The sequence below is a fragment of the Nocardia sp. NPDC041819 genome (assembly GCF_055590505.1).
Genome location: NZ_JBVJAP010000001.1, coordinates 523,852 through 972,861 on the forward strand (window position 1 = coordinate 523,852; position 449,010 = coordinate 972,861).

The window sequence follows — 449,010 nt, forward strand, 5'->3', positions numbered from 1 at the left end:
CGTTGGTCGGGGTTCCCGGCCGAGCTGCGCCACGCTTGCAAGCTTTATACCTTCGCTTTGATCAACACCGTCGACACCCCGCCACGGATGCCCTATTCCCGCAGCCCGGTTCCCAACCCGAAAACGATCTGGAGCTGCCTGGCCAAGTTCCGCATATTCACGCACTGGCTGGTCGAACACGGCATCACCTCCTTCGACCGCGTCACCACCGCGGACCTGGACGCCTATCTGGCGTTCGTCACCGGCCGCGCCGGCGCGACGACAGGCTGGAAACGCGGCATGCTCCTGTCGGTTCAGCGCATGCAGCTCTATCGTGACCTGCTGCCCGAGTTCTGTCGGCTGCCGGCCGGGCAGCTCTGGGGCGGGGCGACAGCCGCTCAGCTTGCCGGGGACGTCACACCCTGGATGGGCGCAAATCGCACTCCCCGCATCCCCGCCGACATCATGGAGCCACTGTTGTCGGCCGCGTTGTTCACCGTCGACACCATCGCCGCCGACCTTCTCCCCGCCGGACGTCGGCTGCTGACGTTGCGCCTGCTCGCACAGCAGATCGCCCCCGACATCCGACGCAATCTGACCCGCATCACCAAATCGCAGCACAAGATCACACAGGCGCAACTGGCCTGCCTGCTCGCCGGAATGGCCGATGCCGGGCATCCGTTGCCCGGCAGGCGGGAAGGACCAACCACGATGATCGACCTGGCCGGACTTGCTATCGGGGGCTGGCTCCCGCGCAATAGGCTGGAGCGACAGACGGCGCAGCAGATGCTCGCCGAGTCCAGCCTGCCGATCGAAGCCGACCTCCTACGAGCCATTCGTTTCAGCGGGATCGACGGCCGGCCCTGGCGAACCGAACCCGTCGAGGGCATGGAGCTGGTCAGGCTGCTGCGGCGGGTGATGGCGGCCTGCTTCCTGACCATCGCCTACCTATCGGGCGTCCGCACCGGTGAGGCGCTGAACCTGCGTCACGGATGCATCAGCCACGACCGGAAACTCGGCCTGACATTCATGTCCGGTGAACAGCTGAAAGCAGGCGAAGAGCGCCGCGAACGCTCGCCCGCAACGATCCCATGGGTCGTCACCGAACAGTCCGCCCACGCCGTCGCGGTCCTGGAAGCCCTCACCCCCGGCCCGCTGCTGTTTCCGACCGGTGAGCTCTACTCCCAGCAGTGGCTCGTTCGCGGCGCCTCCCGCACACGCACTTCGGCCCAGATCAACGACGACATCAACGAGTTCATCAGCTGGTTCAACGCCGACATCGCACCCGTGATCGGTCATCCGGTGATCGGCGTCGATCCAGACGCCAGGATCCTCATTCCGCAGTTCCGCAGAACCCTGGCCTGGCACATCGTCCGAAAGCCGGGAGGAACCATCGCCGGCGCAACACAGTACGGTCAGGTCGGCGAGCAACTCATCCTCGGCTACGCCGGCCGCGCCGACGCCGGGTTCACCGACGAGATCGCCTTCGAGCAATTCCTGGCACGCGCGGAAGCAATCCTCGACGACCACCAGCGCCTCGAAAACGGCGAACGCGTGTCAGGGCCCGCCGCGGAGGAATACCGTCGTCGCGTCACCGCGGGGAGCAGGTTCGCTGGCCTTGCCATCACCACGAAATCGCAGGTCGCGAACGCGTTGTCGAACCCGGACCTGCAAGTCCACCACGGCCCGCTACTGACCTGCGTCTATCGGGCTGCCACAGCGGCCTGCCGAGAATCCACCGACGCCGACACCGGACCGTCCTGGCCACGCTGCCGCATGAGCTGCATCAACATCGCCCGCACTGACCGCGACATAACCGAACTACACCAGCACATCCGAACCTTGACCGCCGAACTCGACATCGACGGACTGCCCGCCCCGCTGCGACAGCGCATCGAGGAACGGCTGGCCGCACATCACCAGGCCATCGCCGAACACAACGCCAGCCATGCACACACCACGACGAGCACCGCCGACAGGACCCTCGAATGAGCGACGACCGTCTCGCTGAAGAAAAACAGAAGCTGCGCGATGCAGCCCAGCGACTGCTGGCAGGGACCCCGCTGCGCAGCAAAGGGAAACTCACCGTTGCCGGACTCGCAGCCGAAGCAGCGATCGCACGCCACAGGCTCTATGAACATCACGCCGAACTGATCACCGAATTCCAGACCGCCGCCATCGGAGGCCCGACCCCACCAAACGTTCAAGCGCTGCAACAGCAACTCGCCGACGCCCTCGCTCGCGAACAACAACTGCTCACCGAGAACATCACCCTCGGCAACCGAGTCCGCACACTGACAGCGGTGGTCGTCGAACTGACCCAGGAAGCCAACAGCAACAACATCGTCCCGATCCAGCGCGTCGGAGGACCACGGATCAAGGTCAACTAATCCGTTCACGATCGCTGACATCGCCCTTCGAACTTGCACCCCGTGAGTCCTCGGGTCCGGTCATCGCCGAACCCGAGAACTTACAGCCAGTTACACGAGAACAGCGATGACTCCCAGCAGCACGAGTCCGATCGTCAGCACAGCGCCGACTGTCTTCAATCCGCACCAAATGGCAATCCAAATGCTGGCGACAATGCACCACGAGATGATTCCGGCCACCAGCCCGCTGACAACCGAGCACGCAAGCAGCAGAAGCAGGACCAACCAAATCGTTGACGCTGAAAGATGCATGGACTACGACTCCCTGAGCGAGGGGGTCGAGAGTCGGAAAATGGCACCGCTCACCGACTCTCGACCCAAAACTGGGTGAGATGTCGGGAACAGGCCTAGGCGCTAGCCTCTTACCTCAGTGCTTCAGCGAGTCTTCCGGAGAGGGCTCCGGAACTCTTTCTGACCGAGTGGACCGCACTACCTGGTTATCCGTTCGGCCGAGACACGCGACCGATTAACCCTGAGCAACTGACCTCCGAGTGTTGGTTCCATCAACAGCCAGCTGCCTACAGGCATACTCCCACACCCTTAAGGCGAGTCTCAACACACCCCGCTAGAACTCTGCGTCGGTGATCAAGTAGCCTGCCTTCGCCGGATTCCGACACCTGTCGGTTGGGTGAGTGAACAGCCAACCCCTGTCCCTGCGCCCCCGCCCGCGACGTCGACTGCATCTGCGCGCCCCTGGCTCGCCGCCGCTACCTCGGCAAACTGTCCGGGCCGCTGATGGATCGGATCGACATCTGGGTGCGGATGCACGGGCAGTCCGGCGCGGCGTTCAGCACCGACGCGGCCGAAAGCAGCGAGGTCGTTCGCGCCCGAGTCACCTCGGCGCGTCGCGCCGCCGCCGAGCGCTGGCGTGAGTACGGATGGCTCACCAACGCCGAGGTCCCCGGTCACATCCTGCGTCAGCGGTTCCGTCTACCGCGCGAATCGCTCGCCCCCGTCGAGGCCGCGCTGCGTCTCGGCCGCATGTCCGCGCGCGGTGCCGACCGGGCCATCCGTGTCGCCTGGACCATCTGCGATCTGCGCGGCGGCGATCTGCCTTCGGCACAGGACGTTCTAGCTGCATTGAACTTTCGTCAGCGGGGCGCGCAATGAGCGCGCGGGAGCCGACCGCGGGCGCGGCAGCGGCGGTCTTTGCGGCGGATATGCCTGCCGCAGTGGGCGCGCCTGTGGCTGCGGATGCGCCCGCGGCGCGGAACGTGCCTCCAGCGCTCCAGACGGAGCACCCGGCTGTGGCGGTCGAAGCGCCCACGGATGCGAGTGTGTCCAGGACAGCCGATGTCCCTGTGGCCGCGAAGGTAATCGGGGCGGGTGTGCCGGGGGTCGCAATCGTGGAGGGGGCAACGGATGTCCCTGTGGCGGCGGATGTGCCGGCAGCGCGGGACTCGCTTCCAGTGGTGGTCGCGCCCCGGATGGAGCACGTGGCTGTGGCGGTCGAAGCGCCCATGGCCGCGAGCGTGCCTAGGGCAGCGGATGTCCCTGTGGCGGAGTCTGCGGCCGGGGCGATCGACGTTCGCGCGGCCGCGAGTGCTCGTGCGGCGGTGAACAAGCCCGCGATGCTCGATGTGCCCTGTGCATCCAGTGCGCCCGGGGCGGTAGATGGGCACGCGGCGGCAAACCGGGCTGGGTTGGGTGAACTACCCACGGCCGCCAGTGCGCCCGTGGCGGTGAGTGCGGCTGGGGTGGTGAGTGCGGCTGGGGTGGTGAGTGCGGCTGTGGCCGCGAGTGGGTCTGTGGCTGCGAGTGCGAGTGCGGTTGCGTCGGTGCCTGCGGTAGTGGACGTGACGGGGCTCGTGAGTGTGCCTGGGGTAGGGGATGTGCTTGCGGTGGCGAGTGCGCCTGGAGTCGTCGTCGCGCCCGCGTGCGGGTCGGATTCCGTGGCCGGCGAACACGATGCCCGGAGGCTCGCCTGGGTGTACCTATCGCGGGTAGTGCAGGGGCCGTGCGCGCCGCTGTCGGCGCTCATCGAGTCGGTGGGGGTGGTCGAGGCGGCGCGGGCCGTACGGGAGTGCGTGCTACCCGAACCGCTGCGCGGGCCGACGGCGCAGCGGCGCGATGTCGACGTGGCGGCGCGGGATCTGGAGGCCATCGACCGGATCGGCGGGCGTGTGGTGACGCCGGACGATCCGGAATGGCCCGCCTGGCGCATGCTCGGTCTCGCGCAGCTCGAGCCGGGACGGGATCGGGACGGTGCCGTGCCGCTGGTGCTGTGGGTGCGCGGCCCGCGCTCGCTGCTGGAGTCCAGCGAGCGCGCTGTGGCGGTGGTGGGTGCGCGGTGCAGCACCGGGTACGGCAACCGGGTGACGGGGGAGATCGCGGGCGACCTCGCCGCGCAAGGATGGACCATTGTCTCCGGGGCGGCGTTCGGGATCGACGCCATGGCGCACCGGGCGGCGCTGGCGGTGGAAGGCCGCACGATCGCGGTGTTGGCCTGCGGCATCGACCGGCCTTATCCGGCTCAGCACGCGAGCCTGCTGGCCGACATCGCCGAATCCGGCTTGGTGGTCAGCGAATACCCGCCCGGTGTCACCGCGCAGAAACACCAATTCCTCGCCCGGAACCGCTTGATCGCCGCCTTGGCCGATGGCGTGCTCGTCGTTGAGGCGGGGCTGCGCAGCGGCGCGCGCAACACCGTCAAATGGGCACGCCGTCTCGGCCGTCCCGCCCTGGCCGTGCCAGGCCCGGTGACCTCGGCCGCTTCGGTGGGCTGCCACCGCATGATCCGCGATGGCGAAGCCCTCTTGGTGACCAGGGCCGAGGAAGTCGCCGACGAGGCGGGGCCGCTGCGGCTGTCGATTCCCGGGGCGGCGGCATGCGGTAATCCGGAGGACCAGTTGACCGAAGACGAGGATTTGGTCTTCGCCACGCTGCCGAGAATCGGTGCGCGATTGCCACTGGAGGTGTCCCGGCAGTGCGGATTGCCACTTCCGGTGGTGCGTGCGACGTTGTCCGCCCTCGAATTGGCGGGACTGGCGACGAGTGACGAAAGCGGTTGGCACCGAACGGCGCGTCGCCGATGAACGCGATCGGCGCGGTCGCTTGCCATCCGGACCGCGGGTCGGGACGGTGGAAGCATGGAGGAACTGCCCGAAGATCTGGAAGCGCTGCTGCTCGAGTACGGCAGGCATCTGCGGCTCGGGCGCAACCGGTCGGAGCACACCGTACGCGCTTACCTGGGGGACGCCCGGTCCCTGCTGGAGCATCTGTACACACGGTCGGCCGATTCGGCGATCCGCGAGCTGGACCTGCTGTTGCTGCGTTCATGGCTGGCGCAGCAAGCGGCGGCGGGCGCGGCGCGAACGACCGTGGCCCGAAGGGCGTCGTCGGCGCGCACGTTCACCGCCTGGCTCACCAGGACCGGACGGTTGCCCGCCGATCCGGGGCTGCGGTTGGGTTCGCCGAAAGCGCATCGCGTCCTTCCCGCCGTACTCGGCAGGCAACAGGCGCTGGGTGCCATGGACGCCGCGGAATCCGGCGCCGCGCAGCGCGATCCGATGGCCTTGCGAGATCGGGCGATCGTGGAATTGCTGTATGCCACCGGCATCCGGGTCAGCGAGCTGTGCGGACTGGACATCGAGGACGTGGATCGCGAGCGGCGGGTGGTGCGGGTGCTCGGCAAAGGCAACAAAGAGCGATCCGCGCCGTTCGGCACGCCCGCCGACGAGGCGGTCGGCAATTGGCTGCGCTATGGCCGTCCCGATTTCGCCACCGCCGCGTCCGGCCGGGCGCTGCTGCTCGGCCGCCGCGGCAAGCGTCTGGATCAGCGCCAGGCCAGAACCGTTGTGCACGAGGTGGTCTCGGCCATCCCCGGCGCACCGGACCTCGGCCCGCACGGTCTGCGGCACACCGCCGCCACCCACCTCCTCGAAGGCGGGGCGGACCTGCGTGTGGTCCAGGAACTCCTCGGCCACGCCAGCATGGCCACCACTCAGCTCTACACCCACGTCTCCATCGATCGGCTCAAGAAAGTGCACGACCAAGCCCACCCCCGGGCTTGACGGCGCGGTCGCGATGGCCGGGATGCCGCGCACCCGGCCGGGGTACTCCGTCCCCGGCGCGGGTAAGCGCAACACCGGACGAACGACAACCGGTCGGCTCACGGGCTCACGTAATAGTGCACCCGAGCCTCCGTCCATCCGCGGTACGCCAGCCGCCGGGCCCGGTGTGCACCTGCCGCCAACCGCGTCGTTCGTACATAGCTATCGCCGCCGCGCCGTCGGACGAGACCGTGAGCACGGCGCGCTGCCCCCGATCCGCCGGCCATGCGCGCGGCCGCGGTCAGCAGTTGTGAACCCACGCCCGCTCGACGCGCGGCCGGAGGAACATACAACCGGATCACCGAGACGACGAACTCCGTGCCCGCCGATCAGCGCACGATCTCCGGCAGCACGCCGCCTGCGCCGAGTCCGACGTTTCCGAGCTCGGTCTGGTCGCGCTCCGCGACGACCGCCGCGAGGAGCTCGGGGGTGACAGCCGACCCGCCGGATCAGCAGGCCAGACCTCCGGATACCGGTCGCGTTCGTAGACGTGGCGAGTGCCGCGGTGCAGGCGTCGAGGTCCGCCTCGCTTCGCAGTCGAATGATCACCTTCGTCCGACCATTTTGAGCCGCTCACCCGCCGAGTCGCCCGTAGTAAGACCGATTGGTCGGTTTTGCCGCTTTTGTCGTGCCCGAAGGTTCGCTTCAAGCCCCGCTCACGCGGGGAAGTAGGCGAATCCCTATGTGATCGGCCCCGGGAAAGCGCACCCTTAAAGTAGCGAATCAGTGCTCGCAGTTCACGACGTACGAGTGGAAAGACCGAACGATGTCTACGTTCAGCGGACCACAGGCCCTGCGTCGCGGACTATACCCACTGACGGGGCAGTCCGCGTGGCCACGTTCTGCCGTTCCTTCCACTTCGCCCCGACCCGTTGTGCAGGAGAGGGTACGCGAGATTTCTCTCGACGGCGGCGCGTCCAGAATGACGATCGGGCGGTCCGGCGCGGCCGATATCGCCGTGCCTTCCGACCCGACCGTATCCCGATTGCACGCCATTATCGAGCGCGTGGGCGGATGTTGGGTCATCGTCGATGACGGTTTGTCCAAGAATGGGACATTCGTCAATGGCGAACGCGTCGGCGGGCGGCGGAAACTCGGCTCCGGCGACACGATTCGCGTCGGTCGGTCAGTGTTCGTCTTTCGGGCCGACGACTCCGACGAAGAAATGACGCTTGCCCATTCCCCGCTGCCGACCCGCAATTCGCTGACCCCGGCCCAGCATCTCGTTCTCGAGGCGCTGTGCCGCCCTTACGACGCACACGACGGGTATTCGTACCCCGCCGCCAACCGGCAGATCGCGGACGATTTGTGCCTGAGTCTCTCGACGGTCAAGACGCACATGCGGGCGCTGTTCCGGATATTCCAGGTCGAAGCCCTACCGCCGAACCAAAAACGGCTGTTCCTGGTCGAACGCGCTGTCGAATTGGGCATCGTCAGCGACCAGGAGAGGTAAGGCTCCGGCTGGATTTGCCAGCGGTGGTCCGGGACGGATCAGATCGGTTGGAACCCCGCGCCCGCGCCGCCGCGCGCGTTCACGTCCGCGACGACCGCGGTGATGTCGGTGCCGAGTTGCGGTCCCAGGCACGGGACGGCCAAGTAGCCGCTGACCATGCCGACGAGCGTGGTCCCCACGACCAGCGGCGCGCCCGAATCGCCCTCGACGACGCATGTCTGGGTCCACGTCCTATCGCCGCCGGTGAACACGTCGCCATAGGCTGCACCGCAGGTCCGGCCGGTTGTCCGGCCTTCCTTGCATACCGTGTCCGGCGGTCGGGCGGGCCCGCCGATGGCGGTGATAGTGGTTCCGCCCACCTGGTTGACCGGGGCGACCTTCGCCGGATCGAACTCGATCACGGCATAGTCCATGGTGTCGTCGGAGTAGGCGATGGTGCCGACGGTACCGGCGTCGCGATTGCCCTCGGCGACGATGGCGGCATTCGCGTCACCGCAATGTCCCGCGGTGAAACCGACCAGCCGGCCACCGGAGTCGCGCCCGATCGTGGTGAGCGTGCAGATGTTCTGACCGCCGACGACGATGCCGGAGCCGCCACCCAGAACGGGCGAAGTCTCGGCTTGCGCGGTCCCGGGTGCCCCGAACAGCGCTGTGGCCGCGGTCAGAGCCGCTGCAGCGCCCACGAGTTTCCTGAACTTGGTCATCCGGTAATTCAACCGCACTTATCCGTGCGTCACGATTGATTCGCAGATGTTTCCCGGTCGGGGGCGCCTCGGCGAACTGCGGAACGAAATTCGCTGCTTGCGTCTCGACGCACGGCCGGACCGGGAGCGGCCGACACAAACGAGACGCCTCGGGCGTGCGGCACAGCCCGAGGCGCACTCGTCTTCGAGGCGCTGCCTACGAATGCGATCAAGCGGCGCAGACGAACACGGCAACCGCGTTGACCACCGGTGGAAGCAGCAACAAAGGAGCGCAGAAAATACCCAGCGGCCAAATCAGGCCCAATGTCGCGGGCTCGACCTGAACCGGTACCGGTTGATCCGCCACTTGCACAGGTCCCGGCGTCACTTCCGGTGTGGCGGAAGCGAACCCTGAACCCAGGGCGATGATTGGTGCGAGCGCTACCGCCGCTGCCGTTACGCGCATTTTGTTCGTGATCATGATGTCTCCAGCGTTTGATTGCTTCACCAGCCCTCGTTGGTTGAAGGCCGTCATAGTGAACACACATCAACTCTTGTCGGCGGGCGCGCGCGAGACCATCAGCCCCGGGGTCGGAATCATTCATACCGGGGGAGCCGACGAGACGCCGAGACCGTTATTCTGCGTGGCCTCCGAGCCGTCGGCGCCGGGCCGGACCGGTGGACAATTCACCGGTCCAGCGCGGGTCGCTGACATGATCAGCCGTGCGCGACCGGAGCGTTTTCCGGTTGCTGGGCCGGTTGTGGCCGCCGCGCCCGCAGCAGGACCGCGCCGAGCAGGGCGGCGGCGACACTGAATCCGGCGCTGATCCATGCCCCGGCGGACATGGCGGCGGTGAAGGCGTCCTTGGCGGGCTCGATGTACCCCAGCTGGAAGGCGGCGCCGATGGATTCGCGCGCCGCGTCGGGAACGTCGGCGGGCATGTTCGAGGTGAACACGCCGGCCAGCACGCTACCGAGGACGGCGATGCTGATCGCCATGCCGACCTGCTGGATCGTGTCGTTCATCGCGGAGCCCACCCCGGCGTGCTGGAGCGGGATCGCGCTCATGATCGCCGCGTAGGCGGCCGGACCCGCCAGGCCCCCGCCGATGCCCATCACCAGCATGCTGACCAGAACCCACAGGTATCCGCTCCCGGCCGCGAGAATGCCGAAGGCCACGCCCATGACGAGCAGTCCCGACACGATGAGCGTCTTGTTGCTCAGAGTCTTGCCCAGCGTCGCGCCGAGGCCGTTGCAGACCGCCGCCGCCACGGCGTACGGCAGCAGCGCCAGCCCGGCTTTCATCGGACCGTAGCCGAGCACGAACTGCAGGTACTGGGTGAGCATGAGCATGACCGCGCCCATGCCGAAGACCATCAGCAGCAGAGTGAGGGAGGTGCCCGTGAAATCCCGGCTGCGGAACACCGCCAAGGGCAGCATGGGATGTGCCGAGCGGCTCTCCCAGACGACGAAGCCGGCCGCCGCGAGGACGGCCAGCACGATCACGCCGATGTTCCACTCCCGCTCGATGATCACGTAGACCGTCGCGCTCAGCGCTACGACGGACAGGACGACGCCGACGAGGTCGACCGGCCGTTGTTCGCCGGTGGTCTCCGGCATCAGCACGACGGCCGCGATGATCGCCAGCGCCGCCACCGGGATATTCAGCAGGAACACCGACCCCCACCAGTAGTGCTGGAGCAGGAAGCCGCCCAGCGTGGGCCCGGCGACGATGCCGACCATGGACACCGTCGACCAGGCCGCCATCGCCGTGCGCCGTTCGTCCTCGGCGAAGGTGGTCATGAGGATCGACAGGGTCGATGGCATCAACAGCGACCCGCCGACGCCCATCGCGACGCGGGCGGCCACGACCTGCCACGGTTCGGTCGCCAGCACGGCCGCCAGCGACGCCACCCCGAACACGGCCAAGCCGGTGATCAGCGCTCGTCGCCTGCCGAACCGGTCGGACAGGCTTCCGGCGGTGAGCAGGAGCCCGGCGAAGACCAGCACGTAGGCGTCCAGAATCCACTGCACGTCCGCCGGTGTGGCGCCTAGCTCCCGGATCAGCGACGGGATCGCGAGATTGAGCACGGTGCTGTCGAGCATCAGCACGAGCAAGGACAGACAGAGGACCCCCAGGACCCACCAGCGGCGGGGGTCTCGTACAACGTTCGATTCCACTCGCACAGCGTACGAGAAACTCGAACGCTGTGCGAGAGATTATAAGATCGTGTCGTGACCAAGCAGTTCGCCTCGGTATGGACCAAGCAACCCCGTCAGCCCAAGACATCCGGGTTGCACCGGGAGCAGATCATCGCCGCGGCGGTCGAGATCCTCGACGCCGAAGGGCTGGAGTCGCTGAGCATGCGCAAGCTCGGCGCGAAGCTGGGCGCGGGCGCGACCAGTCTCTACTGGCACGTCTCCAACAAGGAAGAGTTGCTGGAATTGGTGCTCGACCAGTTCTGGGGGGTGGTGCGGATTCCGGAACCTGAAGAGGCGTCCTGGCGCGAATTGCTCACGACTTTCGCCTACAGCTTCCGCGCGTCCATTCGGGAGCATCCGTGGAGCGTCTCGTTGATCGGGCAACTGCCCAGTATCGGTCCCAACTCGCTGCGGCTGAGCGATCGGCTGCGCCGCGCCTTCCTGCGGGCGGGGTTCGAGGGGGTGGACATCTACCTGGCCAGCGGAACGGTGATGTGTTTCGTCCTCGGCCAGGTGACTCCCGAAATCGCCTGGGAGAAGGCGTCGAAGGGGGCCGAGGTCGACACCGACGGCATACTGCACGTGATGGACGAGGTGGCAGGCGGCTATCCCGAGATGCTCGCGGACTACCGGGCGACCGTCCCTGCCGATCAGGAGGCGGGGCGGGCCATGGCCTTCGACTTCGGCTTGCTCTGCGTCCTGGATGGTTTGCAGGCGCGCCTGCGCGCGATGTCGGAATCTCCGGGGTCGCCCCGAACGGGGGTATCGAGCGAGTGACCTGGACAAGACTGCAACGGGTTATTTTTGGTATAAGGCGTGCGGATCGGCGGTATTGTGCGAACAAACTGATACCCGTTCTATAGCCGCGTCTCGCGGCAGGTTTGTGGCCCCGCGGCGCAGTCCGCCGCAGTTGCGCAGAAAGGCGTCTCCGTGAGTACGCACACCGTCCTCGGCCGCGAGGTGCGCATGCCGGTCCGCATTCGGCTCGCGCACGCGTTCATGGCTACCTACCTGGTGTCCGCCGAGCCGGCGCAGCGCCTCATCGACTACTCCGGCCTGCGGCTGCTCCGGCTGCCGGGCGGGCGGGCGATGTGCACACTGGTCTTCGTCGACTACGTCGACGGCGATCTCGGCCCCTACAACGAGTTCGGCGTCTCGTTCATGGTGCGCCACCACACCGCGGGCGCGGCCTCGGGATTCGGGGATCTGCGGGCGCTGGTGACCGGGCGGGCCGGTGTATTGATCCACCGGCTGCCGGTCGACGGTGATTTCACCCTCGCCGCAGGACGCGGCATCTGGGGATTTCCGAAAGAACTCGCCGAATTCGCCGTCGACCACGGTGGCCGGACGCGCACCGGCGCGCTGCACCAGAATGGGCAGCTCATCGCCGATCTCGCGATTCGGCCCGGGTTCGCGACTCCGAACCGCGCCACCGGGTCCTCGTTCGACGCCTACTCGCATATCGATGGCGTCACCCGCTGCACGCGCTGGGAGATGCGGCCTTCGGGCATGCGAGCGCGTTTCGGCGGGGCCGAGCTGACTCTCGGGGACCACGAGATCGCCGCGGAACTCCGGTCGCTCGGCCTGCCGAAGCGTGCGGTGATGTCCTCGTCCGTCTCGCGACTGGCCATGACGTTCGAGGACGCGATCGCGGTCTGAGGCCGCTGGTAACCACCCGGTCACGGGCGCGCGGGGAGCGTGGACGGTGCTCACGGCGCCGGTTACGCTGACGTTGCTGATCATTTGCCAATGCTCTCGGTTATGGAGTGTGCCCGTGATCGTCACCGACCGCATCTGCGCGTCTGAAGTGCGCTTCGCGCTGCGACGACCATCCGAGTACCGGCGACTTCCGGGAGCAGGCCGTCCTGTCGGATGCCTTCGGCAGACATGGTTGCTGACTGGCATGGGAGCCCCCGATGCGGCAGCCGGTCCGCTGCGCGATGCGACGGTTGGCGCGCACGCCGGGGCGAACGCTCCGGCGGGCGTACCGTCACCGATCGCGTTCCCACGGCCGGTGCGGACCAGCCGCGAGCTTCCACTCCTCCCACTAGCGTGGTGCGGTGTGACCACCGTGCGGTCCGGCGTGAAGCAGCGCGCCGGAAGAACACTTTGCGCCGAGAACCGCCCCTTCTCGCGGCACGCGAGTGCCGGCCACGCGACCCCCACCTGGGCGGATGCCCCAGGGCGCTCGATCCGAACCGAGGCGGCGTGACGCTGCCGAATCCGGAAGCCGAATCGGACGAGGGCGACGAGGAACTCGACTACCGCTTCACGCTCGCGAACGAGCGCACCTTCCTGGCCTGGATGCGGACCGCGCTGGGGCTGCTGGCCGGCGGCGTCGCGGTGCACACACTGGTCCAGTCGTTCCGGATCGCGGGGCTGCGGCGCGCGATCGCGTTGAGCTGCCTGGTCTTGGCGGCGGTCGTCGCGGTCGGGGCGTACGCGCACTGGCGGCGCATCGGCGTGGCCATGCGGCGCGGCGATCCGCTGCCGGAGACGGTGCTGGTGCCCATCCTGTCGGCGGGCATCGCGATCGTCTCGGTGCTGGCGGGTGTGGCGGTGCTGCTGCGATGAGCGCGCCGCATCTGTCCGCCGAACGCACCGCACTGGCGTGGCGGCGCACCGCCGTGTCGGCGATGGTCGTCGGCACGCTGTTCATGCATCAGGCGCTCGGCAGCGGGTGGCGCGCGGCCGCCGTCGCGCCCATCGGCGCAGCGATCGCGATGGCGGCGCTGGCCGGGGGCTGCTACCTGCGCAACCGCGGGCTGCACCGAGGCCACTACGCCCATGGCGGCCGCGTCATCGCCGGGACGGCGATGGCGGTGGTCGTGGTCGCGCTGGCCGCCGCGGCGGCCGGTTCTCTCGAACCGCTGCCCTGAAAGGCCGGCGGCCCAGCAAGGTTGGCCGAGACGACAGGAGGACGACAATGAGCACAGCGAGCGAGCCGAGCCACTTCATCGTCGCGGAGCACGAGCGCGCGACCGCCGCCCTGCCCTTCGCCGACACGGCCGATTCGGCCGACTCCGAGCGCGGTTTCCTCGCCGCGCTGGAACCCGGCGTGGTCACCTCCGAAGATGGAACCGTCGTGTGGGACAACGACTCCTATTCGTTCCTGCGGGATCCCTGCCCGGCCTCGGTGCATCCCAGCCTGTGGCGGCAGTCTGGCCTCGCGATGCGACAAGGGTTGTTCGAGGTGACCGAGGGCATCTATCAGATCCGCGGTTTCGACATCTCCAATATGACGCTGGTCGAAGGCGAAACCGGCGTCCTCGTCATCGATCCGCTGATCTCGGCCGAGACCGCCGCGGCAGGTCTCGCGCTCTACCGCGCCCATCGGGGCGACCGGCCGGTGACCGGACTGATCTATACGCATTCGCACATCGACCACTTCGGCGGGGCGTGCGGGGTCACCACCGCGGCGGCGGTCGAGGAAGGGCGCTGTCCGGTGCTGGCGCCGGCCGGCTTCCTGGAACACGCGGTGGCGGAGAACATCTACGCGGGAACGGCGATGGCGCGCCGCGCCGGGTACATGTACGGCGCGGTGCTGCCGCGCGGACCGCTGGGCGCGGTGGGCTCCGGGCTCGGTCAGACCACGTCGGTCGGCACGGTCACGCTGATCCCGCCGACCGTCGACATCACCGCCACCGGCCAAGAGGAGACGATCGACGGCATACGGATGGTCTTCCAGCTCACCCCCGGCACCGAGGCGCCCGCGGAGATGAACTTCCACTTCCCCGACCGCCGCGCCCTGTGCATGGCGGAGAACGCGACCCACACGCTGCACAACGTGCTCACGTTGCGCGGCGCGCTGGTACGCGACGCTCATATCTGGGCGAGATATCTGACCGAGGCGATCAACCTGTTCGCCCGCGATTCCGACGTCGTCTTCGCCTCGCACCATTGGCCGACCTGGGGCACCGAACGCCTGGTGGAATTCCTCTCCCTGCAACGCGACCTGTACGGGTACCTGCACGACCAGACCGTCCGCCTGCTGAATCAGGGCTACGTGGGCGCGGAGATCGCCGAGCTGGTCACTCTTCCGCCCGCCATCGAGCAGGCCTGGCACACGCGCGGATACTACGGTTCGGTCAGCCACAACGCGAAGGCCGTCTACCAGCGCTACATGGGCTGGTTCGACGGCAACCCCGCCCACCTGTGGGAGCACCCGCCGGTCGAATCCGCCCGGCGCCACGTGGAATTCATGGGCGGCGCGGACGAAGTGCTGCGCAAGGCGCGGGCCTCCTACGACGCCGGGGACTACCGCTGGGTGGCCCAGGTGCTCAACTACGTCATCTTCGCCGAGCCGGACAACGACGACGCGAAGCAATTGCAGGCCACGACGTTCGAGCAACTGGGCTACGGGGCGGAGAACGCGACCTGGCGCAACTTCTATCTCAGCGGAGCCTACGAGCTGCGCTACGGTTCGTTCGGCACGCCCACCAAGAGCGAATCGCCGACCATGGTGGCGGCACTGAGTATCGACCAGATCTTCGACGCCTTGGCGCTGCGCGTCGACGGCCCCAAGGCGTGGGACCATCGGCTCGTGACGGACTGGATACTCACCGACCAGGACCGCACCCACCGGCTCGAATTGCGCAACGGCCGCCTCACCCACTTCGACGTCGCGCCCGGCATGACCCTCCCGGAACCCGATGCCTCGTTCACGCTGGCCAAGTCCACCCTGATCCGGGTGTTGCTGGCCGGCGACGACTTCGGCGTCGCGGCGGCGGCGGGCGACATCGTCATCGAGGGAGACGTCACCAAGCTCGCCGAACTGGTCGGCATCTTCGACGCTCCCGATCCCGATTTCGCGATCGTCACCCCGTAGCTCGTGGCCGGTAGCGGCCCCTATCGCGCATCCCGGCCGAAGAAGTAGCCGACCACGATCCCCGCCAGACCTGACACCGGCGCCAGATATTGCGTCAGTTCCTGCGCCGGAAGACCTTTGACGATGCCGAACATGACTCCGGCTACCGTGCCTGCCACGAGCGCGGCGGCAAGTCCCGCACGGTAGCGAGCCTCCAGGATCTTGTTCTTCGCCTCCGCCTCTTCCTTGATCAGCTCGGTGCGCCTCGACTCCGCTTGGAGTTCGTGGTCGCGCCGGGCCCGGTCGACGGCCTCGGTATCCGAGTACGCCGATGCCTGGTATTCGCGCTTCGCCGTGAGGTAGGTCATCATCTGCTCGAACGACATGGATTCGACGCCCATCAGTCGCGCGGATTCGAGGATGTCGGCGATCTCGGCCCTGGCGTCGAGCATCTCGTCGTAGACGGGTGACGACGGACTGCTCTCTACTGGGAGATTCGGAGGTTCCTCGGCCATCTGGGGTTCGCCGGTCACCGGAACAGTATCGCTCGCTCATCGGTCGGCTGCGGGGCAGTCAGAAGTTCTGCGCGGGGGCAAATTTCGGCGATGTCGGAGCGAAGCCGTCGTGTCGCAGCCGCTCCGCGCGGCTGCGACGCCGGGTACGGCTCGCGTCAGGCGGAGGACGGCAATGCGGCGAGGTATCTGCCCGCGACGAAACGCTGGATCAACCGCACCACGGGGCCGCCGAGCCGGGTGTACCAAGTCGCGGGGCGCGAGAACGCGACGATCAGGCCGTACACCGTTTCGTCGGCAGGGTCGTACTCGACGGCGAACAATTCTTCGCCGGACGCCGGGTGTCCGGGCAAGGTTCCGTACGCGAAACCCCGCCGATCCGGTTCCTCGAGTACGTACACCACGCGGCACGGCGCGGTGATTCCCACGGGACCGAACCCCAGCCGCACCGTGATGTCGGTACCGGGTTCGGCCGTCGGGGTGTCGGCGGATCGAAAGATTCCGGTCCCCTTCTGGACCCGGTAGGTCAGGATCTCCGCACCGGCCCGCTCGAACAGCTCGCGTCCCCGACCGATTCGTCGCCGCAGCCGCAAACCGTGATATCCCTCCGGCACCGCGTCTCGTGTCGCGCCGACCTGGGAATACGTGAACGAGGACCCTGCGCGTCCATCCGCCATGCCCCGATCTTCACCCCATCGCCCACGGTCTCGCCACCCCCGGCTCGCCGACACGCCGGTTTCGATCGTTCCGGGCTCCTCGAAGAAGCGACTCGAGCGCCACGAAACAGCGAGTCAACCGGTGCGGAGGCTCAGAGGCGCAGCGTCGCGCCGCAACGGGAGTGGAGACGCGATCCGATGCGTGACGACGGGCCCGCTCGCTGGTGCTGGGTCGAGGGCGGCCCAGTTCGATTCGGGCTCAGGAACGCACCGGTTTGAGCCGCAGGGGAGTGAAATGGAGCAGTCCGAGGGGGTCCAGATACTCGCGTGTGCGGCGTCGACCGCCCTCGGCGCGGGCTCCCCAGTGCAGACATGCCGTCACGCACCCAGGGTGCCCGGACTCGAGTGTCCCGATCCGGGTGCCGCGGCCGACCCGCCTGCCCACGGGGACCTCGGCACGGACGGGCTCGTAAGTCGTGCGCAGGCCGCCGGGGTGATCGATGGACACGACCGGCTTGTCTGCCACGGTTCCGGCGAACACGACGATCCCTTCTCCCGCGGCGAGCACTGCCTGACCCTCGATGCCTGCCAGATCGACCCCGCGATGCCCCGGTAGCCAGTTCTGCGCGGGTTTGTCGAAGTGCCGTTCAACCGCGGGTCGCGGTTGCAGGGGCCAGCCGAACCGTCCTTCGGGGCCGGCTGTCGCGGTCGGCGCCGTCGCGACGATCGCGGCCATACCGAGAGCCAGGGCCGCAGAGATACGACGAGGCCACATGGCATTCGCATTGGTCATCGGGCCGGGTCCGGAGGTCCGATCACGCTCCGCAGAGGGGTGCGGGCGGCGCGCACAGGTCGCTACCGGAGGCGGAAGCCGTCTCGAGATGCTCGTGCCCACCCGCACCGAGCCCGGATTGCCGGAACGGCAGCGGCGCGCGCCGCAGCAGATCGGAGAGAGACGGCAGGCAAACGGACCCCGTGCACGCCCCGCGCACGGGGTCCGCGCCAGGAGTCTCGGCGCCGACCGGCGGAGCGGCGACGATGCCGAGCACGAAGAACAGGGGGACGAGGAAGGTGGTCGCGGTGGAGAACGGTTTCATGGCTCCAGCCTTCCGCGGTCGCGGCGGCTCCCAGGGCTCGATCCGTGGAATGTGGATAACGCACTCGCTTGTGGAAAGCCGACGTTCCGGCTGGTCAAGGCTTCGGATCGAACCGATTTAGGTCTGGGTGCCACGAGGCCGTAAACTGATCGGGCGGTCTGTGCCTGCATGGACCGACTTCGCGCGCCACCCGTGCTTGTTCATAGCGGCGCTGTTCGGATCGAACTCGATATATGTGAGTTCGCGGCAGCGTGTTCGGAACAGGGAATCGCCGGCTGGTCCCACCCTCGCGGTCGGGTCCGACGATTCGGCGGCGCCAGGGCAGTGGATCGCCGATTCACTGCGTCAACCGGCAAATGAAAGAGAGATACGGGAGCTATGGCTGTCGTAACCATGAAGCAGCTGCTCGACAGCGGCGCACACTTCGGACACCAGACCCGGCGCTGGAACCCGAAGATGAAGCGGTTCATCTTCACCGACCGCAACGGCATCTACATCATCGACCTGCAGCAGACGCTGACCTACATCGACAAGGCCTACGAGTTCGTCAAGGAGACCGTCGCCCACGGTGGCACCGTCCTCTTCGTCGGCACCAAGAAGCAGGCCCAGGAGTCGATCGCGGCCGAGGCGACTCGCGTCGGGATGCCCTACGTCAACCAGCGCTGGCTGGGCGGCATGCTCACCAACTTCTCCACCGTGCACAAGCGCCTGCAGCGCCTCAAGGAGCTCGAGGCCATGGAGCAGACCGGTGGCTTCGAGGGTCGCACCAAGAAGGAAATCCTCATGCTGACGCGTGAGATGAACAAGCTGGAGCGCACCCTCGGCGGTATCCGCGACATGCAGAAGGTGCCCTCGGCCATCTGGGTCGTCGACACCAACAAGGAGCACATCGCCGTCGGCGAGGCGCGCAAGCTGAACATCCCGGTCATCGCGATCCTGGACACCAACTGCGACCCCGACCTGGTCGACTACCCGATCCCGGGTAACGACGACGCGATCCGCTCCGCCGCCCTGCTGACCAAGGTCGTCGCCTCCGCGGTGGCCGAGGGTGTGCAGGCGCGCGCGGGCGCGTCCTCGGGCGACGAGAAGCCGGAGGCGGGCGCGGGCGAGCCGCTGGCGGAATGGGAGCAGGAGCTGCTCGCGCAGGCCGCCCCCGCCGCCGAGGCCGAGGCCGCTGCCGCGGAGACCACGGCCGAGGCCTGAGGACTCGCGTAACCAGCTGTTTCAGCGGCGATCACGAGCGAGTGCCATCGTGATCGCCGCTGCCGACACTCACAACTCTCCGAAGGAGGCTCGCCGAGAATGGCGAACTACACCGCTGCCGATGTGAAGCGGCTCCGGGAGCTGACCGGCTCCGGCATGATGGACTGCAAGAACGCGCTGGCCGAGACCGACGGTGATTTCGACAAGGCCGTCGAGCTGCTGCGCATCAAGGGCGCGAAGGACGTCGGCAAGCGTGCCGAGCGGACCACCGCCGAAGGCCTGGTCGCCGCCAAGGACGGCGTCATGGTCGAGATCAACTCCGAGACCGACTTCGTCGCGAAGAACGCGGAGTTCCAGCAGCTGGCCGAGCAGGTCGTCGCCGCGGCGGCGGCCGCCAAGCCCGGCGACCTGGAGACGCTGAAGGCGCTGGACCTGGGCGGCAAGACCGTCGACGAGGCGGTGCAGGCGCTGGCCGCGAAGATCGGCGAGAAGCTCGAGCTGCGCCGTGTCATCTCGCTGGACGGCCCGGTCGCCACCTACCTGCACAAGCGTGCCTCCGACCTGCCGCCCGCCGTCGGCGTGCTGGTCGAGTACACCGGCGAAGGTGACGCCGCGGCCGAGGCCGCCCGCTCCGCCGCCATGCAGGTCGCCGCGCTCAAGGCCAAGTACGTGACCCGCGACGAGGTTCCTGCCGACATCGTGGAGAACGAGCGCCGCATCGCCGAGCAGACCGCTCGCGAGGAGGGCAAGCCCGAGGCCGCGCTGCCGAAGATCACCGAGGGCCGGGTCAACGGCTTCTTCAAGGACGTCGTGCTGCTGGAGCAGCCGTCGGTCACCGATTCGAAGAAGACCGTCAAGGCGTTGCTGGATGAGGCCGGTGTCACCGTCACCCGCTTCGCCCGCTTCGAGGTCGGCGCGAACTGAGTCTCGCCGCACCCCCAGCGTGCAGGCCCCCCGCCGACCGAACGAACACCGGTTGACGGGGGGCCTTCTGCTGCCGCTCCAACCGAATAAGGCAGGATGGATGCCGCTCTGCCTTGCTCTACGTCACAGGCGCCTGCCGCGCGCAACGAACCGCCCCAAGAACGAGAATCCCTCGCCGAAGGAGACTGGAGACCCATGACGGACCCGGGGACCGATCGCCCAGGATATCGCCGGGTACTGCTGAAACTCGGCGGGGAGATGTTCGGCGGCGGGAAGGTCGGGCTGGACCCGGACGTCGTGCAGACGGTGGCCGAGCAGATCGCCGAGGTGGTCGCCACCGGCATGCAGGTGGCCGTCGTGATCGGCGGCGGGAACTTCTTCCGCGGCGCCGAACTCGAGGAACGCGGCATGGAACGCGCGCGTTCCGACTACATGGGCATGCTCGGCACGGTGATGAACAGCCTTGCCCTGCAAGACTTCCTGCAGCAGCAGGGCGTGGACACCCGGGTGCAGACCGCGATCACCATGGGCCAGGTCGCCGAGCCCTACCTCCCGCTGCGCGCCAAGCGTCACCTGGAGAAGGGGCGCGTAGTCATCTTCGGCGCGGGGATGGGCATGCCGTACTTCTCCACCGACACCACCGCCGCGCAGCGCGCACTGGAGATCGGCGCGGACGTGGTGTTGATGGCCAAGGCGGTCGATGGGGTCTTCACCGCCGACCCGCGCGTCGACGAGACCGCGACCATGTACTCCGAGATCACTCACAAAGAGGTCATCGAGCGCGACCTCAAGGTCGCGGACGCGACCGCCTTCAGCTTGTGCATGGACAACCAGATGCCGATTCTGGTGTTCAATTTGTTGACCAAGGGCAATATCGCCCGCGCGGTCGCCGGTGAGAAGATCGGCACACTGGTTCGGTCCTGATACCCGCGGACCGCGGATCATGACATGACGACGCTGTGGAGGAAACGGTCGTGATTGAAGAAGCGCTCTTCGACGCCGAGGAGAAGATGGAAAAGGCCGTCTCGGTAGCGAAGGACGATCTCGGAACCATTCGTACCGGGCGGGCGAATCCGGGCATGTTCTCCCGGGTCGTGGTCGACTACTACGGATCGCCGACCCCGATCACCCAGATGTCCAGCATCACGGTGCCGGAGCCGCGCATGGTCGTGATCAAACCTTACGAGGCAGGCCAGCTCGGCGCGATCGAGACGGCGATCCGCAACTCCGATCTCGGGGTCAACCCCACCAACAACGGCGACATCATCCGGATCTCGGTGCCGCAGCTGACCGAGGAGCGCCGCCGTGAACTCGCCAAGCAGGCGAGGGGCAAGGGCGAGGACGCCAAGGTCGCCATCCGCAATGTCCGTCGCAAGGCGATGGACGAACTGTCTCGTATCCAGAAGGATGGCGAGGCGGGCGAGGACGAGGTCGGGCGCGCCGAGAAGGAACTCGACAAGACCACCGCCAAGTACGTCGGCCAGGTCGACGAATTGGTCAAGCACAAGGAAGCCGAACTGCTCGAGGTCTGACGCGGATCGGTCGGCAGGCGGGACGGGTCCGGAGGAGGCCGGATCGCCGCGAGTGCCGGCGGAACAGCGCCAAGGCCCGCCCGGGCGGGGGACGAACGGAACGACGAGTTGAGCGACGGGACAATCGTGGCCGAGAACGCCGCCGCGACCGGTGCGGCAGAGGAGCCGCCGGTGAACGGGACAGCCGATGCGAGGCGACAGCACCCGCACGACGCTGGTGCGTCCGGTCATGAACCGTTACGCGGCCCCGCGGCATCCGCACCTGCTCCCGCGTCGAAAGGTTCGCGCGCGGGCCGGAATCTGCCCGCCGCGCTGACCGTCGGCTTCGGTCTGGGGCTTTCGCTGATCGCGATCCTGCTGTTCGTGCCGAAAGTGTTCATCGGCGTCGCGGCGGCCGGGGTCGGCGTGGCCACTTGGGAGGTCGCCAAGCGGCTGCGCGAGGCCGACGTGCTCGTCCCGCGGGTTCCGCTGATCGCGGGTGGCCAGGCGGTGTTCTGGCTGGGCTGGCCGTACGGGGCCAGCGGCGTCGCGGGCGCGTTCGCCGCCACCACGCTGATCTGCATGGTGTGGCGGCTGTTCGATCACGGCTTGCGGACCGCGCCGCGAAACTTCCTGCGCGACACGGCCATCACGGTGTTCACGCTGGCCTGGATCCCCTTGCTGGCCTCGTTCGCGACGCTGCTGCTGCTCGAGCCGGACGGCAACCTGCGGGTGCTGACCTTCATGATCCTGGTGGTCTGCTCCGATGTCGGCGGTTACGTGGCGGGCGTGCTGTTCGGCAAGCATCCGATGGTGCCTTCGATCAGCCCGAAGAAGTCGTGGGAGGGTTTCGCCGGTTCGCTGGTGTTCAGCGTGATCGGCGGTCTGCTCACGGTGACGTTGCTGCTGGAGGCCAACTCGATGATCGGCGTCGTGCTCGGCGTCGGCCTGGTGTTGGTGGCCACCTGCGGTGATCTGATCGAATCGCAGATCAAGCGCGAACTCGGCATCAAGGACATGGGCACCTTGCTGCCGGGTCACGGGGGCATCATGGACCGCCTCGACTCCATGCTTCCTTCGGCGTTCGTCTCCTGGTTGGTGCTGTCGACGCTGCTGTGATCGGGCGCGTCAGCCCTGCTTGGCCGCCTTGCGCAGTTGCAGGATGCGAACGCCGCCCACCGAGGCCATGACGAGTGCGCCGCCGATCACCGACAGCAGCACGGTGACCCCGAGCGGCAGCGAGAAGTCCCAGAAGAAGAAGTGCACTTGGATCTGCTCCAAGTTCTGCAGGATGAAGATCAGCAACAGGACCAGGATCAAGACGCCGGTGACGAGCCCGCTCCAGGCGTAACCCGTGCGTGAGGACAGCGATTTCTTGACAGGGGCGGCAGGCGGGGCGCCCGGCGGCGTCGTGTATCGGCGCTGCGACAGGTCCGGGTCCGGCTCCGTCGGGTATTCGGGGTGCGTGGACATATCTCGATCATGGCCGACAGCTATCGCGGCCGCAGGCATTTCCCGGCGACCAACCGGGCATGTCGGGCCGCCCGACTGTGGGCGAGTGCCCGGGTAGTTCCGGCGGATGGGAGAATGGAGCAACTATGACCGTCTCCCTGCCCCTGGTTTTCGACGCTCCGCGCCGTGGCATGCCGCCGCGGCATCTCGCCGACCTCGATGCCGAGGGCAGGCGCGCGGCCGTAGAGGAACTGGGCCTGCCGAAATTCCGCGCCGATCAGATCGCGCGCCAGTACTACGCACGATTGCAGGCCGATCCGGCGCGGATGACCGACCTGCCGGCCGCGGTGCGGGAGAAGATCGGCGAGGCGCTGTTCCCGCCGTTGTTGAGCGTGGTCAAGCACGTGGGGTGCGACGAGGGGGAGACCCGCAAGACATTGTGGCGCGCGGGCGACGGGACGCTGCTGGAAAGCGTCCTGATGCGCTACCCGGACCGCGCGACCTTGTGCATCTCCAGCCAAGCCGGTTGCGGCATGGCGTGCCCGTTCTGCGCCACCGGTCAGGGCGGGCTCAACCGCAACCTGTCCACCGCCGAGATCGTCGACCAGGTGCGGGCCGCGGCCGCGGCGCTGCGAGACGGCGAAGTGGCGGGTGGGCCCGGCAGGCTGTCCAACATCGTCTTCATGGGCATGGGCGAGCCGCTGGCCAACTACAAGCGGGTGGTCGCGGCGGTCCGCCGGATCACCTCGCCCGCGCCGGACGGCCTGGGCATCTCCCAGCGCAACGTCGTGGTCTCGACCGTCGGGCTCGCTCCGGCCATCCGCAAGCTGGCCGACGAGGGATTGTCGGTCACGCTCGCGGTCTCCCTGCACACGCCCGACGACGAACTGCGCGACACCCTCGTCCCGGTCAACAATCGCTGGCCGATCGCCGAGGTGCTCGACGCGGCCCGCTACTACGCGGACAAGACCGGCCGCCGCGTCTCGGTCGAGTACGCCCTCATCCGCGACATCAACGACCACCCGTGGCGCGCGGACATGCTGGGTGAGAAGCTGCACAAGGCGCTCGGTTCCCGCGTGCACGTCAACGTCATCCCGCTCAACCCCACCCCCGGGTCCAAGTGGGACGCCAGCCCCAAGCCGGTCGAGCAGGAGTTCGTCCGGCGCGTCAACGCCCAGGGCGTGCCCTGCACGGTCCGCGACACCCGCGGCCAGGAAATCGCCGCCGCCTGCGGGCAGCTGGCGGCGGAGAACTGAGACGCCAGAGGCTCGCAGGCCGATGGGACCGCGCGAGCGGACGCGCCGGCCGAAGCCGCACACGATTGCGCTTGCCCGGTAACGGGGTTCGGAGCGTCCTTCTCGACGGCTGGTGTCGGATGACCCGCTAGCCGCGGTTCTTCGCCGGGCGGTTGGTGGCCGCGCGGCGTTCGGCCTCTTTCGCCTTGATACGGGCATCCTCCGCGCGGACCGCCGCATAGTTCTCACGCTCGCGCACGAGCCATTCCGGCGGGTCGGCGAGCAGCGCGTCGATCTCGTCGGCGGTGAGGTGGTCGGAGACCTCGGCGCGGGTCAAGCCGGTGTTGGAGACGCCGAGCTTGCGGGCCACCACATCGCGGGGAAACGGGCCGGTGCGGCGCAGTTCGGTGAGCCACTCGGGGGGATTGTCGCGCAGCGCGTCCAGCTGAGCGCGAGAGATCGGCGCGTTGCGGAACTCCTCGGGCGCGGCCGGAAGGTAGATGCCGAGTTTGTTCGCCGCCGTCAACGGCTTCATCGTCTGCGGTTTCTTGTCCGGGCTCACCGGAACAGCCTAACGGGCGCCGCCGGACGGATTCGTCCGCAGCCCCGCCTCGCCCACACGGAGGCGGGACGGCCGCTGGACGGGCGCGGCCGCGTATGCGGGGCCGCCGTCTATCCGGCGGCGCGAGCGGGCCCACACGCCTGGTGACATACGCTTCCACGAATGAGCCGGTTGGAGTCGATCGATGTCGTGCGCCTGCGCTGGTTCGTCGCGGTCGCGCAGGAGTTGCACTTCGCGCGCGCGGCGAAATCGCTGCACATCTCGCGTCAGAAGCTGAGCCATACCGTCATCGACTTGGAAAACGAACTCGGCACAAAGCTTTTCGTCCCCGGTGCGCAACCGACCCGGCTCACCGACGACGGACGGGAGCTACTGGAGCAGGCGCGCGAGATCATCCGCCGGACCGAGTCCGCGGCGCGACGGCCGGAGGCTCCGGCCGTCCTGCGGGTGGGTTTCGTGCCGGGCGTCACGGTGTCCAAATGGACCCGGATCTGGGCCGAGCGCTTCCCCGACACCCCGCTCGAGGTGAGCGCGCTGGCGCAGGCGGAACAGGAGTCGGCCCTGCGGGAGGGGCGCGTCGACATGTGCTTCGTCCGGCTGCCGATCGATCGCGAAGGCATGAACGCGATCCCGCTCTACCGGGAAGTTCCCGTTGTCGTGGTGCAGAAGGAACACCCGCTCTCGGTGTTCGACGAGGTACGCGTGAACGACCTGGCCGACGAGCAGGTGCAGGACACCTCGGACCTCGACACGGTCGGCGGCGCGCTGGAACTCGTCGCCGCGGCCGGGGGCGCGGCCATCGTGCCGCACTCGCTTGCTCGCCTGCACCATCGCCGCGACCTCGTCTATCGCACGATGCTCGACGTCCCGGATACCGAGATCGCGCTGGCCTGGCCCGCCGATCGCACCCCCGATGCGGTCGAGGATTTCATCGGCGTCGTGCGCGGCCGCTCCGAGCGAAGCTCACGAGCCGCCGCCCGCCCCGACCAGAACGAGCCACGGAAGAAGCCCCCGGCCAAGAAGACGGGCGGTCGTGCGGGTCCTGCCGCGAAGAAACCCGCGCGGCGGCGCGGGCGCTAGCTGATTCGTGCTCAGGGGGTGGCGGCGCGAACCCCGGCCGGTCCGCGCCGCCCGGCGATCAGCCCTTGCACACCCGGTTCAGTTCGTCGGTCGCGGCGTCCATGTTCGCGACCTTGTCATCGGTGAGGGCGTGGGCGTAGGCGGCGATGGCGGCCTTCTCCGCGCCTTCGGCCTCGATGGCAGAGAGCTTGGTCGCCAGCGACTGCTGCACGGTCGGGTCCAGATTCCCGCCCGACTCGTCGATGGCGGCGTTGATCGCGTCGATGGCCGCGCCGCACGCCGGTGACTGGGCGTGCGCGGGCGCGGCGGGCAGCAACAGCAGCGAACCGAACGCGCTCGCGGCGAGCAGGGCGGCCGAACAGGTCTTGATCATTGCGTCCTAAGGGTTGTGCGGACAGAGAACAGAGGTCCGCGACCCGGCTGGGACGCGGACCTCGGACGCACACGGTACCGGCTGCCGGCGCACGGTACAGGACGAATGAAGTTGTGCGAGAAGACTTTCCGGATGGAGAACTAGCGCGGCTTGCGCTGCAGCAGGGAGTCGCGGATCAGGATGCCCGCGATCAGGGCGGCGAAGCCGACCAGGAAGATGTCCTCGATCTTGCCGCTGTGGTTGCCGACCAGCATGGCCAGCAGGATCAGCGCGACGATCCAGCCCGCGATCCGGAAGGTGCGACGCGACTCGCCGCTCCAACCCCAGGCGGCGGAGGGAACTTCGGCGGGATCCACGCGAGTGACGACGCGCTCGGTGTCGGCGTGTTCGAGTTCCGTGGCGGCCACGATCGCTCCTTAGCTGTTCCTTGTACCGCGATTCCGGTACGCACTCGATGAGCTGCTGCCGCATATCGTGACATACGACGGCGCGTCGTTGTAAGTCGGCCCGCGCCCCGTCGGACGCGTTCCGGCGGTAGGACACAATGAAGTCGTGTCCGACATCGTGAGAGTCCTGCTCCTGGGCAGCACCGGATCCATTGGCACCCAAGCGCTCGAGGTGATCGCCGCCAATCCCGACCGCTTCGAGGTGGTCGGACTCGCCGCGCGCGGCGGCAACACCGAGCTGCTCGCCGCCCAGATGGCCGCGACGGGCACGCGCAATGTCGCCGTCGCCGATCCGGCCGCGGCCCAGCGATTGGACCTGCCGCTGGGCGGCCCGGGAGCGGTGACCGAGCTGGTGCGCCGCACCGAGGCGGACGTCGTGCTCAACGCCCTGGTCGGTTCGCTCGGGCTGGAACCGACGCTGGCCACCCTCCAGTCGGGCACCCGCCTCGCCCTGGCCAACAAGGAATCCCTGGTGGCGGGCGGTTCCCTGGTCACACGCGCCGCCGCCCCCGGGCAGATCGTCCCGGTGGACTCGGAACACTCCGCGCTGGCGCAGTGCCTGCGCGGCGGCCGCGCCGACGAGGTCGCCCGGCTGGTGCTGACCGCGTCCGGCGGCCCGTTCCGCGGCTGGACCGCCGGCATGCTCGAGTCGGTGGGGCCCGCCGAGGCCAAGGCTCATCCCACCTGGTCGATGGGCTTGATGAACACCCTGAACTCGGCCTCGCTGGTGAACAAGGGGCTCGAGCTGATCGAGACCCACCTGCTGTTCGGGATTCCCTACGACCGCATCGACGTCACCGTGCACCCCCAGTCGATCGTGCACTCGATGGTGACCTTCACCGACGGCTCCACGCTCGCCCAGGCCAGCCCGCCGGACATGAAGTTGCCCATCGCGCTGGCGCTCGGCTGGCCGGACCGGGTGCCGGGCGCGGCCGCCGCCTGCGATTTCGGCACCGCCTCCACGTGGACGTTCGAACCGGTCGACAACGGTGTCTTCCCCGCGGTCGAGCTGGCCCGAGCGGCCGGGCAGGCGGGAGGCAGCGTCACCGCGGTCTACAACGCCGCCAACGAGGTCGCGGTGCAGGCTTTCCTGGACGGAGCCATCCGCTTCCCGCAGATCGTCGGCACGGTGGCCGCCGCGGTGGAGGCCGCCGAGGAGTGGCGCGCCGAGCCGGATTCGCTCGACGAGGTCCTCGCCGCGGACACCTGGGCGCGGGAGTTCGCCGCCGCCCGGGTACGCGGCTGACACCGTCGCGCACCGGATCGGACGCGCGAAGCGACGGCGTCCTGGCACACTGAACACACAGGACACGACTTTGTCCGGTTAGGCGTACCTCCGCCTTCGCTCCGGCCATTCGCGGGCTGAAGACGGACTACGTCCGACAGCACCCATTAAGGTGATCAGAGTGCTCGCGGCCAGGAGCGGACGCGTGCGTGCGGGATATTCGAGCTGCGCATACGCAGGAGGGCTGTAGAGCAAATGGTGTTCGCGTTGGGGTTCGTGCTGTTCGCGCTGGGCATCACCGTGTCGATCGCGCTGCACGAATGTGGGCACATGTGGACCGCCCAGGCGACCGGCATGAAGGTGCGGCGGTATTTCATCGGGTTCGGACCGAAGATCTTCTCGTTCCGCCGCGGTGAGACCGAATACGGCCTCAAGGCGCTTCCGCTCGGCGGTTTCTGCGACATCGCGGGTATGACGGCGCTCGACGAACTGCGCCCGGAAGAACTCGACCGCGCCATGTACCGCCAGGCCACCTGGAAGCGGCTGGTCGTGATGTCCGGCGGCATCGCGATGAACTTCGTCCTCGGCTTCATCCTGATCGTGGTGCTCGCCATCGGCTGGGGACTGCCGAACCTGAAGGAACCCCCGGCCACCGCGCTGGGCGAGATGAGCTGCGTGCCGCAGGGCAAGCCGGACGGCTCGAGCGAACCGTGCACCGGCATCGGCCCCGCGCAGCGCGCCGGATTGCAGCGCGGCGACATCGTCAAAGAGGTGAACGGCGTCAAGGTGGACACCTGGCGTCAGTTCCAGGCCGAGACCCAGAAGCAGACGGGCCCGTTCACCTACGTCGTCGAGCGGGACGGCCGCACCCTCAGCATTCCCGTCACCCCGGAGCGGGTCATCCGCTACCCCGAGGGCGGGGGCGCGGGCCGCGAAGTCGGAGCCATCGGGGTGGCGCCGGAACGCTACGAGCCCGTGCAATACGACGTGCTGGGCGCCGTTCCCGCCGCGGCCACGTTCACCGGGGACATGTTCGTGCGCACGGTGGACTCGTTGACCGAGATGCCCGCGAAGGTGTCCTCGCTGTGGGACGCGGTCACCGGCGGTGAGCGGGATCCGGAAACCCCGGTCAGCGTGTACGGCGCCAGCAAGATCGGTGGCGAGACCGCGGAACGCGGCCTGTGGAACATGTTCATCCTGGTGCTGGCCAGCCTGAACTTCTTCCTCGGCATCTTCAACCTGCTGCCGTTGCTGCCGCTGGACGGCGGCCACATCGCGGTGGTGATCTACGAGAAGATCCGCAATACCATCCGCGGCTGGAAGGGGCTCGCGCCCGGTGCGCCGGTGAACTACCTGAAGTTGCTGCCCGCCACGTACGTGGTCGTGGTGATCGGCGGCGCTTACATGCTGCTCACCCTGGCCGCCGACATCGTCAACCCGATCAAGCTGTTCTGACCGGGGCCGCCGGGCGGGCGGTGCGGCTCACGACGTAGTCTGGCGCGGTCAACCGGGGAAGTCTTGTCGTTGCTGTCACAAGGTGGGCGTCGTGCGCCAAGGCTAGACTCGGCACCAACCGGCCGGACACGACGAAAGTAGGCAGCCGAAGGTGACCAGCACAATCGGATTGGGGATGCCGACCGCGCCCGCTGCGGTGCTCGCTCCCCGGCGTAGGACCCGCCAGTTGATGGTGGGCAACGTCGGGGTGGGCAGTGATCACCCGATCTCGGTGCAGTCCATGACCACGACCAAGACGCACGATGTGAACGCCACCCTGCAGCAGATCGCGGAGCTCACCGCGTCGGGGTGCGACATCGTGCGGGTGGCCTGCCCGCGTCAGGAGGACGCGGACGCGCTGGCCACGATCGCCGCGAAATCCCAGATTCCGGTGATCGCCGACATCCACTTCCAGCCGCGCTACATCTTCGCGGCGATCGACGCCGGATGCGCGGCGGTGCGCGTCAACCCCGGCAACATCAAGGAGTTCGACGGCCGGGTCGCGGAGGTCGCCAAGGCCGCGGGCGCCGCGGGCATCCCGATTCGCATCGGCGTCAACGCCGGTTCGCTGGACAAGCGGATGATGGAGAAGTACGGCAAGGCCACCCCGGAGGCGCTGGTGGAGTCGGCGCTGTGGGAGGCGAGCCTGTTCGAGGAGCACGGGTTCGGCGACATCAAGATCTCGGTCAAGCACAACGACCCGGTGATCATGGTGGAGGCCTACCGTCAGCTGGCCGCGCAGTGCGATTACCCCCTGCACCTCGGCGTCACCGAGGCGGGCCCGGCGTTCCAGGGCACGATCAAGTCGGCGGTGGCGTTCGGCGCGCTGTTGTCGGAGGGCATCGGCGACACGATCCGTGTGTCGCTGTCCGCGCCGCCCGCCGAGGAGGTCAAGGTCGGCGGGCAGATCCTGCAATCGCTGAACCTGCGCCCGCGCAAGCTGGAGATCGTGTCCTGCCCGTCCTGCGGGCGCGCCCAGGTCGACGTGTACACGCTGGCCAACGAGGTGACCGCCGGCCTGGAGGGCATGACGGTGCCGCTGCGGGTGGCCGTCATGGGCTGCGTGGTGAACGGACCCGGCGAGGCGCGCGAGGCCGATCTGGGTGTGGCCTCCGGCAACGGCAAGGGCCAGATCTTCGTCAAGGGCGAGGTCATCAAGACCGTCCCGGAGGCGAAGATCGTCGAGACGCTCATCGAAGAGGCGCTGCGCATCGCCGAGGAGATGGGCGAGGACGCGGTCGCAGGCGAACCGGTCGTCACCGTCAGCTGAGCGCCGCTCACCAGGGCTTTCGGCATAGCCATACCGCATCGCGCCGGTTCGTGGCAGGCTGTCATCGTGCGGAGTCTGCTGGAGCCGGCGCGACGGGCCAAATACGCCCCTGCGCGGCAGCTCGCTAATCGAGACCTTGCTCAGGTGCTGCGTGTGCTGGATGCCGATCCGGTGGCCTCGTGCATGGTCGCCGCCCGGTTGCAAGAGTTCGGCCTGGACAGCCGGTGCGGGCAGGGGGAACTCTGGAGCAGAGGCGGTCCCGCCGAGTCGCTGTGTTTCTCGGGCGCGAACCTCGTGCCGTTGCTGGGTGATCGTGACGCGTTGCGCGCGTTCGCCGATCGGGCGATCCGCTGGCCTCGGATCTGTTCCTCGGTGGTGGGGCGCAGAGAACTCGCATTGCCGCTGTGGGAGATGCTGTCCGGACACTGGGGCCCGGAGCGGGAGCTACGCGGGGAACAGCCACTGCTGGCGCTGGCCCAGCCGCCGCTGTCCACCCCCGACCAGGAGGTCCGCCGGGTGCGCCGCGACGAACTCGATCGCTACCTCTCGGCCGCGATCGCGATGTTCATCGAGGAGGTCGGCGTCGATCCGCGTGCGGGGGACGGCGGCCGCGGCTATCGCCGCCGCATCCAGAGCCTGATCGAATCCGGCCGTGCCTGGGCCCGTTTCGAGGATGGGGAAGTGGTCTTCAAAGCGGAGGTCGGATCACTGTCCCGGCGCACGGGCCAGATCCAGGGAGTCTGGGTGCATCCGGATCATCGGGGGAAGGGCCGTGGCACCGCGGGCACCTCGGCGGTCGCCAACGCGGTGGTCGCTTCCGGCCGCACCGCGAGCCTGTACGTGAACGACTACAACGCGATCGCCCGCCGCGCCTACAGCAGGGTCGGGTTTCGCCAGATCGCGACCTTCGCCACCGTCCTGGTCGACTGAACGCGGCCGCGGGCACGGCGAATTCCGGAGTGCCGCAGGCATTTGCCCGGCAGTGACTATTACGATCGGTGCCGATGTCGACTCGGACGCTCCTCTCGCTCGCCGTCGCGGCCTTCACGGTGGCCGCCGCCGGTTGTGCGAGCGAGCCGCAGGGGCCTGTTCCCGCCGCCGACGCCTTCGTCAAAGCGTTCGCCGAGCATCGGGTGACCGCTGCCGCGCAACTCACCAACCTGCCGGAGAAGGCGAGCGACGCGTTGCGTTCCGCGTGGGATCAACTGCAGGCCGAACAGCTCACCGCGCGCACCGGGGCGGCGCGCGTGACCGGTGACACCGCGACCGTCGACTACACCTACGAGTGGCGGTTGCCCAAGAACCGGATGTGGAAGTACTCCGGTCAGCTGCAGATGGGCCGCAGCAACGGGCGCTGGATGGTCCGCTGGACGTCCTCCGACATCCACCCCAAACTCGGCGACACCCAGACCATGGCGTTACGGACCAACCCGCCGCCGCGGGCGCGGGTCAACGAGCAGTCCGGCAGCGACGTCATGGTGCCCGGCAAGGTTTCCCGGGTCACGTTCGTCGCGGCCGACGCCGCCGACCCCGCGTCCGTGGCCACCACGCTGGCCGCCGCGCTGCACCGCTTCGACAAGTCGCTGACGCCGCAGACCATCCTCGACGAGGCGAAGGCGGCCAAGGGCGCTTACACGGTCGCGCTGCTCAACGAGACCGAATCCGGCCAGGTGACCACCGATCTCATCGGGCTGCCCGGTGTCACGCTGACCCAGCAGTGGGATCTGGTCGCCACCGATCGGGAATTCGCGCCCGATCTGCTCACCCAGGTGCGCAAGACGGTGATCGCGGAGGTGGACGGCAAGGCGGGGTGGAGCGTGGTCACCTTGAACTCCAACGGGGCCGACACCGATGTGCTGATGGAAGTGCCCTCCCAGCCCGCGCCGTCGTTCTCGCTCAGCATCGACCGCAACGTGCAGAACGCCGCCCAGCTCGCCGTGCGGCCGCGTACCGAGCAGACCATGATGGTGGTGCTGCGCCCGTCCACCGGCGCGATTCTGGCGGTCGCGCAGAACAGGGCCGCCGACCGGGACGGTCCCCTCGCGACGATCGGCCAGTACCCGCCCGGTTCGGTGTTCAAGACGGTGACCGCGGCCGCGGCCATGTCGAACGGCCTCGCGACGCCGGACACGGTGCTGCCGTGTCCGAGCCGCATCGTCATCGGCGAGCGGACCATCCCCAACTACAACCTGTTCACCGTCGGCGATGTGCCGATGTCGACGGCCTACGAGAGGTCCTGCAACACCTCGTTCGCCGAACTCGCCAGTGAGCTGCCCGGCCCGGCGTTGCACGAGGCCGCGGCGAAGCTCGGTGTCGGACCCGTTTATTCGGTGGTGGGGCTGCCGACGGCCTCCGGCTCGGTGCCGCCCTCCGACGACCTGATCCAGCGCACCGAGGACGGCATCGGTCAGGGCAGAGTGGTGGTCAGTCCGTTCGGCATGGCGCTCATGGCGGCGACCATCGCGCACGGCTCGGCGCCCGTGCCGTACCTGATCGCTGGGCGCCCCACACAGATCGACGGTGACCGCCCGCCGCTGGCTCCCGACGTCGTCGAAGGATTGCGCGCGATGATGCGCAAGGTGGTCGTGGGCGGCACGGCCGAGCGGATCGCCGATCAAGGCGTGGTCTACGGCAAGACCGGCGAGGCCGAAGTGGACGGCGGGTCGCACTCCTGGTTCGTCGGTTACCGTGGCGACATCGCCTTCGCCACGCTGCTGGTCAAAGGCGGCAGTTCCGATAATGCCGTCGCCGTGACACGGGACATGCTGGCGGCGTTGCCCGCCGGTTACTGATAGGTTTTCGCGCCCAGACGGGAAGGACCCAGATCAGGACTTCGCGGTGCCGCGGCGCGGGAGAGCGTAGCGCCCGAATCGATCTCGGCCGATGGTGCAACGGTGTCCTCCTGCCTCGTGCTCGGCCCGCGCGGCGGGAGCCGATGCGTCCGCGCGGACCGGACAGCCGTTGTCAGGACTGTCCGGGCCGACGGGTGTGCGTGCCCTTCATTTCCTCTCGGGCGCAGCGATCAGTAAATGTTCCAAACTGGTCCTTCGGTCCGAATATTCGTCTACGCCGACGACCGCGACGAATTCGCGATCCCCGACACGGTGCTGGAGGGAAAGCCACGAGTTGGCGAGATACCAGCCCGCTCCGGCGGTGCCGCGTGGCCGCAAACCGCCGCAATAGATCCAATAACGATCGAGATGCTGATCCGCGCTCGGTCGTACTCGCGCGACGATGCCGATATTCCGGTCGTCGTTCGAGTCGTACCGGCTGCCGTCGGTCAACTCCAGACGCATCGCCGCGGAGCCGTCCTCGGCGCCGCTGTCATGGATGGTGAACAGCGGGTTGTCGACGAGGTGCGGATACAACCGGGTGCAGTTGTTGCCGCCCAGCCCGAAGCTGATGTACGGACGGTCGTAATGGGTGACCATGTAGCGGTCGCTGCGGACCTCGGCCCGAATACTGGTGTGGCGCTGAAGCAAGGAGAACATGTACAGCAGCCCCCGGAAATCGCTTTCCGCCACCACGGAGGGGACATCCACGGGACGATCCGGGAAACCGCCCTCCTGCTTCCCGAATACTCGCCGCCGGGAGATCCCCGCCGCCCGCAGTGCGTCCACGGACGGCCTGGTCAGCTCGAACGACGGGTACACCAGAGTGGTTCCCCTGGTGCTCGTCTCCATCCCGAGAAAAGCCTCGAGCCGGACATCGGTGCCGGAATAACCCGGCCCGAGCGATCCCATGCCGTCCGGTGTCGAGTTGGCCATCTGGAACAATCCTTCAGCCGTCCAGCCGGGAAACATCCGCTCGAGCACCCGGCAGTGATAGTCGCGCGGAAGGCCGATCATGCGACCGGACAACCACTGGTAGTACTGCGCTTTCGCCGGCCCATGCCCTGGGGGAATGGGCGGGTCCAGCTGCGCCGCGCATCGGTCGTACGCGACGAGAAAATCTGGATGACTTTTCAGATGCCGCTCCGCTAGCAGCATCTTCAGTACGGTCGCCAACGGAAACCCCCTTACCCCTGCAGCCTCCGTCGACGGTGACGGAGACTCTGTGTATTGGCTCGACCGCAACGAAAGCTGGGCCGTCGGCAAACCGCACCGACGGCCCAACCGCATCAGCCGTCAGATGTAGATGAATGGGAGACCATTACTGGTTCCTCCGGAGCTGGTCGCGGTGATTTGCACTGTTCCCGTTCCGGCGGGAGTGACGGCGGTGATCTGTGTTGCGGAATCGACGGTGAACGAAGTTGCCGGTGTGCCTCCGAAGTCGACGGAGGTGGTGCCTGTCAGGTTCGTCCCGGTGAGGACGACTGTCGTTCCACCGGCCGCCGGTCCTACATTCGGAAGCACGACCGCGAGTGTCGGAACCGCAATGTAGGTGTAGGCGAGGCCGTTGCTGGTTCCGCCGGAGGTGGTGGCGGTGACTTGCACCGTACCGGTCCCGGCGGGTGCCACGGCGGTGATCTGAGTTGATGAGTTGATCGTGAACGAGGTCGCCGGCGTGCCGCCGAAGTCGACCGCCGTGGTGCCGGTCAGATTCGTCCCCGTGATGACGACAACGGTTCCGCCCGCTTCCAAACCGACGTTCGGAAGCAAGGTGGTGAGATTGGGCGCCGCGAGGTAGGTATAAGCGACGCCGTTGCTCGTTCCGCCGGAGGTGGTGGCGGTGACCTGCACGATTCCCGTCCCGGCGGGCGCTACCGCGGTGACCTGGGTGGCGGAGTCGACGGTGAACGAAGTCGCCGGGGTGCCGCCGAAGTTCACCGCTGTCGTTCCGGTCAGGTTTGTTCCGGTGAGAACGACCGTCGTGCCGCCCGAGGCCGGTCCTACGCTCGGCAGTGCGGTGACGAGGGCGGGAAGCGCGACGTAGGTGTAGGCCACGCCGTTACTGGTTCCGCCCGCGGTGGTCGCGGTGACTTGTACGGTCCCGGTTCCCGCCGGTGCGACGGCCGTGATCTGGGTGGCGGAGTCGACGGTGAACGAAGTCGCCGGTGTTCCACCGAAATCGACCGCCGTGACTCCGGTCAGTCCCGTGCCGGTCAGGACGACGGTTGTGCCGCCCGATGCCGAGCCCAGATTCGGCACCGCCGTGGTCAGGGTTGGAAGTGCGACGTAGGTGTAGAGCACGCCGTTGGTCGTCCCGCCCGGAGTGGTGGCGGTGATCTGCACGATGCCGGTCCCCGCCGGTGCGACGGCGGTGATCTGGGTGGGGGAGTCGACGGTGAACGAGGTCGCCGGCGTGGCGCCGAAATCGACCGCCGTGGTGCCGCTCAGATTTGTTCCGGTGAGGACGACGGTCGTGCCGCCGGAGACCGAACCCAGATTCGGCACCGCCGTGACGAGGGTGGGAAGCGCGACGTAGGTGTAGGCCACGCCGTTACTGGTTCCACCCGCGGTGGTCGTCGTGACTTGTACGGTCCCGGTTCCCGCCGGAGCGACGGCCGTGATCTGCGTGTCGGAGCCGACGATGAACGAGGTCGCCGGTGTGGCGCCGAAGTTCACCGCGGTGGCGGTGGACAGACCCGTCCCGGTGAGGACGACGATCGTCCCTCCCGACACCGGGCCCACATTCGGCACCACCGTGGTGAGCGCGGGTACCGGAATGTAGGTGTAGGCGAGGCCGTTACTGATTCCGCCTGCCGTGGTCGCCGTGACTTGCACCGTTCCGGTGCCGGCGGGTGCGACGGCGGTGATCTGGGTAGCCGAGTCGACGGTGAACGAGGTGGCCGGTGTGGCGCCGAAGTTCACCGCGGTTGTTCCGGTCAGTCCCGTTCCGGTGAGGACTACTGTTGTCCCGCCCGTTTCCACACCCACATTCGGCAGCGCCGCGACGAGGGTTGGTACCGGAATGTAGGTGTAGGCGACGCCGCTGCTGGTTCCGCCCGGGGTGGTGACGGTGAGCTGCACCGTCCCGGTTCCCGCCGGAACGATGGCGGTGATCTGGGTAGCCGAGTTGACGGTGAACGAGGTGGCCGGTGTGGCGCCGAAGTTCACCGCGGTGGCTCCGGTCAATCCCGTGCCTGTGATGATCACCGTCGTACCGCCGGTCGCCGGGCCCACATTCGGCACCACCGCGGTGACGGCGGGTACCGGAATGTAGGTGTAGGCGACGCCGCTGCTGGTTCCGCCCGGGGTGGTTACGGTGAGCTGCACTGTCCCGGTTCCCGCTGGTGCGATGGCGGTGATCTGGGTAGCCGAGTTGACGGTGAACGAGGTGGCCGGTGTGGCGCCGAAGTTCACCGCGGTTGTCGCGGTCAGTCCTGTTCCGGTGATGACGACCGCCGTGCCGCCTGCTTCCACGCCCGCGTTCGGCACCACGGCGGTGACAGTGGGCAGCGCGACGTAGGTATAGGCGACGCTGTTACTGGTTCCGCCCGGGGTGGTGACGGTAAGTCCTACGGTCCCCGTTCCCGCCGGTGCGACGGCGATGACTTGGGTGTCGGAGACGACGACGAACGAGGTCGCCGGCGTGGCGCCGAAATTCACCGCGGTCGCTCCGGTGAATCCGGTGCCGGTGATGACGACCGTCGTCCCGCCGGTGACCGGTCCCACGCTCGGAACGTCCGTGATGATGGCGGGCACCGCGACGTAGGTGTAAGCGACGCCGTTGCTGATTCCACCCGCGGTCGTGACGGTGACCTGCACGGTCCCGGTTCCCGCCGGTGCGACGGCCGTGATCTGGGTGGCGGAGACGACGGTGAACGAGGCTGCCGGTGTGGCACCGAAGTTCACCGCGGTCGCTCCGGTGAGCCCGGTGCCGGTGATGAGGACCGTCGTCCCGCCGGTGACCGGTCCTATGTTCGGGACCACCGTGGTCAGCGCGGGGACCGAGATGTAGGTGTAGGCGAGGCCGTTGCTGGTCCCGCCGGGTGTCGTGACGGTGACCTGCACGGTCCCGGTCCCGGCCGGCGCGACCGCCGTGATCTGGGTAGCCGAGTTGACGGTGAACGAGCTCGCCGGTGTGCCACCGAAACTGACCGCCGTCGCTCCCGTCAGGTTCGTTCCCGTGATGACGACCGTCGTTCCCCCGATGACCGGACCGGTGTTCGGCACCAACGTGGTGATGGCGGGCACCGCAACGTAGGTGAAGGGGAGGCCGTTGCTGGTTCCGCCGGGCGTCGTGACGGTGACCTGCACGGTCCCCGTGCCGGCCGGTGCGACGGCGGTGATCTGAGTATCGGAGTTGACGATGAACGAGGTCGCCGGAGTGCCACCGAAACTGACCGACGTGGCAGTCGACAGACCCGTTCCGGTGATGACGACCGTGGTTCCGCCGGTTGCCGGTCCGGTGTTGGGTGCGAGGCTGGTCAGCGCGGGGACACCGGCGTAGGTGTAGGTGACGCCGTTGCTGGTTCCGCCCGAGCCGGTGACCGTCACCTGCACGCTGCCCGAGCCGGGCGGTGCGATGGCGGTGATCTGAGTGGGGGAATTGACCGTGAAGATGGTTGCGGTATTGCCGAACCGGACAGTCAATGGGCCGGTGAACCCCGTGCCGGTGATCGTGACGGTGTTGCCGCCCGAGGCGGGCCCGGAGGTCGGCGAAATGGCGGTGATGATAGGTACGACTACGTAGATGAACGGCACCGCACCGCTGGTGCCACCCGGTCCGGTCACCGTGACCGGCACGATCCCCGTTCCGGCAGGTGCGACAGCCGTGATCTGCGTGTCGGAGTTGATGGTGAACGAAGTCGCCGGTGTGCTACCGAAGTTGACCGCCGTGGCGCCCGTGAAACCCGACCCGGTGAGGGTGACCGTCGTACCGCCCGCTGTGGAGCCCTGATTGGGATTGAGGCTGTTCAGCGCGGGGACCGGCACATAGGTGTAGGCGACCCCATTGCTCGTTCCGTCCGAGTTGGTCACGGTGACCTGCACCGTACCTACCGATCCGGCGGGAGCTATCGCCGTGATCTGCGTAGGGGAGTTGATGGTGAAAGTGGTCGCGGTGTTACCGAACCGGACGGTCATGGGGCCGGTGAATCCGGTACCAGTGATTGTGACGTTGGTTCCCCCCGTGGTCGGTCCTGAAGTCGGGGAGAGGGAAGTGATGGTAGGCATGCGGCTGCCTCCTTGTCGCCGTGGTGAAAATCCTCTGCACCGGGGGGCGCCCGCCGCTGTTCAGCAGCCCGGCTATCTCCATTAACTCCTTTGAATCGGTGCCTGGCAACGTGTCTGATGATCCGTTTTGGTCCGTTTTCGGATTGGCAACGGCGCGTCGCGTTGTGCGGTGAACGTCCTGGCAGGCGTTGTGGCAGCGTTCTTTTCGACGGGGCTTCGCCACCGCTGCCGGAGGTCGCGCCAGCGGTGAGCCCGCCGAGGGTGGCGGTGCTGGCGAACGATTGGCGACCAACCGGAACGTCCGTCAACGTTCCGCCCGGAAAGCAGCTTCTCGCGTTACAGGAACAGCTCCGGTGGGTCGTCGATTTCGAGGCCCGCCCGCCGTGCTCGGGTCACCATCTTCCGATCCCACTCGCGGTGCACCCGCAGCGTCATGCGCAACTCGCCCATCTGCACGGACATCTGCTGAGTTTGCGAAATGGCGAGGTCGCTCAAGACTTTCGCGGTGTCGGCCTTCGTCTTCGTCATGTGAGCGTCGACGTCGCCGCGCTTGGACCACGCGGTGACGGCCGCCGTCAGCACCGACGAGCCGGCGATGAGCACGAGCGCCGCGAAGAGCGGCGACTGCTGGATGATGTTCATGGCGCCATCCGGATCTTCACCGCGCGCAGCGCCCGGACATCCTGCAGTACCTGTCGGCGCTTCCACAGGAACGCGACGCCCAACGCGATCGGCAGCGGTCCCCCGAGAACCGTGGCCGGACCGATGGTTCGGTGCTGGATCTGCAACAACAGCAGCTGCGCGCCGAAGGCCACCAGTGACCAGCCGAGCGCACCCAGGCCGACCTGCTCGACCAGATAACCCCAGACGCGCTGGGCGAACAGACCGACCAGCGTCGCGACGCAGCCGATCAACATGAGGACGAGCCACAGCGTGCGGAATCCGGGTGGCAGGTCCGTGGCCGCCGATGCCGGCGGCGGGCCGTAGATGCACTGCAACAGCATCGAGACACCGAACACAGCGCACAGCACCACCTCGAAGGGGTCGTGGCGGGTCCTTTCCTTCGGGGTTCTCATGCTGGTTCGCCGCTGGCCGGTGGCGCAGGGCTGACCCGGTGGCGCGCCGACTCGACCGCGGGCAGGCCCAGAGCCGCCGCGGCGATGGCGAGGACAAAACCGGAGAGGTCGGACGAGAGGACGCCCTTGACGACCCCGTAGCCGATCAGCGCCGCCAGCAGCGGGTACAGCAAGGCGCGGACGGGCTCACTGTGCAGGATGGTGATTACTTTGTTCATCGGTTCTTCCCTTTCTTTCTTGTTGTGGCACCGATGGTGCCGTCGGCCGATCGCGGATTCCGCCGTCTGAAAGCTGTGCGTTCGTGTGGTCGGCCGGATTCCGGCCCGGTACGGGAGTCCGGATCGCGTTGTCGCAGGCCCACCGGCGCCGTCTAGGTGAACCCGTGTGCGGTGGAGGAGGGTTCGTGGTGCGGCGCTGCGGTCCGCGCCGGAGCGGTGCCGTCCACTGGATTGCCGGTTGTCGCCGTGACGCGAGGACCCCGTGTTCTGTGGCCCGTGGGCGGGGAGAGGAATGTAGGCATAACGCTGCCTCTCAGTTTGCTGGTTCCTCCGTGCCGAGGGTGTCCGACGGTAGTCGTGAACCGGTTAACTCCGTTATGCCCCAGGATCTGCGGGTCGGCAATGCGTCGGATGATCCGTTCTTGTCCGTTTTCCAGATTGTTGCCAGGTATTGACCAGTACTGCGGCTCCGGCGTGAACGCATCGTGCGGCCCTGCCGCAGCGACGATCTCATCGCTGTGGCCGGTCGGGGGTCGTCGACCGTGACTTCGGCTAACCGAGGCGCAAACGAAATACGCTCGCGCACAACACTTATCACTGAATCTCGGTCTGTCTCCTCGGCGGCGGATCGCGTCTGCTCGTCGGCGCCCGGTGTGTCCGGGTGCTTCAGATGATGCTGGTCGGTCTGTTCAATGCCGACACGAAAGAGTGCCGGAGCCGATCGGACCCAACGCGATTGGGCCGCCGCCGGAACCCGGCGACGGCCCGTGAGCTGTCTCGATCAGGCGCAGGTGTATGTGCGGCCGTTGCTGGTGCCACCGGAGCCGGTGACGGTCACCTGTACGTCTCCCGCTGCGTGGGCCGGGGCGATGGCGGTGGTCTGCGTCGACGAGTCGATCCCTGAAGGTCGTCGCGGTGCTGCCGCACCGTACGGCCAGCGGACCGGCGAATCCCGTACCGGCGATCGTGACGCTGGTGCCGCCCGTAGCGGGGCCCGAAACCGCCGCCGGACTCCAACGCCTGATCGCGAGCGGATATCGTGGAGCCGGTAGTAGCGCATTGCGTCTGAGGGGGATTCATTATGGCCGGTCGAAGATCGTCCGGGCCATTTCGCTCGGGCAGTACTCCCGGTTGTCGAGAGCGCGCGGACGGGGGAGTTGTTCCGGTGGTTCCAGCGGAAGATGTCAGGAAGGTGCCAAGAGCGCGTTATCGTTCCACGCCCCAAGCGAGAGCGATCAGCCCTTCAACGTGCGGATCATGCGCACCAGTGCTTGCGCGCCTTCTCGTGTCGGTTTGTCATCTCGCGTCGTTTGATCTTCGGTGGCTCTGAAGTGGAGTTCGCCCTTCCAGCCGTCGATCGTGGCGGTGAGGTCGACGTCGAGCAGAGTGGTGGCGTGATCGCCCCCCTTGGGCAGTGGCTCGGTAGCTACCTTGACGGTCGCGCCGTCCACAGTCAGGACCTTGGTCGGGTAGTTCTCTGTCGTCGCGGGAGGTGTGGACAGGGTGTTACCACTGGTGACGCGAAACAGCGATACATATCCGAGGGAAGACAGCCATGCGGACCCGTCCGCCTTCTCATAGAAGCACCCGTTACCGGTGCCGATCTCATCGGTCAGTGCCTTTCCGCCGGCACCGGCGCTGACCTTTAGATTCTCGGCACCAGCTCGGGTGATGAAAAATGGTTTCGTAGAGTCGCACAGCTCCTGGATGGTGTGGCTGCTCGTCGGCAGTTCATACTCTTCGGGATGAGTGTGGGAAAACAGATCGCAGGCCGAAAGTAGCACCGCCACCGCCGAAATGGTCAGCAGTTTTCGCCGGTTCATGTCGCCTGCCATTCAGAGCTGGGAGAGTTGGTGTTGAAGTCGTCGGAAGCGCTACGCGGCCACCGATCGTTATGAAATCCTTTCTGACTTTCTGTCGACTCCTTAATCTTGCTGATACTCTGCCTTTGCGAAAGGAGGGCATCTGTAAGATTTTTCGTGTACTCGACGGCTCTGCTGATTGCTTTTCCGAGGATATCAATCGTATCGGATATTACCATCGGAGCGGCGACGAAGGTGACGATCTTGGCAAGAGCTGTCCCGAGTTTTATGAGCAGGTCCGCGATATCCGTGACGATCTTGGAATAGAAGTCCCAAGCGATGTCCGATACCTTGGCGAGTGCTTCGGTCATCTTGTCGCAGGTTGATTTCGCGGAATCCATTGCGGTGTCCTGGAGTGTGCGCGCCGCTGTGTACTTGAGTGCCGCCGCTCCTGTCCAGTAGCCGATGACGTTCCCGTTGTTCACCTCGTTGTTCTGCGCGCCGCCGATCTTCCCCTTCAGCGTCGTCCATGCCTCGCTCGTCTGCAGGAAGGCGATGGGTGCCTTCAAACTGTCGACCGCGCCCTGCAGTTTGTCCAAGAGCTCCTGGATCTTCTTCTTGATCTCTTCCTTGTGGTCCTGCATGTAACCGGTGAAGTCGTCCTCGGTCATCGCGCCGTAGACGGCACCTGCTACCGCACCCGCCATTCCGAAGAATGTCGCTGCCTCGACCTCGGCGGCGGCGATGGCCGCCTTCCGGAATGCGTCATCCACCTTGGCGGGTTGGCTCCTGATCTCCGCGATCTGGTCCGAGAACCTATCGAGTACCGTGTTGATCTCGTCCAGAGACTTCGTCGCACCCATCAGTAATCCGCTTCCAGCTCGATCAGGACGTTCGCGAAGTTCTGGTCCTGCTCCTGATATACCTTGGCGACGTGGTCCAGAACTCTGGCGATGGAATCGGTTTCATCTCTTCCCTCGACCAGTCTGTCGTACATATACCGTGCGGCCGCCATCTGGGCCTCCCAAGTTTCTTGGAACAGTCCCCAGGCGACGTCCTGGTGACTGAAATGGATGCTCTGCGCCTCGGTAGCGGCGACGGTGAGGGCGTCCGACGCGTGATCCCAGGCTCTGGCGGCCCTGACGAGTTGGTTCAGATCCGCTGAGAAATTGACCATTACGAGTTCCTCATCAGGTAGCGCTTGTATTCCGCGAGTTCGTGTTCGAGCTCATCATCGGTGCGGTCGGCCCATGTCCCGTCTTCGTGGAACCGTGGGCGCTGTTGCCGGATCTGATTCGCGCAGTCGAGGATGTCGTGCGCGATGTAGGACGGGCCGGCCGTGGCCGCCCACCGCGGATCGATCTCGATGCTGCCGATGCGCGAGATGCTCGCGGCCACCGTGATCGAGGGCACTCCGGAGTCGCTCACCGGCCCTCGCCCTACGAATTCATCACTCAGTCGCAGTGATCGTTCGACCATCTCGTATTCGGCGAGCGATCGGGTGTCGAGGAGCGTGATCAGTTGTGTACGGCGAGAGGGGGATACGGTCAGTTCAGTCCATCTGCCAGATGCGATGACCGGAGCGTCATGCCGCCACAGCGCCAAATAATAGCCGGTCATCGCTGCCGCGGAGAGATCCGGTGGATCAAGGCGGTCATGGATATTCCGGCTCACATCCACATCTATTGGAAGGCGGCCGTCGTCGAGATTCATTGTGATCAGGCCGACCCCGATCAAGCCAGTCGCCACTCTATCCCCTTCTGTTTCCACTGCAGTGGGATTGTCCGCCGACTGGCCGCTATTGAATCAGGCGACATACGGGCTGCAAATTCATTGCGGACCCGCAAGTCACCAGCCCCCTTGCGGCCAGTCGTGGTGCGCCCGCAGTCCAGTGGTTTGTCCCCTCAGGCTGTTGCCGGACAGACACTACCGTTCTGTTTGTCGCCCCAGCAAGGGCGAGGTCACGGCTCGGGCGGTCGGTCCTGTCACAGCGTGCTTCGACGTGAAAACCACACCCTGGCAATACATCGCCCTGGCGAAGGTAACTGAGGACGATGCTTGGTCGCGTGCGGACGAACCGCCGCTGGATCCGGGTTTTCCGCGCGGTCGGTACGCGGACCCCACGCCTACCAGGTTTCGGGGCGGGTGGATTCGAGGTGTTCGAGGGCCAGGGTGATCCACGTTGTGAAGTGGGCGGTCAGGTCGGTGGGGGTGGTGGGGCGGACGGTGATGTGGTCGGTACGGTGTTCGGTGTAGCGGCCGTCGTCGGAGATGTCGTGCCATTGGAGGACTTTGGTGGGTTTTGTGCGGGTGTGTAGGGGGGCGGTGAGGAGGACGGCGGTGCCGCCGCCGTCGACGGGGCGGCCGAGGAGGCGCTGGTATTGCTCGCGAGGAGTGTTGCGGGCGTTGTCCTGGAGGTAGGTGTCGCGGCGGGGGGTCAGGTCATGGGGGTGGAAGGTGGCCGGTCGCTCGGCTCCGGGGGTGCAGGGCGGGATGGCGTTCACGAGGCGTGCCGGGAGTTGGTCGGCGGGGAACACGCGTGCGCGGATCGGGCCGTGCTCGGTTTGGTTGCCCGCTTGGCTGAGGACGACGGCGCGGTAGCTGTCGCGTGCGCCGAGGATCCGGTACTCGCGGATGTCGTCGGGACCGGTGCTGTTCTTGTGCTTGCAAGTGCCGCCGAGGATCTCGATGCGGAGGTCGGAGTCGCCCAAGGTGCGGAAGGCGGCCGCGATCTCGTCGCGTTCGTCGGCGGAATAGCGCTCCCGCACGGCTGTGCGGTGGGCGGCGAAGTCGTCGCGGAAGGCGAAACGACTGGTGTAGCGCAAGGGGCCGGGGATGCGATCGTGGGCGTCGCCGAACCAGAGCGCGGCGAAGTCGTCGGGATCCCAGGTCCATTCAGCCATGTGAGGTCCAATCCGGCCGCGTGAAGGCGGCCAATGTGCACGCGCGCACGCCCGCCACCGATACGCGATGCGGGCGCGCGCGAAGTCGAGAAGGGTGTGGCCCGGTCAGTCGGGCGTGCCGCCGATGACGCCGCCGGGCAGCGTCCTCGGGACTTCGCCGAGCAGCTCGTCGGTGTTCTCCTGGGTGATCAGGTAGTCCGGTGTCTTGTGCTCGGATTCGTCGTCCTTGCCGCCGCCGCGAGCGCCGGGGGCCATCATGCCCGGCGTACCGCTCGTGCCACGGACCGAGGTGTTCGTTGCCGCGGCCGGATTCACCGATGTGCTCGGGGTGCGCGGTGCGCCCGCGATGCTGCGCCCCGGTTGCGGCTGGTTCGTGGTGCCGGGAGTTCCGGGACTGCCCGGGGAGCCCGGGCTGTGCGGAGTCGGAGTTCCGGCCGGCACGGTCTTGGTCGGATCCGTGGTACTGGCGGGAGTCGTCGAGGTGGGGTCCACGCCGGCGGGTGTGGTCGAGGTGTCCGTCGCTGTCGTGTCGGAGGATTGGTCGTCCTGCGTCGACTCGTCGGTGGACTGCGACTCCTCGGCGCTCGTCTCGTCGGGCTTGCCGTCGCCGTCCTTGTCGCCGGGAGTGCCGGTGTCGGTAGGGCTGGTGCCGGGGTCGTTCGTCGTGGGACCGCCGCTGTCGTCGCTGTGGTATCCACCCGGCGGGGGCGCTGGGATGTCCACCGATGCGGTCGGGCCGACCGGAGTGGGCAGCACCGGGATCTTGCCGTCCATCTCGCTGAACGGCTGTACGTAGAACTCTTGCATCGCGGCCCGCGCGTCCTGCTCGGCCAAGTATCTCTCGCTGTTCAGGTTCCAGCGCCGCGGGTTGAAAAGGCGCTCGCCGAAGGAGAATTCGACGGCCTCCGGGAGAGCGTTCTTCGTATTGGAGATCGCGGTGGCGGCGTCGCTGACGCGGTTGTACAGCTCCTCCAGGGAAGTCGTCAGGTTCTGCGCATCACTGGTGTATTTGGCGATCGCGCTCTTGGACTGTTCCGCAGCGGGGCCTGACCAGGCTTGGGCGATAGAGGTCTGGATGGATCGGGCGAAGGTCTCTACGCCCTGCTCCCACTGGATGCGAGCCTGCCAATATTTGTTCGCCTGGTTGACCGCGTCGGTCGGGTTGAGAGGCTCGAACGTGTTGTTGATCTTCGAGTGTTCCCAACTATCAGGGTGTTCGCCCCCGTTAGGAATACGGGGATTCTCGTAGCCGCTCATTTGCCTGTCCCAACCGGGAGGTAGGTCGGTGCGTATGGGAGCTGGACGGGTGGACGCTCGGGAAGGTCCGTATTCAAGCGGCTGATTTCTGCGGCGAAATCACTGTCCGCCTGCATCATTCGATCACGCACGATCCTGTAGGTCTCTTGGATGTCCTCGACGATGCGGTAGTGATCTTCCAGGATTTGATAGACGCTGTTGCCATCCGTGGCCCCGTTTGCCTTCGCACGGAACCGCTCGACCACGGTGCTGGCCGAAACCATACCTTCGGACTTCTCGCCGAGGCCCCATCGTTCCGCTCGCGCGATATCGGCCACTGTTGTCTGTATGTCGCGGATGGCGTCCTTGAAGAAATTGCAGTCGCGGTCTATGTAGACGAAGTCCTCAGCGTTCATATCGACCGCTAATTGCCCCTCCCGGGCCGCGCTGAGCATGTTCGCCATCGGCCGCGGCGTGTTGTCGTCGCTCATTTCATCCCTCCCGACGAGTTCTGAGATTATGCGTTGCTAGGTATCGTTGGCACGATCTTCTCGGCCAGCCCCCGAGCAAGTTGGCACGAATCAACAGACCCGGTATCGCGGTTCGAGGCCGGGTTGAGCAGATTGATGTCGAGGCTGCCGCCCCGCATAGCTACATTCACGGTGCACGCGTCCTTGATGTTCGGGCCATCGAACTGACGGGTCGAGATCGCCTCGCGGCCGCCGACGGTGAACTCGGTCGCCTCGGGGAAGTGCTTGGCTCGGGTCATCTCGACTGTGAGGTTCGAGGTGGTGATGGTGGCGAAGTAGCCGTCAGTGCGTCCATATCGACACCCTCGCCACTTGATGCCGCCGCTGGCATCCGAATCGGCTTCGCTGCGGCGACGGAGTTTCTCCGAATCCAGGACGCTCTGCGGTATGTCCTTGCAAGTGTCGTAACCGGTGGGTGTCTCAGCAGCCACGCTTTGACCAGCCGTTGAACTCGCAGGCGGAGTGTCATCGCCATCGGTCGAGGAGTCGCAGCCTGTCAGGGCGAGCGCAGCACCGGCAAAGAGGATGGCCAGTCGCCGAAAATTCCGCCCTGATGTCATCGTTCCCCTTGCGCACCGGTTAGTGTCCTGGCTCTTCGAGGCCGGACCGGCTTCCCCGCCCCCCGCAGCGAATGTCGACGCTACCGGCGGGTTTCGTCGGGTGCAAGCGGTCTGGTGAGCAAGTTGACGGCTCGGGAGTGTCGGGCCGGGCGCGCGGACCCGGAACCTTTGACGAGAGAGGTTCCGGGGTCGCGAATAGAAGCTTCCTCAGGACTCCGACCGATGGAGTCCTCCGCTTGTCACGCGAGTCGTGAACAAGTGCCACTCGCCCGTTGTGAATACGAGTGCTGGACCAACCGGGTTCTTCGAGTCTCGTACCCCGACCAAGTCTTCGCGCAGGAACGCGACCTCCACGCAGTCCCTGTCCGCGCTGCTGTAGCTGCTCTTGAACCAGGCGGCATCGGATAGGCTGGCGCTCATTCGGCATACTCCTTGGCGATCTTGCGGATGAGGGCTCGGCTTCTCTCCTGGTCGAGGGCCGATCGCAAGAGGTCGGCGAACGCCTGGCGGTGAGCCCGGACCTCGTCGGGCTTCTCAAGATACAGGTCACCGGTGAAACCCTGCATGTAGACGACCGGTGGCTCGGTGAGATGGGCGATCGGGTGCTGCGGGAAGTCGAGAATCACGAACGAGCCGACGTTCAGCCCGGCGTATGCCTCTGCCTCAAGGGGCACCATACGTACCGAAACATTCGGTTGTTCACCGACTCGCACCAGGTGTTCGAGCTGGCCCTCCATGACCGAGGGCCCACCGATCGCCCGGCGCAGTGCCGATTCATCGATGACGGCTTCGAAGCGTACCGGGTCGGAGTCATTGTCCAAGCGCGATTTCCGCTGCCTGAATGCTTCCATCTTCCGCTCGACCTCCGCTCCGGACATCGCCGCGAAGCGGACCCAGATCAAGGCACGCCGATACTCGTCCGTTTGCAGCAGTCCGGGGAGGAGGGTTGTTTGATAGGAGCCGATGCGTTTGGCTGTCGCCTCCAATTCCACGAAGAGGTTGAAGTCCTCGAGGATGGTGTCATTGAACGCATGCCACCATCCGGTGCGCTTGGTCTCCTCGACCAGGTTGAGCAGGATGGCGGTGCGTTCTTCCGACGCCCCGTATAGCTTGCACAGCCCCTCCACGAACAGGGGATGGAGCCGGACCGGCTGCCCGGTCTCCATCCGCCACAGCGTTTGTTTGCTGACGTCGATCGCGTCGCGGGCGTACTCCGCGCTGATGCCCGCGCTGACCCGCATCGCCCGCAGCTGCCGCCCCAGCATCCGACGGGGCAGGGTGGAACCTGTTGAAGTCACGACGAATCCCTTTCATAGCCGAACTAGTGGCCGGGTACCTAACTGGAACCTGGTGGCGGGGGGCCTTGGAACCTGAGCGGTTTTCGCCCGATTCCACCACTGAGAACGTTCCCGCCCAGCAATGTCCGGTGCTCTACTGATCGCGACCGGTCCGAATCGAAGAAGTGCTGAAACCTTAACCGCCCCAACGGTTACAGGTCCAGCGACCGGGATTTATCGCGTACCGAACTAGGTGAATCGAGGTTGGCGAATGAATCATGCGGCATTCGCGGACACCCCAGCGTCCCGCTGCGCGTTTTACCGCCGCACCTGTGGGCTGCCCGCCGGGTTACATCCGGAGATGGGCCGGATCGTGGTGAAGGCGGGTGTGGTGGGCGGGATCACGATGCCCGACCGGCTGGGGCAGTGCGTGCGTGACGACATGCTTTTCCGTGGCAGGCCGCTCGGCCCGGTCGTCGCGCATATTCGTTCTCGCCGATGGACCTTTCTGTGCCGGCCCGATATACCCGACGACATGCGGCTGTTCGCGGCCTTGTTCCGGCTCGATGTCTCGATCGTGCCGTTCGGCAGCGAAATCGCGCTGCCTTCACCCGCCGACGCGAGCGGCGTATTCCGCCGATGGGTGGTGGCGCCGCGTGACACGTTCCGTCCGTCCGGCATGGTGATCGTGAATTGCGTGCTGGCCCGCGCGGGCGGGAAAGGCGCGCCGTGAGCGAGGGCTTGCCGACGCGGAGTGAGCTGCTGCGAGCCTGCCGGGAGGGTGCGCCGCCGCCGGGACATCCGGTGCTGCTGCGGGCACGCACTCTCGCGGAGCTGCACATGCGCAGGCTGCGCGAGGGAGAGGTAGGCGACATCGATGAGCGCCGGACCCGGCTGATCCGGGACGTCGACCGCTGGGTCGAGGTTCGGTTGCCCGCGGCGCGTGGCGGGGCCTATCTGCACACCGAATCGGTCGGCTCGGTGGTCGACCGCCTCGCTCGGCTGAGCGCGTGCGCATACGCGGCCATGGCCGACGATCAGGGGTGGGACCTGTGGTTCGCCTGGGAGCGGCTGGCCGAGCTGGCGATCGCCTACGAGGATCTGGTCACCGAGTTGAGCAGGGGACGGCGCCGGTTGCCGAGCGCTTTCTAGCAAGCGCCGGTGACCGGTTCAGTTGCGCAGCAGGGTGGCGGCGAGGTGATGTTGCAGTGGTTCGCCGACCGCCGCCATCCGCAGTGTGTAGTCGATGGTGTCGCCGGACAGGCGCAGCGACCGGCCCAGGGCCGTGACGAGTTTCGCGGTGCTGCTGCGGCCGATGTCGGTGGAGTCCAATTCCATACGCAGCGTGCCGTCCTCGACGACGAGCGAGCCCTCGCAGATTTCGGTGATACCGGTGGGATGGGCGAGGATCAATTCGACGCGGTCCGGGCGCGGGCAACGCAGATAGCCGGTCTCGGCGTGCAGCGGCCGGCCGCCGTCGGCGGCGCGGGTCTTCTGCCGGTAGGTGAGGAAGGGGCGGCCGAGATGGCCGAACCGGATTTCCTCGACATAACCGAACGGCTGAATGGTCGGGTATTCCCCCTGCCCGTTGCCGCGCCACGTGCCGAGCAGTGGAGCGAGCGGAGCGATATCGGGATGCAGAGCAATAGCAGGCTGGGGTTCGACCACGGCGAACAGCCTAAACCCGTCCTCGTTCAACCGTTCGGGTACTCCCGAATTTGCTCCACGCTAAGGTTAGCTTCGCCTTATCACCAATGTGGTGTGGTCGGAAAGGAAACAAGAAGTTGAACGGACGTTGGAATGAGTCGCACCGTGGCGGTCTGCCTCGGTCGCGGACCCGGAGCGGTCTGCTGCGCGCCTCGGCGCTCGGTGTCGCGTTGATCGTGGCGGCGGGCTGCTCGGACTCGAAGTCGGACGACGTGCCCGCACTCGACGGCAACAAATACGTCCAGACCAATCTCGCGGCCAATAACGCGGAGTACAAGGCGCAGTTCACTTTTCCCGACCTGGTGAACGCCTGGGGGCTGGCTAACCGGCCCAAGGGCGCCGGTGGGCACTTCTGGGTCGGTGCGGGCGGCAAATCGTTCCAGTTCGTCGGCGATGTGACCAAGTCCTCGGACGGGAAGGTGCAGAAGCTCTTCCAGGACGATTTGAAGATCGTCACCATTCCCGGCGCCGACGCCGACACTTCGGACAAGAGCGTGGGCAAGACCACCGGCGTGGTGTTCAACCCGGCGCCGATCAGCTCCGATCTGTTCGTCGTCCACGATCAGCCGGTGGAAGCGGAAGGCGGGCCGCTGAACGGTTCGGCGCGGTTCATCTTCGCCACCGACTCCGGCAAGATCTCCGCCTGGACCGAGTTGGGCTTCGAGGGCCGGATCGTGCGCCACGACGGGCCCGCGAACCTGGTCTTCGACGGCCAGCCGCAGGGGATGCAGTTCTTCGGCATCGCGCTCGCCCCGTCCGGTGACAAGCTGCTGGCCGCCGACTTCGGCGCCGACCCGCAGGTCCGGACGTTCGACCGCAACTGGCAGCTGATCCCGACCGCAGGCTTCGCCAACCCGTTCGCGACCGGCGAGGCGATCGACCCGGCCGCGCCGGAGAAGGGCAAGAAGGCCAAGCCCGGCGATCCCGCGCCGTTCAACGTCTCGACCATCGGTAACCGCGTGTTCGTCGCCTACGCCACCACGCAGCCGGACGAGAAGGACGCGACCGGGTTCGATGCCGGCGAGGAGGATTCGCTGGACAAGGACGAAGAGCAGGGCACGGGCGGCAAGCCGGACAAGGGCAAGCTCGCCGAGTTCGACGCCAATGGCAAGCTGGTGCGCATCATCGACGACGGCAAGCGCCTCAACGCGCCTTGGGCGGTGACGATCGCGCCGGAGGGGTTCGGGCCGCTCAGCGGCAAATTGCTGGTCGGCAACTTCGGCGGCGCCGGGCACGTGCTGGCCTACGACGACACCACCGGCAAGTTCGCCGATTACCTGCGCGATGCCGACGGCAAGCCGGTCGCGATCGAGGGACTGTGGGCGTTGATGTTCGGCAACGGCGAGAGCCTCGGTGACGCGGACTCGCTGTACTTCACAGCCGGGCCCGATGACGAGAAGGACGGTCTGTTCGGCAAGCTGCGCTTGAAGTAGGCCCGTTCCCGAGCAGCCCGCACCGGATCGGTGCGGGCTGCTCGCGCGTTATCGGCCACCGGTCGGCGCGGAGGCCCGGCGTTCGGTGTGCCGTTCGCGGATCGCCGACTCGACCTCGTCGACCGCCGTGCGGATCGTCGCCCCGTAGCCGTCGTCGGCGAGCGTGTGCAGACATGCGCGGGCGGCGTCGATTTCGCGCTGCGCGGCGTCGAACGAGCCGAGCCTGCGGTAGTCGTCGGCGAGGTTGAGGTGCAGTGACGGGTAGAACGCGGCCACCCGTAGCGATCCGTCGTAGCTCCGCGCGCGATCGTCGGTAAGGCTGTCGGCGGCGTCCAGCGCGCGGATGTCCCAGGTGAGCGCTTCGGCGGCGTCGTCGTGCAGGTCGGCGAGATAGTGGGCGAGGGTGCACCGGTGCAGCGGGTCGCCTTGCGGGCCGAGCGAGGCCCACGCGGTGAGCAGAGCGTTCCGCGCGTCGTCCGGGCGGCCATCGCGGCCGAGCGCGACAGCGCTGGTGATGGCGTCCATGGTGGGGTCGGTTGCCGAGTTCATGCGGGTCTCCTTCGGGGGCAGTGTGTGCATGGATGAGGTGGTGCTCGTGGGCGCATCCGGACGGCAGGCCCGGGTGCGGGGTGGGACGGCAATCGAAGTCGGTGGGCGCGGCCGCGAATCGGGCGATCGCAGCGGCGGGCCGAGGGGTGGGCTGACGATCAGAGATAGCCGTACTGGGGAACCGCGAGGTGGATGAACGGATTGCGGCGCCAGCCGACCAGAGGTGGCGCGGCGGGGCGTGCGCCGACTGAGGGATGTGTGCGTGATGGTCGTGCGCGACTATCACGAGGCGTTGTGGTCGGGAGGTCGGACCGGCATCGCCAGAGTGGTCAGGTCTCCGTCGGTCGCGGAGCGCAGGATCACCGGCTGATCGGCCGCGATGATGTCGAGCATCAGCTCGGGACCGAGCGCGGTGCGGACGGCTGGCAGCAGTGTCGTGGGAGCGAACGACAGTGTCGTGGCGGAGCCGGTGACCGTCGCGGGCAGGTGCTGTGCTCCGTCGGGGGTGGACGCCATGATCGCGGTCGGTCCGATCACGAATCGTACTGTGGTATCGGCCCTTTCGAGGATCTCCAGCATTCCGTCCCGGGCGACGATCGCCCTGGTGCGGACCGGTCCCAGTCCCGACAGCACGGCACGGTGATCCGGAAAGGATCCATCGATGACAGCCGACCGGTGTGTGCGGCCGTCTGCGGTCAGAATCAGTCCGTCGTCGGCCGGTGCGGCGACGACCTCGTCCATGTCGCGCAGCCGTTCGGTGATCGACTCGAGTCCATTCGGATCGAGCACCACGGACCATTCGCCGCCGTGCTGCCGCTTCGCCACCACGGTGCGGGTGGATAGACGGTAGCGGTCGGTCGCCGTTAGGGTGACGGCGTTCGCGCCCGCTTCCAGCAGAACCCCCGCCAGCACGGGAATCTCCCGAGTCCGGGCAGTGGCGGTGCGCACCTGCTCGAGCGCCTCCGCCAGCGCCGCCGCGTCGACTGCCACGTGAGCGCCGAGCGACTGTTTGACTACCGCGGCGACGTGCGCGGCTTCGCGCGCTCTGCGCGTCAGTTCCGCCACGTGACGATCGAGCAGGCGGTGCGCCCGCTCGGCGTCACCGGCGAGAATCTCCGCGATCGCGTCGAGCGGCAGCTCGATCGCCCGCAGCTGCCGGATGAGCGTCGCCCGTTCCCGGTGCGCCTCGGCGTAATAGCGGTATCCGGTCAGCGGGTCGACTCGGGCCGGAACGAGCAGGCCACAGTCGTCGTAGAACCGCAGCGCGCTCGCCGTGAGTCCGCTGGCCCGCGCGAGCACACCGATCGTGATCAACCCTGCGGGCTCCGAACTCGTCACCCGGCCATCATGGAGCCTCAACCAACTCGAAGGTCAACCCCGCCCTCCCGGTGCGACTCACCAGCTCACACACTTCGCCGGCAAGTCTCGGGCTCGGATGCGGAGAAGAGGCGAGCTCCGCTGATTCGACCAGCACAATCGCCCTGATCCGTGGACGTTGCGCGGGCACGGGGCGTGAGCCGGTCAGTCGGTACCGGCGTCGGTGGGAGTGACGCGCCAGCGGCGCGACCAGTCCCAAACCGGCCCCAACGCCGCGCCGAGTTCGATGCCCGCGGTGGTCAATTCATAGGACTTGTCGGGATTCTTCGCGATCAGACCCGCGGACTGCAGGTGCTGCAAGCGCACCGACAGCATGCTGGAGGAGCAATTGCCCATGCGTCTGCGCAGTTCGAGGAAGCCGAGGCGGTCGGGTTCCAGTTCCCACAGGATGCGCAGGATCCAGCGCTGGCCGAGCATGTCCATGGTGGCCAGCAGCGGCGCGTTCGCCGGGTCGTCCCGGCCGCGCGGCGGCTTGGGTTCGTTTGCGCTTCTCATTTAGAACCAGCATAGTGATTCTGAAATAGAAGCACTGGCCCGGGCCGCCGGGCGGACCGAGAGGGTGACAGTGGACGACACGACCGGACGGCGAATCGTTCTGATCACGGGCGCCTCCCGCGGTATCGGCGCGGAGACCGCTCGGGTGCTCGCGGCACAGGGTGACCACGTGGTGATCAACTACCGGGAGAAGGCCAAGCGGGCCGACACGTTGGCGGAGGCGATCCGGCGGGCAGGCGGCAGTGCGTCCACGGCGGGCGCGGACATCGCCGACGCGGATTCGGCAGGCGCCCTGGTCGCCGGGGTGGTCGAGGAGTTCGGCCGGTTGGATGTGCTGATCCTCAACGCCTCCGGTGGGCTGGAGCGCAACGCCTCGCCCGGTTACGCGATGGCCCTCAACCGTGACGCGCAGGAACGGCTCGTTCGACTCGCCGTGCCGCATATGCCTTCCGGTTCGCGGATCGTGTTCGTGACCAGCCATCAGGCCCACTTCCACGGCCGCAAACCGGTGCCCGCCGACTACGAACCCATCGCCGCCAGCAAGCGCGCCGGCGAGGACGCGCTACGCGCCATGATCCCGGAACTCTCCGCCGAGGGCATCGCCTTGTACGTCGTCTCCGGCGACATGATCGACGGCACGATCATCGTCCAGCTGCTGGAGCGCCGAAACCCCGACGCGGTCGCCGCGCGCCGCGACCAGGGCACGTTGCCCACCGTCGCGGAGTTCGCCACCGCCGTCGCCCTGGCCACCACCGCTTCCGCAGATCCGGGCCACACCACATACATCGGCGGCCAGGACTACCTCGACGCCTGCGAAACCACTTCCTGAGCCTTCATGTGAAGACGAATAATTCGTTGGCGAGTCGCGGGTGAGGCTCGGACGATGGGTCGATGGTGAATTACCTGGGCACTGCGTCGCGGACCGGGTGGGCCGAGGTGCCGCGGCCGGTGCGGCTGGAAGTAGAGCGTCTGCTCGGGGATGTCGTGTGCGCGGCCGTGGATCAGCGCGGCGGGTTCAGCCACGGCCTAGCGGCGCGCGTGCGCACCGTCGGAGGCGAGTCGGCCTTCGTCAAGGCGATCGAGGCGGGGGACGAACTCGCGCAGGTGTATCGGCAGGAGGCGCACGTCGCGTCGCGTCTGCCCGCGACGGCGCCCGCGCCGCAATGCCGGTTCGTCAGCGAGATAGCGGGGTGGTTCGTCGCCGGGTTCGATGATGTCGAGGGGGCGTTTCCGCGGCTCGACGATCCGGGGGAGTTGCAGGACACCCTCGACTTGGTGACGCGGTTGGCGACGCAGCTGACACCGAGCCCGCTGTCGGATGTGCCGACGGTGGCGGACGCCTATGGGCCCGACCTTGTCGGCTGGCGGACGTTCGCCACCGAGGGGCCGCCCGCGGACCTGGACAGCTGGTCGGTTCGTCACCTGACGGAATTGGCCGCGCTCGAAGCGACCTGGGTGGTGGCCGCGGGGGGAGACACCCTGCTGCACACCGATCTCCGGCCGGACAACCTGCTGCGGCGAACGGATGGTGCGGTGCTGGCTGTCGATTGGGCGTGGGCGTGCCGGGGCGCCGCGTGGATCGACCTCGTCGCCCTCGCACCGTCGATCGCGGCGGCGGGTGTCGACCCGGATCCGATCATCGCCACTCATCCGGTGACCCGCGACGTCGACCCCGCGGCTGTCGATGCCTTCGCCTGCGCGCTCGCCGGCTACTGGGCCGCGGCCTGCCGGAAGCCGGGGCCGCCGCGTTCGCCCTGTTTGCGACAGCATCAATCGACGTTTGCCCGGCTCGCTCGGGAGTGGCTGGCGTGTCGGATCGGAGGGCAATAGTCCCAGGAAAGATAGCTCTATCCTCGAAAAACGCAAGGTCACTGGATGTTTGCCACGACTGAGGGGCTCGGGCAGGGACCGGAAAATCGGGGCGATGGGCGTGTCGCGTGAGCGGAACTCGCCGAATCCGAGGCGGCAGACGCGACTCTCGGTCACGCTAGGCACATGTGGATGTTCGGGCAGTGCCGGGACACCGGCGAGGCAAGGCATCGAGGACGTGGCCCAGACGCGTCCATCCTGGTCGGAAGGGGAGTTCCGGAAATGGACCAGGCGTCCGAGGCCCGGGTGATTCCCGGCAAAGAACTGCTGCTGGCTGCCTTCCGTGGGTTGCCGCACATGGATCATCCGATGCTGGATGCGGCCGGCGAACTGGCTCAGCTGCACCAGACGCGCGAACGCACGCCCGCTAGCCGGTGCGACAAACTCGACCGGCGCCGGGCGCAACTCGTGCGCGGCATCGACCGCTGGGTCACCCTGGCGACGCCGATCCCGCCGCCCGCCGCTCCCGAGCACGCCGAGACCGTGGGCCGGATGGTGGACCGGCTGGCCATGCTGGCCGCCCAGGCATTCGTCGCGCTCACGCACGCGCCGGAATCGGTCTTCTACGACGCGTGGGTCCGGATCGATGAATTGGCCGACGGCTATCAGGATCTGGTCGACGATCTGCGTGCCGGGGCGAGGCGACTACCCGAGGGGCGCTACGACCGCTGGTAGCTATCGGTTACGCCCGAACAGCCGGAGCGACCGTTTACGCCGACGCGGCAGGGTCGAGTACACCATGGTCATGTCGGCGAAGACCTCGGCTTCCCGCTCGCGATCGGCGCCGAAATCCGCACGGCCTAGCACGTGTTCGATCGAGTGCGGCGAGATCGAGGGCAGGATGACGGCCAACGAGGGCGGCAACGGATCGCCGCGTTCCTGGTCTTTGTGGTGACCCAGCAGCATGTGACCGATCTCGTGCAGGATGACGTGATCGGCGTTGCGGCCGGTCGCCGCGGCGTCGTACACGATGATGTCGTCGTGCTTGCGTGCCACCCACAGGCCGCCTCCGCCGCAGCCCGTGTCGGCCAACATCGCCTTGGGCACGGGGTGCAGGCTGATCGAACGTCCGCGATGGGCCGCCACCGCGGCCAGATAGGCGGTCAGATTCCACGGGTTGGGGAGGGGCACGGTCCGGGTGGCATCCCCGAAACGGGCTTCCATGCTGGTCATCGGCGCCCACCTTACCTATCGGGCGGCGACTAGTCATCTACGGAATTCCGGCACACCGAGGGAGGTGATCCGCAGCGGCACAAGCCGATCGGTCACTCCGCGGGCGGCCCGCTGTCCAAGGGTTGTGCCCGCATGGCGCGAATGGCCAGGTAGTTCAGGCCCCACAGCGCGACTCCGATGGCCAGCAGCACGCCGGCGATGGCGTATTGCGCCGGGTTGCGGCCGGTGAACGGTGTGACCAGAAAGCCACAGGTGAGCGCACCCAGCACGGGCAGCGGCGTCGGCGTCTTGAAGTGTTTGTGCGGCACCGGGTCTCGGCGCAGCACCAGCACGGCGACGTTGACCACGGTGAACACCGCGAGCAGCAGCAGCGCCGTGGTACCGCCGAGTTCGGGCACTTCACCGACGAACAGGATCAGCCCGAGCGCGAGCAGCGTGGTGAAGATGATGGCGTTGAAGGGCGTCCGGCGCCGCTCGTGTACTCGGCCGAACGGCCGGGGCAAGACCCCTTGGCGGGCCATACCGTAGATCAGGCGGCTGGCCATCAGCATGTTGATCAGCGCCGAATTGGCGACGGCGAACATGGTGATGTAGGCGAAGACGTGGGTGGGGAAGCTCGGCGCGCCGACCTCGACCACCTTCAGCAGGGGCGTGTCGCCTTCGCCGAGCTGGTCGGCGGGGACGAGCGCGACCGCGCTGATCGACACCAGAACATAGATCAGTCCGGTGATGAGCAGTCCGGCGAGCAGGACCTTCGGGAAGATGCGGGTGGGCTCCTTGCACTCCTCGGCCATGTTCACCGAGTCCTCGAAACCGACCATCGCGTAGAACGCGAGCGTGGTGGCCACGATGACGCCGCCCACCGCGTTGCGCTCCCCGGTGTCGAACTCGACGATGCGCGAGAAGTCGCCGTCACCGACGCCCAAGGCCCAGCAGCCGATCGCGATGACGATCAGCAGACCGGTCAGCTCCACACAGGTGAGCACCACGTTGAGCTTCACGCCCTCGCTCACGCCGCGCAAGTTGATCGCCGCCACCACGGCCATGAACAGCAGCGCGATCACCGTCACCGCGGCCCCGCTGCCCAGATCCGGATCGAAGGCTTCGGCGAAGTTGGCCGCGAAGGCCCGCGAGGCGGTGGAAGCGGAGGTGATACCCGAACTCATCACCGCGAACGCGACCATGAAGGTGAGGAAGTGGATGCCGAACGCCTTGTGCGTGTACAGGGCGGCGCCCGCGGCGTGCGGGTATTTGGTGACCAGCTCGAGATAGCTGAAACCGGTGATGAGCGCGACCAGGAACGCCACGAGGAACGGCACCCACACCGCCCCGCCGACCTCGTTGGCCACCTTGCCGGTGAGCGCGTAGATGCCGGTGCCGAGGATGTCGCCGACTACGAACAGCAAGAGCAGCCCCGGCCCCATCACCCGTTTGAGTTCGGGCCCCGATTCCGATGTCGGACTCGCGGTGACTTCGGACATGCGTCCTCCCCTCGGCAGTAAGGGCGAGGGTACCCATTCGGCCGCGGAATAGTCGATCAACCGGGCCGTGCGCGCCGCGTTTCGCGGTGAGCGGACGCTCTACTCCATCCGGTCCATCCGGCGCGCGGCCTCCACGATCATGGCCGCGGAGTCGCGCGGGCTCAGCGCCATGGCGCGCAGCTGATCGAAAATGACACCGAAACGGCGGATTTCGGTATGGCCCTCGATCAGCTCGTCGCCCGCGATGCCCTCCACGTAGACCAGTTCGGGATCGGCGGGATCAGGGAAATCCAGCAGGGTGAAGGAGCCCGCCATACCGGGGTGCGCGCCCGCGTCGAACGGCAGGATCTGCAGAATCACGTTCTTACGCTTGATCTCTTGCATGAGCCGGTCGAGCTGACCGCGCATCACGGCGGGTCCGCCGACACTACGACGGATCGCGGCCTCGTCCATGACCACCCACAGCTCGAGCGGATTCTCCTTGGTCAGGTTGACGGCGCGGTCCATCCTGGCCTTCGCCCTGCTCTCCATGACCGCCGCCTCCAGCTTCGGCATCGAGGTGTCGATCACCGCCGTCGCGTACTCATAGGTCTGCAGAAGCCCTGGGATGATGGAGGTTTGGTAGTGCCGGGCCGACAACGCCTCGGACTCGAAGTTGATGTAGGCGGCGTAGACCTCCGACACGCTGCCCTCGTAGGCGCGCGACATGCCGGGCTTCAGCGCGTCGGACAGGAGCTCCAGCGCATCCTCGCGCTGCTCGTCTGGGATGCGGTAGAGGTCGAGCATGGCCATGAGGGTGCGTCGCTGCGGACGAGCCTGGGCGGTCTCGATCCGGTACAGCGTGGTGACGTTGATGCCGGTCTTCGCGCTGACCTCTTCCTTGCTGAGCTGGGCATTCTCGCGCATCTCGTGCAGCATCGCGGCGAGCCGCCGCAACCGGACGGTCAGTACGGTGCGCTTGCCTGCCATCAGTACAACCCTTCTCGCACTTGCTGGAACGTGTTATGACGTTCGCCCTCGAATGCGGCCTATGTGCAGCGGATCTGTGCCGAGTGTGGGCACAGCAACAGAGACTACCTCCAGTGATCCACGTTATGGTCAGTGTTTTCGCGGGCTCTGCGTTCGGCGGCCGAGATCGAGGGGTGAACCGAACCGGCTACTCGGTTGAGCCCGCGTGCGGATACTCGTGGACCCGCTCCGCGTCGGCATGCGGGCGGCGAGAACGCCGTGCGGCCGTAAAGCGACCGCCGGATGCCACCCCATGCGTCCGCTTCGTCCGCCGGAGGGTGGAGTCGGCTGGGGCGCTGCCGTGCCTGCAGGGCGGCGCTTCCGCGTGGATTCCGGCTCTCGCGCGTCGCGAACCCGCTATTGCGGCTTAATTGCTAGAGGTTTCATGGCTAATCATAAGGGTTGTTCCATGCAGGTAAATGGATCTTTATGGAGGATGCCGAGAGTTTGCCACAATTTGATTTCATCTCGTGTTCCGCGCCGTGGGCCGTGGGCGCCGATGGATAATGGCCGCGTGACGAGGATGGATGACCTCGCGCTGAGAAGCGCCTCCGCGATAGCGAGCGTCATCGCGGGCACGCCGCAGAGCGTGGGCAGCTTCCGCTTCTGGTTCGAGGATCAGCGATGGGAATGGTCGGACGAAGCGGCCGCGATATACGGCTACGCCGAGGGGGAGGCGCAACCCAGTACGGAGTTGCTGCTGGCGCACAAGCACCCCGACGACCGCGCGCTGGTCGCCCAGTCCATCGCCACCGTGGTGCGAACCGGTGAGCCGTTCTGTGGCCGCCACCGCGTCATCGACACCGCCGGGCGAACCCACCACGTCATCGTCGTCGCCGATCGCCTGCTCGACGACCGGGGGCTGGTGGTCGGCACCGCGGGCTACTTCATCGACGTGTCCGGCACCCTCGAGGAGAACCGGCAGGAGATCCTCGACGACACCCTGCCCGAGCTGGTCGAATCACGGGCGGTGATCGAGCAGGCCAAGGGCGTCCTCATGCTGGTGTACGGCATCAACGCCGAACAGGCGTTCCGGGTATTGCAGTGGCGCTCCCAGGAAACCAACATCAAGCTGCGGACGCTGGCGCGCCAACTGGTCGGCGAGGTCCCCGCGCTCGGCGGCGGCCCGGCCTCGCAACGAGCCTGCTTCGACCATCTGTTGCTGACCATGCACGACGTGCTCGCGTCGAAGTGAGCCCGGTTCCCTGACCGTCAGCCGATAGATCGATCGTAGGTCGCGCGCCGGAGGGCTCCGGTCGCTGCCGCGCGTCCGGAACCGGCCGCTTGCCTCCATGCGCCACCGCGACCCACCCGCCGCGGCCGAACCCGCCGTTTGCCGCGGCGTCGCCGTCGAATGCCCGGCGTCTCAACGCTATACGGGGCGAGGGTGTTGCGTGATCTTCGCCCTTCGACCGATCCCACTGCCGATAAGTCGGAGACAATTCATTAGAAGTAACCATAGTGGGAGGGAGTCCGTTGTGGTCAGTGAGTACACATCGGCACTCGAGCGGGAAATCCTCGACATGCGCGGGCAACACCAGGTGTTGCTGCGGACCGGGCGGCAGTGGTCGTTGCGCGCGATGTTCGGCACACCCGACTGGGACATCGTCGATTACTGCCGCGACTTCCGGCCCAACCGGTTCGGCGAGCAAGCGTGCGCGGAGGTGGAACGTTTCTGCCGCGAGCACGGCATCTGGCTCGAGCGCGCAGGACCGCACTACAACAGCATGACGCCCTACCTGCACCCCGGCGCCGTCAGCGCCGAGCGGATGACGATCATCGGTCTCTACAACGCGATTCTGTTCTGGCTCAACGACACCGTCGGCCGGGAGAAGTTCGGGCACCTCCGCGACGACGAACAGCGCGAGGCGCGGGTGGCGATCGACCGGCTGTGCGTGCTCCTGCGCACCCGTTCGGTCCCCGAGGACGCCACCGCTCTGGAGACCTCGACGTCGGCGTTCCTCGCGATGCTGTCCGCCCTCGCGGACCCGGCCTGGCTCGACCGGTTCGTCGAATCCACCATCGAGCACCTGCGGCCCGCGATCCAGGACCAGAACGCCCGGGCTCGCGGCGGATTGCTCGGCGTCGCGGAGTACATCGATCTGCGTGCGCAGGTATCCGGCATGTATCCGGCGATCGCGCTGTGCGAGTTCGGCCGGGACGACTACCTGCCCTGGGAACGCATCCGGCACGCCGGGCTGGCCGAGGATCTGCACCGGTTGCGGAAACTGACCGTCGAGATCGGCGCGCTGATGAATGACGTGTTCTCGTTCGAGAAGGAGTGCATCGTCGATCTGGCGGATTTCAATTTGATCCCGGCGGTCCTGCTGAACCATCCCGGATGGTCACTGGAGGACGCCGTGCAGGGCGCCACCGAGATCGTGCGCGCACGGCTCGCCGAGTTCCGTGAACTGGGCGCGGTGGCCGCCGAACGGTGCGACCGCCTGGCCGCGCAGGACGCCGCCTTGGCGGCGACGGTCTCGACGCATCTCGCCGATCTGGTCGCGTGCGTCCAGGCGACCTGGGTCTGGCAGATCACGACCCTGCGGTACAAAGGCGCGTCGATCTTCAGGGAGAACGGGTTGCAATAGCTCCGCTATCTCGCCATTGCTGGGAATGCTTCCAGGCGGCAGTACTCGACGGTCTCGAACATCTGTGGATACGATGCGTCGGGGGCTATCTCCGGCCTGAATGGTGAGGGGGTTGCGGTGGAACAGATCGAACTCGCCAGGATGGCGAACTTGTGGTGGCGCGCCCTGCAGGCCGTCGCCGGTGGGTCCGCGTCTGTACCGGACCCCGAGGTCGTGCTGCTCGGGATGGTCGAGGAGTTGGCTTCCGGCCTGGAGGCAGAGCCCTTCGACGCGGGCGTCGGTCACCGCGTGGGCTCGGCACTGGTCTCCGCGGGGCTGCTCGGCCCGGCCGTGCCCAGTGCATCCGCCCAGGTCCTGTACGGGCTGGCCGAACACCGGGCGGCCCCGGAGACCGGACGGCGGCTCGCGGCGCTGCTCGCGGCGGTCGGGCAGGGATACGAGGCTCAGGCGCGCGCGCACGAGGAAGCGGTGCGCGAGGCACGCCGATCCGACGACGCGCGGTTCCGCGTGGTCTTCGACAACGCCGCGATCGCGATCGCCATCGGTGACACCGACGGCACCTTGCTCGACGTCAACCGCGGCTTGGCGGAGATGATCGGGGTGCCGGCGGAAGCCCTGCGCGGGGTGTCCGTCTACGACTTCGCGCACCCGAGCGACCGCGAGAGCATCCGCACGCTGGTGTACGAGAAGCTGGTCCCGGCCGGGCAAGGCACGGTGCGACTGGAACAGCGGATCCGCCGCGCCGACGACAGCTACGGGTGGGCGTCGTTCGCCATCACCTTCGTCAAGGGCGTCGAGGGGCAGAGCGATTACCTGCTCGCGGTCGGCGAGGACGTCACCGAGCAGCACCGGATGCGCGAGGAGTTGCACCGGCAGGCCCGGCACGACCCGCTGACCGGGCTGCCGAACCGGCGTCATCTCATCGAACGGATCGACGCGATGATCGCCGACGCCCGCAACGGGGATCGCGCGGGATTGTGTTTCGTCGACATCGACCGCTTCAAACACATCAACGATCGCTACGGCCACGGCACCGGTGACCAGATCTTGACCGCGGTCGCCGGGCGCCTGCAGGACAGTGTGCGTGAATCGGGGTGCCTGGTCGCCCGCATCGGCGGCGACGAGTTCGTCGCGCTGATCCCGCCGCCGGCCAGCGACCACCGAGTAGCCACCGTGGCGAACAGCCTGCTCGAAGCGCTTGTCGATCCCATCACGGCGGGCGACCGGCGACTACGCATGTCGATCAGCATCGGCGCGGTCGTCACCGCGGTCGCGGGCGCGGACGCCGAATCGCTGCTCGACGCCGCCGATACCGGCCTCTACCGGGCGAAGGCCGACGGTAAGGGGCGGTGGGTGTTGCACATCCTGGACACCGACACCTCACGCGGTCCGCAACCGGTGTTGTGAGCCGCGCGAACGATCCGTCGGCGTGATCCTCGCGCTGGGCGATTCCGGTCTGGGATGTCGCGTGGCCGACGCCCGTAGCCGGAGTGACGGTCGTGGGAACTCCGGCAGCCGTTCGCGCGGGCGTTCAGCGCGCCAGCAGTCTGTGCAGGAACCTCGGCGGGACCATCGGCCGCTCGTCGTCCCAATGCCCTTCGCGCAGGTCGTTGTCCAAGCTGTGCAACAGCGACATGATCCAGGGCCCCTCGTCGAGTAACGGCCGGATGAGCCCGGCGTCGGCGTACCGGATCACTACCGGGACCAACTCGTCCTTCGCCGATTCGGTCTTTCCCGCCGCCGCGAGGCAGGAGGCGAGCAATAGTGACGCCTGGGCGGCGGCCCGGGGGCGCCGATCGGCGTCGATGGAATCCCGCAGCTGCCGGGCGCGCGCGGACGCGGCGGCGACCCTTTTGGCGGCTCCGGAACGCAGCAGCATCCGGATCGCGGAGTCCTCGCGCATTTCCGCGGTCATCGTCGCGATACCGCTTTCCCCGGCCGGTGGCTCGGTGACGTAGGTGGCCGTCAGGCCGAGCCGGACCTGCTCGTTGGCGATGCGGGTGGCCAGCCGTGGCAGCTTCAGCGCGCGCGCCACTTCGGCGCCTTCGTCCAGTCGGCGCGCGGCGGCCGCCAGGTCACCGCGCAGGGCTTTGATCCGGGCGCCGGTGGCGTAGTTGGCCATCAGGAAGTCGACCGGGCCGCCCTCGGTGCCGAGCCGGCCCGCTTCGTCCAGCAGGCGCTCGGCGGCGGCGAGCTGGTCGCGTTCGTAGAGCAGCTCGCCGAGCATGGCGCCTGCCAGGCGAGCGGCGTAGGACCGCGGGCCCGATGACTTGGCGACGTCGAGCGCGGTCTGGAAGCTGCGCTCCGCCTGCCCCATATCGAGCTGTTCGCGTGCCGCGACGCCGACCAGGCTGTGGCTGTACACCAAGATGAACGTGCTGCGGGTCTGCCGGTAGAACGGTGTGGCCCAGTCGTGCCATTCCCGGGCCCGCTCGAAGTCGAACCGGCTGAACGCCGTGAACGCGGCCAGGTTCGCGGCTTCGCACAGCACCCACGGCCCCAACGTGTCGGCCCGGCCCAGGCATTTGCTCACCACGGCGTCCACACCTTCCGGATGGTCGGCGAACGCGCGCTCCACACACTCGATGAGATCGGCTTCGAGTGCCAGATCGGGGTCGAGGGTCGGAGCCTTGTCCAGCCCGGCTCGCACCAGCCGTAACGCGGCGTGCGATTCGGTGGGCCTGCGCAGCACCGCGTGGGCCCAGGCGATGGCGATCTGCAGCCGAGGACGCGCGGCGGCGGCCGCGGGCGGAAGTTTGGCGACCAGTCCGAGAAGCGTCGCGAGTTGCGCGTCTTCCACCAGCGCCCGGGATTTCGCCTCGAGGATGTCGACGGCCATTTCCCCGGCGTCGCCGGCCAGCGCGTGGTCGATGGCCTCGCTGAGCATCCCGTGGTCGCCGAACCAGGCGGCCGCCGCGCGGTGGAGTTCGGGAACCTGCTCGGGATGGTCTCGTTCGAGTCGCCTGCGCAGGAACTCCGCGAACAGGTGGTGGTAGCGGAACCAGTCGCCGCTCTCGTCGACGCGGCGCAGGAACAGATTGCGGCGTTCGAGGTTCTCCAGCAAGTCCTGCCCGTGCGGCCGCCCGGTCAGGGCCGTGGCCAGGCTGCCCGAGACCCGTTCCGGGAGTGACGTTTTGAGCAGCACGTCGAGCAGCTCGGGCTCGACGGTGTCCAGCACGTTCTCGGCCAAGTACTCGGCGATGGCATGATCACGCCCGGACAGGTGGGCGATCAGCGAAGCCGGATCGGGGTGCTCGCGCAGCGACAGCGACGCCAGCTGCAATGCCGCCGCCCAGCCCTCGGTGTAGTCGCGCAGCTCGGCGCTCTCGGCGTCCGCCAGGGTGAGCCCGGTCTGCTCGGCGAGGAACGTCCGTGCCTCCTCGGCATCGAAACGCAATGCTGCGGCGTCGATTTCGACCAGCTGGTGGCGCACGCGCATGGTGCCGAGCGGCAGGCCTTGGAGCGATCGGCTGGTCAGGATGATCTGCAGGTGCTGCGGCCCCTCCTCGATCAGGTAGTGCAGGGCGTCGACGGCGGCGGGATCGGTGATCCGATCCCAGTCGTCGATCACCAAGGCGAACCGCTCGTCGCGTTCATCTATGGCGTCGACCAGCGTGGTGAGTACGTAGCGTGCGGCGGCCGCGTCGCCCTCTTCCAGGACCGGCGCCAGGTCGGGGGCCAGCGCCGGGCTCACGCGGTTGAACGCCTCGATCAGATGCGTCAGCAACCAGACGACATTGTTGTCGTCACGGTCTACGTTCAACCAGGCCACCACCACTTTCTCGGCCTCGGCGAGACGCTTGGCCCACTGGGCGGCCAGCGTGCTCTTACCGAATCCGGCCGGGGCATGGATGACGGCCAGGCGCGGTCGCGGCTCGGTCTGCAACGCGTCGATCAGGCGCTCGCGCTGGACCAGCGGCCGGGTGGGCATCGCAGGGCGGAACTTGGTCTCGGGTGTCGGCGGTGTCTTGGGGTGCGGAGTGGAGAACCGCGCGGTGGCGGTCAGCGGCCGCGTACTGAGGTCTTCGGGCGCGGGCTGATCGCCCGCGGGCAGGGTCATGTGCTCGACCTGCATGTCGTTGCCGCGCTGAATGTCGCGCAAGATCTCGCCGAACGCGGCGGCCGAGGCCGGACGGTCGGCGGGGTTGTGCGCCATGCTGACCTCGATGGCGGTGGCCACCTCGTCGGGGATGCCGTCGAGCCGCAGATTCGGGAGCGGTTCGGCGGCGATGCGCAGGAACTGGGCGACGATCTGCTCGCCGGAGCGGCGCTCGTACGCCGCGTGACCGGTGATCATGGCGAACAGCGTCGCGCCGAGCCCGTAGATGTCCGAGGCGACCGAGGGAACGCCGGAACGCAGCACCTCCGGCGCGGTGAACGCGGGGGAGCCGGTCACCACTCCCGTGGTGGTCTCGAATCCGCCCTCCACCCGGGCGATCCCGAAATCGGTGAGTTGCGGCTCGCCGTAATCGGTCAGCAGGACATTCCCCGGCTTGATGTCGCGGTGCAGGATCCCGGCCCGGTGCGCGGTCTCCAAAGCTCCGGCCAATTTCACGGTGATCCCGATCGCCTCGGGCACAGGCAGAAAACCTTCCCGGCGGATACGGTCCTCCAGCGAACCGCGCGAGTGATACGGCATCACGAGGTAGGGCCGTCCGCTGCGGGTGGTCCCCACTTGCAGGATCGGCACGATATTCGGATGGCCGGACAGCGCGCCCATCGCCTGTTGCTCGCGCAGGAATCGTTCGACGTTCTCCGGTTCCAGCTCCGGCCGTGCGGTGAGGACCTTGACCGCGACGCTGCGATTCAACGCCCGCTGCCGACAGCGGTAGACGACACCGAATCCGCCCTTGCCGATCACTTCGGGGTCGTCGAGGCCCGCGCCCTCCAGTTCCCGCTCGATACCTGGAGGCCGATCGTGCTGTGTGGCGAACGGGTCCGAACCGGCCATGGCCCTGCTCTGCGTCGGATGTCTTCAGTCCTGCGGTAGATACCCAGTTTATGCCCAGCGAACCCCGTCCCTGGTTATTACGTTCGATATAGAAGATCAGGTGTAGAGGGCGCTTCGGAAGTGCGCACCCATGGGAACGGGGCCATGCGCTTCGGCGGGGCAACACGCGTGGCAGACGCGGAAGTCGCTGTCCGGCGGTCCGTGTCGCCCCGCAAAACCTCCTATAGCGGACGTGGGCGCAGGGCTGTCGAGCAGCTATGACGTGTGTCAGAATCCGCGCATGACCATCGACGTCTGGGCGCAACATCCGACCCGGCGATTCCTCGCCCACGACATGTTCGCCTCACTGCGGCGGTGGACCGGAGCCGTGATACCGACCGACGAGATCCCGCTCGAGGTCACCCTCGAGGCCATGGACGCCGCGGGCGTCGACCGAGCCCTCATCTCGGCGTGGCACGCGCCGGAAGGCGTCCTCATCTCCAACGACGAGGTCGCCGCCTGGGTGGCCGAGGCCCCGGAGCGCCTGCTTCCGATCGCGTCGGTGGACCTGCGCAGGCCGATGGAGGCGGTACGGGAACTGCGCCGCCGCGTGGAGCAGGGGTTCAAGGGGCTGCGCGTGCTTCCGTGGCTGTGGGAACTACCGCCGACCGATCGCCGCTTCTACCCGCTGTTCGCGGCCTGCGTGGAGCTGGGTGTCCCGTTCTGCACCCAGGTGGGGCACACCGGTCCGCTGCGGCCGTCGGAGACCGGGCGCCCCATCCCGTATATCGATCAGGTGGCGCTCGACTTCCCGGAGCTGACCATCGTCTGCGGGCACATCGGTTACCCGTGGACCGAGGAGATGATCGCCGTCGCGCGCAAGCACGAGAACGTCGTCATCGACACCTCGGCGTACACCACGAAACGCCTTCCGGCCGAACTGGTCTCCTATCTGAAGTCCCGCAGCGGTCGCCGCAAGGTGCTGTTCGGTACGAACTATCCGATGATCTTCCCGCAGCACGCGCTCGACGGCCTCGCCGCCCTCGGCTTGGATGACGAGACCCGCTCGCTGTACCTCGACGGCAATGCGCGGCGTGTTTTCGGACTGGCCGGTTGACCGAATCGTATGGCGGCGTGTCGGGTAGGTGCTGCGCGCTGCTCGGGCCATAAGATGCCTCGGCACGCCGGAGTCGACCGGGCTGTCGCGCGGGTCTCCGCGGGATCCATCGTCGGCGTCATCGGTCGGCGCGCATCGTGAGGAGGTCGAATGCTCTGGGTGGTACAGGTGTTCGCCGTCGCGGCCGCCGTGCTCCATGTCGGCATCTTCGTCATGGAGTCGGTACGGTTCGGCGACCCGAAGGTTCACCAGGGGGTCTTCCGGATTTCGGAGGCCGAACTGCCCTCGGCACGGCCATGGGCGTTCAATCAGGGCTTCTACAACCTGTTTCTCGCGGTGACGACACTGGTGGGCGTGGCGATCCTGCGGTCGGTGCCGGAAGCGGGATGGGCGCTGGTACTCAGCGGCTGCGGATCGATGCTAGCCGCCGCGGTGGTGCTGGTGGCGCACGACCGACAGTTCGCCAGAGGCGCGGTGGTGCAGGGAACGCTACCGGTGCTGACGTTGCTGGCAGCGGCGACCCAGCTCTGAACGCGGCTCACGCGCTGAGGATCGGTGCGCCGCTTCGGTATCGGGTGATCGCCCGATGGATTCTCATCGCCCCGCCGCGTCCGGCGGGCGCCATCGGCCCACCGGTGCCGACCGAAGGTTCGCGGTGGTGGCCGAATTTCGTACTCGCGGGCGGGTGAGCGGCCCGCGAAGATGACCACAAGTCGGGAACGAGCGGCGGTGCGCACCATCGCCGATCGGTGTGGAGCGGCCTCGACCGAGGAGCCGAAAAAGGTTGCGGCCGGTCTGCTCTGGGCGTTCGCGCGCCGTCAGGAGCCCTTGACCGCAGAATGCGGACGCAATCTTGCGTTCTTGCATCTGTACGTGCATGATCCAGCTAGCCTAGTTGTGACAACGATCCGATGGCCGGGATAACGGAATCGAGAGCCAATTATGTTGGTACAAAGAGCGTTGGTGTCGGGTGAACTCGGGGGGCGCCGATGAGCGCGCCGACGGTGGGCGTCTTACCGACCGCACCACAATTGCTGTGCGCTTTCCAGGGCAGGCGTTTCCAGGACAGGGAACTGCTGCGGTCCGCGCACGCCCTCGCCGAGCTGCATCAGCACCGCGTGCAGGTGTTGGACGCCGCACTTCTCGCCGAAATCGACTGTCGGCGCCGCGAACTCGTCGACGAGATCAACGACTGGGTCGCGCAGGAGATCCCGCAGCATCGCAACGGGGCCTCGCTGCACACCGAAAGCCTCGGTGCCGTGGTGGACCGGATGGCGCGTAGCTGGGTGAACGCGAATCAGGTCATTCACACCGAGGGCGCGCGCAGCGACAATACCCATAAACATTGGTATCAACTAGCCGAACTGGTCGACGGGTACACTGATCTGGTAACCGACGTGGCCGGTGGCCGCCGCCGTTTGCCCGAACAATGATTTCGTCGCGACGGTGGTCTCGTCCGCGGTAGTGACACTGCCCCGCAGCGTCACTCGTCCGAATGGCGACGTCCCGGTGCCGAGTCATCCGACCAGTGGCTTCGGCCGGGCGATTTTGTCGCCGGCACAGTGACGGCGGGCGCAATGGGGCGCCCCGCCCGGCGTGCCGCGTGGTCGACTGGCGCGGCACGCCCGCCACCTATTCCGCTGGGTGGCAATTATTCCGCGACTTGTACGCGTTCGACCGCGCGCGCTGCCCGGCGGGCGCGCCGCCGCCGGAGATAACGACGGATTCGGCTCGCGCAGAAATACACCAGCGCCAGACCGAGGACGAGCAGAATCGCCGCGATCACCGCCGCGGCCACAGGGTGGAAAACGGCGAGGGAGACAACCCCGGCGACGGTCACGTCCTCGACGGTGCTGACCACGATATTGCTGGCGGGCTCCGGGGAGGTGTTGACGGCCATCCGCGTTCCGGCTTTCACCAGGTGGCTCATCAGCGCGGCGGTGCCGCCGACCGCGCCCGCCGCGAGCTCCGGCAGCGATCCGTCCTGTCCGGCCAGCAGCGCGGCGACCACGGCTCCCGCAATCGGCCGCACCACCGTGTGCACCGCATCCCAGAACGAGTCGAGAAAGGGGATCTTGTCCGCCACGGCCTCGATCAGGAACAAGACCGCCGCCGCGATCAGGACATCGGTGCGCTGCAACGCTTCCGGCACGGAATCGGTGAATCCGAACCGGCCGAAGAGCCCGAGCAACAGGACCACCGCGTAGGCGTTCACGCCACTGGCCCAGCCTGCGGTGAAGATCAAAGGTAGTACGGACACCTCGCCCATGGTATGGCGAGCGGGCGTTCGGTGCCTGAGGCGTGATGCGTCGTCACGGGTGCGGGGCCGAACGAGAGTGGTGGTCCGAGAACCCCGGCTCGGCGCGGCTCGCGGGGCGGAGGAGGGACCGGCCTGCTCGGCCCCGCATCGGCGCGTTCGAGGGCCGTGACCGGCGCTGTCGACCGGCGGCTAGTTGACGTCTTTGCGGCTCTGCGTCATGAAATCGTTTACCAATGCGCCGAGCCTGTTGGTGAAGTCCGTGAGCGCGGTATCGAGGGCTGCGCTGTCGCGTTTGCGTGCACCGCTGTCGGAAGGGGATGCGGCCGACGTTGTGTACTTTTGGATGAAGGGAAGATAGTGCCGATCGATCATTTCTTTCGCCAAGTTCGGAAATCTATCCATCAGCTCGACCATGTCGTCGCTGGACGACATGGTCGCGACAGAAATGGCGGCCATGAACTCGGTCATCCGCTGGCTGAAATCTCCCACGCCGGAGCGAAATCCCTCGAAGTTGTCGACGCGAAGAAATCCGGCCAGCAGGCCCGCCTGCGCCGTGAGAGCGAACGCGCTGCGGAGGAATTCATAGTAGGCCTCTTTGCGATTTTTCAGTGTTACCTGCACCAATGCCAGTCGCTCTTCACGATCCGCCTTGTTGACCGTGACATAAACGGCCGCCGTCGCGGACACGAAGCTGGAGATGAGCGCAGCGCACAGAGCCGCTATGAGTGCGTAGCGTCCACTCCGGGTGGTCGCATCGGCCCGGGGGGCGTATTCATCCGGAACTGCCGCCGAACCTGGCGCGGAGATTTTCTCCGGCTGGTCCGGAGCGGCATCGACCGTCGGAGCCGTGGCTGTTTCGTCCGAATGCGCTCGAGCGGCTGGTTCGGTGGCCATTCCTACTCCCGCTCGACGAGTGGCTACAGGTCGGCTGATTATCCCACGCGCACATTCGGGTGCGAGTGAAAGCGAGATTTTCGGAGGGCGGCGACTCTACGTAGACTGGGCTATTGTTCGACTTTATCGGGCGTATATGTGGTCACCGATCCCGCGGGCGCTCCTGGACGAGCGCGTTCGGCGAAAGCAGTCGATCGGTGTCACTGACGTCGAGTGCCGGGCGGTGACCGCTACCCGGCACAGCGCGCTTCGAGGCGGTGCGCACCGGGCGGAAGCGGACCGTGGTCCCGGCCTGTTCCCGCTGGCCCTCGGCATCGGCGCGGTCGGTTGATTACGCTGTTCGCTATGTCTGTCCGCACTCGCAAGCCTCTCGTCCCCGGTACCTTGTCGCCCACCCGTGAAGTCCCGCGTGCCATCGAGCGCCCGGAATACGCGTGGAAGAAAACCGCCGACGAGGGACGCGAACCCTGGGTGCAGACCGCGGAGACGATCGAGAAGATGCGCATCGCGGGCAAGATCGCCGCGCAGGCGCTGGAAGAGGCGGGCAAGGCGGTCGCGCCCGGTGTCACGACCGACGAGTTGGACCGCATCGCGCACGAGTACATGTGCGACCACGGCGCCTACCCGTCGACCCTGGGGTACAAGGGTTTCCCGAAGTCGTGCTGCACCTCGCTGAACGAGGTGATCTGCCACGGTATCCCGGACTCCACCGTGATCGAGGACGGTGACATCGTCAACATCGACGTCACCGCCTACATCAACGGCGTGCACGGCGACACCAACAAGACCTTCCTCGCCGGTGACGTCGACGAGGAGGTGCGCCTGCTGGTCGAGCGGACGGAGGAGGCCACCATGCGGGCGATCAAAGCCGTGCGGCCCGGCCGGGCGCTCAACGTGATCGGCCGCGTGATCGAGTCCTACGCCAACCGGTTCGGCTACGGCGTGGTGCGCGACTTCACCGGCCACGGTGTCGGCCCGACGTTCCACAGCGGGCTGGTCGTGCTGCACTACGACCAGCCCGCTGTGGAGACCGTCATCGAACCGGGCATGACGTTCACCATCGAGCCGATGATCAACCTCGGCGGCATCGACTACGAGATCTGGGACGACGGCTGGACCGTGGTCACCAAGGACCGCAAGTGGACCGCGCAGTTCGAGCACACCTTGGTGGTCACCGAGTCGGGGACCGAGATTCTCACCCTGCCGTGACCGGCCGTGATCCGGCCGCCCGGGTGGCCGCTCACCGGATGACCGGACGGCGATGAAGGGCGCGCTGCTCGTCGCGGGCACGACCTCGGATGCGGGGAAGAGCGTCGTCGTGGCCGGGATCTGCCGGATGCTGGCACGGCGCGGCGTGCGCGTCGCCCCGTTCAAGGCGCAGAACATGTCCAACAATTCCGTGGTCACGCTCGACGGCGGGGAGATCGGGCGGGCGCAGGCGTTGCAGGCCGAGGCGTGCGGGCTGGAGCCCAGCGTGCGGTTCAATCCGGTCCTGCTCAAGCCGGGCAGTGACCGTCGTTCCCAGTTGGTCGTGCGAGGAAGGGCGATCGGCACCGTCGGCGCGGAAGACTACTTCCGGCATCGCCGGGAGTTGCGCGACGTGGTGGCCGCCGACCTCGCCGCGCTGCGCGCCGAATTCGACGTGGTCGTCTGCGAGGGCGCCGGTTCGCCCGCCGAGATCAACCTGCGCGCGACGGATCTGGCGAACATGGGGCTCGCGCGCGCCGCGGAACTGCCCGTGCTGCTCGTCGGAGACATCGATCGCGGTGGCGTGCTCGCCCACCTGTTCGGCACCGTCGCCATCCTGGAACCCGAGGATCAGCGACTGATCTCGGGTTTCATCGTCAACAAGTTCCGCGGCGCGGTCGAGCTGCTGCGGCCGGGGTTGGAGCGTCTCACCGAACTCACCGGCCGCCCCACCCTCGGAGTGCTGCCGTATGCCGAGGACCTCTGGATCGATGCGGAGGACTCGCTGGGCACCCTCGCCGACGCGCCGGTCGGCCGCCCTCGGCCTCCGCTGGGCGCCGACTGGCTGACCGTCGCCGCGATCCGGCTGCCGCGCATCTCCAATTCCACCGACGTCGAGGCGCTGGCCTGCGAGCCCGGCGTGGCGGTGCGCTGGGTGACCGAGCCGTCCCGGCTGGCGGGCGCCGATCTGGTGGTCCTGCCCGGCAGCAAGGCGACGGTGTCGGATCTGCGGTGGCTGCGGCGTACCGGCCTCGCCGACGCCCTGCGGGCACGCGCCGCCGCCGGCGGGCCGATCCTGGGTGTCTGTGGCGGGTACCAGATGCTCGGCGCTCGCATCCTGGACCGCGTCGAATCCGGCGCGGGTGAGGTCGACGGGCTGGGGTTGCTCGATCTGAGCGTCGAGTTCGCCGAACCCAAGGTATTGCGCCGTAGCGAAGGGCACGCCGCGGGAATCGCCGTGCGCGGCTACGAGATCCACCACGGCCGCGTCACGCACCGTGGCGACCCCGCATGGCTCAGGGTCGCCGGCGAGCCGGAGGGCAGCGTTCGCGGCGCGGTGTGGGGCACCCATCTGCACGGGCTGCTGGAGTCCGACGAGTTGCGCCGCGCCTGGCTCCGCGCGGTCGCCACGGCGGCGGGCCGCACGGGTTTCGTTGTGGCCGAAGATGTCTCGGTTTCGGCAGTGCGTGACGCGCAGCTCGATCTGCTGGCCGATCTGATCGAAGACCACCTCGACATCGCCGCGCTGGAGCGGTTGCTCTCCGAGGGCGCGCCCGCCGGTTTGCCCATCCTGGCCACCGACGCGGTGCTCGCGGGCGACCGTATCGGTTGACGCGGGCCACCCAGCGCCTTACCTTGCAGTAAGGAATTCGGCTCCAGGTAAGGCTTGGGGTCGGTCGGCACGGTCGGGTGTGAGGATGATGGCGGCGGAGAAGAGGCCCAGCGGCCGAGGGACGAATGTGGTGTCGGCCACGGTGACCAGTAAGGGACAGATCACGATCCCGATCGATGTGCGCGTGGCGATGGGGTTGCGCGCGGGCGTGCGAGTCGCGTTCGTGCCCACGCCCAACGGCACCTACGAGCTGGTGCCCGAAACGCGCACGATCAAAGCGCTCAAGGGCATCCTCGGCTGGTCCGGCTCGCCCATCGGCCTCGCGGAGATGAACGAGGCGATCGCGGGCAACGTCGTGGAAGGTAAGCGCGGATGATCGGGCTGGACGCGAATGTGCTGATCCGCTACCTCACCCAGGACGACCCGGAGCAGTCCGCCCGGGCCAACCAGGTGATCGACGGGCTCAGCGAGACCGAACCCGGCTACGTCACGATGATCGTGCTCGCCGAGATCCACTGGGTGCTGCGCCGTGGCTACAAACAGGATCCCGAGGCCGTCACCGATGTGCTGCTCGGGCTGCTCGACTCGAGCGAAATCGTGGTGGAGCGCGCCGACACCGTGCGCCAAGCGCTGCGGCGGGCCGCCGACGGCGCGGACTTCGCCGACGCGCTGATCCAGCAGCTCGGCCAGGAGGCCGGTTGTGAACTGACCGTCACCTTCGATCACAACGCAGGTGAGCGGGCCGGGATGCGCCTGCTCGCCTGATTCCGCCACCCCCGACCCGCCGCCGTAATGCCCTTATCCGTGTAGCGTGATTCGGCATGGAATCTCGGCAGATCACGGTGGGTGACCGGGCGTGGACCGTGCGGATCGACGGGCCGGAATCCCGGCACAGCGTGCTGCTGCTGCCCGACGCGGGTGATTCGGCGGACGTCTTCGATCAGGTGTGCACCCGCCTGCACACCTCGGATCTGCGCACCTTCGCGGTGGAGTCGATCGAGGGCCTGGACGCGGCCGCCGTGACCGCGATCCTGGACGAACTCGCTCTGCCGTGGGTGAACGTGGCCGGTTGCGGCGCGGGCGCTGTGCTGGCATGGCAGGCGTGCGCCCGCGGATTCGGCCGCTTCCAGAGCCTGGTCGTGGCCGATCGCGGTCACCCGGCCACGCCAGGGCCAGACGGAGCGGTGGCGGACGCGTCGACCGGCCCGGTCGAGGTGCCGACCACGCTGCTGGTCACCAAGAATCTGCCGCGCTCGGTGGCCGACGCGTCGGGACGGTTCGTCTACGGCGAGTTCCGGGTGGTCGAGGTCGACGTCACCGACGTGGCCACCGAAGCAGGCCACGAGCTGGCCACCGAGATCGTGCTACGCACCAGCCTCTGGTGACGTCGCGCCCTGGTAGTCCGCGAGCCATTCGAGCCAGTTGTCGAGTTCGCGGAAGGCCTGGGCCAGCGGTTCGGGGCCGGAGAGGAACACGTCGTGCTTGGCGCCGTCGATCGGCACCATGTTGGTGCGGTCGCCCAGGCAGCCCGACCAGCGCTGGATCTGCTTGACGTCGAGCACGGCGTCGGCCACGTCCACGGCGGGGCCGTACTCCTTGGCGAACTTCGTCATCCGGGAGCGCAGGATCAGTGAGGGCACGCCGATGTCGAGGCCCTGGTGCAGCCGCGCGTGGCCGTTGCGGATCGCGCGCAGCCAGCCGAGCCGCACCGGGAAGCCGTGCAGCGGTTTCCAGTCCAGGTTGTAATCCCACTCGCCGGACGCGGAGCGGTGCAGACTGTCGCCATAGGTGCTGATCTTGGCGCCGGGCAGCTGGACCATCCTCCGGAAGCGTCCGACCGCCTTGATGATCGGCGTTCCGACGGTCCGGTAGTACGCGGGACCCTGCAGGTCGAACCACGGGCTATTGAGCACCACGCCGGTGATGCCCGCGGCGGCCGTACCCTGCGCGCGGTTGAGCCGGTCCAGCCACAGCGACACGACCAGGCCGCCGGTGGAGTGGGCGTTGACAACCACGGGGGCGCCGGTCTCGGCCCGGACGATCCGCAGCGACTCCGCGAGCTCGCGGTCGTAGAAAGCGAGATCCGTCACATAGTGCGGGGTATGTCCTTCGCGCAGCGAGCGGCCGCATTTGCGCAGGTCGAGTGCGTAGAACTGGAATCCGCGCGCGGCGAAGTGCTCGGCGAGGTGTTCCTGGAAGAAGTAGTCGGTGAATCCGTGGACGTAGAGCACCGCGCCCGCGGTCTGCTCGACGGCGCCGGAGGGCACGTAGCGCACCAGCGTGGCCACCACCTCGCCTTCGCCGTCGGGATCGGGGCCGAGGGGCAGCGTGCGCTGCTGGTACTGCGGGCCCAGGACGTCGGGGCGCCAGCCTTCGCCCTCCGGAGAAGTGCTGACCGGCTCGGCAAGCGACTGTTCGTTCGTCACGCGACCAATGTATTGGACGGTGTCCCGCGCCGACAGACCACGGCGGTCCATCGGCCGCCGAAGTGACGACGATCTCTGTCGCATTCCGCACATTCCGCAGGCTCGTTGCCGGGCGGCGGCGTGGTGAGGTGCACAATTGGGCTTAGGTGAACGGCGGGTAACCTGACTCCCGCCATGCCGTTCGGGACCGGCGGACGCCGGAACCGAGCCACAACTACACCGTGCCCAGGCAGGTCCACCCGCCCGGTGGGCCCGCGCAGAAGGACAAGGAAGTCGATCTACCCGTGCCGAACGCTGCCATGACTGAAAAGACCGATGTAGTACTCATCGGTGCCGGCATCATGAGTGCCACTCTCGGCGCGCTGCTGCGGCAGCTGCAGCCGGAGTGGTCGATCTCCCTGTTCGAGCGGCTCGACGCCGCCGCGGCCGAGAGCAGCGATCCGTGGAACAACGCGGGTACCGGGCACTCCGCGCTCTGCGAGCTGAACTACAGCCCGCAGCTACCCGACGGCTCGGTGGACATCACCAAGGCCGTCGACATCAACGAGCGGTTCCAGGTCTCCCGCCAGTTCTGGTCCTACGGCGTGGAGAACGGCATCCTGCGCGATCCGTCCGCCTTCATCAACCCGATCCCGCACGTCAGCTTCGTGCACGGCGCCGAAAACGTGGAATACCTGCGCAAGCGGTACGAAGCGCTGGCGCCGCACCCGCTGTTCGAGGGCATGGAGTTCATCGACGGTCCCGACGAGTTCACCCGGCGGTTGCCGTTGATGGCACGCGGTCGGGACTTCTCCGACCCGATCGCGCTGAACTGGACCGACGGCGGCACCGATATCGACTTCGGCTCCCTCACCCAGGAACTGCTCGCCTACCTCGGCTCCTCCGGCGCGGACCTGGCCTTCGGGCACGAGGTGCGTGACCTGTCCAAGCAGTCCGACGGGTCCTGGCTGGTCACGGTGCGCAACGTGCGCACCCGCGAGACGCGCACGCTGATCAGCAAATTCGTCTTCGTCGGCGCGGGCGGCGGCGCGCTGCCGCTGCTGCAGAAGGCAGGCATCAAGGAGGCGAAGGGATTCGGCGGGTTCCCGGTCAGCGGCCAGTTCTTCCGCTGCGTCAACCCGGCGCTGATCAACCAGCACGAGGCCAAGGTGTACGGCAAGGCGGCGGTCGGCGCTCCGCCGATGTCGGTGCCGCATCTGGACACCCGTGTGATCAAGGGCAAGCCGGGCCTGTTGTTCGGCCCGTACGCGGGCTGGACCCCGAAGTTCCTCAAGGACGGCAAGAACACCGACCTGTTCAAGTCGGTGCGGCCGAACAACATCTTCTCGCTGCTCGGCGTCGGCGTCACCGAGCTCGGTCTGACCAAGTACCTGGTCAGCGAGCTGCTGAAGTCGGAGGCGGGCAAGGTCATCACGCTGTCGGAGTTCATCCCGCGCGCCGAGGCCAAGGACTGGGAGCTGATCACCGCGGGCCAGCGCGTGCAGGTCATCCGCCGTAAGGGCGCGGGCGGCGTGCTCGAGTTCGGCACCGCCGTGATCTCCGCGCAGGACGGCACCATCGCCGGTCTGCTCGGCGCGTCCCCGGGCGCCTCCACCTGCGTCACCGCCATGCTGGACGTCATGCAGCGGTGTTTCCCGCAGGAGTACGCCACGTGGACGCCGAAGCTGAAGGAGATGGTGCCCTCGCTGGGCATCAAGCTGTCCGAGGACCCGGCGTTGTTCCACGAAGTGTGGGATTGGACCTCCAAGACGTTGAACCTCGTCGACGGCGGCGACAACACGCCGCGACATGCAGGGGTCGCGGCGAACGCCTAGGTTGTGATAGCAAGGCGCGATGATGTCAACGGTTGCTCTCAAACGCTCCTGGGCGCAGGATCTCGATACCGCGACGCTCTACCAGCTGTTGAAACTTCGCGTCGAAGTGTTCGTCGTCGAGCAGAAGTGCGCGTACCCCGAACTGGACGGCAACGACCTCCTCCCGGAGACTCGCCACTTCTGGCTCGATGACGAGGGCGAGGTCATCGCCACGCTGCGGCTGTGCGAGGAGCACCACGACGGCGTGAAGAGCTTCCGGATCGGCAGGCTCTGCACGGCGGCGCCCGCCCGCGGGCACGGCTACACCACTCGACTGCTGCAGGCGGCGCTGGCCGAGGTCGGTTCGGCGACGGTTCGCCTGAGCGCCCCGAGCTACCTGATCGACCTGTACACCAAACACGGCTTCAAGGTCGACGGGCAGGGATTCGAAGAAGACGGCATCCCGCACGTGCCCATGCGCAGAGGTTGATGTTTTCCAGCATTTGAGGCGCCGGGAGTTCGTGGCCCTTTGTGGTTCGGGCCGCGAACGGCGCATGCTCGGTCTCGCTTCGCTCGGAAAACGTGGTGGAGGCGAGCGGGCGCGCTGGATTCGCTCGAATCCGTGCCCCCTGCGCGGCACCCCTGCGGAGCCATGAGTGGATCGGCGGTGGGTGCGGTTCAGGGGGTGCGCGCATCGGTTCTGAATCGAAGGGCACTGTGGGGCCGGTGCGGCCCCGCGCTTAGAGTTGGGGCGTGTCCGTGTCCCATGCCGAAACAGTGCCGACGTCCGACCAGCGCAGCCGAACGATCCCGGGTTCGGACGGTGAAGCGGGTTTTCCCTTCTCGGCGGTGGTCGGTCAGGAACGGCTGCAGCTGGCGCTGATCCTCTGCGCGGTGCATCCCGGCATCGGCGGCGTCCTGGTGCGTGGGGAGAAGGGCACCGCGAAGTCGACCGTGGTGCGCGCGCTGGCGCAGCTGCTGCCGCCCGTGGTGGACGAGACCGGCGCGCGGCCCGCCCGCTTGGTGGAGCTGCCGGTGGGCGCGACCGAGGACCGCGTGGTCGGCTCGCTGGACCTGGAGCGCGTGCTGCGCGACGGGGAGCAGGCGTTCCGCCCCGGCCTGCTGGCCGCCGCCCATCACGGTGTGCTGTACGTCGACGAGGTCAACCTGCTGCACGACCATCTGGTGGATGTGCTGCTGGACGCCGCGGCGATGGGGCGGGTGCACATCGAACGTGACGGCGTCTCGCACTCGCATCCGGCGCGTTTCGTGCTGGTGGGCACCATGAATCCGGAGGAGGGCGAACTGCGTCCGCAGCTGCTGGACCGGTTCGGCCTGACCGTGGACGTGGCCGCTTCCCGGGACGTGGACGTGCGCATGGCGGTGGTGCGCCGCAGGCTGGACTACGAGGCCGACCCGGCCGGATTCGCCGCCCGGTACGCCGCTGCGGACCACGAGGTGGCCGAGCAGATCCTCGCCGCCCGCGACCGGCTGGGGCAGGTGGTGCTCGACGACGTGGAACTGCGCCGCATCGCCGCGCTGTGCGCCGCGTTCGACGTGGACGGGATGCGGGCCGACCTGGTCGTCGCGCGCACCGCCACCGCGCATGCCGCCTGGCGCGGTGCCGACGCGGTAACCGAGGACGACGTGCGGGTGGCCGCCGAACTGGCGCTGCCGCACCGGCGCAGGCGCGATCCGTTCGACGAGCCCGGCATCAGCGAGCAGCAGCTCGACGACGCCATGCGCGACGCGGCCGAGCAGGCGCGGCCCGAGGAGGAGACCTCCACGCCGAGCGGTCCGGACGGCACGCCCCGGGATGCCGAGGAGCCGGGCGACGATCCGGACGGTGGCCCGGACAACCCGTCGCCGCCCGAAGGTCCGGGTGGTGGGCAATCGCGTGAAGGGCGCAGTGGCGCACCGACGTCCGCCGGTTCGCGAACACCGCGCTGGGAGGTGCCCGGCGTCGGCGAAGGCGCTCCGGGGCGGCGCTCGCGCGCGGAATCACGGCACGGGCGGGTGGTGCGTCCGAGTGCCGACACGTCCTCGGGCCTGCATCTGCTCGGCACCGTCTTCGCGGCCGCGCCGCATCAGCGTTCCCGCGGCCGCGGGAACGGGCCGTTGCGGCTGACCGCCGAAGACCTCCGCGGCGCGTATCGAGAAGGGCGCGAAGGGAATCTGGTCGTCTTCGTGGTCGACGCCTCCGGTTCCATGGCCGCCCGCGACCGGCTGTCCGCCGTCACCGGCGCGGTGGTGACACTGCTGCGGGACGCGTATCAGCGCCGCGACAAAGTCGCTGTCGTCAGCGTGCGCGGCGCGGAGGCCGAACTCGTCCTGCCGCCCACTTCGTCGGTCGACATCGCGGTGCGCCGGTTGTCCGGAATGCGCACGGGCGGGAAGACGCCGCTGGCGGCGGGCCTGCTGAAGGCCAGGGAGATCGTGCTGCGCGAGCGTGTGCGCGATCCGCGCCGCAGGCCGATGCTGGTGCTGCTGACCGACGGTCGCGCGACGGGCGGGACCGACCCCGTTCCCCGCGCCCGCGCCGCGGCCCGCTTACTCGCCAGGGACACAGTCACCTCGATCGTCGTCGACTGCGAACGCGGCATGATCCGCCTCGGCCTCGCCGTGGATCTGGCCCGCGACCTGCGCGGGGGCTACCTGAGACTGGCCGAGCTGACCGGTGCGGCGGTCGCGGACGTCGTCCGCGCGAGTTCCGGGAACGGTAGTTCGGCGCGAGCGGCGTGAGCACGACTTTCCAACCGTGTGCCCGTGGAGGTCGCGCCCCCTTCGGAGACGGTGGGGAGACCCGGTGAGTCGGCGTCCAGCGGTGGTGGGCGGTTCGCGCGGCTTCCGGTCCGGACATGGTGCACAGGTTCGGAGTGATCCGAGGACGAGCAAGGAGATTCGATGCCCAAGGGTGTTCCGGAGACAGTTCCTGACGACGGGCTGACCACGCGGCAGCGGCGCAATCAGCCGGTGCTCGCGGTGCACACCGGGCCGGGCAAGGGGAAGTCGACGGCCGCGTTCGGGATGGCGCTGCGGGCGTGGAACCAAGGCTTCGACGTCGCGGTGTTCCAATTCGTGAAGAGCGCCAAGTGGAAGGTCGGGGAGGAAGCCGCCTTCCGCGCCCTCGGCACACTGCACGAGCAGACCGGCGCGGGCGCGCCGGTCGAGTGGCACAAGATGGGCGAGGGCTGGTCCTGGACCCGCAAACAGGGCACCGAGCAGGACCACGCCGCCGCCGCGCTGGCGGGCTGGCAGGAGATCGCCCGCCGCCTGCGGGCCGAACAGCACCGCTTCTACGTCCTGGACGAGTTCACCTACCCCCTGAAATGGGGCTGGGTCGACGTGGACGAGGTGGTCGACACCCTCAACGCCCGCCCCGGCAACCAGCACGTCGTCATCACCGGGCGCGACGCACCCCAACCCCTCCTGGAAGCCGCCGACCTGGTCACCGAGATGACCAAACTCAAACACCCCATGGACGCGGGCCGCAAAGGCCAACGAGGCATCGAATGGTGATCCCCGCGAGTGGCACATCGCCGCGGCGAATCGAGAGAGGGCCGCACGATGGTGTGCCACTCGCGGGGCGGGTGCGGCGATGAAGGCGGTGGTGGTGGCGGCGCCGGCGTCGGGGAGCGGGAAGACGACGGTGGCGACCGGCCTGGTGGGCGCGTTGCGGAAGGTGGGGCATCGGGTGGCGCCGTTCAAGGTGGGGCCCGACTACATCGATCCGGGGTATCACGGGTTGGCGGCGGGGCGGCCGGGGAGAAACCTGGATCCTGTGCTGGTGGGGGTGGAGCGGGTTGTGCCGCTGTTCCGGCACGGGGCGCTGGGGTGCGATCTCGCGGTGGTCGAGGGCGTGATGGGGTTGTTCGACGGGCGGATCGATGACGAGCACGCCGGTCCGGTGGCGGAGGGGTCGACGGCGCAGGTCGCGGCCTTGCTGGGAGCGCCGGTGGTGCTGGTGGTGGACGCGCGAGGGCACAGCCAGAGCCTCGCGGCGCTGCTGCACGGATTCGCGACCTTCGACAGCGGCGTCCGGCTCGGCGGGGTGATCCTGAACCGGGTCGGCAGCGAACGGCACGATCAGGTGCTGCGCGCCGCCTGCGATCGAGTCGGGCTGCCGGTGCTCGGGTCGTTGCCGCGCCTGGCCGAACTCGAAGTCCCGTCCCGGCATCTCGGCCTGATCCCCGCCGTGGAACACGGGTCGGCCGCGACGGCGGCGGTGGCGGCGATGACGGATCTCGTCGCCGCGCACGTGGACCTGGGCGCCATCGCGGCGCTCGCTCGCTCGTCGGTCACCGGACCCGCGTGGGATCCCGCCGCCGCCGTGCGTGGTCTGGAAGGAGAAGAGGCGTCCACCGGGGCCGATCGGGAGGGTCCGCTGATCGCCGTCGCCGGTGGCCCGGCATTCACGTTCGGCTACGCAGAGCATCGTGAATTGCTGGTGGCCGCGGGGGCGCAGGTAGTCGTTTTCGACCCGCTGCACGACGAATTGCCCACCGGGACAGCGGCATTGGTGCTGCCAGGTGGGTTTCCCGAGGAACACGCCGCGGACCTGGCGGCCAATTCCGTCCTGTTGCGGGCGGTGGCCGACGCCGCTCGGCACGGGATGCCGGTGCACGCCGAATGTGCCGGGCTGCTGTATCTGACCCGATCGCTGGACGGCCACCCGATGGCAGGCGTGGTGGATGCCGACGCCGCGTTCGGACCGCGTCTGACCCTCGGCTACCGGGACGCCGTCGCACTGGCCGACTCGCCGCTGTGGCGGGTCGGCGAACGGGTCAGGGGGCACGAGTTCCACCGCACCTGTCTGGTGTCGGCGCCGCCGAATCCGGCGTGGGGCTGGCGCGGCAGCGCGGGAGAGGCCGTCCGGGAAGGGACGCTGAGCGGCAATGTGCACGCGTCGTACCTGCACACCCACCCGGCGGGGAATCCCGCGGCGGTGCGGCGATTCGTCACCGCGGCAATGCGATTCGCGAGTTCCGGTGCCACCGGCTGATGTTGTCGTCGGCATCGGACTACGGCCGGGCGCATCGGCGGCCGTGATCCGCGCCGCGCTGCGCGAGGGCGTGAGTGGCTACCGGATAGCGTGCCTGGCCACCATCACACAGCGCTTCGCCGAGCCCGGACTGCGCGCCGTCGCCGCGGAGCTCCAGGTGCCGCTGCGGTCCTACTCCGCCGCGGAACTGGCGAACGTCGCCGTCCCCCACCCGGGAAGCCGCACACAGGCGGCCGTCGGCACGGCGAGCGTCGCGGAGGCCGCGGCGCTGCTCGCCGCCGGGGGCGGGCCGCTGGTGATACCGAAGCGCGTCGTGCAGGGCGTGGTGCTCGCGGCAGCGCAGCTCGAGCGGTAGAACCATCGATCGAACGCGGGTTCGGCCGCGAGCGCTGCGCTGGCGGAGAGAATGGCGGTGTCGCAACGATCGGCGACTGTCGCCACGCGATAGCCGCCGCGCAACCGGCCCGGACCCGCAGGCTTGGATGTGCTGTCCGGCCCGGCCTGTGGCGTATCCGAGCACCTCGTGAAGCTCCGATCGCGGCCCGGGGCGAAGCCATTCGGCTGCGGGTACGACGGCGGTGTGCCGTTGGCGCTGGTGCTCAGCTGCTGCTGGATGCGCCGTCGCCGGAACTCGGCCCCGCGGTGCGTCCGGGCACGCACGTCTTTCGGGGACCGGTCACGGACGCCCGTGTCGGCGGCGGTGCGGCACCGGGTCAGGGTGCGACCGAGCCCCAGTCGGCGAAGCCGGTGGGGTCGTGGCGGCCGATGCTGGCGTGTTCGAACAGGCCCCATCCCTCGGCCTCGCCGCAGCGGGCACGCGCGACGTGGTCGGTCACCCCGTAGGGGGTGCGGGCGACGATCGCCGGATCGGTGAGGTCGTAGCGGCTGGAGGAGGACCAGTCGCGGCCCTTCCACTGGCCGTGCTGCCAGTCGGGATCGCCGCCGTAGCCGCAGCCGACGTGCAGCGGGACGCCGATGCCCGGCGTGATCTCGATCTCCAGGGGTTTGCCGTCCGGCGTGGTCAGCTCCAGTCGCGCACCGACGGGATGCCTTGTGCCGGAGCGATAGTCGATCGATATTCGGGGCCAGCCGAGTTGTTCGGTGCGCCCGTCCGGCCAGATCCGGGTCGCGTCGTTGAGCGTGCGCCTGCCGTCCGGCTCCTCCTGCACGATGATCACGACGGCGAAGTCCTCGAACCGCAGCGGCACGTACAGCCACCAGAACCCGCCGGACGGCTCGGTGGCCGCGCGTCCGGGCGGCTCGGTCTCCCCGACCGGGCGGATGCCCCACGAGCGGTCCCTGGTCCCGGTCCACACCGCCGGGTCGACGGTGATGTCGTCGCCGTCCACGTGCAGCGTCCCCGCCCACGAGCCGACCTGCGCGAACCGGGACGCGTCGATGATCGGCCGGTTACCCGCGAGAATCAGGTGCGGTTGTTCCTGGACGGCGGGAAAGGCGCCGTTCCAGGTGAGGTCGAAGCTCAGATCGTCGTGTTCGCAGACCACCCGCAGGCGCCGCAGCGGCTCCAGCACCTCGATGCGGTAGCCGCCGACGCGCTGGTCGAGGCCACGGTCGCCGAGCGCGTCGGAGAAGCGCACCGCGCGCACCGCGTCGCCACGGCGGACGGCGGCGTAGGCGTCGGTCACCCCGAGGTTGGGATACACGCCGAAACCGGTGATCAGAAACGTGCCGCCGTCGCGGTCGTGGGCGTTGAAGTAGCTGCGGTCGTAGAAGTTTCGATCGCTGGAGGCCACCCGGGCCAGCGACAGCGGGGTCTGATGGATGGGGTACTCGTCCAAAGGCACAGGCATGGTCAGTCCCATTCGTAGGTTCCGTCGAGCAGCGCTTCCAGGCTTGCCCGGTGCATGACGTAGTCGTCGCGATCCGGCGTGTCGGTGTCCTCACCGAAGTGGATCATCCTGCGCTTCACCCGCGCCATGACGATCGCGTGCCGCAACGCGGCGTAGACGATGTAGAAGTCGAGATCGCGCACCGAGTGACCGGTCAGCTCCTCGTATTTCGACACCACGTCGTCGCGGCGCAGGAAATCGGGCAGCCCGGGTTGCCCGAAGCGAGTGGCCAGATCCTGGAAGAACCGATGGATGAAGATCAGCCAGCCCAGATCCAGCTCGCGCGGCGCCAGCGCGGCCATCTCCCAGTCCAGCACCGCCACCGGGTCGAATTCGCGGTAGATGATGTTGCCCGGGCGGGCGTCGCCCCAGCTGAGCACGTCCGGGCCGGGGTCGGCGGGCCAGTGCTCGTCCAGCCACGCGAAACTCCGCTCGATCAGCGGGATCTCGAAGCCGTCGTCCGCGAGCGCCCACCGGTACCACGAGCGCTGGGCGGCGACGTGCCTGCGCAGCGCTTCGCCCGGTCCGCTCAGCATCGGGAACAGCGCCGCGGGATCGGGGATGCCGTGGATCTCGGCGATCACCTCGACGGTGTTGTGCGTGAGGCGCAGGCGCTCGGCCGGGTCGGCGTCGAACAGCCAGCCGACGAACACGTACGGCGGGTTGTCCGTCGGCACCCGTCCGTCGACGCGGCGCATCACGAAGAACGGCGCGCCGAGCGGCTTCTCGTCGTTCTCCAGCCAGCACAGGCCCGGCACCGGCACGTCGGTGGCCGCGGCCACGCCCGCCATCACCTGGTACTGGGTGGCCAGGTCGTAGGTCTCGAAGACCGGGAACGACCCGGCCTCCGGCGCCATCCGCGCGACGAACGATCCGCGCTCCGGCCGCCCTGCGGCGCTCCACTCGGCGTCGAACAGGATCGACGTGCTGGACATGCCGCCGGACTGTGGACGCGCCAATTCGGAGATCCGCGGCAGATCGTCCGCGGTGACCTTCGTGTGCAGCCAGCGCGCCAAGTCGCCGGCGAGTGCGTCCAGGTCGCGTTCGCTGACGGTCAGCTGATGTCGCTGTGCCGGGTCCGGATCGTCGGTCATCAATGTCCTCCTGACACGTGCGGCCCGGATGCACCGCCCGCGGTGCGCCGGGATACGCGACTGTAACGCGTTCTAGTTCTCGGCGGGCCGGAACCGCGGACGAATCCCGCTGAGCACGGTGGGGCAGGCACGTAGGCCGAAAGAGGTACCCGGAAAACGGGGGTTTTCCCGGAGGTCATCCCATGACCTGGTCGGATACGTTCGGCAAGCCAGAGTGTCGACCGGTGAGGGGAGCGGTGTGCGTACCGTCGAAACGGATGTGGTGGAGTCCCGCGGTGGCCGGACGCGGGCCGGTGACGAGCGTCGTCCATGGAGCCCGCAGGCCCGGATCGCGTTCCGCTTCGCCTTCGCCTACTTCGGGCTGTTCTGCGTGCTGTTCGCACAGATCCTCTTCGTGTTCACCGGCATCCTGAGCAAGTGGCTGCCGGAGAGCGCCGTCATCTGGCAGATGCGCGCGACGAGCCCGCTCGTCGGCTGGGTCGGTGACCACGTCTTCGGTGTGGACGCCGTCTTGCACGAGGATTCCGGCAGCGGCGACCAGGCCGCCATCTGGCTGCTGATCTTCTGCGAACTCGTCGCGGCGGCGCTGATCACGCTCGTCTGGTCGATCCTGGATAGACGCCGCCGGGACTACATCACCCTGCGCACCTGGTTCGTGCTGTTCGTCCGGCTGTGCCTGGGCGGCCAGATGCTCTTCTACGGTCTGGCCAAGGCGATTCCGTCGCAGATGCCTGCGCCGTCGCTCACCGCGCTGCTGCAACCGTACGGGACGATGAGCCCGGCTTCGGTGCTCTGGAACCAGGTCGGCGCCGCGCCCGCATACGAGGTCCTGCTCGGCACGGCGGAAGTGCTCGGCGGGCTGCTGCTGTTCGCGCCGCGCACCGCGACGGCGGGCGCGCTGGTGAGCCTGGTGAGCATGGCGCAGGTGTTCGTGCTGAACATGACCTACGACGTGCCGGTGAAGATCCTCTCGTTCCACTTGCTGCTGTTGTCGCTGGTCGTGCTGGCGCCGCAGGCCGGGCGGTTGGCGAATGTGCTCGTGCTGGAACGCCCGGCCGAACCGGCCACACAGCCCGCCCTGTTCGCTTCCCGCCGCGCGAACCGAGTGGCGGCGGCGCTGCAAGTGGCTCTGGGGTTGTGGGTTCTGCTCGGTGGGGTGCACATCGGCTGGCAGACGTGGCGCGAGGCGGGCGACGGCGCGCCGAAACCTCCGCTCTACGGCATCTGGACCGTCGGCGAGTTCAGCAGGGACGGGCATCCGGCGCCGCCGCTGATCACCGACGAGGGCCGCTGGCGCCGGCTGATCGTCGACCGCCGGGGTACGACGGTGCAGAAGATGGACGACTCGTTCCTGCCCGTCGTAGCCGTGGTCGACGAGGCCGCGCACACCATCGCGCTGTCCGCGGCTGCGCCGGACACACCGCCGAACCGCCTGGGTGCCTTCACCTTCACTCAGCCCACCCCGGACACGTTGCGGCTCACCGGTGAGTTGAACGGAACGCCGGTGACGCTGTCGCTCGACCGGATGGACCCGAACTCCTTCCCGTTGCGCAGCCGGGGCTTCCACTTCGTCCAGGAATACCCGTACTTCCGCTGACCCCCTGATCCGGCGGCAGCGGGTGATCCAGCCGAAACACGCTTCGGCCGCGGCGCTTTTCGATACCTTCGGTCTGCATCGACCGAACTGGAGGGACCGCCGTGACCGAAGCGATCCTCGACCGAACAGACGCCGCGGACGCGGTGGGTTCCGATACCAGGCCTTGGCCCGGGGCGATCCGGGTGGCGTTCCGTTTCGGCTTTCTGTACTTCGGGCTGTTCTGCCTGGTGTATCCGTCGGTCGTCCCCGAGTTCCTCGGACTGGCGCGCGAGTGGCTGCCGGAATCGGTGAACTCCGGCCTCGCCCGTGCTCTGCGCCCGGTGATCGAGGGGACCGGAACACGGGTGTTCGGTACGTCCGTGGCGGCGAACACGGCTTCGATCAGTGGCGACCAGGCCTACTTCTGGGTGCTGGTGTTCGTCGTCCTCGTTGTCGCGGTACTCGGCACACTGGTCTGGAGCGTGCTGGATCGGAACCGGCCGCACTACCGGGCCGTGCTGCCCTGGTTCCTGTTGTTCGTGCGCCTGTGCCTGGCCGGGCAGATGATCGCCTACGGCATGGCGAAGGCCATCCCGACGCAGATGCCGCCGACACCGCTGAGCCGGTTGCTCGAGCCCTACGGGAATTTCAGTCCGATGGCGGTGCTCTGGAACCACATCGGGGTCTCGCCGCAGTACGAGATCCTGCTCGGCTGCGCGGAACTGCTCGGCGGTGTACTGCTGTTCGTGCCGCGCACCGCGCTGGTGGGCGCGATGCTGAGCCTGGTGTGCACGACACAGGTGTTCGTGCTGGACATGACCTACGACGTACCCGCGAAGATCCTGTCGTTCCACCTGATGCTGCTGTGCCTGGTGCTGCTCGCCCCGGAGGCCGGGCGTCTGGCGAACGTGCTCGTGCTGAACCGCCCGGCCGGACCGTCGAGCACGCCGCCGCTGCTGCGCACGCCGCGAGCCGAGCGAATCGCGGCGTCGGCGCAGATCGCGCTCGGGGTCTGGTTGCTGTTCTCGAACGCCTACACGGGCTGGGAAAGGTGGACCGAGCAGGGCGCGGGGCGACCGGAACCGCCGCTGTACGGCATCTGGGCGGTCACCGAATTCAGCGTCGGCGGCACACCGCTTCCGCCACTGACCACCGAGGAACGGCGCTGGCAGCGCCTGGTCTTCGACCGGGACGGCGCCACCGTGCAGCGGATGGACGGCCAGTTGGTTCCGGTGCTCGCGATGGTCGATCCGGCGGCGCGCACCCTGGTCGTGGTCGCGCCGCCGCGAACGGAACCCTTGGGCAGCTTCGGTTTCGACCGGCCCGCGCCGGAGCGGCTGACCCTGACGGGCACGCTCGCCGGGCAGCCGGTCTCGGTCGCGCTGACCTCGGTCCCGATCGACGACTTCCCGTTGCGCAGCCGTGGATTCCATTGGGTGCAGGAGTATCCGTACTTCCGCTGAGCCACCCGGTCGGGACGGCACAGTTCATGCCTCGAGATCGTCGGCGACTCCGATGTCCTCGTGCCACAGCGCGGGATGCTCGGCGATGAACCGGGTCATCAGATCGATGCAGCGCCGGTCTTCCAGGACGGTGACGGCGACGCCGTGCCCGGCCAGCCACTCGTGCCCGCCGGAGAAGGTCCGCGATTCCCCGACCACCACCGAACCGATGCCGAACTGCCGGATCAGGCCGCTGCAATACCAGCACGGCGACAGCGTGGTGACCATGACGGTGTCGCGATAGTCGCGCCGCCGCCCCGCCGCGCGGAAGGCGTCGGTCTCGGCGTGCACGCTGGGGTCGCCGGACTGCACCCGGCGGTTGTGCCCGCGCCCGAGTAGCGTGCCGTCCGCGTCGAAGAGGGCGGCGCCGATGGGGATCCCCCCTTCGGCGAGCCCGCACAGCGCCTCGTCATAGGCCACGTCGAGCAGTCGTGCCGGTGTCAGCCGTTTCATCGGTCCGCCTTTCCGAACGAGACGCCTGCACGGCAACCTACCGTCGCCGACTCTCGAAACGCTTGTTACCACTGGTCACAGTAGGTGTGGCCGTCACTCGGGATGACTTCGGCGTCTATCCCGCGACCGCCACCGTCCGGCCGTGCGACGCCGGGACAACCGACGCGGGCCGGTGTCGAGGGCTCGGCCGGCGTAGCCCTGAGCGCGGGTAACACAGGCCCGTGGCGAGCGTCGCGCCTGCTCGCCGGAATGTGGGCGGGCGGGCGTGCCGGGCGATTGCCGGTGCCGGAGGGCCACGCCGTAGGCTCGAAACTTGTGCCGAACACGTCAGACGCAACGCAAGACCAGCCCACCGGCGACCCGAACTACCTGGTCGGGCTCGATCTGCACGGACGGCGTGTCGTCGTGGTCGGCGGTGGGTCGGTGGCGCAGCGCAGACTGGGACTGCTGATCGCCTCCGGCGCGGACGTCCACGTGGTGAGTCGCGCGGTGACCCCTGCGGTCGAGGGAATGGCCACCTCCGGGCAGATCACCGTCACGCTGCGTGAATACGCCGACGGCGACCTCGACGGCGCCTGGTACGCGATCGCCTGCACCGACGAACCCGAGACCAACGCGGCGGTGGTCGACGAGGCGACCCGGCGGCGGATCTTCTGCGTCCGCGCCGACACCGCACGGCTGGGCACCGCGGTCACCCCCGCCACCGCACGCTACGACGGCCTGACCCTCGGCGTGCTGGCGAGCGGGCAGCACCGCCGGTCGGCGGCCGTGCGCAACGCGTTGCTGGAGGCCCTGCAATCCGGTGTGGTGAGTGACGACTCGACCCCGATCGCGCCCGGTGTCGCTCTGGTGGGCGGGGGGCCCGGCGATCCCGACCTGATCACCGTGCGCGGGCGGCGGTTGCTGGCCAGGGCGGATCTGGTCGTCGCCGACCGGCTCGCGCCGCCGGAACTGCTCGCCGAACTCGGACCCGAGGTCGAGGTGGTCGACGCCGCCAAGATCCCGTACGGACGGGCGATGGCGCAGGAAGCGATCAACAACGCGCTGATCGAAGGCGCGAAAGCGGGCAAGTTCGTGGTGCGGCTCAAGGGCGGCGATCCGTACGTGTTCGGGCGCGGCTACGAAGAGGTGGAGGCCTGTGTGGCCGCCGGGGTTCCGGTCACGGTGGTGCCGGGTGTCACCAGTCCCATTTCGGTGCCCGCCGCCGCGGGCATCCCGGTCACCCATCGCGGTGTCACCCACGAGTTCGTCGTGGTGAGCGGGCACGTCGCGCCGGATCACCCGGATTCGCTGGTGGACTGGCCCGCGCTGGCGCGGCTGCGCGGCACCTTGGTGCTGATGATGGCGGTGGAGCGGATCGAGCAGTTCGCCACCGCGCTGCTGGAGGGCGGGCGACCGGCGGGCACACCCGCCACCGTCATCCAGGAGGGCACGCTGCGCACCCAGCGCGTGCTGCGCGCCGATCTCGGCACGGTGGCCGCCCGGGTGCGCGCCGAAGGCATCCGCCCACCCGCGATCGTGGTGATCGGCCCGACCGCCGGATTCTCCGCCGACTCGATCGTCCCGCACGCCGACTCCGCGACCGGATGACCCTCGTGGCCACCGCGGCGATTCGAACCGACTCGCGCGGTGATAGCGGCGGCCCGGTCGACCAGGACGGCCGCTCGTCCTGAGTGGCGATGGCCCATCACCTCGAGCCGATACCGCCGGTGGTGCGCGACGACGCCCACCGGCAGGATCGGCGGGGCCGGTGCTCGTCGCGGGTCCGGCCGGATCGGTGGGCGGGCGAAGCGTGGCCCGGCATCAATTACAGTGACTCACTGTGCTTCGGAACCCCGCTGCGACGATGCAGTATCCAGTGACGCAGCGGGCCTTCGGGCTCGCGATCCTAGTCCTGAGCGGATTGCAGCTCATGGTCGTGCTCGACGGCACGGTGGTGATCTTCGCGCTGCCGCGGCTGCAAGAGGAGATGGGGTTGTCCAGCGCGGGTAGCGCGTGGACGGTGACCTCCTACGGGCTCACCTTCGCGGGTCTGATGCTGCTGGGCGGCCGGCTCGGCGACGCTTTCGGCCGCAAGCGCATGCTGGTCGTCGGTGTCGCGGTGTTCACCCTGGCCTCGCTGTTGTGCGGGCTCGCGCAGAATCAGGGCATGCTGCTCGCGGCGCGAGCCATCCAGGGTGCGGGCGCCGCGATCGCCGCGCCGACCGCTTTCGCGCTCGTGGCGACGACCTTCGCGCCGGGCAAGGCACGCAACCAGGCGATCGCGATCCTCGGCTCGATGGTCGGCATCGGCTCCGTGGGCGGGCTCGTGGTCGGCGGCGCGCTGACCCAGCTGTCCTGGCGGTGGATCTTCCTGATCAACGTCCCGATCGGCGCGCTGATCATCCTCGGCGCGGCCTACAAACTGGCCGACACCGAACACCACCGCTCCGCGCTGGACCTCCCGGGGGCGGTGCTCGGCACCATCGCCTGCGCGGCGATCGTGTTCGGCGCGACCGAGGGGCCGGAGATCGGCTGGGGACACCCGGCGATCATCGGTTCGCTGATCGCGGGCGTGGTGCTGCTGATCGTCTTCATCGCGCTGGAACGACGGGTGGACGACCCGCTGCTGCCCTGGTCGCTGTTCGACAGCCGCGACCGCGTGGCCACCTTCCTGTTGATCTTCCTCGCCGGTGGGGTGCTGGGCGCGATGACCTTCTTCGTCGCCCAGTTCATGCAGAACGTCATCGGATACGGTCCGCTCAAGGCGGGTGTGGCGGCCATTCCGTTCACCGTCGGCATCGGCGTCGGCGGCGCGGTGGCTTCCAAGGCGGCGCTGTACATCGCGCCGCGCTGGCTGCTGGCGGGCTCAGCGGTGGTGCTCGGCGTCGGCCTGCTGTTCGGTTCGACCCTCGACGGCGAGGTGATGTACTTCGCGACGCTGCTGCCCCTGCTGGTGGTGATCGGCTTCGGCGTCGGCATCGCCATGGTGCTCTCGCCGCTGTGTGTGCTGGTCGGTGTGCCGCCGGCGAATATCGGCCCGCTGGCCGCGGTCGGGCAGATGTTCATGAACCTCGCCACGCCCGTGGCCATCGGCCTGCTCACCCCGATCGCCGCCTCCCGCACGCTGTCGCTCGGCGGCCGCACCGAGAAGGTGGCCGGGATGACGCCCGCGGAGATCGCCGCGCTGGGCGACGGCTACACCCTGGTGCTGTTCGTCTGCGCCCTGATCGCGTTCGCGGCCGGACTGGTCGCCCTGACATTGCGCTTCACTCCGCAGCAATTGGCCATGGCCCAGCACGCCCAGGAAGAAGCACAGCAGGTGTGAGCCGTGCCTAGAAGCGGCCGGCCACCCGCCGGGGTGTCACGCGCACGATGACGCGCGGTCCGTCGTCGACCGAGGCCGGGTTGAAATCCGCGTACTTCTGTCCGGTGTACTTCGCCGAGAGTTCGTCGGGCAGTGTCTTGTCCGGGTCCGGGGTGATCGTCGCGGTGCCCCGGATCTCCGCGTAGACGTACGGGTTGTCCGGCGGGTTGATCAGCACGGTGATGCGCGGGTCGCGGGCGAGGTTCTTGCCCTGCTGACGGTCGGTCGTAGTGGAGAACAGCAGATCGTCGCCGTCGCGCTTCAGCCAGATCACGGTCAGGTGCGGTTGCCCGTTGGCCGCGATCGTGGCCGCGGTGGCGAACACCTTCTCTTCGTCCAGGTACTTCTTGAGGGCATCGGAAAGCTCTGCGGTGGAGGTCACGTTCTGAGCGAACAACGCGGCCCGGCGCGACATTCCCGCCGGTTTACTTCGCCGCGTACTCGGTGAACGCCGCCTATTTGTTCTGTGGGAAACCGAGATTCAGCCCGCCGTGGCTGGGATCGAGCCAGCGGGTGGTGACCGCCTTGGTGCGGGTGAAGAACCGCACGCCGTCGGCGCCGTGCGCGTGCGCGTCGCCGAACAGCGAGTTCTTCCAGCCGCCGAAGCTGTAGTACGACATGGGGACCGGGATCGGTACGTTGATGCCGACCATCCCGACCTCGACCTCGTTGTGGAAGCGGCGGGCGGCGCCGCCGTCGTTGGTGAACAGGGCGGTGCCGTTGCCGTAGGGATTGGCGTTGACCAGTGCCAGCGCGTCGTCGTAGCTGCCGACGCGCACCACCGACAGCACGGGTCCGAAGATCTCGTCGGTGTAGACGCTCATGTCGGTGGCGACATGGTCGAGAATCGTCGGCCCGAGCCAGAAGCCCTCGGCCGCGCCGTCGGCCTCGACGCCCCGGCCGTCGAGAACCACGGTGGCTCCGGCGGATTCGCCCGCGGCGATGTACCCGGCGACTCGGTCACGGTGCGCCCGGGTGACCAGCGGACCCATGTCGGCGCCCCGGGTGCCGTCGCCGGTCCGGATGGTCGCGGTCCGCTCGGCGATCTTGCCGACCAGCTCGTCGGCCGACCCGCCCACCGCGACCACCACGCTGATCGCCATGCACCGCTCGCCCGCCGAGCCGAACCCGGCGTTCACCGCGGCGTCGGCGGCCAGGTCCAGGTCCGCGTCCGGCAGCACCACCATGTGGTTCTTCGCGCCGCCGAGCGCCTGCACCCGCTTGCCCGCGGCGGTGCCGCGCTGGTAGACGTACCGGGCGATCGGCGTCGATCCGACGAAAGAGACCGCCTTGACGCCCGGGTTGTCGAGCAATTCGTCGACCGCGACCTTGTCGCCCTGCAGCACCGTGAAGACGCCCGCGGGCAGTTCGGCTTCGGCCCACAGCCGCGCCAGCCACAGCGACGGGGACGGATCCTTCTCGCTCGGTTTGAGTACCACCGTGTTGCCCGCGGCGATGGCGAGCGGGAAGAACCACATCGGCACCATCGCGGGGAAGTTGAACGGCGAGATGATCGCGACCGGGCCGAGCGGTTGGCGGACCGAGAAGATGTCGACCTTGGTCGAGGCGTTCTCGGTGTAGCCGCCCTGGAGCAGACGCGGTATGCCGCAGGCGAACTCGACGACTTCCAGGCCGCGGCTCACCTCGCCGATCGCGTCGGCGAGCACCTTGCCGTGTTCGGCGGTGATCAGCCGGGCAAGCTCCTCTCTGCGCTCGTTCAGCAGCTCACGGAAGCGGAACAGGATCTGGGTGCGCCGGGTCAGCGAGGTGTCCCGCCACGCAGGGAACGCCTTCGCGGCGGAGTCGATCGCCGCGCGGGTGTCGGCGACGCCGGCGAGCGCGACCTGCCCGGTCACCGCGCCGGTCGCCGGGTTGGTCACCGGCGCCGTCGCCTCGCTGGTGCCCGCGAAAGCTTTGCCGTCGAGCCAGTGCGCGATGGTCTGCATGTCTCCTCGATTCGCTCGGTGAGCATCGGCGGTGCCGCGTGTTCCACCGCTTACGGTCGTGACATCGGAAGAACGCCGCCTGACCACCACTGTCCGGCATACACCCTTACCGGTCTTCCAGCGATCGGTGCGGAATCGGGCACATCGAGTTGCCGATCCGTGATCCGACGGCGGGGGCGGGCCGAGCCGTACTTGTTCCGGACACCCACCACTCGCCGCCGCTACAGACGGCGGCACGGGGCGACATCGATGCCGAGCTCGCCGCGCTCACCACCGAACGGCCGGACGAAGTCAGGTGATGATCGCAAGCTCGGTGGGCGAGGCTATCTCGGCGCGCAGTCCGGCCTTGGCCGCCACTCGCGCGACGCCGCGGACGTCGGCCGGTTCGGCTCTGGTGAGCACCAGGGCGCGGGCGAGCAGGCCCTTGTGGTGCTTGTTGAAATGACTCACCACCGTGCGCGACCCGTCCGGGTGCTCGGTGAGCACGTTGGCGGTGATCGCGCCGGGCACCCGGCCCAGCTGCTGGTAGGTGCCCGAGCGCAGGTCGACGACCAGCTCGCCTGCGGCCTCGGTGTGCAGCGCGGTGGCCAGTTCGTCGCGCCAGACGGCCGAGAGGGTCGGCAGTCCGGGCAGTTTGGCGCCGCCGGAGAGCCGGTAGGCGGGGATCGGGTCGCAGGCGCGGACCGCGCCGAACAGGGCGGAGCCGATGCCGAGCCGGGCATACGCCTTGGCCCGCTGCGCCTTGGTGAACGAGCGGGCGTCGAGGGCGTCGTAAAGGACGCCGGTGTAGCGCTCCAGCGCGGGACGGGTCGGGGAGGTGCGCAGCGCGGCGTTGCGGGCGATCTCGCCGTCGGCCCCCTTACCGAGCCCCAGGACGGTCCGGGAGCGTTCGGGGTCGGCCGCCAACCGCACCACTTCCTCGATCAGCCGTGCGCGGACCGCCGTGAGCTGCGGCATCGCCAGCGAGTCGAGGGTGAGCGGCGCCCCGGCGCCGCCATCGGACTTGGTTTCGGAAGGAGGCAGCAGCACCAGCACGAACGAATACGGTAATGCGCTGGGAACGGCGTCCGGCCAGCGACTACCCTGTGCTTCCGTGATCACCCGCCTCTCCCGCCTGTTCCTGCGAACCCTCCGCGACGATCCCGCCGACGCCGAGGTGCCGAGCCACAAACTCTTGGTCCGTGCCGGCTACGTGCGCCGCGTCGCCCCGGGTGTCTACTCGTGGCTGCCGCTGGGCCTGCGCGTGCTGCGCAAGGTCGAGGACGTGGTGCGCGCGGAGATGGACGCGATCGGCGGTCAGGAGATCTCGCTACCCGCGCTGCTGCCGCGCGAACCGTACGAGACCACCAACCGGTGGACCGAGTACGGCGACGGCCTGTTCCGGCTGCGCGACCGCAAGGGCGCGGACTACCTGCTCGGCCCCACCCACGAGGAGCTCTTCGCGCTCACCGTGAAGGGCGAGTACAGCTCCTACAAGGACCTGCCGGTCACGCTGTACCAGATCCAGACCAAGTACCGCGACGAGGAGCGTCCCCGCGCGGGCATCCTGCGCGGGCGCGAGTTCGTGATGAAGGACTCCTACTCGTTCGACCTGGACGAGGACGGCCTCAAGGCCAGCTACGACGCGCACCGCCAGGCCTACCAGCGCATCTTCGACCGGCTGCGGGTCAAGTACGTCATCGTGGCCGCCACCTCGGGCGCGATGGGCGGCAGCGCGTCGGAGGAATTCCTGGCCGACAGCCCGGTCGGCGAGGACACTTACGTGCGCTGCCCGGAATCCGGCTACGCGGCCAATGTGGAGGCGGTGGTCACGCCCGCTCCCGAACCGCTGCCGATCGAAGGGCAGCCGGAGGCGGTGGTGCACGACACCCCGGACACTCCGACCATCGCGACGCTGGTGGACTGGGCCAACGGCGCCGGTATCGCCGAGCGCTACGGTCGTCCGGTCACCGCGGCCGACACCTTGAAGAACGTCATGGTCAAGCTGCGTCACCCGGACGGGAAGACCGAAATCCTCGGCATCGGCATTCCCGGTGACCGCGAGGTCGACGACAAGCGCCTCGGCGCCTCGGTCGAACCGGCCGAGGTCGAGCTGCTCACCGAAGCCGACTTCGCCGAGAATCCGTTCCTGGTCAAGGGCTATATCGGCCCGAAGGCGCTGCAGGCCAACGGCGTTCGCTATCTGGTCGATCCGCGGGTCGGCACCGGCACCAGCTGGATCACCGGCGCCGACGAACCGGGGAAGCACGTCGTCGGCTTGGTCGCGGGCCGCGACTTCACGCCCGACGGCACCATCGAGGCCGCCGAGGTCCGCGACGGCGACCCCTCGCCCGACGGCCGGGGCACGCTGGTGGCGGCCCGCGGCATCGAGATCGGCCACATCTTCCAGCTCGGCAACAAGTACACCGACGCGTTCGAGGTGGACGTGCTCGGCGAGAACGGCAAGCCGGTGCGGCTGACCATGGGCTCCTACGGTGTCGGCGTCTCCCGCATGGTGGCGGTGATCGCCGAGCAGCAGCACGACGACAAGGGGCTGCGCTGGCCCGCCGCGGTCGCGCCCTACGACGTGCACGTCGTCATCGCCAACAAGGACGACGCCGCTCGCGCGGGCGCCGAAGAGGTGGTGTCCGGCCTGCACGCTCAGGGCCTGGACGTGCTCTTCGACGACCGCCCCGCCTCGCCTGGGGTGAAGTTCAAGGACGCCGAACTGCTCGGCATGCCGCTGGTGCTGGTGATCGGCCGCGGCTGGGCCGAGGGCAAGGTCGAACTGCGCGACCGCTTCACCGGCGAGACCGAGGAACTGCCCGCCGCGTCCGCGGTGGACGCGGTGGTGGCCAAAGTCCGCGGCTGACCGGATCTCCGAACGGCCCCCGGCGCAATCCGCCGGGGGCCGTTCGCCGTTCGGACGACGGACGCTGCCGGAGGTTGCTCTGGCCTGCCGGAACCGGATAGCGGCCACCTACGCGACCGTAACCTGAATTCGCTGGTCACAGATCCATAGACCCTCTCCGGACTGCTGTTACCCGCTGGTAAGTTAACCGGCATGACAAACACCGACGCGCGGTTGTTCAACCCTGCCAGCTATGACCCGCAGCAGTTCGACGCCGAGACGCGGCGCCTGCTGCGCGCCACCATCGAGTGGTTCGAGGGCCGGGGTAAACAGCGTCTGCTCGCCGACGACGCGAACGCGGTGTGGACGGCCGACTTCCTCGACTTCGTGAAGAAGGAGAAGCTGTTCGCCACCTTCCTGACCCCGGCGGCCTACGCCGACGGCGACCCGAATCGCCGCTGGGACGCCGCCCGCAACGCGGCGCTGTCGGAGATCTTCGGCTTCTACGGTCTGGCGTACTGGTACGCCGAGCAGGTGACCATCCTCGGCCTCGGTCCGATCTGGCAGAGCGACAACGAAGCGGCCAAGAAGCGTGCCGCCGACGACCTGCTCGCCGGTGAGGTGATGGCGTTCGGTCTGTCCGAGCAGACCCACGGCGCCGACATCTACAACACCGACCTGGTGCTGACCCCGACCGAACCGGGCAGCGCGGACGCCGAGGCGGGCATCCTGTTCCGCGCCAACGGCGAGAAGTACTACATCGGCAACGGCAACGTGGCCAGCATGGTCTCGGTGTTCTCCCGCCGCGCCGATCTCGAGGGCGCCGACGCGTACGTCTGGTTCGCCGCCGACTCCCGGCACGAGAACTACCGCCTGCTCGGCAACGTCGTGCACCAGCAGATGTACGTCAGCACGTTCCGGTTGGAGAACTACCCGGTGCGCGCCGAGGACATCCTGCACACCGGGCCCGAGGCCTTCTCGGCGGCGCTCAACACCGTGAACGTGGGCAAGTTCAATCTCTGCCACGGCGGGATCGGCATGGTCGAGCACTCGTTCTACGAGGCGATCACGCACGCGGGCAATCGCATCCTCTACGGCAACCCGGTCACCGACTTCCCGCACGTGCGGGCGAACTTCGTCGACGCCTACGCGCGCATCCTCGCGATGAAGCTGTTCAGCGACCGCGCCGTCGACTACTTCCGCAGCGCGAGCCTGGAGGACCGCCGGTACCTGCTGTTCAACCCGATGACGAAGTCCAAGGTGACCTCCGAGGGTGAGACCGTCATGACGTTGCTGCTGGATGTGCTGGCCGCCAAGGGGTTCGAGAAGAACACCTATTTCGCCGAGGTGCAGCGGCTGATCAGCACGCTGCCCCGGCTGGAGGGCACGGTGCACGTGAACGTCGGGCAGATCCTGAAGTTCATGCCCAACTACCTGTTCGACCCGCAGGACTACCCGGAGATCGGAACCCGGCAGGACGCGGCCGACGACGCGTTCTTCTGGCGGCAGGGCCCGGCGCGGGGCGCGGGCAAGGTGCGCTTCGCCGACTGGACGCCGATCTACGACAAGCATGCCGACATCCCGAACGTGGGCCGGTTCTACGAGCAGGCGCAGGCGCTGCGCACGCTGCTGACCACCGCGTCGCCGGACGCCGGGCAGCAGAAGGACCTGGACTTCATGCTGACCGTCGGCCACCTGTTCTCGCTGGTGGTCTACGGCCAGCTGATCCTGGAGCAGGCTGCGATCACCGGCCTGGATCGCGACCTGATCGACCAGATCTTCGACTTCCAGGTCCGCGATTTCAACGCCTACGCCACAGCCCTGTACGGCAAGCCGTCGGCCAGCCCGGCCCAGCAGGGCTGGGCGGCGTCGGCGCTGCGGCCGCCGGTCGCCGACCGCCCGCGCTTCGACCGCGTGTGGGCCGAGGTGGCCTCCTACAACGGCGCCTACGAGATGCGGCCGTAGGCCGCGCGTCGAGCCGACGGCGGCCGGGTACCGCACCGGGCCGCCGTTCGCCGCGAGAATTCCTGCGGCGCTTCGGATCAAGCCTTGCCGGGGAACGCGATGGTGGGCGGGTCGGCGCCGAGGATCGACTGCCACGTGGCCAGCCGGACGGCGGCTTCGGTGAGCGCCTCGACACCGGCGCGCCGGATCGCCATGGACGCACCGCGTTCGACCACCGACCGCCAGGCGACGGCGGTGTCGGACTCGACCGTGACGGCCAGCCGCGCGGCCGAGATCGGATCGGTGACCGGGAACGGCGCCGTGTAGGCCGCGTCGGGCGGCGGCACCGTCGCGCCGCCCAACGCGAGGGCGTCCACGGTGGCGTCGCGCCGGGCGCGGTGCGCGGCGGTGTGCTCGGCGACCAGCCTGGCGCGCTCGGGTGAGGCGTAGGCGGCGATCACGCCGTAGGCGTACACCGCGCCGTATTCGGCGTTCAACGCGTCGGTGAGGGCCCGGCGTTCGTCTTCGGTCATCTCAGCAGCACCCCCGCCTGCACCGCGCAGGCCGCGCTGATCGAGGCGAGCAAGCCTGCCCGATAGCCGTCGAGGGCGCGGGCCAGATCGGCAGCCGATTTCCGCGACTCGGCCAGCCGCGCCCGCAACGTCTCGACGCTCGGCGGGGTATTGGGCGGCACCGCGCTGCCCGAGGCCACGGCCGACGGGCCGGATTCGCTCGCACGGGTGCGGTGCACCGGTTTGGTGCCGTCGGCGTAAACGCCGATGACGCGGTCGATTTCGGAGCGCAAGGCGTCGGCGTGCGCGGTGCGCTCGGCCGCGATCGCCGTCAACGCGGCGTGCCGGTCGGGTGCGACGGCGATGGCCGCGCTCGCCGCCGCGGCGTCGGCGCGGGCCGCGACCTCCTGTGCGGCAAGGGGATCCGGTTCGTGGACCACGTCGTCGCCGGTGCAGCCCGCCGCGGCGCCGAGGGCGAGCACGCCCACCGTCGCACCGCCCGCGAGACGGATCGCGCTGCGCCGATCCAGGGCGTCGGCGCGGGGCTCGTGCCGGTCGGAGGGCATGCCGGTAGTGCGCCCGGCACGCGGCGGGGCGGGAAGGCGGATGGGCACGGCACCATCGTGCCAGACTCACGGGGCGCCGCCGGACGAGCGGTGGTCGTGGCGTGCGTACACCTCGACCACTGGTCCTTTACACTCTCGTGGCGCGTTACGCTAGACCTTTGGTAGAGAATTTTCCCACCGCGTCACAACTGAACCAGGAGCCGCCCCACATGCCGATGCCGACCGAGGAAAGGGTGAGCCAGCTCTTAGCTGGTCTCGTCGAACGCCGAGGATTCGACCTCGAGGGCGTCGAGATCTCGACGGCGGGCACGCGCGTGGACGCGCAGGCTCGGGTGCAGGTGACCGTGGATCGCGACACCTCCGATCTGGACGCGCTCGCGAGTCTCAGCACGGAGCTGTCGGAGCTGCTGGACGACGCCGGGGAGTTCGGCGAGACGCCCTATCTGCTGGAAGTCACCACCCCCGGCATCGATCGCCCGCTGACCGCCGACCGGCACTGGCGGCGGGCGCGCGGCCGGAAGGTGCGCGTCACGCTGCGCGAAGGCGCGCAGCCGCCGGAGCGGTCGGCGACCTTCGATGCCAGGGTCGGCGCGCTCAGCGGTGACTCGGTGGCGCTGGTGCTCGGCGGCAAACGCGACCCGCACCGCGTGACGGTCCCGCTCGCCGACATCGCCACCGCCGTCGTCCAAGTCGAGTTCTCCCCGCCCGGCGCGCGGGAGCTGGAACTCGCAGGCGGAGTCGTTCCGGGACGGCCCGCTCCGGGCCAGGAAGACGCGGTGGCGGTCGACGACGCCGCGCAGCGCCCAGGAACACCGAATGCATTGTCCGAATCCGTAACAGCGTCCGATTCGCCGACCGAAGGGATCGTGGAATGAACATCGAAATCGAAGCCCTGCGCGCAATCGTCGCCGACAAGGGGATCTCGATCGAGACCGTGATCTCCGCGATCGAGTCGGCGCTGCTCACCGCGTACCGCCACACCGAGGGCCACCAGCCCAACGCGCGCATCGACATCAACCAGCGGACCGGCGTGGTCCGGGTGATGGCGCGAGAACTGGACGCCGACGGCAACGTGATCTCCGAATGGGACGACACCCCGGAGGGGTTCGGCCGGATCGCGGCGACCACCGCCAGGCAGGTGGTGCTCCAGCGGCTGCGCGACGCCGAGAACGAGAAGTCCTTCGGCGAGTTCTCCACCCACGAGGGCGACATCGTCGGCGGTGTGGTGCAGCGCGACGCGCGCGCCAACGCCCGGGGTACCGTCGTGGTGCGCATCGGCAGCGAGTTGCACGGCACGGAGGGACTGATCCCGCCCGCCGAGCAGGTGCCCGGCGAGACCTACGAGCACGGCGACCGGATCAAGTGCTACGTGGTCGGGGTCTCCCGTGGTCCGCGCGGGCCGCAGATCACGCTGTCGCGCACCCACCCGAATCTGGTGCGGCGCCTTTTCGCGCTGGAGGTGCCGGAGATCGCCGACGGCTCGGTGGAGATCGTGGCCGTCGCGCGCGAGGCGGGCCACCGCTCCAAGATCGCCGTGCGCACCACGGTTCCCGGCGTCAACGCCAAGGGCGCCTGTATCGGGCCGATGGGGCAACGCGTGCGCAACGTGATGAGCGAACTGGCCGGCGAGAAGATCGACATCATCGACTACGCCGAGGATCCGGCGACCTTCGTGGGCAACGCGCTCTCGCCGTCGAAAGTGGTTTCGGTCACAATTGTCGACGCCGAGGCCAGGGCGGCCCGCGTAGTAGTGCCCGATTTCCAGCTTTCCCTGGCGATCGGCAAGGAGGGGCAGAACGCCCGCCTGGCCGCGCGGCTGACCGGCTGGCGCATCGATATCCGCAGCGACGCCGCCCCCGACATGGGCGGATCCGTGCGAACGGAGGCGCATCGGAGTTGACCGGAGCCCCCTCGCGGAGTGCTCGGGATGACATGTTCGTAACTTCCGCGGGGGAGGGGTTCGGCGTTCCGAGCGTGGCAGCGGTAGAGTGGTCCAAGGTTCAGTCCGAGCCCTCGGCTCCAATGCCCGACCGCACCACCGAGCAGCACCCGGCGCCCCAGCGTCGAGCCGCTCCGGTGCGGACGTGTATCGGGTGCCGGAAGCGCGAACTGGCCGGCGATCTGTTGCGGATCGTGGCTCGGGACCTCGAGGCCGGCGACGGCTCTCAGGTCATCGAGATCGTTCCCGATCCGCGGCGCAGACTTCCCGGACGGGGTGCCTGGCTGCACCCCCTTTCGGCTTGTCTGCGCGCGGCAGAGCGGCGCCGAGCGATCGGCAGAGCACTACGAGTGTCCGGACATCTGGATATCTCAGCCCTGGAGCATTACCTCGAGAACAGGCACGAGCACTCATGAGCACACCGTGAAGTACCAACGATGAACGTCCATCGGAGATAACCCGAGGTCGTGCGGGCCGCCGTCCCCAGAACGGTGGAGCTGCTCGACCTCTCAGTGAGGAGAGCAGTGGCAGGCAAGGCCCGCGTGCACGAGTTGGCTAAAGAACTCGGTGTCACGAGCAAAGAACTACTCGCAACGCTCAAGGAGCAAGGCGAGTTCGTGAAGTCGGCGTCCTCGACGGTGGAAGCTCCCGTCGCGCGTCGGCTGCGTGAGTCGTTCGCGACCAAATCAGCCCCGTCGAACGGCAACAAGTCGGGTGCGCGTCCCGGCCCGTCCGGCCGTCCGGCCCCCAAGCCCGCGGGCGGTGGCCCGCGTCCCGGTCCCCGTCCGTCGACGCCCACGCCGGCGCCGACCGCCCAAGAGACCGTCGTTCCCGCCGCGCGCACCGGCGAATCCTCGGCCGTGAAGCCGGGCCCCGCCGCGCGTCCGGGGCCTGCGCCGTCGCCCAAGCCCCCCGTCCAGGAGCCGGTCGCCCCGCAGGCCGCCGCGACCTCCGGCGCGACCGCGAGTTCCGCGCCCGCCCCGGCCGGTCCGAGGCCGACACCGGGTGGCCCGCGTCCCGGGCAGCAGCAGCAGCGTCCCGGCGCCCCCTCCCAGGGCGGTCAGCGCCAGGGTGGCGCCGCGTCCGGCCCGCGTCCGGGGCCCAAGACCCCGCGCGTCGGTAACAACCCCTATTCGTCGGCTCCCGAGCGTCCCGCGCCGCGTCCGGCCCCCGGTCAGGGTGGCCCGCGTCCGGGTCCGGCTCAGGGCGGCCCGCGTCCGGGTCCGGCTCAGGGCGGCCCGCGTCCGGGTCCGGCTCAGGGCGGTCCCCGTCCGGGTCCGGCTCAGGGCGGTCCCCGTCCGGCCCCCGGTCAGGGTGGTCCGCGTCCCGGTGGTCCGCGGCCGAGCCCCGGCTCGATGCCGCCCCGCCCGAATCCCGGTGCGATGCCGTCGCGTGCGGCGCGTCCGGGTGGCGCCGGAGGCCCCGGCGCCGGTCGTCCCGGGCGCCCCGGTGGCGCCGGTGCGGGTCGTCCCGGCGGTGGCGGTGGCGGCGGCTACCGCGGTGGTGGCGGCGGTGCCCCTGGTGCGGGTGCCGGTGCGCCCGGTGCCGGTGGCGGCGCGGCCGGTGGTTTCCGTGGTCGTCCCGGTGGTGGCGGCGGTGGCGGTCGTCCGGGTGGTCCCGGTGGCCGCGGTGGCGCGGCAGGCGCGTTCGGCCGTCCCGGTGGCGCTCCCCGTCGTGGCCGCAAGTCGAAGCGGCAGAAGCGGCAAGAGTACGACTCGATGCAGGCGCCTGCCGTCGGCGGCGTGCGGCTGCCGCGCGGCAACGGCGAGATCATCCGGCTCGCCCGCGGCGCGTCGCTGTCGGACTTCGCGGAGAAGATCGACGCGAACCCGGCCGCGCTGGTCCAGGCCCTGTTCAACCTCGGTGAGATGGTCACCGCGACCCAGTCGGTGAACGACGAGACCCTCGAGCTGCTCGGCAGCGAGATGAACTACGTCGTCCACGTGGTCAGCCCCGAGGACGAGGACCGTGAGCTGCTGGAATCGTTCGACCTCACCTACGGCGAGGACGAGGGCGGCGAGGAAGACCTCGAACAGCGTCCGCCGGTGGTGACCGTCATGGGTCACGTCGACCACGGTAAGACCCGACTGCTGGACACCATCCGCAAGGCGAACGTCCGCGAGGGCGAGGCCGGTGGCATCACCCAGCACATCGGCGCCTACCAGGTGCTCACCCACCTGGGCGACGAGGACCGGCTCATCACCTTCATCGACACCCCCGGTCACGAGGCGTTCACCGCCATGCGTGCCCGCGGTGCGAAGGCCACCGACATCGCGATCCTGGTGGTCGCCGCCGACGACGGCGTCATGCCGCAGACGGTGGAGGCGATCAACCACGCGCAGGCGGCCGACGTGCCGATCGTGGTGGCGGTCAACAAGATCGACAAGGAAGGCGCGAACCCGCAGAAGGTTCGTCAGCAGCTCACCGAGTACGGCCTTGTCGCCGAGGAATACGGCGGCGAGACCATGTTCGTCGACATCTCCGCCAGGCAGAACATCAACATCGATGCGCTGCTCGAGGCGGTCCTGCTGACCGCGGACGCGGCGCTGGACCTGCGGGCAAACCCGGACATGGACGCGCAGGGTGTGGCCATCGAGGCGCACCTCGACCGCGGTCGGGGCCCGGTGGCGACCGTGCTGATCCAGCGCGGCACCCTGCGGGTCGGCGACTCGATCGTGGCGGGAGACGCCTACGGCCGCGTGCGCCGGATGGTCGACGAGCACGGCGACGACGTCGAGGCGGCACTGCCGTCGCGGCCCGTCCAGGTGGTCGGCTTCACGTCGGTGCCCGGCGCCGGTGACAACCTGCTCGTGGTCGATGAGGACCGGATCGCCCGGCAGATCGCCGACCGGCGCAATGCGCGCAAGCGCAACGCGCTGGCCGCACGCAGCCGCAAGCGGATCAGCCTGGAAGATCTGGATGCCGCGCTGAAGGAGACCAGTGAGCTGAACCTGATCCTCAAGGGCGACAACTCGGGTACGGTCGAGGCCCTCGAGGAGGCGCTGCTCCAGATCCAGGTGGGCGACGAGGTGCGTCTGCGGGTGATCGACCGCGGCGTCGGTGGCGTCACCGAGACCAACGTCAACCTGGCTTCGGCGTCGAACGCGATCATCATCGGATTCAACGTCCGCGCCGAGGGCAAGGCCACCGAACTGGCCAACCGCGAGGGTGTCGACATCCGGTACTACTCGGTGATCTACCAGGCCATCGACGAGATCGAGAAGGCCCTCAAGGGCATGCTCAAGCCGATCTACGAAGAGGTCGAGCTGGGCCGGGCCGAGATCAGGGCGATCTTCCGTTCGTCGAAGATCGGCAACATCGCCGGTTGCATGGTCACGTCGGGTTCGGTCAAGCGCAACGCCAAGGCGCGCTTGCTCCGCGACAACGTGGTGATCGCCGAGACGACGACGATCTCGTCACTGCGCCGGGAGAAGGACGACGTCACCGAGGTCCGCGAGGGCTTCGAATGCGGTATGACGGTCACCTACTCCGATATCAAGGAAGGCGACATCATCGAGGCCTACGAGCTGCGCGAGAAGCCGCGCGACTGATAGACCGAGACGAATCCGGACGCCGCGCGACGTGCGCGGCGTCCGGCCGGTCTTCCTGACAGTGGAGGGTGTGGGTGTACCTGGGTGCACTGGAGTTCGACCTGCTGCTCGGCGATGTGCATTCACTGAAACAGAAGCGCTCCGTGATCCGGCCGATTCTGGCCGAATTGCAGCGCTTCGGTGTGAGTGCCGCCGAAGGTGGGGAACACGATCTATACCGTCGCTCCCTACTGGGCGTGGCCATGGTCAGCGCAGGCATGGATCACCTGACCGAGGTGCTGGACAAATGTGAACGGCACGTCGCGTCCCGTCCGGAGTTACAGTTGCTGGCGGTGCGCCGCCGGATCTTCGGGCCCGAAGACTGACCGGCGCAGCGACGGCGCGGAGGACGGAGCTCCGGTGGCGACACCGGTCCGCGCTCCGACCGCCATCGAACAGAGTTGATAGTGAGGAGGAAACGGCCATGGTGGACCAAGCCAGGGCACGCCGACTCGCCAAGCGGATCTCCTCGATCGTCGCGACCGCGATCGAATACGAGGTGAAGGACCCGCGGCTGCGTTTCGTGACCATCACCGATGCCAAGGTCACCGGCGATCTCCGGGAGGCGACGGTGTACTACACCGTGATGGGCGAAACCCTCGACGCCGAGCCCGATTACGAAGGTGCGGCGATCGGCCTGGAGAAGGCCAAGGGCGTCCTGCGCTCCAAGGTGGGCGCGGGAACGGGGGTCAAGTTCACCCCGACGCTGGCATTCGTACTGGACACCGTGCCCGACGCGGCACGGCAGATGGAGGAACTGCTCGCCAGGGCGCGGGCCGCGGACGACGAGGTCGCCAAGGTGGCCGCCACGGCCAGGCCCGCGGGTGACGCCGACCCCTACAAGGTCGAACGCGACGCCGACGAGTGACATGCGGTAGTCGATGACGACGATGCGGGAAACGGCCGATCTGGATGTGGCCGTGGCGGCGTTGGACGCCGCGCGCTCGGTGACCATCGTCTGCCATGTGCAGCCCGATGCGGACACCGTAGGAAGTGGTCTCGCGCTGGCGCTGGTGCTGCACCGGCGCGGGATCCCGGTGCAGGTGTCTTTCGCCGAACCGGCGGAGTTACCCGTGTCGATGCGGTCCCTGCCCGGCGTGCGGCATCTGGTGGCGCCCGCCGAGGTGCGTGCCGAGGTGGACCTGCTGATCGCCGTCGACTGCGGCAGCGCGACCCGGTTGGGCGCGCTCGCCGACCGATTGCCCGGCGCCGCAACGACAATGGTGATCGATCACCATCGCTCGAACACCTCCTTCGGCGCGATCAACGTGGTCGATCCCGGCGCCGAGTCCACCACGAGCCTCGTCGCGCGGGTGCTCGACGCGTGGGGCGTGCCGATCGACGCGGATGTCGCGCATTGCCTCTATGCCGGTCTGGTCACCGACACCGGCTCGTTCCGGTGGGTGCGGCCGGGTACCCACGAACTAGCGGAACGGCTGCTGGCCACCGGAATCGACGGCGCGGACATCGCTCGCACCTTGATGGACACCCACCCGTTCGGGTGGCTGCCCATGTTGTCGCGGGTGCTGGGCACGGCGCAGCTCGTTCCGGAGGTCCGCGGCGGTGTGGGGCTGGTGTACGCGTTCGTGCGTCGCGACGACATCGACGACGTGCGGTCGGAGGAAGTCGAGAGCGTGATCGACATCGTGCGCACGACCGCCGAAGCCGGAATCGCCGCGGTATTCAAGCAATCCCGCGTCGTGCCGGACCGGTGGACGGTGTCGCTGCGCTCGCGCGACAGCGGATCGTTCGCGGGCGACGGGGTGGACGTCGCGGAGGTGGCGACAGCGCTGGGCGGCGGCGGCCACCGTTTCGCCGCCGGATACACCGCGTACGGCACGCCCGGCGATCTGGTCCGTGCGCTGCTGGCCGCCCTCGGATGAGGCGTGGCCGTCGGTAGTGGCGCCGCGCCGGGGCGCCCGCGCGGTGGCCGTGACGTCGTCGGGGCGTCGACCTGGACGGGGCGGCAGCATCACCATCGCCGACCCCGCCTGGCCCGTCCGGAAGCGCGGGTCGGGCGAGGCCTGCCGCACGCTGCCGTGGTTGTCGGCGGGGCGTGCGAAGGTGGAGTGCGAGTGGAACGACGGTGGTCCGGGGAGGTGTTCGTGAACGCGCAGGGTTGCCGCGACGCGGAGATCGGTGACCAGGCTTCGCTCGCGGGTGGGACGGAGCCTGCGCGCGCGGACCGTGCCGCCGCTGCCGGACCCAAGCGCATTCTCGGCATCGCCTTGCCCACCCTCGGCGTGCTGGTGGCCGAACCGATCTACCTGCTGTTCGATCTGGCCGTGGTCGGCAGGCTCGGGGCGCTCGCGCTGGCCGGTCTTGCCGTCGGCGGGCTGATTCTGGCGCAGACGAGTTCGCAGCTGACCTTCCTGTCCTACGGCACCACCGCGCGCTCGGCGCGTCGCCACGGCGCGGGCGATCACCGGGGAGCCGTCGCCGAAGGTGTGCAGGCCAGCTGGATCGCGGGCGCCGTCGGCGTCGCGATCCTCGTTCTGGTCCAGGCGTTCGCCGTACCGGTGACCAGCGCCATCGCGGGTGGTGGGGAGATCGCGGAAGAAGCGCTGGGCTGGGTGCGGATCGCCCTGTTCGGCGTGCCGCTGATCCTGCTGTCCATGGCCGGGAACGGGTGGATGCGTGGGGTCCAGGAGACGCGCAGGCCGTTGGTCTTCGTGGTCGCCGGACTCGCGGTGTCGGGCGTGCTCTGCCCCGCGCTGGCGCACGGACTGCTCGGCGCGCCGCACCTGGGCCTGCCCGGCTCGGCCGTGGCGAATGTGGCGGGGCAGATCGTCACCGCCGTCCTATTCCTCGACGCGCTGATCCGCGAACGGGTTCCGCTCGCCCCGCACTGGTCGGTCATGCGGGCCCAACTCGTGCTCGGGCGCGACCTCATCGCCCGCAGCTTCGCCTTCCAGGCGTGCTTCGTCTCTGCGGCGGCGGTCGCCGCCCGTTTCGGCGCCGCGTCGGTAGCGGCCCACCAGTTGGTGCTGCAACTGTGGAACTTTTTGGCGCTGGCCCTGGACGCGCTGGCCATCGCCGCGCAGACGCTCACCGGCGCCGCTCTCGGCGCGGGTGACGCCACCGGCGCCCGCGCGATCGCGCGGCGCGTGACCCGCTGGTCGGAGATCTTCAGCCTCGGGCTCGCCGCCTGCTTCGCGGCGGGAGCGGTGGCGATTCCGGCGCTGTTCACCGAAGACGCCGAAGTGCTCGAGCGCGCCCACGTGGTGTGGTGGTTCTTCGTCGCGCTCATTCCGGTGGCGGGCATCGTCTTCGCCCTCGACGGCGTGCTGCTCGGTGCGGGCGACGCGGCGTATCTGCGTACCACCACGCTCGGTGCGGCGATGCTCGGTTTCCTGCCCGCCATCTGGATGTCGCTGGCCTTCGACTGGGGCGTCGCCGGAATCTGGTCCGGTCTCGGGGCGTTCATGCTGTTGCGGCTGATCGCCGTCGCGTGGCGGGCGCTGTCGGGCCGGTGGGCCTCGGTCGGCGCCGAGATGCCGAGGTGACCGACACCCGGCTCGGCCGGTGCGCGCGAATCCCGACGGATGTGCCAAGGTAGGTGTGGTGATACCCAAGTTGATGGCGGTGAGCGACATTCATGTCGGGCACCAGGGGAATCGGCCGGTCGTCGAGCAGATCAAGGCGGACTCGCCGGAGGACTGGCTGATCGTGGCCGGCGACGTGGGGGAGAAGACCGAGGACATCCGGTGGGCGCTGGAGCTGCTGCGCCGCCGGTTCGCCAAGGTGATCTGGGTGCCGGGCAATCACGAGCTGTGGACGACGGCCAAGGACCCGGTGCAAATGTCCGGGGTGGCACGCTACGACTACTTGGTGTCGATGTGCCGTGACCTGGACGTCCTCACGCCGGAGGACCCCTTTCCGGTATGGCGGGGCGCGGGCGCCGAGGAGCACGGCGGCGCGGTCACGCTGGCGCCGATGTTCCTGCTGTACGACTACTCGTTCCTGCCGGAGGGAGCCACCACCAAGGCGGAAGGTCTGGCGATCGCCCGCGAGCGCAACGTGGTGGCGACCGACGAATTCCTGCTCTCGCCGGAGCCGTATCTGACCAGGGACGCGTGGTGCCACGCCCGGGTGCAAGTGACCAAGCGCAAGCTCGACGCGCTCGCCCCCGATACCCCGGTCGTCCTGATCAACCACTTCCCCCTGGTCCGGCAGCCGACCGACGTGCTGTTCTACCCCGAGTTCGCGCTGTGGTGCGGCACCGAGCTGACCGCGGACTGGCACACCCGCTACAACGTGGTCTGCTCGGTCTACGGCCACCTGCACATCCCGCGCACCTCGCACTACGACGGCGTCCGGTTCGAGGAGGTCTCGCTGGGCTACCCGCGCGAATGGCAGCGCCGCGGCCTGCCCGAGCGGTTGCTGCGCCAGATCCTGCCGACCCCGCAGTACCCGCCGGGCACGCTGAACAAGTGGGGCGGGCACTTCCAGGTGACTCCCGAGATGGAAGCCGCCGCCGCGGAGATGCGCAGCAAAGCGCAGCAGCGGCGCGGACTGGCATAGTCGCGCGGCACATGGCGCTGCGATCCCGTCCGGTGGGGCTCGACTACGCTCGTCGGTGATGATCGAGAACATTCTGCCCACGGGTGTGGCCTCGGCCGAACTGCTGGCGTACCCGGAGGATCTGCGGCCGCATCCGGCGGAGGAGCATCTCATCGCCAAGTCGGTAGAGAAGCGGCGCCGTGACTTCATCGGCGCGCGGCACTGCGCCCGGCTGGCGCTCACGCAGCTCGGCGAGCCGCCGGTCGCCATCGGCAAAGGCGAGCGCGGCGCTCCGGTCTTTCCGCGCGGGATCGTCGGCAGCCTGACCCACTGTGACGGCTACCAGGCCGCCGCGCTGGGCCACAAGCTGCGGTTCCGTTCCATCGGCATCGACGCCGAGCCGCACGCCACGTTGCCGGACGGTGTGCTGGACTCGGTCAGTCTGCCCGAGGAGCGGGAATGGCTGAAGACCACCGACTCCGAGCTGCATTTGGACCGGTTGCTGTTCTGCGCCAAAGAGGCCACCTACAAGGCGTGGTTCCCCCTGACGGTGCGCTGGCTGGGCTTCGAGGACGCGCACATCACCTTCGAAATCGAGGACAGCTCCGCCGATTCCGGGCGCGGCAGTTTCCGCACCGAATTGCTGGTGCCGGGGCAGACCACCGACGGTGGGCCGCCGCTGCACTCGTTCGACGGCCGTTGGCTGATCACCGACGGGTACATCCTGACCGCGATCGCGCACGTCTGATGGACGGACTCGGCGGGCTGCTCGTCATCGACAAGGCCGGTGGCTGGACCAGCCACGACGTCGTCGCGAGATGCCGGAAGCTGCTGCGCACCAAGAAGATCGGTCACGCAGGCACCCTCGACCCGATGGCGACCGGTGTGCTCGTGCTCGGTGTGGAGCGCGCGACCAAACTACTCGGCCTGCTCACCCTGACGACCAAGGCCTACACCGCGACCATCCGGCTCGGGCAGGCGACCAGCACCGACGACGCCGAGGGTGAGGTGCTCACGACCACCTCGTCCGTTCACCTCACCGACGACGACATCGCCGCGCGCACGGCCGAACTCACCGGGCACATCCACCAGGTGCCTGCCACCGTGAGCGCGATCAAGGTGAACGGTGAGCGCGCCTATGCCCGTCACCGCGCGGGCGAAGACGTGCAGCTGGCCGCCCGCCCGGTCACGGTATCGCGGTTCGACGTGCTCGCCCGGCGCGATATCGGCGATTTCGCCGACCTGGACGTGGTGGTCGAATGCTCTTCGGGCACCTATGTGCGAGCGCTGGCCCGTGATCTCGGCGCAACCCTTGGCGTCGGCGGCCATCTGACCGCGTTGCGCCGAACCAGGGTCGGGCCGTTCACCCTCGAGCACGCCCGCACCCTGGACGAGCTGGCCGCCGCCGCGGAATCGGGCGCGCCGCCGCTGAGCCTCGACATGGACGCCGCGGTCCGGACCGCCTTCCCGCACCGGGACATCGACGATGCGCAAGCCGACGACCTGCGCAACGGCCGCTGGCTCGCCCCGGCCGGGCTTTCCGGCGTCTACGCCGCCATCGACCCGGCAGGCCGCGCCATCGCCCTGCTGCGGGAGTCCGGAAATCGCGCGTCCTCGGTGATGGTCGTCCGCCCGGCCAACCTCTGATCCACCGGCGCGCTCGGCCAGGGCGTGGAAGCGCGACCCCGCCGCAGCAGGGGCGATCATGGAGGTGGTCGCCATCAAGTGACTCGAGTGGGGCGACCTGATGTCGACTCGGCCTTCACCGATGTTCCGGGCGTGCCGCGCCGTCGATCTCGATGACCGGCCGCAAGGCGCCGAGGATGGCGCCCAGTGAGGTCTCGCGCATCTGGGCGCGGCTCAGCGAGCCGTTTTCCAGCCAGTCGACGGTCAGCACCCGGACGAAGGTCAGCCAGCTCAGCAGGATCGCCGAGACGGTCGCGCGCAACCGTCCATCCAAGTGCAGCGCGTCGAGCACGCGTTCGCGCAATTCTCCGAGTTCGCCCGCGATGATCGCCTGGATCGCCGGATCGGCGGCCAGCACGCGATTGGCGGCGAGCACGCTGTTGGCGTTGGCCTCGAAGTAGTCGAAGTGCGCGTCCAGGGCCGCGGCGAGCTGATCGATCAGCGGGGCCTCGGCGTCGAACGTGGTCGCGACCAGTAGCTGATCGGCGGCGAGCTGGTAGACGGCGGCGAACAAATCGCGCTTGCTCGGGAAGTGGCGGTAGAGCAGGGCGCGGGACACTCCGGCCGCGGCCGCTACGTCCTCCATGAGCACGGCGTCGTAGGGCCTTCGGGCGAACAGCCTCGCGCCCGCGTCGAGGAGTACCAGGCGGCGCTCATCGGGGGAAAGGCGGCGGCGAGAAGTCACCCGCCGAGCTTAGTTGACGCCTGTCTACCAGGCGGCGTACGGTCTTGGTAGACAGACGTCTACCAAGCGGCCGGCTCGGTCTCGTGGCGGAAACGCGATGTGCGCCTGCCGGATTCGTCGCAGAGATCAGGGGAGGGATGCATGTCCACTGCGTTGAGATGGCTTTCCGTGACGATGGGCGTCGCGTGTGTGGCTATCGGTTTCCTGCACATCGCGCTCGGTATCGACGCGGTGCCCGATATGGATTCCTCCGGCGTCACCGCCGACAGTCAGAGCCGGTTCTTCGGCGCGATCTTCGTGGGATACGGCCTCGCGTATATCTGGGCGGTGCGGCAGTCGCCGATTCCGGCCGGTGCGGTGCGCCTGCTGGCCGGAATCTTCCTGCTCGGTGCGTTGGCGCGCGTCGTGTCGATCGCTGTGCACGGCTGGCCGCACTGGTTCCAGATCGTGCTGACCGTCGTGGAATTCGTGCTTCCGCCGATCTTCTTCTGGCTCGCCGACGCCGACGAGCAGCGGCTCGGGCCGGGCCCGCGGGTCGCCGCGGTCGGTTGAGCCTTGCGGCCCGGCATGATCGCCTGTTCCTGATGCGCTGTGGCCGCGACCGCGCCGTTCCGGCCGGCCGGTCGGTCGGCAAGCGGCGTGCCGGGCCCGGCGCCCACCGCGCCGGCGTCGGCGGTGGAAGGGCGGGCCGTTATCGCGGCGTGCACGCACTCCGGCTCGGTTGCCGTTCGAGCATCCCACCCCCTCAGGAGAATCCGTACAGTGTGGGGTGGTCGCCTGCGGTGGCCCCGATAGGTAGTGGCGGCGAAGGTAGCGGGCATGAGTGATGGACCGGTGGACACGTTCGGGTTGTGGGATCGCGACGGTGACGGGCTCGTTTCGGTGCACGACATCACGGCGGGTATCCGGGCGCTCGGTCTGGAGGTCGACGACGCGGCGGTGGAACGGCTGGTCGCGGCCGCCGACACCGACGGCGACTTCCTGGTCTCGCGAGCCGAATTCGACGCCGCGCTGGCGGGCGGGCGCATCGAGGTGACCGACGCCGACGCCGCGTTCAAGGTCTTCGACGTCAACGGTGACGGCCGCATCTCCGTCGAGGAACTCGAATCGCTCATCCGTCACTGCGGCGCGGGACGGATCGATGAACCGGCGGACGCCTTGCTGGCCGCTGCCGACACCGACGGCGACGGCTATCTCTCGCCGCCGGAATTCCGTGCGCTGCTGGAGTTTCTCTCCCGATAGCGGCGCGGGAGCCGGAGCCGCGTGGGCCGCGCAGCCGGACGTAGCCCGTCGAACTGGTCCGCGCGTGCGAACGAAGGGTCGGCAGCCGAGTCGAACCGGTCCGCGCCGCCTGAGCGTAGGCGCGGCACCCGGGTCTAGCCGCCGATCTGGTGGCGCAGGCGCTGCACCGCGTCGTCCATGTGCTCCACGAGCAGGGCGCGGGCGCGCGCGGGGTCGGCGGTGCCGATCGCCTCGCGCAGATCGACGTGTTCACGGGCCTGTTCCCGCAGGTCCGGGTAGGTGGTCTGCAAGGCGCCCAGGCACATTCGCGTTTCGATCAGCAAGGTGCGGGCCGCGCGCACCAGCCGCGGACTGGCGGCGCTGTCCACCAGCGCCTCGTGGAAGGCCTGGTCGGCCTCGGATACCCCCACGGCGTCACCGCGTTCGGCGCAGGTGACCATCTCCTCGACGCTGGGCCCGAGCGCCTCGTAGGCGATCGGGCGGCGGCTGTCGAGGATCAGATCCAGCGCGCCGCCCTCCAGCGCCGTCCTGGCACGGTAGATGTCGACGACGTCGTCGAGGCTCAGTTCGATGACGAAGATGCCGCGGTGGCGGATGCTGTGCAGCAGGCCCTCGGACACCAAGCGCTGCATCGCCTCGCGCACCGGCCCGCGTGAGACCGCGAATTGCGCGGCCAGGTCGGCTTCGCCGAGCTGCGAGCCGGGCGCGAGACTGCCGCGCATGATCGCCTCGCGGAGCCGATCGGCGATCATCTCCGCGGTCGACTGCCGGTTCACCGGCTCGAAATCAACGACGGACATCGATCTGCCTTTCCGCGAACAACGTGCCGAGGCCGGGAACGACCGGCTCGGCGCCGGCCAGCCGCAGACCCGCCCAGATGGTGACCTGGTTGGCTGTGAGCACCGGTTTGCCCAGCGTAGCCTCCAGGTCCGGCAGCACCGCCATGGTGTGCATCGCGGTGTCGGGGATGAGCAGCGCCTGCGCATCGCGGTGGTCGTTGTCCGCCGCCAGCCGCAGCACCTGGGCCGGGGTGAGGGTGCCGACCTCGGCGGCGGTGTCGATACCCGCGCTGGACATCGAGACGACGTCGATCCCCGCGTCGGCGAGGAATTCCACGAACAGCCGGGCGACTTCGTCGGGATAACTGGCGGCGATGGCAACGGCGCGCAGTCCGAGCGCGTGCACGGCGTCGGCGAACGCGATGCTGGTGCTGGTCGCGGGCACGCCCGCGACTTCGGCCAGCGCGCGCACCTGGTCGCGGGCGCCCTCGGGCCCGTAGACGAAACTGCCCGACGTGCAGGCCCACACGATCGCATCGGGGCGGTGCGGCGCGAGCAGGGAGGCGCCGAGGCGCAGTTTCTCGGGGCTGCCCAGCTCGAGCAGTTCGGGGACGGCGTGCAGATCGGTGCCGTAGATGTGGGCCACCGGAAGGTGCGCGCCGATCGCCGCCGCCGCGAGCGGGTAGTCGTCCTCGGCGGCGTGGTCGGGGTAGATGAAACCCACGGTGGGTGCGTCCATGCGATGTTCTTCCTTCAGAAAACGTTGAGCAGCCACTTGCCGGGGCCCATCATCGGCAGCTTCATCCGGCCGAGACAGGCCCACATGGTGAGCTGGTTGGCGGTGAGCACCGGTTTGCCGAGCGCCTTCTCCAGCGGCTCTATCACGTCGTAGGTCGGCAGGTTGGTACAGCTGACGAAGACGGCCTGGGCCTCGGGATCATCGGCGCCGACGATCCGTTCGGCGATCGTGCGGTAGCTGACCTTCCAGATGCCGCCGCCGAGCCCGAGGTGGTCGGAGCGCACCACCGAACACCCGGCCTCGGCGAGGAATTCGTGCAGCCGGTGGGTCAGGATCTCGTCGTAGGGGGTGAGCACCGAGATGCGGGTGAGGTCCAGATGGCGGATCGCTTCGAGCAACGCGCCCGAGGTGGTGACCGCGTCCTGCGCCCCGGCCCGGCAGATGGTGTCGCGCAGCGACTTCTCGTAGGCGAGGCCTTTGATGAAACTGCCCGATGTGCACAGGTACGCCACGACTTCGGGTTCCACGTGCAGCACGTTGTGCGTGGCCGCGGTGAGATGCGCCGCGTCGGACACCAATTCGGCCATCTCCAGCGAGACCGGGACCGGCTCGTAGGGGGTGCGCGCCAGATGCAGACTCACATCCAGTGGCGCCCAGCGCCAGAGCTCTCGTTCGAGTGCGAGATCGAACGGTGCGATGATCCCGATGCCTCGTTGGGCCACGGGCCCCTCGAGGTCGGGAAAGCTCAGATCCACTACGGCCCCTCTCGCGCTCAGCCGGGACGACCTCCGAACACGATCGGATTGTTGACAATCATACGATGTGATCTTAGTGTGTCAATGTGGAACAGGGCCCGATTGTCGTCGTCCTGCACAGTGACAGTGTGCCCGACGCCGAGCGAATGGACCGAGTGGCAGGCCGCGCCACCATCAGGTACACCGAGGCGCCCGGATTGGCCGAGGCCCTGAGCGGAGCGGAGGTCTTGTTCGTCTACGACTTCCGTACCCGGGCGCTGCCCGGCGCCTGGCATGCCGCCGACCGCTTGCGATGGGTGCACATGGGCTCGACCGGCGTCGACCCGGCGATGTTTCCCGAGCTGCGCGCGAGTGACGTGGTGGTGACCAACACCCGAGGCGTCTTCGACGCCGCGATCGCCGAATACGTGCTCGGCCAGATCCTCGGTTTCGCCAAGGATCTGGCCGGCTCGCTGCTGCTGCAACAGCGGCACGAGTGGCGGCATCGGGAATCCGAACGAGTCGCGGGGGCCACGGCGCTCATCGTCGGCACCGGCTCGATCGGACGCCATATCGCCCGGTTGCTGCGCGCGGTCGGGATGACGGTGCGCGCGGTGGGCAGGCGCGAGCGCGCGGCGGATCCGGATTTCGGCGAGATCGCCACCGATCTGCACGCCGAACTGGCCCGTGCCGATTACGTCGTCGCGATCGCCCCGCTCACCGAGCAGACCAGGAATATGTTCGACGCCGCCGCCTTCGCCGCGATGAAACCGCACGCCAGGTTTGTCAACGTCGGCCGTGGGGAACTCGTTGTGACCGACGATCTCGTTGCCGCGCTGCGCACCGGATCGATCGCCGCGGCGGCGCTCGATGTGGTGGACCCCGAGCCGCTCCCCGCCGATCACCCCCTGTGGGAACTGCCGAACGTCCGGATCACCCCGCACAACTCCGGTGATTTCATCGGATGGCGCACCGAGATCGTCGACGCGTTCACCGAGAACTTCGACAACTGGATCGCCGGACGTCCGCTGGACAACGTGGTCGACAAAAGGCTGGGGTACGTGCCCGGCTGAAGGAGCCCATCCATGAGCTACCCCGACAAGAACCAACCCACCGACCCGACCGCCATGACCGCGGTCGAGCTGGTCTCCGCCTACGCGGCGGGCGCGTTGTCGCCCGTGGAGGCGACCGAGGCGATCCTGCGCGCGATCGCCGACCGCGACGGCGCGCTCAACGCCTTCTGTCTCGTCGACCCCGATCGCGCCCTGGTGCAGGCGAAGGATTCCGAGGCCCGCTGGCAGTCCGGTCACGCCCGCGGCCTGCTCGATGGTGTGCCGATCTCGATCAAAGACGTGTTCCTGACCGAGGGCTGGCCCACCCGGCGCGGGTCGACGTCGATCGATCCGGCCGGACCGTGGCCGGTGGACAGCCCGGTGGCCGCGCGGCTGCGCGAAGACGGCATGGTCTTCCTCGGCAAGACCACCACCCCGGAGATCGCCTGGAAAGCGGTCACCGACAGCCCGCTGGCGGGTGTCACCCGCAATCCGGCCGATCCGTCCACCACGGCGGGCGGCTCCTCCGGCGGTAGCGCCGCGGCCGTCGCCGCGGGCATGGGCCCGGTCTCGGTGGGCACGGACGGCGGTGGCAGCGTGCGCATCCCGGCCGCCTTCTGCGGCATCGTCGGGTTCAAGCCCACCTACGGCCGGATTCCGCTGTTTCCGGCCAGCCCGTTCGGTCCGCTGGCGCACGCGGGCCCGATGACGCGCACCGTCGAGGACGCGGCGCTGCTGATGGACATCCTGTCGCTGCCGGATCCGCGCGACCCCACCGCACTGGCTCCCACACTCACCGCGTTTCGCGCGGAGATGCAGCGCGACGTGCGGGGATTACGCGTCGCGTACTCGCCGACGCTCGGCTACGCCGAGGTGGACGCCGAGGTCGCCGCGATCGTGGACGCGGCGGTGGCTCGCCTGGCCGAGGCCGAGCTCACGGTCGGCGCCGCCGATCCGGGCTTCGAGGATCCGCGCGAGGCGTTCGAACTGCTGTGGGCGGCCGGCGCGGCCACCATGCTGTCCGGCTTCCCGGAAGGCACGCGCGACCGGGTGGACCCCGGGTTGCGTGCGGTCTGGGAGCGCGGCGAGACCGTCACCGCCGTCGACTATCTCGCCGCGCGCAACGTGGCGGCCGGAATCGGCATCACGATGGGGACCTTCCACACCGACTACGACGTCCTGATCACCCCGACGGTGCCGATTCCCGCGTTCGAAGCGGGACACGACGTGCCGCCCGGCAGCGGCCTGCGCAGCTGGCCCGAGTGGACCCCGTTCACCTACCCGTTCAATCTCACCCAGCAGCCCTCGATCAGCATCCCGGCGGGCACCACCAGCGCGGGCCTGCCGGTCGGGCTCCAGATCGTCGGTCCGCGGCACTCGGACGATCTGGTCCTGGCGGTGGCCCGGTACGCCGAATTCGTGCTGGCTTCCTGAATGCGAGTGGCCCCGCGGCATGCCGCGGGGCCACTGTGTGTGCGAGTCTCAGGCGCGGGCGAAGGCGAGCGTTTCGCCCTGCACGCCATGCAACCACAACGTGTTGCACGCCGCGGCGATCTCGGCGAGCCCCTCTTCGATGGTGGCGAAGACATTCCCCGGCACCCACCCGAGGTCGCCGTTGATCAGCAGATTGTTGCGGCCGTAGAACAGAGCCAGATCGGTGGCGCCGCGCTCGTGCTCGGCCGCGGAGCCGGGCTCGTAGCCGTAGGCGGGATTGCCGATCTCCCACGGCTCGAAATCGAACAGGCAGACGTCGCCGGGGATCGGCGTGACCGTCGGATTCTCCCGGTGCGGGGCCGCGTCGATCCGGGGGAGCAGGGTGTACACCTCGTTGCGGGCGTACTTGGCATGGAAAGCGTCGCCTTCCTGCGGCAGCGCGTTCCACACCGCCGCGCAGGTGCGCGGCGCCTCCTCGTCCAGCAAACGGGCGCGGCAGGTGACCGCCGCCTTGGTGAGCGTGATCGTGATGTAGCGGGCCATGCGGTTGCTTCCTGATCGGTGCCCGGCGGGCGGGCGCAACGGACGGATTGTTCGCGAGCTACAACTCGGCGAGCACCTCGGACCAGATCGCCAGAGCGTCCTCGATCTGGGTATCGGTCACGATCAGCGGCGGGATCATCCGCACCACGTTCATGTGCGCGCCGCAGGTCAGCAGCAGCAGGCCCTTGTCCACCGCGGCGCGCTGGGCGGCCGCGGCGGTCGCCGGATCGGGTTCGCCGGTGGCTGTGGTGAACTCGGCGCCCGCGAGCAGTCCGAGACCACGGACGTCACCGATCGCCTTGACGGCGCTGTCGCGCAGACCGCGCAACAGCTGTTCGCCGCGGGCGGCCGCGTTGTCCACCAGCCCTTCGGATTCGATGACGTCGAGCGTGGCGATCGCCGCCGCGCACGCCACCGCGTTGCCGCCGTAGGTGCCGCCCTGCGAGCCCGGCCACGCCCGCCCCATCAGCTCGCGCGAGGCCGCGATGCCGGACAGCGGGAACCCGCTGGCCAGGCCCTTCGCGATGGTGATCACGTCGGGCCGAACGTCGAAGTGCTGGTGGCCGAAGAACTTCCCGGTTCGCCCGAAGCCGGTCTGGATCTCGTCGAAGATCAGCAGGATGCCGTGCCGGTCCGCGCGTTCGCGCAGGCCGCGGAAGAACTCGGTGTTCCCCGGGACGTAACCGCCCTCCCCGAGCACCGGCTCCACGATGAACGCGGCGGTCTCCGCCGGTGAGGTGAGCGTCGCGAACAGATAGTCGAGTTCACGCAGCGCGAAGGCGGTCGCTTCCCGCTCGCTCCAGCCGTAGCGGTAGGCGGTGGGGAACGGCGCGACGTGCACCCCCGACATGAGCGGGCTGAATCCGGCCGAGAATCGGGTGCCGGAGGTCGTCATGGTCGCGGCGGCCACGGTGCGGCCGTGGAATCCGCCGTGGAAGACGACGACGTTCGGGCGTCCGGTGGCCTGGCGCGCCAGCCGCAGCGCGGCCTCGATCGCCTCGCTGCCGGAGTTGGCGAAGAACAGCGCGTCCAACCCCTTGGGCAGCACCGCGCCGAGCCGTTCGGTGAGTTCCAGCAGCGGGCGATGCAGCACGGTCGTGTACTGGCCGTGGATCAGCGAGGCCACCTGCGCCTGCGCGGCCGCGACCACCTTCGGGTGGCAGTGACCGGTGCTTGTCACGCCGATACCCGCGGTGAAGTCCAGGTATCGGCGCCCGTCGGTGCCGTAGAGATAGCACCCCGCACCGTGGTCGACGGTCACCGGAGTGGCCTGTTTCAGGATGGGCGAGAGCTCGGTCATGGTGATTCGCCTCCCGGAGCGGATGGGGAGAGAGCGGGTGGGGAGAGAGATTGTCTATTGTCTGATTGTCGACAATATGCATAACATGGCGGCACGGGTCGCAGCAATGGCCGAGCGCTGCGCGGTGCCGAAAGGAGCCACCGAACCATGCTCACCGAAAGCACGCTGAGTGCTGCGGAACGCGCCGCGATCGACACCGTGCCGCGCGGCTTGTTCATCGACGGCCGGTGGCGGACGGCGGCCCGGACGCTGCCGGTGTTCGACCCGGCGACCGGTGAACTGCTGTGCGCGGTGGCCGACGCCGATCCGGCCGACGGTCTCGCCGCGCTGGACGCCGCGTGCGCGGCGCAGCGGGAATGGGCGGCCACGCCGCCGCGAGCGCGCAGCGATCTGCTGATGGGCGTGCACCGCGCGCTGCTGGCCGAGACCGACCGGCTCGGGCTGATCGCGACGCTGGAGATGGGCAAGCCGCTGGCCGAGGCGCGCGGCGAGATCGCCTACGCCGCCGAGTTCTTCCGCTGGTTCGCCGAGGAAGCCGTGCGTCTGGACGGCGGGTACATGCCCGCCCCGGCCGGCGGTGCGCGTTTTCTCGTGGCACGGCAGCCGGTCGGCCCCAGCCTGCTCATCACGCCGTGGAACTTCCCCGTGGCCATGGGCGCGCGCAAGATCGCGCCCGCGCTCGCCGCGGGCTGCACCTGCGTGGTGAAACCCGCCGAGCAGACGCCGCTGTCGATGCTGGCGCTGGCCGAGGTGATGGCGGGCGCGGGGCTGCCCGCCGGGGTGGTCAACGTCATCACGACGGCCGATCCCGCCGCGGTGATGACGCCGCTGATCCTCGACGGCCGCTCGCGCAAGCTGTCTTTCACGGGCTCGACGGCGGTCGGCAAGCAGCTGCTCGCGCAGTGCGCGCAGACGGTGATGCGCACCTCGATGGAGCTCGGCGGCAACGCGCCGCTGCTGGTGTTCGACGACGCCGATCTGGACGAGGCGGTCGAGGGCGCGGTAGCGGCGAAGATGCGCAACATCGGCCAGGCGTGCACCGCCGCCAATCGCATTCTCGTCCAGCGCGGCGTCGCCGACGTCTTCGCTCGCAGGCTCGCCGCTCGGCTGGCGGACCTGCCGATGGGCCGGGGCACCGAGCCGGACGTGGTGGTCGGTCCGCTGATCGACGCCGAGGCCGTCGCCAAGGTGCAGCGCCTGGTCGATGACGCCCGCGCCCGCGGGGCCACGGTGCTCACCGGCGGCTGCGCGCCGGACGGGCCGGGCACCTTCTATCCCGCGACCGTTCTGGTCGACGTGCCCGACGCCGCCGAGCTGTGCCATACCGAGATCTTCGGACCGGTCGCCGCGATCGGTGTCTTCGACACCGAAGACGAGGCGGTGAGCCGGGCCAACGACACCCCGTACGGACTGGTGAGCTACGTCTTCACCGAGAACCTCCGGCGTGGATTGCGGGTGTGCGAGGCGCTGGAAACCGGCATGGTGGGCCTCAACCAGGGCGTGGTGTCGAACCCGGCCGCACCGTTCGGCGGTGTCAAGGAGTCCGGGCTCGGCCGTGAGGGCGGGCTGACCGGGATCGACGAATTCCTGGAGACCAAGTACATCGGAGTGCGGCTGTGAAGGAGTTCTCGTGAGCCGGTACCGCATCGCCAGCATCCCGGGTGACGGGATCGGAGTCGACGTCACCGCGGTGGCGGCGCGCGTGCTCGACGCCGCGCTGCCCGGCCTGGAGTGGACCGAATTCGATTGGTCCTGCGAGAACTACCTGCGCACGGGGGCGATGATGCCGCCCGGCGGCGCGGAGCGGCTCGCGGGCTTCGACGCGATCCTGCTCGGCGCCGTCGGCTTTCCCGGTGTGCCCGACCACGTTTCGCTGTGGGGTCTGCTGATCCCGCTGCGCCGCGCCTTCGGTCAGTACGTCAACCTGCGCCCGGTGCGCCTGCTGCCCGGCACGGAGTCGGCGCTGCGCGGCCGGACCGCCGACGATTTGGACATCCTCATCGTGCGGGAGAACTCCGAGGGCGAATACTCCCGGATCGGCGGCATCCACAACGAGGGCCGCCCCGACGAATTCGTGCTCCAGGAGTCGGTGTTCACCCGCACCGGATGCGAGCGGATCATCCGCTACGCGTTCGAGCGGGCCGCCGAACGGTCGGGGCGGTTGTGCTCGGCGACCAAGTCCAACGGGATCATCCACTCGATGCCGTACTGGGACAGCGTCTTCGAGCGTGTCTCGACCGAGTATCCCCGGGTGCAGACGCGGCAGATGCACGTCGACGCGCTGGCCGCCGAACTCGTGCTGCACCCGGACCGGCTGGACGTGATCGTGGGCTCGAATCTGTTCGGCGACATCCTCTCCGACCTCGCCGCCGCCGTGACCGGCGGGCTCGGTCTGGCGCCGTCGGGCAATATCAATCCCGAACGCACCGGCCCATCGATGTTCGAGGCTGTGCACGGCAGTGCCCCCGACATCGCCGGTCAGGGGATCGCGAACCCGGTCGCGCAGATCCTCGCGGGCGCGATGCTGCTCGACCATCTGGGCGAGTCCGCCGCGGCCGCCGCGGTCGACCGAGCGGTCTGCGACGTGCTCGCAGCCGGGGAGATGCGCACCCCGGACCTCGGCGGCACCGCGACCACCACCGAACTAGGCGACGCCATCGCCGCTCGCGCGGCCGAACTGGCCAGTGCCGCCGCGGCCGGACTCGGCTGATCTGATCGCTCGGACAGTTCTCGAAATCCGCCGCCGGCGGCCGGAGCGGTCGATGGCGGCGGTGGCCTGCGGGTGATTCGGCGGGATGCCGGATCGCTCAGCGGTGCTATGGCGGGTGCGGTCATCAGCCGCATCGACCGTGGCGCGAGCAGACCTTGCCACTGTCTTCGCGGGCGTGCGGCATTGCCGGTTCGCCAGGACGGATACGCCGTTTCCGGGGCGCGGATCCATTTTGCGGCCGTCTGCGCTAGGCGAGCCCCGAGCGCGTTCGCTCGCGGGTCCGGGCGCAGGAGATCGGGCGAGCGTTCCGTCCGAGCACGCGCCGCCGCGACGACCGGCGCGAGCAGTCCGATCGCCCGGAGGATGGCCGATGACTCGCGGCGGCCGGAACCGTGCCGACCTCGCCGGGTGGACCCACCGACAGAGCGGACCGGCTCAGGCGGTGAGCCAGATGGCCTCGGCGGCGGGGCGCCCGAGGTCCGTCTGCGAGTCGGTGGCGCCGATGCGGATGGCGATGGTGCCCGCGAAGTCGCGGCGTTCGACGACCGTGATCGCGGTGTCCAGCGCGATGCCGACGGAGTCGAAGTAGCGCAGCATGTCGGGGTCGGCGTCGGAGATGCGCGCGACCCGGCCGGTCTCGCCCGCGTGGAAGTCGCTGAGCTGGCGCGCGGGCGGGGTCGGCACCGCGCCGTCCACCGAGGGGATCGGATCGCCGTGCGGGTCGCGGTCGGGGTATCCGAGCTTGGCGTCGATCCGGGCCATCAGCAGTTCGGAGACCGCGTGCTCGAGCACTTCGGCCTCGTCGTGCACCTCGTCCCAGCCGTAACCGAGCTCGTTCACCAAGAACGTCTCGATGAGCCGGTGCCTGCGCACCATCGCGACGGCGGCGCGGCGGCCATCGGGGGTGAGGGCGATCGCCCCGTAGCGGGCATGCTCGACCAGCCCTTGGTCGGCGAGTTTGCGGACGGCTTCGGACACCGTGGAGGCCGACACGCCGATCCGCTCGGCGAGCAATTTGGTGGTCACCTTCTCCTGCGACCACTCCTGCGCGGTCCAGATGACCTTCAGGTAGTCCTGGGCGACCGACGAGAGCACAGGCGCGATCGTCGCGGTACCGCCGTGCGCATCGCCCGGCGCCGGGGCGTCGGCCAACTCGCGTCGAGTGGCGATATCTCGTTTACCTGGCACACACCCGAGCTTAGGCACTGGCGTGCCGATACACACATCCTCGACCCGCGTCCTGCGCAGCGACAACGAAGCGCTGTTCGCCGTTCACCCGCCGCGAAGTGGGCGGATCGGTGTCCGCGTGTGCATGGGTCGAACCGTTGTCGACAGATCCACCGCGTCGCGATGCGCGGCCACGCCGTCGAATCGGCGACCGGTCAACCGGGCGGTGGCCGGTGCGCCCACCGGCTCGCCGGACAACTCGTAGAACGTCGCCGTGGCGAACCCGGTGAACTCGTCGCCGGTCACGTCCAGCTCGAAGGCGACGATTCCTTTGCGCACCACGGCGGGGTCGGTGCGATCGACGGTGAACTCCAGGAAGGCGCCGGTGACCCGCTCGCCCGCGCTGCGCCAAGTGCCCATGCCGTTGCTGTCGCTCGTGGCGCGATTGCCGTGATCGGGATTCGATTGCAGCATCGTGCCGCCGGGGTGGAACTGCATCACGTGGTAGCCGAACGGAGCGCCGTCGGCGCGAACTTCCCAGGTGCCGTGCACCGGATGCCGATCGCTCACGACGTCTCCCCGCAGACGGTCGCGAGCGCGGCGATGCCCCGATCGATATCGTCGCGCGGCACGTTCGCGAAACTCAGCCGCATGGTGTTGCGGTGCTCCGCGACGTCGTCGGCGTAGAAGGCGCTGCCGGGCAGGAATGCCACCCCCTGCCGCAGCGCCCGCGTCAGCAGCGCGTCGGCATCGAAATCGGGCGGCCCCTCGATCCACAGGAACATCCCGCCCTCCGGCTCGACCCAGCGGAACCCCGGCGGGAAATGCCGTTCGAGCGCGACCGACAACGCGTCCAACTTGGCCGCATAGGCGTCGACGAGGTGGGCGAGGTGTGCGGTCCCGGCCGAACTGCCGAGGAATTCGGCGGCAATCGCCTGGCAGTACGTCGAAGTCTGCATATCAATGCCTTGCTTCAACGCCAGCACGGTCCGCAGGAGATCCGGGGGCATGACGGTGATTCCGACGCGGATCGCGGGAGCGAGCGTTTTCGACAGGGATGTGATGTAGACCGAGTTGTCCGGCGCGAACGACGACAGCGCGGGCTGTGCCACGCCGCGATAGCGCAGGTCGGTGTAGACGTCGTCTTCGATCACCAGCGTGCCGTGGCGGACGACGATCTCGGCGATTTCCGCACGCCGATCGGCGGGCATCGTCCGCCCGGTTGGATTCTGGAATGTGGGCAGTAGATAGACGAATGCCGCGTCGTATCGGGCCAGCGCTTCCGCGAGCGCTTCCGGCACGAGGCCGAATTCGTCGGAGGGCATCGGCACGACGGCGGCTCCGTGGCTGCGGAATTCCTTCACCGCCGGGCCGTAAGTGGGAGTCTCGACCAGAACCACGTCGCGCGGGTCGAGCAGCGCCAAACACACATTGTGCAATGCGCCGGAGCCGCCGGTCGAGATATGCAGGCGATCGGGCGTGCACCGAATATCGCGATTGCGCAAAAGGTTTCGGGCTTCGTCCAACAGCGGGGCGAATCCCTGGGTCATCCCGTATTGGAGGACGGCGCTGCCGTATCTGCCCACGACCGTCTGTGCCAGCGTGGCGACGAGCTCGCTCGGCAGCAGAGCGGGGTCGGGCGCTCCGACGGCGAAGGACACCACGTCGGGGCGGCCCGCCAGCGCCGCGAAGATGTCGTCGATCGGACCGCTGGTCACCTCGGCCGCGCCGCGGCTGCGTTTGCGGACGGCCACGTCAGCCGACCGGGTCGAGACGCCGTAGGCGGGCAACCACTTCGGGTACGTCGGCGTCGTATTCCGGCGTCAGCACCACGTCGTCGTTGAACAGCGGATCGGTCCGCATTTCCACCGCGACCAGATCCTCGGCCTCGTCGAGATTCACCGCCACGTGCACGACGCCTTCGGGGATGTAGATGAACTCGCCCGGACCGTGGAAATGTGGCGTCAGCTCCGGGCCGATCAGGGTGACCGCTCGTCCGCGCAGGCAGACGACGACGATCTCGCTGTGCGCGTGATAATGCGCTTTCGACATCGCGCCCGGGGCCATGTTGACCATGCCCGCCGAGATTCCTGTGGCGCCACAGGTTTCGGTGGTGACGCAAGGAATGAGGCGTTGTCGTTGCCTGCCGATTGTTTCGGCCGAATCGGACGGTTTGATCACACGCACGTGCTTGACTGCACTTTTCATGGCTACTCCGGGGCACTCCGTCACAGACGAATTGGACGCTAGACCATTCCCGCTGTTGGCGAATCGAACTGGTCGGCCCGTGGGAAACCGGCGTGTATCGGCGCTTTCGCGATTCCGTACGGTTCCTTTCCGGTGACCTGAGATTTCCTCGGCGATGTCGTCGACACCGACGGCGCGGCACCGCGATGCGCCGTCGGGCGGCGGCCACGGCCACTCCCCGGTTATCCCTCGGGCGGGTACCGCGCGTCTCCGGTCGCGGCGGGGGTGGCCCGAGCGATCGGGCGCCGTTCCCGCCGGGTGGCGCACGACCTGTCCGCGCCCGCGGCGCCCGGCGCGGCTCGCGCCTGCGCGTCGGCTCACCGCAGCGGAACCGTTGTGTGCGATCAGCACGCCCGAATACTGTTCGCTACCTGATTTGCGTAGGCTGCGCACTGTGCAGAGATGGCGAAGTCTCGACGAGGTGCCCGCGGACTGGGGGCGCTGTGTCCTCACGATCGGTGTGTTCGACGGTGTGCACCGCGGCCACGCGCAGCTGATCAGCCGGGCCGTGAAGTCCGCCGCCGCGCGCGGCGTGCCCGCCGTGCTGATGACGTTCGATCCGCACCCGATGGAAGTGGTCCGCCCCGGCTCGCACCCCGCGCAGCTGACCACCCTCACCCGCCGCGCCGAATTGGCCGAGGAACTGGGCGTGGACGTGTTCTGCGTCATGCCCTTCACCCACGAGTTCATGAAGCTGACTCCCGCGCGTTATGTGCACGACCTGCTGGTCGAGCGGTTGCACGTGGTCGAGGTGGTGGTGGGTGACAACTTCACCTTCGGCAAGAAGGCCACGGGCACCGTCGAGACCATGCGCGAACTCGGCAAGCGCTTCGGCTTCGAGGTCGACGCCGTGACGCTGCTCGCCGAACACGCCGTGACCTTCTCCTCGACCTACATCCGCGCGTGCGTCGATGCCGGGGACATGGCGGCCGCGGCCGAGGCGCTGGGACGTCCCCATCGGGTGGAGGGCGTCGTCGTGCACGGTGACGGCCGGGGCAAGCAACTCGGTTTCCCCACCGCGAACGTCGCGCCGCCGATGCACGCCGCGATTCCGGCCGACGGCGTGTACGCCGGATGGTTCACCGTGCTCGGCCCCGGTCCCACCATCGGGACCGTCACCCCGGGCGAGCGGGCCATGGCCGCCATCTCGGTGGGCACCAACCCGACCTTCTCCGGCCGCGCCCGCACCGTCGAGGCGTACGTGCTCGACGGCGAGGCCGATCTCTACGGTCAGCACGTCGCGGTGGACTTCGTCGAGCACATCCGCGGCCAGCGCAAGTTCGAATCGGTGGAGGAGCTCGTCGAGTGCATGGGCCGCGACGTGGAGACCGCGCGCAAGATCCTCATCGCCGTCGACGCCGGGTGAGCGTCAGGACTTCATGAAGTCGAGCAGGTCGTCGTTGAGCTGCGCGGCATGCGTGATGTACAGGCCGTGCCCGGCGGTCGGGTACTCCTTGTAGACGCAGTCCGGAACGAGTTCCGCGGTGCGCCTGCTGCTGGCGTCGATCGGGATGGACTGATCCGGCACCCCGTGCACGACCAGAGCGGGTATCGGCAGTTTCCGCAGGATCTCGCGGTGGTCGGAGGGGAAGGTCGACTCCCAGACTGCGATGGTGGCCCACGGCGCGGCGGACAGGCAGCGGCGCGTCTCGTGCTCGATCAGCGCGGGGGAGACGTCGTTGCCGAGGTGGGTGGCGAAGTATCCTTGCGCGCGGTCGGCGAACCATTTGGGCCGGTCCGTGCGCCACTGCGCGACGGAGGCCAGGCCCAGCTCGTCCGGCAGGCCATGGGGGTTGTCCTCGGTCTGCCGCAGGAACGGCAGCGTGGTGGCCAGCAGCGCGATGCGCGCGACCCGCGCGGTGCCGTGCCTGGCCAGGTAGCGCGCGACTTCCGCGCCGCCCGCGGAGTGGGCGACCAGGGTGAGCTCGCGCAGGTCCAGGTGTTCGATCAGCTCGGCCACGTCGTCGGCGCGGGTGTCCAGGTCGTATCCGGTCGACGGCCGGTCGGAGCGGCCGTGCCCGCGCCGGTCGAGCAGCACGCAGCGGTAACCCCGCTCGACGAAGAACGGGACCTGGTACTCCCACATCTCCGTGTTCAGCGCCCACCCGGCGATGAACACGATCGGTGCTCCGGTTCCGTAGTCCTCGTAGGCCAGGCGGGTGCCGTCGGTCGTCTCCAGGTATGGCATCGTCTTCTCCTCGTATTCGGCGCTACGACAAGAAGATTCGCAGCCGGACCGCGCGGAGTCGATTACCCGGAAGGTAATGCCGATGCTTCCCTGCGGCGCGCGGCCGGAACCCGCGGGCGAGATCCGCGGGCGGCGATTTCGGCGTGCGGCGCACGGTCCGGTAGGGTGGTCCCTCGGGTTTGCTGCGGTCCGCGGTGGCGCCCATACCCGGGTAACCGGACCTTCGAGCGCGGAACTGAGAAACAGGAGTGGATGCCCCATGGCGCTGACCACCGAGCAGAAGTCGGCGATTCTCGCCGAGTACGGCCTGCACGAGAAGGACACCGGTTCGCCGGAGGCGCAGATCGCGCTGCTGTCCAAGCGGATCGCCGACATCACCGAGCACCTGAAGAAGCACAAGCACGACCACCACACCCGGCACGGCCTGATGGCGTTGATCGGTCGTCGCAAGCGGCTGTCGAAGTACCTGCAGGACAACGACATCAACCGCTACCGTTCGCTGATCGAGCGCCTCGGGCTGCGTCGGTAGTTCTTTCCGGCGCCTTCGGCGCCGAGGTTCGCGGCCCCTCACGGCTCGCGTCCGAGCAACCGCTGCCGGCGACTTCGTCGTTGACGCAGCGATCCCTCGACTCGAGCCGGGCCGTGAACGGCGCGCGCTCCTGCGGCGGTTCGCCCGTTATGGCTGCCGTGATTCGACTTGCGCGTTTCAGTGTGTGGGTGGGCTGGGACCCGCCTGCCGGGTCGGGGCGTGCCCAGTGTGCCGACGGCAGGAGCCGTTCGCGGATCAGGTGCGATTTTCCGCGGAGCCGCGATCGGCGACCGCGAGGGCCGCGGGCTTCTGTCGACTCTCCGGTATCGGGTCCGGGGGCTCGCGAACCGCGGTGGTGGTCACTGGCGGTCCGACACGGAGTGCCCGAGGCGGTCGCTGGTTCAGCCGACGGGGAGACGTACAATCGCTCCGTTGGCTATTTGTGTATAGGGGTGGATCGCCCCCCTGCGCACGACAACATTGCACAGCCGTATGCACCCGCCCGCGTGGCGTCGGTCTTCGGTAGTGGCCTATCGGCAGCGAGTTGACGCCGTCGGGCTTCGATCGATGACCGCCTCCGCGTCGCCGTCTCCAAGGGGATTCGGCCGGGTGCGCGCGTCGCAGCCAGGAGGGTTGCCGCGCGTCCGTACCCGGTACGGCTGACGACAGCCGGATCGCGCCACCGTGCGCTCGAGCCGGCGAAGACGAGAGGTTGAGAGAGAAGAATGACCGAAACAACTGAACGCAAGAGCACCGCCGTCGAGGTCGAACCGGGCGTGTACGAATCCGTCGCGCTGATCGACAACGGCAGCTACGGCACCCGCACCATCCGGTTCGAGACCGGACGCCTCGCCCGGCAGGCCGCGGGCTCGGTCGCCGCCTACCTGGACGACGAGACCATGCTGCTGTCGGCCACCACCGCGGGCAAGCAGCCCAAGGACCAGTTCGACTTCTTCCCGCTGACGGTCGATGTCGAGGAGCGGATGTACGCCGCGGGCCGCATCCCGGGATCGTTCTTCCGCCGTGAGGGCCGTCCCTCCACCGACGCGATCCTGACCTGCCGCCTGATCGACCGGCCGCTGCGCCCGTCGTTCGTCGACGGCCTGCGTAACGAGATCCAGGTCGTTGTCACGGTGCTGAGCCTGGACCCGAAGGACCTCTACGACGTGGTGGCGATCAACGCCGCGTCCGCGTCCACCCAGATCGCGGGCCTGCCGTTCTCCGGCCCGGTCGGCGGCGTGCGCGTCGCGCTGATCGATGGCCAGTGGGTCGCCTTCCCGACCACCGAGCAGCTCGAGGGCGCCGTGTTCGACATGGTCGTCGCGGGCCGGGTGGTCGACTCCGGCGACGTCGCGATCATGATGGTCGAGGCGGAGGCGACGGAGAACGTCATCGCGCTGGTCGAGGGCGGTGCGCAGGCGCCGACCGAGGCCGTCGTCGCGGAGGGCCTCGAGGCCGCGAAGCCGTTCATCGCCCGCCTGTGCCGTGCCCAGCAGGACCTGGCCGAGCTGGCCGCCAAGCCCACCGAGGAGTTCCCGCTCTTCCCGCCGTACGGGCAGGACGTGTACGAGGCCGTCGAGGGCACCGCCAAGCGCGAGCTGAGCGAGGCGCTGAGCATCTCCGGCAAGCAGGAGCGCGAGGAGAAGATCGACCAGATCAAGCTCGCCGTGCTCGAGCGGCTCGTCGACGACTTCGCCGGACGCGAGAAGGAATTGGGCGCGGCGTTCCGCTCGGTCACCAAGAAGCTGGTGCGTCAGCGGATCCTGTCCGACGGCTTCCGCATCGACGGTCGCGGCCTGGCGGACATCCGCGCGCTGTCCGCCGAGGTCGCGGTGGTGCCCCGGGCGCACGGTTCGGCCCTGTTCGAGCGTGGTGAGACCCAGATCCTGGGCGTCACCACCCTGGACATGGTGAAGATGGCCCAGCAGGTCGACTCGCTCGGCCCGGAGACCAGCAAGCGCTACATGCACCACTACAACTTCCCGCCGTTCTCCACCGGTGAGACCGGCCGGGTCGGTTCGCCCAAGCGCCGCGAGATCGGCCACGGCGCGCTGGCCGAGCGGGCGCTGATCCCGGTGCTGCCCAGCCAGGAGGAGTTCCCGTACGCCATCCGCCAGGTCTCGGAGGCGCTGAGTTCCAATGGCTCCACCTCGATGGGTTCGGTGTGTGCCTCCACCTTGTCGCTGCTGAACGCGGGCGTGCCGCTGAAGGCGCCGGTCGCCGGCATCGCGATGGGCCTGGTCTCGGACACCATCACCAACGATCAGGGTGAGGAAGAGGTCCGCTACGTCGCGCTGACCGACATCCTCGGCGCCGAGGACGCCTTCGGCGACATGGACTTCAAGGTCGCGGGCACCCCCCAGTTCGTCACCGCGCTGCAGCTGGACACCAAGCTGGACGGCATCCCCTCGCAGGTGCTGGCCGGCGCGCTGAGCCAGGCCCACGACGCGCGCGCCACGATCCTGGACGTGATGGCCGAGGCCATCGCCACCCCGGACGAGATGAGCCCGTACGCGCCGCGCGTCACCGCGATCAAGATCCCGGTCGACAAGATCGGCGAGGTGATCGGCCCCAAGGGCAAGGTGATCAACCAGATCACCGAGGAGACCGGCGCCAACATCTCCATCGAGGACGACGGCACCGTGTTCGTCGGCGCGACCGACGGCCCGTCGGCGCAGGCCGCGATCGACGCGATCAACGCCATCGCCAACCCGCAGCTGCCGAAGGTCGGCGAGCGCTTCCTCGGCACGGTCGTCAAGACCACCGCCTTCGGCGCGTTCGTCTCGCTGCTGCCGGGCCGCGACGGTCTGGTGCACATCTCCAAGCTGGGCAACGGCAAGCGTGTGGCCAAGGTCGAGGACGTGGTGAACGTCGGCGACAAGCTGCGGGTGGAGATCGCCGACATCGACAACCGCGGCAAGATCTCGCTCGTGCCGGTCGAGGAGAACACCGAGGAGCCCGGCGACGACGCGGCCGATGCGGGTTCGGCCGGGACCGAGTAGTACTTGTCCCTGTGACGAAGAAGAAGACGACAACCCCTCTGCTCAGCACCGGGCAGGGGGGTTCGTCACTCGAGCTGCGGGCGGACTCGGACAGCGGAGTACGGCGCACCGTGCTGCCCGGCGGATTGCGCGTGGTCACCGAGCATCTGCCCGGGGTCCGCTCGGCGTCCGTCGGCGTCTGGGTCGGCGTCGGGTCGCGCGACGAAGGCCCCACCGTCGCGGGCGCCGCGCATTTCCTGGAGCACCTGCTGTTCAAGGCGACGCCGACGCGCTCGGCCCTGGACATCGCCGAGGCGATGGACGCGGTCGGCGGTGAACTCAACGCGTTCACCGCGAAGGAGCAGACCTGCTACTACGCGCACGTCCTGGACGAGGACCTGCCCCTGGCCGTCGATCTGGTCTCGGACGTGGTGCTCAACGGTCTGTGCCGGGCGTCGGACGTGGACGTGGAGCGGCAGGTGGTGCTCGAGGAGATCGCCATGCGCGACGACGATCCCGAGGACCTGGTCGGCGATTCCTTCCTGGCCGCGCTGTTCGGTGATCATCCGATCGGGCGCCCGGTGATCGGTTCCGTCGAATCCATCGAGGGGATGCGGGCCGCGCAACTGCGGTCGTTCCACCTGCGGCGTTACCGGCCGGACCGGATGGTGATCGCGGTCGCGGGCAACGTGGAGCACGACCACACCGTGGAATTGGTGCACCGTGCTTTCGAGAACCGGCTCGAACCCGCGGCGACGCCCGCACCGCGGCGCGAGGGCAGGTTCCGGCCGCACGGCGCTCCGCAACTGCACTGGAGTCATCGCGACAGCGAGCAGGCGCATCTGGCGTTCGGCGTGCGCGCCTTCGGGCGGCACGAAGGGGAGCGGCGCTGGCCGCTGTCGGTGTTGAACACCGTGGTCGGTGGTGGTCTGAGTTCGCGTCTGTTCCAACGTATCCGGGAAGAACGCGGGCTGGCCTACTCGGTGTATTCCAGCGTCGACACCTTCGCCGACACCGGCGCGTTCTCGGTCTACATCGGCTGCCAGCCGGAGAACCTGGGCGAGGTGGCGGCATTGGCCCGGGGCGTCCTGGAGGAAGTCGCCGCCGACGGCATCAGCGACGCCGAGTGCGCTCGCGCCAAGGGCTCGTTGCGCGGTGGGCTCGTGCTCGGCCTGGAGGACTCCGCCTCGCGCATGAATCGTCTGGGGCGCAGCGAACTCAGCTACGGCAACCACCGCAGCGTGTCGGAGACCCTGGCCCGCATCGACGCCGTCACCACCGAGGAGGTGTCCGCCGTCGCGCGCACGTTGCTGGCGCGGCCCTTCGCCGCGTCGGTCGCCGGGCCGTACAAGCGCAACCGTGAGCTACCGGCCGCCGTCCGGCGGTTGGTGCCGAGCTGATCGTCGCGAGCGAGGGGACTGCGGCTTGGCGGGGAATCCGTCACCGCGATACTGTTTCCGCCGCCCGGCCCTCGGTCCCGCTGGAGGGCGCTGAACTCGATTGTCCGGGTATGGGATCCGGCGATCTCTGGCAAGGAGTCGAGATGAACCGAACGAATCGTGCCCTTCGCGCGCTGGTAACGGTATCGCTGCCCGTTCTCGTGCTGTCCGGGTGCGGCGGAACGGACGCGGAGGCGGGCAAGGCAGGCGAGCCGACCGAGTCCGCGCTGCGCTCGGAAGCCACGAAGATGACCGACGCGCTGGCGAGTCACGACTACGCCGCCGCGTACCGGTTCCGTTCCGCGCGGTGCAAGCTCACGCTCAACGAGGACGACTACGTGGCGTCCATGGCGCAGCTCTACGACGGCCGGGACCTGAAGTCCGAGCCCGCGCGGATCACCGTCACCACCTCCGGCTCGACCGGCACGGTCACGGTCGAGCACTCCGACGCCCGCGCGGGGCAGGACGACACGAAGCCGAAGACCTGGACGTTCATCGACGGGCAGTGGCGCTTCGACAACTGCTGAGCGCGCACTGCCTCGGCAGGGTCAGTCCCCGCGGGCGCGATTGGCGGCCGCGACGATCGTCGGCACCAGCCCCGGCAGGGCGGCCTCGAGGTCGTCGATGCGCAGGCGCTGGCAGGTGTGGCCGTCGATGATGAGGCGCTCGATCACACCCGCGTCACGCAGGATCTTGAAATGGTGGGTGGCGGTCGATTTGTTGATCACCTCGTAGAGCGCGCCGCAGCGGACCGCCGTTCCCGCGTTGCCGAGCCTGCGCACCATCTCCAGGCGCACCGGGTCCTGCAGCGCGCTGAGCACCGCGGGCAACGCGGCCACCGGGGGCGCCTGCTGGTCCGCGTCTCGCGCATCGGGCATGATCCGGCTCACTCTCAGGTTTGATGATCGTCGTACTGGATGTATCGTCGACTGCGGTTCGATCATCATCAAACTTACCTGATCGGAGTTCCGATGGCAGCGACAATGGCGGGGGCCGTCGATGAGCAGACCGCACAGCCCTGGGCCTATGCCCTGGTCCTCGCGGCCAGTGGCGTAGCGCTGGGGGTTTCGGGCGTTCCGGCGCCGCTCTACGGCATCTATCAGAAGCAGTGGCATCTCTCCCCGCTCACCACGACCATCGTGTTCGCGGTGTACGCGGTGGCCGCCCTGGGCGCGGTGCTGGTGTCCGGGCGGATTTCCGACGTGGTCGGCCGGAAACCGGTGCTGCTCGGCGCTTTCGCCACGATGGTCGCCGGGCTGCTCGTCTTCGTGCTCGCCGACAGCGTCCCGATGCTGCTGCTGGCGCGTGCGCTGCACGGCATCGCGGTCGGCTCGACCGTGGTCGCGGGCGCCGCCGCGCTGCTGGATCTACGTCCGCACCGCGGCGCGCGGTCCGGGCAACTCAGCGGTGTCGCCTTCAACGTGGGGATGGCGGTGGCGATCCTGGGCTCGGCGCTGCTGGCGCAGTACGCACCGCATCCGCTGCGCACGCCTTACGTCGTGATCACCGTCGTCTGCCTGGCGATCGGCGCCGGAGTGCTCGCGCTGCGCGAACCGCACTCGGCCCGGGTGGCCGGACGTATCCGGATCGCGAAACCCGCCGTACCGCAGGAGATTCGCGGCGACTTCTGGTTCTCCGCCATCGGTGTGATGGCGGCCTGGTCGGTGCTGGGCGTGCTGCTGTCGCTGTACCCCTCGCTGGCCACGCAGCAGACCGGCATCCACAACCTGGTCTTCGGCGGCGCCGTCGTCGCCTCGACCGCGCTCTCCGGCGCCACGGTGCAACTGTTCGCGACCGGCGTGCCCGCCCGGTGGGCCGCGATCCTCGGTGACACCGGCATGGCGCTGGCGCTCCTGCTGACGGTGCCCGCGCTGGCCACGCACAACTGGATCGCCGTGCTCGCCGCGGGCGTCGCGCTGGGTGCGACCTTCGGCCTCGGCTTCGGCGGATCGCTGCGTCACCTGTCGGAGGTCGTGCCGCACCACAAGCGCGGCGAGACGATGTCGGCGTACTACTTGCTCGCCTACTCGGCGATGGCGCTGCCCACCATCCTGGCCGGTTGGGCGGCCACCACCTGGGGTCTGAGCACGGTGTTCCCCTGGTTCGTCGGAGTGGTCGCCCTCGCCTGCCTGCTCGCGGCCGGTCTCGGCCTGCGCCGCGACCGGGCGGGGGTCCAGCGGGCATGAGCGGCGATTGGCTTTTTGCCATGAGTGTCCGCTAATGTTCTGTGTCGCATCACGGGCACCGCGATGCGAATGCGGATGTAGCGCAGCTGGTAGCGCATCACCTTGCCAAGGTGAGGGTCGCGGGTTCGAATCCCGTCATCCGCTCCACGAAGTCTCCCGACCCGCTTCCGGAGTCATCCGGAACGAGCAGGTCATTCCAGGTTCCGGTGTCATTCGAGCGCATCCGGCTCGCTCGTCGTTCGGTCTTCCCGCTCAGAGCCGACCGCGGTAGTGCGGTGGGCAACGAGCGCGGTCCGGTATCGCGCCCCGAAAAGGGGTGCACCCATGGCTTGCTCCGGAACCGCGCGTCATGCCGAAGCCGGAAACTACCGGCGTCGTTGGGCGACCGGCATGCGGCGGGTGAATCGGCACCGCTTCTTCACCGGTCGTACTGCGAACTGCCTACCACGACCTCTTGCGTCCATTTCTGGATAGTGCTATAAGAAATCTATCTGAATCGACATAGGTTATCTCGGTACCACGAGGTAGATGGAGTGAGTTTGGAGGTGGCGATCATGTTGATGCGTACCGACCCGTTCCGTGATCTGGAGCGATTCACGCAACAGGTGCTCGGCACGGCAGCGCACCCGGCCGTCATGCCGATCGACGCTTGGCGCGAGGGCGAGGAATTCGTGGTCGAACTCGATCTACCCGGTATCGATCCCGGCTCCCTTGATCTGGACATGGAACGCAATGTCCTCACCGTGCGCGCACAGCGCCCCGAATTGGACTCCGGCCGGGAGATGATCGCCGCGGAGCGCACCCGCGGAGTATTCAGCCGTCAGATATTCCTCGGAGAGGGACTCGACACCGAGCGCATCGGCGCCGACTACACCGATGGCGTACTCCGGCTGCGAATCCCGGTCGCCGAGCGGGCGAAACCCCGCAAGATCGAGGTCGCCCGCGGTAACGGCCACCAGGTGATCGACGCCTGATCGCCGCGGGGCCCCGCACGTTCCGGTAGGAGGTGAAGGGTCGTGACCATGCTCGACACGTGGGATGACGTCTGCGAGTCACCGCTGCTGGATGCCGACCTCGAGGTGTTGTTCGCCGAGGTGGACGAGATCCTTTGCGAAGCTCTGGCTCCCGCGCGATGTCCGCCGGCGCCGCCGCGCCTGGCTTCTGCCCACGAGGGGGTGACCGGGCTGCGGCGCTCCCCGGAAGTGGCCGCCGCCCTGCGCGGCCGAATCCCCGCGCACCGTCCGCACCCGCGCGAGCGCGGACCTCCGCGGGGAAGAGGCATCCAGTCGGCGCCAACGGAAAGACCAGCACAGCGAAAGGCAGGTGATGCTCCGGACCGATCGAACCGTCACGTCACTCTCTTCCGACGCGGGCCCGGCACCCGGTGTCCCGGGCCCGCGGCTCCTCATCCGCGCACGCTTTCCATGCCAGTCACCACGCCTGCCCCGGTTCGATCCCGGCCTCCACGCCGGCATCGCGAGACCGTCGTTCCCGCCACGGCCACCGAATGGCGCCACGGCACCGTCGCCTGGTTCGACACCGAGAAGGGCTTCGGCTATCTCGAGCCCGATGACCGCACGAGCCCGGTGTTCGTCGACTTCCGCGCCATCGACACCCGCGGATACAAAACCCTCGGCCCGGGGCAAACCGTCGTCTTCACCACCACGATCACCGACCGCGGACCCGAAGCGACGACGGTACGTCCCTACCCCCGCGGCCCCGTACGTCCGGACGGTAGTCGCCCGCCGTCCGTCGTCCCGGGGTTCGTTCGAGTACAGCCGATGGCAGTGCGCGGATCAGCGCACGGGCCGGCAGCCGTTCGGTAGCCGTACCGCAACGCGGACGGATCGGCGTACGAACCCGATCGCATCGAACGCCGCCGAGCGGCTGCGTCGATGCGCCTTCCTCGGGGCTGCGACGGGCCGGGAACGGATGTCGTCGTTCTATCCGGGGCTCGCGGTGCGACCTGGGCGGGATTCCTGGTTCGCATGTTTCGTCGCGATCGGTCCGGGCATGTCAGCACGTGCGGGCTTCGGCGTGAGGCCCCGATCGGTTACTGCGCTATTCGACCCAGTCGTCCGCGGCGAACGGAGCCCGCAGTGAAGATCGCCATGGTGTCCGAGCACGCGGGCCCGCTGAGCGGGGCCGGATGGACAGGGGCGGATACCGGTCCGCCACAGCCCCCCACGCCCGCAACAGGCGCCGCCCCTGGGCACGGACTGCGCACGGCGTCGGAAGACGCGTTGGAGCGGGATTGATGGCGACCGCCGATCCGCTCGTCGTGATCGGCGACGCGCTGCTCGACATCGACGTCGACGGTCGCGCCGACCGGTGCAGCCCGAATTCCGCGGCTCCTGTCGTCGACGTCGCACACCGGATGTTCCGTCCCGGTGGGGCGGGACTGGCGGCCCGGCTCGCCGCGACGGGAGAGCGGGAAGTCGTTCTCATCGCAGGCTTCGCCTCCGACGAGGCGGCTGTCCGGCTGCGCGGACTGCTGGACGGCCACGTCCGGGTCATCGCGCTGCCCTTGCGCGGTTCGACGGTCTGCAAGCAGCGCGTGCGAGCGATCGGCCCGTGGGCCGTGCCGAACGGGCACGCCAGGACCAAGGAGCCCAGGCGGCCGGTCCTGATCACCAGGATCGATTCCGGTACGGGACGGCTCGGCACCGACCTGCTGCCCGAGGCGGCGCACGCCGCGCTCGCGGCGGCGCATGCCGTGGTGGTCTCGGACTATGGTCGCGGCACCGCGACCCACCCGCAGATCCGCGCGCTGCTGCGTGCCCACGCCGCTCACGTCCCGGTCGTCTGGGATCCCCATCCGCGCGGATCGGTCCCGATCCCGGGTGCGACTCTGGTCACCCCGAGTCGCGCGGAAGCGCTGGCCTTGCTGTCCGGTCGGCTCGATGAGGGACCGGACCTGTGGAAGCTCACCAAAGGGTGGGCCGTGCAGGCGATCGCGGTGACCCTCGGATCGGAGGGCGCCTTGATGTGCCTGCGCGCGTCGGGTAAACGCCTGCGCATCCCGCTTCCGTCCGCGGCCAAGGCGCCCGACGGCAGCGACGCATGCGGTGCGGGCGACAGTTTCGCCGTCGCCGCGGCAGCCCACTTGGGCGCGGGCAGCGGACCCGAAAGCGCGGTGCGCCGCGCGGTACTCGCGGCGGCCGAGTTCGTCGGCTCCGGTGCCGCCGCGGCGTTCTCGGAATCGGAGCCGGCCACGGTTTCCGGAGTCCCTGCCGCCTGGGGCGATCCGGGGACGTGACACTCGCCCGCTACTCGGGCGCGGGACCTGCTGAACACCGCGCATCCGGCGCGACGGCTCGGATCGCGCCGATGATGAATCGGGAGTCATGCCGTGGGGCGGCGCTGTCTTCCGGGCTGGAAAGCTCTGGATGCCAAGCGGTTACCCCGGATTACGAATTCCTGGGTGGGCTCGTTTGCCGGGCGTTGTTGCGGGCTTATCGCGCCCGGGTGGGACATGGATGACATACTGGCTCGTGGGTCCCCGGTTGCCGCCACGATGTGCGCGTGCGCCGGCCGTTGAGTCAACAGCGGAATCTCGGCCCGACGCGCCCGCGTCCGCGTGATCCCGTCGAGGGATGGCAGCGGTTCGCGGACCTGTTGCGGCCGCAAGCCCCTTGTACCTCGGAGAGGCACTGCATCCATGACTCGGCATATGGAACCCGGCATGTCCGTATTGACCCCCACCGGTTCGGCACCGGCCGAACAGCCTGCGGTCGGAAGCTTCCGGTTCTGGTTCGCCACCCGCCGGTGGGAATGGTCGCCGGAGGTCTATCGCATGCACGGTTACCGGCCCGGCGAGATCGAGCCCACCACGGAGCTGTTGCTCGCGCACAAACACCCCGACGACCGCACGCACGTGGCCGAGACCATCACACGCGCCATCGATCACGGCGAACCCTTCTCGAGCAGGCATCGGTTCATCGACCTGTCCGGCCAGGAACACACCGTGCTCGTCGTCGCCGACCGGATCCTGGACGATACGGGCACCGCGGTAGGTACCTCCGGCTTCTACGTCGACCTCTCCGACACCCTCGCCGAGGCGCACGAAGCCATGCTGGCCGCGACGCTGCCCGGACTCTACGAGAACCGCGCCGTGATCGAGCAGGCCAAGGGTGTGCTCATGCGCATCTATCAGATCAGCGCCGAGCAAGCGTTCCAGGTCCTGCGCTGGCGTTCGCAGGAAACCAACACCAAGCTGCGGGCGCTCGCCCAGCAGCTGATCACCGAGCTGCTCCTCGTGCCGCCGCCACCGCCGGACCTGGTCGCCGCCTTCGACCACATCCTGCTCACCGTCCACCACCGCATACCCCGCGAGTGATCATCGAGCGACCGGCAGCCGGAACGCCGCGGGGCATTTCGTTTTTCGGACCGATGCCCCGACAGACTTCGTCTATCGCACTGACATCACCGGCGACTCACTGCCAGGCTCGAAGTTGCGGTCTTGTGCCGATACCGGCCGCCGGAGGTGCGCGTGACCTGTCAGAACGGCGTGGAAGGCGTCCGAACCGGCGACGGCCTGATCCTCGTCGTACACGGTGAACTCGATGCGGCGACGGCCGAGGGATGCTGCACGTCGATGACCGAGATCGTCGAAAAATACCGGGAGACAACGCCGAACCCGCTTCCGGTGGTCATCGACCTGTGCGAGGTGCGTTTTTTGTCCTGTGCGGGTGTGCGCGTGGTGCTGCGGCTGGCGGGATGGGGTGCTCGAGCGGGCGTACCGGTCGCCGTGACCGTGCCGGCCGAGGTGCCCGTGCGGCGCATCCTGGACCTGCTGGCGGTGCACGAGAGCGTGCCGCTCGTGGCGTGCCCGGCGCCGGCGATGCACGATATCGACCAGCCGCGCGTGTGCGGGTCATCCGCGTCCGGCCGGGCGGAGGAGGCGCCGGGGCGGACGGACGGTGCGCAGCGGCCACATACCGGGAACGCACATTCACACCGGTCGACCATCCGAAATACGAACAAGACCGCCCACGAGCGCTTGACGCAACGGTAGGGCGGTACTCGGCGACCGTCGCCTCGTCGGCCATCGCACGAGCGCGTCGACCGTCGGAAAAGGGGAATCGAGGAAGCTCATGTCACTGGCGACCGCGAACCACAGGACCGCCACGCCCCGCCGGGCCCGGCGAGGAACCGACAGCTACGACGGAATCGAACCGTGGCTCGAGAAATTGCACGCGATGGCCGAAAACGACCCCGGACGTCCGCGACTGCGGGAAGAGATCATGCGCCGGTGCCTGCCGCTGGCCGAGCATATCGCCCGTCGCTTCGTCGGTCGCGGAGAGAATTACGACGATCTGTACCAGATCGCCGCCGTGGGATTGGTGCTCGCGGTGGATCGCTTCGACCGGGGACGGGGACCCTCGTTCCTGTCGTTCGCGGTCCCCACGATCATGGGGGAGGTGCGCCGCCACTTCCGGGACCACAGCTGGGCGGTGCGGGTCCCGCGCCGGATCAAGGAGATCCAGCTGAGCATCGGCCCGGCCGTGGAGCGGCTGTCCCAACGTCTGGGACGCATGCCCACCGCGCTCGAGATCGCGGTGGAGCTGAACATCGACCTGACCGAGGTCACGCAAGCGCTGCTGGCGGGTAACGCCTACTCCACGAACTCCATCGATGCCGTCATCGATGACGACGACACCGGCAGCGCAGCGGTTCGGGTCGCGGAGACGTTCGGCGAGGAGGACCCCTCCTACGACCTGACCGACGAAGCGCTCGCGGTCGCCCCGTTGCTGGCCGAACTGCCCGAACGCGAGCGGCGCGTACTGCGCATGCGTTTCTTCGAAGGATGTACGCAAGCCCAGATCGCCGCCGCGCTCGGCGTTTCGCAGATGCACATCTCGCGCGTATTGTCGCGGACGCTCGCCGAACTCCGAGAGCGCGCTCTGCGCGACTGATCGCGACTGCCCCCGCGCCGCGCTCAGCCGGGATCGCCGCAGGCCAGGGCGCGCGGGATCACGCTTGAAGCGTCGTATGGGGGAATCGGCCGTACGCGTCGCGGTAGGCGGTCGCGAATCGTCCCGGATGGGCGAAGCCCCACTCGGCGGCGATCGAGGTCACGGTGTAGCCGTCCTCGGGTGAGCAGTCGCGCAGCTGTTCATGCGCCCCGCGTAGCCGAAGGCGCCGCAGGTACGCCATGGGCGTGCTGTCGAGATGGCGACGGAACGCCAGTTGCAGCGCGCGGACGGTGACGTAGGCGGCCGCGGCGATGTCGGCGACGGTGATGTCGTCGCGGACGTGCGATTCGAGGTACGCCAGCGCGCGCCGCACCGTCTCGGGATGGGCGTCGTTGCGGTCGCGCGCGGTCGGATCGGTGTGTGCCGTGCTGGGGAGGGCGTGCAGCACGCTGGCGGCGAGGTACTGCGCGGCAGTGGAGGCGACCAGCGGTTGTTCACTCACCGTGCGGTCGACGGCGAGACCGCGCATGTGCTCGAGCACATTCGCCAGGTGCCGGGCGGCGGCCGGGGAGACCGGCCGATGACCTGTCAGCCGGATCGGTTCCAGGTCGCGGTCCGGGGTCGAGGCCGCGACTTGGTTCAGCAGAGCGGGATCGAACATCGTGATGCTGTAACGGGCGTGGTGGACCACTCCGGAATACGGCAGGTCCGGTGGCGTGAGCAGCCCGATGTCGCCCGCCTGGAAGTAGTCGGTGGTGCCGTCGACGTGATTCTCTTCGATCATCCCCGTGGTCACCTGGCACAGGCATATCTTGCCCAGCGGCTGGGCGTCGTACTTCATGTCGAAGCTCAACTCGAGCTCGTCCAGGCTGACCGGACCGAGCAGTTTCCGGGTGATGTTCGTCCGGACCGGTACCCCCGTGCTGTTGCCTATCCGCATCTTGGTGTAGTTGAGATTGAGGAAGTCCTCGGTCGCACCCAGACTGTCGCTGTGGAAGGTGAGTGATTCCATCGATGCGACGCTCCTGCTCTCTCGAATACGGCATCCCGTCCGGCACGTCGTAAGGGTCTGTCGAGCCACTTTGCTCGGCGTACGGACTGGTCACAACCGTTTCATTCGGTGGCAGGTCATCGGCTGCGGTCGGCACCACAGAGGCGATAGCCGATCCGGACATACCGCTACGGCGTGTACCCGCTTCGTCGAGGTTCAATCGCCGGCCTTTTCCACTGTACGGCGCCCGATCGCGTAGAGCCGGGTCCAGCGGCGCATCCGGCGTCCGCCACCGGCCCGCACGAGTCTCGGAAGTGTTTCGTCCGTGCCCGAGCGGCCACCCTGAACACGAGGGGCGCGGTTCGCCCCTGCACTGGAAAACGTCGGAAGAGACGAGGGAGGTCCTATGGTTTCGCGGGACACGATCGCGCAATTGCGTCAAGACATCACCACCGCCGAGGACACCGGCGACGAAGCCAACGCCGAACGTCTGCGTGGCGAACTCGCCGAAGCGATCCGGGAAGCAGGCAAGGACACCGAGACCGATCAGCGGTGACGAATCCGCGCCCGCGCGGGCAGGCGGCGCACCGTGCCGCCGGCCCGCGCCGGTCACCCGGCGCTCTCCCGGTTCTCCAGCCCGACGGCCTCGGCGAGTTCCCTGCGGTGACGCAGCAGCTCGGGATGATCGGCGCTCAGCTCGCTCATCAGATCGGCCAGTCCGTCGGCGATCGCGTTGAGTTTCTGCTGGATGGCGGCGTCGGAGCGGCTCTGCGTGTTCTGTAGCAGTGCGACGAGCAGGAACGTGATGATCGTCGTCGCGGTGTTGATGACCAATTGCCAAGTGTCGACGCTGGGCAGAACGAAGATCGTCGGCGCCCACACCAGGACCAGAATCACGCAGAAGACGAAGAATCCCGCCTTGGAGGCCACCGCGCTGGCCGTCGTCGCGAAGCGGTCGAAGACCGACAATTTGCCGGTGACCTCCGAGGGCATGGTCGGTGTTTGTCCTTCGCCGGAGTGTTCAGCACGTTGAGCCATCCGAAGTCCTCTCGAATCTGTTGCCGCCGTTTGTCATTCGTCGGGATCGTCGCGCGGCGGCAGATAGGGTTCGGCGTCTGCCGGATGGCCGTGGGCGATGTTGCGCGCCCGTGCCAGTTCGGCATCCAGCTCCGCGCCCAGCAGGACCGCGATATTCGAGATCCACAGCCACACGAGGAAGACCACGACGCCACCCAGGGAGCCGTAGACCCGGTTGTAGGAACCGAAATGGCCGACGTAGAACGCGAATCCCCAGGACGCCCCGGCCCACAGCAGAACGGCCAGCGCGCTGCCGGGGGTCAGCCACCGGAATCCCGGCTGCCGCACATTCGGCGCCGCCCAGTACAGCAGGGCGAAGACCAGGCTGATCAGTACCATCATCACCGGCCACTTGACGATGCCCCAGACGGCGATCGTGGCCTGCGCGAGTCCGAGCCACCCGCCGATCCGGTCGGCGAGCGAGCCGCTGACGACGACGCCCACGGTGCAGACGCCGAGCAGGATCACCACCGCGGCGGTCAGGGCTACCCGCACCGGCACGGTCTTCCAGATCGGGCGTCCTTCCTGAATGTCGTAGATGGCGTTGGTCGCGCGCATGAACGCGCCGATGTAGGCCGACGCGGTCCACAGCGCCGACGCCAACCCGAGCAGCGCCAACGGGCCCGCCGGGGCTTGCGCTTCCTGGATCTCGTTCACCGCGTCGACGAGCAGATCCGTTCCGCTACCGGGCCCGATCTCGCGGATGGTGTCGACCAGTGCCCGCGTGTCGTTGCGCCCGAGCATGCCGAGCCCGGCGGTCATGACGATCAGTCCCGGAAACAGCGACAGCACACTGTAATACGTCAGCGCCGCGGCCCAGTCGGTCAGATTGTCCCGCTGGAACTCGCCGACCGACCGCTTGATCACGCCCCACCACGACCGTCCCGGCAGATCCGCCGGTCCGCGCAGCCTGCGTCGCGCGGCGAACCCCTTCAAGTCTTGCACCTCACCGATCACCTCCCGACGCCCACCACCTCCCGCTGGCGCGCGGATACCCGCCGTACGGGCCGCGAAACCGCCTCTACGCCCGCGGTGTTCGCGGCGCCCGGCTCGTTTCCGGGGCGGCGCGCGGTGCCCGCGACGCCGGAAAATCCGTTGTTCCCGGCACGGCGGGACCGTAACGTCGCTTCCGTTTGCCTACCGATCGATCGAAGGAGATTCCATCGTGGAACCCGTCACCGAACGCGACATCAGGTCGTCGTTCGTCAACTGTTCGAAGGGAGACGCCAAGCGGCTGCCCGTACCCAGGGACCTGGACGAGCGGCCCTGGGCGGATCTGGACTTCCTGGGCTGGAGCGATCCGTCCTTTCCCGGGCGCGGCTACCTGGTCGTCCCGCAGGACGACCGCCTGGTCGGCGTCGCCCTGCGGTATGCCACCGGCGGCACCGGACGCGCGCAGATGTGCGCGATCTGCCTGACCACCCACACCGGCGGCGGGGTCTCGCTGATGACCGCGCACAAAGCGGGTGAGTCCGGGCGCAGGGGTAACTCGGTCGGCACCTACATGTGCACCGATCTCGCCTGCTCGCTGTACGCGCGGAACAAGAAGCGCCCCGCGCTCGGAAGCAGGTACCGCGAGGACCTCACTCCCGAGGAAAAGGTCGAGCGAGTCCGCGACAACCTGACCACGTTCCTCGCGAAGCTCTACGCCTGATCCCTTTGCCCATCCCGGCAGCCGACGCGCTGCCCGTCCGAACGGAGGTAGATGCCATGTGCCGACACTCGAGGACCGCACGCTCGAGCCACCCGAACCAGCCCACAGCGCAACGGATCTCGGGATGGCCGTGATTCCTCGCCGGTCGAGTCGGCCCGAATCGGCCGGACCGTCTCGTCCGGCGAGGAGTCACGGCTTCGGGTACCGAGCCCGCTAGCCGGTCGAGTCGTGATCCGTAAGTTCCCACACCGCACGCAGGCTGGGTGCGCCGGGGACCAGATCGGGCAGGTCGGGCACCGCTTCGGCTTCGGTGACGAGCGGGGCGATGATCGCCGCGTGCCGGTCTCGGGCCAGCCGCGCCGCCTGCCTGCCCGCTTCGGTGACCGAACGGCCGAGCTGTTCCGGTGTGCTCCGCAGTGCCGCCGGGGCGAAGCGCACATCGACGAGGACGCCCGCCGCGTCCACGGTCACCTCGACCAGTTTGTCCGCCGACTCGGCCGTGCAGCGCACGGCGGCCAGCTTCTCGTGCACCTCCGCCAGGTGGGTGCGCTGCTCGGCGAGCGCGTCCAGAATGTGGTCGACCTGGTTGCGGATTCCGCTGTTGGCGGAGCGCAGCCCGTCGCGTTCCCAGCGATCCACCGGCACCGACCTCCTCGGGTTCACCTCTCCCGAACCGCAGCTCCGCGATCCGAGCCGTCACCGGACGACGCGCGGCCGGGAACGAGGCAAGGAATTGTCCAGCACTCCGGTCGCGACCGCAGCGCGCACATCCCCGTGCTGGGAACGGTCAGGCGCGCGTGGACTCGGTTTCGTGCACCGTCAGCCAGCGAACGCCACCCGGATCCTCGGTTGTCAGCACGGCGGTCACCCGGCGATGCGTGGTGTCGGCGGTCGCCCGGTGCGTCTCCAGGAAGCGCACGACCGCGATGCCGCCGGACCGCTGGAGTTCTTCGACCTCGGACACCTCGATGGTGAGGCCGGGCACGGCGTTGCGCGCGCCACGCAGACCCGCGAGCAACGCGTCGCGCCGCAGCACTTCACCACCGGTGGTCACCATGCTGAACCGCTCGTGCTGCGCCGCCGCGAACCGCTCGAACACCTCGTCCGGCGCCGCCGAGCCGAGCCACGCCGCGAGGTCCGCATGCAAGCGTTCGACCACATCGGCCAGATCCACACCCATTCGTGCATCGTAGGCACCCCGCGATCGCCGCCTCTGTGAGCCGCATCGCGCTCCGTGGGTCGACCGGTGCGCGGGTGTGGGCGAAGCCCGGTCTCGGCCGTCATCGGTGGGCTCGGACCGCCGCGAGCGGTAGCGTCGGCGGAATGAAGATTCGTGGAGCGGTCCTGGAGCGGATCGCGGCGCTCGCGCCGTTCGCCGAGTCGGCGCCGATCACCGTGTGTGATCTGGAGCTGCGCGAGCCGGGACCAGGAGAACTCCTGGTCCGGATCGAGGCGGCGGGGCTGTGTCATTCGGACCTGTCGGTGGTGGACGGCAACCGGGTCCGCCCGGTGCCCATGCTGCTTGGCCACGAGGCCGCCGGGAAGGTGGAAGCGGTCGGTCCCGGCGACGGCGATATCGCGGTCGGGCAGCGCGTGGTCATGACCTTCCTGCCGCGGTGTGGCGAGTGCGCCGGGTGCGCGACCGACGGCCGCACGCCCTGTGTGCCCGGCAGCATCGCCAACAATGCGGGCGAGCTGCTCAACGGCGGGCGGCGATTGTCCCGCGACGGCGCCGAGGTGCACCACCACCTGGGTGTTTCCGCTTTCGCCACGCACGCGGTGGTGGATCGCAGGTCGGTGGTGCCGGTCGATGACGACGTGCCTGCCGAGGTCGCTGCCGTCCTCGGCTGCGCGGTGCTGACCGGCGGTGGCGCCCTGCTGAATTCGGCGCGACCGGGTACCGGGGACCGGATCATGGTCGTCGGTCTGGGGGGCGTCGGTATGGCGGCGGTGCTGGTCGCAGTGTCGCTCGCCGCGGAAGGGCACGAGGTGATCGCGGTCGACACCGTGCCGGACAAGCTCGCTCTCGCCCGGGAGTTGGGTGCGCACGCGGCCTATACCCCGGCCGAGATCGCCGAACTCGGTGTGCAGGCCGAGGTGGTGGTGGAGGCGGCGGGCAACGTCCGCGCCTTCGAGACCGCCGTCGCAGCGACCGCGCCCGGCGGCACGACCGTCACCGTCGGGCTACCCGCCCCGGACGCCCGTGCCGCCATCTCTCCGCTGGCGCTGGTCGCCCAAGGCCGTTCCATCGTCGGCAGCTACCTCGGCTCCGCGGTGCCGTCCCGGGACATTCCCGAGTACGTCCGCATGTGGCGGGCGGGACGCCTGCCGGTGGAGCGGCTGGTCTCGGCGCACGTCGGGCTCGACGAAATCAACCGCGCCATGGACGAACTCGCCGCGGGGCACGCCTTGCGCCAGGTCATCGTCTTCGACTGACCCGGCCTGCCGCCGCGCGGCGATCGTTCATCCGGCGGGCCGGTCCATCGCGTCGACGAATCGTTCGAGCAGACGGGCGAAGTCGGCGCGCTCCGCGGGCGTCCAGTCCGCCATGGCGGCGGCCATGGTCGTGCGCCTGCCCTTTCTGGCTTCGGTCACCGCCCGGGTACCGGCGGCGGTGAGGCGCAGGACCGAACGCCGTCCGTCGCGCTGATCGGCGACGCGTTCCAGCAGGCCGGCGGAAACCGCCTGCGCTACCAGGCGACTCGCCCTGGGCTGATCGACGCCGAGCGCCGGAGCGAGTGCGCCGACCGTGGCGGCCGAGCCGTCGGCGACGGCGTCCAGCACACGGAACACGGCGATGGGAATTGCGCCGTCGCTCAGCGCACCGCGCGTCTGCCTGCGCCGGATTCGGACCATCGCCGCTTCCACGGCGACGGTGATCGCGTCGTGGTCGTCCATTACTCCACTCTGTCATGCGCGGAATTCATATGTAGTATTACATCTAATTGTTTCTATGCATACAGAGGAGTGGTGATGGCCATCCAGCGCGGTATCGGTTACTGGCTCGTGGAACTCGATCGGTTGATCAACCAGCGCTTCGACGAAGACCTCGCATCGGGCGGGTTGAGTCGCAGACGCTGGCAGAGCCTGCACTCGCTGGCCGACGGACCGCAGCGCGCCGACGACGTCCGCGACGCGCTCGACACCTTCTGGGCCGACGACTCCGAATGGCCCACCGAACTGGCCGAACTCGTGGCCGCCGGACTGGTCTCCGACGACGCGGGTGTGCTGTCACTGACCGAGCGGGGCCGCGTCACGCACGAGGCGGCCTTCGTCCGGATCGGCCGGCGCAGGCGGCAGATGGCGGAGGGCATCACCGACGAGCAATTCGCCGAGGTGCTGCGGTTGTTGCAGAGGATGGCCGCGAATCTCGCGGGTCCGCAGAGCCGGGAGGCCGGTGAACCGCGGGCGGTGCGATGAACGCCGGGCGGCGGAGGGATCGCGCTCGACCGGGCCCATTAGGCTGATCCCGACCGGAAACGGAACGAGGAGGTGCGGTGACCATTCGGGTCGGAGTGCTCGGAGCGCGCGGCAAAGTCGGACAGGCGATCTGCGCGGCGGTGACGGCGGCGGAGGATCTGGAACTGGTCGCCGCCGTCGACAAGGACGATTCGCTCGAGGCGTTCACCGCGGCGGACACGCAGGTGGTCGTCGACTTCACCCACCCGGACGTGGTGATGGGGAATCTGGAGTTCCTGGTGGCCAACGGCATCCACGCGGTGGTCGGCACCACCGGGTTCGACGAGGCACGATTGACGCGGGTGCGCGGCTGGTTGGCCGCCCGCCCTGATGTCGGTGTGCTGATCGCGCCGAACTTCGCCATCGGCGCGGTGCTGTCCATGCGATTCGCCGAGCAGGCCGCCCGCTTCTTCGAATCGGTGGAGGTCATCGAACTGCACCACCCCAACAAGGCGGACGCGCCCTCCGGCACCGCCTACCGCACGGCAGGCCTGATCGCCGCCGCCAGGGACAAGGCGGGCCTCAACCGCAGTCCCGACGCGACGACGACCGAACTGGAGGGCGCGCGCGGCGCCGACGTGGACGGAGTGCGGGTGCACTCGGTGCGCCTGGCCGGTCTGGTCGCCCACCAGGAGGTGCTGTTCGGCACCCAGGGCGAGACGCTCACCATCCGGCACGACTCCATCGACCGCTCGTCGTTCGCCCCCGGCGTGCTGCTCGGCGTACGGGAGATCGCCGACCGCCCGGGCCTCACCGTCGGACTCGACCCATTCCTGGACCTGTGATCGCACGTCGGCACGCGCGCACTACGCCCGTCGGAGCGAGATCGTGAGCGGCCCGGATCAGGCCGATCGGAAGGGCGGCGGGGAAGTCCTCAAGGTCGTCGCGCTGATCGCGGCCCTCATCCTGGTGCTCGGTTTCTACTTCCTGCTGCTCGGCCGGATCGCGTTCGGCTTGATCGGTTCCGGCGACGTGGCGGCGATCGTGATCGGCGTCGGCGTGCTGATCCTGCCGCTGCTGGGCGTCTGGATCGTCGTGGCCACCGTGCGCGCGGCCCTGGCGCATCAGCACCTGGCGCGGCGCATCCACGACGAGGGCCTCGAGCTCGACACCACCGATCTGCCGCGCCTGCCCTCCGGCCGCATCGAACGCGCGGCGGCCGACGAGCTGTTCGCCACGGTCAAGGCGGAGTGGGAGGCCGACCCGGACAACTGGCGCGTCTCCTACCGCCTCGCGCGCGCCTACGACTACGCGGGCGACCGCACCAGGGCCCGCGAGACCATGCGCCGCGCGGTCGCCCTGGAACGGCACGAGCGCGACACCGCCTGACCGCCGCGCGGGCCGATACCATCGCAGGGTGGCCCGGTTGCTGATCATCCATCACACGCCGTCCCCGCATATGCAGGCGATGTTCGAGGCCGTGGTCTCCGGGGCCACCGACCCCGAGATCGAAGGCGTGGAGGTCGTGCGCCGCGCCGCGCTGGCCGTCACTGCCTCCGACGTGCTCGCCGCCGACGGCTACCTGCTGGGCAGTCCGGCGAACCTCGGTTACATGAGCGGCGCGCTCAAACACGCGTTCGACACGTTCTATTACCCGTGCCTCGATTCCACGCGCGGTCGTCCGTACGGCCTTTACCTGCACGGCAACGAGGGCACCGAAGGCGCCGAGCGCGGGGTGGTGAGCGTCACGACCGGACTGGGCTGGGAACAGGCCGCCGCCGCGGTGGTGATCTCCGGTCCGCCCGCCAAGGAAGACCTACAGCGGTGCTGGGAGCTGGGAGCCACCCTCGCGGCCGGGCTCATGGCCTGAGCATCCCCCGAATTCTGGTGTCTGACCACGGCGCACCATCGACCGGCATACTGTCTGCGGTTGTTGTCGCGGTGGGGATGTGAACGAGTAGCTCGGGATGGGAGAGCCAGGTGACCTGGGCCGAAGGGAACGAGAACGCCCCGCGCCGAATCGGATTGGTCGAGGACCACGAATCGGTCGCCATCGGTCTCGCCGCGATGCTCGCGCCGGAAACCGATCTCGATCTGGTGCTGACCGCCGGCACGGTGCCGGAACTGCTCGCCGCCGCCGACGGCGCGCCGAAGCTGGACCTGGTGGTGCTGGACCTGCGGCTGGCCGACGGGTCCTCGCCCGAGGACAACGTGCGCGCCCTGCGTAACCGCGGTATCGAGGTGCTGGTCTTCACCGGCGCGGACAACGCCTTCCTTGTGCGCGCCGCCGCGCGCGCGGGGGTGCTGGGCGTGGTGCGCAAATCCGAGGACGTGCCGACCGTCGTCGCCGCCGTGCGCCGCGCGGCCGGCGGCGAGCAGGTGGTGACCACCGACTGGGCCGCTGCCATCGACGGCGATCCGCAACTGTCCCATGTGGGCCTGAGCCCGCGTCAGGAGGAAGTGCTCACCCTGTACGCGTCCGGGGAGAAAGCCTCCCGGGTCGCGCGGTTGACCGGTCTGTCCGAGCAGACGGTCAACGACTATCTCGGCCGCATCCGCCAGAAGTACGCCGACGCAGGTCGTCCCGCGCCGACCAAGACCGACCTGTACAAGCGAGCGGTCGAGGACGGTTGGCTGCCGGTTCCCGAGCGGCATCCGCGCGGATGATCGCGTCCAGCATGCTGGACACCGAGTCGCACTCTCGCTCCCTCCCGCTCGACCGGTTCCGTGTGAACCGCTGGCGTCGCCGAGTCGTCGCGCTGTCCAGGGAGAAAGCCTCCGAGGGCGCCGCCGACCGTATCTTGCGAAGGTTCGGCCTGGCCATCGGCATCGCCGGGGTGATCGCCGCGGTCGTCGAGCTGCCAGAGATCGCCGACCAGAGCCGCTTCGTACCGGTCCGGTGGACGGTGGTCGAGGTGGTGCTGGCGTTCGGGCTGTTCCCGGTGCTCGCGATCGTCTCGGTCGGCATGAGCAGGCGGATGATCCAGCGGGTCGCCGGTGCGGCGGCGGTGAGTTTCCTCGCGGCCATGGCGGTGGTTCCGCTGGCGTATGCGGTGCCGGATGCCGAAGGGGCGGCGTCGGTGTGGTTGTACCGGGTGCTGGCGCTGGGCGTCCTCGCGGCGGTGCTCGCTTGGCGTCCGCCGCTCGCCGTGGCGTACCTGGTGGTGGGCGCGGCGTTCAGCGCGCTGGCGAATCTGGTCGTGCTGCGGGAGACCACCGCGCTCGCGCTGCTCGGCGACTTCGCCAGGGCGGCCGGATTGAGCGCGCTGTTCCTGTGGTGCGTGATCTATGCCAGGGCGGCGGCCGTGCGAGTGGATCGCGAGTCGGCGATCGAGAGCAGCCGGGCGGCGGCGGTCGCGGGCGCGGCGGCCCGGGAGCGGGAACGTGCGCGCTTCGCCGCGCTGATCCACGACGCGGTGCTGTCCACCTTGCTGGACGCCTCACGAGCGGGGACCGAGTCACCGGTACTGCGCCGCCAGGCCGAACGGACCCTGGAACAGCTCGACGAGTGCCGGGTGGCCGGGTACGAACCCGACCGCCTGGACGCGCAATCCGCGATCGGGTTCCTCCGCTCCGCCGTGCACGAGGTGAACCCCGGCATCCGGTTCACCACGCGACGCTGGCCCGGGTTCGATGATCTGCATCTGCCGGTGGACGCCGCGAGCACGATCGCGGCCGCACTCGCGGAGGCCGTGCGCAACAGTCTGCGGCACGCCACGGTCGCCGGGCGCGAAGTGCGCCGGACCGTCACAGTGACGATCAGCGCGGGTGGAATTCGCGTGGTGTTCCGGGACGACGGAGCGGGTTTCGACCTGAGTGAGGTGCCGGTCGATCGGCTCGGCATCTCGGTGAGCATCCTTGGCCGCATGCGTCAGCTGGCGGGCGGCGCGGGCTTCGTGGAATCGGAGCCCGGTGAGGGAACGACCGTGACGCTGGTGTGGGGCGGAAATGGCTGAGCGGGAAACCGAATTCGGGCTGCGCGATCTGCTCGGACTGCGGGACCGCGCGGCCTGGCTGTTCCTGGTCGTTCTCGAAGCGACCATCGTGCTGTACATGATCCGGAACTTCTCCGAATCGCCGGTGGCCGCCGCCGTCGCGGCACTGGTCGTGCTCGCGCTGGCCGGTGTCGTGGTGCTGGTGGCGCCGACCGATCCGCTGCCATGGCCCGCGACCGTGTTCGTCGCCGCCTCCGGGCCGCTGGCCACGACCCTGACCTCGTTCGATGTCGAACACGGCTGGTCGAAGCAGGTCTGGACGGCGTTCGCCGCCTCCTATGTGCTCGCTGTGCTGGTGCTGCGCGGACGCTCGGCCGCGGCCTGGCTCGGCGTCGCGGGCATCGGCGTGGTGATCGCCGTGGTCGGTGTGGTGGCAGGCCTGCGGGTGGGCGTCGTCGTCGGCTCGATCGTGCCGGTCGCCACGGTCGCGGGGGTCTCCCTGTTCGCGGCGATCATGCGGCCGACCCAACGTTCGCTGCGGCTGTTGCGCGAGGAGGCGGCCATGCGCGCCGCCGCAGAGGCCTCGATGGCCGCGGAGAACTCCGAACGCACCCGTCAGCTGGCTCGGCTGGACGCGGTGGCGCGCCCGATCCTGGAACGCATCGCCGACGGGGAGGAACTCACCGCCGCGGAGCGGGAACAGTGCAGGCTCCTGGAAGCCGAACTGCGCGACGGCCTGCGGGCCCCGCAGCTGGCCACCGATCAACTCAGCAGCGCCGCCCGCGGAGCCCGCTCCCGCGGCGTCGAGGTGATCCTGCTCGACGACGGCGGTTTCACCGGCGTCCCGCATCGGGTGCGCAGGCAAGTGATCGACGCCGCCACCCGGGAACTGGACGCCGCGAACGACGGTTCGGTCACCGTCCGCATCCTCCCGACCGGCCGCCGCATCCTGGCCACCGTCCTGGCCACCGCGTCGGACCGGGACCGCCGCACCGAGATCGACACCACCGGCGCGGTGACCGTCTCGACCTGACGGCGCGATCCTGTCGGTGCCTCGTGGCATGGTTGCCAGTCATGCGGAAGATGGGTGCGGCGGCGGCGCGGCGAACGGCGTTGGCGGCGCAGGGTTTCGGGGTGCGCCGCCCCGGGCGGGCGACGCGGCGGACGGTGCTCGGGGTCTTGGACAGGACCCAGTTGCTGCAACTGGATTCGGTGTCGGCGGTGGTGCGGGCGCATTACGCGCCGGTGTTCAGCCGGATCGGGCCCTACGATCGCACCCTGCTGGATCAGGCAGCGTGGAGCAACGGCGCGCGGCGGCCCCGGGCGCTCGTCGAGTACTGGGCGCACGAGGCCGCGCTCATCCCGGTCGAGGACTGGCCGCTGTTGCGCTGGCGGATGCGGCGCTATGAGCACGGGCGTTGGTCCGGCATGCGCAAGGTGGTCGAGCGCAATCCGACGCTGGGCAAAGACATCCTGGACGTGATCACCGCGGTGGGCCCGGCCACCGCGGGTGAGGTGGAGCGCCACTTGGAGTTGGACAAGCCGCGGCCGAAGGGCACGTGGTGGAATCTCAGCGATACGAAGATGATCTGCGAGCAACTGTTCGCGGCGGGCGCGCTGTCGGTAGCGACCCGGGTGGGCTTCGCCAGGCACTACGACCTGACCGAGCGGGTGCTGCCCGCGGAGGTGCTGGCGCGCGACGTCGCCGAACCCGACGCCGTCCGTGAGTTGGTGCTTCGCGCGGCCACCGCGCACGGCATCGGCACGGAAGCGGACCTGCGCGACTATTACCGTCTTCATCGCACCCAGACCGAACCCGCCATCGCCGACCTGGTCGACGCTGGTGAGCTGATCCCGGTGGAGGTACCGGGCTGGGGGAAACCGGCCTATCTGCGGTCGGGCGCCGCGACACCGCGGCGCGTCGAAGGTGCCGCGCTGCTGTGCCCGTTCGACCCGCTGATCTTCTTCCGCGCCCGCACGGAACGGATTTTCGACTTCCACTACCGCATCGAGATCTACACCCCGGAACACAAACGGGTGCACGGCTATTACGTCTTCCCGTTCCTGCTCGACGGTGAACTCGTCGGTCGGGTCGACCTGCGCGCGGAACGCGCGAACGGACGGTTGTGGGTGCCCGCCGCGTTCGCCGAACCCGGATACGACACCGCGGCCACCGCGCACGCCCTCGGTGGCGCGCTGCGCGAACTTGCCGATTGGCTCGAACTGGACGAGGTCGCCATCGGCGACCGCGGCAACCTGGCCGCGTTGCTGTAGCGCGACTGGGTCAGATGTCGCGTTTGGGCCCGTAGCCGCGCATCTGGTCGCGCAAGGCCCCGTGCACAGCGCTGGACAGCCACGAGTTCAGGGACTGACCGCTCTGTGCGGCAGCCTCTTCCGCGCGCGCTTTCATCTGCTCCACCAACCGCAGCGTGACCCGGCTGATGTCTCCGGTCATCTCCTCGAAGGTGGGGTGCTCATCGCCCACCGTGCTCTTGCGCACATCGATGGAAGCGTCCGTGCCGTCGATCGACACGTGCACCGTACGGTCACCCAGCGCGGCGCTGACCTCGGCGGCGAGGTCCGACAGCGCGGCGAGCAGGACCAAGCGGGCCGAGCCTTCGGTAGCCGCGGCCAGGGCCGCCGCCGTGGCCTGCGTCTTCTCGTCGCCGAGCGCCGCGGCCGCGATCAGGTCCTCACGCAGCCGACTGGTGTACTTGTTCAAATCCATGACATCAGTGTGACGTCATATGTGATGTCGAGCAAGGGTTGGTATGACATCAGCGCGCCGCCGTCGATATGGATTCGCGTCTGTGTTGCGGCCTGATCGCCGACGACGGTGTCGAGGGCGTGTCCCAGACCGGGTAGCCTTTCTGACCATGACGAACGGTGAATCGACGCCAACGGAGCTGCGTGCGTCCGGCACGGTAGGTGTCGCGATGGTGACCCCCTTCAGCGCCGACGGCAAGCTCGACGTCGATGCCGGGGTCGCGCTCGCGGCCCGCCTGATCGACCGTGGTGTCGACCTGCTCGCGATCTCGGGAACCACCGGTGAATCGCCGACCACCACCGAATCGGAGAAAGCGGATCTGCTGCGCGCCGTCGTCGATGCCGTGGGCGAGCGCGCGACCGTGATCGCGGGCGCGGGCACCTACGACACCGCGCACTCGATCGAACTCGCGCGCAACGCGCAGCGCGCGGGTGCGCACGGTTTGCTCGTGGTGACGCCGTACTACTCCCGGCCCTCCCAGGAGGGGCTGATCGCTCATTTCACCGCCGTCGCGGATGCCACCGACCTGCCGGTGACCTTGTACGACATCCCCGGGCGGTCGGTGGTGCCGATCGCCAGTGACACCATCCGCAAGCTGGCCGAGCATCCGCGCATCGTCGCGGTCAAGGACGCCAAGGGCGACCTGAACATGGGCGCCGAACTCATCGCGAGCACCGGCCTGACCTTCTACTCCGGCGACGACGCGCTCAACCTGCCGTGGCTGTCGGTCGGCGCGGCCGGATTCATCAGCGTCATCGGACATCTCGCGCCCGAACGGTTGCGCGGCCTGCTGGAAGCGTATACGGCGGGCGAGGTCGTGCGCGCCCGCGAGATCAACACCACGCTGCTGCCGTTGCACGCCGCGATGGCCAGGCTGGGCGGTGTCGCGATGAGCAAGGGTGGCCTGCGGCTGCTCGGCGTGGAGGTCGGGGAGCCGCGGTTGCCCCAGCTGATGCCGACCGGTGAGCAATTGGAAGCGCTCGCCGCCGACCTGCGCTCGGCGGGGGTGCTCTCGTGAGCGAGTCCCTACCCCGTCGCCGCCGCAGCGCCTCCCGCCCCGCGGGAGCGCCCGCCCCCTCCGCGGTACCGGCCGAGCAGCCGACGCCTGCCGCGTCGCCGGAGACCGCCGCACCCTCTCGGCCCGCGTCCGAGGAGACCACGATGGACGTCGCTGCGGCCGTCCCCGCCAAGGAGAACGCTGCTCCGGTCGTCTCCGCCAAGGAGACCGCGCCCGCGCAGTCGCGCCGGGAGCCCAAAGCGCAGAACGCGTCGCCCCGACGACCGGCCCGCGGCCGCGGCCAGTCCGGCGCTCGGCGGGCCGAAGCTCCGCAGCCGCAGGCGGCTCCGGTCGCCGCGCACGACCGTCTCGGCGCCCCGCCCGCCCTGCCCGAGAACGGCCTGCGCGTGTTCGCCCTCGGCGGCATCGGCGAAATCGGCCGCAACATGACGGTCTTCGAGTACGGCGGCAAACTGCTGATCGTCGACTGCGGTGTGCTGTTCCCGGAGGACCAGCAGCCGGGTGTCGACCTGATCCTGCCGGACTTCCGCCCCATCGAGGGCCGGATCGACGACGTGGTCGCCGTCGTGCTCACCCACGGTCACGAGGACCACATCGGCGCGGTGCCGTTCCTGCTGCGGCTGCGGCCCGACATCCCGGTCGTCGGCTCGAAGTTCACCCTCGCGCTGGTCGCCGCGAAATGCCGGGAACATCGCCTGCATCCGAAGCTGGTCGAAGTGACCGAGGGGCAGCACACCACGCACGGCCCGTTCGGCTGCGAGTATTTCGCGGTCAACCACTCCATTCCCGACGCGCTCGCCGTCGCCATCCGCACGCCGGCCGGCGTCGCGCTGCACACCGGTGACATCAAGCTCGACCAGCTCCCGCTGGATGGGCGGCTCACCGATCTGGCCGGTTTCTCCCGGCTCGGCGACGAGGGCGTCGACCTGTTCCTGGTGGACTCCACCAACGCCGAGGTCCCCGGCTTCGTCACACCGGAACGCGAGATCGGCGGCGTGCTGGACTCGGTCATCGGCAAGGCCCGCGGCCGGGTTATCGTCGCGTCCTTCGCCAGTCACGTGCACCGCATCCAGCAGGTCGTCGACGTGGCCCAGCAGTACGGGCGGCGGGTGTGCTTCGTCGGACGCTCGATGGTCCGCAATATGCAGATCGCCCAGGACCTGGGCTATCTCACCGTGCCCGACGGCGTGGTCGTCGACCTCGACGCCGCCGCGACCCTGCCCAGCCACCGCCTGGTGCTGATCTCAACGGGTTCGCAGGGCGAGCCGCTGTCGGCGCTGTCGCGGATGGCGCGCGGCGACCACCGGCAGATCAACATCCGGCCCGACGACCTGGTGGTGCTGGCCTCCTCGCTGATCCCCGGCAACGAGAACTCGGTGTTCGCGGTGGTCAACGGCCTGGCCCGGCTCGGAGCCACGGTGGTCACCCAGCAGAACGCCAAGGTGCACGTCTCCGGGCACGCCTCGGCGGGAGAGCTGCTGTACCTGTACAACGCGGTACGCCCGACCAACGCGATGCCGGTGCACGGCGAGTGGCGCCACCTGCGCGCGAACGCGGCGCTGGCGGTCGCGACCGGCGTGCCGGAGGAGCGGGTGGTGCTCGCCGAGGACGGCGTGGTGGTCGACCTGGTGGACGGCATCGCCTCGGTCGTCGGCCGGGTCCCGGTGGGCCACGTATACGTCGACGGACTGTCGGTGGGCGATGTCGGGGAGTCGACGTTGTCCGACCGGCTGGTCCTCGGTGAGGGCGGTTTCATCGCGATCACCGTGGCCATCGACGAGACCACCGGCAAGGCGGTGAGCACACCGGAGATCAGCGGACGCGGCTTCTCCGACGATCCCACCGCCCTGCTCGGCGCGGCGGAACTGGTGGAAGCCGAACTGCTGCGGCTGGCGGGCGAGGGTGTGACCGACATCCACCGGATCGCCCAGGGTGTGCGCCGCGTGGTCGGCCGCTGGGTGGCCGACACCTATCGTCGTCGGCCGATGATCGTGCCGACCGTCATCGGCGTCTGATCTTCCGGAAATCGAAAAGCGCCGGACAGCTCGGCTGTCCGGCGCTTTTCGCTGGTTCGGGACCGGTTACTCCTGGCAGGCGGCGGATTCGATCTTCGCGCTCTTGACGATGTTGCAGGCGAAGGTGTGATCGACCTTCCATTGGCCGCCCTCGGACACGAACTGGATGAACGCGTCGTCCACCGGGGTGCCGTCGATGGTGACCTTGGCGTCGGCCTTGAGCTTGTTGTCCTTCGGGTCGCCCACGTTGGTGACCTCGACGGCGACCTTCTGCTTCTTCGCGGCCTCGACGAGGTTGGCGACCAGATAGGGATCCTGCTCGGCGGCCTGGATCCAGCTGATCTTCTCCTCGTTGGGCACATTCGGGTCGAACGCCTTCTGCAGCCGCTCGTTCAATTGCTGCACGGAGGGCTTGGGCAGTGCGGGTGAGGACGGCGTGGTCGGCGCGGAGCCGGCCTCCTTGTCGCCCTTGTCCGAGCCACCCTCCAATTCACCCGCCGCGTGGCTGGGGTTGGCGCTGGTGCTCGGGGACGAGGAGTCGTCATTGGAGGCGCAGGCGGTCAGCGAGCAGGCGACTGCGGTGAGGACGACGGCCACGGTGGTCCGGAAAATGCGGTGCTTCACGATGTTTCCTTCGACTCGAAGTCCGGGCGTCAGCCGTGGTTGGACGTGCAGTTCCAGTGCACGATGTAGGCGTCGGAATCGTTGCGCGCCAGGGCTTGGCCCTGCGCGCTGCGGCGCGACGACGCGTACCCCCAACTCCAGGTGCCGGTGTCACCGGAGTACGCCACGGCACCGCAGCCGTTGCGGAACCAGACCACCGACTGGCAGTCCGCTGCGCCGCAGGAGCTCACGGCGCGCTGCTGTGCGGCAGCCGAGTTCGGGTAGTCGTAGGAGTACCCGATCAAACCGGTGGAGGTGGACAGCGCGATCGCGCCGTAGTTGTTGGTGTAGGCGTTCGCGGCGGGCGCGCTGACAGCCAGCGCGGCACCTACCGCCGCGAGCGCGGCCACACCGGTAGCAAACTTCTTCACGAGGATTTGCCCCTTCTTGTCATAAGGCCCACGACCCGATGGGCCGAGTGACAAGGTACAGAGCCGACTCTCATTGCGCTAGCCGGAGAATTCCCGGCATAGGGAGCGCGAACGCCGAGAACCCGCGGGGTGGCACCGCGCTACCGGTGACCCGCGGGGCGTCGCGTCGTGCGGCGGTGTGGCCGGGTCGTCGGTATGTTCGGGGGTGTGACTATGGCACAGCGGGAACGCCGGGGACTCGTCGAAGCGATGGCGGCGGCGGGGCCGGACGCGCGCACGCTCTGCGGCACGTGGACGGTGCGGGACTTGGCCGCGCACTTGGTGGTTCGCGAACGCCGGCCCGACGCCGCTGGAGGCATCATGGTGAAGCCGCTGGCGGGGTATCTCGACCGCGTGCAGGCGAAGGCGGCGAACAAGCCGTTTTCCGAACTGCTGGAGCAGGTGCGGACCGGTCCGCCGTGGTGGTCGCCGCTGCGTCCGCTCGACGCGGTGGTCAATCTGTCGGAGATGTTCGTGCATCACGAGGACGTGCGCCGCGCCGAGCCGGGTTGGCAGCCACGCGAACTGCCCGCCGCCGACGAGGACCGGCTGTGGTCCATGCTGCGCAAGACGGCCAGGATGGCCTACCGCAAGGCGCCGGTCACGGTCGAGCTGGTGACGCCGGACGGCAGGCGCACGGTGGTGCGGTCGGCGTCCGAGGACGTTGTCACGCTGACCGGTAGGCCCTCGGAACTGGTGCTGCACGCCTTCGGGCGGGACGAAGTCCGGTTGGAGACCGCCGGATCCCCGGAGGCCGTCCGGGCGGTGCTCGAGGCAGACCGGTCGGTCTGATCCGAGCGTCATCGCTGGGTCGCGGAGGTCCCGGTGACCGGCGGAAAACAGCGCGCGGCGCTTCGGTACCAGTGTTGCGGATGGTCCGGATGGGGCGATTGCGGCTAGCCTGGGGCCATGGCAGGTAAGTCCCGCAGCACCCCGACGACTCGGGCGCGGGCGGGATCGGCGCGGGGGAGGGCCACCACGGCACGGTCTCGCGCGGCCACGCCCCGCGCGGCGACGCCCCGCGCCGCCACGCCCAGAACGACCGCAGCGCCCCGCAGGCGTAGCTCCGCGGCCCGGCGTCCGGCGCGCCGCCCGTCGAACACCGCTCCGCTCGCGGTGATCACGCGCGGTATCGGCAGCGGCTGGACCATGCTGGCCCGTGGGCTCGGCGCGACCACGCGCACGCTGAGCCGCGCGGGCGAGATCGAACACGGACATCGGCGCGACGGCGCGGCGCTGGCACTGATCGCACTGAGCGCCGTGATCGCGGCGGCGGTCTGGTTGTCGGCAGGCGGGCCGATCGGCCACTGGGTGGAGGACGTGATCCGCGCGATCGCCGGATCGGCCTCCGCCACACTGCCGTTCGTCGCCTCCGGGATCGCGGTCGTCCTGATGCGTACCGAACCGCGCCCCGAGATCCGACCGCGGCTGGTGCTCGGCGGCTTGCTGATCGGCTTGCCGCTCCTCGGGCTGTGGCACATCGCCGCGGGCGCGCCCACCGACGCGCACGGGCGTTCCCGTGCCGCCGGCTTCGTCGGTTTCGTCACCGGCGGGCCCATGACCAACGGCCTCACCGCCTGGCTCTCGGTCCCGATCCTGTTGCTGGCCATCGTCTTCGGCGCGCTGCTGGTGACCGGGACGACCGTGCGCGAGGTGCCGGAGAAGCTGCGGCGATACTTCGGCACCGAGACCGGTGGCGACGACTACGGCGAATTCGACGGCGAATACCGGGATTACGACCCGGCAGACTACGACGCCGACGGCTTCCCGGTGCATCGCACCACCGCCAAGCGGCGCGGTCGAACGCCCGCGGAGAACTACCCGCCCGACGAGTTCGGCGACCCCGACGCGGTCACCGAGGCGCTCGGCGAACCACCACTGCGCGACGCCAAGCAGATTCCGGTCGAGGAACCCGCGCCGAAACCGAAGCCGAGGAAGCAGCGTCCCGCCGCGGTGGTGGAGGATCAGACGCCACCGCCGCCGCAACCGCAGCAACTGGAGTTCGTCCCCGATCGCGAGGTCGAAGGCGATTACACCCTGCCGCCGTTGTCGTTGCTGACCGACGGGGATCCGCCCAAGAAGCGCAGCGCCGCCAATGAATCGATGATCGAGGCGATCACCGAGGTGCTGGTGCAGTTCAAGATCGACGCCGCCGTCACCGGGTTCGTCCGCGGCCCCACGGTCACGCGCTACGAGGTAGAGCTCGGGCCCGGCGTGAAGGTCGAGAAGATCACCGCGCTGGCGCGCAATATCGCCTACGCCGTCGCGACGGAGAACGTCCGGCTGCTCGCGCCGATCCCCGGCAAGTCCGCCGTCGGCATCGAGGTGCCGAACGCAGATCGTGAGCTGGTCCGGCTGGCCGACGTGCTGAAGGCGCCCAGCACCCGCACCGACCACCACCCGCTGGTGATCGGTCTGGGCAAGAACATCGAGGGCGAGTTCGTCTCGGCGAACCTGGCCAAGATGCCGCACCTGCTGGTCGCGGGCTCCACCGGTTCGGGTAAGTCGAGCTTCGTGAACTCGATGCTGGTGTCGCTGCTGCAGCGGGCGACGCCCGACGAGGTCCGCATGATCCTGATCGACCCGAAGATGGTGGAACTGACGCCCTACGAGGGCATCCCGCACCTGATCACGCCGATCATCACCCAGCCGAAGAAGGCCGCGGCCGCGCTGGCCTGGCTGGTGGAGGAGATGGAACAGCGCTACCAGGACATGCAGGCCAACAAGGTGCGCCACATCGACGACTTCAACAAGAAGGTGAAGTCGGGAGCGATCACCGCGCCGCTGGGTAGCGAGCGGGTATACCGGCCCTACCCGTACATCCTGGCCATCGTCGACGAGCTGGCCGATCTGATGATGACCGCTCCGCGCGACGTGGAGGACGCCATCGTCCGCATCACCCAGAAGGCCCGTGCGGCGGGCATTCACCTCGTGCTGGCCACGCAGCGGCCGTCGGTGGACGTGGTGACGGGTCTGATCAAGACCAACGTGCCCTCCCGGCTGGCCTTCGCCACCTCGTCGCTGACCGACTCCCGCGTCATCCTCGACCAGCCGGGTGCGGAGAAGCTGATCGGCATGGGTGACGGCCTGTTCCTGCCGATGGGCGCGGGCAAGCCCACCCGGTTGCAGGGTGCGTTCATCAGCGACGAGGAGATCCACGGCGTCGTCGAGTTCACCAAGAACCAGGCCGAGCCGGAATACCAAGAGGGCGTGACCGCCGCGAAGGCCGGGGAGAAGAAGGACGTCGACCCCGACATCGGCGACGATCTCGACGTCTTCCTGCAGGCGGTGGAACTCGTGGTCACTTCGCAGTTCGGGTCCACCTCCATGCTGCAGCGCAAGCTGCGCGTCGGTTTCGCCAAGGCGGGGCGGCTGATGGACCTCATGGAGACCCGCGGCGTGGTCGGTCCGAGCGAGGGTTCCAAGGCGCGTGATGTGCTCGTGAAACCCGATGAGCTGGAAGGGTTGCTGTGGTCGATCCGCGGCGGCGGGGACGACGGCGATGCGGAGCCGCCGGAGTGATCCGGCTGGTTCCCTCGGCGAGATTCGAACTCGCATCTCCCGGAATCTAGGTCCGGCGCCTCTACCGATTGGGCTACGAGGGATGGGTCGGAATTCCGACCTGGGGGATCGGCACGGACGGAGGGATTCGAACCCCCGGCCCGCGGTTTTGGAGACCGCTGCTCTACCGGCTGAGCTACGTCCGTTCGTACGAAAAGGGGCCACTCCTCGGCGGTCGGCCGCGGAGTGACCCCTGCGTACGGGTCTGCGAAAGACACGTTCAGGGGCGGCTCCGCGCGCTCATCCGCCACGCGAATGGGGCCGATAGCACGGCGCGGGCATACGACTCGCGGGCATCGCTCGGCAACTCCCGCCGCCGCACCGTCCCGGTCATCGTCTCGCCTTCCTGTGGTCTGATCTTCGCCGCTCAGAAACTAGCATCGGATGCCGGTGTCGGGAACCGATTTTGCTTCGCCGACGACCCTACCTGGTTCAGTTCTCCCGGCCCTGAAGGGTATAGCTCGACGGCCGGTCTTTCCGGGTGCCGGGTCAGCCGCCCTTCGCCGTCCGGGCCCGCTGGCATCAGGCCGGGCAACACCGGTCGTCGGGGCGACGAAGCCGCGCAAGCGAGAGCGTGTCGCCGCCCATGTGGCATCGCAGGCGCCCACCGCGCAGTCCGGCGACGTCGCCGACGCAGGGCGCGGATCGAAGTGCACTACGACGCCGAAGACGGGCGGGTCCGTCGAGATGCGATGCATCGCCCGGTCGGCAAATCCCGCGCGTGCGGGCGCGCGTTCGTCGGGGTCCGCGCGGTTCAGGGTGCGGTACTCGTCGGTCACGCTGGAGGACGGTGGGAACGAAACGTCGGCTGAACGCATGTGGAATTATGGGCGGCAATCACCCCGCTACTCAGCCTTAACGGACAAAGCGGGCATTATGGACATCATGATCTTCGCTACCGATCGGCATGCCACATGCACGTAACCGCACTCGAATGGGCCATCACCGTCGTGGTGATCCTCGGATTGTTCGTCTTCGACTTCTTCGCCCACGTCCGTACCCCGCACGAGCCGTCGTTCCGCGAATCCGGATTCTGGTCCGCGGTCTACATCGGGCTGGCGCTGCTGTTCGGCGGGGTGGTCGCCTGGCAGTGGGGCTCCACCTATGCGGGGGAGTACTACGCGGGCTTCGTGACCGAGAAGGCGCTCTCGGTGGACAACCTGTTCGTGTTCCTGATCATCATGTCCACCTTCGCCGTGCCGCGGATCTACCAGCAGAAGGTTCTGCTGATCGGCATCGTGCTCGCCCTGGCCATGCGCGGTGCGTTCATCGCCGTCGGCGCGGCCGCGATCAGCGCGTTCAGCTGGGTCTTCTACCTGTTCGGGCTCTTCCTCGTCTACACAGCGGTCAAGCTGCTGCGCGAAAGCGGCCACGAGGTCGAAGTCGAGGAGAAACGCGACAGCCGGATCGTCGCGCTGGCCAAGCGCGTGCTGCCGACCACCGACGAATACGACGGCGACAAGCTGGTCACCAGGATCGACGGACGCCGGGCCGTCACGCCGCTGCTGCTGGCGTTGCTGGCGATCGGGTTCGCCGATCTGCTCTTCGCGCTGGACTCGATCCCGGCCATCTACGGCCTGACCGAGCAGCCCTACCTCGTCTTCACCGCGAACGCGTTCGCGCTCATGGGCTTGCGGCAGCTGTACTTCCTGATCGGCGGGCTGCTCGACCGGCTGGTCTACCTGTCCTACGGACTGGCCGCGATACTCGCGTTCATCGGCGTGAAGCTGGTGCTGCACGCCCTGCACGAGAACACGCTGCCGTTCGTCAACGGCGGCCAGCACGTCGCGGTCCCGGAGATCTCCACGCCCGCCTCGCTGGGCGTCATCTTGGGCATCCTGGTGGTCGCGACGGTCGCCAGCCTGCTGCGGACGCGCGTGCGCGCCGACCGTTAGCCGGTCAAGACGCGAAGGCGCCGAAGACCGGGGCCCACTCCACGGCGCGGACGTCGTCGATCAGGTTCTCCCTGGCGAACGGATCCTGGGCGAGCAGGTCCTTCAACTGCCCCGCGTCCTCCGAGCGGAAGATCAGCAGCGCTCCGGACCCATCCGGGTACGGACCGCTGCTGAGCAGGGCGCCCGACTCGAGCAGGCCGGCCAGCCAGGCCCGGTGCTCGGGACGGTGCGCGTCCCGGCCGGCGATGGTGGACTCGGAGTAGACGTAGTGGACGGCGAAGATCGGCACGGGTATCGCTTTCCTGTGGGGACGGACTCAGAGCGTCAGCAGCATCCGAGTATTGCCGAGAGTGTTCGGCTTCACATAGCTCAGATCGAGGAACTCGGCCACGCCGGTGTCGTAGGAACGGCACATCTCGGCGTACACCTCGGCGGTGACCGGGGTGCCGTCGATCTCGACGAAGCCGTGCCTGCCGAAGAACTCCACCTCGAAGGTCAGCACGAACAGCCGCTGCAACTCGAGTTCGCGGGCCACCGCGACCAGTCGCTGCACGATGAGCTTGCCCACACCGGAGCCCTTGACGTCGGGGTGCACCGCGACCGTGCGCACCTCCCCGAGGTCGGCCCACAGCACATGCAGCGCGCCGCACCCGACGACGCGGCCGTCCAATTCGGCGACCCAGAACTCCTGCACCGCCTCGTAGAGGGTGACCAGGTTCTTCTCCAGCAGGATCCGGCCCGCGTAGACGTCGATGAGGCGCTTGATCTCGGGCACATCGGAGGTTCGCGCGCGTCGGACGACCGGGAGGGAGCTCTGCGCGGCAGAAGCCGCGCCCGGATACGCGTCGCTGGTCGAACCACCTAATGGTCCCCGAGAGGTCATGGGGTGCACAGTAGTCGGCCCGGCTACCGATACTCTGAACGTGTGCCGCGGATCAACTCCTTCAGCTCATCGCGTCGTGCCGAGTGGCGCGCTGCGATGACGAGGCGGCCGTGACCGAGCCTGTCGCCGGTGAGGCGAAGGCATGAGCGTACAACCCGACGAGACGGACCGCCCCTGGAACGCGCCCGCCCCGCTCCGTCCCGGCTTCGCACCCGCGCAGGCCGAGACCGGGCCGCCGCTGCTGAACATCGCGAACGTGCTCACCATGCTGCGCATCGCGATCGTGCCGCTGTTCGTCGCGGCGCTGTTCGTCGGGGATGGCCACGACACCGGATGGCGAATCGCCGCCGCGGCGCTGTTCGGCCTCGCCGCGATCACCGACCGGTTCGACGGGCAATTGGCCCGCAAATACGGCCTGGTGACCGATTTCGGCAAACTGGCCGATCCCATCGCGGACAAGGCGCTGATCGGGTCCGCGGTGATCGGGCTGTCCCTGCTCGGTGATCTGGCCTGGTGGATCACCCTGGTGATCTGCGGACGTGAGATCGGCGTCACACTGCTGCGTTTGATCGTGGTGCGGCGCGGCGTGATCCCGGCCGGACGCGGCGGCAAGCTCAAGACGCTGGTCCAGTCCCTGGCGATCGCCATGGTGCTGTTGCCGCTGTCCGGCTGGTCGGCCGGGATCGGCATGCCGCTGATGTACCTGGCGGTCGCGCTGACCGTGGGCACCGGACTGGACTACGTCGGTCAGGCGGCCCGGGTGTGGTTCGCGGGCGGCCCAGGGCGGACGCGCGGCGTATGAGCGATCCGCTGATCGCGGACGTGCCCGCCGTCGATCTCGTGCGTGCACTGGTGACCGTGCGGCAAACCGTGGCCACCGCCGAATCCCTGACGGCGGGCCTGCTCGCGGCGACCATCGCCGGGGTGCCCGGCGCCAGCGCGGTGCTGCGCGGCGGTCTGGTGGTGTACGCCACGGACCTCAAGCACAGCCTCGCCGGTGTCGACGCGGAGGTCCTCGCGACCGAGGGACCGGTGGCGGCGAGCACCGCCGAACAGCTGGCCGTCGGCGCCCGCACGCGCTGCGGCGCGGACTGGGGGGTCGGCCTGACCGGCGTCGCGGGCCCCGATTCGCAGGACGGGCATCCGGTCGGCACGGTCTTCCTCGGACTTGCCGGTCCCGGGCATACCGAAGTGATGCGGTTGAAACTCCCCGGCGACCGGTGGACGATCAGAATCGGTGCGACGCGCACGGCGGTGTCGGAATTGCTGCGGTGTGTGCGGGAGGCGGGCTCGGGTCCGGCCGACCGCGTCGGGCGGAGCGGCTGAGGTGTCCCGGACGGGAACCAACCGCCCCGGCTCCGACGTTGTGCCAGAAAGAACGGCATACGTGGGGTCGAGAATCGTGTCGGCCCTGCGACCGGGAGCGAAGGAGAACGAGATGACGCTGCTGCGAGAGGCCATCGGGGACAGTCTGCGGCGTGCGCGTCTCGCCCAGAACCGGACGTTGCGCGAGGTGTCGACCTCGGCGCGGGTCAGCTTGGGCTATCTCTCCGAAGTCGAGCGCGGTCGCAAGGAGGCCTCCAGCGAACTGCTGGCCGCCATCTGCGAAGCGCTGGACGTCCCGCTGTCACGGGTGCTGTGGGATGTGAGCACGCTCATGGCGGGGGCCGACGGTCCGATGGCCGGTTCGCCCGCGGACGACGCCGCGGCCGCGGCCGCCGTCGAGTCGGAGCGGACGGCGGCCGAGCCCGCGGCGCAGGACGAATCCGCGCCCGCTCCGGCGACGGCGAGCATGTCTGCGGCCGACGCGGCCGCGCGGCCGCTGCCGCTGGCGGAGGACACGCGGATCGTCATCCCCGCTCCGCGATCGGACATGCTGGTCCTGGTGAAGGGCGTGTGACGCGCTACGAGACGTGGCCACGGCGGCAACGCTGCGGGCCGCCGCGGAAAGCGGATAGATTCTCCCCAGGCGTCGATTGGGCCGGGTTCGCCCGGCCCGGGTGCCGCATGATGGAGGATAGGCACATATCGGGTGCGTGACGGTCGCGCACTGGAGTCGCGCCGGAGCGCGGCATGTCAGATGGAGGCGGGATCAATCGATGGCTAGTCCGTTCGTCAAGGCCTGGAAATACCTGATGGCCCTCTTCGATTCGAAGATCGAGGAGCACGCGGACCCGAAGGTCCAGATTCAGCAGGCTATCGAGGAAGCCCAGCGGCAGCACCAGGCCCTTTCCCAGCAGGCCGCGTCGGTCATCGGCAACCAGCGTCAGCTGGAGATGAAGCTGAACCGGCAACTGGACGAAGTCGAGAAGCTCAACGCCAACGCGCGCCAGGCCGTCCTGCTGGCCGACCAGGCCACCGCGGCGGGCGACACCGAGAAGGCGATCCAGTACACCAACGCCGCCGAGGCGTTCGCCGCGCAACTGGTCACCGCCGAGCAGTCCGTCGAGGACCTGAAGGTCCTGCACGACCAGTCGCTGCAGGCGGCGGCCCAGGCCAAGAAGGCCGTGGAGCAGAACGCGATGCTGCTGCAGCAGAAGGTCGCCGAGCGCACCAAGCTGCTCAGCCAGCTGGAACAGGCGAAGATGCAGGAGCAGGTCTCCGCCTCGCTGCAGCAGATGGATTCGACGCTGTCGGCGCCGGGCAGCACGCCGAGCCTGGACGCGGTCCGCGAGAAGATCGAGCGCCGCTACGCCAACGCGCTGGGTGCCGCCGAACTCGCGCAGAACTCGGTGCAGGGCCGGATGCTCGAGGTGCAGCAGGCCAGCATCCAGATGGCCGGGCACAGCAAGCTGGAGCAGATCCGCGCGTCCATGCGGGGCGACCAGCTGCCGGCCGGTGGCGCCCAGCCCGCCATCAATCCGGCGCAGGCGAATTCGGCACCACCGCAGATGAACAAGGGGCAGGCCGCGCAGCAGTAACCGCCGCCGACCGGGCGTTCGGCCAACGCGTGTCGGTGGGGGCTGGTTCACTGGAAGACAAGGCGTGGGGACCCGACCGGCCGGCCGTCGGCCGAGTCGGGTCTCGGTCTGTCCGATGTGTGCTACCGGTGGGAGAGAAGGTATGAGCGGCAGTGTATTTCGCGAGCGGCAGCTCGACGCGCGGCGCCTGCGCGAGTCGGCGATGATCCGGGCACAAGCCGCGCTCGCGCCACAGCCGGGCAGCCTGCCGGACAGCCTTCGCGAAGTCGGCGAGAACGCGCTCGTCGCCGTGCGGCGCTGGGCCGATCCGCGGGAGCGTGAGCTGCGCCGCCGCCGCAGGGCTCGCAGGCGCAGCTTCCAGCTGGGCACCGTGTCCGGCCTCACCACGGCGGGAACCGTTGGCCTCGTTGTCGTTTCCGCGCCGGTGTGGGCCGTGGTCATGGTCGGCGGCGGCGCGGTCGCGCTGGTCACCGGTGCGGCGCTGAGCACTCGCCGCTATCTGCGGCTGCGGGGCGCACCGCTGCCGCAGGCGGCGTTCATTCCGCGCAAGCAGCCGCCGCTGTGGTCGATCGCGCGCCCGTCGATCGCGCGTCTGGTGCGCGCGGAGAAGGCCTTGCACGGGATGGGCGTTCAGATCGCTCGCTCGCATCGGCTGCCCCCGGACGAACTGGCCGACATGCTCGAGACGGCCGCCTCGGGCGCGGCGGCGCTGCACGCGCTGGCCGCCGACATCACGGCGATGGAACAGGGCCTCGGCGCCATGGGAAGCGCGAATTCGCCCGCGGCGGTGGCACTCACCGAGAACCTCCGGCTGACCTCCGCCAGGCTCGACACGGGCGTCGCGGAGTACGAGCAGGTCGTCGCCGCGGCGGCCCGGATTCTCGCGGTTCCGGAGAATACCGTGGTGCGCCACCACTTCGACACCATCGTGTCGGATCTGCGCCACGCCTCCGACCGGCTGGACGGGTGGGCCCAGGCCCTCATCGAGGTGGCCGACAAATCGGTGCCCGCGTCGCCGCGGCCACCGATCTGATCGGACCCGTTTCAGTTCTGCCGGTCCCGGCGGCGAAGTTCCTCGGCCCGGGCGCGAAACGCCGCGCCCATCAGTTCTCGGCTCTCGGCCATGAGATCGAGCACCTCCCAGGACGCCTTACGGGCGGCCGATCCGACGATCCCCGCGATCGCCGAACCGTGCCGCCGTGCCGCGGCCGCGAGTTCCTGCGCCAGCTCGTTCGTGTTTTCCATCGAGTCCCGGCCGTTACCTGGGATTCGGTGCATGACTGTGTGCTGATTGGGGTGTCTGTGTCATTCGATCATCCCTTCCCTGTTGTCGCGCAACGCCACTGTGCGTTCGAGATCAGAGTACATCCGTGCACTGAAATGGCGTACGAGCCGGTTTGTCCCAGCGCCGACAGCGTCCGCGCACACCTGAGCGTCGGCTTCGGGCGCAGCGGTCGCCCGGACGCGGCGTCCGCGCGGTCGGTAGGCTGCGGCGATGCGGTTTCTCTCGACTCGCGGGCGCGACGGCGGGGTGGTCGGACTGACGAGCGGCCTGGATCGCTGGCTGGTCGGCCGCAGTGCGCGCGTGCGGCCGACCCCGGCGGACCGGGTGCTGAAGGCGTTGAGCACCTCCGCCGACAAGAATCGCTTGTGGATCGCGCTCGGGGCGGTCCTGTTCGTGGCCGGGGATCGCTCGACGCGGCGCGGCGCGGCGCGCGGGCTGCTCGCGCTGAGCATTGCCAGCGGCATCGCCAACGGCGTGGCCAAGCCCCTGTTTCCGCGCCGCCGTCCGCCGGACGAGTCCGTCCCGTTCGTGCGCAGGCTGGTCACACCGCCGGTCTCGTCGTCGTTCCCGTCCGGGCATTCGGCTTCCGCGGCCGCCTTCGCGACGGGCTTGGCGCTGGAATCTCCCGTGGCGGCCGCCGCGGTGGCCCCGGTCGCCGCCGCGGTCGGCTATTCGCGCGTGCACATCGGCGTGCACTGGCCGTCCGACGTGGTCGCGGGCGCGCTGTTCGGCGGTGCGGTCGCGCTGGTCACCCGGCGGTGGTGGGCGGTGCGCGACGACGGGCCGGCCACCCTGGGGCCGGTCGAGCATGTGGATCCGCTGCCGGGCGGCGCCGGGCTCCTGCTGATCGGCAATCCGCACGCGGGATCGGGCGGCGGGGACGACGCGCTCGCCGCCCTGCGTGACCGGCTGCCCGGCGCCGAGGTGCTCGAGCTCGGCGGCGACGATGTCGAGGCGCGGGCCGGTGAACTGCTGCGGCGCGACGACATCGTCGCGCTCGGCGTCGTGGGCGGAGACGGGACGGTGTCCGCGGTCGCGGAGTACGCGGTGCGCCACCGGTTGCCGTTGGCGGTCTTCGCGGGCGGCACGCTCAACCACTTCGCCAGGGATGCCGGAGTGGAGGACGCCGAGGTGACCCTCGCCGGGCTGGAAACGGGCGAAGCGGTCCGCGTCGACGTGGCCGAGGTGTGCTTCGACGACGCCGAGCGGCGCGTCTTCGTCAACACCGCCAGTCTCGGCGGTTATCCCGACTTCGTGCGCGTCCGCGAGCGCTGGGAGCGCCGGATCGGTAAATGGCCCGCCGCGGGAATGGCCATGGTGCGCGTGCTGTTCCGGGCCCAGCCGCTGCACGTCACCATCGACGGCGACCGCGCCGCGCTGTGGATGCTGTTCGTCGGCAACGGCACCTACCACCCCGCCGACCAGATCCCGATGTCGCGCCCTGAGCTGCACGGCGGCACCCTCGACGTCCGCTACCTGCGCGCCGACGTCCCCTTCTCGCGGCTGCGGCTGGTCTTCGCGACGTTCACCGGCACGCTGGAGTATTCGCCCACCTACCGGCACCGCCGGGTCTCCCGCGTGGACGTGCGGGTGGCCGAGCAGCCGGTCTCCTTGGCCACCGACGGCGAGGTGGACCACCGCGGCAAGGACTTCCGGTTCACCAGCGGGCCCTCGGCGCTGATGCTGCTCAAGGGCGCACCCGGCGCTTCCGATGCTGCGCGGCGCGGACCGCGGTGATCGCATGGATAGCTGTGCAATTGCTATCCCCGTCGTGTTTCTCACGCCGAGTCGGTAGATCGCGGCTTTTCCTGTTTGATCCCGGCACTTCGGGGTAGTTGCCACCCTGTAGCTGATCTCTTCCGGCTTCGTCTGGGGCCGGGAACATGCACTACTGGGCAGGAGCACGTCATGCTTGATGTTTCCTACCGTCGATCGCTGCTCGACCAGGACACGCAGCGGCTGGATGTCAGCCGGTATCTGTCGTGTGAGACCGCCGAGGACCCGGTGCGGCTGTCGCGCAGAGCGCAGCGCGTCGCAGGCCCCGACGTCACCGATCGACCCACAAGCGATTGAACCCTTTTCTCAGCACGTGCTGTGGTCGGCCGCGTTCTGTCGGGCTGCCCGTCGCACGGACGAACTGCGGAGGAACCCATGACTGAAATGCTGGAAACGCTCATCGGAAGCTCGGTGTACGGTCCCGAAGGCGAGAAGATCGGCAAGGTCAAGCGGGTCTACGTCGACAACAATTCCGGATCACCCACCTGGATCGCGGTGTCCACCGGCCTGTTCAGTGCCGACGCCCTGGTCCCGCTGGCCGGGGCCGAGCACCGCCCCGAGTCGGCCACGTTGCAGGTGCGGGTCGGCAAGGACGCGGTGAAGGCCTCGCCCCAGCTCGACCACAACGGGCAGATCAGCCCGCAGGCCGAGCAGGAACTGTTCGATCATTACCAGATCGACCCGGAGCAGGCGGCCTGGGACGTCTACGGCAGGCAGCCGGTGCCGCGGCCGCGGCGAGCCCGCCCCGAGATGACTCGCCCGCCGGAGGAGCGCGCCGGCCAACCGGGAGACGCCGCCCCGGCCCGGACGCGGACCTATCCGGGAAGCGAGGAGGAGACGCTGCGGATGCCGACCGCGGGCGAACGGGCGCGTGTGGGACGTGAGCCGATGATCGACTCCTACGCCGTCGACACGGCAGATCTCGGTATGCGGGAACCGGACGGCATGGCGCACGACGACCCCCTGACCGGAGACCTCCCGGACGCCGAGCGCCGACGGGGCTGATCACGGCGGTTGGGACCCGGTCGCGCCGACCGCGTGGCCGGGTCCCGTTCCGTTCGCCCGCGCCACATGCCGGGAGAAGACCCCGATCGGCGCACCACGGGCGAGCGACCAGGGTCAGGGGGAACCCTGATTTCCACCCCCATATCCCGCCTCACCTGGTGATTCACCCTCATTCGGATGCCATGCTCGAAGCGTAAACGGACTTCGGAAGGCATCGAAATGTTGTGGAAGATCATCGGTATCGTCGCGGTCGTCTGGATCGCGCTGGCGGTCATCGGCGCGCTGATCAAGGGCCTGTTCCCGATCTTGGTGATCAGCGCCATCGTGTTCGGGCTGTACCTGCTGTACAAGGCGGTGTCGGGCTCGGACAACTCGACGGTGAGCAAGCTGTAGCGGGAGAGGCGGCGGCGCCTTCGCCTCCGCGCCGCCGCGACGCGGGTGGGATCGGCTCGCACGCGGGTGTGGCAGGCTAGGCGGATGCGAGTAGCCGTTGTCGCAGGGCCCGATCCCGGTCACGCGTTCCCCGCTATCGCGTTGTGCCTGCGGTTCTTGGCGGCCGGCGACGAGCCTGTCTTGTTCACCGGTCCGCGCTGGTTCGACGCCGCCCTCGCCGCGGGCATCGGCGTGCGCAGACTCAAGGGCCTGGCGCCGCGGCCGGTGGACGACGACGCCGACGCGGGACAGCGCATCCACGAGCGGGCCGCGCACATCTCCACCGAGATCCTGCCCGAACTGAGCGCCATGCTGCCCGAACTGGTGATCTCCGACGTGCTGACCGCAGGCGGCGGGATGGCCGCGGAGCGGCTCGGCGTCCCGTGGGTGGAACTGTCCCCGCATCCGCTGTATCTGCCGTCGAAGGGTTTGCCGCCCATCGGAAGCGGGCTCGCCCCCGGCGCGGGTCTGCGCGGGCGGATGCGCGACGGTGTACTGCGCGGCATGACCGCGCGCGCCCTCCGGAACGGGCGCCGCCAGCGCGAGCGGGCCCGCGAGAGCGTCGGTCTCCCGGCCGTCGATCCCGGTCCCGCCGCTCGCCTGATCGCCACCCTGCCCGCACTCGAGGTGCCGCGCCCCGACTGGCCTGAATCCACCCACGTGATCGGCCCGCTGCTGTGGGAGCCGACCGACGCGGTTCTGGACCTACCGCCCGGGGACGGACCGCTGGTCATGGTCGCCCCATCGACCGCGCACACCGGAGTGGCGGGTATGACGGAGACCGTGCTCGAGGCTCTGGACGGAACCGGTGTCCGCGTGGCGATTTCGATGCTGGACGCGCCGCCCGCCGACCTGCCGCCGTGGGCCACGGCGGGGCTGGGGCGGCAAGACGAACTGCTCACCCACGCGTCCGTCGTCGTGGGCGGCGGCGGACACGGCCTGCTCGCCAAGACGCTGTCCGCGGGCGTCCCGATCGTCACCGTTCCCGGCGGCGGCGACCAGTGGGAGCTGGCCAATCGCGCTGCGCGGCAGGGCAGTTCGATCGTCGTCCGGCCGCTGTCGCCCGATGCCGTCCGCGCCGCGGTCCAGGACATCCTCGCCGACCCCCGCTACACCGCGGCGGCCGGGGACGCCGCGGCCACGACCGAGTTCCCGGATCCTGTCGGCCTGTGCCACCAGGTCCGCCACGCCGTGCGCTACTGATCGACTCGGGTGCCGGGTGTGCCACTGACCTGGCGACGAGCGGAATGGGAGTAAGTTCGGGACGGTGCGGTTGACCGAGTTCCAGGAACTGTTGCACACCGAGTTCGGTGTGGCCCGGGGCGACGCCCTGCTGGCCGACCATGTGATCCCCATGCTGGGCGGGCGCACCGGCGCCGACGCCATCGAGGCCGGGATCGATCCTCGCGACGTGTGGCGCGCCTTGTGCGCCGAATTCGACGTGCCCAAGGGGCGCTGGTGAGCGCCCCGGGGCAGGTGGAGCGGGACGAGCCGCTGTACCGGTTCGACGAGCGGCAGCGGATGATCCCGCACGACCCCCAGCGCCTGGCCGCCCGGGTGGCGCAGGCCCGTCCCGACGACTTCGCCGGCTACCGGCAGACCGGCATCGAGCTGATGTTGCTCGGCCGCTACGACGAGGCGCTCGATCACCTCGATCGCGCGCTGGAACTGGTGGACACCGAGCGGCGCAGGATCAGTGTCTGGATCAACCTGGGTGACGTCTACCGCTACCGCGGCGACGTCGGCACCGCCGAGGCGTTGTACCGCCGCGCCGTGGCGCACGCGCGAGCGGCCGCTCCGGAAGTGCTCTCCTCCGCCGTGCAGCATTTGGGCAAGGCGCTCGCCGAGCGCAATCACCTGACCGAGGCGCGCGCGCTGCTGACCGAGGCGATGCGACTGCGCGTCGCCGAAGGCGATCCCGAGGAGATCGAAGCCACCCGCGCCGCGCTGGACACGCTGGGCGAGCTGCCGATCCCGTTGCCGCCCACCGTCGCGGCGCTGTTCGGCGAGGCGTCGAGCTGGTCGGACGAACACGAGGGCCTCAGCGGTGGAGTGGTGTCGGTCGACGGCGCGTACTGGCTCAAACGCGGACCGAAGGCGGTCGCCGAGTACGAGCGGCTCACCTGGTTGCGCGAGCACGGGATCGCCGTGCCGGAGGTTGCGGCGTTCGAAGACGATGTCCTGGTGCTCACGGACGCGGGCGCGCCCAGCCTGGCGGCGCGAGGGAACTCCGGCAGCGCGCACGCAGTGTCGATCGGCGCCGTGCTGGGCGGGCTACTGCGGCAGCTGCACAGCATTCCGGTGACCGAGTGCCCGTTCGACGGCCGTCTCGACGTCGTTCTGGCACATGCGCGCCGCAACGTCGTCGAAGGGCTCGTGGACGCGGAGGAGTTCGACGAAGACAACCGCGGAACCACCCCGGCGGACGTGCTCACCCGGCTGCTCCGGCAGCGGCCGACGGGGGAGGACCTGGTGGTGGCGCACGGGGATTTCACCCCGCCGAACGTGCTGGAGAACGAGATTCTGCTCGACGTGGGCGCACTCGGCGTGGCCGACCGTTACCGCGATCTGGCACTTGCCGTCCGCGATCTGCGCACGGACTTCGGCGACGCGGAAGTGACGGCCTTCTTCGCGGCCTATGGGCTGGCCGAGCCGGACGAGAGCCGCTTGGAGTACTACCGGCTGCTCGACGAGTTGTTCTGAGCTTCACCCTTTGCGCGCATAGTGGCGAGCCGCTTTGGTGCGGTTGCCGCAGGTGGCCATGGAGTGCCAGCGGCGGGTTCCGTTCTTCGAGGTGTCGTAGAAGAACAGCACGCACTCCGGATGCGCGCACTGACGGATCCGATCGGGCGCGGCGCGCAGCAGTTCCAGCAGGTTGTCGGCGGCCAGCCAGGCGGGCAGCCAGGCTTGTTCCGGCACGTCCGCCAGGTCGGCGGGGCCGGTCTCGGTGAGTGCGCGACGGATGCGGCCGTGTGCCAGCACGTCGTTGAGCCCCGCGGGGGAGGCGTGCACCACCACGTCGTAGATGGCTGTGCGCGCGGCCAGTACGGCGTGCAAGGTGCCCTCGTCGGCGGTCGCGCGATCGGTGAGGCCGGCGGTCGCCAGCCAGATGCGTAGGCCGGCGACCTCGGTGAGCAGGTCCTGTGGCCCGTGCTCGATCCATCTCGTGTTCAGCAGATCGAGCGCCAGGGGTTCACCGAGGTGGGGGCGTGGATCGGGCATGCCCGAGGGTATCGAGTGCGCGTCGAAGTCCAAGGCGGCCACCTCCTGTCTAACTGATCAAACCATTTTCAGTGGTTGACGCAAGTGGCGTCGGCCAGTATGTTCTAACTGTCAAAACCGTATTGAACGGTTAATCATTCCGAGGAGGAACTTATGACCGCGGTCGCCGCACCTCAGCTCGCCACCGGGCACATCGGCCTGAACGTCTCCGATCTGGATCGTTCGGTGGACTTCTATCGCCGGGCCCTCGGCTTCGAGCAGCTCGCCGCGAGCGCCGACGACCAGCGCCGCTGGGCCTTCCTCGGGGCGGACGGCAAGCTGGTCGTCACGCTGTGGGAACAAAGCGATGGCGCCTTCTCCACCGAAACCCCCGGACTGCATCACCTTTCCTTCCAGGTCGACAGCATCGACCAAGTGCGCGCGGTGGAGCGGGTGCTGCGTGAGCTGTCGGTGGCCTTCGCGCACGACGGGGTGGTGGCGCACGGCGAGGGCGTCGCCTCGGGCGGGATCTTCTTCACCGATCCCGACGGCATTCGCCTGGAGGTCTACGCGCCCAGCGGCGCGGAATCCGCGCCCGCACCCAGTGGCGCCGCCCCGACCTGCGGCTTCTTCTGATCCGGTCGTCCGCTCAGCGAAGGGAGCATTGTGCCTGAGCCGTTTCATCGCGGAGAGGTCGCCGTCCAGCGCCGGATGGGCCAGGCGGACATCGCCGAACGGGTCGGCCGCATGATCCGTCCCGATATTCCCGCGGTCGCCGCGGGATTCCTGGCCGAACAGCGGATGGTCGTGCTCGCCGCCGCCGACACGGCGGGCAGGCTGTGGGCGAGTGAGCTGGTCGGGCAGCCGGGTTTCGTCCGGGCGGTGGACGACCGGACGATAGCGGTCGGCGTCCGGCCCGCGGCCACCGATCCGTTGCACGAAGCTCTGACCCATCGGTGCGGCGTCGGCATGATCGCCCTGCAACCGCAGCGGCGCAGGCGGATGCGGGTCAACGGCAGATCGACGCCGGAGGGCGCGGGCCTGCGCATCGTCACCGACCAGGTGTACTCGAACTGTCCCAAGTACATCTCCCGTCGTGAGGTCGAGAGCTATACGCCCGCTGCCGAGGCGCCCGTGGTGCGTCACAGTGTCGAACTCGATGCCGACCAGCGGGCCGCGATAGCGGCGGCCGACACGTTCTTCGTCGCGACCGCGGACGCGGACGGCAACGCCGACGCGTCGCATCGTGGCGGGAATCCCGGTTTCCTCCGGGTGCTTTCGCCTACGCGGCTGCGCTGGCCGGATTACCGGGGCAATTCGATGTTCATGACGCTCGGCAACATCGAGGTCAACCCCCGGTGCGGGATCCTGATCCCCGATTGGTCCACGGGCGCCACATTGCAACTCACCGGCACCGCCGAGTTGATCTGGGCTCCCGAGACTTTCGCGGCAGGCGCACAATGCTCCCTCGACTTCACCGTCGAGGAGGTGCTCGAGCGGCCCGGGGGAGCGCTGCGGTGGGGACCTGCCGAGCTGTCGCCCGTCAACCCCTGAACCTCAGGAGAAAGGAGCCGTCCCATGCGACCTCCCCTGCCACCGTTCGACGCGGAATCAGCGAAAGCCAAAGTGCGGGCCGCCGAGAACGCCTGGAACACCCGCGATCCGGAGCGGGTCGCCGCCGCTTACACCGAGGACTCGGTGTGGCGCAATCGTGCGGAGTTCTTCACCGGCCGCGCCGCCATCGTCGAGTTCCTCACCAGGAAGTGGTCCATCGAGAACGGCTACGCGCTGCGCAAGGATCTGTGGGCCTTCGAAGGCAACCGAATCGCGGTGCGCTTCCAGTACGAATGGCACGACGAGTCCGGCCGGTGGTTCCGCAGCTACGGCAACGAGCAGTGGGAGTTCGCGCCGGACGGGCTGATGTCCCGGCGGGAGGCCAGCATCAACGACGTCCGCATCGAGGAATTCGAGCGGCGCATCTTCGGGCCGCGCGATCCGGGCGACGAGACGGTGCTGCCCCAGCACTGAGGAAGTCCTCCGGACCACGCGGGCACAGGAGACGGCGGCGCCCACGCGCCGCCGCCGTCTCGACGTTTCGGATCGTGGTCAGGCGGCGACGGCCTGCCGCTGGGCTTCGGATGGCTCGGCGTTCGCGCGCCGCCGGTGGAACAGGGCGAAGGCGACCAGCCCGAATCCGACGCCCACCGCGGCCGCGACGCCGAACGCCGCGTCGAGCCCGGCGACGAAGCGCGACAACGTCATCGGCTGCTCGACGGTCGCCACACCGCGGAACACGGTGCCGAGTACCGCGACGCCGAGGGCCAAGCCCAGTTGCCGCGCGGTGTTCACCGCCCCCGCGGCCGTGCCGGCCTGCTCCGGGGCGACGGCCGCCATGCCGACCGACACCAGAGCGGGCGCGTTGACGCCGATCCCGATGCCGATCACCACGAATCCGGGGATCAACGCGAGCCAGGAGGACTCGGGGCCCACGAGCATGAGCAGCCAGGCGCCCAGGCCGACCACCACCAACCCCGCTCCGATGGTCCACTTCGGTGCGACATCGTGCAGCAGCCGCCCGAACGCGCCCGCCACCACGAACGCGGTGGCGGCCATCGGAAGCATCGCCAGGCCCGCGTGCAGTGGTGACATGTGCAGTTGCTGCTGCAGCCACAGGGAGATCAGGGGACTGCTCGCAAACGCGGCGAACGTCTGCCCGGACGCGCCGAACAGGGTCGCGGCGAAGTCGCGGTTGCGCAGCAGCGCCAGGGGGAACATCGGCGCGGCGCCGCGCGCCTCGACGAAACCGAAGACCAGCGCCGCCGCGGCGCCGACGGCGAACCCGACCACCGCGGCCGTGTCGGTCCAGCCGTGCTCGCCACCGCGGATGACGCCGTAGGTGACCGCCGTCGCGGCGGTCGCGAACGACAGCATGCCCCGCACATCCACCACTCGGTCGATCCGCCGCGGGGAGGGTGGGAACACCGTGGCGGTCAGGCCGATCGCCAGCACGGCGATGGGCAGGTTGACGAAGAAGATCCAACGCCACGACAGCGCCTCGGTGAGGACCCCGCCGAGCACCACGCCGATTCCCGCCGCCGCTCCGGATACCGCGCCCCAGACGCCGAAGGCGACGCCGCGGTCGCGGCCGGTGTAGGTGGCGTGCAACAGCGACAGCGTGGTGGCGAACATGGCCGCGCCGCCGACGCCTTGCAGCGCCCGCGCCGCGACGAGGACCGCCGCGGACCCGGCGACGCCGCAGCCGAGCGACGCGACCGCGAAGACGACCAGTCCGGCCAGGTACGCGCGCTTCGCACCGGCCCGGTCGGCGAGCGAGCCCAGCACCAGCAGCAATGCCGCCAATGCCAAGGCATAGCCGTCCACCACCCATTGTAAGCCGGACAATCCGGTGTCCAGGTCGGCGGCGATGTCGGGCAGGGCGACGTTCACGATGGTGACGTCGATCAGCAGCATCAGCGTGCCGAGGCACGCGGCGAACAAGGGGAGCCATTTCCTCACGGGAGCCTCCACGGCGGATTCGAATGATTTTCGACGCCAAGCGTGCGGTATCCGGAGAGATCCCCCTAGTTATCCGGGTGTGGGCGTTAGATTCTTCCAGTGCTCGACGAAACCTCGACGGAATCCTCCGAATTGGATGTCCTGGACAAACAGATCGTGCAGGCGCTGGTGCATGATGCCCGGATCCCGTTCGCCCGGCTCGGCGGCATCCTCGGGGTCTCCGAGCAGACGGTGGCGCGGCGCTATCGCGCGCTGCGTCAACGCGGCATCCTGCACGTGTCCGGGCAGGTGAACGCGGTGCCGCTCGGCCACGCGCGCTGGGTGCTGCGCTTGAGGTCGACGCCGGACAAAGCGCTGCGGCTGGCCGAAGCGCTGGCGCGGTTCCCGGACCTGAGCTGGGTGACACTGCTGTCCACCGGTTCCGAGGTGACCTGTGTGGGCAGGCCGCGTTCGATCCAGCGGCGCGACGCGCTGCTGCTGCACATCCTGCCGCGCGCCCCGCAAGTGCTGGAACTGACCGCGCACGAGGTCATCCACCGTTTTCCGCTCGACGAGGAGTGGCCGCGCCATCGGCACCTGCTGACCGCCGCCCAGCTCGACGAGCTCGGCGCCGCCCGGCCCCGGCCCGCGGACGCGGGGCCGGAGACGCCGGTGGATTTGTCCGCGGCCGACGAGGCGATGCTCGCGCTGCTCGGCCGGGACGGGCGCGCTCCGTACGCCCGACTCGCCGCCGAAACCGGGTGGACCGCGCCGCGGGTCGCGCGGCGAATGGCCGAGCTGACGGCGGCGGGAGTGCTGTACTTCGACGTCGATTTCGCGATCGAGCGGATGGGCTACGGGGTGCGCGGCGCGCTGTGGCTGCGCGTGCGCCCCGCCGATCTGGACGCGGTGGGCCGCGCGATGGCGACCCATCCGGAGATCGTCTTCGTCGCCGCCACCACCGGACCGTCCAATATGTTCGCCTCGATCATCTGCCGCGACACCGCGGACCTCTACCGGTACGTGACCGGACGGCTCGGCGCACTGGACGGGATCACCGGCCTCGAGGTGACGCCGTCGCTGCGCGTACTCAAGCAGGCACAGACGCTGCTGGACACCGACCGGATCACGCTGGTGCCCTGATCGCACGGGGTTTGCCGAGGACGGCGCGGGCGGTGCGGATGGCGCCGGGCGCGTCACTTGACTCGAACACCTGTTCGTCTAGTCTGGTCGCCAGAACTTGTCGGTGCCGGGCTCTACTGTAGGCGCCAACCACAGAACGAGACTCACCCGTCGAAAAGGGGATCAGGACATGGCACCACAGGCGTACGACCGGGACAAGGCGCTCGAACTCGCGCTGGCCCAGGTGGAGAAGAGCTTCGGCAAGGGCGCCGTCATGCGCCTGGGCGAGGAGGCGCGCCAGCCCATCTCGGTGATCCCCACCGGCTCCATCGCGCTCGACGTGGCGCTGGGCATCGGCGGCCTGCCGCGCGGCCGCGTCGTCGAGATCTACGGTCCGGAATCCTCGGGTAAGACCACCGTGGCGTTGCACGCGGTGGCCAACGCGCAGGCGGCGGGCGGGGTGGCGGCGTTCATCGACGCCGAGCACGCGCTCGATCCGGACTACGCCCGCAAGCTGGGCGTCGACACCGACGCGCTGCTGGTCTCCCAGCCCGACACCGGTGAGCAGGCGCTGGAGATCGCCGACATGCTGGTGCGCTCCGGCGCCATCGACATCATCGTCATCGACTCGGTGGCCGCGTTGGTGCCGCGCGCCGAGATCGAGGGCGAGATGGGTGACAGCCACGTCGGTCTGCAGGCGCGTCTGATGAGCCAGGCGCTGCGCAAGATGACCAGCGCGCTGAACAATTCCGGCACCACCGCGATCTTCATCAACCAGCTGCGCGAGAAGATCGGCGTGATGTTCGGTTCGCCGGAGACCACCACCGGCGGTAAGGCGCTGAAGTTCTACGCGTCGGTGCGCCTGGACGTGCGCCGCATCGAGACGCTCAAGGACGGCAGCGACGCGGTGGGCAACCGCACCCGCGTGAAGGTCGTGAAGAACAAGGTCTCCCCGCCGTTCAAGCAGGCCGAGTTCGACATCCTCTACGGGCACGGCATCTCCAAGGAGGGCTCGCTCATCGACATGGGCGTCGAGCATGGCTTCATCCGCAAGTCCGGCTCCTGGTACACCTACGAGGGCGATCAGCTCGGTCAGGGCAAGGAGAACGCCCGCAAGTTCCTGCTGGAGAACATCGACGTCCGCGACGAGATCGAGAAGAAGATCAAGGAGAAGCTCGGCATCGGCGCCGACGTGACGGCCGACGCGGCCGCGGAGGTGCCCGCCGATTTCTGAGCCGACGAACCGCCGCCGCTCACCCGGGGCGTCTTCGGCCGACCCGGGGGCCGACGTCGTGCAGGACATGCGGCGCCGGCTGGAAGAACTCCTGTCCGCCTCCGGCTCGCCGAGCGGTGGCCGGCCGCGCGGACAGGATTCCGAACTCGTCCGGAGTACCGAAGGTGGTTCGGTTGCGCCGGACACCATGGGAACTCGGCCGGACGCGTCCGATCCGCAGCGGGCGCGTCCGGCTGGGTCCCGTCGCGGTCACCGCGGCATGCGGGGGCGTGCCGGCTCATCCTCGACCGACTCCGACCGGTCCGAGGGCCGATCGGCGGATCCGGTGGCGGCCGGATCCGAGGGCGGGACGGTCGAGCAGGCGAAGGAGGCGTGTCTCCGCTTGCTCGCCGTCCGCGCCCGCAGTCGTGCCGAACTGGCCCAGCGTCTCGCCGCCAAGGGGTATTCGCCCGAGGTGGGCGAACAGGCGCTCGATCGCCTCGCCGAAGTGGGCCTCATCGATGATGCCGCTTTCGCCGAGCAATGGGTGCACTCCCGCCACGCTTTCTCCGGTAAAGGCAAGCAGGCGCTCGCTCAGGAACTCCGGCGCAAGGGCGTCGCGCAGTCGGACGCCGTCGCCGCCCTCGACGCCATCACCACCGACGACGAGGAGACACGGGCCGGTGAGCTGGTCCGCCGCAAGTTACGCTCGTTGCCGCGAGACCTGGACCGGGACAAGATGATTCGTCGTCTCGTCGGCATGCTCGCCCGGCGCGGATACAACCAGGCCACGGCCTATCGGGTGGTCAAAGCCGAATTGGCCGATCGAGGAGTCGAGGGCGACCTCGACGAGCCCGTCGACTGAGCTTCCGGCCCTTGGCCGCTCGCGGTAGTGGCGCGCCACGCTTCACCGGCTCGATAAGACAGCGGCTCGGGGCCCATCGCGCGAAGCCGTATCCCGCTCACAACTGCGTTCCACGCCGGTCGGATACGCGGGATACGGATGGTAGGTGCGGCTACCGGCTCGGTGCCGCGCCCGCGGCTAGCGGAATCTGGGCCGGCTGCGGCGTTTTCGGTCACTTCGCTGAGTGTCGCTGCTCGGACAGCCGATCGGGGCGCGGCCCGCGGCGGTCGAGGTCAGCACCCTTCGTACCGCCGCCGCGGAGGTGCACCGCTGCGTGGGTTTCTGCTGCGGCATCGCCGGTCTACCCCTCTCCGGTGTCGGCGGATGGACCGGCGGCCTCGATACCCGCGCCGGCGGCGCGTTCGTCCGCCGAGGATGTGGCGGTCCCGGTCACCCCGACCGCGCCGAGGATCCCACCGCCCGCGTGCCGGAGGAAGACGCCGACCCGCGCGGGGCCGGCGCGGCGCAGTTCGCCAGGGAAGGGGAACGACTCGTCGAACAGTAGGTCGGAGGTACGGCTGGTCATCGATCATCAACTCCCGCAGGTACGAAGCACTGATGACCGTCCCACCGGTCGAATACCGGGGATCGGCGTATGCCTACGAGATTGGCGGGACGCCGCCGAGTGCACGAGTGTTGCGCTCAGCTCGAGCACAACACCCCGGCGCCTCCATCGGTGCCGCCCGGTATCGCCGCGCAGTAGCCAGTTCGCTTGCGCGGCAACGACTCCGCCGGTCGGCTCAGGGCTTCTTGCCGATGTCGACGCCGGGTGCCGCGTCGGTGATGATCGAGTCCGCGGCGACGACGGCGCCGCCGCCCTTGCCACGTTTGCGCGCCCGCAGCCGTCGTTCGAGCTTGGTGGCAACGAGCGTCAACGCGCTGTTGAGAGCGATCATGATGATCGCGATGATGATCAGCGCCGGGATCGTGTTCTGTTCGGCCGCGCCGAGTTGCTGGCCCGAGCGCACCACCTCGACGTAGGTGATCTGGTAGCCCAGCGCCGAGTCCTTCAGCGCGACCACCATCTGCGAGATCAGCGCGGGCAGCATCGCCGTGACCGCCTGCGGCAGCAGGATCAATCGCATCAGCTGGTTCTTGCGCATGCCGAGCGCGACCGCCGCCTCGGTTTGTCCTTTCGGCAGCGAGCGGATGCCCGCTCGCACGATCTCCGCGATGACCGAGCCGTTGTAGATGGTCAAGGCGGTGACCACCGCGGCGAGCGCGAGATCATCGGACTTGAACACGTCGTACTCGGAGTACACGGCGAACAGGAAGATCATCAGGATCAGCACCGGGATGGCACGCGCCACCTCGACGATCGCCCCCGCGACCCAGCGCACGATGCGATGATCCGACAGCCGCAGGACGCCGAAGACCATGCCGAGGATCAACGCGAACACGACGGACAGCAGCGCGGCCACGATCGTGCCGCGCAGACCGGGCAGCAGATAGGTCGACCAGACCTCGGCCTCCAGGAACGGCTTCCACTTCTCCGCGGTGAACTGCCCCTTGTCGGCGAAACCGCGGTAGAGCAGCCAGCCTGCCGCCGCCACCACGGCCAGTACCAGCACCGAGTAGATGTTGTTGCGCAGTCTCGCCTTCGGGCCCGGCGCGTCGAACAGGACCGAAGCGCCCGCGCTCATACCCGCGCCTCGCTGACGCTCATCGAGCCACCTCGTACTTCTTGGCCAGCCAGCCGAAGAACAGGCCGGTCGGCAGGGTCAGGATCACGAAGCCGAGCGCGAAGATCGCGCCGATCGCCAGGACCGCGGCTTCGGTCTCGGTCATTTCCGCCATCAGCGTCGCCGCTTCGGCGACACCGATGGCCGAGGCGATGGTGGAGTTCTTGGTCAGCGCGATCAGGACGCTGCCCAGCGGGGCGATGACCGAACGGAATGCCTGCGGCAGCACGACCAGCCGCAGGTTCTGCAGGAAGCCGAGGCCGAGCGAGCGCCCCGCCTCGGACTGGCCCATCGGTACGGTGTTGATGCCCGCACGCAGCGACTCGCAGACGAAGGCGGCGGTGTAGATGCTCAAGCCGACGACTGCGAATCGGAAGTTGTTCTGCGCCAGAGAGTCCGGCCCCTCACCCGCGAGGCGCCAGCCCATCGTCGTGTAGAGACCCAGCGACATGAACACGATGATCAGCGTGAGGGGGGTGTTGCGGAAGACGGTGACGTAGGCCGTGCCGACCCAGCGGGCGACGGGCACGGGAGACACGCGCAAGCCCGCGACGACAGTGCCCAGGATCAGCGCGCCGACCGCGGAGAGCACGGTCAGTTGGATTGTCACCCAGAAGGCTTCGAGGATTTGGTCGTCATACCTCGAGATCAGGTCGAACACGGCGGACGCGTCCCTCCGATCAGGTCTCGATGGTCAGGGAAGTGTGGCGGGTGGCCCGCGCCGGGCCGGGGCCGGGCCACCCGTCCTTACACGGTGCGGTCAGTACCGATTCACGGTCGGCGGCTGCGGGGCCTGGTAGCCGGACGCGCCGACGGTCGAATCGAAGGCCTTCTTCCAGGAGCCGTCGGCGATCATCGCCTCGATGGCGTCGTTGATCTTGTCCCGCAGTTCCTTGTCGCCCTTCTTCAACCCGATGCCGTAGTTCTCCGTGGTGAACGGCTTGCCGACCACCTTGAACGCGCCGCTGCTCTGCGCGGCGTAACCGGCCAGGATGATGTCGTCGGTGGTCACCGCGTCCCAGGAGCCTGCGCGCAGGCCCTCGAGGCAGAGCGAGTAGGTGTCGTTCGTCTGCAGCTGGGTGTCGGGGAAGTTCTTCTCGATGTTCTGGGCCGGCGTGGAGCCCTTCACCGAGCAGACCTTCTTGCCCTTGAGGTTGTCCGGGCCGTTGATGTCGGCGTTGTCGGCCCGCACCAGCAGCGATTGCCCGGCGATGTAGTACGGACCGGCGAAGTCGACCTTGTCCTTGCGCTTGTCGTTGATCGAGTAGGTGGCGACGATGTAGTCGACCTGCCCGTTCTCGATCAGCGTCTCACGCTGCGGCGACGGCGCCTCCTTGAACGTGATCTGGTCCGGTTGCACGCCCAGTTTCCCTGCGACGTACTTCGCCACCTCGACATCGAAGCCGCTGTAGGACCCGTCCTTGTTCCGCAGCCCCAGACCGGGCTGATCGAACTTGATGCCGATGGTGAGTTTGCCGTCCTTGGCGTTGTCCAGGGCGGACTTGTCGTCGCCGCCGCCGCACGCGGTGGCCGTCGCGGCGGCGAGTGTCAGGGCGATCGCTCCGACGCCGATGCGCAGAGCGCGATTGATCCTCATCGAGTTCCTTCTCCCTATCCGTGGGTGCTGGCCGCTGTCCGGCAGATCAGTGGCTCAAAATCTTGCCCAGGAAGTCTTTGGCCCGCTCCGACTTCGGGGCGGTGAAGAACGCCTCCGGCGGCGCGTCCTCCACCACTTGGCCGTCGGCCATGAAAAGCACCCGGTTCCCGGCGCGGCGCGCGAAGCCCATCTCATGGGTGACGACCAGCATCGTCATCCCCTCCTTGGCCAGCGACACCATCACCTCGAGCACTTCGTTGACCATCTCCGGGTCCAGCGCGGAGGTCGGCTCGTCGAACAGCATCACTTTCGGGTTCATCGCCAGCGCCCGGGCGATGGCGACGCGTTGCTGCTGCCCGCCGGACAGCTGTGCGGGGTACTTGTCGGCTTGATCGGCGATGCCGACCCGGTCGAGCAGTTGCATCGCGCGGGCGCGGGCGTCGTCCTTCTTCACCTTGCGGACCTTGACCGGCGCGAGCATGACGTTCTCGACGATCGTCTTGTGCGCGAAGAGGTTGAACGACTGGAAGACCATGCCTACGTCGGCGCGCAGGGCGGCCAGCGCGCGGCCCTCGGCGGGCAGTGCGACACCATCGATGGCGATGTCCCCGGAGTCGATCGGTTCCAGCCGGTTGATGGTGCGGCACAGCGTCGATTTACCGGAGCCCGACGGGCCCAGAACGATGACGACCTGCCCTTTCGGGACCTCCAGGGTGATGTCCTTGAGTACGTGCAGGTCGCCGAAGTGCTTGTCCACATTGCGCATCAAGATCATCGGCGGCGCGCTGGTGGCGGCGCTGACATCCCCGGCAGAGGCGTCCCCGGTCGTGCCGGGAGCGGCGGCGTCGTCGGTCATGGTCATGACCTTAGGCAAAAATCGGGGATTTGCCCGGCTTTCCGCGACACACCGTCTCGCCGCGCCGATTCGACATGTGCGCGTAACCTCACGGTCCCTTCGGCGTCGGCGGCAGACGCCCGGAGCCTGCGCCGATGCGCGCGAAAACCGCCGGAGGCCGCCCCGTACCCTGGATGGGTGGATTCGATCGGACAGGCACTGTCGGCTCCCCCCGAGGGCACAGCACGCAGTTACGAGGTCCGCACCTTCGGCTGCCAGATGAACGTGCACGATTCCGAACGCTTGTCGGGTTTGCTGGAGGACGCGGGATACGTGAAGGCCGCGCCCGGCGCGACGGCCGACCTCGTCGTCTTCAACACCTGCGCGGTGCGCGAGAACGCCGACAACAAGCTCTACGGCACGCTCGGTCACCTGGCGCCGACCAAGGCGAGCCGTCCCGGCATGCAGATCGCCGTCGGCGGCTGCCTGGCGCAGAAGGATCGCGACGTCGTGGTGCGCAAGGCGCCGTGGGTCGACGTGGTCTTCGGCACGCACAACATCGGTTCGCTGCCGGTGCTGCTGGAGCGGGCCCGGCACAACCGGGAAGCCCAGGTGGAGATCCTGGAGTCGCTGGAGGCGTTCCCGTCCTCGCTGCCCGCCAAGCGCGAATCCGCCTACGCGGGCTGGGTTTCGATCTCGGTCGGCTGCAACAACACCTGCACCTTCTGCATCGTGCCCGCCCTGCGCGGCAAGGAGGTCGACCGCCGCCCCGGTGACGTGCTCGCCGAGGTGCAGGCGCTGGTGGACCAAGGCGTGCTCGAGGTGACGCTGCTCGGCCAGAACGTGAACTCCTACGGCGCGTCGTTCGCCGACCCGAGCGAGCCGCGCGACCGCGGCGCGTTCGCCAAGCTGCTGCGCGCGTGCGGGCACATCGACGGCCTGGATCGGGTCCGCTTCACCTCGCCGCACCCGGCCGAGTTCACCGACGACGTGATCGAGGCCATGGCCGAGACCCCCAATATCTGCCCGCAGCTGCACATGCCGCTGCAGTCCGGCTCGGATCGGGTGCTCAAGGCGATGCGCCGCTCCTACCGCAAGGCCCGCTACCTCGGGATCATCGACAAGGTCCGCGCCGCGATGCCGCACGCCGCGATCACCACCGACATCATCGTGGGCTTCCCCGGCGAGACCGAAGAGGATTTCCTCCAGACCCTCGATGTCGTGCGGCAGGCGCGTTTCACCAGCGCCTACACCTTCCAGTACTCCAAGCGACCCGGTACACCCGCCGCGGACATGCCCGACCAGCTGCCCAAGGCCGTCGTGCAGGAGCGCTACGACCGCCTCATCGCGCTGCAGGAGGAGATCTCCTTGGCCGCCAACCAGGAACTGATCGGCACCGAGGTGGAGTTGCTCGTGGCCGAGGGCGCGGGCAAGAAGAACGCCGCGACCGCGCGCATGAGCGGCCGCGCCCGCGACGGCAGGCTGGTGCACTTCCGGCCGGGCGGCACCGCCGAGCCGATTCGCCCCGGCGACCTGGTCACGGTCGACATCACCGCCGCGGCGCCGCACCACCTCGTCGCCGATGCCGCGATCAAGACGCACCGCCGCACCCGCGCCGGCGACGCGCACGAACGTGGTGTCACGCCGAAGACCGCGCCGATCGGCGTGGGGCTCGGGCTGCCCCGCATCGGCGCGCCCACCCCGGAACCCGCGGCCGCGGGCTGCTCGACCGGCTGCGGCGCATGACCACCGGCCCGGACGACGACGCCACCCGCGATGGCGACGGGGCGGTTCCCCCGTCCGGTGACGACGCGTCCGCGGCGAACCCGCGACACCGGCCCGGCAGCCGCGACGCAGACGAACGAAACGAGGACTCAGTGAGCTCGGTCGAGAGCACCGGCGATTTCGAACAGTTCCGCGACGACCTCGACGCCGTCGAGCGCAAGATCGCCGGTGAGATCGATCCCGGCATCCGCGCCATGGTCGTGGCGGGTGCGGTGTTCCTGCTGCTGGCCTCGCTGGTCCTGTCGCACGCGGGCACCGCGCGCGGCTTCGACGTGCTGTTGAACACCGACGTCGCGCGGGCCGAGCACATCGGGCTTCCCTCGCGCGTCTTCGTCTGGTTCCTCGTGGTCTTCGGCATCGGGTTCTCGATGCTGGCGCTGATGACCCGCCGCTGGGTGCTGGCCTGGATCGCCGTCGCGGGCAGCGCCGTGGCAAGCGTGTTCGGCGTGCTCTCGATCTGGCACCGCCAGACCCCCGGCGTGGGCAACTACATCGGCGCGGGCCCCGGCATCGGGCTGATCCTGGGCGCGATCGTGACCGTCGTGCTCACCTTCCACTGGGTCCGCGTGGTGTGGAGCCGCACCACGCTGCACCTGGCCGCCGAGGAGCAGCGCCGCAACGCCGCCGCGGCCGCGGAGGAACGCGACCGGCGTCGCCTCATGGGCGACTCCTGACCTGATCGCGCACACGAGCGGCCCTTCCCACCGGGAAGGGCCGCAATCGTCGATCGAGCGAACTCAGCGGTTGCTGACGGCGCCTTCGGCGGCCTCGGCCCACTCCCGCCACTGCTTGGCCTGCTCCAGCGCCTTCTCCGCGTCCCGCGCGTTGCCCGCGGCCTGCGCTTTCGCCGCCTGCTCCTCGAACTGCGCCACGCGCTCGCGGAACTGGGCGGCGCGGGCCATCGCCTCGGGGTCGGTGCGCCGCCACTGCGCGTCCACGGCGTCGCGCACGCGCTTCTCGATCGCCCGCAGCTTGCCTTCCAGTTCCTGCATGCGCTCGCGCGGAACCTTGCCGATGGCGTCCCACTTCTCCTGGAGCTCGCGCAGCGCGCTGCGGGCCACTTCCAGATCGGCGGACGGATCGATGAAGGCGTAGGCGCTCAGCAGTTCCTCTTTGGCGGTCGCGTTCTGCTCGAACTCGGCGTCGCGCTCGGAGACGGCGGCGTTGCGGGCGGCGAAGAAGACATCCTGCGCGCTCTTGAAGCGCCGCCACAGCGCCTCGTCGGCCTCGCGTGGCGCGCGCCCGGCGGCCTTCCACTCGGCCAGCAGATCGCGGAAGACGCCCGCGGTGGCCACCCATTCGGTGGAGCCGGACAGTTCCTCGGCCTGCACGCACAGTTCTTCCTTGCGCGACTTCGCGGCGGCGCGTTCGCGATCCAGCTCGGCGAAGTGCGCGCCGCGGCGCCGGTTGAACGCCTCACGGGCCTTGGAGTAGCGCTTCCACAACGCGTCGTCCACCTTGCGGTCCACGCCCCGGATGGACTTCCACTCATCGAGGATCTCGCGCAGCCGATCGCCCGCGGCCTTCCACTGGGTGGACTCGGCGGCGATCTTCTCCGCCTCGGCGGCCAGCGCCTCCTTGCGCTCGGTGTGCTCGTGCCTGGCGCGTTCCTTCTCTTCCTTGGCGTGCGCGGCGGCTTCTTCGGAGTGCTCGGCGATGGCCTGCAAGCGCCGGCCCAGCCCCTCGATGTCCCCGATCACCGCGGCGGTCGGCAGCGACTCGGCCAGCGCCACGGCGGCGGCCTTCGTCTTGCGCGCGTCCGCACCCGCGGCCAGCCGCGCCTCCAGCAGGGCGACCTCGGTGGCCAGGTCGTCGAACCGGCGGCCGAAGTGGGCCAGACCCTCCGTGGCGTCACCGGCCTGCCACGAGCCGACCTGGCGTTCGCCGTCGGGGGTCTTCACCCAGGCGGTGCCGTCCTCATCGACCCGGCCCCACAGGCTCGGATCGGAGACGGTGGGGACCACGACGGGATGGGGATGCTGCTGGGCGGGGCCCGGGGCGGGTTTTACCGCGTGCGGCTTGGGCGGTGGAATCGAGCGGCCCGGTTTCGGGGCACCGGAAGAACGGGGCATCTTGCCGGGGCCGGCTTTCGCGGTTCCGTTGCTGTCGGTCATGTTTCCTCGTCCCTGCCGCGCGTCACGGCTGCCTGGTTACGCCCTAGCTCATCCCATTCAACCCGGTCCGAGCCCTTGTGACCATCGACCCATGCCTTCCCGAGGAGGAATCCCGGGGGTTTCCAACCCCTGATGACCTGGGTTGTAGCTCCTCGAACACTATCAATCTCGGCGGTATTTCCGGCAGAGACACTCGAAGCCGGGCGGTACCGGTGGTCCCGGCAACGACTACGGTTACGACGTGTTCTCCGTCGCCGCTCTCGTTCCGTCGCCACCCGTGCTGGTCCCCGAGCTGTGCGGCGGCGTGGCGGACGCGGTGGGGGCAGGCGATCCGGACCCGCGCGCGGTGCTGCGGTCCGCCGTGCTCGACGCCGTACGCGCCTTCGCCGCCGTGGCGCAGCGCTGGACGGTGCTCGGCGTCGGCGCAGGTGAGAGCACGTTCGGTCCGGAGACCGCGGGCACGTTCCGCGGATTCGGCGCGGACGTGCGCGTCGGGCTCTCCGGCGCGGCGGTCGCCGCGGCGCCGCGGGCCGATGCCGGCCTGCCGTTGGCCGTGCTGATCGGGGGATGGCTACGCGGGCAGGTCGCCCCGAGCGCAACCGCCGAGGCGCGCATCGTCGCTGCCGACGCGACGGCGGAGCACTGCCGCGAGGCCGGGGTGAAGCTGCGCGCCGATCTGGACGGCGATGCCGCGCCGCGCGGTGTGCTGGTCGTCGCCGACGGCGCCGCGACACTGTCGACCAAGGCGCCCGGTTACCTCGACGATCGGGCCCGGCCGGTGCAGGACCGGCTGGACCACGCCCTGAGCACGGGGGATCGCGCCGCGCTGCGGGCACTCGATCCCGGTCTGTGCGCCGCACTGAGCCTCTCGGGACGCGCCGCCTACCAGGTGCTGGCCGGGCTGTTCCCGGCCGACCCGCGGGTCGAGACGCGGTACTGCGATGCCCCGTTCGGGGTCGGTTACCACGTGAGCATCTGGCGGCCCGCGGAAGGCGAGGCGGCGTGACCGATTCCGGCATCACTCCGATCGCGGTGGTCGGCCCCACCGCCACCGGCAAATCCGATCTCGCCCTCGATCTGGCCGAACGGCTCGGCGGCGAGATCGTGAACATCGACGCCATGCAGCTCTACCGCGGCATGGACATCGGAACCGCCAAGCTGCCGCTCGCGCAGCGCCGGGGCATTCCTCATCACCAGCTCGACGTGCTCGGCGTGACGGATACCGCGTCCGTGGCCGCCTATCAGGCGGCCGCAAGCGCGGACGTCGTCGCGATCATGGGGCGCGGCCGGGTGCCCGTCATCGTGGGCGGTTCGATGATGTACGTCCAGGCGCTGCTGGACGAATGGGAGTTCCCGGCCACCGATCCGGCCGTCCGGGCGCGCTGGGAGGTGATGCTCGCCGAGCGGGGTGTCGCGGCCGTGCACGCGGCGCTGCGCGCGGCCGATCCGGTGGCCGCGGCCACCATCCTGCCCACCGACGGCCGCCGCATGGTGCGGGCGCTCGAGGTCGTCGAACTCACCGGACGGCCGTTCGCCGCCTCGGCGCCGACCATCGGGCCGCCGCGCTGGGGCACCGTCATCATCGGTGTGGACCGGGAGACCGTGGCCTTGGACGAGCGCATCGAGCGGCGCACCGCGGCGATGTTCGAGGGCGGGCTGGTGGAGGAGGTGCGTGGCCTCATCGAGCACGGCCTGCGCGAGGGCGTCACGGCGCGGCGCGCTATCGGCTACGCACAAGTCCTGGCCTATCTGGACAACGAATACGACCTGAACCACGCTCAGGAACGCACCCTGATCGGTACCCGGCGCTACGTGCGCAGGCAACGCTCCTGGTTCCGGCGCGATCCTCGGGTGCGGTGGGTGGACGGCGCCGCGCCGGAACCGGCCGCGAGGGCGCTGGCCCTGCTCGAAGAGAAAGAACGGACTCCGCAGTGACCCGACGTGTGAGCACGCGCAACGCCTCCGTCCAGGTGTGGCAGGCATATCTCAACAACCGCACCAAGCGTCATCGCGACGGTCGTTTCCTGGTGCAGGGGGTGCGTCCGATCACGCAGGCCGTGGCCAACGACTGGCCGCTGGAGACGTTGTTGTACCGCCTCGGCGGCCCGGAGCTGTCGGGCTGGGCGCGCGAAGTGCTGGACACCAGCAGCGTTCCGCAGGTCGGCCTGGTGCCCGAGCTGATGGCCGAGCTCGGCGAGAAGTCCGGGGGGATACCGGAACTCGTGGCGGTCGCGGAGTCGCGGCAGCCCGAGCTGGAGACCTTCGAGCCGGGCGAGCCGGGGGAGGACGCGCCGGTGGTCGTGGTGTTCGACCGGCCCAACTCGCCCGGCAATCTCGGCACCCTGATCCGCTCGGCCGACGCGTTCGGGGCCTGCGGCGTCATCGTCACCGGCCACGGCGCCGACCAGTACGACCCGCAGGCCGTACGGGCCTCGACCGGTTCGCTGTTCGCCGTGCCGGTGATCCGCGCCGCCGGGCCGCCGCAGGTGCTGGATTTCCGCAACCGGCAGGTGCGCCGCGGCATTCCGACCCGCATCGTGGGGACCGACGAGCACGCCCCGCACGCCGCCTACGACTACGACTTCACTGACGCGACCATCCTGGTCGTCGGCAACGAGACCAGCGGGATGAGCGCCGCCTGGCAAGCGGCCTGCGACGACATGGTGTACATCCCGATGGGCGGCACGGCCAGCTCGCTGGGGGCGCCGTCGGCGGCCGCGGTGGCGCTCTACGAAATTTCCCGGCAGCGCCGGACGTTTGCCAAGTGACGACGAGATAGGGAGACATCGCACGTGCCGGATATCGAGTTCACCAAGGGCCACGGCACCCAGAACGATTTCGTGGTGCTGCCGGACCAGGGGGCCGACCTGGCGCTGACGGCCGCGCGGGTCGGCGCGCTCTGCGATCGCCGCCGCGGCCTCGGCGCGGACGGCGTGCTGCGGGTCGCGCGCGCCGGTGCGCTGCTGGCCGCCGGGGTACTCGGGGAGATCCCGGAAGGCGTCGGCGCCGACGACTGGTTCATGGACTACCGCAACGCCGACGGTTCGATCGCCGAGATGTGCGGCAACGGCGTGCGCGTGTTCGCCCACTACCTGAGCGTGTCGGGACTGGAGACCCGCGACAGTTTCGTCGTCGGCAGCCGCGCCGGCGCGCGCCCGGTGACGGTGCATGCCGGGAACTCGGTCACCGGCGACGTCACCGTTGGTATGGGGCCGGTGCGCGAACTCGGCGCGTCCACCGCGACCCTCGCGGGCTGGGCGCTGCCCGGCATCGGCATCGACGTCGGCAATCCGCATCTGGCCTGCGTCGATCCGGGGATGTCCGCGGACGCGCTCGGGAAGCTCGACCTGACCGTGGCGCCCGGCTTCGATCCGGACCTCTTCCCGCACGGGGTGAACGTCGAGATCGTCACCGCGCTGGACGACGATGGTTCGGTCGACATGCGGGTCTACGAGCGCGGTGTGGGCGAAACCCGTTCTTGCGGAACGGGAACCGTCGCCGCGGCCGCCGCCGCGCTGGCAGCCGACGGCTTCCGGATCGCCGCGGACACCGGCCGGGTGACGGTCCGGGTGCCCGGCGGTGAGCTGACCGTCGGGCTGGAACGCGGCTCGGCGTGGCTGCGCGGGCCGTCGGTTCTGGTGGCCGCGGGCCGCCTCGCCGGATCGTGGTGGGACGGGCTGTGAGCGCCGCCCTCCGATAACCGCGTGCGTGCTGCGGTGATGTCGTGGCAGCATGGATGGTGTATGAGGAAATCAGAGACGTATGAATTCACTCCGGCGGACGCGAACGATCGCGCTGCCGAGGCGGCCGACGACGCCGTGACCGGCGACGACGCCGTGACCGGCGACGACGCGGTGACCGGCGACGTGGTCGCCGAGCACGCCGCGCGAATGCGCCGGTCCGGCTGGTCGGCCGATCCCACCGTGGGCGAGCTGCAACTGGAGGACCGCAGCTCGCTGCGGCGTGTGGCGGGCCTGTCCACCGAGCTCGCCGACATCACCGAGGTCGAGTACCGGCAGCTGCGCCTGGAGCGCGTCGTGCTGGTCGGTGTCTGGACCGCGGGTACCGCCGCGCAGGCCGAGGCGAGCATGGCCGAGCTGGCGGCGCTCGCCGAGACCGCGGGCTCCGAGGTGCTCGAAGCGCTGATCCAGCGCCGCGACCGGCCGGATCCGGCCACCTACATCGGCTCCGGCAAGGCCGAGGAGTTGCGCTCGGTCGTGCTGGAGACCGGCGCCGACACCGTCATCTGCGACGGCGAGCTCACTCCGGCGCAGCTGACCGCCCTGGAGAAGGTGGTCAAGGTCAAGGTGGTCGACCGGACCGCGTTGATCCTGGACATCTTCGCCCAGCACGCCACCTCCCGGGAGGGCAAGGCGCAGGTCTCGCTGGCCCAGATGGAGTACATGCTGCCCAGGCTGCGCGGTTGGGGTGAGTCGATGTCCCGGCAGGCCGGTGGCCGCGCGGGCAGCAACGGCGGCGTGGGTCTGCGTGGCCCCGGTGAGACCAAGATCGAAACCGACCGTCGTCGCATCCGCGAGCGCATGGCCAAGCTGCGCCGCGAGATCCGGGAGATGAAGACCGCGCGCGACACCATGCGGGCGCGCCGCAACTCCAGCGGCATCCCGTCCGTCGCGATCGTCGGCTACACCAACGCGGGCAAGTCGAGCCTGATGAACAAGCTCACCGGCGCAGGCCTGCTGGTCCAGGACGCGCTGTTCGCCACCCTCGACCCGACCACCCGCCGGGCGGAGCTGGACGACGGGCGCGAGGTCGTCTTCACCGACACCGTCGGCTTCGTGCGGCATCTGCCCACGCAACTGGTCGAGGCGTTCCGTTCCACCTTGGAGGAGGTGACCGGCGCCGATCTGCTGCTGCACGTGGTGGACGGTTCCGACGCACTGCCCGCCGAGCAGATCAAGGCCGTCCGCGAGGTGATCACGGACGTGATCAAGGAATCCGGCACGCCCGCCCCGCCGGAGCTGCTGGTGGTGAACAAGACCGACGCGATGGGGCCGACCGAGCTCACCAACCTGCGCGCGCTGCTGCCGGACGCGTCGTTCGTGTCCGCGCACAGCGGTCGTGGCATCGACGCGCTGCGTGAGCGGCTCGCCGAAATGCTCGGCGGGCTGGACGTGGAGATCAGCGTGCTGCTGCCGTACACACGCGGCGACCTGCTCGCCCGCATCCATGCCGATGGCCGCATCTTCGACTCCCTCCATGAGGAGGGCGGAACCCGCGTTCACGCGCGCGTCCCGCACGCCCTGGCGGCCGCCCTGTCGGAGTACGCGCACGCGGGCACGGGGGAGTCCGGCGAGTAAGCCTCTCAGTGCGGGGACTCGGTCCAGCGCCGGCGTGGCGGTGGGCGCCGCTGGTGGTCGCCTGTGCCTCGTCACGGGTGCACAAGTGGGCCCGGGGCGCTCCGGCCGCAGTTGTGCGGCTGCCGCATGGCTTCCGTGCGATGGAGTGGGCCTCGGTATGGGCGCCTCGGCGGGGCGATGACTTGCGAGTTCGCGACGTGCTTGCTGGGACGATGAACGAGCTGGTCGCTCGACCAAATGGGCGTGTCGCGATATGACGCGCACATCCGGTGCGACGCAGTCGATTTCGTTGCGCTATCGTCATCGAATCGACATCAGGAGGGTTCATGTCGGACGCCCGCTCCGATTCCCGCACCCGGCGCTCCGGCGCCGCGCGCAGCGCCGATCCGGCGCTCACCGACGGTGCGCCCCTGTCGGTCGCGCTGACCGACACCGATCTGCGGGTGATCGACACCCTGCTCGCGCCGCTGCGCGCGTGGACCAGCCCGCGTTTCTACGGCCTGGAGAACATCCCCGCCGACGGCCCGGTGCTGCTGGTCGGTAACCACAACCTGCTGGGCGGCATCGACGCGCCGATGCTGCTGCCCGAGGTGCTGCGCCGCCGTGGCCGCCTGATCCGCGGTCTCGCCGAGAACGTGCTGATCAATGTGCCCGGTATCCGTCACCTGCTGCACCACTACGGCGCGGTGCGCGGGACTCGGTCCAACTGTCTGGCCCTGCTGCGGCGCGGCGAGGCCGTGATGGTGTTCCCCGGTGGCGGCCGGGAGGCGGTGCGCCGCAAGAACGAGAAGTACCTGCTGAAGTGGGAAGGGCGCAGCGGCTTCGCGCGCATGGCCATCGAAGCGGGCGCGCCCATCGTGCCGGTCGCGATGATCGGCGTCGACGACGCCTACGACATCGTGGTGGACGGCGACCATCCGATCCTTCGCCCGCTGCGCTGGACCGTGGAAGCGCTCGGCCTCAGCCGCGACCTCACCCCGCCGCTCATCCGCGGAGTCGGTCCCACCGTGATCCCGCGGCCGGAGCGGTTCTATTTCTCCGCGGGCGCGCCCATCGACCCGGCGCCCTGGCGCGACGCGGGCGACATGCACGCCGCCGCGGTCGAATTCCGCGACGTGGTGCGCAAGGCGCTGGAGAAGGAGATGAACTTCCTCTTCGCCGAACGGGCGCGGGACCAAGGCCGCACCTTGGTGGGTCGTGTGCGGGGTTGGCTGAACCTCTGACGGGTTCGCTGTCCGGTCCTACCCCGGTTCTCGATCCGGTGACTACCGATCCGACCGAGCCGGGGCATAGGGCCGCTCCGGTGTAGTCGCCGCTGAGCGGGACGAAGTCGACGTCGGATGCGCTCCGAGTCCGGTCGGTACGCCGCGGTTCGCGGCGCCGATGCCATGTGTCCAGCGGCTCGATCGGCAGGTCAGCCCGTCGGACGCAGCTGGATGTGATTGCGCCGCGTGATGGCGCCGGAGTGGGATTGGTCCGCGCCTCCGTGAAGTCCCGGTCGTCGCGAAGCCGAGGGGCGCAGAAGGCGTCCGTGACGGCGGGGCGGCCGTGGTGCACCGGTTGCGCGTCAGAGCGTCCGCTCACGCACGCATACGTGGGCTGGCTCGAGTGTTCGCCGCCGACCGACGCGCGCTCTGGCACTACCAGCGGGAAAGAGCCGGTAGCGGACAGCCTCGAGCTGCCGCGTAGCGGCCACCGGACCGGCGATCGGCCGACCTCGCCGAAGAATCGGGGTGAATCCAGCGATGCCCGGCGTTGGCGTCCCCCACCGCTCCCGAGTTCCCGATCGTTTGCGGGGAATCTCGCCTGCTGATCCCGACCCGTGCCGCCGCTCCTGGTGAGACCATGGTTCTGGCCCCAGAAGTGAACACGGATTCTCCTTCCGGGTACGGTATGGGGCAACGACTGGTCGGTGTGGACCGGCCGGTGTGGTCACTAGGAGGTTGGCGTGGAACGCACACTGTTCGAACCCGAACACGAACTGTTCCGGGAGTCGTTCCGCAAGTTTCTCGCTCAGCACGTCGCGCCGAATCACGCGAAGTGGGAGGAGCAGGGCATCGTCGACCGGGAGGTCTGGCTCGAGGCGGGCAAGCAGGGCTTTCTCGGCATGGCCATGCCGGAGCAGTACGGCGGCGGCGGGGTGAAGGATTTCCGCTACAACGCCATCGTCTCGGAGGAGTCGGTGCGCGGCCAGTACTCCGGTCTCGGCTTCTCGCTGCACAACGATGTGATCGCGCCTTACCTGCTCGAGTTGGCCAACGAGGAGCAGAAGCAGCGCTGGTTGCCCGGTTTCTGCGCGGGCGAGATCATCACCGCGATCGCGATGACCGAACCGGGCACCGGTTCGGATCTGCAGGGCATCAAGACCCGCGCGGTGCGCGACGGGGACGACTGGATCCTCAACGGCGCCAAGACCTTCATCACCAACGGCATCAACTCCGACATCGTGATCGTGGTGGCGCAGACCGACCCGGAGAAGGGCGCGATGGGCTTCAGCCTGTTCGTGGTCGAGCGCGGCATGCCCGGCTTCGAGCGCGGCCGCAACCTGGACAAGCTCGGCCTCAAGGCCCAGGACACCGCCGAGCTGAGCTTCACCGACGTGCGCGTGCCCGGCAAGAACCTGCTCGGCACCGAGGGCATGGGCTTCATCCACCTCATGCAGAACCTGCCGCAGGAGCGGCTGTCGATCGCCGTCATGGCGGCGGCGGCCATGGAGTCCTGCCTGGACATGACCGTCCAGTACGTCCGCGACCGCAAGGCGTTCGGCAAGCCGATCGGCGCGCTGCAGAACACCCGCTTCGTGCTCGCCGAACTGGCCACCAAGACCACCGCCGTGCGCCTGATGGTGGACAAGTTCATCGAACTGCTCAACGAGGGCAAGCTGACCGCCGAGGACGCGGCGATGGCCAAGTGGTGGAGCACCGAGGAGCAGCTCGACTTGATCAACCGCTGCCTGCAACTGCACGGCGGATACGGCTACATGAAGGAATACCCGATCGCGAAGGCCTACATGGATGCTCGCATCCAGACCATCTACGGTGGCACCACCGAGATCATGAAGGAGATCATCGGGCGCAGCCTGAAACTCTCCTGACAGCGCGCGGGTCACGCTCGGGCCGCCGTCGGCCCGGGCATCGCCTGGGGCACAATCGCCTCCCGAGGTGCCGACGGACTCGACGTCCGGCCATCACCCGAAGTGGAGGAGATGCGATGCCGAGTCTGGCCAACCAGGTCGTGCGCGGATATTTGAGGGCGACGCGCGCCAACCGGGTATTCGTCGACGTCGGCGCGGCGCGGGAGCGCGTTCGTGATCTGAGCCTGCGGCCCCGGCGCTACGGTCCGCCGCGCCGGCTGCGCGCGGATGTGGCGATCACGGTGGACCGTCGCGGCGGCTGGCCGGTCTACACGCTGACTCCGCGCGGGCAGCGGCCTCGGGGGAATGTCGTGTACGCGCACGGTGGCGGCTGGGTGCACGAGATCGCACCGCAGCATTGGGCACTGTGCGCGGCCGTCGCCGCGGAAACCGGTGCGGCCGTGACTGTCGCGGTCTACCCGCTGATTCCGTTCGGGACGGCCGCGCAAGTCGTCCAAGGCTTCGTCGACCTGGTGCTCGCGAACCGGGAAACCTACGAGAACGTCTGTTTGGCAGGGGATTCCGCCGGTGGGCAGATCGCTCTGTCGGCCGCGGTGGTGTTGCGGGACGAGCATCGGGTGCGGCTGCCGGGCACCGTGCTGATCGCACCCGCCCTCGATCTCTCGCTGAGCAATCCGGAGATACCGGTCGTGCAGCCCCGCGACCCGTGGCTGGGCGTCGCGGGGACTCGGGTGCTCATCGAGCACTGGCGGGGCGACCTGGAGATCGCCGACCCGAGGGTCAGCCCGCTCGCCGCCGACCTGCGCGGGCTCGGTCCGCTGACGGTCTTCTGCGGCACCGACGACATCCTGCACCCGGACACGCGCCTGCTGGTGGACGCGGCACGTCGCGCCGGCGTAACGGTGGACTACCACGCCGGGCAGGGGCTGCCGCATGTCTATCCGCTGACGCCGACCCCCGAAGGACGGGCCGCCCGCAGGATCGTCATCGAACGTTTGCGCAGCGCACTCGGGGGTTGAGCGAATCCCCAGTCGATATCGCCGCTGACAGGGGCTCGGTAGTCAGACGCGAGTGGGCAGGGTTACGACGAAGCAGGCGCCGCCGGCCGTGCCGTCGACAACCCGGATGGTGCCCCCGTGGCGTTCGACGACATCGCGGACGATGGCCAGGCCCAGACCCGCGCCGCCTTCGTCGCGGCTGCGCGCGTCGTCCAAGCGGACGAACCGCTGGAAGATGCGCTCGCGATCGGCGGGCGGCACACCCGGGCCGTCGTCGCCGACCGACAGCGTCGCCCGCCCGTCGGCGCTGTGCTGCACGGCTACCCGCACGATGCTCGCGGCATGCCGCTGGGCGTTGTCGACGAGGTTGCCCAGGACGCGCGCGAGCTGGGTACGGCTGCCGGTGACCACGACGGCGTCCTCCGGGGTCGCGATCTCCACGGCCACCCGGTCGCCCGCACGGTGCTCCAGTTCGTCGCGAACCAGGACCGTCAGGTCCACGCGATCCGCACGCGGTTGCTCGCCCGCGTCGAGCCGGGCCAAGAGCAACAGGTCGGCCGCGAGGTGTTCCAGCCGGATGGTGTCGCCGATCAGGCCGTCCAGTTCCAGCAGGTCGGGGTGGGCCTGGGCTACCTCGAGCTGGGTGCGCAGGCTGGCGATGGGGCTGCGCAATTCGTGGGCGGCGTCGGCGATGAACCGGCGCTGGCGCTCCCCGGATTCCTCCAGCGCGGCGAGCGTGGCGTTGGTGGTGGTCGCCAGCCTGCCGATCTCGTCGCGGGAGCCCGGTTCGGGCACGCGCCGGGACAGATCGCCGTCCATGATCTCGGCGAGCTGCCTGCGGATCGCCTCCACCGGGCGCAGGGCGCGCCTGGTGACCAGCCAGGTGACCAGGGCGACCAGGGCGAGCAGCGGCGGCAGGCCGATCAGCATCGCTTGCCGCGCGTCCGCCACCGCGCTGTCGGCGGTCTCCAGCGAGGAGCCCGCGTAGACGGTTGCGGGCTGTCCGCCGGGGGTGGTCACCGCGAGGGCGGCGACCCGGAACGGGTGCGGGCCGTCCTCGGTGTCCACCGTCAGCCGTACGTCGGCGAATTCCGCGTCGGCCGTCGTGGGATCCGTGCTCGGGGAGGGGCTTTCGTCGTCGTCCGATTCCCCCTCGTCCTCGTCCTCGTCATCTGCGTCGTCCTCGTCGTCTCGGTCCTCGGAGGCCTTCGCGAGGGGCCCGAAGTCGGCCATCGGAGGTTTCCCCGCGAGTTCGTCAGCCGCCGCGAGGACTCGGCGGTCGACCGAAACGATCTGCACCGGTCGATCTTCGGCGTCCGGAAGCGACAATCGCGCGAGGTCGGCGCCCGAGGCGAGCTGGGTCGCTACGTCGCGCGCGGTGGTCTCCGCTTGCAATTCGGCGCTGTGCACCAGGTTGTGCCGCAGTACCGCCAGGACCGTGAGCCCGGCGGCCGTCAGCGCCACCGCGACGACCGCCGTCGCCGCGACCGTGGTGCGCGTGCGGACCGATCGCCACCACGCACGCCTGCTCCGCTCAGGCACGGTCGGCTGCCAGCCGGTATCCGGCGCCGCGGACGGTGGTGATCGTCCGGCGCCCGAACGGCGCGTCGATCTTGCGGCGCAACGTGCTGATGTAGACCTCGACGATGTTCGGATCCCCGTCGTAGGCGAAATCCCAGACATGGTGCAGGATATCGGCTTTCGACACCACCTCCCCTGCGCGGACGGCCAGGTGCTCGAGCACGGCGAACTCCTTGGCGGTGAGCGTCACATCCTGCGAGCCGCGCCGGCAGGTCCGGGTGCCCGGGTCCACGATCAGGTCGCCGACGCGCAGCACCCGTGCTCCGCCGCGGGTTCGGCGGCGCAACAGGGCGCGAATGCGGGCCAGCAGCACGAGGTAGGAGAACGGCTTGCTGAGGTAGTCGTCGGCTCCGGTGTCCAGCCCCTCGGCCTCGTCGTATTCGCCGTCTTTCGCGGTCAGCATGAGCACCGGTGTCTCGTGCCCCCCGGCGCGCAGCGCGGCGCAGACCCGGTAACCGTTCATGCCGGGCAGCATGATGTCGAGGATGATCAGGTCGTAGTCGGTGGTGGTCGCCAGGTGCAGCCCCTCGGCGCCGTCGTGCACCACATCCACGGCGAATCCCTCGGCCGACAAGCCTTTTGCCAGTGTGAGAGCCAGACGTTTCTCGTCCTCCACGATCAGCAGACGCATCCACCAAGAGTGGCAGACCGATCCTGAAACCGTCTTCAGGTGGCTTCAGCTCGCCTTCAGTTCCGTACGTCACCGTAGTCGCATTCGAATCAGCACTCCCGCAGGAGGTTTCGCATGACAACCGTTTTCCGCCGTGCCTACGCCGGTCTTCGCTGGCTCCTCGTCGGCACGGCCGTCGCGGCCGTCGTCGTCGGTCTCAGCGCGGCCTTGGCCGCTGTCGCCACCGGCGGGCCGGGCGATCACACCGTCGCCTTCCGCTCGTCCGCGGGGGACTGGTCGCTGGTGGCCGACACCGGGATCAGCAGGCAGCAGGCGATCGACATGGCGGTGCGGGCCGTGCCCGGCGGGCGGGTCCGGTCCACCGAACTCGACTCCGATCGCGGCACCGCGGTCTGGGAGGTGGAGCTCACCACGCCCGCGGGTGTGCGGTACGACGTGACGATCGATGCGAGCAGCGGCGCGGTCCACAGCGCGGTCGACCACGACTGAGCTTCCGCGGCGGCGCAGGTGTGACGGGTCGGTGCTCGGGTAAGCACAAGATGTTTGCTGCCGGGCGGCGGGGATCCGGAGGGGGATCCCGGCCGTGGCTTCACCGATAGCACGCCCCGGCCGGCGTCGTGCGTAACGCCATGGAGATGCGTTCGCCGAGCATCGTAGATTGGGTCCGCGCCGCGGTTGCCCGGGAGTAGCCTCAAGGTTGTCCGCTCGAGGAATCGAGGTCGCGATGCACGAGATGGCCATCACGCAGAGCGTCATCGACGCCGTCTGCGAGCACGCGGCGGGCCGGCGGGTGCACTCCGTCACCGTCGAGGTCGGCGCGCTGTGCGCCGTCGTGCCCGATGCCATGCGGTTCTGTTTCGAAGTCGCGGCCGAGGCGACGGTAGCCGAGGGCGCGCAGCTGGTCCTGGTTGAGATCCCCGGGGTAGGGGCGTGCCGGACCTGCGGAGCCGAGTTCCCGCTGCCCGACCCGATCCTGCTGTGTCCCTGCGGCAGCGCCGATGTCGAGATCCGCTCCGGGCGCGAGCTGCGTATCCGATCCATGGAGGTGAGTGAGGCATGTGCGCAACCTGCGGTTGCGGCGACGACGACGCCGCGCTGATTCGCGTCCCGCACGACCACCAGCACTCCGAGGCGCACGACCACGCCCATGAGCACCCCCATCCCCATGAGCACACGCACGGCCCGGACGCCGACCACGTCCACGTGCCCGCCACCGAGACCGTCAGCCTGGAACTGAAGGTGCTGGCCAAGAACGACGAACTGGCGCAGCGCAACCGGGCCTGGCTGGCCGAGCGCGACATCGTCGCGCTCAACATGACCAGCTCGCCGGGCGCGGGCAAGACCAGTCTGCTGGAACGCACCATCCGCGAGTCCGGCCGGACTCCGATCGCGGTGATCGAGGGCGACCAGGCGACATTGCTCGACGCCGAACGGATCCAGGCCACAGGGTGCCGGGTCGTGCAGGTCAACACCGGCGCGGGATGTCACCTGGACGCCGAGATGATGTATCGCGCGCTGGAGAAGCTCGACCCGGCGCCGGGCACGCTGCTGTTCGTCGAGAACGTCGGCAATCTGGTCTGCCCGGCGCTGTTCGACCTGGGGGAGCGGGAGAAGGTGGTCGTCATCTCGGTGACCGAGGGGACCGACAAACCGCTGAAGTATCCGCACATGTTCCAGGCGGCAGGACTGGTGTTGGTGAACAAGACCGATCTGCTGCCGTATGTCGATTTCGATCTGGACCGATGCCGGGAATACATCCATTCGATACATCCCGGCGTCGAGGTCCTTCCGCTGTCCGTGAGCAGCGGCGCAGGCCTGTCTACCTGGTATGACTGGCTGGCCGAGCGGCGTCGCGCGGCCGGTTCGGCGGCTCTTGAGGAAGCCGCCGGGCGCGCTTAAGGTGAAGTGATCAGGATCACATCGACGGGTGACCCCTTCTTCGAGAAAGGCGAGATTCGGCCCCCGGTGGTCCGCTGCGGAAGGTGGCGAGATATGCCCACTCAGGAAGCAGTACGAGCCGAAGAAACGCTGATCCACGTCCTCTGGATCAACGCCGGGCTCAGTTGTGACGGTGACTCGGTCGCCTTGACGGCGGCCACGCAGCCGAGCATCGAAGAAATCGCTCTCGGCGCCCTGCCCGGTCTGCCCAAGATCGCCGTGCACTGGCCGCTCATCGACTTCGAGTGCGGCCCGAACGGCGGCGCCGATGATTTCCTGGAGTGGTTCTTCAAGGCCGACCGCGGGGAACTCGAGCCGTTCGTTCTGGTGGTCGAGGGCTCGATCCCGAACGAGCAACTCAAGGAAGAGGGCTACTGGTGCGGGTTCGGCAACAATCCCGCCACCGGACAGCCCATGACGACCAGCGAATGGCTGGATCGTCTCGCGCCGAAGGCCACGGCCATCGTGGCGGCGGGCACCTGCGCGACCTACGGCGGCATCCACGCGATGGCGGGCAACCCGACCGGCGCGATGGGCGTGCCGGATTATCTCGGCTGGGACTGGAAGAGCAAGGCGGGTATTCCGATCGTGTGCGTGCCGGGTTGCCCGATCCAGCCGGACAACCTGTCGGAGACGCTCACCTATCTGCTCTACATGGCGACCGGACAGGCGCCGATGATCCCGCTCGACGAGGCGTTGCGGCCCAAGTGGCTGTTCGGGGCGACCGTGCACGAGGGCTGCGACCGGGCGGGCTACTACGAGCAGGGTGAGTTCGCCACCGAGTACGGCTCGCCGAAATGCATTGTGAAGCTCGGCTGCTGGGGGCCCGTGGTCAAGTGCAACGTTCCCAAGCGCGGCTGGATCAACGGCCTGGGTGGTTGCCCGAACGTCGGCGGTATCTGCATCGGCTGCACCATGCCGGGCTTCCCGGACAAGTTCATGCCGTTCATGGACGAACCGCCCGGCGGGAAGTTCTCGTCCAGCGCATCGGGGCTCTACGGATCGGTGATCCGCAGCCTCCGTCACATCACCGGACGCACCGTCGACAAGGAGCCGCACTGGCGGCACCGGGGCCGGAAGCTGGAGACCGGCGCGACCCGCACTTGGTAGGAGGATCTCTGATGACACAGATCATCCCGGAGCCGTCGCACCGGACGATCGAGCCGGACCGTCTCGTCGAGATGGCGTGGGACCCGATCACCCGCATCGTCGGTAGCCTCGGCATCTACACCAAAATCGACTTCGAGAACCGGGAGGTGGTCGAGTGCCACAGCACCTCGTCCATCTTCCGCGGCTATTCGATCTTCATGAAGGGCAAGGACCCGCGCGACGCGCACTTCATCACCAGCCGCATCTGCGGCATCTGCGGTGACAACCACGCCACCTGTTCGTGCTACTGCCAGAACATGGCCTACGGCGTGCGCCCGCCGCACCTCGGCGAGTGGGTCGTGAATCTGGGCGAGGCCGCCGAATACATGTTCGACCACAACATCTTCCAGGAGAACCTGGTCGGCGTGGACTACTGCGAGAAGATGGTCTCCGAAACCAACCCGGGCGTGCTGGCCAGGGCGGAGAACACCGAGGCGCCGCACGCGGGCGACCACGGGTATCGCACGATCGCCGACATCATGCGGGCGCTCAACCCGTTCACCGGTGAGTTCTACCGGGAGGCGTTGCAGGTCAGCCGGATCACCCGGGAGATGTTCTGCCTGATGGAAGGCAGGCACGTCCACCCGTCCACGCTGTATCCCGGGGGGCCCGGCACGGTCGCGACGATCCAGTTGATGACCGATTACCTGTCCCGGCTGATGCGCTACGTGGAGTTCATGAAGAAGGTCGTGCCGATGCACGACGACCTGTTCGACTTCTTCTACGAGGCGCTGCCGGGCTACGAGAAAGTCGGTCTGCGGCGCACGCTGCTGGGTTGCTGGGGCTCGTTCCAGGACCCGGAGTTCTGCAATTTCGAGTACAAGGACATGGAGGACTGGGGACGCAAGATGTTCGTCACCCCCGGCGTCGTGGTCGACGGCAAACTGCTGACCACCTCCCTGGTCGACATCAACTTGGGCCTGCGGATCCTGCTGGGCAGTTCGTACTACGAGGACTGGACCGATCAGGAGATGTTCGTGAAGACCGATCCGCTGGGCAACCCGGTGGACCGGCGCCATCCCTGGAACCAGCACACCAACCCCCGGCCGCAGAAGCGAGACCTGGACGAGAAATACAGCTGGGTGATGTCGCCACGCTGGTTCGACGGCACCGACCACCTCTCGCTGGACACCGGGGGCGGCCCGCTGGCCCGGCTGTGGTCTACGGCGCTGGCCAACCTGGTCGACATCGGGTACGTGAAGTCGACCGGGAACAGCGTGCAGATCAACCTGCCCAAGACCGCGCTCAAAGGCCCGGTCACGCTGGAGTGGAAGATCCCGGTGCACGGCAGCAACACCCTCGAGCGCAACCGCGCGCGCACCTATTTCCAGGCGTACGCGGCGGCCTGCGCGCTGCACTTCGCGGAGAAGGCGATGGCGGAGATCCGGGCCGGCCACACCAAGACCTGGGAGAAGTTCGAGGTCCCCGAGGAAGGCATCGGCTGCGGTTTCACCGAGGCGGTGCGCGGCGTGCTGTCGCATCACATGGTGATCCGGGACGGCAAGATCGCCAACTACCACCCGTATCCGCCGACGCCGTGGAATGCCAGCCCGCGCGACAGCTACGGCACGCCCGGCCCCTACGAGGACGCGGTGCAGGGCCAGCCGATCTTCGAGGAGAACGACCGCGAGCACTTCAAGGGCATCGACGTCATGCGCACGGTGCGCAGTTTCGATCCGTGCCTGCCGTGCGGCGTGCACATGTACCTCGGCAACGGAAAGTCGCTGGAGAAACTGCACTCACCGACGCAGACGCTCACTCCCGAGTGAGTCCGCGTCGGGCGAAACGACCGGAGGTGACGGTGGAGGATCGCCCGGACGACCAGGACGACGCGACATTCGGTGAGGCCCGGTGGCGGGAAGCCGGCGATCGCATCGAGACCTTGCTCGAGGCGAGTTCGGCGGGCGGTGCGCTCGCCCGCGAGCGCGCCGAGCAACTGGTGCGCGAACTGGTCGGACTCTACGGCGCGGGGCTGACTCGCGCGGTCGCGCTGCTCGACGCGGGCGCGGTCGAGCGGTTGGCCCGCGACGATCTGGTCGCCAGCCTGCTGCTCGTGCACGGGTTGCATCCGCACGATGTGTCCACCCGGGTGCGCACCGCGCTGGACAGCGTGCGCCCCTACCTCGGTTCGCACGGTGGCGATGTCCACCTGGTCGACATCGTCGACGGGGTGGTCCGCTTGGAACTGGCGGGTAGCTGTAAGAGCTGTCCGTCCTCGTCGGTGACGCTCGAACTGGCCGTCGAGGACGCGGTGCGGGCGGCGGCGCCGGAAATCGAGTCCATCGAAGTCGTGGCCGCGCAGACGGAGTCGGCGGGGGTGATCTCCGCCGACTCGCTGTTCTCCCGCGTGCGCGCGGACGGCGCACGGTCCGGCAACTGGGTCGCGGTCCCCGAACTGGCCGAGTTGAGCGCGGGCGAGGTGGGCGGTTTCGACGTCGCCGGGCTGACCGTGCTGGCCTGCCGGGTGGGCGAGGAGCTGTACGCCTACCGGGACCACTGTCCCGGGTGCGACGGCTCGCTCGCGGGCGCGGTGCTGGAACGGCGCGTGGGATTCCCGGCCGGTGACGCGGTGCTGCGGTGCCCCACCTGCCGGGCGCACTACGACGTGGTGCACGCGGGCGCCCGGGTCGACGGCGACGGGCATCTCGAGCCGCTTCCCGTGCTCGTGCGATCCGGCGAACTGTCGGTGGCGGTGCCGGTGGGGGTGCACGGGTGAGCACACCGTTTCGCGCGCTCCAGCGAATCGCCGCCGACCGCGGGCCCGCTCCCCGGCCCGGCGAACGGTGCGAGATGTGCGCGGAGCCGATCGCCGAGCAGCACGGGCACGTCGTGAACGTCGAAGGCAGACAGCTGATGTGCGTGTGCCGCGGCTGCTATCTGCTGTTCGTCGACCAGGACGCGGCGCTGCGCTATCGAGCGGTGCCGGATCGGTATCTCGCGTTCCCCGATTTCACGATCAGCCGGGCGGAGTGGGACGCGCTGGAGATCCCGGTGAGCCTGGCGTTCTTCTTCCGCAATTCCGCGCTGGAGCGGACGGTGGCGTTCTATCCCGGGCCCGCGGGCGCGACGGAATCGGAATTGCCGCTGGAGCAATGGAACGCGATCCTGCACCGCCATCCCGAGCTGGATGTGCTCGCTCCGGACGTGGAAGCGCTGCTCATCCGGGTGCCCGACCGCCGCGCCGAACAGGCGGCCTGCCTGCTGCTGCCGATCGACGCCTGTTACGAGTTCGTCGGCCGGATGCGGCTGCTGTGGCACGGCTTCGACGGCGGTCAGGACGTGCACCGGTATCTGGAACAGTTCTTCGCCGAGACGTCGGCCCGCGCTCGAGCCGGGGGTGCGGCATGAGCCCGGTGTACTCGACGACGTTCGCCGTGCTCGAGATGAAACCCGAGCCGTATGCCGTCGCGCCGATCCTGTCCGCGCGGGTCGGCATCGCCGCGCTCGCGGAGGAACCCGTGCACGCCATCGCCCTGCGGGCGCAGGTGCGCATCGAGCCGTTCCGCCGCGGCTACTCCGACGAGGAGGCCGCGGGCCTGGTCGATCTGTTCGGTCCGCGCGAACGGTGGCACGAGACCCAGCGTTCGTTTCTCTGGATGCACTGCGCCACCATGATTCCGGGTTTCACCGGCGGCGCCGAAGTGGATCTGCCGATGCCGTGCACCTACGACTTCGAGGTGACCGGGTCGAAATACCTGCACGCGTTGCGCGAGGGTGTGGTTCCGTTGCTCTTCCTGTTCAGCGGAACCGTATTCATCCGGGGCAGTACGGGATTCGCCATCCAGCAGATCCCGTGGGACCGCGAGGACAAGTTCGAGATGCCCGTGGCGGTGTGGCAGAACCTGATGTCCGCGTACTTCCCGAATTCCGGGTGGGTGCGGCTGCACAACGACACCCTCCGCGCGCTGGCCGCCTACAAGTCCGGCCACGGCCTGCCCGGTTTCGACGACGCGGTGACCCGCCTGCTGACCAGCACCGAGGAGACGCCGTGACGACCGCCGACGCCCGCGCCCGCGCTCGTGCCGTTGCCGACGCGGTGCTCTACGAGGGCTACTTGCTCTACCCCTACCGGGCCGACGCGCGCAAGAACCAGTCGCGATGGCAGTTCGGCGTGCTGGGGCCGCGCGGAGCCGCCGCCGCAGGGCTCGGTGAGGAGCAGGCACTGTCGGCGCAGTGCCTGGTCGCTCCCGGCGAAAATCCGGAGATCACCCTGACCGTCCGGTTCCTCCAGCTCCAGCGCCGCCAAGTGATGGACGCCGGCGGCGCGTCCGTCGCCGAGTGGTCCGACGGTGAGCGGTCGTGGCTGTCCTGGGACGAGGCGGTCGAGCAGGAGGTCGTCATCGGTCCGGTCCCGCCGGGCCGCCTCGTGCGGTCGCTGGACATCCCGGGCGGCCGCGACACCGAGGAGATCGCCACGGCCGCCGCCCCCGGGCGAGGCACGCTCGTGCGGACCCGGCTGCCGCTGGCGGGCGAGCTGGAACTCGCGGCCGACCGGGACGACGGCTTCGTGCGGCTTACCGTCATCCTGCGCAATGTGGGCGAACCCGCGACCGACCAGCGCGACGCCATCGCACGCTCGCTGATCGGCGCGCACGTCATCGCGGAGATCACCGGCGGCGAGTTCGTCTCGCTGCTGGAACCGCCGCCGGACGCGGTGGCCGCGGCCGCCCGCTGCGATCGGTACCGCTGCTTCCCGGTGCTCGCGGGGCCACCCGGCGACTACAGCATGCTGCTGATCTCGCCGATCATCCTCTACGACCACCCGGAGATCGCGGAGCAGAGCGAAGGCGCGCTGTTCGACTCGACCGAGATCGACGAGATCCTCACGCTGCGGATCCTCACGATGACCGACGCGGAGAAGGCACGGGCGCGCGCCACCGATCCGCGCGCGGCGGAGATCATCGACCGCTGCGAAGCCATGTCACCCGACGCGATGCGACAGCTGCACGGGGTGCTGCGCGACCCCCACGCCGAAGGCCCGGGACTGATCCCGGAGATCCCCGAAGGCCTCGATTGGTGGGACCCGTCGGCCGACGAGGCCGTACGCCCCGACCTCGACGCGGTGCCGGTCGCGGGTGTGCTCGTGCGCAAGGGCAGCAGGGTCCGACTGCATCCGTCGCGGCGGGCCGACGCCCAGGATCTGTTCTTCGACGACCGGTGTGCCCGGGTCGTCTCGGTCCACGAGGACGTGGACGGGCAGGCGCACGTCGGGGTCGTGCTGGACGACGACCCGGCGGCCGAGTTGCACGAATGGTATGGCCGCTACCTGTATTTCGCCCCCGACGAAGTGGAGCCGCTCGACGGCACCGAGAAGTGAAAGGAAGTCCGCTATGGAAACCGTGGGAGTGGTGTCGACAACCGTCGTCGCCGTGCTGGTGGCGGCGGGAGTGTATCTCGGCGTGCGCTCGATCCCGGATCTGCGGCGTTACCTCAAGATCCGGCACATGTAGCGGCCGACCGGAAAGGAGCATCATGGCTGAGCATCGCGAAGAGCCGCAATCGGCACGGGGCGCACCGGGTTCGCGCGACACCGGCGCCGACGTCGCGGCCGGGGGACCGGCGGATCGGGAGCCGGGGCACATCGATCACGAGGAAATGACCTCCGCGCACTCCGACGACGCCAAGAAGGGCACCGAGTTCACCTCGCAAGCCCCGCCCGGCACCGAATCGGCGGCGCCGCCCTACGACGAGCGCAAGGAGACCGCCAACGCCCCCTCCGAGACGGCGACCGGGAAGGTCGACGACGCGCGGGTGGGCGGCGCGACAACGCCGACCGAGGAAGAGGGGTGATTCCACGGGCGCGGTGCTGATCGCCGGGATCGGCAACATCTTCCTCGGCGACGACGGATTCGGACCCGAGGTGGTGCGGCGGCTGCCGCTCCACCCCGACCCGGGCGTGCGCGCGGTGGATTACGGCATCCGCGGCATGCACCTCGCCTACGACCTGCTCGATCATTGGGACGCGCTGGTGCTGATCGACGCGCTGCCCGATCGCGGCGCACCCGGCCGGATCGAGGTGTTCGCCGCCGCGCCGGAGGACACCGGCGCCGCGCATCTCGACGCGCACGCGATGAGCCCGGACGCGGTCTTCGCCGGAGTGCGCGCCCTGGGCGGTGCGCTCCCACCCACCGTGGTGATCGGCTGCCAGGTCGCCTGCGTGGCGGAGGGCATCGGCTTGTCCGAGCCGGTCGCCGCGGCGGTGGACGAGGCGGTGGCGGCCGTGGGCGGTGTGCTCGCCGAGTTGCTGTCCTCCGGTGCACCCGATGGTTCCGGGCCGCCGCGGCGGGCCACAGCGCGACAGGAGGACTGACGATGTGTCTGGGCATCCCGGGACGCGTGCTGGCGATCCCCGACGGCTACCACGGCCAGATCGCGCTGGTCGAGGTGTCCGGCGAGCAGCGGAAGGTGAACATCGGCCTGCTCGACGAGGATCCGGCCCAGCCGGGTGACTGGGTGATCATCCACATGGGCTTCGCGGTGGAGAAGACCGACGAGGCCGGGGCCACGGCGGCGCTGGACGGGTTGCGCCTGCTGCAACGCGGAGACCTGCCATGACCACCCAGCGGCTGCGGCGTCGTCTGCTCGTGCGCGGTGTGGTCCAAGGCGTCGGGTTCCGCCCGTTCGTCTACACCACCGCCGCCGAGCTGTCCCTGTCCGGCAGCGTCGGCAACGACAGCAGTGGCGTCGTCATCGAAATCGAGGGAGCCCCGCCGGATCTGGACCGGTTCGCCGAGCGGCTGCGGCTGCGCCCGCCGCCGCTGGCGGTGGTCGAGGCGGTCGAGCAGGCCGACATCCCGGTGCGTGGCGGCACCGGCTTCCACATCGCGGGCACCACCCGCGACGGCGGTGGCCGCACGCTGGCCTCTCCCGATGTCGCGATCTGCGCGGACTGCGAACGCGAGTTGCGCGATCCCAGGGACCGCCGTTATCGCCATCCGTTCGTCAACTGCACCAATTGCGGTCCGCGTTTCACCATCATCGCGAGTCTGCCCTACGACCGCGAGCGGACGTCGATGGCCGACTTCGCCATGTGCAACCGGTGCGCGCGGGAATACGCCGATCCGGCCGACCGTCGCTTCCACGCGCAACCGATCGCCTGCCCCGACTGCGGTCCCACCCTCGGATACGCGGGGCCGGGAGCCGGTGCGCCCCTGACGGCGGCGCGGCAGCTGCTGCGCGCGGGCGGCATCCTGGCGGTCAAAGGCATCGGCGGCTACCACCTGGCCTGCGACGCCACCGACGAGACGGCCGTGGCCGAGCTGCGCAGGCGCAAACGCCGCGGGGACAAGCCGTTCGCCGTGATGGTGCCGGATCTCGCAACGGCCAGGGCCATCGTCGCCGTCGACGACGCCGCCGCGACGCTGCTGACCAGCCCGGCTCGCCCGATCGTGCTTCTCGCTCGCCGGTCCGCGGCCGGGGAATCCTCCTCTTCCGCAGCCGATTCGATCCGCGCCGCTCAGCCGGGTGATGACACCGTGTCGGCGGGCGCGGCGCGGGCGTGCCGCCCGATCCCGGCTCCCTCGGTGGCACCCGGCAACCCGGACCTGGGCGTCATGCTCGCCTACACCCCGCTGCATCTGTTGCTGTTCGGTCTGCCCGGCGACCCGCCCGGCCCGCAGGTGCTGGTGATGACCTCCGGCAACCTCGGCGGCGAGCCGATCTGCTACCAGGACGAGGACGCCCGCACCCGGCTGGCCGGGCTGGCCGACGGCTGGCTGACGCACAACCGGCGCATCCTGGTGCCCTGTGACGACTCGGTGGTGCGTTCGCTCGACGGCCGCGAACTGCCCGTCCGGCGCTCGCGCGGGTACGCGCCGCTGCCGCTGCTGCTGCCGGTTCCACTGCCGCCGACGCTCGCCGTCGGCGCGGACCTCAAGAACACATGCGCGGTGGCCGACGGTCGATACGCCTGGCTGAGCCAGCACATCGGCGACATGGACGATCTGGCGACGCTGCGCTCCTTCGACGCGGCCCAGCGCCACCTCGAGGAACTCACCGGGGTGCGGCCCGCCCAACTGGTCGCCGACGCGCATCCCGGCTACCGCTCCACCGCGTGGGCGCGCAGGCACGCGGGTGAGCGAGCCGTGTACACCGTCCAGCACCACCACGCGCACATCGCCGCGGTCATGGGCGAGCACGGACTCGGCGCGAGCGACCAGGTGGTCGGCATCGCCTTCGACGGCACCGGATACGGACCGGACGCGGCGGTGTGGGGCGGTGAGGTGCTGCTCGCGGGTTACAAGGGCTATCGCCGCTTGGCCCATCTGAAATACGTGCCGCTGGCCGGCGGCGATCTCGCGGTGCGCAGGCCCTACCGCATGGCGCTGGCGCATCTGCGGTCGGCCGGGATCGAGTGGACCGAGGACATTCCGGCGGTCGCGGCATGTCCGCCCGCCGAGCGTTCGGTGCTGGCCCACCAGCTCCGGACCGGTTGGGGCTGCGCTCCCACGTCCAGCATGGGCCGGCTGTTCGACGCGGTGTCCTCGCTGTGCGGCGTGCGGCACGTCGTCGACTACGAAGCGCAGGCGGCCATCGAGCTGGAAGGGTTGTCCCGGGCGGGCGCCGAAGGCGCCGCCGCATACCGGTTCCCGCTGGTCGATGGTGATCCCGCCCTGATCGATCCCGCACCGGTGCTCGCGGATGTGGTCGCCGACGTGCGCGCGGGCGCACCCGCCCAGGTGGTGGGCGCCCGGTTCCACGCCGCCGTCGCCCGGCTGGTGCTCGAGCTCGCGGCTCGCTACGCCGCCCCGGCGACGGTCGTCGCCCTGTCCGGCGGCGTTTTCCAGAACGCCCTGCTGCTCGCGCGATCGTGTGCGCTGCTGCGCGACAACGGCTTCACCGTGATCACCCACCACCGACTGCCGCCCAACGACGGCGGCCTCGCGTTCGGGCAACTCCTCGCGTGCAGCGAGGGATGAGCGAAGGAGAGCAACGATGTGTCTTGCGGTACCAGGCAAAGTGCTCAGCCTGCACGAGCGGGACGGCACCCTGATGTCGGTCGTCGACTTCGGCGGCGTGCACAAGGATGTGTGCCTGCAATACATCCCGGACGCGGCGGTCGGTGACTACGTCGTGGTCCACGTCGGTTTCGCGATCCAGCGGCTGGACGAGGAGTCCGCGTTGCGGACCCTGGCCGAGTTCGAGCACCTCGGCGTACTGAACGAGGAATTCGGCGACGGTTTCGCCATCGCCGCGAAGCAGGCGGGCATGGACAACCCAGCCGCCGAGCCATCACGCGAGGAACCGGAGGCCCGGTCATGAAATACCTGGATGAATTCAGCAATCCCGAGCTGGCCCAGCGCCTGCTCGATCGGATCCGCACCGCGACCAGCCGCCGCTGGGCGATCATGGAAGTCTGTGGCGGACAGACCCATTCGATCATCCGCCACGGTATCGACCAACTGCTGCCCGACCAGATCGAGATGATCCACGGTCCCGGCTGCCCGGTCTGCGTCACCCCGCTCGAGGTGATCGACAAGGCGCTGGAGATCGCCGCGCAGCCGGGCGTGATCTTCTGCTCGTTCGGCGACATGCTGCGCGTGCCCGGCAGCGCCAAGGACCTGTTCCGGGTCAAGAGTGAAGGCGGTGACGTCCGGGTGGTGTACTCGCCGCTGGACGCGCTGAACCTGGCCAAGGAGAATCCCGACCGGGAAGTCGTGTTCTTCGGTATCGGCTTCGAGACCACCGCTCCGGCCAACGCGATGACGGTGTACCAGGCGAAGCGCCTTGGCATCCGGAACTTCTCGCTGCTGGTGTCGCACGTTCTGGTGCCGCCTGCCATCGCCGCGATCATGGAGTCGCCGACCTGCCGGGTGCAGGGGTTCCTCGCCGCCGGGCACGTCTGCACCGTGATGGGCACCGACGAGTATCCGCCGCTGGCCGAGCAGTACAGGGTGCCGATGGTGGTCACCGGGTTCGAGCCGCTGGACATCCTGGAGGGCATCCGCCGCACCGTGCTGCAACTGGAGTCGGGCAGGCACGAACTGGAGAACGCCTACCCGCGCGCGGTGTCCGCGACGGGCAATCCCGCGGCGAAGGCCATGCTGCAGGACGTCTTCGAAGTCACCGACCGAGCCTGGCGGGGCATCGGCGTGATCCCGCGCAGCGGCTGGCGGCTGTCGGATCGCTATCGCGAGTTCGACGCCGAACACCGCTTCGCCGTGGGCGACCTGCACACCGCCGAATCGACCATCTGCCGTTCCGGCGAGGTGCTGCAAGGGTTGATCAAACCCAACGAGTGCGCCGCCTTCGGCAAGCAGTGCACGCCGCGTAACCCGCTGGGCGCCACCATGGTGTCCTCCGAAGGCGCGTGCGCCGCCTACTACCTGTACCGGCGGCTCGATCTGCCCGCGGAGGTGGCCCATGCGTGAGGACGGCGCCGCCCCCGTGGCGATCGACGTGGAGGGCTGGGTCTGCCCGATGCCGCTGCGGGACGCGCCGAACATCGTGATGGGCCACGGCGGCGGCGGAGCGATGTCCGGCGAACTGATCGAGCATCTGTTCCTGCCCGCGTTCGGCTCGGCCGCGCACGCCGATCTCGGTGACTCCGCGGTGGTCACGCTCGACGGCGCGCGACTGGCCTTCTCCACCGATTCGTTCGTGGTGAAGCCGATCGTGTTCCCGGGCGGCACGATCGGTGAACTCGCGGTCAACGGCACGGTGAACGATCTGGCCATGTCCGGCGCGCGCCCGATGGTGCTGTCCACCGCGTTCATCCTGGAGGAGGGCACCGCGCTGGCCGACATCGCGCGCATCGCGCAGGCGGTCGGCACCGCCGCGCTGGCGGCGGAAGTCCAGCTGGTCACCGGCGACACCAAGGTCGTCGACGCCGGACACGGTGACGGGATCTACATCAACACCGCGGGAATCGGCGTGGTGGCCCCCGAGGTCGACATCCGGCCGCAGCGCGCGAGGCCGGGCGACGTCGTGCTGGTCAGCGGTGACATCGGCGTGCACGGTGTCGCGGTGCTCAGCTGCCGCGAAGGACTGGAATTCGGCACCACCGTGCTCAGCGACACCGCGCCGCTGCACGGCTTGGTCGCGGCGATGCTGGCCACCGGCGCCGACGTGCACGTGCTGCGCGACCCCACCCGCGGCGGCGTCGCGGCCTCGCTCAACGAGATCGCTCGCGCCGCGGGGGTCGGCGTATCCCTGGACGAGCGGCAGCTGCCGGTGCCCGACGGCGTGCGCGACGCGTGCGGCCTGCTCGGCCTGGACCCGATGTACGTGGCCAACGAGGGCAAGCTGCTGGCGTTCGTCGCGGCCGAGGACGCCGATCGTGTGCTCGCGGCGATGCGGGAGCACCCGCTGGGTGCGCAGGCCGCGGTGATCGGCCGGTGCGTCGCCGAACATCCCGGCATGGTGGTGGCTCGCACCGCGCTCGGCGGGACCCGGGTGGTGGACCTGCCCGCGGGCGAGCAATTGCCGCGAATCTGCTGACGGCGGACGCAACGGTCCGGAACCAGAAGGCGAGGTGTGGATCATCGTTCGGATCGCCGATAGCCCCTCGGCGGCGCCCCGCCCACTGGACGGACGGCAGCGGCGCGGCGTCGCGGGGATGGCGGCGGTCGTGGTCACCCTGCACGTCCTCGGGTGGTCGGCACTGCTGCTGGTCGTGGTCCCCGGCGGGTACGTCGTGGACGGTGCGGTGTTCGGCGTCGGTCTCGGCGTCACCGCGTACACGCTCGGAATGCGGCACGCCTTCGACGCCGACCACATCGCCGCCATCGACAACACCACCCGCAAGCTGGTCGCCGACGGGCGCAAGCCGCTGTCGGTGGGGTTCTGGTTCTCCCTCGGCCACTCCACCATCGTCTTCGTCCTGGTCGCGCTACTGGCGTTCGGCGTCAAGGCGCTGGCGGGAAACCTGCGGGACCAGGAGTCCGGACTGCACCGCTGGACCGGGGTGTTCGGAACCGGCGTCTCGGGAACCTTCCTGCTCGCCATCGGCCTGTTGAACCTGGTCTCCTTGATCGGGATCTGGCGGGTGTTCCGCGGCATGCGTCGCGGGACCTACGACGAGGCCGCGTTGCGGCAGCAGCTGGACGACCGCGGCGCCTTGCAGCGGGTGATCGGCCCGCTGACCCGAGCGGTGCGCGCGCCGTGGCAGATGTACCCGGTCGGACTGCTGTTCGGCCTCGGCTTCGACACCGTCACCGAGGTGAGCCTGCTGGTGATAGCGGGCGGCGCGGCGGCGACCGCGCTGCCGTGGTACGCGATCCTGGTGCTGCCGGTGTTGTTCTCGGCGGGAATGACGCTGTTCGACGCGCTGGATGGCGCGTTCATGAACTACGCGTACGGGTGGGCGTTCGCGGGGCCGCTGCGCAGCGTCTACTACAACATCGTCGTCACGGGGCTGTCGGTCGTGGTGGCCCTGCTGATCGGCGCGCAGGAGATGATCTCGGTGCTGGCCGACGAATTCGGCATCGCCGACGGTCCGGTGGCCTGGGTCGGCGGGCTGGATCTCGGCGCCATGGGCTTGCTGATCGCCGGACTGTTCGTGCTCACCTGGGCGGTGGCGGTGGCGGTGTGGCGATTCGGCAGGCTCGAACAGCGCTGGTCCGTCGAGCGCGCCGGTGTCGGTGGAAGGCCCTGCCGATGACGGGCGGCGGCGCGGAGATGTTCGCCCGGTACGCCTACGCGCCCAACCGGCTCGGCTACTGCGGGCCACCCGGCGCGGCCGCGTTGCGGGACGGCTCGGAAGAACAGGTGCGCGCGGTGGCGCGCCGGTTCACCGGTGCGTGGCCCTACCTGCGGGTGATGGCCCGAATGACCGGCATCGCCGATCCGCTGGACCGCAGGCTCGTCGAATCCTATTGGCTGGGCGGTGGAGTCGGCGCGAGCCTGGACCCCCATGAGTTCACCGCCGAACTGCTGAGTCTGCTCGGCCCGGTCGCGGGCGGATACTGGACGCATCTGACCCCGCGGTTGGCCGAGGAGGCCGCGGCCAACCATTGTTTCCACGTCTTCGGTGTGTACCCGTGGTCGCGGCTGCTCCGGCACGGCAACGCACATCCCCTGCACGTCCTCGACAGCTGCCGGATCACCTGGGCAACGGTCCTCGACCGCAGCGGCGGCGAGGTCTCGCTGCGCTGCCGCAGGCTCCGTTGGGACGGAGAACGCCTCACGCTGTCGGCGGAGACGTCGGAGTCCGTGCCGATCCGGGTGGACGGGTACGCGGCGCTGCCCGACGTGGCGGCGGGGGAGCGGGTCGCGGTGCATTGGGGGCGGCTGTGCGGGCGACTGGACGACGCCGGGGTGCGGGCTCTGGAGGCGGGCACAGTGCGTCAGCTGGAGGTCACCAATCGTCGGCTGGCGGCGCGGCGGAGCCCGGCGAGCTGACGAACTCTGTGCCGCGCCGCCGATCACGAACGCCGAATTCCTTGCGGTGGGCTTCATCGGTCCGACAAGGTCGCCGTCGTCGTCCTAGGCCTATGGCGATATTCCATTCGGACGCAAATATCCGATCGGTGGAAATGCGCCGCACCCGACGGTTCGGCGAATTCGAAAGGCGCGACGACGTTTTTCGGAAACCGTGCTCGGAGTAGAATGTACACAGCTGTCGATCTCGACCGCGAGGAGTGCCGCGTGGATTCGCCAATGGTCGCCCGGGCGGAAAATTCATCGCTACCCAGGAATTGTTTCCCGGTGATTATCACGGCGTGCGACCGCGTTTCCTCACCTTCGAGTCCGATGAGCTGAACTGCTTCGAGTCCTGTTGAAGGGAGGTGAACTACCGTGATGGATCAGATGATGGGGATGGCGCGCGACTGGTGGAATCGTATGTTCCCCGGCATGCAGATGCCGATGATGCCAATGATGCCGATGATGTAGTGACCGTTCCGCAGACGGAAAGTCGAATGATGTCGCGGTGTGACGTGCGGGTGTTTCGATCACCGTCTCGGTGCGACGAACCCAGCGCGTTACGCACCGAGCATTCGACGGTCGAGAATCGACCCCGGGGTCGATTGTGGTCGACCCGATGCGCGGTGTGAATGTCCCGTGCGGCGGGTAAGTCCACTTTCGTCATCGACCTGATCGACCTCGGCGGAGGTATGTGATGAGCGGCGATCCACGGCAGGGAAAGCGGCCGGTGAGTGCGGTGCTGGCCGGTCCGTACGGCCATCCGTTCCATCCGATACTGGTCACCGTCCCGATCGGCGCCTGGGTCGCCAGTTTCGTGTTCGACATCGCGTCCCGCCTCGTCGACGAGCCGGACTTCCTGGTCGAGGGGTCATCCTGGTTGATCGCGATCGGCGTGCTCGGCGCCTTGATCGCCGCGACGATCGGGTTCCTCGATCTGCTCGCCATCCCGACCGGCACGCCCGCCTTCCGTACCGGCTTGCTGCACATGACTCTCAACTTGCTGGTGACCGTCGCCTATGCGCTGGGTTTCGTGTGGCGGCGGGGTGCGGACCTCGCGGTCGCGGTCCCGGCCGGGCCGCTGACCCTGTCGGCGGCGAGCCTGGTGACGCTGGCGATTTCCGGGTATCTCGGCGGCAAGCTGGCTTATCGCTACGGCGTGCGGGTCGCCGACGAAACCACCCAAGCCGGCGGCTTCACCCACTGAATCCCTTCGCATCCCTCAGGAGGCACACCATGGGCATCGCCGCACTGGTTTCTTGGCTGCTCACCGCGGGCGGCGGTTTCTTCATGCTCGGCACGTGGATCGCCCGGGGCGGGACGCGGCAACCGAGTTCCACCCAGCTGCCCGTGCCGGTCGTGTTCGGTCACTTCACGCTCGCCGTGGCCGGACTGATCTGCTGGATTCTGTACCTCGTCCTCGACACGGACGCACTGGCGTGGGTCGCGTTCGTACTGCTGATCCCCGTCGCGCTGCTCGGGTTCGCGATGCTGCTGCGCTGGCTGCCCACCTACCGTGCCCGTTCGGCGGGTACTGCAGAACCTCCCGAAGGGCACTTTCCCGTCGCCGTCGTCGCGGGCCACGGCGTGCTGGCCGTGCTCACCGTCGTGCTGGTGTTGCTGACCGCCCTCGGTGTGGGCACGAGCTGACCCGGTCGTACCCGGTTCCGATCCTCGGCCGCCACCGGAACGCGCCATCACCAAAGGTGCGCGGCGGTAGCACCGCCGGGGCTGTCCGATCATTTCGCGCAGGTGCTTCCGAGTGCATCGGCGCAGGCCGGGGCGGTGAGGTCGTAGACGGCGACATTGCCGATGTGTACCGCCGTGTAGTGCGCGGACACCCACTCGGCGATGTCTTCGTGCCCGGCCGGGCGCCACCATCCGTGGTCCGGATCCGGCCCGGCGGGCGCCTCGACCCGGCCGCGCACGCGCCACGAATCGGGCAGCCGCACCTCTTGCGCGAGGTAGTACGTCACCTGATGAGTGCGGACCATGGTCTGGAATCTGTCGAGGGTGGGTACCGGGTCGTCGGAGGTGAAACCGCCGATGGCGACGACCGGGGTGTGGCTGGCGAGTTCGAGCGACGCGGCGACCGAGGAGCGGTCCACGGCGGCCGACCAGGTCGTGGAGGTGTCGCGCAACAGCGCGGAAAGTCGAGGTTCGACCTCTCCGTTCACGAACGAGGTCACCTCGCGGCGCACGTCGTTCCCCGGATCCGCAGCCGCGGGCTCGGCGGGGCCGACGGTCGGGCTGCCCCGGTATGCGCCTGCGGCAGGGTGGCCGCGGCGTACGCTGTCGATCCGCCGATGCCTGCGAGCACACCCGAGACGACGAGCAGCGAGACGGCTCCGGCCCGCACCCGCCGCGCCGCGCCGGGGAACGCGGCGGCGACCAGTGCGAGCGCCGCCGCCGCGCAGACCACCGCGAGCGTCCAACGCAGGAGCGGTAGCCACTCGGGGTTGCGGTCGAGCAGGACGAACGCCCACAGCCCCGACGTGAACACCAGTGCGGCGGCGCCGGCTCGGCCGAACGCCGCGGACCGCCGCCGCCACATCTCGGCCACCCCGATCGCGAACATCCCGGCCACGGCGGGACCGATCGCCAGCGTGTAGTAGGCATGCATGCCGCCGCGCATCACGGTGAACGCGACGCCGTCGACGATCAGCCACAACCCGAAAGCCAATGCGGCCGCACGGATCGGGTCGGTGCGAGGCGCCCGCCCACGGGAGACGAGCACCAGTACGAAGGCGAGCAGGGCAGCCGGAAGCAGCCAGGAGATCTCGAATCCGATCTCGCCGCTGAACAGGCGAACCGGACTCGGTCCGCTCGATCCGGCGAACCCGCCACCGGTATGCCCGGCGGCCGGTGGCATCTCGTATCCGGGCGGCAGCGCGAACCGGTTGCCGCTACGGTGATTGTGCCCCAGGAAACGAGCGAACCCGTTGTAGCCCAGCACCAGATCCATGAAGGTGTTGTTCGTCGAGCCCGCCAGGTAGGGCCGCGCGGTGGCGGGCCACAGGACCGTCAGCAGGACATACCAGCCCGAGGAGACGACCAGCGCCGCGGCGGCGGCCGACAAGTGCAGCAGGCGTTTTCGCGCCGAGGCCGGCGCGACGATCAGATAGGTGAGCGCCAAGGCGGGCAGCACCATGAGCCCTTCGAGCATCTTCGCCAGGAACGCGAACCCGAGCGCGACGCCCGCCAGAATCAGCCAGCGCGCGCTCGCCTGCCGCGCCGCCCGGAGCGTGCAGTACGCGCCCGCGGTCATCAGCAGCACCATCACGGCATCCGGATTGTTGAATCGGAACATCAAGGCCACCACCGGCGTTGCCGCCAGCACGGCTCCGGCCAGCAGTCCGGCAGCCCGGTTGGCGGTCGCCTCGGTGACCATCGCGTACAGCAATGCCACCGTGGCCACGGCCATCAGCGCCTGCGGCGCCAGCATGCTCGCGCTGCCGAATCCGAACAGCTGCCCCGATACGCCCATCACCCATTGCGACACCGGCGGCTTGTCCACGGTGATGAAGTTGCCCGGATCAAGGGAACCGAACAGCACCGCCTTCCAGTTCTGTGCACCGGACCAGGCTGCCGCGGCATAGAAGTCGTTGCCCAGCCCGTTGACCGTGATGTGCCACAGATACGCGACCGCGGTCCTGATCAGCAGGAGAGACAGCCCTACGCGCTCCCACCCTCGGGCGGGCGGAAAGCAGGCCGATCCGGCGCGCGTGGCAATCGGATGCGCATCGGGCACGGCGGCCGCGGCGGGGATCGCTGTCACCGCTGGAGCTTTGCAAGCGTCCTGGTGAATCGCCTGCGCATCAGCTGGGTGCCGTGCCTTGTGCCGTTCGGCGAACGCCGACGGCGCGCATCAGCGCACGGCCGGCGTTCGTCGTTCCTAGAAAACCGTCAGATCTTGCGGATGACCGTGACGACCTTGCCGAGAATCTGGGCGTCGTTACCGGGAATCGGCTCGAAGACGGGGTTGTGCGGCATCAGCCAGACGTCCTTGCCGGTGCGCTTGAAGGTCTTCACCGTGGCCTCCCCGTCGATCATCGCCGCGACGATGTCGCCGTTGTCGGCGACGTTCTGCTGGCGCACGACCACCCAGTCGCCGTCGCAGATCGCCGCGTCGATCATGGACTGGCCGACCACCTTCAGCAGGAACAGGGAACCGTCGCCGACCAGCTCGCGCGGCAGCGGGAAGACGTCCTCCACGGCCTGCTCGGCCAGGATCGGGCCACCGGCGGCGATGCGACCGAGGACCGGGACGAACGTGGGGACGGGACGGTCGACGTCGACGGTGATCTCACCGTCGTCGACCGCCGCGGCCGGCAGGCTGGTCACCGACCGCACCACCTCGTCCAGGCCCCGGACGTCCACGGCGCGTGGCCGATTCGGATCGCGGCGCAGGTAGCCCTTGCGCTCCAGGGCCCGCAGCTGATGGGCGACCGACGAGGTGGACGTGAGGCCGACGGCGTCACCGATCTCCCGGATGCTCGGCGGGTAGCCGCGCTCGCTCACCGAGGAGCGGATCACCTCCAGCACTTTGCGCTGACGCACGGTGAGATCCGCTCCGCTACCCGCCGCGTCGGCGCCGCTCTCGGTCTCGTCACCCGTGTCGTCCGTCTGCCTCACCGCAACCGCCCTTTCCTGCTGTGCCAGGCCGGTCGGTGCCCGGCATGTGTCCTCATGGCCTGTCGTGTCTTCGGTTCTTCGAATCTAGTCCGGTCGCGCCGCTGGATCAAACATCTGTTCGACGCATGTCGGGTGTTCCTGCTGACTTTGTCGGCGACGCGTGGTAGAAATCGAACACCAGTTCTTCGAACACATGAGCGAATATCTACTGAACACGTGTTCGAACAGCTCGAACGCCGACGGAGCACCTACCACGGAGGTTTGTCCGATGAGCACTGCGATCAGCGATGTCACCCCTTCCCTCGGCTCGGCGGTCGCGCAACCCGAGCGCCCGGCCGATTCCGATCGGGACGATCTCGGCTACGAGACCGCCCGGCGGTTGCTGTGTGATGCGCGTGCCCGCGCACTGACGCCCGCGCACCGATCCGCGGCCGATCGGCGCCCGCCCGGGGCGCGTCCCCGCGCCGGAGCGGTCGCCTACGACCGGGGTTCGCGGCCGCTCGCGCGGGGTCGTGCTCATGGTGAACACCCGATGCGCCGGGTCGAGCAAGCGCAGATCGGGTTCGCCGTCCTAGCTGTCACCGCGCTGGTCACCGCCTTGGTGGTGGCGGGGCTGATCGCCCTGGCGCATGTGCGGGCGGGCGAGTGGGGCGGTGAGGCCGGTCGGCCGGTACCGGTGGTGGTGGACGGCCCGGGAGCGCCGGTGGGTGGCATTTCCCGCTGAGCGGAAGGGAATTCGGCCACCCTGGGCGGCCGGAATTGTTGATCGACAAACTGGAACGTGTTGCTACCGTGCTGAAAACGTGATCCGGGCAACACCGCCCGAACGATGTCGGGATCTTTCAGCACATGACACTCCTCAGCGCAGGCCGCTCGGTTCGCGTCCTCATCCGCGCGGCCGCCTTGTCCCTCTGTCTGGTCCTCGGACTCGGCGCAGCATCTATCGCCCGGGCGGAACCCGCGTACCTGGCCTATCTGGACCTGCCCTCCGTCAACGGTGCCGGTGCGGGGGCGGGCGGACTCAGTCCCGCTCTGCCACTGAACGAATCGGATCTCGCCGAGGCGTTGCGGCAGGTACGGGCCGACGGTGTGGCGCCGCGCCGCTACGCGACACTGCTGCACCAGTACTGGCTGGTGATCGCCACCGGGAACGCCGATATCGATCTGGCGGCCTGGGATCCCGGCCAGGGCCCGCGTGCGAACGAACGCACTTTCAACCAGGTCTACGTCAACTACCTGCGGCTGGCCACCCACCACCCGGAGTTCTACTGGGCGGGGCTGGCCGGCATCGCAGGCGGATCGTTCGCCTCCGGATTCTTCGACATGGGCGATGTGGGCGTGGTCCTGGACGTGCCTGGCATCCATCGGCTCGGCGACGCGGTCGCCGATCTGTTGCGCGCGACTCCGCCGGAATTGACGCGGGCGCTGCCGGAGGACATCCGGCTGCTCGCCACCGAGGGCTCCCGCCTGAGCGCCGTGGACGTCGCCTGGTATCAGACCCGCCTGATGATCATGCAGAAGCACATCTTCACGGATCTGGTGCCGATGCACGAAGCCTACGTCGCGCTGGGCATGCGCGGGATCGACGAGATGTACGCGGCGGGTGTGCTCGACGACGACATCCACGCGGCGTGGCAGTCGATCGCCTCGGGCACCAGGGACGGTTATATCGACGCGCTGATCCGGATGACCGATCGGGAACAGAACCGCGTCGTCGCCGACCAGTGGGACGAGACGTCGGCGGGCCGGGCGCCGATCGGCCGCGTGCTCACCTATGTCAGCACCATCGCGGGCAAACCCGCAGTGCCGGGCGTCCGCGCGCCCGGCGTGTTCGCCCCCACGGTGGTCGGCGCCGAGGTAGGTGGCCGCAGCCTCGCGCTCCGCGTGCCGTTGCCCGGCTTCAATTGGGCCGACCGCGAGACGCGCTGGCACTACATCACCGGTGACCTGGTGCCCCGCCATATCGATATGGAGACCGACCCCGCCGTGGCCGGCGCCGTCCTCGGCGAGGTGTTCTGGGACAAACTGGCCCGTGGCCGCCTCGCCGCCCGATTGCCGGACCTCCTCGCCGACCTGACCGCGCACTGGCAGATCGCCGGATGAGGAAGCCGCGTCCGGCAGCGGGGGTGAGTGCGGCAATTCGGGAACCCGGACGGGTATCCTCGAAGTGTTATGCAGGTATTCCGCGTGTCGCACGAGGAATGTCTGGTGCCGGGGTATAGACCTCTGTACACGGGCTCGCCGGACCGATCGCCCCGATCGGTGCCCGGTCCGGACGCGAGCACGCGCATCGACGAAGGATTTCTCGGATGCATTGCCCGTACTGCCGACACCCCGACTCCCGGGTGGTGGACTCGCGCGAGGCCGACGAAGGCGCGGCCATCCGCCGGCGTCGCGCCTGCCCGCAGTGTGGGCGGCGGTTCACCACCGTGGAGACCGCCATCCTGTCGGTGGTCAAACGGAGCGGCGTCACCGAGCCGTTCAGTCGCGAAAAGGTCATCCGGGGTGTGCGCCGGGCCTGCCAAGGTCGTGAAGTCGACGACGACGCGCTGAACCTGCTGGCGCAGCAAGTCGAAGACGCGGTGCGCGCCAAGGGATCTCCCGAGGTGCCCAGTCACGAGGTGGGGCTGGCCATCCTTGGCCCGCTGCGCGATCTCGACGAGGTGGCCTACCTGCGGTTCGCTTCGGTCTACCGGTCGTTCACCTCGGCCGAGGACTTCGAACGCGAGATCCGGGAGATGCGCCAGGCGCGCGCCGAAGCGCTGTCGGCCGCCGACTGACTCAGCGCCGCATCGCGGCGATCGCCTTCTCGATTCGCTTGGCCGACACCGGAAACGGGGTACCGAGCTTCTGCGCGAACAGGCTGACGCGGAATTCCTCGATCATCCACCAGATCTCGGTGACCGCGGGCGCATGCCTGCGGCTCTGTGGGAGCGACGCGATCAAGCGGTCATAGGCGGCGAGCACCCGATCGAGTTCGGCCATGCCTTGCCGATCGCGAACGGCCGAGCCGGGCAACGCCTCCAGTCGCGCCACCGCCGCCTGGAGGTAGCGCGGCAGCTCACGCAGCCTGGCCGCGCCCGTTTCGGACACGAAGCCGCGGAACACCAGGTTGTCGAGCTGATGACGGACGTCTTCGGCGATATCGCGCTCGCTCGTTCGCGCCAGCGCCACCGAAACCTGGTGGGCGCCGGCGAGCACCGGCACGACCAGGCGCACGTAACGAGCGACGGTGGCGGCGAAATCCGGACGGATCCGGGCGACGAGCGCGTCGAACTCCGCCGGGTCGTGCACCGGCCCGCCGGCGGCGACGAGCAGTTCGTCGGCGGCAGCCGCGCGGCAGTCGTCGAGCAGCGCCTCCAGCGAGCCGTACGGATTCTGGCTCAGGGCAAGGCGATCCGCGGGCGACAGACCCGCGGTGGAGCTACGGGCCGAAGCGGGCAGCGTGTGCAGCAGCAGCGCTCTGGTGCCGAGGCGCATGGCGGCGGCCTGCTCCGTGGGGGAGCTGAGCACCCGGACCGCCACGCCGTCCCCCTCGGCGACGAGCGCCGGGTATCCGGTGACGGTCTGCCCCGCCACCTCGCGCCGCACCGTCGGCGCGAGTGTGCCGAGCGATTCGGAGGTCCACACCGTGGCCGGCGGGCGTTCGGCTCCCGCGGTGGCTCGGGCGACCGAGGCGGAAACCTGCTCGGCCAGGCGCGTTTTCAGCGCGGCGAGACTCTTGTCCCGGGCGAGTACGGCGCCGTCGTCGCCGATGGCCGCGAAAGTCATGCGCAGGTGGTCGGGCAGTGCGGAGACCTCGAAGTCGGTGGGGGCGATCGACACCGAACCCAGCCGGGACAGCTCGCGCGCCAGCCCGGCCCGCAGCGGCTCCGCCCGCGGGGTCAGCACCGCCAGGGCCGCGGCCGCGAAGTCGGGTGCGGGGACGACGCTGCGTCGCAATGTCTTCGGCAACGTCTTGATCAGAGCGGCGGCCAGCTCGTCGCGCATGCCCGGCACCAGCCAATCGAAGCCGACGGCGCGGACGTGGGCGAGCTGTTCCACCGGGATCCGCACGGTGACGCCGTCCTCCTCGTTGCCCGGCTCGAACTGGTAGGAGAGCGGGAAAGCGAGTTCGCCTTGGCGCCAGGAGTCGGGGAAAGCCGCCGGGTCCAGTGCGGCCGCGCCTTCGTTGACCACGGTGGAGGTGGAGAAATCCAGCAGCTCGGGGTCTGCCCGGCGTGCGGTGCGCCACCAGCTGTCGAAGTGACGCACCGAGACGATGTCGGCGGGCAGGCGCTCGTCGTAGAACGCGAACAGCACCTCGTCGTCGACCAGGATGTCCCGGCGGCGGGCACGATGCTCCAGGTCGGCCACGTCATCGAGCAGCGCGCGGTTGCGGTGGAAGAACTCGTGCCGGGTCTGCCACTCGCCCTGCACCAAGGCGTGCCGGATGAACAACTCCCGCGACAACTCGGGGTCGATCCGGCCGTAGTCCACCGGCCTGCCGGTGACCAGCGGAATCCCGTACAGCGTGACACGTTCGTAGGCGCGCGCCGCGCCCCGCTTGGCCGACCAGTGCGGCTCGGAGTAGACGCGTTTGACGAGGTCGCCCGCGAGCCGCTCGGCCCATTCGGGCTCGATCTTCGCGGCCATCCGGCCCCACAGCCGTGAGGTCTCGACCAGTTCGGCGGCCATCACCCAGCGGGGCGGCTTCTTCGCCAGCGACGAGCCGGGGAAGATCATGAACTTGGCGTTGCGCGCGCCGAGGAATTCCCGGGATTCCGCTTCCCTGACGCCGATGTGCGACAGCATGCCCGCCAGCAGCGCTTGGTGGATGGCGGTGGAATCCCAGGGGAGTCCGTCCTTGTCCGCGACGATCGCCGCGGTGGCGCCCCGGCCACGTTCGGCGCCGGGGCGCCCGTCGCCCCCGCGCGTGGACCGGCTGCGGCGTGATCGGTTGCCCTGCTTGCCCTCCGGCGCGGCCGCTTCGGTTCGGTCAGGTTCCGCCGGGCTCGCCGAGTCCTGTGCTCGCGCCGACCATCCGAGGCCCTTGGTGATCGTGCGCAGCTGCCCGTGCAGGTCCTGCCACTCCCGGATCCGCAGGTAGTGCAGGAACTCCTCCCGGCACAGCCGCCGGAACTGGTTGGACGACAACGACTTGCGCTGCCCGCCGAGGTAGTCCCACAGCCGCAGGTAGGCCAGGAAGTCGGAACCCTCGACCGTGAAGCGCGCGTGTTTGGTGTCGGCTGCCTGCTGCTGCTCGGCGGGCCGTTCCCGGACATCCTGGATCGACAGCGCCGCGACGATGACCAGCACGTCGGCCAGACAACCGGTGTGTTGCGCCTCCACCAGCATCCGCGCCATGCGGGGGTCGACCGGCAGCTGCGCCATGTCGCGGCCGATCGGGGTCAGCGTCAGGGCGGTCGCGCCGTCGCCGTCCGTCCGGGACTTTCCGTCCCGGCGCGCGAGGGCGCCGAGCTCTTCGAGCAGGGCGATGCCGTCGCGGATGGCGCGGCGGTCCGGTGGCTCCACGAACGGGAAGTTCTCGATGTCGCCGAGGCCGAGCGCGGTCATCTGCAGGATGACCGCGGCCAGGTTGGTGCGCAGGATCTCCGGATCGGTGAAGACGGGCCGGGATTCGAAGTCGTCCTCCGAATACAGCCGGATGCAGATGCCGTCGGCGACGCGACCGCAGCGCCCGGAGCGCTGCCGCGCCGATGCCTGCGACACCGGTTCGATCGGCAACCGCTGCACTTTGGTCCGCATGGAATAGCGCGAGATCCGCGCCGTGCCCGGGTCGACGACGTACCGGATGCCCGGCACCGTGAGCGAGGTCTCCGCGACATTCGTCGCCAGCACCACCCGGCGCCCGGTGTGCGAGGCGAACACGCGGTGCTGCTCGGCGGCCGACAGCCGGGCGTACAGCGGGAGGATCTCGGTGCGCGGCAGCTTAAGATCCCGCAGCGCGTCCGCGGTGTCGCGGATCTCGCGTTCACCGGACAAGAACACCAGCACGTCGCCGTCACCCGCGGCGAACAACTCCGTCACCGCGTCGCCGATCGCGTCCACCGGGTCCCGGTCGACGATGCGAGTGTCCTCGTCGTCTTCGTCTCCGGCGGCGCCCGGAAGTTCCAGCGAGAGCGGCCGGTAGCGGATCTCCACCGGATACGAGCGTCCGGAGACTTCGACGATCGGTGCGGGAGTGCCTTCCTCGTCCGCGAAATGCCGGGCGAACAGCTCGGGATCGATGGTCGCCGAGGTGATGATCACCTTGAGGTCGGGTCTGCGGGGCAGCAGTTGCTTCAGGTAGCCGAGCAGGAAGTCGATATTGAGGCTGCGTTCGTGCGCCTCGTCGATGATGATCGTGTCGTAGCGGCGCAGCAGCCGGTCGCGCTGGATCTCGGCGAGCAGGATGCCGTCGGTCATCAGCTTGATCAGGGTGTGCTCGGAGGCGTGGTCGGTGAACCGCACCGTGTAGCCGACGACGTCGCCGAGTTCGGTGCCCAGCTCCTCGGCGATCCGCTCGGCGACGGTACGCGCGGCGAGCCTGCGGGGCTGGGTGTGCCCGATCGTGCCGCGGATGCCGCGGCCGAGTTCGAGGCAGATCTTCGGGATCTGGGTGGTCTTGCCGGAGCCGGTCTCGCCCGCGACGATCACCACCTGGTGCTCGGCGATGGCGGCGGCGATGTCCTCGCGGCGGGCGGTGACCGGTAGCTGCTCCGGATAGCGGATCTCCGGCACCGCCGCGCGCCGCGCTTCGACCCGCAGTTCGGCGCCCGCGATCTCGGCTTCCACCTCGCCCAGGTCGCCGCCGCGCGCTTTGTCGAGCCTGCGCCGCAACCGGTGTTCGTCGCGAAGGGAGAGATTCGCCAGGCGGGTGCGAAGTTCGCGGGAGTCGGTGGCGGCTGTCCTGGTCATTGCATCGACCAGCCTAGCGAAATCCGCCAGCGGATTTTTCCACCAGCCACCGCGGCCGGTGGCCGAGTGGAAACCGAAGCCCCGTCCCGGCCGGTGAACTGCGCCGATACGCGGGACCGGACGAGGACCGAGGATGCGGGCCCGCCATCGCCGGTGGCCGCTCGTCACGGTCGACGGGCCACCGCGGCATCCCGGATCAGCGCCGTCTTGCGCTGTGCACGGCGCCCTGGCGGCCGGGAGTGGACCACGCCCCGGGAACCGGTAAAGGTGGAGACATGAACGCGCTATGGCATGGCTTCGCCGACATGGGCGCCGTCGAGCGGGACGGAGCGTTCGTGGTCGCTCGCGGAGACGGCGTCTACGTCTTCGACCGGGCGGGCAATCGGTACCTCGACGCGACCGCGGGCCTGTGGTTCGCCAATGTGGGCCACGGGCGCGGCGAGATCGCCGACGCGGTGGCCGCCCAGCTGCGCACGATCGCGCACTACTCCAATTTCGGCGACATCACCGAGCCCGCCACCCAGGAACTCGCCGAGCGGCTCGCCGGCCTCGCCCCGGTGCCGGGCAGCAAGATCTTCTTCACCTCGGGCGGTTCCGACTCCGTCGACACCGCGACCAAGCTCGCCCGCCGCTACTGGCACGAACTCGGGCAGCCGGGCAAGACGATCGTGGTCGGGCGGCGAATGGCCTATCACGGCATGCACGTTGCGGGTACGGCGCTGGCGGGCCTGCCGGGCAATCGGGAAGGTTACGGCGAGCTGATGCCCGCGGCGCGGACCGTCGAGTGGGACGACGCGAAAGCCCTGCTCGCGCTGATCGAGGAGGTCGGCGCCGAACGGATCGCCGCGTTCTTCTGCGAACCGGTCATCGGCGCGGGCGGCGTGTATCCGCCGCCTGCGGGCTACCTCGCCGAAGTCCGGCGCATCTGCCGCGACCACGACATCCTGTTCGTCGCCGACGAGGTGGTGACCGGTTTCGGCCGCATCGGCGGAGCGTGGTTCGCCTCGTCCCGGCTGGGGCTCGAACCCGACCTGATGACCACCGCGAAGGGACTGACCTCCGGCTATCTCCCGATGGGGGCGGTCTTCGCCGCCCCGCGCGTGGCGGAGCCGTTCTTCGGCGGCGGCGTCTGGTGGCGGCACGGCTACACCTACGGCGGCCACGCGGGCGCGGCGGCCGCCGCGCTGGCGAATCTCGACATCATCGAGCGCGAAGGTCTGCTCGAGGCCGCCCTGCGCGTGGAGGCGAGCCTGCACGAGCAGCTGTCGGTGCTCGCCGGACATCCCCGGGTCGCCGAGGTGCGCAGCGGGTTCGGCGCAGTCGCGGCCATCCAGCTGGCCGACCCCGCCGAAGGGCTGCCGCTGGTGAAGACGCTGCGCGCGCACGGGATCTCCAGTCGCGCGGCGGGTCAGGGAGCCATGCAGATCTCCCCGGCCTTCATCATGACCGACGACCAGATCGCCGAACTCGTCGACGGATTCACCCGCGCGTTGAACGATGTGTGATTCACCCGCCTCGGTGATCGGAGCCTTGCATCGGACCCGATCTCAGAGCACGCGGGTCATGAAGACGCTGTGCGGATCGGGACGGTAGTCGCTGAACGGCGGGCAGTAGCCGAAGCCGTGGGCGGCGTACAGGCGGCGGGCGGGCCGGAAGAAGTCCCGCACGCCTGTTTCGAGGCTGAGACGCCGGTAGCGACGCGCGGTGGCCTCGGCGATGAGATGGCGCAGCAAGGTGGAAGCGATACCGCGCCCTCGATGGGTCGACGCGGTGCGCATGGACTTGATCTCGGCGTGGCCGTCGTCGAGGTGCTTCAGCGCGGCGCACCCGGCCAGGGCCGCCGCACCGGCCCACCCGGTCCAGAAGGTGATATCCGGATGACGCAGTGCCGTGATGTCCAACGCGTGCACGCTCTCGCGGGCGAGTGGGCGGCCATGTCGGCGAGATGCTCGGTGAGTAGCGCCGCGATCGCCGGGCCGGTCAGGTCGTCGACGACGATGCGCGAACCATCGCTCTCGATCGCGGTAGCGCACTGATCGGTCTGGTCGGACATGGGTCCATCATCGCGGGTGGCCGGGCGCGCTCGCGCCGGGCCGGGCGACCCCATGACTCGAAGTGATCGCCTCATCTCGTCGCTGTAACAGACTGCAACACAGTCTGTCTCGGCCGGGCGCTGCCGGAAGTATCGCTCTCGGTGCGGAAATGCTGGTCGATTGCCACAGAGGCGGCCGGTCAGCGATGTGGGCGAATCGAAAAGGGGCACCTCCACCCCTTCGGGATGCGAGCATGGGAGGGCGACGACCGTGGTCGCCGTGCTGAGAGGTGGTGGGGTGTGGCGGAGTTCGTGCAGGAGTATGCCGCGTTGCGGTGGGCGGCGGTGGCGGCGTTCGTGGTCGCCGCGGTGATCGTGCTGTCGCGGGTGGCGGCGCCCGCGGTGCCGTCCGCCGATCCCGTCGACGCGTTGCCGGATTCTTCCTCCGCTAGGGATGCCGCGGCCGGGCATTCCGAGTCCGACGCGGCCCATCTGGTGATGTGCCTGGTCATGCTCGGCATGCTGGTGTTCCCCTCGGGCGCGAGCCCGCACGCGTTGCGCGGCGTGCTGACGGCGATGGCCGTGGTCTTCGCCGGACTGTTGATGCTGCGCGCCGCCGAGCACGCCACCCAGGGGCGGGCGCTGCCGATCGACCGCTTGGTCCCGCTCGGCTACCACATCGCCGCCGCCGCGGCGATGCTCTACGCGATGTCTGGTCACAGCGCCTCCGGCCACGTCGGCGGCCCGGCCGTCGGGCCCGCGCTCGGTCTTGCCGCGCTGTTCGTCCTCGACGCACTCCTGGTCGCGGTCGCCGCCTGCACCGGTTGGGCGCATGCGCGGCCGTCGGGCCCGCTGAGGTTGCTCGCGCGTTCCGGCGGTTGCGTCGCCGCCCTCACCGGGCCCGCCGAACCGTGGGCTGCGGTGCCGCACGTGGTGATGGACGCCGGCACCGCTTACATGCTGGTGGCCGTGATCATTCGGTGACCCCGACCAATCCGGGTCCGCCCGCATACCGAACCCCTGTGCATGCAGGCACGGGATTCGGCCATGAGCAACGAACACGGTTCTGCTTCACCCCACCGATCGGGCGCCGCGGCACGCGCGAGAGAGGATTCCGATGGCCCGGCGCTCGCGTGCCCGCTGCCGACCGGCTACGACCGATCCCAGGCCGCCCGGGCGAACCGTGAGCTCGCGGCGTTGCTCGCCGCCACCGGCACCGGCGATCGTGCCGCGTTCACCGAGTTCTATCAGCTCACCAGCCCGCGGGTGTTCGGTCTGACCGTGCGGATCCTGCGCAGTCACGCCGCCGCCGAGGAGGTGACCCAGGAGGTCTACCTCCAGGTGTGGTCGATGGCCGACCGCTACGACGCCTCGCTGGCCAGTCCGGTCGGCTGGCTGATGATGCTCGCCCACCGCCGGGCGGTGGATCGGGTCCGCGCGGAGAGTTCGGCCACCAGCCGGGACCTGGTCTACGCACACGAGCATCTGGGCCGCGACCACGACGTCGTCGCGGAATCGGTCACCCAGCGCATCGAAGAGCAGCAGGTGGCAGACTGCCTGCAGAACCTGACCCCCACCCAGCGTGAGGCGATCGCGCTGGCGTATTACAGCGGGTGGACCTATCGCGAGGTCGCCGATCACCTCTCGGTGCCGTTGCCCACGATCAAGACCCGCATCCGCGACGGGCTGAAGAGATTGGAGAAGTGTTTGTCCGGGGAACGCACCGATGGTTGACGCCGCGCCACGGTCGGAGGCCGACCTCATCGACCTCGCCTACCCGTGCGCGCTGGACGCGGTCGCCGATATCGAGCGCAGGCATATCGATGCCCGCCTCGCGGCCGCGGACCCGGACGTGCGGCGGGCATTCTCCGACACCGTCTGGCAGGTGCGCGACGTCATGGGGCGGCTCGCCGTGCTCGACGAGTTCGCGCCGCCGCCGGAGTTGGAAAGCCGCATTCTGGCCGCGCTGCCCGACGAGCCCGCCGGGCCATCCGTCACGCGCCTCTCGGCGTGGCGGCGGCGGCCGTTGCGCTGGGCTGTGCCCATCGCGGCCGTCGCGAGCCTGGTATTCGGTGCAAGCGTGCTGACCGCGCAGTTCATCGGCTCGCCGTCCGATCCGGCGGCTGCCGACCAGGTGCAGGTGCACCCGGGTGTGCGGACGGTGAACGGCTCGTTCGCCGGTGGCGGTGTGCTCGTCGTCGACGCCTCGCCCGAACTCGGGCGCGCGGTCGTCGTGTTCGACCGGGTCGCGCCGCCGCCTTCGGGCCGGGTGTATCAGATGTGGTTGGTCGGCTCCGATGGGCAAGCCCGCTCGGCCGGGGTGCTGAGCGACCTGCCCTCGACCGATCGGCCGTTCGTCACCGGTTACCGCTCCGGCGAGATCCTCGCGGTGAGCGTCGAACCCGACGGCGGTTCCGACGTACCCAGCGGCGATCCGATCGTGGGCGTCACGCTGCCCTGAGCGACGTCTAGATCTCCACCGGTTGGTCGCCGACGACTCGGCCGCCCAAGTGCACCCATCCGTCGGAGTCCCACCGGGTGAACAGCTGCGAGCCTTTGCCCTGAGTGATGACCAGGCCTTTGCGCAGCAAGGCCGTCAACGCCACGGCCGCCGCTCCGGTGGCCTCGTCCTCGGAGATCCCCATGGTCGGCGCGAACATGCGCGATCGCAGGACGGCGCGATGTTCGTCGGTCCACGCCCACAGGTAGTGCGGGCCGCCGGGGAACTCGTCCGGGCGCAGGGTGGCCAGCACCTCGGCGTCCTCCAGCTGATGGAAGGTGAACGGCGGAGCCCATTCGCCGCGAGCGGTGATCCAGGTCAATCCCTCGGTCAGTTCCACCGACACCGGGCCCGCGGGCACAGCCAGGGTCCGCACGGGGATGCCCTGGGACGCGAACCACCACGCGGTCCCCACCGACGGGTGTCCCGCGAACGGGAGCTCCACCGTGGGGGTGTAGATCCGCACCGCGACCGTGCCGTCGACCGGCTCCTCGACGACCACGGTCTCGCTGTAGCCGGCTTTGGCCGCCAGCGCCTGCCGATCGGCCGCGGCTACGTCGGCCGCCCGCGCGATACCCAGCTCGTTGCCGAAGCGCCCGGCCGCGTCGGTGAACACTCGCACCACATCAACCTGTGTGCTCATGCTCGACGAGCCTACCCGTGTGCCCCCGCCGGGAGCTGTCGGCCGGACCACATCGGGGACGCGAAAGAGGCCCCCGCCGCAGGACAGGGGCCTCTTTTCGAGTGAAATCAGATCGCGGCCGTGCTGAGCGCCTCGGTCGATTGCACCGCCTGGCCGACACCGGCCACGATGGCGGCGGCGCGCAGCGACTCGAAGATCACCTCGCGTGAGACGCCCGCTTCGCGCAGAGTGTGCTCGTGCGCCTCTAGGCAGTGCGCGCAGCCGTTGATCGAGGAGACCGCGAACGACCAGAGTTCGAAGTCGGCCTTGTCGACGCCGGGCGCACCGATGATCTGCATGCGCAGCCCCGCCCGCAGGTCGTCGTAGCGGCCGCCGAGGAACGCCTTGCCCCGGTAGAACACGTTGTTCATGCCCATGATCGAGGCGGCGCCGAGTGCGGCGTTGTACGCCTCCGCCGACAGCACGTCGGCGGCTTCCTCGGCGATCTCGCGCAGCGTGGTCGTCGACCGGGTCGCGGCCGCCGACGCCAGCAGGGTGCCCCACAGCTGCTGCTCGTTCAGCACGGTGGTGCGCGCGATGGATGACAAGTTGAGCTTGAGGTCCTTGGCGTACTCGGGAAGGGAGTTCTTCAGGTTCTCAATGCTCATTCGGCGATTCCTCTACTCGATGCGGCCCCGTACGGGGACCGGGTCGTTTCTCGATGATGTGGGGGCGTACCCGAAATCCCAGGTGCGAAGGGGTATTTCAGACGCTGGCGGCCAGAAGTTCACCGGCGTTGATGGTCGGATCGCCCTTCTTCCAGTTGCAGGCGCACAGCTCGTCGGACTGCAAAGCGTCCAGCACGCGCAGCACCTCGTCGACGTTGCGGCCCACGGAACCCGCGGTGACGGAGACGAACTGGATCTCGTTGTTCGGGTCGATGATGAAGGTGGCGCGGTCGGCGACGCCGTCGGCGTTGAGCACGCCGGTGGCGGTGGCCAGTTCACGCTTGAGGTCCGAGAGCATGGGGAAGGGGAGGGTCTTGAGATCCTCGTGCTGAGCGCGCCACTGGAAGTGCACGAACTCGTTGTCCACCGAGGCGCCGAGCACCTGCGCGTCCCGGTCCTCGAATTCGTCGTTGAGCTTGCCGAACGCGGCGATCTCGGTCGGGCACACGAAGGTGAAGTCCTTGGGCCAGAAGAAGACGATCCGCCACTTGCCCGCGTGGTCGTCGCTGGTGATCCGGGTGAAGTAGTCGTCAGGCTGCTGAGCGTCGACCTTCGACAGATCACCGCCGATGACCGCGGTGAGGTTGTATGCCGGGAACTGGTCGCCGATGGTCAGCAGGGCCATGCTCGTCTCCTCGTCAGGTTATTTGCCAACTGTGTTCTGCGGTATTGCGGGGCCGTTGCGGGGCCACGAGCCACCGCCTCGGCCGGCACTCACACCGCCGGTGGAAAAGCTCACCGGCGATCTTGCCCAAGGGTGCGTAAAAGGTAAAGGTGATCAGTCGCACTACACTGATAGGCGTGACTGATCAGACTTATCAGCCCACCCTGTCACAGCTGCGTGCGTTCGTGGCGATCGCGGAATACCGCCATTTCGGCACCGCGGCCGCGCGCCTCGGTGTGAGTCAGCCCACGTTATCGCAGGCGCTCGCCGCTCTGGAACACGGGCTCGGGCTCCAGCTGATCGAACGGAGCACCCGCCGCGTGCTGGTGACCGCCGCGGGGATGCGCTTGCTGCCCAAGGCGATGGCGACGCTGGAGGCCGCCGACCGCTTCGTCGCCTCGGCCACCGGCGACGGACTCGGCGGCACGCTGCGGATGGGCATCATCCCGACGGTCGCCCCCTATGTGCTGCCCGGGTTGCTGCCGGAACTGCGCAAGCGGCTACCCGAGCTGCGTCCGCAGATCGTCGAGGACCAGACCGTCCGGTTGCTGGACGGCCTGCGCACCGGCGTGCTCGACGTCGCGCTGCTGGCGGTGCCAACCGAGATGCCCGGCCTCGTCGAGATCCCGCTCTACACCGAGGAATTCGTGCTGGTCACGCCGCGCGGTCACGAGCTGGCCGGGCGCACCGATCTCGCGGCGGCGGTGCTGGACGCCCAGCCGCTGCTGCTGCTGGACGAGGGGCACTGCCTGCGCGATCAGACATTGGAGGCCTGCCGCTCGGCCGATGTGCACCCGGCCGCGGTCGGTGACACCCGGGCCGCGTCCCTGTCCACGGTGGTGCAGTGCGTCGCCGGTGGACTCGGCGTGACGCTGATCCCGCAGATGGCCGTCGCGACGGAAACCGCGCGCGGCACATTGGATGTCGCGCACTTCGGCGCCCCCGCTCCCGGCCGTACCATCGGCCTGGTCTTCCGTACTTCCACTGCCCGGGCCGATGATTACGAATATCTGGCCGCCATCGTCCGCGCTCAGCGGCCGATGTAGCCGCGTAGCCCGGGAGCGCGCGTCGAGCCAGGGTGAGAGGAGGCGCGAGGTGGCATCGGCGGCGTGGGGCGACGGGCGGCTGGGCCGCCTGTCCGGACGGGATGACGCGCTGTTCGTCTACGGCACGCTGCAGTTTCCCGAAGTGCTGGAGACGCTGCTCGGGCGAGTCCCGCCGAGCGAACCGGCCGAGCTGACCGGTTGGCGCGCCGCCGCGCTGCCGCGGCGGATCTACCCGGGGCTGGTCGCCGCACCCCTCGGCCGCACCCGTGGTGCGGTGCTGAGCGGTCTGACCGCGGCGGAGTGGACGATCCTCGACGCGTTCGAGGACGACGAGTACGACCTGCGCCGAGTGCGCGTCGAGCACCGGAATGTTCCGGTGTGGACCTATGTCTGGACGGTGGCGGCGGATCCGACGGACTGGCAGCGGGAGCGGTTCGCCGCCGAGCATCTCGCGCATTTCGCCGCTCGCTCCGCGCGGTGGCGCCGAGGTCCGGCGGGTTTCCCGGAGCGGGCCGGGCCGGGATGGTCGGAGCCCTCGGCGTGAGACGCACGGACGCCGTCTCTTGCCATTCCAAGACGACCGGTCGTATATTCAACGCATGGCACGACCACGGCGCAGCGAAGACACTCGGCGGCTTCTGGTCGAAGAGGGTGCCGCGGGTTTCCTGACCAGCGGCTATCACGGCACCGGGATCAAACAGATCCTCGACCGGGTCGGGGTGCCGAAGGGTTCGTTCTACAACTACTTCGACAGCAAGGAGAGTTTCGGGCGCGCGATCATCGAGCACCACTCCCGCTGTGTCCAACGCAACCTGACCGAGGCGTTCGCCGATGCGCCGGACCCGGTGAGCGGTTTGCGGGCGTTCTTCGGGCGGCTGATGGACGACTTCGTCGCGTCGGATTTCACCGGCGGCTGCCTCATCGCGAATCTGGGCGGCGAACTGGAAGGTAGTGAGCTGCTGCGGGAATCGCTGTCGAAGGCATGGGCCGCGTGGCGCGACCGTATCGCCGAGCAACTCGCGCAGGGGCAGCGCCTGGGCATGATCCGCGCCGACATCGAGGCGGGCGAACTGGCGGATCTTCTGCTCGAATCCTGGGAGGGGGCGGTGATCAGGATGAAGATCGATCGCACCCTCGGCCCGCTGCGCAAGTGCCTGGATCGCCTGCTGGGCGACTACTTCCTGCCCTGATCGGGGCGTCACACTCATCCGGCGTCTTCGGACCACCGTTAAAAGACGACCGGTCGTATATGAAAGGACGAGCGATGGCGAAGACGGTCATCGTGACCGGTTCCTCCAGTGGGATCGGCCGCGACATCGCACGGGCATTCGTGGAACGCGGCGACAACGTCGTGCTCAACGGGCGAGACGAGGCGAAGCTGACGGAGGTGGCCGCCGCACTCGGCGCGCCGGAGCGAGTGGCCACCGTGGCGGGCGATATCGGCGCGGCCGCTACCGGAGCGACCCTGGTCGGCGTCGCCGTCGAGCGGTTCGGCGGCGTGGACGTGCTGGTCAACAACGCGGGCATCTTCGGAGCCAAACCGTTCGTGGAGGTCACCGAGGGAGACCTGGACGGCTATCTGAACGGAAACCTCAAAGGCACCTACTTCACCACGCAGGCCGTGGTGCGACGATTCCTGGCGCAAGCGAGAGGCGGCAGCATCGTCAATATCGGCACCGTGCTGATCGACCATGCCCTCGCCGGGCTGCCCGCCACGGCGCCCCTGGTCAGCAAGGGCGGCGTGCACGCGCTGACCACCAGTCTGGCCGCCGAACTCGCCGCAGACGGCATCCGGGTCAACGCGGTCGCCCCCGGCATCATCCGCACGCCGCTGTTCGGCGACGGCGACGAACCGGCCTCCGCCGGGCTCGCACTGCTCAACCGCATCGGCGAAGTCGCCGAAACGACGGCCGCGGTGCTGTATCTCGCCGATGCGGAATTCACGACCGGACACATCCTCCCCGTCGACGGCGGGTTCATCGCTGGAAGGGCGGCCTGAAATGCCGTACGTCAACATCAAGGTCACCGACGAAGGCGTGACCCGCGAACAGAAGGCGCGGCTGATCGAGGGCGTCACCGATCTGCTGTACGACGTGCTCGGCAAGGCGCCCGCGAGCACCTACGTCGTGATCGACGAAGTCGCCCTGTCGAATTGGGGCGTCGGCGGGGTCGACGTCGAGCGGTGGCGCGAGCAGCAGCGCTCCTGAACCGCGAATTCCCTGCCGGACACTCGTCACGAGGAAGTCGCACCGGAACCGTTACGTTCCCCTCTGCCGCCGAGATCTCGGTACGGCCTACACGGCCCGATGCAGGGGAGCCGCGGTGCCAACTTTTCTACCCGAACGCCGAATGCGCCGGACCGATCGGGACCGGCGCATTCGAGTGCCTTGGCCTAGACCCGCAGCGCGTGCGGTTCGATCGCGCCGCGCACCAGCGCCCGCGCGTCGATGGTCTCGGGCCGGTAGGGCAACCGCGCCAGACGATCGGTCATCCCGCCGACCGGATCCTCGACCGTGTCCACCAGCCCGAACAGGAACGACCACTCGTGCTCGTCGCTGCCGTAGTGGACGACGGTGCCGAACTGCTCGTGGAAACGCTCCCAGGACCGCTTCAGCGTCTCGTTGCGCCACATGGTCGCGCAGCCGGCCTGGGCGCACAGCACCCCGCCGGGCGCGAGCAGCGCACGACATCGGGACAGGAACTCCGCCTCGTAGAGCCGATTGTGCTGCGCGTCCTCGACGCGCTCGTCCGGCAGGTCGATCACGATGACGTCGTAGCGGGTGCCCGCCTGTGCGGCCGTGGCCAGGAAGTCCCAGCCGTCGGCGTAATGCACCTTGATCGGTCCATCGCCCTCGACGGCGGCGGCCAACTCGTCGCTGGAATAGCCGTAGGGCAGGTGCCGGGCGCACAGCTCCACCTCGAGCTGGTCGATGTCGACGTGGTCGACGTGGGTGGCCCCCGCGGCGACCGACATCTGACTGGCGACACCCTCGCCGGAGCCGATGATCAGCACTTTGTCCAGCTTCTCGGCCAGCACGAAGGCGGGGACCATCATCGCCTCGTGGTAGGTGAGCTGGGAGAACTCGGTGGACTGCCGGTCGTCGTCGGAGAACAGGCTGATGCCCTGCTCGGTCCGCGCGATGACCATGTGCTGGAACGGGGTGTGGGTGTCCACGATCACCTCGTGCAGGTCCCAGATGCGGGTCAGGCCGGCGCCCACCGGTTCCTCGATCCGCTGGCTGCCGTGTCCCCTGCGGATGACCTGCATGCGAACATCCTTGGGAGCCAACGCGTCCCGCAGTAGCTCGACCGCTTTCGACGCGCCAGCGCCGATGCTGCCGCAGGTGAACACGTCGACGAAGATGTCGCCGGACTCCGGATAAGTGTGAATCGAGGCGTGGGACTCCGACAACAGCGCGAGGACGGTCACCCCCTGCGGTTCGAACTTCTTGTGTACGACATCGCAGATGGTGACGCCCGCCGCGATCAGAGACTCACGCAACGCCGATTCGAGTCGTTCGAGATCGTCGCAGAGGTCTGCGTCGACACCACCGAACTCGGCCAGCACATGCCAACCGGTGAATTCCGCCGTCATGGGCAAACTCACTCTCGCTCAGCGCCCGAGACATGAACGGTCAAGGGCGGAAAACCATTGAATGACACCGACGAATAGCTCGCGGTATAGGCACCGGTGTCGAGGATTCGAACGCGATCACCGGCTCGCAACGTGGTCGGTAGGAGGACTCGCGTGCGTTGATACAGTACATCGTCGCCGTCGCAGGTCGGACCGGCCACCACCGCCTCGTCGACGGGGTCGCCGTCCCGGTCGGTGACGAACCGGTAGGCGATGTACTCGTTCTCCGTCTCGGCCATTCCGTTGTAGCGGCCGATGTCGAGATACACCCAGCGCCGTCCGTCCGGCGCGGTGCGGACGCCGACGACCTCGGCGTGAATCGTGCCCGCAGAACCGACCAGTGCCCGGCCCGGTTCGACGACCAATCCGGTATCCCCGGAAAGGAATTCGGCTGCAGCGTGCTTGACCACAGCGGCGATCTCGCCCAGCCCGGGTGCGGGGTCGGCGTAGGAAATCGGCAACCCGCCGCCGATGTTCACCGAACCGACCGCGATGTCCTTGTCGGCCAGCGCCTCGGCGATCCGGCCCGCCTGCTCGATGCCGATCCGCCAGGCGGCGGGGTCCAGTTGCTGGGAGCCGACGTGGAAGTACGGCCCCGCGACCACGAGCCCGAGATCGCGGGCCCGGACCAGCAGCCGCAACGCCTCACCCGGGCTGCAACCGAACTTCGTGCCGAACGGGGTGCGTGACTCCGGCGCCGAGGCGAGGAACCGGCACTCCACCTCGGAGCCGGGCGCGTGCTCGGCTATGCGCAGCAGGTCGTCCTCGGTGTCGAAGGCGAAGCGGCGCACGCCCGAGGCATAGGCCCGGGCGATATGCGCGGCCTTCTTGATGGGATTGCCGTAGCACAACCGCTGCGGCGCCACCCCCAGCCCGAGGCAGAGGTCGATCTCGCCGATGCTGGCGACATCGAATTCGGCGCCCTCCTCGGCGAGCAGGCGCACGATCGCCGGCACCGGGCTCGCCTTCACGGCGAAACGGATCCTCGTCGTGGCGCCCGTGTCCGTGGACAGGGCGGCATCGAGCGCGCGGTAATTCTGGCGGACACGCTCGGGATGGATGACAAGGTAGGGCGATTCGGGCATAGTTGATCTTTCGCTTGGGCAGCGGGGGAGAGAGTATCAGCGGCCCGTACCCAGAAACGAATCCGTCGAAACCTGGGTTCGCCACATGGTCGCGCACCCCCGTCCTCTGGGCGCGAGGGAGCTGCTGACCTGCGTGGACATGGGACCGATGGGTGGTGCGGGCTCAGCCGGCGGACACGGTGACGTCGTCGAAGACGACTTCGCCCGCGGCGTCGGACTCGGCGAGATCGACCACCGCGTCGATCGACCAGCCGTGCTCGCCCGCCGGGTCGTCCAGCACCTGGCGCACCTGCCAGAATCCGGGTCTTCGTTCCACCTGGAACAGTTGCGGACCTCGGGCGTCGGGGCCCGTGCCGATCCGCTCGTACTCCGCGTAGTAGTCCGCGAGCGCCTCGGCCCAGTCCGGTCCTGGGCTCAGTTCGGCGAGCTCGTCCCAGCGTCGCAGTGCGGCCAGTTCGACGCGGCGGAACATCGCGTTACGGACCATGACCCGGAAGGCGCGCTCGTTGGCGGTGATCGGGCGCACCGTTTCCGCGCCGAAGGCGAGCTGGTCGGCGTCGGTCTCCGCACCCGGGTTGGTCAGTTGCTCCCACTCGTCGAGCAGGCTCGAATCCACTTGGCGCACAAGTTCTCCGAGCCATTCGGTGATGTCGTCGAGTTCCTCGGTGCGCGCCGACTCGGGCACGGTCCGCCGCAGCGCGCGGTAGGCGTCGGCGAGGTAGCGCAGCACCACGCCCTCGGAGCGGGCCAACTCGTAGAAGGAGATCAGCTCCGCGAAGGTCATCGCGCGCTCGATCATGTCGCGCACCACCGACTTGGGTGCGGGCGCGAATTCCGACACCCACGGGTGGCCTGCGCGATAGGTCTCGTACGCCGGTTCGATCAGCTCGGCCAGCGGTTTGGGCCAGGTCACCTCTTCGAGCAGTTCCATCCGCTCGTCGTAGTCGATGCCGTCGGCCTTCATCTCCGCGATGGCCTCGCCGCGTGCCTTGTGCTGCTGGGCCATCAGCAGCTGGCGCGGATCCTCCAAGGTGGATTCGATGAGCGACACCACGTCGAGGGTATAACTCGGGGACTGTTTGTCCAGCAGGTCGAGCGCGGCCAGCGCGAACGGCGACAGCGGCTGGTCGAGGGCGAAATCGCGCTGCAGGTCGACGGTCAGGCGGGCGCGGCGGCCGTGGGCGTCCGGTTCCGGGAGTTGCTGCACCACCCCGGCGTCGCGCAGCGCGCGATACAGCCGGATGGCGCGCAGGATGTGCCTGCGCTGGGCGGGACGCGGCTCGTGGTTGTCCTCGAGCAGGTGACGCATGGCGGTGAAGCAGTTGCCCGGCCTGGCGATCACGTTCAGCAGCATGGCGTTGGTCACCGTGAAACGCGACACCATCGGCTCGGGCTGCGCGGCCACCAAGCGGTCGAAGGTCTCCTCGCTCCAGGACACGAAGCCTTCCGGCGGTTTGCGTCGCTGCACCTTGCGTTGTTTCTTGGGATCGTCGCCCGCCTTGGCCAGCAACCGGGTGTTCTCCACCTCGTGTTCGGGAGCCTGCACGACCACGGTGCCCATGGTGTCGTAACCGGCCCGGCCCGCACGGCCCGCGATCTGATGGAACTCCCGTGCCTTGAGCCTGCGGGTGCGCACGCCGTCGAACTTGGTCAGCCCGGTGAGCAGCACGGTGCGGATGGGCACGTTGATGCCGACACCGAGGGTGTCGGTGCCGCACACCACCTTCAGCAGACCGTCCTGGGCCAGACGTTCCACCAGGCGGCGGTACTTCGGCAGCATGCCCGCGTGATGCACGCCGATGCCGTGCCGGATCAACCGCGACAGGGTCTTGCCGAAGCCCGCGGCGAACCGGAACTCGCCCAGCGCGCCGGCGATCGCGTCCTTCTCGGCGCGCGTCGCGAAATTCACGCTGGTCAGCGCCTGCGCGCGCTCCAGCGCGGCGGCCTGGGTGAAGTGCACGACGTACACCGGGGCCTGGTGGGTGGTGACCAGTTCCTCGAGGGTCTCGGTGATCGGGGTGCGGGCGTAGGAGAAGCTCAGCGGCACCGGGCGCTCGGTACCCGCGACGATCGCGGTGGAGCGGCCGGTCCGGCGCTCCAGGTCGCGGGCGAAGAAGTCGACCTCGCCGAGTGTGGCCGACATGAGCAGGAACTGGGCGCGGGGCAGTTCCAGCAACGGAACCTGCCAGGCCCACCCCCGGTCGGGGTCGGAATAGAAGTGGAACTCGTCCATCACGACTTGGCCGACGGCGGCGTCCGCGCCCTCGCGCAGCGCCAGGTTGGCCAGGATCTCCGCGGTCGCGCAGATGATCGGCGCCTCCGGATTCACCGCGGCGTCGCCGGTGACCATGCCGACGCGTTCGGCGCCGAATACCTCGCAGAGAGCGAAGAACTTCTCGCTCACCAGCGCCTTGATCGGGGCGGTGTAGTAGGTGCGCAGGCCCTGGGTGAGGGCGAAGAGATGTGCGCCGACCGCGACGAGCGATTTCCCGGAACCGGTTGGGGTGGCGAGGATGACGTTGGATCCGGATGCCAGCTCGAGCAGCGCCTCGTCCTGCGCCGGGTAGAGCGGAGTGCCCTGCTCGGCGGCCCACATTCCGAACGACTCGTAGAGCGCGTCGGCGTCGGTCCCCGGGATGTCGAGCAGTTCGGTCAGATCCACTCCGACCACCCTACGGCCTCGCCGGCGGGCGGCCGTGCAGGGGCGACAGGGACCCGGCCGCCGCGCGGCTCAGGCCTGCTCGCCCTCGTCCTCGCCCTTGTCGCGGCTCTGCTCGGCGAGGAACCGCTCGAACTCGGCGCCCAGTTCGTCGCCGCTCGGCAACTCGCCGTCGCCGACCAGCAGGCTCGACTGCCGCTCCTGCGCGGTGACGAAGCTGTCGTACTGCCGTTCCAGGGCGTGCACGACGGTCTCCACCTCGGCGTTGCCCGCGATGTGCTCGTTGACCTGTTCACGCACCCGGGCGGCGGCCTCGCCCAGCGCGGCCAGCGGGAACTCCAGGCCCGCGTTGTCGGCGACGTTCTCCAGCAGCGTCTGCGCGGCCTCCGGGTAGGCGGTCTGCGCCAGGTAGTGCGGCACGTGCACGGAGAAGCCGACCGACTCGTGCCCGTGCTGCGCCATGCGGAATTCCAGCAGCGACGACGCGCTGCCCGGCACCTGCAACTCGCCGGGCCACCGCTGGTGGTCGGAGATCAGGTCGCGATCGGAGGAATGCGCGGTCACGCCGAGTGGTCGGGTGTGCGGAATGGCCATCGGGATGGCGCTGAGACCGATACTGCGGCGCACACCCAGCTGTTCGGCGAGAAGTCGCACCGCGGTGGTGAACTTCTCCCAGCGTAGGTCCGGCTCCAGGCCCGCGAGCAACAGGAACGGGGTGCCCGCGGTGTCCCGCAGAGCCCAGAGGTTGAGTTCCGGCTCGGCGTAATCGGAGAAATGATCGGTCTTGAACGTCATGAGCGGACGGCGCGACCGATAGTCCAGCAGCTCGTCCACGTCGAACGAGGCGACCAGTTCGCTTTCGAGGCTCTCGCGCAGGTGCGTGGTCGCCAGCCGTACCGCGTGCCCGGCGTCGGTGAAACCCTCCAGCCCGTGCACCAGGACCGGGCCCGCGCCGTCGGCGGACGACAGCTGCGGAGCGGGGAACTCCAGTTCGTACATTCGCGACTCGTAGTCCATCGCGTACTCCTTCCTGCGCGGCTCCTGCGGCCCGGACGCGTACCTCACGCGCCAGTGTGGTTGCCTGCCCGATCGTTCGCCACCCTTGCTGGTGGTGCGAGACGAGCAGTCGTCCGGACCGGGGACCGCTGTCCATTGTCCCCCATGTCGTGGCGGTCACCGCGCACGGCCGGACACCGACCCGTACTCCGAGGCAACAGCATCGGTGGCTCGCGCATTCCCGGCCCGGCGGCGTGGCATCGCCGGCTGGACACCAGGAGTTTGGCACAGTGGGGGTGTGACCGTGGCGGATTCGAGGCGCATGCGGCCGGGCTGGGTGGCGCCCGTCGTCTGCGCGGTGCTGCTCGCAGGATGCGGGTCGACGGTACCGGGGCGCCCGGTCTCGTCGGTGCCCGCTACGGTGACCCGGCACGTGAGCGCCGAGCTGCCGACGCTGTTGCCGGATGCGAACCAGTTCCCCCCGCCCTATACGGCGGTGGTGCTGCCGCAGGAAGCCGTGGCGCAGGCGGCGGGCGATCTGGACGGCATGGGCCGCGGTGCGAATGTCCAGCCCAGCCGCTGTGCGCCGCCGGATCAGGACTTCGGCCCCGAGCACACCGCCATGGCGGTCGGCACGGACGACGCCACGCGTGCCACGCTGACCGTCGAATTGACGCGCACCGGCGAACCGTTGACGGCGTTGCGCGCCCGGCTGGAGCAGTGCGGATCGGTGCGGGTGCAGCGAGCGGGCGCCGCCACAACGGTGACGACCGAGCAGGCTTCGCCACCGCCGATCGACGCCGACGACGCCCTTTCGCTGCGCAGGACGGTGCGGCCCGAGGCGGGAGGCACCCGGCTGATCCAGTCCATGCGCACCCACGTCGCGCAGACCGGAGATGTGCGTGTCTCGGTGACGTATATGTCCTTCGCCGATGACGAACCGGATACCGCGGCATTGAATGCGCTGTTCGCCACCGCGGTGCGCAAAGTGCGCGAGAGATAGCGGGCAGAGCCGGCACCGTAGCAGGCGCCACCGACACGAATTGCGATACATCCGTCGTGCCGGTCGAGTCGTGCACAGTGTGAAGCGAAATCCCCAGGGCGGCGGAATCGCCAGGTCGGCGGCGCGGGCCGGAGACAGCCGGGCCGCATGGTCGAAGCATGACCAATTCCGCCACCCCGTTTCCCGCTCCCGAACCGGTCGATGCCGGCCGTGCGGGCAAAAACGACACCTTCCGCCCGGGAACCGGCAGTCACCGTTCGTCGCCTTCCGGCGTTTCTTCCGAGGCCGAGGTGTGCGTCTCTCCCGCCGCCATGATTGCGCCGCACTCCTATCCGCATACCGCGCAGAGCGGAACAAGCGCATGGAACCCCGGTGGCCCGGCAGGCGATGCCCGATGCCGTGATGAACCTCCGCCGTTCCGGGATACGCCCGATCACGTTGTGTGCGTGGACGACCCGGCGGAGTTGATCGCCGGTGTGCCCGCCATGCTGGGCTTCACCCCGGAACGGTCGGTGGTCGTGCTCGTCCTTCGGCATGGGACGGCGGGTGGTGCGATAGTCGACGCGGTGGTGCGGTTCGATCTGGACTCGCCCAGCGGGCGGCGGGTACGGGGCGCGACATTGGCGGCGGCGGTCGCGCGGATCTGCGCGCACGACGAGGCGGCCGAGGTCCTGGCCGTCGTCGTGGACGAACGCGCCGTGGAACCGGGGGCGGGCGCCGACCGGCCGGGCTGCGCGACCGGACGATTCGATGTGCTGGTCGGCTCGCTCGGCAGGAGGTTGGCGGCGTGCGACATCTCGCTCGGCGGAGTGTGGGCGGTGCGTGCGATCGCCGCCGGGCAGCGCTGGTGGACGTTGGTGGGGCCGCAGCGGCACGGGGTGCTCCGGGATCCGGCGGCCTCGCTGGTGACGCTGACCCACGTGCTGGACGGCAGGCCGATTCGCGGTTCGCGTTCCGAACTCATCGCACTGGTCGCGCGGGACCCGCTCGCCCATGCCGAGGTGGCCGCGCATCTACCGGACGCGCTCGCTCGCGCCCGTGAACGCTATGCGCGGGCCGCGCGTCGCGGCGATCCGATCGGATACAGCAGGCAAGCGCTCGACCACGTGCTGTGGCAGATCGCCAACACCGCCTCGGGCGCCGCGCTGATGGCGCCCGAGCTCGCGAAAATAGCGGCAGCCCTGCGCGATAGGGCGGTGCGGGATTCGATGTTCGCCTTGGCCGTCGGTGACAACGCCGACGCGGCCGAGGCGGTGTGGGCCGCGCTGACCCGCGCGCTGTCCGGCGCCGATCGCGCCGAGGCCGCCGCTCTGCTCGGCTACAGCGCCTACGTCCGTGGCGACGGACCGTTGGCGGGCATCGCGTTGGAGGCCGCCTTGGAGGCGGAGCCCGGACACCCGATGGCGATGCTGCTCGATACCTCGCTGCGCCTGGGCATGCGCCCGGAACAGTTGCGCAGGCTCGCGCACAGTGGCTACCGAACCGCCGCCGGTCTCGGTATCGACCTGGGCGCGCAGACGTCGTGAAACCCGTTGCCCCACTTGTGGTCGACGAGTCCGCGACGCGTAGTCCGGCGAGCCGGGTGCCGAAGTGTTCCGGCGACTTCGCGATGCGCGGTGCTCGTCCGCATGCGCGGCGTCACAGCGGTCCGGGCTCCGGCGCGGTGGCACGATCGTGACCGCCCGAGCCGGCGCCGGGCCGGCGCCGGCGGTGGGGGCGCGGCTATTTCGCGCTGTGCGCGCGGGGGCCGAGCGACTGGAGGAAAGCCCAGGCGTCGGTGACGATCTCGTCGAGATCGTTGTGTTCGGGACGCCAGCCGAGCTCGGTGACGGCACGTTCGCTGGACGCGATGAGCGTCGCTGGGTCGCCCGGGCGGCGGGGCGCGTCCTGCGCGGTGATCGGCAGGCCGGTGACGCGCTCGCAGGCCGAGATCACCTCGCGAACGGAGAATCCGGTGCCGCTGCCGAGATTGTAGATCCGATGAGTCCCCGCTTCGGCGGTCGCCAAAGCCAGCAGATGTGCCTGAGCGAGGTCGCGGATGTGGATGTAATCGCGGACAGCGGTGCCGTCAGGGGTGGGCCAATCGGTGCCGAAGACCGAGATCGCCTTGCGATGCCCCGCCGCGACCTGCAACACCAGGGGGATGAGATGCGTTTCCACCACCCGGTTCTCGCCGAGGCCACCATAGGCGCCGGCCACATTGAAGTACCGCAGGCTGGTCGCCGCCAGCCCGTGCGCGACCGCGTAGGAGGTGATGGCGTGGTCGATGGCCAGCTTCGACGCGCCGTACGGATTGGTCGGGCGGGTCGCAGCGTCCTCGGTGATCGGGACCTGCTCCGGTTCCCCGTAGACCGCCGCGGTGGAGGAGAAGACCAGCCGCGGCGTTCCCGCGCGCCGCATGGCCTCCAGCAGCTCGAACGTCTTCACCACATTGCCGTGCCAGTATTTCTCCGGCTGCTGCACCGACTCGCCGACCAGCGACTGCGCCGCGAAATGCAGGACTCCGTCGAAGGGTTCGGCGGCCAGGAGCCGGGGCGCGGCGACCGCGACGTCACCCTCGACGAACCGGGCAGCGGAAGGGACGCCGTCGGCATTGCCGGTGGACAGATCATCGACCACGACCACGTCGTGGCCGGCTTCCAGCAGGACCTGGGCGCAGACGCCGCCGACGTAGCCCGCGCCACCTGTGACGAGAAGTTTCACGTCTCAGGCCAGCTTCACCTGGACGGCGTGCGCCATCTCGTCGGGCAGTTCGAAGCCGTCGTGGCCGGGCACGGTGATGACCACCGACCCCTGCTTCGTTTCCACCGTGACGCGCGCGTCGGGCACCACGCCCGCCTCGCGCAGCCGGCCGATGACCTCCGGGTCGGTCTGGATGTGCTCGGCGAGCCTGCGCACGACGACGGCGTGCAACTGGCCGGGCGGCAGATCGGACAGGCGCAGCAGCGTCTCGTCGGCGGAGGCGGGCGGAATGATGCCCAGCTCGTCCAGGCCCGGGATGGGGTTGCCGTACGGGGAGGTGGTGGGGTGGTTGAGCACCTCGACCAGGCGGCGCTCGACGTCTTCGCTCATCACGTGCTCCCAGCGACAGGCCTCCGCGTGCACGTTCTGCCAGTCGAGGCCGATGATGTCGACGAGCAGCCGTTCGGCCAGCCGGTGCTTGCGCATGACCGCGACGGCCATGCTGCGCCCCTTGTCGGTCAGCTCGAGATGACGGTCCCCGGCAACCAGCAGCAAACCGTCGCGTTCCATCCGCGCGACGGTCTGGCTCACGGTGGGACCACTCTGTTCGAGGCGCTCGGCGATCCGGGCGCGCAGGGGCACCACGCCCTCCTCCTCGAGGTCGTAGATGGTACGGAGATACATCTCCGTGGTGTCGACCAGATCCTTCACCTGTTACCCCTTCGTCGGCACGAATTCTACCCACGCACGACGGCACCCCCGTGTGCCGGATCGTGTCGCTCCACGCCGCACACGACATTCCGGCGGCATTGCGGCAACCCGATCGGCGCACGGCAGGCGGCCATGAGCGTCTTTCTTGTATTTGTACTGCATAGGAACGTTTCGCGGGGTTCCTTGCTTCCCGCTAGCGTTGCGATCATGGCCACTGCACCGCGCGGCGAACCTCAGGCGCCGACCTCACCCGGGACGAGCCGGTCCGGAACCGTCGTCTGGAGCGAGCGGTTCCTGGATTACACCTGGACTCCGGAGCATCCGATGCAGCCGGCGCGCCTGAAGTTCACCATGGCGCTGGCCGGGAGTCTCGGATTGCTCGAGGGTGTCGAACTGCTCGAGCCCGCCGCCGCCAGGCGGCCGGATCTGCTGCGTATCCACACGCCCGACTACCTCGACGCGGTCGAACGCGCCGTGCCGCCGGTCGGTTCGCCGGCCGCGCCGCCCTATGGGCTCGGTTCCCCGGACAATCCGGTGTTTCCGCGGATGCACGAGGCCGCGTCCACGATCGTCGGCGGCACCCTGGCCGCGGCCAGGGAGATCGCCGAGGGCCGTACCAAACGGGCGGTCAGCATCGGCGGTGGCATGCATCACGCGATGCCCGACTCGGCGGCCGGCTTCTGCGTGTACAACGACGCGGCGGTGGCCATCTCCTGGCTGCTGGATCACGGTTTCGACCGGATCGCCTACATCGACGTGGACGTGCACCACGGCGACGGCGTGCAGCGTGCCTTCTACGCCGACCCCCGGGTGCTGACAATCTCGCTGCACCAGCATCCGGCCACCTTGTGGCCCAACACCGGTTGGCCGGAGGAGACCGGGGCGGGTGCGGCGGAAGGCACCTCGATCAATCTGCCGCTGTTGCCCGGCACGCGGGATGCGCAGTGGCTGCGTGGTTTCCACGCGGTGGTTCCTGGCGCGGTGGCGGCGTTCGGTCCGCAGATCGTGGTCAGCCAGTGCGGGGTGGACACCCATCGCGAAGACCCGCTGGCCGACTTGGAACTCACCGTCGACGGGCAGCGCGCGGCCTTCCGCGCCATGCGCGAACTCGCCGACCGTTATGCCGAAGGACGTTGGCTGGCCGTCGGCGGTGGTGGATACGGCCTGGTCCGGGTGGTGCCACGGGCGTGGACCCATTTGCTGGCCGCCGCGTTGGACCGCACCGTCGACCCGGCGACGCCGATTCCGCAGGACTGGATCGACTCGATCCGCGCGGCGGCGCCGCGGGCGGAGCCGCCGCGCACCATGGGCGACGGCGGCGACGTCGCCTACCGTCCGTGGGACGGCCCCGGCGGCACCGGTGAGACCGGTGACGCGCGGGCCGACCGTGCCCAACGTGCCGTCGACATGGCCGTGCTGGCCACCCGCCGAGCGACTTTCGGGTTGCTAGGTCTGGACCCGGAGGACCCTCGTGACTGATTTCCCCGATACCTCGGACGCTCCCGCCACCCCGCCCCCGCCGCCGCAGCACTGGTTCGCCGACGTGCTGGCCTCCGACGGCGGCGTCGTCCGACTGCGCCCGATCACTCCCGGCGACGCCGAGCGGCTGCAGGAGTTCCACGGCGCACTGTCGGATCGCACCAGGTACCTGCGGTATTTCGGCCCCTACCCGCGGATCTCGCCGAAAGACCTGTACCGCACCACGCATGTCGACTATCACGACCGGGTCGGGCTGGTTCTCGAACTGGGCGAGGCGATCGTCGCGGTGGGCCGCTACGAACTGCTGGAGCGGGACGGGCCGCGGGCGGCGGAAGTCGCGTTCGTGGTCGCCGACGGGCATCAGGGACGCGGGCTGGGCTCGATCCTGCTGGAGCATCTGGCGGGTGCCGCCGCCGAGAACAAGATCGAGACCTTCGTCGCCGAGGTGCTCGCCGAGAACACCGTGATGGTGACGGTTTTCCGCGACGCGGGCTATCAGGTCGAGCGCAGCAGGGACGGATCGGTTCTGCACCTCGAGTTCGCCATCGACCCCAGCGAAGCGCTGCTCTCGGTTCGCGATTCGCGCGAACGCGCTTCGGAGGCGCGCAGCGTGGGCAATCTGCTCGCGCCGCGGTCGGTCGCCGTGATCGGGGCGACCCCCGCACCTGGGCGCGTCGGCGGTGCGGTGCTGGCGAATCTGCTGTCGGGTGTGTTCAAAGGACCGGTGTTCCCGGTGAACCCGAACCGCAGATCGGTGCGCGGGGTGCGGGCGTACGCGACGGTCCGGGAAATCCCCGACGAGGTCGATCTCGCCGTGGTCGCCGTGCCGCCCGCGGCGATCGGATCGGTGCTCGACGACTGCATGGCCAAGGGGGTCAAGGGTCTCGTGGTGCTGACAGCGGGTTTCGCCGAGACCGGCGAAGGGGGTCTGGCAGCCGAACGCGAACTCGTGGCCGCGGCCCGCGGCCACGGCATGCGCGTGGTCGGGCCGAGCGCCCTGGGCATCGCGAACACCGACCCGGCGATCGGCATGAACGCGACCCTCGCCACGGTGTTGCCCGGGCGCGGACGGATCGGATTCTTCTGCCAGTCCGGGCCCTTGGGCGCGGCCATCCTGGGCGAGGCGGCGGCGCGCAATCTCGGCTTGTCGACGTTCGTGTCGGCGGGCAACCGCGCCGACGTCTCGGGCAACGACCTACTGCAGTACTGGGACAGCGACCCGGCCACCGATGTGGTGCTGCTGTATCTGGAGAGCTTCGGCAATCCGCGCAAGTTCTCCCGGATCGCCCGCCGGGTGGCCCGGACCAAACCGATCGTCGCCGTGAGCAGCGGCCGCTCGGTCGCCCAGCCCGCGGGGGACATGGACCGTTCGATCGTGCGGGATCTGTTCGCGCAAGCGGGCATCGTCCAGGTCGACTCGATCTCCGAATTGTTCGACTGCGCCGCGCTGCTGGGCTATCAGCCGCTGCCGCGCGGCTCGCGTCTGGCGGTCGTCGGCAACAGCACGGCGCTCAACTGGCTGGCCGTCGACGCGGCGCGGGGCGAGGGCCTGCAGGTCGGCGAGCCGGCCAATCTCGGCCCGCAGGCGACGCCGGGCGCGTACCTGGACGCACTGGTCGCGGCCCTGCGGTCGGATGAGACAGACGCCGTGATCGTGGTTTTCGCGCCCCCGGTGCCGCTGCCGACCGCCGGTTTCGCCGACGCGATCCGGGCGGCGGCGGCCGCGGTGCCCGAGTCGGGCAAACCGATTCTCACGACGTTCGTCGCCGAGCAAGGAATCCCGAACCTGCTCGCAGTGCGCGGTCCGGGGGCGACGGCGGCGCACGGGTCGATCCCGTCGTATCCCGATCCCGAGCGCGCCGCGCGGGCCCTGGCGCGGGTGCGGCGATACGCCGAGTGGCGGACCAGGCCCGTGTCGCCGGTGGTGCGACCGCAGGGCATCGACACCGACCGCGCGCGCCGATTGGTGGCCGACTGGATGGCCGGGTCGGGCGGTCGGCGGCTCACCGATCTGGAGACGGTGGAACTGCTGGCCTGCTACGGAATTTCGGTTGTGCGATTCCGTGAGGTACGCAGCGCCGAGGAGGCGGTGGCGGCCGCCGAGGAACTCGGCTATCCGGTGGCGGCCAAGGCGACCGGTGAATTGTGGCGGCGCAGGCCGGATCTCACGGGCGTCCGGCTCGATCTGTGGCGACCGGAAGCGGTGCGGCAGGGATACGCGGATCTGGCGGAGTTGTGCGGTGATCCCGTACTGCACATCCAGAAGATGGCCACGAAGGGAGTCGGCTGCATTCTGCGCGTGCAGGACGATCCCTCGTTCGGCTCGGTGATCGAGTTCGGCCTGTCCGGCCTGATCATCGAATTGCTCGGCGACCGCGCCTATCGGGCGCTGCCATTGACCGCCGACGAGGCCACGGCCCTGATCGACGCGCCGCGAGCCGCGCCTCTGCTGTCGGGCACTCCCGCGAGCCCGCGGGTGGACAAAGCGGCGTTGGCCGAGTTGGCCCAGCGCATTTCGGCCCTGTTCGACGATCTGCCGGAAATGCGGGAACTGTCTTTCGACCCGGTGCTGGCCTCACCGACCTCGGCGGAGATCCTGTACGCGCGCGGCCGTATCGGCCCGGAGCCGAGTCGTTTCGATACCGGTCCGCGCCGACTCGGCTGAGCGGGACGAGCCACCCCGGGTGAGCTGTCCCCGGGGAGTGGCGCGGCTGAGACGTCGGCTCACACAAGTCATAAGCGGGATGTCCGATAACGGACGATCCCTCGCGCCGCGATTTGGGGATGCCACATTCGTCCTGAGAAAGGCCCAGCTCCCCATGAAGATTCGCAGCCTTGCCCCGTTGTCGTTGCTCGTGACGGCGCTGACCGCGTGTTCGGTCAGCATCGGTACGCCGAAAGTCGAAGAGGCCGATCTGGAGAGGTCGGTGAAGGATTCGCTCACCGAGAAAGTCGGGCAGGAACCCGACGCCATCGACTGCCCCGGCGATCTCACCGGCAAGGAAGGAACGACCATGCGCTGCACGCTGACCGCGGGCGGGGACACCCTCGGTGTGATGCTGACGGTGACATCGGTCGACGGTGACACCGTGAAGTACGACATCGCGGTGGATCAGAGCTGAGCCCACCGGACCGACGCGGGGGAAGTACGACACCGCCGACCGGCTCGCGCGACACCCGGAGGGGACGGGCACGCGCGCTTACCGGTCGGCGCGGAGAGGTGACCAGGGCGCAAACGGGTCACCGAGCCGAACGCCGGCACTGTCTCGACGCAGCCGGCGCCGGGGATGATCAGCTGGCGTAGGCGCGGAGCCGATCGGCCCGCTCGCCCTTGCGCAGCTTCGCCATGACTTCACGCTCGATCTGGCGCACCCGCTCGCGGGAGAGGCCGAAGAGCTTGCCGATCTGGTCCAGCGTGCGCGGCTGGCCGTCGTCCAAGCCGAATCGCAGCCGGATGACCTGCTGTTCGCGCTCGTCCAAGGTGGCGAGCACGCTGCGCACGTCGTGGTGCAGCAGGCCTGCGATGACCGCCGACTCGGCCGAGGTGGCCTCGGAATCCTCGATGAAATCGCCCAGCGGGGCCTCTTCGTCGTTGCCGACCGGCATGTCCAGGCTCACCGGGTCACGGCTGTGGTCGAGCAGATCGGAGATCTTGTCGACCGGGATGCCGGATTCGCGGGCCAGTTCCTCGTCGGTGGCCTCGCGCCCCAGTTGCTGGTGCAGTTCGCGCTTGATCCTGGCCAGCTTGTTCACCTGCTCGACGAGGTGGACGGGCAGGCGGATGGTGCGGCTCTGGTCGGCCATACCGCGGGTGATGGCCTGCCGGATCCACCAGGTGGCGTAGGTGGAGAATTTGAAGCCCTTGGCATAGTCGAACTTCTCCATGGCACGGATCAACCCCAGGTTGCCCTCCTGGATCAGGTCGAGCAGCGGCATGCCGCGGCCGGTGTAACGCTTGGCGAGCGAGACAACAAGGCGCAGGTTGGCTTCCAGCAGATGAGACCGGGCGGCCTGACCGTCGCGCACGATGATCGCGAGATCACGCTTGCGGGTCGCCGACAGTCGCTTGCCGGTTTCCAGCAGGTTTTGCGCGTAGAGGCCCGCCTCGATGCGCTTGGCCAGCTCGACCTCGTCGGCAGCGGTGAGCAGCGCGGTGCGGCCGATCCCGTTCAGGTACACGCGTACCAGGTCGGCGGCAGGGCTCTGAGCGTCGAGGTCCGAATCGCTGATGCGCACACGAGTGGTGGCGGGGCTTGTCATGACTTGCCTCCTGTCGGTGGTGTCTCACTCCGATAAACGGACCCGACAGAAAGAAAGTTCCCCGTTACGGCTGGCATAAACCGCTCTGAGCAGCGGTTTTCGCCCCTCTCGTCTGAGAAGTTCCTGAGAAGCGCCGCAGCGCGAGGACAATCTCCCGCCAGGACCCGCACCGACCGGCGCGCGGTCGCCGTGTGATCACACGGGCCTGATCAGTCCGTGCCGTACCAATCCGCTGACCACGGACAACGCGTCGGCCGCGAACTCGGCGCTCACCTGCTCGGATCCGTGCGCGAGCGCCAGCAGCTCGATCAGCTCGTACAACGGCAGTCCCTCGGCGTGCATTCCCGCCAGCAGTGCGATCGTGGCCTCATCCACTTCGTGCTGCCAGCGGGGTCCGTCGCCGCGGTGCAACCGCGCCACCTCCGGCGCCCAGCCCTCGGCGCCGCGCAGATACACCCGTTCCAGCGCTGCCGCCGGGTCCACGGCGAAACGCGAAGACCAGGCGAGACTTTCGTCACCGGCGACAGCACGCAACCAGGCCGAGCGCTCGAAATACCGGACGGCCTCCTCGCCGAGCGGATCGTCGAAGCCGTGGGTGAGATCCTCGGCGAGCAGTTCGGTCGGCCCGTCGATGCTGCGCAGGTAGACGAAACCGAACCCGATTCCCTCGACGTCGGCGGCCTCGAAAGCGTCCAGCCAGCGCTCCGCGCGAGTCTGCGCGGCCGGATCTCGCGGATCTGCTCCCGCGTCCCGCAACCAGGTGCCCACGTACAGCGCGGGATCGGCGACGTCGCGCTGCACCACCCAGGCGTCCACGCCGTGCGCGGGCAACCAGGAGGAGACCCGCCCGCGCCAGTCCTCGTTCTCGACATGGACCCACGCGGCGAGCATCGCGGCGGTGCCACCGGGGGCGAGCAGGTCGGCGGCCTGCGCGATCACCAGTTCGCTCGCGCCGTCGAGCGCGAGGCCGGAATCGCGATAGGTGTGCTCGACGCGCCCGGGACCCACCACGAAGGGCGGATTGGCCACCACCTGGTCGAAACGCCTGCCCCGCACCGGTTCGAACCAGGAACCCTCGATCAGTTCGATGTCCAGCTCGTTGAGCGCCGCAGTGGCCTCGGCAAGCCACAGCGCCCGGGGATTGACATCGGTGGCGGTCACGCGCCGCGCGTAGGACGCGGCGTGCACCGCCTGTACGCCGCAGCCGGTGCCGAGATCGAGCACCGTGCCGACCGGCCGGGTGGGTGTGGCGCGCAGCAGCGAGAGGGAGGCGTGGCCGACGCCGAGGACGTGCTCCTCGGTCAGGGTGCGCCGGTGCATCGAATCGTCGAGGTCGGACAGGACCCATCGGGTGCCCGCGCCCGCGTCCAGCGGCCGCAGGTCCAGCGCCGCCCGCACCTGGTCGCCGTCGCGGTCGAGCAGGCCCGCGGCGACCGCGCGGTCGATTGCCACGGGCGCGAGCGCCCCGGCCACCTCCCGTTCGGGCAGCGCGTCACCGAGCAGCAGAAGGCGGATCAGTGTGCCCAGTTCCCCGGCTCGGCGTGCCGCGCGGCGCACCGGCACCGGCTCCGACCGGCCCAGTGCGGCGTGCGCGTCGCCGAGTACCTCGAGCAGGGTGTCGGCGTCGTAGCCCACCCTGGTCAGCGCGGTCCGCAGGTCCGGGCACAGCGCGGTGAGCAGCGATCCGGTGGTCGTCGATCGGTTCGTAGACACACCGGTACTCTGCCACCGCGACCACCAGGCGCGGATCGAGCGCCCACTGTGTCGCGGGACCTCGACGTGGTGGACGGCCCCGTGACGGGCCTGTGGGAGGTCGTCCGTGCGTCCGTGCGTCCGTGCGTCCGTGCGTCCGTGCGTCCGTGCGTCCGTGCGTCCGTGCGTCCGTGCGTCCGTGCGTCCGTGCGTCCGTGCGTCGTGCGTTCGTGCCGAGGCCGATCAGACTCCACTGGGATCGCGTCCGGTGACGCAGTACAGCGCGTCGGCCGGATCGCTCAGGACGATCCAGTGCTCATGACGCTCCACCACGGTCGCGCCGAGCGACTCGTGCCACGTGGCGGTGGCTTCGATGTCGCTCGCGGCCAAGTCGACATGCGCGCTGGTCGGGCGGTTCTCACCGAGGCGCTGCAACAACAGCTGCACGGGTAACTGCTGTTCCTCGGAGCGCAGGCGGGCGAATTCCGGCCGCCTGCCGGGCTGGAAAGCCCACCCGGTCAGCAGCTTCCAGAAGCGGGTCTCCACCTCGTGGTCGAGCGGGCCGATGTCGAGGCACACCTGGTCGAGGCGCGAGAACGTGCCGTCCGGGGCCCGGACGGCGGGTGCGGGCGTGCTCCTCGTGCGGCCGCTGGGCGTCAGGCAGAACGTCTGGCCGCCGGGGGAGCGCAGCACGGCGTAGTCCGGATGGTTGGCGACCAGCTCCGCCCCGAGGTTCAGGGCGGTGCGGACGGCGGAGGGGATGTGGTCGACGTCCAAATCGAGGTGCACACCGCCCAGGCCGGTCACCGCTTGCATCTTGACGCTCGCCGCGGCGAACAGCGCGGGGTCGGGCAACAAGGTGAGGAACTCGTCGTTCGCACCGCGCCGAGGGGAGAGTTCGGTGCCGGTGACCGTGGACCAGAACTTCGCGCAGTCGTCGAAACGCTGCGTCGGGCGGTCCAGGAAGACCCAGATCCACCGAATCATGTGCACTCCTGTCTTGTCGCCCGCAACAACGGTGATCGTGGTGCGCGAGGTCCCATGCGACCCTAGGTACGCGTGCGCGCCTTGTCGAGAAGATACCGGCGCTCCCGCGATTGGCACGAATTCGATGGTATGTGGCATTTCCGCCACTCGATGCGTGAACATGATTCCGGCAGGCTCATCGGGTGACCGAACTGCGCACGCCGCCCCCGATTTCTCTCGACACCGCGCCGCGCCGGCGATTGCATCCGGCATGGCTGGTCGCGGGCGTCGGTTTCATCGCGCTGCTGGGCGCGGCCGGATTCCGGTCGGTGCCCGGCGTGCTGATGGACCCGCTGCACGAGGAGTTCGGCTGGTCACACGCGACCATCGGGACCGCCGTTTCGCTGAATCTGCTGCTCTACGGTCTGATCTCACCGTTCGCCGCCGCGCTGATGGACCGTTTCGGCATCCGCAGGGTGGTGGCCTGCGCACTGCTGCTGGTCGCGGCGGGCAGCGGGCTGACGGTGTTCATGTCCCGGCCGTGGCACCTGGTGCTGACCTGGGGACTACTGGTGGGTGTGGGTGTGGGGTCGATGTCGATGCCGTTCGTCGCGACGATCACCGGTCGGTGGTTCGTGCGTCAGCGCGGTCTGGTCACCGGGGTGCTCACCGCCGCGGGCGCGACCGGACAGCTGGTCTTCCTTCCGCTGGTTTCGGCGCTGGCCCACGCGCACGGCTGGCGGGTGCCGTCGCTGATCGTCGCGGCCGCGGCACTGGCCGTGGCGCCGCTGGTGCTGCTGTTCATCCGGGACTATCCGAGTGACCTGGGCGTGCGAGCCTACGGCGCCGAGCCGGACAGCGCGGTGGGCCTTCGGGCACCCGCCGCCGGTGGCGCGTCGCGGGCGCTCACGGTGCTCGCCACCATCGCCCGCCGTCCCGGCTTCTGGTTGCTCGCGGGCGGGTTCGCGGTCTGTGGCGCGTCGACCAACGGGTTGGTCGGTACCCATTTCGTCACCGCCGCGCACGACCACGGCATGCCACCGACCACCGCCGCGAGTCTGCTGGCCGTGGTCGGCATCTTCGACGTGGCAGGCACCATCGCCTCGGGCTGGCTGACCGACCGGATGGACCCGCGTCACCTGTTGATCGGCTACTACACGCTGCGCGGTCTGTCGCTGCTGATCCTGCCCGCGCTGCTCGGTCCGGACACCCAGCCGAGCCTGTGGGTGTTCATCATCTTCTACGGCCTGGACTGGGTGGCCACGGTGCCGCCGACGGTCGTGCTGTGCCGCGAACTGTTCGGCGCCGATGGGCCGGTCGCGTTCGGCTGGGTGTTCGCCGCCCACCAGATCGGCTCGGCGGTGGCGGCCACCGGCGCCGGTGTCATCCGCGACCTCCAGGGCAGCTACGACCTCGCCTGGTATCTGGCGGGCGGTCTGTGCGGGGCCGCCGCGGTGATGTCGGCGGTCATCCGCCGGGCTCCGGCCCCCGGCGGGGCGTTCGGCTCGCGGTGAGTGGGCGCCGCGGAGAACTCAGCCGTCGATGGCGTTGTGCGGACGCGACTCGATGGCGGTACGGGGACGGTCCCAGCGACTGGGCTCGTCCTTGCGGCGGGGCGGGCGATCGTTCGCGATCAGCACCGCGATCCAGGGCAGCGGAATCGACGCGACGATGATCAGGATGGACAGCAGCGGATTGCCGAACGTGCTGTAGGCGATCGCGGCGAGAACCAGGCACGGTATGCGGAACGCCATGATGATCGTGTACCGGCGCACCCTGGCCCGGTGCTGGTCTTCGAGAGAGGGCGCCGCCTCGGTGATCAGCACCGGGTGTTTGTCGTCATTGCCTGGGAAGTATCCGGGGGAACGGCGGGGCTGCGTCGGCATCGTCACGTCGGGGTGCTCTTCGCGGTCGCGGCCGTCGGCGGATTGGGAATCGCCGTTCTGCTGCATACCCCGAGTCTTCCACTCGCGCGCGATCCGCGCACATACGGTCGTCTTCTGCTCCGAGATCGTGGGGCACATCCGATGCGATCCCGCGATCGGCTTCCGTTCCGAGAATGTGGTCACCGCTGATGCGGCACCGTGATCGGCCCGGTGCCGCGCGATGCGGCATCATGGAATGCGTGAGCACCGACACCATGGTTCGCCCGGATACGACGACCGACGAGACGACGGGCGACGACACCCCGAAGTTCTTCCACTATGTGAAGAAGGACAGGATCGCCGAAAGCGCCGTCATGGGCACCCACGTGGTCGCGCTGTGCGGAGAGGTCTTCCCGGTGACCCGCTCGCCCAAGCCCGGCTCTCCGGTGTGCCCGGAGTGCAAGAAGGTCTACGACGGCCTACGCAAGGGCGAGTGAGACCTACAACTCGCCGGACGAGGACCCCGCTCCGCGCAGACCGAACATGACGTGCGACTCGTCGGGCCCGGCCTCGTCCGGGCTCGCGGCGGCCTCGTTCCGGTCTGCCGTGTCTTCGTCGTCGGCTCCGCCCTCTCCCTCTCCCTCTCCCTCTCCGCGCACCTGGCTCGCGATCCACTCCTTCACCTGCTCCATGCGCGTCGCCCGGGCGGGCCAGAACTCCTGTACCGCCGCGTTGAACTCCGCGCCCAGGATCACCGCGAAGCCCAGGAAGAACGTGAACAGCAGGAACGCGATCGGCGTCGCCAGCGCACCGTAGGTGACGCCGGTGCGGGTGACCCAGGACAGGTAGCGCCGCAGCACGTCGCTGGCCGCCATGAAGAAGACCCCGGCCACCAGTGCCCCGCCGAAGAGCCGGTGCCAGGGCAGCGAGGTGTGCAGCGCCAGCTTGTACAGCGTGGTGAGTCCGACGATCAGCAGCAGGCCGACGCCCGGGTAGTAGAAGAAATCCAGCAGACCCAGTCCGGTCGCCCGCCACGCGGTGGGCAGCACCCGTCCGATCAGCGTCGGCCCCAGCGCCACCAGCGGCAGGATGAACACCGACGCCACCAGGAACAGCACGTACAGCAACAGGGCGAAGATGCGCTGCCACACCGGGTGCCGCGCGTCCTGCTGGTCGTGCGCCTCCACGATCGAGTCGACGAAGGTCGCCATCGCCGACGACCCGGCCCACAGCGACAGCACGAAACCCACCGACACCACCGCGCCGCGCCCGCGCCCGAGGACGTCCTGCACCGTGGGCTCGATGAGGTCGGAGACCACGTTCGCGCTGAACAGGTCCTGGCTGAACGCGATGATCTTGGTCTCGACGATCTGCACCGTGTCCGGGCCGAACCAGCCGCCTACGTAACCGAGGCTGCCGAGTACCCCGAGCAACAGGGGCGCCAGGGAGAGCGTCTGCCAGAACGCCGCCGCGGCCGACTTGGCGAAGATGGAATCCGCCCAGGCCTTCCGTGCCACCCGCATGATCAGCGCGGCGGCGCCCCTGCTCACCACCGCCGCCCGCGCGCCGGCACGGTCGGTCCAGGTGGGCGCGCGCACGGCGGCGGCGCGGGGCGACGGTGCGTCGGTCCGCGGCGGATCGCCCGGGAGGGCGGGGTGCTCGGTCATCGTGCTTACAGCATCGCGCACTTCGGCGATCGGCATCGGACTGTGCGCGGGACGTGTCGATGCGCATCGGGTGAACTGCCGGCGTCCTGGCTGGTGGCCGTGTGATGCCCGTCGCGCCCGCCGCGTCGGTTTGGCGACACACCGTGGCGGGCCGCTAGGGTCGTCTGCGTGACTGGGTCGGGTGGCGCCGCTGTGGCGGGAGAAGCGGAGACGCCGGGCGATTCGACAGCGGCGAGTACCGTCGTCGGCGGCTCGCTCCGCGCCTGGCAGCGACGGGCGCTGACGAAGTATCTGGCCACCGGGCCGCGGGACTTCCTCGCCGTGGCCACCCCGGGCGCGGGCAAGACCACCTTCGCGCTGCGGGTGGCCGCCGAGCTGCTGGCCGACCGCACGGTGGACCAGATCACCGTGGTGGCGCCGACCGAGCACCTCAAGCATCAGTGGGCGCAGTCCGCCGCGCGCGCCGGGATCGCACTGGACTCGCGGTTCTCCAACTCCACCGGCGGCACCTCGGGTGACTATCACGGCGTCGTGGTCACCTACGCGCAGGTCGCCGCGCATCCCTTCCGCCACCGCGTACGCACCGAAAACCGCAGGACGCTCGTCGTTCTCGACGAGATCCACCACGCCGGAGACGCCAAGAGCTGGGGCGACGCGACCGCCGAGGCGTTCGGCGACGCCACCCGCCGCCTCGCGCTGACCGGTACACCGTTCCGCAGCGACGACAGCCAGATCCCGTTCGTCGTCTACGAACCCGACGAGTCCGGGTTCCCGAAGTCCCGTGCCGACCACACCTACGGCTACGCCGAGGCCCTCGCCGACGGCGTGGTGCGGCCGGTGGTCTTCCTGGCCTATTCCGGCGAGGCGCACTGGCGCGACAGCGCGGGCGAGGAGTATTCCGCGCGTCTCGGCGAGCCGCTGAACGCCGAACAGACCGCCCGCGCCTGGCGGACCGCGCTGGACCCGGCGGGCGACTGGATCTCCGCCGTGCTGCGCGCGGCGGACATCCGGCTGCGCCAGAAGCGCGCCTCCGGTATGCCGGACGCGGGCGGTCTGGTGATCGCCACCGACCAGGACCGTGCCCGCGACTACGCGGAACTGCTCGAGCACATCTCGGGTGAGAAGCCCGCGCTGGTGCTCTCCGACGACCCGGCCTCCTCCAACCGCATCGCCGAATTCGGCAAGAGCACCCAGCCCTGGATGGTCGCGGTCCGCATGGTGTCCGAGGGCGTCGACGTCCCGCGCCTGGCCGTCGGGGTGTACGCGACCAGCGCCTCCACCCCGTTGTACTTCGCGCAGGCGATCGGACGATTCGTGCGTGCCCGCAAGCCCGGTGAGACCGCGACCGTGTTCCTGCCGTCGGTGCCGGTGTTGCTGGATCTGGCCGCGCAGCTGGAGTTGCAGCGCGACCACGTCATCGGCAAGCCGCACCGGGAGAAGAACGGTCTCGACGACGACCTGCTGATCGAAGCGAACAAGCAGCAGGACGAGCCGGGCGAGCAGGAGAAGTCCTTCGTCGCGCTGGCCGCCGACGCCGAACTCGACCAGGTGATCTACGACGGGTCCTCCTTCGGTACCGCGACTTTCGCTGGCAGCGACGAGGAGGCCGATTACCTGGGGATTCCGGGCCTGCTGGACGCCGAGCAGATGCGCGCGCTGCTGCGCGAGCGGCAGGCCAAACAGGTTTCCGAGCGCAGTGTGCCCGCACCTGTCCCCGATCCCGGCGCTCAGGTGGCCGGAGCCGCGGAGCGGGTGGCCACGGCCGATCGGCTGGGCGAGCTGCGACGTGAACTCAACAGCCTGGTGGCGATGCACCACCATCGCACCGGGAAACCGCACGGGGTGATTCACGGCGAGTTGCGCCGCGAATGTGGAGGGCCGCCGACCGCGCTGGCCTCCGCCGAGCAACTCGGTGAGCGCATCGCCGCGCTGCGCCGGAAATAGCCCGCGTCAGCCGGCGGGCCAGGCGGTCATGGCGCAGTCGATGGAGGCGGTGAGCTCCGCCGCCGTCGCTCCGTCGCGTGCCTGGATGGACAGGCCGTAGAGAACCGTGGTGTAGAAACCGGCCAGCGCCGCGGTATCGGCGCCTTCCGGTAGGTCGCCCTCGGCGAGGCCGCGATCGAGCCGCCGCCGGAGGTCTTCGATGGTCTCGCGGCGCTTGTCGACAAGGAAGTCGCGGATGCCGGTGTTGCGGGTGGTGTAGGTGGATCCCGCCAGCACGACCATGCACCCGTGCGGCTTGTTCTCCTCGGTGTAAGCCCTCGCGTTGTCCCGCAGCATCGCCTCGACAGCCGCCCGCGCGGTCGGCTCCTCCCGCAACGCGCGGGCGGTGTAGCCGCCGTCGGTGTGCCCGTAGAGCTCCACGGCTGCGCGGAACAGCGCCTCCTTGCTCCCGAACGCGGCGTACAGGCTGGGGGAGTTGATCCCCATCGCGGTGGTCAGGTCGCTCATCGAGGCGCCCTCGTAGCCGTGCTCCCAGAACACTTCCATGGCACAGCGCAACGCCTCGGCGCGATCGAAGGCGCGCGGTCGTCCCCGTTCAGCCATGCCGGACCTTTCTGTGTCGATCGTTAAATATACCCCTTGACACCTGTGGGCCGATCCGCTTGGCTATTTATGTATTGATCGACACAAAAATTGGAGGAGTACGGATGCCGGACCTCACGGGCAAGGTCGCGCTGGTCACCGGGGGCAGTCGCGGGATAGGGGCGGCGATCGCGCGCCGCCTCGCCGCGGCGGGCGCGGACGTGGCGCTGACCTACCAGCACGCCGAAGACCAGGCGAAGACGGTGGTCGGCGATCTGCGGGCGCTCGGCCGCCGAGCCGTAGCGATCCAGGCCGACAGCGCCGATGCCACCGCCGTGCGCACGGCGGTGGACCGCGCCGCGGCCGAACTCGGCGGGCTGGACATCCTGGTCAACAACGCGGGGATCTTCCCGGCGAAGCCGTTCGAGGAGTTCACCCTCGCGGAGATCGACAACGCGCTCGGCGTGCACGCCCGCGCCGCGTTCGTCGGTGCGCAGGCCGCGGTCGCGCACATGACCGACGGCGGCCGGATCATCAGCATCGGCACCAACCTCACCGATCACGCGCCGTTCGACGGTTCGACGCTCTACAACCTCAGCAAGTCGGCGCTCAGCGGCTTCACCAAGGCGCTGGCACGCGAACTGGGCCCGCGCGCGATCACGGTGAACCTCGTCCAGCCGGGCTCCACCGACACCGACATGAACCCCGGCGACGGCGCGCACGCGCAGCGCCAGCGTGACCTCACCGCGCTGGGCCGCTTCGGCACCGCCGACGATGTCGCGGCCGCGGTGGCCTACCTGGCCGGGCCGTCCGGTCGCAGCGTGACCGGCGCGTTCCTCACCGTGGACAGCGGCACCAACGCCTGATCAGCCGGAGAAATACCGTCCCGGCGGAATTCCGACCGCCCGCCGGAACGCCGCGACGTAAGCGCTCGGCGTCCCGTAGCCGACCCGGCCCGCGATCCGGGCGACCGGCAGGCCCGCGGCGAGCAGCGGCAGCGAAGCGGCCAGCCTGGCCTGCGTGCGCCACTGGCCGAAGCCGAGACCGGTCTGCGACACGAACAACCGGGCCAGCGTGCGCGGGCTGGCGGCGACGTTGACGGCGAACTCGGCGAGCGTGCGGGGGTCGGCCGGATCGGCGGTGAGCGCGTCGGCCACCTGCCGTGCCCGGGGATCGCTGGGCCATCGCGCACCGATCGGGATCACCGGGACGGGCTCGAACAGATCGAACACGACCGCCTCGGCCCGCGCTCGCTGCTCCCGGCCGGTGTCGGCCATGGTGAGCAGGTCGAACAGTTCGTGCAGGAGGCGGGTCACGCGCAACATGGTCGGCGCGGCGAACTCGACCGGACAGCGGCGGGTGTCGAGGAAGATGCCGCGCATCGCGGCGCCGTCGGAGGTCCCGGTTCGGTGCGCGACGCCCGCGGGGATCCACAGCGCCCTGGTCGGCGGTAGCACCCAGCGGTTGTCGTCCACCTCGACCGCGAGGACGCCGCGCGAGGCCCAGGCGATCTGGTGTTGCGGATGCTCGTGCCGCTCGAACCAGTGCCTGGCGGGCAGCACTCCGACCCCGAACACCATGGCGGTCGCGCCCGCCGGAGCGGGATGGACTACGGCGTGGCCGTTCTGCGACACAACTTGTCACCGTAGCCTGTCGTGCCCGGCGCGATCGGTTCCTAGCGTCACAGGTATGGCGATGAACATATTTCACCGATTGCTGTGCCGCTCGTCGATGTGGGAGAAGACCAGCGCGACGCGCATCGTGCCGTGGGCGCTGTCCGGCCTCGACCTGGGCGCCGACACCGTGGAGATCGGTCCCGGCTACGGCGCCAACGTCTCCGCGTTACTGGCCCGGACATCGGCGCTCACCGGTGTCGAAATCGATCCGGCGCTTGCGACCCGGTTACGCGAGCGGCACGGCGAGGCGATGACGGTGATCGACGGCGACGGCGCCGAGATGCCCTTGCCGCCGGGGCGATTCGACTCCGTGGTCTGCTTCACCATGCTGCACCACGTGCCGACACCCGGCAGGCAGGACGCGCTGTTCGCCGAAGCCCTGCGCGTCCTGCGCCCGGGCGGGGTGTTCGCGGGCAGCGACGGGCTCGACGGCCGCCTGTTCCGGCTCATGCACCTCGGCGACACCTGTGTGCCCGTGCCGCCGGAGACCGCAGCCGACCGGCTGCGCCGGATCGGCTTCACCGATGTGCGGATCGACACCGGCGCTTCGAGTTTCCGCTTCCGGGCCAGGCGGCCGGAGTGAGGTCCTAGCCCGGAAGCGGCCGGTACGAGCGGGTCGCGGGCTCCTCCCCGTCGGGTGCCCGGCGGGAAGGTCGGGATGCGGAACCAGCCGGACGGTGGCTCCGGTCCGGGATCGGAGGAAAGCCGAAATCGAGGCGAGCCGGTTGGCTGGGCTGCGTTGCGCCGACCACGCCGGCTCACGGCTATGTCGCTCTTGCCAGTGGCCCGCACCCGGCGGCAGGGACGCGTCAGCTGTCGCCCGGCCGTTCAGCCGGTCGTGGTTGTGAAGAATCGCCGCGGGTCCAGCGCACTGATCGGGGTCCACCGCGCCTGCGGTGCGGGCTCGTCCGAATCCATCGGCGTGGCAGCGAAATAGTCCTGGATCGCCAAGGTGAGGCGCGGATCCTCGTCGACTCGACGCGCCATCTCGTAGTAGACGGCCAGGACGTGGACGCACCGGGCCTTGCGGGCCGTGCACGAGCAGTCGGTGCCCGCGAGCTGTGGTCCGAGCGCTATTCCGGCCGCGCTGATCGCGCGATGCGTGTCGTCGGTCAGTAGGGTCGGGTCTGGTGCGATCGCGGCTATCGCGGTGATCGTCTGCCGGGACAGCGGCGCCACCTCCACGTGCGTCAGCGACGCCTCGCCGCCGCGGTGGATCGTGGCCCGCACCACCCGGCCCTCGACGGTGGCTCGCACGCCGTTGTTGCGGGCGATACTGCGCGCGCGGGGCAGCAGCGGATCCGGCCGGGTCTGGCGCAGCGGCTCGGCCAGCCGCACCCAGTCCATGCCCCATGCCGTGTAGCCGAACTCGTTGTCCGCCATCAATTCTCCCTCTTGCGCCGCAACATCTCGATCAGCCGGTCGTCGTCCAGGGCGGCCAGGGCCGCGATGCCCGCCGCGTCGCCCAGATCGCGCAGCGCGGCCTTGCGGTCGTGCATGCCCGCGATGTGCTCCTCCACGGTGGTGGCCGAGGTGAGCGTGGTGACGGTGACCGTGCGGGTCTGGCCGATCCGGTGGACCCGGTCGGAGGCCTGAGCCTCCACCGCGGGGTTCCACCAGCGATCGAAGTGGACGACGTCGGCGGCGCGGGTCAGCGTGAGCCCGGTGCCCGCCGCCCGCAGGCTGAGCACCAGCACCGGCGGTCCGTCCGCGGCTTGGAACCGCGTGACGGTCTCGGCGCGCTCGGCCTGGGAGAGCCCGCCGTGGAAGAACGGCGCCCGCACTCCGAACTGTTCGGCGAGGTGCCGCACCAGCAGCTCACCGGTCTGGCGGTACTGCGTGAAGATCAAGGTCGGGCTGCCGGTTTCGAGATTGGCGGCGACGATGTCGGTGCACAGGTCGAGTTTTCCGGAGCGGCCGGCGAGTTCGTGGAGTTCGCCGGTGATCAGCCCGGGATGGTTGCACACCTGCTTGAGAGCGGTCAGCGCAGCGAGCACGCGACCGTGGCGCTCGATGCCCGCGCCGAATCCGTCCTCGACGGCCTTGTCGAGCAGGTGATCGTAGAGCCGCTCCTGTTCGTCGGTGAGGTCGCAGAGCAGGTCGCTGTGGATCTTCGCGGGCAGCGCGGCGGCGACCTGGCTTTTCGTGCGGGCCAGCACCACGGGTTCGATGGTGTCGCGAAGACGCGCCGCGGCGGCCGCCGAACCCTCGTGGATCGGCCGCACGAAACGACGCCGGAACTGCGCCCGGTGCCCGAACAGTCGGGGCGCCACCAGGTGCAGCAGCGCCCACAGCTCCTCGAGGTGGTTCTCGACCGGCGTGCCGGTCAGCGCGACGGTCGCGGCCGCGTCGATCGCGCGCGCGGCCTTCGCGACCTGGGTGCGCGGATTCTTCAGCGCCTGCGCCTCGTCGAAGACGGCCGTCGCCCAGGCGCGCTGCGTCAGCAGCCGTCCGTGCAGCCGCAAGGTCGGATAGCCGGTGACGACGACGGTGGCGGGGTCGGCGTCGAGGTCGCCGCCGCGCCAGACGGCCACCCGCAGCCCCGGCGCGAACCGGCCGATCTCGTGTGCCCAGTTGCCGACCAGCGAGGTCGGGCACACCACCAGCTGTGGACCGCTCGCGGCCCGATCGAGCAGGAAGCCGATGGCCTGCACGGTCTTGCCGAGTCCCATCTCGTCGGCGAGCACCGCGCCGCCGTGCGCGGCCACGGTCTCGCGTAGCCAGCCGATTCCGCGTGCCTGGTAGGGGCGCAGTCGCGCTTTCAGCGTCGCCCGCAGATCCGCGGCGATGGCCTCGGTGTCGTGCAGTACGCGCTGCGCGCGGTGCGCGGAGACGATCGCCGTGCCGGACGCGTCGGGGACGGCGTGCGCGGCGGTGGGCAGCGCGTCGGTATCCGTGCCGGGTGGCTCACCGGCCAGTGCGGAGCGCACGATGCGCTGCCAGGCCGAAACGGACTCTCCGGAGTGCTCGAGCGTCGAGTCGGCGAAGGTCACGGGGTCCACCAAGACGGCGTCGACGTCGGTGACTTCCAAGGTTTCGCCCGCGGGGGCCGGGACGGCCAGCGCGAGGGTCTCGCGGTCACCCGGACCCGCCGGGGCCGGACCCGTAGCGAGTCCCGTCCAGGTCCAGAGTGCGAACATGTGCCGATCCGGTAGGTAAGTGGCATGTGTGCTGGGCAGGACGCACCCCTTTAAATCAACGTATGGCGTACGGAGTAAAGTGACAACGTACACCGTACCGAGTTTGTTCCGAGGAGTAGGTGAACGACGACATCGCACCCGACCAGGCGAGGCAGCTGATGGGCCTGCTCTGGCGGCACGAACTTCCACCGCGTCCGGTGGGGCGCGGTCCGAAGCAGACGGTCACCGTCGACGCGGTGGTCGCGGCGGCGGTCGCGCTCGCCGACCGGGAGGGCTACGAGAAGGTCTCCATTCGCACGGTCGCCGCCGAGCTGGGCCTGCGGCCGATGAGTTTGTACACGTATGTGCCGAGCAAGGACGCCCTGGCGGTCCTCATGGTCGACGCGGTGGCCGACGAGGACCCGCCGATACCTGCGGATCTACCGCCGCGTGAGCGCTTGGCCGCAGTGGCCCGCCGGGTCCGCGCGGAGTTCGTGGCGCACCCCTGGCTGCTCGAGGTGCCGCCCTGGCGGCTCGTGCTCGGGCCGGGACGAATGCGCCGCTATGAGCGGCAGCTCGCCGCGATCGAGGGTCTCGGCATGCCGGACGTGGTGATGGACCGGGTGATCGCCGTGCTGTCGGAGTTCGCCGCCGGGAATGCGCGCATGGCGGTGGCCGCTGCCCGCGAGACCGGGCGGATGAGCGACGCGGAGTGGTGGGAGGTGCACGGGCCGCTGCTGGCCGAGGTCATGCCGCCGAGCCGGTTCCCGCTCTCGTCGCGCGTCGGGGCGACAGTCGGCGAGCTGTACCAGGCGCCCGCCGACCCGGACGGCGCGTTCGAATACGGCCTGGCCAGGCTGTTGGACGGCATCCTCGCCGGAGTGTCCGGGAACTGATCGCCGCCCGGACACGCCGGCAGCGGGCGACCTGTGGGTCGCCCGCTGCCGGTGGAAACGGTGTTCTGTTGTCCGATGCTGTTGTGTCAGGACGCGAGGAGCAGATCAGAGTGCGGGAGCGGACTCCGTGTCGATCACGGCGTCCAGCTCACGCAGCCGATCCATGTGTTCGTTCGCGTGGTGCTGGCAGAAGAGCAACTCTCCACCTGCGGGCAGTACGGCACGCACTCGGGCAGCCGCCCCGCAGCGGTCGCAACGATCGACCGCGGTCAGTGGGGTGCTTGTCAGGGTTCCTGGCATGACTCCTCCGTCCTGGCTCCCGGTCCCGACGACCGTTCACCTGGTGTGGGGCCCGTGGTCACTCACCACGAGCTCGCTACCGCTACTTCCCAGCAGGGGTATGACTACTCTGTCAGACGTTCGGGACGGGGGACTTTGTTCCCGCGTATGAAGCAGTGTGTTTTCGATAACACGACCAGGGATTTCGCTACGGGCGAACGCCACAGGTCATGTCATCGATGTGCACTGCGTCACACTCTCGATCGGCCGATCCAGTTGTCTACCGGGAGATTACCCGTGACCTATGACACTCACACGCTTGTTCACCTATGCACTTCGGAGGAATGGCTTTCCGCTCGGCAAACGGGGGAGTACCGTGCGCCCTCGCTAGCCGAAGCGGGATTCATCCACCTCTCGTCGCCGCAGCAGGTGCACCTGCCCGCAAACCGGTTGTTCCGAGGACGGCGCGATCTGGTGTTGCTGCGTATCGATCCCGGTCGGGTCGGGTCGCCGATCGAATGGGAGCCGGGCGCGCCGACCGATCCGGAAGCGATGCTCTTCCCGCACCTGTACGGGCCTCTGCCGGTGGCAGCGGTCACGGGCGTCGAGGAGTACCTGCCCGAGGCGGACGGGACGTTCGCCCCCCGTGCGGAGTGACTATCGCTCCCGGATCTCGCGCGCCACGATGGCGGCTCGAACCCGCGACCGCACACCCAGTTTCGTCAGCACCCGGGAGACATGCGTCTTGACGGTCGTTTCCCCGATGAACAGCCGACCTGCGATCTGCGCGTTGGACAGGCCGTCGCCGAGACAATCGAGCACTTCGCGTTCCCGGTCGGTGAGTTCGTCGAGCCCGGCGGGGGCCGGTTGCGCGGCAGCCTGATTCGACGAGGCGAATGCCGAGATCACCGTTCGCGTCACTTCCGGAGCCAGCACGCCGTCACCCGCCGCCACCGCGCGCACCGCCTCGACCAGCGCCCGCCCCGACGTGGATTTCAGCACGAATCCCGAGGCGCCCGCGCGCAGTGTGCGAAAGACGTACTCGTCCACATCGAATGTGGTCAGGATGAGCACCTTCGCCAGGCCGTCGGCGGTGATCCGCTCGGTGGCGGCGATCCCGTCCATCCCGGGCATCCGCACGTCCATCAGCACCACCTGCGGCCGTAGCGCTTTGGCCTGTGCCACCGCGACATCGCCGTCGGCCGCCTCGCCGACCACCTCGATGTCGTCCTCGACGTCCAGGATCATCCGCAGGCCCGCGCGGATCGCGGCGTGGTCGTCGGCGATCACCACCCGAATCGTCATGCGGCACCGTCGGAGCCGAGCGGCAGCCGGGCCACGACTTCCCAATGGCCGGAATCCGTTCCGGCGCACAAGCTTCCGCCGAGCGCTCCGGCTCGCTCGCGCATGTTCGGCAGACCGCGGCGCGTAGCTGCGGCCCCCGGGTGCGGCCGCGCCGATACGGTCCGGTTGCGGACCGATATCCGCAGCATCTCGTCTTCGGCCCGCACGTCGATGCGGACCTCCTGTCCCGGTGCGTGTTTCATAGCGTTGGTCAAAGCCTCCTGCACGATGCGATAGGCGGTCTGCTCGACCGCGCCGGGCAGCGACGCGCCGTCCAGCGCTTCGCGCAATCGCACCGAGATGCCCGCCGCGCGTGCGGCGTCCACCAGGATCGGCAACTGGGCGAGGGTCCGCGGTGCGGCGGCCTCCGCCGCGGTGTCGTCGCTGCGCAGCAACCCGATCATGGTGCGCATCTCCTCCAGCGCGCTGACGCTGTTGGAACGAATGGATCGCATGATTCCGGCCACCGCGGGGTCGGCGTCGCGGCGGGCCAGCACCCCGAGCGCCGCCTCCGAGTGCAGCGCGATGGCCGACAGATGCCCGGCGATCACGTCGTGCAGGTCGCGCGCCATCGTGGTGCGCTCGTCGGCGATGGCCGCGCGGCGGTCGAGTTCGGCGACCAGGGTGAGCGCCTGGGCCCGGCTGCGCTCGGCAAGCGCGACCTCCTTGTGCGTGCGCACCGAACTCGCCCACCAGATCGGCGTCGCGACGAAACTGAACGCCCCTACCAACGCCAACGCGACTGCGCGCAGGTCGCCGGTCAGCGCGAGGGCCGACACCACGACCATGCCGCAGAGCACCGACCAGGACAGGGCCGTGATCCGTGACGTCCGGCGCCCGCCGTAGAGCACGGCCGCGTAGATCAGGTCGGCGTAGATGATCCACACCGACACCGTGGCGCCGAGCCGGATGTCCACCGCCAGGGGCAGGAGCCCACCCAGCATGGCCGCGACCGGCGTCCGGCGCCGGGCGAAGGTCGCCAGGCACAGCGCGGCGAGCACGCCGAAACGCACCCACAACGACACCTGCTCGCCCCGCTCGGTCATCGTGGACAGGCCGGAGAGGTACAGCGCCGCGCCACCGGCGAACGCGATAACCGCGCACAACGCATCCCGCGTCTGCTCCGGCACCTCCGACCAACGCCGCACGCCTCCATCACAGCACAGCGCTCGCGACGCGCCATCGGCCGAAGTGATGACCGATCGGGCCGCAGGCCGGGTGATCCGGTTAGTCTGGAGGGTGTGAACGTCGACGTCACCGCACTACCCGGCATCGGTGTCCGCAAGGACTTCGAAGTGCGTTCCGGTCGCCGAATCGGCGTGGTCGCCCACCGCGACGGTGATATCGACCTGATCGTCTCCAAGCTCGAGGACCCCGACGCCTGTGCCGCCCAGATCCCGCTGACCACCGATGAAGCGGCGGTCCTTGCCAACCTGCTGGGCGCGCCGCAACTGGTCGCCAAACTCAACGACGACCACCGGGACCTGCCCGGGATCACCACGCGCCAGCTGCCGATCGGGGACAACTCCCCGTACGACGGCCGCACCCTCGGCGAGACCGAGATGCGCACCCGCACGAAGGTCTCCATCGTCGCCGTCATGCGGGCCGGGCAGCTGCATCCCTCGCCCGGTCCCGATTTCACCTTCACCGCGGGCGATCTGCTCGTGGTCGTCGGCACGCCGGAGGGCTTGGATGCCGCCGCGAAGATCTTGACGCACGGCTGAGCCGTGACGGACACCGCGCTCGCCCTGATCGAGCTCGGAGCGGTTCTTTTCGTTCTCGGCATGCTAGGGCGTGTCGCAGGCCGAGTCGGTATGTCGCCCATCCCGCTGTACCTGCTCGGCGGTCTCGCCTTCGGCCAAGGCGGTCTCATCGAACTCCGGGCCGCCTACGACTTCGGCCACGTCGCGGGCGAGATCGGCGTGGTGCTGCTGCTGTTGCTGCTCGGCCTGGAGTACACGGCCGTGGAGTTGGTGACCGGGCTGCGCCGTTCCTGGCCGGCCGGTCTGATGGACATCGTGGTCAACGCGTCCCCCGGTGCGGTAGTGGCGCTGATGCTGGGCTGGGGCCTCAACGGCGCGATCACGATGGCGGGGGTCACCTACATCTCGTCCTCGGGCATCGTGGCGAAAGTCCTCGACGACCTCGGGCGCCTCGGCAACCGGGAGACACCGGTCATCCTGTCCATCCTCGTGTTCGAGGACTTGGCGATGGCGGTCTACCTGCCGATCCTCACCACGGTGCTGGCCGGGCTGAGCTGGGTCAGCGGCCTGCGCGCGCTGGCGGTGGCGCTGGTCACCATCACGCTGGTCCTCGTGGTGGCCCTGCGCTACGGACGGTACGTGTCGGCGATCGTGGACAGCGCCGATCGGGAGGTCTTCCTGCTCACCCTGCTCGGCGCGGCGCTGCTGGTGGCGGGCGCCTCCTCGGCGCTGAGCGTGTCGGCGGCAGTCGGAGCGTTCCTGCTCGGCATCGCGATCTCCGGCTCGACCGCGCGCGCGGCGGTGAAAATGCTCGAACCGCTACGCGACCTGTTCGCGGCCATCTTCTTCGTGGCGTTCGGCTTGAGCACCGACCTTCGATCGATCCCCCCGGTATTGGGGTGGGCAATCGTGCTCGCCGTGGTCAGCGTCGTGACGAAGGTGGCGACCGGGTGGTGGGCCGCGGCGCGGGAGGGCATCCGGCACCTCGGCCGTGCCCGCGCGGGCGCGGCCCTGGTCGCCCGGGGGGAATTCTCCATCGTCATCGCGGGACTGGCCGTGAGCGCGGGTGCGATGGACGGTCAGCTCACCGCGCTCGCCTCGACCTACGTCCTGCTGATGGCGGTGCTGGGTCCGATCGCGGCGCGTGTGGTCGAGCCGATGGTCGGGCTGTTGCGCAACCGCGGCCGTCCCGAGCCTTCGGTGTCCTGATCAGCTCCGCGCCCAGCGGGCCTTGCGCGCGGCCGTCCGTTCCAGCCGGTGCCAGAACAGGCTCGCGGTCGCGCCGACCGCCAGCCCGATCACGGCGGCGCACAGATGGCCGTAGTCGGTGAAGGTCGGTTCCACCCACAGCGCCGCGCCGAGCGCCACGAGGATCGTCCCGGCCCACACCGCTCGCACCCTGCCACGGAACCGGAACGCCAGGGCCGCGAGCACGGCCGAGAACCCGTAGCTGGTGCCGACATCCGCGGCGACGGCCACCCGTAAGGGAATGACGCCGCGGTCGATGGCATGGGCGATGCCGGTGACGGTCAGCAGCGTCGCCCCGATGTGGCCGGTCGCGAACAGCAGAATCCAACGCCCGGTGCCCAGCCAGCGCTCCGCATAGGCCATGACGACTAGGAAGCCGGCGATGGTCGCCCAGGGAAAACCGCCTTCGGTCCAGAACGCCGAGGCGACCAGCACCTGAACCGGGTTGTGCCGCATGTTGTACAGGTTGGTCGACGCCGAGAAGATCAGCCTGCGCTCGACCGAGTCTCCGACCCCGCGCAACGTCCACCATGTGACGAACAGCGTGAACGCGTATGCGGTGCTCGCGGGGGCGGCGCCCAGATGCTCTCGGATCGCGGGCAGGATCCGGCGCGGCGATTCGGGACGGCGCAGCCATACCCAGGTGTCACGCAGTTCGGCGCGCAGGTCGGCGGTCTGCGTCCACGGCGACCGCGGTACCGGTGAAGTCGAGGGCGGGGCAACCACCCCGCAAGTCTGCCGCGCCGGGCGTACGCCTGCCGTGAGGCCCCGTGTGCGCTGCGTCACGGCACGAGCGAGGGCCGTCCGTACGAACTCGGTGGTAGTCGCCCCACGATCGGTCCAGGGGGCCGCAGCGAGGGATGTGGAATCCGATCGAGCGCTCACACGAGCGACCCGGGTCACCCGAAGCGCGACGCCCGCATCCGCCGGGCCGCTGGAGGAATCGAGCGGCGCGACGAATACGGGCGTCGAGGCGATGCGAGTTAGTCGAGGTAGTCCCGCAGGACCTGGGAGCGGCTGGGGTGGCGCAGCTTGCTCATGGTCTTGGACTCGATCTGGCGGATGCGTTCACGGGTGACCCCGTAGACCTGGCCGATCTCGTCGAGGGTGCGGGGCTGACCGTCGGTGAGCCCGAAGCGCAGCCGGACAACGCCCGCCTCGCGCTCCGACAGCGTCTCCAACACCGACTGGAGCTGGTCCTGCAGCAGCGTGAAGCTCACCGCGTCCACGGCGACCACGGCCTCGGAGTCCTCGATGAAGTCGCCGAGCTGGCTGTCGCCCTCGTCGCCGATGGTCTGGTCCAGCGAGATGGGTTCACGCGCGTACTGCTGGATCTCCAGCACCTTCTCCGGCGTGATGTCCATTTCCTTGGCCAGTTCCTCCGGCGTCGGCTCGCGGCCGAGATCCTGGAGCAGCTCACGCTGGATGCGGCCGAGCTTGTTGATGACCTCCACCATGTGCACCGGGATGCGGATGGTGCGGGCCTGATCGGCCATGGCGCGAGTGATGGCCTGCCGGATCCACCAGGTGGCGTACGTGGAGAACTTGTAGCCCTTGGTGTAGTCGAACTTCTCCACCGCGCGGATCAGACCCAGGTTGCCCTCCTGGATCAGGTCGAGGAACGCCATGCCGCGGCCGGTGTAGCGCTTGGCCAGCGAGACGACCAGGCGCAGGTTGGCCTCGAGCAGGTGGTTCTTGGCCCGGTTGCCGTCGCGGACGATCCAGTTGTAGTCGCGGCGCATCGCGACCGGCAACTTCTCGCCCTGCTCGGCGAACTCGCGCACCTTCTCCGCGGCGTAGAGGCCCGCCTCGATCCGCTTGGCGAGTTCGACCTCCTCCTCGGCGTTGAGCAGCGCGACCTTGCCGATCTGCTTGAGGTAGGCGCGGACCGAGTCGGCCGAGGCGGTGAGTTCGGCGTCCTTGCGGGCCTGCCGCAGCGCCTCGGACTCCTCCTCGTCCCAGACGAAGTCGCCGGAGGCCTTGTCCGCGGGCGTCGGTTCCTCGGCTTCCTCGGTCTCCGCCTCCTCGGCCACGTCGACCAGTTCGTCGCCCTCGGTGAGGTCCTCTTCGGAGACTTCCAGATCGCCGAGATCTTCGAGATCGAGCGACTCGTCCTCGATCACCTCATCGGTGCCGGGCTCGCCGTCCGGGCCCGCCTTTTTGGTGGTGGCCTTCTTCGCCGGAGCCTTGGTCGCCTTCGCGGCCTTCTTGGCAGGCGCCTTCTTGGCGGCGGCCTTCTTCGCCGGAGCCTTCTTCGCGGCAGCCTTACGGACCGGCCGTGCTGCGTTTACATCTGCGGAGTCGGCATCGGCCGAGTCGGCGGTCTGACGGGTATTCGTGGCTACCACGTACGCCCTTTCGTGACGGTCTCGTGCGGCGTCACGCCAGAGTAGTGTTCCGGCGGAGCGATCTGTCGGGTTTCACCGGCGGAGGGCCGGTCGGGGTTTCTCCGGCTCAGCCGGGCACGTTCCATTGTAACGATCTAACCAGGGTACCTACGGCACGATGCCGGTGGCGGCATCCTCGCCGTACCCGCGCGCCTCACGGTGCGACTCCTCCAGCGATCGCCATGGCGGCGCCGACGATGCCCGCGGTGTTGCGCAGGCGGGCCGGGATGACGGGGGTCCGATTGGTGAGCAGCGGGATCCACTGCTCGGCGTCGCGGCTGATGCCCCCGCCCGCGACGAAGACGACGGGGAAGAACAGGTCCTCCAGTGTGGTCAGCACCAGGCTGACCTGCGCTGCCCACTGCTCGTAGCTCAGGCCGTCGCGTTCCTTGATCGAGGCCGCCGCGCGGTGCTCGCTCTCCATGCCCTGGACCTCCAGGTGGCCGAGTTCGGTGTTGGGCACCAGCGTGCCGTGGTAGAGCAACGCGGAACCGATGCCGGTGCCGAAGGTCAGCAGCAGCACCAGACCGGCGAAATCGCTTGCCGCGCCGTAGCGGTCCTCGGCCATGCCCGCCGCGTCCGCGTCGTTGAGCACGGTGACCGGACGGCCGCCGAGCGCGGTGGAGAACAGCGCCCGCGCGTCGGTCCCGATCCAAGATTTGTCGATGTTCGCCGCGGTGCGCGCCACTCCGCCGGTCACCACCGCGGGCAGCGTGAGGCCGACCGGCCCGGTCCACCCGGCCTCGGCGACCAGTTCGGCCACCGCCTCCGCCACGGCACCCGGTGTCGCGGGGTGCGGCGTCGCGATCTTGATCCGCTCGTGGACCAACTCGCCGGTGGCCAGATCGACCGCGGCGCCTTTGACACCGCTGCCGCCGATGTCGATGCCGAATGCGTGCCCCCGAGCGGACATGACTAACCCCTCGTTCCCTGTGCTGGCCGGTGTGATGACAGCGCTGCACGGGGCCCACGCCGCCGCTGCGGGCGCTGCGAATGGGATGCCCGACGACGGCGCTGTGTCGTGCACGACAAGAGTAATGGGACCACGGGGCTGGGCGTTCGGCGAGGATGTGTGATGCGATGGAGGGCGTGCCGGAAACCTCATCGCCAGTGTCCGACTACACCCCCGACTCCTTCGTCTCGATCGTCGCGCGTGGCGACGAAGCCGACCTGCGTCGCGTCGCGGTCGACATCGCCGAGACGGCCGCCGCCCATGTCCGTGCCCGCCGCCCCGAGGTGTTCGGGCCCGCGGGCGCGCACGCCGAAGGGGCCGTGCAGTCCAAGAGCCACGAGACCGACCCGGTGACCATCGTGGACACCGAGACCGAAGATCTGATCCGGAAACTGCTCGCCGAACAGCGCCCCGGCGACCCGATCCTCGGCGAGGAGGGCGGCGGCAGCCTCGACGACGCGAGCGCGGACACCGTCCACTGGGTGGTGGATCCGATCGACGGCACCGTCAACTTCCTCTACGGCGTCCCCGGCTACGCCGTGTCGGTGGCCGCGCTGCGTGGCGGGCGACCGGTCGCGGGCGCCGTGGTGGACGTCGCGCGGGCGGCCACCTACAGCGCCGGGCTCGGGCTCGGTGCGCTGCGGGTCGACGCCGACGGCGTGGTGGAGCACCTGAGTTGCACGCCCGTCGACTCGGTCGCGATGTCGTTGGTGGCCACCGGATTCGCCTACGGCAGGCAGCGCAGGACCAGGCAGGCCGAGCTGGTCGCGCAGGTGCTGCCGCACGTGCGCGACATCCGCCGGTTCGGCGCGGCGGCGCTGGATCTGTGTCATGTCGCGGCGGGCCGGGTGGACGCCTATTACGAGCACGGATTGAACGCCTGGGACTGGGGCGCGGGCGCGTTGATCGCCGCGGAGGCGGGCGCGCGGCTGACGCTTCCGCCCGCGACGGCGCCGGGCACCGACGGCGACCTGGTGGTGGCCGCCGCGCCCGGCATCGCCGAGGAATTGGGCGAACTGCTGGCCCGGGTGGGTGCTACCGAGCCGATTCCGGACCGCTGATCAGCAGCGGGCCTGTCGCGCGGCGTCGAGCAACTTGACATCGATGGATGTGGAGTTGCCCGGCGCCGGGTTCTTGAGCGAACGCAGCACTTCCTCCGCGTCGTTGCTGGGCCGGATGTCCCGGAACAGCGAGCCGAGCACCAGATCCACGGTGTCGTCGCCGCGCTGATCCTCGATCAGCTCGGCACACGGCGCGACCAACTGCACGGCGGCGGCGGCCGGACGGCCGTTGACGCCGAAGCGGACCTGCCCGGTGCATTCCAGGTCGCCGTTGACGTATACCGAATCGTTGCCGTATTGCGTTCCGGGTGCGCTCGCGAAGCCGAGGTCGCCGAGCTGGGCGGCGACGTGCGCGGCCTGGCCGCGCTGGTTGTTCGCGTTGAGCACGCGCACCTTGCTCGCCGCCAGCGGGGCTGGTTCCACGTCCTGCAGCCGGCCGGCGCCGACCCGCTGGCCGAGTGGAGTCGGTTGCGGCGCACCGGGATCCGACGCGGGGCTGGGCGAGTTGCACGCCATCGCGGTGTGGTCGGCGTCGTGCGTCGTGAGGGCTTTGACCCAGACGATCCCGCAGATCAGAGCGAGAACGCCGAGCATGATGAGCCAGGGCTGGGGGCGGCGACGCAGGAACGGCCGCCCGTGCGGATCCGTCGAGGTACCTTCGGTGATCAGTGAAACCACCAGCACACTCTACGAAAATCTGACGGCGACCCGGCGCAAGGTCTCGGTGCGTTCCCCGGATGGTGTCGATTGGCCCTCATTTTCGACTCGGCTGTGTTTTGATTGCGACTTTTCCTCCGGGGTCCGCTATTGTCTGGCGGCCCAGATCGAATCGCCGGTGCGGAAATCAGTGGTCGGTCGCGGGAACAAGAAGGGCATGTCCTGCGTTTACCCAGCGCTATCGGGAGTGGATCGACACGATCCGCCCTGATAGGCGACCGGTGTACGTGTGACGTGCACCACCGGCGGGGCGGTACCGGTCGCGCCGATTCCGGCAGGAATCGGGTGTGAGCGGACCGGTCCGGGATATACGGAGTTAGGACGAGGGGAAGACGACATGGCAACCGACTATGACGCACCGAGGCGCACCGAAACCGACGACGTGTCGGAGGATTCGCTGGAGGAGCTGAAGGCTCGTCGTAACGAGGCACAGTCCGCCGTCGTGGATATCGACGAATCCGATACCGCGGAGTCGTTCGAGCTTCCCGGCGCCGACCTGTCCGAGGAAGTGCTGACGGTTCGGGTGATCCCGAAGCAGGCCGACGAGTTCACCTGTTCCAGCTGTTTCCTGGTTCATCACCGGAGCAGGCTGGCCAGTGAGAAGGGCGGCCAGATGATCTGCATGGATTGCGCCGCCTGATCTCGACGAGATCGAGCAGAGTCTCAGCCCGCGCTCGGTAGACCGAGCGCGGCAAGGACCCGTTCGGGCCGCCGCGTACTGACCAGCCAGTACGGCGTCGGATCGTCCGGGTCGTCGAGCACGAGCAACACCATCGGCCCGATCCAGGGGCGATGCTGGACATAAGCGGCGGGGTCGAGCTGGCGACCCAGCGCCGCGCTTTTCGCGGTGGGGGCGACGGCGGCCGCGCGGGCAACGAAGTTCACCGGTAGATGTGCGCGATCAGCGCGCAGCTCCGGTGTGCCGTTCGCGTCCGGCGCCACTTCGACGCGGTGCCGGCTCAGCCACAGCAGCACCCAGACCGGCACCGGGAACAACAGCGCATAGGGCAGCCACGCCCGCAGACCCGGCGCGCCCATGTGGATCTCCGCCGCGAGCAATCCGGTGACGGCGAACGCCACCGGCCACCACCACAGCGGCACCCACAGGCGCTCCCGGTAGTGCTGCGCGGGCTGCTTTTTCTCGTCCATGGTCATGGGATTGGGCTGGTCCGACACGAGTCAACACTAAGTCACGAGGGCAAACAGCCTACGCGTAGGCTCGTCCAACGTGAGCGCACTTTCACCCATACCCTTGCTGCGGCTGGACCCCGGCATCCCCGTGCCCACGCGTGCCCATGCGGGCGACGCGGGCGTGGATCTGTGCACCACGCAAGACGTCATCCTGGAGCCGGGGGAGCGGGTGCTGGTCGGCACCGGTGTCGCCGTCGCGCTACCGGTGGGCACGGTCGGCCTGATCCATCCGCGCTCGGGTCTGGCGGCCAAGACCGGGCTGTCGGTGGTGAACACCCCGGGCACGGTCGACGCGGGGTACCGGGGCGAGATCAAGGTGTGCCTGATCAACCACGACCCACGCACGCCGATCGAGTTGCGTCGCGGCGACCGGATCGCGCAACTGCTGGTGCAGCGTGTGGAACTGGTGGATTTCGCGGAGGTCGACACGCTCGACGAGACGACCCGGGGGGCGGGCGGGTACGGCTCCAGCGGTGGTCACGCGAGCCTGACCGCACCGACGAACGGGGTGGGCCGGACGACCGGCAAGGAGGCATGACGGGAATGTTCGGGAAGAGAAAGAACGCGAGCCGGGCCGCGGACGACCGGTACGACGAGGCGGACGACTACGCCGACTACGAGTCCGCCTACGCCGACGAGTACGACGACGACTTCTACGACGACGCCCCCACCGACGAGCGGTCCTACGAGGGCGTGGATCTGAACGCCGACCGGCCGCACGGCCGGCCGGGCCCGTACGACTACGACGAGGTCGCCGAGCTGCTGGACGAGGTGTCCGAGCAGCGGCTCGATCTCGGGTCGGTGCTGTTGCCGGTCCCGCCGGGCGGTCAGTTGCAGGTCGAGATGACGCCGGAGGGGCAGCCGCAAGCGGTGCACCTGGCCACCGAGCACGGCCGGATCACCGTCGCGGCCTACGCCGCGCCGAAGACCACGGGCCAATGGCGGCTGGTCGCCGCGGATCTGGCCGACTCGCTGCGCAAGGACGGCGCCCGGGTGTCGGTCGAGAACGGGCCGTGGGGCCGGGAATTGCTGGCGCTGACCGAAGGCGCTGATCTGCGTTTCATCGGTGTGGACGGCTATCGCTGGATGGTGCGGCTGGTCGCGGCGGGCCCCTCGGGCGCGGCGAACGACGGCACCCCGCTGGTCAAGGCGGCGCGGGCCATCCTGAGCGAGACGGTCGTGCGGCGTGGGGAGGACCCGCTGCCGGTACGGGAGCCGCTGCCGGTGGTGCTGCCCCAGCAGCTGGCCGAGCAGCTGGCCGCGGCCCATCAGCAGCAGGTGGAAGCTCAGCAGCAGGCGATGGCCGCGCAGGTGGCGGCGCAGACCGGCGCGCAGCCCGCGGTGCCGCGGATGCCGCAGGGCCCGCGTCGCGGCGCGGACGGGTCGGCCATGCAGCAGCTCGGCCTGAACTGAGCCGACGAACTCACCAGAAGGCGCCGATACCCGCGTGTCCCAGGATCGCGGGGTCGGCGCCGAGTTCGTCGAGGGTGATCCGGTGCAGCCGCGAGCGCGGGGCCAGCGCCGCCCACTCCTCGGCGACGGCGTGTGGATGCACCGGGTCGTCGACCGCGGCGACCACCGCGAGCGGCGGCTCGAACGTGGCAAGCAACTCGGCGGCAGGCCACTTGTAGTCGGCGGCCTCTTCCAGCGCCTGCGGAAGAGCCGGCCACTGCGCCCGCCACGACTGGGTCAGCGCGTCGGCCAGCCACCGCGGGCTGCTCTCGCGCATCCGGTCGGTCACCGCGGCCAGACCGTCGGTGCGCAGCTGTGCGGCGGTCGCCGCCGCGCTCAGTGCTGCTGGGCAGGCGGCGGTATCGGGTCCGGTCCATGCGGGCAGCGCCGCCACGACTCCCACGACGCGATCCGGATGCTCGGCGGCCCATTCCAGTGCGATCGCCGCACCGAGCGAGATGCCCGCGACCAGCACCGGGCCGGCGCCGGACGCCGTCTCCAGCGCGGCAAGGCAGCTCGCCACCACCCGGCGGGGGTCCGGGTCCACCGCGACGAAATCCCAGCCGCGTGCGGCACAGGCGGGCCCGAACGCGCGCCGGGCGAAATCGGCGTCGGATCCGGTGCCGGGCAGCGCCACGACGCGAGCGGGGTGTGGGGAGTCGAACATCGGTCCGAGCGTAGCGGGGGTGGCCCCACCCATCTACAGTGGCGTTGTACGGCCGCAGCGGGTCGTGCGGATCGGATCCCTCACGATGGTGTGCGACCCACGCCATCTGCTCTATGCAGGAGAGCGTGCACAATGTCATCCGCAGCCTCAGGGTATTTTCGACGTCTGGGCCGCAGGCTGACCCAGGACCTCGATCAGCTGGACGCCGAAGAACTGGCCGAAACCTCCGAGGCCTCGGGCGCGTCGCGCGCGTCGGAGTGTCGGCGCGGTGACGAGGCCACCATGCTCGGTAGGCTCCGCAGTGTCGAAGCATGTCCCAAGTCGGCGGGCGCCAGCGTCCAGGCCGAGTTCTTCGACGGCACCGACGCGATCACACTGGTCTGGATCGGGCGCAGGCGCATTCCCGGCATCGAGCCGGGGCGGCGCATCCTCGTCCGTGGCCGGGTCGGCGACCGTGACGGCCGCAAAGTGATCTTCAACCCCTACTACGAATTGCGCGGGAACAGCTGACGTATGCCATTGAGCGACGACAACGCAGGATCGGACGACCGCACCGGGCCGAATGTGCCCGATCGTGACGAGGAACGTGCCGAACAGACCCTCCTCGAACAACTCGGCGGCTTCAGCGGCCTGATCTACTCGACGCTTCCCGTCGTCGTGTTCGTTCCCGTGAACAGCCTCGCCGGGCTGACCGCCGCCATCTGGGCGGCCCTCGGCGTGGCCGCCGCCATCCTCGTCTGGCGCCTGGTGCGGCACGATCCCATCCAGCCCGCCATCTCCGGCTTCTTCGGCGTCGGCATCTGTGCCTTCATCGCCTACCGGATGGGCGAGGCCAAGGGTTTCTTCCTGTTCGGCATCTATACCAGCCTCGTGTACGCCGGGGTGTTCCTCGCGTCCATCCTGGTCCGTCGGCCGTTGGTCGGCGTGATCTGGGGCGTGCTGAACGGGCACGGCTCCGACTGGCGGTCCGATCCGCGCTCGGTGCGCCTCTACGACCTGGCCACCGCTACCTGGATCGTGGTGTTCGGGGCCCGCTACCTGGTGCAGTCGCAGCTCTACGACACCGACCACACCGGCTGGCTCGCCTTCGCCCGCATCGCGATGGGTTGGCCGCTGACCGCGGTGGCGCTGGGCGTCACCGTCTGGGCGGTGCGGCGGGCCGGCCACCTGCCCACCAAGTCGGTGGTCGCGGCCGGACCGGCTTGAGCTGTTAACCCTCCGCCGCCGCCAGGCGAAATGCACAGGGGTGGGATAAGTCCCACCGCGGAGGTGGGTGCTTCCCCACCCTGGGGTGCCTGGTCGCCCCTCCGAGTTTCTCAGACGATCTATGCGTACCGAAAAACACGCATTGATCGGCAAGAAAGGACTCGGACGTGGCTACCGAGCACAACACCGCGGCGCTGCCCAAGAACCACCACCCCGCTCTCTCGGAGAGCCGGCGGGTGTCGGCCGAGCTGGATAAGCTGATCGGGCCTGCGGCGGCGGGCGATCGCCGGGCGGTCGCGGAGATCATCCGGATCGTGCATCCGCTGGTGCGACGCTACTGCGGCGCGCGCCTGGGCAATACGGCTCACCTGCAGGTCACCGCCGACGACGTGGTGCAGGAGATCCTGCTGGCCACCGTCAACGCCATCCCGCGCTACCGCGACCAGGGCAAGTCGTTCCTGGCCTTCGTCTACGGCATCTCGGCCAACAAGGTCGCCGACGCGTTCCGCCGCTCGCAGCAGCACCCCGCCTACCCGATGGCCGATGTGCCGGACTACGCGTCCTCCGCCGCCGGGCCGGAGGAGTGGGCGCTGGCCTCCGAACGGCGGGCCGCCACAAAAGAACTCATGAAGGTGCTGGCCCCCGCGCACCGCGAGGTGCTGGTGATGCGCATCGTGCTCGGCTGGTCGGCAGCGCAGACCGCCGAGGCCATCGGCACCAGCCCGGGCGTGGTCCGGGTGATGCAGCATCGCGCGCTGAACAAGCTGCGCGCGCAGCTGAAATTGGCCGCGTGACTCAACTGCGGTCCTTCGCCGCGAACCCGCGTCCGGCCGTATTCGGGGAGTTATGGCCTGATGCCGTGGTTGGCGAGTTCCAGCCGGAGGTCTTCCTCGGCCTCCACCGAGGTCACGAACAGCAGCTCGTCGTCGCCTTCCAGCGCGTCGTCGGGCTGCGGCACGATCACGCGACCGCCGCGCAGGATGGTCACCAGGGCGGCGTCGCGCGGCAGGGTGAGCGTGCGCACGGGTTTGCCCGCCAGCGCGGTGTCCGCGGGCAGCGTCATCTCGACCAGATTTGCCTGACCCTGGCGCAGCGTCATCAGGCGCACCAGATCACCGACCGACACCGCCTCCTCGACCAGGGAGGCGAGCAGCCGGGGTGTGGACACCGCGACGTCCACACCCCAGGAACCGTCGAAGAGCCACTCGTTGCGCGGGTCGTTCACGCGCGCAACCACCCGGCGCACGCCGAACTCGGTCTTGGCCAGCAGGCTGTGTACCAGGTTCGCCTTGTCGTCACCGGTGGCCGCGATGACCACCTCGTAGGTCTCCAGGCCGGCCTGTTCCAGCAGGGCCAGTTCGCACGCGTCGGCGTGCACCCAGACCGCGTCCGGGATCGCGGCGGAATCGATGTGCTCGACTTCCCGCTCCAGCAGCATGACCCGGTGGCCGCCACGCAGCAGCTCCCTGGCGATCGATCGGCCGACGGCGCCTGCTCCGGCGATGGCCACTTTCATGTTCAGTCCTCGCTCGCTGGGGGCTTCGTCGCCAAGGCGACGGCTTCGCCCACGGCACCGGATGCGGCGGCCACATAGACGATGTCGTCGGCCTGGATGATGGTCTTACTGTCGGGAAGCAGTGCCTGGCCGAACCGGATGATGAACGCGACCCTGGCCGCGACGGTCTGCTCCAAGTCGCGCACGGTGCGGCCGTACCACTCCTCGTGCAGCGTCAGCTGGGTCACGGCGACCGTTCCGGTCGGGTCGCGCCAAGTGGTGGTGCCGGTATCGCCGATGAGCGCGCGCAGGAAGCGGTCGGTGGTCCACGGGACCGTGGCGATGGTCGGGATGCCGAGCCGCTCGTAGACCGCGGCGCGCTTGGCGTCGTAGATGCGGGCGACCACGCGCTCCACCCCGAACATCTCCCGGGCGACCCGAGCGGAGATGATGTTCGAGTTGTCGCCGGAGGAGACCGCCGCGAACGCGTTCGCCCGCTCGATTCCCGCCTTTATCAGCACATCTCGATCGAATCCGACACCCGTGACCTGCTCACCCGGGAAATCGGATCCCAGGCGCAGGAAGGAACTGGAATCCCGGTCGATCACGGTGACTTCGTGACCTACGCGGACCAGGGCCTGGGCCAGCGACGAGCCGACGCGCCCGCACCCCATGATCACTACGTACACCGTGCAACCTCGTTCCTGGAACCATGGTGTTCGGTCTGGTTTGCTGTTCGGTCGAACGCTACCCGTCGAATGATTCCACCGGCCACGTTCCCCCTCCAGCCGGCGAGCAAACCTGCGAGCCACGCGCGCGATCCACCGTGCGGGGGCCTATGCTCGCTCCAGTGTCCAAGTTGACGACGGCAGCGAAGCGAGTGCTGCTGGGCAGGCCTTTCCGTAGCGACTCGCTCGGCCATACGCTACTGCCGAAGCGAATCGCCCTCCCGGTGTTCGCCTCCGATGCCATGTCATCGGTGGCCTATGCCCCGGAAGAGATCTTCCTCGTGCTGTCGGCCGCCGGAGTGACGGCGTATCTGTACGCGCCGTGGGTCGGATTGGCGGTCGCCTTCGTCATGGCGGTGGTGGTGGCCAGCTACCGGCAGAACGTGCACGCCTACCCGTCCGGCGGCGGCGACTACGAGGTGGCCACCACCAACCTGGGGCCCACCGCGGGCCTGACCGTGGGCAGCGCGCTGCTGGTCGACTACGTGCTCACCGTCGCGGTGTCGATCTCCTCGGCCGCGTCCAACATCGGCTCGGCCATTCCTTTCGTCGCCACCCACAAGGTGCTGTTCGCCGTCGTGGCCATCGCCCTGCTCACGGCGATGAACCTGCGCGGTGTGCGGGAATCGGGCACCACGTTCGCCATTCCGACCTACGCGTTCATCGCGGGCATGTTCGTCATGCTCGGTTGGGGCCTGTTCCGGATCTTCGTGCTGGGGGAGGAGTTGCGGGCCGAGTCGGCGGGCTTCGGCTTGAACGCCGAGCACGAGCACCTCTACGGGTTGGCGTTCGCCTTCCTCGTCGCGCGCGCGTTCTCCTCCGGTTGCGCCGCGCTGACCGGTGTCGAGGCGATCAGCAACGGCGTGCCCGCGTTCCGCAAACCCAAGTCGCGCAATGCCGCCACCACTCTGCTGCTTTTGGGGACGATCGCGATCGTGCTGCTGATGGGCATCATCATCCTCGCCCAGAAGATCGGAGTCGTGTACGCGCACAACGTCGCCGACCTGACCGGCGCCCCGTCCGACTACCACCAGAAGACGCTGATCGCGCAGCTCGCCGAGACGGTGTTCGAGGGATTCCCGGTGGGCTTCTTCTTCATCACGACGGTGACGGCGCTGATTCTCGTTCTCGCCGCGAACACGGCGTTCAACGGGTTCCCGGTGCTCGGCTCGATCCTGGCGCAGGACCGCTACCTGCCGCGCCAGCTGCACACCAGAGGCGATCGGCTGGCGTTCAGCAACGGCATCCTGTTCCTCTCCGGCGCGGCCATCGCGTTCGTGGTGCTCTTCGGCGCCGAGGTGACCAAGCTGATCCAGCTGTACATCGTCGGTGTGTTCGTGTCGTTCGTGCTGAGCCAGACCGGCATGCTGCGGCACTGGACCCGCCTGTTGCGCACCGAGACCGACCCGGCGCAGCGCGCGCGGATGAAGCGATCGCGGGTGATCAACGCGGTCGGTCTCAGCGCCACCGGAGCGGTGCTGGTGATCGTGCTGATCACCAAGTTCTTCGCAGGCGCCTACATCGCCATCTTCACCATGGTCGCGATCTTCGTGGTGATGAAGCTGATTCGCAGGCATTACGATTCGGTCGCGCGTGAGCTGGACGAGCACGAGTGGGACGGTGTGCTGCCCAGCCGCTCACACTCGATCGTGCTGGTCTCCCGGCTGCATCTGCCGACCCGCCGCGCCTTGGCCTACGCGCGCGCCAGCCGCCCCGACACGCTGGAGGCGGTGACGGTGAACGTCGACGAGGCCGACACCAGGGCGCTGGTGCGGGAGTGGGAGAACAGCGATATCACCGTGCCGCTCAAAGTGATCGAATCGCCCTACCGCGAGATCACCAAACCGGTGCTCGATTATGTGAAGCGCGTACGCAAGGACGCCCCGCGCGACGTGGTGACCGTGTTCATCCCCGAATACGTCGTGGGCCATTGGTGGGAGCAGGTGCTGCACAACCAGAGCGCGCTGCGGTTGAAGGGCAGGCTGCTGTTCGAACCGGGCGTGATGGTGACCAGCGTGCCGTGGCAGCTGAGCTCGTCGGCGCGATTGAAGACGCCCGGGGTGGTGAACGCGCCGGGCGCGTTCCGGCGTGGGTACGAGGACCGGACATGACGCCAGTGGAGCATTCGGGATGAGCGATCGGCGGACCGGCACGTTCGAGGTGCGGCTCGGGCCGCCGGGGCACGGCGGCTTCTGTGTCGCACGGCACGAGGGACGTGTGGTGTTCGTCCGGCACGGACTGCCCGGTGAGCTGGTGCGGGTCCGGGTCACCGAGGATCGCGGCGGCTCGTTCTGCCGCGCCGACGCGGTCGAGGTGCTCGAGGCGTCCCCGGACCGAGTGCAGGCCACCTGTCCCGTCTCCGGTCCCGGTGGAGCGGGATGCTGCGATTTCTCCTTCGCCACGCCGGTCGCCCAGCGCGCGCTGAAGGCCACGGTGGTGGCCGAACAGTTGCGCCGGCTGGCCGGGATCGAGCGCGACGTGCTGGTGGAGCCGATCGGGTCCGGCGACGCGATCGGCGGGTGGCGCACGCGCGTGCGGCTCGCGGTCGACGCCAACGGGCGCGCGGGCGTGCACCGGTATCGCAGCACCGACGTGATCGCGGATCTGCGGTGCCCGCAACCGGTCGCGGGGGCGTTGGACGGCATCGCGGCCCGGCAGTGGACGCCCGGCGCCGACTTGGTGATCGCGGTGGACGGTGACGGGATCCGGCATGTCGTCGAGTTGGCCCCACCCGAGGCCGAGCCGGGAAGCCGTGGCGCGGATCGTCGCGGCCCGGGCGCGAGTGGTCGGCAGGCAGGTGGCCGGGATCGGCGCGGGGGCGCCGGAAGCAGCCGACGCGAGCGGCCGCACAGCCGGGGCAGGCGCGGCGGAGAATGGACCTCCGCGGACTCCACCCGCCGAGACGACCGCCGCGCGGCGTCCGCGCGGCGTGCGGCGGCCCACGCGGCGCGCGACGAGTGGGTGTTCGAGGGCAGCGGGCGCGCGGTCGAGTATGTGGCGGGCCGCCGCTGGGAGGTCGCGGCTACGGGCTTCTGGCAGGCGCATCACGGTGCGGCGCAACGTTATTCGGATCTGATCGCGGAATGGTCGGAACTCGGGCCCGGCGGGCGGGCCTGGGATCTGTACAGCGGCGCGGGGGTCTTCGCCGCGCGCCTCGCCGAGCAGGCCGGGCGGACCGGTGTGGTGCTCGCGGTGGAATCCGCCCGGCCCGCGGTGGCCGACGGCGCCGCCGCCTTGCGCGATCTGCCCTGGGTGGAGCTGCGGGCCCAGCGGGTGGAGCGCTGGGTGTTCGAGCACGTGGGCGGGGCCGCCCCGGATGTCGTCGTGCTCGACCCGCCGCGTGCAGGCGCGGGCAAAGAGGTGATCGGCGCCGTCACCGCCAGTGGGCCCGCGCGGATCGTCCACGTCGGCTGCGATCCCGCCGCGTTCGCCCGCGACCTCGGCTTGTATCAGGCCGCGGGCTACCGGCTGACCGATCTGCGTGCCTTCGACGCCTTCCCCGCGACGCACCATGTGGAATGCCTTGCGCTGCTGCGGCGCTGAGCGGTCAGTCCTCGTAGACCGGTGGCCTGCGGTCCCGGCGGGCGCGCATCGCCTCGTCGAAATTGCCGGTGGTGAGGCGCACGTAGAGCTGAGCCGTGCCTTCGTGCTGCATGTGTGACTCGAAGCCGGCCGCCTCCATACCGCTCCACAGCATGCGCTTGGTGAGCTCGGTGCCGACCCGGCTGTAGCCGATGATGCGTTCGGCCAGGTCGTAGCACGTGTTCAGCAGTTCGGGGCCCGGAACCGTGCGCGAGACCAGACCGATGCGCTCGGCTTCGGTCGCGTCGACGTCGCGGCCGGACAGCATGATCTCGAACGCGCGCGACGCGCCGACGGCGCGGGGCAGTAGATAGCTGAGGCCCAGTTCGGCCGAGGTCAGGCCGTTGTTGATGCCCGCGGCGCGGAAATACGCGTCGTCGGCGGCGAGCCGGATGTCGGCGCCGACGGCCAGGCACAGCCCGCCGCCGATGGCCGCGCCGTTGACCGCCGCGATCACCGGCTGGTGCATCCGCCGCAGCGTGATCAACACGTCGTTGAGCAGATCCATCGAACGCCGCGCGACGCTGGTGACGGTCAGCCCGTCGACGTTCGGCACCTTTCCCGCGCCGGTCAGATCGGCTCCCGAGCAGAAACCGTGTCCCGCGCCGGTCAGCACGACGACCCGCACGTCGTTGTCGGCGCGCACCTGCTCCAGCGCCTCGCGCAGCGGAATCATCACGTCGAACGCCATCGCGTTCATCCGTTCGGGTCGATTGAGCGTCACCAGGGCGATGTGCGGCCGCGGTGTGTCGATGAGCACGAACGACATGCGGCCTCCTGATCGGTGACGACCTCAATATAGGCACGGCGGGCCCCGCGCGGCGATGAAATCGAGCGCGCCGCCGCGGGATCCGAGCCGGGGGCGCCGGACCGGCCAATTAGAGTCACCACCATGACCGTGTACGTAATTGCGCAACTGAAGTTCACCGATCGCGCCGCCTACGATCGCTACCAGGCGCGCTTCCTGGACGTCTTCCTCCGCTACTCCGGTACGCTGCTGGCCGCCGACGAGTCCCCGCAGACCATCGAGGGCGTCACCGACCGCGAGAAGGTGGTCCTGATGTCCTTCCCCGACGAATCGTCCTTCCGTGCCTGGGCCGAATCGCCGGAATATCAAGAGATCTCGAAGGATCGGCACGCCGGAGCGGATACGGTCAGCCTGCTGGTGCGCGGTCTCGGTCACGGTTCCTGAACGCGGACCCCGCGGGACCCGCCGTCAGTCCAACTGCCAGGTGATGCGGATTCCCGCGGAGATCTCGCTCTGGCCCAGCTCGACCGGGATGGCGGCGGCGCGGTAGGCCTCCATCGGAGCCGACATGGACTGCGCGCGCGGCATCGGCGGCGCGGAGGCGGTGTCCTCGGTGATCGCCACGACCTTGCCGAGCGTTCGCTGCGCGCGGCGCGCGTACTGCTCGGCCTTGGCGAGGGCGTTCTCCCATGCGGCGTCGCGGGCGCGGGTGAGCAGGGCCTCCTGGTCGGCGAAGGTGAGGACGAGTCCACCGAGGCGGACGTCGTCACCGCCCGCCTCGACGCAGTTCGCGACGACGGTGCCGGGCGCGGGATCGGCGTCCTCGCCGACCTCGCGCAACGCGATCGTCAGCGATGTGCTCGCGAGGTATCCCGTGATGCGGTTGCCCTGCCCCTCGGTCCACACGGTCTCGGTCTGCACCGACAGTCCGCTGGTGGCGATGTCCGAGCCGTCCACGCCGTCGGAGCGCAGCGACCGCGCGACCGCGGCGACGCGCTCACCGGCCCGGCTGTAGGCGAGCGCGACCTTGCTCGCCCGCGATTCGACGGAGATGGTCACCCGCATCAGGTCGGGGGTGGCGCGGGCGGTGCCGTGCCCGTAGGTCGTGACGGTGCCCGCGCGCGAATCGGTCTTCTTGCCCACAACGTCTCCTGGTCGCTCGCTGTCGATGCGTACCGCACCATCGTGCCTGCTTCGAGGGGTGCCGCGGTCCTCGCTCGGGGCGAACCTGCGGGACGAGTCGCTCCGGGGTGGACGCCGCCGCCGATCCGCGCCACCACCCGGGATCCGTTTGCCGGCGAGGTCACTTGCTCGGCCCGGTCCACCTTGTCGCTCCGTCCGGGTACCGTATGTCGAGGCTCACATTTCGACGCCAGGTCGGTTGGTGTGATCGTTCTCGTGCGGGAGCATCAGCCGCCGCTCCGTAGACTGATCGGATCAGATGCGCTATCCGGAGGGAGCTAGTTCAGGTGGGAGTGCTTTCCCGGGTCGACACGCCCGATGATCTGCGCCGGCTGACCGTGCCGCAAGTGCGCGAGCTGGCGGAGGAGATCCGCGAGTTCCTGGTGCGCAAAGTCGCCGCGACCGGCGGGCACCTCGGTCCGAACCTCGGTGTGGTCGAACTCACCATCGCGCTGCATCGGATCTTCGACTCACCGGCCGACCCGTTGATCTTCGACACGGGGCACCAAGCCTACGTGCACAAGATCCTGACCGGGCGCAAGGATCAGTTCGATTCGCTGCGCAAGCAGGGCGGCCTGTCCGGCTACCCCAGCAGAGCGGAGAGCGCCCACGACTGGGTGGAGTCCTCGCACGCGTCCGCCGCGTTGTCCTACGCCGACGGTCTGGCGAAGGCGTTCGCGCTGAGCGGGCAGGACCGGCACGTGGTGGCGGTCGTCGGCGACGGCGCGCTCACCGGCGGCATGTGCTGGGAGGCGCTCAACAATATCGCCGCCGCCCCGGACCGCCCGGTGGTCGTCGTGGTCAACGACAACGGCCGCTCCTACGCGCCCACCATCGGCGGCCTGGCCGAACGGCTGACCGCGCTGCGCACCCAGCCCGCCTACGAGCACGCGCTCGACGCGGGCAAGCGCATCCTGAAGAGCATTCCGCGGGTGGGGGAATCGGCGTACTCGATGGTGCACGCGGTGAAGGCGGGCATCAAGGACGCGGTGAGCCCGCAGGAACTGTTCAGCGATCTCGGCCTCAAGTACGTCGGGCCGGTGGACGGCCACGACGTCGTCGCCCTGGAGTCCGCGCTGCGCCGGGCCAAGGACTTCGGCGGCCCCGTCGTGGTGCACGCGGTAACGCAGAAGGGCCGCGGCTACGCGCCCGCCGAGAACCATGTCGCCGACCAGATGCACGCCTGCGACCCCATTGATCCGCTGACCGGCGTTCCCGTCGGCGGTCCGAAGGCGCGCGGCTGGACCTCGGTGTTCTCCGAGGAGCTGATCGCGCACGCCGAGCGCCGCGCCGACATCGTCGCCATCACCGCGGCGATGCCGGGCCCGACCGGGCTGGCCGCGTTCGGCGAGCGCTTCCCCGACCGGATGTTCGACGTCGGCATCGCCGAACAGCACGCCATGGCCTCCGCCGCGGGGCTCGCGCTCGGCGGCATGCATCCGGTGGTGGCGATCTACTCGACGTTCCTCAACCGCGCCTTCGACCAGTTGCTGATGGATGTGGCGCTGCTGAAGCAGCCGGTCACCGTGGTGCTGGACCGCGCGGGCATCACCGGCTCCGACGGCGCCAGCCACAACGGCATGTGGGACCTCTCGGTCCTCGGGATCATTCCCGGCATCCGGGTCGCCGCTCCGCGCGACGCCGCGACACTGCGGGAGGAACTGGCCGAGGCGCTGGCAGTCAACGACGGGCCGACCGCGCTGCGTTTCCCGAAAGGCAGTGTGGCCGAAGACATCTCGGCGGTCGAACGACTCGACGGCATCGACGTGCTGCGCATGGCGGAGCCGGACGGCGGCTCCGTGCAGGCGGTGCACGGCGATGTCCTGCTCGTCGCGGTGGGCTCCTTCGCCGGTGCGGCCCTGGAAGCGGCGAACCTGCTCGATTCCGAAGGGATCTCGGTCACCGTCCTCGACCCGCGCTGGGTGCTGCCGGTCTCCGACACCCTGCTGAAGCTCGCGGAGAACTACCGGATGGTGGTCACGCTGGAGGACGGTGGGCTGCACGGCGGCATCGGCTCCACGGTGTCGGCTCGCCTGCGCAACTCGGGGCTGGACATCCCGGCCCGCGACCTCGGTGTTCCGCAGCAGTTCCTCGACCACGCCGCACGCGGCGAAGTGCACGCCGAACTCGGCCTCACCGGCCCGGATATCGCCCGGCGGATCAGCGGGTGGCTCGCCGCTCGCTGACGCCGGAGGCGAGCGGGGGCTAGTCCGACGGCGGCAGCGCCGCGGCCAGCCGCGCAACGGCCAGCTCTCGTTGCCACGGCCGGGCGCCGCCGGACTTCAGGAATCCGTCGACGGCGGAGGGTTCGACCGCGGCGTAGTCGGGCAGCCCGTCCCAGCACAGGCGGCGGACCAGGTCCGGCGCGAGCAAGTTCTCCACCGGGATCGAGTGTTCGGTCGACAGGTCACCCATGGCGGCTCGTGCCCGGGTCAGGCGGGCCGCCGCGGCCGGATCACGGCGTTCCCAGCGGTTGACCGGCGGCGGGCCGTCGAACGGCTGGGTGAGCGGCGGCAGGTCGCTGTCCGGCAAGGTGCGGCCGCGCTCGATCGCGGCGAGCCATTCGCGGGAGTACCGGCGCTGCCGTGGTCCACCGAACACCGGCAGGGTGCGCAACTGCGCGATGTTTCTGGGCTCCGCGGTGGCCGCGGCGATGATCGCGGCATCCGGCAGGATGCGAGCTGGCGCCACATCGCGGGCGCGGGCCAGCGCGTCCCGGGCGGTCCACAGCTCGCGCACCACCGCGAGCTGCCTGGTGCGGCGCAGCGTGTGGATGCCCGAGGTGCGCCGCCAGCGCTCGGCCTTCGGCGCGGGCGGGTCCAAGGTGCGAATGTGCTCGAATTCCTGTGCCGCCCAATCCATTTTGCCCTGCTCGTCGAGAGCTTCGGCCACGGCGTCGCGCAGTTCCAGCAACAGTTCGACATCCAGGGCGGCGTAGTTCAGCCATTCGGCGGGCAGCGGTCGGGTGGACCAGTCGGCCGCCCCGTGTCCCTTGCGCAGCGCCCGGCCCAGCAGCCGTTCCACCATCGCGGCGAGCCCGACGCGCTCGAAACCCGCCAGGCGTCCGCCCAACTCGGTGTCGAAGAGCCGGGCCGGGCGCAAGCCGAGTTCGGCCAGCCCCGGGAGATCCTGGTCGGCGGAGTGCAGTACCCACTCCAGGCCGTTGATCGCGTCGGCCAGCGGGCCGAGTGCGTCGGTGACCGGGATGGGGTCGATGAGGAACGTGCCCGCGCCCGCGCGGCGCAATTGGATCAGATACGCGCGCGCCGAATAGCGGAACCCGGAGGCGCGCTCGGCGTCCACGGCGAGCGGGCCGGTGCCCGCCACCAGCCGGGCGGCGGCTGCGCTGATCTCGGCGGCGGTGTCCAGTACCGGTGGCACGCCCTCCACCGGCGCGAGCAGCGGCGTCGCGGCCGAGGGTTCGGATTGGTCTGGTACGGACATGGTGTTGAACTCTACGTGCCGACTCTACGGCGCCGCCGTCCTATCGGCGCATAAGTGTGTCGACGGATCGGGCGCGATGTGCCCGGTGAAGCGGGTGAGGGTGATTCCGGCGCAGGTCACGCCACACCGGCGGGCGTGCTCATGGACGATCGCCGGACAAGCCGGGTGGTACCCGCAGCTGGGTCACCCCGGCCGGGGGTAGTCCCGCCGCGTAGGCCAGCACCTCGCAGAACGCCTCCAGGTGCGGGCGCAGATCGGTGGTGACGGGCGTCCACGAGGCGCGTAGTTCCAGCTGATGGGCGCGCGGTGGCCCGGCGATGTCTCCATAGCGCACCGAGCTGGTCGAGGTCACCGTGCCGCCCAGCGCGGTGAACGGCTCGGTCCGTGACTCCAGCGCGTCCACCAGCCAGCTCCACGCCACCTCTGGTAGCAGGGGGTCGGTGGCGAGCGCGGCGTCGATGTCGGCCTGGATGTAGGCGACCAGACGGAGGGTGCCGTGCCAGGTGTCGTCGCCGTCCGGATCGTGCAGCAGGATCAATCTGCCGAACGCGTCGCCTTCGGAATCGATCGGCACGACAGGGGTTTCCGGATGGGAGACCTCGGCGCCGATGGCGTAGGAGTACGGTGCGAGCCGTTGCGGCGGCCGGATGGGCGCGAGCTCGATCCGAGGGTGCACGGTTGCGGTGGCCATCGCCTCGACCGCGGCGCGAAATTGAGCTGGCTCGCCATGAGGTCCCTCGGTCGGTGCGGCGCCGTCGCGGAAGTCGAGCGGTGTCACGACTGCTGACGGTAGACCTTGTGCCCCCCGTGCAGTCGGAGGCGCGCCGCTACGGGCCGGGCGGCGTCTGCGCTGTCATCGCTGCCGCCTCCGCGTCCGCCCCTCCTGCCGGGCCCGCATACGATAGCCGTGATGAGCACTCATACCCGCCGCCGGTTGACCGATGCCCCGTTCCTGGCCGCCGCTACCGGCGCGACGCCGAGCAGGCGTCCGGTGTGGTTCATGCGCCAGGCCGGCCGCTCGCTGCCCGAGTACCGCGAGGTGCGCGCGGGCGTCGGGATGCTCGAGTCCTGCTTCGACCCGGAGCTGGTGTGCGAGATCACCCTCCAGCCGATTCGCAGGCACCAGGTCGACGCGGCGATCTTGTTCTCCGACATCGTCGTTCCGCTCAAAGCGGCGGGGATCGATCTGGACATCGTGCCCGGCGTCGGCCCGGTGGTCGCCGCGCCCGTGCGGACGGTCGGCGACGTGCGCGCACTGCCCCGGTTGCGCCCCGAGGAGGTCGGGGCGGTCACCGACGGCGTGCGACTGCTGGTCGACGCGCTGGGGGAGACGCCGCTGATCGGCTTCGCGGGCGCGCCGTTCACCCTGGCCTCCTACCTGGTCGAGGGCGGTCCGAGCAAGAACCACGAGCGCACCAAGGCGATGATGTACGCCGACCCGCAGACCTGGCACGCGCTGCTCGGCGCGCTCACCGACATCACCATCGCGTTCCTGCAGGCCCAGTTGGCGGCCGGCGTGGACGCGGTGCAGTTGTTCGACTCCTGGGCGGGCGCGCTCTCGCTGGCCGACTACCGCGATTTCGTACTCCCGCATTCGGAGCGGGTGTTCGCCGAGATCGCCGAAGCGGGGGTGCCGCGCATCCACTTCGGGGTAGGGACCGGCGAGCTGCTCGGTGCCATGGGCGAGGCGGGCGCCGACGTGGTCGGTGTCGATTGGCGGGTGCCGCTGACCGAGGCCGTCCGCCGCGTCGGGCCCGGAAAGGCGTTGCAGGGCAACCTCGATCCCGCCGTGCTGTTCGCTGGCCCCGCCGCCGTCGAGGCGCATGCCCGGCGGATCGCGCGCGAAGCGGACGAGGCGATCACGCTCGGCGCCACCGGGCACATCTTCAACCTGGGCCACGGGGTGCTCCCGGAGACCGATCCGGGCGTGCTGACCGCCTTGGTGGAACTCGTGCACGAGCTGTAGGGGAAGGCACAGCGGGGAGACTCGTCGAATCGAGCAGGGTTCCGGTTCGCAGTGGCCGGTTCCGTCCGGCCCGGGTAGGAGCCGCGTGCGGCGCGGCTGCTGTCGCCGTGGACGCGATGTGTCCCGGGTCATCGGGCGGCGACCGTCGGACGGTCGCCGTGGCGGGACACGATACGGTCGAGGCATGCGTATCGCGGTGGTCGGCGGTGGGATCAGCGGACTGGTGGCCGCGTATCGATTGCGGACGTTGTTCGGGCCGGATGCCGACGTGGTCGTGCTCGATCGCGCCGAACGGGTCGGTGGCATCCTCTATACCGGTGAACTGGCCGGAGAGCCATTGGATCTCGGCGCGGAAGCGTTCGTCGGCCGACGGCCGGAGGTACCCGCCGTGCTGCGGGAACTCGGGCTCGAGTCGCAGTTGGTGACGCCTGCCGGTCTGCGGCCGCTGCTGTGGTCCTCCGGAGCCGCCCATCCGCTTCCGGAGGGCACGTTGATGGGTGTTCCGTCGAACGCCGAGTCGATGCGCGATCTGGTCGACGCCGAGACGCTGCGGCGGATCGCCGCCGAACCCGATCGGCCGCTGACCTGGGAGCCGGGCTCCGATATCGACGTCTACCAACTGGTCGCCGACCGCTTCGGCACGCAAGTCGCCGAGCGCAGCGTGGACCCCCTGCTCGGTGGCGTGTACGCGGGAAGCTCCCGATCCATCGGTGTCCGTGCCGCGCTGCCCACCCTCGCCGCCGCGCTGGACAACGGCGCGACCAGCCTCACCGCCGCCGTCGGTGCCGCGCTGCCACCGCCTTCGAGCGCACCGGTCTTCGGTGCCCTCCGCGACGGGTACCGCGTGCTGCTCGAGGCACTCGCCGAACGCTCCGAGGCGAGGTTCGTCACCGCGACCCCGGGGACGCGTCTGGCCAGGGGCCTGCGCGGTTGGGTGGTCGACCCGATCGGCGCCGTCGACGCGGTGGTGCTCGCTACCCCGGCGCCGGTGACCGCGCGACTGCTGAAGACCGTGGCCCCCGCCGCCGCGGCGGAACTGGCGGGCGTCGAACTCTCCTCGTCGGCGGTGGTCGCGCTGGCGCTGCCCCGCGAGACCGCGCTGCCGCGGAACTCCGGCATCCTGGTGGCCACCGGAGAGCCGCTGCGCGCGAAGGCGTTCACGCTGTCCAGCCGCAAATGGACACATCTCGCGCGACGCGAAACGGCCCTCGTTCGCGTCTCATTCGGCAAGTTCGGGGACGACTCCCCGCTGTCGTGGCCCGATGCGGAACTCGTCGCGGCCGCCACCGAGGACCTGGCTACCGTCACCGGGGCAGCCATCGAGCCGATCGAGGCTGTTGTGCGGCGCTGGCCGGGCGGCCTCGCCCAGTACGCGCCCGGCCATCCGGCCCGCATCGCGGCCGTCGAAGCCGAGGTCGCGGCGCTCGACGGGCTGGCGGTCGCGGGCGCGTACCTGCACGGTGTCGGGGTGCCCGCGTGCGTCGCCTCCGGCACGGCCGCCGCGCAGCGGATCGCGGCGACGGTCGGTGCGGGCAGCGCACGCTGAGTGGACCCCGGGTCGCGCCCGCTCGTTCACTCCGGGGCGGGGCGATACCGCCGGTGTGATTCTCCGCTTTTCCCGGGCCTGCTCGGCAATTCCCGATGAAAATGCGCACGAATCGGCGTAATTAAGAACACTTCGCAGGTATGCGGAATCGGGGGAATTCGCCGGTAGCGTGATCGGCATGCGGCTCTCGCACTTCACCGATATCGGTTTGCGCACCATCATGCGGCTGGCGGTCGAGGACGAGAAGAATTCCAGGGTGACCACCAAGCTCATCGCGCGGCAGGTAGGCGCGTCGGAAAAGTATGTGGCCGAAGCGGTTTCCCGGCTGGTCGAGCTGGGCCTGGTACAGGCGCACCTCGTCGACGGCCGGGTTGCTGCATTTACTCGTCCGGCCGACGGCGGATGTTTCCCCTGAGATCGGCCACCATGCTGTCGCGGATCGCGCACAAGCACGCGTCCCTCGGAGTGACTCCGGAGCAGTACCGGATCGTGCGCGACAACCTGTTCGCCGCCATCGTGGACGTGCTCGACGCCGACGTGGTCGACGAGACGGTCGCGGCGGCCTGAGATCGGGTCTACTGGCTGATGGCCGACACCCTGATCGACCAGGAGAAGGGGCTCTACGCCGAGGCGGGCGTGGATTCCGGCGACGTCTTCCGGGATGTGCGCGTCCTGGCACGTGACGAGGACCCCTCCGGGGTCGCCGTCTTCACCGTCGAGTCCGCGGACCCGGCCACCGAGCTGCCGGGCTTCGTTCCGGGACAGTACGTTTCGGTCGGCGCGCGCCTTCCCGACGGCGCGCGCCAGCTGCGTCAGTACAGCCTGGTCGGGCGGCCGCGCGAGGGCGCGCTGTCGTTCGCCGTCAAACGGGTCGAGGCGGCCGATGGCTGCCCAGCGGGCGAGGTGTCCTCGTGGCTGTACCGGCAGCTGCGCCCCGGCGACCCGTTGCAGATCACTCTCCCGTTCGGCGATGTCGTCGTCGATACCGCCGCGACGACGCCCCTGGTGCTGATCTCCGGCGGAATCGGCGTGACCCCGACGGTCGGCATCCTGGAATACCTCGCCGCCCACGCCCCATGGCGGCGCACCCTGATCGTGCACGCGGACCGTGGACCGGGCACCCATGCGCTGCGCCATCGGCTCCGGCAACTCGCTACCCGGCTAGAACAGGCCGATATCGAAATCTGGTACGAGGAACCGGCTCCCGGCGCGCGGCACGGCAGGGTCGATCTCTCGGCACTGAGCCTGCCCGGCGACGCCGACGTCTACGTCTGCGGTCCGCTCATGTTCCTGCGCGATATCCAGCGTCAGCTGCGCGCCGTCGGGATCCCGGACGCCCGGGTGCACATCGAGAAGTTCACGCCCGGCGACGCGGGTGCTCCGGAGCGAGTGGCACGATAGTGCTATGGCGCGACTCGACTATCAAGCTCTCAACTCCACCATCCGCTACCTGATGTTCTCGGTCTTCCAGGTGCAGCCCGGAGTGCTGGGCGAGGACCGGGACGCCGCGACCAAGGAGGCCAAGGCGTTCTTCGACGGTCTCGCCGACCGCGATGTGGTGGTCCGCGGCATCTACGACGTGGCAGGGATGCGCGCCGACGCCGATTTCATGATCTGGACGCACGCCGAGCGGATCGAGGACCTGCAGGCCGTTTACGCCGACTTCCGCCGCACCACCGAGCTGGGCCGGGCCAGCGCGCCGGTCTGGAGCAACGCGGCGCTGCACCGTCCCGCCGAGTTCAACAAGAGCCACATCCCGGCGTTCCTGGCCGGCGAGGAGCCGGGCGCCTACATCTGCGTGTACCCGTTCGTCCGGTCCTACGAGTGGTATCTGCTGCCCGACGAGGAACGCCGCCGGATGCTGGCCGAGCACGGCAAGGCGGCGCGTGACTACCCGGACGTGCGGGCCAACACCGTCAGCTCGTTCGCGCTCGGCGACTACGAGTGGATCCTGGCGTTCGAGGCGCCCGAACTGCACCGCATCGTCGATTTGATGCGCGATCTGCGGGCCACCGACGCCCGGCGGCACGTGCGCGAGGAGATCCCGTTCTTCACCGGCCCCCGCGTCGAGGTCGAGGGACTGATCGCCGCTCTGCCCTGATGCCGCACCGGACGGCTTGCCCAGAGTTTTCGGGGCATGCGCCCAGCGGCTGGAACTCCGTACGCTGCCGGTGAGCGTCGGGCTGTTACTCCGCTGCGCTGTCCGAGGGGTGCAGTCGCAGGGCGATGGAGTTGATGCAGTAGCGCTTGTCGGTGGGCGTGTTGTACCCCTCGCCCTCGAACACGTGGCCGAGGTGGCTGTGGCAGTTCGCGCACAGCACTTCGACCCGGTGCATGCCGAGCGAGTCGTCCGACCGGAGAATCACCGCGTCGGACGCCGCCGGATCGAAGAAGGACGGCCAGCCGCAGTGCGAGTCGAACTTCTCGGTGCTGCGGAACAACTCGGCGCCGCAGGCCCGGCACACGTAGACGCCCTCGGTCTCGGTGTCGGTGTACTCGCCGACGAACGGCCGCTCGGTGGCGGCCTCGCGTAGCACCGCGTACTCCTCGGGGTCCAGCTTCACTCGCCATTCCTGCGGCGTGAGCTGAATGCGCGGCGCGGGCAGGGACGTCTCGGCTTCGGAACTCATGGTTCCACGCTAATACGATTCTGCTCCACCGGCGCCGAGCCGTTGTGTGGCCTGGGGGTTTCCGCGGCCGGGGCCGAGTCGGCCGCCGGGACGGGACGCTGCGGCGCCTCGCCGCGCGGGTCCGGCGCGGACCTCATCCACGCGGGATCGATGCCGAACGGCAGCCTGCCTTCCCGCCGCGCGGCCAGATAGCGGTCGCCGAGCACACAGAACACCACGATGAGCAGCAGACCCCAGCCGAAGGTGATGCGCAGGTACTCCACGTTGCGGCCGATGTGCTGCCAGCGGTCCGACAGCCACTTGTCGTAGCTCATGAACCCGAAGATCGCCAGCCAGGCCGGCCAGTTGCGCAGCACCGAGTTGCGCAGCACCACCGTCATCAGGAACGGGAACAGCATCATCGAGTAGTACATCTGCCCCAGCGAGCTGAGCAGGAACGAGGCGGTCAGCAGCACGCCGGAGGCGGTGCAGACGAAGAACAGCTCGTCCTCGCGGTAGTAGCGGTACAGCAGCCACAGCGAGATCAGCACGAGCACACCGAGCACCACGCGCATTCCCCAGGTCAGCCATGGCGGCAGCCCGTAGTACTCGCCGTTGCCGACGATCGCGCTGTTGAAGTAGTCGCGCGATTCGAAGATGTAGGGCGCGGTGCGGGTGAGGAACTTCTCCGGATCCTTCGACAGCGGCCAGGCGATCGCGGTCAACGCCAGCGGCACGCCGAGCGCGGTGACGAACACCTTCCACTGCCCGCGCGCGAGCGCGATCAAAAGCAACGGAGCGAGTGTCGGTTTGACCGCGATACTCAATCCGAGCGCGGCGCCCGCCCACAGGTCTCGTCGTTTCAGCAGCAGGTGGATGAAGATCAGCTCGGCCAGCAGCACACAGCCGTTGACGTTGGTGAACACGAGTGTGTTGATCACGGTCTCGGACGTGAACATCGCCAGCAGCAGCGCGGGTGCGGCGACCGAGTTCAGCGTGTAGCGGAACAGCCGCAGCAGCAGGTACCAGGCGATGAGAATCGCGATCGCGTTCAGGGCGATGAACAGCCAGCGCGACTTCTCGTAGTCGATGGCCGCGATCGGCGCGATCAGCAGGGTGCCGCTGGGCGGGTACAGATAATGCGGGTCCACCGAGTCGAAGTTCGCGGTGTACACCGGACGCCCGTTCAAGAAGTCGAGCGACGCCTGGTAGACCGGCCGGTAGTCGTCGGTGATGAAGCCGTTGACAGCCTTGATGAAAACCCGGTTCAGCACGGTCATGACCGCCAGGGGCCAGAGTGCGAACTTGATCACCTCGGCGGTGGTGCGAGCGGTCCGGGGCTCGAGCGGTCGAAGGAACACTGGGGCACGGTACACCGGATCGGTTACCGGCGGTTGGCCGGACCTGCCCGAGTCGCCGCTCGATCGGCCGCTCGAGCGGCGCTAGGCCGGGCAGGCGGTACCGTCTGCGGGGAGTTTGCCGTCCTTCAGATAGTCGACGACCGCCCGCTGCGCGCAGCCCGAGTGCGTGGCCACCGGATGACCGAAGCCCTGCCAGGACAGCGCCGCGTGACGGGCGCCGGCGGAACCGAGCGCGCCGGTCACCGACGACTGACCACCGTTGCCGACCACCGGGTCGGCGACCCCGCCGAGCACGAGCACCGGGATATCCAGCTTCTCCGGCATCGGTGGTGCGGTCGACACCGGCCAGGCGGCGCACTCCATCAGTCCGATGGCCGCCGCTTTGCCGAAGACGGGATACTTGCCCGCCCAGGTGCCTGCGAGCTCGGTGGCCTTGTCCGGCGTCGGCGGCAGCTGCGTGTCGGTGCACCGGTTGACGAACTGACCGTCGCTCGCGATGGCCGCGCTTTCCCGGGTGATCAGAGCGTCCAGCGGGCCCCGGTCGCCGCGTCCGGCCGCGGCGAGCGTGTCGGACAGCTCGGCGACCCGAGCGGCCTGGTCGGCACGCGGGCTGCCGAGAAAGCCCGACACCGCGGTGAGCAGGGCGTTCGCCGAGATGTCGCCGAGGCCACCGCTCCCGGCCCGGTTCACCAGATCGATGACCGCGGCGCGCGGGTCGGCGCCGAGCGAGCAGCCGACGCCGACGCAGCGCTGCGCGAACGCCGTCAGCGCCGCCTCGGCGCCCTGCACGGCTTGTTCGGCACGGGTGACGGAGTCGGTCCCGACCGGCTCGGGGGAGTCGAGCGTCAGCCGGGCGAGATGGTCACCGTATTTGCGGGCATAGCTGAGCGCGACCTTCGCGCCGTTGCCCGTGCCCAGTAGCGCGATGTGCTCCACCTGCCACTGCCTGCGCAATTGTTCGATGTCGTCGGCGGCGTGCGGAGCGTCGAAGGCGCCCTCGTAGGGCTGCAGGAAGTCGCGGCAGGCGATGGTGCCGTCCTGGCTCAGCTTCGTCATCCGCGCCACCGGGTCGCCCGCGGACTGGGCGTTCTCGGCCAGGCCGCGGCGGATGTCCGCGGGCAGGCAGTCGATCGGCTGTGAGGTGCCGATACCGCGCCGGTCCACCGCGACGATCGGGCGGGCGGCCAGCAGCGCGGAGGCCGGGCCCGCGGCCAATCCGGCCAGGGTGGCGGAGGAGGAGCGATCCGAACCGGAGGTGAGCACCAGCGGCGGCGCGTCGGCGGGGGTCTGCGCCAGCCTGGCCCGCAACGCGCCGGCGCGGAAGCTGCCCAGCACCGCGCCGGTCGAGTCGATCGGGGTGGAGTACTCGGCGCAGTCGAGCACCAGCCCCGCGGGCGCGGGACCGAGCCCGAGTTGATCCAAGGTCGGCTGGGTGCATTCACGCCAGCTGAGGTCGGTCTTGGGCAGCTCGGCGCTCGGCGGCGGCGCGGGTGCGGCGGAGGTCGTCGCGGTGCCCGCGACGGGCGGGCGCTGCACCGCGACACCGGGACGATCCGACGGTCCCGCGCCGCAACCGGCGGTCACGATCGAGAGGGTGGCGGCAAGCACGGCGGCCCGAGTCCAGCGCATTGCTACAGCCTGCCAGGTTCGGGTGGTTCTTTCATCGACGGGCCCACCGGGTGAGCATCGTGCCGTCGTCGTCCAGCAGCACGTGCGCGCGCGTCATACGGACGCGGAACTCGTGGGCGGACAGCGAGATTCGCCGCGCCGCGCCGCCGACCAGCAGCGGTGCGGTGGTCATGCAGAGTTCGTCGACCACGTCGGCCTCCAGCAGCTCACCGAACAGGTGCGGGCCGCCCTCGGTGAGCACACGCAGCAGGCCGCGCTCGGTGAGTACCCGCAGCAGGCCGGCCGGCGTCACCGCGATGTCACCCGCTTCGATCACCTCGGCGCCCGCGTCCGCCAAGCGCTGTTTGCAGTCGGCGGGTGCGGTGACCGTCGTGATGATCAGTGGCGGCACCTGGGTATCGGTGAACAGGCGCGCGCCCGGGTCGAGCGCCGCGCTCGCCGTGACCACCGCGATCGGCGGCGGGGTGCCGTCGGGATGGCCCCCGATGCCACGCTCGTGGAACGCGCGCCTGCGCGCCGGATCGGTACGCGCCCCGCCGTAGTTCTCCGCGCGCGCCGTGCCCGCGCCCACCACGATCACCTCCGCCAGTTCCCGCAGCAACATGAACACTGTCCGGTCGGCCGGCGTGCCCAGTCCTTCGGTGAGGTTCCCGCTGGTCGCCGCGCCGTCGATGCTGGAGACGAAATTGGCCCTGACCAAAGGCGCGTCGAGCGCGGTGGGGAAGGCGTACAACTGCGCGAGGTCGTCGGGGCTGAGTCCTGTGAGCTGGATCGCATTCTGGCTACGCTGCATGAGACCAGATCACACCACGTCTCTAGGCTTCGTTCATGCAAGAACGCCTCGTCGATCGGCACCCGGAGGTCCCGGCCGATCAGCTCGTCGCCCAGATGGTGCCTCCGCCCATGTTCGACGAGGTGAGCTTCGCCTCCTACATCCCCGACCCGAAGGAACCGAGCCAGGCGGCCGCTGTCGGCAAGGCCGAGGAGTTCGCCGGGCAGGTCGCCAAGATCAGCAAGGCCGCCAACAAGAAGAGCTTCTTCGGTAAGAAGAAGCAGGTCAGCGGCGCGGGCCTGTATCTGGACGGTGGGTTCGGTGTCGGCAAGACCCACCTGCTGGCCTCGATCTTCCACAGCTCGCCCGCGCCCAAGTCGTTCGGCACGTTCGGCGAGCTGACCAATCTGGTCGGCGCGCTCGGTTTCGCCAACGCTCTCGAGCGCCTGTCGGGCAACAGCGTGCTGTGCATCGACGAATTCGAACTCGACGATCCCGGCGACACCATGCTGGTATCCCGGTTGCTCACCGAACTGTCCGCCGCCGGCGTCTCGATCGCGGCCACGTCGAACACCTTGCCTGGTCAGCTCGGCGAAGGACGTTTCGCCGCACAGGATTTCCTGCGCGAGATCAAGAAGCTCGGCGCCATCTTCGAGGCGGTGCGCGTCGACGGGCCGGACTACCGCCACCGCGACCTGCCGCCCGCCCCGGCGCCCACCGCGCCGGAGGTGCTTGCCGAGCGGGCCGCGAGCACACCGGGCGCCACCCTCGACGAGTTCGACGCGCTGCTGAAGCACCTCAGCACGCTGCATCCGTCGAAGTACGGCGCGCTGATCTCGGGAGTGTCGTCGGTGTTCGTCTCGAACGTGCATCCGGTCACCGATCAGGCCGTGGCGCTGCGCATCGTGGTGCTGGCCGACCGGCTCTACGACGCGAGCATCCCGGTGACGGTGTCGGGTGCGAAACTCGACGAGATCTTCTCCGCGGAGATGCTCGAGGGCGGTTACCGCAAGAAGTACCTGCGCGCCATCTCGCGCCTTCTCGCGTTGTCGCGGTTCGAAGTCGCGGCCTGACGCCGACCTCGACCCTCCGGCGAGAACGACGGGTGCGAGCCCGAGAACCGATGATTGGAGCAGCCGAATGGCCCCTGGTTTCCGTGCCCCGGTCGCGATGGCAGCCGGTCTGGCGGTCGCCTTCGGACCGGTAGCGGGCATCGCACAGGCCGACCCGCCCGCGGCCGTCGTAGCCGATCCCGCCCTGCATCTGCGGGGGGTGCAGAACGCCCGGGACATCGGCGGGTACCGCACGGCCGACGGCCGGATCGTGCGCACCGGTCTGGTGTTTCGCACCGGGCAGCTGAACAACGCGACGCCCGAGGATCTGGCCGCGCTGAGCGATCGCCGTGTGCGCTCCGTCCACGACCTGCGCACGGTCTACGAGCGGGCGCTCGGGCCCGACCGCCTGCCCGCCGGCGCGACGGCGCACTGGGCCGACGTGATCGGCCATGCTCCGCCGGAGGTCGTCGCCACCACGCTCACCGGAGGCGATGGACTGTATCGCGCGTTCATCACCGCGCCGGGCGCGAACGAAGCGTTCGCGTCGGTGCTGCGCGACATCACCGGCGCCGACGGGGCGGTGCTGTTCCACTGCACCGCGGGCAAGGATCGCACCGGCTGGACGGCGGCGGTGCTGCTCACCCTGCTCGGAGTGGATCGGGCCACCGTCACCGAGGACTTCCTGCTGTCCAACCGGTTCCGCAACGCGAGCCAGGACGATCCGCTCAACGGTGTCCAGGCATCCTGGCTCGACGCCGCCTTCGACCAAGCCGACCAGACCTATGGCAGTTTCGACGCCTACGTCCGGGACGGACTGAGGCTCACCGGCGGCGATATCGCCGTCCTGCGGGCCCGACTGCTGGGCTGAGAGGTGTCTCGGCCCAACCTTCACTTCGGCGGTCCCGGGGCGTGGCGTGCACTACGATCCCCGCATGGCGAAGTTTGAGACATGGGACGGCCTGGAACTCAATTACCGGGTCTGGGAGGGCGAGGGCGTCCCGGTCGTGCTGCAGCACGGGGTGGTCGCGGACACCAACGCGAACTGGATGAGCACCGGCGTGGTCGGGGCCCTGCAAGCCGCCGGGCGCACCGTGGTCTCCCTGGACGCGCGGGGCCACGGTCGCTCCGGCAAGCCGCACGAGGCGGCGCGGTACTCGTGGCAGACCATGGCGCGTGACGTGCGCGCGCTCTACGACGAGCTGGGCTTCGACGAAGTCGCGCAGGTCGGATACTCGATGGGCGGAGTGATCTCGCTGATGGTGGCCGCGACCGACCAGCGGGTGCGGCGGCTGGCCGTCGGCGGCATCGGTTCTGGCGTGCTGGACTGCGGCGGCGTCGACCGCCGCGTGATCGACCTGCCCGACCTGCAGGCCGCGATGACCGGGGACGGCGCGGGCGCGTCGCCGACCGCGAAGATGTTCCGGGTGCTGGCCGACGCGGTGGGGGCCGACGTGGACGCCATCCAGGCGGTGGCGACGGGTCTCGACGACCGTCCCATCGAGACACTGGCGGACGTCACCGTGCCCGCACTGGTGCTGGCGGGCGCCGACGACCCGTTCGCCGCCGAACCCGAGCGCCTCGCCGCGGCGCTGCCGAACGGCGCGCTCGCCGTGGTGCCCGGCGATCACCTGATGGCGGTGGTGAACCCCGCGTTCCACACCGCGCTCGTGGATTTCCTGCGCTGAGCCGGAACTAGAAGACCAGCCGCAGCACGTAGTCGCGATGCACCTGGTTGCCGACGGCGAATGTCCTGGTGCCCACCTCGGCGAAGCCGTGCTTCGCGTAGAAGCGCCGGGCGCGCGCGTTCTCCTGGTTGACGCCGAGCCAGACGCCGGGATGCCCCTCGGCACGCGCCCAGTCCAGCGCGGCCTGCATCAGTGCGGTGGAGACCCCCGTGCCGTGATGGCCGGGCAGCACGTACATCTTGCTGATCTCCACCATCGGGTGCAGCCCGACCGATGCCACCACCGCCGGGTCGGCCGGGCCGCCCGTGACCAGCATCGCGTACCCGACGATCTCGTCGTCCGCGACGGCTTTGAGCACGATCCTGGCCGGGTCGTTGAGGTATTCGCCGAAGCGTTCGCCCGACAGCGCTTCGCCGACGAAGACATCGATATCGTCGGGCGTCGCCTCGGGCGGACACGCGAGCGGAAAGGTCGCAGCCGCGACGTCGCTGAGTGCTTCCGCGTCCCACAGCCCGGCCCGGTCGACGATGACTGGGAGGTTGCTCATACCTCCATCAGAGCACATGACCAGACGAGAATGTCACTTCACAATCCGGTGGCCGGACTGCAGGACTTCGCGTGGTGCCGTACCGAGCGTCCGGTGCCGGTGGTCGCTTTCCACGGCACCGCGGACCCGATCGTCGCCTACACCGGCGGCACGGGTCCCAACGCCCGGTTCCCGCCTGCCCCGGACGGCTCGGGTTCGGTCGTGCGGCCGGACGCCGGAACGGGCCGCCCGGTGATCACCGGGCCGGGTCCGCAGAGCATTCCGGCGCAGGCGGCGGCATGGGCGCGCCGGAACGGCTGCGGACCCGACCCCGTCGGGCGGCAGATCGCCTCCGACGTCACGCTGTCGAGCTATCCGTGCCCCGCTGGAAGCGCCGTCGAGTTCTACTCGATCATCGACGGCGGGCACACGTGGCCGGGCAATCCGTCCGTGGTGTCGCCCGTGCCGTTGGTCGGCGCCACCACCGCGTCGATCAGCGCCGACGAGATCATGTGGGACTTCTTCCTGGCTCATCCGCTGGAAGGTCCCGTGCACCGCTGAGCGTCACGCGGAACCCACCCGCGGCCACCCGATCAGCACCGACGGCGCCCGCCACGGCCTACCCCGCGCCGGACTCGGTCGGCTGGTCCAGCGTCTGCGGGCGGGGAGGGGTAGGCGCGCTCGCGACGCGCTGGGAGTGGAAGACGCGGGACAGGGCGATCAAAGCCACGGCGAACAGCAGCGGGATCACGAAGCCCGCGCGGTGCCCGGCACTCGCCGCGACCGCACCGACCACGCCGCCGCCCAGCAGGGTCCCCGCATAGTTGAACAGGTTGAGACGCGCGATCAGTGCGTCGAGTTCCCGCCCCGTCGCCAGTTGCCCGGCCGCGCTGAAGCACAACGGGGCGATCACGGGCAGCCCGGCACCCGCCACGAGGAAGCCCGCGATCGCGACAGCCGGACTCGGCGCGGCCACCACGAGCGCCAGGCCGAAAACCCCCATGCCCGCCGCGGTCCGCACCACCTTGCGCGGACCGAAACGGCGCACCAGCGCATCGCCCGCGATTCTGGCGACCAGCGACGTCCCCTGATACGCCGCGAAGGCGAGTGCCGCGGTCGCCGAACCGGCGAGCAGGTCGTCGGTGAGGTACAGGGCCGACCAGTTGCCCACCGCCAGGTCGACGGCGAAGACGAACGCCGCCGCGATCCCGAGTGCGAGATACGCGCGCAACGCGACGGCCGGCCCGGGTGCGGCGGTCTCGATGGGACTGGTCTCCGCGTCCCGCGCGCCGAGCAGCCCCGGCCCCAGCGCCCAGCCGAGCAGTAGCACGATCGCCGCTGCGACGAGCAGCGATTCCCGCAGCGTCACCTCCAGCGCCTCACACCCCGAGACGAACAGCGCCCCGGCAATGGTTCCGGCGCTCCACGCGGCGTAGAACGACGACAGGATGAACGTCCCGTACCCGTGCTGGATGAACACCGCCTGCATGTTGGTGCCGGCGTCGACGATCCCCACCGCCGTCCCGTAGCAGCCGAGCGCTGCCACCAGCAGGGCCGTGTTCGGGGCGAACGCCGCCGCCGAGCCGGTGACGGCCACGAGCAGCAGCCCGATCCGCACCGCCGCGCGGCTGGACCAGCGCAGCGCCAGCCGCTCCGCCAGCACGCTGCCGCCGCCCGCCAGCAGCGAGATCAGCACCACCGAGACGGCGATCACCCCGTCCGAAAGGCCGAAATGCTCCTTCTGCTGCGGCAATTCGGTCAGCACGACGGCGAGGAAGAAGCCCTGCGAACCGAACGCGAACGAGTTCGCGATCCGGGCGCGCCGCAGGCCGGGCGCGATCGAACTCATGGGCGCAGGGTAGCCGGGCAGTGGCGACGGCGCGCGGTGACCCCGGCCGGGCGATCGGCCACGGTGATCGGACGGCACGTCCGGGCGCGCGGCCTGGCCGCCGCCGGTGATCGGTGTCACTATCGAAGGGCCGCAACAACACTCGCGAACCGAGGGGGAACCGACCGGATGAGAGAGCTGCCCGCGGACTTCTTTCACACCCCGCATGCCTTCTACCAGCAGTTGCGCGCCGAGGGGCCGGTGCACCGGATCCGCTTGCGTACCGGCGTTCGCGCCTGGCTGGTGGTCGACTACGACGCCGCCAAGCAGGTACTGCGCCATCCCGACGTCCGCAAGGACCCGCGCACTCCGGTGGGCGCTCACGCACGGCGATCAGCCTCGGGCGACAGCGGCGTCACCGCGGTCAACCAGCGCCTGAGCCACCATCTGCTCAACGCCGACCCGCCGCGGCACTCGCGGCTGCGCAAACTCGTCACCCCGGCGTTCGCACCCGCGCGAACAGAGGCCCTCGCGGAACGGATCGTGGCGATCGCGGAGGATTTGCTCGCCGCGATGGATCGCACCGCGGGCGCAGGGCCCGTCGACCTGCTCGCGGAGTACGCCTTCCCGCTGCCCATCACCGTCATCTGCGAACTGCTCGGCGTGCCGGTCGAGGATCGCGCGCGGTTCCGGGAGTGGTCGGCGGCCGTGGTGGACAGTCCCATGTCCACCCCGGAGGGTATGCGCACCGCGACCGACGCCATCGTCGACTACTTCGATGGGCTGATCGCCCGTCGGCGCGCGGAGTGTCCGGGCGAGGATCTGATCTCGCAGCTGCTGCTCGTCACCGAGGAGGGGGACCGGCTCAGCCCCGACGAGCTGATCTCCATGGCCTTCCTGATCCTGGTGGCCGGTCACGAGACCACGGTGAACCTGATCGGCAACAGCGTGCTGGAACTTCTGGCCGATCCGTCCCGCTATCAGGCCCTGCGCGAGGACCCAGCGGGCGTCGCACCGCTGGTGGAGGAGATGCTGCGCTACAACGGACCGGTCAATGTGGCCACCCTGCGGTACACCACCGCGCCGGTGCGGCTGGGTGACAGCGTCATCCCGGCAGGGGAGCTGGTGCTGGTCTCGGTGGCCTCGGCCAATCACGATGAACAGCACTTCACCGCGCCCGGGGCATTCGACCCGGATCGCGGCGCGAACGGTCACCTGGCCTTCGGCCACGGCATCCACTACTGCCTCGGGGCGGGTCTGGCCCGGCTCGAGGCCCGCGTCGCGCTGACCAGCCTGGTGCGGCACTATCCGCTGCTGCGGCCTGCCTTCGACGACGTGGACCTGCGGTGGCGGGAGAGCATCCTGATCCGCGGGCTGCTCGAGCTTCCCGTCGTTGCGGTGAGTGCGCCCGCAGTACGCTGAGGAGCGGATTCGGTCGACCGACTTTGCTGCGCGCCGCAGGCGACGTAGTCTCCTGCGCATGACAAGCGGAAGCCGCATCGGGATCGTCGGTGCGGGTATCGCAGGTCTCGCCTGCGCGAAAGTGCTGAAACAGGAGGGTTTTCCGGTCGAGATTTTCGACCGCGCACCCGATATCGGTGGCGTGTGGAGCGCGACCCGGCGATACCCGGGACTGCAAACGCAGAACTCCAAGGACACGTATCACTTCTCCGACTTCCCCATGCCCGCCGACTACCCGCGCGTCCTCGACGGGCCGCACATGCAGGCCTATCTGGCCGCCTACGCCGAGCACTTCGGGCTGACCGAGCACCTGCGGTTGCGCACCGATGTGGTGGCCGCCGATCCGGTGGACAGCGGCTGGTTGCTGGAAATTCGCGACGAGAGCGGAATTCATCGGGCTTCGTGCGACCACCTGGTGATCGCCAACGGCATCTTCAGCGACCCGGCGATGCCGGAGTATCGCGGCGCGGACTGGTTCCGCGCGGCGGGCGGTCGCCTGTGCCACTCCTCGGAGTTCACCGATTTGGAGTCGGTGCGCGGCAAGTCGGTCGTCGTGGTTGGTTACGGCAAGTCCGCCTGCGACATCGCCACCGCGGTCAGCGAGGTCGCTGCCTCCACCTCGGTGGTGGCCCGGCGGCTGCTGTGGAAGATGCCGCGCAAGCTGGCCCGGGTGATCGACTACGAACGGCTGATGCTGACTCGCTTCGGTGAGGCGCACTTCCATTACCTGCGACCGCGCTGGATGGACCGGTTCCTGGACGGACCAGGGGAATCGGTGCGAATCAGCAACTTCGACCTGATCCAGGAGCTGGTCACCAAGCACTCCCACCTGCGCGAACTCGGTCTGGTGCCCGGCGGGCGGTTCGAGGAGATCGCCGACAGCACCGTCAGCCTGGTGAGCGAGGGCTTCTACGAGCAGGTGGCCAACGGGCGCATCACGGTGCACCGGGACACGACGATCACCGAGATGGGCGGCGGTCCGAAGGCGGCGCCGGGGATCCGGCTGTCCACCGGGCAGGTGCTGCAGGCCGATGTCGTGATCTGCGCGACCGGGTTCCAGCAGCGCGTGCCCTTCCTCACGCCGTATATCCAGCGCAGGCTCACCGACGAGCACGGTAACTTCCGCCTGCACCGTCAGATCCTGCCGCTCGAGGTCCCCAACCTGACCTTCGCCGGCTACAACTCGTCGGTCATCAGCACGCTGAACGCCGAGGTCGCCGCGCACTGGACCGCCGCGCTGCTCACGGGCGGGCTCGATCTGCCGCCCGCCGAGAAACTCGACGAGCAGATCGACGCCCGCCTGCGCTGGATGGAGGAACGTACGCCCGGCCACCACGCACACGGCACGGCGGTCGTCCCGTTCTCCATCCAGAATATCGACGAGATGCTCGGCGACCTGAAGTTCCGTCTGCCCCTGCACACGCGTCTGGCGCAGGTGTTCCGCCGGATCAAGCCGGAGTCCTACCGGGGACTGGCCACCCGCCGCAAGCCGGGTCGGGGACCGGTGGCACCGCCGACCACCCCGATCGAGGCGGAACTGCTTCCCTACGAGGGCGGCGGCGGCCGGGTCGGCCGCTAGGCCTCCGTTGCCCCGGCCAGGCGGCGATCCGCCCTGTGATGGGGTATGTGGCGCGGGAGTGATCCGGCGCGCCGGTTCCGGTTCTCTCGTGCGACGCGGTAGGCGGCGGGCAGATCGGCGCCCCACGCGAAGCGACTGCTCCGGTCGCCGGTCAGCGGAGGGGTGTGTGCGCACAATTGCATCGACTGCCGAACTCGGGCGTCGCCCGACGAAATCGTGCCGGGGCGTCCGGCAAGTTGCGGGGCTCGGTGCGAACAGCCGTTTCCGACGTCGTCGCCCAAGCGGCCCATAGCCGACGTGCGTAGTGCATATCCGGAGGTCATCGGGCATATGAACACGAGGGAGGGCGTTATGGCGTGTTCGATCGTGGACGATTCGACCGACGACTGTCCGGAGTTGCCGCCGGTGTGCGACTCGCCCCCGCTTGTCGCCCGCGCAATACCGGGGCCCGCTGTTTGCGTTGGCGATAATCCAAGGGTGGAAGCGCTGGACATGAATCTCCTCGTGGCCCTCGACGCACTGCTGGACACCCATAGCGTCACCCTGGCCGCGCAGCGCCTACACACCTCGCCGCCCGCGATGAGCCGGACGCTGGCCAGATTGCGCGGCGTGCTCGGCGACCCGTTGCTCGTACGCGCGGGTCGCAACCTGGTGCCGACACCACGGGCACTGGAATTGCGCTACGAGGTCAGCACGCTGGTCGAACAGGGACGCGCGCTGCTGACACCGCGCGACGACCTCGACCCCGCGGCGCTGCGCCGGACGTTCGCCGTGCAGGCGGGCGACATGGTGCTCACCGAACTGGCGGGGCCCCTGCTGTCGGCCGTGCGCGCCCAGGCGCCGGGCGTCACACTGCGCTTTCTGTCCGACACCCTGGAGGGCACCGCCGCGTTGCGCGACGGACGTGTCGATCTCGAAGTCGGAGTGATCGACCACACCGACCCGGAGACCACCGTGCGCAGAGTGCTCACCGACCGCGTGATCGGGGTCGCCGCCGCCGACCATCCCCTGGTCACCGATCGCGTCACCGTCGCCGCGTACGCCGCCGCACCGCATCTGAGCATTTCGCGCAACGGCCGGTCGCACGGCCCGATCGACGACCGTCTCGCCCTGCACGGCCGCACCCGGCGAGTGGTCGCCACCGTGCCGACATTGACCAGCGCGCTGTTCGCGGTGCGCGGTACCGACCTGGTCTGCTCCGCGCCCGCCATGCTGAGCGCCGCCACGTTACCGGCGATCGGATTGGGCGCGTTCGAGATACCGCTGCCGCTGCCGGAGGCCGCGATCGGGATGGCGTGGCATCCGCGCAACACCGCCGACGGAGGGCATCGCTGGCTGCGCGATCTCGTCCAGGAGATCCTGCTGCGTTCGGCGGGCGCGGCGCGTCCGCCGAAGCGGCGGCGCGTCAGAGTGGCTCAGGACACCGGCGGCGGGCTGGAGAGCCGATAGTCGGCCGGCCTGCGCTGCGCTTCGGTGCGCTCGGAGGGATAGCCGTTCGACGTCGAGTCGAACAGGTCGGAGCGTCCCAGCGGGGCCGCGGCCGTGCGCTTGAGCTCGTCCAGCATGGCTTGCAGCTTGTCCACGTGGGTGTTCTCGACCGCTGTCCGGTCGTCCTCACCGGCGCGGTGCGCACCGGTGAGTCCGGTGCCCGGTGTCGCCCCGTTCTCCGATCCGCTGTGCTGCGTGCTCGGGGTGGACGCGACGATGCTCTCGTACGCGGCGTTCTCGGTGGGGGAGTAGGAGGCCGTCGAGGTGGCGGGCTCGCGCGTCTCCCGCTGACCGGTACTCGGATCGCGCGGTGCCGGCGGGGTGAAAGTCGACACGGGTTCCCGCGGTGTCGGCGTGGTGAAAGCGGGCTCACGCGAGGGCGGGGCGGTGAAGTTCGACGCCGGCTCGCGGGGTGCGGTGAAGCTCTGGCCGGAGGAGACGTTCGGATCCAGCGCGGTGAGTGTGGGCTCGCGCGGCGGTGTGAAACCCGTCTGCGCGGCGGAATTCGGCTCGGGCGCCGCGTGCACCGGCTCCCTGGGTGTGCTCTGCGGTCGCGCGCCGTTGCGGGAAACGGGCGCTTCGCCGGCATCGCTCTTTCGCGCCGCGGGTTCGGCGCCGCCGTGCTCCGCCTTGCGTGGGTTCGCCCGTCCGGCGGCCGCCCGGGGAAGCGAGCCTGCCGGGCGCTGCGCCGCCGTCCGATCCTCCGGAGCCGGGTCGTCGCCGGATTCCAGGAGCTGCACCCTGGCGTCGAGAACCGAGATATCCTGTGCGGCACGGAAAGCCCACGCCTCGAGTTTGGCCAACCGCCCCTCGGCGGTCGGTTCGCTCACCACGGTCTGCGCGCCATCGATCCGGGCCGCCACCGCGTCCAGCTTCTCGCTGACCTCTCGGAGAGCCGACGCGATACTCGACAACATCGCGCCGATCGACTCGCCGGTCTGCTGACCGTGCTCCATCCAGTACCTACTTCCCCGTATCGGCCCAGCTCGCACTCGGCCGGACGATTCTATCCGCCCAGTTGGACATCCGCGGCTCGCGAAGTATCGGCGGCGCACCGATCCATGACCTGATCGAAGCAGCCTAGGCCCCCGGAATTACCCCCCTGCAGGCGGATTACGCGGCGACCCGGTTTGTCCGGAAACCGGCCGACGCATCTGATCGGTCATTATCCGCCTGATCCGCGCCCTCCGCGACTCCGCGCTCCGGCCCTCCGCGGTGAGCTGCGTTACGCGGGCCGCGAGTTCGCCCGGATGCCGGGCGGCCGGCGCGTCATGGGATGGCGGCAACTGTCAATTCGCCGATACCGGACTGCCCGGGTGCGGGCCCGTGGCATGATGAAAATCCTTGTGCCACAGAAGCAACGCCAATTCCGCTGATCGGTCACCTGCGCGGCACACCCGAGCGCGGGGTGAACGGGGCTGGCGAGGTAGCCGAGTCTGACGCACTCTTGATCTATGGCGTAGGTCGCCGGGCCTGCGGTGGTTTGTGCAGGGGAGTGGTCGCGTGAGAACGAAGCAGCGGGCGGAGATCGCCTGCGGGCGCCGGGCGATGCTCGCCGAGTTGGGTATCGGAGAGGCTTCCGGCCGTACGCGTGGGTCGAAGGCAGGTTACGCTTGCGGGTGCCCGGAATGCGCCGCCGCCCAGTGGGATATGCGGCGGCTCAAGTACTGGTTGTGCGGCAGGCTGCTCGCCTACGGGGCCGACGAAGCCGAGGTGGATCGGCGCATCGGCACATTGCCGGTGGACGTGTACTGGCGCAAGGGCGACCGGGTGTACGCGATCGAGGTGCGCAGCGGCCCGCTGGAGCGGGGCCTCGCCCAGGAGCACACCGAGCGGCTGCGCGCCGCCGGCTGCACGGATGTGCTGTGGCTGTGCCCGCCCGGCTACTGGGTACCGTATCTGCACGCCCTCGGCATCGCCGACTTCGCGCCCGCCGCCTGTGATTACCGCGCGGTCACCGGTGTCCTGGACACCGAGCACGCCATGGCGGCGCCGCGGCGGGAGCCGGTCGAACTGCGCGAGTTCATCGCGGGCTGGGTACGCGGCGAGTACGTCTGGGGTTATCGGGACGAGAGGACAGGAGGCTGGGCCACCGTGACCGACTGGGAATACCACACGAAGACGCAGGCCATGGTCATCGCCCGGCAGCGCCAGGAACTGGTCAACCAGCGCACGGCGCTGGCGGTGACTCGCAAATCATTGCGCGACAGGCAGAAACACCTGCTGAAGCTGACGACGCGACTGGAACGCGCGGAGCTGGCCGCCCAGAAACAGGCCGACGCCCTCGCCACCGCCCAGCGCACGATCGCCGATCACGATCGACTCGACAAGGCGTTGCGCAACACGATCGCCAATCTCGAGGTGACCATCGGCCGCTGGCAGCTGATCACGATCTGCGCGATGCTGCTGATCGTCACGTTCCTGGCGGCGGCGATGGTGGTGCGCTGAGCCGGAAGGGCGCCCGCTCCCACCGCCATTCGTGGCGCAGCACCAGCGCGAGGAAGTCCAGCAGTTCCAGGCCGCTCCTCGCACGCACCTCGCGGAGCGCGGCCCAGTGCACGGTGCCGCGCTCGACGAGGTCGCGCAGCATCCGCTCGCTGGTGGCGTCGACGGGGCGTGCGCGCAGATCGGGAACGCCGATACGGCTGCCGGTCCAGACCAGCCAGCCCCAGCCGTTGGCGTGCGCGTGTGCTCGACCGGCGGCGGCCTTCACCCGGTTGACGTGGAAGCCGACGTGCCCGAGCGCGGCGACGTCGATCAAGACCGTGCGGCCGTCGGTGAGCCGGGCGACGATGCTGGGATAGTGCACCCGTTCCGCGCCGTCGAGGTCGTAGACGACCGCCGCGGGTTGCTCCTGAAAAGTCTCGACCAGATCGCTGGCATTGAGGATCCAGAGCAGCCTGGCCTCCAAACCGGAGTCGAACGGCACGTCGCGACCGACCTTGTCCAGGTAGAAGCGCCCGCGGCCGTCGTCGTCGCTGTCCACGGTGCGCGCGGAGACGGTGGGGACCGCGGCCGCGGCGCCTGCGCGAGGCCAATCGACTTGGCTCAACCAAGGATTCAGTTGGCTCGTCGCCCGCGGTTGGGCATCGTGCAGCTTCGCCAGGCGCCGATTGGTCTTCTTCTGCCAGGCGGCGATGCGCTGAGTGACGAACCCGGCGATCCGCTTGGCGTCCTCGGCCGCGTGCCCGGCCAGCCGCAGCTTCAGGTACGACAGCTCGGTCGCGGCGATGTCGGTGTCGGTCGCGTACGTCTCCACCAGGAGCGCGCGCACCAGCTGCCGGTCCCTGGCGTCGAGCGGATAGCGCGCGGACAGGACCGCGGCGGCCTGATGGCCGGACAGTTGCGCCATCCGGATCATCTGCCCGACCGCTTTGGTGTGCAGTTGCCGCACCCGATCGCGGGAAAGGTCGTAGCGGGCGCCGATCCGGGCCAGCGTCTCCGGTTTCTCCCCACCCACCCCGAGCCGAGCCGTCAGCAGGTCACCGTCCTTGGCCCTGTGGTCGGCGCGCAAAGCGATCAACTCGCCGAGCACCTCGTTGACCTCTTCGAGTTCGAACGAGATGTCATCTCGCAGATCGAGCGATTCGGGATCGTCGTCGTCCGGCGCCGCTCCTTGCGCGACCTCCGCACTGATCGTCACGCGACAACCCCCTGACTAGGCTCCGGCACTGTGCGCCACAGCGTATCCCCACCCACCGACACCGGACCCCAGCCGCGAGCAGTCGCAAAGATATGCTCACCACCACGATCAGCACCAACATGGGTATGACTGCGACCCCAAGGCGCGTTCGGCGGGCACAAACGAGAACAGACCCGGTGGAAACCGGGTCTGATCTGGTGAGACGGTGGTGCGCGATACTGGGATTGAACCAGTGACCTCTTCCGTGTCAGGGAAGCGCTCTCCCGCTGAGCTAATCGCGCGAGGTGGAGACGGGAATCGAACCCGTGTGCACGGCTTTGCAGGCCGTTGCCTCACCACTCGGCCACTCCACCGCGCAAAGGGGGACGGCGTTATGTTGCCTGGCCCTACCTCTCGAGCGGATGACGGGATTCGAACCCGCGACCCTCACCTTGGCAAGGTGATGCGCTACCAGCTGCGCTACATCCGCATTCTGCCTCCCCGGGGCTCGTTTCCGGCCTCCGTGGTGCGAGACAGAACATTAGCGGACGCTCGGTGAAAGGTACAAATCCGCTGGTAGAACGGCGGAAATCCAGAAGTTGAATGGTGTGACGCCGGTGGCGGGTGTGGTGGATGAGGGAGGGGAGGCTCCGGTCGTCGCTTCCGGCGGTGCGGACGTCGAGCCGGCGACCGGTCGCGACCGCATAGAGGCGAAGCGTTCGGCTGGGCAGGGAGGGCTACCAGGGAGTGGAGGTTCCGCCGAGCCGTCCCTGTCCGGATGGCGATTTGGTGAACCGCCGGTGGCGCGTGCTAATGTTTCGTCTCGTCCGGAGGGCACCCCGAGCCGCCGGAAAAATATCAGGTCTCATAGCTCAGCGGGAGAGCGTCCGCCTCACACGCGGAAGGTCGCTGGTTCGATCCCAGCTGGGACCACTTCGATATGCGAGACCGGTGCACCCGCTGCCCGGTCTTCTTTCTTTTCCGCGCCAGGTGTGCCCACTGGGTCGGCGCGCGGGCATGTCCCCTCGGGCGCTCGGCCTCGGAACCAGCCTCTGTTGCGCTGTGACCTGAGTCACATTATGGTAGCGGTTGCCGTCATCGCGACCGGAAACCTTTTCACAGGCTTTGGGAAGTCTTTACTATTGTCGCGACCGCCGTGTCAGGGGTCGTGCTCCACCGACGGGGACGGCCCGAGCTTCGCCCGCCGCTCGCCTTCGATGCCAAGAACATGTTTGACCGATGAACCGGGACCACCACCCGGCGAAGGAGAAAATATGTCCACCGACACCGATTCCGCACCCCGGACGTCGCCGCACGCGCACATGGCCGATCGGCTGACCCGGATCGCCCGGAACGATCTACCCGCTTCGATCGTGGTTTTCCTTGTCGCCCTTCCTCTTTCGCTCGGCGTGGCGGTGGCCGCAGGCGCTCCGGTCGCCGCGGGCCTGATCGCGGCCGTGGTCGGCGGAGTGGTGGCGGGGCTCCTCGGCGGTTCCTCGATCCAGGTCAGCGGGCCCACCGCGAGCCTCACCGTGGTCGTCGCCGAGAGCGTGCACCATTTCGGCTGGGCCGCAACGTGCTTCATCACCGTCGGCGCGGGCGTGCTGCAGATACTCTTCGGGCTGAGCCGGGTCGCGCGCGCCGCGCTGGCCATCGCCCCGGTGGTCGTGCACGGCATGCTGGCGGGCATCGGTGTGGTGATCGCGCTGCAACAGGTGCACGTACTGCTCGGCGGGAACTCGCTGAGTTCGTCGTTCGCCGCGCTGGCCGCCCTACCGCAACAGTTGACGTCGGTGCGTACGGGCGACCTGTGCGTCGGGCTCGTCGTGATCGTCATCCTGATCGCCTGGCGATTCGTGCCGCCGCGGGTGCGCCTGATCCCCGGACCGCTCGTCGCCGTGGTCACCGCCACGCTGCTGGCGCTCGTCCTGCCCACGCACGTCGAGCGGGTCGTGCTGAACGGCTCGTTGCTGGACTCCCTGGGCCTGCCCGCCGTCCCCTCCGGCGGCACGACCGCCGTCATCACGACGATGGTGACGATCGCGCTCATCGCCAGCGTCGAGAGCCTGCTGTCGGCCGTCGCGGTGGACAAGATGCGGCCGGGCCACCGCACCGACTTCGACCGGGAGCTGATCGGGCAGGGGTCGGCGAACGTCGTGTCCGGCCTGCTCGGCGGCCTGCCGATCGCGGCCGTCATCGTGCGCAGCATCACCAACGCGAACGCGGGCGCCCGCAGCCGGGCGTCGACCGTGCTGCACGGAGTCTGGATCCTGCTGTTCGCGGTGGCGCTGGCCGGGCTCGTACGGCAGATCCCGACCGCCGCGCTGGCCGGACTGCTCATCTTCGTGGGCGCGCAACTGATCAAACTCGCGCATATCCGGCTGGCCAAGCGAGCGGGCGAGATGTACGTGTACCTGGCGACGGTGCTGGGCGTGGTTTTCCTGAATCTGTTGCAGGGCATGGTGATCGGTCTGGTGCTCGCGTTCGCGCTGCTGCTGTGGCGGGTGGTGCGCGTGACGATCGTGGCGGCCCCCGTCCCCGGCTCGCGACGGTGGGTGGTCAGCATCGATGGCACGTGCACCTTCTTGGCCTTGCCGAAGCTGACCGCGGAACTGGCGAAGGTTCCGGCGGGCGCGGACGTGACCGTCGAGATGACCGTCGATTTCCTGGACCATGCCACGCACGAGTTCCTCACCGAATGGGCTCGTGAGCGTGAATCCGGTGCCGCGACGGTGGAATTCGCCGAACTGGGCAGCGCGCGGATGGCCACCGCCTTGGCCGGACCTCCCGAGCGCAGGCACGTGCGCCAGGTCATCGACCAGGTGATCGGGCCGTGGCGGCGCTCGGGCAACGGGGAGGACCGCATCGCGGCGGGCATCGCCGCCTATCACCGCGGCCACGCCCACGTGCTGCGCCCGCATCTGGACAAGCTGCGCCATCGGCACGACGCCGACTCGTTCTTCCTGACCTGCGCGGACGCGCGGATCGTGCCGAACGTCATCACGAACAGCGGACCGGGCGACCTGTTCACCGTGCGCAACGTGGGCAACCTGGTGCCGGTGCGCGGTGGGGACGTCTCGGTGGAGGCGGCCCTGATCTACGCGTTGGAGCGGCTGGACGTGCGCGCGGTCGTGGTATGCGGTCATTCCGGCTGCGGTGCGATGGAGGCGCTGCACCGCGAGGTACGTGCCGGGACCGGTCTCGGCGACTGGCTCGCGCATGCGCGCCCGAGCCTGGAGCGCTACCGGCTGGGGCATCCGGTAGCCGCCGCCGCGGCCGTCGCGGGGTTCGGCGAGGTGGATCAGCTGGGCATGGTGAACGTCGCGGTGCAGCTGGAGACGCTGCACGCGCACCCGGTCGTGCGCCGGGGGATCGAGGAGCGGGGCGTAGCGGTGTCGGGGTTGTTCTTCGATCTCGCCACGGCCCGCGTGATCGAGGTCATGGTCGACGGCATCGCGGAGTTCGGCGACCAGGAGAGGCGGATCGCTGCGGAGCCGGTCTGACCAGGCGATGTGCGGTGCGTCACGGTGATAACGACGAGAGGACAGTGGGGAACTACACACAATCGGCGAACTTCTCAGGCTTTGCTAAGTCTTTACCAATACACTTGTCCGTGTTTACATCTCGACTCATCGCTGTGTCGGGACTGCTTCACCGCGAGATGCCGGTTCGCGGTCTTGTGCCCTGCTGGACATGTTGATCGTCAACCGACCTCGGCGAATCAGCCGAGTCGGCGAAGGAGAGTCATGGCTATCGATCACGATTTAGCCCCGCCACCGTCCGTACCCGCACCGGCGGACCCGGGCCGCAGTTCCGGACCACTGTCTGACCGCTTCACCGAGATCCTCCGCCACGATGTACCCGCCTCGATCGTGGTTTTCCTTGTCGCGCTACCACTTTCGCTGGGAATCGCGATCGCCTCCGGAGCCCCCGTCGCCGCCGGGCTCATCGCCGCCGTGATCGGCGGTATCGTCGCCGGAACGCTCGGCGGGTCGGTCCTGCAGGTGAGCGGCCCCGCCGCGGGCCTCACCGTGGTCGTCGCCGAGACGATCAATCAATTCGGCTGGCGCACCACGTGTTTCATCGTCTTCGCAGCCGGTGTGCTGCAGATCCTGCTCGGGCTCAGCCGGGTGGCCAGAGCGGCGCTCGCCGTGGCGCCCGTGGTGGTGCACGCGATGCTCGCCGGTATCGGCATCACGATCGCCCTGCAGCAGATCCATGTGCTGCTCGGCGGTTCCTCGCACAGTTCGGCTTGGCGCAACATCACCGAGCTGCCCGGGCAGCTGTTGTCCCTGCACGGCGGCGGCGCGCTGATCGGCGCGGTGGTGATCGCCATCATGCTCGGCTGGAAATACCTGCCCGCCAGGGTGCGCGTGGTGCCGGGCCCATTGGTCGCGGTGCTCGTGGGCACGGCGTTGTCGCTGGTGTTGCCGCTGAATGCCGAGCGCATCGTGCTCAACGGCTCGCTGTTCGACGCCATCGGCCTGCCCGCGCTGCCCAGCGGCGATTGGTCGGGTCTGGCTCTGGCCGTCCTCACCATCGCCCTGATCGCCAGCGTGGAGAGCCTGCTGTCCGCGGTGGCCGTGGACAAGATGCACTCGCGCAAGCGCACCGACTTCGATCGGGAGCTGATCGGCCAGGGTTCGGCGAATGTGCTGTCCGGCCTGCTCGGCGGACTGCCGGTCACCGGCGTGATCGTGCGGAGCGCCACCAACGTGCAGGCGGGAGCGCACAGCCGCGCCTCCGCGATCCTGCACGGCGTCTGGCTGCTGGTGTTCTCCGTGGCGCTGGTGTCCGTGGTGGAGCAGATCCCGAAGGCCGCGCTGGCCGGTCTGCTCATCGTGATCGGCACCCAGCTGGTCAAGCTGGCCCACATCAAACTGGCCCGGCGCACCGGTGACCTGCTGGTCTACGCCGTGACGGTGCTCGGTGTGGTGTTCCTGAACCTGCTGGAGGGCGTGCTGATCGGCCTCGGCCTGGCCTTCGGGCTGCTGCTGTGGCGGGTCGTCCGGGTGGCGGTCAGGGCCGAGCAGGTCCCCGGTACGCAGCGCTGGCTCTTCGCCATCGACGGCTCGGCCACCTTCCTCGCATTGCCGAAGCTGTCGGCACAGTTCGCGAAGATCCCCCCGGGAGCCGACGTCACGGTGGAGATGACCGTCGACTTCCTCGATCACGCGGCGTTCGAGGCCATCGAGGAGTTCGCCCGCCAGCAGGTGAACAGCGGAGGCAGCGTCGATTTCGTGGAGATCGGCGGAGCCAGGATGGTCCACGCGGGCGCGCAACCGCCCGCGCGGAGCTTCGCGCGCTCGGTCTGGGACGACATCCTCGGCCCCTGGCGACGCGACGAACGGCACGAGAATCCGGTCGCGGCCGGCGTCGCGGCCTACCACCGCAGCCACGCGCACGTGGTCCGGCCGCACCTGGACGAGCTGCGCGACAAGCAGGACCCGGATTCGTTCTTCCTGACCTGCTCGGACTCGCGGATCGTGCCGAACATCATCACCAACAGCGGACCGGGCGACCTGTTCACCGTGCGCAACGTGGGCAACCTCGCGCCCGCCGAGGGTGACGCTTCGGTCGAGGCGGCACTGGTGTTCGCGCTCGAGCAGTTGAACGTCCGCTCGATCGTGGTCTGCGGGCATTCGTCCTGTGGCGCGATGAAGGCGCTGCACACCGGCGCCGAGGTACCCGGTGTGGACGCCTGGCTCGCGCATGCGCGCCCGAGCCTGGAGCGATACCGCGGGGGCCATCCGGTGGCGGCCGCGGCGCAGGAGGCCGGTTTCGGCGAGGTCGATCAGCTGGCCATGGTGAACGTCGCGGTGCAGCTCGAGTTGCTGCACCGGCACCCGGCGGTGCGCAAGGCGATCGCCGAGCGCGGCGTCACGGTGTCGGGCCTGTTCTTCGACATCGCCAGTGCCCGGGTCGTCGAGGTGACCGAGAACGGCATCGCGCACATCGATGACGCGGGCCATCAGCACACTCCCGAACTCGTGTGATCGACGGGGATGGGTGATCCCGCCCGGGCGCGCCGCCCGGGCGGGATCGCTGTATCCGGCCGTCGAGAACGAATTGGGCATGCCGGATCGCTCGTACCCTGGGAACGTGACCGCAGACCTGGAAACGAGCTCCGACGATCCGACCCGCTGGCGCGCCTTCCGCGCCGGCCTCGAACGACGGCCTAAGCTCTACCTCGTCTACCGGATCGTCGTCGCGGTCGTCGGTGTCGCCGTGCTCGCGGTCGGCGTGCTCGCGATCCCCTATCCCGGTCCCGGCTGGGCGATCGTGTTCGCCGGGCTCGGCATCCTCGCCACCGAATTCGCTTGGGCGCGTAGCGCGTTGTCCTGGTTACGGGACCGGTACCGGCAATTGATGGACTGGTACCGCAAGCAGGGCCGGGCCGTGCAGGCCGTCGGGGCGATCGGCACCGCCGCGTTGGTCGTGGCGACGCTGTGGATATTGGGAACCTTCGGGCTCGTGGGTAGTTGGATCGGAGTCGAATGGGAATGGCTGCGCAGCCCCCTGCAACGGTGACCACCGTTCCGGGGCGCATGCTCACCCAACCGGAATGGCTGGCCGCACGCATCGCGGAGATGGGCCATTCCTGGGGGACAACCTCGCCGCGCATCGCGGGCACGCTGTGGTGGTGCATGGTCGCCTCCGCTCTGGTGGAGCAACTCGCGCGGGCCTACGCGGACGACGAGGACGCCCCCGTCCCCGCGCTGGACCGGCTGGAGTGCGAGGTGCGCCCGGACGGTGGCGTCGAGCGGGTGCGTGTGCGGGCGCAGGATGTTCCCTCCGCCGGCGGAACGACGGCGCTGCGCGACACGCTCGGCGTCGTGATCCCGCCGGTCGCCGAGGTCTCTGGCGCGGGAGTCCCCGCGCTGTGGGCGATCGCCGCCGACGCGATCGGCAACCGCGCGCTGGACGCCGGTTCGCCGGAAGCGGGGGCGCGGCTGGCGGCCGACATCGCGGGCAAACTCCCGGTGCCGCGGTTCGTGGAGATCGGCGGACGCACCTTCGTCCGGCGCATTTCCTGCTGCTTGGTGTTCGAGGTGCCGGGTTGCCAGATGTGCACCAGCTGCCCGAAGCGGCCCGCGGCCGAACGGACCGCACTGCTCGCGGACCTGGCCGCCGAAAACTGAGCAGAGCAACCTGCGCGAGGCGCAAGTGGTTTCCGGCGCCACCCGGCCGGTACGGCCAAAGGCCCGAAGCGGCAGGACAGCGGCGGGACAGTAGCATGGTCGCGCCGGACGAACTCGCGATCGGCCACCATCCAGCGGGCCTCCGCCCGCACACGAGAACGCCAAGGAGAGCGCAGCCGTGACCACCTCAGCCCCCATCAGCCCAGTCACCCTCGTCCGGGTGCCGGGCGGGACGACGGCGGGCGCCGCGGTGCGCGAGGCGGGCCTGCCGACCAAGGGGCCGGAGACCGTCGTGGTCGTCCGGGTGGACGGCGAGCTCAAGGACCTCTCCTGGACCCCGGCCGACGACGTGGACGTGGAGCCGGTCGCGGCGAACACCGCCGAGGGCCGCAACGTCATCCGGCACTCCGCCGCGCATGTGCTCGCCCAGGCCGTGCAGCAGGAGTTCCCCGAGGCCAAGCTGGGCATCGGTCCCTACATCAAGGACGGGTTCTACTACGACTTCCGCGTCGAACGGCCGTTCACCCCGGAGGATCTGGCCAAGCTGGAATCCCGGATGAAGAAGATCGTCAAAGGCGCGCAGCGGTTCTCCCGCCGGGTGGTCGAGATCGAGGACGCCAGGGTCGAACTGGCCGGCGAGCCGTTCAAACTGGAATTGATCAGCGACAAGTCCGGCATCGACGATCCGGAGGTCATGGAGGTCGGCGGCAAAGAGCTGACCATCTACGACAACCTGGATCCGCGCACCGGCGAGCGGATCTGGGGCGACCTGTGCCGCGGTCCGCACATTCCGACCACGAAGTTCATCCCGGCCTTCAAGCTGACCCGCAGTTCGGCCGCCTACTGGCGCGGCGACCAGAGCCGCGAGGACCTGCAGCGCATCTACGGCACCGCGTGGGAATCGCAGGAGGCGCTCGACGAGCACCTGCACCTGCTCGCCGAGGCCGAGCGCCGCGACCACCGCAAGCTCGGCCTGGAGCTGGACCTGTTCAGCTTCCCCGACGAACTCGGCTCCGGCCTTCCGGTGTTCCACCCCAAGGGCGGGATCATCCGCAAGGAGCTGGAGGAGTACTCGCGCCGCAGGCACGTGGCGGCGGGCTACGAGTTCGTCAACACCCCGCACATCACCAAGGGCCACCTGTTCGAGGTCTCCGGCCACCTGGACTGGTACCGCGACGGCATGTTCCCGGCCATGCATTTGGACGCCGAACTCAACGAGGACGGCACCGTCCGCAAGCCCGGCCAGGACTATTACGTCAAGCCGATGAACTGCCCGATGCACAACCTGATCTTCCGCGCGCGCGGCCGGTCGTACCGGGAGCTGCCGCTGCGGCTGTTCGAGTTCGGCTCGGTCTACCGCTACGAGAAGTCCGGCGTGGTGCACGGCCTGACCCGGGTGCGCGGCATGACGCAGGACGACGCGCACATCTACTGCACCAAAGAGCAGATGCACAGCGAACTGACCGACACGCTGCGGTTCGTGCTGGATCTGCTGAAGGACTACGGCCTCGACGACTTCTACCTCGAGCTGTCCACCAAGGACCCGAAGAAGTTCGTCGGTTCCGACGAGATCTGGGAGGAGGCCACCGAGACCTTGTCCAAGGTCGCCTCCGCCTCCGGCCTGGAGTTGGTGCCCGATCCGGGCGGCGCCGCCTTCTACGGCCCCAAGATCTCGGTGCAGGCCAAGGACGCGCTGGGCCGCACCTGGCAGATGTCGACCATCCAGCTGGACTTCAACCTGCCCGAGCGCTTCGACCTGGAATACACCGCCTCCGACGGCACCAAGCAGCGGCCGGTCATGATCCACCGCGCGTTGTTCGGCTCGATCGAGCGCTTCTTCGGTGTGCTCACCGAGCACTACGCGGGCGCGTTCCCGGCCTGGCTCTCGCCGGTGCAGGTCGTCGGCATCCCGGTCGCCGAAACCTTTGCCTCGCATCTGGATCGGGTGATCGAACGGTTGCAGGACGAGGGCATCCGGGCACAGGTGGATCGCAGCGACGACCGGATGCAGAAGAAGATCTTCAACAACACCGCGCAGAAGGTGCCCTTCATGCTGCTGGCCGGTGAGCGCGACGTGACCGCGAACGCCGTGAGCTTCCGCTTCCGCGACGGCACCCAGGTCAACGGCGTACCGGTCGACGACGCGGTGGCCACCATCGTCGCGTGGATCGCCAACCGGGAGAACGCGTCGCCGACGGCCGACGGTTTCGAGATCAAGGGCACGGCATGACCGAGCGGACGGCGCCGGACGGGCTCGCGGATCTGGACGCAACCGCGACCCCGGACGAGCCGGGCAGCATCGTGGACAGCGGCGCGGGCGAACCGGATCGGCTGCTGCGGCTGTGGACGCCGTATCGCATGTCCTACATCGCGGAGGCGGCCACCGGGCCGAAGGATTCGACCGGCCATCCCTTCACCGACATCCCGAAGATGTCCGATGAGGACGGACTGGTCGTCGCGCGAGGTGAACTGGTGTACGCCGTGCTCAACCTGTACCCGTACAACCCGGGGCACATGATGGTCGTGCCGTACCGCAAGGTGGCCAACCTGGAGGACCTCACCGAGGCGGAGAGCGCCGAACTGATGGCCTTCACCCAGCAGGCGATCCGGGTGATGAAGAAGGTGTCCCGGCCGCACGGGTTCAACGTCGGACTCAATCTGGGCGGGGTGGCCGGTGGGTCGCTGGCCGACCACCTGCACCAGCACATCGTGCCGCGCTGGGGCGGCGACGCGAACTTCATCACCGTCATCGGCGGGGCGAAGGTGATGCCGCAACTGCTGCGGGAGACCAGGGCGCTGCTGTCGGCGGCCTGGAAGGAGGCCTAGAGATGAGCGACCGGGTGGATCGGCCGTGCTGAGCTTCTTCGGCCGCGAGACGTTCGCCAAGGCGACGGCTCCGCTGGGCCGGGCGCTGGTCGGCACGGGACTCACGCCCGACGCCGTGACGCTGATCGGCACCACCGCCTCCATCGTCGCCGCGGTCACGCTGTTCCCCACCGGACACCTGTTCTGGGGAACCATGGTGATCTGGTTGTTCGTCATGTTCGACATGCTCGACGGGGCGATGGCCAGGGCGCGCGGCGGCGGCACGAAATACGGCGCGGTGCTGGACGCCACCTGTGACCGGCTGGCCGACGGCGCCATCTTCGCCGGGCTGGCCTGGTGGGCGGTCTTCCACGAACAGCACAAGCCGCTGTTCGCCGCGACGCTCGTCGTCCTGGTGACCTCGCAGGTGATCTCCTATGCCAAGGCGCGCGCGGAGGCCAGCGGGCTGTCCGCGGACGGCGGCATCATCGAGCGGCCGGACCGGCTGATCATCGTGCTGGTGGGCGCCGGATTCACCGGCATCGCCGGCTACTGGGGGATCGAGTGGCTCACCTACGCCGTGCACGCGGCCATGTGGATCCTCGCCGTGCTCAGCATCGTCACCGTCGTTCAGCGGGTGCTGGCCGTGCGCAACTCGCCGGGGGCGCGCACCGTGATTCCGGCCGGGCGGCCGCAGAGCCCGAGCGCGGGAACCGCCGACACCCCGGGACTTCCGTCGTGATCTCCCGCCGTGCGGGACGCCGGCCGATCGGCGACGGCGTCCGGGCATTCGCGACGATGGACTACGAACCTGTGGTGGGGGAGCGCGGATGACGATAGCGGAGCAACTCGGCGCCGCCGGATATGTGGCGGGCTGGCGGCTGGTGCGTGCGTTGCCGGAGTCGACGGCGCGGCGCCTGTTCGAGTGGGGCGGGGACCGGGTCGCCCGTCGCGCCAATCGGGAGTTCCACGCCGGCGGCGCGCCGAACCAGTTGCGGCGCAACCTGGCGCGCGTGCTCGGCGTACTGCCCGCCGACGTGCCGGACGAGCTGATCAGCGCCAGCATGCGGTCGTACGCGCGGTATTGGCGGGAAGCATTCCGACTGCCCGGGATGGATCATGCCGCGATCGACTACTTCGTCGCGGGGCTGCAATACCTGGACGCCGCACTCGAGCGGGGCCGAGGCGTGATTTTCGTGCTGCCACATTCCGGCAATTGGGACATGGCGGGCGTCTGGCTGGTGCAGCACTACGGCGGCTTATCCACCGTGACCGAGCGGTTGAAGCCGGAATCGCTGTTCGAGCGGTTCGTGGCCTACCGGGAGAGCCTGGGCTTCGAAGTGTTCCCGCTGACCGGTGGCGCGCAACCGCCGTTCGCCCAGTTGGCGGCCCGCCTGCGGCAGAACAGGATCGTGTGCCTGATGGGCGAACGCGACCTCACCGGCAAAGGCGTTCCGGTCCAGTTCTTCGGTGAGCGCACCTGGATGCCGGCGGGCTCGGCGAAACTGGCCATCGAGACCGGCGCGGCGCTGCTGCCGGTGCACGCGTGGTTCGAGGTCGAGGCCGACGGCCGCGAGAACTGGGGCCTGAAGGTCGAGGCGCCGGTAGACGTTTCCGGTGGCGTAGCCGCGGCCACGCAGGCGCTGGCGGATCGCTTCGCGGCGAATATCGCCGAGCATCCCGCGGACTGGCACATGCTGCAACCATTGTGGGAGAGCGACCTCTCGCCCCGGCGGCGCGCGATGATCGACACCGCACAGGCGAGCCTCGGGGCCGAGCAGGGAGACGTATCGCCATGAAGATCGGCATGGTCTGCCCCTATTCGTTCGACGTCCCCGGTGGGGTGCAGGCACATGTGGTCGAGCTGGCGCGGGTGTTCATCGAGCGGGGGCACAAGGTGAGCGTGCTCGCGCCCGCGTCGGAGGACACCCCGCTGCCGGAGTTCGTGGTGTCGGCGGGCCGGGCGGTGGCCATCCCGTACAACGGGTCGGTGGCCAGGCTGTCGTTCGGGCCCATGGCCTACACCAGGATTCGCCGGTGGATCGACGGCAACGACTTCGACGTCCTGCACATCCACGAACCGAACGCGCCGAGCCTGTCCATGCTCGCGTTGAAGATCGCCGAGGGCCCGATCGTCGCGACCTTCCACACCTCGACGACGAAGTCCTTGGTGCTGAGCACTTTCCAGGGCGTGCTGCGGCCGTATCACGAGAAGATCTCCGGCCGTATCGCGGTCTCCGAACTGGCGCGCCGCTGGCAGGTCGAGGCGCTGGGCTCGGACGCGGTGGAGATTCCCAACGGGGTCGACGTCCCGGCGTTCGCCCGCGCGCCGATGCTGCCCGGCTATCCGCGCTCCGGCGGCACGGTGCTGTTCCTGGGACGCTACGACGAGCCACGCAAGGGCATGGAGGTACTGCTCGGCGCGCTGCCCGATCTGGTGCGCAGGCATCCCGACGTCGAGATCCTGATCGTCGGCCGGGGCGACGAGGACCGGTTGCGCCGCGAAGCGGGCAAGCTGGCGGGCCACCTGCGCTTCCTCGGTCAGGTGTCCGACGAGGAGAAGGCTTCGGCGATGCGCAGCGCGGACGTGTACGTGGCGCCCAACCTGGGCGGGGAGAGCTTCGGCATCATCCTCATCGAGGCGATGGCGGCAGGCACCGCGGTGGTGGCCAGTGAGCTGGACGCCTTCCGCCGGGTACTGCGGGACGGTACCGCGGGCATGCTGGTCCCGATCGGCGACTCGGCGGCCTTGGCCGCCGCGCTGCACACCGTGCTCACCGACGAGGTGCGCAGAGAGGCCCTGGTGCGCACCGCGACACAGGTGGTCGGCGAGTACGACTGGCCGGTGGTGGCCGAACAGATCCTGCGCGTCTACGAGACGGTGACCGTCGGCGACACCCGAGTGCGAGCCGCCGGATGATCACGTTCTCCGCCACGACCGTTCTCGTCCTCGCGCTGATCGCGGCGATCGTCGTCGCGATCGGTCTGTGGGCGTACTCCACCGCCAACCGGCTCGACCGGCTGCACGTGCGCTCCGACCAGTCCTGGCAGGCCCTGGACGCGGCGCTGGCCCGGCGGGCGGTGGTGGCCCGGTCGGTCGCCATGGCGATCGCGGGCCCGGTGTCCGATCCGGCCATGGCGGAGCAGGCCAGACAACTCTCGGCCCTGGCCGATCGGGCCGAGCGCGCCGGGCGCGGTGAACGGGAGACGGTGGAGAACCGGCTGTCCTCCGCGTTGTCGGCGGTGGACATCGGCACGCTGCGCCCGCAACTGGTCGCCGAACTGGCCGACGCCGAGGCCAGGGTGCTGATCGCCCGCCGCTTCCACAACGACGCCGTGCGCGACACGCTGGCGCTGCGCACCCGCCGTCCGGTCCGGATCCTGCACCTCGGCGGTACCGCCCCGCTGCCTTCCTACTTCGAGATCACCGAGCGCGCCACTCCCGCGGCGTCCACCGGCCTGGCGGTCGACACCATCCGCACCACGGCGCGGGTCGTACTGTTCGACGAGAACGACCGCACGTTGCTGATGCGCGGCAACGACCCGAAGACGCCGGAGGTGTCGTTCTGGTTCACCGTCGGCGGCGGTGTGGAGCCGGGGGAGAGCCTGCGCGCTGCGGCCGTGCGGGAACTGTACGAGGAGACCGGCTACCGCGCGGATCCGGCCGACCTGCGCGGCCCGATCTGGCGGCGGGTCGCGGTGTTCCCCTTCGACGGTGAGCTGATCCGGTCGGAGGAACTGTTCTTCGCGCTGCGGGCGCGTGGATTCGAACCGCACGCGGCGAATCGGACTCTGATCGAACGTCGCTCGATCACCGGGCACAAATGGTGCACCGCGGCCGATATCGTCGCGCTGGACCGCTCCGGCGAAACCGTTTACCCGTACCACCTGGACGAACTACTCGGCGGAGCCGCCGAGGCGGCATCGGGCACCGCCGACCCGGAGGTCCGCTCCATCCGCTGACCGGCCAGAACGCATGTGATGTGTTTCACGATCGTGATAGCGTCGCGATGATTCGGCGCGCCGGAGGGTACTGCTGTCAGGGACGCATGTCAGTTCGGTGTCGTGGTCCTGCCGTCGGCGGGGCTGTTCCAGCTCGGTTGTGGAGGTAGTTCGTTCATGTCGTACCTGCTGTTCGATTTCCTGTTGCCGCTGATCGGCCCCGCGGCCGCGGAGTACTGGGCGACGTTGCTGGTGGTCGGCCCGCTGTGAGCCAGCGCTCGGCAACGGCCGGGCAGCCGGGATGGCGCGCTCGCCGAGCCCTCCCGGCCCAGGGCGCATAACCGAGATCACACCAGGCCAGTGCCCTCCAACTGGCTATCAAGTGGCCTTTTGCCACCGGCTTAGAATCGTGGCGTTCGCATCCGAGCGACCGATTGGCGCACATGCTGGAGGAATTAGCCGTGACCACCCCCGAGACCACCCAGACCGTCGGCACCGCCCGCGTGAAGCGCGGCATGGCCGAGATGCTCAAGGGCGGGGTGATCATGGATGTCGTCACGCCGGAGCAGGCCAAGATCGCCGAGGACGCAGGCGCGGTCGCGGTGATGGCGCTGGAGCGAGTGCCCGCGGACATTCGTGCCCAGGGCGGTGTGTCCCGGATGAGCGACCCGGACATGATCGACGGCATCATTTCCGCGGTCTCCATTCCGGTCATGGCGAAGGCCCGTATCGGCCACTTCGTGGAGGCACAGATCCTGCAGAGCCTCGGCGTCGACTACATCGATGAGTCCGAGGTGCTCACCCCGGCCGACTATGCCAACCACATCGACAAGTGGAACTTCACCGTGCCGTTCGTCTGTGGCGCCACCAACCTCGGCGAGGCTCTGCGCCGAATCACCGAGGGCGCGGCCATGATTCGTTCCAAGGGCGAGGCGGGCACCGGTGACGTGTCCAACGCGACCACGCACATGCGGAAGATCCGGCAGGAGATCCGCCGCCTGTCGTCGCTGCCCGAGGACGAGTTGTTCGTCGCGGCCAAGGAGCTGCAGGCGCCCTACGAGCTGGTCCGTGAGATCGCCGAGACCGGGAAGCTGCCGGTCGTGCTGTTCACCGCGGGCGGCATCGCCACCCCCGCCGACGCCGCGATGATGATGCAGCTCGGCGCCGAGGGTGTGTTCGTGGGTTCGGGCATCTTCAAATCCGGCAACCCGGCCCAGCGTGCCGCCGCCATCGTCAAAGCCACCACCTTCTACGACGACCCGGACGTGCTGGCCAAGGTGTCGCGCGGTCTCGGTGAGGCCATGGTCGGCATCAACGTCGAGGACATCGCCCAGCCGCACCGCTTGGCCGAGCGCGGCTGGTGATGCCGGGCCGGTAGCGTCTGCCGCGTGGAGTTGCGGCAGCTGCGGTACTTCGTGGTCCTGGCGGAGGAGTTGCACTTCCGCCGGGCCGCGGAGCGATTGTTCATCTCGACGCCCACGCTCAGCCAGCAGATCAAGGTGCTGGAGCGGGAGCTGGGCGGCCCACTGCTGATCCGTGAGCCGCGGGTGGAGCTGACACCCGCGGGCGCGGTGCTGCTGCGCTCCGGCAAGACCGTGCTGCGCGCGATGGACGAAGCGGTCAGGCAGACCAGGCGCGCTGCCGTATCGGATGCCCCGGTGTTGCGCCTCGGGCTGCTCAACGGTGTCCCGCCTCGGCTGCCCATGCGCATCGAGCGCCTGCTCACCGCGGCGGTGCCCGGCGCCAGGATGGTGCTCACCGGCGGGACCACCGCCGATCAGGTGCGCTTCCTCGATGACGACGAGGTCGACCTCGCGCTCGTCCGCACGCCGGTCGACCTGCCCGAACGCTTCGCGCAACGAGCAGTGGCCCACGAGGAGCTGGGCGTGCTGATGTCGCAGCGGCATCCGCTCGCCGACGCGGCACTGCTCGACCCGGCCGACCTCAGCGGTCAGGAGCTGATCTTGTTCGCGCGCGAAGCCGCGGTCGGCCTGCACGATGCGCTGTTGCGCGCACTCGCCGATCACGGCGCCGGGGTGCGGCTGAGCGAGAGCGCGATGGGGCACGCGCAGATGCTCGCGGTGCTGCCAGCGCGGACCGACGTGATCGGGCTCAGCTCCTCCCGCGCGAACGGAGTGCCCGGTCTGGCCTGGCGGTCGCTGCGCGGCGCGCCCCTGGTGGTGACCTACGCGGTCGCCTGGCGCGCGGCGGCGCGCGATCCGGCCGTCGCGGCGCTGATCGCCGCCCTCGAGGGCGAATCGTCGGAGGAATAGACCGCGCGGACCGCTTCCGGTGCTAGGTTCAACTCTTACGGCGACCAGAAAGTCGCCACATGGTTCTCACAATCACGCTCAGTAGCTTCGCCATTCGATGGCCGTCCCGGCCATCTCGCGCCCTCTCACCGTCGGAACGATCCGAACGCAAAGGACGAACAGTTGAAGCTTCCCAAGACCGGACGCACCGCAGTAGCGGGCTTGGCCCTCGTGGCCGCCCTCGGCCTCGCTGCCTGCGGCAGTGACGACTCGAGCGACTCACCCACGTCGACCCGCGCCACGGCCGGCGCGTCGGCGACCGCGACCATACCCCCCGCGCCCACCGTCGACGAGCTCAACGCCCTGTTGCAGAAGGCCCTCGACCCCGCGGTGCCGAACGAGGAGAAGCTCGACTCCGTTCAGGGCATCGAAGCCGACCCCGGCCTGCCCAACCGCTTGGCCGAAGCGTTCCGGCAGGCGAACGCCACGGCCGTGGTCACCGGAGTCACCGCTTTCGGTGACAGCGTGAGCGCACAGGCCAAGTTCACCATCAACGGGCAGGAGAGCCAGGTCGACGTGCCGTTCGTCCTGGACGGCGGCAAGTGGAAGGTGCAGAAGACGTGGGCTTGCCAGGCGCTGGCCAACCTGAACCAGCAATCCCCGGCCTGCACCCCGTGACGGCCGGAGCCGCCCTCGCGCGCACGGACGGTGCTGTGCGCCGCCCCGAATCGGCCCGCGGCCCGCGGTGTTAGTTCCCGGCTAAGGCGTATTCGGCAGCGCGACATGGACACCCGGCCGTCGCGATGGTCGGGTGAAGCCATGACAGCAAGCAACACAAAACCCGAACGTGTCGTCGTCGTGGGCGGCAGCTCCGGCATGGGACTGGCGCTGGCGGCCGCGCTGATCGCCGAAGGCACGGAGGTGACCATCGCGGGCCGTTGCGCCGAACGACTCGCCGCGGCCGAGCGCGCCCTGCCCGCGGGGCCGGGCACGGTGCGCTCGGCCGTCGCGGACATCACCCGCGAAGCCGACCTCGAGCGTTTGTTCGCCGAGCTGGAGCCGGTCGATCATGTCGTCACCACCGCGGCCGACGTCACCGGCGCCTATCAGCCACTGGCCGGGTTCGACCCCGACCTGGCCTGGAATCTGCTCTCGTCCAAACTGATCGGCCCCACTCTGCTGGCCAAGCACGCGCGGGTGGTCCCCGGCGGATCGGTGACCTTCACCTCCGGCGTCGCCGCCGACCGGCCCGCACCGGGCGGCGCCATGGTGGCGGCCGTCAACGGCGCCCTCGCCTCGCTGGCCTACGCCCTGGCCCTCGAGCTCGGCCCGGTCCGCGTCAACGTGGTCTCACCCGGATGGGTCGACACCCCGATCTGGGACACCATCGCGGGGCCCGCGAAGACCGAACGTCACCGGCAGCTCGCCGCGCGCCTGCCGGTCGGGCGCATCGGCCGTCCGTCCGATATCGCGCAGGCGATGCTCGGCGTGATGCGCAATCCCTTCATCACCGGCACCGTCCTGCACGTGGACGGCGGCCACCGGTTGGTGTGAGCGGGCAGCGTTGGGCAAGTCCGGCCACGCGACGGGATCGCGTCCGGTTGTCGTGACGATCGGGCCGAGCGCGCCGACAGTGATGTCGGAGGAAGTGGACCAGCGCACCGAAGTGCGCACCGCTGAGGGGAGACCCATATGGATACCTGGTTATGCGCATCTGATTATGAGTGATCCGAACGCTCGCCGGCAGTCCGAGATCGGCGGAGACGAACGCTAGTTCGCCCGGTGCTCGTCGACTCGAAGCGCCGGACGCTCGGGATGATCCCACCGCACGAAGAAGGTCGGCGTGTAGGGGTTCTCGGCGTCGTGGCGCAGCAGAGCGGGGATGGTCCACTGCGCATCGGCCGCGGTGCGGCGGCGGAGCGCGGGTTCGGACAGGTCCAGCCGGAGGCTCAGGTCGGCGTCGAGGTGGCGTCCGGCGAGCATCGGACCCGCGAGGACGATCGTCGTCGCGGGCGGCGCCGTGCGGATTGCGGCGCGCGCGGAGCGGTCGGCGGCTTCGTCCCAGAGCGAGGGCAGCCACCGGCTGTGCCCGCGGAGCGCGTCGATCACTTCCCGGCGCAGCGCGGCGTAGTCGAACCACGCTGTGCGATAGGACATCTCGTCGGTGCGACCGAGCTCCATGCGCAGTGAAGCGGGACGTACGTAGTCGTGCAGGGAGACCACGTCGGCCGACCGGCCCGCCTCGCGTAGCGCCTCGACGATCCGCCGGGCGAGCGCCACCGGCTGGGCGGCGTCCGCGCCGTCGACCGCGATCACGGTGTGCGAGGCCGCGGTCAGGACGGGTTCGATCACCTGCGCGACGAGTCCGTCCGGAGTGATGGGCAGAAAGCGGGGCACCCGTCCATCTCAGCAAATCCCGACGGCCGGAGGAGGCGTGGGCGTTGCCGGACGTTCACCGGCGGCCGAGCGGCGACATCGTGAGCGGCCGGGATAATCTCTGCGCATGGCGACAATCGAAGAGGCGCTGGAGATAGAGCGGCTGGAGCGGGACATCTTCCGTGGCGCGTCCACCAAGACCCAGCTTCCGCGCACGTTCGGCGGCCAGGTTGCCGGCCAGGCGCTCGTGTCCGCGGTCCGGACGGTGGAACCGCGATTCCAAGTGCACTCGCTGCACGGCTACTTCCTGCGTCCGGGCAATCCGCAGGAACCGACGGTCTACCAGGTCGAGCGCATCCGGGACGGCCGGTCGTTCTGCACGCGGCGGGTGACCGGCATCCAGGACGGCGCGGCGATCTTCACCATGTCGGCGTCGTTCCATGTCGGTGACCAGGGGCCCGAGCATCAGGACGTCATGCCCGGCGTTCCGATGCCGGAGGATCTGCCCGACGCGAGCACCACGATGAGTCCGGAACGATTGTGGGCGATGCGCGAGTGGGAACACTGGGACATTCGCATGGTCCCGCCGGAGAGCGTGTCCCGCCGCGACGGCGTGGTCTCCCAGCAGCAGGTGTGGTTCCGCTACCGGCACCTGCTACCCGACGATCCGCTGGTGCACGTGTGCACCCTCGCCTACATGAGCGATATGACGCTGCTGGGTTCTTCGAAGGTCGTCCATCCCGACGAGCCGACCCAGAACGCCTCGCTCGATCACGCGATGTGGTTCCTGCGCCCGTTCCGGGCCGACGAATGGCTGCTCTACGACCAGTCCTCGCCGTCGGCGGCTTTCGGCCGGGGCCTGACCGGCGGCAAGATCTTCACCCGGGAGGGCACGCTGGTCGCGGCCGTGGTTCAGGAAGGCCTCATCCGCACGCTGCGCGAAGAGTGATCCGAGCGGTTGCGGCGATGTGCGTGTGGCAGCCGACCGTGAGCGCGCCCACATCGGCACGGCTCGTAAGCTTTCCGGCGTGAACGCTACCTCGGTCACCGCCCCCACCGCCGATACCGGACAGACGCCATCCCGTCCCGTCATCGGTGTGCTCGCGTTGCAAGGCGACGTCCGGGAGCACGTCGCCGCGCTCGCCGGCTGCGGCGCCGAGCCCGTGCTGGTCCGGCGCGGGTCGGAGCTCGCGGCGGTGGACGCGCTCGTGCTGCCCGGTGGCGAGTCGACCGCGATCAGCAAGCTGCTGGCGGCCTTCGAATTGCTGGAGCCGCTGCGCGCGCGGCTGCGCGACGGCCTGCCCGCGTTCGGTTCCTGCGCGGGCATGATCCTGCTCGCCTCGGAGGTGCTCGACACCCGCCCGGACGCCGAGCATCTGTCCGGCATCGATATGACGGTGCGGCGCAACGCGTTCGGCCGTCAGGTCGACTCGTTCGAAACCGATCTGCCGTTCGCGGGCCTGCCCGGTGGCCCCGTGCGAGCGGTGTTCATCCGAGCGCCCTGGGTCGAGCGGGCAGGCGAGGGCGTCGAGGTCTTGGCCACCGTGCCGGACGGTCCCGCCGCAGGCCGGATCGTCGCGGTGCGGCAGGGGAATGTCCTGGCGACCTCGTTCCATCCCGAGGTGACCGGCGATCTGCGGGTGCACCGGATGTTCGTGGAGATGGTCCGCTCGGCTTGACGGGCGCGCTCGGAGGGAGCCCGCGAAGACGAGTGGGTGCGAAGCCGGGGCCGGTTTGCAGGGCCGTAGTGGACGCCCGAGTAGGCTGGGGAAGCTGTCCGCCCGGCCGTGCCGGTACCGTACACACGACCGAACGTGCCATCGACCTGAAGGAAGTAGGGAATGAGCGGCCACTCCAAATGGGCCACCACCAAGCACAAGAAGGCTGCGATCGACGCGAAGCGCGGCAAGCTGTTCGCGAAGTTGATCAAGAACATCGAGGTGGCGGCCCGTACCGGTGGCGGTGACCCGGATGGCAACCCGACGCTGTTCGACGCCATCCAGAAGGCGAAGAAGTCGTCGGTCCCCAACGACAACATCGAGCGCGCCCGCAAGCGCGGCGGCGGCGAGGAAGCCGGCGGCGCGGACTGGCAGACGATCATGTACGAGGGCTACGGACCCAACGGCGTCGCCGTGCTGATCGAGTGCCTCACCGACAACCGCAACCGGGCGGCGGGCGAGGTCCGGGTCGCGATGACGCGCAACGGCGGCAACATGGCCGACCCGGGCTCGGTGGCCTACCTCTTCCATCGCAAGGGCGTCGTCACCCTGGAGAAGAACGGCCTGTCCGAGGACGACGTGTTGATGGCGGTGCTGGACGCAGGCGCCGAGGAAGTCAACGACCTCGGTGAGTCGTTCGAGATCATCAGCGAGCCCAGCGATCTGATCGCGGTGCGCACCGCGCTGCAGGGCGCCGGTATCGACTACGACTCCGCCGAGTCCGGTTTCCAACCCTCGGTGTCGGTCGCGGTGGACGCCGACGGCGCGCGCAAGGTGATCAAGCTCGTGGACGCCCTCGAGGACAGCGACGACGTGCAGAACGTCTATACCAACGTCGACATCTCGGACGAGGTGCTCGCTCAGCTCGACGACTGAATCGAGCTACCACGGGTAACGCTGCGCGAAATCGGGGCGGCCGGTCTACTGACGGCCGTCCCGAAGCATGTCCGGCCGGTCCGCCCCGTCGCGGTCGATGTGCGACACCCGGGCGATCTCTCCGAGTTCGCTGACGTCATGTGCCGCGCCCCTGGTCACCAGCACGGTGCGAGCCGGCGTCCGGTACATCCCGGGTGCGTCCAGATGGTGGCTGGAAGCCGGCTCGCCACTGTGTGAGCGTCGGCAGCGGTCGATGGCGCACGGAGAACGCAGATGCGGGCGGCTGATCGCGGAATGCCCGGTGATCTCCCCGGCGGTGCGCCGGGTGCCGACGTCACCGTCGCCGGGGAGGAGAGCCGGAATTACTCCGCGATCTTGGTGCGCTCGCACCATTCGTACACGCGCAGTCGCCCTTCGGGGGTGTCCTGCTCCCGCTGGGTGACCTTGAAGTGCTCGTATCCGCCGCGGAACGGCACCTTCAACTCCACTCCGGGCGGGGTGATCGGGACGATGCGCGCGGGCAGATCTTGCGGCCCGCCTTCGAGGACAGCTTTTGCACCAATGCTCATCCTCGGATGGTAGAAGCGGGAACGGCCTGATCGTGGCACATTCAGGGCACGGTCAGTACCAATTTGCCGACGGTTCGCCCCGTATCGCCCAACGCGTGCGCTTCTGCCGCGTTCGAGAGGGGGAACGACCCGGCGATCGTCGGGCGAAGGGCGCCGGACCCGGCGAGCCCGGCGAGGGCGAGCATGCCGGCGTGATCGTGTTCCACCAACATCCTGATCGCGCGGACGCCCAGCGCCTCCGCCTCGCTCGCGAGGTCGACCGCGCCGAAGGACCGCAGCGTCACCAGCAATCCGCCGGGGCGCAGGGTGCGCAGCGACCGGATGCTGTTGTCATCATCGATCGAGTCCAGCACCACGTCGACGCCGCGAACGGCACCGGCGACATCGGTATCGCGGTAGTCGATCATCTCGTCGGCGCCGATCCCGCGCAGGAACGCGTGATTGGGTGCGCTGGCCGTGCCGATGACGTGTGCTCCGCGCGCCTTGGCGATCTGCACCGCGAAGTGTCCGACGCCGCCCGCGGCCGCGTGGATCAGCACACGTTGCCCCGCTGCCAGGTGAGCGGTGTCGACCAGCGCCTGCCAGGCGGTGAGCGCGGCGAGTGGAATGGCCGCCGCCTGCGTGTGGTCGAGGGCTGCCGGTTTGCGAGCGAAGGCGCGGGTCGGGCCCGCGACGTATTCGGCGCAGGAGCCGTGGCCGTGCGGATACGGGAGCATGCCGAATACCTCGTCGCCGGGGCGGAACAGGGTGACGCCGATACCGGTGGCCGCGACCTCGCCGGAGACATCCCAGCCCAGGACGAACGGTGGCTCCGGCAGAAATAGCCCCGGGGTGGCGCGGTGGCGCCAATCGGTCGGGTTGAGTCCGGCCGCGCGGACCCGCACCAGAATCCGGCCGGGGCCCGGAACCGGTCGGGGGAGTTCGATTTCGGTGAGCACCTCGGGTCCGCCGAGGGTCTGCTGGCTGACCGCGCGCATGGTCGCGGTGCTGTCGATGTCGGTCACGGCTGTCAGCTTGCCGGGACCGGACGGCGGAGAAAATGGCGCGATTGCCGTTCTTCGATATGATCGCGCCATGGCGGACTCGGTCGCACCCCATCGGGTGGTAGTGCTGGCGTTGGACGGGGTCTACCCCTTCGAACTCGGCATCCCGAATCGGGTGTTCGGCAGTGCCGCGGGCAGATACGAGGTGGTCACCTGTTCGGTCGACGGTCGTCCGGTGCGCAGCGCCGCCGATTTCGACATCGCGGTGGCCCACGACGGCCGGGCCTTGCGAACCGCCGACACCGTGGTCCTGCCCGCCTGCGACATCACCACGACCCTCACCGGCACGCTGCCGCAGCTGGTACGCGACGCGTTCGCGCTGATCCGGCCGGGTACCAGAGTCGTCGCGATCTGTACCGGCGCCTTCGTCGCGGCGGCCGCGGGACTGCTCGACGGGCGCCCGGCCACCACACATTGGAATCAGGCCGGTCTGTTCCGGCGTACCTTCCCGCGCGTGCGCCTCGACCCCGACGTGCTGTACGTGGACGACGGGGACGTGCTCACCTCGGCGGGCGCGGCGGCGGGGCTCGACGTGTGCCTGCACCTGGTACGGCGCGACCATGGCAGTGCGGTCGCGAACGCGGTTGCGCGGCGCTGCGTCGTTCCGCCGTGGCGGGACGGCGGTCAGGCGCAGTACATCGAGCAGCCGGTGCCGCCAACGACCTCTGCCGGAACCGCCGCCGCCAGACAGTGGGCGCTGGAGAACCTGCGTCATCCGCTGACCGTCGACGAGCTGGCCGTCCGGGCCCGGATGAGCAAGCGCACCTTCGCCCGCCGCTTCCGCGACGAGGTCGGCATGAGCCCGGGCCGCTGGTTGATCCAGCAGCGCGTGTTCCGTGCCAGGCATTTGCTCGAGACCACCGACCTGACCGTCGATCGCATCGCGGGTGAGGTCGGCTTCGCTACCGGCACGTCGCTGCGCCAGCACCTGGCCGAGGCGATCGGGGTGTCACCGCAGGCCTATCGGCGCACATTCCGTGCGCGAGCGGCCGCGGCGGCGAGCTGAGCCGGTCGCCGAGCATTCAGCCGGTGGCGGGAACCGGCAGACCCACGCGGGCGGCCACCCACGGCAAGGACGAGGCGAACGCGGCCGAAGCGAATTGCCAGGTGTGTCCGCCCTCGGTGGTGTAGACGGTGCAGTCGATCCCTACCGCGTGCCCGGCGGTGCAGAGTTTGTCGGCGGCGCCGACTTCGCCGGAGTCGGGCACCTCGTCACGACCGCCGAGGCCCGCGCTGTCGTCGTCGGGAGCCGGAGTGCGCCGGTTGGCGGCACCCGAACGCTGGCCGGGGACGAGGTCGTCGAAGAGACCGGCCACGCCGTCATAGGGACCGTGCCGGGCCATTACAGTCAGCGGGTCGAACGCCTCCCACGCGGCGGCGTCGCCCCCGAAGAGACGGGAGACGGTCTGCTCCTTGGTGCCCGAAGACGGCCCGAGATCGCCGGCGATGTCGACGAACGTACGCACGAGATCGGGGTGCATGACCGCCAGGTCCACCGCGCAGGTGCCGCCCATGGACCAGCCGACCACCGCCCAGCGCGCGGGATCGGCGGAGGCGCCGAATTGCGCTTCGACGTAAGCGGGCACGTCCTCGGTCAGATGCGCGGCGGCGTTGCCGCGCGGCCCGTTCACACATTCGGTGTCGTTGTTGAAACTGCCGCTGGCGTCGACGAAGACGAGTATCGGGGCGAGGCCGCCGTTCGCCTTCGTGAAACCGTCCAGGGCGGGCATGATCCGGCCGCTGCGGATCCAGTCCGCCGGGGTGTTGAACTCGCCGCCGATCATCATCACCACCGGCAGTGCGGGTGGGGTCGGCCCGGCGAACCACGCGGGTGGCAGGTAGACGTATTCGGTGCGGTGCGGAAATCCGCTGCCGGTGTCGGGGATTCGCACCGGGACCAGTCTGCCGTCGGCGACGGTGGTGTTGCGCAGGGCCGCCAGCGCCGAGAGATCGGTCTGCTGCGGGAGCGGGCCCGCGGTGACCGCGCCCCAGGCGGCTTGCACGGTGGGGTAGTAGCCGACCCACTGGTTGAGCACCACCCCGGCGCTCAGCAGCGTCAACGGGATGGCGATGACCGCGATCCCGCGCCGCCACCAGCGCGCGCCCGGCCAGCCGAGGATCGCGACCGCTGCCGCCGCGGCGGCCACACCGATCCACACCCACAGTTCGGTGGGCGCGGGGTCGGAGGCCAACCCCTCGTCGGCGACATACCAGGCGGCCGCCGCCGCCGCGGCGACGCCGACCGCCACGCATGCCGGCAGTCGGAGCAGCCACCACCGCCTGGTTCGCCGAGCGGCGGCGACCAGCAGGACAATCCCGGCGAACAGTTCGACTGTCGGCGGCAGCCAGCCGTGCAGCAGTGAGATCCCGTGGTGGAACGCGTGCTGCTGACTCAGCGCCGGACTCGCCGGAGGAAAGCGCGGTGGCGCCGGAGTCGGGGGAGCGGCGAGTACTGGCACGTCCGGCATTGTCGCGGCCATTCCTCGAGGCAGGCTGTGAATCGGCTTCGGCGCTGCTGGGTGACCGGGCCTTCGGTGTGCTCGATGCGCCGTTGGTTCGCGAGGCAGAATGCGAGCATGGTCGAACTGGTGCTGGTGCGCGGCGACATCACCGAACAGGAGGTCGACGCGGTGGTGAACGCGGCGAATTCGTCGCTGCTCGGCGGCGGGGGAGTCGACGGCGCGATCCACCGGCGCGGCGGCCCGGAGATCCTGGCGGAATGCCGCAGGCTGCGTGCGTCCCGCTACGGCTCGGGACTGGCGACCGGGGCCGCGGTCGCGACCACGGCCGGTCGCCTGCCCGCGCGCTGGGTGATCCACACGGTCGGTCCCGTGTGGTCGGCCACCGAGGACCGCTCGGCCTCGCTGGCCTCGTGTTATCGGGAATCTCTGCGCGTCGCGGACGAACTGGGGGTGCGGACGGTCGCGTTCCCGGCGATCTCCACAGGCATCTACGGGTGGCCGTTGGAGGACGGCGCCCGGATCGCGGTCGACACGGTTCGCGCGACTCCCACGGCCGTGTCGGAAGCCCGGTTCGTTCTCTTCGATGACCGTGCTCACGCTGTGTTCGCGAGACAGGTCGCCAGGACCTGAGGCCGGCCGCCCCACTCGCGTGTAACGCCGGTTTCCCCTGCCGAGTGGCCCTGTCGCTGTCGAGATGTCAGCGACAGGGCGCCGCTGCCTGACGCCGGTGCCCGGCCTCGGCGTGGGCCACCGGTATCGAGTGGCGGCCGTTGCCGAGGTGTCATGGGTGCGCCGTTGTGCGACGCCGGTGTCCGGGCGACCTCTGCGGTGCGGGCCGCGATCCCACCTCGGCGCGCCGGGCTTGTCGGTGGCCGCTGGCATAGTCCGGCGTGTGTCGTTCAGTACCCGTATCGAAGTCCGGGTGTCCGACCTGGACCCGCAAATGCACGTCACCGGCGCGGCTTATCACCAATTCGCCGACCACGCGCGATTCGCGTGCGTCCGAGCGGCGGGTGTCTCGGTCGACGAACTGCTCGCCTCCGGCCTCGGGCCGGTCAATCTGGAGACCGTGCTGCGCTTCCGGCGTGAACTACGCGGCGGCGACACCGTCGACGTGTCGTGCGCTTGGCAGTGGGGTGCGGGCAAGACCTATCGGGTCGAGCACACCCTGACACGCGCCGACGGCGTGGTCGCAGCGACGGTGACCAACGTCAGCGGCTTACTGGACCTGGGGGCACGGCGCCTGGTCGCCGATCCCGCGCACCAGTGGGCGGTGCGTGCGAGTCGTCCGGAGGTGCTCGGCCTGCCGGGCGTGTCGCGGGAAGCCGGTGACGTCGGCGGATAGCCGGGCCCGTGTCGCGGGGCGGCGAAAGAGCAAGCCTCCGCTAGACTCTCGAACAGTTGTTCGTGTCCGGGAGAGGGGTTGTCGTGCGGGTGATGGGCGTCGACCCCGGACTCACCCGATGCGGCCTCAGCATCGTCGACGGCGGGTCGGGGCGGAAGGTCACCGCCGTGGACGTCGACGTGGTCCGCACTCCCGGCGATATGGATCTGGCCCATCGCCTGCTGGCGGTCGCAGACGCCGCCGAACGCTGGATGGACACCCACAAGCCCGGGGCCGTTGCCATCGAACGCGTCTTCGCCCAGCACAATGTCCGTACCGCCATGGGCACCGCGCAGGCGGGCGGAGTGATAGCGCTGGCCGCCGCGCGCCGGGGGATCCCGGTCGCGTTCCACACACCCAGCGAGGTGAAGGCCGCGGTCACCGGCAGCGGCACCGCGGACAAGAAGCAGGTGACGGCCATGGTCACCCGGATCCTCGGCCTGTCCGCTGCGCCGAAACCGGCGGACGCGGCGGATGCGCTGGCGCTGGCGATCTGCCATTGTTGGCGGGCGCCGCTGCTGGAGCGGATGGCGGCGGCGGAGGCCAAGGCGGCCGCGGCACAGCGCCGGTACATCGAACGGCTGGCCGAACAACGGAAGGCGGTGCACGGGTGATCGCGTCGGTACGCGGTGAAGTGCTGGAAATCGCCCTCGACCACGCGGTGATCGAGGCGGCGGGCGTCGGCTACCGGCTCAACGCCACCCCGTCCACCCTGGCCGGGCTCACCCGCGGCGAGGAAACCCGGCTCTACACCGCGATGATCGTCCGCGAGGACTCGATGACGCTCTACGGGTTCGCCGACACCGAGGCGCGCGACCTGTTCGGCCTGCTGCAAACCGTCTCCGGCGTCGGACCTCGCCTCGCCATGGCGGTGCTGGCCGTTCTCGAGCCCGAGGCGCTGCGCAAAGCGCTGGCCGAGAGCAACGTTGCGGCGCTGACCAGGGTGCCCGGCATCGGCAAGCGCGGCGCCGAACGCATGGTGGTGGAACTGCGGGACAAGGTGAACCTCGTTCCGGTGCCCTCCGGCCCGCCCGGTTCGACACCCGCGGCGGCCACGCCGGTGCGTGATCAGGTCACCGAGGCGCTCGTCGGCCTCGGTTTCGCCGCCAAGCAGGCCGAACAGGCGATCGATGCGGTGCTGGCCGAACAGCCGGGCGTCGATACCTCCGCCGCCCTGCGGGCCGCGCTCGGCCTGCTCGGCAAGAACCGGTAAGGCGCGTCATGGACCACCACGAGGAACCCACCGAATCCCAGGTCAGCGCAAGCTATCTGAGGTCCGACGGCGAGATCGAGGCGAGTCTGCGCCCGCAGTCGCTGGACGACTTCATCGGCCAGCCCCGGGTGCGCGAACAGCTCGCGCTGGTATTGCGCGGAGCCAAACAGCGCGGCGGCACACCGGACCACGTCCTGCTGTCCGGCCCGCCGGGTCTGGGCAAGACCAGCATGGCGATGATCATCGCCGCCGAACTCGGCACCGCCCTGCGGATCACGTCGGGTCCCGCGCTGGAGCGGGCGGGCGATCTCGCCGCCATGCTCAGCAACCTGGTCGAGGGCGACGTGCTGTTCATCGACGAAATCCACCGGATGGCGCGTCCCGCGGAGGAGATGCTCTACCTGGCGATGGAGGACTTCCGGGTGGACGTGGTGGTCGGCAAGGGGCCCGGCGCGACCTCCATTCCCCTGGATATCGCGCCGTTCACCCTGGTGGGCGCCACCACCAGGTCCGGAGCGCTGACCGGCCCGCTGCGCGACCGTTTCGGTTTCACCGGGCACATGGACTTCTACGAGCCCGGGGAACTGCTGCGCATCCTGAAGCGCTCGGCGCACATCCTCCGTGTCGTGATCGAGGAGGAGGCGGCGGCCGAGATCGCGGGGCGCTCGCGCGGCACGCCCCGCATTGCCAATCGCCTGCTGCGCCGCGTCCGCGACTACGCCGAGGTGCGTGCCGACGGCCGCATCACCCGCGCGATCGCCCACGCCGCGCTCGAGGTCTACGACGTGGACGCGCTCGGCCTCGACCGGCTCGACCGCGCGGTCCTCGGCGCCCTCGTCCGTAGTTTCGGCGGTGGCCCGGTGGGGGTGTCCACCTTGGCTGTCGCGGTCGGAGAAGAGGCCGCGACCGTGGAGGAGGTATGCGAACCGTTCCTGGTGCGCGCGGGCATGGTCGCGCGCACACCGCGCGGCCGGGTCGCCACCGCGGCCGCCTGGGAGCACCTCGGTCTCGTCCCGCCGCCCGACCTCGTGTTCGGCTCCATCGAGGTGCGCGGTCGCGAGCCACACCCCACGCTCGATCTCTTCGAATGAATCGCCCGTCCGGGTGACGGACCGCGGTCAGCGGCGATCACGCAGGGCGGCGGCGACCAGGTCGAGGAAGGCGTCGACCTCGTCGCGTTGATAGCCGCGGGTGCCGAGGCGGGCCTCGGTGAAACGGACAGACTCGACATCGGCGATGGTGAGACTGCCCGGCCCGCCGTGCACGAGGGTCGCGGCGACCAGGTCGAGGAAAGCGCCGACCTCCTCCTCGTTGTATCCGCGCCGCCCCACCGCGGCTTGGCTGAATCGCATGCGCCGCACGTCATCCGGAGTGAGGATGGCGTGGCCGTTGCCGTTCGCGGCCGGGACCGGCCGGACGCCGCGCTGACGGAACTCCAGCTCGACGCGCAACTGGTCGAGATATTCGTCGACCTGGTCGGCGCGGTAACCACGCTGGCCGAGCCGCGGCGCGCCGAAACCGACATGCCGTAGATCGTCGGCGGCCAGCGCGCCCTCCCCGGCCAGGGTCGCGGCGACGAGTTCGAGGAAGGCATCCACCTCGTCCGCGTGGTAGCCCCGGTGCCCGAGCGTGGGGGTCGCGAAACGGGTGCGGCGCACGTCCTCGGGAGTCACGGGCGACATTCTGTCAGGCGTGGCGCGCCGGGCCGATCGGAAGGGAAATTTCGTGTTTCCCTGGCCTTTTGCGAACAAGGGCCGTCCCCCTGGCGAAAGCGTCGGATCAGTGCGCCTCACCCTAGCGCCGGTGGCGGTGTCAGGGGGATTGCCGAGCCGCTCAGTCCTTGCGAACGCCGTCCACGAGCAGGCGGCGGATCGCCTGGGTCAGCCCGGCGATCGAAGACTCGTCCGGTTCGCGCAGCGAGTAGACGATGCCCGCGATCAACATGCCGGTCACCGCCCGCGCGGTGTTCATGGTGTCCAGGTCGGCGCGCAGGTAGCCCTGCTCGACGCCGTGGTCGAGATAGCCCGCGGTCAACGCGTCAGCCGTGTCGAGCAACCCGTACAGCCGCTGGGTGAGTTCGTCGTCGATGCCGGTGGCGTGGAACAGCAGCAGCTGGGCCACCCGGCGATCGGTCAGCAGGATCTCGGTGAGGGCCACGCCGATGCGGTCGATCTGGGCGCGGTACTCGTCGAGGGAGGCGGCGGCGTCCGGGGCGTTCTCGGTGCCGAGGGCGGCGATGATGCGCGCGGCCAGGTCGTCGATGACGTGGTCGATGATGTCGCGCTTGTTGCTGAAGTACCGGTAGAAGGTGCCGTGACCGATGCCCAGCTGTCCCGCGATGTCGGCGATGCCGGTGGCGTGATAGCCCTTCTCCGCGAAGCAGACGAACGCGGTGTCGATGATCTCCTGACGCAGTTCGGCTTTCCGTCGCTCGGCACGCGTGGATGGCTTCGTCACCTTGCCGATGATACAGTCATCACAAACGGAATGATGTGTCATTCCGTGATATGCGGTTCAGCGATATGTGGTTCAGCTAGCAGGAGGTTCGGTGTGGCGCCTCAATACGACGCGGTCGTGGTCGGTGCGGGGTTCGGGGGCATGGGAGCGGGGATTCAGCTCGATCGGCTCGGCCTGAGCAATTACGTCATCCTCGAACGCGAGGACGATCTCGGTGGCACCTGGCACGTCAACCACTACCCGGGTCTGGCGGTCGACATCGCCTCGGTCACCTACTCCTACTCCTTCGAACCGAATCCGCGCTGGTCGCGGTTGTTCGCGCCGGGTGAGGAGCTGAAGAAGTACGCCGAACACGTCGCCGACAAGTACGGCCTGCGCCGCCGCATGCGCTTCGGCACCGTCGTCGACGGCGCGCGCTGGGACGAAGAGCAGCAGCACTGGGTGGTCTCGATCGCGGGCGGGCAGACCGTCACCGGCCGCTATCTGCTGACGGCGACCGGATTCCTGTCCCAGCCCTACACGCCGCCGTTCCCCGGTATCGACTCGTTCGCAGGCAAGATCATTCACACCACCGCCTGGGAGGACGGCTTCGACCTCACCGGCCGAAGGGCCGCGATCATCGGCACCGGCGCCACGGCCGTGCAGTTGGTGCCGGAGGTCGCCAAGAAGGCGCGGGCGCTCACGGTGTTCCAGCGCACCCCGATCTGGGTGGTCCCGAAGATCGATACCGCGATCCCCGCGCCGGTGCGGAAGCTGTTCGAGCGGGTCCCCGCCACGCAGAAGGCCGCGCGACTGGTCAACACCAGCCTGCTGGAGGCGCTGATGGTGGTCGGGGTGCTGCACTTCAAGCAGGCCAGGCTGCTGAACAAGGGCGCGGGCGCGCTGGCGAAGGCGCATCTTCGGGCGTCCGTGCGGGACAAGGAAACCCGCAGGCAGCTGACCCCGGACTACGACTTCGGTTGCAAGCGGCCGACCTTCTCCAACCACTACTTCACCACGTTCAACCAGCCGCACGTGCGGCTGGAGACGAACTCGATCGACCACATCGAGCCGGACGGCATCGTCACCGCGGACGGGCACAAGACCGAGATCGACACGCTGATCCTGGCCACCGGCTTCAACCTGTGGGATGTGAACTTCCCGGCCATCGAGATCATCGGCCGCGACGGGGTGAACCTCGGAAAGTTCTGGCGGGACAACCGGTTCCAGGCCTACGAGGGCATCACGGTGCCGAAGTTCCCCAACTTCCTCAGCCTCAACAGCCCGTACTCCTACAGCGGCCTGTCCTACTTCACCACCATCGAAGCGCAGATGAAGCACATGGGCCGCCTGTTCGGCGAGCTGCGTCGCCGGGGCGAGACGACCTTCGAGGTCACCGAGCAGGCCAACGCGGCGTTCCTGGACCGGGTCACCGCCAAGCTGGGCTCCTCGGTCTTCTACGGCGGCGACTGCGCCACCGCGCGCAGCTATTACTTCAACCAGCACGGCGAGGCGGCCCTGCTGCGGCCCACCAGCACGCTCAACGCGCATCGCGAGGCGGTCGGCTTCCCGCTGGAGGACTACGCCTACGGCAGGACCGCCTGAGGTCGGCGCCCCGCCTCGCCCGCCGGAGTGTCGTTCGCCGGGCGAGGCGGTGGGCGATGAGAACGTTGTAGCTGTCCAGCGGGTGTGCGGGTGTGGCACTCGCGCGGTGAACTGGCAGACTGTGTGGGTACTTGTCCATCCCACCCACGACACTAGGGACTGACTTCGACGATGGAACTGCTGTTTCCGCTGCTACTGGTAGCCCTGCTCGTGCCGATGTTCCTCGGTGTCCGCCGTCAGAAGCGGGAAGCCGAGAAGGTCGCAGGCATGCAGGACAACCTGAAGGTCGGCGATCAGGTCGTCACCACGTCGGGTCTGTACGGCACCGTGGTCGAACTCGATGACACCACGGTCGATCTCGAGATCGCCGAGGACGTGGTCACCACGTGGCTGCGCCAGGCCATCCGTGAGGTGCGCACCGAAGAGGTGGGCGCCGAGGAGACCGGTACGGAGACCGGCGGCTCGGACGCGACCGACGCCGTCGAGGAATCCGCCGAGCAGACCGAGACCCGCCTGACCAAGGACTGATCGTTCCGGTCGTGCCCGGCTCGCCGGATGTCGCCGCGGCCGTTGGTCCGCGCACCCGGCGCCGCTGGCGCACGCCCGCAGTTCCATCCTCGACTTCCCGCCTAGGAGATGACGTACTGTGCCACCTTCCCAGGGATCGGCGCACCCGCTGCGGTTGCTCGGTGTCTATGCCGCGCTGCTGGCCGTGGTCTATGCGCTGGTGTTCTTCACCGGTGACAAGTCCCCGACACCCAAGCTCGGTATCGATTTGCAGGGCGGCACCCGCGTCACGCTGTCCGCGCGCACCCCGGACGGCAGCAAGCCGAGCCAGGACAGCCTGAAGAAGGCGCAGGACATCATCGAGAACCGGGTCAACGGGCTCGGCGTCGGCGGCTCCGAGGTCGTCATCGACGGCGACAACATCGTGATCACCGTGCCCGGCGACGACGGGCAGCAGGCGCGCGCACTGGCGACCACCGCCAAGCTCTACATACGGCCCGTATTGCAGGCCGTGCCCGCGGCGGGACGCGGCGCCACCCCGCAGACGACGCCGGGCACGCAGCCCGCGCCGGCCGCGCAGCCGACGACGCCGGAGACGACGCAACCCGCGACACCGGAGACCACCGAGCCCGCCCCGGCTCCGCAGCAGCGCGTGTTCCCCGCTCAGCAGCCGACGCAGCCGCCCGCCGATCCCAGCCTGACGCCCACCGAAGAGGCGACGAAGGAGATCCAGGCGGCCAGGGCGCTGCGGCAGAGTTCCGACCCGTCCGTGCAGCAGACCGCGCTGGCAATCATGGACTGCGGAAAGGCCGATCCACTCGCGGGCAACGACGACCCGGCTCTTCCGTTGGTGACCTGCTCGACCGACGGCACCGAGGTCTTCCTGCTGGACAAGAGCCGCATCGACGGCCAGGAGATCAAGGACGCCACCTCGGGGCTGAACCAGCAACAGGCCAGGCACGAGGTCTATCTGGACTTCAAGTCCGGTGGCAGCGACGCGTGGGCGACGCTGACCGGCGAGTACGTCTACAAGCGGGTCGCCTTCGTGCTCGACTCGAAGGTGGTCAGCGCACCGGTCGTGCAGCAGGGCCCGCAGCAGGGCGGCCGCACCCAGATCTCGGGCAACTTCACCGCGACATCGGCGAAGGAACTGGCGAACACGCTGAAGTACGGCTCGCTGCCGCTGTCGTTCCAGACCTCCGAGGCCGAGACGGTCTCCGCGACGCTGGGCCTGTCCTCGTTGAAGGCGGGCCTGCTCGCCGGGGCGGTCGGCTTGGTCGTGGTGTTGCTCTATTGCCTGACCTACTACCGGATGCTGGGTTTCGTCACCGGTTTGTCACTGGTGGCCTCCGGATTCGCGGTGTACGGCATCATGGTGCTGCTCGGGCGCTGGATCGGCTTCACCCTCGACCTCGCCGGTATCGCCGGTCTGATCATCGGTATCGGTATGACCGCCGACTCGTTCGTGGTGTTCTTCGAACGAATCAAGGACGAGATGCGCGAAGGACGCAGCTTCCGTTCCGCGGCTCCCCGTGGCTGGCAGCGCGCCCGCCGGACCATCCTGTCCGGCAACGCCGTCAGCTTCATCGCCGCGGCCGTGCTGTACATCCTGGCCGTCGGCCAGGTGAAGGGCTTCGCGTTCACCCTCGGCCTCACCACGATCCTCGACGTCGTCGTGGTGTTCCTGGTCACGTCGCCGCTGGTGCTGCTGGCTTCACGGACGGCGTTCTGGTCCAAGCCCTCGGTGAACGGCCTGGGCGCGATCCAGCAGATCGCCCGCGAGCGGAAGGCGGCCGAGGCCGCCCTCGGGAAGGCGTGAGGACGCGATGACCAACAGCCACACCACCCCCTCGCTCGACAAGACGAGCGCCACCGAGATCACCGACGTGTTCGCGGCGGTCGGCGAGCCGCAGCCGCCCAAGCACGGCTTCCTCAACCGTCTCTACACCGGTACCGGCGCGATCGACGTCATCGGCAAGCGCCGGATGTGGTATCTCATCACCGCCGCGATTGTGCTCGTCTCGCTGGGCAGCATCCTCTTCCGCGGCTTCAACTTCGGTATCGACTTCGAGGGTGGTTCCCGAATCCAGTTCCCCGCGGGGAACGCGACCACCAGCGCGGCGGAGGACGTCTACCGCGGCGCCATCGGCACCGACCCGGTCTCGGTGCAGACCGTCGGCACCGGCGGATCGGCCACCATGCTGATCCGGTCCGAGGCGCTGGACCAGCAGCAGGTGGAGGCGCTGAACAACGCGCTGTTCACGAAGTTCCAGCCGAAGGACAAGTCCGGCAACCCGAGCCGGGCCGCGATCAGCACCTCCGACGTCAGCGAGACCTGGGGCAGCCAGATCACCCGCAAGGCGCTCATCGCGCTCGCGGTGTTCCTCGTGCTCGTCGCGGTCTACATCGCGGTCCGATTCGAACCGCACATGGCCATCGCGGCGCTGGCGGCGCTGGCCTTCGACGTCACGGTCACCGCGGGCGTGTACTCGCTCGTCGGCTTCGAGGTCACCCCGGCCACGGTGATCGGCATCCTGACGATCCTCGGCTTCTCGCTCTACGACTCGGTCGTGGTGTTCGACAAGGTCGAGGAGAACACCCACGGCATCCTGCACCTGAGCAGGCGCACCTACGGTGAGCAGGCCAACCTCGCGGTGAACCAGACGCTCATGCGCTCGATCAACACCGCCTTGATCGGTATCCTGCCGATCGTCGGCTTGATGGTGATCGCGGTGTGGATGCTTGGCGTGGGCACCCTCAAGGACTTGGCGCTGGTGCAGCTGGTCGGTCTGCTGGTCGGCACCTACTCCTCGATCTTCTTCGCGACTCCGCTACTGGTCTCGATCAAAGAGCGCTGGGGGCCGGTGGCGGCGCACACCAAGAAGGTCCTGGCCAAGCGGGCCGGTGCGGCAGGGGCACGGGCAGGCGTCGCGGCCGAGCGCCGGGCGAGCATGGCAGCGGGCCGGGATTTCGAGGAGAAGCCGCGCGGACAGCGCGTGGCGGGGCAGACACCGCGACCCGGTGCGCGCCCGAGCGGTAAACGGCACAAAAGGCGGAACTGACACCAGACAGGGGTTTCATGCGACAGCCACGCGGTGCGGTACGACTGATCGGAGCGCTCGCTGCGGGCACGCTGGCCGCCGGGTTGATGGTCGGCTGCTCCAGTAAGAACCAGGTTCCCTCCATCGGCTACGCGACCGATGCCACCATCGCCACCTATAACGGCGGCAGCACGCTCGGAGCGAGTTCCGGGTCGTCGGCGGTGTTCTCCCGGGTACTCACCGGCTTCTTCTACACCGGTCCGGACGGCCAGCAGGTCGCCGACACCGACTTCGGCACCGCCAAGGAGGTGCCGGGGGAGTCGCAGACCATCCAGTACCGCCTCAACCCCGACGGCGTGTACTCCGACGGTGTGCCGACCTCGTGTGACGACTTGGTGCTGGCCTGGGCTGCCCGCAGTGGGCGGTACACCAAACCCGGTGACCGCGGCGCGGTTCCGCTCTTCGACGCCGCGAGCACCAGCGGCTACGACGACATCGAGCGCGTCGACTGCCAGCCCGGTTCGCGGGATGCCACGGTGGTGTTCCGGCCCGGTCGGCGTTACCTGCCGTGGCGCACTTTGTTCACGGCGGGCGAGCTGGTGCCCGCGCACGTCGCGGCCCGAGTCGCGAACGTGCCCAATGTCGTGTCGGCGTTGCAGACCGGTGACCCGAACGCGCTCGGCAGGATCGCGGAATTCTGGAACACCGGATGGGTCATCCCGGCCGACGGCCGGCTGGACCTGTCGCGGTTCCCTTCGTCGGGGCCGTACCGCATCGAGTCGTTCGGCAGCGAGGACGGCTTGGTGCTGGTCGCCAACGAGCGGTGGTGGGGCAACAAACCGGCGACCGGGCGAATCGTCGTCTGGCCCAAGACCTTCGACCTGAAGCAGAAGGTCGGCGACAACGCCGTCGGCGTGCTCGACATCGGTGCGCATTCGGTGAAAGACCTGAATCTGAACGGCTTCTCGGTGCAGACCATGCCGGGCCGAGGCGCCGAGCAACTGGTGCTGGCGACCGGCGGCGTGTTCGCCTCGGTCGAGGCGCGCCGCGCGTTCGCGTTGTGCCTGCCACGTCAGACGCTGTTCGACAAGCTCGGCAAGGCGCCGGACGCGCCGAAGACGGGGCTCGGCTCCGGCCCGCTCGACGCGCACGTCGTGCAGCAGGACTCCCTGTTCTATCCGGCGGTCATCGGCGCGGCGAACAAGTACTCCGGTGGCGACGTGGCGAACGCGACCAGGGCGGTCGCGGCCTCCGGTGCGCCGAACCCCACCGTCCGGATCGGCTACCAAGGTCCGGATGATCGCCGTGCGCAGACCGTCGCCATGATCGCCGAGGCCTGCAAACCGGCGGGCATCACCGTGGTGGACGCCGGTGCGCCCGAATTCACTCCCAACCGGCTCACCGAGGGCAAGGTCGACGCCGTCCTGGGCAGCACAGCCGCAGTGCCCGGTCCGGCGGGCTCGCTCGGCGGCGAGGCCGCGACCAGCGCGTTGCGCACCGGTAGCGGGCTCAATTTCGGACGGTTCGGCAACGGCCGTTACGATGCGATCACCGATCAGCTCGGGGCCGACGACAACGCGGCCGCACAGCTGAATCTGCTCACCGAGGCGGAGAACCTGCTGTGGGCGGAGCTGCCGAGCATTCCGTTGTTCGCCACCCCGCGCACGATCGCCTTCGGCAAGGGGCTGCGCAACGGGATCGCCGCCCCCACCCAGGCCGGATCCGGCTGGAACATGGACCGGTGGGTGCTCGAGCGGTGACCGACGGTGTGGGTGATGGGATCATGGAGAGGTGTCGATGAGTAAGCACGCGGCGATCGAATCCGCGGACGTAGCCGCCGAACGGACCACCAAAGCCGCCGAGGTGGTCGACCTTTTGACCCGTTGGCACGACGACTTTCCCACGGCCGGTGTGCGTTTCGCGGATCTCACCCCGGTGTTCGCCGACGCCGAGGGCTTCCGCGCCGTGGTCGACTGCCTGGCCGCGTGCGCGCCCGACGCCGATCTGGTGGCGGGTGTCGACGCCCGCGGCTTCCTGCTCGGCGCCGGTGTCGCGGCATCCCTCGGCACCGGCGTGCTCGCGATCCGCAAGGCGGGCAAGCTGCCGCCGCCGGTGATCAGCCGCGAATACAGCCTCGAGTACGGCACCGCCGCGTTGGAGATTCCCGCGGACGGCATCGAATTGGCGGGCCGTCGCATCCTGTTGCTGGACGACGTGCTCGCCACCGGCGGCACGCTCGCCGCCGCCGCCGAAATCTTCAAGCAGGCGGGCGCCGAGGTGGCCGCCGCCGCGGTGGTGCTGGAACTCGGCTTCCTCGGCGGGCGCGCACGGCAGGGCGACTACCCGCTGACCTCCATCGTCCAGCTCTGAGCCATGCCCTGGATCCGCTCGCCGCTCGCAGCGGGTCGCGCGTAGCGGAAATCCGTTGCCCGGGACCGCGGTGGCTGTCAGGATCGCGGAATCCGCCCTGGCCGCAGGGACTTTCGTCGCCCCGTTCCGCCGCGAGCGGATGACGTGGATCAAGCCCTCGTTCCTGTGGATGATGTATCGCTGCGGCTGGGCGAGCAAACCCGGCCAGGAACGAGTTCTGGCGGTCACGATCACCCGTTCCGGGTTCGAGTGGGCGCTGGCGCATGCCTGCCTCAGCCACTACGAGCCGAAACTGTTCCCGGATCGGCAGGCGTGGGCGGAGCGGCTGAAAACGAGTCCGGCGCGCATCCAATGGGACCCGGAACGAGATCTCGCACACCGGCCGCTGTCGTATCGCTCTGTACAGGTGGGCTTGGCGGGTATCGCCGTAGAGCACTATCTCGACCGATGGATCACCGGAATCCGCGATGTCACCGAGGAGGCGCGGCAGGTGCGCCGGATGGTAGCCGCGGGGGAGTTGGAGGCGGCGGCACGGGCTCTCCCCGAGGAACGTCCCTATCCGCTCCCCGCGACCGTGGCCGCCGTCATCGGCGCGTCGTGCTGAAGCGGACGTGTGATCCGAATTGCACTGGCGCATTCGCCGGAGTGTGTTTAATCTGGACAGGTCTTATCCCCGTTGATCGGAGTTCTGCCGTTGCTCATTTGAGGTAGCCACTCGTGCGGCCCGCATTCGCGCGCCGTTATTCGTCGCAACCTCCAGGAGCAGGCATGACCAATCTGTCTTTTTCCGATCTCGCTTTCGGCTGGCCGGACGGCACCCCCGTTTTCGAGGGCCTCGACGCCGTTCTCGGTCCCGGTCACATCGGCTTGGTGGGCGGTAACGGTGCGGGCAAGTCCACATTGCTGCGGTTGATCGCAGGGGAGCTGAAGCCCGTTCGCGGGTCCGTCACCGTCATCGGGCATCTCGGGTATCTGCGCCAGGATCTCGGCCTGGGTGCGGGGCAGCGCGTCGATGCGGTGCTGGGCATCGCGGAGGTGCGAAAGGCATTGCACCGCATCGAGTCCGGGTCGGGCGGTGAAGCCGACTTCGATCTGGTCGGTAATCAGTGGGATATCGAGGAGCGGGCGTTGGCGTTGCTGGCCCGGCTCGGACTGCACTACGTCGCCGACTCGGTGGAGCAGCTCGATCGCACGCTCGACACCCTCTCCGGCGGCGAGACGGTGCTGCTCGGACTGATCGCCGAGCTGCTCGCCGAGCCGGACGTGCTGCTGCTGGACGAACCGACGAACAATCTGGACCGGGTGGCGCGCGCACGGCTCTACGAGGTGGTCGGACAGTTCTCCGGCACGGTGCTCACGGTCAGCCATGATCGTGAGCTGCTCGAGCGGATGACCTCCATCGCGGAGCTACGCCACGGCGAATTGCGGCTGTTCGGTGGTAATTTCAGCGAGTACGAGCGGATCGTCGCCGCCGAGCAGGAAGCGGCTCGTGCAGCGATCCGCGACGCGCGCAGCGATGTCCGCAAGCAGGCCCGCGAACTCGTCGAGGCGCGCATCAAGCTGGACCGCAGGCAGCGATACGGGCAGAAGATGTGGGATCAGAAGCGCGAGCCGAAGATCATCATGAACGAACGCAAACGCCAGGCGCAGGTGTCGGCAGGCAAGCTGCGCAACAACCACATCGAGAAGCTGGACACAGCGAAAGAGCAGCTCGAGCAGGCGAGGGAGCTGTTGCGCGACGATCGGGAGATCCGGGTGGAGCTACCCGGCACACGGTTGTATCCCGGCCAGGACGTGATCGAGCTGGAACGGGTCGAGCTGGCGTGCGGGCCCACGGTGACGTTGCGGGTGTCCGGTCCGGAGCGGATCGCGCTGACCGGCCGCAACGGCGTCGGCAAGACGACGTTGCTGCGGCGCATCGCGCAGGAGGGGCCGAAGGTGCCGTGGCGGATGCTGCCGCAGCGGCTGGACGTGTTCGACGAGCGGCGATCGGTCTTCGAGAACATCGCCTCGACGGCGCCGCACGCATCCGCGGAGCGGATCCGGGCGCAGCTGGCCCGCTTCCTGTTCCGTGGCGCGGACGCCGACGTCGCGGCCGCGGCGCTGTCGGGCGGTGAACGGTTGCGCGCGGCGCTGGCCATGCTGCTGCTGGCCGATCCGGCGCCGCGACTGCTGCTGCTGGACGAGCCGACCAACAATCTCGATCTGCCCAGCCTGGAGCACCTGACCCAGGCGCTGGCGAGCTTCGAGGGGGCGCTGATCGTGGTCAGCCACGATCCGCGTTTCCTCGACGACATCGGGGTGACTCGTCGTCTCGAGCTTACCGCGGAGGGATTGGAGGAGACGCTGGTGACCTGACGTGCCGTCGCCGTCCAGAGCCGCTGTGGGCGCGGAACCGGCCTCCCGGCGACAGGCGGAGGCCGAGCCGGCAGCGGTGTCTGATAGCAGGGTGGGGCGACGAACCGCGCGGGCTGTGATCATGCGCCCGCACGCGCACGGGAGCCAGGCACCGGTTGGTGGTGCCCGGCTCCGGTGCGCGGCGTCGAGGTACTACCCCTAGCTCAGGCGGACGGCCGATATTCGCGATCCTTGACCGCCCTAGTTTTAGTCACTTACACTAAAACGCGGAGAGGACGTGATCACATGGGATACGGAAACTGGGACGACTCCGCCTATCGCGCGGCGAAGACCTTCCGCGCCGCTCGCGGCATCGACGACTTCGGCTACACCGCCGGCATGCGGGCCGAGCCGCACGCCGAGTGGCGGGTGCACCCGACGCTGGATCCACTCGGCGTCACGGTGCGCGAATGCCGGGATTCGGCCGAGCACGGCAGCTCACTGCCCATCGCGGTGCTGTTCGACGTCACCGGATCGATGGGGCGGGTGCCGCGGATCATGCAGGACAAGCTGGGTACCCTGCACGGTCTGTTGCGGCGCAAAGGCTATGCGGACGACCCGCAGATCCTGTTCGGCGCGATCGGCGACGCGGACACCGACCGCGTGCCGTTGCAGATCGGCCAGTTCGAATCCGACAACCGGATGGACGAGCAGTTGCGCGCCATCTTCCTGGAGGGCGGCGGCGGTGGGCAGAAGTCCGAAAGCTACGAACTGGCCGCCTACTTCCTGGCGACGCACATCGCGACCGACGCGTGGGACAAGCGGCGCAAGAAGGGCTATCTGTTCCTGATCGGCGACGAGCTGAACAAGCCGCGGCTGGCCTCCCGCCACATCCGCGCCATCATCGGCGACAGTGTGCGCCAGGACATCTCGGTGGAATCCATCTACCGCGAACTCGCCGAACGCTGGCACGTGCACTACATCCTGCCCAACCAGTCCAGCTACTTCAACGACCCGGATATCGCCGAGCACTGGCGTGAGCTGCTCGGCCAGAATTTCCTGCGCCTGGACGACCCGGCCGCGGTGTGCGAACTCATCGCGCTGACGATCGGATTGGCGGAAGGTCGCGTCGACCTGGCCGCCGGACTGGCGGACTTGCGGGATGTCGGGTCCGTGGCCGAGGCCGCGTCGGTGGGCAAGGCGCTCGGGGCCGACGGCGGGCGAGTGCGGGCATTGCCGCGCGGCCGCGGGTGAAGCCGGGGCACACGATGTTCGGGTCGCACATCATCGTCGTGGATCTCGGTTTCGGGGACGCGGGCAAGGGCGCGACGGTCGACTGGCTCTGCGCCCCCGAGTCGGGATTCCAGGTCGCCGCCGTGGTTCGGTTCAACGGCGGGGCGCAGGCGGCGCACAACGTGATCGCCGACGGACGGCATCACACGTTCGCGCAGTTCGGATCGGGGACGTTCGCGGGCGTCCCGACACTGCTGTCGCGGCACATGCTGGTCGAACCGATCGCGCTGGCCGCCGAGGCGCGGGGGTTGGCCGCGCTGGGCGTCCGGGATCCGCTGTCGTTGTTACGGATCGACGGGCGGGCATTGCTCACCACGCCGATCCACATCGCCGCCAACCGTGCCCGCGAGGATGCGCGGGGTCGCGCGCGGCACGGTTCGTGCGGCCGCGGGATCGGCGAGACCGCAGGGTACGCGCTGGCGCACACGGCACCGACCGTGTCGGATTGCCTGCGACCCCTGGTGCTGCGCGGCAAGCTGCGGGCGCTGGCGGCGTACTACGGGCCGCTCATCGCGTCGAGCGAACATCGTTACGAGCCGATCGATGACCTGGTCGACATGTACCGGGAGTTCGCCGCAGCGGTCCCGATCGTCGGTGACGACCAGTTGGCTCGGTTCGCGCGGCGCGGCACGGTGGTGTTCGAAGGCGCCCAAGGCGTCCTGCTCGACGAATGGCGCGGGTTCCATCCGCACACCACCTGGTCGACGGTCGAGCCGCGCAACGCGCACGCGATGCTCGCCGAGATCGGCTCGCGCGGTTATGTGCTCGGCGTCACCCGCACCTATCAGACCCGCCACGGCGCGGGCCCTTTCCCCACCGAGGATCCGGGCCTCGCCCTGCCCGAGCCGCATAATGCGGCAGGTCGCTACCAAGGCGAATTCCGTCTCGGGCACTTGGACACCGTGCTGCTGCGCTACGCCATCGAGGTCTCGGGCGGTGTCGACGGTCTGGCCGTCAACCACCTGGACGCCCCCGGAAGGCGTTACGCCGCAACCGGTTACACCGTGGACGGCGTCGCCTGGGACCGGGTGCCAGCCGGACGCGGGCAGGACCTGGACCACCAGCGGGAGCTGACCCGGTTGCTCTCGCGCGCCGAGCCCGTCCTCGCCGAAATGCCGGACGACCCGGTGCCGTGGCTGGCCAGGACGCTCGGTGTGCCGGTCGTCCTCACCGCCGACGGCCCCGGCCGCCGCCACCGCACCCGCACGGCGTATCCCGTCGCGGCGTGATCGTCCGCGAAGACATTCCGCGAGACGGGTCCGCCTGCGGCGTGGCGGTTCGGGCAGGATGGGTGGCCGTGGAGCAGTCCGTTGTGTCGGTGGATGTCGTGGCGTTGCGCTTCTGGGACGAGGACGGCGGCGTCCGGTTCGGGATCGCACCCCGGGCGATGGAACCGTTCGCGGGGCAGCTCGCCTTGCCCGGCGTGCTGCTCGGACGGGGGGAGCGGCTGGCCGTCGCGGCACGGCGCGCGGTGCACACAAAATTGGGCGTCCCGGAGGCCGCCATCGGCTCGGTGGGGCAATTGGTGACCTTCGACGAGCCGAACCGCGACCCACGCGGGCCCACGCTCTCGATCGCGATGTGGGCGGTGGTGGGACCGCACGAGGGACCAGCGCGGTGGACCGCCTTCGACGAGGTGCCCGAACTGGCCTTCGACCACAATCGCGTCGTCGCGGTGGCCCGCGAGGTCCTGACGCGGTTGCTGTGGAAGGACCTCACGTTCACCAGGGCCCTGCTCGGCGAGGAATTTCCGGCGACCAAGGCGGTGGAGGCCGTCACAGCGCTGTCCGGAGCCCGTCCCGACGCCGCGAACCTGAACCGGACGCTGGCGGCCATCCCGGGCCTGGCGCGCACCACCGAACGGCGTCGCGTCAAAGCGACCGGCCGGCCCGCGGCAGTGTGGGCCTTCGGCGCGCAGGACTGAACGACAGTGCGCGGTGTCGCGTCGAGGTCGATCGAAGGGCCTGCGGTCAGCGGCGCGGTGCGTACATGATGATCGCGACCCCGACCAGGCAGATCGCCGCGCCCAGATAGTCCCAGCGATCGGGGCGGAACTTGTCCACCAGCATGCCCCAGGCCAGCGATCCCGCGACGAAGACACCGCCGTAGGCGGCGAGGATACGGCCGAAGTTCGGGTCCGGCTGGAAGGTCGCGACGAAGCCGTAGGCTCCGAGAGCGAGAACGCCCGCGGCGATCCAGACGACGCCACGCTGTTCCCGCCAGCCCTGCCACACCAGCCAGGCGCCGCCGATCTCGGCCAGCGCGGCGAGGGCGAACAACAGCAGCGAGCGGGCGACCGTCATGGCGGGGACGGTACTTGCTCGCGATCCGTCGGACGCGAGCCAGGGGCGACCTCATAGACGGCGTAGCCGCGCCCGAGCACGGGGTAGGAGACGTTGCGCACCGGCACGCCGCCCTGGGTGCGCCCGAATTCCGTTCCACCGTGGGCATGTCCGTGGACGGCCAGCACCGCACTGCCCGCGTCGAGGGCCACGGCCAGATCATGGCAGCCGAGTCCGGCGTAGATCTTGGGCGGTTCACCGGCCAACGTGTCGATGACCGGCGCGAAATGCGTGAGCGCGATGCGGGTTTCGCAGTCGAGCTGGTCGAGTGCCTGGCGGAGGCGAAGGGCGTCGAGTGGGCCGCGGCGCATGCGGGCGCGGTGTTCGGCGGAACCCTCCTCCGGTGTGCCGGGATGGCCGGGGAAGCCGCCGCTGCCGCCCATGACTCCGGCGATGCCCACCCGGATTCCCCCGATGTCGAGGCCGATCGCGGTGCCGTCCAGCACGTGGACGCCCAACGCGGTGAGCTGTGCCGCGATCAGGTAACCCGATCGTTGATCGTGGTCGTGATTGCCGAGCACGGCGACCACCGGTACGGGAAGACCGTCGAGTTCGGCACAGAGCAATTCCGCCTCCGCGCGGGTGCCGCCATCGGTGAGATCGCCTGCCAGTAAGAGGATGTCGGCGTTCGCGGAAAGGCGCAGGAAGTCGGGACGGAAACGTCCGGCGACCGCCGCGCGCATATGCAGGTCGCCGACGGCGGCGACGCGGAGGCATTCGGTGCTGCGCGCTGCGGTCACGACGGCCAGTCGGCCACAGCGGCGAAGGCGTGTCAAGCGATGGTGCGAAAGCCGTGCGCGACGGTCGATCGGCACACGGATCCGGAACTCGATGTTCACCTGGCCGCGACCGGCCGTGAAGTTCGGATATAGCTTGCCGCTATTCCTTGTTCAGAGCGTGTTCAGTGAGGCTACCGACAGTGTGGCCCTCGATGAAACGTCCATGAACACTGCCGTGGCGGACTATCGCGTCTGCCCGCGGGTCCCGCATGGTCGCGGTATGAGCCGAGCGCAACTGCTGTCCAAAGTCGTTGCCGCCGCGGCGGCCGTCTTCCTTCCGCTGTCCGCGACCGGAGTCGCCGAGGGGGAGGCTCCGACGGCCAAGGTGGTCGTGATCGGCCTGGACGGCTTGATGTACGGCAAGGTCGAGCAGGTCCGGGCGCCGAATCTGCTGCGGCTGAGCGGAGAAGGCTTGCTGAGCCGTTCCTCGATCGCTCCGCACATCACCATCTCGGGTCCGTCCTGGGCCACCGTGCTGACCGGCGTGTGGGATCGCAAACACGGCATCACCGACAACCGGTTCACCGCCGCCCCGTTCGCGCGGTACCCGACGGTGTTCACCCGGCTCGAGCGGGCTCGACCGGCGCGGAAGACCCAGTCCATCGCCACCTGGGACCAGATCGCCACCATGACCGGCAGCGGCGACCCGCGCGCCGACGTCGTCGTCTCCACCGCGCCCGTGCCGGACGACCAGGACGAGTCCCGCACCGACGCCGCCACCACCGACGCCGCGGTCGCCGCGATCGGCCGATTCGCGCCCGACCTGCTGTTCACCCATCTGGACCAAGTCGACCGCGCCGGTCACGACGCGGGCGGCGCTTCGCGGGCCTACCTGGACGCCGTCACGCGCATCGATGCTCTGGTCGGCCGCATCGTCGCCGCCGTCGACGCCCGCGCCGCCGCCCATCCCGCAGAGCGGTGGACCATACTCGTCACCGCCGACCACGGCCATCTGCCCAGGGGCGGGCACGGCGGCCAATCCGCGGACGAGACGACCAACTTCGTCATCGCTCGCGGCCCGGACTTCCGGCCCGGCGCCACCAGTACCCGAGCGACCCTGGTCGACATCACCCCCACGGTGCTCGACCTCCTCGACGTCGCCCCCGGCGCCGACCTCGACGGTCACTCCCTGCGTCTCGAGCCCGGACCCGCGCGGACGCCGTTGTCCGAACCCCTGCCCGCCGCGATCCGCTGACCTGCCCCTCGCACGGCCTCGTCGGGGGGCTCGCGCTTCGACCCGCAGGTCCGATCACATCCGGATCCCCGAGCCGGGCAAACTCGCCCGGATGCAGTCCATGGGTTGGTTGTCGCAGGTGGGACGGCAAATCAGTGGTGGTGGGGCGCAGGACGGCTACCGCGTCCGGCGCATCATGAGCATCCGGTATGGGACGGTTGTCAGGCGCAGTCCGGAGCTCAGCGTGCCCGCGTGCGTTCTTCGTCGCGACACCCTCGTGCGCATCCTTGGTTCGCGGAGCGGACGTTGCCGCTGCGCCCGGACTAAAGTTGGTGGTCCGGGAGGTTGCACCGGTCGGATAGGGTGGTCCGATCGAGGCGCGGAGAGGTGGTGGCATGACTCAGCATCTGGGCGAGGCGAAGGTCGAGCAATCGACGTCGGGCCCGCAGCCGAACGGTGCGGGCGCCACCGACGCCGCGAAACCGCAGGCGCCGGCGAACGCGACGCCTCCGCGTCAGCCCGGCACCTCTTCCGCGGTCCCGACCTCGGCCTCGCGCCGGGTGCGGGCGCGCTTGGCCCGCCGCATGACCGGGCAGCGCGGTATCGCCGCGGTCAAGCCGGTGCTCGAGCCACTGGCCACCGTGCACCGCGAGCTGTACCCGAAGGCCAACCTGACGCTGCTGCAGCGCGCGTTCGACGTGGCCGACGAGCGGCACAAGCATCAGTTCCGCAAATCGGGTGATCCCTACATCACCCATCCGCTCGCCGTGGCCAACATCCTCGCCGAACTGGGCATGGACACCACCACGCTGGTGGCCGCTCTGCTGCACGACACGGTGGAGGACACCGGATACAGCCTCGAACAGCTCACCCAGGACTTCGGCTCCGAGGTCGCCCACCTCGTCGACGGCGTCACCAAACTGGACAAGGTCAATCTGGGCGCCGCCGCCGAGGCGGAGACCATCCGCAAGATGATCATCGCGATGGCCCGCGACCCGCGCGTGCTGGTGATCAAGGTGGCCGACCGGCTGCACAACATGCGCACCATGCGTTTCCTGCCGCCGGAGAAGCAGGCCAAGAAGGCCAAGGAGACGCTGGAGGTCATCGCTCCGCTCGCCCACCGCCTCGGTATGGCGACGGTGAAATGGGAGCTGGAGGACCTCGCCTTCGCGATCCTGCACCCGAAGAAATACGACGAGATCGTCCGGCTGGTCGCCGACCGCGCGCCCTCGCGCGACACCTACCTGGCGAAGGTGCGGGCCGAGATCGTCAACACGCTGGCCGCCTCCCGGATCAACGCGATCGTCGAGGGCCGCCCGAAGCACTACTGGTCGATCTACCAGAAGATGATCGTCAAAGGTAAGGACTTCGACGACATCCACGACCTGGTCGGCATCCGCATCCTGTGCGACGAGGTGCGCGACTGCTACGCCGCCGTCGGCGTCGTGCACTCGCTGTGGCAGCCCATGGCGGGCCGGTTCAAGGACTACATCGCCCAGCCGCGCTACGGTGTCTACCAGTCGCTGCACACCACCGTGGTCGGACCGGACGGCAAGCCCCTGGAGGTGCAGATCCGTACCCAGGACATGCACCGCACCGCGGAGTTCGGCATCGCCGCGCACTGGCGCTACAAGGAGACCCGCGGCAAGCACTCCAACGACACCGCCGAGGTCGACGACATGGCGTGGATGCGCCAGCTGCTGGACTGGCAGCGGGAGGCCGCTGACCCGGCCGAGTTCCTGGAGTCGCTGCGCTTCGACCTGAAATCGCCGGAGATCTTCGTGTTCACGCCGAAGGGCGACGTGATCACGCTGCCGCAGAAGTCGACGCCGGTGGACTTCGCCTATGCCGTGCACACCGAGGTGGGGCACCGCTGCATCGGCGCCCGGGTGAACGGGCGGCTGGTCGCGCTGGAGCGTCAGCTGGAGAACGGCGAGGTCGTCGAGGTGTTCACCTCCAAGGCGCAGAACGCAGGACCCAGCCGTGACTGGCAGAACTTCGTGGTGTCCCCGCGCGCCAAGGCGAAGATTCGCCAATGGTTCGCCAAAGAGCGGCGCGAGGAGGCGCTGGAGAGCGGCAAGGACCAGATCTCCAAGGAGGTCCGCCGCGTCGGGCTGCCGCTGCAGCGGTTGATGAGTGTCGACGCGATGACCGCGGTGGCCCACGAGCTGCACTACACCGATATCTCCACGCTCTACACCGCCGTCGGCGAGCATCAGGTCTCCGCGCACCACGTGGTGCAGCGGTTGATGGCGCAGCTCGGTGGCATCGGCGACGTGGAGAACGAGCTGGCCGAGCGCTCCACCCCGTCGACGACCCCGAGCAGGCAACGGGTCACCGGCGACGCGGGCGTGCTGATCCCCGGCGCTGCGGGCACCGTCGCCAAGCTGGCGAAGTGCTGCACTCCGGTGCCCGGCGACGAGATCATGGGCTTCGTGACCCGCGGTGGCGCGGTGAGCGTGCACCGCACCGACTGCACGAACGCCGGTTCCCTGCGGGAGCAGGCCGAGCGGATCATCGAGGTGTCCTGGGCGCCGTCGCCGTCCTCGGTGTTCCTGGTCGCCATCCAGATCGAGGCGCTCGATCGCACGCGGCTGCTGTCGGACGTGACCAAGGTGCTGGCCGACGAGAAGGTCAACATCCTGTCCGCTTCGGTGGCCACGCACGGTGACCGGGTGGCGATCAGCAAGTTCACCTTCGAGATGGGCGATCCGAAACACTTGGGGCACCTGCTGAATGTGGTGCGCAACGTGGAGGGCGTCTACGACGTCTACCGCGTCACCTCCGCCGCTTGATCATCCGCGCCTCGACCCGCGAGTAGCTGTCAAATAGCTAACAGCTCAAGGTGTTTCGGGTCCCGCAAAGCAAGTTTCGGGCTTGCCATCCGGGGCGGACTGTCGGAAACTTGTCGGACTGAAACCGGGAACGCGCCAGCGTATGGTGCGTTCATTTCGGTGTGTCGTGGAAGTTTTCCGTCGATGCGGCAGTAATAGCCGGAATCTGTTACCGTCTATTGCGTTTCATGGCGTTGAGGTACCTGCGGCAGACGACTTGATTGCGGATCGCTATGACTGGATACACGGCAAGACTCTCGGGGATGCTGGTAGCACTCGCCGTGGCTGTGGCGACCGCCGGTGTCGCCGCGGCGGAGCCGTCGGATCCCGCCGGGCCCTCCACACAGATCCGTCTCGCGACCTGTCCCGCGTTGTACGCCTTGGGGATTCAGGGCACCGGTGAGTCCTCCCCGGACGCCGCGCCCAGCACCGACACGGGCATGCTCTCCACTGTTTTCCGGCCGATGATGGCGAAAGCTCCCGACGCCGGTCTGGTCGACCGGGCTTACGTGCCATACGAATCCGGCTTCGGCGGGGCGACAGCCGGTGGCGTGGTGCCTTATTGGGATTCGGTGTCCGGCGGCCTCACCCGTTTGCGGAGCATGGCCGAGACCGTCGCCGACGCGTGCCCGAACAGTCGTTTCGCGGTGGTCGGCTACTCGCAGGGCGCGCATGTCGCGTCGATGTTCGCGCAGGAGATCGGCCAGGGCCGCGGCGTGCTGCCCGCCGAGCGGGTCGCCGCGGTCGCGTTGTTCGCCGACCCGACCCGCAATCCCGGCGCACCGCTGTTCCCCGGCGCGCCGGGCAAGGCGACACCGGACCCCGCGCCGGGAACCTCGGGCGAGCGGCTGGAATCCATCGCCGCGCTGCCGCAGGCTCCCGCCACCGGCGGCGGCATCGGCCCGGAACGGGACAAGGCCGCGAACTTCGGGGCGCTCACCGGCCGGGTGGCGAGTTTCTGCGCGGCGGGCGATCTCGCCTGCGACGCTCCGGACGGCGCGCCGATCCTGCGGGCGGTCGCCAACGTGGCCGGTCAGTCCAAGCTCAGCGGCGGCGACCCGATCGGCTCGCTGGTATCGATCGCGCAGGCGCTGGCGTTCACCTCGATCAAGACCGCGACCCGGGTGCTCGACGAGGACGTGCAGGGCAATTCGCTGGCCACCCTATCGATCTCGCCGGAGAAGTCCATCTCGCAGCGCCTCGCGGACGCCTCGGACCCGCGTACGCCGCTGAATCTGCCCGGCGCGCTGCAGGCGCTGCTGAAAATCGGCATGATCGGTTTGAACTCGGTGATCGCGGTGGTGCGGGCGGTGATCGACTCGGCGAACATCTCCGAGCTGGCCACCGCGGGATTGACGAATCCGCCCGCCGCCCTGGTCAGGCTCGGCGCCGAGCTGGTCGGGGCCGTTCCCCAGCTGATTCCGCCGACCACCGGGGTCCGGCTGATCAACCAGGCATTCGACGCGGTGGTGCAGAACATCACCGACAACAGTGAACTGCTGAACACGACGACGTGGGTGCGCTACTGGGACACCGTGCAGCGTCACACCGCCTACGCCGGCGCGACCGTCTCGGCAGGCGGGGCCGCGCCCACGCAGTTCGTCGCCGACTGGTTCGCGGCGCTGGCCCGCGATATCGCCGACGCCTTCGGCGGGAAGGCCCAGCCACGGCCGGTGCTGGAGAAGCAACCGACCGGATTCTTCGGGGACGGCTCCGGCGCGTCTCCCACGCCGACTTCGTCCGGTACGGGACAATTTCCGTTCGGGACAGGAGCCGATGGCGCCTCATCCAGCGGCGTGACATCGATTCCGCCCACCGACCGAACCGGCATACCCAACGCCTACCCGTTCTCCACGAACTGATCGCCGAGAGGGTCCGACGATGCGATACTGCGTGCCCTGCTCTGCGGGAATGGGGGAATGTTGAAGTCGTACAAACAGCTTTCCCGCTGGTACGGCGCATTGGAGCCGGAGACCGGTGCACCGGAGAAAGACAAGCCCGATGAGGCGAATGTCATCATCCCTGCGGACGACGAGGGGCCCGCGCGCTTCCCGGACTACATCCGCGACGACGCCGAGCCGTGGCAGCGCAAGCCCGAGGAGGTCCCCGCGGACCTGCCCGCCCAGCGCAGCGAGTTCACCGGCGGGTGGTCGGACTGGGTGGTGACCGGCCATGCGCCCGGTCCGGACGACGACTACGTCGCGCCCCGGCCGGTCGATCCGGTGCCGTTCCCGTGGGCCGACGACGACGAGCACGAGCCGGTCGAGCAGCCGCGTCCCGCGGTGTCGCGTGCGCTGCGGAAGGCCGCCCGCGACCATCCCGCCGTGCGCCGGGCCCGGCTGTTGCTCATCGTGATCGCGGCGGTGCTGATCATCGCCGTCGCGGCCGTGGGTGTGCTGCTCCTGCTGCGCGCTGCCGCCGATCGCGCCGCGCTACCGAGGGACTCGCATGTGTCCGCGTCGGTGCAGCTCACCGTCGGCGGCGCCCAGGCGGTCGGCAATCCGCGCGCGGTGGGTGCCGGCGCCTGCCCGACCGAGCGCAGTGACGCGATCGTGCGCAGCGCGGAGGCAGGCGGCACGAGCTCCGGGCCTGAGGTCGTGCTGTCGTTCCAGTACGCGTACTACGTGGAACGCTCCGGGGAGCGAGCCCGCGCGGTCGTCGCCCCGGATGCCAATGTCCAGCCCGCCTGGGTCATCCAGCGGGGCATCGACTCCGTCCCGGCGGGCACGACACATTGCGTGCGGATCGTGACGGTCGGTGACAACCGGTATTCGGTGGAGGTCACCGAATACCGGCCCGGCGGCGCGCCCGCCACGTACAACAGGCAGACGGTCACCACCGCGGTGATCGACGGCCGCACCCTGATCACGGGTATCGCGGCCGGATAAAGGAGAGCAGAAGCGATGGGAGAGGACTGGAGCCGCTGGCTCGACGAAGCGCCCGGGGAGGGCGCTGCGCCGAGTCGGCCGGTGCGTTCCAAGGCTCCGGTGGTGCGGTTGCGGCGCGGCAAGGATGACGGCTCCGAGGCGGATCATCCGGCACAGCGGCCGATCCTGGTGGTCGGGGGGTGCGGTGGTGCGGGCACCACCACGACGGCGTTGGGCTTGGCGGGCGAACTCGGCACGGGCGGTACCCCGACGGTCGCGGTGGACGCCACCACGGCGGGCAGCGATCTCGCGCTGCGCGGTGCGGACGAGCATCTGCACCCGATCAGCCTGCAATCCTGGTTGTACGGACGCGGTGACGACGAACCCGCCCCGCTGAAGGAATGCTTGTCACGCGCGACTTCGGGCATCGGCCTGCTCTGGCGCGACGCCGCGCCGCTGCGCAGGCGTGCGACCTATCTCACGGTTGCCCGGGCGGTGCGCGACGCCGGATACACCGCCGTCTACGACGGGGGACATCCGATTGCCGCCAGGCAACTGCTTCCCCTGCTCGATGACGCGGATGTGGCTCTGGTGCTTGCCATTCCGGCGCGCACGGATGCGGCCAACCGCCTACGGGTCGCGCTGGAATGGCTCGACGACCAGTTCGGCGATACCGGGGAAGGACACGGCGGCGGCGTCGTCGGCGACACGACAATCGTCGTCTCCCACCAGTACCCCGGCGACGACTCCCGGGTAGCCGAACATTTGCGCGAGCATTTGTCCGGCTGGGTCCGCGATATCAAGGAGATTCCCTACGATCCGCACTTGGCCCGGGGCGAGCTCGTGCGGCACGCCTCGCTGGCCGCCGAGACGCGCCGGGCATATGGGCGCTTGCTCGCAGGGGTGGCATCATGACCGCCGCCATGATTTTTCCGCGTCAGCCCGACCCCGCGCCCGCCGGTGTGATCGCCCCGCCGGAGTCCCGCCGTGCCGCCGTCTGGGACCGCCCCGTACCGGGTGTCGGCCGTGCGCCGCTGGTCTGGCTGCTGGGTGTGCACGGGGGCGCCGGAGCCAGTACCCTCGCGCATGTGCTTGCGCCCGCGGCGGATTCGGGCCGCCGCTGGCCCGGCGTCTTCGACCGCGAAAGTCCGTTCGTCGTCCTCGTCGCCAGAGAGACCATCGCCGGTCTGTCCCGTGCGCACGACCTTCTGCGCCAACATCTTTCGGGTTTCGCCGGTCCCTCCGACGTGCTCGGCCTGATCACCGTCGCCGCGCGGCCCGGCCGGATGGCTCCCGAGATCCGGCGCTACCGCGACGTGGTCGGCTCCCTGGCCGGACAGGTGTGGCAGGTGCCGTGGTACGAGGAGTGGACGCTGGTCGAACCGGAGCAGCTGCCCGTGTGGTCGCCCGGTGATCCGATGCCATCCAGGAAACGCAAGCTCGATCTGCTGGAGGAAGTCCCGCTCGATGTCCGGGAGCTCGGCGCCGACATCGTGGCGGCCGCTCGGACGGCACTGGAGGAGGCCGGCTACGACCGCCGGTCACCGGATCTCCGTAAGCCGCCCGATGAGTGATCGTCCGCATCGAAACGGCGACAACCACCCACTATTCGAGAAAGGCATCCGATGAGCACGCTCCTCCTCGCCGTGCAGGACACGTACGGCACCGTCCTCGCGCAAGTCGGTAATCCGACGCCGGAGGCGCCGCCGGGCTCGGAGAAGATCCTGCAGCTGGTGCGGTATCTCACCTGGTTCGTGCTGTTGTCCGGAATCTGCGGCATCGTCTACGCGGGTGGCAAATTCGCCTGGGAGAAGTGGACCGGCGGTGGTCTGGAGTCGCCGAAGATGGTGGCGGGCGCGATGATCGGCGGCGTGGTCGCCACCAGCGCGGGCACCATCATGAACGCCGTCATCGGGACCTGAGGTCGCGATGAGTACCGTGCGCATGCCCGCGGCCGAGTTGCTGGCCTACAAGCAGATGCCCGCCGACGTCCTCGCACCGCTGATGCAGCTGCTGAACTGGCTGCTGTGGTTCGTCCTTCTGGTCTGCCTCGCCTGGATGATCGTGTCCGCGGGGAAGCTGTGGCTGACCTTCCGCAGCGACCTGGCCATGAACGACGCCTCGCACGGCGTGCTGATGAGCCTGCTGGGTGCTGTGGTGGCGAGCACGGCGTCGGGGATCGCCCTGGCGTTCCTGCCCGCGTGAGCCGCCGGAGCGGGACGGGGACGAGGCGGGAATGACTTCGACAGTACTGCGGCCGGCGGATTCCGCGGCGTGGCGGCGCGACATCCGCCGCCCCGCGGCCGGAGTCGTTGGCGCCGCGCTGCTGTTCGCGGCGGTCGGCTGCGGCGGTAACGCGGACCCGGCGGGGCCGGACCTCTCGGCCGCACCCACCGATGTGCGGTGGCAGCCGTTCCAAGGCGTGCCCCTGCCGCACACCGGCCAGGGGCCGCGATCGACGGCCGACGGCGCGGCGACCGGCTTCGAGCACTCGCCGCGCGGCGCGGCCATCGCCGCGCTGACCCATTCGGTGCGGCTGGCGGTAGCCGCCGACACGCAATGGGCGAGAGTGGCTGCGGGAGAGGTCATTCCGGGCGCGGCCAAGGACGAGTGGGCGATCAACCGGGTGCAGCTGTCGATCACGGGCCCGGCGGCCCCGGAGTTCGCGCCCCGTTTGCTCGGCTACAAGATCACCGGTTACACCGACCGGCACTCCACCGTCGACGTGTACACCGAGTACTCCGACCGATCGAAGGCGGTGCACCACACGGCCGTCGAGTGGTTCGGCGAGGACTGGAGATTACGGCTGCCCGATCCGGATTCGACCGCCAGACCCATCGATCCGATCGACGCAGTTCCCACCGACATCGTGAAAGTGGAGGCACCGACGTGAGCGACAGGGAGTCGTACGCGCGCGACCGTGTCTCCTTCGGCATCGTCGCCTCCGCCGCCGTGCTGGCGCTCATCGTGGTGGTCGGCATCTTCGTCTTCGTCAGCCGCGACGAGGAGCAGGCCGGCGGTGCCCCCGCCGTCACCGAGGGTTCCGGCGGGACCGGCTTCGCGAGCCCCGAGGTGGACATCCTCGGCAGGCGCGTGGACATCCCGAACAACCCTGCCGGACAACCGCTTCCGCAGGATCCCTCCCGGCAGCGCAAGCCCACCGACCCGGACTGGCTGACCGCGGCGCCGCAGGGCACCGCCGAACCGCACGGCTGGCAGCGGGTGTACGGCGCCTCCGTCCCGTTCTCCACCTCCGACGGGCCGACGAGGATCGAGGACGACCTGGCCGTCGGGTACGCGCACACCCCGCAGGGCGCGGTACTGGCCGCGGCGCAGATCACCTACCGGCTCAATGCCCGTCCCGCCGACCGCGACCTGTATGTGCGCCAGGTCCGCGTCTCCGCCCAGCAGATCGCCGCCTACGACAAGGCGCTGGCCGACGACCGACTGCCCGAGCAGCAGCCGGAGAAAGTGACCCGCTACTTCGTCGCGTCGGACGCGTTCAAAGTGGACGACTACGCCGATGATCTCGCCATCGTCCGGCTGGCCACCAGGGGACCGGTGGTGGACGGCAAACGGCTGTGGGTGGCGACGCGCCTGGTCATGGTGTGGGACGCGGGCGACTGGCGCCTGAAGCCGTCGACCACCGACAACACGCAGATGGAGTATCTCGAGTCGCTGACGGGGTGGACGCAGTGGTGAGCCGACGCGGTTCCGGCCGGATGCCCTTGGCGCTGATGGGCGCGGGCGCGGTGATCAGCGTCGCGCTGGCAGCCGCCCTGACGGTCGCCGCCCTGCGGGACAACGCCTCCCCCGACGAGCGCGACGCGGGGCCCGGCGCGTCCTCGGAAAGCAATCCTGAACCCGGCACCGCGACCGCGGCATTCGGCAACCCGGAGACCGACCTGTTCGGCCGTCGCGTAGACGTTCCCATCCGCGCGACCGGTGTCGTCCTGCCACAGCATCCGGATCAGCGGCAGCAACCGGGCACGCCCGGGTGGACCGCGGCCGCGCCGACGCCCGCGAACGGCGAGGGCGTGTGGCAGCGCCTGTTCGGTGGACCGGTCGTGCGGTTCTCCGCCTCGGACGGCCCATCCCGGATCGACGGCTCCGCGGCGCTGGGATTCGCGCACACGCCGCAGGGGGCCGCGCTGGCCGCCGAGCAGATCTACTGGCGGACCAACGCCAATCCCAAGGATCGCGCCCTGCTCACCCGGCTGGTCGACGTGACGCCGCAGTACTTGGCCGAGTACGACCGGCTGGTCGCAGAGGGCAAGGTGTCCGACCGCCTGCCAGACAAGCTGAGGCCCCTGTTGTTCGCTTCGGATGCGTTCCGAATCGAAAGCTATGCAGATGATTTCGCGAAAGTGCAGTTTGCGAGAAAGGCTCGAGAAACAGTTGATGGCCAACCAACATGGGTGGGCATGCGCCTGGCGGTCCGGTGGCGAGACGGAGATTGGAAGCTCACCACGGTGACAGGCGATGAGCGAGTGCAGATCGAGTCCCTGCTGAGCATCGAGGGGTGGACACAATGGTGAGGCGCCTAGTCACGATACTCGCGGTCATCTTCACGGTGATGATCGCGACGCCGACCGTGGCCTACGGCCAGACCTACGGTTTCGACGAGACGTGCAACGAGATTCATGACACGCTCGACAACGTCGGCCTGCCCGGCATTTCCCTCGGCGACGCCGCGTCCGCCGCCTGCAAGGCGGGTAATGCCGCCTCGCATCCCGACCAGGCGGCGACGGCGGTGAAGGACAAGGCCTGGGATTCCACCTTCGGCAAGGTGGTCGATTCGCTGATGAACGGTCTCGGTGAGGCCATCATCCTGGCGTTGACCTTCTGGATGAAGGTGCCCAACGAGGCGGCCAGCGACTCCGGTTCGCTGTTCACCAAGATCAACGACTACACCTATCAGGCGCAGATCCTGCTGTTGATAGCGTCGGTGATCCTCTCCGGGGCGCGATTGGCCGAAGCCAGACGCGGGGCAGCGATGAACGAGGCGGCCGAATCGTTCCGGATGTTCACCCGCGTCATATTCAGCTCCTGGATGCTCGGCGCGGTGATCGTCGCGGGTACGCAGGCGTCGGACCGCTTCGCGGAGTGGATCATCGACGACTCGACCAACGGCAATGCCAAGGACCTCGCCGAGCTGATGGTGAAAACCAGTAAGCTGCAAGCATTTTCGCCGGGCCTCGTGCTGATCATCGCGATCGTCGGCCTGCTCGGCGCGCTGGCGCAGATCGTGCTCGCTATCGTGCGGCAGGGCCTGCTGGTGATCGCGGCCGGAGTGCTGCCGCTGGCGGCGGCGGCCTCCGGAATGAACATCGGCAAGCAGTCCTATCAGAAGCTGATCGGCTGGATCATCGCCTTCATGCTGTGGAAACCGGTGGCCGCGATCGTCTACATGATCGCGTTCACCACGGCGGGCCACGTCGACTCGCTCACCCCGACAGGCGGCCTGCCCGACGGTGAGCAGGCCCAGCGCATGCTGGTCGCGATCGTGCTGCTGTGCAGCGTGGCGTTCGTGCTGCCCGCGCTCATGCGACTGGCCACTCCGGCCGTCGCGATCGTCGGCAGCGGCGGTTCCGGTTTCACCGCGGCGGGCGGCACCCTGGTCGGTGTGGCGGCCTTGGGCGCCATGGGCACCAAGGCGGTCGGCGTCAAGGGCACCGCGGCTCCCGGTAGGGCCGGTTACGTGAGCGGCAGCGGCACCGGCCCGCGTCCGGGCGGCGCGGGCGGACCACGCGGCGGCGGCGCACCCCGGCCGACCCCACCGCCGCGTGGCGGCGGCCCACAGGGCGGCGCGGCTCCGCGCGCCTCCGGACCCGCGGGCGCGGCCGGGGTAGCGTCCGGAGCGGCCAGGACGGCGGGCCGGATCGGCGCGGCGCGCGCCGCGAGCGGCGGGCTGAACCGGGCCGACCAAGCCATGGGTGACGTCGCGGGCGACCGCTGGACGAACCGTTCACCCGACCTCGGGAGGAGCACCATTCCGCGATGACACTCACCGACACCTACGAGCGGCGCTCGTACGGGCTCTGGCAGAAGCCGCGCAGCGCGGGCCTTTTCGGCCTGCGCTGGGAGGAAACCGTGCTCGGCTTCGCGGTCGTGATCACGGCGCTGATCACCGCGATGGTCGGCGGCTTCCAGTGGGGTGTGATCGTCGGCGGCATCGGTGTCGTCGTGATGGTCCCGCTGGTGTGGCGGACCGGAGGTCGTTCGGGCTACGAGACGGGATTGATGATGTTCAACTGGATGCGCTCGCGCAGTCGCGGCGAGCACGTGTACCGCGGCGGCCGCTTCTCCCGGATTCCCGGCGGCGTCACCCGCCTGCCCGGACTGCTGGCGCCGTCGAAGTTGTACGAGGGCATCGACGCGGGCGGTTACAGCTTCGGCATGATCCACCTCCCGCAGTTCGCCCAGTACACGGTGGTGCTGCGCGCGTGGCCGCAAGGTCACGAGGCGGTGGACCAGCCGGTGATCGACCGCTGGGTCTCGGCGTGGGGCACCTTCCTCGCCTCGGTGGGCCAGACCAGCGACATCGTCGCCGTGGTGCCGGTCATCGACACCGTGCCGGAGACCGGAAACCGTTTGCTCACCGAGGTTTCCGCGATCACCAGGCCGGAGGCGCCGGAGCTGGCCCAGCAGGTGATGTACGAACTGGCCACCGAGCTGCCGCAGGAGCGGGTGCAGTTGCTGCCGCGGGTGGCGATCACGTTCAAGGCCACCACCGCCGAGCGCCGCAAGAACCCGGCGGAGGAGGCCGTCGAGATCGGCCGTCGCCTGCCCGGCATCTGCGCCGCGCTCGCGGAAGCCGGTGTGCGCGCCCAGCCGATGTCGGCCGACGAGGTGATCTCCTTCATCCGCCGCAGTTACGACCCCGCTTCGCAGGCCGACCTGGAAGTGGCCGCGGGCGAACCCGACGGGCACGGCCTGGACTGGGCGGACGCGGGCCCGGTGTCCCATGACGAGAAGTGGGATCACCTGGTGCACGACGGTGGCCGCTCGGTCACCTGGGAGATGGACGCGGCGCCGGAGGGCGCGGTCGACGAGCGGGTGCTGCAGCGGCTGCTCGCGCCGAATCCCGAAGTCCCGCGCAAACGTATCGCGATCGTGTACCGTCCGCACTCAGCCGCCGACGCCGCCGAAATCGTCGACGACGATTTCAAGAACGCGTTGGTGGCCCAACAGAGCGAACGCGGGGTCGTGTCCGCGGCGGCGACGCTGCGGGTGGGCGCGACTCAGCAGGCCCGCGAAGAGCAGGCCAGGGGTCACGGTGTGACCCGCTTCGGGGCGCTGGTGACCATCACCGAGCCCTTGCGCGGTGACCTGCCGCGCATCGAAGCCATCACGCGCGACCTGTCGACCCAGGCGCGCTTGAAGATTCGGCGGTGCTACCGCTACCAGGCGGCGGCCTTCGCGGCCTCCCTCGGGTGCGGAGTGATCCTGCCGGAACACGCGACTATTCCGAAGGCACTGGCGGGGTGAGCGATTCATGGCACGGGACTACGAGCCACCCGTACGGGAACGGGACGAGGACGCACGCCGCAGGCGGCTCGAGCAATCCGGCCGGGACGAGTGGGGACAGCGGCCCGAGCGGCGGCGACCCGCACGGGATTCGGCGCGGGTGAACGGCGAGGACCGGCCGGGCGTGGACACGTCCGACCGGCGGGCGGCCGAGCGGCGCGCGCGATCGGGCGCGGGCAGGCCCGACGGCGCGCGCACGGACCGGGCGAACACCGAACGGTCTCGCGGCGAGCGGAACCCGCGCATGTCCCGTGACGCGGTCACCGAGCGCATCGCCGCGCGTCCGGATCGCAACGGTGCCAGGAACGGCCGCGTGGCACGGCCCGCGAAGGTCGACTACACCGCCGACCGCGCCATGGGCGCACCGAACACGGACAAGGCGGCTCGCCGCGCGAAGGCGAAGGCGGATCGGCGCAAGCAGTCCGGGCCGCCGCTGCTCGATGACGCCACCCGCGCCAAGCTGGAGATGATCGCCCGGGAGGGCAGTGGCCTGCGGGCGGCGTTCGCGCAGTTCCGGGTCCGCACCGACGACATCCGCCGCCGTAACTACGCCGCGCGCGCGGAGCAGACGATCGAAGACGGTTTCGACCGCAGCACAGCGCAACTCACCGACCGCGGCTACGCGGGCGCGGGCGGCGGCCGGATGAACGTGGTCGGCCGCCCGGTCGAGTACCGCGCCACCACCGCTCAGGTCGCCGGCCTGTGGCCCTGGTCGGTCGGCGCGGGCGCGCCGCTGATCGGCACGCCCCTCGGTTCGCATCTGCACACCGGGGCGCCGGTGTGCTTCGACCCGATGAACTGGTTCATGCGCGGCAGTTTCATCACCGCGCCCAGCCTGTTCGTGCTCGGCCTCAACGGTTTCGGCAAGTCCTCGCTGGTTCGCCGAATCGTGCTCGGCGGCATCGCGCAAGGGATCACCCCGTTGATCCTCGCCGACGTGAAACCGGACTACCGCAAGATGGTCGAGCTCGTCGGCGGCCAGGTGATCGACCTGGGTTACGGGCACGGCAAGCTCAACCCGCTGGCGGCGGGCGTTCTCGGTGCGGTCGTTCCACGGCTGGAAGAGTTCCCGGCCCTGCAACTGCAGGTGTTGCAGGACCTGCGGGCCCGGCAGGTGACGTTGATCGCGGGTCTGGTCGAACTGGTGCGCGGCGACCGGGTGCGCGACTACGAGGAAACGCTGATCTCCACCGCGCTGCGCATCCTCTACCGGCCGGGTAGCGGATACACGCCGGACAAGCCGCCGATCATGGAGAACCTGCTCGAGGTGATCGTCGGCGGCGGCGAGGAATTGATGCTGGACGCGGGGGCCGACGACCTCGCGGAGTACATGGAAGCGATCAAGGGGCTGCGCCGCTCGCTACGCGCGCTCACCCAGGGGCCGTTCGGCGCCGTCTTCAACGGCCAGACCACCGTGCCGATCGACACCAGCGCGGTCGCGGTGTGCATGGACGTCTCGCACATCCCGACCGGCGACAAGAAGCTCAAAGCCGCCGTGATGCTGGCCTGCTGGGCCGACGGGTTCGCCTCGGTCGAGGCCGCGCACGTGCTCGCCGACGCGAAGCTCGGCCCGCAGCGCTATTTCCAGGTGGTGATGGACGAGCTGTGGCAGGTGCTCGGCCTCGGCGACTTCATGGTCGACCGCGTCGACGAGCTCACCCGATTGCAGCGCGGCATCGCCACCGCGCTGATCATGATCAGCCACACCATCAAGGACCTGCAAGCGCTCGGCTCGGAAGCCGCCATCGCGAAGGCGCTCGGTTTCCTCGAGCGGGCGCGCGCCAAGATCTTCGGCGCGCTTCCCGCCGAGGAGATCAAACGGCTGGACAGCACGGTTCCGTTCACATCGGCCGAGGAGGAGATGGTGACCGGATGGTCCGCACCGCAAGCGCTGACCGGCGAGGCGCTCAAGCCGGGACAGCAGCGGCCGTCCCCGCCCGGCACCGGTAAATTCCTGCTGAAGATCGGTGAGGACCGCAGGCCCGGCATCCCGTTCCACATGGAATTCACGCTGTCGGAGAAAGAAAGCGGGATCCACGACACGAACCAGCGCTTCAGCGAGTTCACCGAGTCGACCTCGCGCGGAACGGATTCACCGGGGAGTGCCGCATGATGCCGCACCGGTCCTACCGTCGCGTTTCGCCGGAGGTCCGCCAAGCGGCGGTCGAACAGGTCATCGCCCTGACCGGCAAGCTGCGCAGTGAATCGGAGGCCTGCCGCGTGGTCGCCGAACAGATCGGTGTGCACACCAACTCGGTGCGAAACTGGGTGCGCGCGGCCGAAGGCCCAGGTCTGGAGCGGATGGACGCGACCGCGCTGCGGCGCAAAGTGGCGCTGCTGCAACAGCAATTGGCGGCCGCCGCCGAGATGAACCGCACGTTGGCCGACACTCTCAACGAAGCCCGGCGCCGGACGTGAACCCGGGCTGCGCGCGGCACGATGCCGGAGTGCGGCGATGAGCGGCAAAACGGCGTTGTGGACGGCGCTGGGCGCGGTGCTCGGCCTGATGACCATCGTGCTGGTCATCGTCATGCCCTCCGTGGACGACGCCTGCGAGGGCGGCTCGGTGCTCGGTTCGCAGTCGGCACTTCCGCCGCTGCGCGGTGATGCGCCGGGCGATCGGCGCGCCGCCGCGACCACCGGTTCCGGCGCGACACAGACCAACCCGGCCGCGACCGCCACGCCCTCGCTCGCCGCGGGGGTAGGCCCGCTGCGCCGCACGTTGCCGATGGCCACCGGAACCTTCACCGTCTCGGACACCTTCGGCGCGCGGGGCGGCGCGCACAAGGGCGTCGACTTGGCCGCGCCGGACGGTACGCCCATCTTCTCGGTTTCCGACGGCCGCGTCGTCGCCGCCGGTCCGGCGTCGGGATTCGGCAACTGGATCGTCGTCGATTCGGTGGACACCAACGGCCGCTCGTACTCGGCGGTCTACGGCCACATGTGGGACTCCGGCGTGCTGGTCCGGCCGGGCGACACGGTGACCGCGGGGCAGCACATCGGCGCCGTCGGCTCGGCGGGTGAATCCAGCGGCCCCCATCTGCATTTCGAGATCGTTCCGGGCGGCCGGTTCACCGGCGGTCGTCAGATCGACCCGTTGCCCTGGCTGGACGGCGCGCCGACCCCGGACGTCGGCGGTGCGCGCGCCTATTCCAGCGATCCACGCTGCAGCCTCGGCTTCGGCACCGTCGGTGGTGCGCTGGCCGCGGGCAAGGTGCCGCAAGAACTGGAGATCTGGTACCGCCGTGCGGGTTCCCTCTGTCCGCAGATCACGCCCTCGCTGCTGGCCGCGCAGGGCAGGCAGGAGTCAGGCTTCCGGCGCGGGGCGACTTCGCCCGCCGGGGCCCAGGGCTTGGCGCAGTTCCTGCCGACCACCGCGGTGAGCATCGATCCCGACGACGGCAGGCCATATGTGATCGACGCCGACGGCAACGGCGTGGCCAGTGTGTGGGACGACGGTGACGCGATCATCGGCCAAGGGCGCTATATGTGCGCGATCGCGCACAAGATCCAGCAGTGGCAGGCCGAGGGCAGGGTGCAGGGCGACATCGTCGCGCTGACGCTGGCGGCCTACAACGCGGGCGAGGGCGCGGTCCTGGCGTCCGGCGGCATGCCGAACCAGGTTGCCGCGCATTACGCCGAGACCCAGCCGTATGTGCGCAATATCCTCACGATGGAAGCGCAGTACCGAGCGCCGGGTTCGCTCGGCCGGTTCACTCCCGGACAGGGTTCGGCCGGTGACCAGATCGTCGAGGCCGCGAACGAATGGCTCGGCACCCCGTACGTCTGGGGCGGTGGCGGGCCCCAGGGGCCGAGCGGCGGGGGACTGGACGGACCGGGGTTGACCGCGGCGGCGGTGTTCGCGGCGTCCTCCGGCGCGGTGACGCTGCCGCGCACAGCCGAACAGCAGTGGGAGGCGGGTGCGGAGGTGCCGATGCGAAAAGCGCAGCCGGGCGATCTGGTGTTCAGCTCGTTCGGTCCCCGCGGCCCCGCGCAGGTCGGCATCTACGTCGGTAACGGTCGGATGATCCAGTCCGTGCCAGGTGCGAACGCCCGCTCGGCGGGCGGCGTTTCGGAAGTCGCGGTGCCGGGGGACGGACGGGCGAGGAGGGTGCTGTGAGCGGTGACGGGTCCGAACACGCGGCCGCGGGACTGCCGCGACACCCTGCGGTGCGGCTAGCCTGGATGGATAGAGCGAATGCACGCGCGAAACTGGTGGTGATGCTGGTGGTGAGCGTCGCGGTGCTGGGTGCGGCCTGTGGCCGCGCGGACCGCGCGGACACGGGATCCGATGCGGCGCACCCCGCTACGTCCACACCTCGGTTGCTGGAGGGCGTGCCCGCCCCCGACCCGGTGACGCCCGACGGTGTCGCGGTCACGGCGCTGCGGGAGATCTACAGCTGGCAACCCGCTTCCGAGACCGAGGGCGCTTCCCTGGGCCGGGCACGGAAGTTTCTCGGCCCCAGCCTGATTCGTATGCTGGATGCGGCGCCGACCGCGGTGGAGACGCCGAAGTCGACGCTGCAGTGGGCGGATTGGGCGAGGGAGGGGGCGCGCGTGGAGGCGTTCACGTTCGCGTCCGGTGAAAAGGCGCCCGCCCTCAGCGACCCGAACGTCCAGCAGTTCAAGATCGGGATCGAGCAGACCGTCGTCTATCCGAACGGACGCAAGGAGCCGCTGCCGCCCGCGACGGTGATCGCCACCGTCGTGCGCACACCCGACGGCTGGCGGCTCGACGCATTCCGCTGACCACCCGCTTTCCGTACCGGACGGCCGACCCAGGAGGCACACATGGCGAAGAAGAAAAAGGTGACGGATCCGGCGGTACCCGGACCCGACGTCAGCCTGCTACTGACCTACGCCGGCTTCGCGATCTTCGGAACCCTCTGGCTCGCCCTGCATCTGGGCAACCTGCTCGCAGGCAGCCCGCAGAAAGTCCCGTTCAATCCGATCGCCATCGCGGCCGATCTGGCGCGGGGCAAGCTGCAATGGCCCGGTGCGGCCACGGCGATCGTGTTGCTCGTGATCCTGAGCGTGGTCGCGTACCTGGTGATCCGCAAGGAGTTGCAGAAGCGCCGGTCCAAGGGCAGGCTGCCGGTGGACGACAAGGCCGACGTGATGGGCAACGGCGGCGCGATCTCGATGCTCACCGAGGCAGGCGTCCGGGAGAAGGCCCAGCAGCTGGGCGTGCGACTCGGCTACGACGACGCTCCCGGTGTGCCGATCGGTGTCGGTGTGGCCGACGGCGTGATGCTCTACGGCTCGTATGAGGATCTGCACCTGGACATCTGGGGTCCGCGCCAGGGCAAGTCGACGTCCCGGGTGATCCCCGCGATCCTCACCGCGATCGGCCCCGTACTGGCCACCTCGAACAAGCGCGACGTGGTGGACGCGACCCGGGATGTCCGTGAGTCGAAGGGAAGTCCTACCTTCGTCTTCGATCCGCAAGGTGTCGCGGGCGAAGAGCCGACCTGGTTCTGGGATCCGCTGTCCTGGGTGGATGCCAAGCGCGAAGGGTGCGAGATGCGCGCGGCGCGGTTGGCGGGGCACTTCGCCGACGGCGACGACGGCAGCGACAGCAACCACGACGCGTTCTTCGATCCCGAGGCCGAGGACCTGCTGGCCGGACTGTTCCTCGCCGCCGCGGTCGGCGATCGCAACGGCAGCAGGCCGATCGTGCAGGTGTGGGAGTGGGTGACCAATCCGCAGGACACCGAGCCCATCGAGCTCCTGCGCGCCGCCCGCCATCACTACACGGCCTCGGGCCTGTCCTCGCAGTACAACGCCGATCCACGCACCCGCAGCGGCATCTTCGGCACCGCCAAGAAGATGATCCGGTGCCTGAAATTGTCGAATGTGCACCCGTGGATCACCCGTGGCGGCGATCGCAGGGAGTTCGACGAGCTGGAGTTCCTGGAGAACAACGGCACGCTCTACAGCTTGTCGCTGGAAGGCCGCGGTTCGGCGGCGCCCTTGGTGAGCGCGCTCACCGAGGCGGTGGTCGACGTGGCAATGCGCAAGGCGTCGCAGTCGGCCGGTGGGCGCTTGGCGATTCCGATGCTCGCGGTGCTCGACGAGGCCGCCAACGTGGTGCGCTGGAAGGACCTGCCCAAGCAGTACAGCCACTTCGGCTCACGCGGCATCGTCGTGATGACGGTGCTGCAATCCTGGGCGCAGGGGGCCCGCTGCTGGGGCGAGAGCGGCATGAACGCGTTGTGGTCGGCGGCGAACATCAAAGTGCTCGGCAGCGGCGTGGACGACACCAAGTTCCTGCAGGAGCGTTCGGACGTGCTCGGCGAATACGACGCGATCTCGCAGTCGGTCTCCGAATCCAAGGGCGGCAAGAGCTATTCGCGCTCGCTGGGCTCGTCCAAGACGTTCTCGGTCAACGCCCTCGCGACGCTGCCGCGGGGCCGGGCCATCCTGTTCCCCTCCGGTGCGCCGCCGGTGCTCGTCCGTACGGTGCCTTGGTGGGAGGGTGAGTACGCTGCGGACGTGAAACAGTCCATCTCGCACCATGATCCACAGCGCAAGACGCAGATCGCGGACGTGATCGGTTCGCCGTCGCTGAGCAAGTCGACGCCCCCGCCGGAGTATGGCCAAGTCGAGGAGGTCCGGCCGCTGTGACCGAACAGCAGCAGAACATGATCTACGCGACTGTGGTGGCGTTCGTCGAGGAATACCTGAGCGTGGTCTATCGGCGGCAGGTCACCGATCTCAGTGACACGGTGTGGTGCCCCGAATGGTGGCAGCACGCCGAAGCGGTCGCCCGTCTGGACGCGCTGTGGCGCGCCTGGGAGCACTACCGCCAAAACCCGTCGACAGGGTTGAGCGTCTGGTTCCTGGATCATGCCGATCCGCACATGGCGAAATTGTTCGACCCCAAAGGCCCGTTCAAATATTGCAGCGTGCGCAACGGCCACAAGGACATGCTCAGCCCGCTCCCGACGAAATCGCCGCAGCACGGGATGTTCGGCGACCCCACGATGGGGGACTTCTCCACCTAGTCGACCGCACCGCGTGATCTCCGGTATCGGCCGGAAAGACGAATGCCCGCCGAATGATCCAGCGGGCATTTCGTCCTTTTCCTGCTATCGCGTGCGCTCCAAGCCGCGGGATTCCTGTTCCCGCCCGCCCCTGGTGACCGACGGGGCCTCGCCCGGACGGGAGCGTACGGCCTCACCCGGCGGTTGTGCCTGCCCTACTTCGATCAGCATCCGTACCGCGGCAAGCTCCGGTGCGACACCCATTTTGGCCAGGTGGGCCGCGATCGCCATGCGGCGTTCCTGGGAGTCGTATTGCAAAGCCGGCTTGGCGGCGGCGTTGGCCGCCATCCGGGATGCCTCGGCTTGCGCGGAGAAGCGGTCCTTCTCCAGCGACACGCCCTTGTCCGCGATCGGCTTCTCGATCAGCCGGGCCAGCTCGGTGTTGCGCGGATCCTTGGCCTTCGCGTCGCGCGCCTCACGCAGCTGCAATTCCTTGGCCTCTTTGAGCCGGGCCTCGGTGAGCTTGACGCGCGCTTCGGCTTCCTTCTGACCACGCTCGCGGGTCCGCAAGGCGACGAGCGTCGCAAGCTGCAACATTGTCCTCATCATGGCCGCGGTTTCCCGGCCGATGTCGTCCAGTTCCTCGGACATGGCTGCTCCCCGATGCTGCAGTGATCACTATGGATGATGTGGTGCTTCGTTACGGACGCCGCCACGCGAACTGTAGTCCCGTGCAGCGGGTCCCGCCTGCAAACGTGGACACCCGGAGAACTTGTGGTGCGGCACTTCCTGTCCGGGGGATCGCCCGGCCGAGGCCGTACTACGCCGCAAGAACTCCTTGTATCGAGATTACCCGACAAAGGTCGGCACAATCGAACGAGCGTGCCGGTTTATCAGCATATATCGCACATTTCCGGCGTGTCTCCGGGCGCGCCGGATGATCTTCGAACTGAGGGCACCCTAACCGAAGAAAGGTTCGACTATCCTCGCGTCGGCCGGATGGGGGTGGACATGACTCGGGCCCGCGGCCGGAGAGCGGCGGCGGGCCCGGAGTGCGCGCTCAGCGGTCGATGCGCACCGACTGGATCGTGACCGGCTGCTTGGGCTTCCCGTCGCCCGGGCCGTTGGAGTCGTCCTGGCCCAGCTCGGCGATCTTGTCGAGCGTGCCGAGGCTGTTGTCGTCCACGGTGCCGAAGATCGTGTACTGCGGCGGGAGCATCGAATCCGAGTACACGATGAAGAACTGACTGCCGTTGGTTCCGGGGCCCGCGTTGGCCATGGCCAGCACACCGCGCTTGTACGCGATCGGTTCGGAGGTCGCCGCGGGATCGTTCGGGGCGTACTGATCGGTGGGGTACTCGTTGTCGAATTCGTAACCGGGCCCGCCCATTCCGGTGCCGGTGGGATCGCCGCACTGCAGGACCTTCAGGCCCTCGCCCGCGGTCATGCGGTGGCAGCTGGTGCCGTCGAAGTAGTTCTGTGCCGCCAGGCTGACGAAGCTGTTCACCGTGCACGGCGACTCGGCGTTGTTCAGGGTCAGCCCGATCGGGCCCTGGGTGGTCTCCACGCTGACGCTGACCTTCGCGTCGACGCCGGTGGTGGGGATGCCGTCGGCCTTCGGCTTGCCGACCGGCTTGTCCGCGGGCTTGGCGCTGTCGCGGTAGGAGCAGTCGACCGTCGCGGGCTTGGCCTTCGCGGAGGGCGGCGCGGCCGCGGCGGGGGTACTCGACAGCGAGGCGTCCGCGGCGTCGGAGTTGCTGCTGCTGTCGTCGCCGCGGGTCAAGAAGTACACCCCGGTCACGGCGGCGACCACGAGGACGACACCGATTGCCGATCCGGCGATCGTGAGTTGCTTGCGCTTGCGCGCCCGCTCGGCCCGATTGGCGAGCTGACGTTCCAGCTTGCGTTTCGCCGCTGCTCGTCGCTGTTCGTTGGTCGGCACTACCACGTTCCTCCCGTATCCGGTTACATCGGGATAAGAGTGTGCCATTTCTTTCTGAGACTGCTCCGCAACCTTCCTGAGAGGCGGTTCGGCGAATCGGTTGGACTTGCGGGGCCGTAGTGGTGGAAACTGGAGCATCGTGACGAAGACCAGCAGCTTTTCCGCCCCGAAGGGGGTACCGGACTACGTGCCACCCGGCTCGGCCGAGTTCGTCGCGGTGCGCGACGGCCTGCTCCGCGCCGCCCGACTGGCCGGGTACGGGCATATCGAACTGCCGGTCTTCGAGGACACGGGCCTGTTCGCCCGCGGTGTCGGCGAGTCCACCGACGTGGTCACCAAGGAGATGTACACCTTCCCCGACCGTGGCGATCGCAGCGTCACGCTGCGCCCCGAGGGGACCGCGGGTGTGATGCGCGCGGTCATCGAACACGGTCTCGACCGGGGCCAGCTGCCGGTGAAGCTGTGCTACGCGGGTCCCTTCTTCCGCTACGAGCGCCCGCAAGCCGGCCGGTACCGGCAGTTGCAGCAGGTGGGCATCGAGGCGATCGGCGTCGACGATCCGGCGTTGGACGCCGAGGTCATCGCCATCGCCGATGCCGGATTCCGCGGCCTGGGGCTGGACGGATTCCGGCTCGAGGTCACCTCGCTGGGTGACGAGACCTGCCGCCCGCAGTACCGCGAACTGCTGCAGGAATTCCTCTTCGGGCTCCCGTTGGACGAGGAGACGAAGCGACGCGCCCAGCTCAACCCGCTGCGCGTGCTGGACGACAAGCGGCCCGAGGTGCGCGCGATGACCGCGGACGCGCCGCTGATGATCGATCACCTGTCGGAGTCGGCCAAGGCGCACTTCGAGCAGGTGCTCGGCCACCTGGAGGCGCTCGGTGTGCCGTATGCGGTGAACCCGCGCATGGTGCGCGGCCTGGACTACTACACCAAGACCACGTTCGAGTTCGTGCACGACGGTCTCGGCGCGCAATCCGGCATCGGCGGCGGCGGTCGCTACGACGGTCTCATGGCCGAACTCGGCGGCCAGCCGCTGTCGGGTATCGGGTTCGGCCTCGGTGTCGACCGCACCATGCTGGCGCTGGCGGCCGAGGGCAAGTCGGCGGGCAGCCCGGCGCGCTGCGAGGTCTTCGGCGTGCCGCTGGGTGACGCCGCCAAACAGCGGCTGGTGGTGGTGGCCGCGCAGTTGCGGGCGGCGGGCGTCCGGGTCGATCTGGCCTATGGCGGGCGCGGTGTGAAGGGCGCGATGAAGGCGGCCGACCGCTCCGGGGCCAGGTTCACCCTCGTGCTCGGCGATCGTGACCTCGCGGAGAACACCGTCGGGCTCAAGGACATGGCGACCGGTGATCAGCGGCAGATTCCGCTGCCCGAGGTGGTCGGCGTGATCCGGGAGTCGCTGGCCGGGTAGCGCGGTGGCCGGTGCTGTCGGGTTCCGCCGCGCGACCGCCGGGCGCGCGACACTGTGCGCCGAACCCGTCGCGGGCGGGGTGCGGGGGCGGTAGCGTGACCGGCGCGCACATCAGCGGCGCCGGAGTCGCGAGAAGGCGGAGTAGTGTCCACGAATTCTGATGACCAGCAGGCGCTCGCGCCGGTGGGGCTCGATCTGGTCGCACCCGAGCTGTACGCGCCGATGCTGCGCCGCCTCGCGCTGGCCGCGTCGGGCATCGGTATCGGCGCGGCGCTGCTGGCCGCGACCGTGGTGAGCTGGCCGATCGCGGCGGCCATCGGCGTCGTCGTCGGCGCGCCCACCGTGGTGTACGCCATCGCGCTGCGTCGGCGGCGAATGTGGGTGACGGGCACGACGATTCACGCCCGCAGGCTGTTCGGTGAACGACAGGTGGAGATGTCGGCGGCCACCGGGGTCGAGGTCTTGGTGTTCCCGGCCCGGTTGAGCCGGATCGCCCTGCGGGTCACCGCCGGGGAGATCTCGCAGGTCGTTCCGCTGGCCATGTACACCGACGCCGGCAGCGGCCGCGAATTGCATCTGCTGGGTTTACGCAAACTCGCGGACGCGCTCGCCGCCAGTGAATTGGCGGCGGCCGTAGCGGTTTCCGAGATGCTGGTGCACCAATTGCGAGCCGAGGCACGCGATGCCGGGCTGGAGGAACGGCCGCTGTATCGAGCCGCGCGGCTGGCGCGGGCCAAGGACGTGGTGTCGCCGATCGTGCTGACCGACACCGAGGTCGCCGCGCTCGCCTGACCCACTGCTTCCCGGGAGCCGGGGCGGTCACTGTCGCGTAGCTCACCGTGCGCCTTCGGTGGCGGTGAGAGTGGCTAGGGTGGGCTACAGGAATTCGCCGATCGCAAGGAGTTCGCCGTGAGCACCCCCGCTGGGACCGTGACCGTCACCGTGACCGGAGCCGCGGGCCAGATCGCCTACGGCATGCTGTTCCGGATCGCCTCCGGCGCGATGCTCGGCCCGGACACGCGCGTGCGCCTGCGGCTGCTGGAGGTTCCCGCCGCGGTGGCGTCGCTGGAGGGCGTCGCGATGGAACTGGAGGACGGCGCGTTCCCGCTGCTGGATTCCATCGACATCAGCGACGACCCGTGGATCGGCTTCGCCGGCGCGGGCATCGCCCTGCTCGTCGGCGCGCGGCCGCGCACGGCCGGGATGGAACGCTCCGACCTGCTCGCCGCCAACGGCGCGATCTTCACCGAGCAGGGCGCCGCGATCAACGCCAGCGCCGCGGACGACGTGAAGGTGCTCGTGATCGGCAACCCGGCCAACACCAACGCCTTCATCGCCATGAGCAACGCGCCGGACGTGCCCGCCGAGCGTTTCACCGCCATGACCCGCCTGGACCACAACCGCGCCATCGCGCAACTGGCCAAGAAGACCGGTGCGCCCGCCGCGGCCATCGCGCGGGTCGCCATCTGGGGCAATCACTCGGCGACGCAGTACCCGGATATCGCGCACGCCACCATCACGGGACGTCCCGCCCTCGATCTGATCGGCGATCCGGCCTGGTTGACCGAGCAGTTCGTGCCCACCGTGCAGCAGCGCGGCACCGCCATCATCCAGGCCCGCGGCGCGTCCTCGGCGGCGAGCGCGGCCAGCGCCGCGATCGACCACATCCACGACTGGGTACACGGCACGCGGGACGGTGACTGGGTTTCGATGGCCGTTCCCTCGGACGGCTCCTACGGCGTGCCCGAAGGGCTGATCAGCTCGTTCCCGGTCACCTGCGCGAACGGTGAGTACACGATCGTGCCCGATCTGACGGTCGACGAACTGGCCCGTCCCCGGATCGACGCCTCGGTCGCCGAGCTCGAGCAGGAGCGCGACGCCGTCATCGACCTCGGTTTCGCCAAGCGCGCCTGACCGGCTCGCGGACGTCCGCCCGGTCGCTCTACCCGACTGTCCAGGTCTCCGGCCCGGTGAGCAGGGACTGGAGCGATTCGGGACCGACTGGTTTCTTCTCGCGCGCGGTCTCGGTCTGGTAGCGCACCCCGTCGTCGTAGGTCGGCCGCGAGACGCTGCGGAAGACGCCGGTGACCACATGCTCGAGTCCCTGATCGGACAACCGCGACAGCGCGTAGGCGTACTCCGGATCGTCGGCGTAGGCGTCGTGCACCACGATGTCGGACTCCGCGACGCTGTCGGTGCGAGCCACCGTGAGCCCGAAACCCCGGCGGACGACGGCGAATTCGCCCTCGGCCCCGAACCGGATCGGTTCGGCGTGCCGCAACGGGATGAGATGGTCCGCGGCGTTCTCCCGGCGCAGCACGTCGAACGAACCGTCGTTGAAGATCGGGCAGTCCTGCAGGATCTCCACGAACGACGTGCCGCGGTGCTCGGCGGCGGCGCGCAGCACCTCGGTGAGCCCCGCGCGATCGGAGTCGAGCGCGCGAGCGGCGAAGGTCGCTTCCGCTCCCAGCGCCACCGACAGGGTGTTGAACGGATGGTCCACCGAGCCCATCGGGGTCGACTTGGTGACCTTGCCCTGCTCCGAGGTCGGTGAGTACTGCCCCTTGGTCAAGCCGTAGATCCGGTTGTTGAACAGCAGGATGGTCATGTTCACGTTGCGGCGCAACGCGTGGATGAGGTGATTGCCGCCGATGGACAGCGCGTCGCCGTCCCCGGTCACCACCCAGACCGACAGGTCGGGCCTGCTGACCGCCAATCCGGTCGCGATGGCGGGCGCACGACCGTGGATGGAGTGGATACCGTAGGCCTCCAAGTAGTACGGGAAGCGGCTCGAGCAGCCGATCCCGGACACGAACATCAGATTCTCCCTGCGCAATCCGAGTTCGGCGAGGAAGCCGCGCACCGTCGCCAGGATCACGTAGTCGCCACAGCCCGGGCACCAGCGCACCTCTTGATCGGAGGTGAACTCCTTCACCTTCTGCGGCCCGTCCGCGGTCGGCACCCCGGACACACCGGTCAGTCCCAGATCGGTACCGACCAGCGAGGTCTCCACGATGGTCATTCGTTACCCCCAGCGATGCGATACGCGGCTGCCTCGCCTGCGCTCGGCCCGGCGCAGGGTTGTGGTCGGACTTCGTCCGGCAGCGCTCGATAAGTGGCCCGCGCCCGTGCGGCGAAGACCTTGTTCTGTTCCATCTCCTCGATCGACCCGTCCAGCGCCGCGTCGATCACCCCGACCAGTTCCTGGGCGGAGAACGCGGTGCCCGCGATCTTCGTCCACGGCCGCACGTCGACCAGGTACTTCGCCCGCAGCAGCGTGGCCAGCTGGCCGCCGTTCATCTCCGGCGCGACCACGAGGCGATAGCGGCGCAGCACGTCACCGAGATTGGCGGGCAACGGATTCAGATGGCGTAGATGGGCTTGGGCCACCGGGACTCCGCGCCGCCGTGCGCGCCGGCACGCCTCGCCGATCGGGCCGTAGGAACTGCCCCAGCCGATCAGCAGCAGCTCGGCGGTGCCGTCCGGATCATCGACCGCGAGTTCGGGGACGCCGATGCCGTCGATCTTCGCTTGGCGCAGGCGGACCATGAGTTCGTGGTTGGCCGGATCGTAGGAGATGTTGCCGCTGCCGTCGGCCTTCTCGAGACCGCCGATGCGGTGGGCGCGGCCCTTCGTGCCGGGGACGGCCAGCGGTCGGGCGAGCGTGTCGGGATCGCGCGCGTACGGCTGGAACGGGTCGGCGTCGTCGCCGTCCGGTTCGAATCCCGGGTCGATCGGCTCCAGTTCCGTCACCTGCGGAATGGACCACGGTTCGGAGCCGTTGGCGATCGCGCCGTCGGACAGCAGCAGCACCGGGGTGCGGTAGGTCAGGGCGATCCGCGCGGCCTCCACCGCGGTGGCGAAGCAGTCCGCCGGGGAGCGCGGCGCGAGCACCGCCACCGGTGATTCGCCGTTGCGGCCGTAGAGCGCCTGCAACAGGTCGGCCTGTTCGGTCTTGGTCGGCAGTCCGGTCGACGGTCCGCCGCGCTGCACATCGATCACGATCAGCGGCAGCTCCGTCATCACCGCCAGTCCGATGGTCTCGCTCTTGAGCGCGAGTCCGGGGCCGGAAGTGCTGGTGACACCGAGGGCGCCGCCGAGCGAAGCGCCCAGCGCGGCACCGATTCCGGCGATCTCGTCCTCGGCCTGGAAAGTGGTGACGTCGAAGTTCTTGTGCTTGCTCAGCTCGTGCAGGATGTCCGAGGCGGGCGTGATGGGGTAGGTGCCCAGGAAGACCGGCAGCTTCGCGAGCCGGCCCGCGGTGATCAGGCCGTAGGCGAGCGCGGTGTTGCCGGTGATCTGGCGGTAGGTGCCCGGCGGCAGTTTCGCGGGCGCGATCTCGTAGGTGGTGGCGAAGCTCTCGGTGGTCTCGCCGTAGTTCCAGCCCGCCCGGAACGCCAGGATATTGGCCTCGGCGATGTCCGGCTTGGTGGCGAACTTCTCCCGCATGAACTGCTCGGTGCCGCCGATCGGGCGTCCGTACATCCAGGACAGCAGGCCGAGGGCGAACATGTTCTTCGCACGCTGGGCGTCTTTTTTGCCGACCCCGGTCGATTCGGTCGCGCCCAGCGTGAGCGAGGTCATCGGGACGCGGTGGACCACGAAGTCCGACAGCGTCTCGTCGGCCAGCGGATCGGCGGCGTAGCCGACCTTGGCGAGGGCCCGTTTGGTGAACTCGTCGGTGTTCACGATGACGGTGGCGCCGCGCGGGAGATCCTCCAGGTTCGCCTTGAGCGCGGCGGGGTTCATCGCGACCAGCACGTCGGGCTGGTCACCAGCGGTGAGGATGTCGTAGTCGGCGATCTGGATCTGGAAGGACGAGACGCCCGGCAGGGTGCCCTGCGGCGCCCGGATCTCGGCGGGGAAGCTGGGCTGGGTGGCCAGATCGTTGCCGAACGCGGCGGCCTCGTGGGTGAAGCGATCGCCGGTCAGCTGCATTCCGTCGCCGGAGTCCCCGGCGAACCGAATGACGACCTTTTCCAACTTCGCTGTGCCGACATCGTTTTGGTGTGAAACCATATGCCTGCTTCACTTCCTCGTCGCTGAGAGGTGCCATCGCCAAACTACTCCGTCGAGTGCGGTGCGCGCCCCCGAAGCGCGCGGACCGGTGAGATCCGGCGACGGTGGCGTCAGGCGAACAATGCCAGTTGCGCGGCGGTCGTGTGCGCGGTTTCGGGTCGTGTCTCCGGTCCGGCATGCCTGCGCGCCGTCAAACCGTGCTCGGCCAGCAGCGGAGCGACCCGCGCGCGCAGCCAGGCGGAGTACTCCGGCGTCACGTAGGCGCCGCGGCGGTAGAGCTGACGGTACCGGCGCAGCAACGCCGGATGGTGCTCGGCCAGCCAGGACAGGAACCAGCCCCTGGTACTGCCGCGTAGATGCATGGGGAAGGCGACGGCCGATGCCGCCCCGGCCTCGGCGATGGCGCCGAAGATCGCGTCCAGATGTGCCTGTCCGTCCGTGAGACAGGGGATGACCGGGGCGACCAGCACGTTCACCGCGAAGCCCGCGTCGGTGAGCGCGCGAACCAGGTCCAGCCGGGCCCGTGGCGACGGCGTGCCGGGTTCCAGGCTCTGGTGCAGCTCCTGATCGAGGATCGCGATGGACACCGCGAGGCTGACCGGCACCTCGCGCGCGGCCGAGGTGAGCAGCGGTAGATCCCGGCGCAGCAAGGTGCCTTTGGTGAGGATGGAGAAGGGGGTGCCGGACTGGGCCAGCGCGCGGATGATGCCCGGCATCAGGCGGTATCGCCCCTCGGCACGCTGATAGGGATCGGTGTTGGTGCCGAGCGCGACCGGCTCGCGGCGCCAGGACCGCCTGCCGAGTTCCCTGCGCAGCACCGCGGCGACATTGGTCTTCACTACGATCTGCGAGTCGAAGTCGCGGCCCGCGTCCAGGTCCAGATACTCGTGCGTGCCGCGCGCGAAACAGTAGCGGCACGCGTGCGAACAACCGCGCATCGGATTGACAGTCCACTGGAACGGCACGTTCGCGCCCTCGGGCACCCTGTTCAGCGCGCTCTTGCACAGCACTTCGTGGAAGGTGATGCCCTCGAACTCCGGCGTCCGCACGGTGCGCACCAGACCCGCCCGGGACAGCCCGGGCAAGGCGCCGTCCTCGGCGTCCAGGGTCTGGCTTTGCCACCGCACCGTCTCAGTCGAACATGTGTTCTAGAAACTGTCAAGCGATCTGCCGGGTGTCCGGCGGAGTGAGCCGGGCCGGGTCGGTGAAGAAGGTGACCAGATCGCGCACCGTGTCGTCGAGCGGACGCGGCTGGTAGCCGAGCTCCCGTTCCGCCTTGCCGTGGTCGACGACGGGCGCGGAGATGAGCGCGCCGAGCGCCGCCTTGGAGACGATGTCGGAGTTGAACAGTTTGCCGATCGGCGCGAGCACCGGGATGGCGCCGGACACGAGCTTGGCGGGGATGGCGAACCTCGGCCCCCGCTTGCCGCCGTGGGTCGCGGCGACGCGGCACAATTCGAGCATCGAGATCATCGATCCACCGAGCAGGTAGTTCTCACCCGTGCGGCCGTGCTCTCCGGCCAGTACCAGGCCCTCGGCCACATCGCGCACGTCCACGAGGTCGAATCCCCCGCCGATCATGGCGGGCACGCGCCCGAGCGCCGCGTCCCTGAGCGTCCGGTTGATGCGCGAGAGCGGCTTGCCGAAGTCCAGCGGGCCGAAGACGCCGGTCGGGTTGCACAGCACCGCGTCGAGGCCCTGGTCGATCACCTTGCGCAGCGCCACCTCGCCCGCCCACTTCGAGCGGTCGTAGACCGGCAGCCCTGCGTCGGTCGACCGCGGCGCGTTCTCGTCGATCCGGCCACCGCAGCTGTACTGGTCGAACGCGTGGATCGAGCTGGCGTGCACCATCCGGCGCGCGCCGACGGCCAGCGCCGCCTCGGCGACCACGCGCACGCCCTCGGTGTTCACCCGCCAGGCGAGGTCGTTCTTCTCGGCCAGGGTGATCACCGCGACCAGGTGGTAGACCACCTCCGCGCCGTCCAGTGCGGCACGCATGGACGCCGGGTCGAGTACATCGCCCTGCACCCAGGTGATACCGGGCGTGGCCTGCTCGGCGGGAATCGCCCGATCGATGGCCGTGATCTGATGGCCGCGCTCGGTGAGGAGGCGGAGCAGATTCGTGCCAAGGTAGCCGGCTGCGCCGGTCACTGCGACCTTCATGGGACTGAGAATATAGAACTTGTTCTAATTTGCAACACGTTCCAATTTTGCCCCTTTCGCCCTGCCGCGCGGCGCGTTCGGGCTCGAAACTTGCCGGTCGGGTCGGCTATATTGAGCGCAACCGTAGCGGCCCTTGCCGATTCGGCAGGGAGCCGGCTGATCACGACAACTTCATGACGCAGATCTGTACGACGATTTGGGGGGCAACTCGATGAGTGATCTCTCGGTAGAGACCGAAGCGGTCCGGGCGTTCGCCGCCACGAACGCCGGTATCGCCGGTGATCTCGCGGGGGCGGGCAATTTCGACGCGGTGAAGAACGTTTCCGCGCTCGTTCCGGTGTTCGGCTTGATCGGGGCCGACTACCTTGCGATGTTCGCGGCGGCACAGGTATTGCAGGCCAAGGACATCAACGATCTGTCGGCCAAGTACGCCAAGCTCTCGGACTCGGCGTTCAGCGCCGCCGCGGCCTACGACGCGGTCGACTGGTCCAACGCGGGCGCGCTCGGATCGATCGCGGGCCAGATCGGGGGCGCGGTATGAGGCCGCTCGACAGTGGCGTCATCGCGCCGGAGGACCACGCCGTCGCGCACGCGGCCGAGCAGAACGTCGCGATCGGCCAGCAGTCCGTTCTGGACACACTGCAGAACGCGCCCGAGCAGGCGGTGCTGGACCTGCCGTTGCCGCAGCTGCCGGACGATCTGCCGCCCATCGAGCCGCCCGCTTTCGTGCTGTCGCGCAAGATCGCCGAGGATCAGCAGTCGGTCGGCGCCATGCCCTCCGGTCTGCCGGGTCTGAACGGCGCACCGGGCGCCGAGAACGTACTCGGCGTGCCGCACGAGACGTCAGCGCTGCTCGGTGACATGAACACGGCGGTCGACCACGTCGCGGCGCCCGCTGTCCAAGCGGCGCTCGATCAGGCCCCCGGCGTGCTGAACGGGGCACTCGCCGATGCGTCGAGCGCGGTCGCGGGCACGGTGAACCAGACGGCGGCCGCCGCCGCGGCGTTGCCCCCGTTGCCCGCCGACCCGGTCGCCGCGCTGATGCAGGGTGTCGCGGTGCCCGCGCTCCCCGGCGTCGATCTGCTGATGAAGCCGATCCTGGATCTGCTGAGCAGCTTCGGCACCGGCGTCATCGGCGCGTTCGATCCGACCGCGATCCTGAGCCAGTCCTCCAAGGTCATCGAGATGGCTATGCAGGTGGGCAAGGGCAGCATGAGCACGGTCGAGCAGTTGTGGCAGAGCCAGGCCGCGCGCAACGCCCAGGCCGCGAGCCAGCAGGCGAACGTGGAGGGGCAGCAGACCGGCCAGCGGGGTATCGACATCTCCGAGCTCACCCAGCGTGCCGCCACGGTGGTACAGCAGGGCAACGCGCAGCTGCTCGGCATCGCGTCGTCGTTCGCCACCCAGGCGACCGCGCTCGCGCCGGTGATCCTCACCCCGCCTGCCCAGGCGACGCTGATCGCCTCGGCCACCGAACACCTGGGCAACGCCGTTGGCGTGGTCAACGCCACCCGCGGTGATCTGGCGGGCAAGACCGCCGAACTCAGCGGCATGGTGCAGCAACTGGTCGCGCCGGGCGGCGGTCCGGCGCCACAGGAGGTCGCGCAGGCGCTGGCGGAGAACGTCGGCCAGCCGATCCTGGAGCAGGCGCAGTCGACCGCCTCGGATACCGCGACCAAGGCGGCCGGCCTGGACTCCGCCACGCCCGGGACCTCGACCCCCTCGACAACGCCGTCGTCGGTGCACACCACGCACAGCCCGAGTACCAGCCACGGCACGCCGAGCGGACTGCTCGGCGGCAGTCCCGGCAGGCCCGGAAGTCCGAGCACGCCATCGGTCCCGAAAGCCACCGGCCTGCCCGGCACCACGGTTCCTCCGATCCGCTCGGTCGCCGGCGTCCCGGGCACGTCATTCGGTACCGGCTCGCCCGCGAGCACCACACCTGCCGGGTCGAACGGTTTCATGGGTGGCCCGGCAGGCGCGGCGGGGCAGCGCGGCAATGACGACGAACACTCGCGCTCGGTGCAGCCGTATCTGAGTCCCACCGGCAACGACGACCTCACCGGCCCACTGGGCGAGTCCACGCCGGACGTCATCGGTGCCACGCACTCGGACGAGATCATCAGTTCGGACTACGAGCAAGACCAGTTCTGACGCGTCGTGGGAGAGGCCACGCACGGCATCCGGCCCGAACGGGGATCATCGCCGTTCGGGCCGGATGACGAGCGACGGTCAGTTGTCCTGCGTGAACGCGTCGAGCAGTTTCCGGTACAGGTCGGCGAAGCGTTTGCGTGCGGCCTGCTGCTCGGCGCCGAGCCCCTCGGTGGTGTCGGGCGAATACACCACGAGATGTACGTCCTCCGACGGCGACTGCGGCATGAAGTCGATGATCCGGCTGCTCTGATCCGTGGCGGCCGGCACGCCGAGGTCCACCGTGGCGAGCGCTTTGGTCTCCGCCAGCGCCGCGCTCAGCACGTCGGGCGGGATGTGGCCGTCGATCCGCTTGGGCGGGGTCTCCGGCCGGCGCTCGGCGGCCACGGCGTCGGGGCTGCTGACCGCACGGCCGTCGGCGAAGATCTCCAGCTGCGGACGCAGGTCCGTGCGGGTCTGCCACCCGTCCGGAATGGTGGTCAGCGTGAACAACGCCAGCGGCGCGGCGATCGGCGGTAGCGCGCTGGGGCGATCCAGGGCCGGGTCGGCCGTGGCGGCGCCCGAGCCCGCCGCGACGATCAGCAGCACAACCAGCACAACAGCTTTCGTTACTCGCATCGATCCCATCTTCCGGTGCTGTCGGTGTCCACCCGCAACACAGGTGAACTGCCGTAGATCATGACAGCGCGCCGGCTTTCGGGAGGAACCGGCGCGCTGGATCGATCGGATCCGGGTCTATCGCAGGCCGGGCGGAGCGTTCAGGTCTTGCGCCGAATACGTGTCGCAGGCCCGGACCTGACCGGTCTTATAGCCGGTGAGGAACCACTTCTGTCGCTGCTCGGACGAACCGTGCGTCCATGCTTCGGGATTCACCCGGCCCTGCGCGGCGCGCTGGATACGGTCGTCGCCAACCGCCGCGGCCGCCGACAGCGCGTCGTCGACGTCCTTGTCCGACAGCGGCTTCAGGAACGGCTGGTCGCCGCCGGGCGCAGGCTGCTTGTCCGCGAAGTGGGCCCAGATGCCCGCGTAGCAGTCGGCCTGCAGTTCGGTGCGTACCGCGCCGGACTCCGGCCCGCGCGGATCGCGCTGCGCGCGGCCGAGGTCACCGAGCATGTTCTGGATGTGATGGCCGATCTCGTGCGCAACCACGTATTCCTGCGCGAGCGGGCCGCCGCTGGAACCGAAGCGATCCACCAGCTCCTGGAAGAAGCTGGTGTCGAAGTAGGCGGTCCGGTCGGCCGGGCAGTAGAACGGCCCGACATCGCTGGTGGCGTTGCCGCATCCGGTGGAGGTGGCCCCGGAGAAGAGCACGACCTTCGGCTGCGAGTAGCGCTTGCCCGCCTGCTTCGGCAGTTCGGCCGACCACACGGCGTCCAGGCTCTGCGCGGTGAGCGCCACCCGGCAGTCGACGTATTTGTTGGCGTCCGCGCCGGTCTTGCAGTGGCTCGGCGTGCCCTCCGTGCCCGGCTGCGTCTGGCTCTCCTCCGGCGTACCGGTGAAGTTGCCGAGGATGGAGCCGGGGTCGCCGCCCAGCAGCAGCGCCAGCACCAGCACGATGAGTCCGCCCGCTCCACCGCCCAGGGCGAGCTTGCCGCCCATGCCGGGACCGCCGGAGGAAACCCGGTCCGGGTCGATCTGCATGCCCTCGTTGAAGGTCATCGTCGTCGCTTTCTCGCTCGTCCCCGGGGAACACACCGCCCTCGGTCGTACGGCCCCGGTTCGCTCTCCCTCGGATACAGCTTGGCATGGGCGCGTCGATATCGGTTTCCTCTCGGGGAATGTGTCTCACTACGATGGACTCGCACCTGGTCACCCCGCGCCCGGTGTCAGCGTCGTCGAAAGGAACCCCGTGCTGCGCACCCACTTGGCTGGTTCGCTGCGAAGCGAGCATGCCGGTCAGACCGTCACTCTCACCGGTTGGGTGGCCCGGCGGCGTGACCACGGTGGGGTGATCTTCATCGATCTGCGCGACGCGTCCGGCGTGGCCCAAGCGGTGTTCCGCGAGGGCGAACCCGCCGAACAGGCGCACCGGCTGCGCGCGGAGTACTGCGTGCGCGTCACCGGCACCGTGGAACCGCGTCCGAGCGGCAACGAGAACCCGGAACTGCCGACCGGCGCGATCGAGGTGAACGTCACCGAGCTCGAGGTGCTGAACGAGAGCGCGCCGCTGCCCTTCCAGCTGGACGAGCAGCCCGGTGAGGAAGCGCGCCTGAAGCACCGCTACCTGGATCTGCGCCGGGAGGGCCCGGCGCACGCCATCCGGCTGCGCTCCAAGGTCAACGCGGCCGCCCGCGAGGTGCTCGCCCAGCACGAGTTCGTCGAGGTCGAGACTCCGACGCTGACCCGGTCCACGCCCGAGGGCGCTCGCGACTTCCTGGTGCCGGCCCGCTTGCAGCCGGGCAGTTTCTACGCCCTGCCGCAGAGCCCGCAGCTGTTCAAGCAGCTGCTCATGGTCGGCGGCATCGAACGCTACTACCAGATCGCGCGCTGCTACCGGGACGAGGACTTCCGCGCCGACCGGCAGCCGGAGTTCACCCAGCTCGACATCGAGATGAGCTTCGTGCGCCAGGAGGACGTGATCCTGCTGGCCGAGGAGATCCTGGTCGCGCTGTGGAAGCTGGTGGGCTACGAGATCCAGACCCCCATCCCGCACATGACCTACGCCGAGGCCATGCGCCGCTTCGGCAGCGACAAGCCCGATCTGCGCTTCGGCGTGGAGATCACCGAGTGCACGGACTATTTCAAGGACACCCCGTTCCGGGTGTTCCAGGCGCCCTACGTCGGCGCGGTGGTCATGCCGGGCGGCGCGAGCCAGCCGCGGCGCCAGCTCGACGCCTGGCAGGAGTGGGCCAAGCAGCGCGGCGCGAAGGGGCTGGCGTACATCCTGGTGAACGAGGATGGCACGCTGGGTGGCCCGGTCGCCAAGAACCTCAGCGAAGCCGAGCGCGAGGGCTTGGCCAAGCACGTCGGCGCGGTGCCCGGGGACTGTGTGTTCTTCGCCGCGGGCGCACCGAAGGCGCAGCGCGCGCTGCTCGGTGCGGCGCGCGTCGAGATCGCCCGCAAGGTCGGCCTCATCGACGAGGACGCCTGGTCGTTCGTGTGGATCGTGGACGCCCCGCTGTTCGAGCCGACCGTCGAGGCGACCGCGAGCGGTGACGTGGCGGTGGGCCATTCCGCCTGGACCGCGGTGCACCACGCGTTCACCTCGCCGAAGCCGGAGTCGCTGGACACTTTCGACACCGACCCGGGCTCGGCGCTGGCCTACGCCTACGACATCGTCTGCAACGGCAACGAGATCGGTGGCGGGTCGATTCGCATCCATCGCCGCGACGTGCAGGAACGGGTGTTCGAGGTGATGGGCATCACGCACGAGGAGGCCCAGGAGAAGTTCGGCTTCCTGCTCGACGCCTTCGCCTTCGGCGCTCCGCCGCACGGCGGCATCGCCTTCGGCTGGGACCGGGTCACCGCGCTGCTGGCGGGGGAGGACTCGATCCGCGAGGTCATCGCCTTCCCGAAGACCGGTGGCGGCGTCGACCCGCTGACCGACGCGCCCGCGCCGATCACCGCGCAGCAGCGCAAAGAGGCGGGACTGGACGTCAAGCCGGAGCAGAAGAAGGACGCGCCCGCCTCGTAGCGGCCGCTGCCGCGAACGGTATTTTCTGGTCAGCCGCGTCCGTGCCAGCTGACGCCGACCACGAGGAAACCCGTTGCTGCACTTGTGCATGATCAGCCCGCCGGAGAGCACCGACGAGGTGCTCGCGGTACTCGCCGCCGATCCCGGGGTCACGCACGTGACCCTGGCACGCGGTGCGGCGCTGGAGCCGAAGGGCGACCTCGTCCAGGCGGACGTGGCTCGCGAGGCCGCCAACGCCGTGCTCGAGGACCTCACGGCGCTGGGGATCTGCCGTTCCGGCGGCTTGACGCTCACACCGGTCGAGACGGTCTTGTCGGACGCGGGCGAACGCGCGGTGCGCGAGGCGCCCGGTGATCCGAGCGACGCCGTGGTGTGGGAGGAACTGGTAGCGCAGACGCACGAGGAGTCGAGCCTCAACGCGACGTTCCTCGCGTTCCTGACGATCGCCTGCCTGCTCGCCGCCGTGGGCGTCACGACCGATTCGCCGGTGACGATCGTCGGCGCGATGGTCGTCGGTCCGGAGTTCGGTCCGTTGGCCGCGTTCGCGGTGGCGTTGGTGCGCAGGGATTTCCGGCTCGCCCGCCGCTCGGCCGTCGCGCTCGCGGTCGGTTTTCCGGTGGCGATGGTGGTCACGCTGCTGGCGACGGTGGTGTGGGAGCAGGTCGGCTGGATCACCATCGACGGGGTGGGAAGTATCGAACAGGTCGACTTCATCTACCAGGTCGGCCCGTTCTCGCTGGTCGTCGCGCTGCTCGCGGGCGCGGCGGGCATGTTGTCGCTGGTGACCGCGAAATCGGCCGCGCTGGTCGGCGTGTTCATCTCGGTGACCACCGTGCCCGCGGCCGGATTCGCCGTGGTGGCGGCGACTTTGGGGGAGTGGCGGGTGGCGTTCCTGTCCGCGGGTCAGCTCGCGGTGAACATGGGGGGCATCATCGTGGCCGGGATCATCGTGCTCGCGCTCCGGCCTCGCGCGGGCGGCGAGGCCGGTCCGGTGGAACGGTTCAAACGCTTGATCGGGATGCGCTCACCGGTCGAGAAGTGAGGCTGGTTTCACAGCGGGGCGACGGTACCGCCGGTGAGGGCGCGGTAGGCGTAGGTCACGGCGATGACGGCGACCGGGCCCGCGATCAGGAGGCCGAAACCACACAGCAGTAGTCCCAAGAAGGTGACCACCAGCACCGCCAGGCCGAGCAGCAGCACCTGCCCGGCGTTGGCGACCACCAGGGTGAAGCTGGACTTCAGCGCTTCGAACGGACCCTGATCCTGATCGACGACGAAATGCAGCGAGAACATGCACAGCCAGCCGGCGATCAGCCCGGGGATCAGGCAGATCGCCGAGCCGAGGAAGGTCAGCGTGAACGCCAGCAGCGCGGTGAGCAGCACATTGCCCGCGTTCACGAATCGGAAGTAGGCGCCGAAAGGTGGCGGGGTGCCGTCGGTTTCGTACAGGGCGCCGCGCACCATCGCCGCCTGCAGCAGCCATATCCCGGCCATGACCGCCAGGAAGACGAGCAGCAGCGGCAGCATCGTCGTCGGGTCGGTGAGCTGGACGACGAGCACGAACGCCAGATATATGACCATGCCCACCGCGGTCACCCCGACCCACGGGCCCGGATTGCCCCGGAAACGGGCCCAGCCGTAGCTGAGCGCCTGGCCCACGTCCAGCGTGCCCGGTCCGGTGGTGACCTGCTGGTAGCCGTAGACCGGCTCCTGGGTAGGCGCCGAGCCGGGCGGTGGCGCCCACCCCGGGCCGGTGCCCTGTGGGCCGTAGCTGGGGTGCGGCGCGCCCACGGGCGGGGGTGGCTGCACCGGTTCGCTGCCGTAGTGCGCCGCGCCGGGACCTTCGGACTGCGGGTATGCCGGCGAACCGGCCATCTCCTGGTGGGATCGGCCGGTTCCGGGGGTGCCCCCTCGCGGATCGGGGTTCTCGTGCTGCCCCGGCCGTGCCGCGAAGCGTTCCTCGTCGTTCGGGGAGGAAGCGCCACCAGGTGATTGTTTGGGTGCGGGGGGCGGTGTTTCGGTCATGCGTAGACCTTTCCACTCAACTGGTTTGCGGTGTGGCGCACGGCAGTTCACGATGAGAAAACCCGACGGGTGCACGGGTGTCAAGCGACCGGCGGCCACCCTCCGGCCTGGCCGGAGACACGCCGGGCGACGCGGAAAGGTTGTGTAACCGCTCGCTAGAAGTGACCCCATGCGAGTACTTTGAGAGACGATGACCGCACTATTGGCCGAACGCGCCGCCGAAGTCGTGTCCGCAGCGCAACAGTTGCTCACAAAGCGAATGGGTGCTCCGGTAAAGCTGAGCGATCCGATCGAACTCAGCGGTAGTGGTAGGACGACCGTCCTACGTGTGCGAGTAGCGGAGAACGCCTTCTCGTTGCCGCGAACCCTGATTATCAAGCAGGTCCGTGGCGCCGCCCAGGATCGCCGGACCGGAGGTCTGGCGCCCGGTGTGGCCAGCATCGATTCCGCGTTCCTCCGCGAGACGGTGTCCTACCAATTCACCACCGCACTGAGCCGGGAACACCGCCCGGGCGCGTACCTGATCGCGCACAGCCTCCCCGACCGGCTGTTGATCCTCAGCGACCTCGGTGAGAACTCACTGCTCACCGCCGTGCTGCGCTCCGGCGCCGAGCCGGCCACCCGCAATGCCCTCATGGCCTTCGCCCAGGCGCTGGGCCGGATGCACGCCGCCACCGTCGGGCGCGAGGCGGACTTCGTCGCGTTACTGCGCCGGGTGGACGTGGTGCACCGGGTGGACGGCATCGCCCAGCAGGCCGAGTCGGCGATCGCCGAGGTGCCCGGCATGCTCCAGCGCGAACTGGGCATCGAGGTGCCCGGCGAGATCGCCGAGCGGATCGTGCGCGGCAACCGCCTGTACTCTGCCGGGCGCTTCCGGGCGTTCAGCCCGTCGGACCTCTGCCCGGACAATGTGATCTTGAACGAGGAGGGCGCCCGCTTCCTCGACTACGAGTGGGGCGGATTCCGCGACGCCACCCTGGACATCGCCTACGCGCTGGTGTCCTTCCCGGGCTGCCTGTGCGACCTCGAGCTCTCGCGTGAACGTGCCAACCAGATGGTCGAGGCGTGGCGCGCGGAAGTCGTGGGCGTGTGGCCCGCGCTGGCCGACGACGACCAGCTGGCCGAACGCATCTTGGAAGCCCGGCTGATCTGGGTGTGGCTGTCCACCTACTGGTTCCTGCCCGCCGACCACACCCGTATCGCGGCCGCCCGCGAGCACGGGTTGTCGGTGCCGCGCTCGGCGGCCCTGATCAACCGCTGGGCCGCGCTCGCCGAAGACGCGCGGTGCACGGGGGACGACATCGTGGGTGATTTCGCCGAGGACGTGTCGGCGATGCTGGAAGAGCGCTGGTCGGAGTAGGGCTTCGCGTCCGAAGAATTGGGCGTGGGCTGTGCTGGAACCTCAGCGATGTGAATTCGGCCGCCAGTCTGTTGTCGTCGTTCCGGCGGTCTCCTACCGGGTTACGAAGCGGTTTCACGCAGCCGGGGCTCCCTGGACCGCATCGCAGGCATCAAGCCGAAGGGGTCGCCGTCCTTAGGTGTCTCTGCGCACTCCCGCGCTGGGTGCGCTTGCGCGGCATCCATACGAGGCGACCTGCTGGACGCGGTGCGGGACTCCCGGTGCCGGCCCGCAGCCGCGAGGCGATCGACTGGGGCGACGAGCGGTTCTGACCGACATCATGACCGCGCCGCCGCTGCCCGCGATCTCGCCGAGGTGATCCGGTGCCGGTGGTCGATCGCCACCGGGATGGATCGGCCCCAGGGAAGCCCATAGCGTTGCTCGTCTTGCCGTCGCAGAGCCGAATGCATACGGATGCGAATCGGCCCGCGGGACCCGCATGATGAGAGGTCGGGAGCGCTCGGTTCCAGGGGCACGGGCGCGGGGAAGAGGGAGTGCCGAATGGGTCACCTACTGCTGGTATTGCTTGCGATCGTTCTCGCCGCCACGCCGCTCGGCGTTGTGATCCTGCGAAGAAACAGCGGCCGGAGCCGGATCGAAGGCGACCCGGCGACGCGTGCCCGCGCGGCCGGAGCGCAGCTCAGCAAAGAGGTTCGCGCCTATCAATGGCGGAACCGGTCGCATGGCAAGTCGGACGACAACAACAACAGCAGCAGTGGAGGCGGTGGATGCGGTGGCGGATGCGCGGGCGGAGAGTGAGCTCCGCCCGACGATCAGCCGAGCGGGCCCGGCCGCGGCTCGACCCGGCCCCCGGAACGCACGGCGAACGAAGCGCCGTGGCGCACACCGGAATTCGGGTCGGTGACGTTCAGCAGGTAGTACCAGTCCATCTGTGCCTGCTCCGCGGTGACCTCCAGCACGCCGTAACCGTGCGAATCCAATTCCACGTACCGCAGATGACGGTTGATCGCCCCGAGCGATTCCGCGATCGGCCCGGAATTGGTCCGCAGCAGGTCACCGATGCTGGACGAGGTCACCGACGGCACCACGAACTCGGTGCCCGCCGTCGCCCCGCCCGGGTAGCTCGCCGCGTCCACCGGGAGATCCGCGGCCCACGAGGAGTGGATGTCCCCGGTCAGGAACAGCACGTCGGAGATCTGCTGGTCGATGATGGCGCGGAAGAGGCGGGTGCGGTCGGCGGTGTAGCCGTCCCACTGGTCGCCGTTCAGTGACGGGCCGGACTCCGGGACGCCCAAGGTGCTGGTGATCGCCGCCGTGGTGGCAGGCTCCAGCGGCGGGAAGACCAGCGGAGCGATCATCACCGAGTTGCCGACCAGCTTCCACCGCACCTGCGCGGACGCCAAGCCCGCGGTCAGCCACTCCATCTGCGCCTTACCGGTGATGGTGCGCGCCGGATTGTCGGCCTCCCGCCAGTTCGCTCCCGGTTTCGCCTCCTCGTCGCGGTAGCTGCGCAGATCGAGCATGCTGAGCTCGGCGAGGGTGCCGAAGCGCAGCCTGCGGTAGATCCGCGCGTCGGCGCCGGACCCGGACGCGCGGACCGGCATCCATTCCAAGTAGGCCTGCGCGGAGGCGGCGCGCCGGTCGATCCAGCTGCCCTCCGTCGCGGGATCGTGGTTGTGCGCGCCGCCGGACCAGGAGTTGTCCGCGGATTCGTGGTCGTCCCAGGTGCAGATGAACGGCAGCGTGGCGTGCAGACCGAGCAGATCCGGGTCGGTCTTGTACTGGGCGTGGCGGATGCGGTAATCGGTCAGGCTGACGATCTCGTTCGCCGGTTCGTGCGCACGCACGGTGCCGTTGCGGCCGCCGTACTTGCCGCGACCGTATTCGTAGATGTAATCGCCCAGGTGCACGATCGCGTCCAGGTCGGTGCGGCCGGCCAGGTGACGGTAGGCGCCGAACCAGCCCGCCTCCCAGTTCGAGCAGGAGACCACGCCGAATCGAAGGCGGTCCGGCGTGTCCGCCGTGGCGGGCGCGGTTTTGGTGCGGCCGACGGGGGAGGTCTGGCCGAGGGCGCTGAAGCGGTAGAAGTACTCGACGTTCGGCGCGAGGCCGGAGACGTCGACCTTGACGGTGTGGTCGGACTCCGCCGCGGCCGTCACGGTTCCGGAGGCGGCGATCGAGACGAATTGCTCGTCCGCGGCGATCTCCCACCGCACCGCCGCCGGGTCGCCCACGCCCGAACCGGGGGTCGCGTCGTCGGAGACGGTGACGCGGGTCCAGAGGATGACACCGTCGGGAAGCGGGTCGCCCGAGGCGACGCCGTGCCGGAATGCCGGTGTCGCGGCTTGCGCGCGTCCGGCGACCGCCACCGCGGTGGCGGTGGCGGCGGCCGCGCTGCCCTTCAGCAGGGTGCGCCGAGCGAAGCGGGCGGCGGACGATGGATCTGAAACGAATGCGTTTTCAGGCACGGGTACCGATCCCATCTGAAGTACCCGCGACGCGCAACTCGGTTCGCCGCCGCGCCGGTCCGCGCCGTCCTGCGCGGCGCAATGGGTACGGGGGAACGGCATGTCGCGCTGTCGGTGCGGCTGGGTAACGTTCGTCTGGTGAGCGATGGTTTGTTCGACGTGCCCGGTGCAGCGGTGCCCCCGGAGCATTCGATCGACACCGTGGTGCGCAGGGACGCGGGTGCGCCGCTGGCCGTGCGCATGCGTCCGGCCACGCTGGAGGAAGTGGTCGGCCAGCAGCATCTGCTCGGCCCCGGCTCGCCGCTGCGCAGGCTGATCGAGGGATCGGGCGCCGCCTCGGTGCTGCTGTACGGGCCGCCCGGAACGGGCAAGACCACCCTCGCCTCGCTCATCTCGCAGGCCACCGGACGGCGGTTCGAGGCGCTCTCGGCCCTCTCGGCCGGCGTCAAGGAGGTGCGCGCGGTCATCGACATGGCGCGGCGCAGGCTGTCGGCGGGCGAGCAGACCGTGCTGTTCATCGATGAGGTGCACCGTTTCTCCAAGACCCAGCAGGACGCGCTGCTGGCCGCGGTGGAGAACCGCATCGTCCTGCTGGTCGGCGCGACCACCGAGAACCCGTCGTTCTCGGTGGTGTCGCCGCTGCTGTCGCGCTCGCTGGTGCTGCAACTGCGGTCGCTGACCGAAGCCGACATCCGCCAGGTGCTCGGCCGCGCGATCGCCGACCCGCGTGGGCTCGCGGGCGAGTACACCGTCACCGACGCCGCGCTCGAGCACATCGTCCGGATCGCGGGCGGCGACGCCCGCCGCGCGCTGACGGCGCTGGAAGCGTCGGCCGAATCCTCGCTCGACGGCACCGTCGACGTGGACCTGGTCGAGGCCAGCGTGGACAAGGCCGCCGTCCGCTACGACCGCGCAGGCGACCAGCACTACGACGTGATCAGCGCGTTCATCAAGTCCATCCGCGGCTCGGACGTCGATGCCGCCTTGCACTACCTGGCACGCATGCTCAGCGCGGGCGAGGACCCTCGCTTCATCGCCCGCAGGCTGATGATCCACGCCAGCGAGGACATCGGCATGGCCGATCCGATGGCGTTGCAGACGGCGACCGCCGCCGCGCAGGTGGTGCAGCTCGTCGGCCTGCCAGAGGGCCGCCTCGCGCTCGCGCAGGCGACGATTCATCTGGCGACCGCCCCGAAGTCCGGCGCCGTGGTGGCCGCGATCGGAGCGGCCATGGCCGATGTCGCGGCGGGTAAGGCGGGCCCGGTCCCGCCGCACTTGCGTGATGGTCACTACGCGGGTGCGGCGGCACTCGGCAACGCGCAGGGCTACCGGTACCCCCACGACGACAAAGACGGCGTGCTCGCCCAGCAGTACCCGCCCGACGAACTGGTCGGCGTCGACTACTACCGTCCCACCGACCACGGGCACGAACGCGAAATCGGTCCACGGGTCGACAAGCTGCGCCGCATCGTCCGAGGCTGACCGCTCGTGCCGGGCGTACGGCGCCGGTATCGGTGCATCCGGCGCCGGCGGACACGCCACAGCAGTCGTGTTCAGCGACCCGGAAGACGGTGTCTACAGCAAGACCGTCCGACGGGTGTTCGGGAAGCCTGTCGAACTGCCCGCTCCGGTGTGCATGATGTCGGACAGCGAGCCGCTGCGGGGCCGGGTTGGCTGAGCGGTCGCGGGGACGCGACGGGTGCCCGGTCGATGAAAATTCGCGTGCGCGGCACCGGTAGGCTGGGTATTCGTGCAGACCCACGAGATTCGACGGCGTTTCCTGGACCACTTTCTCCGTGCCGGCCATACCGAGGTGCCGAGTGCCTCGCTGATCCTGGCCGACCCGAACCTGCTGTTCGTCAACGCAGGCATGGTCCAGTTCAAGCCGTACTTCCTGGGTCAGGAGGCACCGCCGTACCCGCGGGCGACCAGCGTGCAGAAATGCGTGCGGACCGGCGACATCGAAGAGGTCGGCGTCACTACGCGGCACAACACGTTCTTCCAGATGGCGGGGAACTTCTCCTTCGGTGACTATTTCAAGGAGGGGGCGATCACGCTCGCCTGGGAGCTGATCTCCAAGCCGCAGGACGAAGGCGGTTACGGCTTCGACCCCGAGCGGATCTGGGTGACCGTCTACCAGGACGACCCGGAGGCCGCCGAGATCTGGAAGCGGGTCGCGGGCATGCCCGAGGAGCGCATCCAGTTCCGCGACGGCAAGGACAACTACTGGGACATGGGCGTGCCCGGCCCCGGTGGGCCCTGCTCGGAGATCTACTACGACCGCGGGCCCGAGCACGGCCGCGACGGGGGACCGGTCGCCGACGAGGATCGCTACCTCGAGATCTGGAATCTCGTGTTCATGCAGGACGTCCGCGGTGAGCTGAGCCCGAAGCAGGGGCATCCGCCGGTCGGGTCGCTGCCGAAGAAGAACATCGACACCGGTATGGGCGTCGAGCGGATCGCGCTCCTGTTGCAGGGCGTGGACAACGTCTACGAGACCGACCTGCTGCGCCCCATCATCGACAAGGCCGAGGAGCTGACCGGACGTTCCTACGGCGTCCAGCACGAGGACGACGTCCGCTTCCGCGTGATCGCCGACCACGCCCGCACCGCCGCCATGCTCATCGCCGACGGCGTGAACCCGGGCAACGACGGCCGCGGCTACGTGCTGCGCCGCCTGCTGCGCCGCATCGTGCGCTCGGCGCGCCTGCTCGGCGCCGAGAAGCCGGTGATGAGCGAGTTCATGAAGGTCGTCAGCGACCTGATGGCCCCGTCCTACCCGGAGCTGGCCACCGACTTCCGCCGGATCGAGACCGTCGCCGTCGGCGAGGAGACGGCGTTCCTGAAGACGCTGAACACCGGCTCCACCTTGTTCGACAACACCGCCGCCGCGGTGAAGGCCGGGGGCGGCAGCACGATCGCCGGATCGGACGCGTTCACCCTGCACGACACCTACGGTTTCCCGATCGATCTGACGCTGGAGATGGCCGCCGAGGCCGGGCTGTCGGTCGACGAGGAGGGCTTCCGCTCGCTCATGGCCGAGCAGCGCAAGCGCGCCAAGGAGGACGCGCAGTCCCGTAAGCACGCCCACGCCGACCTGACGATCTACAAAGAGCTGGTCGACCGGGGCGCCACCGAGTTCACCGGCTTCGACGAGCTCACCTCCGAGGCCACCGTGCTCGCCCTGATCGCCGACGGCGTCCGGGTGCCCGCCGCGACCGTCGGACAGGACGTCGAGGTGATCCTGGACCGCAGCCCGCTCTACGCCGAGTCCGGCGGCCAGATCGCCGACCGCGGCTCCATCACCGCCTCCTCGGGCCTGAAGCTGCGCGTCAACGACGTGCAGAAGATCGCCAAGAAGCTGTGGGTGCACAAGACCACCGTGGAGCACGGCCAGGTCACCGAGGGCGATATCGTGCTCGCCCAGGCCGATCCCGCGTGGCGGCGCGGCGCCACGCAGGGCCATTCCGGCACGCACATGGTGCACGCTGCCCTCCGGCAGGTGCTCGGCCCGAACGCCGTGCAGGCCGGTTCCCTGAACAAGCCGGGCTACCTGCGCTTCGACTTCAACTGGCAGGGCCAGCTGTCCGAGCGGCAGAAGGCCGACATCGAGGCCGTGTCCAACGACGCGGTGGGCGCCGACTTCCCGGTCAACACTTTCCTCACCGATCTGCCGAAGGCCAAGCAGATGGGCGCGCTGGCGCTGTTCGGCGAGAACTACGGCAACGAGGTCCGCGTCGTGGAGATCGGCGGCCCGTTCTCCATGGAGCTGTGCGGCGGTACGCATGTGCAGCATTCCTCGCAGATCGGCCCGATCACCGTGCTCGGCGAGTCGTCGGTCGGCTCCGGTGTGCGGCGCGTCGAAGCGTTCGTCGGCCTGGACTCCTACAAGTACCTGGCCAAGGAGCGCGCGCTGCTGGCCGGTGTCGCCTCCGCGCTGAAGGTGCCCTCCGAAGAGGTGCCGGGCCGCGTCGAGCAGCTCGTGGAGCGGCTCAAGGTGGCCGAGAAAGAACTCGAGCGCACGAAGATGGCGGCCGTGCTGTCGTCGGCGGCCACATTCGTGGAGCAAGCCGAGCGGATCGGCCGCCTGCTGCTGGTCGCCGTAGCCGCGCCGGAGGGCGTGCCCGCAGGTGATCTGCGCACCCTCGCCACCGACATCCGCGGCCGGTTCGGCAGCGAGCCCGCCGTGGTGGTGCTGCTCGGCAACGCCGACGGCAAAGTGCCGTTCGTGGTCGCCGTAAACAAGCCCGCGCAGGAACTCGGCATCAAGGCGGGTGATCTGGTCGGCAGCTTCGGCCCGAGTATCGCCGGACGCGGCGGCGGTAAGCCGGAGATGGCCCAGGGCGCGGGGTCGGATCCGTCCGGCATTCCGGCGGGCCTGGCCGCGGTCCGCGCGCGGGTGGCCGAACTCGCCGGGTGATGGGCGAGCCCGCGGAATCGGAGAGGTCGGCGCAGCGCGGCGCCGACCGGCCGGATCCCGCCACCGACCCCGGCCGGGGCAGGCGGATCGGCGTCGACGTCGGCAGTGTCCGGATCGGGGTCGCCGCGTGCGATCCCGACGGCATTCTCGCCACGCCGGTGGAGACCGTACCGCGCGCGAAATCGTCACGGCGTTCGGCTCCCGCACCCGATATCGAAAGAATTGCCGAAATTGTGCGGGAGTACGAGGCAGTCGAGGTAATCGTCGGATTGCCGCGAACATTACGCGGGGAGAAGGGGACTGCGGCTACGCTGGCCAGCGCATTCGCTGAGCGATTGCGGGCTGCCGTCGGGCCGGTACCGGTCCGGCTTTCCGACGAACGTTTGACTACGGTGTCAGCTGCACGTGCATTGCGGGACAGTGGAGTTCGCGCGCGTGGCCAGCGGCAGGTGATCGATCAGGCGGCGGCCGTGTCGATCCTGCAAGGATGGTTGGACGAACGGAGTGCGGTGTTGAGGTCGGTGGAAGCGGGACGTTCCGCGTCGCCCGGGGACGATGCATGACGGATCGGTGGGCGCGGGCCGAGGAACTGTTCCGACAGCGCGAAGCTGATCGGCGGTATCGGAGAGATGACCGGGCCTGGGGCGAACACGACGACGGCGACGACTACTACGACGACGATACGACCGTCATCCCCCGCTACGTCGATGACGAGGAGGAGGAGCCGCCCACGCCGGCTCCGCCCGCTCCGCGGCGTGGCGGGCAGCGCGCCAGCGCTACCCGCGAGCAGGCGCCGCGCCGCGCGAAGCGCGTGCAGCCGGAGCGTTCCGAGCGCCCTGGTAAGCGTGGCAAGCGATCCCGGGTGGCCTCACGCAAAGCCGCCGAGCGCAAGCGGCGCCGCCGGACCATATGGATCGTCGGCGGCGTCTTCGCGCTGATGTTCGCCGGCGCTGTCGTCTTCGCGGGCATGAAGCTGGTCGCCAGTTTCGGCCCGCCGGAGGACTATGCGGGTCCGCCCGGACCCTTGGTGATCGTGCAAGTGCACGACGGCGATACCTCGACGCAGATCGCGGCGACCATGCACGACAAGGGCGTCGTCGCCAGCACCGGCGCGTTCATCGAAGCGGCCGTGCGGAATTCGAACATGAACTCGGTGCAGCCGGGCTTCTACGCGATCGCGAGCCGCAGTCCCGCCGCGCAGGCGGTCGCCGCGCTGGTCGGCAAGGACTCCAGGGTCGGCAACCTGGTCGTCTCCGAAGGACGTCTGCTGCACGACCAGCACGACATGAGCACCGGCGGGCGGTACGACGGCATCTACCGCAAGATCGCCGAGGCCAGCTGCATCGGCACCGGCGCGAACCAGAAGTGCGTGACCTACGAACAGCTCGATGCCGCGGGCGCGGGCCTGGACCTGGCCGCACTCGGGGTGCCGGCGTGGGCGATGCAGGGTGTCAAGGACTGCCCGGACCGGGCGAGACAGCTGGAAGGCCTGATCGCCGCGGGCACATGGGATTTCGATCCCAGCGGCACGCCGGAACAGATCCTGCGGCAACTGGTGTCCGCGAGCGCGAAGAGCTATGAATCCACCGGATTGCTGCAGTCCGGCGCCGACACGAAACTGACGCCCTATGAGACGCTGGTCGCCGCCTCGCTGGTGGAACGTGAGGCGAAACCGCAGGACATGGGCAAAGTGGCAAGGGTGATCGTGAACCGGCTGCGGGTCGATCAGATGCTGCAGTTCGACTCGACGGTGAACTACACCCTGGATCGCACCGAGGTGGCGACCACCGACGCCGACCGCGCTCAGGAAACCGCCTGGAACACCTACGCGATGCAGGGCCTGCCCAAGACCCCGATCGCCGCGCCGTCGTTGAACGCGTTGCGTGCGATGGAGAATCCGGAGGCGGGACCCTGGCTGTACTTCGTCACCGTCGACAAGCAGGGCACCACCTTGTTCACCGACGACTACCAGGAGCATCTGCGTCTGATCGCACGGGCGCAGCGCAGCGGCATTCTCGACAGTTCCAAGGACAGCGGTGGCCGGTAGTCGCAAGGCGGCGGTGCTCGGTAAGCCGATCGCGCACTCGCGATCGCCCCAGCTGCACCTGGCCGCGTATCGCGCGCTCGGGCTGGACTGGAGCTACGAGCGCATCGAATGCTCGGCCGAGCAACTGCCCGGGTTCGTCGACAGGCTGGGGCCGGAATGGGTCGGGCTCTCGGTGACCATGCCCGGCAAGGAAGCGGCACTGGCCTACGCGCATGAGCGCACCGAGCGTGCCGTGCTGGTGGGATCGGCCAACACCTTGGTCCGCACCGGCGCAGGCTGGCTGGCCGACTGCACCGACGTCGACGGCGTGCTCGGTGCGCTGCGCGGCGCAGGGGCCGGAGAATTGACCGAAGGCGTGGTGTTGGGCGCGGGCGGTACCGCACGGCCCGCTCTGCTGGCGCTGTCGCAGCTGGGCGCGAAGTCGGTCACCGTGGTCGCGCGGGACGCGAACCGGGCGCGCGGTGCGCTCGAACTCGCCGAGCGGCTCGGAATGGTTGCCGCGTTGGCCGCGTTCGAGGCCGGGCCGCTCCAGGGGATCTGCGCGGCGGCAGGTGCCGTGATCAGTACCGTTCCCGCGACAGCGGCCGCGGTCGTCGCCCCTGCGGTGGCCGAGGCTCCGGTGGTGCTCGACGCGATCTACAACCCATGGCCGACACCGCTGGCCGAGGCGGTGTCGAGGGCTGGGCACACGGTGGTCAGCGGTTTGGAGATGCTGCTGAACCAGGCCTACGGGCAGGTCGAGCTGTTCACCGGACAACCCGCGCCGCGCGCGGAGATGGCGGCGGCGCTGGACGAGGAGCACCGGTCCCGGAATTGATACCGGTTCTAGTTTGGTTGAGCGCGACGCGGGGTTAGGGTGGTGCGCATGAATGCTTGGGTGTTGCGGGCGATCGTGCTCGGTGCGCTGGTCGTCTTGCTGCGCGCCGCGCTGGGGTTCGCGATGGTGTACTGGCCGACCCACGGGGCGTTGATGCGTGCGCTCGCACTGATCGTGCTGGTCGCAGCCGCCCTGTACTGGGGTTTCCTGGACGGACGCAAGGACAGGGCGGCCCAGCCCGATCCCGACCGCGGCACCGACCTGACACTGCTGTGGCTGAAGGCCGCGGTGGTGGCCGGCGTCGGCAGCGGTCTCGCCGCCTGGCTGCTCGACTGGTTGCCCAAGTTCGACCTGGGAGACAACGGCCTGCTCTTCGAACTCACCGCGGCCGCGGCGTTCATCGTCCTGCTGATCTTCATCTTCGCCCTCATCGGCGTGGGCATCGGCCGCGCTCTCGCCGACCGCGCCGCAAGCAAACAGTCCACCCCCGCCTGACCCGACTCGCGCATCGACGCAATCGGATGGACGGCGGGTGATCCGCGAATGAAGTCGCTCGTCCGCGTCATTTGCTGACCCATTGCCATAGGTGGTGATGCGGCCGACCGGCAGGCGCCGGTGCGTGCCCCCTTTCCGCTGCGGACGCCGCCGGTTATGCTGCTGTGCAATGCATTTCAACGGGAGGGGAAGCGTTGTGCTGATTCGATTCGGGGTCACCGCGGCGATGGCGATCGCCGCGTCCGCGTTCGTGTTCGGCGGTCAGGCGGCGGCGAAAGCCGATGGTTGCGCCTCGGCGCAGCCCAAGTGGGGGTTCCAATGCGTGTCGTCGGCGTCGAACGTCTCGCTGGCGAGCTGCATGAAGGACGCGCCGCTCTGGAACGATCACGCGGAGTGCGTTCCGCGAAACGACGGCAGTGGTAGGTACGACCTCTGGGTTCCGTCCCACTGAGACGAGCAACGGCGGACCCTCCTGGAGGGTCCGCCTTTGCTCGTTCGGTCGAACACCACCGTCCGGCACCGGACGTGTCATGGCTCTACAGCAGGATGCCACCGGTGTCGGGCTTGCCTTCGCGCGCCACGGCGGAGTAGGCGGCGGCCAGCAACGTGGGGTCGGGTCCCTCGAGTCGGCCCGGCTTGGCGAGACCGTCGAGCACGACGAAGCGCAGCACGCCGGAGCGAGTCTTCTTGTCGGTCTGCATGGCGTCCAGCAGTTGCGGAAGCGCGTCGGCGTCGTAGCTGGTCGGCAGCCCGACGGCGGTAAGGATCGCGCGATGACGGTCGGCGGTGTCGTCGTCGAGACGGCCCGCGAGACGGCCGAGTTCGGCGGCGAACACCAGCCCGACGGAGACCGCCGCGCCGTGCCGCCACCGGTAGCGCTCCCGCCGCTCGATCGCGTGCCCGAGGGTGTGACCGTAGTTGAGGATCTCGCGGAGGCTGGACTCCTTCAGATCGGCGGCGACGACGTCGGCTTTCACCTGGATCGCGCGGCGGATCAGCTCCGGCAGCACCTCGCCGGACGGGTCGAGGGCGGCCTCGGGGTCGCGCTCCACCAGATCGAGGATCACCGGGTCGGCGATGAAACCGGCTTTGATGATCTCGGCCATGCCCGCGACGATCTCGTTGCGCGGAACCGTCTCCAGCGTGGCCAGGTCGACGAGCACGGCGGCGGGCTCATGGAAGCAGCCGACCAGGTTCTTGCCTGCCTCGGTGTTGATTCCGGTCTTGCCGCCGACCGCCGCGTCGACCATGGCCAGCAGTGTGGTGGGCACGTGCACGATGCGCACCCCGCGCATCCAGGTGGCGGCGACGAACCCGGCGAGGTCGGTCGCCGCGCCACCGCCGAGGCTGACCACGACGTCGTTGCGGGTCAGGCCGATGCGCCCGAGCACCTCCCAGCAGAACCCGGCGACGGCCAGGTCCTTGCCCGCCTCGGCGTCCGGGATCTCGACGCGATGTGCGTCGATGCCGGTGTCGGCCAGCGCCTTCCGCACCGCTTCGGCGGTCTCGGCGAGTGGCGGCTGATGGAAGATGGCCACGGTGCGCACGCCTTTGGTCGCGCCGCTGACCGACTCGACGAGTTCGCCGAGCAACCCGCGACCGATGATCACCGGGTACGGGTCGGCGGTCCGGACTTCGAGACGACTCGGCTCTGTCACGTGGCTTGCTCCGATTCTGTTGTTGCTGTTGTCGACTGCTGACGCGCCCGGGCGCGGGCACGGCGTGCGCGGGCACGCCTGGATCGGTTGCCGGCCGCGGTCTCGCCGTCGCTCGTTCCGCTCGCGGCGTCGGGCTCGCTCGTGCGGCCCCTGCGCGTACGGCGGGATCGAGCGGTGGTGGGCGCCGCCGATTCCTTCGTGGCACCGGTTTCGGTGGCGGTGCTCTCGCCCTGATCGGCGGTCGTACGCCGGGCCGCGGCCCTGGACCTGGCGCGACGCCGGGACCGGGATCGGCTGCTGCCCTGCGGAATTCCGCTCGGTGGCGGCCGGAGATCCGCTTCGGCGTGCTCGACCGGCTCCATCCCGAGCTTGGTCATGATCATTCGTACCACCCGGCCCGGACTGCGACCGTCGGTGCGGACCCGGACGGTGGCCACCTCCCGGTAGAGCGGCCTGCGGGCGCGCATCAGCTCCCGGTACTTCGCGCCTGGGTCGGCGCCGTTGAGCAGCGGCCGCTGGGTGCTCGCGCCGGTGCGCCGAAGGCCCTCGGCCACACTGATCTCCAGGTAGACCACGGTGCGGCCGCGCAGAAGGGCCCTGGTGTCGGCGGACAGCACGGCGCCGCCGCCCAGCGAGACCACACCGCGCTCGGCGAGGACGGCGCGGCGCACCACCCGCTCCTCGATTTTGCGGAATTCGGGCTCACCGTCTTCGGCGAAGATCTCCGGGATGGTGCGACCGGTCTCGCGCTCGATACCCGCATCGGTGTCGTAAAGCTCGACGCCGAGTTCCCTGGCGAGCTTGCGGCCGATCGTGGACTTGCCCGCCCCCGGCGGTCCGACCAGCACCACGCGCGGGGCGCGCGGATCGGTCTGCACGATCATTGCGACCGACTGTCCGCGGGCACGTGGGGGCGAGTGCTGATGCGCTTGATGTAGCTGGTGATGTTCTCGACCGTCTCGGTGAGCGAATCGCCGCCGAACTTCTCCAGCGCCGCCTGCGCGACGACCAGCGCCACCATGGATTCGGCCACAACGCCCGCCGCGGGAACGGCGCACACGTCCGAACGCTGGTGGATGGCGACGGCCTCGTCTCCGGTGGTCATGTCGACGGTGGACAGCGCGCGCGGCACCGTCGAGATCGGCTTCATGGCCGCACGCACGCGCAGCGCCTCGCCGTTGGTCATGCCGCCCTCCAGGCCGCCGGCGCGATTGGTGGAGCGCAGCACGCCGTCGGGGCCGGGCCGCATCTCGTCGTGTGCCTGGCTGCCGCGGCGGCGCGCGGTCTCGAAACCGTCACCGACCTCGACGCCCTTGATGGCCTGGATGCCCATGAGGGCGGCCGCGAGCCGCGCGTCCAGCCGGTTCTCGCCGCTGGTGAACGAGCCGAGGCCGACCGGAAGTCCCTCCACGACCACCTCGACCACGCCGCCGAGGGTGTCGCCGTCCTTCTTGGCCGCCTCGATCTCGGCGATCATCGCGGCTTCGGCGTCCTTGTCGAATGCCCGCACCGGGCTCTCGTCGACCGCCGCGAGATCGGCGGCGGTCGGCACGATGCCGGAGGTGTTCCGCGCCGTGCCGATCGACACGACGTGCGAGACGACCTCCGCGCCGAACGCCTGGCGCAGGAAGTTGCGGGCGACGGTGCCCGCCGCGACGCGCGCGGCGGTCTCCCTGGCGCTGGCGCGCTCGAGCACGTTGCGGGCGTCGTCGAAGTTGTACTTGAGCATGCCGGAGTAGTCGGCGTGCCCCGGCCGGGGGCGGGTCAGCGGTGCGTTGCGGGCCAGCTCGGCGAGTTCGGCCGGATCCACCGGATCGGCGGACATCACGGTGGTCCACTTCGGCCACTCGGAGTTGGCCACCTCGATGGCGACCGGGCCGCCCATCGTGCGCCCGTGGCGCACACCGCCGACGACGGTGACCTTGTCGGCCTCGAACTTCATCCGCGCGCCGCGGCCGTAGCCCAGCCTGCGGCGCGCGAGCTGCGTGGAGATCTCGTCCGACGTCACCTCGACGCCTGCCACCATCCCCTCGAGGATGGCGACGAGAGCGGGACCATGGGATTCTCCAGCAGTTATCCAACGCAGCACGTCGTTCATCTTCCCATGTCGACGCCGGTGCTCGGGAACGTGGCCCGCCGTGACGACGCGCACGCCGGAGGAGGGGCGATACCACCCGCCGACGCCTCAGCGGGCTATGACGATGGGGCGATCCACCGAGCGCAGCAGCGCGTCACCCACCGAACCGAACAGCAGCCGTCCCAGGGCTCCGCGGCCACGGTTGCCCACCACCAGCAGTTGCCCGTCGCGGGAGCGTTCGAGCAACTGCCGCTCCGGCCGGTCGCGGACGACCTCGCGCCGGATGGTGAGCTCCGGGTACTGCTCCTGCCAACCGGCCAGGCTCGTGGCGAGCAACGCTTCCTCGGTCCGGCGCAGCGCGGTCCAGTCGGTGCCGATGGCGCCGAGCGGCTCGACCTCGCCCCAGGTGTGCACGGCCACCAGTTCGACCCCGCGCAGCGAGGCTTCGGTGGCCGCGACCTCGATGGCGGCTTGCTCGGCGGCGGAGCCGTCCACCCCGACGATCACCGGCCCGGTGCCGGCCCGGTCCCACAGCGGCGTCTCGGCAGGCACCACCGCCACGGGGCAATCGGCGTCCCGGGCGACGGCGGTGCTGACCGAGCCGAGCAGGACTCGCTGGACGCGGCCGATACCGCGGGTGCCGACCACGAGCATCGCCGCGCTGCGAGAACGCTCGATCAGGGCGGTGGCGATGTGCGCGGTGCGGATCTCGGTGCCGATGGCGATGTCGCGCACGGTACGCGCGGCCGCTACCGCGGCGTTCGCGGCGCGCTCGATCGCCTCGTCCGCTTCGCGCACCCGCAGCAATGCCGCCGGGCGTGGCGGATCGTCGTCGTCGGAGACGAGCGGCGACTCGACTACCAGCGCGATGTGCAGGGGCGCGTCGTGCAGCGCGGCGGTCTGCGCCGCCCAGCGGACCGCGACGATCGATGGGTCCGAACCGTCGGTCCCCACCACGATCGGTCTCCGCGACGAATGCCTCGGATGCACTGGGTGGCTCCTTCCCGACGCCGCTTCCGCTGTCCTGGCCACTCGACCGGGCGACTCGCCGAACTGCCGGCCCCGCGAGTGCCGCCGCGGTGGCCGCTCGGAAAGTCGTTGCCCGCGACTGATGCTACCGATGAATTGCTGTGTATTTGCTGGCTTCGTGATCGCGGGGTGTGCTGTGGAGACGTGCCTGCGCAGTGGCGGACGAACTCAGGTCGAGCCCAGGGCCGACGACAGCAAAGCCAGCAAAGTAGCCAGGCACATCGCGGGACCGTGCGGCACGGTGACCGCGCGGTTGCCTGGCCCGGCGGCACGAGAGGTGAATGCGCCCCGGCGGGCCGATGCGCCGAGCGCGGCACACGCGGTGAGTATCGGTGCTCCGAGTGCCGCCCACACCCACGGCCGCGCACCGCCGAGTGCGGCAGCCCCGCCCAGCATCACCGCGAGCTTGACGTCGCCCGCGCCCAGCGCGGCGGGTGCGGCGAGATGTACCAGCAGGTATGGCGCGGACAGAAGCAGTGCGCCCAGCAGTGCGGCGGTGAAATGCCCTGTGTGCACGGCGTATCCGAGGACCGTCAGCGCGCCCGTACCGGTCAGTCCGTTCGGCAGGCGGCGTTCGCGCAGGTCGAACACTGTCAGGACCGCGCACCACACGGTGAGGACGGTGCATGCGAGAATGGTCATGCCTCCACCTTCACCCGGCACAGGCGCGGGAAAGCCGGGCCGACCCGGAATGTGCACAACATGGTCGGATGTGAACAGGCTGTTGTTCAGCAGTGGCCATCGATTGTGAGAAACAGTGCGTGCCAGCGGTTTTCGCGAGACTTCTCACGCAGCGAACGCGGCGGACGGCCGGCGAGCACGTGTTGACTGTCGGCGTGCGGGGGGTCGGCGGTAGTTTTGAGGTATGTGTGCAGATCACCAGGGTCATGTGCCGGACTACGCGGCGCGGCGTGGCGCGCTGCGCAGCCTGCTGGTGGAGAACGGGGTGGACGCCCTACTGGTCACTGATCTGGTGAACATCAGATATCTCACGGGGTTCACCGGCTCCAACGCGGCGTTGCTCGTGCACTCCTGGGACACGCGCACCGCCGAGGAACGCACGGTGATCGGCACCGATGGCCGGTACCGGACCCAGGTCGCCGAGCAGGTGCCCGACCTGCGGGCGGAGATCGCTCGGGCCACCTCCCGGCGGATCGTGCAATTGGCGGGGGAGTGGCAGGTCGGCCGGGTGGGCTTCGAAAGCCATGTCGTCACCGTCGAGCAGCATCGCGGTTTCCTCGAACAGCGCACCGGCCTGCAGTTCGTCGCCTCGCCCGGGCTGGTGGAGCAGTTGCGCATGGTGAAGGACGCCTACGAAGTGGAGCAGTTGCGCGCGGCGTGCGCGGCGGGCGACGCCGGTCTGGCCGCGCTGCTGGAGCGGGGCGGATTGCGGCCCGGTCGCACCGAGCGCCAGGTGGCCCGGGATCTGGAATGGGCCATGTTCGAGCACGGCGCCGCAGCGGTGTCGTTCGAGACCATCGTGGCCACCGGCCCGAACTCGGCTGTCCCACACCATCGTCCGACCGACGCCGTGCTGGCGGCGGGCGATTTCGTCAAGCTGGACTTCGGGGCGGTGGTCGGCGGCTACCACTCCGACATGACCCGTACTTTCGTGCTCGGCACGCCGAGCGACTGGCAGCGCGAGGTGTACGCGCTGGTCGCCGCGGCGCAACAGGCCGGGCGCGAGGCGCTGCGGCCGGGGATTCCGGTGGCCGACGTGGACGCGGCGTCGCGGGCGGTGATCGAGGCTGCCGGGCACGGGAAGTTGTTCGTGCACGGACTCGGTCACGGGGTCGGTCTGCAGATCCACGAAGCGCCCGGAATCGCGAAAACCGGAACCGGTACACTTCTGTCTGGCGTGGCGGTGACCGTCGAACCAGGTGTGTACTTTCCCGGCCGCGGCGGGGTCCGGATCGAGGACACGCTCGTGGTGCGCGAAGGGGGCCCTGAGCTGCTCACCCACACCAGCAAAGACCTGACCGTCGTCGCCTGACGCCGGTCTGCCCGAGACCAAGCGGTAGAACGAGGAGATCCGAAGACAGTGGCGGACACCAGCGACTTCAAGAACGGCCTTGTGCTGAAGATCGACGGTCAGCTCCAGCAGATCATCGAGTTCCAGCACGTCAAGCCGGGCAAGGGCCCCGCGTTCGTGCGGACCAAGCTGAAGAACGTCGTGTCCGGCAAGGTCGTCGACAAGACCTTCAACGCCGGTGTGAAGGTGGAGACCGCCACCGTCGACCGCCGCGACATGACCTACCTCTACCACGACGGCTCGGACTACGTCTTCATGGACGGTGAGACCTTCGACCAGATCTCCATCTCCGAGGCCACCATCGGCGACGGCGCCCGCTTCCTGCTGGAGAACATGAACGTGCAGGTCGCGATGCACGAGGGCGCGCCGCTGTATGTCGAGCTCCCGGTCTCGATCGAGCTCGTGGTCCAGCACACCGATATCGGCCTGCAAGGTGACCGCTCCACCGGCGGCACCAAGCCCGCCACCCTGGAGACCGGCGCCGAGGTGCAGGTCCCGCTGTTCATCAACACGGGCGACAAGCTGCGCATCGACTCGCGCGACGGCAGCTACCTCGGCCGGGTCAACGCCTGAGCGCCCGGGCCTGCGAATCCGGGATGATGTGACCGTGGCTGAACAGCCCGTGGACAAGAAGTCCGCGTACAAGAAGCTCGGCGCACGGCACAAGGCCCGCCGCCGGGCGGTCGACCTGCTGTTCGAGGCGGAGGCCAGAGACGTCGACGCCGCCGACCTGCTCGACGAGCGCGCCGAACTCGCCACCCGCGACCAGTCGGTCGCGCCGGTGCACCCCTACACCCGCACTTTGGTCGGTGGCGTAGCCGACGACCTCGACCGGGTGGACGGCACCATCGAGTCGTACCTGCAGGACTGGACCCTCGCGCGTCTCCCCGCCGTGGACCGCGCGATCCTGCGCATCGCGGTCTGGGAGCTGTTCCACGCGAGCGACGTCCCGCCGGTCGTCGCCGTGGACGAGGCGGTGGAGCTGGCCAAGGAGCTGTCCACCGACGATTCCCCGTCCTTCCTCAACGGCGTGCTGGGGCAGGTCGTCCTGGTGGCGCCGCAGGTGCGCGCCGCGGCGGCCGCGACAAGGGCGCCCCGCCCGGAGCCCGAGCCGTGAACAAGTACCTCGTGCTGGTGATGCGTACTCCGCGCTTCGACGCTGCCGTGACCGAGCCGCACCGGCAGTTCCTGCGGTCGCTGCACGACCGTGGGCAGTTGCAGGAGAGCGGCCGCTTCACCGACGGCACCGGTGGCGCGTACGTGATTCTCGCCGAAAATCTCGACGCCGCACGGGAAATAGCGTTCACCGATCCCGTGCACACCACCGGCGCCTCGGAACTGACCGTCTACGAGTGGGAAATCACCACACCGAACTGAGGGCGCCGCAGCGCCGCATCCTCGTTTCGGTCCCGGTATAGGCGCTCCCACGGTCCAGTTCGGCTCACCGCCCGAAGCCGAAGGCGATGCCCGTTCTCACCGCGGTCGTTCCGACGCCGCCCAGCGCCTCGCCCCGGTTTCGAAGGTGGAACTCCCGCTGGTGGGTGTACGGATGACCAGCGGGAGCACGACCGATCCTCGTACCTCGACCGCACTCGAGGTCAAGCCGGCGTCGCAGGCACCGATCGGCGACCGCTGTCTCGGCGGCTAACCCGTGATCAACAGCGCCGCGACCGCGCCGGCGGTAGCGGTCACCGCGAGGACGAGGCCGGTCAGGACGAATCGCTTCAGCGGAACGCGCACATCGTGCATGCGGCAGAACTCCAAGCACAGCAGCGTCGCGAGCGAGGCCCACGGCGTGACGATCGAGCCGATATTGGTACCGATCAACAGCCCAAGAAGCTGATCGCCGTTCTGCCGGGGAATCACCGCCTCGCCCGCGGTGTAGGCCGGCAAGTTGTTCGCGATGTTCGAGAGGCCGGCGCCCGCCGCGGCGGCCCGGAACGCACCGGACGCACCGGGATCGGTCCCGATCAAGGCGTGCATCGCGTCGGCGAGGCCGAACCGGCTCAGGGTGGGCACCACCAGAAACAGGCCGACTACGAAGACGAGCAGCCGCCACGGGATGAGCGACAGCCGCAGGGCGGCGCGGTCGAAGACGGCGAACGCCGCCACGGCGATGAGCGCCGCGAGCGTCGCGGCGATTCCGATCCGGTCGCCGACGAGGGGGATCGCGATGACGAACAGCGAACAGGCGCCCGCGGTGGCCAGCAGCAGCGAGCGCTCCCGGAAGTTCGCGGGGCGGATCGGCTCGGGCGGCACGTAGCGATCGGCGTCCCGTCGTCCTCGCCGCCAATACCACAGCCACAGGCACACCATCGTCGCCGCGATCGAAACCAGTTGCGGCGCCCACATCTTCGCCGCGAAGCCGGTCGCGGTCAGTGCCACGCGATCGGCGGCGAGCAGATTGGTGAGATTGGAGACCGGCAACAGCAGACTCGCGGTGTTGGCCAGCCACAGCGTGGTCATGGCCAGCGGAAGCGGCGGAATGCGGGCGGGCGCTGCGAGGGCCAGCATGACCGGGGCGATCAGCACTGCCGTGGTGTCGAGATTCAGCACGATGGTCGTGGCGGAGGCGAACAGGACGCAGAGTCCGAACAGCGCGGGATAGTGACCGCGACCGAGGATCGCGAGCCGATGGGCGATGACGTCGAAGACCTTGGCCTGCCTGGTCAGTTCGGCCAGCACGATCACGCTGGCGAGGAACAGCAGCAACGGTCCGACGCGGCGCATGTTCGCGACGGCCTCGGCACGGGGCAGGAGACCGGTGAGCACACACAGCAGACCTGCCCCCAGCAAGGCGAGCCGGACCCGGTCCAGGACGCTCAGCCGCGGCTTCGATGCCGGCGTGGCCGGGGCGGAGGGCGAGTTACGTGAAGAGGAATCGACCAGGTCGCGCACGAGTGCCATGATCGCAGCCCTTCGTTCGCGCCCCTTTCGGTCGGGGCGGCTTATGCAGTCGGCTCCCCACGGATTACCCGTTGAACGTGCCGTTATCCGATGGTACGTTATTCAAGTCACAGGTCGGCCCGGATGTCGGCTCGAACACATCAGGCCGTTTCTGGGGCCCGGGGTGCGTCCGAGCAGACTTCGGTTCTCGTCCGCCGCCGAATCAAGGATGTGTTGCCCATGAGCATCGCCATCGGACTGGTCTTTCTGTTCATCTTGGTCGGAGGCAGCCTACGGTCGGCCGAAGCGGGCTGTCAGAACACGTTGATGGACCACATGAAGAACATGTGGCTCTGCGCCGTGATCTCCTACGCCGTAGCACTTACCGGCTTTTCGATTTTCCTCGCACTGTCGTCGAAGTCGCCGTGGCCGACGCTCGACGACCTGCGGAACATGCCGTGGTGGGCGCCGTTCGGCGGCTTGCTGGGCGGCGCGGCCGTGATGGGAATGATCGCCGTCGCCCGATATGTCGGTGTGGCGACGTTCAGCGCGCTGGTGATCGTCGGCGAGATGGTGGTCGCCGTGATCATGGACCACTTCGGACTGATGGGATTCGACGAGCGATCCGCCAGTCTGCCCCGTCTGCTGGCATGCGGGCTGATCACGCTCGCGATCTACCTGATGGCCGACGAGCCCGCGGCCGGCGAGCCCAGGGTCAGCGTCACCTGACACGAGAACACCCACCGCTGCCGGTCCAACCATCCAACCTTCGCGCCCTCCGAGGATTCTCGATGACGGTTCAGACCGCCGAAAAGACCCGTGCCGCCCTGCCCCGCGCCACGATGGCACTCATCTTCGCATTCATCCTGGTCGGCGGTGCGCTGCGCTCCGTGGAAGCCGGATGCCAGAACTCCCTCAAGCTCGCACTGAAGAATGTCTGGCTGTGCGGCGTGATCTCCTACGCCGTGGCATTCACCGGCTTCGCGATCTTTCTCACCGTGGCGCTGCTGGTTTCCTCCCGTCGGCCATGGCCGACGCGGCTCGACATCCGAAGCATGCCCCGGTGGGCGCCGTTCGGAGGTCTCCTCGGCGGGGCCGCGATCCTGGCGATGATCTCGGTGGCTTCCGATGTGGGCGCGGGCACCTTCAATGCCCTGATCATCGCGGGGCAGATGTTCGGTGCCCTCGCGATCGATCACTTCGGGCTGATGGGTTTCCCGCGGCGGGCGGTGAACTCCAAGCGCATCGTCGCTTGTGTCATGATCATCGCCGGGATCTATCTCATGGCGACTTACTGACCACGCGGGCGAGGCACGCCCAGGACCTACTGGTCTGTTGCGTTCTGAGAGACCGATAGGGTATCTCTCGCAACGTTGCCTCGCCGAGGGAAGTAGGAGACATGGCCACGAACGAGCTGACCGTGACGGACGTCCGCACCACGCAGGAGGCGTGGGCACTGTTCGACCGCCTCCCCGCGGCGCCGGTCGAGGAGATCACGACGGGGCGCTGGCGGGGAGAGGAACTGCACACGGGCCATCCGATGGATGGTGTGCTGGTGGCTTCGGGCTGGTACGGCAAGCAGTTCGACGGCCCCGACCACGTGCATCCGCTGCTGTTCACCTCGGGCGGCGAGGTTTTCCCGATCGATCCGCGCCGCGTCCCGCTCGGCCTGGCCGGGCGGGTGCCGCTGTCCGGGGTGCGTGCCCTGCGCAAACTGCTGCCTGCCCTCGCTCCCGCGCTGCGTACGCGCAAACCTACCGCGCGTCTGCGTGCGGTCGAATACCGCGGCGTGACGAGTGCCGCGATGGTCTACGACCACCTGCCGATCATCGATCACTTCCGGCGCGCCGACGAGCACACCCTGCTCGGCGTGATGGATTTGCGCGGTATGGCCGAACCGTACTTCTTCGTCTTGCACAGGGACATCGGCTAGGCGGCCGCGGATCGGGTCGGCCGCCGCCGATCCGGATCCGGCGCCGCGCCCACCGCACTAGGATTTGCGCGACAGGCGAGACCTTGCGGGATGCGGCGACCGAGGAGGCACAGTCGATGGAACGCACGACATGCCTGGTGGTCGGCGGGGGACCGGCCGGAATGTTCCTCGGGCTGCTGCTGGCCAGGGCCGGTGTCGAGGTCACGGTGCTGGAGAAGCACACGGATTTCCTCCGTGACTTCCGCGGCGACACCGTGCATCCCACCACCCTCGATCTGCTCGATGAACTGGGTCTCGGCGCCGAATTCGCGAAACTTCCCACGCGCAAGGTGGATCAGGTGCAGTTGCCGATCGCGGGCGGCCTGCAGACCCTCGCGACGCTGAAAAACCTGCCGGGCAAGCACAAATATGTCGCCATGGTGCCGCAATGGGATCTGCTGGATCTGCTCGCGCGTGCCGCGGCGGCCGAGCCCACCTTCCGCCTGCGGATGAATACCGAGGCCACCGACCTGGTCTGGATCGACGGACGGGTCGGTGGCGTCGTCTACCGCACCGCCGACGGCGCGACCGGCTCGATCGAAGCCGACCTCACCGTGGCCTGCGACGGCCGTGGCTCCCTGCTGCGGTCGGCCGCCGGGTTGTCGGCACACACCTGGTCGACGCCGATGGACGTCTGGTGGTTCCGCCTGCCGCGCACCGAGATCGACCCCGTAGGCGCGCTGCCGATCGTCAGCGCCCGGCGGGTGGCGGTTCTGCTCGACCGCGGCGACTACTGGCAGTGTGCGACGTTGATCGCCAAGGGCGCTGACGAATCCGCCCGCCGCGGACCGGTCGAGGACATCATGCGCGGCCTGGCCGAGGCCGCGCCCTGGCTCCACGACCGGGTCGACGCTTTGTCCGGCTGGGATGAGGTCAAGTTGCTGGAAGTGAAACTCGACCGGCTGACCCAGTGGTACACCCACGGCCTGCTCTGCCTCGGCGACGCCGCCCACGCCATGTCCCCCGCCGGTGGCGTCGGCATCAACCTGGCTGTTCAGGACGCCGTCGCCGCGGCGAGAATCCTCGCCCCGCCGCTGCTCTCGGGCGCGCTGCGGATCAGGGATCTGGCGAAGGTGCAGCGACGGCGCAGATTGCCGACCGTCGTGACGCAGGGCATGCAGCGGCTCCTGCACGCCATCGCGATCGTTCCGGCCCTCGACGGGCGAATCGACATCGCGAGCGCTTCCCGCGCCCCGTTGCCGGTCCGGATCCTGCGCCGCGTCCCCGTGATACGCAGCGTGCCACCGTACTTGCTCGCTCGCGGCGTCTTGCCGGAGCACGCTCCGCACTTCGCCCGGCGGTAGCGGTCCGGGCGTGTGCTCAGGCCGGAATGTCGGGGGAGGAGGCGGGCGGGGTCGCGATCCAGCCCGCGACGGCCACGAGACCGGTCGGGCGGTGTACGGCCAGGAAGCCGAAGGGCCGGTCGAAGTTCACCGAGACGACAGGTGCGAAGTGGTGCCGCAGCGCCGCCGCTGCCGCGCGTAACGCGAAGGACGTCACGGCGGCGGCCTCGAAGCCTTCATGGCTGAACCGGGCGAGGACCTCCTGCGCTCCTCGACCGACGCAGAGCGGGAAAGGCGAGATCGCCGGGAAATGGCCCTGGGTGCAGTCGGTCGCGGCGGTCAGGCCGAACAAGCCGGACCCGGTGAGCAGGTCATGGGTGGATCGAACCTCGAAGGGCGGCAGCCGGATTCGCAGTTGACCGGTGCCGGTCGGCACCTGCTCGGAGCGCACGGCGAGGCCCGGCCCCTCGGTGCCGACCGGCAGCTCGGAGCGAACCGGCACGGTGCCGGCCAGCGCCGCCAGGCCGGTTCCGAGCACGGTCCCGGATCGGCCCGTGCCGAGCAGCAGGTGGACGTCGAGGTCGGCCACACCTTCGACGACGACACGCGTGACCGGCTCCGGCGCGTCCAGGATCGCGGCGTTCGCCAGGTCTGTGCTCGCGCGGGACAACCCGGGGCCGCGATGCCCCTGCCACGGACCGTCTTTCGGGGTCAGCGTCGCGACCTCGAAGGGCACCTGCCACCGGGTCTTCGCGACCAGCGCGGTGGCGAGCACCAGCAGCGTGCCGGGATCGACCGAGAGGGGGAACCGCTCGATGAGCCCGTCGGTATGCCGGGCCGCCCAGCTGTCGAACTCGGACTGGCCGGCCAGCCGGGCGAGAACTCCCTCGGGCAGCGCCTGCGACCAGGCTTCGTGCAGCGGAAGATCATGGCGCACCCACACGCCCAGTGCCGCCGACACCGCGTCCGCGCGCTGGAGGTCGTGCAGCAACCGGAGCGCTTCTTCCCGGGCGTTCGCCGCGGGTACGCCGATCGCCGTCGACAGTTCGTCCCGTGCCGGACCGTCCGCCGCGGAGGCGAGCAAAGCCAGCAGCGGCCAGACGCCCGCGCCGGACACCACGACGTCTCGCTCGCCCGCCGCCGCGCACCAGCGTGCCGTGAGGGCGTTGGCGGCGCCGACATGGGATTCCAGGGAAGTCCGCACGGAATCCACCCTAGCCATGGCGGCGCAGGCTTCGCGCCGCTCTCAGGACGTGGCGCCTTCAGGGCGCAGCACGATTTTGCCCAGCGGAGCCCGGTTCTCCAGCAGCCGATGCGCGTGACTCGCCTGGTCGAGTGGCAGAACCGTCTCGACCAGCGGATCCAGCCCACCCGCCGCCGCGCGGGCCAGCACGGCTCCGCGCGCCTGCGCGACTCGGTTCAGCCAGTCCGGCCCCGCGCAGCCGGTGAAGGTCAACCCGCGCATGATCAGGTCGGTGGCCGACACCTGCGCGGGTGCGCCGGACAGCCAGCCGTAGCCCAGCATCCGTCCGCGCAGCGGAGTCATGAGATCGAGGAGGCCGGAAGCGCTCGCACCGCCGATCGAATCGAACACCACGTCCACCGTTGCGCCGCCGAGCGTTTCACGTAGCCGGGTGGTCCACGCGGGATCGTTGTGGTCGATCACTTCGTCGGCGCCCAGCTTGCGCGCCCGGGCCGCTTTCTCGGGACTGCCCGCGGTGCCGATGACACGAGCCGCCCCGAATTCTCCGGCCAGTTGGGTCAGGGCGCTGCCGACGCCCGTGGCGGCCGCCTCGATCAGGACGGTTTCGCCGCCCGTCAGCGCGGCGGTCTCCAGCAGTGGAATCGCCACCGATCCGTTCATCAGCACCGCGGCGGCGTCGACGAAGGACAGGCCGTCCGGAATGGGCGCCACGGAATCAGCGGGCGCGGCCACGAATTCGGCGTAGGCACCGAAACCTCTGGTCGCCACTACGACTCGCTGTCCGAGCAGCGCGGAGTCGACCTGGGCGCCGACCTCCGTGACGACTCCGCCGGCCTGGAAACCGAAGGTCAGCGGCGGTGGCGCGGCGAGCGGGAACTCGCCGGAGCGCAGCTTTGTCTCCGGGAACAGCACCGGTATCGCCTCGGCTCGGATCACCACCTCGTCCTCGGCCGGTCGCGGCGCGGGGACCTCCTCGGCCACCAGCACGTCGGGGTCTCCTACTGCCGTCATTACGATTGCCTGCATCACGAACTCCATAAGTTGACTAGCGGTCCAATTGATTACTCGATCATATGGACCGCTGGTCAACTTGTCTAGAAGGCGGGTGCGATGGGCGACGGACGGCCGAGAGAACGGGCGGACGCGGCGCGTAATCGACGGGCGATCCTGGAGGCCACCAGCGCGCTGCTCGCCGAGCACGGCGCCGAGGCGATCACCATGGAGCGTGTCGCGGCGGCCGCCGGAGTGGGCAAGGGCACCATCTTCCATCGCTTCGGCAACCGCGCCGGACTCTTGCACGAGATGGTCGCCGAGAGCGCGCTCACACTCATGGACGCGATCACCAGCGGCCCACCGCCGCTGGGTCCCGGTGCGCCCGCCGATGCCCGCTTGATCGCCTACTTCGACGCGATGGCGCGGCTGGTGATCGACAATTCCGAGCTGATGGTCGCCTATCGCACCGAGCCGCCGCATCCGCGGACCGCCGAGTTCCACGCGTTCTGGGACAACCACATCACCACGTTGCTGCGCGAAGCGCGTCCGGACCTGGACGCGGAAGTGGTCGGGCGGCTGCTGCTCGGCGCGCTGAGCGCCGAATTGGTGCCTGCCATGGTCCGGGCCGGTGAGACCGATCGGTTGCTGGCGGCGGTGCGGGAGTTGGTCGAGTCGGTGCTGCGCACGCCCTGATCGCTCAACCCTCCGCGCGTTGATCGCTCCGTGTGCCCGGGGCGGCGGCCGTGGACCGCGTCGGCGCGTCGGCAAGAGTTCGTCCGCGCCGGATCGGTACGGGTTCGGGTCGCAAAGGCTGTTCTCGGGGTGCCCGGTGTTCGATTCCGTTGTGCCGCACTGTCTTCCGGTCCGGGGCTGTGCGGCGATCAGTCCCGCGACAGGATGGCCTCGAAGCGTTCGTCCGCGCGGTCGAGTTGGTCGAGGATGTGCTGCCGGACGTGGTCGGCCAGCGGTGTGTCCGGGCGGGTGACCAGGTCGCGATAGACGTCGGTGAGCGGGCGGTATTTGGCGGCGAGCTTCGTCATCGCGGGGCCGGTGGCGTAGAGGATGCCGACGCCGTTGTCGGTGAAATCGGAGAGTTTGATGACGCGGGCCCACGGGTCCCGGTCCAGGTTGGCTGCGACGTGTTCGCGGTACTGCGCCTGCCGGTCGCGCGCCGGATCCGGTTCGGGATTGGTCACCGCGGCGACGAGATCGGCCACTCGCGCTCCGAACCGATCGGTGAGCGCGTCCAGCGCGGCGTCGACGGCCGGGCCGGGGCGATCGGCGGCCAGTTCGGCGGCGTGGTCCTCGACCGAGTCGTGCAACAGCCCCGCCGCGACCACATCGGGATCCCGGACCTCGTAGTGGCTGATGATCCGAATCGTCACGCGCAGTAGGTGACTGAGGTACGGCTCGCGGCCGTACCGGTCGTCACGGTGCAGGTGGGCCGCGAGATCGAGCGCCGCGGCCAGGCGCTGCGTGTCCGGAAGTTCGGCGATTTCCAGTAGTAGTCGTTCCCGCAGCCCGGCTTCGCCGTAGACCTCGCTGATCGTGTGCAGCGGCATCACGGCCAAGACCCCCGCCCCTGGATTGCTCATGTTGCCAGGCTAACCGGACATGGCGACACGTGACGGGCGACGGAGCGCCCGGGGCCCGCTCAACGGACGCCGCGTGGGCGGTACTGAATGCTGATCCGCGGACCGGTGGGTTTGCGTGTCTTCGGCACCGCGTGCTCCCAGGTGCGCTGGCACGAGCCGCCCATCACCAGTAGATCGCCGTGGCCGACAGCGTATTTGATGCTCGCGCCGCCGCCGCGCGGCCGCAGCAGCAGCGCCCGCGGCGCCCCGATCGACACGATCGCGACCATGGTGTCGTGTGTGGCCCCGCGGCCGATGTCGTCGCCGTGCCACGCGACGCTGTCGCGCCCGTCCCGGTAGTAGCACAGGCCCGCGGTGCGGAACGGCTCGCCGAGTTCGTGCCGGTAGTGCTCGCTCAATGCCCTGCGGGCGTCGGCCAACGCCGGGTCCGGCAGCGGTTCGTGCTCGGAATAGAACCGCAGCAGCCGGGGCACGTCGACCACGCGGTCGTACATCGGCCTGCGCTCGGCTCTCCACGGCACGCGGTCGACGAGTCGGTCGAACAGCGCGTCCGCGCCCGAGAGCCATCCGGGCAGTAGATCCACCCAGGCCCCGTGGCCGAGCACGGTCCGGCGCGTATCGCGCAGCGGCGCGAATTCGGTGTCGCCGAATCCGTCGAGCAGCGATCCCTGCAGCGGTGTGGACATGCGGCCGAGCGTACCGCTGATCGAACGTATGTGCTAGCGGTTTTCGGCCATGACTGCCGGATATCGTGGTGCGGATCCGGCCCCGGCTCGCCGGGGGCGGATGGCGGAACGCTCTCCGGGCCTGGGGCGATCCGGTGGCGCCGCTCGATCGCCCTGCGGCTCTGGGCGGCCGGGATCTCGGACTGATTGTCGCGGCCCGCCGGTAGCGCACGACCGCGTCCCCTGCGGCGGTCAGTGGCCCCGCTCACAGCGTGATATGCCTGGTGAAAGCGGGGCTGACGGCGCTGATACGCTGCTTGCCGTAAGACATCCTTTAACGGACCGTCCGGTGAGGCGGGGAAGGAGGTCGGCATGGCCGTGCCCGAAGAGCGGGTCGCCAAGTCCGGCGCTGCCGAGACATCGCAGCGACATACCCCGGAGTGGGTGGCGGCGGGGCGAGAGCTGTTGTCGGCTTCGGATGTCGGGCGGACCGTCGCGCGCATCGCGCATCAGATCATCGAGAAGACCGCGCTGGACGCGGGTGAGCCGGACGCGCCGCGGCTGGTGCTGATCGGCATCCCCACCCGGGGAACCACCCTGGCGGCGCGGCTCACCGAGAAGATCGAGGAATTCTCCGGCGTCCGCCCGGCTCTTGGCTCGCTGGACATCACCCTCTACCGCGATGATCTGCGCAGCCGTCCGCACCGGCCGCTGGAACGCACCTCCGTTCCGGAAGGTGGCATCGAGGACGCGCTGGTGGTTCTGGTCGACGACGTGCTGTTCTCCGGTCGCACCGTCCGCTCCGCGCTCGACGGCCTGCGCGACCTGGGCCGCCCGCGCGCGGTGCAGCTGGCGGTGCTGATCGACCGCGGTCACCGGGAACTGCCGATCCGCGCCGATTACGTGGGCAAGAACGTACCGACCAGCCGGTCCGAGGACATCTCGGTCCTGCTGTCCGAACACGACGGCCGCGACGGCGTCTACCTGCACCAGGAGGAGGCGTGATGGAACTGCCACACGCCGGCTCGCGGCAGGAGGCATCCTCGTGAGGCATCTGCTGTCGGTCGCCGCGCTGGATCGCGCCGCCGCGACCGAACTGCTCGACGAGGCCGAGCGGTTCGAACAGGCCCTGCTCGGCCGCGAGGTGCACAAACTGCCCACGCTGCGTGGGCGCACCGTGATGACGGTCTTCTTCGAGAACTCCACCCGGACCCGGGTCTCGTTCGAGGTGGCGGGCAAGTGGATGAGCGCGGACGTGATCAACGTCAGCGCGAGCAGTTCCTCGGTCGCGAAGGGTGAATCGCTGCGCGATACCGCGCTGACCTTGCACGCCGCGGGCGCCGACGCGTTGATCGTGCGACACCCGGCGTCCGGCGCCGCGCACCAGATCGCCCGCTGGATGGACGAGTGGGCCGTCTCGGCAGGACGCGCCTCCGGCCCGGCGGTCGTCAACGCGGGTGACGGAACACACGAGCACCCGACCCAGGCCCTGCTGGACGCGTTGACGTTGCGGCAGCGGCTGGGGGACATCGAGGGCAAGCGGGTCGTCATCGTCGGCGACATCCTGCACAGCCGGGTCGCGCGGTCCAACGTCTTCCTGCTGGCCACGCTCGGCGCGGAGGTCGTGCTGGTCGCCCCGCGCACGCTGCTTCCGGTCGGCGTGGAGAGCTGGCCCGCCCGCGTCTCGCACCACTTGGACGCCGAACTGATCGGCGCCGACGCGGTGCTGATGCTGCGCGTGCAGGCCGAGCGGATGAACGGCGGGTTCTTCCCGTCGGCGCGCGAGTACTCGATCACCTACGGGTTGTCCGAACGCAGGCTGGCCCTGCTGGAGGACCACGCCGTCGTGCTGCACCCCGGACCGATGCTGCGCGGCATGGAAATCGCGTCCTCGGTCGCGGACTCGCCGAAAGCCGCAGTGCTGCAACAGGTCACCAACGGCGTGCACCTGCGGATGGCGGTCTTGTTCCGCCTGCTCGTCGGGACACAGGAGTTAGTGGCATGAGCGGTCAGGCCCGGAGGAGGCAGCGCAGCGTGACCACGCAGGGCCCCGCTCGTGCCGGAGAGGACGCAGCATGAGCGGACACAACGACACCGCCGTCTTGATCAAGGGTGCGCTGCTGTACGGCGAAGGCGAACCGGTCGACGTGCTCGTCGCCGATGGGGAGATCCGCCGGATCGGCACCGATCTGGACGCGATCGACGCCGAGATCATCGACGCGCGGGGGCAGGTTCTGCTGCCCGGCTTCGTCGATCTGCACACCCATCTGCGCGAGCCGGGCCGCGAGGACACGGAGACCATCGAGTCCGGATCCGCCGCCGCCGCGCTCGGCGGCTACACCGCGGTGTTCGCGATGGCCAATACCGCTCCGGTCGCCGACTCGGTGGTCGTGACCGACCACGTATGGCGGCGCGGCCGGGAGGTGGGCCTGGTCGATGTGTATCCGGTCGGCGCGGTCACCGTCGGTTTGGAGGGCAAGCAGCTCGCCGAGATGGGGACGATGGCCGCGGGCGTCGGCGCGGTGCGGATGTTCTCCGACGACGGCCATTGTGTCTACGACCCGCTGATCATGCGCCGCGCCCTGGAGTACGCGAATTCGCTCGGTGTGCTGATCGCCCAGCACGCGGAGGAACCGAGGCTGACCCAGGGCGCCATCGCGCACGAGGGACCGACCGCGGCCCGGCTCGGGCTGGCGGGCTGGCCGCGCGCCGCGGAGGAGTCCATCGTCGCGCGCGACGCCCTGCTGGCACGGGACGCCGGCGCCCGGGTGCACATCTGCCACGCCTCCACCGCGGGCACCGTGGAACTGGTGCGGTGGGCGAAGTCCCAGGGCATCTCCATCACCGCCGAGGTCACCCCGCACCACCTGCTGCTCGACGACTCCCGGCTGGAGACCTACGACGCGGTCAACAAGGTCAACCCGCCGCTGCGCGAGGCGTCCGACGCCGCCGCGCTGCGGCAGGCGCTGGCCGAGGGCATCATCGACTGCGTCGCCACCGACCACGCTCCGCACGCCGAGCAGGACAAGTGCTGCGAGTTCGCCGCTGCCCGGCCCGGCATGCTCGGACTGGAGACGGCGCTGTCGATCATCGTGCAGACCATGGTCGAGCCGGGGCTGCTGGACTGGCGCGGTGTCGCCCGCGTGATGAGCGAGCGCCCGGCCGCGATCGTGGGTCTGGACGAGCACGGCAGGCCGCTCGAGGTCGGTGAGCCGGCGAACTTGACGCTGGTCGATCCGAAGGCGAGCTGGACGGTGCGCGGGAAGGAACTGGCCAGCATCTCGAACAACACGCCGTTCGAGGCGATGACCTTCCCGGCGCGGGTGACGGCGACGCTGCTGCGCGGCCGGGTCACCGCCCGCGACGGCAAGGCGCTGGGCGCAGCCCTTCGAGGAGGTTCGTAGTGGAGAGAACGCTCTGGGTTGCCGGGCTGCTGATCCTGTTCGCGGTCTGCCTCTGGCTGATGTACCGGGGGTGGCGCAACCGCGCGGCACGTCAGGCGGAGCGCATCGGCGCGCTGCCCGCCGTGCCCGCCGAGCTCGGCGCGCAGGTGCTGGAGCCGACCACCGGCCTGTACCTGGGCAGCACGATCGCGCCCAGCTGGCAGGACCGGATCACGGTGGGCGACCTCGGTTTCCGGGCCACCGCGGAACTCACGCGGTTCGAACGGGGGATTCTGCTCGAGCGCGACGGCGCGACGGTGATCTGGATTCCGCAGGAATCCATCACGGCGGTGCGCACCGAACGCGGCCACGCGGGCAAAGTGATGACAGAAGATGGTGTGCTGGTCATTCGCTGGAAGCTGCCGACCGGAACCGAGATCGATACGGGTTTCCGCGGCGACGACAAGTCGGTCTACCCGGCTTGGCGCCGGCTTCCTACGGCGGATCAGAGCGGGACGATGACGGGAGATGACGAGGGATGACAGGAGAAGCGGCATTCGTGCTGGAGGACGGCCGGGTATTTCGCGGCCGGGCCTACGGCGCCGTGGGCCAGACGCTCGGTGAGGCGGTGTTCTGCACCGCGATGACCGGGTACCAGGAGACCCTCACCGACCCGTCCTACCACCGGCAGATCGTGGTGGCCACCGCGCCGCAGATCGGCAACACCGGCTGGAACGACGAGGACGACGAGTCCACCAAGATCTGGGTCGCCGGGTACGCGGTGCGCGACCCCGCGCGGCGCGCGTCCAACTGGCGTGCCACCACCACGCTGCCGGACGAACTGGAGCGGCAGCGGATCGTCGGCATCGCCGGCATCGACACCCGCGCGCTGGTGCGGCACCTGCGCACCCGCGGTTCGATGAAGGCGGGCATCTTCTCCGGTGACGCGCTCGCCGCCCCCGACGAGCTGGTGGCCCGGGTGACCGGGCAGCCGTCCATGCTGGGCGCCGACCTCGCGGGCGAGGTGACCACCGACGCGCTCTACACGATCGAGCCCGACGGCGAGCACCGGCGCACGGTCGTGGCGGTCGACCTCGGGATCAAGACCAATACCCCGCGCATGTTCGCGCAGCGTGGCATGCGGGTGCACGTGGTGTCCTCGTCCACCACGCTGGATCAGATCCTCGAACTGAAGCCCGACGGGGTCTTCCTGTCCAACGGTCCGGGCGACCCGGCCACCGCCGACGCCGCGGTCGAGCTGACCCGCGGCGTGCTGGGCGCGGGCCTGCCGCTGTTCGGCATCTGCTTCGGCAACCAGATCCTCGGCCGCGCGCTCGGCCGGGGCACCTACAAGATGAAGTTCGGTCACCGGGGCATCAACATCCCGGTGGTGGAGCACGAGACCGGCCGGATCTCGATCACGGCGCAGAACCACGGGTTCGCGCTGGAGGGTGAGCGGGGCGAGCGGTTCGACACCCCCTTCGGCACGGCCGAGGTGAGTCACGTCTGCGCCAACGACGGAACGGTCGAAGGCGTCCGGCTGGTCGACGGCCGCGCCTTCTCCGTGCAGTACCACCCGGAGGCCGCCGCTGGCCCCCACGACGCCGCATATCTGTTCGACCGTTTCGCCGGTCTCATGGAAGGAGCCTGATGCCTCGCCGCGAGGATCTCGAGCACATCCTGGTGATCGGTTCTGGCCCGATCGTCATCGGCCAGGCGTGCGAATTCGACTACTCCGGCACGCAGGCGTGCCGGGTGCTGCGGGCCGAGGGCCTGCGGGTGTCGCTGGTCAACTCGAACCCGGCGACGATCATGACCGACCCGGAGTTCGCCGACGCCACCTACGTGGAGCCGATCACGCCGGAGTTCGTGGAAAAGGTCATCGAGAAGGAGCGCCCCGACGCCATCCTGGCCACCCTGGGCGGCCAGACCGCGCTGAACACCGCGGTCGCACTGCACGAGCGCGGGGTGCTGGAGAAGTACGGCGTGGAGCTGATCGGCGCCGACTTCGACGCCATCCAGCGCGGTGAGGACCGGCAGAAGTTCAAGGACATCGTGGCGAAGGTGGGCGGCGAGAGCGCCCGCTCGCGCGTCTGCTTCACCATGGACGAGGTCCGCGAGACGGTGGCCGAACTCGGCTTCCCGGTCGTGGTGCGCCCGTCGTTCACCATGGGCGGTCTCGGGTCGGGCATGGCCTACAACGACGAGGACCTCGATCGCATCGCGGGCGGCGGCTTGGCCGCCTCGCCCACCGCGAACGTCCTCATCGAGGAGTCCATCCTCGGCTGGAAGGAATACGAGCTCGAGCTGATGCGCGACGGCCGCGACAACGTCGTGATCGTCTGCTCGATCGAGAACGTCGACCCGATGGGCGTGCACACCGGCGACTCGATGACCGTCGCCCCGGCGATGACGCTCACCGACCGCGAGTACCAGAAGCTGCGCGATCTCGGTATCGCGATCCTGCGTGAGGTCGGCGTCGACACCGGCGGCTGCAACATCCAGTTCGCGGTGAACCCGAGCGACGGCCGCCTGATCGTCATCGAGATGAACCCGCGCGTCTCGCGCTCGTCCGCGCTGGCGTCGAAGGCGACGGGCTTCCCGATCGCGAAGATCGCCGCCAAACTGGCCATCGGGTACACGCTCGACGAGATCGTCAACGACATCACCAAGGAGACGCCGGCCTGTTTCGAGCCGACCCTCGACTACGTGGTCGTCAAGGCGCCGCGGTTCGCGTTCGAGAAGTTCCCCGGCGCCGACGGCACGCTGACCACCACGATGAAGTCCGTCGGCGAGGCGATGTCGCTGGGCCGCAACTTCGCCGAGTCGCTGGGCAAGGTGCTGCGTTCGCTGGAGACCAAGGCCGCGGGCTTCTGGACCCAGGACGACGGCGCGTGGACCGACGTCGAAGCGATCCTGGAGGATCTGCGGACGCCCACCGAGGGGCGCATCTACCAGGTCGAGCGGGCGCTGCGCCTGGGCGCGAGCATCGAGGACGTCGCCGCCGCCTCGGGCATCGACCCGTGGTTCGTCGCGGAAGTGGCGGGCTTGGTCGAGCTGCGCCGGGAGATCCTCGACGCGCCCGTGCTGGACGAGCCGCTGCTGCGCCGGGCCAAGCACTACGGCCTGTCCGATCGTCAGCTGGCCGCGCTGCGGCCCGAGCTGGCGGGGGAGACCGGCGTGCGCGCCCTGCGGCACCGGCTCGGTGTCCGCCCGGTCTTCAAGACCGTCGACACCTGCGCCGCCGAGTTCGAGGCCAAGACGCCCTACCACTACTCGGCCTACGAACTCGATCCCGCCGCCGAATCCGAGGTGGCGCCGCAGCCCGAGCGCGAGAAGGTGATCATCCTCGGTTCCGGACCGAACCGGATCGGCCAGGGCATCGAGTTCGACTACTCGTGCGTGCACGCGGCGCAGACGCTGTCGCAGGCCGGATACGAGACGGTGATGGTCAACTGCAACCCCGAGACCGTCTCCACCGACTACGACACCGCCGATCGTCTCTACTTCGAGCCGCTGACCTTCGAGGATGTGCTCGAGATCTACCACGCCGAGTGCGAGTCGGGCACCGTCGCGGGTGTCATCGTGCAGCTGGGCGGGCAGACGCCGCTCGGACTGGCGCAGCGCCTCACCGAGGCGGGCGTGCCGGTGGTCGGTACCAGCGCGGCCGCCATCGACCTGGCCGAGGACCGTGGCGAGTTCGGCGACGTGCTGGTCGCGGCCGGGCTGCCCGCGCCGAAGTACGGCACCGCCACCACGTTCCCGCAGGCCAGCAAGATCGCCGCGGAGATCGGATACCCGGTGCTGGTGCGCCCGTCCTACGTGCTCGGCGGCCGCGGCATGGAGATCGTGTACGACGAGAAGTCCCTGGAGGGCTACATCTCCCGCGCGACCGCGCTCAGCCCGGAGCACCCGGTGCTGGTCGACCGCTTCCTGGAGGACGCGATCGAGATCGACGTCGACGCGCTGTGCGACGGCGAGGAGGTCTACCTCGGCGGTGTGATGGAGCACATCGAGGAGGCGGGCATCCACTCCGGCGACTCGGCCTGCGCGCTCCCCCCGATCACGCTGGGCCGCAGCGACATCGAGGCGGTGCGCCGCTCCACGATCGCGCTGGCCAAGGGCATCGGCGTCCGCGGCCTGCTCAACGTGCAGTACGCGCTCAAGGACGACGTGCTCTACGTCCTGGAGGCCAACCCGCGGGCGAGCCGGACCGTCCCGTTCGTGTCCAAGGCGACCGCGGTGCCGCTGGCCAAGGCCGCCGCACGGATCATGCTCGGCGCCACCATCGCCGAACTCCGCAAGGAGGGCATGCTGCCGAGCGAGGGCGACGGCGGGCACGTCGCGCTGGACGCTCCGGTCGCGGTCAAGGAGGCCGTGCTGCCGTTCCACCGCTTCCGGCGCGCCGACGGCAGCGGCGTGGATTCGCTGCTGTCGCCGGAGATGAAATCCACCGGCGAGGTGATGGGCATCGACGCCGATTTCGGCACCGCCTTCGCCAAGAGCCAGACCGCCGCCTACGGATCGCTGCCCACCGAGGGCACCGTGTTCGTCTCGATCGCCAACCGGGACAAGCGCGCGATGGTCTTCCCGGTGAAGCGCCTGCACGATCTCGGTTTCCGCATCCTCGCCACCGAGGGCACGGCGGAGATGCTGCGCCGCAACGGGATTCCGTGCGAGCAGGTGCGCAAGCACTCCGAGGTGGGTCCGGACGACCAGCCTACGATCGTGGAGCAGATCCGCGACGGTGAGGTCGACATGGTGTTCAACACGCCTTACGGCAACTCCGGGCCTCGCGTGGACGGCTACGAGATCCGCAGCGCGGCGGTCGGGGTGAACATCCCGTGCATCACCACCGTGCAGGGTGCGGCAGCCGCGGTGCAGGGCATCGAGGCCAGCATCAACGGCGGCATCGGTGTGCGGTCCCTGCAGGAACTGCACTCGGTGCTGCGTGGGTGAGCCGCGGCCGGACGGAGTGGTCGAGATGAAGACCTTCGGCGAGCGCTTGCGGCAGGCGATGGGGGACTTCGGGCCCGTCTGCGTCGGGATCGACCCGCACCCGCAACTGCTGCGGTCCTGGGACCTCCCCGAGGACGTCGAGGGCCTCGAGCGCTTCGCCGAGATCTGCGTCGAGGCCTTCGACGGTCTGGTCGCGCTGGTCAAGCCGCAGGTCGCGTTCTTCGAGGCCTACGGCTCCGGTGGTATCGCCGTGCTGGAGCGTGCCATCGAGGTGTTGCGCGCCTCGGGGACGATGGTGCTCGCCGACGCCAAGCGCGGCGACATCGGGTCCACCATGGACGCCTATGCGCGGACCTGGCTGGCCGACGGTCCGCTCGCCTCCGACGCGGTGACGGTCTCGCCGTACCTCGGATTCGGTTCGCTGGCGCCCGCGCTGACCCTGGCCGAGGCCAACCGCCGCGGCGTCTTCGTGCTCGCGGCGACGTCGAATCCCGAGGGAGCGCAGGTGCAGCGGGCGGTCGGGGCGGACGGCCGCGCGGTCGCGCAGATGATGGTCGACGAAGCCGCGGCCCGCAACGCGGGCAGCGAGTTCGGTTCGGTGGGCGTGGTGGTCGGCGCCACGCTGCGCGAGGCGCCGGATCTGTCCGCGCTCAACGGTCCGATCCTGATGCCCGGGGTGGGCGCCCAGGGCGGCGGCCCGGACACGATCCGCGAGCTGGTCCCCGAGCCGATGCTCGGGGCCGTCCTCCCGAACGTCTCGCGCGAGCTGCTGCGAGCGGGCCCCGACGTCTCGGCACTGCGTGCCAGGGTGCACGAGCTCCAGGACGCGTTCGCGTTTCTGCAGAAATGACCACGAAGGCCGGCGCACCGTGCGCCGGCCTTCGGTCTTTCCGGGGCCCGTGCGCGTGCAGCTGCACTCACACACGCGGCCTTCCCGGTGCCTGTGCGCTCTCCTGCGCCGATTTCGGCGCTCATCGGTGCTCGGCTGGGCACCTGCCTGCTGGACCGGCGTACAGGGCCGCGAACCGGCACCGGATGCCGCACCGAGCGGGCCGAATATCTCTGATGTGACGCCCGACACGCGGGTAGATCTCGCGACACGCGGAAAATTTCGAGAAAGTTCCTGGTAGGGCGCGTGAGGGGTTGCTGGAACGATGCGCTGCGCTACCGCAACCCTCCCGCAAACCACTTGGTTTGCCGAAAACGCCCTGCTGGCGGCGTGTTTCGCGAATCCCGCAGCGCGCTCCGCACGGTGGCGCGGGCGGGTCGGGCGACGCACCCCCCCGGTGTCGTCGGTATCCGGAATCATGCGCTGACCTGGGGGGTGGGTTCGCAATCGGCGGACGTCGTGGGTACGGTCGCTGAGACTGCTGGGTTACCGGCAGGAGTTGATGCAATGAACGATGAGACGGAGGAACCGTGGCCCTTCCCCAGCTGACTGACGAGCAGCGCGCCGCTGCTTTGGAGAAGGCGGCTGCCGCTCGCCGCGCTCGGGCGGAGCTCAAGGAGCGCTTGAAGCGTGGCGGCACCAACCTGAAGCAGGTCCTCACCGATGCCGAGACCGATGAGATCCTCGGCAAGATGAAGGTGTCGGCGCTGCTGGAGGCCCTGCCGAAGGTGGGCAAGGTCAAGGCGGCGGAAATCATGAGCGAGCTGGAGATCGCCCCCACCCGGCGGCTGCGCGGACTCGGCGACCGGCAGCGCAAGGCGCTGCTCGCCCGGTTCGACTTCGACGCCTGACGACGAGGGTGATCGAACACACGCGGAAGGGTCGACTGGTAGTACTGGTCGGCCCCTCGGCCGTGGGCAAGTCCACCGTGGTCCGCTGTGTCCGCGAACGACTGCCCGACCTGGTCTTCAGCGTGTCGGCAACGACCCGGGCCCCGCGGCCCGGGGAGGTCGACGGCCTCGACTACCGCTTCGTCTCCCGTGCGGAGTTCGACGCGATGATCGAGGCGGACGAGCTGCTCGAGTGGGCTGACATCCACGGCGGGTTGCAGCGGTCGGGCACCCCCGCCGGGCCGGTGCGCGCCGCTCTGGCGGAGGGCCTTCCGGTCCTGGTCGAAGTGGATCTCGAGGGCGCGCGGTCGGTGCGCCGGGCCATCCCGGAAGCGATCCTGGTCTTCCTGGCCCCGCCGAGCTGGGACGAACTGGTGGCGCGGCTGACCTCGCGCGGTACCGAGTCGCCCGAGGTGATCGAGCGCCGCCTGGAAACGGCCAGGATCGAGCTGGCCGCCTGTGACGAGTTCGACATCGTTATCGTGAACGACGAGGTGACCAGCGCCTGTGAGCAGTTGGTATCGTTGTTCGTTAGCACAAATTCGAGTTCGTGACCTCCCAAACACCAGGAGTCCCCCTAGTGAGCAGTACGGACACCAAGACCGCGCCCGCCTACGACACCCCGGTCGGCCTGACCAACCCGCCGATCGACGAGTTGCTGGAGCGCACGTCGTCCAAGTACGCCCTGGTCATCTACGCGGCCAAGCGGGCCCGGCAGATCAACGACTACTACAACCAGCTCGGCGACGGCATCCTCGAGTACGTCGGCCCGCTGGTCGAGCCGGGTCTGCAGGAGAAGCCGCTGTCGGTCGCGCTGCGCGAGATCCACTCCGACCTGCTCGAGCACTCCGAAGGCGAGTGAGGCGAACCGCGTTCGCCCGTGACCACGACTAGGCCGGAGGCGTAGTGACCACAAGGATCGTCGTCGGCGTAGCCGGAGGGATCGCCGCCTACAAGGCGTGCTCTCTGGTCCGGCGGTTCACCGAGACCGGACACGACGTCCGGGTGATCCCCACCCACTCGGCGCTGGAGTTCGTCGGCAAGGCGACCTTCGAAGCACTGTCCGGGAACCCGGTGCACACCGGTGTGTTCTCCGACGTGCCCGAGGTCCCGCATGTTCGGCTGGGCCAGGAGGCGGACCTGGTGGTCATCGCCCCGGCGACTGCCGACCTCATGGCCCGCGCCGCCTCCGGCCGCGCCGACGACCTGCTCACCGCCACGTTGCTGACGGCTCGATGTCCGATCTTGTTCGCGCCCGCGATGCACACCGAGATGTGGGAGCATCCGGCGACCGTCGCCAACGTCGCGACGCTGCGCGCCCACGGTGCGATCGTCATGGAGCCCGCGGCGGGGCGGCTCACCGGCGCCGACACCGGTCCCGGACGGCTGCCCGAGCCCGAGGAGATCTTCGGCCTCGCGTCGCTGCTCATGGAGCGCGCCGACGCGATCCCGCGGGATCTGGAGGGCCGCCGGGTCGTCATCACGGCGGGCGGCACCAGGGAACCGCTGGATCCGGTGCGTTTCCTCGGCAATCGCAGCTCCGGCAAGCAGGGTTACGCGCTCGCGAGGGTCGCGGCCCAGCGCGGCGCCCACGTCACCCTGATCGCGGGCAACACGATCGAGATGGCGGCACCGGCCGCCGTCGACCTGGTGCACATCACCACCGCCGAACAGCTGAAGACCGCCGTCGACAAGCATGCCGCCGGCGCCGACGCGGTGATCATGGCCGCGGCGGTCGCCGATTTCCGGCCGACCAACGTCGCCGCCGCCAAGATCAAGAAGGGCGCGGGCGAGCCCGACGTCATTCCGCTGACCAAGACCGACGACATCCTCGCCGGCCTGGTGCAGGCGCGCCGCGACGGGCAGTTGCCCGGTACCGCGATCGTCGGCTTCGCCGCCGAGACCGGTGACGAGCACGGCGACGTCCTCACCCACGCGCGGGCCAAGCTCGCCCGCAAGGGCTGCGACCTGCTCGTGGTCAACGCGGTCGGTGAGGGCAAAGCGTTCGAGGTGGACACCAACGACGGCTGGCTGCTCGGCGCCGACGGCACCGAGCAGGCGCTCGACCACGGTTCGAAGGCATTGCTGGCCAGCCGTGTGCTCGACGCGCTGAGTGGGTTGCTGCGCTGAGCCGGGTGGCGGGCCTGCCGGGGATTGCCGTCCGATCCGTCGTTCGTTCGCGGCGTCGTCATTCTTTCGGCATCGCCGGGACACCGGGAATTCAGCAGTCCGGGGCGGCTTCGTAGTTGAGGTCCGCCCTGTCGGTGATTTGGAATAGTCTGGAATGTAAGGGTTGCGCAGGCGCGGCATGGCGTTACTGTCGCAAGCCGATACGAGTAACCCGTTGAGGGAGAGGGAACAACTGTGCGCACGTCCGGGAGCCGGCTTTTCACCAGTGAGTCCGTGACCGAAGGTCATCCGGACAAAATCTGTGATGCCATCAGCGATTCCATTCTCGACGCGTTGCTCGCGGAGGATCCGCGCAGCCGGGTCGCGGTGGAAACCCTCGTGACGACCGGCCAGGTCCATGTCGCGGGTGAGGTCACCACATCGGCGTACGCCGATATTCCCCGTATTGTCCGGGAAAAGGTTCTGGAAATCGGATATGACTCGTCCGCGAAGGGATTCGACGGAAATTCCTGCGGTGTGAATATCGCGATCGGCGCGCAGTCGCCGGATATCGCCCAAGGTGTGGACACCTCGCACGAGGCCCGGGTCGGCGGCTCCGACGACGAGATCGAGCGGCAGGGCGCGGGCGACCAGGGCTTGATGTTCGGTTACGCCACCAAGGACACCCCCGAGCTGATGCCGCTGCCGATCGCGCTCGCGCACCGGTTGTCGCGCCGCTTGACCGAGGTGCGCAAGTCCGGCGTGCTGCCCTACCTGCGTCCGGACGGCAAGACCCAGGTCACCATCGAGTACGACGGCGATCGCCCGGTCCGTCTGGACACGGTGGTCGTCTCCACCCAGCACGCCGCCGACATCGACCTGGACAACCTGCTCGCGCCCGACATCCGCGAGAAGGTCCTCGAAGCGGTGCTCGCCGACCTGGAGGTGCCCTCGCTGGACACCTCGAACGTCCGCCTGCTGGTCAACCCCACCGGCAAGTTCGTGCTCGGTGGTCCGATGGGCGACGCGGGCCTGACCGGCCGCAAGATCATCGTCGACACCTACGGCGGCATGGCCCGCCACGGTGGTGGCGCCTTCTCCGGCAAGGACCCGTCCAAGGTCGACCGCTCGGCCGCCTACGCCATGCGCTGGGTCGCGAAGAACGTGGTGGCGGCCGATCTGGCCGATCGGGTCGAGGTCCAGGTGGCCTACGCGATCGGCAAGGCGGCTCCGGTCGGCTTGTTCGTCGAGACCTTCGGTACCGAGAAGGTCGACCCGGCGCGCATCTCCACCGCGATCACCGAGGTCTTCGACCTGCGCCCCGGCGCGATCATCCGCGACCTCGACCTGCTGCGCCCGATCTACGCGCCGACCGCCGCGTACGGCCACTTCGGCCGCACCGACGTCGACCTGCCGTGGGAGCACACCGACCGCGCGGACAAGCTGCGCGCGGCCGTCGGACTCTGACCTCGATCAGGTCCGAGTGAACGCACCCGCGGCGGGCACCCCCGCCACCGAGGCGGACCGTCCGGCCGCGGGTCCCGCGGGCGCGGAGCTGCCGATCGCCCGGGTGCTCCCACTGCTGTCGCCCGCGCATCTCGACCGCGACTTCGACTACCTGGTGCCCCCCGAGCTGGACGAAATCGCCCAGCCGGGGGTCCGGGTGCGCGTCCGTTTCGCCGGCCGGTTGGTCGACGGTTACCTTCTCGCGCGCTCCGCGCACAGCGATCACGGCGGCAAACTAATCGAACTCGAACGCGTCGTCTCCGGCGAACGCGTGCTGACGCCGGAAATCCTGGAGCTGGCCGGCAAAGTGGCGGCCCGTTACGCGGGCACGCGCGCCGACGTCCTGCGTCTGGCCATTCCACCGCGCCACGCCCGCACCGAGACCGGTGGTGCGAAGAAGTCCGCTGGGGCACAGATCGATTCCGTCGGGTCCACGGCTCCTGCCGCCGCGGCGGACCCCGGTGCGTCCGCGAGCGCCGTCGAAGACGGAGAACTCTGCACTGCAACGGATTCCGTGCCGTCAGCCATAGTGAACTCCGCGCCCGCAGAGACGCTCCCCGGTTCGCGCTCCTCGGATCCCGCAGTACCGCAAGCCGATTCGGCAGTGGCGGGCCGCGCAGCCCCGGGGCCGGACACCGAACCCGTCACCGCGACCGGATCGGATGATCCCGGCACCGTGAGCATGGGGACCGCGCAACCGGAGCACCGGCCAGAGGCGGGCACCGGCGGGTTTTCGAAGCCGCTTGAACCGTCTTCGGGTGAGGGGCGAATCAGTGTCGGGCGCAGCGCAGTGGCCGTGCGACAGGCGCCGTCATCGGAGGCGGGCACCGGCGGGTCCTCGAAGCCGCTTGAACCGCCTCCGGGGGAGGGGCGAATCGCGGTCGGGCAGAGCGCGGAGCCTCGCGGCGGCGCCACGAACCAGGAGGCGGTATCGCCGGAACTTTCGGCCGTCGACCTCGCCGCCTGGGAGCGTTATGTGCACGGCCCGGCATTCGTCGGTGCGCTCGCACAAGGAAAAGGGGCCCGGGCGGCTTGGCAGGCGCTGCCCGGTGAGGACTGGCCGCGCCGGCTGGCGGAGCTCGCCGCCTTGGTGGCCCGGCAGGGGCGCAGCGCGATCCTCATGGTCCCGGACCAACGCGACCTCGACCGAGTGCTGGCGGAATGCACTGGGCTGGTGGGGGATTCGGCCGTCGGGCTGGCCGCCGGCCTCGGGCCCGCGGCGCGGTACCGGCGTTGGCTGGCGGTGCTGCGCGGTTCGGCGCGGGTCGTGGTCGGCACGCGCAGCGCGGTGTTCGCACCGGCGGCGAACCTCGGGCTGATCGCGCTGTGGGACGACGGCGACGACACCTACGCCGAACCAC

The 449,010-nt window shown here is 69.2% G+C and carries 441 protein-coding genes, 7 tRNA genes and 2 pseudogenes (2 of these 450 cut by a window edge); 291 read left to right on the plus strand and 159 right to left on the minus strand.

The window, feature by feature from the left end:
- The 5 genes and pseudogenes from ACZ6DL_RS02400 to ACZ6DL_RS02420 all read left to right on the plus strand — a co-directional run.
- Positions 1-1,971, plus strand: the 3' portion of a protein-coding gene (locus tag ACZ6DL_RS02400; RefSeq protein ID WP_466048510.1) for an integrase. 183 nt of this gene lie to the left of the window's left edge; 1,971 of the gene's 2,154 nt are visible here — the last part of the coding sequence; its start codon lies off the left edge, out of view; it ends in the stop codon at positions 1,969-1,971.
- Positions 1,968-2,369, plus strand: a complete 402-nt coding sequence (locus tag ACZ6DL_RS02405) for a hypothetical protein (protein ID WP_466048512.1) — start codon at positions 1,968-1,970, stop codon at positions 2,367-2,369. The genes ACZ6DL_RS02400 and ACZ6DL_RS02405 overlap by 4 nt, the downstream gene beginning before the upstream one ends.
- 678 nt (positions 2,370-3,047) lie before the next feature.
- Positions 3,048-3,518, plus strand: a pseudogene (locus ACZ6DL_RS02410) (magnesium chelatase subunit ChlI family protein); the annotation flags it as partial.
- Positions 3,519-4,300: 782 nt separating this feature from the next.
- Positions 4,301-5,443 (plus strand): DNA-processing protein DprA, encoded by a 1,143-nt coding sequence (gene dprA / locus ACZ6DL_RS02415; RefSeq protein WP_466049525.1) that lies wholly within the window; start codon positions 4,301-4,303, stop codon positions 5,441-5,443.
- Between the two features lie 54 nt (positions 5,444-5,497).
- Positions 5,498-6,421 (plus strand): tyrosine recombinase XerC, encoded by a 924-nt coding sequence (locus ACZ6DL_RS02420; protein WP_466048513.1) that lies wholly within the window; start codon positions 5,498-5,500, stop codon positions 6,419-6,421.
- Positions 6,422-6,519: 98 nt separating this feature from the next.
- Here ACZ6DL_RS02420 and ACZ6DL_RS02425 read toward each other — a convergent pair whose 3' ends face one another.
- Positions 6,520-6,762, minus strand: coding sequence for a hypothetical protein (locus ACZ6DL_RS02425; RefSeq protein WP_466048514.1), 243 nt, complete (start codon positions 6,760-6,762; stop codon positions 6,520-6,522).
- 620 nt (positions 6,763-7,382) lie between these two features.
- Here ACZ6DL_RS02425 and ACZ6DL_RS02430 point away from each other — a divergent pair.
- Positions 7,383-7,913, plus strand: a complete 531-nt coding sequence (locus ACZ6DL_RS02430; RefSeq protein ID WP_466048516.1) for an FHA domain-containing protein — start codon at positions 7,383-7,385, stop codon at positions 7,911-7,913.
- A gap of 38 nt (positions 7,914-7,951) precedes the next feature.
- Here the strand turns inward: ACZ6DL_RS02430 and ACZ6DL_RS02435 are convergent, their stop codons facing one another.
- From ACZ6DL_RS02435 to ACZ6DL_RS02445, 3 genes are all read right to left on the minus strand, one after another.
- Positions 7,952-8,617 carry a chymotrypsin family serine protease gene (locus ACZ6DL_RS02435; protein ID WP_466048517.1) on the minus strand — a complete coding sequence of 222 codons (666 nt, stop codon included), beginning with the start codon at positions 8,615-8,617 and terminating at the stop codon, positions 7,952-7,954.
- 208 nt (positions 8,618-8,825) lie between these two features.
- On the minus strand, positions 8,826-9,131 hold the full coding sequence (locus ACZ6DL_RS02440) for a hypothetical protein (protein WP_466048519.1): 306 nt from the start codon (positions 9,129-9,131) through the stop codon (positions 8,826-8,828).
- A 182-nt stretch (positions 9,132-9,313) separates the two neighbouring features.
- A complete protein-coding gene (locus ACZ6DL_RS02445) occupies positions 9,314-10,777 on the minus strand; it encodes an MFS transporter (protein ID WP_466048520.1) in 1,464 nt (487 codons plus the stop codon).
- 54 nt (positions 10,778-10,831) lie between these two features.
- On the opposite strand from ACZ6DL_RS02445, the gene ACZ6DL_RS02450 reads away from it, so the two are divergent.
- From ACZ6DL_RS02450 to ACZ6DL_RS02470, 5 genes are all read left to right on the plus strand, one after another.
- On the plus strand, positions 10,832-11,575 hold the full coding sequence (locus ACZ6DL_RS02450) for a TetR/AcrR family transcriptional regulator C-terminal domain-containing protein (RefSeq protein WP_466048521.1): 744 nt from the start codon (positions 10,832-10,834) through the stop codon (positions 11,573-11,575).
- A 153-nt stretch (positions 11,576-11,728) separates the two neighbouring features.
- Positions 11,729-12,457, plus strand: coding sequence for an acetoacetate decarboxylase family protein (locus tag ACZ6DL_RS02455; RefSeq protein WP_466048522.1), 729 nt, complete (start codon positions 11,729-11,731; stop codon positions 12,455-12,457).
- A 549-nt stretch (positions 12,458-13,006) separates the two neighbouring features.
- Positions 13,007-13,372 carry a YidH family protein gene (locus ACZ6DL_RS02460; RefSeq protein ID WP_466048523.1) on the plus strand — a complete coding sequence of 122 codons (366 nt, stop codon included), beginning with the start codon at positions 13,007-13,009 and terminating at the stop codon, positions 13,370-13,372.
- Positions 13,369-13,677, plus strand: coding sequence for a DUF202 domain-containing protein (locus ACZ6DL_RS02465; RefSeq protein ID WP_062969819.1), 309 nt, complete (start codon positions 13,369-13,371; stop codon positions 13,675-13,677). Before ACZ6DL_RS02460 ends, ACZ6DL_RS02465 begins: the two co-directional genes overlap by 4 nt.
- A 47-nt stretch (positions 13,678-13,724) precedes the next feature.
- Positions 13,725-15,626, plus strand: a complete 1,902-nt coding sequence (locus tag ACZ6DL_RS02470; protein WP_466048524.1) for an alkyl/aryl-sulfatase — start codon at positions 13,725-13,727, stop codon at positions 15,624-15,626.
- A gap of 20 nt (positions 15,627-15,646) precedes the next feature.
- Here the strand turns inward: ACZ6DL_RS02470 and ACZ6DL_RS02475 are convergent, their stop codons facing one another.
- The 4 genes from ACZ6DL_RS02475 to ACZ6DL_RS02490 form a co-directional block, all read right to left on the minus strand.
- Positions 15,647-16,138 (minus strand): hypothetical protein, encoded by a 492-nt coding sequence (locus ACZ6DL_RS02475; RefSeq protein ID WP_393228445.1) that lies wholly within the window; start codon positions 16,136-16,138, stop codon positions 15,647-15,649.
- A gap of 137 nt (positions 16,139-16,275) precedes the next feature.
- A complete protein-coding gene (locus tag ACZ6DL_RS02480) occupies positions 16,276-16,794 on the minus strand; it encodes a DUF1990 family protein (protein WP_466048526.1) in 519 nt (172 codons plus the stop codon).
- 238 nt (positions 16,795-17,032) lie between these two features.
- On the minus strand, positions 17,033-17,509 hold the full coding sequence (locus ACZ6DL_RS02485) for a M23 family metallopeptidase (RefSeq protein WP_466049527.1): 477 nt from the start codon (positions 17,507-17,509) through the stop codon (positions 17,033-17,035).
- Between the two features lie 79 nt (positions 17,510-17,588).
- A complete protein-coding gene (locus ACZ6DL_RS02490; RefSeq protein WP_466048527.1) occupies positions 17,589-17,870 on the minus strand; it encodes a hypothetical protein in 282 nt (93 codons plus the stop codon).
- Between the two features lie 378 nt (positions 17,871-18,248).
- On the opposite strand from ACZ6DL_RS02490, the gene rpsB reads away from it, so the two are divergent.
- From rpsB to ACZ6DL_RS02515, 5 genes are all read left to right on the plus strand, one after another.
- Complete coding sequence (rpsB, locus tag ACZ6DL_RS02495) at positions 18,249-19,073, plus strand: 30S ribosomal protein S2 (protein WP_357116251.1); 825 nt, start codon at positions 18,249-18,251, stop codon at positions 19,071-19,073.
- 99 nt (positions 19,074-19,172) lie between these two features.
- Positions 19,173-19,997, plus strand: coding sequence for a translation elongation factor Ts (gene tsf, locus ACZ6DL_RS02500; protein ID WP_040868273.1), 825 nt, complete (start codon positions 19,173-19,175; stop codon positions 19,995-19,997).
- 195 nt (positions 19,998-20,192) lie between these two features.
- Positions 20,193-20,921 carry a UMP kinase gene (gene pyrH / locus ACZ6DL_RS02505; RefSeq protein WP_040868271.1) on the plus strand — a complete coding sequence of 243 codons (729 nt, stop codon included), beginning with the start codon at positions 20,193-20,195 and terminating at the stop codon, positions 20,919-20,921.
- Positions 20,922-20,971: 50 nt separating this feature from the next.
- Positions 20,972-21,529, plus strand: a complete 558-nt coding sequence (gene frr / locus ACZ6DL_RS02510; protein ID WP_040868343.1) for a ribosome recycling factor — start codon at positions 20,972-20,974, stop codon at positions 21,527-21,529.
- Positions 21,530-21,637: 108 nt separating this feature from the next.
- Entirely contained in the window at positions 21,638-22,627 is a 990-nt protein-coding gene (locus tag ACZ6DL_RS02515) for a phosphatidate cytidylyltransferase (RefSeq protein ID WP_466048529.1), read from the plus strand.
- Between the two features lie 9 nt (positions 22,628-22,636).
- On the opposite strand, the gene ACZ6DL_RS02520 is transcribed toward ACZ6DL_RS02515, so the two are convergent.
- Entirely contained in the window at positions 22,637-22,981 is a 345-nt protein-coding gene (locus ACZ6DL_RS02520; protein ID WP_466048531.1) for a LapA family protein, read from the minus strand.
- 125 nt (positions 22,982-23,106) lie between these two features.
- Between ACZ6DL_RS02520 and rlmN the strand changes: the two genes are divergently transcribed.
- Positions 23,107-24,216, plus strand: a complete 1,110-nt coding sequence (rlmN, locus tag ACZ6DL_RS02525; protein ID WP_466048532.1) for a dual-specificity RNA methyltransferase RlmN — start codon at positions 23,107-23,109, stop codon at positions 24,214-24,216.
- Positions 24,217-24,343: 127 nt separating this feature from the next.
- On the opposite strand, the gene ACZ6DL_RS02530 is transcribed toward rlmN, so the two are convergent.
- Entirely contained in the window at positions 24,344-24,757 is a 414-nt protein-coding gene (locus ACZ6DL_RS02530) for a DUF5997 family protein (RefSeq protein WP_466048534.1), read from the minus strand.
- Between the two features lie 162 nt (positions 24,758-24,919).
- Between ACZ6DL_RS02530 and ACZ6DL_RS02535 the strand changes: the two genes are divergently transcribed.
- On the plus strand, positions 24,920-25,837 hold the full coding sequence (locus ACZ6DL_RS02535) for a LysR family transcriptional regulator (protein ID WP_466048535.1): 918 nt from the start codon (positions 24,920-24,922) through the stop codon (positions 25,835-25,837).
- A 58-nt stretch (positions 25,838-25,895) separates the two neighbouring features.
- On the opposite strand, the gene ACZ6DL_RS02540 is transcribed toward ACZ6DL_RS02535, so the two are convergent.
- Together ACZ6DL_RS02540 and ACZ6DL_RS02545 are read right to left on the minus strand one after the other, a co-directional pair.
- A complete protein-coding gene (locus ACZ6DL_RS02540) occupies positions 25,896-26,210 on the minus strand; it encodes a hypothetical protein (RefSeq protein ID WP_063050691.1) in 315 nt (104 codons plus the stop codon).
- Between the two features lie 140 nt (positions 26,211-26,350).
- Positions 26,351-26,617 carry a DUF2631 domain-containing protein gene (locus ACZ6DL_RS02545; RefSeq protein WP_040868261.1) on the minus strand — a complete coding sequence of 89 codons (267 nt, stop codon included), beginning with the start codon at positions 26,615-26,617 and terminating at the stop codon, positions 26,351-26,353.
- 145 nt (positions 26,618-26,762) lie between these two features.
- On the opposite strand from ACZ6DL_RS02545, the gene dxr reads away from it, so the two are divergent.
- The 5 genes from dxr (at position 26,763) to ACZ6DL_RS02570 (ending at position 33,437) form a co-directional block, all read left to right on the plus strand.
- A complete protein-coding gene (gene dxr, locus ACZ6DL_RS02550) occupies positions 26,763-27,902 on the plus strand; it encodes a 1-deoxy-D-xylulose-5-phosphate reductoisomerase (protein WP_466048536.1) in 1,140 nt (379 codons plus the stop codon).
- A 234-nt stretch (positions 27,903-28,136) separates the two neighbouring features.
- On the plus strand, positions 28,137-29,336 hold the full coding sequence (locus ACZ6DL_RS02555) for a M50 family metallopeptidase (protein WP_466048538.1): 1,200 nt from the start codon (positions 28,137-28,139) through the stop codon (positions 29,334-29,336).
- Between the two features lie 151 nt (positions 29,337-29,487).
- A complete protein-coding gene (gene ispG / locus ACZ6DL_RS02560; protein WP_393228466.1) occupies positions 29,488-30,645 on the plus strand; it encodes a flavodoxin-dependent (E)-4-hydroxy-3-methylbut-2-enyl-diphosphate synthase in 1,158 nt (385 codons plus the stop codon).
- Positions 30,646-30,711: 66 nt separating this feature from the next.
- On the plus strand, positions 30,712-31,575 hold the full coding sequence (locus tag ACZ6DL_RS02565) for a GNAT family N-acetyltransferase (RefSeq protein ID WP_084466757.1): 864 nt from the start codon (positions 30,712-30,714) through the stop codon (positions 31,573-31,575).
- 74 nt (positions 31,576-31,649) lie between these two features.
- A complete protein-coding gene (locus tag ACZ6DL_RS02570) occupies positions 31,650-33,437 on the plus strand; it encodes a penicillin-binding transpeptidase domain-containing protein (protein WP_466048540.1) in 1,788 nt (595 codons plus the stop codon).
- A gap of 207 nt (positions 33,438-33,644) precedes the next feature.
- Here ACZ6DL_RS02570 and ACZ6DL_RS02575 read toward each other — a convergent pair whose 3' ends face one another.
- The 15 genes from ACZ6DL_RS02575 to ACZ6DL_RS02645 form a co-directional block, all read right to left on the minus strand.
- Entirely contained in the window at positions 33,645-34,634 is a 990-nt protein-coding gene (locus ACZ6DL_RS02575; protein ID WP_466048542.1) for a hypothetical protein, read from the minus strand.
- 138 nt (positions 34,635-34,772) lie between these two features.
- The gene (locus ACZ6DL_RS02580; RefSeq protein ID WP_466048543.1) at positions 34,773-38,705 is read right to left on the minus strand and encodes a beta strand repeat-containing protein; all 3,933 of its coding nucleotides are present in this window, start codon (positions 38,703-38,705) and stop codon (positions 34,773-34,775) included.
- 336 nt (positions 38,706-39,041) lie between these two features.
- Positions 39,042-39,347: a hypothetical protein gene (locus tag ACZ6DL_RS02585; RefSeq protein WP_466048545.1), complete on the minus strand. Its 306-nt coding sequence runs from the start codon at positions 39,345-39,347 to the stop codon at positions 39,042-39,044.
- On the minus strand, positions 39,344-39,781 hold the full coding sequence (locus ACZ6DL_RS02590) for a hypothetical protein (protein ID WP_466048546.1): 438 nt from the start codon (positions 39,779-39,781) through the stop codon (positions 39,344-39,346). Before ACZ6DL_RS02590 ends, ACZ6DL_RS02585 begins: the two co-directional genes overlap by 4 nt.
- Positions 39,778-39,999, minus strand: coding sequence for a hypothetical protein (locus tag ACZ6DL_RS02595; protein ID WP_466048548.1), 222 nt, complete (start codon positions 39,997-39,999; stop codon positions 39,778-39,780). Before ACZ6DL_RS02595 ends, ACZ6DL_RS02590 begins: the two co-directional genes overlap by 4 nt.
- A 1,235-nt stretch (positions 40,000-41,234) precedes the next feature.
- Positions 41,235-41,834: a hypothetical protein gene (locus tag ACZ6DL_RS02600; RefSeq protein WP_466048549.1), complete on the minus strand. Its 600-nt coding sequence runs from the start codon at positions 41,832-41,834 to the stop codon at positions 41,235-41,237.
- Positions 41,819-42,664: a hypothetical protein gene (locus tag ACZ6DL_RS02605; protein WP_466048550.1), complete on the minus strand. Its 846-nt coding sequence runs from the start codon at positions 42,662-42,664 to the stop codon at positions 41,819-41,821. The genes ACZ6DL_RS02600 and ACZ6DL_RS02605 overlap by 16 nt, the downstream gene beginning before the upstream one ends.
- Positions 42,664-42,978, minus strand: a complete 315-nt coding sequence (locus ACZ6DL_RS02610) for a hypothetical protein (protein WP_466048551.1) — start codon at positions 42,976-42,978, stop codon at positions 42,664-42,666. Before ACZ6DL_RS02610 ends, ACZ6DL_RS02605 begins: the two co-directional genes overlap by 1 nt.
- Entirely contained in the window at positions 42,978-43,571 is a 594-nt protein-coding gene (locus ACZ6DL_RS02615; RefSeq protein ID WP_466048553.1) for a hypothetical protein, read from the minus strand. Before ACZ6DL_RS02615 ends, ACZ6DL_RS02610 begins: the two co-directional genes overlap by 1 nt.
- A 356-nt stretch (positions 43,572-43,927) precedes the next feature.
- The gene (locus ACZ6DL_RS02620) at positions 43,928-44,704 is read right to left on the minus strand and encodes an ESX secretion-associated protein EspG (RefSeq protein ID WP_466048555.1); all 777 of its coding nucleotides are present in this window, start codon (positions 44,702-44,704) and stop codon (positions 43,928-43,930) included.
- 105 nt (positions 44,705-44,809) lie between these two features.
- Entirely contained in the window at positions 44,810-45,961 is a 1,152-nt protein-coding gene (locus ACZ6DL_RS02625; protein WP_466048556.1) for a WXG100 family type VII secretion target, read from the minus strand.
- Positions 45,958-46,431: a hypothetical protein gene (locus ACZ6DL_RS02630; RefSeq protein ID WP_466048558.1), complete on the minus strand. Its 474-nt coding sequence runs from the start codon at positions 46,429-46,431 to the stop codon at positions 45,958-45,960. Before ACZ6DL_RS02630 ends, ACZ6DL_RS02625 begins: the two co-directional genes overlap by 4 nt.
- Before the next feature lie 26 nt (positions 46,432-46,457).
- On the minus strand, positions 46,458-47,030 hold the full coding sequence (locus ACZ6DL_RS02635) for a DUF3558 domain-containing protein (protein ID WP_466048559.1): 573 nt from the start codon (positions 47,028-47,030) through the stop codon (positions 46,458-46,460).
- A 207-nt stretch (positions 47,031-47,237) separates the two neighbouring features.
- A complete protein-coding gene (locus tag ACZ6DL_RS02640) occupies positions 47,238-47,450 on the minus strand; it encodes a DUF397 domain-containing protein (protein ID WP_466048560.1) in 213 nt (70 codons plus the stop codon).
- Positions 47,447-48,328 carry a helix-turn-helix domain-containing protein gene (locus tag ACZ6DL_RS02645; protein ID WP_466048562.1) on the minus strand — a complete coding sequence of 294 codons (882 nt, stop codon included), beginning with the start codon at positions 48,326-48,328 and terminating at the stop codon, positions 47,447-47,449. The genes ACZ6DL_RS02640 and ACZ6DL_RS02645 overlap by 4 nt, the downstream gene beginning before the upstream one ends.
- 340 nt (positions 48,329-48,668) lie before the next feature.
- Between ACZ6DL_RS02645 and ACZ6DL_RS02650 the strand changes: the two genes are divergently transcribed.
- Both ACZ6DL_RS02650 and ACZ6DL_RS02655 read left to right on the plus strand, forming a co-directional pair.
- Positions 48,669-49,040 carry a DNA-directed RNA polymerase subunit beta gene (locus ACZ6DL_RS02650; protein WP_466048563.1) on the plus strand — a complete coding sequence of 124 codons (372 nt, stop codon included), beginning with the start codon at positions 48,669-48,671 and terminating at the stop codon, positions 49,038-49,040.
- Positions 49,037-49,459, plus strand: coding sequence for a DUF4254 domain-containing protein (locus tag ACZ6DL_RS02655; protein WP_466048564.1), 423 nt, complete (start codon positions 49,037-49,039; stop codon positions 49,457-49,459). Before ACZ6DL_RS02650 ends, ACZ6DL_RS02655 begins: the two co-directional genes overlap by 4 nt.
- Positions 49,460-49,477: 18 nt before the next feature.
- On the opposite strand, the gene ACZ6DL_RS02660 is transcribed toward ACZ6DL_RS02655, so the two are convergent.
- The gene (locus ACZ6DL_RS02660) at positions 49,478-49,984 is read right to left on the minus strand and encodes a peroxynitrite isomerase (protein WP_063050767.1); all 507 of its coding nucleotides are present in this window, start codon (positions 49,982-49,984) and stop codon (positions 49,478-49,480) included.
- Positions 49,985-50,091: 107 nt separating this feature from the next.
- On the opposite strand from ACZ6DL_RS02660, the gene ACZ6DL_RS02665 reads away from it, so the two are divergent.
- Positions 50,092-51,447 carry a TIGR03118 family protein gene (locus tag ACZ6DL_RS02665; RefSeq protein ID WP_466048566.1) on the plus strand — a complete coding sequence of 452 codons (1,356 nt, stop codon included), beginning with the start codon at positions 50,092-50,094 and terminating at the stop codon, positions 51,445-51,447.
- A 48-nt stretch (positions 51,448-51,495) separates the two neighbouring features.
- Here ACZ6DL_RS02665 and ACZ6DL_RS02670 read toward each other — a convergent pair whose 3' ends face one another.
- From ACZ6DL_RS02670 to ACZ6DL_RS02680, 3 genes are all read right to left on the minus strand, one after another.
- The gene (locus ACZ6DL_RS02670; RefSeq protein ID WP_466048567.1) at positions 51,496-51,996 is read right to left on the minus strand and encodes a hypothetical protein; all 501 of its coding nucleotides are present in this window, start codon (positions 51,994-51,996) and stop codon (positions 51,496-51,498) included.
- Between the two features lie 282 nt (positions 51,997-52,278).
- A complete protein-coding gene (locus ACZ6DL_RS02675) occupies positions 52,279-53,334 on the minus strand; it encodes a DNA polymerase III subunit beta family protein (protein ID WP_466048569.1) in 1,056 nt (351 codons plus the stop codon).
- Between the two features lie 183 nt (positions 53,335-53,517).
- On the minus strand, positions 53,518-53,868 hold the full coding sequence (locus tag ACZ6DL_RS02680; RefSeq protein ID WP_466048570.1) for a winged helix-turn-helix transcriptional regulator: 351 nt from the start codon (positions 53,866-53,868) through the stop codon (positions 53,518-53,520).
- A gap of 70 nt (positions 53,869-53,938) precedes the next feature.
- On the opposite strand from ACZ6DL_RS02680, the gene ACZ6DL_RS02685 reads away from it, so the two are divergent.
- From ACZ6DL_RS02685 to ACZ6DL_RS02695, 3 genes are all read left to right on the plus strand, one after another.
- A complete protein-coding gene (locus ACZ6DL_RS02685; RefSeq protein WP_466048572.1) occupies positions 53,939-54,697 on the plus strand; it encodes an SDR family oxidoreductase in 759 nt (252 codons plus the stop codon).
- 62 nt (positions 54,698-54,759) lie between these two features.
- On the plus strand, positions 54,760-55,698 hold the full coding sequence (locus ACZ6DL_RS02690; RefSeq protein ID WP_466048573.1) for a phosphotransferase: 939 nt from the start codon (positions 54,760-54,762) through the stop codon (positions 55,696-55,698).
- Between the two features lie 261 nt (positions 55,699-55,959).
- Positions 55,960-56,412 (plus strand): DUF4254 domain-containing protein, encoded by a 453-nt coding sequence (locus ACZ6DL_RS02695; protein WP_466048574.1) that lies wholly within the window; start codon positions 55,960-55,962, stop codon positions 56,410-56,412.
- Here the strand turns inward: ACZ6DL_RS02695 and ACZ6DL_RS02700 are convergent, their stop codons facing one another.
- From ACZ6DL_RS02700 to ACZ6DL_RS02710, 3 genes are all read right to left on the minus strand, one after another.
- Positions 56,413-56,910, minus strand: a complete 498-nt coding sequence (locus ACZ6DL_RS02700) for a hypothetical protein (protein WP_466048576.1) — start codon at positions 56,908-56,910, stop codon at positions 56,413-56,415.
- 92 nt (positions 56,911-57,002) lie between these two features.
- A complete protein-coding gene (locus ACZ6DL_RS02705; RefSeq protein WP_466048577.1) occupies positions 57,003-58,391 on the minus strand; it encodes an APC family permease in 1,389 nt (462 codons plus the stop codon).
- A 99-nt stretch (positions 58,392-58,490) separates the two neighbouring features.
- A complete protein-coding gene (locus ACZ6DL_RS02710; RefSeq protein ID WP_466048579.1) occupies positions 58,491-59,360 on the minus strand; it encodes a helix-turn-helix domain-containing protein in 870 nt (289 codons plus the stop codon).
- Positions 59,361-59,922: 562 nt separating this feature from the next.
- Between ACZ6DL_RS02710 and ACZ6DL_RS02715 the strand changes: the two genes are divergently transcribed.
- From ACZ6DL_RS02715 to ACZ6DL_RS02725, 3 genes are all read left to right on the plus strand, one after another.
- Positions 59,923-60,594 (plus strand): PAS and ANTAR domain-containing protein, encoded by a 672-nt coding sequence (locus ACZ6DL_RS02715; protein WP_466049529.1) that lies wholly within the window; start codon positions 59,923-59,925, stop codon positions 60,592-60,594.
- Between the two features lie 283 nt (positions 60,595-60,877).
- Positions 60,878-61,990 carry a terpene synthase family protein gene (locus ACZ6DL_RS02720; RefSeq protein WP_466048580.1) on the plus strand — a complete coding sequence of 371 codons (1,113 nt, stop codon included), beginning with the start codon at positions 60,878-60,880 and terminating at the stop codon, positions 61,988-61,990.
- A gap of 117 nt (positions 61,991-62,107) precedes the next feature.
- A complete protein-coding gene (locus ACZ6DL_RS02725; RefSeq protein WP_466048581.1) occupies positions 62,108-63,397 on the plus strand; it encodes a diguanylate cyclase domain-containing protein in 1,290 nt (429 codons plus the stop codon).
- 124 nt (positions 63,398-63,521) lie between these two features.
- Here ACZ6DL_RS02725 and ACZ6DL_RS02730 read toward each other — a convergent pair whose 3' ends face one another.
- Complete coding sequence (locus ACZ6DL_RS02730; RefSeq protein ID WP_466048582.1) at positions 63,522-66,941, minus strand: protein kinase domain-containing protein; 3,420 nt, start codon at positions 66,939-66,941, stop codon at positions 63,522-63,524.
- A gap of 280 nt (positions 66,942-67,221) precedes the next feature.
- On the opposite strand from ACZ6DL_RS02730, the gene ACZ6DL_RS02735 reads away from it, so the two are divergent.
- The 3 genes from ACZ6DL_RS02735 (at position 67,222) to ACZ6DL_RS02745 (ending at position 69,470) form a co-directional block, all read left to right on the plus strand.
- Positions 67,222-68,037: an amidohydrolase family protein gene (locus ACZ6DL_RS02735; protein ID WP_466048584.1), complete on the plus strand. Its 816-nt coding sequence runs from the start codon at positions 67,222-67,224 to the stop codon at positions 68,035-68,037.
- Between the two features lie 150 nt (positions 68,038-68,187).
- Entirely contained in the window at positions 68,188-68,568 is a 381-nt protein-coding gene (locus ACZ6DL_RS02740; protein ID WP_466048585.1) for a DUF1304 domain-containing protein, read from the plus strand.
- A gap of 542 nt (positions 68,569-69,110) precedes the next feature.
- Positions 69,111-69,470: a DUF4254 domain-containing protein gene (locus tag ACZ6DL_RS02745; RefSeq protein WP_396980213.1), complete on the plus strand. Its 360-nt coding sequence runs from the start codon at positions 69,111-69,113 to the stop codon at positions 69,468-69,470.
- Positions 69,471-69,688: 218 nt separating this feature from the next.
- Here the strand turns inward: ACZ6DL_RS02745 and ACZ6DL_RS02750 are convergent, their stop codons facing one another.
- Positions 69,689-70,297 (minus strand): DUF4126 domain-containing protein, encoded by a 609-nt coding sequence (locus tag ACZ6DL_RS02750; protein ID WP_466048586.1) that lies wholly within the window; start codon positions 70,295-70,297, stop codon positions 69,689-69,691.
- A gap of 189 nt (positions 70,298-70,486) precedes the next feature.
- Positions 70,487-71,191 (minus strand): hypothetical protein, encoded by a 705-nt coding sequence (locus ACZ6DL_RS02755; RefSeq protein WP_466048589.1) that lies wholly within the window; start codon positions 71,189-71,191, stop codon positions 70,487-70,489.
- A 345-nt stretch (positions 71,192-71,536) separates the two neighbouring features.
- On the opposite strand from ACZ6DL_RS02755, the gene map reads away from it, so the two are divergent.
- From map to ACZ6DL_RS02780, 5 genes are all read left to right on the plus strand, one after another.
- Positions 71,537-72,400, plus strand: coding sequence for a type I methionyl aminopeptidase (map, locus tag ACZ6DL_RS02760; protein WP_062975412.1), 864 nt, complete (start codon positions 71,537-71,539; stop codon positions 72,398-72,400).
- Positions 72,401-72,452: 52 nt separating this feature from the next.
- A complete protein-coding gene (locus ACZ6DL_RS02765) occupies positions 72,453-73,991 on the plus strand; it encodes a cobyric acid synthase (protein ID WP_466048592.1) in 1,539 nt (512 codons plus the stop codon).
- Positions 73,992-74,133: 142 nt separating this feature from the next.
- Complete coding sequence (locus tag ACZ6DL_RS02770; protein WP_245660075.1) at positions 74,134-74,367, plus strand: AbrB/MazE/SpoVT family DNA-binding domain-containing protein; 234 nt, start codon at positions 74,134-74,136, stop codon at positions 74,365-74,367.
- Positions 74,364-74,756, plus strand: coding sequence for a PIN domain-containing protein (locus ACZ6DL_RS02775; protein ID WP_062975416.1), 393 nt, complete (start codon positions 74,364-74,366; stop codon positions 74,754-74,756). Before ACZ6DL_RS02770 ends, ACZ6DL_RS02775 begins: the two co-directional genes overlap by 4 nt.
- A gap of 56 nt (positions 74,757-74,812) precedes the next feature.
- Positions 74,813-75,376 (plus strand): alpha/beta hydrolase, encoded by a 564-nt coding sequence (locus ACZ6DL_RS02780; RefSeq protein WP_466048594.1) that lies wholly within the window; start codon positions 74,813-74,815, stop codon positions 75,374-75,376.
- Here the strand turns inward: ACZ6DL_RS02780 and ACZ6DL_RS02785 are convergent.
- Positions 75,356-76,417, minus strand: coding sequence for an alpha/beta hydrolase (locus tag ACZ6DL_RS02785; protein ID WP_466048596.1), 1,062 nt, complete (start codon positions 76,415-76,417; stop codon positions 75,356-75,358). The genes ACZ6DL_RS02780 and ACZ6DL_RS02785 overlap by 21 nt on opposite strands.
- Before the next feature lie 299 nt (positions 76,418-76,716).
- Between ACZ6DL_RS02785 and mqo the strand changes: the two genes are divergently transcribed.
- The 6 genes from mqo (at position 76,717) to ACZ6DL_RS02815 (ending at position 83,567) form a co-directional block, all read left to right on the plus strand.
- Positions 76,717-78,231, plus strand: a complete 1,515-nt coding sequence (gene mqo, locus ACZ6DL_RS02790) for a malate dehydrogenase (quinone) (RefSeq protein WP_466049531.1) — start codon at positions 76,717-76,719, stop codon at positions 78,229-78,231.
- A gap of 19 nt (positions 78,232-78,250) precedes the next feature.
- Positions 78,251-78,700 (plus strand): GNAT family N-acetyltransferase, encoded by a 450-nt coding sequence (locus ACZ6DL_RS02795; protein WP_466048597.1) that lies wholly within the window; start codon positions 78,251-78,253, stop codon positions 78,698-78,700.
- A 287-nt stretch (positions 78,701-78,987) separates the two neighbouring features.
- Positions 78,988-80,952, plus strand: coding sequence for a magnesium chelatase subunit D family protein (locus ACZ6DL_RS02800; protein WP_466049532.1), 1,965 nt, complete (start codon positions 78,988-78,990; stop codon positions 80,950-80,952).
- A 162-nt stretch (positions 80,953-81,114) separates the two neighbouring features.
- Positions 81,115-81,729 carry a cob(I)yrinic acid a,c-diamide adenosyltransferase gene (gene cobO / locus ACZ6DL_RS02805; RefSeq protein ID WP_391465573.1) on the plus strand — a complete coding sequence of 205 codons (615 nt, stop codon included), beginning with the start codon at positions 81,115-81,117 and terminating at the stop codon, positions 81,727-81,729.
- 79 nt (positions 81,730-81,808) lie between these two features.
- Positions 81,809-83,212, plus strand: coding sequence for a cobyrinate a,c-diamide synthase (locus tag ACZ6DL_RS02810; RefSeq protein ID WP_466048599.1), 1,404 nt, complete (start codon positions 81,809-81,811; stop codon positions 83,210-83,212).
- A complete protein-coding gene (locus ACZ6DL_RS02815) occupies positions 83,199-83,567 on the plus strand; it encodes a cobalamin biosynthesis protein (RefSeq protein WP_466048600.1) in 369 nt (122 codons plus the stop codon). The genes ACZ6DL_RS02810 and ACZ6DL_RS02815 overlap by 14 nt, the downstream gene beginning before the upstream one ends.
- 358 nt (positions 83,568-83,925) lie before the next feature.
- Here ACZ6DL_RS02815 and ACZ6DL_RS02820 read toward each other — a convergent pair whose 3' ends face one another.
- Positions 83,926-85,023, minus strand: coding sequence for an Rv3169 family protein (locus ACZ6DL_RS02820; RefSeq protein ID WP_466048602.1), 1,098 nt, complete (start codon positions 85,021-85,023; stop codon positions 83,926-83,928).
- A gap of 2 nt (positions 85,024-85,025) precedes the next feature.
- Positions 85,026-86,156, minus strand: coding sequence for a phosphotransferase family protein (locus tag ACZ6DL_RS02825; protein WP_466048603.1), 1,131 nt, complete (start codon positions 86,154-86,156; stop codon positions 85,026-85,028).
- A gap of 238 nt (positions 86,157-86,394) precedes the next feature.
- On the opposite strand from ACZ6DL_RS02825, the gene ACZ6DL_RS02830 reads away from it, so the two are divergent.
- Together ACZ6DL_RS02830 and ACZ6DL_RS02835 are read left to right on the plus strand one after the other, a co-directional pair.
- Positions 86,395-87,753: a DoxX family protein gene (locus ACZ6DL_RS02830; RefSeq protein ID WP_466048605.1), complete on the plus strand. Its 1,359-nt coding sequence runs from the start codon at positions 86,395-86,397 to the stop codon at positions 87,751-87,753.
- A gap of 101 nt (positions 87,754-87,854) precedes the next feature.
- Positions 87,855-89,195 carry a DoxX family protein gene (locus ACZ6DL_RS02835; protein ID WP_466048606.1) on the plus strand — a complete coding sequence of 447 codons (1,341 nt, stop codon included), beginning with the start codon at positions 87,855-87,857 and terminating at the stop codon, positions 89,193-89,195.
- Positions 89,196-89,219: 24 nt separating this feature from the next.
- Here the strand turns inward: ACZ6DL_RS02835 and ACZ6DL_RS02840 are convergent, their stop codons facing one another.
- Positions 89,220-89,663 (minus strand): nucleoside deaminase, encoded by a 444-nt coding sequence (locus ACZ6DL_RS02840; RefSeq protein WP_466049534.1) that lies wholly within the window; start codon positions 89,661-89,663, stop codon positions 89,220-89,222.
- A 339-nt stretch (positions 89,664-90,002) separates the two neighbouring features.
- Here ACZ6DL_RS02840 and cobA point away from each other — a divergent pair, with 339 nt between their 5' ends.
- The gene (gene cobA, locus ACZ6DL_RS02845) at positions 90,003-91,277 is read left to right on the plus strand and encodes a uroporphyrinogen-III C-methyltransferase (protein WP_466048608.1); all 1,275 of its coding nucleotides are present in this window, start codon (positions 90,003-90,005) and stop codon (positions 91,275-91,277) included.
- Between the two features lie 256 nt (positions 91,278-91,533).
- Complete coding sequence (locus ACZ6DL_RS02850; RefSeq protein WP_396979356.1) at positions 91,534-92,994, plus strand: MFS transporter; 1,461 nt, start codon at positions 91,534-91,536, stop codon at positions 92,992-92,994.
- Between the two features lie 7 nt (positions 92,995-93,001).
- Here ACZ6DL_RS02850 and ACZ6DL_RS02855 read toward each other — a convergent pair whose 3' ends face one another.
- From ACZ6DL_RS02855 to yaaA, 3 genes are all read right to left on the minus strand, one after another.
- Positions 93,002-93,415 (minus strand): PPOX class F420-dependent oxidoreductase, encoded by a 414-nt coding sequence (locus tag ACZ6DL_RS02855; protein ID WP_466048609.1) that lies wholly within the window; start codon positions 93,413-93,415, stop codon positions 93,002-93,004.
- Positions 93,416-93,488: 73 nt separating this feature from the next.
- On the minus strand, positions 93,489-94,979 hold the full coding sequence (locus tag ACZ6DL_RS02860) for a CoA-acylating methylmalonate-semialdehyde dehydrogenase (RefSeq protein ID WP_466048611.1): 1,491 nt from the start codon (positions 94,977-94,979) through the stop codon (positions 93,489-93,491).
- Positions 94,980-95,270: 291 nt separating this feature from the next.
- A complete protein-coding gene (yaaA, locus tag ACZ6DL_RS02865) occupies positions 95,271-96,014 on the minus strand; it encodes a peroxide stress protein YaaA (RefSeq protein ID WP_466049535.1) in 744 nt (247 codons plus the stop codon).
- A gap of 58 nt (positions 96,015-96,072) precedes the next feature.
- On the opposite strand from yaaA, the gene ACZ6DL_RS02870 reads away from it, so the two are divergent.
- Together ACZ6DL_RS02870 and ACZ6DL_RS02875 are read left to right on the plus strand one after the other, a co-directional pair.
- Positions 96,073-97,830 (plus strand): proline--tRNA ligase, encoded by a 1,758-nt coding sequence (locus ACZ6DL_RS02870; protein ID WP_466048612.1) that lies wholly within the window; start codon positions 96,073-96,075, stop codon positions 97,828-97,830.
- A 192-nt stretch (positions 97,831-98,022) separates the two neighbouring features.
- The gene (locus ACZ6DL_RS02875) at positions 98,023-99,774 is read left to right on the plus strand and encodes an acyl-CoA dehydrogenase family protein (protein WP_466048614.1); all 1,752 of its coding nucleotides are present in this window, start codon (positions 98,023-98,025) and stop codon (positions 99,772-99,774) included.
- 77 nt (positions 99,775-99,851) lie between these two features.
- Here the strand turns inward: ACZ6DL_RS02875 and ACZ6DL_RS02880 are convergent, their stop codons facing one another.
- Together ACZ6DL_RS02880 and ACZ6DL_RS02885 are read right to left on the minus strand one after the other, a co-directional pair.
- Positions 99,852-100,286, minus strand: coding sequence for a ferritin-like domain-containing protein (locus ACZ6DL_RS02880; protein WP_357033937.1), 435 nt, complete (start codon positions 100,284-100,286; stop codon positions 99,852-99,854).
- Complete coding sequence (locus ACZ6DL_RS02885; RefSeq protein ID WP_466048615.1) at positions 100,283-100,879, minus strand: hypothetical protein; 597 nt, start codon at positions 100,877-100,879, stop codon at positions 100,283-100,285. The genes ACZ6DL_RS02880 and ACZ6DL_RS02885 overlap by 4 nt, the downstream gene beginning before the upstream one ends.
- 161 nt (positions 100,880-101,040) lie before the next feature.
- On the opposite strand from ACZ6DL_RS02885, the gene rimP reads away from it, so the two are divergent.
- The 11 genes from rimP (at position 101,041) to truB (ending at position 112,510) form a co-directional block, all read left to right on the plus strand.
- Entirely contained in the window at positions 101,041-101,706 is a 666-nt protein-coding gene (gene rimP / locus ACZ6DL_RS02890; RefSeq protein WP_466048617.1) for a ribosome maturation factor RimP, read from the plus strand.
- Positions 101,703-102,731, plus strand: coding sequence for a transcription termination factor NusA (nusA, locus tag ACZ6DL_RS02895; protein WP_040868142.1), 1,029 nt, complete (start codon positions 101,703-101,705; stop codon positions 102,729-102,731). Before rimP ends, nusA begins: the two co-directional genes overlap by 4 nt.
- Positions 102,732-102,853: 122 nt before the next feature.
- On the plus strand, positions 102,854-103,186 hold the full coding sequence (locus ACZ6DL_RS02900) for a YlxR family protein (RefSeq protein WP_357116122.1): 333 nt from the start codon (positions 102,854-102,856) through the stop codon (positions 103,184-103,186).
- 108 nt (positions 103,187-103,294) lie between these two features.
- Positions 103,295-106,321, plus strand: coding sequence for a translation initiation factor IF-2 (infB, locus tag ACZ6DL_RS02905; RefSeq protein WP_466048620.1), 3,027 nt, complete (start codon positions 103,295-103,297; stop codon positions 106,319-106,321).
- Between the two features lie 74 nt (positions 106,322-106,395).
- Positions 106,396-106,686, plus strand: a complete 291-nt coding sequence (locus tag ACZ6DL_RS02910; protein ID WP_040868135.1) for a DUF503 domain-containing protein — start codon at positions 106,396-106,398, stop codon at positions 106,684-106,686.
- A 98-nt stretch (positions 106,687-106,784) separates the two neighbouring features.
- On the plus strand, positions 106,785-107,228 hold the full coding sequence (rbfA, locus tag ACZ6DL_RS02915; protein WP_393228580.1) for a 30S ribosome-binding factor RbfA: 444 nt from the start codon (positions 106,785-106,787) through the stop codon (positions 107,226-107,228).
- Between the two features lie 13 nt (positions 107,229-107,241).
- Positions 107,242-108,243 (plus strand): DHH family phosphoesterase, encoded by a 1,002-nt coding sequence (locus tag ACZ6DL_RS02920; RefSeq protein WP_466048622.1) that lies wholly within the window; start codon positions 107,242-107,244, stop codon positions 108,241-108,243.
- 330 nt (positions 108,244-108,573) lie between these two features.
- Positions 108,574-109,866, plus strand: coding sequence for an MATE family efflux transporter (locus ACZ6DL_RS02925; protein ID WP_466049537.1), 1,293 nt, complete (start codon positions 108,574-108,576; stop codon positions 109,864-109,866).
- 58 nt (positions 109,867-109,924) lie between these two features.
- The gene (locus tag ACZ6DL_RS02930; RefSeq protein ID WP_157114307.1) at positions 109,925-110,884 is read left to right on the plus strand and encodes a metallophosphoesterase family protein; all 960 of its coding nucleotides are present in this window, start codon (positions 109,925-109,927) and stop codon (positions 110,882-110,884) included.
- 58 nt (positions 110,885-110,942) lie between these two features.
- Complete coding sequence (gene npt, locus ACZ6DL_RS02935) at positions 110,943-111,611, plus strand: 4'-phosphopantetheinyl transferase Npt (protein ID WP_466048624.1); 669 nt, start codon at positions 110,943-110,945, stop codon at positions 111,609-111,611.
- Positions 111,611-112,510: a tRNA pseudouridine(55) synthase TruB gene (gene truB, locus ACZ6DL_RS02940; protein ID WP_466048626.1), complete on the plus strand. Its 900-nt coding sequence runs from the start codon at positions 111,611-111,613 to the stop codon at positions 112,508-112,510. Before npt ends, truB begins: the two co-directional genes overlap by 1 nt.
- 115 nt (positions 112,511-112,625) lie before the next feature.
- On the opposite strand, the gene ACZ6DL_RS02945 is transcribed toward truB, so the two are convergent.
- Positions 112,626-113,234, minus strand: coding sequence for a TetR/AcrR family transcriptional regulator (locus tag ACZ6DL_RS02945; RefSeq protein WP_466048627.1), 609 nt, complete (start codon positions 113,232-113,234; stop codon positions 112,626-112,628).
- Positions 113,235-113,375: 141 nt separating this feature from the next.
- On the opposite strand from ACZ6DL_RS02945, the gene ACZ6DL_RS02950 reads away from it, so the two are divergent.
- Both ACZ6DL_RS02950 and ACZ6DL_RS02955 read left to right on the plus strand, forming a co-directional pair.
- On the plus strand, positions 113,376-113,786 hold the full coding sequence (locus ACZ6DL_RS02950; RefSeq protein ID WP_466048628.1) for a DUF4345 domain-containing protein: 411 nt from the start codon (positions 113,376-113,378) through the stop codon (positions 113,784-113,786).
- 267 nt (positions 113,787-114,053) lie between these two features.
- Positions 114,054-114,476, plus strand: coding sequence for an EF-hand domain-containing protein (locus ACZ6DL_RS02955; protein ID WP_466048630.1), 423 nt, complete (start codon positions 114,054-114,056; stop codon positions 114,474-114,476).
- 134 nt (positions 114,477-114,610) lie between these two features.
- Here ACZ6DL_RS02955 and ACZ6DL_RS02960 read toward each other — a convergent pair whose 3' ends face one another.
- Genes ACZ6DL_RS02960 through ACZ6DL_RS02970 form a run of 3 tightly spaced genes read right to left on the minus strand, consistent with a single transcriptional unit; the run spans position 114,611 to position 116,749 of the window.
- Positions 114,611-115,276, minus strand: coding sequence for a GntR family transcriptional regulator (locus ACZ6DL_RS02960; RefSeq protein ID WP_466048631.1), 666 nt, complete (start codon positions 115,274-115,276; stop codon positions 114,611-114,613).
- The gene (locus tag ACZ6DL_RS02965) at positions 115,263-115,994 is read right to left on the minus strand and encodes a maleate cis-trans isomerase family protein (RefSeq protein WP_466048632.1); all 732 of its coding nucleotides are present in this window, start codon (positions 115,992-115,994) and stop codon (positions 115,263-115,265) included. Before ACZ6DL_RS02965 ends, ACZ6DL_RS02960 begins: the two co-directional genes overlap by 14 nt.
- A 14-nt stretch (positions 115,995-116,008) precedes the next feature.
- Positions 116,009-116,749, minus strand: coding sequence for a maleate cis-trans isomerase family protein (locus tag ACZ6DL_RS02970; protein ID WP_040868092.1), 741 nt, complete (start codon positions 116,747-116,749; stop codon positions 116,009-116,011).
- An 86-nt stretch (positions 116,750-116,835) separates the two neighbouring features.
- Here ACZ6DL_RS02970 and ACZ6DL_RS02975 point away from each other — a divergent pair, with 86 nt between their 5' ends.
- Both ACZ6DL_RS02975 and ACZ6DL_RS02980 read left to right on the plus strand, forming a co-directional pair.
- The gene (locus ACZ6DL_RS02975) at positions 116,836-117,801 is read left to right on the plus strand and encodes a D-2-hydroxyacid dehydrogenase (protein WP_466048634.1); all 966 of its coding nucleotides are present in this window, start codon (positions 116,836-116,838) and stop codon (positions 117,799-117,801) included.
- Positions 117,802-117,813: 12 nt separating this feature from the next.
- Positions 117,814-119,214, plus strand: coding sequence for an amidase (locus ACZ6DL_RS02980; protein ID WP_466048635.1), 1,401 nt, complete (start codon positions 117,814-117,816; stop codon positions 119,212-119,214).
- Positions 119,215-119,262: 48 nt separating this feature from the next.
- On the opposite strand, the gene ACZ6DL_RS02985 is transcribed toward ACZ6DL_RS02980, so the two are convergent.
- Together ACZ6DL_RS02985 and ACZ6DL_RS02990 are read right to left on the minus strand one after the other, a co-directional pair.
- Positions 119,263-119,757 (minus strand): DUF3830 family protein, encoded by a 495-nt coding sequence (locus ACZ6DL_RS02985; protein WP_357116100.1) that lies wholly within the window; start codon positions 119,755-119,757, stop codon positions 119,263-119,265.
- A gap of 58 nt (positions 119,758-119,815) precedes the next feature.
- Positions 119,816-121,057 (minus strand): aspartate aminotransferase family protein, encoded by a 1,242-nt coding sequence (locus ACZ6DL_RS02990; RefSeq protein WP_466048636.1) that lies wholly within the window; start codon positions 121,055-121,057, stop codon positions 119,816-119,818.
- A gap of 147 nt (positions 121,058-121,204) precedes the next feature.
- Between ACZ6DL_RS02990 and ACZ6DL_RS02995 the strand changes: the two genes are divergently transcribed.
- Together ACZ6DL_RS02995 and ACZ6DL_RS03000 are read left to right on the plus strand one after the other, a co-directional pair.
- On the plus strand, positions 121,205-122,677 hold the full coding sequence (locus ACZ6DL_RS02995) for an NAD-dependent succinate-semialdehyde dehydrogenase (protein WP_466048638.1): 1,473 nt from the start codon (positions 121,205-121,207) through the stop codon (positions 122,675-122,677).
- A 10-nt stretch (positions 122,678-122,687) separates the two neighbouring features.
- Positions 122,688-123,767, plus strand: coding sequence for a tartrate dehydrogenase (locus tag ACZ6DL_RS03000; RefSeq protein WP_466048639.1), 1,080 nt, complete (start codon positions 122,688-122,690; stop codon positions 123,765-123,767).
- 435 nt (positions 123,768-124,202) lie between these two features.
- Here ACZ6DL_RS03000 and ACZ6DL_RS03005 read toward each other — a convergent pair whose 3' ends face one another.
- From ACZ6DL_RS03005 to ACZ6DL_RS03020, 4 genes are all read right to left on the minus strand, one after another.
- A complete protein-coding gene (locus tag ACZ6DL_RS03005) occupies positions 124,203-124,871 on the minus strand; it encodes a metal-dependent transcriptional regulator (RefSeq protein ID WP_466049538.1) in 669 nt (222 codons plus the stop codon).
- A gap of 168 nt (positions 124,872-125,039) precedes the next feature.
- Positions 125,040-125,504: a hypothetical protein gene (locus ACZ6DL_RS03010; RefSeq protein ID WP_466048640.1), complete on the minus strand. Its 465-nt coding sequence runs from the start codon at positions 125,502-125,504 to the stop codon at positions 125,040-125,042.
- Positions 125,501-126,724, minus strand: a complete 1,224-nt coding sequence (locus ACZ6DL_RS03015) for an aminotransferase-like domain-containing protein (RefSeq protein ID WP_466048641.1) — start codon at positions 126,722-126,724, stop codon at positions 125,501-125,503. The genes ACZ6DL_RS03010 and ACZ6DL_RS03015 overlap by 4 nt, the downstream gene beginning before the upstream one ends.
- Positions 126,690-127,142: a cupin domain-containing protein gene (locus tag ACZ6DL_RS03020; protein WP_063910474.1), complete on the minus strand. Its 453-nt coding sequence runs from the start codon at positions 127,140-127,142 to the stop codon at positions 126,690-126,692. Before ACZ6DL_RS03020 ends, ACZ6DL_RS03015 begins: the two co-directional genes overlap by 35 nt.
- A gap of 433 nt (positions 127,143-127,575) precedes the next feature.
- Here ACZ6DL_RS03020 and ACZ6DL_RS03025 point away from each other — a divergent pair, with 433 nt between their 5' ends.
- On the plus strand, positions 127,576-128,547 hold the full coding sequence (locus tag ACZ6DL_RS03025) for a bifunctional riboflavin kinase/FAD synthetase (protein WP_466048643.1): 972 nt from the start codon (positions 127,576-127,578) through the stop codon (positions 128,545-128,547).
- Positions 128,548-128,550: 3 nt separating this feature from the next.
- Here ACZ6DL_RS03025 and ACZ6DL_RS03030 read toward each other — a convergent pair whose 3' ends face one another.
- Positions 128,551-129,369, minus strand: a complete 819-nt coding sequence (locus ACZ6DL_RS03030; protein WP_466048644.1) for an alpha/beta fold hydrolase — start codon at positions 129,367-129,369, stop codon at positions 128,551-128,553.
- 259 nt (positions 129,370-129,628) lie between these two features.
- Here ACZ6DL_RS03030 and rpsO point away from each other — a divergent pair, with 259 nt between their 5' ends.
- The 4 genes from rpsO to ACZ6DL_RS03050 all read left to right on the plus strand — a co-directional run bounded on the left by rpsO (position 129,629) and on the right by ACZ6DL_RS03050 (position 134,845).
- A complete protein-coding gene (gene rpsO, locus ACZ6DL_RS03035; RefSeq protein ID WP_039799352.1) occupies positions 129,629-129,898 on the plus strand; it encodes a 30S ribosomal protein S15 in 270 nt (89 codons plus the stop codon).
- A 725-nt stretch (positions 129,899-130,623) separates the two neighbouring features.
- A complete protein-coding gene (locus ACZ6DL_RS03040; protein WP_466048646.1) occupies positions 130,624-132,900 on the plus strand; it encodes a polyribonucleotide nucleotidyltransferase in 2,277 nt (758 codons plus the stop codon).
- Between the two features lie 38 nt (positions 132,901-132,938).
- Positions 132,939-134,279: a M16 family metallopeptidase gene (locus tag ACZ6DL_RS03045; protein WP_466049540.1), complete on the plus strand. Its 1,341-nt coding sequence runs from the start codon at positions 132,939-132,941 to the stop codon at positions 134,277-134,279.
- A 143-nt stretch (positions 134,280-134,422) separates the two neighbouring features.
- Positions 134,423-134,845: a hypothetical protein gene (locus ACZ6DL_RS03050; RefSeq protein ID WP_466048648.1), complete on the plus strand. Its 423-nt coding sequence runs from the start codon at positions 134,423-134,425 to the stop codon at positions 134,843-134,845.
- Positions 134,846-134,866: 21 nt separating this feature from the next.
- Here the strand turns inward: ACZ6DL_RS03050 and ACZ6DL_RS03055 are convergent, their stop codons facing one another.
- A complete protein-coding gene (locus ACZ6DL_RS03055) occupies positions 134,867-135,196 on the minus strand; it encodes an ArsR/SmtB family transcription factor (RefSeq protein WP_040868114.1) in 330 nt (109 codons plus the stop codon).
- A 93-nt stretch (positions 135,197-135,289) separates the two neighbouring features.
- Here ACZ6DL_RS03055 and ACZ6DL_RS03060 point away from each other — a divergent pair, with 93 nt between their 5' ends.
- From ACZ6DL_RS03060 to ACZ6DL_RS03095, 8 genes are all read left to right on the plus strand, one after another.
- Complete coding sequence (locus ACZ6DL_RS03060) at positions 135,290-136,504, plus strand: MFS transporter (protein WP_466048650.1); 1,215 nt, start codon at positions 135,290-135,292, stop codon at positions 136,502-136,504.
- Between the two features lie 71 nt (positions 136,505-136,575).
- Positions 136,576-136,651 (plus strand) — tRNA-Gly (locus tag ACZ6DL_RS03065).
- 407 nt (positions 136,652-137,058) lie between these two features.
- The gene (locus ACZ6DL_RS03070; protein ID WP_063053432.1) at positions 137,059-137,478 is read left to right on the plus strand and encodes an Hsp20/alpha crystallin family protein; all 420 of its coding nucleotides are present in this window, start codon (positions 137,059-137,061) and stop codon (positions 137,476-137,478) included.
- Positions 137,479-137,928: 450 nt separating this feature from the next.
- Positions 137,929-138,330 carry a cold shock domain-containing protein gene (locus ACZ6DL_RS03075; protein ID WP_466048652.1) on the plus strand — a complete coding sequence of 134 codons (402 nt, stop codon included), beginning with the start codon at positions 137,929-137,931 and terminating at the stop codon, positions 138,328-138,330.
- 431 nt (positions 138,331-138,761) lie between these two features.
- Complete coding sequence (locus ACZ6DL_RS03080; protein ID WP_466048653.1) at positions 138,762-139,763, plus strand: PfkB family carbohydrate kinase; 1,002 nt, start codon at positions 138,762-138,764, stop codon at positions 139,761-139,763.
- 426 nt (positions 139,764-140,189) lie between these two features.
- A complete protein-coding gene (locus ACZ6DL_RS03085) occupies positions 140,190-140,843 on the plus strand; it encodes a PAS and ANTAR domain-containing protein (RefSeq protein WP_466048655.1) in 654 nt (217 codons plus the stop codon).
- Positions 140,844-140,996: 153 nt separating this feature from the next.
- The gene (locus ACZ6DL_RS03090; RefSeq protein WP_466048657.1) at positions 140,997-141,521 is read left to right on the plus strand and encodes an STAS domain-containing protein; all 525 of its coding nucleotides are present in this window, start codon (positions 140,997-140,999) and stop codon (positions 141,519-141,521) included.
- A 79-nt stretch (positions 141,522-141,600) separates the two neighbouring features.
- Positions 141,601-142,422: an RNA polymerase sigma factor SigF gene (locus ACZ6DL_RS03095; RefSeq protein WP_466048658.1), complete on the plus strand. Its 822-nt coding sequence runs from the start codon at positions 141,601-141,603 to the stop codon at positions 142,420-142,422.
- A gap of 58 nt (positions 142,423-142,480) precedes the next feature.
- On the opposite strand, the gene ACZ6DL_RS03100 is transcribed toward ACZ6DL_RS03095, so the two are convergent.
- Positions 142,481-143,434: a helix-turn-helix transcriptional regulator gene (locus ACZ6DL_RS03100; RefSeq protein WP_466048659.1), complete on the minus strand. Its 954-nt coding sequence runs from the start codon at positions 143,432-143,434 to the stop codon at positions 142,481-142,483.
- Between the two features lie 385 nt (positions 143,435-143,819).
- On the opposite strand from ACZ6DL_RS03100, the gene ACZ6DL_RS03105 reads away from it, so the two are divergent.
- Positions 143,820-143,969: a hypothetical protein gene (locus ACZ6DL_RS03105; protein WP_157106969.1), complete on the plus strand. Its 150-nt coding sequence runs from the start codon at positions 143,820-143,822 to the stop codon at positions 143,967-143,969.
- Positions 143,970-144,022: 53 nt separating this feature from the next.
- Here ACZ6DL_RS03105 and ACZ6DL_RS03110 read toward each other — a convergent pair whose 3' ends face one another.
- Both ACZ6DL_RS03110 and ACZ6DL_RS03115 read right to left on the minus strand, forming a co-directional pair.
- A complete protein-coding gene (locus ACZ6DL_RS03110; protein ID WP_391462209.1) occupies positions 144,023-144,406 on the minus strand; it encodes a low affinity iron permease family protein in 384 nt (127 codons plus the stop codon).
- Between the two features lie 78 nt (positions 144,407-144,484).
- Positions 144,485-145,435 (minus strand): YihY/virulence factor BrkB family protein, encoded by a 951-nt coding sequence (locus ACZ6DL_RS03115; protein ID WP_466048661.1) that lies wholly within the window; start codon positions 145,433-145,435, stop codon positions 144,485-144,487.
- Between the two features lie 220 nt (positions 145,436-145,655).
- On the opposite strand from ACZ6DL_RS03115, the gene ACZ6DL_RS03120 reads away from it, so the two are divergent.
- Positions 145,656-146,144, plus strand: a complete 489-nt coding sequence (locus ACZ6DL_RS03120; RefSeq protein ID WP_466048662.1) for an FBP domain-containing protein — start codon at positions 145,656-145,658, stop codon at positions 146,142-146,144.
- Positions 146,145-146,357: 213 nt separating this feature from the next.
- Here ACZ6DL_RS03120 and ACZ6DL_RS03125 read toward each other — a convergent pair whose 3' ends face one another.
- Positions 146,358-146,789 (minus strand): YbaB/EbfC family nucleoid-associated protein, encoded by a 432-nt coding sequence (locus tag ACZ6DL_RS03125; RefSeq protein WP_466048663.1) that lies wholly within the window; start codon positions 146,787-146,789, stop codon positions 146,358-146,360.
- A 142-nt stretch (positions 146,790-146,931) separates the two neighbouring features.
- Entirely contained in the window at positions 146,932-147,324 is a 393-nt protein-coding gene (locus ACZ6DL_RS03130; RefSeq protein ID WP_466048665.1) for a DUF4440 domain-containing protein, read from the minus strand.
- A gap of 143 nt (positions 147,325-147,467) precedes the next feature.
- Here ACZ6DL_RS03130 and ACZ6DL_RS03135 point away from each other — a divergent pair, with 143 nt between their 5' ends.
- A complete protein-coding gene (locus ACZ6DL_RS03135; RefSeq protein ID WP_466048667.1) occupies positions 147,468-148,580 on the plus strand; it encodes an alcohol dehydrogenase catalytic domain-containing protein in 1,113 nt (370 codons plus the stop codon).
- Positions 148,581-148,607: 27 nt separating this feature from the next.
- Here the strand turns inward: ACZ6DL_RS03135 and ACZ6DL_RS03140 are convergent, their stop codons facing one another.
- The gene (locus ACZ6DL_RS03140) at positions 148,608-149,042 is read right to left on the minus strand and encodes a MarR family winged helix-turn-helix transcriptional regulator (protein WP_466048668.1); all 435 of its coding nucleotides are present in this window, start codon (positions 149,040-149,042) and stop codon (positions 148,608-148,610) included.
- A gap of 75 nt (positions 149,043-149,117) precedes the next feature.
- Between ACZ6DL_RS03140 and ACZ6DL_RS03145 the strand changes: the two genes are divergently transcribed.
- The 8 genes from ACZ6DL_RS03145 to ACZ6DL_RS03180 all read left to right on the plus strand — a co-directional run bounded on the left by ACZ6DL_RS03145 (position 149,118) and on the right by ACZ6DL_RS03180 (position 155,752).
- Positions 149,118-149,564, plus strand: a complete 447-nt coding sequence (locus tag ACZ6DL_RS03145; RefSeq protein WP_466048669.1) for a hypothetical protein — start codon at positions 149,118-149,120, stop codon at positions 149,562-149,564.
- A gap of 77 nt (positions 149,565-149,641) precedes the next feature.
- Positions 149,642-150,388 carry a 4-hydroxy-tetrahydrodipicolinate reductase gene (gene dapB, locus ACZ6DL_RS03150; RefSeq protein ID WP_466048671.1) on the plus strand — a complete coding sequence of 249 codons (747 nt, stop codon included), beginning with the start codon at positions 149,642-149,644 and terminating at the stop codon, positions 150,386-150,388.
- Positions 150,389-150,431: 43 nt separating this feature from the next.
- Positions 150,432-150,932 (plus strand): hypothetical protein, encoded by a 501-nt coding sequence (locus tag ACZ6DL_RS03155; RefSeq protein WP_466048672.1) that lies wholly within the window; start codon positions 150,432-150,434, stop codon positions 150,930-150,932.
- A gap of 28 nt (positions 150,933-150,960) precedes the next feature.
- On the plus strand, positions 150,961-151,413 hold the full coding sequence (locus ACZ6DL_RS03160; RefSeq protein WP_357116042.1) for a flavodoxin family protein: 453 nt from the start codon (positions 150,961-150,963) through the stop codon (positions 151,411-151,413).
- A 110-nt stretch (positions 151,414-151,523) separates the two neighbouring features.
- Complete coding sequence (locus ACZ6DL_RS03165; RefSeq protein ID WP_040868059.1) at positions 151,524-152,210, plus strand: DNA-binding response regulator; 687 nt, start codon at positions 151,524-151,526, stop codon at positions 152,208-152,210.
- Between the two features lie 11 nt (positions 152,211-152,221).
- Positions 152,222-153,499 carry an ATP-binding protein gene (locus ACZ6DL_RS03170; protein WP_466048675.1) on the plus strand — a complete coding sequence of 426 codons (1,278 nt, stop codon included), beginning with the start codon at positions 152,222-152,224 and terminating at the stop codon, positions 153,497-153,499.
- On the plus strand, positions 153,492-154,511 hold the full coding sequence (locus ACZ6DL_RS03175; protein WP_391462228.1) for a hypothetical protein: 1,020 nt from the start codon (positions 153,492-153,494) through the stop codon (positions 154,509-154,511). Before ACZ6DL_RS03170 ends, ACZ6DL_RS03175 begins: the two co-directional genes overlap by 8 nt.
- 41 nt (positions 154,512-154,552) lie before the next feature.
- Entirely contained in the window at positions 154,553-155,752 is a 1,200-nt protein-coding gene (locus tag ACZ6DL_RS03180) for a winged helix-turn-helix domain-containing protein (protein ID WP_466048678.1), read from the plus strand.
- Positions 155,753-155,762: 10 nt separating this feature from the next.
- On the opposite strand, the gene ACZ6DL_RS03185 is transcribed toward ACZ6DL_RS03180, so the two are convergent.
- Positions 155,763-156,206: a hypothetical protein gene (locus ACZ6DL_RS03185; RefSeq protein ID WP_063053393.1), complete on the minus strand. Its 444-nt coding sequence runs from the start codon at positions 156,204-156,206 to the stop codon at positions 155,763-155,765.
- Between the two features lie 148 nt (positions 156,207-156,354).
- On the opposite strand from ACZ6DL_RS03185, the gene dapA reads away from it, so the two are divergent.
- Both dapA and ACZ6DL_RS03195 read left to right on the plus strand, forming a co-directional pair.
- A complete protein-coding gene (dapA, locus tag ACZ6DL_RS03190; protein WP_466048681.1) occupies positions 156,355-157,263 on the plus strand; it encodes a 4-hydroxy-tetrahydrodipicolinate synthase in 909 nt (302 codons plus the stop codon).
- A 143-nt stretch (positions 157,264-157,406) separates the two neighbouring features.
- Entirely contained in the window at positions 157,407-159,278 is a 1,872-nt protein-coding gene (locus tag ACZ6DL_RS03195; RefSeq protein WP_466049542.1) for a ribonuclease J, read from the plus strand.
- A gap of 66 nt (positions 159,279-159,344) precedes the next feature.
- On the opposite strand, the gene ACZ6DL_RS03200 is transcribed toward ACZ6DL_RS03195, so the two are convergent.
- Both ACZ6DL_RS03200 and ACZ6DL_RS03205 read right to left on the minus strand, forming a co-directional pair.
- Positions 159,345-159,902, minus strand: coding sequence for a WKL family lipoprotein (locus ACZ6DL_RS03200; RefSeq protein WP_040867964.1), 558 nt, complete (start codon positions 159,900-159,902; stop codon positions 159,345-159,347).
- A gap of 29 nt (positions 159,903-159,931) precedes the next feature.
- The gene (locus ACZ6DL_RS03205; RefSeq protein WP_245549015.1) at positions 159,932-160,312 is read right to left on the minus strand and encodes a DUF4189 domain-containing protein; all 381 of its coding nucleotides are present in this window, start codon (positions 160,310-160,312) and stop codon (positions 159,932-159,934) included.
- A gap of 207 nt (positions 160,313-160,519) precedes the next feature.
- Here ACZ6DL_RS03205 and ACZ6DL_RS03210 point away from each other — a divergent pair, with 207 nt between their 5' ends.
- Complete coding sequence (locus tag ACZ6DL_RS03210; RefSeq protein WP_466048683.1) at positions 160,520-161,143, plus strand: TIGR03085 family metal-binding protein; 624 nt, start codon at positions 160,520-160,522, stop codon at positions 161,141-161,143.
- Positions 161,144-161,260: 117 nt separating this feature from the next.
- On the plus strand, positions 161,261-163,873 hold the full coding sequence (locus ACZ6DL_RS03215; protein ID WP_466048684.1) for a DNA translocase FtsK: 2,613 nt from the start codon (positions 161,261-161,263) through the stop codon (positions 163,871-163,873).
- 6 nt (positions 163,874-163,879) lie between these two features.
- On the opposite strand, the gene ACZ6DL_RS03220 is transcribed toward ACZ6DL_RS03215, so the two are convergent.
- A tRNA-Leu gene (locus ACZ6DL_RS03220) sits at positions 163,880-163,956 on the minus strand.
- A gap of 29 nt (positions 163,957-163,985) precedes the next feature.
- A tRNA-Trp gene (locus ACZ6DL_RS03225) sits at positions 163,986-164,058 on the minus strand.
- 768 nt (positions 164,059-164,826) lie between these two features.
- Between ACZ6DL_RS03225 and ACZ6DL_RS03230 the strand changes: the two genes are divergently transcribed.
- Positions 164,827-165,807, plus strand: a complete 981-nt coding sequence (locus ACZ6DL_RS03230; RefSeq protein WP_466048686.1) for a TerC family protein — start codon at positions 164,827-164,829, stop codon at positions 165,805-165,807.
- Positions 165,808-165,811: 4 nt separating this feature from the next.
- Here ACZ6DL_RS03230 and ACZ6DL_RS03235 read toward each other — a convergent pair whose 3' ends face one another.
- Together ACZ6DL_RS03235 and ACZ6DL_RS03240 are read right to left on the minus strand one after the other, a co-directional pair.
- A complete protein-coding gene (locus ACZ6DL_RS03235; RefSeq protein ID WP_357116020.1) occupies positions 165,812-166,096 on the minus strand; it encodes a YciI family protein in 285 nt (94 codons plus the stop codon).
- 27 nt (positions 166,097-166,123) lie between these two features.
- Positions 166,124-166,690, minus strand: a complete 567-nt coding sequence (locus ACZ6DL_RS03240) for an amino-acid N-acetyltransferase (protein WP_040867957.1) — start codon at positions 166,688-166,690, stop codon at positions 166,124-166,126.
- Between the two features lie 142 nt (positions 166,691-166,832).
- Here ACZ6DL_RS03240 and pgsA (ACZ6DL_RS03245) point away from each other — a divergent pair, with 142 nt between their 5' ends.
- The 5 genes from pgsA (ACZ6DL_RS03245) to pspM all read left to right on the plus strand — a co-directional run bounded on the left by pgsA (ACZ6DL_RS03245) (position 166,833) and on the right by pspM (position 170,644).
- Positions 166,833-167,492, plus strand: coding sequence for a CDP-diacylglycerol--glycerol-3-phosphate 3-phosphatidyltransferase (pgsA, locus tag ACZ6DL_RS03245; protein ID WP_466048687.1), 660 nt, complete (start codon positions 166,833-166,835; stop codon positions 167,490-167,492).
- Positions 167,489-168,016, plus strand: a complete 528-nt coding sequence (locus ACZ6DL_RS03250; protein ID WP_466048688.1) for a CinA family protein — start codon at positions 167,489-167,491, stop codon at positions 168,014-168,016. The genes pgsA (ACZ6DL_RS03245) and ACZ6DL_RS03250 overlap by 4 nt, the downstream gene beginning before the upstream one ends.
- Positions 168,017-168,128: 112 nt before the next feature.
- Positions 168,129-168,590, plus strand: coding sequence for a helix-turn-helix domain-containing protein (locus tag ACZ6DL_RS03255; protein WP_466048690.1), 462 nt, complete (start codon positions 168,129-168,131; stop codon positions 168,588-168,590).
- Positions 168,591-168,789: 199 nt separating this feature from the next.
- Positions 168,790-169,611, plus strand: coding sequence for a phage shock protein PspA (pspA, locus tag ACZ6DL_RS03260; protein WP_393228678.1), 822 nt, complete (start codon positions 168,790-168,792; stop codon positions 169,609-169,611).
- A 142-nt stretch (positions 169,612-169,753) separates the two neighbouring features.
- Positions 169,754-170,644: a phage shock envelope stress response protein PspM gene (gene pspM / locus ACZ6DL_RS03265; RefSeq protein ID WP_466048691.1), complete on the plus strand. Its 891-nt coding sequence runs from the start codon at positions 169,754-169,756 to the stop codon at positions 170,642-170,644.
- 11 nt (positions 170,645-170,655) lie between these two features.
- On the opposite strand, the gene ACZ6DL_RS03270 is transcribed toward pspM, so the two are convergent.
- A complete protein-coding gene (locus ACZ6DL_RS03270; protein WP_062974059.1) occupies positions 170,656-170,856 on the minus strand; it encodes a hypothetical protein in 201 nt (66 codons plus the stop codon).
- 250 nt (positions 170,857-171,106) lie between these two features.
- Between ACZ6DL_RS03270 and ACZ6DL_RS03275 the strand changes: the two genes are divergently transcribed.
- From ACZ6DL_RS03275 to ACZ6DL_RS03305, 7 genes are all read left to right on the plus strand, one after another.
- A complete protein-coding gene (locus tag ACZ6DL_RS03275) occupies positions 171,107-172,633 on the plus strand; it encodes a phosphatase PAP2 family protein (protein ID WP_466048693.1) in 1,527 nt (508 codons plus the stop codon).
- 171 nt (positions 172,634-172,804) lie between these two features.
- Positions 172,805-172,969, plus strand: coding sequence for a hypothetical protein (locus ACZ6DL_RS03280; protein ID WP_357034056.1), 165 nt, complete (start codon positions 172,805-172,807; stop codon positions 172,967-172,969).
- 78 nt (positions 172,970-173,047) lie between these two features.
- Entirely contained in the window at positions 173,048-173,677 is a 630-nt protein-coding gene (locus tag ACZ6DL_RS03285) for a PRC-barrel domain-containing protein (RefSeq protein WP_466048694.1), read from the plus strand.
- A gap of 219 nt (positions 173,678-173,896) precedes the next feature.
- Positions 173,897-174,070: a hypothetical protein gene (locus tag ACZ6DL_RS03290; RefSeq protein WP_039799283.1), complete on the plus strand. Its 174-nt coding sequence runs from the start codon at positions 173,897-173,899 to the stop codon at positions 174,068-174,070.
- 84 nt (positions 174,071-174,154) lie between these two features.
- Positions 174,155-175,312 (plus strand): glycosyltransferase, encoded by a 1,158-nt coding sequence (locus ACZ6DL_RS03295; RefSeq protein WP_466048695.1) that lies wholly within the window; start codon positions 174,155-174,157, stop codon positions 175,310-175,312.
- A gap of 64 nt (positions 175,313-175,376) precedes the next feature.
- Entirely contained in the window at positions 175,377-175,571 is a 195-nt protein-coding gene (locus ACZ6DL_RS03300) for a DUF3046 domain-containing protein (protein ID WP_466048697.1), read from the plus strand.
- Positions 175,568-176,812, plus strand: coding sequence for an aminoglycoside 3'-phosphotransferase (locus tag ACZ6DL_RS03305; protein ID WP_466048698.1), 1,245 nt, complete (start codon positions 175,568-175,570; stop codon positions 176,810-176,812). Before ACZ6DL_RS03300 ends, ACZ6DL_RS03305 begins: the two co-directional genes overlap by 4 nt.
- Positions 176,813-176,815: 3 nt before the next feature.
- Here the strand turns inward: ACZ6DL_RS03305 and ACZ6DL_RS03310 are convergent, their stop codons facing one another.
- Complete coding sequence (locus tag ACZ6DL_RS03310) at positions 176,816-177,331, minus strand: CGNR zinc finger domain-containing protein (RefSeq protein ID WP_466048699.1); 516 nt, start codon at positions 177,329-177,331, stop codon at positions 176,816-176,818.
- A gap of 153 nt (positions 177,332-177,484) precedes the next feature.
- Between ACZ6DL_RS03310 and ACZ6DL_RS03315 the strand changes: the two genes are divergently transcribed.
- From ACZ6DL_RS03315 to ACZ6DL_RS03325, 3 genes are all read left to right on the plus strand, one after another.
- A complete protein-coding gene (locus tag ACZ6DL_RS03315; RefSeq protein WP_062974049.1) occupies positions 177,485-177,946 on the plus strand; it encodes a VOC family protein in 462 nt (153 codons plus the stop codon).
- 75 nt (positions 177,947-178,021) lie between these two features.
- Positions 178,022-178,864: a pyridoxamine 5'-phosphate oxidase family protein gene (locus ACZ6DL_RS03320; protein ID WP_466049544.1), complete on the plus strand. Its 843-nt coding sequence runs from the start codon at positions 178,022-178,024 to the stop codon at positions 178,862-178,864.
- 24 nt (positions 178,865-178,888) lie between these two features.
- A complete protein-coding gene (locus ACZ6DL_RS03325; protein WP_466048701.1) occupies positions 178,889-179,338 on the plus strand; it encodes a nuclear transport factor 2 family protein in 450 nt (149 codons plus the stop codon).
- A 78-nt stretch (positions 179,339-179,416) separates the two neighbouring features.
- Here ACZ6DL_RS03325 and ACZ6DL_RS03330 read toward each other — a convergent pair whose 3' ends face one another.
- Positions 179,417-180,826, minus strand: coding sequence for an MFS transporter (locus ACZ6DL_RS03330; RefSeq protein ID WP_466048702.1), 1,410 nt, complete (start codon positions 180,824-180,826; stop codon positions 179,417-179,419).
- Between the two features lie 99 nt (positions 180,827-180,925).
- Between ACZ6DL_RS03330 and ACZ6DL_RS03335 the strand changes: the two genes are divergently transcribed.
- From ACZ6DL_RS03335 to ACZ6DL_RS03350, 4 genes are all read left to right on the plus strand, one after another.
- Positions 180,926-181,948, plus strand: coding sequence for an Lrp/AsnC family transcriptional regulator (locus ACZ6DL_RS03335; RefSeq protein ID WP_466048703.1), 1,023 nt, complete (start codon positions 180,926-180,928; stop codon positions 181,946-181,948).
- A 169-nt stretch (positions 181,949-182,117) separates the two neighbouring features.
- Complete coding sequence (gene recA, locus ACZ6DL_RS03340; RefSeq protein ID WP_043694706.1) at positions 182,118-183,161, plus strand: recombinase RecA; 1,044 nt, start codon at positions 182,118-182,120, stop codon at positions 183,159-183,161.
- Between the two features lie 259 nt (positions 183,162-183,420).
- The gene (gene recX / locus ACZ6DL_RS03345; protein ID WP_466048704.1) at positions 183,421-184,005 is read left to right on the plus strand and encodes a recombination regulator RecX; all 585 of its coding nucleotides are present in this window, start codon (positions 183,421-183,423) and stop codon (positions 184,003-184,005) included.
- Positions 184,006-184,228: 223 nt separating this feature from the next.
- On the plus strand, positions 184,229-184,549 hold the full coding sequence (locus ACZ6DL_RS03350; protein ID WP_466048706.1) for a hypothetical protein: 321 nt from the start codon (positions 184,229-184,231) through the stop codon (positions 184,547-184,549).
- Between the two features lie 235 nt (positions 184,550-184,784).
- On the opposite strand, the gene ACZ6DL_RS03355 is transcribed toward ACZ6DL_RS03350, so the two are convergent.
- The 4 genes from ACZ6DL_RS03355 to ACZ6DL_RS03370 form a co-directional block, all read right to left on the minus strand.
- A complete protein-coding gene (locus ACZ6DL_RS03355; protein WP_466048707.1) occupies positions 184,785-185,687 on the minus strand; it encodes an amino acid ABC transporter permease in 903 nt (300 codons plus the stop codon).
- A gap of 19 nt (positions 185,688-185,706) precedes the next feature.
- Positions 185,707-186,387 (minus strand): amino acid ABC transporter permease, encoded by a 681-nt coding sequence (locus ACZ6DL_RS03360; protein ID WP_466048709.1) that lies wholly within the window; start codon positions 186,385-186,387, stop codon positions 185,707-185,709.
- A 99-nt stretch (positions 186,388-186,486) separates the two neighbouring features.
- Entirely contained in the window at positions 186,487-187,323 is an 837-nt protein-coding gene (locus ACZ6DL_RS03365; protein WP_466048711.1) for a glutamate ABC transporter substrate-binding protein, read from the minus strand.
- A gap of 46 nt (positions 187,324-187,369) precedes the next feature.
- Positions 187,370-188,098 (minus strand): amino acid ABC transporter ATP-binding protein, encoded by a 729-nt coding sequence (locus ACZ6DL_RS03370; protein ID WP_357116451.1) that lies wholly within the window; start codon positions 188,096-188,098, stop codon positions 187,370-187,372.
- 258 nt (positions 188,099-188,356) lie between these two features.
- Between ACZ6DL_RS03370 and miaB the strand changes: the two genes are divergently transcribed.
- Together miaB and ACZ6DL_RS03380 are read left to right on the plus strand one after the other, a co-directional pair.
- Positions 188,357-189,904 (plus strand): tRNA (N6-isopentenyl adenosine(37)-C2)-methylthiotransferase MiaB, encoded by a 1,548-nt coding sequence (gene miaB / locus ACZ6DL_RS03375; protein ID WP_466048712.1) that lies wholly within the window; start codon positions 188,357-188,359, stop codon positions 189,902-189,904.
- Positions 189,901-190,617, plus strand: a complete 717-nt coding sequence (locus ACZ6DL_RS03380) for an Rv2732c family membrane protein (RefSeq protein ID WP_466048713.1) — start codon at positions 189,901-189,903, stop codon at positions 190,615-190,617. Before miaB ends, ACZ6DL_RS03380 begins: the two co-directional genes overlap by 4 nt.
- 63 nt (positions 190,618-190,680) lie before the next feature.
- Here ACZ6DL_RS03380 and ACZ6DL_RS03385 read toward each other — a convergent pair whose 3' ends face one another.
- Positions 190,681-192,057, minus strand: coding sequence for a DUF349 domain-containing protein (locus tag ACZ6DL_RS03385; protein ID WP_466048715.1), 1,377 nt, complete (start codon positions 192,055-192,057; stop codon positions 190,681-190,683).
- Positions 192,058-192,298: 241 nt separating this feature from the next.
- Here ACZ6DL_RS03385 and ACZ6DL_RS03390 point away from each other — a divergent pair, with 241 nt between their 5' ends.
- From ACZ6DL_RS03390 to ACZ6DL_RS03425, 8 genes are all read left to right on the plus strand, one after another.
- Positions 192,299-193,063, plus strand: coding sequence for a class III extradiol ring-cleavage dioxygenase family protein (locus ACZ6DL_RS03390; protein WP_466048716.1), 765 nt, complete (start codon positions 192,299-192,301; stop codon positions 193,061-193,063).
- Complete coding sequence (miaA, locus tag ACZ6DL_RS03395) at positions 193,060-193,992, plus strand: tRNA (adenosine(37)-N6)-dimethylallyltransferase MiaA (protein ID WP_466048718.1); 933 nt, start codon at positions 193,060-193,062, stop codon at positions 193,990-193,992. Before ACZ6DL_RS03390 ends, miaA begins: the two co-directional genes overlap by 4 nt.
- Positions 193,989-194,825: a TrmH family RNA methyltransferase gene (locus tag ACZ6DL_RS03400; protein WP_466048719.1), complete on the plus strand. Its 837-nt coding sequence runs from the start codon at positions 193,989-193,991 to the stop codon at positions 194,823-194,825. Before miaA ends, ACZ6DL_RS03400 begins: the two co-directional genes overlap by 4 nt.
- A 33-nt stretch (positions 194,826-194,858) precedes the next feature.
- The gene (dapF, locus tag ACZ6DL_RS03405; protein WP_466049546.1) at positions 194,859-195,740 is read left to right on the plus strand and encodes a diaminopimelate epimerase; all 882 of its coding nucleotides are present in this window, start codon (positions 194,859-194,861) and stop codon (positions 195,738-195,740) included.
- A gap of 207 nt (positions 195,741-195,947) precedes the next feature.
- Positions 195,948-197,375, plus strand: coding sequence for a GTPase HflX (hflX, locus tag ACZ6DL_RS03410; protein ID WP_466049548.1), 1,428 nt, complete (start codon positions 195,948-195,950; stop codon positions 197,373-197,375).
- Between the two features lie 326 nt (positions 197,376-197,701).
- Positions 197,702-198,598 carry a lysophospholipid acyltransferase family protein gene (locus ACZ6DL_RS03415; RefSeq protein WP_466048721.1) on the plus strand — a complete coding sequence of 299 codons (897 nt, stop codon included), beginning with the start codon at positions 197,702-197,704 and terminating at the stop codon, positions 198,596-198,598.
- A 725-nt stretch (positions 198,599-199,323) separates the two neighbouring features.
- Positions 199,324-200,469, plus strand: a complete 1,146-nt coding sequence (locus ACZ6DL_RS03420) for an acyl-CoA dehydrogenase family protein (RefSeq protein WP_466048723.1) — start codon at positions 199,324-199,326, stop codon at positions 200,467-200,469.
- A 116-nt stretch (positions 200,470-200,585) separates the two neighbouring features.
- On the plus strand, positions 200,586-201,488 hold the full coding sequence (locus ACZ6DL_RS03425; RefSeq protein WP_466048725.1) for an alpha/beta hydrolase fold domain-containing protein: 903 nt from the start codon (positions 200,586-200,588) through the stop codon (positions 201,486-201,488).
- Between the two features lie 42 nt (positions 201,489-201,530).
- On the opposite strand, the gene ACZ6DL_RS03430 is transcribed toward ACZ6DL_RS03425, so the two are convergent.
- Together ACZ6DL_RS03430 and ACZ6DL_RS03435 are read right to left on the minus strand one after the other, a co-directional pair.
- Complete coding sequence (locus ACZ6DL_RS03430) at positions 201,531-203,009, minus strand: sensor histidine kinase (protein WP_466048727.1); 1,479 nt, start codon at positions 203,007-203,009, stop codon at positions 201,531-201,533.
- A complete protein-coding gene (locus tag ACZ6DL_RS03435) occupies positions 203,002-203,679 on the minus strand; it encodes a response regulator (protein ID WP_040867915.1) in 678 nt (225 codons plus the stop codon). The genes ACZ6DL_RS03430 and ACZ6DL_RS03435 overlap by 8 nt, the downstream gene beginning before the upstream one ends.
- A gap of 114 nt (positions 203,680-203,793) precedes the next feature.
- Between ACZ6DL_RS03435 and ACZ6DL_RS03440 the strand changes: the two genes are divergently transcribed.
- The 21 genes from ACZ6DL_RS03440 (at position 203,794) to ACZ6DL_RS03540 (ending at position 221,778) form a co-directional block, all read left to right on the plus strand.
- The gene (locus tag ACZ6DL_RS03440) at positions 203,794-204,168 is read left to right on the plus strand and encodes a PepSY domain-containing protein (RefSeq protein ID WP_466048729.1); all 375 of its coding nucleotides are present in this window, start codon (positions 203,794-203,796) and stop codon (positions 204,166-204,168) included.
- 235 nt (positions 204,169-204,403) lie between these two features.
- Positions 204,404-204,778 (plus strand): hydrogenase maturation nickel metallochaperone HypA/HybF, encoded by a 375-nt coding sequence (locus tag ACZ6DL_RS03445; protein WP_466048730.1) that lies wholly within the window; start codon positions 204,404-204,406, stop codon positions 204,776-204,778.
- Positions 204,736-205,578, plus strand: a complete 843-nt coding sequence (gene hypB / locus ACZ6DL_RS03450; protein ID WP_466048732.1) for a hydrogenase nickel incorporation protein HypB — start codon at positions 204,736-204,738, stop codon at positions 205,576-205,578. Before ACZ6DL_RS03445 ends, hypB begins: the two co-directional genes overlap by 43 nt.
- Positions 205,579-205,671: 93 nt before the next feature.
- Positions 205,672-206,727, plus strand: a complete 1,056-nt coding sequence (locus ACZ6DL_RS03455) for an NADH-quinone oxidoreductase subunit B family protein (RefSeq protein WP_466048733.1) — start codon at positions 205,672-205,674, stop codon at positions 206,725-206,727.
- 11 nt (positions 206,728-206,738) lie between these two features.
- Positions 206,739-208,535 carry a nickel-dependent hydrogenase large subunit gene (locus ACZ6DL_RS03460; RefSeq protein WP_466048735.1) on the plus strand — a complete coding sequence of 599 codons (1,797 nt, stop codon included), beginning with the start codon at positions 206,739-206,741 and terminating at the stop codon, positions 208,533-208,535.
- 32 nt (positions 208,536-208,567) lie between these two features.
- Positions 208,568-209,482, plus strand: a complete 915-nt coding sequence (locus ACZ6DL_RS03465) for a NifU family protein (protein ID WP_466049550.1) — start codon at positions 208,568-208,570, stop codon at positions 209,480-209,482.
- Positions 209,479-210,114: a DUF5947 family protein gene (locus tag ACZ6DL_RS03470; RefSeq protein WP_040867907.1), complete on the plus strand. Its 636-nt coding sequence runs from the start codon at positions 209,479-209,481 to the stop codon at positions 210,112-210,114. The genes ACZ6DL_RS03465 and ACZ6DL_RS03470 overlap by 4 nt, the downstream gene beginning before the upstream one ends.
- Positions 210,111-210,758, plus strand: a complete 648-nt coding sequence (locus ACZ6DL_RS03475; RefSeq protein WP_466048737.1) for a DUF6084 family protein — start codon at positions 210,111-210,113, stop codon at positions 210,756-210,758. The genes ACZ6DL_RS03470 and ACZ6DL_RS03475 overlap by 4 nt, the downstream gene beginning before the upstream one ends.
- A complete protein-coding gene (locus ACZ6DL_RS03480) occupies positions 210,755-212,083 on the plus strand; it encodes a hypothetical protein (RefSeq protein ID WP_466048738.1) in 1,329 nt (442 codons plus the stop codon). Before ACZ6DL_RS03475 ends, ACZ6DL_RS03480 begins: the two co-directional genes overlap by 4 nt.
- Positions 212,084-212,096: 13 nt before the next feature.
- Positions 212,097-212,216, plus strand: a complete 120-nt coding sequence (locus ACZ6DL_RS03485) for a DUF6893 family small protein (RefSeq protein ID WP_085994907.1) — start codon at positions 212,097-212,099, stop codon at positions 212,214-212,216.
- 22 nt (positions 212,217-212,238) lie between these two features.
- Positions 212,239-212,556 (plus strand): hypothetical protein, encoded by a 318-nt coding sequence (locus tag ACZ6DL_RS03490; RefSeq protein ID WP_063910407.1) that lies wholly within the window; start codon positions 212,239-212,241, stop codon positions 212,554-212,556.
- 13 nt (positions 212,557-212,569) lie between these two features.
- Positions 212,570-213,076, plus strand: coding sequence for a hydrogenase maturation protease (locus tag ACZ6DL_RS03495; RefSeq protein ID WP_466048740.1), 507 nt, complete (start codon positions 212,570-212,572; stop codon positions 213,074-213,076).
- 2 nt (positions 213,077-213,078) lie between these two features.
- Positions 213,079-213,321, plus strand: coding sequence for a HypC/HybG/HupF family hydrogenase formation chaperone (locus tag ACZ6DL_RS03500; protein WP_466048741.1), 243 nt, complete (start codon positions 213,079-213,081; stop codon positions 213,319-213,321).
- Entirely contained in the window at positions 213,318-215,684 is a 2,367-nt protein-coding gene (locus ACZ6DL_RS03505) for a carbamoyltransferase HypF (RefSeq protein WP_466048742.1), read from the plus strand. The genes ACZ6DL_RS03500 and ACZ6DL_RS03505 overlap by 4 nt, the downstream gene beginning before the upstream one ends.
- 16 nt (positions 215,685-215,700) lie before the next feature.
- Positions 215,701-216,027: a HypC/HybG/HupF family hydrogenase formation chaperone gene (locus ACZ6DL_RS03510; RefSeq protein ID WP_063050186.1), complete on the plus strand. Its 327-nt coding sequence runs from the start codon at positions 215,701-215,703 to the stop codon at positions 216,025-216,027.
- Positions 216,024-217,136, plus strand: a complete 1,113-nt coding sequence (gene hypD / locus ACZ6DL_RS03515; RefSeq protein ID WP_466048743.1) for a hydrogenase formation protein HypD — start codon at positions 216,024-216,026, stop codon at positions 217,134-217,136. The genes ACZ6DL_RS03510 and hypD overlap by 4 nt, the downstream gene beginning before the upstream one ends.
- On the plus strand, positions 217,129-218,205 hold the full coding sequence (hypE, locus tag ACZ6DL_RS03520; protein ID WP_393228753.1) for a hydrogenase expression/formation protein HypE: 1,077 nt from the start codon (positions 217,129-217,131) through the stop codon (positions 218,203-218,205). The genes hypD and hypE overlap by 8 nt, the downstream gene beginning before the upstream one ends.
- A gap of 85 nt (positions 218,206-218,290) precedes the next feature.
- Positions 218,291-219,367, plus strand: coding sequence for a Nickel transporter NicT (gene nicT / locus ACZ6DL_RS03525; RefSeq protein WP_466049551.1), 1,077 nt, complete (start codon positions 218,291-218,293; stop codon positions 219,365-219,367).
- A complete protein-coding gene (locus ACZ6DL_RS03530) occupies positions 219,364-220,107 on the plus strand; it encodes a DUF6390 family protein (RefSeq protein WP_466048745.1) in 744 nt (247 codons plus the stop codon). Before nicT ends, ACZ6DL_RS03530 begins: the two co-directional genes overlap by 4 nt.
- Positions 220,108-220,825: 718 nt before the next feature.
- Entirely contained in the window at positions 220,826-221,335 is a 510-nt protein-coding gene (locus tag ACZ6DL_RS03535; RefSeq protein WP_466048747.1) for a DUF2231 domain-containing protein, read from the plus strand.
- Between the two features lie 29 nt (positions 221,336-221,364).
- Positions 221,365-221,778, plus strand: a complete 414-nt coding sequence (locus tag ACZ6DL_RS03540) for a hypothetical protein (protein ID WP_466048749.1) — start codon at positions 221,365-221,367, stop codon at positions 221,776-221,778.
- Between the two features lie 89 nt (positions 221,779-221,867).
- Here the strand turns inward: ACZ6DL_RS03540 and ACZ6DL_RS03545 are convergent, their stop codons facing one another.
- The 3 genes from ACZ6DL_RS03545 to lexA all read right to left on the minus strand — a co-directional run bounded on the left by ACZ6DL_RS03545 (position 221,868) and on the right by lexA (position 224,763).
- A complete protein-coding gene (locus ACZ6DL_RS03545; RefSeq protein ID WP_466048750.1) occupies positions 221,868-222,305 on the minus strand; it encodes a mannosyltransferase YkcB-related protein in 438 nt (145 codons plus the stop codon).
- Between the two features lie 8 nt (positions 222,306-222,313).
- Positions 222,314-223,906, minus strand: coding sequence for an ArnT family glycosyltransferase (locus tag ACZ6DL_RS03550; protein WP_466048751.1), 1,593 nt, complete (start codon positions 223,904-223,906; stop codon positions 222,314-222,316).
- Positions 223,907-224,034: 128 nt separating this feature from the next.
- Positions 224,035-224,763, minus strand: coding sequence for a transcriptional repressor LexA (gene lexA, locus ACZ6DL_RS03555; RefSeq protein ID WP_396902533.1), 729 nt, complete (start codon positions 224,761-224,763; stop codon positions 224,035-224,037).
- A 268-nt stretch (positions 224,764-225,031) separates the two neighbouring features.
- Here lexA and ACZ6DL_RS03560 point away from each other — a divergent pair, with 268 nt between their 5' ends.
- The 3 genes from ACZ6DL_RS03560 (at position 225,032) to nrdR (ending at position 227,543) form a co-directional block, all read left to right on the plus strand.
- A complete protein-coding gene (locus ACZ6DL_RS03560) occupies positions 225,032-225,487 on the plus strand; it encodes a hypothetical protein (RefSeq protein WP_466048753.1) in 456 nt (151 codons plus the stop codon).
- Positions 225,488-225,612: 125 nt separating this feature from the next.
- Positions 225,613-226,866, plus strand: coding sequence for a hypothetical protein (locus ACZ6DL_RS03565; RefSeq protein WP_466048754.1), 1,254 nt, complete (start codon positions 225,613-225,615; stop codon positions 226,864-226,866).
- Between the two features lie 206 nt (positions 226,867-227,072).
- Positions 227,073-227,543, plus strand: coding sequence for a transcriptional regulator NrdR (nrdR, locus tag ACZ6DL_RS03570; RefSeq protein ID WP_040867881.1), 471 nt, complete (start codon positions 227,073-227,075; stop codon positions 227,541-227,543).
- Between the two features lies 1 nt (position 227,544).
- Here nrdR and hrpA read toward each other — a convergent pair whose 3' ends face one another.
- Positions 227,545-231,663 carry an ATP-dependent RNA helicase HrpA gene (gene hrpA / locus ACZ6DL_RS03575; protein WP_466048755.1) on the minus strand — a complete coding sequence of 1,373 codons (4,119 nt, stop codon included), beginning with the start codon at positions 231,661-231,663 and terminating at the stop codon, positions 227,545-227,547.
- A 275-nt stretch (positions 231,664-231,938) separates the two neighbouring features.
- Between hrpA and ACZ6DL_RS03580 the strand changes: the two genes are divergently transcribed.
- Positions 231,939-233,168 (plus strand): aminotransferase family protein, encoded by a 1,230-nt coding sequence (locus ACZ6DL_RS03580; RefSeq protein WP_466048757.1) that lies wholly within the window; start codon positions 231,939-231,941, stop codon positions 233,166-233,168.
- Between the two features lie 42 nt (positions 233,169-233,210).
- On the opposite strand, the gene ACZ6DL_RS03585 is transcribed toward ACZ6DL_RS03580, so the two are convergent.
- Positions 233,211-233,564 carry a GNAT family N-acetyltransferase gene (locus ACZ6DL_RS03585; protein WP_466048758.1) on the minus strand — a complete coding sequence of 118 codons (354 nt, stop codon included), beginning with the start codon at positions 233,562-233,564 and terminating at the stop codon, positions 233,211-233,213.
- Positions 233,565-233,995: 431 nt separating this feature from the next.
- Between ACZ6DL_RS03585 and ACZ6DL_RS03590 the strand changes: the two genes are divergently transcribed.
- From ACZ6DL_RS03590 to ACZ6DL_RS03600, 3 genes are all read left to right on the plus strand, one after another.
- A complete protein-coding gene (locus ACZ6DL_RS03590; protein ID WP_466048759.1) occupies positions 233,996-234,679 on the plus strand; it encodes a DUF5134 domain-containing protein in 684 nt (227 codons plus the stop codon).
- 63 nt (positions 234,680-234,742) lie between these two features.
- Entirely contained in the window at positions 234,743-235,429 is a 687-nt protein-coding gene (gene sigK, locus ACZ6DL_RS03595; RefSeq protein ID WP_466048761.1) for an ECF RNA polymerase sigma factor SigK, read from the plus strand.
- Positions 235,422-236,156 (plus strand): anti-sigma factor, encoded by a 735-nt coding sequence (locus tag ACZ6DL_RS03600; protein ID WP_466048762.1) that lies wholly within the window; start codon positions 235,422-235,424, stop codon positions 236,154-236,156. Before sigK ends, ACZ6DL_RS03600 begins: the two co-directional genes overlap by 8 nt.
- A gap of 7 nt (positions 236,157-236,163) precedes the next feature.
- Here ACZ6DL_RS03600 and ACZ6DL_RS03605 read toward each other — a convergent pair whose 3' ends face one another.
- The 3 genes from ACZ6DL_RS03605 to ACZ6DL_RS03615 form a co-directional block, all read right to left on the minus strand.
- Positions 236,164-236,838 carry a PhzF family phenazine biosynthesis protein gene (locus tag ACZ6DL_RS03605; protein ID WP_466048763.1) on the minus strand — a complete coding sequence of 225 codons (675 nt, stop codon included), beginning with the start codon at positions 236,836-236,838 and terminating at the stop codon, positions 236,164-236,166.
- A 107-nt stretch (positions 236,839-236,945) separates the two neighbouring features.
- Positions 236,946-237,485, minus strand: coding sequence for an alkylhydroperoxidase, AhpD family (gene ahpD, locus ACZ6DL_RS03610; protein WP_357115914.1), 540 nt, complete (start codon positions 237,483-237,485; stop codon positions 236,946-236,948).
- Between the two features lie 97 nt (positions 237,486-237,582).
- Positions 237,583-238,170, minus strand: a complete 588-nt coding sequence (locus ACZ6DL_RS03615; protein ID WP_040867866.1) for a peroxiredoxin — start codon at positions 238,168-238,170, stop codon at positions 237,583-237,585.
- A gap of 176 nt (positions 238,171-238,346) precedes the next feature.
- On the opposite strand from ACZ6DL_RS03615, the gene ACZ6DL_RS03620 reads away from it, so the two are divergent.
- The 5 genes from ACZ6DL_RS03620 (at position 238,347) to ACZ6DL_RS03640 (ending at position 241,462) form a co-directional block, all read left to right on the plus strand.
- A complete protein-coding gene (locus tag ACZ6DL_RS03620) occupies positions 238,347-239,255 on the plus strand; it encodes a hydrogen peroxide-inducible genes activator (RefSeq protein WP_466048765.1) in 909 nt (302 codons plus the stop codon).
- A gap of 49 nt (positions 239,256-239,304) precedes the next feature.
- A complete protein-coding gene (locus ACZ6DL_RS03625; protein ID WP_466048767.1) occupies positions 239,305-239,799 on the plus strand; it encodes a gamma-glutamylcyclotransferase family protein in 495 nt (164 codons plus the stop codon).
- Positions 239,800-239,854: 55 nt separating this feature from the next.
- On the plus strand, positions 239,855-240,445 hold the full coding sequence (locus tag ACZ6DL_RS03630; RefSeq protein WP_393228780.1) for a TetR/AcrR family transcriptional regulator: 591 nt from the start codon (positions 239,855-239,857) through the stop codon (positions 240,443-240,445).
- 74 nt (positions 240,446-240,519) lie between these two features.
- Complete coding sequence (locus ACZ6DL_RS03635; RefSeq protein WP_466048768.1) at positions 240,520-241,254, plus strand: SDR family NAD(P)-dependent oxidoreductase; 735 nt, start codon at positions 240,520-240,522, stop codon at positions 241,252-241,254.
- A 1-nt stretch (position 241,255) separates the two neighbouring features.
- Positions 241,256-241,462 (plus strand): tautomerase family protein, encoded by a 207-nt coding sequence (locus ACZ6DL_RS03640; protein ID WP_062973959.1) that lies wholly within the window; start codon positions 241,256-241,258, stop codon positions 241,460-241,462.
- A gap of 185 nt (positions 241,463-241,647) precedes the next feature.
- Here the strand turns inward: ACZ6DL_RS03640 and speD are convergent, their stop codons facing one another.
- The 4 genes from speD to ACZ6DL_RS03660 form a co-directional block, all read right to left on the minus strand.
- On the minus strand, positions 241,648-242,850 hold the full coding sequence (speD, locus tag ACZ6DL_RS03645) for an adenosylmethionine decarboxylase (RefSeq protein ID WP_466048769.1): 1,203 nt from the start codon (positions 242,848-242,850) through the stop codon (positions 241,648-241,650).
- An 8-nt stretch (positions 242,851-242,858) separates the two neighbouring features.
- Complete coding sequence (locus ACZ6DL_RS03650) at positions 242,859-243,974, minus strand: type III PLP-dependent enzyme (RefSeq protein ID WP_466048771.1); 1,116 nt, start codon at positions 243,972-243,974, stop codon at positions 242,859-242,861.
- 163 nt (positions 243,975-244,137) lie between these two features.
- Positions 244,138-246,636 carry a DEAD/DEAH box helicase gene (locus ACZ6DL_RS03655; protein WP_466048772.1) on the minus strand — a complete coding sequence of 833 codons (2,499 nt, stop codon included), beginning with the start codon at positions 246,634-246,636 and terminating at the stop codon, positions 244,138-244,140.
- Between the two features lie 69 nt (positions 246,637-246,705).
- Positions 246,706-247,650, minus strand: a complete 945-nt coding sequence (locus tag ACZ6DL_RS03660) for a PAC2 family protein (protein WP_466048773.1) — start codon at positions 247,648-247,650, stop codon at positions 246,706-246,708.
- Between the two features lie 277 nt (positions 247,651-247,927).
- Between ACZ6DL_RS03660 and ACZ6DL_RS03665 the strand changes: the two genes are divergently transcribed.
- Complete coding sequence (locus ACZ6DL_RS03665; RefSeq protein ID WP_357034160.1) at positions 247,928-248,632, plus strand: DUF5642 family protein; 705 nt, start codon at positions 247,928-247,930, stop codon at positions 248,630-248,632.
- Between the two features lie 446 nt (positions 248,633-249,078).
- Positions 249,079-250,158, plus strand: coding sequence for a DUF4192 domain-containing protein (locus ACZ6DL_RS03670; RefSeq protein ID WP_466048775.1), 1,080 nt, complete (start codon positions 249,079-249,081; stop codon positions 250,156-250,158).
- 196 nt (positions 250,159-250,354) lie between these two features.
- Here ACZ6DL_RS03670 and galE read toward each other — a convergent pair whose 3' ends face one another.
- Both galE and ACZ6DL_RS03680 read right to left on the minus strand, forming a co-directional pair.
- Positions 250,355-251,335 carry a UDP-glucose 4-epimerase GalE gene (galE, locus tag ACZ6DL_RS03675; protein WP_466048776.1) on the minus strand — a complete coding sequence of 327 codons (981 nt, stop codon included), beginning with the start codon at positions 251,333-251,335 and terminating at the stop codon, positions 250,355-250,357.
- 3 nt (positions 251,336-251,338) lie between these two features.
- Positions 251,339-252,025, minus strand: coding sequence for a metal-dependent transcriptional regulator (locus tag ACZ6DL_RS03680; protein WP_062973947.1), 687 nt, complete (start codon positions 252,023-252,025; stop codon positions 251,339-251,341).
- A gap of 207 nt (positions 252,026-252,232) precedes the next feature.
- On the opposite strand from ACZ6DL_RS03680, the gene ACZ6DL_RS03685 reads away from it, so the two are divergent.
- The 3 genes from ACZ6DL_RS03685 to ACZ6DL_RS03695 all read left to right on the plus strand — a co-directional run bounded on the left by ACZ6DL_RS03685 (position 252,233) and on the right by ACZ6DL_RS03695 (position 256,626).
- Positions 252,233-253,504: an acetoin utilization protein AcuC gene (locus tag ACZ6DL_RS03685; protein WP_466048777.1), complete on the plus strand. Its 1,272-nt coding sequence runs from the start codon at positions 252,233-252,235 to the stop codon at positions 253,502-253,504.
- A complete protein-coding gene (locus ACZ6DL_RS03690) occupies positions 253,497-256,169 on the plus strand; it encodes a bifunctional acetate--CoA ligase family protein/GNAT family N-acetyltransferase (protein ID WP_466048779.1) in 2,673 nt (890 codons plus the stop codon). The genes ACZ6DL_RS03685 and ACZ6DL_RS03690 overlap by 8 nt, the downstream gene beginning before the upstream one ends.
- A 154-nt stretch (positions 256,170-256,323) precedes the next feature.
- Positions 256,324-256,626 (plus strand): DUF4333 domain-containing protein, encoded by a 303-nt coding sequence (locus ACZ6DL_RS03695; protein WP_466048780.1) that lies wholly within the window; start codon positions 256,324-256,326, stop codon positions 256,624-256,626.
- A gap of 169 nt (positions 256,627-256,795) precedes the next feature.
- Here the strand turns inward: ACZ6DL_RS03695 and ACZ6DL_RS03700 are convergent, their stop codons facing one another.
- The 3 genes from ACZ6DL_RS03700 to ACZ6DL_RS03710 form a co-directional block, all read right to left on the minus strand.
- The gene (locus ACZ6DL_RS03700) at positions 256,796-257,764 is read right to left on the minus strand and encodes a sigma-70 family RNA polymerase sigma factor (RefSeq protein WP_040867841.1); all 969 of its coding nucleotides are present in this window, start codon (positions 257,762-257,764) and stop codon (positions 256,796-256,798) included.
- Positions 257,765-257,959: 195 nt separating this feature from the next.
- On the minus strand, positions 257,960-259,477 hold the full coding sequence (locus tag ACZ6DL_RS03705) for a DUF7782 domain-containing protein (protein ID WP_466048782.1): 1,518 nt from the start codon (positions 259,475-259,477) through the stop codon (positions 257,960-257,962).
- A 222-nt stretch (positions 259,478-259,699) separates the two neighbouring features.
- Positions 259,700-260,443, minus strand: coding sequence for a VOC family protein (locus tag ACZ6DL_RS03710; protein ID WP_466048783.1), 744 nt, complete (start codon positions 260,441-260,443; stop codon positions 259,700-259,702).
- A gap of 182 nt (positions 260,444-260,625) precedes the next feature.
- Between ACZ6DL_RS03710 and ACZ6DL_RS03715 the strand changes: the two genes are divergently transcribed.
- Entirely contained in the window at positions 260,626-261,936 is a 1,311-nt protein-coding gene (locus tag ACZ6DL_RS03715; RefSeq protein WP_466048785.1) for an MFS transporter, read from the plus strand.
- An 18-nt stretch (positions 261,937-261,954) separates the two neighbouring features.
- Here the strand turns inward: ACZ6DL_RS03715 and ACZ6DL_RS03720 are convergent, their stop codons facing one another.
- Positions 261,955-262,308 (minus strand): DUF3099 domain-containing protein, encoded by a 354-nt coding sequence (locus ACZ6DL_RS03720; protein WP_040867981.1) that lies wholly within the window; start codon positions 262,306-262,308, stop codon positions 261,955-261,957.
- 230 nt (positions 262,309-262,538) lie between these two features.
- Between ACZ6DL_RS03720 and ACZ6DL_RS03725 the strand changes: the two genes are divergently transcribed.
- Positions 262,539-262,784: a DUF3039 domain-containing protein gene (locus ACZ6DL_RS03725; RefSeq protein WP_085994906.1), complete on the plus strand. Its 246-nt coding sequence runs from the start codon at positions 262,539-262,541 to the stop codon at positions 262,782-262,784.
- A gap of 3 nt (positions 262,785-262,787) precedes the next feature.
- On the opposite strand, the gene ACZ6DL_RS03730 is transcribed toward ACZ6DL_RS03725, so the two are convergent.
- Positions 262,788-263,810, minus strand: a complete 1,023-nt coding sequence (locus ACZ6DL_RS03730) for a YihY/virulence factor BrkB family protein (protein ID WP_466049553.1) — start codon at positions 263,808-263,810, stop codon at positions 262,788-262,790.
- Positions 263,811-264,146: 336 nt separating this feature from the next.
- Between ACZ6DL_RS03730 and ACZ6DL_RS03735 the strand changes: the two genes are divergently transcribed.
- Positions 264,147-265,898, plus strand: coding sequence for a DEAD/DEAH box helicase (locus ACZ6DL_RS03735; RefSeq protein ID WP_466049555.1), 1,752 nt, complete (start codon positions 264,147-264,149; stop codon positions 265,896-265,898).
- A 6-nt stretch (positions 265,899-265,904) separates the two neighbouring features.
- Here ACZ6DL_RS03735 and ACZ6DL_RS03740 read toward each other — a convergent pair whose 3' ends face one another.
- The gene (locus ACZ6DL_RS03740) at positions 265,905-266,501 is read right to left on the minus strand and encodes a TetR/AcrR family transcriptional regulator (RefSeq protein ID WP_466048787.1); all 597 of its coding nucleotides are present in this window, start codon (positions 266,499-266,501) and stop codon (positions 265,905-265,907) included.
- Between the two features lie 104 nt (positions 266,502-266,605).
- On the opposite strand from ACZ6DL_RS03740, the gene ACZ6DL_RS03745 reads away from it, so the two are divergent.
- Positions 266,606-267,346 carry an SDR family NAD(P)-dependent oxidoreductase gene (locus tag ACZ6DL_RS03745; RefSeq protein WP_466048788.1) on the plus strand — a complete coding sequence of 247 codons (741 nt, stop codon included), beginning with the start codon at positions 266,606-266,608 and terminating at the stop codon, positions 267,344-267,346.
- On the opposite strand, the gene ACZ6DL_RS03750 is transcribed toward ACZ6DL_RS03745, so the two are convergent.
- Entirely contained in the window at positions 267,347-268,114 is a 768-nt protein-coding gene (locus ACZ6DL_RS03750) for an AraC family ligand binding domain-containing protein (protein ID WP_466048789.1), read from the minus strand.
- Positions 268,115-268,169: 55 nt separating this feature from the next.
- On the opposite strand from ACZ6DL_RS03750, the gene ACZ6DL_RS03755 reads away from it, so the two are divergent.
- On the plus strand, positions 268,170-268,739 hold the full coding sequence (locus ACZ6DL_RS03755) for a class I SAM-dependent methyltransferase (RefSeq protein ID WP_466048791.1): 570 nt from the start codon (positions 268,170-268,172) through the stop codon (positions 268,737-268,739).
- Between the two features lie 245 nt (positions 268,740-268,984).
- Here the strand turns inward: ACZ6DL_RS03755 and ACZ6DL_RS03760 are convergent, their stop codons facing one another.
- Together ACZ6DL_RS03760 and ACZ6DL_RS03765 are read right to left on the minus strand one after the other, a co-directional pair.
- On the minus strand, positions 268,985-269,539 hold the full coding sequence (locus ACZ6DL_RS03760; protein WP_466048792.1) for an SWIM zinc finger family protein: 555 nt from the start codon (positions 269,537-269,539) through the stop codon (positions 268,985-268,987).
- On the minus strand, positions 269,539-271,296 hold the full coding sequence (locus tag ACZ6DL_RS03765; RefSeq protein ID WP_466048793.1) for a DEAD/DEAH box helicase: 1,758 nt from the start codon (positions 271,294-271,296) through the stop codon (positions 269,539-269,541). The genes ACZ6DL_RS03760 and ACZ6DL_RS03765 overlap by 1 nt, the downstream gene beginning before the upstream one ends.
- 158 nt (positions 271,297-271,454) lie before the next feature.
- Between ACZ6DL_RS03765 and ACZ6DL_RS03770 the strand changes: the two genes are divergently transcribed.
- Positions 271,455-272,171 (plus strand): TetR/AcrR family transcriptional regulator C-terminal domain-containing protein, encoded by a 717-nt coding sequence (locus ACZ6DL_RS03770; protein ID WP_466049557.1) that lies wholly within the window; start codon positions 271,455-271,457, stop codon positions 272,169-272,171.
- 105 nt (positions 272,172-272,276) lie between these two features.
- Here the strand turns inward: ACZ6DL_RS03770 and ACZ6DL_RS03775 are convergent, their stop codons facing one another.
- Positions 272,277-272,471: a DUF7455 domain-containing protein gene (locus ACZ6DL_RS03775; protein WP_036538000.1), complete on the minus strand. Its 195-nt coding sequence runs from the start codon at positions 272,469-272,471 to the stop codon at positions 272,277-272,279.
- Positions 272,472-272,747: 276 nt separating this feature from the next.
- Here ACZ6DL_RS03775 and ACZ6DL_RS03780 point away from each other — a divergent pair, with 276 nt between their 5' ends.
- Positions 272,748-273,107: a DUF952 domain-containing protein gene (locus tag ACZ6DL_RS03780; RefSeq protein ID WP_466048795.1), complete on the plus strand. Its 360-nt coding sequence runs from the start codon at positions 272,748-272,750 to the stop codon at positions 273,105-273,107.
- Here ACZ6DL_RS03780 and ACZ6DL_RS03785 read toward each other — a convergent pair whose 3' ends face one another.
- A complete protein-coding gene (locus ACZ6DL_RS03785; protein WP_466048797.1) occupies positions 273,108-273,755 on the minus strand; it encodes a response regulator in 648 nt (215 codons plus the stop codon).
- On the minus strand, positions 273,752-274,942 hold the full coding sequence (locus ACZ6DL_RS03790) for a sensor histidine kinase (RefSeq protein WP_466048798.1): 1,191 nt from the start codon (positions 274,940-274,942) through the stop codon (positions 273,752-273,754). The genes ACZ6DL_RS03785 and ACZ6DL_RS03790 overlap by 4 nt, the downstream gene beginning before the upstream one ends.
- A 93-nt stretch (positions 274,943-275,035) precedes the next feature.
- On the opposite strand from ACZ6DL_RS03790, the gene ACZ6DL_RS03795 reads away from it, so the two are divergent.
- Positions 275,036-275,518: a cation:proton antiporter regulatory subunit gene (locus ACZ6DL_RS03795; RefSeq protein ID WP_040867823.1), complete on the plus strand. Its 483-nt coding sequence runs from the start codon at positions 275,036-275,038 to the stop codon at positions 275,516-275,518.
- A gap of 3 nt (positions 275,519-275,521) precedes the next feature.
- Entirely contained in the window at positions 275,522-276,706 is a 1,185-nt protein-coding gene (locus ACZ6DL_RS03800) for a cation:proton antiporter (RefSeq protein WP_466048799.1), read from the plus strand.
- Here ACZ6DL_RS03800 and ACZ6DL_RS03805 read toward each other — a convergent pair whose 3' ends face one another.
- The 3 genes from ACZ6DL_RS03805 to ppgK form a co-directional block, all read right to left on the minus strand.
- Complete coding sequence (locus ACZ6DL_RS03805; protein WP_466048801.1) at positions 276,707-277,471, minus strand: rhomboid-like protein; 765 nt, start codon at positions 277,469-277,471, stop codon at positions 276,707-276,709.
- Positions 277,472-277,728: 257 nt separating this feature from the next.
- A complete protein-coding gene (locus tag ACZ6DL_RS03810) occupies positions 277,729-279,093 on the minus strand; it encodes an RNA polymerase sigma factor (protein WP_466048802.1) in 1,365 nt (454 codons plus the stop codon).
- A 193-nt stretch (positions 279,094-279,286) separates the two neighbouring features.
- Positions 279,287-280,045, minus strand: coding sequence for a polyphosphate--glucose phosphotransferase (gene ppgK / locus ACZ6DL_RS03815; protein ID WP_393228835.1), 759 nt, complete (start codon positions 280,043-280,045; stop codon positions 279,287-279,289).
- A 167-nt stretch (positions 280,046-280,212) separates the two neighbouring features.
- On the opposite strand from ppgK, the gene ACZ6DL_RS03820 reads away from it, so the two are divergent.
- Positions 280,213-281,145: an inositol monophosphatase family protein gene (locus ACZ6DL_RS03820; protein WP_466048803.1), complete on the plus strand. Its 933-nt coding sequence runs from the start codon at positions 280,213-280,215 to the stop codon at positions 281,143-281,145.
- Here the strand turns inward: ACZ6DL_RS03820 and cei are convergent, their stop codons facing one another.
- Entirely contained in the window at positions 281,146-281,823 is a 678-nt protein-coding gene (gene cei / locus ACZ6DL_RS03825) for an envelope integrity protein Cei (protein WP_466048805.1), read from the minus strand. It lies immediately after the preceding gene.
- Between the two features lie 376 nt (positions 281,824-282,199).
- On the opposite strand from cei, the gene ACZ6DL_RS03830 reads away from it, so the two are divergent.
- Positions 282,200-282,502, plus strand: coding sequence for a DUF4193 domain-containing protein (locus ACZ6DL_RS03830; protein WP_014986697.1), 303 nt, complete (start codon positions 282,200-282,202; stop codon positions 282,500-282,502).
- A 23-nt stretch (positions 282,503-282,525) separates the two neighbouring features.
- Here the strand turns inward: ACZ6DL_RS03830 and ACZ6DL_RS03835 are convergent, their stop codons facing one another.
- Positions 282,526-283,011 carry a DUF3093 domain-containing protein gene (locus tag ACZ6DL_RS03835; RefSeq protein WP_357116436.1) on the minus strand — a complete coding sequence of 162 codons (486 nt, stop codon included), beginning with the start codon at positions 283,009-283,011 and terminating at the stop codon, positions 282,526-282,528.
- A 79-nt stretch (positions 283,012-283,090) separates the two neighbouring features.
- Here ACZ6DL_RS03835 and dut point away from each other — a divergent pair, with 79 nt between their 5' ends.
- Positions 283,091-283,591 (plus strand): dUTP diphosphatase, encoded by a 501-nt coding sequence (gene dut / locus ACZ6DL_RS03840; protein WP_466048806.1) that lies wholly within the window; start codon positions 283,091-283,093, stop codon positions 283,589-283,591.
- Positions 283,592-283,596: 5 nt separating this feature from the next.
- Positions 283,597-284,466, plus strand: coding sequence for a DUF3710 domain-containing protein (locus ACZ6DL_RS03845; protein WP_466048807.1), 870 nt, complete (start codon positions 283,597-283,599; stop codon positions 284,464-284,466).
- Positions 284,467-284,476: 10 nt separating this feature from the next.
- Here ACZ6DL_RS03845 and ACZ6DL_RS03850 read toward each other — a convergent pair whose 3' ends face one another.
- Positions 284,477-285,172 carry an alpha/beta fold hydrolase gene (locus tag ACZ6DL_RS03850; RefSeq protein WP_466048809.1) on the minus strand — a complete coding sequence of 232 codons (696 nt, stop codon included), beginning with the start codon at positions 285,170-285,172 and terminating at the stop codon, positions 284,477-284,479.
- A 132-nt stretch (positions 285,173-285,304) separates the two neighbouring features.
- On the opposite strand from ACZ6DL_RS03850, the gene ACZ6DL_RS03855 reads away from it, so the two are divergent.
- The 3 genes from ACZ6DL_RS03855 to ACZ6DL_RS03865 all read left to right on the plus strand — a co-directional run bounded on the left by ACZ6DL_RS03855 (position 285,305) and on the right by ACZ6DL_RS03865 (position 287,172).
- Positions 285,305-285,682 (plus strand): OB-fold nucleic acid binding domain-containing protein, encoded by a 378-nt coding sequence (locus tag ACZ6DL_RS03855; protein WP_040867807.1) that lies wholly within the window; start codon positions 285,305-285,307, stop codon positions 285,680-285,682.
- 3 nt (positions 285,683-285,685) lie between these two features.
- Positions 285,686-286,378 (plus strand): DUF3159 domain-containing protein, encoded by a 693-nt coding sequence (locus ACZ6DL_RS03860; RefSeq protein WP_466048810.1) that lies wholly within the window; start codon positions 285,686-285,688, stop codon positions 286,376-286,378.
- Between the two features lie 167 nt (positions 286,379-286,545).
- Positions 286,546-287,172, plus strand: a complete 627-nt coding sequence (locus ACZ6DL_RS03865) for a sigma-70 family RNA polymerase sigma factor (protein ID WP_466048812.1) — start codon at positions 286,546-286,548, stop codon at positions 287,170-287,172.
- Positions 287,173-287,222: 50 nt separating this feature from the next.
- Here ACZ6DL_RS03865 and ACZ6DL_RS03870 read toward each other — a convergent pair whose 3' ends face one another.
- Positions 287,223-287,894, minus strand: a complete 672-nt coding sequence (locus ACZ6DL_RS03870; protein WP_357034218.1) for a potassium channel family protein — start codon at positions 287,892-287,894, stop codon at positions 287,223-287,225.
- Between the two features lie 2 nt (positions 287,895-287,896).
- Positions 287,897-288,562, minus strand: coding sequence for a potassium channel family protein (locus tag ACZ6DL_RS03875; RefSeq protein WP_040867803.1), 666 nt, complete (start codon positions 288,560-288,562; stop codon positions 287,897-287,899).
- A 161-nt stretch (positions 288,563-288,723) separates the two neighbouring features.
- On the opposite strand from ACZ6DL_RS03875, the gene ACZ6DL_RS03880 reads away from it, so the two are divergent.
- Both ACZ6DL_RS03880 and ACZ6DL_RS03885 read left to right on the plus strand, forming a co-directional pair.
- Complete coding sequence (locus ACZ6DL_RS03880) at positions 288,724-290,712, plus strand: APC family permease (protein ID WP_391462426.1); 1,989 nt, start codon at positions 288,724-288,726, stop codon at positions 290,710-290,712.
- 19 nt (positions 290,713-290,731) lie between these two features.
- The gene (locus ACZ6DL_RS03885; RefSeq protein ID WP_466048814.1) at positions 290,732-292,144 is read left to right on the plus strand and encodes a class I SAM-dependent RNA methyltransferase; all 1,413 of its coding nucleotides are present in this window, start codon (positions 290,732-290,734) and stop codon (positions 292,142-292,144) included.
- Positions 292,145-292,148: 4 nt separating this feature from the next.
- Here the strand turns inward: ACZ6DL_RS03885 and ACZ6DL_RS03890 are convergent, their stop codons facing one another.
- Positions 292,149-292,952, minus strand: a complete 804-nt coding sequence (locus ACZ6DL_RS03890; RefSeq protein WP_466048815.1) for an enoyl-CoA hydratase — start codon at positions 292,950-292,952, stop codon at positions 292,149-292,151.
- Positions 292,953-293,075: 123 nt separating this feature from the next.
- On the opposite strand from ACZ6DL_RS03890, the gene ACZ6DL_RS03895 reads away from it, so the two are divergent.
- On the plus strand, positions 293,076-293,375 hold the full coding sequence (locus ACZ6DL_RS03895; protein ID WP_466048816.1) for a DUF1330 domain-containing protein: 300 nt from the start codon (positions 293,076-293,078) through the stop codon (positions 293,373-293,375).
- Positions 293,376-293,399: 24 nt separating this feature from the next.
- Here ACZ6DL_RS03895 and ACZ6DL_RS03900 read toward each other — a convergent pair whose 3' ends face one another.
- Positions 293,400-294,074, minus strand: a complete 675-nt coding sequence (locus ACZ6DL_RS03900) for an SIMPL domain-containing protein (protein ID WP_466048817.1) — start codon at positions 294,072-294,074, stop codon at positions 293,400-293,402.
- A 326-nt stretch (positions 294,075-294,400) separates the two neighbouring features.
- Between ACZ6DL_RS03900 and dxs the strand changes: the two genes are divergently transcribed.
- Entirely contained in the window at positions 294,401-296,299 is a 1,899-nt protein-coding gene (dxs, locus tag ACZ6DL_RS03905) for a 1-deoxy-D-xylulose-5-phosphate synthase (RefSeq protein WP_466048818.1), read from the plus strand.
- A 19-nt stretch (positions 296,300-296,318) separates the two neighbouring features.
- On the opposite strand, the gene ACZ6DL_RS03910 is transcribed toward dxs, so the two are convergent.
- Positions 296,319-297,557 carry an HRDC domain-containing protein gene (locus ACZ6DL_RS03910; protein WP_062976048.1) on the minus strand — a complete coding sequence of 413 codons (1,239 nt, stop codon included), beginning with the start codon at positions 297,555-297,557 and terminating at the stop codon, positions 296,319-296,321.
- A 139-nt stretch (positions 297,558-297,696) separates the two neighbouring features.
- Positions 297,697-298,335 (minus strand): DUF3000 domain-containing protein, encoded by a 639-nt coding sequence (locus ACZ6DL_RS03915; RefSeq protein ID WP_466048819.1) that lies wholly within the window; start codon positions 298,333-298,335, stop codon positions 297,697-297,699.
- A gap of 132 nt (positions 298,336-298,467) precedes the next feature.
- On the opposite strand from ACZ6DL_RS03915, the gene hemE reads away from it, so the two are divergent.
- The 6 genes from hemE to hemQ all read left to right on the plus strand — a co-directional run bounded on the left by hemE (position 298,468) and on the right by hemQ (position 303,170).
- Positions 298,468-299,523, plus strand: coding sequence for a uroporphyrinogen decarboxylase (hemE, locus tag ACZ6DL_RS03920; RefSeq protein WP_466048821.1), 1,056 nt, complete (start codon positions 298,468-298,470; stop codon positions 299,521-299,523).
- Positions 299,524-299,707: 184 nt separating this feature from the next.
- A complete protein-coding gene (locus tag ACZ6DL_RS03925; protein WP_466048823.1) occupies positions 299,708-301,069 on the plus strand; it encodes a protoporphyrinogen oxidase in 1,362 nt (453 codons plus the stop codon).
- A gap of 178 nt (positions 301,070-301,247) precedes the next feature.
- Positions 301,248-301,484, plus strand: coding sequence for an Rrf2 family transcriptional regulator (locus ACZ6DL_RS03930; protein ID WP_466048825.1), 237 nt, complete (start codon positions 301,248-301,250; stop codon positions 301,482-301,484).
- 11 nt (positions 301,485-301,495) lie between these two features.
- The gene (locus ACZ6DL_RS03935; RefSeq protein ID WP_466048826.1) at positions 301,496-301,636 is read left to right on the plus strand and encodes a hypothetical protein; all 141 of its coding nucleotides are present in this window, start codon (positions 301,496-301,498) and stop codon (positions 301,634-301,636) included.
- 18 nt (positions 301,637-301,654) lie between these two features.
- A complete protein-coding gene (locus ACZ6DL_RS03940) occupies positions 301,655-302,470 on the plus strand; it encodes a hypothetical protein (RefSeq protein ID WP_466048827.1) in 816 nt (271 codons plus the stop codon).
- Positions 302,471-302,474: 4 nt separating this feature from the next.
- The gene (gene hemQ, locus ACZ6DL_RS03945) at positions 302,475-303,170 is read left to right on the plus strand and encodes a hydrogen peroxide-dependent heme synthase (RefSeq protein ID WP_466048828.1); all 696 of its coding nucleotides are present in this window, start codon (positions 302,475-302,477) and stop codon (positions 303,168-303,170) included.
- A gap of 85 nt (positions 303,171-303,255) precedes the next feature.
- On the opposite strand, the gene msrB is transcribed toward hemQ, so the two are convergent.
- From msrB to ACZ6DL_RS03965, 4 genes are all read right to left on the minus strand, one after another.
- Entirely contained in the window at positions 303,256-303,699 is a 444-nt protein-coding gene (gene msrB / locus ACZ6DL_RS03950) for a peptide-methionine (R)-S-oxide reductase MsrB (RefSeq protein WP_466048830.1), read from the minus strand.
- Positions 303,696-305,054, minus strand: coding sequence for a glycosyltransferase family 87 protein (locus tag ACZ6DL_RS03955; RefSeq protein ID WP_466048831.1), 1,359 nt, complete (start codon positions 305,052-305,054; stop codon positions 303,696-303,698). Before ACZ6DL_RS03955 ends, msrB begins: the two co-directional genes overlap by 4 nt.
- Before the next feature lie 66 nt (positions 305,055-305,120).
- Complete coding sequence (locus ACZ6DL_RS03960) at positions 305,121-306,668, minus strand: alpha/beta hydrolase (protein WP_466048832.1); 1,548 nt, start codon at positions 306,666-306,668, stop codon at positions 305,121-305,123.
- A 31-nt stretch (positions 306,669-306,699) separates the two neighbouring features.
- Complete coding sequence (locus ACZ6DL_RS03965) at positions 306,700-307,461, minus strand: pyrimidine reductase family protein (protein ID WP_466048834.1); 762 nt, start codon at positions 307,459-307,461, stop codon at positions 306,700-306,702.
- Between the two features lie 35 nt (positions 307,462-307,496).
- Between ACZ6DL_RS03965 and zapE the strand changes: the two genes are divergently transcribed.
- The 3 genes from zapE (at position 307,497) to ACZ6DL_RS03980 (ending at position 310,180) form a co-directional block, all read left to right on the plus strand.
- Positions 307,497-308,513 (plus strand): cell division protein ZapE, encoded by a 1,017-nt coding sequence (gene zapE / locus ACZ6DL_RS03970; RefSeq protein ID WP_357115782.1) that lies wholly within the window; start codon positions 307,497-307,499, stop codon positions 308,511-308,513.
- Between the two features lie 67 nt (positions 308,514-308,580).
- On the plus strand, positions 308,581-309,363 hold the full coding sequence (locus ACZ6DL_RS03975) for a tyrosine-protein phosphatase (RefSeq protein ID WP_466048835.1): 783 nt from the start codon (positions 308,581-308,583) through the stop codon (positions 309,361-309,363).
- A 64-nt stretch (positions 309,364-309,427) separates the two neighbouring features.
- On the plus strand, positions 309,428-310,180 hold the full coding sequence (locus tag ACZ6DL_RS03980) for an alpha/beta fold hydrolase (protein WP_466048837.1): 753 nt from the start codon (positions 309,428-309,430) through the stop codon (positions 310,178-310,180).
- Positions 310,181-310,187: 7 nt separating this feature from the next.
- On the opposite strand, the gene ACZ6DL_RS03985 is transcribed toward ACZ6DL_RS03980, so the two are convergent.
- Positions 310,188-310,727, minus strand: coding sequence for a GNAT family N-acetyltransferase (locus tag ACZ6DL_RS03985; RefSeq protein WP_466048838.1), 540 nt, complete (start codon positions 310,725-310,727; stop codon positions 310,188-310,190).
- Between the two features lie 30 nt (positions 310,728-310,757).
- On the opposite strand from ACZ6DL_RS03985, the gene ACZ6DL_RS03990 reads away from it, so the two are divergent.
- Positions 310,758-311,267: an alpha/beta hydrolase family protein gene (locus ACZ6DL_RS03990; RefSeq protein WP_466048839.1), complete on the plus strand. Its 510-nt coding sequence runs from the start codon at positions 310,758-310,760 to the stop codon at positions 311,265-311,267.
- Between the two features lie 58 nt (positions 311,268-311,325).
- Here the strand turns inward: ACZ6DL_RS03990 and ACZ6DL_RS03995 are convergent, their stop codons facing one another.
- Positions 311,326-312,555, minus strand: coding sequence for an MFS transporter (locus tag ACZ6DL_RS03995; protein ID WP_466048841.1), 1,230 nt, complete (start codon positions 312,553-312,555; stop codon positions 311,326-311,328).
- Positions 312,556-312,723: 168 nt separating this feature from the next.
- Between ACZ6DL_RS03995 and ACZ6DL_RS04000 the strand changes: the two genes are divergently transcribed.
- From ACZ6DL_RS04000 to ACZ6DL_RS04010, 3 genes are all read left to right on the plus strand, one after another.
- Entirely contained in the window at positions 312,724-313,956 is a 1,233-nt protein-coding gene (locus ACZ6DL_RS04000) for a cytochrome P450 family protein (RefSeq protein ID WP_466048842.1), read from the plus strand.
- A gap of 58 nt (positions 313,957-314,014) precedes the next feature.
- The gene (locus tag ACZ6DL_RS04005) at positions 314,015-315,574 is read left to right on the plus strand and encodes a flavin-containing monooxygenase (protein WP_466048844.1); all 1,560 of its coding nucleotides are present in this window, start codon (positions 314,015-314,017) and stop codon (positions 315,572-315,574) included.
- A gap of 477 nt (positions 315,575-316,051) precedes the next feature.
- Positions 316,052-317,023, plus strand: a complete 972-nt coding sequence (locus tag ACZ6DL_RS04010; RefSeq protein WP_393228887.1) for a LysR family transcriptional regulator — start codon at positions 316,052-316,054, stop codon at positions 317,021-317,023.
- Here ACZ6DL_RS04010 and ACZ6DL_RS04015 read toward each other — a convergent pair.
- Positions 316,990-318,018, minus strand: a complete 1,029-nt coding sequence (locus ACZ6DL_RS04015) for a hypothetical protein (protein ID WP_466048845.1) — start codon at positions 318,016-318,018, stop codon at positions 316,990-316,992. The two genes, ACZ6DL_RS04010 and ACZ6DL_RS04015, sit on opposite strands and share 34 nt — an antisense overlap.
- Positions 318,019-318,565: 547 nt before the next feature.
- Here ACZ6DL_RS04015 and ACZ6DL_RS04020 point away from each other — a divergent pair.
- Positions 318,566-319,510: a hypothetical protein gene (locus tag ACZ6DL_RS04020; protein WP_245549002.1), complete on the plus strand. Its 945-nt coding sequence runs from the start codon at positions 318,566-318,568 to the stop codon at positions 319,508-319,510.
- Here the strand turns inward: ACZ6DL_RS04020 and ACZ6DL_RS04025 are convergent.
- From ACZ6DL_RS04025 to ACZ6DL_RS04040, 4 genes are all read right to left on the minus strand, one after another.
- Complete coding sequence (locus ACZ6DL_RS04025; RefSeq protein ID WP_466048847.1) at positions 319,476-320,705, minus strand: sigma factor-like helix-turn-helix DNA-binding protein; 1,230 nt, start codon at positions 320,703-320,705, stop codon at positions 319,476-319,478. The two genes, ACZ6DL_RS04020 and ACZ6DL_RS04025, sit on opposite strands and share 35 nt — an antisense overlap.
- Positions 320,706-320,911: 206 nt before the next feature.
- Positions 320,912-320,986: transfer RNA gene (locus tag ACZ6DL_RS04030), tRNA-Val, on the minus strand.
- A gap of 1 nt (position 320,987) precedes the next feature.
- Positions 320,988-321,058: transfer RNA gene (locus ACZ6DL_RS04035), tRNA-Cys, on the minus strand.
- A gap of 43 nt (positions 321,059-321,101) precedes the next feature.
- Positions 321,102-321,174, minus strand: a tRNA-Gly gene (locus ACZ6DL_RS04040).
- A gap of 371 nt (positions 321,175-321,545) precedes the next feature.
- Here ACZ6DL_RS04040 and ACZ6DL_RS04045 point away from each other — a divergent pair.
- From ACZ6DL_RS04045 to ACZ6DL_RS04115, 15 genes are all read left to right on the plus strand, one after another.
- A tRNA-Val gene (locus ACZ6DL_RS04045) sits at positions 321,546-321,617 on the plus strand.
- Positions 321,618-321,958: 341 nt separating this feature from the next.
- Entirely contained in the window at positions 321,959-324,187 is a 2,229-nt protein-coding gene (locus ACZ6DL_RS04050) for a SulP family inorganic anion transporter (RefSeq protein WP_466048848.1), read from the plus strand.
- A 243-nt stretch (positions 324,188-324,430) separates the two neighbouring features.
- The gene (locus ACZ6DL_RS04055; RefSeq protein WP_466048850.1) at positions 324,431-326,680 is read left to right on the plus strand and encodes a solute carrier family 23 protein; all 2,250 of its coding nucleotides are present in this window, start codon (positions 324,431-324,433) and stop codon (positions 326,678-326,680) included.
- A gap of 79 nt (positions 326,681-326,759) precedes the next feature.
- Entirely contained in the window at positions 326,760-327,215 is a 456-nt protein-coding gene (locus tag ACZ6DL_RS04060) for a TIGR02611 family protein (protein ID WP_466049559.1), read from the plus strand.
- Positions 327,212-327,826 carry a (2Fe-2S)-binding protein gene (locus ACZ6DL_RS04065; RefSeq protein WP_466048851.1) on the plus strand — a complete coding sequence of 205 codons (615 nt, stop codon included), beginning with the start codon at positions 327,212-327,214 and terminating at the stop codon, positions 327,824-327,826. Before ACZ6DL_RS04060 ends, ACZ6DL_RS04065 begins: the two co-directional genes overlap by 4 nt.
- Before the next feature lie 178 nt (positions 327,827-328,004).
- Positions 328,005-330,056, plus strand: coding sequence for a threonine--tRNA ligase (gene thrS / locus ACZ6DL_RS04070; protein ID WP_466048852.1), 2,052 nt, complete (start codon positions 328,005-328,007; stop codon positions 330,054-330,056).
- Positions 330,053-330,652 (plus strand): ATP adenylyltransferase, encoded by a 600-nt coding sequence (locus tag ACZ6DL_RS04075; RefSeq protein ID WP_466048854.1) that lies wholly within the window; start codon positions 330,053-330,055, stop codon positions 330,650-330,652. The genes thrS and ACZ6DL_RS04075 overlap by 4 nt, the downstream gene beginning before the upstream one ends.
- 25 nt (positions 330,653-330,677) lie before the next feature.
- Positions 330,678-331,373 (plus strand): phosphatidylinositol phosphate synthase, encoded by a 696-nt coding sequence (pgsA, locus tag ACZ6DL_RS04080; protein ID WP_063050104.1) that lies wholly within the window; start codon positions 330,678-330,680, stop codon positions 331,371-331,373.
- Positions 331,374-331,461: 88 nt separating this feature from the next.
- Positions 331,462-332,430: a phosphatidylinositol mannoside acyltransferase gene (locus ACZ6DL_RS04085; protein ID WP_466048855.1), complete on the plus strand. Its 969-nt coding sequence runs from the start codon at positions 331,462-331,464 to the stop codon at positions 332,428-332,430.
- Positions 332,427-333,551, plus strand: coding sequence for a glycosyltransferase family 4 protein (locus tag ACZ6DL_RS04090; protein WP_357032549.1), 1,125 nt, complete (start codon positions 332,427-332,429; stop codon positions 333,549-333,551). The genes ACZ6DL_RS04085 and ACZ6DL_RS04090 overlap by 4 nt, the downstream gene beginning before the upstream one ends.
- The gene (locus tag ACZ6DL_RS04095; RefSeq protein WP_466049560.1) at positions 333,551-334,594 is read left to right on the plus strand and encodes an NUDIX hydrolase; all 1,044 of its coding nucleotides are present in this window, start codon (positions 333,551-333,553) and stop codon (positions 334,592-334,594) included. The genes ACZ6DL_RS04090 and ACZ6DL_RS04095 overlap by 1 nt, the downstream gene beginning before the upstream one ends.
- Positions 334,595-335,016: 422 nt before the next feature.
- Positions 335,017-335,937: a pyridoxal 5'-phosphate synthase lyase subunit PdxS gene (gene pdxS, locus ACZ6DL_RS04100; RefSeq protein ID WP_357032546.1), complete on the plus strand. Its 921-nt coding sequence runs from the start codon at positions 335,017-335,019 to the stop codon at positions 335,935-335,937.
- Positions 335,938-335,961: 24 nt separating this feature from the next.
- Positions 335,962-336,846, plus strand: a complete 885-nt coding sequence (locus ACZ6DL_RS04105; protein ID WP_466048857.1) for a LysR family transcriptional regulator — start codon at positions 335,962-335,964, stop codon at positions 336,844-336,846.
- Positions 336,847-337,008: 162 nt separating this feature from the next.
- Positions 337,009-337,503 carry a WKL family lipoprotein gene (locus ACZ6DL_RS04110; RefSeq protein ID WP_063050099.1) on the plus strand — a complete coding sequence of 165 codons (495 nt, stop codon included), beginning with the start codon at positions 337,009-337,011 and terminating at the stop codon, positions 337,501-337,503.
- Between the two features lie 141 nt (positions 337,504-337,644).
- Positions 337,645-338,379, plus strand: a complete 735-nt coding sequence (locus tag ACZ6DL_RS04115; RefSeq protein WP_466048859.1) for an SDR family oxidoreductase — start codon at positions 337,645-337,647, stop codon at positions 338,377-338,379.
- A 216-nt stretch (positions 338,380-338,595) separates the two neighbouring features.
- On the opposite strand, the gene ACZ6DL_RS04120 is transcribed toward ACZ6DL_RS04115, so the two are convergent.
- Positions 338,596-339,222, minus strand: a complete 627-nt coding sequence (locus ACZ6DL_RS04120) for a nucleoside/nucleotide kinase family protein (RefSeq protein WP_466048860.1) — start codon at positions 339,220-339,222, stop codon at positions 338,596-338,598.
- Positions 339,223-339,328: 106 nt separating this feature from the next.
- Here ACZ6DL_RS04120 and ACZ6DL_RS04125 point away from each other — a divergent pair, with 106 nt between their 5' ends.
- The 3 genes from ACZ6DL_RS04125 to ACZ6DL_RS04135 all read left to right on the plus strand — a co-directional run bounded on the left by ACZ6DL_RS04125 (position 339,329) and on the right by ACZ6DL_RS04135 (position 341,795).
- Positions 339,329-340,150, plus strand: a complete 822-nt coding sequence (locus tag ACZ6DL_RS04125; RefSeq protein WP_466048861.1) for an acyl-CoA thioesterase — start codon at positions 339,329-339,331, stop codon at positions 340,148-340,150.
- Positions 340,151-340,229: 79 nt separating this feature from the next.
- Positions 340,230-340,880: a pyridoxal 5'-phosphate synthase glutaminase subunit PdxT gene (pdxT, locus tag ACZ6DL_RS04130; RefSeq protein ID WP_466048863.1), complete on the plus strand. Its 651-nt coding sequence runs from the start codon at positions 340,230-340,232 to the stop codon at positions 340,878-340,880.
- A 162-nt stretch (positions 340,881-341,042) separates the two neighbouring features.
- The gene (locus tag ACZ6DL_RS04135) at positions 341,043-341,795 is read left to right on the plus strand and encodes a YebC/PmpR family DNA-binding transcriptional regulator (protein ID WP_357032526.1); all 753 of its coding nucleotides are present in this window, start codon (positions 341,043-341,045) and stop codon (positions 341,793-341,795) included.
- Between the two features lie 45 nt (positions 341,796-341,840).
- Here the strand turns inward: ACZ6DL_RS04135 and ACZ6DL_RS04140 are convergent, their stop codons facing one another.
- The 3 genes from ACZ6DL_RS04140 to ACZ6DL_RS04150 form a co-directional block, all read right to left on the minus strand.
- The gene (locus ACZ6DL_RS04140) at positions 341,841-341,984 is read right to left on the minus strand and encodes a hypothetical protein (protein ID WP_466048864.1); all 144 of its coding nucleotides are present in this window, start codon (positions 341,982-341,984) and stop codon (positions 341,841-341,843) included.
- Positions 341,985-342,157: 173 nt separating this feature from the next.
- Positions 342,158-342,364 (minus strand): DUF5988 family protein, encoded by a 207-nt coding sequence (locus ACZ6DL_RS04145; RefSeq protein WP_040867713.1) that lies wholly within the window; start codon positions 342,362-342,364, stop codon positions 342,158-342,160.
- A 41-nt stretch (positions 342,365-342,405) separates the two neighbouring features.
- Positions 342,406-343,368, minus strand: a complete 963-nt coding sequence (locus tag ACZ6DL_RS04150; protein ID WP_466048866.1) for an NADP-dependent oxidoreductase — start codon at positions 343,366-343,368, stop codon at positions 342,406-342,408.
- Positions 343,369-343,438: 70 nt separating this feature from the next.
- Here ACZ6DL_RS04150 and ACZ6DL_RS04155 point away from each other — a divergent pair, with 70 nt between their 5' ends.
- A complete protein-coding gene (locus ACZ6DL_RS04155; protein ID WP_466048868.1) occupies positions 343,439-344,413 on the plus strand; it encodes a GlxA family transcriptional regulator in 975 nt (324 codons plus the stop codon).
- 16 nt (positions 344,414-344,429) lie between these two features.
- On the opposite strand, the gene ACZ6DL_RS04160 is transcribed toward ACZ6DL_RS04155, so the two are convergent.
- Positions 344,430-345,866, minus strand: coding sequence for an alpha/beta hydrolase (locus ACZ6DL_RS04160; RefSeq protein ID WP_466048870.1), 1,437 nt, complete (start codon positions 345,864-345,866; stop codon positions 344,430-344,432).
- 117 nt (positions 345,867-345,983) lie between these two features.
- Here ACZ6DL_RS04160 and ACZ6DL_RS04165 point away from each other — a divergent pair, with 117 nt between their 5' ends.
- The 5 genes from ACZ6DL_RS04165 (at position 345,984) to ruvB (ending at position 349,557) form a co-directional block, all read left to right on the plus strand.
- Positions 345,984-346,499, plus strand: coding sequence for an O-acetyl-ADP-ribose deacetylase (locus ACZ6DL_RS04165; protein WP_466048871.1), 516 nt, complete (start codon positions 345,984-345,986; stop codon positions 346,497-346,499).
- 262 nt (positions 346,500-346,761) lie between these two features.
- Complete coding sequence (locus ACZ6DL_RS04170; protein WP_466048873.1) at positions 346,762-347,214, plus strand: acyl-CoA thioesterase; 453 nt, start codon at positions 346,762-346,764, stop codon at positions 347,212-347,214.
- Positions 347,215-347,297: 83 nt separating this feature from the next.
- Positions 347,298-347,867, plus strand: coding sequence for a crossover junction endodeoxyribonuclease RuvC (gene ruvC / locus ACZ6DL_RS04175; RefSeq protein ID WP_466048874.1), 570 nt, complete (start codon positions 347,298-347,300; stop codon positions 347,865-347,867).
- Complete coding sequence (gene ruvA, locus ACZ6DL_RS04180; protein WP_357032513.1) at positions 347,864-348,466, plus strand: Holliday junction branch migration protein RuvA; 603 nt, start codon at positions 347,864-347,866, stop codon at positions 348,464-348,466. Before ruvC ends, ruvA begins: the two co-directional genes overlap by 4 nt.
- A gap of 8 nt (positions 348,467-348,474) precedes the next feature.
- A complete protein-coding gene (ruvB, locus tag ACZ6DL_RS04185) occupies positions 348,475-349,557 on the plus strand; it encodes a Holliday junction branch migration DNA helicase RuvB (RefSeq protein WP_466048875.1) in 1,083 nt (360 codons plus the stop codon).
- Positions 349,558-349,584: 27 nt separating this feature from the next.
- Here the strand turns inward: ruvB and ACZ6DL_RS04190 are convergent, their stop codons facing one another.
- Both ACZ6DL_RS04190 and ACZ6DL_RS04195 read right to left on the minus strand, forming a co-directional pair.
- Positions 349,585-350,148: a DivIVA domain-containing protein gene (locus ACZ6DL_RS04190; protein ID WP_466048877.1), complete on the minus strand. Its 564-nt coding sequence runs from the start codon at positions 350,146-350,148 to the stop codon at positions 349,585-349,587.
- A 151-nt stretch (positions 350,149-350,299) separates the two neighbouring features.
- Positions 350,300-350,965: a TetR/AcrR family transcriptional regulator gene (locus ACZ6DL_RS04195; protein WP_466048878.1), complete on the minus strand. Its 666-nt coding sequence runs from the start codon at positions 350,963-350,965 to the stop codon at positions 350,300-350,302.
- Positions 350,966-351,016: 51 nt separating this feature from the next.
- On the opposite strand from ACZ6DL_RS04195, the gene ACZ6DL_RS04200 reads away from it, so the two are divergent.
- The 11 genes from ACZ6DL_RS04200 to ACZ6DL_RS04250 all read left to right on the plus strand — a co-directional run bounded on the left by ACZ6DL_RS04200 (position 351,017) and on the right by ACZ6DL_RS04250 (position 363,979).
- Positions 351,017-352,507 carry a flavin-containing monooxygenase gene (locus tag ACZ6DL_RS04200; RefSeq protein ID WP_466048880.1) on the plus strand — a complete coding sequence of 497 codons (1,491 nt, stop codon included), beginning with the start codon at positions 351,017-351,019 and terminating at the stop codon, positions 352,505-352,507.
- Between the two features lie 171 nt (positions 352,508-352,678).
- A complete protein-coding gene (gene yajC, locus ACZ6DL_RS04205; RefSeq protein ID WP_357032504.1) occupies positions 352,679-353,035 on the plus strand; it encodes a preprotein translocase subunit YajC in 357 nt (118 codons plus the stop codon).
- A 118-nt stretch (positions 353,036-353,153) separates the two neighbouring features.
- On the plus strand, positions 353,154-354,833 hold the full coding sequence (gene secD, locus ACZ6DL_RS04210) for a protein translocase subunit SecD (protein ID WP_466048881.1): 1,680 nt from the start codon (positions 353,154-353,156) through the stop codon (positions 354,831-354,833).
- 7 nt (positions 354,834-354,840) lie between these two features.
- Positions 354,841-356,076 (plus strand): protein translocase subunit SecF, encoded by a 1,236-nt coding sequence (gene secF / locus ACZ6DL_RS04215; protein WP_466048883.1) that lies wholly within the window; start codon positions 354,841-354,843, stop codon positions 356,074-356,076.
- A 17-nt stretch (positions 356,077-356,093) separates the two neighbouring features.
- Positions 356,094-357,815 carry an ABC transporter substrate-binding protein gene (locus ACZ6DL_RS04220; protein WP_466048884.1) on the plus strand — a complete coding sequence of 574 codons (1,722 nt, stop codon included), beginning with the start codon at positions 356,094-356,096 and terminating at the stop codon, positions 357,813-357,815.
- 37 nt (positions 357,816-357,852) lie between these two features.
- Positions 357,853-358,425 (plus strand): adenine phosphoribosyltransferase, encoded by a 573-nt coding sequence (locus tag ACZ6DL_RS04225; protein WP_466048886.1) that lies wholly within the window; start codon positions 357,853-357,855, stop codon positions 358,423-358,425.
- 70 nt (positions 358,426-358,495) lie between these two features.
- Complete coding sequence (locus ACZ6DL_RS04230) at positions 358,496-359,029, plus strand: DUF4291 domain-containing protein (RefSeq protein ID WP_466048887.1); 534 nt, start codon at positions 358,496-358,498, stop codon at positions 359,027-359,029.
- A 164-nt stretch (positions 359,030-359,193) separates the two neighbouring features.
- Positions 359,194-360,783: an ABC-F family ATP-binding cassette domain-containing protein gene (locus ACZ6DL_RS04235; protein WP_466048888.1), complete on the plus strand. Its 1,590-nt coding sequence runs from the start codon at positions 359,194-359,196 to the stop codon at positions 360,781-360,783.
- A 285-nt stretch (positions 360,784-361,068) separates the two neighbouring features.
- Positions 361,069-362,016, plus strand: a complete 948-nt coding sequence (locus ACZ6DL_RS04240; RefSeq protein ID WP_466048889.1) for a hypothetical protein — start codon at positions 361,069-361,071, stop codon at positions 362,014-362,016.
- A 14-nt stretch (positions 362,017-362,030) separates the two neighbouring features.
- A complete protein-coding gene (locus ACZ6DL_RS04245; RefSeq protein ID WP_466048891.1) occupies positions 362,031-363,284 on the plus strand; it encodes an adenylosuccinate synthetase in 1,254 nt (417 codons plus the stop codon).
- A gap of 68 nt (positions 363,285-363,352) precedes the next feature.
- Positions 363,353-363,979 carry an NUDIX hydrolase gene (locus ACZ6DL_RS04250; RefSeq protein ID WP_466048892.1) on the plus strand — a complete coding sequence of 209 codons (627 nt, stop codon included), beginning with the start codon at positions 363,353-363,355 and terminating at the stop codon, positions 363,977-363,979.
- 46 nt (positions 363,980-364,025) lie between these two features.
- Here the strand turns inward: ACZ6DL_RS04250 and ACZ6DL_RS04255 are convergent, their stop codons facing one another.
- On the minus strand, positions 364,026-364,358 hold the full coding sequence (locus ACZ6DL_RS04255; RefSeq protein ID WP_040867681.1) for a YnfA family protein: 333 nt from the start codon (positions 364,356-364,358) through the stop codon (positions 364,026-364,028).
- Positions 364,355-365,137: a metallophosphoesterase family protein gene (locus tag ACZ6DL_RS04260; RefSeq protein ID WP_466048893.1), complete on the minus strand. Its 783-nt coding sequence runs from the start codon at positions 365,135-365,137 to the stop codon at positions 364,355-364,357. The genes ACZ6DL_RS04255 and ACZ6DL_RS04260 overlap by 4 nt, the downstream gene beginning before the upstream one ends.
- 259 nt (positions 365,138-365,396) lie before the next feature.
- Here ACZ6DL_RS04260 and ACZ6DL_RS04265 point away from each other — a divergent pair, with 259 nt between their 5' ends.
- The 19 genes from ACZ6DL_RS04265 (at position 365,397) to ACZ6DL_RS04355 (ending at position 386,588) form a co-directional block, all read left to right on the plus strand.
- Positions 365,397-366,371 (plus strand): alkaline phosphatase family protein, encoded by a 975-nt coding sequence (locus ACZ6DL_RS04265; RefSeq protein WP_466048895.1) that lies wholly within the window; start codon positions 365,397-365,399, stop codon positions 366,369-366,371.
- Positions 366,372-366,745: 374 nt separating this feature from the next.
- A complete protein-coding gene (locus tag ACZ6DL_RS04270) occupies positions 366,746-369,145 on the plus strand; it encodes a RelA/SpoT family protein (RefSeq protein ID WP_357032470.1) in 2,400 nt (799 codons plus the stop codon).
- Between the two features lie 302 nt (positions 369,146-369,447).
- Positions 369,448-371,046: a cutinase family protein gene (locus tag ACZ6DL_RS04275; RefSeq protein ID WP_466048897.1), complete on the plus strand. Its 1,599-nt coding sequence runs from the start codon at positions 369,448-369,450 to the stop codon at positions 371,044-371,046.
- A 57-nt stretch (positions 371,047-371,103) separates the two neighbouring features.
- Positions 371,104-372,072 (plus strand): DUF8176 domain-containing protein, encoded by a 969-nt coding sequence (locus ACZ6DL_RS04280; RefSeq protein WP_466048898.1) that lies wholly within the window; start codon positions 371,104-371,106, stop codon positions 372,070-372,072.
- Positions 372,073-372,087: 15 nt separating this feature from the next.
- The gene (locus ACZ6DL_RS04285) at positions 372,088-372,966 is read left to right on the plus strand and encodes a MinD/ParA family ATP-binding protein (RefSeq protein ID WP_040867667.1); all 879 of its coding nucleotides are present in this window, start codon (positions 372,088-372,090) and stop codon (positions 372,964-372,966) included.
- On the plus strand, positions 372,963-373,625 hold the full coding sequence (locus ACZ6DL_RS04290) for a DUF6668 family protein (RefSeq protein ID WP_281878951.1): 663 nt from the start codon (positions 372,963-372,965) through the stop codon (positions 373,623-373,625). The genes ACZ6DL_RS04285 and ACZ6DL_RS04290 overlap by 4 nt, the downstream gene beginning before the upstream one ends.
- A 51-nt stretch (positions 373,626-373,676) precedes the next feature.
- Positions 373,677-373,973, plus strand: a complete 297-nt coding sequence (locus ACZ6DL_RS04295; RefSeq protein ID WP_039799032.1) for a hypothetical protein — start codon at positions 373,677-373,679, stop codon at positions 373,971-373,973.
- A 7-nt stretch (positions 373,974-373,980) separates the two neighbouring features.
- Complete coding sequence (locus ACZ6DL_RS04300) at positions 373,981-374,256, plus strand: hypothetical protein (protein ID WP_040867663.1); 276 nt, start codon at positions 373,981-373,983, stop codon at positions 374,254-374,256.
- 31 nt (positions 374,257-374,287) lie between these two features.
- Entirely contained in the window at positions 374,288-374,944 is a 657-nt protein-coding gene (locus ACZ6DL_RS04305; protein WP_466048900.1) for a DUF8175 domain-containg protein, read from the plus strand.
- Positions 374,941-375,753 (plus strand): DUF8175 domain-containg protein, encoded by an 813-nt coding sequence (locus ACZ6DL_RS04310; protein WP_466048902.1) that lies wholly within the window; start codon positions 374,941-374,943, stop codon positions 375,751-375,753. Before ACZ6DL_RS04305 ends, ACZ6DL_RS04310 begins: the two co-directional genes overlap by 4 nt.
- A complete protein-coding gene (locus ACZ6DL_RS04315; RefSeq protein ID WP_466048903.1) occupies positions 375,750-376,589 on the plus strand; it encodes a DUF8175 domain-containg protein in 840 nt (279 codons plus the stop codon). Before ACZ6DL_RS04310 ends, ACZ6DL_RS04315 begins: the two co-directional genes overlap by 4 nt.
- Complete coding sequence (locus tag ACZ6DL_RS04320; RefSeq protein WP_466048905.1) at positions 376,583-378,055, plus strand: hypothetical protein; 1,473 nt, start codon at positions 376,583-376,585, stop codon at positions 378,053-378,055. The genes ACZ6DL_RS04315 and ACZ6DL_RS04320 overlap by 7 nt, the downstream gene beginning before the upstream one ends.
- Complete coding sequence (locus tag ACZ6DL_RS04325) at positions 378,052-379,542, plus strand: SCO6880 family protein (protein WP_466048906.1); 1,491 nt, start codon at positions 378,052-378,054, stop codon at positions 379,540-379,542. The genes ACZ6DL_RS04320 and ACZ6DL_RS04325 overlap by 4 nt, the downstream gene beginning before the upstream one ends.
- Before the next feature lie 7 nt (positions 379,543-379,549).
- Positions 379,550-381,694: a hypothetical protein gene (locus ACZ6DL_RS04330; RefSeq protein ID WP_466048907.1), complete on the plus strand. Its 2,145-nt coding sequence runs from the start codon at positions 379,550-379,552 to the stop codon at positions 381,692-381,694.
- On the plus strand, positions 381,691-381,999 hold the full coding sequence (locus ACZ6DL_RS04335; protein WP_040867646.1) for a transposase: 309 nt from the start codon (positions 381,691-381,693) through the stop codon (positions 381,997-381,999). Before ACZ6DL_RS04330 ends, ACZ6DL_RS04335 begins: the two co-directional genes overlap by 4 nt.
- 37 nt (positions 382,000-382,036) lie before the next feature.
- Positions 382,037-383,701 carry a peptidoglycan DD-metalloendopeptidase family protein gene (locus ACZ6DL_RS04340; protein WP_466048909.1) on the plus strand — a complete coding sequence of 555 codons (1,665 nt, stop codon included), beginning with the start codon at positions 382,037-382,039 and terminating at the stop codon, positions 383,699-383,701.
- A 65-nt stretch (positions 383,702-383,766) separates the two neighbouring features.
- Positions 383,767-384,330 carry a hypothetical protein gene (locus ACZ6DL_RS04345; protein ID WP_466048910.1) on the plus strand — a complete coding sequence of 188 codons (564 nt, stop codon included), beginning with the start codon at positions 383,767-383,769 and terminating at the stop codon, positions 384,328-384,330.
- Between the two features lie 42 nt (positions 384,331-384,372).
- A complete protein-coding gene (locus ACZ6DL_RS04350) occupies positions 384,373-386,208 on the plus strand; it encodes a type IV secretory system conjugative DNA transfer family protein (protein ID WP_466048911.1) in 1,836 nt (611 codons plus the stop codon).
- Positions 386,205-386,588, plus strand: coding sequence for a DUF4913 domain-containing protein (locus ACZ6DL_RS04355; protein WP_466048912.1), 384 nt, complete (start codon positions 386,205-386,207; stop codon positions 386,586-386,588). The genes ACZ6DL_RS04350 and ACZ6DL_RS04355 overlap by 4 nt, the downstream gene beginning before the upstream one ends.
- A gap of 84 nt (positions 386,589-386,672) precedes the next feature.
- On the opposite strand, the gene ACZ6DL_RS04360 is transcribed toward ACZ6DL_RS04355, so the two are convergent.
- Together ACZ6DL_RS04360 and ACZ6DL_RS04365 are read right to left on the minus strand one after the other, a co-directional pair.
- Positions 386,673-387,218 (minus strand): hypothetical protein, encoded by a 546-nt coding sequence (locus ACZ6DL_RS04360; protein WP_062973532.1) that lies wholly within the window; start codon positions 387,216-387,218, stop codon positions 386,673-386,675.
- Positions 387,219-387,627: 409 nt separating this feature from the next.
- The gene (locus ACZ6DL_RS04365; RefSeq protein WP_466048914.1) at positions 387,628-388,509 is read right to left on the minus strand and encodes a peptidylprolyl isomerase; all 882 of its coding nucleotides are present in this window, start codon (positions 388,507-388,509) and stop codon (positions 387,628-387,630) included.
- A gap of 139 nt (positions 388,510-388,648) precedes the next feature.
- Here ACZ6DL_RS04365 and hisS point away from each other — a divergent pair, with 139 nt between their 5' ends.
- The 3 genes from hisS (at position 388,649) to ACZ6DL_RS04380 (ending at position 391,834) form a co-directional block, all read left to right on the plus strand.
- Complete coding sequence (gene hisS / locus ACZ6DL_RS04370) at positions 388,649-389,920, plus strand: histidine--tRNA ligase (RefSeq protein ID WP_466048916.1); 1,272 nt, start codon at positions 388,649-388,651, stop codon at positions 389,918-389,920.
- A 144-nt stretch (positions 389,921-390,064) separates the two neighbouring features.
- Complete coding sequence (locus ACZ6DL_RS04375; RefSeq protein WP_466048919.1) at positions 390,065-390,712, plus strand: hypothetical protein; 648 nt, start codon at positions 390,065-390,067, stop codon at positions 390,710-390,712.
- Positions 390,713-390,829: 117 nt separating this feature from the next.
- Entirely contained in the window at positions 390,830-391,834 is a 1,005-nt protein-coding gene (locus ACZ6DL_RS04380; RefSeq protein WP_466048920.1) for a malate dehydrogenase, read from the plus strand.
- A gap of 28 nt (positions 391,835-391,862) precedes the next feature.
- Here the strand turns inward: ACZ6DL_RS04380 and ACZ6DL_RS04385 are convergent, their stop codons facing one another.
- The 4 genes from ACZ6DL_RS04385 to ACZ6DL_RS04400 form a co-directional block, all read right to left on the minus strand.
- Positions 391,863-392,942, minus strand: coding sequence for a 2-oxoacid:ferredoxin oxidoreductase subunit beta (locus ACZ6DL_RS04385; RefSeq protein WP_466048922.1), 1,080 nt, complete (start codon positions 392,940-392,942; stop codon positions 391,863-391,865).
- The gene (locus ACZ6DL_RS04390) at positions 392,939-394,939 is read right to left on the minus strand and encodes a 2-oxoacid:acceptor oxidoreductase subunit alpha (protein WP_466048923.1); all 2,001 of its coding nucleotides are present in this window, start codon (positions 394,937-394,939) and stop codon (positions 392,939-392,941) included. Before ACZ6DL_RS04390 ends, ACZ6DL_RS04385 begins: the two co-directional genes overlap by 4 nt.
- A 110-nt stretch (positions 394,940-395,049) precedes the next feature.
- Complete coding sequence (locus tag ACZ6DL_RS04395) at positions 395,050-396,066, minus strand: Rv2578c family radical SAM protein (protein WP_466048925.1); 1,017 nt, start codon at positions 396,064-396,066, stop codon at positions 395,050-395,052.
- 31 nt (positions 396,067-396,097) lie between these two features.
- Positions 396,098-397,102: an NAD-dependent epimerase/dehydratase family protein gene (locus ACZ6DL_RS04400; RefSeq protein ID WP_466048926.1), complete on the minus strand. Its 1,005-nt coding sequence runs from the start codon at positions 397,100-397,102 to the stop codon at positions 396,098-396,100.
- A 211-nt stretch (positions 397,103-397,313) separates the two neighbouring features.
- Between ACZ6DL_RS04400 and ACZ6DL_RS04405 the strand changes: the two genes are divergently transcribed.
- Both ACZ6DL_RS04405 and ACZ6DL_RS04410 read left to right on the plus strand, forming a co-directional pair.
- Positions 397,314-397,643, plus strand: coding sequence for a type VII secretion target (locus ACZ6DL_RS04405; protein WP_040867626.1), 330 nt, complete (start codon positions 397,314-397,316; stop codon positions 397,641-397,643).
- Positions 397,640-399,256, plus strand: a complete 1,617-nt coding sequence (locus ACZ6DL_RS04410; protein ID WP_466048928.1) for a hypothetical protein — start codon at positions 397,640-397,642, stop codon at positions 399,254-399,256. The genes ACZ6DL_RS04405 and ACZ6DL_RS04410 overlap by 4 nt, the downstream gene beginning before the upstream one ends.
- Before the next feature lie 78 nt (positions 399,257-399,334).
- Here ACZ6DL_RS04410 and ACZ6DL_RS04415 read toward each other — a convergent pair whose 3' ends face one another.
- A complete protein-coding gene (locus ACZ6DL_RS04415; protein ID WP_466048929.1) occupies positions 399,335-399,871 on the minus strand; it encodes a hypothetical protein in 537 nt (178 codons plus the stop codon).
- 117 nt (positions 399,872-399,988) lie between these two features.
- The gene (gene ypfJ / locus ACZ6DL_RS04420; protein WP_466048930.1) at positions 399,989-400,912 is read right to left on the minus strand and encodes a KPN_02809 family neutral zinc metallopeptidase; all 924 of its coding nucleotides are present in this window, start codon (positions 400,910-400,912) and stop codon (positions 399,989-399,991) included.
- A 190-nt stretch (positions 400,913-401,102) separates the two neighbouring features.
- Here ypfJ and aspS point away from each other — a divergent pair, with 190 nt between their 5' ends.
- The gene (gene aspS / locus ACZ6DL_RS04425; RefSeq protein ID WP_466048932.1) at positions 401,103-402,887 is read left to right on the plus strand and encodes an aspartate--tRNA ligase; all 1,785 of its coding nucleotides are present in this window, start codon (positions 401,103-401,105) and stop codon (positions 402,885-402,887) included.
- Positions 402,888-402,960: 73 nt separating this feature from the next.
- Positions 402,961-403,929: a DUF389 domain-containing protein gene (locus tag ACZ6DL_RS04430; RefSeq protein WP_466048933.1), complete on the plus strand. Its 969-nt coding sequence runs from the start codon at positions 402,961-402,963 to the stop codon at positions 403,927-403,929.
- A gap of 8 nt (positions 403,930-403,937) precedes the next feature.
- Here the strand turns inward: ACZ6DL_RS04430 and ACZ6DL_RS04435 are convergent, their stop codons facing one another.
- On the minus strand, positions 403,938-404,912 hold the full coding sequence (locus tag ACZ6DL_RS04435) for a hypothetical protein (RefSeq protein ID WP_466048935.1): 975 nt from the start codon (positions 404,910-404,912) through the stop codon (positions 403,938-403,940).
- A 190-nt stretch (positions 404,913-405,102) separates the two neighbouring features.
- Here ACZ6DL_RS04435 and ACZ6DL_RS04440 point away from each other — a divergent pair, with 190 nt between their 5' ends.
- Positions 405,103-406,272 carry a phosphotransferase family protein gene (locus ACZ6DL_RS04440; RefSeq protein ID WP_040867617.1) on the plus strand — a complete coding sequence of 390 codons (1,170 nt, stop codon included), beginning with the start codon at positions 405,103-405,105 and terminating at the stop codon, positions 406,270-406,272.
- 540 nt (positions 406,273-406,812) lie between these two features.
- Positions 406,813-407,070, plus strand: coding sequence for a hypothetical protein (locus ACZ6DL_RS04445; RefSeq protein ID WP_466048937.1), 258 nt, complete (start codon positions 406,813-406,815; stop codon positions 407,068-407,070).
- A gap of 14 nt (positions 407,071-407,084) precedes the next feature.
- Here ACZ6DL_RS04445 and ACZ6DL_RS04450 read toward each other — a convergent pair whose 3' ends face one another.
- Positions 407,085-408,755 carry an alkaline phosphatase D family protein gene (locus tag ACZ6DL_RS04450; RefSeq protein ID WP_466048938.1) on the minus strand — a complete coding sequence of 557 codons (1,671 nt, stop codon included), beginning with the start codon at positions 408,753-408,755 and terminating at the stop codon, positions 407,085-407,087.
- Between the two features lie 66 nt (positions 408,756-408,821).
- On the opposite strand from ACZ6DL_RS04450, the gene ACZ6DL_RS04455 reads away from it, so the two are divergent.
- The 7 genes from ACZ6DL_RS04455 (at position 408,822) to ACZ6DL_RS04485 (ending at position 416,970) form a co-directional block, all read left to right on the plus strand.
- Positions 408,822-410,222 (plus strand): replication-associated recombination protein A, encoded by a 1,401-nt coding sequence (locus tag ACZ6DL_RS04455; RefSeq protein ID WP_466048940.1) that lies wholly within the window; start codon positions 408,822-408,824, stop codon positions 410,220-410,222.
- A 268-nt stretch (positions 410,223-410,490) separates the two neighbouring features.
- On the plus strand, positions 410,491-413,160 hold the full coding sequence (gene alaS, locus ACZ6DL_RS04460; RefSeq protein WP_466048942.1) for an alanine--tRNA ligase: 2,670 nt from the start codon (positions 410,491-410,493) through the stop codon (positions 413,158-413,160).
- Positions 413,160-413,723 carry a Holliday junction resolvase RuvX gene (ruvX, locus tag ACZ6DL_RS04465; RefSeq protein WP_357032381.1) on the plus strand — a complete coding sequence of 188 codons (564 nt, stop codon included), beginning with the start codon at positions 413,160-413,162 and terminating at the stop codon, positions 413,721-413,723. Before alaS ends, ruvX begins: the two co-directional genes overlap by 1 nt.
- Complete coding sequence (locus tag ACZ6DL_RS04470; RefSeq protein WP_466048943.1) at positions 413,720-415,207, plus strand: endolytic transglycosylase MltG; 1,488 nt, start codon at positions 413,720-413,722, stop codon at positions 415,205-415,207. The genes ruvX and ACZ6DL_RS04470 overlap by 4 nt, the downstream gene beginning before the upstream one ends.
- A complete protein-coding gene (locus ACZ6DL_RS04475; protein WP_466048945.1) occupies positions 415,197-416,024 on the plus strand; it encodes a shikimate dehydrogenase in 828 nt (275 codons plus the stop codon). Before ACZ6DL_RS04470 ends, ACZ6DL_RS04475 begins: the two co-directional genes overlap by 11 nt.
- Before the next feature lie 48 nt (positions 416,025-416,072).
- A complete protein-coding gene (locus ACZ6DL_RS04480; protein WP_466048946.1) occupies positions 416,073-416,519 on the plus strand; it encodes a B-4DMT family transporter in 447 nt (148 codons plus the stop codon).
- 196 nt (positions 416,520-416,715) lie between these two features.
- The gene (locus ACZ6DL_RS04485; protein WP_062973566.1) at positions 416,716-416,970 is read left to right on the plus strand and encodes a hypothetical protein; all 255 of its coding nucleotides are present in this window, start codon (positions 416,716-416,718) and stop codon (positions 416,968-416,970) included.
- An 85-nt stretch (positions 416,971-417,055) separates the two neighbouring features.
- Here the strand turns inward: ACZ6DL_RS04485 and aroB are convergent, their stop codons facing one another.
- From aroB to ACZ6DL_RS04510, 5 genes and pseudogenes are all read right to left on the minus strand, one after another.
- Positions 417,056-418,177 (minus strand): 3-dehydroquinate synthase, encoded by a 1,122-nt coding sequence (gene aroB, locus ACZ6DL_RS04490; RefSeq protein ID WP_040867583.1) that lies wholly within the window; start codon positions 418,175-418,177, stop codon positions 417,056-417,058.
- A gap of 194 nt (positions 418,178-418,371) precedes the next feature.
- Positions 418,372-419,061, minus strand: a pseudogene (locus ACZ6DL_RS04495) (shikimate kinase); the annotation flags it as partial.
- On the minus strand, positions 419,058-420,266 hold the full coding sequence (gene aroC / locus ACZ6DL_RS04500; protein ID WP_466048948.1) for a chorismate synthase: 1,209 nt from the start codon (positions 420,264-420,266) through the stop codon (positions 419,058-419,060). The pseudogene ACZ6DL_RS04495 and the gene aroC, both read right to left, overlap by 4 nt.
- Before the next feature lie 96 nt (positions 420,267-420,362).
- Positions 420,363-421,211 (minus strand): universal stress protein, encoded by an 849-nt coding sequence (locus tag ACZ6DL_RS04505; RefSeq protein WP_466048950.1) that lies wholly within the window; start codon positions 421,209-421,211, stop codon positions 420,363-420,365.
- A 240-nt stretch (positions 421,212-421,451) separates the two neighbouring features.
- Positions 421,452-421,925, minus strand: a complete 474-nt coding sequence (locus ACZ6DL_RS04510) for a prepilin peptidase (protein ID WP_466048951.1) — start codon at positions 421,923-421,925, stop codon at positions 421,452-421,454.
- Positions 421,926-422,148: 223 nt separating this feature from the next.
- Here ACZ6DL_RS04510 and ACZ6DL_RS04515 point away from each other — a divergent pair, with 223 nt between their 5' ends.
- From ACZ6DL_RS04515 to ACZ6DL_RS04530, 4 genes are read left to right on the plus strand one after another with little or no spacing between them, the layout of a single operon-like run.
- The gene (locus tag ACZ6DL_RS04515) at positions 422,149-423,276 is read left to right on the plus strand and encodes a M24 family metallopeptidase (protein ID WP_466048953.1); all 1,128 of its coding nucleotides are present in this window, start codon (positions 422,149-422,151) and stop codon (positions 423,274-423,276) included.
- Positions 423,277-423,324: 48 nt separating this feature from the next.
- The gene (gene efp / locus ACZ6DL_RS04520) at positions 423,325-423,888 is read left to right on the plus strand and encodes an elongation factor P (RefSeq protein ID WP_040867576.1); all 564 of its coding nucleotides are present in this window, start codon (positions 423,325-423,327) and stop codon (positions 423,886-423,888) included.
- A gap of 34 nt (positions 423,889-423,922) precedes the next feature.
- A complete protein-coding gene (gene nusB, locus ACZ6DL_RS04525) occupies positions 423,923-424,432 on the plus strand; it encodes a transcription antitermination factor NusB (RefSeq protein ID WP_040867601.1) in 510 nt (169 codons plus the stop codon).
- A complete protein-coding gene (locus ACZ6DL_RS04530) occupies positions 424,429-424,692 on the plus strand; it encodes a YciI family protein (RefSeq protein ID WP_040867575.1) in 264 nt (87 codons plus the stop codon). Before nusB ends, ACZ6DL_RS04530 begins: the two co-directional genes overlap by 4 nt.
- Positions 424,693-424,959: 267 nt before the next feature.
- Here the strand turns inward: ACZ6DL_RS04530 and ACZ6DL_RS04535 are convergent, their stop codons facing one another.
- Positions 424,960-426,222: an SLC13 family permease gene (locus ACZ6DL_RS04535; protein ID WP_466048955.1), complete on the minus strand. Its 1,263-nt coding sequence runs from the start codon at positions 426,220-426,222 to the stop codon at positions 424,960-424,962.
- A 219-nt stretch (positions 426,223-426,441) separates the two neighbouring features.
- On the opposite strand from ACZ6DL_RS04535, the gene ACZ6DL_RS04540 reads away from it, so the two are divergent.
- From ACZ6DL_RS04540 to ACZ6DL_RS04555, 4 genes are all read left to right on the plus strand, one after another.
- Positions 426,442-426,930 (plus strand): DMT family transporter, encoded by a 489-nt coding sequence (locus tag ACZ6DL_RS04540; protein WP_157114169.1) that lies wholly within the window; start codon positions 426,442-426,444, stop codon positions 426,928-426,930.
- 62 nt (positions 426,931-426,992) lie between these two features.
- On the plus strand, positions 426,993-427,499 hold the full coding sequence (locus tag ACZ6DL_RS04545; protein ID WP_391462692.1) for a DMT family transporter: 507 nt from the start codon (positions 426,993-426,995) through the stop codon (positions 427,497-427,499).
- Between the two features lie 101 nt (positions 427,500-427,600).
- A complete protein-coding gene (locus ACZ6DL_RS04550; RefSeq protein ID WP_466048957.1) occupies positions 427,601-428,134 on the plus strand; it encodes a DUF4334 domain-containing protein in 534 nt (177 codons plus the stop codon).
- Between the two features lie 116 nt (positions 428,135-428,250).
- Complete coding sequence (locus ACZ6DL_RS04555; RefSeq protein ID WP_466048958.1) at positions 428,251-429,477, plus strand: FAD-dependent oxidoreductase; 1,227 nt, start codon at positions 428,251-428,253, stop codon at positions 429,475-429,477.
- 16 nt (positions 429,478-429,493) lie between these two features.
- Here ACZ6DL_RS04555 and ACZ6DL_RS04560 read toward each other — a convergent pair whose 3' ends face one another.
- Together ACZ6DL_RS04560 and ACZ6DL_RS04565 are read right to left on the minus strand one after the other, a co-directional pair.
- Positions 429,494-430,660, minus strand: coding sequence for a serpin family protein (locus ACZ6DL_RS04560; RefSeq protein ID WP_466048959.1), 1,167 nt, complete (start codon positions 430,658-430,660; stop codon positions 429,494-429,496).
- A gap of 42 nt (positions 430,661-430,702) precedes the next feature.
- Positions 430,703-431,686 carry a quinone oxidoreductase family protein gene (locus ACZ6DL_RS04565; RefSeq protein WP_466048961.1) on the minus strand — a complete coding sequence of 328 codons (984 nt, stop codon included), beginning with the start codon at positions 431,684-431,686 and terminating at the stop codon, positions 430,703-430,705.
- Positions 431,687-431,770: 84 nt separating this feature from the next.
- On the opposite strand from ACZ6DL_RS04565, the gene ACZ6DL_RS04570 reads away from it, so the two are divergent.
- On the plus strand, positions 431,771-432,346 hold the full coding sequence (locus tag ACZ6DL_RS04570) for a TetR/AcrR family transcriptional regulator (RefSeq protein WP_466048963.1): 576 nt from the start codon (positions 431,771-431,773) through the stop codon (positions 432,344-432,346).
- A 188-nt stretch (positions 432,347-432,534) separates the two neighbouring features.
- On the opposite strand, the gene ACZ6DL_RS04575 is transcribed toward ACZ6DL_RS04570, so the two are convergent.
- Together ACZ6DL_RS04575 and ACZ6DL_RS04580 are read right to left on the minus strand one after the other, a co-directional pair.
- A complete protein-coding gene (locus ACZ6DL_RS04575; RefSeq protein ID WP_466048964.1) occupies positions 432,535-433,248 on the minus strand; it encodes an HD domain-containing protein in 714 nt (237 codons plus the stop codon).
- Between the two features lie 59 nt (positions 433,249-433,307).
- Positions 433,308-433,934, minus strand: coding sequence for an alpha-ketoglutarate-dependent dioxygenase AlkB (locus ACZ6DL_RS04580; protein ID WP_466048966.1), 627 nt, complete (start codon positions 433,932-433,934; stop codon positions 433,308-433,310).
- Positions 433,935-434,285: 351 nt separating this feature from the next.
- Between ACZ6DL_RS04580 and pyrR the strand changes: the two genes are divergently transcribed.
- The 13 genes from pyrR to ACZ6DL_RS04645 all read left to right on the plus strand — a co-directional run.
- Positions 434,286-434,918: a bifunctional pyr operon transcriptional regulator/uracil phosphoribosyltransferase PyrR gene (pyrR, locus tag ACZ6DL_RS04585; protein ID WP_396978927.1), complete on the plus strand. Its 633-nt coding sequence runs from the start codon at positions 434,286-434,288 to the stop codon at positions 434,916-434,918.
- 40 nt (positions 434,919-434,958) lie between these two features.
- Entirely contained in the window at positions 434,959-435,918 is a 960-nt protein-coding gene (locus ACZ6DL_RS04590; protein WP_466048968.1) for an aspartate carbamoyltransferase catalytic subunit, read from the plus strand.
- 70 nt (positions 435,919-435,988) lie between these two features.
- Positions 435,989-437,317: a dihydroorotase gene (locus ACZ6DL_RS04595; protein WP_466048969.1), complete on the plus strand. Its 1,329-nt coding sequence runs from the start codon at positions 435,989-435,991 to the stop codon at positions 437,315-437,317.
- Positions 437,317-437,838: a PH-like domain-containing protein gene (locus ACZ6DL_RS04600; RefSeq protein WP_062973593.1), complete on the plus strand. Its 522-nt coding sequence runs from the start codon at positions 437,317-437,319 to the stop codon at positions 437,836-437,838. The genes ACZ6DL_RS04595 and ACZ6DL_RS04600 overlap by 1 nt, the downstream gene beginning before the upstream one ends.
- Positions 437,835-438,947, plus strand: a complete 1,113-nt coding sequence (gene carA / locus ACZ6DL_RS04605; RefSeq protein ID WP_063052307.1) for a glutamine-hydrolyzing carbamoyl-phosphate synthase small subunit — start codon at positions 437,835-437,837, stop codon at positions 438,945-438,947. The genes ACZ6DL_RS04600 and carA overlap by 4 nt, the downstream gene beginning before the upstream one ends.
- Positions 438,947-442,255: a carbamoyl-phosphate synthase large subunit gene (gene carB / locus ACZ6DL_RS04610; protein ID WP_466048971.1), complete on the plus strand. Its 3,309-nt coding sequence runs from the start codon at positions 438,947-438,949 to the stop codon at positions 442,253-442,255. The genes carA and carB overlap by 1 nt, the downstream gene beginning before the upstream one ends.
- Positions 442,256-442,280: 25 nt before the next feature.
- A complete protein-coding gene (pyrF, locus tag ACZ6DL_RS04615) occupies positions 442,281-443,105 on the plus strand; it encodes an orotidine-5'-phosphate decarboxylase (protein WP_466049562.1) in 825 nt (274 codons plus the stop codon).
- A 569-nt stretch (positions 443,106-443,674) separates the two neighbouring features.
- Positions 443,675-443,995: an integration host factor, actinobacterial type gene (mihF, locus tag ACZ6DL_RS04620; RefSeq protein ID WP_028476708.1), complete on the plus strand. Its 321-nt coding sequence runs from the start codon at positions 443,675-443,677 to the stop codon at positions 443,993-443,995.
- Between the two features lie 8 nt (positions 443,996-444,003).
- Positions 444,004-444,588, plus strand: coding sequence for a guanylate kinase (gene gmk / locus ACZ6DL_RS04625; protein WP_062973597.1), 585 nt, complete (start codon positions 444,004-444,006; stop codon positions 444,586-444,588).
- A gap of 26 nt (positions 444,589-444,614) precedes the next feature.
- Positions 444,615-444,896: a DNA-directed RNA polymerase subunit omega gene (rpoZ, locus tag ACZ6DL_RS04630; RefSeq protein WP_039798918.1), complete on the plus strand. Its 282-nt coding sequence runs from the start codon at positions 444,615-444,617 to the stop codon at positions 444,894-444,896.
- A gap of 44 nt (positions 444,897-444,940) precedes the next feature.
- Positions 444,941-446,164, plus strand: a complete 1,224-nt coding sequence (gene coaBC, locus ACZ6DL_RS04635) for a bifunctional phosphopantothenoylcysteine decarboxylase/phosphopantothenate--cysteine ligase CoaBC (RefSeq protein WP_062973598.1) — start codon at positions 444,941-444,943, stop codon at positions 446,162-446,164.
- A 234-nt stretch (positions 446,165-446,398) separates the two neighbouring features.
- A complete protein-coding gene (metK, locus tag ACZ6DL_RS04640) occupies positions 446,399-447,610 on the plus strand; it encodes a methionine adenosyltransferase (protein ID WP_040867522.1) in 1,212 nt (403 codons plus the stop codon).
- Positions 447,611-447,698: 88 nt separating this feature from the next.
- Positions 447,699-449,010, plus strand: partial view of a primosomal protein N' gene (locus tag ACZ6DL_RS04645; protein ID WP_466049563.1) — the 5' portion only. It continues 1,202 nt past the right edge of the window; 1,312 of the gene's 2,514 nt are visible here — the first part of the coding sequence; the start codon lies at positions 447,699-447,701; the stop codon falls past the right edge of the window.

Excerpts from the sequence above, each read along its gene's own strand:
- ACZ6DL_RS02405 (WP_466048512.1), top strand. The coding sequence starts at position 1,968 with ATGAGCGACGACCGTCTCGCTGAAGAAAAACAGAAGCTGCGCGATGCA.
- ACZ6DL_RS02420 (WP_466048513.1), top strand. The coding sequence starts at position 5,498 with ATGGAGGAACTGCCCGAAGATCTGGAAGCGCTGCTGCTCGAGTACGGC.
- ACZ6DL_RS02430 (WP_466048516.1), top strand. The coding sequence starts at position 7,383 with ATGACGATCGGGCGGTCCGGCGCGGCCGATATCGCCGTGCCTTCCGAC.
- ACZ6DL_RS02435 (WP_466048517.1), bottom strand. The coding sequence starts at position 8,617 with ATGACCAAGTTCAGGAAACTCGTGGGCGCTGCAGCGGCTCTGACCGCG.
- ACZ6DL_RS02440 (WP_466048519.1), bottom strand. The coding sequence starts at position 9,131 with ATGACGGCCTTCAACCAACGAGGGCTGGTGAAGCAATCAAACGCTGGA.
- ACZ6DL_RS02465 (WP_062969819.1), top strand. The coding sequence starts at position 13,369 with ATGAGCGCGCCGCATCTGTCCGCCGAACGCACCGCACTGGCGTGGCGG.
- ACZ6DL_RS02470 (WP_466048524.1), top strand. The coding sequence starts at position 13,725 with ATGAGCACAGCGAGCGAGCCGAGCCACTTCATCGTCGCGGAGCACGAG.
- ACZ6DL_RS02480 (WP_466048526.1), bottom strand. The coding sequence starts at position 16,794 with ATGGCGGATGGACGCGCAGGGTCCTCGTTCACGTATTCCCAGGTCGGC.
- ACZ6DL_RS02485 (WP_466049527.1), bottom strand. The coding sequence starts at position 17,509 with ATGGCCGCGATCGTCGCGACGGCGCCGACCGCGACAGCCGGCCCCGAA.
- ACZ6DL_RS02490 (WP_466048527.1), bottom strand. The coding sequence starts at position 17,870 with ATGAAACCGTTCTCCACCGCGACCACCTTCCTCGTCCCCCTGTTCTTC.
- rpsB (WP_357116251.1), top strand. The coding sequence starts at position 18,249 with ATGGCTGTCGTAACCATGAAGCAGCTGCTCGACAGCGGCGCACACTTC.
- tsf (WP_040868273.1), top strand. The coding sequence starts at position 19,173 with ATGGCGAACTACACCGCTGCCGATGTGAAGCGGCTCCGGGAGCTGACC.
- pyrH (WP_040868271.1), top strand. The coding sequence starts at position 20,193 with ATGACGGACCCGGGGACCGATCGCCCAGGATATCGCCGGGTACTGCTG.
- ACZ6DL_RS02520 (WP_466048531.1), bottom strand. The coding sequence starts at position 22,981 with ATGTCCACGCACCCCGAATACCCGACGGAGCCGGACCCGGACCTGTCG.
- rlmN (WP_466048532.1), top strand. The coding sequence starts at position 23,107 with ATGACCGTCTCCCTGCCCCTGGTTTTCGACGCTCCGCGCCGTGGCATG.
- ACZ6DL_RS02535 (WP_466048535.1), top strand. The coding sequence starts at position 24,920 with ATGAGCCGGTTGGAGTCGATCGATGTCGTGCGCCTGCGCTGGTTCGTC.
- ACZ6DL_RS02540 (WP_063050691.1), bottom strand. The coding sequence starts at position 26,210 with ATGATCAAGACCTGTTCGGCCGCCCTGCTCGCCGCGAGCGCGTTCGGT.
- ACZ6DL_RS02555 (WP_466048538.1), top strand. The coding sequence starts at position 28,137 with ATGGTGTTCGCGTTGGGGTTCGTGCTGTTCGCGCTGGGCATCACCGTG.
- ACZ6DL_RS02570 (WP_466048540.1), top strand. The coding sequence starts at position 31,650 with ATGTCGACTCGGACGCTCCTCTCGCTCGCCGTCGCGGCCTTCACGGTG.
- ACZ6DL_RS02575 (WP_466048542.1), bottom strand. The coding sequence starts at position 34,634 with ATGCTGCTAGCGGAGCGGCATCTGAAAAGTCATCCAGATTTTCTCGTC.
- ACZ6DL_RS02580 (WP_466048543.1), bottom strand. The coding sequence starts at position 38,705 with ATGCCTACCATCACTTCCCTCTCCCCGACTTCAGGACCGACCACGGGG.
- ACZ6DL_RS02585 (WP_466048545.1), bottom strand. The coding sequence starts at position 39,347 with ATGAACATCATCCAGCAGTCGCCGCTCTTCGCGGCGCTCGTGCTCATC.
- ACZ6DL_RS02590 (WP_466048546.1), bottom strand. The coding sequence starts at position 39,781 with ATGAGAACCCCGAAGGAAAGGACCCGCCACGACCCCTTCGAGGTGGTG.
- ACZ6DL_RS02595 (WP_466048548.1), bottom strand. The coding sequence starts at position 39,999 with ATGAACAAAGTAATCACCATCCTGCACAGTGAGCCCGTCCGCGCCTTG.
- ACZ6DL_RS02600 (WP_466048549.1), bottom strand. The coding sequence starts at position 41,834 with ATGGCAGGCGACATGAACCGGCGAAAACTGCTGACCATTTCGGCGGTG.
- ACZ6DL_RS02605 (WP_466048550.1), bottom strand. The coding sequence starts at position 42,664 with ATGGGTGCGACGAAGTCTCTGGACGAGATCAACACGGTACTCGATAGG.
- ACZ6DL_RS02610 (WP_466048551.1), bottom strand. The coding sequence starts at position 42,978 with ATGGTCAATTTCTCAGCGGATCTGAACCAACTCGTCAGGGCCGCCAGA.
- ACZ6DL_RS02620 (WP_466048555.1), bottom strand. The coding sequence starts at position 44,704 with ATGGCTGAATGGACCTGGGATCCCGACGACTTCGCCGCGCTCTGGTTC.
- ACZ6DL_RS02625 (WP_466048556.1), bottom strand. The coding sequence starts at position 45,961 with ATGAGCGGCTACGAGAATCCCCGTATTCCTAACGGGGGCGAACACCCT.
- ACZ6DL_RS02630 (WP_466048558.1), bottom strand. The coding sequence starts at position 46,431 with ATGAGCGACGACAACACGCCGCGGCCGATGGCGAACATGCTCAGCGCG.
- ACZ6DL_RS02635 (WP_466048559.1), bottom strand. The coding sequence starts at position 47,030 with ATGACATCAGGGCGGAATTTTCGGCGACTGGCCATCCTCTTTGCCGGT.
- ACZ6DL_RS02640 (WP_466048560.1), bottom strand. The coding sequence starts at position 47,450 with ATGAGCGCCAGCCTATCCGATGCCGCCTGGTTCAAGAGCAGCTACAGC.
- ACZ6DL_RS02650 (WP_466048563.1), top strand. The coding sequence starts at position 48,669 with ATGGGCCGGATCGTGGTGAAGGCGGGTGTGGTGGGCGGGATCACGATG.
- ACZ6DL_RS02670 (WP_466048567.1), bottom strand. The coding sequence starts at position 51,996 with ATGAACTCGGCAACCGACCCCACCATGGACGCCATCACCAGCGCTGTC.
- ACZ6DL_RS02680 (WP_466048570.1), bottom strand. The coding sequence starts at position 53,868 with ATGAGAAGCGCAAACGAACCCAAGCCGCCGCGCGGCCGGGACGACCCG.
- ACZ6DL_RS02690 (WP_466048573.1), top strand. The coding sequence starts at position 54,760 with ATGGTGAATTACCTGGGCACTGCGTCGCGGACCGGGTGGGCCGAGGTG.
- ACZ6DL_RS02695 (WP_466048574.1), top strand. The coding sequence starts at position 55,960 with ATGGACCAGGCGTCCGAGGCCCGGGTGATTCCCGGCAAAGAACTGCTG.
- ACZ6DL_RS02700 (WP_466048576.1), bottom strand. The coding sequence starts at position 56,910 with ATGACCAGCATGGAAGCCCGTTTCGGGGATGCCACCCGGACCGTGCCC.
- ACZ6DL_RS02705 (WP_466048577.1), bottom strand. The coding sequence starts at position 58,391 with ATGTCCGAAGTCACCGCGAGTCCGACATCGGAATCGGGGCCCGAACTC.
- ACZ6DL_RS02710 (WP_466048579.1), bottom strand. The coding sequence starts at position 59,360 with ATGGCAGGCAAGCGCACCGTACTGACCGTCCGGTTGCGGCGGCTCGCC.
- ACZ6DL_RS02715 (WP_466049529.1), top strand. The coding sequence starts at position 59,923 with ATGGATGACCTCGCGCTGAGAAGCGCCTCCGCGATAGCGAGCGTCATC.
- ACZ6DL_RS02730 (WP_466048582.1), bottom strand. The coding sequence starts at position 66,941 with ATGGCCGGTTCGGACCCGTTCGCCACACAGCACGATCGGCCTCCAGGT.
- ACZ6DL_RS02735 (WP_466048584.1), top strand. The coding sequence starts at position 67,222 with ATGACCATCGACGTCTGGGCGCAACATCCGACCCGGCGATTCCTCGCC.
- ACZ6DL_RS02740 (WP_466048585.1), top strand. The coding sequence starts at position 68,188 with ATGCTCTGGGTGGTACAGGTGTTCGCCGTCGCGGCCGCCGTGCTCCAT.
- ACZ6DL_RS02755 (WP_466048589.1), bottom strand. The coding sequence starts at position 71,191 with ATGGCCACCGAACCAGCCGCTCGAGCGCATTCGGACGAAACAGCCACG.
- map (WP_062975412.1), top strand. The coding sequence starts at position 71,537 with ATGTCTGTCCGCACTCGCAAGCCTCTCGTCCCCGGTACCTTGTCGCCC.
- ACZ6DL_RS02765 (WP_466048592.1), top strand. The coding sequence starts at position 72,453 with ATGAAGGGCGCGCTGCTCGTCGCGGGCACGACCTCGGATGCGGGGAAG.
- ACZ6DL_RS02775 (WP_062975416.1), top strand. The coding sequence starts at position 74,364 with ATGATCGGGCTGGACGCGAATGTGCTGATCCGCTACCTCACCCAGGAC.
- ACZ6DL_RS02780 (WP_466048594.1), top strand. The coding sequence starts at position 74,813 with ATGGAATCTCGGCAGATCACGGTGGGTGACCGGGCGTGGACCGTGCGG.
- mqo (WP_466049531.1), top strand. The coding sequence starts at position 76,717 with ATGACTGAAAAGACCGATGTAGTACTCATCGGTGCCGGCATCATGAGT.
- ACZ6DL_RS02795 (WP_466048597.1), top strand. The coding sequence starts at position 78,251 with ATGATGTCAACGGTTGCTCTCAAACGCTCCTGGGCGCAGGATCTCGAT.
- cobO (WP_391465573.1), top strand. The coding sequence starts at position 81,115 with ATGCCCAAGGGTGTTCCGGAGACAGTTCCTGACGACGGGCTGACCACG.
- ACZ6DL_RS02810 (WP_466048599.1), top strand. The coding sequence starts at position 81,809 with ATGAAGGCGGTGGTGGTGGCGGCGCCGGCGTCGGGGAGCGGGAAGACG.
- ACZ6DL_RS02820 (WP_466048602.1), bottom strand. The coding sequence starts at position 85,023 with ATGCCTGTGCCTTTGGACGAGTACCCCATCCATCAGACCCCGCTGTCG.
- ACZ6DL_RS02825 (WP_466048603.1), bottom strand. The coding sequence starts at position 86,156 with ATGACCGACGATCCGGACCCGGCACAGCGACATCAGCTGACCGTCAGC.
- ACZ6DL_RS02850 (WP_396979356.1), top strand. The coding sequence starts at position 91,534 with ATGCAGTATCCAGTGACGCAGCGGGCCTTCGGGCTCGCGATCCTAGTC.
- ACZ6DL_RS02860 (WP_466048611.1), bottom strand. The coding sequence starts at position 94,979 with ATGCAGACCATCGCGCACTGGCTCGACGGCAAAGCTTTCGCGGGCACC.
- ACZ6DL_RS02875 (WP_466048614.1), top strand. The coding sequence starts at position 98,023 with ATGACAAACACCGACGCGCGGTTGTTCAACCCTGCCAGCTATGACCCG.
- ACZ6DL_RS02880 (WP_357033937.1), bottom strand. The coding sequence starts at position 100,286 with ATGACCGAAGACGAACGCCGGGCCCTCACCGACGCGTTGAACGCCGAA.
- rimP (WP_466048617.1), top strand. The coding sequence starts at position 101,041 with ATGCCGATGCCGACCGAGGAAAGGGTGAGCCAGCTCTTAGCTGGTCTC.
- nusA (WP_040868142.1), top strand. The coding sequence starts at position 101,703 with ATGAACATCGAAATCGAAGCCCTGCGCGCAATCGTCGCCGACAAGGGG.
- ACZ6DL_RS02900 (WP_357116122.1), top strand. The coding sequence starts at position 102,854 with ATGCCCGACCGCACCACCGAGCAGCACCCGGCGCCCCAGCGTCGAGCC.
- rbfA (WP_393228580.1), top strand. The coding sequence starts at position 106,785 with ATGGTGGACCAAGCCAGGGCACGCCGACTCGCCAAGCGGATCTCCTCG.
- ACZ6DL_RS02920 (WP_466048622.1), top strand. The coding sequence starts at position 107,242 with ATGACGACGATGCGGGAAACGGCCGATCTGGATGTGGCCGTGGCGGCG.
- npt (WP_466048624.1), top strand. The coding sequence starts at position 110,943 with ATGATCGAGAACATTCTGCCCACGGGTGTGGCCTCGGCCGAACTGCTG.
- truB (WP_466048626.1), top strand. The coding sequence starts at position 111,611 with ATGGACGGACTCGGCGGGCTGCTCGTCATCGACAAGGCCGGTGGCTGG.
- ACZ6DL_RS02950 (WP_466048628.1), top strand. The coding sequence starts at position 113,376 with ATGTCCACTGCGTTGAGATGGCTTTCCGTGACGATGGGCGTCGCGTGT.
- ACZ6DL_RS02955 (WP_466048630.1), top strand. The coding sequence starts at position 114,054 with ATGAGTGATGGACCGGTGGACACGTTCGGGTTGTGGGATCGCGACGGT.
- ACZ6DL_RS02960 (WP_466048631.1), bottom strand. The coding sequence starts at position 115,276 with ATGTCCGTCGTTGATTTCGAGCCGGTGAACCGGCAGTCGACCGCGGAG.
- ACZ6DL_RS02965 (WP_466048632.1), bottom strand. The coding sequence starts at position 115,994 with ATGGACGCACCCACCGTGGGTTTCATCTACCCCGACCACGCCGCCGAG.
- ACZ6DL_RS02980 (WP_466048635.1), top strand. The coding sequence starts at position 117,814 with ATGAGCTACCCCGACAAGAACCAACCCACCGACCCGACCGCCATGACC.
- ACZ6DL_RS02985 (WP_357116100.1), bottom strand. The coding sequence starts at position 119,757 with ATGGCCCGCTACATCACGATCACGCTCACCAAGGCGGCGGTCACCTGC.
- ACZ6DL_RS02990 (WP_466048636.1), bottom strand. The coding sequence starts at position 121,057 with ATGACCGAGCTCTCGCCCATCCTGAAACAGGCCACTCCGGTGACCGTC.
- ACZ6DL_RS02995 (WP_466048638.1), top strand. The coding sequence starts at position 121,205 with ATGCTCACCGAAAGCACGCTGAGTGCTGCGGAACGCGCCGCGATCGAC.
- ACZ6DL_RS03020 (WP_063910474.1), bottom strand. The coding sequence starts at position 127,142 with ATGAAAAGTGCAGTCAAGCACGTGCGTGTGATCAAACCGTCCGATTCG.
- ACZ6DL_RS03030 (WP_466048644.1), bottom strand. The coding sequence starts at position 129,369 with ATGCCATACCTGGAGACGACCGACGGCACCCGCCTGGCCTACGAGGAC.
- rpsO (WP_039799352.1), top strand. The coding sequence starts at position 129,629 with ATGGCGCTGACCACCGAGCAGAAGTCGGCGATTCTCGCCGAGTACGGC.
- ACZ6DL_RS03040 (WP_466048646.1), top strand. The coding sequence starts at position 130,624 with ATGACCGAAACAACTGAACGCAAGAGCACCGCCGTCGAGGTCGAACCG.
- ACZ6DL_RS03050 (WP_466048648.1), top strand. The coding sequence starts at position 134,423 with ATGAACCGAACGAATCGTGCCCTTCGCGCGCTGGTAACGGTATCGCTG.
- ACZ6DL_RS03055 (WP_040868114.1), bottom strand. The coding sequence starts at position 135,196 with ATGCCCGATGCGCGAGACGCGGACCAGCAGGCGCCCCCGGTGGCCGCG.
- ACZ6DL_RS03060 (WP_466048650.1), top strand. The coding sequence starts at position 135,290 with ATGGCAGCGACAATGGCGGGGGCCGTCGATGAGCAGACCGCACAGCCC.
- ACZ6DL_RS03070 (WP_063053432.1), top strand. The coding sequence starts at position 137,059 with ATGTTGATGCGTACCGACCCGTTCCGTGATCTGGAGCGATTCACGCAA.
- ACZ6DL_RS03075 (WP_466048652.1), top strand. The coding sequence starts at position 137,929 with ATGCCAGTCACCACGCCTGCCCCGGTTCGATCCCGGCCTCCACGCCGG.
- ACZ6DL_RS03080 (WP_466048653.1), top strand. The coding sequence starts at position 138,762 with ATGGCGACCGCCGATCCGCTCGTCGTGATCGGCGACGCGCTGCTCGAC.
- ACZ6DL_RS03085 (WP_466048655.1), top strand. The coding sequence starts at position 140,190 with ATGTCCGTATTGACCCCCACCGGTTCGGCACCGGCCGAACAGCCTGCG.
- ACZ6DL_RS03095 (WP_466048658.1), top strand. The coding sequence starts at position 141,601 with ATGTCACTGGCGACCGCGAACCACAGGACCGCCACGCCCCGCCGGGCC.
- ACZ6DL_RS03100 (WP_466048659.1), bottom strand. The coding sequence starts at position 143,434 with ATGGAATCACTCACCTTCCACAGCGACAGTCTGGGTGCGACCGAGGAC.
- ACZ6DL_RS03105 (WP_157106969.1), top strand. The coding sequence starts at position 143,820 with ATGGTTTCGCGGGACACGATCGCGCAATTGCGTCAAGACATCACCACC.
- ACZ6DL_RS03110 (WP_391462209.1), bottom strand. The coding sequence starts at position 144,406 with ATGCCCTCGGAGGTCACCGGCAAATTGTCGGTCTTCGACCGCTTCGCG.
- ACZ6DL_RS03130 (WP_466048665.1), bottom strand. The coding sequence starts at position 147,324 with ATGGGTGTGGATCTGGCCGATGTGGTCGAACGCTTGCATGCGGACCTC.
- ACZ6DL_RS03135 (WP_466048667.1), top strand. The coding sequence starts at position 147,468 with ATGAAGATTCGTGGAGCGGTCCTGGAGCGGATCGCGGCGCTCGCGCCG.
- ACZ6DL_RS03140 (WP_466048668.1), bottom strand. The coding sequence starts at position 149,042 with ATGGACGACCACGACGCGATCACCGTCGCCGTGGAAGCGGCGATGGTC.
- ACZ6DL_RS03145 (WP_466048669.1), top strand. The coding sequence starts at position 149,118 with ATGGCCATCCAGCGCGGTATCGGTTACTGGCTCGTGGAACTCGATCGG.
- ACZ6DL_RS03170 (WP_466048675.1), top strand. The coding sequence starts at position 152,222 with ATGCTGGACACCGAGTCGCACTCTCGCTCCCTCCCGCTCGACCGGTTC.
- ACZ6DL_RS03175 (WP_391462228.1), top strand. The coding sequence starts at position 153,492 with ATGGCTGAGCGGGAAACCGAATTCGGGCTGCGCGATCTGCTCGGACTG.
- ACZ6DL_RS03180 (WP_466048678.1), top strand. The coding sequence starts at position 154,553 with ATGCGGAAGATGGGTGCGGCGGCGGCGCGGCGAACGGCGTTGGCGGCG.
- ACZ6DL_RS03185 (WP_063053393.1), bottom strand. The coding sequence starts at position 156,206 with ATGGATTTGAACAAGTACACCAGTCGGCTGCGTGAGGACCTGATCGCG.
- dapA (WP_466048681.1), top strand. The coding sequence starts at position 156,355 with ATGACGAACGGTGAATCGACGCCAACGGAGCTGCGTGCGTCCGGCACG.
- ACZ6DL_RS03195 (WP_466049542.1), top strand. The coding sequence starts at position 157,407 with ATGGACGTCGCTGCGGCCGTCCCCGCCAAGGAGAACGCTGCTCCGGTC.
- ACZ6DL_RS03215 (WP_466048684.1), top strand. The coding sequence starts at position 161,261 with ATGGCAGGTAAGTCCCGCAGCACCCCGACGACTCGGGCGCGGGCGGGA.
- ACZ6DL_RS03230 (WP_466048686.1), top strand. The coding sequence starts at position 164,827 with ATGCACGTAACCGCACTCGAATGGGCCATCACCGTCGTGGTGATCCTC.
- ACZ6DL_RS03240 (WP_040867957.1), bottom strand. The coding sequence starts at position 166,690 with ATGACCTCTCGGGGACCATTAGGTGGTTCGACCAGCGACGCGTATCCG.
- pgsA (WP_466048687.1), top strand. The coding sequence starts at position 166,833 with ATGAGCGTACAACCCGACGAGACGGACCGCCCCTGGAACGCGCCCGCC.
- ACZ6DL_RS03250 (WP_466048688.1), top strand. The coding sequence starts at position 167,489 with ATGAGCGATCCGCTGATCGCGGACGTGCCCGCCGTCGATCTCGTGCGT.
- ACZ6DL_RS03255 (WP_466048690.1), top strand. The coding sequence starts at position 168,129 with ATGACGCTGCTGCGAGAGGCCATCGGGGACAGTCTGCGGCGTGCGCGT.
- pspA (WP_393228678.1), top strand. The coding sequence starts at position 168,790 with ATGGCTAGTCCGTTCGTCAAGGCCTGGAAATACCTGATGGCCCTCTTC.
- pspM (WP_466048691.1), top strand. The coding sequence starts at position 169,754 with ATGAGCGGCAGTGTATTTCGCGAGCGGCAGCTCGACGCGCGGCGCCTG.
- ACZ6DL_RS03270 (WP_062974059.1), bottom strand. The coding sequence starts at position 170,856 with ATGGAAAACACGAACGAGCTGGCGCAGGAACTCGCGGCCGCGGCACGG.
- ACZ6DL_RS03275 (WP_466048693.1), top strand. The coding sequence starts at position 171,107 with ATGCGGTTTCTCTCGACTCGCGGGCGCGACGGCGGGGTGGTCGGACTG.
- ACZ6DL_RS03280 (WP_357034056.1), top strand. The coding sequence starts at position 172,805 with ATGCTTGATGTTTCCTACCGTCGATCGCTGCTCGACCAGGACACGCAG.
- ACZ6DL_RS03285 (WP_466048694.1), top strand. The coding sequence starts at position 173,048 with ATGACTGAAATGCTGGAAACGCTCATCGGAAGCTCGGTGTACGGTCCC.
- ACZ6DL_RS03290 (WP_039799283.1), top strand. The coding sequence starts at position 173,897 with ATGTTGTGGAAGATCATCGGTATCGTCGCGGTCGTCTGGATCGCGCTG.
- ACZ6DL_RS03295 (WP_466048695.1), top strand. The coding sequence starts at position 174,155 with ATGCGAGTAGCCGTTGTCGCAGGGCCCGATCCCGGTCACGCGTTCCCC.
- ACZ6DL_RS03310 (WP_466048699.1), bottom strand. The coding sequence starts at position 177,331 with ATGCCCGATCCACGCCCCCACCTCGGTGAACCCCTGGCGCTCGATCTG.
- ACZ6DL_RS03315 (WP_062974049.1), top strand. The coding sequence starts at position 177,485 with ATGACCGCGGTCGCCGCACCTCAGCTCGCCACCGGGCACATCGGCCTG.
- ACZ6DL_RS03320 (WP_466049544.1), top strand. The coding sequence starts at position 178,022 with ATGGGCCAGGCGGACATCGCCGAACGGGTCGGCCGCATGATCCGTCCC.
- ACZ6DL_RS03325 (WP_466048701.1), top strand. The coding sequence starts at position 178,889 with ATGCGACCTCCCCTGCCACCGTTCGACGCGGAATCAGCGAAAGCCAAA.
- recA (WP_043694706.1), top strand. The coding sequence starts at position 182,118 with ATGGCACCACAGGCGTACGACCGGGACAAGGCGCTCGAACTCGCGCTG.
- recX (WP_466048704.1), top strand. The coding sequence starts at position 183,421 with ATGCGGGGGCGTGCCGGCTCATCCTCGACCGACTCCGACCGGTCCGAG.
- ACZ6DL_RS03355 (WP_466048707.1), bottom strand. The coding sequence starts at position 185,687 with ATGAGCGCGGGCGCTTCGGTCCTGTTCGACGCGCCGGGCCCGAAGGCG.
- ACZ6DL_RS03365 (WP_466048711.1), bottom strand. The coding sequence starts at position 187,323 with ATGAGGATCAATCGCGCTCTGCGCATCGGCGTCGGAGCGATCGCCCTG.
- ACZ6DL_RS03370 (WP_357116451.1), bottom strand. The coding sequence starts at position 188,098 with ATGATCTTGATGCGCAATGTGGACAAGCACTTCGGCGACCTGCACGTA.
- ACZ6DL_RS03380 (WP_466048713.1), top strand. The coding sequence starts at position 189,901 with ATGACCACCGGCCCGGACGACGACGCCACCCGCGATGGCGACGGGGCG.
- ACZ6DL_RS03385 (WP_466048715.1), bottom strand. The coding sequence starts at position 192,057 with ATGACCGACAGCAACGGAACCGCGAAAGCCGGCCCCGGCAAGATGCCC.
- hflX (WP_466049548.1), top strand. The coding sequence starts at position 195,948 with ATGCGCCGGTCCGGCTGGTCGGCCGATCCCACCGTGGGCGAGCTGCAA.
- ACZ6DL_RS03415 (WP_466048721.1), top strand. The coding sequence starts at position 197,702 with ATGTCGGACGCCCGCTCCGATTCCCGCACCCGGCGCTCCGGCGCCGCG.
- ACZ6DL_RS03425 (WP_466048725.1), top strand. The coding sequence starts at position 200,586 with ATGCCGAGTCTGGCCAACCAGGTCGTGCGCGGATATTTGAGGGCGACG.
- ACZ6DL_RS03435 (WP_040867915.1), bottom strand. The coding sequence starts at position 203,679 with ATGCGTCTGCTGATCGTGGAGGACGAGAAACGTCTGGCTCTCACACTG.
- ACZ6DL_RS03440 (WP_466048729.1), top strand. The coding sequence starts at position 203,794 with ATGACAACCGTTTTCCGCCGTGCCTACGCCGGTCTTCGCTGGCTCCTC.
- ACZ6DL_RS03445 (WP_466048730.1), top strand. The coding sequence starts at position 204,404 with ATGCACGAGATGGCCATCACGCAGAGCGTCATCGACGCCGTCTGCGAG.
- hypB (WP_466048732.1), top strand. The coding sequence starts at position 204,736 with ATGTGCGCAACCTGCGGTTGCGGCGACGACGACGCCGCGCTGATTCGC.
- ACZ6DL_RS03455 (WP_466048733.1), top strand. The coding sequence starts at position 205,672 with ATGCCCACTCAGGAAGCAGTACGAGCCGAAGAAACGCTGATCCACGTC.
- ACZ6DL_RS03460 (WP_466048735.1), top strand. The coding sequence starts at position 206,739 with ATGACACAGATCATCCCGGAGCCGTCGCACCGGACGATCGAGCCGGAC.
- ACZ6DL_RS03475 (WP_466048737.1), top strand. The coding sequence starts at position 210,111 with ATGAGCCCGGTGTACTCGACGACGTTCGCCGTGCTCGAGATGAAACCC.
- ACZ6DL_RS03485 (WP_085994907.1), top strand. The coding sequence starts at position 212,097 with ATGGAAACCGTGGGAGTGGTGTCGACAACCGTCGTCGCCGTGCTGGTG.
- ACZ6DL_RS03490 (WP_063910407.1), top strand. The coding sequence starts at position 212,239 with ATGGCTGAGCATCGCGAAGAGCCGCAATCGGCACGGGGCGCACCGGGT.
- ACZ6DL_RS03500 (WP_466048741.1), top strand. The coding sequence starts at position 213,079 with ATGTGTCTGGGCATCCCGGGACGCGTGCTGGCGATCCCCGACGGCTAC.
- ACZ6DL_RS03505 (WP_466048742.1), top strand. The coding sequence starts at position 213,318 with ATGACCACCCAGCGGCTGCGGCGTCGTCTGCTCGTGCGCGGTGTGGTC.
- ACZ6DL_RS03510 (WP_063050186.1), top strand. The coding sequence starts at position 215,701 with ATGTGTCTTGCGGTACCAGGCAAAGTGCTCAGCCTGCACGAGCGGGAC.
- hypD (WP_466048743.1), top strand. The coding sequence starts at position 216,024 with ATGAAATACCTGGATGAATTCAGCAATCCCGAGCTGGCCCAGCGCCTG.
- hypE (WP_393228753.1), top strand. The coding sequence starts at position 217,129 with ATGCGTGAGGACGGCGCCGCCCCCGTGGCGATCGACGTGGAGGGCTGG.
- ACZ6DL_RS03530 (WP_466048745.1), top strand. The coding sequence starts at position 219,364 with ATGACGGGCGGCGGCGCGGAGATGTTCGCCCGGTACGCCTACGCGCCC.
- ACZ6DL_RS03535 (WP_466048747.1), top strand. The coding sequence starts at position 220,826 with ATGAGCGGCGATCCACGGCAGGGAAAGCGGCCGGTGAGTGCGGTGCTG.
- ACZ6DL_RS03540 (WP_466048749.1), top strand. The coding sequence starts at position 221,365 with ATGGGCATCGCCGCACTGGTTTCTTGGCTGCTCACCGCGGGCGGCGGT.
- ACZ6DL_RS03560 (WP_466048753.1), top strand. The coding sequence starts at position 225,032 with ATGAGCACTGCGATCAGCGATGTCACCCCTTCCCTCGGCTCGGCGGTC.
- ACZ6DL_RS03565 (WP_466048754.1), top strand. The coding sequence starts at position 225,613 with ATGACACTCCTCAGCGCAGGCCGCTCGGTTCGCGTCCTCATCCGCGCG.
- nrdR (WP_040867881.1), top strand. The coding sequence starts at position 227,073 with ATGCATTGCCCGTACTGCCGACACCCCGACTCCCGGGTGGTGGACTCG.
- hrpA (WP_466048755.1), bottom strand. The coding sequence starts at position 231,663 with ATGACCAGGACAGCCGCCACCGACTCCCGCGAACTTCGCACCCGCCTG.
- ACZ6DL_RS03580 (WP_466048757.1), top strand. The coding sequence starts at position 231,939 with ATGAACGCGCTATGGCATGGCTTCGCCGACATGGGCGCCGTCGAGCGG.
- sigK (WP_466048761.1), top strand. The coding sequence starts at position 234,743 with ATGAGCAACGAACACGGTTCTGCTTCACCCCACCGATCGGGCGCCGCG.
- ACZ6DL_RS03600 (WP_466048762.1), top strand. The coding sequence starts at position 235,422 with ATGGTTGACGCCGCGCCACGGTCGGAGGCCGACCTCATCGACCTCGCC.
- ACZ6DL_RS03605 (WP_466048763.1), bottom strand. The coding sequence starts at position 236,838 with ATGAGCACACAGGTTGATGTGGTGCGAGTGTTCACCGACGCGGCCGGG.
- ahpD (WP_357115914.1), bottom strand. The coding sequence starts at position 237,485 with ATGAGCATTGAGAACCTGAAGAACTCCCTTCCCGAGTACGCCAAGGAC.
- ACZ6DL_RS03615 (WP_040867866.1), bottom strand. The coding sequence starts at position 238,170 with ATGGCCCTGCTGACCATCGGCGACCAGTTCCCGGCATACAACCTCACC.
- ACZ6DL_RS03630 (WP_393228780.1), top strand. The coding sequence starts at position 239,855 with ATGGCACGACCACGGCGCAGCGAAGACACTCGGCGGCTTCTGGTCGAA.
- ACZ6DL_RS03635 (WP_466048768.1), top strand. The coding sequence starts at position 240,520 with ATGGCGAAGACGGTCATCGTGACCGGTTCCTCCAGTGGGATCGGCCGC.
- ACZ6DL_RS03640 (WP_062973959.1), top strand. The coding sequence starts at position 241,256 with ATGCCGTACGTCAACATCAAGGTCACCGACGAAGGCGTGACCCGCGAA.
- speD (WP_466048769.1), bottom strand. The coding sequence starts at position 242,850 with ATGACGGCGGAATTCACCGGTTGGCATGTGCTGGCCGAGTTCGGTGGT.
- ACZ6DL_RS03650 (WP_466048771.1), bottom strand. The coding sequence starts at position 243,974 with ATGCCCGAATCGCCCTACCTTGTCATCCATCCCGAGCGTGTCCGCCAG.
- ACZ6DL_RS03660 (WP_466048773.1), bottom strand. The coding sequence starts at position 247,650 with ATGGACTACGAGTCGCGAATGTACGAACTGGAGTTCCCCGCTCCGCAG.
- ACZ6DL_RS03685 (WP_466048777.1), top strand. The coding sequence starts at position 252,233 with ATGGCCACTGCACCGCGCGGCGAACCTCAGGCGCCGACCTCACCCGGG.
- ACZ6DL_RS03695 (WP_466048780.1), top strand. The coding sequence starts at position 256,324 with ATGAAGATTCGCAGCCTTGCCCCGTTGTCGTTGCTCGTGACGGCGCTG.
- ACZ6DL_RS03700 (WP_040867841.1), bottom strand. The coding sequence starts at position 257,764 with ATGACAAGCCCCGCCACCACTCGTGTGCGCATCAGCGATTCGGACCTC.
- ACZ6DL_RS03710 (WP_466048783.1), bottom strand. The coding sequence starts at position 260,443 with ATGATTCGGTGGATCTGGGTCTTCCTGGACCGCCCGACGCAGCGTTTC.
- ACZ6DL_RS03720 (WP_040867981.1), bottom strand. The coding sequence starts at position 262,308 with ATGCCGACGCAGCCCCGCCGTTCCCCCGGATACTTCCCAGGCAATGAC.
- ACZ6DL_RS03725 (WP_085994906.1), top strand. The coding sequence starts at position 262,539 with ATGGAATGCGTGAGCACCGACACCATGGTTCGCCCGGATACGACGACC.
- ACZ6DL_RS03730 (WP_466049553.1), bottom strand. The coding sequence starts at position 263,810 with ATGCGGGTGGCACGGAAGGCCTGGGCGGATTCCATCTTCGCCAAGTCG.
- ACZ6DL_RS03740 (WP_466048787.1), bottom strand. The coding sequence starts at position 266,501 with ATGGCTGAACGGGGACGACCGCGCGCCTTCGATCGCGCCGAGGCGTTG.
- ACZ6DL_RS03745 (WP_466048788.1), top strand. The coding sequence starts at position 266,606 with ATGCCGGACCTCACGGGCAAGGTCGCGCTGGTCACCGGGGGCAGTCGC.
- ACZ6DL_RS03755 (WP_466048791.1), top strand. The coding sequence starts at position 268,170 with ATGGCGATGAACATATTTCACCGATTGCTGTGCCGCTCGTCGATGTGG.
- ACZ6DL_RS03760 (WP_466048792.1), bottom strand. The coding sequence starts at position 269,539 with ATGGCGGACAACGAGTTCGGCTACACGGCATGGGGCATGGACTGGGTG.
- ACZ6DL_RS03765 (WP_466048793.1), bottom strand. The coding sequence starts at position 271,296 with ATGTTCGCACTCTGGACCTGGACGGGACTCGCTACGGGTCCGGCCCCG.
- ACZ6DL_RS03770 (WP_466049557.1), top strand. The coding sequence starts at position 271,455 with ATGGGCCTGCTCTGGCGGCACGAACTTCCACCGCGTCCGGTGGGGCGC.
- ACZ6DL_RS03775 (WP_036538000.1), bottom strand. The coding sequence starts at position 272,471 with ATGCCAGGAACCCTGACAAGCACCCCACTGACCGCGGTCGATCGTTGC.
- ACZ6DL_RS03785 (WP_466048797.1), bottom strand. The coding sequence starts at position 273,755 with ATGACGATTCGGGTGGTGATCGCCGACGACCACGCCGCGATCCGCGCG.
- ppgK (WP_393228835.1), bottom strand. The coding sequence starts at position 280,045 with ATGTCCGCTCGGGGGCACGCATTCGGCATCGACATCGGCGGCAGCGGT.
- ACZ6DL_RS03820 (WP_466048803.1), top strand. The coding sequence starts at position 280,213 with ATGGAGGGCGTGCCGGAAACCTCATCGCCAGTGTCCGACTACACCCCC.
- ACZ6DL_RS03830 (WP_014986697.1), top strand. The coding sequence starts at position 282,200 with ATGGCAACCGACTATGACGCACCGAGGCGCACCGAAACCGACGACGTG.
- ACZ6DL_RS03835 (WP_357116436.1), bottom strand. The coding sequence starts at position 283,011 with ATGGACGAGAAAAAGCAGCCCGCGCAGCACTACCGGGAGCGCCTGTGG.
- ACZ6DL_RS03845 (WP_466048807.1), top strand. The coding sequence starts at position 283,597 with ATGTTCGGGAAGAGAAAGAACGCGAGCCGGGCCGCGGACGACCGGTAC.
- ACZ6DL_RS03850 (WP_466048809.1), bottom strand. The coding sequence starts at position 285,172 with ATGTTCGACTCCCCACACCCCGCTCGCGTCGTGGCGCTGCCCGGCACC.
- ACZ6DL_RS03855 (WP_040867807.1), top strand. The coding sequence starts at position 285,305 with ATGTCATCCGCAGCCTCAGGGTATTTTCGACGTCTGGGCCGCAGGCTG.
- ACZ6DL_RS03860 (WP_466048810.1), top strand. The coding sequence starts at position 285,686 with ATGCCATTGAGCGACGACAACGCAGGATCGGACGACCGCACCGGGCCG.
- ACZ6DL_RS03870 (WP_357034218.1), bottom strand. The coding sequence starts at position 287,894 with ATGAAAGTGGCCATCGCCGGAGCAGGCGCCGTCGGCCGATCGATCGCC.
- ACZ6DL_RS03885 (WP_466048814.1), top strand. The coding sequence starts at position 290,732 with ATGAGCGATCGGCGGACCGGCACGTTCGAGGTGCGGCTCGGGCCGCCG.
- ACZ6DL_RS03890 (WP_466048815.1), bottom strand. The coding sequence starts at position 292,952 with ATGTCGTTCGTGCTCATCGACACACCGCGGCCGCACATCGCCCTGGTG.
- ACZ6DL_RS03895 (WP_466048816.1), top strand. The coding sequence starts at position 293,076 with ATGACCGTGTACGTAATTGCGCAACTGAAGTTCACCGATCGCGCCGCC.
- ACZ6DL_RS03910 (WP_062976048.1), bottom strand. The coding sequence starts at position 297,557 with ATGTCCGTACCAGACCAATCCGAACCCTCGGCCGCGACGCCGCTGCTC.
- hemE (WP_466048821.1), top strand. The coding sequence starts at position 298,468 with ATGAGCACTCATACCCGCCGCCGGTTGACCGATGCCCCGTTCCTGGCC.
- ACZ6DL_RS03925 (WP_466048823.1), top strand. The coding sequence starts at position 299,708 with ATGCGTATCGCGGTGGTCGGCGGTGGGATCAGCGGACTGGTGGCCGCG.
- ACZ6DL_RS03930 (WP_466048825.1), top strand. The coding sequence starts at position 301,248 with ATGCGGCTCTCGCACTTCACCGATATCGGTTTGCGCACCATCATGCGG.
- ACZ6DL_RS03935 (WP_466048826.1), top strand. The coding sequence starts at position 301,496 with ATGCTGTCGCGGATCGCGCACAAGCACGCGTCCCTCGGAGTGACTCCG.
- ACZ6DL_RS03940 (WP_466048827.1), top strand. The coding sequence starts at position 301,655 with ATGGCCGACACCCTGATCGACCAGGAGAAGGGGCTCTACGCCGAGGCG.
- hemQ (WP_466048828.1), top strand. The coding sequence starts at position 302,475 with ATGGCGCGACTCGACTATCAAGCTCTCAACTCCACCATCCGCTACCTG.
- msrB (WP_466048830.1), bottom strand. The coding sequence starts at position 303,699 with ATGAGTTCCGAAGCCGAGACGTCCCTGCCCGCGCCGCGCATTCAGCTC.
- ACZ6DL_RS03960 (WP_466048832.1), bottom strand. The coding sequence starts at position 306,668 with ATGCGCTGGACTCGGGCCGCCGTGCTTGCCGCCACCCTCTCGATCGTG.
- ACZ6DL_RS03965 (WP_466048834.1), bottom strand. The coding sequence starts at position 307,461 with ATGCAGCGTAGCCAGAATGCGATCCAGCTCACAGGACTCAGCCCCGAC.
- zapE (WP_357115782.1), top strand. The coding sequence starts at position 307,497 with ATGCAAGAACGCCTCGTCGATCGGCACCCGGAGGTCCCGGCCGATCAG.
- ACZ6DL_RS03975 (WP_466048835.1), top strand. The coding sequence starts at position 308,581 with ATGGCCCCTGGTTTCCGTGCCCCGGTCGCGATGGCAGCCGGTCTGGCG.
- ACZ6DL_RS03980 (WP_466048837.1), top strand. The coding sequence starts at position 309,428 with ATGGCGAAGTTTGAGACATGGGACGGCCTGGAACTCAATTACCGGGTC.
- ACZ6DL_RS03985 (WP_466048838.1), bottom strand. The coding sequence starts at position 310,727 with ATGAGCAACCTCCCAGTCATCGTCGACCGGGCCGGGCTGTGGGACGCG.
- ACZ6DL_RS03990 (WP_466048839.1), top strand. The coding sequence starts at position 310,758 with ATGTCACTTCACAATCCGGTGGCCGGACTGCAGGACTTCGCGTGGTGC.
- ACZ6DL_RS03995 (WP_466048841.1), bottom strand. The coding sequence starts at position 312,555 with ATGAGTTCGATCGCGCCCGGCCTGCGGCGCGCCCGGATCGCGAACTCG.
- ACZ6DL_RS04000 (WP_466048842.1), top strand. The coding sequence starts at position 312,724 with ATGAGAGAGCTGCCCGCGGACTTCTTTCACACCCCGCATGCCTTCTAC.
- ACZ6DL_RS04005 (WP_466048844.1), top strand. The coding sequence starts at position 314,015 with ATGACAAGCGGAAGCCGCATCGGGATCGTCGGTGCGGGTATCGCAGGT.
- ACZ6DL_RS04015 (WP_466048845.1), bottom strand. The coding sequence starts at position 318,018 with ATGGAGCACGGTCAGCAGACCGGCGAGTCGATCGGCGCGATGTTGTCG.
- ACZ6DL_RS04050 (WP_466048848.1), top strand. The coding sequence starts at position 321,959 with ATGTCCACCGACACCGATTCCGCACCCCGGACGTCGCCGCACGCGCAC.
- ACZ6DL_RS04055 (WP_466048850.1), top strand. The coding sequence starts at position 324,431 with ATGGCTATCGATCACGATTTAGCCCCGCCACCGTCCGTACCCGCACCG.
- ACZ6DL_RS04060 (WP_466049559.1), top strand. The coding sequence starts at position 326,760 with ATGCCGGATCGCTCGTACCCTGGGAACGTGACCGCAGACCTGGAAACG.
- ACZ6DL_RS04075 (WP_466048854.1), top strand. The coding sequence starts at position 330,053 with ATGACCGAGCGGACGGCGCCGGACGGGCTCGCGGATCTGGACGCAACC.
- ACZ6DL_RS04085 (WP_466048855.1), top strand. The coding sequence starts at position 331,462 with ATGACGATAGCGGAGCAACTCGGCGCCGCCGGATATGTGGCGGGCTGG.
- ACZ6DL_RS04090 (WP_357032549.1), top strand. The coding sequence starts at position 332,427 with ATGAAGATCGGCATGGTCTGCCCCTATTCGTTCGACGTCCCCGGTGGG.
- pdxS (WP_357032546.1), top strand. The coding sequence starts at position 335,017 with ATGCTGGAGGAATTAGCCGTGACCACCCCCGAGACCACCCAGACCGTC.
- ACZ6DL_RS04115 (WP_466048859.1), top strand. The coding sequence starts at position 337,645 with ATGACAGCAAGCAACACAAAACCCGAACGTGTCGTCGTCGTGGGCGGC.
- ACZ6DL_RS04125 (WP_466048861.1), top strand. The coding sequence starts at position 339,329 with ATGGCGACAATCGAAGAGGCGCTGGAGATAGAGCGGCTGGAGCGGGAC.
- ACZ6DL_RS04135 (WP_357032526.1), top strand. The coding sequence starts at position 341,043 with ATGAGCGGCCACTCCAAATGGGCCACCACCAAGCACAAGAAGGCTGCG.
- ACZ6DL_RS04140 (WP_466048864.1), bottom strand. The coding sequence starts at position 341,984 with ATGTACCGGACGCCGGCTCGCACCGTGCTGGTGACCAGGGGCGCGGCA.
- ACZ6DL_RS04145 (WP_040867713.1), bottom strand. The coding sequence starts at position 342,364 with ATGAGCATTGGTGCAAAAGCTGTCCTCGAAGGCGGGCCGCAAGATCTG.
- ACZ6DL_RS04155 (WP_466048868.1), top strand. The coding sequence starts at position 343,439 with ATGGCGGACTCGGTCGCACCCCATCGGGTGGTAGTGCTGGCGTTGGAC.
- ACZ6DL_RS04165 (WP_466048871.1), top strand. The coding sequence starts at position 345,984 with ATGGTCGAACTGGTGCTGGTGCGCGGCGACATCACCGAACAGGAGGTC.
- ruvB (WP_466048875.1), top strand. The coding sequence starts at position 348,475 with ATGGACCACCACGAGGAACCCACCGAATCCCAGGTCAGCGCAAGCTAT.
- ACZ6DL_RS04190 (WP_466048877.1), bottom strand. The coding sequence starts at position 350,148 with ATGTCGCCCGTGACTCCCGAGGACGTGCGCCGCACCCGTTTCGCGACC.
- ACZ6DL_RS04195 (WP_466048878.1), bottom strand. The coding sequence starts at position 350,965 with ATGACACATCATTCCGTTTGTGATGACTGTATCATCGGCAAGGTGACG.
- yajC (WP_357032504.1), top strand. The coding sequence starts at position 352,679 with ATGGAACTGCTGTTTCCGCTGCTACTGGTAGCCCTGCTCGTGCCGATG.
- secF (WP_466048883.1), top strand. The coding sequence starts at position 354,841 with ATGACCAACAGCCACACCACCCCCTCGCTCGACAAGACGAGCGCCACC.
- ACZ6DL_RS04220 (WP_466048884.1), top strand. The coding sequence starts at position 356,094 with ATGCGACAGCCACGCGGTGCGGTACGACTGATCGGAGCGCTCGCTGCG.
- ACZ6DL_RS04225 (WP_466048886.1), top strand. The coding sequence starts at position 357,853 with ATGAGTAAGCACGCGGCGATCGAATCCGCGGACGTAGCCGCCGAACGG.
- ACZ6DL_RS04235 (WP_466048888.1), top strand. The coding sequence starts at position 359,194 with ATGACCAATCTGTCTTTTTCCGATCTCGCTTTCGGCTGGCCGGACGGC.
- ACZ6DL_RS04240 (WP_466048889.1), top strand. The coding sequence starts at position 361,069 with ATGGGATACGGAAACTGGGACGACTCCGCCTATCGCGCGGCGAAGACC.
- ACZ6DL_RS04245 (WP_466048891.1), top strand. The coding sequence starts at position 362,031 with ATGTTCGGGTCGCACATCATCGTCGTGGATCTCGGTTTCGGGGACGCG.
- ACZ6DL_RS04255 (WP_040867681.1), bottom strand. The coding sequence starts at position 364,358 with ATGACGGTCGCCCGCTCGCTGCTGTTGTTCGCCCTCGCCGCGCTGGCC.
- ACZ6DL_RS04265 (WP_466048895.1), top strand. The coding sequence starts at position 365,397 with ATGAGCCGAGCGCAACTGCTGTCCAAAGTCGTTGCCGCCGCGGCGGCC.
- ACZ6DL_RS04270 (WP_357032470.1), top strand. The coding sequence starts at position 366,746 with ATGACTCAGCATCTGGGCGAGGCGAAGGTCGAGCAATCGACGTCGGGC.
- ACZ6DL_RS04275 (WP_466048897.1), top strand. The coding sequence starts at position 369,448 with ATGCTGGTAGCACTCGCCGTGGCTGTGGCGACCGCCGGTGTCGCCGCG.
- ACZ6DL_RS04280 (WP_466048898.1), top strand. The coding sequence starts at position 371,104 with ATGTTGAAGTCGTACAAACAGCTTTCCCGCTGGTACGGCGCATTGGAG.
- ACZ6DL_RS04285 (WP_040867667.1), top strand. The coding sequence starts at position 372,088 with ATGGGAGAGGACTGGAGCCGCTGGCTCGACGAAGCGCCCGGGGAGGGC.
- ACZ6DL_RS04290 (WP_281878951.1), top strand. The coding sequence starts at position 372,963 with ATGACCGCCGCCATGATTTTTCCGCGTCAGCCCGACCCCGCGCCCGCC.
- ACZ6DL_RS04295 (WP_039799032.1), top strand. The coding sequence starts at position 373,677 with ATGAGCACGCTCCTCCTCGCCGTGCAGGACACGTACGGCACCGTCCTC.
- ACZ6DL_RS04300 (WP_040867663.1), top strand. The coding sequence starts at position 373,981 with ATGAGTACCGTGCGCATGCCCGCGGCCGAGTTGCTGGCCTACAAGCAG.
- ACZ6DL_RS04305 (WP_466048900.1), top strand. The coding sequence starts at position 374,288 with ATGACTTCGACAGTACTGCGGCCGGCGGATTCCGCGGCGTGGCGGCGC.
- ACZ6DL_RS04320 (WP_466048905.1), top strand. The coding sequence starts at position 376,583 with ATGGTGAGGCGCCTAGTCACGATACTCGCGGTCATCTTCACGGTGATG.
- ACZ6DL_RS04325 (WP_466048906.1), top strand. The coding sequence starts at position 378,052 with ATGACACTCACCGACACCTACGAGCGGCGCTCGTACGGGCTCTGGCAG.
- ACZ6DL_RS04330 (WP_466048907.1), top strand. The coding sequence starts at position 379,550 with ATGGCACGGGACTACGAGCCACCCGTACGGGAACGGGACGAGGACGCA.
- ACZ6DL_RS04335 (WP_040867646.1), top strand. The coding sequence starts at position 381,691 with ATGATGCCGCACCGGTCCTACCGTCGCGTTTCGCCGGAGGTCCGCCAA.
- ACZ6DL_RS04340 (WP_466048909.1), top strand. The coding sequence starts at position 382,037 with ATGAGCGGCAAAACGGCGTTGTGGACGGCGCTGGGCGCGGTGCTCGGC.
- ACZ6DL_RS04345 (WP_466048910.1), top strand. The coding sequence starts at position 383,767 with ATGGATAGAGCGAATGCACGCGCGAAACTGGTGGTGATGCTGGTGGTG.
- ACZ6DL_RS04350 (WP_466048911.1), top strand. The coding sequence starts at position 384,373 with ATGGCGAAGAAGAAAAAGGTGACGGATCCGGCGGTACCCGGACCCGAC.
- ACZ6DL_RS04360 (WP_062973532.1), bottom strand. The coding sequence starts at position 387,218 with ATGTCCGAGGAACTGGACGACATCGGCCGGGAAACCGCGGCCATGATG.
- ACZ6DL_RS04385 (WP_466048922.1), bottom strand. The coding sequence starts at position 392,942 with ATGACCATCGTGGAGACCTCGCTGGTCGGTACCGATCTGGGACTGACC.
- ACZ6DL_RS04390 (WP_466048923.1), bottom strand. The coding sequence starts at position 394,939 with ATGGTTTCACACCAAAACGATGTCGGCACAGCGAAGTTGGAAAAGGTC.
- ACZ6DL_RS04400 (WP_466048926.1), bottom strand. The coding sequence starts at position 397,102 with ATGAAGGTCGCAGTGACCGGCGCAGCCGGCTACCTTGGCACGAATCTG.
- ACZ6DL_RS04405 (WP_040867626.1), top strand. The coding sequence starts at position 397,314 with ATGAGTGATCTCTCGGTAGAGACCGAAGCGGTCCGGGCGTTCGCCGCC.
- ACZ6DL_RS04410 (WP_466048928.1), top strand. The coding sequence starts at position 397,640 with ATGAGGCCGCTCGACAGTGGCGTCATCGCGCCGGAGGACCACGCCGTC.
- ACZ6DL_RS04415 (WP_466048929.1), bottom strand. The coding sequence starts at position 399,871 with ATGCGAGTAACGAAAGCTGTTGTGCTGGTTGTGCTGCTGATCGTCGCG.
- ypfJ (WP_466048930.1), bottom strand. The coding sequence starts at position 400,912 with ATGACCTTCAACGAGGGCATGCAGATCGACCCGGACCGGGTTTCCTCC.
- ACZ6DL_RS04435 (WP_466048935.1), bottom strand. The coding sequence starts at position 404,912 with ATGACCGAAACACCGCCCCCCGCACCCAAACAATCACCTGGTGGCGCT.
- ACZ6DL_RS04440 (WP_040867617.1), top strand. The coding sequence starts at position 405,103 with ATGACCGCACTATTGGCCGAACGCGCCGCCGAAGTCGTGTCCGCAGCG.
- ACZ6DL_RS04445 (WP_466048937.1), top strand. The coding sequence starts at position 406,813 with ATGGGTCACCTACTGCTGGTATTGCTTGCGATCGTTCTCGCCGCCACG.
- ACZ6DL_RS04450 (WP_466048938.1), bottom strand. The coding sequence starts at position 408,755 with ATGGGATCGGTACCCGTGCCTGAAAACGCATTCGTTTCAGATCCATCG.
- ACZ6DL_RS04455 (WP_466048940.1), top strand. The coding sequence starts at position 408,822 with ATGGGTACGGGGGAACGGCATGTCGCGCTGTCGGTGCGGCTGGGTAAC.
- ruvX (WP_357032381.1), top strand. The coding sequence starts at position 413,160 with ATGGGCGAGCCCGCGGAATCGGAGAGGTCGGCGCAGCGCGGCGCCGAC.
- ACZ6DL_RS04470 (WP_466048943.1), top strand. The coding sequence starts at position 413,720 with ATGACGGATCGGTGGGCGCGGGCCGAGGAACTGTTCCGACAGCGCGAA.
- ACZ6DL_RS04480 (WP_466048946.1), top strand. The coding sequence starts at position 416,073 with ATGAATGCTTGGGTGTTGCGGGCGATCGTGCTCGGTGCGCTGGTCGTC.
- ACZ6DL_RS04510 (WP_466048951.1), bottom strand. The coding sequence starts at position 421,925 with ATGACCATTCTCGCATGCACCGTCCTCACCGTGTGGTGCGCGGTCCTG.
- ACZ6DL_RS04515 (WP_466048953.1), top strand. The coding sequence starts at position 422,149 with ATGTGTGCAGATCACCAGGGTCATGTGCCGGACTACGCGGCGCGGCGT.
- ACZ6DL_RS04535 (WP_466048955.1), bottom strand. The coding sequence starts at position 426,222 with ATGGCACTCGTGCGCGACCTGGTCGATTCCTCTTCACGTAACTCGCCC.
- ACZ6DL_RS04540 (WP_157114169.1), top strand. The coding sequence starts at position 426,442 with ATGAGCATCGCCATCGGACTGGTCTTTCTGTTCATCTTGGTCGGAGGC.
- ACZ6DL_RS04545 (WP_391462692.1), top strand. The coding sequence starts at position 426,993 with ATGACGGTTCAGACCGCCGAAAAGACCCGTGCCGCCCTGCCCCGCGCC.
- ACZ6DL_RS04550 (WP_466048957.1), top strand. The coding sequence starts at position 427,601 with ATGGCCACGAACGAGCTGACCGTGACGGACGTCCGCACCACGCAGGAG.
- ACZ6DL_RS04555 (WP_466048958.1), top strand. The coding sequence starts at position 428,251 with ATGGAACGCACGACATGCCTGGTGGTCGGCGGGGGACCGGCCGGAATG.
- ACZ6DL_RS04565 (WP_466048961.1), bottom strand. The coding sequence starts at position 431,686 with ATGCAGGCAATCGTAATGACGGCAGTAGGAGACCCCGACGTGCTGGTG.
- ACZ6DL_RS04570 (WP_466048963.1), top strand. The coding sequence starts at position 431,771 with ATGGGCGACGGACGGCCGAGAGAACGGGCGGACGCGGCGCGTAATCGA.
- ACZ6DL_RS04575 (WP_466048964.1), bottom strand. The coding sequence starts at position 433,248 with ATGAGCAATCCAGGGGCGGGGGTCTTGGCCGTGATGCCGCTGCACACG.
- ACZ6DL_RS04580 (WP_466048966.1), bottom strand. The coding sequence starts at position 433,934 with ATGTCCACACCGCTGCAGGGATCGCTGCTCGACGGATTCGGCGACACC.
- pyrR (WP_396978927.1), top strand. The coding sequence starts at position 434,286 with ATGGCCGTGCCCGAAGAGCGGGTCGCCAAGTCCGGCGCTGCCGAGACA.
- ACZ6DL_RS04595 (WP_466048969.1), top strand. The coding sequence starts at position 435,989 with ATGAGCGGACACAACGACACCGCCGTCTTGATCAAGGGTGCGCTGCTG.
- carA (WP_063052307.1), top strand. The coding sequence starts at position 437,835 with ATGACAGGAGAAGCGGCATTCGTGCTGGAGGACGGCCGGGTATTTCGC.
- carB (WP_466048971.1), top strand. The coding sequence starts at position 438,947 with ATGCCTCGCCGCGAGGATCTCGAGCACATCCTGGTGATCGGTTCTGGC.
- pyrF (WP_466049562.1), top strand. The coding sequence starts at position 442,281 with ATGAAGACCTTCGGCGAGCGCTTGCGGCAGGCGATGGGGGACTTCGGG.